The 461373-nt window shown below is 58.5% G+C and carries 429 protein-coding genes, 7 tRNA genes and 2 pseudogenes (2 of these 438 only partly in view); 251 read left to right on the top strand and 187 right to left on the bottom strand.

Going from position 1 to position 461373, the window contains the following annotated elements; genetic code table 11:
• The 3 genes from K529_RS08710 to speB (K529_RS08700) form a co-directional block, all read left to right on the top strand.
• Positions 1-605, top strand: partial view of a M20 aminoacylase family protein gene (locus tag K529_RS08710; RefSeq protein WP_005637456.1) — the 3' portion only. 559 nt of this gene lie to the left of the window's left edge; the window shows 605 of its 1164 coding nt (coding positions 560-1164); its start codon lies off the left edge, out of view; it ends in the stop codon at positions 603-605.
• 89 nt (positions 606-694) lie between these two features.
• Positions 695-1660, top strand: a complete 966-nt coding sequence (gene speB / locus K529_RS08705; protein WP_005637459.1) for an agmatinase — start codon at positions 695-697, stop codon at positions 1658-1660.
• Positions 1657-2604, top strand: a complete 948-nt coding sequence (gene speB, locus K529_RS08700) for an agmatinase (RefSeq protein ID WP_005637462.1) — start codon at positions 1657-1659, stop codon at positions 2602-2604. The genes speB (K529_RS08705) and speB (K529_RS08700) overlap by 4 nt, the downstream gene beginning before the upstream one ends.
• 103 nt (positions 2605-2707) lie before the next feature.
• On the opposite strand, the gene K529_RS08695 is transcribed toward speB (K529_RS08700), so the two are convergent.
• Complete coding sequence (locus K529_RS08695) at positions 2708-3016, bottom strand: hypothetical protein (RefSeq protein WP_005637465.1); 309 nt, start codon at positions 3014-3016, stop codon at positions 2708-2710.
• Between the two features lie 72 nt (positions 3017-3088).
• Between K529_RS08695 and prfA the strand changes: the two genes are divergently transcribed.
• The 3 genes from prfA to K529_RS08680 all read left to right on the top strand — a co-directional run bounded on the left by prfA (position 3089) and on the right by K529_RS08680 (position 5850).
• The gene (gene prfA, locus K529_RS08690; RefSeq protein WP_046002321.1) at positions 3089-4141 is read left to right on the top strand and encodes a peptide chain release factor 1; all 1053 of its coding nucleotides are present in this window, start codon (positions 3089-3091) and stop codon (positions 4139-4141) included.
• Positions 4138-4974, top strand: coding sequence for a peptide chain release factor N(5)-glutamine methyltransferase (prmC, locus tag K529_RS08685; protein ID WP_046002320.1), 837 nt, complete (start codon positions 4138-4140; stop codon positions 4972-4974). The genes prfA and prmC overlap by 4 nt, the downstream gene beginning before the upstream one ends.
• Positions 4975-5205: 231 nt before the next feature.
• Positions 5206-5850, top strand: a complete 645-nt coding sequence (locus K529_RS08680; protein ID WP_046002319.1) for a DUF4167 domain-containing protein — start codon at positions 5206-5208, stop codon at positions 5848-5850.
• Positions 5851-5939: 89 nt separating this feature from the next.
• Here K529_RS08680 and rsmA read toward each other — a convergent pair whose 3' ends face one another.
• The 6 genes from rsmA to lptF form a co-directional block, all read right to left on the bottom strand.
• Positions 5940-6782, bottom strand: coding sequence for a 16S rRNA (adenine(1518)-N(6)/adenine(1519)-N(6))-dimethyltransferase RsmA (gene rsmA / locus K529_RS08675; RefSeq protein WP_046002318.1), 843 nt, complete (start codon positions 6780-6782; stop codon positions 5940-5942).
• A 150-nt stretch (positions 6783-6932) separates the two neighbouring features.
• Positions 6933-7913: a 4-hydroxythreonine-4-phosphate dehydrogenase PdxA gene (pdxA, locus tag K529_RS08670; protein WP_005618322.1), complete on the bottom strand. Its 981-nt coding sequence runs from the start codon at positions 7911-7913 to the stop codon at positions 6933-6935.
• Positions 7910-9187 carry a peptidylprolyl isomerase gene (locus K529_RS08665; RefSeq protein ID WP_005618320.1) on the bottom strand — a complete coding sequence of 426 codons (1278 nt, stop codon included), beginning with the start codon at positions 9185-9187 and terminating at the stop codon, positions 7910-7912. The genes pdxA and K529_RS08665 overlap by 4 nt, the downstream gene beginning before the upstream one ends.
• Positions 9172-11373 (bottom strand): LPS-assembly protein LptD, encoded by a 2202-nt coding sequence (locus K529_RS08660; RefSeq protein WP_005618318.1) that lies wholly within the window; start codon positions 11371-11373, stop codon positions 9172-9174. The genes K529_RS08665 and K529_RS08660 overlap by 16 nt, the downstream gene beginning before the upstream one ends.
• On the bottom strand, positions 11357-12463 hold the full coding sequence (gene lptG, locus K529_RS08655; RefSeq protein WP_005618316.1) for an LPS export ABC transporter permease LptG: 1107 nt from the start codon (positions 12461-12463) through the stop codon (positions 11357-11359). The genes K529_RS08660 and lptG overlap by 17 nt, the downstream gene beginning before the upstream one ends.
• Positions 12460-13599 (bottom strand): LPS export ABC transporter permease LptF, encoded by a 1140-nt coding sequence (lptF, locus tag K529_RS08650; RefSeq protein ID WP_040642037.1) that lies wholly within the window; start codon positions 13597-13599, stop codon positions 12460-12462. The genes lptG and lptF overlap by 4 nt, the downstream gene beginning before the upstream one ends.
• Before the next feature lie 222 nt (positions 13600-13821).
• Here lptF and K529_RS08645 point away from each other — a divergent pair, with 222 nt between their 5' ends.
• Positions 13822-15294, top strand: a complete 1473-nt coding sequence (locus K529_RS08645; RefSeq protein WP_046002317.1) for a leucyl aminopeptidase — start codon at positions 13822-13824, stop codon at positions 15292-15294.
• Positions 15295-15301: 7 nt separating this feature from the next.
• Positions 15302-15766 carry a DNA polymerase III subunit chi gene (locus tag K529_RS08640; RefSeq protein ID WP_005613270.1) on the top strand — a complete coding sequence of 155 codons (465 nt, stop codon included), beginning with the start codon at positions 15302-15304 and terminating at the stop codon, positions 15764-15766.
• Positions 15767-16018: 252 nt separating this feature from the next.
• Here the strand turns inward: K529_RS08640 and K529_RS08635 are convergent, their stop codons facing one another.
• From K529_RS08635 to K529_RS08625, 3 genes are read right to left on the bottom strand one after another with little or no spacing between them, the layout of a single operon-like run.
• Positions 16019-16600 carry a retropepsin-like aspartic protease family protein gene (locus tag K529_RS08635; RefSeq protein ID WP_005613272.1) on the bottom strand — a complete coding sequence of 194 codons (582 nt, stop codon included), beginning with the start codon at positions 16598-16600 and terminating at the stop codon, positions 16019-16021.
• A gap of 49 nt (positions 16601-16649) precedes the next feature.
• Positions 16650-17273, bottom strand: coding sequence for a MarC family protein (locus tag K529_RS08630; RefSeq protein ID WP_005613274.1), 624 nt, complete (start codon positions 17271-17273; stop codon positions 16650-16652).
• On the bottom strand, positions 17270-19132 hold the full coding sequence (locus tag K529_RS08625; protein WP_046002316.1) for an ABC-F family ATP-binding cassette domain-containing protein: 1863 nt from the start codon (positions 19130-19132) through the stop codon (positions 17270-17272). Before K529_RS08625 ends, K529_RS08630 begins: the two co-directional genes overlap by 4 nt.
• A gap of 200 nt (positions 19133-19332) precedes the next feature.
• Here K529_RS08625 and K529_RS08620 point away from each other — a divergent pair, with 200 nt between their 5' ends.
• The 3 genes from K529_RS08620 to ndk all read left to right on the top strand — a co-directional run bounded on the left by K529_RS08620 (position 19333) and on the right by ndk (position 22823).
• A complete protein-coding gene (locus K529_RS08620) occupies positions 19333-20922 on the top strand; it encodes a DUF2235 domain-containing protein (protein WP_040641869.1) in 1590 nt (529 codons plus the stop codon).
• Between the two features lie 122 nt (positions 20923-21044).
• A complete protein-coding gene (locus K529_RS08615; protein WP_005616292.1) occupies positions 21045-22253 on the top strand; it encodes a multidrug effflux MFS transporter in 1209 nt (402 codons plus the stop codon).
• A 147-nt stretch (positions 22254-22400) separates the two neighbouring features.
• On the top strand, positions 22401-22823 hold the full coding sequence (ndk, locus tag K529_RS08610) for a nucleoside-diphosphate kinase (protein WP_005616290.1): 423 nt from the start codon (positions 22401-22403) through the stop codon (positions 22821-22823).
• Between the two features lie 118 nt (positions 22824-22941).
• On the opposite strand, the gene K529_RS08605 is transcribed toward ndk, so the two are convergent.
• Positions 22942-23277, bottom strand: a complete 336-nt coding sequence (locus K529_RS08605; protein WP_005616288.1) for a TfoX/Sxy family protein — start codon at positions 23275-23277, stop codon at positions 22942-22944.
• Positions 23278-23689: 412 nt separating this feature from the next.
• Between K529_RS08605 and K529_RS08600 the strand changes: the two genes are divergently transcribed.
• Positions 23690-24943, top strand: coding sequence for a glycosyltransferase family protein (locus K529_RS08600; RefSeq protein WP_005616286.1), 1254 nt, complete (start codon positions 23690-23692; stop codon positions 24941-24943).
• 526 nt (positions 24944-25469) lie between these two features.
• Here K529_RS08600 and K529_RS08595 read toward each other — a convergent pair.
• On the bottom strand, positions 25470-26084 hold the full coding sequence (locus K529_RS08595) for a response regulator (RefSeq protein WP_005616283.1): 615 nt from the start codon (positions 26082-26084) through the stop codon (positions 25470-25472).
• A 353-nt stretch (positions 26085-26437) separates the two neighbouring features.
• On the opposite strand from K529_RS08595, the gene K529_RS08590 reads away from it, so the two are divergent.
• From K529_RS08590 to K529_RS08575, 4 genes are all read left to right on the top strand, one after another.
• Entirely contained in the window at positions 26438-26905 is a 468-nt protein-coding gene (locus K529_RS08590) for a molybdopterin-dependent oxidoreductase (protein WP_005616281.1), read from the top strand.
• Positions 26906-26948: 43 nt separating this feature from the next.
• The gene (locus K529_RS08585) at positions 26949-29426 is read left to right on the top strand and encodes a hybrid sensor histidine kinase/response regulator (protein WP_005616278.1); all 2478 of its coding nucleotides are present in this window, start codon (positions 26949-26951) and stop codon (positions 29424-29426) included.
• Between the two features lie 290 nt (positions 29427-29716).
• A complete protein-coding gene (dusA, locus tag K529_RS08580; protein ID WP_005616275.1) occupies positions 29717-30709 on the top strand; it encodes a tRNA dihydrouridine(20/20a) synthase DusA in 993 nt (330 codons plus the stop codon).
• Positions 30710-30717: 8 nt separating this feature from the next.
• Entirely contained in the window at positions 30718-31509 is a 792-nt protein-coding gene (locus K529_RS08575; RefSeq protein WP_005616273.1) for a hypothetical protein, read from the top strand.
• A 116-nt stretch (positions 31510-31625) separates the two neighbouring features.
• Here K529_RS08575 and K529_RS08570 read toward each other — a convergent pair whose 3' ends face one another.
• The 3 genes from K529_RS08570 to ccmI are packed head-to-tail and all read right to left on the bottom strand — an operon-like array spanning position 31626 to position 33577.
• Positions 31626-31862 (bottom strand): DUF1289 domain-containing protein, encoded by a 237-nt coding sequence (locus K529_RS08570; RefSeq protein WP_005616270.1) that lies wholly within the window; start codon positions 31860-31862, stop codon positions 31626-31628.
• Positions 31863-31865: 3 nt separating this feature from the next.
• On the bottom strand, positions 31866-32339 hold the full coding sequence (gene ruvX / locus K529_RS08565) for a Holliday junction resolvase RuvX (protein WP_005616268.1): 474 nt from the start codon (positions 32337-32339) through the stop codon (positions 31866-31868).
• A complete protein-coding gene (gene ccmI, locus K529_RS08560) occupies positions 32336-33577 on the bottom strand; it encodes a c-type cytochrome biogenesis protein CcmI (protein WP_005616265.1) in 1242 nt (413 codons plus the stop codon). The genes ruvX and ccmI overlap by 4 nt, the downstream gene beginning before the upstream one ends.
• Positions 33578-33820: 243 nt before the next feature.
• On the opposite strand from ccmI, the gene K529_RS08555 reads away from it, so the two are divergent.
• The 11 genes from K529_RS08555 to K529_RS08505 all read left to right on the top strand — a co-directional run bounded on the left by K529_RS08555 (position 33821) and on the right by K529_RS08505 (position 42685).
• Positions 33821-35065: a sarcosine oxidase subunit beta family protein gene (locus K529_RS08555; protein ID WP_005616263.1), complete on the top strand. Its 1245-nt coding sequence runs from the start codon at positions 33821-33823 to the stop codon at positions 35063-35065.
• A 115-nt stretch (positions 35066-35180) separates the two neighbouring features.
• Positions 35181-35372, top strand: coding sequence for a hypothetical protein (locus tag K529_RS08550; protein ID WP_005616261.1), 192 nt, complete (start codon positions 35181-35183; stop codon positions 35370-35372).
• Positions 35373-35573: 201 nt separating this feature from the next.
• Positions 35574-35906 carry a sarcosine oxidase subunit delta gene (locus K529_RS08545; protein WP_005616259.1) on the top strand — a complete coding sequence of 111 codons (333 nt, stop codon included), beginning with the start codon at positions 35574-35576 and terminating at the stop codon, positions 35904-35906.
• A gap of 74 nt (positions 35907-35980) precedes the next feature.
• A complete protein-coding gene (locus K529_RS08540; protein ID WP_046002314.1) occupies positions 35981-39016 on the top strand; it encodes a sarcosine oxidase subunit alpha family protein in 3036 nt (1011 codons plus the stop codon).
• Entirely contained in the window at positions 39009-39578 is a 570-nt protein-coding gene (locus K529_RS08535) for a sarcosine oxidase subunit gamma (RefSeq protein WP_040642245.1), read from the top strand. Before K529_RS08540 ends, K529_RS08535 begins: the two co-directional genes overlap by 8 nt.
• A 106-nt stretch (positions 39579-39684) precedes the next feature.
• Complete coding sequence (locus K529_RS08530; RefSeq protein ID WP_046002312.1) at positions 39685-40095, top strand: hypothetical protein; 411 nt, start codon at positions 39685-39687, stop codon at positions 40093-40095.
• Between the two features lie 26 nt (positions 40096-40121).
• Positions 40122-40634, top strand: a complete 513-nt coding sequence (locus tag K529_RS08525) for a hypothetical protein (RefSeq protein WP_227512267.1) — start codon at positions 40122-40124, stop codon at positions 40632-40634.
• 79 nt (positions 40635-40713) lie between these two features.
• A complete protein-coding gene (locus K529_RS08520) occupies positions 40714-41172 on the top strand; it encodes a hypothetical protein (protein ID WP_065317476.1) in 459 nt (152 codons plus the stop codon).
• Between the two features lie 90 nt (positions 41173-41262).
• Complete coding sequence (locus tag K529_RS08515) at positions 41263-41862, top strand: superoxide dismutase (RefSeq protein WP_005620166.1); 600 nt, start codon at positions 41263-41265, stop codon at positions 41860-41862.
• A gap of 170 nt (positions 41863-42032) precedes the next feature.
• Positions 42033-42236 (top strand): hypothetical protein, encoded by a 204-nt coding sequence (locus tag K529_RS08510; RefSeq protein WP_005620167.1) that lies wholly within the window; start codon positions 42033-42035, stop codon positions 42234-42236.
• On the top strand, positions 42233-42685 hold the full coding sequence (locus tag K529_RS08505) for a host attachment family protein (RefSeq protein ID WP_005620169.1): 453 nt from the start codon (positions 42233-42235) through the stop codon (positions 42683-42685). The genes K529_RS08510 and K529_RS08505 overlap by 4 nt, the downstream gene beginning before the upstream one ends.
• A gap of 84 nt (positions 42686-42769) precedes the next feature.
• Here the strand turns inward: K529_RS08505 and K529_RS08500 are convergent, their stop codons facing one another.
• A complete protein-coding gene (locus K529_RS08500; RefSeq protein ID WP_005620172.1) occupies positions 42770-43312 on the bottom strand; it encodes an LOG family protein in 543 nt (180 codons plus the stop codon).
• A gap of 149 nt (positions 43313-43461) precedes the next feature.
• Here K529_RS08500 and K529_RS08495 point away from each other — a divergent pair, with 149 nt between their 5' ends.
• From K529_RS08495 to K529_RS08475, 5 genes are all read left to right on the top strand, one after another.
• A complete protein-coding gene (locus K529_RS08495) occupies positions 43462-45165 on the top strand; it encodes a LysM peptidoglycan-binding domain-containing protein (protein WP_005620176.1) in 1704 nt (567 codons plus the stop codon).
• Positions 45166-45272: 107 nt separating this feature from the next.
• A complete protein-coding gene (locus tag K529_RS08490) occupies positions 45273-47081 on the top strand; it encodes an ABCB family ABC transporter ATP-binding protein/permease (RefSeq protein WP_046002311.1) in 1809 nt (602 codons plus the stop codon).
• 69 nt (positions 47082-47150) lie between these two features.
• A complete protein-coding gene (locus K529_RS08485) occupies positions 47151-47372 on the top strand; it encodes a hypothetical protein (RefSeq protein WP_005620180.1) in 222 nt (73 codons plus the stop codon).
• A 169-nt stretch (positions 47373-47541) separates the two neighbouring features.
• Positions 47542-47790, top strand: coding sequence for an EF-hand domain-containing protein (locus K529_RS08480; RefSeq protein ID WP_005620181.1), 249 nt, complete (start codon positions 47542-47544; stop codon positions 47788-47790).
• A gap of 350 nt (positions 47791-48140) precedes the next feature.
• Entirely contained in the window at positions 48141-48629 is a 489-nt protein-coding gene (locus tag K529_RS08475; protein ID WP_005620183.1) for a cupin domain-containing protein, read from the top strand.
• 97 nt (positions 48630-48726) lie between these two features.
• Here K529_RS08475 and K529_RS08470 read toward each other — a convergent pair.
• A tRNA-Asn gene (locus K529_RS08470) sits at positions 48727-48801 on the bottom strand.
• Positions 48802-49056: 255 nt separating this feature from the next.
• Here K529_RS08470 and K529_RS08465 point away from each other — a divergent pair.
• Positions 49057-50892 carry a methyl-accepting chemotaxis protein gene (locus tag K529_RS08465; RefSeq protein WP_005620185.1) on the top strand — a complete coding sequence of 612 codons (1836 nt, stop codon included), beginning with the start codon at positions 49057-49059 and terminating at the stop codon, positions 50890-50892.
• A 151-nt stretch (positions 50893-51043) separates the two neighbouring features.
• Here K529_RS08465 and K529_RS08460 read toward each other — a convergent pair whose 3' ends face one another.
• On the bottom strand, positions 51044-51622 hold the full coding sequence (locus tag K529_RS08460) for a PadR family transcriptional regulator (RefSeq protein ID WP_005620188.1): 579 nt from the start codon (positions 51620-51622) through the stop codon (positions 51044-51046).
• Positions 51623-52013: 391 nt separating this feature from the next.
• Here K529_RS08460 and K529_RS08455 point away from each other — a divergent pair, with 391 nt between their 5' ends.
• A complete protein-coding gene (locus K529_RS08455) occupies positions 52014-52256 on the top strand; it encodes a hypothetical protein (protein WP_005620190.1) in 243 nt (80 codons plus the stop codon).
• A gap of 102 nt (positions 52257-52358) precedes the next feature.
• Here the strand turns inward: K529_RS08455 and K529_RS08450 are convergent, their stop codons facing one another.
• Entirely contained in the window at positions 52359-56171 is a 3813-nt protein-coding gene (locus K529_RS08450; protein ID WP_005620193.1) for an efflux RND transporter permease subunit, read from the bottom strand.
• Complete coding sequence (locus K529_RS08445; protein ID WP_046002310.1) at positions 56168-57415, bottom strand: efflux RND transporter periplasmic adaptor subunit; 1248 nt, start codon at positions 57413-57415, stop codon at positions 56168-56170. The genes K529_RS08450 and K529_RS08445 overlap by 4 nt, the downstream gene beginning before the upstream one ends.
• 364 nt (positions 57416-57779) lie before the next feature.
• Between K529_RS08445 and K529_RS08440 the strand changes: the two genes are divergently transcribed.
• The 6 genes from K529_RS08440 to K529_RS08415 all read left to right on the top strand — a co-directional run bounded on the left by K529_RS08440 (position 57780) and on the right by K529_RS08415 (position 64229).
• Positions 57780-58448: a hypothetical protein gene (locus K529_RS08440; RefSeq protein WP_005627098.1), complete on the top strand. Its 669-nt coding sequence runs from the start codon at positions 57780-57782 to the stop codon at positions 58446-58448.
• A gap of 68 nt (positions 58449-58516) precedes the next feature.
• Positions 58517-59842: a PQQ-like beta-propeller repeat protein gene (locus K529_RS08435; protein ID WP_046002309.1), complete on the top strand. Its 1326-nt coding sequence runs from the start codon at positions 58517-58519 to the stop codon at positions 59840-59842.
• A 322-nt stretch (positions 59843-60164) separates the two neighbouring features.
• The gene (der, locus tag K529_RS08430; RefSeq protein ID WP_005651488.1) at positions 60165-61643 is read left to right on the top strand and encodes a ribosome biogenesis GTPase Der; all 1479 of its coding nucleotides are present in this window, start codon (positions 60165-60167) and stop codon (positions 61641-61643) included.
• 40 nt (positions 61644-61683) lie between these two features.
• Positions 61684-62334 carry a MarC family protein gene (locus K529_RS08425; RefSeq protein ID WP_005651485.1) on the top strand — a complete coding sequence of 217 codons (651 nt, stop codon included), beginning with the start codon at positions 61684-61686 and terminating at the stop codon, positions 62332-62334.
• 176 nt (positions 62335-62510) lie between these two features.
• Positions 62511-63464 (top strand): fatty acid desaturase, encoded by a 954-nt coding sequence (locus K529_RS08420; protein ID WP_040643359.1) that lies wholly within the window; start codon positions 62511-62513, stop codon positions 63462-63464.
• A gap of 102 nt (positions 63465-63566) precedes the next feature.
• On the top strand, positions 63567-64229 hold the full coding sequence (locus K529_RS08415) for a helix-hairpin-helix domain-containing protein (protein ID WP_046002849.1): 663 nt from the start codon (positions 63567-63569) through the stop codon (positions 64227-64229).
• A gap of 108 nt (positions 64230-64337) precedes the next feature.
• Here K529_RS08415 and serS read toward each other — a convergent pair whose 3' ends face one another.
• The gene (serS, locus tag K529_RS08410; protein WP_005651478.1) at positions 64338-65630 is read right to left on the bottom strand and encodes a serine--tRNA ligase; all 1293 of its coding nucleotides are present in this window, start codon (positions 65628-65630) and stop codon (positions 64338-64340) included.
• A 255-nt stretch (positions 65631-65885) separates the two neighbouring features.
• Here serS and yajC point away from each other — a divergent pair, with 255 nt between their 5' ends.
• The 9 genes from yajC (at position 65886) to K529_RS08365 (ending at position 72264) form a co-directional block, all read left to right on the top strand.
• Positions 65886-66170 (top strand): preprotein translocase subunit YajC, encoded by a 285-nt coding sequence (gene yajC, locus K529_RS08405; protein ID WP_005651476.1) that lies wholly within the window; start codon positions 65886-65888, stop codon positions 66168-66170.
• Positions 66171-66204: 34 nt separating this feature from the next.
• On the top strand, positions 66205-67869 hold the full coding sequence (gene secD / locus K529_RS23815; protein ID WP_005651475.1) for a protein translocase subunit SecD: 1665 nt from the start codon (positions 66205-66207) through the stop codon (positions 67867-67869).
• Between the two features lie 3 nt (positions 67870-67872).
• Positions 67873-68841, top strand: coding sequence for a protein translocase subunit SecF (gene secF / locus K529_RS23810; protein ID WP_005651473.1), 969 nt, complete (start codon positions 67873-67875; stop codon positions 68839-68841).
• 258 nt (positions 68842-69099) lie between these two features.
• Positions 69100-69453 carry an Mth938-like domain-containing protein gene (locus K529_RS08390; RefSeq protein WP_005631191.1) on the top strand — a complete coding sequence of 118 codons (354 nt, stop codon included), beginning with the start codon at positions 69100-69102 and terminating at the stop codon, positions 69451-69453.
• Between the two features lie 87 nt (positions 69454-69540).
• Entirely contained in the window at positions 69541-70155 is a 615-nt protein-coding gene (gene ccmA, locus K529_RS08385) for a heme ABC exporter ATP-binding protein CcmA (RefSeq protein WP_046002850.1), read from the top strand.
• The gene (ccmB, locus tag K529_RS08380) at positions 70152-70808 is read left to right on the top strand and encodes a heme exporter protein CcmB (protein ID WP_005626509.1); all 657 of its coding nucleotides are present in this window, start codon (positions 70152-70154) and stop codon (positions 70806-70808) included. Before ccmA ends, ccmB begins: the two co-directional genes overlap by 4 nt.
• Positions 70809-70852: 44 nt before the next feature.
• Positions 70853-71587: a heme ABC transporter permease gene (locus K529_RS08375; RefSeq protein WP_005626506.1), complete on the top strand. Its 735-nt coding sequence runs from the start codon at positions 70853-70855 to the stop codon at positions 71585-71587.
• Positions 71580-71735 carry a heme exporter protein CcmD gene (ccmD, locus tag K529_RS08370; RefSeq protein ID WP_005626503.1) on the top strand — a complete coding sequence of 52 codons (156 nt, stop codon included), beginning with the start codon at positions 71580-71582 and terminating at the stop codon, positions 71733-71735. Before K529_RS08375 ends, ccmD begins: the two co-directional genes overlap by 8 nt.
• Positions 71728-72264, top strand: a complete 537-nt coding sequence (locus K529_RS08365) for a DsbE family thiol:disulfide interchange protein (protein ID WP_005626501.1) — start codon at positions 71728-71730, stop codon at positions 72262-72264. The genes ccmD and K529_RS08365 overlap by 8 nt, the downstream gene beginning before the upstream one ends.
• Before the next feature lie 6 nt (positions 72265-72270).
• Here K529_RS08365 and K529_RS08360 read toward each other — a convergent pair whose 3' ends face one another.
• The 3 genes from K529_RS08360 to acnA all read right to left on the bottom strand — a co-directional run bounded on the left by K529_RS08360 (position 72271) and on the right by acnA (position 76290).
• Positions 72271-72975 carry an SDR family NAD(P)-dependent oxidoreductase gene (locus K529_RS08360; RefSeq protein WP_005626498.1) on the bottom strand — a complete coding sequence of 235 codons (705 nt, stop codon included), beginning with the start codon at positions 72973-72975 and terminating at the stop codon, positions 72271-72273.
• A gap of 77 nt (positions 72976-73052) precedes the next feature.
• Positions 73053-73400 (bottom strand): antibiotic biosynthesis monooxygenase, encoded by a 348-nt coding sequence (locus tag K529_RS08355; protein WP_005626495.1) that lies wholly within the window; start codon positions 73398-73400, stop codon positions 73053-73055.
• A gap of 142 nt (positions 73401-73542) precedes the next feature.
• Positions 73543-76290, bottom strand: a complete 2748-nt coding sequence (gene acnA / locus K529_RS08350; protein WP_005626492.1) for an aconitate hydratase AcnA — start codon at positions 76288-76290, stop codon at positions 73543-73545.
• A 219-nt stretch (positions 76291-76509) separates the two neighbouring features.
• Between acnA and K529_RS08345 the strand changes: the two genes are divergently transcribed.
• Positions 76510-77217 carry a DUF1223 domain-containing protein gene (locus K529_RS08345; RefSeq protein ID WP_005626489.1) on the top strand — a complete coding sequence of 236 codons (708 nt, stop codon included), beginning with the start codon at positions 76510-76512 and terminating at the stop codon, positions 77215-77217.
• Positions 77218-77316: 99 nt separating this feature from the next.
• Here K529_RS08345 and K529_RS08340 read toward each other — a convergent pair whose 3' ends face one another.
• The 3 genes from K529_RS08340 to K529_RS08330 all read right to left on the bottom strand — a co-directional run bounded on the left by K529_RS08340 (position 77317) and on the right by K529_RS08330 (position 80100).
• Positions 77317-78234 (bottom strand): lysophospholipid acyltransferase family protein, encoded by a 918-nt coding sequence (locus K529_RS08340; protein WP_005626487.1) that lies wholly within the window; start codon positions 78232-78234, stop codon positions 77317-77319.
• Between the two features lie 138 nt (positions 78235-78372).
• Positions 78373-79476: a flagellar motor switch protein FliG gene (locus K529_RS08335; RefSeq protein ID WP_040642694.1), complete on the bottom strand. Its 1104-nt coding sequence runs from the start codon at positions 79474-79476 to the stop codon at positions 78373-78375.
• 78 nt (positions 79477-79554) lie between these two features.
• A complete protein-coding gene (locus K529_RS08330) occupies positions 79555-80100 on the bottom strand; it encodes a tetratricopeptide repeat protein (protein ID WP_005626482.1) in 546 nt (181 codons plus the stop codon).
• A gap of 176 nt (positions 80101-80276) precedes the next feature.
• Between K529_RS08330 and K529_RS08325 the strand changes: the two genes are divergently transcribed.
• The gene (locus tag K529_RS08325) at positions 80277-80729 is read left to right on the top strand and encodes a GNAT family N-acetyltransferase (protein WP_005626481.1); all 453 of its coding nucleotides are present in this window, start codon (positions 80277-80279) and stop codon (positions 80727-80729) included.
• Between the two features lie 58 nt (positions 80730-80787).
• Here K529_RS08325 and purB read toward each other — a convergent pair whose 3' ends face one another.
• The 3 genes from purB to K529_RS08310 all read right to left on the bottom strand — a co-directional run bounded on the left by purB (position 80788) and on the right by K529_RS08310 (position 83806).
• Positions 80788-82092, bottom strand: a complete 1305-nt coding sequence (purB, locus tag K529_RS08320) for an adenylosuccinate lyase (RefSeq protein ID WP_005626479.1) — start codon at positions 82090-82092, stop codon at positions 80788-80790.
• Between the two features lie 113 nt (positions 82093-82205).
• Positions 82206-82466, bottom strand: a complete 261-nt coding sequence (locus tag K529_RS08315) for a DUF6455 family protein (protein WP_040642693.1) — start codon at positions 82464-82466, stop codon at positions 82206-82208.
• A 68-nt stretch (positions 82467-82534) separates the two neighbouring features.
• Positions 82535-83806: a bifunctional alpha/beta hydrolase/OsmC family protein gene (locus K529_RS08310; protein WP_046002851.1), complete on the bottom strand. Its 1272-nt coding sequence runs from the start codon at positions 83804-83806 to the stop codon at positions 82535-82537.
• 114 nt (positions 83807-83920) lie between these two features.
• Between K529_RS08310 and K529_RS08305 the strand changes: the two genes are divergently transcribed.
• Together K529_RS08305 and K529_RS08300 are read left to right on the top strand one after the other, a co-directional pair.
• On the top strand, positions 83921-84481 hold the full coding sequence (locus K529_RS08305; protein WP_005677394.1) for an NUDIX hydrolase: 561 nt from the start codon (positions 83921-83923) through the stop codon (positions 84479-84481).
• Entirely contained in the window at positions 84478-85386 is a 909-nt protein-coding gene (locus K529_RS08300; RefSeq protein WP_227512806.1) for an endonuclease/exonuclease/phosphatase family protein, read from the top strand. The genes K529_RS08305 and K529_RS08300 overlap by 4 nt, the downstream gene beginning before the upstream one ends.
• A 10-nt stretch (positions 85387-85396) precedes the next feature.
• On the opposite strand, the gene dddP is transcribed toward K529_RS08300, so the two are convergent.
• Positions 85397-86740 (bottom strand): dimethylsulfonioproprionate lyase DddP, encoded by a 1344-nt coding sequence (gene dddP, locus K529_RS08295; protein WP_005667838.1) that lies wholly within the window; start codon positions 86738-86740, stop codon positions 85397-85399.
• Positions 86741-86921: 181 nt separating this feature from the next.
• Between dddP and K529_RS08290 the strand changes: the two genes are divergently transcribed.
• Positions 86922-87689 (top strand): heme-dependent oxidative N-demethylase family protein, encoded by a 768-nt coding sequence (locus K529_RS08290; RefSeq protein ID WP_005667840.1) that lies wholly within the window; start codon positions 86922-86924, stop codon positions 87687-87689.
• A gap of 55 nt (positions 87690-87744) precedes the next feature.
• Here K529_RS08290 and K529_RS08285 read toward each other — a convergent pair whose 3' ends face one another.
• From K529_RS08285 to K529_RS08265, 5 genes are all read right to left on the bottom strand, one after another.
• The gene (locus K529_RS08285; protein ID WP_227512269.1) at positions 87745-88698 is read right to left on the bottom strand and encodes a hypothetical protein; all 954 of its coding nucleotides are present in this window, start codon (positions 88696-88698) and stop codon (positions 87745-87747) included.
• A 280-nt stretch (positions 88699-88978) separates the two neighbouring features.
• On the bottom strand, positions 88979-89788 hold the full coding sequence (locus K529_RS08280; RefSeq protein ID WP_005667845.1) for a lytic murein transglycosylase: 810 nt from the start codon (positions 89786-89788) through the stop codon (positions 88979-88981).
• Positions 89789-89876: 88 nt separating this feature from the next.
• Entirely contained in the window at positions 89877-91151 is a 1275-nt protein-coding gene (locus tag K529_RS08275; RefSeq protein WP_046002852.1) for an Hsp70 family protein, read from the bottom strand.
• Positions 91152-91333: 182 nt separating this feature from the next.
• Positions 91334-92740 carry a type I glutamate--ammonia ligase gene (glnA, locus tag K529_RS08270; protein ID WP_005635258.1) on the bottom strand — a complete coding sequence of 469 codons (1407 nt, stop codon included), beginning with the start codon at positions 92738-92740 and terminating at the stop codon, positions 91334-91336.
• Between the two features lie 86 nt (positions 92741-92826).
• Positions 92827-93165 carry a P-II family nitrogen regulator gene (locus K529_RS08265; RefSeq protein WP_005635254.1) on the bottom strand — a complete coding sequence of 113 codons (339 nt, stop codon included), beginning with the start codon at positions 93163-93165 and terminating at the stop codon, positions 92827-92829.
• Between the two features lie 167 nt (positions 93166-93332).
• Between K529_RS08265 and K529_RS08260 the strand changes: the two genes are divergently transcribed.
• Positions 93333-94937 carry a bifunctional ADP-dependent NAD(P)H-hydrate dehydratase/NAD(P)H-hydrate epimerase gene (locus tag K529_RS08260; protein WP_046002853.1) on the top strand — a complete coding sequence of 535 codons (1605 nt, stop codon included), beginning with the start codon at positions 93333-93335 and terminating at the stop codon, positions 94935-94937.
• Here K529_RS08260 and K529_RS08255 read toward each other — a convergent pair.
• Entirely contained in the window at positions 94934-95443 is a 510-nt protein-coding gene (locus tag K529_RS08255) for a Hint domain-containing protein (RefSeq protein ID WP_005608704.1), read from the bottom strand. The two genes, K529_RS08260 and K529_RS08255, sit on opposite strands and share 4 nt — an antisense overlap.
• A gap of 248 nt (positions 95444-95691) precedes the next feature.
• Between K529_RS08255 and K529_RS08250 the strand changes: the two genes are divergently transcribed.
• The 9 genes from K529_RS08250 (at position 95692) to K529_RS08210 (ending at position 113306) form a co-directional block, all read left to right on the top strand.
• A complete protein-coding gene (locus tag K529_RS08250) occupies positions 95692-98481 on the top strand; it encodes a bifunctional aconitate hydratase 2/2-methylisocitrate dehydratase (protein WP_005608702.1) in 2790 nt (929 codons plus the stop codon).
• A gap of 439 nt (positions 98482-98920) precedes the next feature.
• Positions 98921-101206 carry a methyl-accepting chemotaxis protein gene (locus K529_RS08245; RefSeq protein ID WP_227512270.1) on the top strand — a complete coding sequence of 762 codons (2286 nt, stop codon included), beginning with the start codon at positions 98921-98923 and terminating at the stop codon, positions 101204-101206.
• 655 nt (positions 101207-101861) lie between these two features.
• Positions 101862-105587, top strand: a complete 3726-nt coding sequence (locus K529_RS08240) for a chemotaxis protein CheB (RefSeq protein ID WP_005608685.1) — start codon at positions 101862-101864, stop codon at positions 105585-105587.
• 14 nt (positions 105588-105601) lie between these two features.
• A complete protein-coding gene (locus tag K529_RS08235) occupies positions 105602-105985 on the top strand; it encodes a response regulator (RefSeq protein ID WP_005608684.1) in 384 nt (127 codons plus the stop codon).
• A 19-nt stretch (positions 105986-106004) separates the two neighbouring features.
• Positions 106005-108356 (top strand): transporter substrate-binding domain-containing protein, encoded by a 2352-nt coding sequence (locus K529_RS08230; RefSeq protein WP_040641280.1) that lies wholly within the window; start codon positions 106005-106007, stop codon positions 108354-108356.
• The gene (locus K529_RS08225; RefSeq protein WP_005608680.1) at positions 108353-108748 is read left to right on the top strand and encodes a response regulator; all 396 of its coding nucleotides are present in this window, start codon (positions 108353-108355) and stop codon (positions 108746-108748) included. Before K529_RS08230 ends, K529_RS08225 begins: the two co-directional genes overlap by 4 nt.
• A gap of 429 nt (positions 108749-109177) precedes the next feature.
• A complete protein-coding gene (locus K529_RS08220) occupies positions 109178-110299 on the top strand; it encodes a porin (RefSeq protein ID WP_005608678.1) in 1122 nt (373 codons plus the stop codon).
• 297 nt (positions 110300-110596) lie between these two features.
• The gene (tig, locus tag K529_RS08215; RefSeq protein WP_005608676.1) at positions 110597-111928 is read left to right on the top strand and encodes a trigger factor; all 1332 of its coding nucleotides are present in this window, start codon (positions 110597-110599) and stop codon (positions 111926-111928) included.
• 508 nt (positions 111929-112436) lie between these two features.
• Positions 112437-113306, top strand: a complete 870-nt coding sequence (locus K529_RS08210) for a GGDEF domain-containing protein (protein ID WP_227512271.1) — start codon at positions 112437-112439, stop codon at positions 113304-113306.
• A gap of 55 nt (positions 113307-113361) precedes the next feature.
• Here the strand turns inward: K529_RS08210 and K529_RS08205 are convergent, their stop codons facing one another.
• Positions 113362-115320 carry a bifunctional 2',3'-cyclic-nucleotide 2'-phosphodiesterase/3'-nucleotidase gene (locus K529_RS08205; protein ID WP_005608672.1) on the bottom strand — a complete coding sequence of 653 codons (1959 nt, stop codon included), beginning with the start codon at positions 115318-115320 and terminating at the stop codon, positions 113362-113364.
• A gap of 279 nt (positions 115321-115599) precedes the next feature.
• Between K529_RS08205 and aqpZ the strand changes: the two genes are divergently transcribed.
• Positions 115600-116289, top strand: coding sequence for an aquaporin Z (aqpZ, locus tag K529_RS08200; protein WP_005608670.1), 690 nt, complete (start codon positions 115600-115602; stop codon positions 116287-116289).
• Between the two features lie 60 nt (positions 116290-116349).
• On the opposite strand, the gene K529_RS08195 is transcribed toward aqpZ, so the two are convergent.
• Positions 116350-116820: a lytic transglycosylase domain-containing protein gene (locus K529_RS08195; RefSeq protein ID WP_005608667.1), complete on the bottom strand. Its 471-nt coding sequence runs from the start codon at positions 116818-116820 to the stop codon at positions 116350-116352.
• Between the two features lie 485 nt (positions 116821-117305).
• Here K529_RS08195 and K529_RS08190 point away from each other — a divergent pair, with 485 nt between their 5' ends.
• The 3 genes from K529_RS08190 to K529_RS08180 all read left to right on the top strand — a co-directional run bounded on the left by K529_RS08190 (position 117306) and on the right by K529_RS08180 (position 120470).
• Positions 117306-118154 (top strand): flagellin N-terminal helical domain-containing protein, encoded by an 849-nt coding sequence (locus K529_RS08190; protein ID WP_005608664.1) that lies wholly within the window; start codon positions 117306-117308, stop codon positions 118152-118154.
• Positions 118155-118484: 330 nt separating this feature from the next.
• Positions 118485-119330, top strand: a complete 846-nt coding sequence (locus K529_RS08185; protein WP_005608658.1) for a flagellin N-terminal helical domain-containing protein — start codon at positions 118485-118487, stop codon at positions 119328-119330.
• Between the two features lie 288 nt (positions 119331-119618).
• The gene (locus K529_RS08180; protein ID WP_005608656.1) at positions 119619-120470 is read left to right on the top strand and encodes a flagellin N-terminal helical domain-containing protein; all 852 of its coding nucleotides are present in this window, start codon (positions 119619-119621) and stop codon (positions 120468-120470) included.
• A 98-nt stretch (positions 120471-120568) separates the two neighbouring features.
• On the opposite strand, the gene rplI is transcribed toward K529_RS08180, so the two are convergent.
• From rplI to rpsF, 3 genes are read right to left on the bottom strand one after another with little or no spacing between them, the layout of a single operon-like run.
• Positions 120569-121186, bottom strand: a complete 618-nt coding sequence (gene rplI, locus K529_RS08175) for a 50S ribosomal protein L9 (protein ID WP_005608652.1) — start codon at positions 121184-121186, stop codon at positions 120569-120571.
• Positions 121187-121199: 13 nt separating this feature from the next.
• On the bottom strand, positions 121200-121427 hold the full coding sequence (gene rpsR, locus K529_RS08170; RefSeq protein ID WP_005608650.1) for a 30S ribosomal protein S18: 228 nt from the start codon (positions 121425-121427) through the stop codon (positions 121200-121202).
• Positions 121428-121456: 29 nt separating this feature from the next.
• A complete protein-coding gene (rpsF, locus tag K529_RS08165) occupies positions 121457-121810 on the bottom strand; it encodes a 30S ribosomal protein S6 (protein WP_005608637.1) in 354 nt (117 codons plus the stop codon).
• Between the two features lie 310 nt (positions 121811-122120).
• Between rpsF and K529_RS08160 the strand changes: the two genes are divergently transcribed.
• From K529_RS08160 to K529_RS08145, 4 genes are all read left to right on the top strand, one after another.
• Positions 122121-122654, top strand: coding sequence for a hypothetical protein (locus K529_RS08160; protein ID WP_005608631.1), 534 nt, complete (start codon positions 122121-122123; stop codon positions 122652-122654).
• Positions 122655-122900: 246 nt separating this feature from the next.
• A complete protein-coding gene (locus tag K529_RS08155) occupies positions 122901-123476 on the top strand; it encodes a YceI family protein (protein WP_005608630.1) in 576 nt (191 codons plus the stop codon).
• 139 nt (positions 123477-123615) lie between these two features.
• Positions 123616-124389 carry a carbohydrate ABC transporter permease gene (locus tag K529_RS08150; protein WP_005608626.1) on the top strand — a complete coding sequence of 258 codons (774 nt, stop codon included), beginning with the start codon at positions 123616-123618 and terminating at the stop codon, positions 124387-124389.
• Positions 124390-124540: 151 nt separating this feature from the next.
• Positions 124541-125323 (top strand): type 2 periplasmic-binding domain-containing protein, encoded by a 783-nt coding sequence (locus tag K529_RS08145; protein WP_005608624.1) that lies wholly within the window; start codon positions 124541-124543, stop codon positions 125321-125323.
• A gap of 75 nt (positions 125324-125398) precedes the next feature.
• On the opposite strand, the gene K529_RS08140 is transcribed toward K529_RS08145, so the two are convergent.
• Positions 125399-126631 (bottom strand): cytochrome b/b6 domain-containing protein, encoded by a 1233-nt coding sequence (locus K529_RS08140; RefSeq protein ID WP_005608622.1) that lies wholly within the window; start codon positions 126629-126631, stop codon positions 125399-125401.
• Positions 126632-126850: 219 nt separating this feature from the next.
• On the opposite strand from K529_RS08140, the gene fabD reads away from it, so the two are divergent.
• The 24 genes from fabD (at position 126851) to K529_RS08020 (ending at position 147724) form a co-directional block, all read left to right on the top strand.
• On the top strand, positions 126851-127786 hold the full coding sequence (gene fabD, locus K529_RS08135; RefSeq protein ID WP_046002120.1) for an ACP S-malonyltransferase: 936 nt from the start codon (positions 126851-126853) through the stop codon (positions 127784-127786).
• A gap of 20 nt (positions 127787-127806) precedes the next feature.
• On the top strand, positions 127807-128544 hold the full coding sequence (gene fabG, locus K529_RS08130) for a 3-oxoacyl-[acyl-carrier-protein] reductase (protein WP_046002121.1): 738 nt from the start codon (positions 127807-127809) through the stop codon (positions 128542-128544).
• Positions 128545-128925: 381 nt separating this feature from the next.
• Positions 128926-129159 carry an acyl carrier protein gene (locus K529_RS08125; RefSeq protein ID WP_005645147.1) on the top strand — a complete coding sequence of 78 codons (234 nt, stop codon included), beginning with the start codon at positions 128926-128928 and terminating at the stop codon, positions 129157-129159.
• Between the two features lie 184 nt (positions 129160-129343).
• Positions 129344-130087 (top strand): 1-(5-phosphoribosyl)-5-[(5-phosphoribosylamino)methylideneamino]imidazole-4-carboxamide isomerase, encoded by a 744-nt coding sequence (locus K529_RS08120; protein ID WP_005645145.1) that lies wholly within the window; start codon positions 129344-129346, stop codon positions 130085-130087.
• Positions 130088-130391: 304 nt separating this feature from the next.
• The gene (gene fabF / locus K529_RS08115; RefSeq protein ID WP_005645143.1) at positions 130392-131660 is read left to right on the top strand and encodes a beta-ketoacyl-ACP synthase II; all 1269 of its coding nucleotides are present in this window, start codon (positions 130392-130394) and stop codon (positions 131658-131660) included.
• Between the two features lies 1 nt (position 131661).
• Positions 131662-132816 carry an endolytic transglycosylase MltG gene (mltG, locus tag K529_RS08110; RefSeq protein ID WP_005645141.1) on the top strand — a complete coding sequence of 385 codons (1155 nt, stop codon included), beginning with the start codon at positions 131662-131664 and terminating at the stop codon, positions 132814-132816.
• 321 nt (positions 132817-133137) lie between these two features.
• Positions 133138-133491 carry a ubiquitin family protein gene (locus tag K529_RS08105; protein WP_005679631.1) on the top strand — a complete coding sequence of 118 codons (354 nt, stop codon included), beginning with the start codon at positions 133138-133140 and terminating at the stop codon, positions 133489-133491.
• Positions 133460-134761 carry a DNA-packaging protein gene (locus tag K529_RS08100; RefSeq protein ID WP_227512272.1) on the top strand — a complete coding sequence of 434 codons (1302 nt, stop codon included), beginning with the start codon at positions 133460-133462 and terminating at the stop codon, positions 134759-134761. Before K529_RS08105 ends, K529_RS08100 begins: the two co-directional genes overlap by 32 nt.
• Before the next feature lie 284 nt (positions 134762-135045).
• Positions 135046-136251 carry a phage portal protein gene (locus K529_RS08095; RefSeq protein WP_046002122.1) on the top strand — a complete coding sequence of 402 codons (1206 nt, stop codon included), beginning with the start codon at positions 135046-135048 and terminating at the stop codon, positions 136249-136251.
• Positions 136244-136468, top strand: a complete 225-nt coding sequence (locus K529_RS08090; RefSeq protein WP_005685939.1) for a GTA head formation protein, RCAP_rcc01685 family — start codon at positions 136244-136246, stop codon at positions 136466-136468. Before K529_RS08095 ends, K529_RS08090 begins: the two co-directional genes overlap by 8 nt.
• Positions 136469-136503: 35 nt before the next feature.
• Positions 136504-137076, top strand: coding sequence for an HK97 family phage prohead protease (locus K529_RS08085; protein WP_046002123.1), 573 nt, complete (start codon positions 136504-136506; stop codon positions 137074-137076).
• 20 nt (positions 137077-137096) lie between these two features.
• Positions 137097-138293, top strand: coding sequence for a phage major capsid protein (locus K529_RS08080; RefSeq protein ID WP_046002124.1), 1197 nt, complete (start codon positions 137097-137099; stop codon positions 138291-138293).
• A gap of 175 nt (positions 138294-138468) precedes the next feature.
• Entirely contained in the window at positions 138469-139071 is a 603-nt protein-coding gene (locus K529_RS08075; protein WP_046002125.1) for a head-tail connector protein, read from the top strand.
• On the top strand, positions 139068-139406 hold the full coding sequence (locus tag K529_RS08070; RefSeq protein WP_046002126.1) for a head-tail adaptor protein: 339 nt from the start codon (positions 139068-139070) through the stop codon (positions 139404-139406). The genes K529_RS08075 and K529_RS08070 overlap by 4 nt, the downstream gene beginning before the upstream one ends.
• Positions 139403-139810, top strand: a complete 408-nt coding sequence (locus tag K529_RS08065; protein WP_046002127.1) for a DUF3168 domain-containing protein — start codon at positions 139403-139405, stop codon at positions 139808-139810. The genes K529_RS08070 and K529_RS08065 overlap by 4 nt, the downstream gene beginning before the upstream one ends.
• Positions 139811-139845: 35 nt before the next feature.
• Positions 139846-140259, top strand: a complete 414-nt coding sequence (locus K529_RS08060) for a phage major tail protein, TP901-1 family (protein ID WP_011538405.1) — start codon at positions 139846-139848, stop codon at positions 140257-140259.
• 3 nt (positions 140260-140262) lie between these two features.
• Positions 140263-140586 (top strand): gene transfer agent family protein, encoded by a 324-nt coding sequence (locus K529_RS08055; RefSeq protein WP_046002128.1) that lies wholly within the window; start codon positions 140263-140265, stop codon positions 140584-140586.
• Positions 140583-140798, top strand: coding sequence for a rcc01693 family protein (locus K529_RS08050; RefSeq protein WP_046002129.1), 216 nt, complete (start codon positions 140583-140585; stop codon positions 140796-140798). The genes K529_RS08055 and K529_RS08050 overlap by 4 nt, the downstream gene beginning before the upstream one ends.
• 3 nt (positions 140799-140801) lie before the next feature.
• Positions 140802-141461 carry a phage tail tape measure protein gene (locus K529_RS08045; RefSeq protein WP_046002130.1) on the top strand — a complete coding sequence of 220 codons (660 nt, stop codon included), beginning with the start codon at positions 140802-140804 and terminating at the stop codon, positions 141459-141461.
• 13 nt (positions 141462-141474) lie between these two features.
• Positions 141475-142107 carry a DUF2460 domain-containing protein gene (locus tag K529_RS08040; RefSeq protein WP_005676643.1) on the top strand — a complete coding sequence of 211 codons (633 nt, stop codon included), beginning with the start codon at positions 141475-141477 and terminating at the stop codon, positions 142105-142107.
• Complete coding sequence (locus K529_RS08035; RefSeq protein WP_046002131.1) at positions 142107-142985, top strand: DUF2163 domain-containing protein; 879 nt, start codon at positions 142107-142109, stop codon at positions 142983-142985. Before K529_RS08040 ends, K529_RS08035 begins: the two co-directional genes overlap by 1 nt.
• Positions 142982-143410 carry an NlpC/P60 family protein gene (locus tag K529_RS08030; RefSeq protein ID WP_046002132.1) on the top strand — a complete coding sequence of 143 codons (429 nt, stop codon included), beginning with the start codon at positions 142982-142984 and terminating at the stop codon, positions 143408-143410. The genes K529_RS08035 and K529_RS08030 overlap by 4 nt, the downstream gene beginning before the upstream one ends.
• A gap of 58 nt (positions 143411-143468) precedes the next feature.
• On the top strand, positions 143469-147389 hold the full coding sequence (locus K529_RS08025) for a baseplate multidomain protein megatron (protein ID WP_046002133.1): 3921 nt from the start codon (positions 143469-143471) through the stop codon (positions 147387-147389).
• 11 nt (positions 147390-147400) lie between these two features.
• The gene (locus tag K529_RS08020) at positions 147401-147724 is read left to right on the top strand and encodes a DUF7742 family protein (RefSeq protein ID WP_227512273.1); all 324 of its coding nucleotides are present in this window, start codon (positions 147401-147403) and stop codon (positions 147722-147724) included.
• A gap of 41 nt (positions 147725-147765) precedes the next feature.
• Here K529_RS08020 and K529_RS08015 read toward each other — a convergent pair whose 3' ends face one another.
• Positions 147766-147972 carry a cold-shock protein gene (locus tag K529_RS08015; RefSeq protein WP_005633355.1) on the bottom strand — a complete coding sequence of 69 codons (207 nt, stop codon included), beginning with the start codon at positions 147970-147972 and terminating at the stop codon, positions 147766-147768.
• A gap of 361 nt (positions 147973-148333) precedes the next feature.
• On the opposite strand from K529_RS08015, the gene cysE reads away from it, so the two are divergent.
• Positions 148334-149140 (top strand): serine O-acetyltransferase, encoded by an 807-nt coding sequence (gene cysE / locus K529_RS08010; RefSeq protein ID WP_005633353.1) that lies wholly within the window; start codon positions 148334-148336, stop codon positions 149138-149140.
• A 194-nt stretch (positions 149141-149334) separates the two neighbouring features.
• On the opposite strand, the gene K529_RS08005 is transcribed toward cysE, so the two are convergent.
• The 7 genes from K529_RS08005 to K529_RS07975 form a co-directional block, all read right to left on the bottom strand.
• A complete protein-coding gene (locus tag K529_RS08005) occupies positions 149335-150660 on the bottom strand; it encodes a pyruvate dehydrogenase complex dihydrolipoamide acetyltransferase (protein ID WP_046002134.1) in 1326 nt (441 codons plus the stop codon).
• Between the two features lie 11 nt (positions 150661-150671).
• Positions 150672-152051: a pyruvate dehydrogenase complex E1 component subunit beta gene (locus K529_RS08000; protein ID WP_046002135.1), complete on the bottom strand. Its 1380-nt coding sequence runs from the start codon at positions 152049-152051 to the stop codon at positions 150672-150674.
• Positions 152052-152067: 16 nt separating this feature from the next.
• Positions 152068-153081: a pyruvate dehydrogenase (acetyl-transferring) E1 component subunit alpha gene (pdhA, locus tag K529_RS07995; RefSeq protein ID WP_005654260.1), complete on the bottom strand. Its 1014-nt coding sequence runs from the start codon at positions 153079-153081 to the stop codon at positions 152068-152070.
• Positions 153082-153470: 389 nt separating this feature from the next.
• A complete protein-coding gene (locus tag K529_RS07990) occupies positions 153471-153770 on the bottom strand; it encodes an FtsB family cell division protein (protein WP_005654258.1) in 300 nt (99 codons plus the stop codon).
• Positions 153771-153998: 228 nt separating this feature from the next.
• Positions 153999-154322, bottom strand: a complete 324-nt coding sequence (locus tag K529_RS07985) for a low molecular weight protein tyrosine phosphatase family protein (RefSeq protein WP_005654255.1) — start codon at positions 154320-154322, stop codon at positions 153999-154001.
• A gap of 230 nt (positions 154323-154552) precedes the next feature.
• Complete coding sequence (locus K529_RS07980) at positions 154553-156325, bottom strand: methyl-accepting chemotaxis protein (protein ID WP_046002136.1); 1773 nt, start codon at positions 156323-156325, stop codon at positions 154553-154555.
• A gap of 211 nt (positions 156326-156536) precedes the next feature.
• Positions 156537-157727, bottom strand: coding sequence for a phosphoglycerate kinase (locus tag K529_RS07975; protein ID WP_046002137.1), 1191 nt, complete (start codon positions 157725-157727; stop codon positions 156537-156539).
• Between the two features lie 281 nt (positions 157728-158008).
• Here K529_RS07975 and K529_RS07970 point away from each other — a divergent pair, with 281 nt between their 5' ends.
• Both K529_RS07970 and K529_RS07965 read left to right on the top strand, forming a co-directional pair.
• Positions 158009-158515 (top strand): peptidylprolyl isomerase, encoded by a 507-nt coding sequence (locus K529_RS07970; RefSeq protein ID WP_005634594.1) that lies wholly within the window; start codon positions 158009-158011, stop codon positions 158513-158515.
• The gene (locus K529_RS07965) at positions 158508-159056 is read left to right on the top strand and encodes a peptidylprolyl isomerase (protein ID WP_005634592.1); all 549 of its coding nucleotides are present in this window, start codon (positions 158508-158510) and stop codon (positions 159054-159056) included. The genes K529_RS07970 and K529_RS07965 overlap by 8 nt, the downstream gene beginning before the upstream one ends.
• Before the next feature lie 207 nt (positions 159057-159263).
• Here K529_RS07965 and K529_RS07960 read toward each other — a convergent pair whose 3' ends face one another.
• From K529_RS07960 to K529_RS07940, 5 genes are all read right to left on the bottom strand, one after another.
• A complete protein-coding gene (locus K529_RS07960; RefSeq protein WP_005645682.1) occupies positions 159264-159794 on the bottom strand; it encodes a tellurite resistance TerB family protein in 531 nt (176 codons plus the stop codon).
• 337 nt (positions 159795-160131) lie between these two features.
• Positions 160132-160662 carry a bactofilin family protein gene (locus tag K529_RS07955; RefSeq protein WP_005645679.1) on the bottom strand — a complete coding sequence of 177 codons (531 nt, stop codon included), beginning with the start codon at positions 160660-160662 and terminating at the stop codon, positions 160132-160134.
• Positions 160652-161983, bottom strand: a complete 1332-nt coding sequence (locus K529_RS07950; protein ID WP_005645675.1) for a M23 family metallopeptidase — start codon at positions 161981-161983, stop codon at positions 160652-160654. Before K529_RS07950 ends, K529_RS07955 begins: the two co-directional genes overlap by 11 nt.
• A gap of 237 nt (positions 161984-162220) precedes the next feature.
• A complete protein-coding gene (locus K529_RS07945) occupies positions 162221-163063 on the bottom strand; it encodes a ferritin-like domain-containing protein (RefSeq protein ID WP_046002138.1) in 843 nt (280 codons plus the stop codon).
• Positions 163064-163311: 248 nt separating this feature from the next.
• Positions 163312-163773 carry a peroxiredoxin gene (locus tag K529_RS07940; RefSeq protein WP_040644290.1) on the bottom strand — a complete coding sequence of 154 codons (462 nt, stop codon included), beginning with the start codon at positions 163771-163773 and terminating at the stop codon, positions 163312-163314.
• A gap of 61 nt (positions 163774-163834) precedes the next feature.
• On the opposite strand from K529_RS07940, the gene K529_RS07935 reads away from it, so the two are divergent.
• The 9 genes from K529_RS07935 to K529_RS07895 all read left to right on the top strand — a co-directional run bounded on the left by K529_RS07935 (position 163835) and on the right by K529_RS07895 (position 178411).
• Complete coding sequence (locus tag K529_RS07935; protein WP_046002139.1) at positions 163835-167356, top strand: YhdP family protein; 3522 nt, start codon at positions 163835-163837, stop codon at positions 167354-167356.
• 84 nt (positions 167357-167440) lie between these two features.
• Positions 167441-168490 (top strand): tRNA preQ1(34) S-adenosylmethionine ribosyltransferase-isomerase QueA, encoded by a 1050-nt coding sequence (queA, locus tag K529_RS07930; RefSeq protein WP_005658666.1) that lies wholly within the window; start codon positions 167441-167443, stop codon positions 168488-168490.
• 286 nt (positions 168491-168776) lie between these two features.
• The gene (locus tag K529_RS07925) at positions 168777-170051 is read left to right on the top strand and encodes an MFS transporter (RefSeq protein ID WP_005658664.1); all 1275 of its coding nucleotides are present in this window, start codon (positions 168777-168779) and stop codon (positions 170049-170051) included.
• Between the two features lie 148 nt (positions 170052-170199).
• Positions 170200-170778, top strand: a complete 579-nt coding sequence (locus K529_RS07920) for a DUF924 family protein (RefSeq protein WP_005658662.1) — start codon at positions 170200-170202, stop codon at positions 170776-170778.
• A gap of 164 nt (positions 170779-170942) precedes the next feature.
• Positions 170943-171629: a YiiX/YebB-like N1pC/P60 family cysteine hydrolase gene (locus tag K529_RS07915; protein ID WP_005658660.1), complete on the top strand. Its 687-nt coding sequence runs from the start codon at positions 170943-170945 to the stop codon at positions 171627-171629.
• A gap of 189 nt (positions 171630-171818) precedes the next feature.
• On the top strand, positions 171819-173213 hold the full coding sequence (gene lpdA / locus K529_RS07910) for a dihydrolipoyl dehydrogenase (protein ID WP_005658657.1): 1395 nt from the start codon (positions 171819-171821) through the stop codon (positions 173211-173213).
• A 156-nt stretch (positions 173214-173369) separates the two neighbouring features.
• Positions 173370-174554 (top strand): MFS transporter, encoded by a 1185-nt coding sequence (locus tag K529_RS07905; RefSeq protein ID WP_052699521.1) that lies wholly within the window; start codon positions 173370-173372, stop codon positions 174552-174554.
• A 93-nt stretch (positions 174555-174647) separates the two neighbouring features.
• Positions 174648-177539: an excinuclease ABC subunit UvrA gene (uvrA, locus tag K529_RS07900; protein WP_046002188.1), complete on the top strand. Its 2892-nt coding sequence runs from the start codon at positions 174648-174650 to the stop codon at positions 177537-177539.
• Positions 177540-177691: 152 nt separating this feature from the next.
• Positions 177692-178411, top strand: coding sequence for a GIN domain-containing protein (locus tag K529_RS07895; RefSeq protein WP_005666190.1), 720 nt, complete (start codon positions 177692-177694; stop codon positions 178409-178411).
• On the opposite strand, the gene K529_RS23805 is transcribed toward K529_RS07895, so the two are convergent.
• A complete protein-coding gene (locus K529_RS23805; protein WP_005666192.1) occupies positions 178395-178595 on the bottom strand; it encodes a hypothetical protein in 201 nt (66 codons plus the stop codon). The two genes, K529_RS07895 and K529_RS23805, sit on opposite strands and share 17 nt — an antisense overlap.
• Positions 178596-178613: 18 nt before the next feature.
• On the bottom strand, positions 178614-178847 hold the full coding sequence (locus K529_RS23800; RefSeq protein ID WP_005666193.1) for a hypothetical protein: 234 nt from the start codon (positions 178845-178847) through the stop codon (positions 178614-178616).
• A gap of 112 nt (positions 178848-178959) precedes the next feature.
• On the opposite strand from K529_RS23800, the gene K529_RS07885 reads away from it, so the two are divergent.
• A complete protein-coding gene (locus K529_RS07885; protein ID WP_040643680.1) occupies positions 178960-179727 on the top strand; it encodes a helix-turn-helix domain-containing protein in 768 nt (255 codons plus the stop codon).
• Here K529_RS07885 and mmsB read toward each other — a convergent pair.
• From mmsB to K529_RS07870, 3 genes are read right to left on the bottom strand one after another with little or no spacing between them, the layout of a single operon-like run.
• Positions 179724-180596 (bottom strand): 3-hydroxyisobutyrate dehydrogenase, encoded by an 873-nt coding sequence (gene mmsB / locus K529_RS07880; RefSeq protein WP_046002141.1) that lies wholly within the window; start codon positions 180594-180596, stop codon positions 179724-179726. The two genes, K529_RS07885 and mmsB, sit on opposite strands and share 4 nt — an antisense overlap.
• A 4-nt stretch (positions 180597-180600) precedes the next feature.
• Positions 180601-181641, bottom strand: coding sequence for an enoyl-CoA hydratase/isomerase family protein (locus K529_RS07875; RefSeq protein ID WP_005635342.1), 1041 nt, complete (start codon positions 181639-181641; stop codon positions 180601-180603).
• Positions 181642-181665: 24 nt separating this feature from the next.
• Positions 181666-182811 (bottom strand): acyl-CoA dehydrogenase family protein, encoded by a 1146-nt coding sequence (locus K529_RS07870; protein ID WP_005635344.1) that lies wholly within the window; start codon positions 182809-182811, stop codon positions 181666-181668.
• A 292-nt stretch (positions 182812-183103) separates the two neighbouring features.
• On the opposite strand from K529_RS07870, the gene K529_RS07865 reads away from it, so the two are divergent.
• On the top strand, positions 183104-184954 hold the full coding sequence (locus tag K529_RS07865; RefSeq protein ID WP_052032027.1) for an O-linked N-acetylglucosamine transferase, SPINDLY family protein: 1851 nt from the start codon (positions 183104-183106) through the stop codon (positions 184952-184954).
• Positions 184955-185033: 79 nt separating this feature from the next.
• Here K529_RS07865 and K529_RS07860 read toward each other — a convergent pair whose 3' ends face one another.
• Together K529_RS07860 and K529_RS07855 are read right to left on the bottom strand one after the other, a co-directional pair.
• A complete protein-coding gene (locus K529_RS07860; RefSeq protein ID WP_005635349.1) occupies positions 185034-185651 on the bottom strand; it encodes a L,D-transpeptidase in 618 nt (205 codons plus the stop codon).
• 211 nt (positions 185652-185862) lie between these two features.
• Positions 185863-187362 (bottom strand): CoA-acylating methylmalonate-semialdehyde dehydrogenase, encoded by a 1500-nt coding sequence (locus K529_RS07855; RefSeq protein ID WP_005635352.1) that lies wholly within the window; start codon positions 187360-187362, stop codon positions 185863-185865.
• Positions 187363-187517: 155 nt separating this feature from the next.
• Here K529_RS07855 and K529_RS07850 point away from each other — a divergent pair, with 155 nt between their 5' ends.
• The 3 genes from K529_RS07850 (at position 187518) to coaD (ending at position 189530) form a co-directional block, all read left to right on the top strand.
• Positions 187518-188414: a LysR family transcriptional regulator gene (locus K529_RS07850; RefSeq protein WP_005635355.1), complete on the top strand. Its 897-nt coding sequence runs from the start codon at positions 187518-187520 to the stop codon at positions 188412-188414.
• A gap of 55 nt (positions 188415-188469) precedes the next feature.
• Positions 188470-188904, top strand: coding sequence for a CBS domain-containing protein (locus K529_RS07845; protein WP_005635357.1), 435 nt, complete (start codon positions 188470-188472; stop codon positions 188902-188904).
• 128 nt (positions 188905-189032) lie between these two features.
• Positions 189033-189530: a pantetheine-phosphate adenylyltransferase gene (coaD, locus tag K529_RS07840; protein WP_005635360.1), complete on the top strand. Its 498-nt coding sequence runs from the start codon at positions 189033-189035 to the stop codon at positions 189528-189530.
• Positions 189531-189599: 69 nt separating this feature from the next.
• Here the strand turns inward: coaD and K529_RS23660 are convergent, their stop codons facing one another.
• Entirely contained in the window at positions 189600-189743 is a 144-nt protein-coding gene (locus tag K529_RS23660) for a hypothetical protein (protein ID WP_005635363.1), read from the bottom strand.
• 78 nt (positions 189744-189821) lie between these two features.
• Positions 189822-190823 (bottom strand): type I glyceraldehyde-3-phosphate dehydrogenase, encoded by a 1002-nt coding sequence (gene gap, locus K529_RS07835; protein ID WP_005635366.1) that lies wholly within the window; start codon positions 190821-190823, stop codon positions 189822-189824.
• A 254-nt stretch (positions 190824-191077) separates the two neighbouring features.
• Between gap and K529_RS07830 the strand changes: the two genes are divergently transcribed.
• Positions 191078-192028, top strand: a complete 951-nt coding sequence (locus K529_RS07830) for a DUF808 domain-containing protein (RefSeq protein ID WP_005635369.1) — start codon at positions 191078-191080, stop codon at positions 192026-192028.
• Positions 192029-192149: 121 nt separating this feature from the next.
• Here the strand turns inward: K529_RS07830 and tkt are convergent, their stop codons facing one another.
• Positions 192150-194171, bottom strand: coding sequence for a transketolase (gene tkt, locus K529_RS07825; protein ID WP_005635372.1), 2022 nt, complete (start codon positions 194169-194171; stop codon positions 192150-192152).
• 336 nt (positions 194172-194507) lie between these two features.
• Between tkt and K529_RS07820 the strand changes: the two genes are divergently transcribed.
• Together K529_RS07820 and K529_RS07815 are read left to right on the top strand one after the other, a co-directional pair.
• A complete protein-coding gene (locus K529_RS07820) occupies positions 194508-195395 on the top strand; it encodes a coiled-coil domain-containing protein (protein ID WP_046002142.1) in 888 nt (295 codons plus the stop codon).
• A pseudogene (locus K529_RS07815) lies at positions 195395-195805 on the top strand (cell division protein ZapA); the annotation flags it as partial. The gene K529_RS07820 and the pseudogene K529_RS07815, both read left to right, overlap by 1 nt.
• A gap of 185 nt (positions 195806-195990) precedes the next feature.
• Here the strand turns inward: K529_RS07815 and grxD are convergent.
• The 5 genes from grxD to K529_RS07785 all read right to left on the bottom strand — a co-directional run bounded on the left by grxD (position 195991) and on the right by K529_RS07785 (position 200693).
• Positions 195991-196353, bottom strand: coding sequence for a Grx4 family monothiol glutaredoxin (gene grxD, locus K529_RS07810; RefSeq protein ID WP_005612081.1), 363 nt, complete (start codon positions 196351-196353; stop codon positions 195991-195993).
• Between the two features lie 36 nt (positions 196354-196389).
• Positions 196390-196638, bottom strand: a complete 249-nt coding sequence (locus K529_RS07805) for a hypothetical protein (RefSeq protein ID WP_005612078.1) — start codon at positions 196636-196638, stop codon at positions 196390-196392.
• Positions 196635-196871, bottom strand: coding sequence for a BolA/IbaG family iron-sulfur metabolism protein (locus K529_RS07800; protein WP_005612075.1), 237 nt, complete (start codon positions 196869-196871; stop codon positions 196635-196637). Before K529_RS07800 ends, K529_RS07805 begins: the two co-directional genes overlap by 4 nt.
• Before the next feature lie 279 nt (positions 196872-197150).
• On the bottom strand, positions 197151-199316 hold the full coding sequence (gene purL / locus K529_RS07790; protein ID WP_005612072.1) for a phosphoribosylformylglycinamidine synthase subunit PurL: 2166 nt from the start codon (positions 199314-199316) through the stop codon (positions 197151-197153).
• Positions 199317-199787: 471 nt separating this feature from the next.
• Complete coding sequence (locus tag K529_RS07785) at positions 199788-200693, bottom strand: LysR family transcriptional regulator (protein WP_005612069.1); 906 nt, start codon at positions 200691-200693, stop codon at positions 199788-199790.
• Between the two features lie 168 nt (positions 200694-200861).
• Here K529_RS07785 and K529_RS07780 point away from each other — a divergent pair, with 168 nt between their 5' ends.
• From K529_RS07780 to K529_RS07730, 11 genes are all read left to right on the top strand, one after another.
• Positions 200862-204281 carry an indolepyruvate ferredoxin oxidoreductase family protein gene (locus K529_RS07780; RefSeq protein WP_005612066.1) on the top strand — a complete coding sequence of 1140 codons (3420 nt, stop codon included), beginning with the start codon at positions 200862-200864 and terminating at the stop codon, positions 204279-204281.
• 139 nt (positions 204282-204420) lie between these two features.
• A complete protein-coding gene (locus K529_RS07775; RefSeq protein ID WP_005612064.1) occupies positions 204421-205299 on the top strand; it encodes a lysophospholipid acyltransferase family protein in 879 nt (292 codons plus the stop codon).
• Between the two features lie 30 nt (positions 205300-205329).
• Positions 205330-206139, top strand: a complete 810-nt coding sequence (locus tag K529_RS07770; protein WP_046002143.1) for a glutamate racemase — start codon at positions 205330-205332, stop codon at positions 206137-206139.
• Positions 206140-206224: 85 nt separating this feature from the next.
• Positions 206225-207253, top strand: a complete 1029-nt coding sequence (gene argC / locus K529_RS07765) for an N-acetyl-gamma-glutamyl-phosphate reductase (RefSeq protein ID WP_005652151.1) — start codon at positions 206225-206227, stop codon at positions 207251-207253.
• A gap of 13 nt (positions 207254-207266) precedes the next feature.
• Entirely contained in the window at positions 207267-207710 is a 444-nt protein-coding gene (gene ccmE, locus K529_RS07760) for a cytochrome c maturation protein CcmE (RefSeq protein WP_005652152.1), read from the top strand.
• A 143-nt stretch (positions 207711-207853) separates the two neighbouring features.
• The gene (locus K529_RS07755) at positions 207854-208462 is read left to right on the top strand and encodes a holin-associated N-acetylmuramidase (RefSeq protein ID WP_046002144.1); all 609 of its coding nucleotides are present in this window, start codon (positions 207854-207856) and stop codon (positions 208460-208462) included.
• 10 nt (positions 208463-208472) lie between these two features.
• Positions 208473-209009 carry a holin family protein gene (locus K529_RS07750; RefSeq protein WP_005610517.1) on the top strand — a complete coding sequence of 179 codons (537 nt, stop codon included), beginning with the start codon at positions 208473-208475 and terminating at the stop codon, positions 209007-209009.
• A gap of 75 nt (positions 209010-209084) precedes the next feature.
• Positions 209085-211049 (top strand): heme lyase CcmF/NrfE family subunit, encoded by a 1965-nt coding sequence (locus tag K529_RS07745; protein ID WP_005610515.1) that lies wholly within the window; start codon positions 209085-209087, stop codon positions 211047-211049.
• Complete coding sequence (locus tag K529_RS07740; RefSeq protein WP_005610513.1) at positions 211046-211513, top strand: cytochrome c-type biogenesis protein; 468 nt, start codon at positions 211046-211048, stop codon at positions 211511-211513. The genes K529_RS07745 and K529_RS07740 overlap by 4 nt, the downstream gene beginning before the upstream one ends.
• 206 nt (positions 211514-211719) lie before the next feature.
• Positions 211720-212247, top strand: a complete 528-nt coding sequence (locus tag K529_RS07735; protein ID WP_040641349.1) for a DUF2087 domain-containing protein — start codon at positions 211720-211722, stop codon at positions 212245-212247.
• A 72-nt stretch (positions 212248-212319) separates the two neighbouring features.
• Positions 212320-213099: an enoyl-CoA hydratase-related protein gene (locus K529_RS07730; RefSeq protein ID WP_005610509.1), complete on the top strand. Its 780-nt coding sequence runs from the start codon at positions 212320-212322 to the stop codon at positions 213097-213099.
• Between the two features lie 71 nt (positions 213100-213170).
• On the opposite strand, the gene K529_RS07725 is transcribed toward K529_RS07730, so the two are convergent.
• The 3 genes from K529_RS07725 to gltX all read right to left on the bottom strand — a co-directional run bounded on the left by K529_RS07725 (position 213171) and on the right by gltX (position 217310).
• Entirely contained in the window at positions 213171-214184 is a 1014-nt protein-coding gene (locus K529_RS07725) for a calcium-binding protein (protein WP_005610506.1), read from the bottom strand.
• Positions 214185-214473: 289 nt separating this feature from the next.
• A complete protein-coding gene (gene gltA, locus K529_RS07720; protein ID WP_005610504.1) occupies positions 214474-215769 on the bottom strand; it encodes a citrate synthase in 1296 nt (431 codons plus the stop codon).
• Between the two features lie 140 nt (positions 215770-215909).
• Positions 215910-217310 carry a glutamate--tRNA ligase gene (gene gltX, locus K529_RS07715; protein WP_005610499.1) on the bottom strand — a complete coding sequence of 467 codons (1401 nt, stop codon included), beginning with the start codon at positions 217308-217310 and terminating at the stop codon, positions 215910-215912.
• A gap of 184 nt (positions 217311-217494) precedes the next feature.
• On the opposite strand from gltX, the gene K529_RS07710 reads away from it, so the two are divergent.
• A complete protein-coding gene (locus K529_RS07710) occupies positions 217495-219411 on the top strand; it encodes a ComEC/Rec2 family competence protein (RefSeq protein WP_227512274.1) in 1917 nt (638 codons plus the stop codon).
• A gap of 65 nt (positions 219412-219476) precedes the next feature.
• Here the strand turns inward: K529_RS07710 and lexA are convergent, their stop codons facing one another.
• The 7 genes from lexA to K529_RS07675 all read right to left on the bottom strand — a co-directional run bounded on the left by lexA (position 219477) and on the right by K529_RS07675 (position 225105).
• Entirely contained in the window at positions 219477-220175 is a 699-nt protein-coding gene (gene lexA / locus K529_RS07705) for a transcriptional repressor LexA (protein WP_005639575.1), read from the bottom strand.
• Positions 220176-220334: 159 nt separating this feature from the next.
• Entirely contained in the window at positions 220335-221507 is a 1173-nt protein-coding gene (locus tag K529_RS07700) for a molybdopterin molybdotransferase MoeA (protein WP_005639573.1), read from the bottom strand.
• Between the two features lie 3 nt (positions 221508-221510).
• Positions 221511-221981 carry a cyclic pyranopterin monophosphate synthase MoaC gene (gene moaC, locus K529_RS07695; RefSeq protein ID WP_005639570.1) on the bottom strand — a complete coding sequence of 157 codons (471 nt, stop codon included), beginning with the start codon at positions 221979-221981 and terminating at the stop codon, positions 221511-221513.
• A 17-nt stretch (positions 221982-221998) separates the two neighbouring features.
• On the bottom strand, positions 221999-222808 hold the full coding sequence (gene trpC / locus K529_RS07690; RefSeq protein ID WP_005639568.1) for an indole-3-glycerol phosphate synthase TrpC: 810 nt from the start codon (positions 222806-222808) through the stop codon (positions 221999-222001).
• Positions 222801-223505: a uracil-DNA glycosylase gene (locus K529_RS07685; protein ID WP_005639565.1), complete on the bottom strand. Its 705-nt coding sequence runs from the start codon at positions 223503-223505 to the stop codon at positions 222801-222803. The genes trpC and K529_RS07685 overlap by 8 nt, the downstream gene beginning before the upstream one ends.
• Positions 223505-224527 carry an anthranilate phosphoribosyltransferase gene (gene trpD, locus K529_RS07680; protein ID WP_005639562.1) on the bottom strand — a complete coding sequence of 341 codons (1023 nt, stop codon included), beginning with the start codon at positions 224525-224527 and terminating at the stop codon, positions 223505-223507. Before trpD ends, K529_RS07685 begins: the two co-directional genes overlap by 1 nt.
• The gene (locus K529_RS07675; RefSeq protein ID WP_005639559.1) at positions 224524-225105 is read right to left on the bottom strand and encodes an anthranilate synthase component II; all 582 of its coding nucleotides are present in this window, start codon (positions 225103-225105) and stop codon (positions 224524-224526) included. The genes trpD and K529_RS07675 overlap by 4 nt, the downstream gene beginning before the upstream one ends.
• Before the next feature lie 201 nt (positions 225106-225306).
• Between K529_RS07675 and K529_RS07670 the strand changes: the two genes are divergently transcribed.
• A complete protein-coding gene (locus K529_RS07670; protein ID WP_046002146.1) occupies positions 225307-226806 on the top strand; it encodes a divergent polysaccharide deacetylase family protein in 1500 nt (499 codons plus the stop codon).
• 80 nt (positions 226807-226886) lie between these two features.
• Here K529_RS07670 and trpE read toward each other — a convergent pair whose 3' ends face one another.
• The 5 genes from trpE to fabI form a co-directional block, all read right to left on the bottom strand.
• Positions 226887-228398, bottom strand: coding sequence for an anthranilate synthase component I (trpE, locus tag K529_RS07665; RefSeq protein ID WP_046002147.1), 1512 nt, complete (start codon positions 228396-228398; stop codon positions 226887-226889).
• Between the two features lie 23 nt (positions 228399-228421).
• Positions 228422-230257 carry a peptidylprolyl isomerase gene (locus K529_RS07660; protein WP_005637633.1) on the bottom strand — a complete coding sequence of 612 codons (1836 nt, stop codon included), beginning with the start codon at positions 230255-230257 and terminating at the stop codon, positions 228422-228424.
• A 158-nt stretch (positions 230258-230415) separates the two neighbouring features.
• Complete coding sequence (locus tag K529_RS07655) at positions 230416-231591, bottom strand: aminotransferase (RefSeq protein ID WP_005637630.1); 1176 nt, start codon at positions 231589-231591, stop codon at positions 230416-230418.
• A gap of 153 nt (positions 231592-231744) precedes the next feature.
• Positions 231745-232275 carry a xanthine phosphoribosyltransferase gene (gene gpt / locus K529_RS07650; protein WP_009179332.1) on the bottom strand — a complete coding sequence of 177 codons (531 nt, stop codon included), beginning with the start codon at positions 232273-232275 and terminating at the stop codon, positions 231745-231747.
• A 6-nt stretch (positions 232276-232281) separates the two neighbouring features.
• Entirely contained in the window at positions 232282-233088 is an 807-nt protein-coding gene (gene fabI, locus K529_RS07645; RefSeq protein ID WP_009179101.1) for an enoyl-ACP reductase FabI, read from the bottom strand.
• 142 nt (positions 233089-233230) lie between these two features.
• Between fabI and pdxH the strand changes: the two genes are divergently transcribed.
• From pdxH to K529_RS07600, 9 genes are all read left to right on the top strand, one after another.
• Positions 233231-233836, top strand: a complete 606-nt coding sequence (pdxH, locus tag K529_RS07640; RefSeq protein WP_005623578.1) for a pyridoxamine 5'-phosphate oxidase — start codon at positions 233231-233233, stop codon at positions 233834-233836.
• A gap of 125 nt (positions 233837-233961) precedes the next feature.
• Complete coding sequence (locus K529_RS07635; RefSeq protein WP_005623581.1) at positions 233962-234504, top strand: cold-shock protein; 543 nt, start codon at positions 233962-233964, stop codon at positions 234502-234504.
• The gene (locus tag K529_RS07630) at positions 234504-234983 is read left to right on the top strand and encodes a DUF192 domain-containing protein (protein WP_005623585.1); all 480 of its coding nucleotides are present in this window, start codon (positions 234504-234506) and stop codon (positions 234981-234983) included. Before K529_RS07635 ends, K529_RS07630 begins: the two co-directional genes overlap by 1 nt.
• Before the next feature lie 43 nt (positions 234984-235026).
• Positions 235027-235103, top strand: a tRNA-Pro gene (locus tag K529_RS07625).
• A gap of 794 nt (positions 235104-235897) precedes the next feature.
• Positions 235898-239551 (top strand): vitamin B12-dependent ribonucleotide reductase, encoded by a 3654-nt coding sequence (locus K529_RS07620; protein WP_005623588.1) that lies wholly within the window; start codon positions 235898-235900, stop codon positions 239549-239551.
• 564 nt (positions 239552-240115) lie between these two features.
• Complete coding sequence (locus K529_RS07615) at positions 240116-240496, top strand: hypothetical protein (protein WP_040642529.1); 381 nt, start codon at positions 240116-240118, stop codon at positions 240494-240496.
• A gap of 237 nt (positions 240497-240733) precedes the next feature.
• Positions 240734-242107, top strand: coding sequence for a cysteine--tRNA ligase (cysS, locus tag K529_RS07610; RefSeq protein WP_046002148.1), 1374 nt, complete (start codon positions 240734-240736; stop codon positions 242105-242107).
• Positions 242104-243732: a citramalate synthase gene (cimA, locus tag K529_RS07605; protein WP_046002149.1), complete on the top strand. Its 1629-nt coding sequence runs from the start codon at positions 242104-242106 to the stop codon at positions 243730-243732. Before cysS ends, cimA begins: the two co-directional genes overlap by 4 nt.
• The gene (locus K529_RS07600; RefSeq protein WP_046002150.1) at positions 243722-244498 is read left to right on the top strand and encodes a squalene/phytoene synthase family protein; all 777 of its coding nucleotides are present in this window, start codon (positions 243722-243724) and stop codon (positions 244496-244498) included. The genes cimA and K529_RS07600 overlap by 11 nt, the downstream gene beginning before the upstream one ends.
• A gap of 22 nt (positions 244499-244520) precedes the next feature.
• On the opposite strand, the gene K529_RS07595 is transcribed toward K529_RS07600, so the two are convergent.
• Positions 244521-245744, bottom strand: coding sequence for an MFS transporter (locus K529_RS07595; RefSeq protein WP_046002151.1), 1224 nt, complete (start codon positions 245742-245744; stop codon positions 244521-244523).
• 78 nt (positions 245745-245822) lie between these two features.
• Here K529_RS07595 and K529_RS07590 point away from each other — a divergent pair, with 78 nt between their 5' ends.
• Together K529_RS07590 and K529_RS07585 are read left to right on the top strand one after the other, a co-directional pair.
• Positions 245823-246455 (top strand): DNA-3-methyladenine glycosylase family protein, encoded by a 633-nt coding sequence (locus K529_RS07590; protein WP_046002189.1) that lies wholly within the window; start codon positions 245823-245825, stop codon positions 246453-246455.
• On the top strand, positions 246452-247117 hold the full coding sequence (locus tag K529_RS07585) for an alpha/beta hydrolase (protein WP_005659799.1): 666 nt from the start codon (positions 246452-246454) through the stop codon (positions 247115-247117). The genes K529_RS07590 and K529_RS07585 overlap by 4 nt, the downstream gene beginning before the upstream one ends.
• 7 nt (positions 247118-247124) lie before the next feature.
• On the opposite strand, the gene K529_RS07580 is transcribed toward K529_RS07585, so the two are convergent.
• Entirely contained in the window at positions 247125-247544 is a 420-nt protein-coding gene (locus K529_RS07580; protein ID WP_005659797.1) for an Lrp/AsnC family transcriptional regulator, read from the bottom strand.
• A 124-nt stretch (positions 247545-247668) separates the two neighbouring features.
• Between K529_RS07580 and K529_RS07575 the strand changes: the two genes are divergently transcribed.
• Positions 247669-247983, top strand: a complete 315-nt coding sequence (locus K529_RS07575) for a hypothetical protein (protein WP_005659794.1) — start codon at positions 247669-247671, stop codon at positions 247981-247983.
• Between the two features lie 5 nt (positions 247984-247988).
• On the opposite strand, the gene K529_RS07570 is transcribed toward K529_RS07575, so the two are convergent.
• Positions 247989-248654: an rRNA large subunit pseudouridine synthase E gene (locus K529_RS07570; protein WP_046002152.1), complete on the bottom strand. Its 666-nt coding sequence runs from the start codon at positions 248652-248654 to the stop codon at positions 247989-247991.
• Between the two features lie 245 nt (positions 248655-248899).
• Here K529_RS07570 and K529_RS07565 point away from each other — a divergent pair, with 245 nt between their 5' ends.
• Entirely contained in the window at positions 248900-249484 is a 585-nt protein-coding gene (locus tag K529_RS07565; protein WP_005676209.1) for an HNH endonuclease, read from the top strand.
• A gap of 50 nt (positions 249485-249534) precedes the next feature.
• Here the strand turns inward: K529_RS07565 and K529_RS07560 are convergent, their stop codons facing one another.
• The 3 genes from K529_RS07560 to rocF are packed head-to-tail and all read right to left on the bottom strand — an operon-like array spanning position 249535 to position 252433.
• Entirely contained in the window at positions 249535-250581 is a 1047-nt protein-coding gene (locus K529_RS07560; RefSeq protein ID WP_005636953.1) for an ornithine cyclodeaminase, read from the bottom strand.
• A complete protein-coding gene (gene ctlX / locus K529_RS07555; RefSeq protein WP_046002153.1) occupies positions 250578-251507 on the bottom strand; it encodes a citrulline utilization hydrolase CtlX in 930 nt (309 codons plus the stop codon). Before ctlX ends, K529_RS07560 begins: the two co-directional genes overlap by 4 nt.
• The gene (gene rocF, locus K529_RS07550; protein WP_005635515.1) at positions 251504-252433 is read right to left on the bottom strand and encodes an arginase; all 930 of its coding nucleotides are present in this window, start codon (positions 252431-252433) and stop codon (positions 251504-251506) included. The genes ctlX and rocF overlap by 4 nt, the downstream gene beginning before the upstream one ends.
• A 109-nt stretch (positions 252434-252542) precedes the next feature.
• On the opposite strand from rocF, the gene K529_RS07545 reads away from it, so the two are divergent.
• Complete coding sequence (locus K529_RS07545) at positions 252543-252980, top strand: Lrp/AsnC family transcriptional regulator (protein WP_005635517.1); 438 nt, start codon at positions 252543-252545, stop codon at positions 252978-252980.
• A 15-nt stretch (positions 252981-252995) separates the two neighbouring features.
• Here the strand turns inward: K529_RS07545 and K529_RS07540 are convergent, their stop codons facing one another.
• Positions 252996-253460 carry a disulfide bond formation protein B gene (locus K529_RS07540; RefSeq protein WP_005635519.1) on the bottom strand — a complete coding sequence of 155 codons (465 nt, stop codon included), beginning with the start codon at positions 253458-253460 and terminating at the stop codon, positions 252996-252998.
• Positions 253457-254035 carry a YqaA family protein gene (locus K529_RS07535; RefSeq protein ID WP_005635521.1) on the bottom strand — a complete coding sequence of 193 codons (579 nt, stop codon included), beginning with the start codon at positions 254033-254035 and terminating at the stop codon, positions 253457-253459. Before K529_RS07535 ends, K529_RS07540 begins: the two co-directional genes overlap by 4 nt.
• Positions 254036-254201: 166 nt before the next feature.
• On the opposite strand from K529_RS07535, the gene K529_RS07530 reads away from it, so the two are divergent.
• Positions 254202-254287: transfer RNA gene (locus K529_RS07530), tRNA-Leu, on the top strand.
• 91 nt (positions 254288-254378) lie between these two features.
• On the opposite strand, the gene K529_RS07525 is transcribed toward K529_RS07530, so the two are convergent.
• Genes K529_RS07525 through K529_RS07515 form a run of 3 tightly spaced genes read right to left on the bottom strand, consistent with a single transcriptional unit; the run spans position 254379 to position 256375 of the window.
• A complete protein-coding gene (locus K529_RS07525) occupies positions 254379-255611 on the bottom strand; it encodes a site-specific integrase (RefSeq protein WP_005635523.1) in 1233 nt (410 codons plus the stop codon).
• A complete protein-coding gene (locus K529_RS07520) occupies positions 255601-255852 on the bottom strand; it encodes a hypothetical protein (protein WP_005635525.1) in 252 nt (83 codons plus the stop codon). The genes K529_RS07525 and K529_RS07520 overlap by 11 nt, the downstream gene beginning before the upstream one ends.
• 1 nt (position 255853) lies before the next feature.
• Complete coding sequence (locus K529_RS07515; protein ID WP_005635527.1) at positions 255854-256375, bottom strand: DUF305 domain-containing protein; 522 nt, start codon at positions 256373-256375, stop codon at positions 255854-255856.
• 32 nt (positions 256376-256407) lie between these two features.
• On the opposite strand from K529_RS07515, the gene K529_RS07510 reads away from it, so the two are divergent.
• The 7 genes from K529_RS07510 to K529_RS07470 all read left to right on the top strand — a co-directional run bounded on the left by K529_RS07510 (position 256408) and on the right by K529_RS07470 (position 263809).
• On the top strand, positions 256408-257124 hold the full coding sequence (locus K529_RS07510; RefSeq protein WP_005635530.1) for a phage tail protein I: 717 nt from the start codon (positions 256408-256410) through the stop codon (positions 257122-257124).
• A complete protein-coding gene (locus K529_RS07505; RefSeq protein ID WP_005635532.1) occupies positions 257124-257645 on the top strand; it encodes a phage tail-collar fiber domain-containing protein in 522 nt (173 codons plus the stop codon). The genes K529_RS07510 and K529_RS07505 overlap by 1 nt, the downstream gene beginning before the upstream one ends.
• Positions 257646-257656: 11 nt before the next feature.
• Positions 257657-258442 (top strand): hypothetical protein, encoded by a 786-nt coding sequence (locus K529_RS07500; protein WP_005635536.1) that lies wholly within the window; start codon positions 257657-257659, stop codon positions 258440-258442.
• 127 nt (positions 258443-258569) lie between these two features.
• A complete protein-coding gene (locus tag K529_RS07495) occupies positions 258570-258839 on the top strand; it encodes a hypothetical protein (protein WP_005635540.1) in 270 nt (89 codons plus the stop codon).
• 103 nt (positions 258840-258942) lie between these two features.
• On the top strand, positions 258943-259572 hold the full coding sequence (locus K529_RS07490) for a phage tail sheath protein (protein ID WP_046002191.1): 630 nt from the start codon (positions 258943-258945) through the stop codon (positions 259570-259572).
• 162 nt (positions 259573-259734) lie between these two features.
• The gene (locus tag K529_RS07475; protein ID WP_131664964.1) at positions 259735-261507 is read left to right on the top strand and encodes an amidohydrolase family protein; all 1773 of its coding nucleotides are present in this window, start codon (positions 259735-259737) and stop codon (positions 261505-261507) included.
• Between the two features lie 307 nt (positions 261508-261814).
• Positions 261815-263809, top strand: coding sequence for a methyl-accepting chemotaxis protein (locus K529_RS07470; RefSeq protein ID WP_005611315.1), 1995 nt, complete (start codon positions 261815-261817; stop codon positions 263807-263809).
• A gap of 288 nt (positions 263810-264097) precedes the next feature.
• On the opposite strand, the gene ugpC is transcribed toward K529_RS07470, so the two are convergent.
• From ugpC to K529_RS07450, 4 genes are all read right to left on the bottom strand, one after another.
• A complete protein-coding gene (gene ugpC / locus K529_RS07465) occupies positions 264098-265147 on the bottom strand; it encodes a sn-glycerol-3-phosphate ABC transporter ATP-binding protein UgpC (protein WP_005611313.1) in 1050 nt (349 codons plus the stop codon).
• Between the two features lie 12 nt (positions 265148-265159).
• A complete protein-coding gene (locus tag K529_RS07460; protein ID WP_005611311.1) occupies positions 265160-266068 on the bottom strand; it encodes an ABC transporter permease subunit in 909 nt (302 codons plus the stop codon).
• Between the two features lie 15 nt (positions 266069-266083).
• A complete protein-coding gene (locus K529_RS07455) occupies positions 266084-266965 on the bottom strand; it encodes an ABC transporter permease subunit (RefSeq protein WP_005611308.1) in 882 nt (293 codons plus the stop codon).
• Between the two features lie 75 nt (positions 266966-267040).
• On the bottom strand, positions 267041-268348 hold the full coding sequence (locus K529_RS07450; RefSeq protein WP_040641387.1) for an extracellular solute-binding protein: 1308 nt from the start codon (positions 268346-268348) through the stop codon (positions 267041-267043).
• Positions 268349-268722: 374 nt separating this feature from the next.
• On the opposite strand from K529_RS07450, the gene K529_RS07445 reads away from it, so the two are divergent.
• Positions 268723-269712 (top strand): TAXI family TRAP transporter solute-binding subunit, encoded by a 990-nt coding sequence (locus K529_RS07445; protein ID WP_080929569.1) that lies wholly within the window; start codon positions 268723-268725, stop codon positions 269710-269712.
• Here the strand turns inward: K529_RS07445 and K529_RS07440 are convergent.
• The 3 genes from K529_RS07440 to K529_RS07430 are packed head-to-tail and all read right to left on the bottom strand — an operon-like array spanning position 269706 to position 273830.
• Positions 269706-270770 (bottom strand): lipocalin-like domain-containing protein, encoded by a 1065-nt coding sequence (locus K529_RS07440; protein WP_005611303.1) that lies wholly within the window; start codon positions 270768-270770, stop codon positions 269706-269708. The two genes, K529_RS07445 and K529_RS07440, sit on opposite strands and share 7 nt — an antisense overlap.
• Positions 270760-273171 carry an FtsX-like permease family protein gene (locus K529_RS07435; RefSeq protein ID WP_005611301.1) on the bottom strand — a complete coding sequence of 804 codons (2412 nt, stop codon included), beginning with the start codon at positions 273169-273171 and terminating at the stop codon, positions 270760-270762. Before K529_RS07435 ends, K529_RS07440 begins: the two co-directional genes overlap by 11 nt.
• Positions 273168-273830 (bottom strand): ABC transporter ATP-binding protein, encoded by a 663-nt coding sequence (locus tag K529_RS07430; protein WP_005611298.1) that lies wholly within the window; start codon positions 273828-273830, stop codon positions 273168-273170. Before K529_RS07430 ends, K529_RS07435 begins: the two co-directional genes overlap by 4 nt.
• A gap of 125 nt (positions 273831-273955) precedes the next feature.
• Here K529_RS07430 and K529_RS07425 point away from each other — a divergent pair, with 125 nt between their 5' ends.
• Positions 273956-274399, top strand: coding sequence for a potassium channel family protein (locus K529_RS07425; RefSeq protein WP_005611296.1), 444 nt, complete (start codon positions 273956-273958; stop codon positions 274397-274399).
• Positions 274400-274433: 34 nt separating this feature from the next.
• Positions 274434-275297 carry a YihY/virulence factor BrkB family protein gene (locus K529_RS07420; RefSeq protein ID WP_005611294.1) on the top strand — a complete coding sequence of 288 codons (864 nt, stop codon included), beginning with the start codon at positions 274434-274436 and terminating at the stop codon, positions 275295-275297.
• A 326-nt stretch (positions 275298-275623) separates the two neighbouring features.
• Here K529_RS07420 and K529_RS07410 read toward each other — a convergent pair whose 3' ends face one another.
• Together K529_RS07410 and K529_RS07405 are read right to left on the bottom strand one after the other, a co-directional pair.
• Positions 275624-276340 (bottom strand): RlmE family RNA methyltransferase, encoded by a 717-nt coding sequence (locus tag K529_RS07410; protein WP_005611289.1) that lies wholly within the window; start codon positions 276338-276340, stop codon positions 275624-275626.
• Positions 276341-276410: 70 nt separating this feature from the next.
• On the bottom strand, positions 276411-277523 hold the full coding sequence (locus K529_RS07405) for a Ppx/GppA phosphatase family protein (protein ID WP_005611288.1): 1113 nt from the start codon (positions 277521-277523) through the stop codon (positions 276411-276413).
• A 267-nt stretch (positions 277524-277790) separates the two neighbouring features.
• On the opposite strand from K529_RS07405, the gene K529_RS07400 reads away from it, so the two are divergent.
• From K529_RS07400 to K529_RS07390, 3 genes are read left to right on the top strand one after another with little or no spacing between them, the layout of a single operon-like run.
• Positions 277791-278087, top strand: a complete 297-nt coding sequence (locus K529_RS07400) for a virulence factor (protein WP_005611286.1) — start codon at positions 277791-277793, stop codon at positions 278085-278087.
• Between the two features lie 29 nt (positions 278088-278116).
• Positions 278117-279049 carry a methylenetetrahydrofolate reductase gene (locus K529_RS07395; RefSeq protein WP_005611283.1) on the top strand — a complete coding sequence of 311 codons (933 nt, stop codon included), beginning with the start codon at positions 278117-278119 and terminating at the stop codon, positions 279047-279049.
• Between the two features lie 3 nt (positions 279050-279052).
• Positions 279053-280114 (top strand): methyltetrahydrofolate--corrinoid/iron-sulfur protein methyltransferase, encoded by a 1062-nt coding sequence (locus tag K529_RS07390; RefSeq protein ID WP_005611281.1) that lies wholly within the window; start codon positions 279053-279055, stop codon positions 280112-280114.
• 67 nt (positions 280115-280181) lie between these two features.
• On the opposite strand, the gene K529_RS07385 is transcribed toward K529_RS07390, so the two are convergent.
• Both K529_RS07385 and K529_RS07380 read right to left on the bottom strand, forming a co-directional pair.
• A complete protein-coding gene (locus K529_RS07385) occupies positions 280182-280595 on the bottom strand; it encodes a DUF1801 domain-containing protein (protein ID WP_005611279.1) in 414 nt (137 codons plus the stop codon).
• 121 nt (positions 280596-280716) lie between these two features.
• Positions 280717-280806, bottom strand: a tRNA-Ser gene (locus K529_RS07380).
• 120 nt (positions 280807-280926) lie between these two features.
• On the opposite strand from K529_RS07380, the gene K529_RS07375 reads away from it, so the two are divergent.
• From K529_RS07375 to K529_RS07345, 7 genes are all read left to right on the top strand, one after another.
• On the top strand, positions 280927-281802 hold the full coding sequence (locus K529_RS07375; RefSeq protein ID WP_005611276.1) for a DUF2059 domain-containing protein: 876 nt from the start codon (positions 280927-280929) through the stop codon (positions 281800-281802).
• A gap of 233 nt (positions 281803-282035) precedes the next feature.
• Complete coding sequence (locus tag K529_RS07370; RefSeq protein WP_005611268.1) at positions 282036-282644, top strand: 50S ribosomal protein L21; 609 nt, start codon at positions 282036-282038, stop codon at positions 282642-282644.
• A 12-nt stretch (positions 282645-282656) separates the two neighbouring features.
• Positions 282657-282926: a 50S ribosomal protein L27 gene (gene rpmA / locus K529_RS07365; RefSeq protein WP_005611266.1), complete on the top strand. Its 270-nt coding sequence runs from the start codon at positions 282657-282659 to the stop codon at positions 282924-282926.
• A gap of 227 nt (positions 282927-283153) precedes the next feature.
• A complete protein-coding gene (locus K529_RS07360; RefSeq protein WP_005611264.1) occupies positions 283154-283690 on the top strand; it encodes a GNAT family N-acetyltransferase in 537 nt (178 codons plus the stop codon).
• 165 nt (positions 283691-283855) lie between these two features.
• Complete coding sequence (gene obgE, locus K529_RS07355; protein ID WP_046002154.1) at positions 283856-284902, top strand: GTPase ObgE; 1047 nt, start codon at positions 283856-283858, stop codon at positions 284900-284902.
• Positions 284890-285996, top strand: coding sequence for a glutamate 5-kinase (proB, locus tag K529_RS07350; protein ID WP_046002155.1), 1107 nt, complete (start codon positions 284890-284892; stop codon positions 285994-285996). Before obgE ends, proB begins: the two co-directional genes overlap by 13 nt.
• A gap of 90 nt (positions 285997-286086) precedes the next feature.
• Complete coding sequence (locus K529_RS07345) at positions 286087-287352, top strand: glutamate-5-semialdehyde dehydrogenase (protein WP_046002156.1); 1266 nt, start codon at positions 286087-286089, stop codon at positions 287350-287352.
• Between the two features lie 64 nt (positions 287353-287416).
• On the opposite strand, the gene K529_RS07340 is transcribed toward K529_RS07345, so the two are convergent.
• Complete coding sequence (locus tag K529_RS07340; protein WP_005615468.1) at positions 287417-288013, bottom strand: histidine phosphotransferase family protein; 597 nt, start codon at positions 288011-288013, stop codon at positions 287417-287419.
• Between the two features lie 29 nt (positions 288014-288042).
• On the opposite strand from K529_RS07340, the gene K529_RS07335 reads away from it, so the two are divergent.
• The 5 genes from K529_RS07335 (at position 288043) to tsf (ending at position 291839) form a co-directional block, all read left to right on the top strand.
• Positions 288043-288225 carry a DUF3553 domain-containing protein gene (locus K529_RS07335; protein WP_005615470.1) on the top strand — a complete coding sequence of 61 codons (183 nt, stop codon included), beginning with the start codon at positions 288043-288045 and terminating at the stop codon, positions 288223-288225.
• A gap of 108 nt (positions 288226-288333) precedes the next feature.
• Entirely contained in the window at positions 288334-289095 is a 762-nt protein-coding gene (locus tag K529_RS07330; protein WP_005615472.1) for a GNAT family N-acetyltransferase, read from the top strand.
• Positions 289092-289943: a lysophospholipid acyltransferase family protein gene (locus K529_RS07325; protein ID WP_005615474.1), complete on the top strand. Its 852-nt coding sequence runs from the start codon at positions 289092-289094 to the stop codon at positions 289941-289943. The genes K529_RS07330 and K529_RS07325 overlap by 4 nt, the downstream gene beginning before the upstream one ends.
• 169 nt (positions 289944-290112) lie before the next feature.
• Positions 290113-290883, top strand: coding sequence for a 30S ribosomal protein S2 (gene rpsB, locus K529_RS07320; protein WP_005615477.1), 771 nt, complete (start codon positions 290113-290115; stop codon positions 290881-290883).
• Positions 290884-290963: 80 nt separating this feature from the next.
• On the top strand, positions 290964-291839 hold the full coding sequence (gene tsf / locus K529_RS07315) for a translation elongation factor Ts (RefSeq protein WP_005615480.1): 876 nt from the start codon (positions 290964-290966) through the stop codon (positions 291837-291839).
• A 427-nt stretch (positions 291840-292266) separates the two neighbouring features.
• Here tsf and K529_RS07310 read toward each other — a convergent pair whose 3' ends face one another.
• Positions 292267-293022, bottom strand: a complete 756-nt coding sequence (locus K529_RS07310; RefSeq protein WP_005615483.1) for a helix-turn-helix transcriptional regulator — start codon at positions 293020-293022, stop codon at positions 292267-292269.
• A complete protein-coding gene (aroQ, locus tag K529_RS07305) occupies positions 293019-293468 on the bottom strand; it encodes a type II 3-dehydroquinate dehydratase (RefSeq protein ID WP_005615485.1) in 450 nt (149 codons plus the stop codon). The genes K529_RS07310 and aroQ overlap by 4 nt, the downstream gene beginning before the upstream one ends.
• A gap of 443 nt (positions 293469-293911) precedes the next feature.
• On the opposite strand from aroQ, the gene K529_RS07300 reads away from it, so the two are divergent.
• Positions 293912-294622, top strand: coding sequence for an enoyl-CoA hydratase/isomerase family protein (locus tag K529_RS07300; protein ID WP_005615487.1), 711 nt, complete (start codon positions 293912-293914; stop codon positions 294620-294622).
• Positions 294623-294694: 72 nt separating this feature from the next.
• Positions 294695-294883: a hypothetical protein gene (locus K529_RS07295; protein WP_005615490.1), complete on the top strand. Its 189-nt coding sequence runs from the start codon at positions 294695-294697 to the stop codon at positions 294881-294883.
• Between the two features lie 59 nt (positions 294884-294942).
• Here K529_RS07295 and K529_RS07290 read toward each other — a convergent pair.
• Positions 294943-295019: transfer RNA gene (locus K529_RS07290), tRNA-Arg, on the bottom strand.
• A 203-nt stretch (positions 295020-295222) separates the two neighbouring features.
• On the bottom strand, positions 295223-295789 hold the full coding sequence (locus K529_RS07285; RefSeq protein ID WP_039983777.1) for a YcbK family protein: 567 nt from the start codon (positions 295787-295789) through the stop codon (positions 295223-295225).
• A gap of 357 nt (positions 295790-296146) precedes the next feature.
• On the opposite strand from K529_RS07285, the gene K529_RS07280 reads away from it, so the two are divergent.
• The 4 genes from K529_RS07280 to K529_RS07265 are packed head-to-tail and all read left to right on the top strand — an operon-like array spanning position 296147 to position 300432.
• Positions 296147-297769 carry a L,D-transpeptidase family protein gene (locus tag K529_RS07280; protein WP_005615495.1) on the top strand — a complete coding sequence of 541 codons (1623 nt, stop codon included), beginning with the start codon at positions 296147-296149 and terminating at the stop codon, positions 297767-297769.
• A 37-nt stretch (positions 297770-297806) separates the two neighbouring features.
• The gene (gene lpxD / locus K529_RS07275; RefSeq protein WP_005615498.1) at positions 297807-298880 is read left to right on the top strand and encodes a UDP-3-O-(3-hydroxymyristoyl)glucosamine N-acyltransferase; all 1074 of its coding nucleotides are present in this window, start codon (positions 297807-297809) and stop codon (positions 298878-298880) included.
• A 51-nt stretch (positions 298881-298931) separates the two neighbouring features.
• On the top strand, positions 298932-299189 hold the full coding sequence (locus tag K529_RS07270; RefSeq protein ID WP_005615501.1) for an acyl carrier protein: 258 nt from the start codon (positions 298932-298934) through the stop codon (positions 299187-299189).
• A gap of 34 nt (positions 299190-299223) precedes the next feature.
• Positions 299224-300432, top strand: coding sequence for a beta-ketoacyl-[acyl-carrier-protein] synthase family protein (locus tag K529_RS07265; protein ID WP_005615504.1), 1209 nt, complete (start codon positions 299224-299226; stop codon positions 300430-300432).
• Between the two features lie 67 nt (positions 300433-300499).
• Here K529_RS07265 and K529_RS07260 read toward each other — a convergent pair whose 3' ends face one another.
• Positions 300500-301144 carry an invasion associated locus B family protein gene (locus K529_RS07260; RefSeq protein ID WP_005615507.1) on the bottom strand — a complete coding sequence of 215 codons (645 nt, stop codon included), beginning with the start codon at positions 301142-301144 and terminating at the stop codon, positions 300500-300502.
• A gap of 541 nt (positions 301145-301685) precedes the next feature.
• On the opposite strand from K529_RS07260, the gene K529_RS07255 reads away from it, so the two are divergent.
• Positions 301686-303230 (top strand): helicase HerA-like domain-containing protein, encoded by a 1545-nt coding sequence (locus K529_RS07255; protein WP_005615509.1) that lies wholly within the window; start codon positions 301686-301688, stop codon positions 303228-303230.
• A gap of 62 nt (positions 303231-303292) precedes the next feature.
• Here K529_RS07255 and guaB read toward each other — a convergent pair whose 3' ends face one another.
• Entirely contained in the window at positions 303293-304741 is a 1449-nt protein-coding gene (gene guaB / locus K529_RS07250) for an IMP dehydrogenase (RefSeq protein WP_005615511.1), read from the bottom strand.
• 186 nt (positions 304742-304927) lie between these two features.
• On the opposite strand from guaB, the gene K529_RS07245 reads away from it, so the two are divergent.
• The 4 genes from K529_RS07245 to K529_RS07230 all read left to right on the top strand — a co-directional run bounded on the left by K529_RS07245 (position 304928) and on the right by K529_RS07230 (position 311948).
• Positions 304928-306076 (top strand): CaiB/BaiF CoA transferase family protein, encoded by a 1149-nt coding sequence (locus tag K529_RS07245; protein ID WP_005615513.1) that lies wholly within the window; start codon positions 304928-304930, stop codon positions 306074-306076.
• 122 nt (positions 306077-306198) lie between these two features.
• A complete protein-coding gene (locus K529_RS07240) occupies positions 306199-308244 on the top strand; it encodes an ASKHA domain-containing protein (RefSeq protein ID WP_005615515.1) in 2046 nt (681 codons plus the stop codon).
• Positions 308245-308366: 122 nt separating this feature from the next.
• A complete protein-coding gene (locus K529_RS07235) occupies positions 308367-309536 on the top strand; it encodes an RsmB/NOP family class I SAM-dependent RNA methyltransferase (protein WP_040641826.1) in 1170 nt (389 codons plus the stop codon).
• Between the two features lie 102 nt (positions 309537-309638).
• Positions 309639-311948 (top strand): ATP-binding response regulator, encoded by a 2310-nt coding sequence (locus tag K529_RS07230; RefSeq protein WP_005615518.1) that lies wholly within the window; start codon positions 309639-309641, stop codon positions 311946-311948.
• A 6-nt stretch (positions 311949-311954) separates the two neighbouring features.
• Here K529_RS07230 and K529_RS07225 read toward each other — a convergent pair whose 3' ends face one another.
• Positions 311955-312551, bottom strand: a complete 597-nt coding sequence (locus K529_RS07225) for a hypothetical protein (RefSeq protein WP_005615519.1) — start codon at positions 312549-312551, stop codon at positions 311955-311957.
• Positions 312552-312747: 196 nt separating this feature from the next.
• On the opposite strand from K529_RS07225, the gene recA reads away from it, so the two are divergent.
• The 5 genes from recA to K529_RS07200 all read left to right on the top strand — a co-directional run bounded on the left by recA (position 312748) and on the right by K529_RS07200 (position 318333).
• Complete coding sequence (recA, locus tag K529_RS07220; RefSeq protein WP_005615520.1) at positions 312748-313821, top strand: recombinase RecA; 1074 nt, start codon at positions 312748-312750, stop codon at positions 313819-313821.
• A gap of 2 nt (positions 313822-313823) precedes the next feature.
• Positions 313824-314369, top strand: a complete 546-nt coding sequence (locus K529_RS07215; RefSeq protein ID WP_005615521.1) for a hypothetical protein — start codon at positions 313824-313826, stop codon at positions 314367-314369.
• Between the two features lie 121 nt (positions 314370-314490).
• Positions 314491-317142: an alanine--tRNA ligase gene (gene alaS / locus K529_RS07210; RefSeq protein ID WP_005615522.1), complete on the top strand. Its 2652-nt coding sequence runs from the start codon at positions 314491-314493 to the stop codon at positions 317140-317142.
• A 6-nt stretch (positions 317143-317148) separates the two neighbouring features.
• On the top strand, positions 317149-317436 hold the full coding sequence (locus tag K529_RS07205) for a DUF1330 domain-containing protein (RefSeq protein WP_005615524.1): 288 nt from the start codon (positions 317149-317151) through the stop codon (positions 317434-317436).
• 120 nt (positions 317437-317556) lie between these two features.
• Positions 317557-318333, top strand: a complete 777-nt coding sequence (locus K529_RS07200; protein ID WP_005615526.1) for a class II glutamine amidotransferase — start codon at positions 317557-317559, stop codon at positions 318331-318333.
• Positions 318334-318401: 68 nt separating this feature from the next.
• Here the strand turns inward: K529_RS07200 and typA are convergent, their stop codons facing one another.
• The 5 genes from typA to K529_RS07175 form a co-directional block, all read right to left on the bottom strand.
• A complete protein-coding gene (gene typA, locus K529_RS07195; RefSeq protein WP_005615528.1) occupies positions 318402-320222 on the bottom strand; it encodes a translational GTPase TypA in 1821 nt (606 codons plus the stop codon).
• Between the two features lie 126 nt (positions 320223-320348).
• Entirely contained in the window at positions 320349-320678 is a 330-nt protein-coding gene (locus tag K529_RS07190) for a DMT family transporter (protein ID WP_005615529.1), read from the bottom strand.
• Positions 320679-320807: 129 nt separating this feature from the next.
• Entirely contained in the window at positions 320808-321971 is a 1164-nt protein-coding gene (locus K529_RS07185) for an HD domain-containing protein (RefSeq protein WP_005615531.1), read from the bottom strand.
• Positions 321968-322216: a hypothetical protein gene (locus K529_RS07180; protein WP_005615533.1), complete on the bottom strand. Its 249-nt coding sequence runs from the start codon at positions 322214-322216 to the stop codon at positions 321968-321970. Before K529_RS07180 ends, K529_RS07185 begins: the two co-directional genes overlap by 4 nt.
• The gene (locus tag K529_RS07175) at positions 322216-322869 is read right to left on the bottom strand and encodes an alpha/beta hydrolase (protein ID WP_005615535.1); all 654 of its coding nucleotides are present in this window, start codon (positions 322867-322869) and stop codon (positions 322216-322218) included. The genes K529_RS07180 and K529_RS07175 overlap by 1 nt, the downstream gene beginning before the upstream one ends.
• Before the next feature lie 186 nt (positions 322870-323055).
• Here K529_RS07175 and iscR point away from each other — a divergent pair, with 186 nt between their 5' ends.
• The 16 genes from iscR to K529_RS07095 all read left to right on the top strand — a co-directional run bounded on the left by iscR (position 323056) and on the right by K529_RS07095 (position 337135).
• A complete protein-coding gene (iscR, locus tag K529_RS07170; protein ID WP_005615538.1) occupies positions 323056-323514 on the top strand; it encodes a Fe-S cluster assembly transcriptional regulator IscR in 459 nt (152 codons plus the stop codon).
• Between the two features lie 68 nt (positions 323515-323582).
• Positions 323583-324626 (top strand): cysteine desulfurase family protein, encoded by a 1044-nt coding sequence (locus K529_RS07165; protein ID WP_005615541.1) that lies wholly within the window; start codon positions 323583-323585, stop codon positions 324624-324626.
• A 15-nt stretch (positions 324627-324641) separates the two neighbouring features.
• Positions 324642-326162 carry a Fe-S cluster assembly protein SufB gene (gene sufB, locus K529_RS07160; protein ID WP_005615545.1) on the top strand — a complete coding sequence of 507 codons (1521 nt, stop codon included), beginning with the start codon at positions 324642-324644 and terminating at the stop codon, positions 326160-326162.
• 38 nt (positions 326163-326200) lie between these two features.
• Complete coding sequence (locus K529_RS07155; protein WP_005615548.1) at positions 326201-326515, top strand: heavy metal-binding domain-containing protein; 315 nt, start codon at positions 326201-326203, stop codon at positions 326513-326515.
• Positions 326516-326534: 19 nt separating this feature from the next.
• On the top strand, positions 326535-327299 hold the full coding sequence (locus K529_RS07150; RefSeq protein ID WP_005615551.1) for an FkbM family methyltransferase: 765 nt from the start codon (positions 326535-326537) through the stop codon (positions 327297-327299).
• A 62-nt stretch (positions 327300-327361) separates the two neighbouring features.
• Positions 327362-328117: a Fe-S cluster assembly ATPase SufC gene (sufC, locus tag K529_RS07145; protein ID WP_005615554.1), complete on the top strand. Its 756-nt coding sequence runs from the start codon at positions 327362-327364 to the stop codon at positions 328115-328117.
• Entirely contained in the window at positions 328117-329397 is a 1281-nt protein-coding gene (locus tag K529_RS07140) for a SufB/SufD family protein (RefSeq protein WP_005615555.1), read from the top strand. Before sufC ends, K529_RS07140 begins: the two co-directional genes overlap by 1 nt.
• 8 nt (positions 329398-329405) lie before the next feature.
• Positions 329406-329891 (top strand): hypothetical protein, encoded by a 486-nt coding sequence (locus K529_RS07135; RefSeq protein WP_040641815.1) that lies wholly within the window; start codon positions 329406-329408, stop codon positions 329889-329891.
• Positions 329891-330469, top strand: coding sequence for a YIP1 family protein (locus tag K529_RS07130; RefSeq protein WP_005615559.1), 579 nt, complete (start codon positions 329891-329893; stop codon positions 330467-330469). The genes K529_RS07135 and K529_RS07130 overlap by 1 nt, the downstream gene beginning before the upstream one ends.
• The gene (locus K529_RS07125) at positions 330462-331682 is read left to right on the top strand and encodes a cysteine desulfurase (RefSeq protein WP_005615561.1); all 1221 of its coding nucleotides are present in this window, start codon (positions 330462-330464) and stop codon (positions 331680-331682) included. The genes K529_RS07130 and K529_RS07125 overlap by 8 nt, the downstream gene beginning before the upstream one ends.
• Positions 331683-331778: 96 nt before the next feature.
• A complete protein-coding gene (locus K529_RS07120; protein ID WP_005615563.1) occupies positions 331779-331994 on the top strand; it encodes a hypothetical protein in 216 nt (71 codons plus the stop codon).
• Complete coding sequence (locus tag K529_RS07115; protein ID WP_005615566.1) at positions 331991-332899, top strand: hypothetical protein; 909 nt, start codon at positions 331991-331993, stop codon at positions 332897-332899. The genes K529_RS07120 and K529_RS07115 overlap by 4 nt, the downstream gene beginning before the upstream one ends.
• 54 nt (positions 332900-332953) lie before the next feature.
• The gene (locus K529_RS07110) at positions 332954-334474 is read left to right on the top strand and encodes a hypothetical protein (protein WP_005615569.1); all 1521 of its coding nucleotides are present in this window, start codon (positions 332954-332956) and stop codon (positions 334472-334474) included.
• Between the two features lie 55 nt (positions 334475-334529).
• Positions 334530-335021, top strand: coding sequence for a hypothetical protein (locus tag K529_RS07105; protein ID WP_005615572.1), 492 nt, complete (start codon positions 334530-334532; stop codon positions 335019-335021).
• Entirely contained in the window at positions 335014-335541 is a 528-nt protein-coding gene (locus tag K529_RS07100; RefSeq protein WP_005615574.1) for a M15 family metallopeptidase domain-containing protein, read from the top strand. Before K529_RS07105 ends, K529_RS07100 begins: the two co-directional genes overlap by 8 nt.
• 334 nt (positions 335542-335875) lie before the next feature.
• Complete coding sequence (locus tag K529_RS07095) at positions 335876-337135, top strand: rolling circle replication-associated protein (RefSeq protein ID WP_131664966.1); 1260 nt, start codon at positions 335876-335878, stop codon at positions 337133-337135.
• A gap of 500 nt (positions 337136-337635) precedes the next feature.
• Here the strand turns inward: K529_RS07095 and K529_RS07090 are convergent, their stop codons facing one another.
• The 4 genes from K529_RS07090 to K529_RS07075 all read right to left on the bottom strand — a co-directional run bounded on the left by K529_RS07090 (position 337636) and on the right by K529_RS07075 (position 342721).
• On the bottom strand, positions 337636-338067 hold the full coding sequence (locus tag K529_RS07090) for a universal stress protein (protein ID WP_005615579.1): 432 nt from the start codon (positions 338065-338067) through the stop codon (positions 337636-337638).
• A complete protein-coding gene (locus K529_RS07085; RefSeq protein WP_005615581.1) occupies positions 338067-340664 on the bottom strand; it encodes a TRAP transporter permease in 2598 nt (865 codons plus the stop codon). Before K529_RS07085 ends, K529_RS07090 begins: the two co-directional genes overlap by 1 nt.
• A 104-nt stretch (positions 340665-340768) precedes the next feature.
• Entirely contained in the window at positions 340769-341740 is a 972-nt protein-coding gene (locus tag K529_RS07080) for a TAXI family TRAP transporter solute-binding subunit (RefSeq protein WP_005615583.1), read from the bottom strand.
• 93 nt (positions 341741-341833) lie between these two features.
• A complete protein-coding gene (locus K529_RS07075) occupies positions 341834-342721 on the bottom strand; it encodes a MurR/RpiR family transcriptional regulator (RefSeq protein ID WP_040641818.1) in 888 nt (295 codons plus the stop codon).
• A gap of 145 nt (positions 342722-342866) precedes the next feature.
• On the opposite strand from K529_RS07075, the gene K529_RS07070 reads away from it, so the two are divergent.
• Complete coding sequence (locus K529_RS07070) at positions 342867-345269, top strand: GcvT family protein (RefSeq protein ID WP_005615589.1); 2403 nt, start codon at positions 342867-342869, stop codon at positions 345267-345269.
• Between the two features lie 458 nt (positions 345270-345727).
• Here the strand turns inward: K529_RS07070 and K529_RS07065 are convergent, their stop codons facing one another.
• Entirely contained in the window at positions 345728-346951 is a 1224-nt protein-coding gene (locus K529_RS07065; RefSeq protein ID WP_005615592.1) for an acyl-CoA dehydrogenase, read from the bottom strand.
• A gap of 95 nt (positions 346952-347046) precedes the next feature.
• On the opposite strand from K529_RS07065, the gene K529_RS07060 reads away from it, so the two are divergent.
• Positions 347047-347958, top strand: a complete 912-nt coding sequence (locus tag K529_RS07060; protein ID WP_005615595.1) for a LysR substrate-binding domain-containing protein — start codon at positions 347047-347049, stop codon at positions 347956-347958.
• 77 nt (positions 347959-348035) lie between these two features.
• Here the strand turns inward: K529_RS07060 and phoB are convergent, their stop codons facing one another.
• From phoB to K529_RS07005, 11 genes are all read right to left on the bottom strand, one after another.
• Positions 348036-348725, bottom strand: coding sequence for a phosphate regulon transcriptional regulator PhoB (gene phoB / locus K529_RS07055; protein ID WP_005615597.1), 690 nt, complete (start codon positions 348723-348725; stop codon positions 348036-348038).
• A 3-nt stretch (positions 348726-348728) separates the two neighbouring features.
• Entirely contained in the window at positions 348729-349439 is a 711-nt protein-coding gene (gene phoU / locus K529_RS07050) for a phosphate signaling complex protein PhoU (RefSeq protein ID WP_005615600.1), read from the bottom strand.
• A 16-nt stretch (positions 349440-349455) separates the two neighbouring features.
• Positions 349456-350253 (bottom strand): phosphate ABC transporter ATP-binding protein PstB, encoded by a 798-nt coding sequence (gene pstB / locus K529_RS07045; RefSeq protein WP_005615602.1) that lies wholly within the window; start codon positions 350251-350253, stop codon positions 349456-349458.
• 14 nt (positions 350254-350267) lie between these two features.
• The gene (gene pstA, locus K529_RS07040; RefSeq protein ID WP_005615605.1) at positions 350268-351635 is read right to left on the bottom strand and encodes a phosphate ABC transporter permease PstA; all 1368 of its coding nucleotides are present in this window, start codon (positions 351633-351635) and stop codon (positions 350268-350270) included.
• Entirely contained in the window at positions 351635-353113 is a 1479-nt protein-coding gene (gene pstC, locus K529_RS07035; RefSeq protein ID WP_005615607.1) for a phosphate ABC transporter permease subunit PstC, read from the bottom strand. Before pstC ends, pstA begins: the two co-directional genes overlap by 1 nt.
• Before the next feature lie 108 nt (positions 353114-353221).
• The gene (locus K529_RS07030) at positions 353222-354262 is read right to left on the bottom strand and encodes a substrate-binding domain-containing protein (protein WP_005615609.1); all 1041 of its coding nucleotides are present in this window, start codon (positions 354260-354262) and stop codon (positions 353222-353224) included.
• A gap of 288 nt (positions 354263-354550) precedes the next feature.
• Positions 354551-355591, bottom strand: coding sequence for a sensor histidine kinase (locus tag K529_RS07025; protein WP_005615611.1), 1041 nt, complete (start codon positions 355589-355591; stop codon positions 354551-354553).
• A gap of 53 nt (positions 355592-355644) precedes the next feature.
• Positions 355645-356802, bottom strand: a complete 1158-nt coding sequence (locus K529_RS07020; RefSeq protein ID WP_040641829.1) for a trans-sulfuration enzyme family protein — start codon at positions 356800-356802, stop codon at positions 355645-355647.
• A 26-nt stretch (positions 356803-356828) separates the two neighbouring features.
• Entirely contained in the window at positions 356829-357350 is a 522-nt protein-coding gene (locus K529_RS07015) for a gamma carbonic anhydrase family protein (RefSeq protein WP_005615617.1), read from the bottom strand.
• Entirely contained in the window at positions 357347-358000 is a 654-nt protein-coding gene (gene gmk, locus K529_RS07010; protein WP_005615620.1) for a guanylate kinase, read from the bottom strand. The genes K529_RS07015 and gmk overlap by 4 nt, the downstream gene beginning before the upstream one ends.
• 16 nt (positions 358001-358016) lie before the next feature.
• Positions 358017-358913: a YicC/YloC family endoribonuclease gene (locus K529_RS07005; RefSeq protein ID WP_005615623.1), complete on the bottom strand. Its 897-nt coding sequence runs from the start codon at positions 358911-358913 to the stop codon at positions 358017-358019.
• Positions 358914-359155: 242 nt separating this feature from the next.
• Here K529_RS07005 and K529_RS07000 point away from each other — a divergent pair, with 242 nt between their 5' ends.
• Positions 359156-360100 carry a PAS domain-containing protein gene (locus K529_RS07000; protein ID WP_005615626.1) on the top strand — a complete coding sequence of 315 codons (945 nt, stop codon included), beginning with the start codon at positions 359156-359158 and terminating at the stop codon, positions 360098-360100.
• 196 nt (positions 360101-360296) lie between these two features.
• On the opposite strand, the gene K529_RS06995 is transcribed toward K529_RS07000, so the two are convergent.
• Positions 360297-361667, bottom strand: coding sequence for a class II 3-deoxy-7-phosphoheptulonate synthase (locus tag K529_RS06995; protein ID WP_005615628.1), 1371 nt, complete (start codon positions 361665-361667; stop codon positions 360297-360299).
• 201 nt (positions 361668-361868) lie between these two features.
• Here K529_RS06995 and K529_RS06990 point away from each other — a divergent pair, with 201 nt between their 5' ends.
• Complete coding sequence (locus K529_RS06990; protein WP_005615631.1) at positions 361869-362873, top strand: GlxA family transcriptional regulator; 1005 nt, start codon at positions 361869-361871, stop codon at positions 362871-362873.
• Between the two features lie 3 nt (positions 362874-362876).
• On the opposite strand, the gene K529_RS06985 is transcribed toward K529_RS06990, so the two are convergent.
• A complete protein-coding gene (locus tag K529_RS06985; protein ID WP_005615634.1) occupies positions 362877-363983 on the bottom strand; it encodes a PQQ-dependent sugar dehydrogenase in 1107 nt (368 codons plus the stop codon).
• A 139-nt stretch (positions 363984-364122) separates the two neighbouring features.
• On the opposite strand from K529_RS06985, the gene K529_RS06980 reads away from it, so the two are divergent.
• From K529_RS06980 to K529_RS06960, 5 genes are all read left to right on the top strand, one after another.
• Complete coding sequence (locus K529_RS06980; protein ID WP_005615637.1) at positions 364123-365316, top strand: ABC transporter substrate-binding protein; 1194 nt, start codon at positions 364123-364125, stop codon at positions 365314-365316.
• A 109-nt stretch (positions 365317-365425) separates the two neighbouring features.
• Positions 365426-366217, top strand: a complete 792-nt coding sequence (locus K529_RS06975) for an ABC transporter ATP-binding protein (protein ID WP_005615641.1) — start codon at positions 365426-365428, stop codon at positions 366215-366217.
• Positions 366214-366927: an ABC transporter ATP-binding protein gene (locus tag K529_RS06970; RefSeq protein ID WP_005615643.1), complete on the top strand. Its 714-nt coding sequence runs from the start codon at positions 366214-366216 to the stop codon at positions 366925-366927. Before K529_RS06975 ends, K529_RS06970 begins: the two co-directional genes overlap by 4 nt.
• Before the next feature lie 3 nt (positions 366928-366930).
• Positions 366931-367941, top strand: a complete 1011-nt coding sequence (locus tag K529_RS06965) for a branched-chain amino acid ABC transporter permease (protein ID WP_005615646.1) — start codon at positions 366931-366933, stop codon at positions 367939-367941.
• The gene (locus K529_RS06960; protein WP_005615649.1) at positions 367938-369263 is read left to right on the top strand and encodes a branched-chain amino acid ABC transporter permease; all 1326 of its coding nucleotides are present in this window, start codon (positions 367938-367940) and stop codon (positions 369261-369263) included. The genes K529_RS06965 and K529_RS06960 overlap by 4 nt, the downstream gene beginning before the upstream one ends.
• An 83-nt stretch (positions 369264-369346) precedes the next feature.
• Here the strand turns inward: K529_RS06960 and K529_RS06955 are convergent, their stop codons facing one another.
• From K529_RS06955 to K529_RS06945, 3 genes are all read right to left on the bottom strand, one after another.
• Complete coding sequence (locus K529_RS06955) at positions 369347-369682, bottom strand: hypothetical protein (protein ID WP_110590707.1); 336 nt, start codon at positions 369680-369682, stop codon at positions 369347-369349.
• Between the two features lie 278 nt (positions 369683-369960).
• On the bottom strand, positions 369961-371196 hold the full coding sequence (locus K529_RS06950) for a Zn-dependent hydrolase (RefSeq protein ID WP_005615654.1): 1236 nt from the start codon (positions 371194-371196) through the stop codon (positions 369961-369963).
• Positions 371196-372386 carry a hypothetical protein gene (locus tag K529_RS06945; RefSeq protein ID WP_005615657.1) on the bottom strand — a complete coding sequence of 397 codons (1191 nt, stop codon included), beginning with the start codon at positions 372384-372386 and terminating at the stop codon, positions 371196-371198. Before K529_RS06945 ends, K529_RS06950 begins: the two co-directional genes overlap by 1 nt.
• 136 nt (positions 372387-372522) lie before the next feature.
• Here K529_RS06945 and K529_RS06940 point away from each other — a divergent pair, with 136 nt between their 5' ends.
• Positions 372523-373017 (top strand): MarR family winged helix-turn-helix transcriptional regulator, encoded by a 495-nt coding sequence (locus tag K529_RS06940; protein ID WP_005615660.1) that lies wholly within the window; start codon positions 372523-372525, stop codon positions 373015-373017.
• A 72-nt stretch (positions 373018-373089) separates the two neighbouring features.
• Here the strand turns inward: K529_RS06940 and K529_RS23025 are convergent.
• Positions 373090-373269, bottom strand: a pseudogene (locus tag K529_RS23025) (transposase); the annotation flags it as partial.
• A gap of 132 nt (positions 373270-373401) precedes the next feature.
• Positions 373402-373486 (bottom strand) — tRNA-Leu (locus K529_RS06935).
• 191 nt (positions 373487-373677) lie between these two features.
• Here K529_RS06935 and K529_RS06930 point away from each other — a divergent pair.
• Positions 373678-373751 (top strand) — tRNA-Gly (locus K529_RS06930).
• 86 nt (positions 373752-373837) lie between these two features.
• Positions 373838-374311, top strand: coding sequence for an acyl-CoA thioesterase (locus K529_RS06925; protein WP_005615663.1), 474 nt, complete (start codon positions 373838-373840; stop codon positions 374309-374311).
• A 30-nt stretch (positions 374312-374341) separates the two neighbouring features.
• On the opposite strand, the gene pgl is transcribed toward K529_RS06925, so the two are convergent.
• Together pgl and K529_RS06915 are read right to left on the bottom strand one after the other, a co-directional pair.
• Positions 374342-375013, bottom strand: coding sequence for a 6-phosphogluconolactonase (gene pgl / locus K529_RS06920; RefSeq protein WP_005615667.1), 672 nt, complete (start codon positions 375011-375013; stop codon positions 374342-374344).
• Between the two features lie 101 nt (positions 375014-375114).
• Complete coding sequence (locus K529_RS06915) at positions 375115-375384, bottom strand: usg protein (protein WP_005615669.1); 270 nt, start codon at positions 375382-375384, stop codon at positions 375115-375117.
• A 191-nt stretch (positions 375385-375575) separates the two neighbouring features.
• Between K529_RS06915 and gyrA the strand changes: the two genes are divergently transcribed.
• Together gyrA and K529_RS06905 are read left to right on the top strand one after the other, a co-directional pair.
• Positions 375576-378314: a DNA gyrase subunit A gene (gene gyrA / locus K529_RS06910; protein WP_198528098.1), complete on the top strand. Its 2739-nt coding sequence runs from the start codon at positions 375576-375578 to the stop codon at positions 378312-378314.
• Positions 378315-378444: 130 nt separating this feature from the next.
• A complete protein-coding gene (locus tag K529_RS06905) occupies positions 378445-378795 on the top strand; it encodes a DUF6614 family protein (RefSeq protein ID WP_005615674.1) in 351 nt (116 codons plus the stop codon).
• Between the two features lie 60 nt (positions 378796-378855).
• Here K529_RS06905 and K529_RS06900 read toward each other — a convergent pair whose 3' ends face one another.
• From K529_RS06900 to K529_RS06890, 3 genes are all read right to left on the bottom strand, one after another.
• A complete protein-coding gene (locus K529_RS06900) occupies positions 378856-380325 on the bottom strand; it encodes a carboxypeptidase M32 (RefSeq protein WP_046002157.1) in 1470 nt (489 codons plus the stop codon).
• 4 nt (positions 380326-380329) lie between these two features.
• Positions 380330-381475, bottom strand: a complete 1146-nt coding sequence (gene ctaA / locus K529_RS06895; protein WP_005669438.1) for a heme A synthase — start codon at positions 381473-381475, stop codon at positions 380330-380332.
• A gap of 63 nt (positions 381476-381538) precedes the next feature.
• Positions 381539-382288 carry an RNA methyltransferase gene (locus tag K529_RS06890; RefSeq protein WP_046002158.1) on the bottom strand — a complete coding sequence of 250 codons (750 nt, stop codon included), beginning with the start codon at positions 382286-382288 and terminating at the stop codon, positions 381539-381541.
• A gap of 156 nt (positions 382289-382444) precedes the next feature.
• Between K529_RS06890 and K529_RS06885 the strand changes: the two genes are divergently transcribed.
• The 4 genes from K529_RS06885 (at position 382445) to K529_RS06870 (ending at position 385849) form a co-directional block, all read left to right on the top strand.
• On the top strand, positions 382445-383077 hold the full coding sequence (locus tag K529_RS06885; protein ID WP_040641415.1) for a thiamine phosphate synthase: 633 nt from the start codon (positions 382445-382447) through the stop codon (positions 383075-383077).
• A 167-nt stretch (positions 383078-383244) separates the two neighbouring features.
• A complete protein-coding gene (locus K529_RS06880) occupies positions 383245-384153 on the top strand; it encodes a PfkB family carbohydrate kinase (protein ID WP_005611521.1) in 909 nt (302 codons plus the stop codon).
• Positions 384150-385058 carry a pseudouridine-5'-phosphate glycosidase gene (locus K529_RS06875; protein WP_005611524.1) on the top strand — a complete coding sequence of 303 codons (909 nt, stop codon included), beginning with the start codon at positions 384150-384152 and terminating at the stop codon, positions 385056-385058. The genes K529_RS06880 and K529_RS06875 overlap by 4 nt, the downstream gene beginning before the upstream one ends.
• 86 nt (positions 385059-385144) lie before the next feature.
• Positions 385145-385849, top strand: coding sequence for a DUF502 domain-containing protein (locus K529_RS06870; RefSeq protein WP_005611526.1), 705 nt, complete (start codon positions 385145-385147; stop codon positions 385847-385849).
• A gap of 1 nt (position 385850) precedes the next feature.
• On the opposite strand, the gene K529_RS06865 is transcribed toward K529_RS06870, so the two are convergent.
• Together K529_RS06865 and K529_RS06860 are read right to left on the bottom strand one after the other, a co-directional pair.
• Entirely contained in the window at positions 385851-386879 is a 1029-nt protein-coding gene (locus tag K529_RS06865) for a patatin-like phospholipase family protein (protein WP_005611528.1), read from the bottom strand.
• 83 nt (positions 386880-386962) lie between these two features.
• Positions 386963-387736 (bottom strand): 3-hydroxybutyrate dehydrogenase, encoded by a 774-nt coding sequence (locus K529_RS06860; protein ID WP_005611530.1) that lies wholly within the window; start codon positions 387734-387736, stop codon positions 386963-386965.
• 336 nt (positions 387737-388072) lie between these two features.
• Between K529_RS06860 and K529_RS06855 the strand changes: the two genes are divergently transcribed.
• Positions 388073-389899 (top strand): extracellular solute-binding protein, encoded by a 1827-nt coding sequence (locus tag K529_RS06855; protein WP_005611533.1) that lies wholly within the window; start codon positions 388073-388075, stop codon positions 389897-389899.
• A 234-nt stretch (positions 389900-390133) separates the two neighbouring features.
• Complete coding sequence (locus K529_RS06850) at positions 390134-390358, top strand: hypothetical protein (RefSeq protein WP_005611535.1); 225 nt, start codon at positions 390134-390136, stop codon at positions 390356-390358.
• A gap of 20 nt (positions 390359-390378) precedes the next feature.
• On the opposite strand, the gene K529_RS06845 is transcribed toward K529_RS06850, so the two are convergent.
• Positions 390379-391008 carry a helix-turn-helix domain-containing protein gene (locus tag K529_RS06845; RefSeq protein ID WP_005611536.1) on the bottom strand — a complete coding sequence of 210 codons (630 nt, stop codon included), beginning with the start codon at positions 391006-391008 and terminating at the stop codon, positions 390379-390381.
• Between the two features lie 78 nt (positions 391009-391086).
• Here K529_RS06845 and K529_RS06840 point away from each other — a divergent pair, with 78 nt between their 5' ends.
• The 3 genes from K529_RS06840 (at position 391087) to K529_RS06830 (ending at position 394716) form a co-directional block, all read left to right on the top strand.
• A complete protein-coding gene (locus K529_RS06840; protein ID WP_005611547.1) occupies positions 391087-392595 on the top strand; it encodes a class I adenylate-forming enzyme family protein in 1509 nt (502 codons plus the stop codon).
• A gap of 3 nt (positions 392596-392598) precedes the next feature.
• The gene (locus K529_RS06835) at positions 392599-393300 is read left to right on the top strand and encodes a DsbA family oxidoreductase (RefSeq protein ID WP_005611549.1); all 702 of its coding nucleotides are present in this window, start codon (positions 392599-392601) and stop codon (positions 393298-393300) included.
• Between the two features lie 192 nt (positions 393301-393492).
• Positions 393493-394716: a multidrug effflux MFS transporter gene (locus tag K529_RS06830; RefSeq protein ID WP_005611557.1), complete on the top strand. Its 1224-nt coding sequence runs from the start codon at positions 393493-393495 to the stop codon at positions 394714-394716.
• An 83-nt stretch (positions 394717-394799) separates the two neighbouring features.
• Here K529_RS06830 and mfd read toward each other — a convergent pair whose 3' ends face one another.
• Together mfd and K529_RS06820 are read right to left on the bottom strand one after the other, a co-directional pair.
• Entirely contained in the window at positions 394800-398255 is a 3456-nt protein-coding gene (gene mfd / locus K529_RS06825; protein WP_005611560.1) for a transcription-repair coupling factor, read from the bottom strand.
• A gap of 29 nt (positions 398256-398284) precedes the next feature.
• The gene (locus K529_RS06820) at positions 398285-398806 is read right to left on the bottom strand and encodes a hypothetical protein (RefSeq protein WP_005611563.1); all 522 of its coding nucleotides are present in this window, start codon (positions 398804-398806) and stop codon (positions 398285-398287) included.
• 178 nt (positions 398807-398984) lie between these two features.
• On the opposite strand from K529_RS06820, the gene hemB reads away from it, so the two are divergent.
• Both hemB and K529_RS06810 read left to right on the top strand, forming a co-directional pair.
• Positions 398985-399983, top strand: a complete 999-nt coding sequence (gene hemB / locus K529_RS06815) for a porphobilinogen synthase (protein ID WP_005611565.1) — start codon at positions 398985-398987, stop codon at positions 399981-399983.
• Between the two features lie 132 nt (positions 399984-400115).
• Positions 400116-400688 carry a lipid-binding SYLF domain-containing protein gene (locus K529_RS06810; RefSeq protein WP_005611569.1) on the top strand — a complete coding sequence of 191 codons (573 nt, stop codon included), beginning with the start codon at positions 400116-400118 and terminating at the stop codon, positions 400686-400688.
• A 57-nt stretch (positions 400689-400745) separates the two neighbouring features.
• Here K529_RS06810 and K529_RS06805 read toward each other — a convergent pair whose 3' ends face one another.
• Positions 400746-401618 (bottom strand): NAD(P)-dependent oxidoreductase, encoded by an 873-nt coding sequence (locus K529_RS06805; protein WP_005611571.1) that lies wholly within the window; start codon positions 401616-401618, stop codon positions 400746-400748.
• A 114-nt stretch (positions 401619-401732) separates the two neighbouring features.
• Here K529_RS06805 and K529_RS06800 point away from each other — a divergent pair, with 114 nt between their 5' ends.
• Entirely contained in the window at positions 401733-404204 is a 2472-nt protein-coding gene (locus tag K529_RS06800; protein WP_005611574.1) for a penicillin acylase family protein, read from the top strand.
• 23 nt (positions 404205-404227) lie between these two features.
• Here the strand turns inward: K529_RS06800 and hflX are convergent, their stop codons facing one another.
• From hflX to dusB, 9 genes are all read right to left on the bottom strand, one after another.
• Positions 404228-405499, bottom strand: a complete 1272-nt coding sequence (gene hflX, locus K529_RS06795) for a GTPase HflX (protein WP_005611577.1) — start codon at positions 405497-405499, stop codon at positions 404228-404230.
• Positions 405499-405738: an RNA chaperone Hfq gene (gene hfq, locus K529_RS06790; RefSeq protein ID WP_005611588.1), complete on the bottom strand. Its 240-nt coding sequence runs from the start codon at positions 405736-405738 to the stop codon at positions 405499-405501. The genes hflX and hfq overlap by 1 nt, the downstream gene beginning before the upstream one ends.
• 132 nt (positions 405739-405870) lie before the next feature.
• Positions 405871-407409: a TrkH family potassium uptake protein gene (locus K529_RS06785; RefSeq protein ID WP_005611591.1), complete on the bottom strand. Its 1539-nt coding sequence runs from the start codon at positions 407407-407409 to the stop codon at positions 405871-405873.
• 1 nt (position 407410) lies between these two features.
• Positions 407411-408787 (bottom strand): Trk system potassium transporter TrkA, encoded by a 1377-nt coding sequence (gene trkA, locus K529_RS06780; RefSeq protein WP_005611594.1) that lies wholly within the window; start codon positions 408785-408787, stop codon positions 407411-407413.
• A 98-nt stretch (positions 408788-408885) separates the two neighbouring features.
• Complete coding sequence (gene ntrX, locus K529_RS06775; RefSeq protein ID WP_005611597.1) at positions 408886-410304, bottom strand: nitrogen assimilation response regulator NtrX; 1419 nt, start codon at positions 410302-410304, stop codon at positions 408886-408888.
• Positions 410301-412580, bottom strand: a complete 2280-nt coding sequence (locus K529_RS06770; protein ID WP_005611600.1) for a sensor histidine kinase NtrY-like — start codon at positions 412578-412580, stop codon at positions 410301-410303. Before K529_RS06770 ends, ntrX begins: the two co-directional genes overlap by 4 nt.
• 99 nt (positions 412581-412679) lie before the next feature.
• Positions 412680-414059: a response regulator gene (locus K529_RS06765; protein WP_005611602.1), complete on the bottom strand. Its 1380-nt coding sequence runs from the start codon at positions 414057-414059 to the stop codon at positions 412680-412682.
• A gap of 17 nt (positions 414060-414076) precedes the next feature.
• The gene (locus K529_RS06760; protein WP_005611604.1) at positions 414077-415165 is read right to left on the bottom strand and encodes a two-component system sensor histidine kinase NtrB; all 1089 of its coding nucleotides are present in this window, start codon (positions 415163-415165) and stop codon (positions 414077-414079) included.
• Positions 415162-416148 (bottom strand): tRNA dihydrouridine synthase DusB, encoded by a 987-nt coding sequence (gene dusB, locus K529_RS06755; protein ID WP_005611607.1) that lies wholly within the window; start codon positions 416146-416148, stop codon positions 415162-415164. The genes K529_RS06760 and dusB overlap by 4 nt, the downstream gene beginning before the upstream one ends.
• A 194-nt stretch (positions 416149-416342) precedes the next feature.
• On the opposite strand from dusB, the gene K529_RS06750 reads away from it, so the two are divergent.
• Genes K529_RS06750 through K529_RS06740 form a run of 3 tightly spaced genes read left to right on the top strand, consistent with a single transcriptional unit; the run spans position 416343 to position 418461 of the window.
• The gene (locus K529_RS06750) at positions 416343-417491 is read left to right on the top strand and encodes a bifunctional 2-C-methyl-D-erythritol 4-phosphate cytidylyltransferase/2-C-methyl-D-erythritol 2,4-cyclodiphosphate synthase (protein WP_005611610.1); all 1149 of its coding nucleotides are present in this window, start codon (positions 416343-416345) and stop codon (positions 417489-417491) included.
• Complete coding sequence (locus K529_RS06745) at positions 417488-417985, top strand: phosphatidylglycerophosphatase A family protein (RefSeq protein ID WP_040641417.1); 498 nt, start codon at positions 417488-417490, stop codon at positions 417983-417985. Before K529_RS06750 ends, K529_RS06745 begins: the two co-directional genes overlap by 4 nt.
• A complete protein-coding gene (locus tag K529_RS06740; RefSeq protein ID WP_005611616.1) occupies positions 417982-418461 on the top strand; it encodes a CinA family protein in 480 nt (159 codons plus the stop codon). The genes K529_RS06745 and K529_RS06740 overlap by 4 nt, the downstream gene beginning before the upstream one ends.
• A 34-nt stretch (positions 418462-418495) precedes the next feature.
• Here K529_RS06740 and K529_RS06735 read toward each other — a convergent pair whose 3' ends face one another.
• Positions 418496-418942: a type II toxin-antitoxin system RatA family toxin gene (locus tag K529_RS06735; RefSeq protein WP_005611618.1), complete on the bottom strand. Its 447-nt coding sequence runs from the start codon at positions 418940-418942 to the stop codon at positions 418496-418498.
• Between the two features lie 74 nt (positions 418943-419016).
• On the opposite strand from K529_RS06735, the gene hpt reads away from it, so the two are divergent.
• Positions 419017-419553 carry a hypoxanthine phosphoribosyltransferase gene (hpt, locus tag K529_RS06730; RefSeq protein WP_005611621.1) on the top strand — a complete coding sequence of 179 codons (537 nt, stop codon included), beginning with the start codon at positions 419017-419019 and terminating at the stop codon, positions 419551-419553.
• Positions 419554-419690: 137 nt separating this feature from the next.
• Positions 419691-420017, top strand: coding sequence for an RcnB family protein (locus K529_RS06725; protein ID WP_005611623.1), 327 nt, complete (start codon positions 419691-419693; stop codon positions 420015-420017).
• Between the two features lie 16 nt (positions 420018-420033).
• On the opposite strand, the gene K529_RS06720 is transcribed toward K529_RS06725, so the two are convergent.
• The 3 genes from K529_RS06720 to K529_RS06710 all read right to left on the bottom strand — a co-directional run bounded on the left by K529_RS06720 (position 420034) and on the right by K529_RS06710 (position 423353).
• Positions 420034-421176: an amidohydrolase gene (locus tag K529_RS06720; RefSeq protein ID WP_005611625.1), complete on the bottom strand. Its 1143-nt coding sequence runs from the start codon at positions 421174-421176 to the stop codon at positions 420034-420036.
• Complete coding sequence (lipA, locus tag K529_RS06715; RefSeq protein WP_005611627.1) at positions 421173-422123, bottom strand: lipoyl synthase; 951 nt, start codon at positions 422121-422123, stop codon at positions 421173-421175. Before lipA ends, K529_RS06720 begins: the two co-directional genes overlap by 4 nt.
• Before the next feature lie 192 nt (positions 422124-422315).
• A complete protein-coding gene (locus K529_RS06710; protein ID WP_040641418.1) occupies positions 422316-423353 on the bottom strand; it encodes a DUF6456 domain-containing protein in 1038 nt (345 codons plus the stop codon).
• A 235-nt stretch (positions 423354-423588) separates the two neighbouring features.
• Between K529_RS06710 and K529_RS06705 the strand changes: the two genes are divergently transcribed.
• Entirely contained in the window at positions 423589-423921 is a 333-nt protein-coding gene (locus tag K529_RS06705; RefSeq protein WP_005611633.1) for a DUF6477 family protein, read from the top strand.
• Between the two features lie 20 nt (positions 423922-423941).
• Here the strand turns inward: K529_RS06705 and K529_RS06700 are convergent, their stop codons facing one another.
• The gene (locus K529_RS06700; RefSeq protein WP_005611636.1) at positions 423942-425486 is read right to left on the bottom strand and encodes a trimethylamine methyltransferase family protein; all 1545 of its coding nucleotides are present in this window, start codon (positions 425484-425486) and stop codon (positions 423942-423944) included.
• A gap of 236 nt (positions 425487-425722) precedes the next feature.
• On the opposite strand from K529_RS06700, the gene guaA reads away from it, so the two are divergent.
• From guaA to K529_RS06650, 10 genes are all read left to right on the top strand, one after another.
• Positions 425723-427285, top strand: a complete 1563-nt coding sequence (gene guaA / locus K529_RS06695) for a glutamine-hydrolyzing GMP synthase (RefSeq protein WP_005611638.1) — start codon at positions 425723-425725, stop codon at positions 427283-427285.
• A 279-nt stretch (positions 427286-427564) separates the two neighbouring features.
• Complete coding sequence (locus tag K529_RS06690; protein ID WP_005611640.1) at positions 427565-428236, top strand: hypothetical protein; 672 nt, start codon at positions 427565-427567, stop codon at positions 428234-428236.
• 60 nt (positions 428237-428296) lie between these two features.
• A complete protein-coding gene (locus K529_RS06685) occupies positions 428297-429190 on the top strand; it encodes a DMT family transporter (protein WP_005611641.1) in 894 nt (297 codons plus the stop codon).
• Positions 429191-429321: 131 nt separating this feature from the next.
• The gene (locus K529_RS06680; RefSeq protein WP_005611643.1) at positions 429322-430461 is read left to right on the top strand and encodes an outer membrane protein transport protein; all 1140 of its coding nucleotides are present in this window, start codon (positions 429322-429324) and stop codon (positions 430459-430461) included.
• 159 nt (positions 430462-430620) lie between these two features.
• Positions 430621-431493 (top strand): hypothetical protein, encoded by an 873-nt coding sequence (locus tag K529_RS06675; protein WP_005611644.1) that lies wholly within the window; start codon positions 430621-430623, stop codon positions 431491-431493.
• A 45-nt stretch (positions 431494-431538) separates the two neighbouring features.
• Positions 431539-432477 carry a homoserine O-acetyltransferase MetA gene (gene metA / locus K529_RS06670; protein WP_005611646.1) on the top strand — a complete coding sequence of 313 codons (939 nt, stop codon included), beginning with the start codon at positions 431539-431541 and terminating at the stop codon, positions 432475-432477.
• Positions 432478-432486: 9 nt separating this feature from the next.
• Positions 432487-433452 carry an alpha/beta fold hydrolase gene (locus K529_RS06665; RefSeq protein WP_005611648.1) on the top strand — a complete coding sequence of 322 codons (966 nt, stop codon included), beginning with the start codon at positions 432487-432489 and terminating at the stop codon, positions 433450-433452.
• 61 nt (positions 433453-433513) lie between these two features.
• A complete protein-coding gene (gene ppk2 / locus K529_RS06660; protein ID WP_005611649.1) occupies positions 433514-434383 on the top strand; it encodes a polyphosphate kinase 2 in 870 nt (289 codons plus the stop codon).
• Entirely contained in the window at positions 434376-434993 is a 618-nt protein-coding gene (locus K529_RS06655; RefSeq protein WP_005611651.1) for a TetR/AcrR family transcriptional regulator, read from the top strand. Before ppk2 ends, K529_RS06655 begins: the two co-directional genes overlap by 8 nt.
• Before the next feature lie 138 nt (positions 434994-435131).
• Entirely contained in the window at positions 435132-437282 is a 2151-nt protein-coding gene (locus K529_RS06650; protein WP_005611653.1) for a methyl-accepting chemotaxis protein, read from the top strand.
• A 124-nt stretch (positions 437283-437406) separates the two neighbouring features.
• Here the strand turns inward: K529_RS06650 and rpsI are convergent, their stop codons facing one another.
• The 3 genes from rpsI to K529_RS06635 form a co-directional block, all read right to left on the bottom strand.
• A complete protein-coding gene (gene rpsI / locus K529_RS06645) occupies positions 437407-437892 on the bottom strand; it encodes a 30S ribosomal protein S9 (RefSeq protein ID WP_005611659.1) in 486 nt (161 codons plus the stop codon).
• Between the two features lie 5 nt (positions 437893-437897).
• Positions 437898-438356: a 50S ribosomal protein L13 gene (gene rplM / locus K529_RS06640; protein WP_005611662.1), complete on the bottom strand. Its 459-nt coding sequence runs from the start codon at positions 438354-438356 to the stop codon at positions 437898-437900.
• Between the two features lie 173 nt (positions 438357-438529).
• Entirely contained in the window at positions 438530-439945 is a 1416-nt protein-coding gene (locus K529_RS06635) for an aminotransferase-like domain-containing protein (RefSeq protein WP_005611664.1), read from the bottom strand.
• Positions 439946-440037: 92 nt separating this feature from the next.
• On the opposite strand from K529_RS06635, the gene K529_RS06630 reads away from it, so the two are divergent.
• The 3 genes from K529_RS06630 (at position 440038) to speE (ending at position 441845) form a co-directional block, all read left to right on the top strand.
• Positions 440038-440268, top strand: coding sequence for a DUF1127 domain-containing protein (locus tag K529_RS06630; RefSeq protein ID WP_005611666.1), 231 nt, complete (start codon positions 440038-440040; stop codon positions 440266-440268).
• A 219-nt stretch (positions 440269-440487) separates the two neighbouring features.
• Positions 440488-440994 (top strand): adenosylmethionine decarboxylase, encoded by a 507-nt coding sequence (speD, locus tag K529_RS06625; protein WP_005611669.1) that lies wholly within the window; start codon positions 440488-440490, stop codon positions 440992-440994.
• Positions 440991-441845, top strand: coding sequence for a polyamine aminopropyltransferase (gene speE, locus K529_RS06620; RefSeq protein ID WP_005611672.1), 855 nt, complete (start codon positions 440991-440993; stop codon positions 441843-441845). Before speD ends, speE begins: the two co-directional genes overlap by 4 nt.
• A gap of 54 nt (positions 441846-441899) precedes the next feature.
• On the opposite strand, the gene K529_RS06615 is transcribed toward speE, so the two are convergent.
• Positions 441900-442322: a PaaI family thioesterase gene (locus tag K529_RS06615; protein ID WP_005611675.1), complete on the bottom strand. Its 423-nt coding sequence runs from the start codon at positions 442320-442322 to the stop codon at positions 441900-441902.
• Positions 442323-442723: 401 nt separating this feature from the next.
• On the opposite strand from K529_RS06615, the gene trmFO reads away from it, so the two are divergent.
• Genes trmFO through gluQRS form a run of 3 tightly spaced genes read left to right on the top strand, consistent with a single transcriptional unit; the run spans position 442724 to position 445560 of the window.
• On the top strand, positions 442724-444064 hold the full coding sequence (gene trmFO / locus K529_RS06610; protein ID WP_005611677.1) for a methylenetetrahydrofolate--tRNA-(uracil(54)-C(5))-methyltransferase (FADH(2)-oxidizing) TrmFO: 1341 nt from the start codon (positions 442724-442726) through the stop codon (positions 444062-444064).
• A gap of 36 nt (positions 444065-444100) precedes the next feature.
• Positions 444101-444715 carry a class I SAM-dependent DNA methyltransferase gene (locus K529_RS06605; RefSeq protein WP_005611681.1) on the top strand — a complete coding sequence of 205 codons (615 nt, stop codon included), beginning with the start codon at positions 444101-444103 and terminating at the stop codon, positions 444713-444715.
• The gene (gene gluQRS / locus K529_RS06600; protein ID WP_005611685.1) at positions 444712-445560 is read left to right on the top strand and encodes a tRNA glutamyl-Q(34) synthetase GluQRS; all 849 of its coding nucleotides are present in this window, start codon (positions 444712-444714) and stop codon (positions 445558-445560) included. The genes K529_RS06605 and gluQRS overlap by 4 nt, the downstream gene beginning before the upstream one ends.
• Before the next feature lie 13 nt (positions 445561-445573).
• Here the strand turns inward: gluQRS and hisI are convergent, their stop codons facing one another.
• Positions 445574-445963 carry a phosphoribosyl-AMP cyclohydrolase gene (hisI, locus tag K529_RS06595; protein WP_040641419.1) on the bottom strand — a complete coding sequence of 130 codons (390 nt, stop codon included), beginning with the start codon at positions 445961-445963 and terminating at the stop codon, positions 445574-445576.
• Between the two features lie 59 nt (positions 445964-446022).
• Between hisI and K529_RS06590 the strand changes: the two genes are divergently transcribed.
• Positions 446023-446475 carry an iron-sulfur cluster assembly scaffold protein gene (locus K529_RS06590; RefSeq protein ID WP_005611689.1) on the top strand — a complete coding sequence of 151 codons (453 nt, stop codon included), beginning with the start codon at positions 446023-446025 and terminating at the stop codon, positions 446473-446475.
• Between the two features lie 244 nt (positions 446476-446719).
• On the opposite strand, the gene K529_RS23970 is transcribed toward K529_RS06590, so the two are convergent.
• The 5 genes from K529_RS23970 to sciP all read right to left on the bottom strand — a co-directional run bounded on the left by K529_RS23970 (position 446720) and on the right by sciP (position 452606).
• Positions 446720-446842: a hypothetical protein gene (locus K529_RS23970; protein ID WP_005611692.1), complete on the bottom strand. Its 123-nt coding sequence runs from the start codon at positions 446840-446842 to the stop codon at positions 446720-446722.
• Positions 446843-446988: 146 nt separating this feature from the next.
• Positions 446989-449079, bottom strand: coding sequence for an ATP-dependent DNA helicase RecG (recG, locus tag K529_RS06585; protein ID WP_005611695.1), 2091 nt, complete (start codon positions 449077-449079; stop codon positions 446989-446991).
• Positions 449080-449086: 7 nt separating this feature from the next.
• Entirely contained in the window at positions 449087-451306 is a 2220-nt protein-coding gene (ligA, locus tag K529_RS06580) for an NAD-dependent DNA ligase LigA (protein WP_005611698.1), read from the bottom strand.
• A gap of 176 nt (positions 451307-451482) precedes the next feature.
• Positions 451483-452202 (bottom strand): response regulator transcription factor CtrA, encoded by a 720-nt coding sequence (ctrA, locus tag K529_RS06575; protein ID WP_005611702.1) that lies wholly within the window; start codon positions 452200-452202, stop codon positions 451483-451485.
• A 125-nt stretch (positions 452203-452327) separates the two neighbouring features.
• Complete coding sequence (sciP, locus tag K529_RS06570) at positions 452328-452606, bottom strand: CtrA inhibitor SciP (protein WP_005611705.1); 279 nt, start codon at positions 452604-452606, stop codon at positions 452328-452330.
• A 157-nt stretch (positions 452607-452763) separates the two neighbouring features.
• Between sciP and mnmA the strand changes: the two genes are divergently transcribed.
• Positions 452764-453909: a tRNA 2-thiouridine(34) synthase MnmA gene (gene mnmA / locus K529_RS06565; protein ID WP_005611707.1), complete on the top strand. Its 1146-nt coding sequence runs from the start codon at positions 452764-452766 to the stop codon at positions 453907-453909.
• A 51-nt stretch (positions 453910-453960) separates the two neighbouring features.
• Here mnmA and lpxB read toward each other — a convergent pair whose 3' ends face one another.
• The 8 genes from lpxB to rseP form a co-directional block, all read right to left on the bottom strand.
• Positions 453961-455127 (bottom strand): lipid-A-disaccharide synthase, encoded by a 1167-nt coding sequence (lpxB, locus tag K529_RS06560; RefSeq protein ID WP_046002159.1) that lies wholly within the window; start codon positions 455125-455127, stop codon positions 453961-453963.
• 4 nt (positions 455128-455131) lie between these two features.
• On the bottom strand, positions 455132-455920 hold the full coding sequence (locus K529_RS06555) for an LpxI family protein (RefSeq protein ID WP_005617875.1): 789 nt from the start codon (positions 455918-455920) through the stop codon (positions 455132-455134).
• Between the two features lie 13 nt (positions 455921-455933).
• The gene (lpxA, locus tag K529_RS06550; RefSeq protein ID WP_005617877.1) at positions 455934-456719 is read right to left on the bottom strand and encodes an acyl-ACP--UDP-N-acetylglucosamine O-acyltransferase; all 786 of its coding nucleotides are present in this window, start codon (positions 456717-456719) and stop codon (positions 455934-455936) included.
• A complete protein-coding gene (fabZ, locus tag K529_RS06545) occupies positions 456719-457201 on the bottom strand; it encodes a 3-hydroxyacyl-ACP dehydratase FabZ (protein ID WP_005617880.1) in 483 nt (160 codons plus the stop codon). Before fabZ ends, lpxA begins: the two co-directional genes overlap by 1 nt.
• Before the next feature lie 63 nt (positions 457202-457264).
• Positions 457265-457819, bottom strand: a complete 555-nt coding sequence (locus K529_RS06540) for an OmpH family outer membrane protein (RefSeq protein WP_005617882.1) — start codon at positions 457817-457819, stop codon at positions 457265-457267.
• A gap of 74 nt (positions 457820-457893) precedes the next feature.
• On the bottom strand, positions 457894-460230 hold the full coding sequence (gene bamA, locus K529_RS06535; protein WP_005617885.1) for an outer membrane protein assembly factor BamA: 2337 nt from the start codon (positions 460228-460230) through the stop codon (positions 457894-457896).
• Positions 460231-460441: 211 nt separating this feature from the next.
• A complete protein-coding gene (locus tag K529_RS23965) occupies positions 460442-460570 on the bottom strand; it encodes a hypothetical protein (protein WP_005617887.1) in 129 nt (42 codons plus the stop codon).
• A gap of 160 nt (positions 460571-460730) precedes the next feature.
• Positions 460731-461373, bottom strand: the final stretch of a protein-coding gene (rseP, locus tag K529_RS06530; RefSeq protein WP_005617889.1) for an RIP metalloprotease RseP. 710 nt of this gene lie beyond the right edge of the window; only the last 643 of its 1353 coding nucleotides appear in the window; its start codon lies off the right edge, out of view; it ends in the stop codon at positions 460731-460733.

The raw sequence follows: 461373 nt of genomic DNA, 5'->3' as shown, positions 1-461373 counted from the left end.
TTACCATCAACATCAAAGGGCTGGGCGGCCATGGTGCAATGCCGCATGAGACCCGTGATCCGGTGATGGCCGCCTGTGGCATCGCACAAGCGATCCAGACCATTGTCAGCCGCAACCATCATGCGACCGAGGATCTGGTGATTTCCGTCACTCAGATCCACACTGGCACCGTCGACAATGTGATCCCGGAAACCGCCTATATCAACGGCACGGTGCGCACCTTCAATCCGGAGGTGCAGCGCATGGTGATGGCGCGTTTTGATGAGATCGTGAAGGGCTGTGCGGTGGCTTACGGAGTGGACGCAGAGCTTGATTATGCGGTTGGGTATCCCGCCACCATCAATGATGCGGAAAAGGCGGCCTTTGCTATCGATATTGCGCGCGAAATCTCTGGCGATGCCAATGTGCAGGGGGATGCGGGCCGCGAGATGGGGGCGGAGGATTTCTCATATATGCTGCAAGCCCGTCCCGGGGCTTATCTGTTCCTCGGTCAAGGCGACACCGCCGGGCTGCATCACCCGGAATATGATTTCAACGATGAGATCTCTCCGGTCGGGGCATCGTTCTTTGCCCGTCTGGTGGAGAAAGCACAGCCTTTGGCGTGAAATCGCAATCGGCGGCGGGCTTTCGGATGACAAGCCCGCCTGCATTGGCTAGGACGTGAGCATAACCCGAGAACAGGGAGCAGTCCGACATGGCGCTGGAAGACGCAAAAACACAGGTCGATCAAGCCTTTACCCGCGAGGATCTTAAGGGTCTCAGCTTTGAGAACACCTTTGGCGGGGCAACATCGTTTCTGCGACGGCGCTACAGCAAGGATCTGACCCATGCGGATATCGCGGTCACGGGCATCCCGTTTGATCAGGCGGTGACCAACCGGCCCGGCACCCGGCTTGGTCCGCGTGCGGTGCGTGAGGCCTCGGCCCTGCAAAGCCCGGATGCGCCTTATGGGTGGGACATATGTCCTGCAAGCGAACTGGCGATTGTGGATTATGGCGATCTGGCATTCGATTATGCCAATGTTCCGACCTTTCCCGACACGCTGACGGACCATATCCGGGGCATTCTGGCGACGGAGACCGCTTCGGTAGCGATTGGCGGCGACCACTACGTGAGCTTTCCGATCCTCAAGGCCTATGCCGAGAAATACGGGCCGGTGTCGCTGTTGCATTTCGATGCCCACAGCGACACCTGGGCCGATGATGATTTCAGCCGCGTCGATCATGGCACCATGTTCTACAAGGCGGTGAAATCCGGCATCATTGATCCCGCGACCTCGGTGCAGGTGGGTATTCGCACCACCAATGAGGACAATCTCGGCGTGCCGACCATCGACGCGCCCACCGTGCATGAGATCGGCCCCTTTGAGACCGCGCGCCGCATCCGCGAGGTTCTGGGCGACCGGCCGGTCTATCTGACCTTTGACATCGACTGCCTTGATCCGGCCTATGCGCCGGGCACCGGCACACCGGTCTGGGGCGGGCTGACCACGGCGCAGGCAGAGGCGATCCTGAAGGGCCTGCGCGGCATCAACATTGTGGGCGGCGATATCGTCGAGGTTTCTCCGCCCTTTGACACCACCGGCGCCACTGCGATCGCGGGCGCCCATGTGGCCATGAGTATTATCTGCCTTCTGGGCTGGAGGATGACAGGACGATGAGCGAGTTCAATCAACCCATCAGCGGCAATGATCTGGCACGGTTTTCCGGGCCGGGGACGTTTATGCGACTGCCGCAGGCCACCTCGCTGGAGGGGCTGGATGTGGCCATTCTGGGCGTGCCAATGGATATTGGCACATCCTGGCGGTCCGGCACCCGGTTTGGCCCCAAACAGATCCGCGCCGAAAGCGCGATGATCCGCCCCTACAATATGACCACGGGTGCTGCGCCCTTTGAGACCCTCAATATCGCGGATATCGGCGATCTGGCGATCAACACCTTCAACCTTGCGGACTCCTTGCGCATCATCGAGGAAAGCTATGATGCGATCCTCGCCTCTGGGGTGATGCCGCTGGCGATGGGGGGAGATCATTCGATCACCCTGCCGATCCTGCGGGCGATTGCGCGCAAACACGGCCCCGTCGCGGTGATCCATGTGGATGCCCACGCAGACGTCAATGACGAGATGTTCGGCGAGAAGGAAACCCATGGCACGGTGTTCCGCCGCGCCTATGAGGAGGGGCTTCTGGAGGCCGACAAGGTCTATCAGATCGGTCTGCGGGGCACCGGCTATGGGCCGGATGATTTCAAGGAACCACAGGGCTGGGGCTTTCAGCATTTCCTTGCGTCCGAGCTGTGGAACCGTTCGCTGCACAATATGGGCGCGGAAATTCGCCGCGATATTGGCGCGCGTCCGGTCTATATTTCCTATGATATCGACAGCCTTGATCCGGCCTTTGCGCCGGGCACCGGCACGCCGGAAATCGGCGGGCTGACCACTATGCAGGCGCTGGAGCTGATCCGGGCCTTTAAGGGGCTGAATGTGGTGGGCTGCGATCTGGTGGAAGTGTCGCCGCCCTATGACTCGTCGGGCAATACCGCATTGGTGGCGGCCAACCTGATCTACGAGCTTTTGTGTATCCTGCCGCAACGCGCATCCGAGTAATGGCAGACCTTGGCGGGGGGATGCTCCCGCCCGTCGCCAGATCAGCATTGCTGATCCGCTCCCGTTGGGCCGGGCGCCGGGCTGTCGCCCGGCGATCAGCACCCTAAAGGCGCGGGAGTGTTTGGGGCAGCGGGCTGAAACGGTTTGCCGCCGAGAGACAGCCATCCTCGACCTTGCGCCACATCGGCACATTCAGCGACATTTGGCACTGGGCCATGAACATGCGCCCATCCACCTGCAGGCAGATGGTTTCGCCGAGCTCAATGCGCCCGCCCTGGGTGTCGGTGCAATAGCAATCGATGGTTTTGCCGCCAGGGCCGGTGACATCGGCCCGCGCGAATGGCGCAAAAGCAGCCCCCGCCGTAAGAGCGGCGCAGGCTGCAAACCGGACAAGACCACTGGCATGTTTCATGGCTCTAGCCTATCACAGGTGAAGCCCCGCGCCAAAGTAAGAGGCGCACCCAACAGCGAGACACGCCACGACATGATCCCCGAAGACCGGCTGGAACAGATCCTGCAACGCTATCAGTACCTTGAGGCCGCAATGGCCGATGGGGCAGGCGGCGACATTGCAAAACTCGCCAAGGAATATTCCGACCTGCGCCCGGTTGCAGAGCAAATTAGCGCCTATCGCCAGCTGCTGAGCGATCTGACCGAGGCTGAGGAAATGCTGGCCGATCCGGACATGAAGGCGCTGGCAGAAGAAGAAATTCCCACCCTGAAAGCGGCGCTGCCAGAGGCGGAGCATGCGCTGCAACTGGCGCTCTTGCCCAAGGACGAAGCCGACAGCCGTGCGGCGATCCTGGAGATCCGCCCCGGAACCGGGGGCGATGAGGCGGCGCTGTTTGCCGGTGATCTTTACCGCATGTACAGCCGCTACGCCGAGGCGCAGGGCTGGAAGATCGACGTGATCGAAGAGCAGATCTCCGAACTGGGCGGGCTCAAGGAACTGGTGGCGCGGATCAATGGCGATGGTGTCTTCGCGCGGCTCAAGTATGAGAGCGGCGTGCACCGTGTCCAGCGGGTGCCTGTCACCGAGAGTGGCGGGCGCATTCACACCTCTGCGGCCACAGTGGCGGTGCTGCCCGAGGCTGAGGACGTGGATATCAAGATCGACACCAATGACCTGCGCATTGATACCATGCGCTCTTCCGGTGCGGGCGGGCAGCACGTGAACACCACCGACTCGGCGGTGCGGATCACGCACCTTCCCACCGGACTGGTGGTGACGAGTTCTGAGAAATCCCAACACCGCAACCGCGAGATCGCAATGCAGGTGCTGAAAACCCGGCTATATGATCTGGAGCGGCAGCGCATCGACAGCGAACGCTCGGCGGATCGTGCCTCTCAGGTGGGATCGGGGGATCGTTCGGAACGCATCCGCACCTATAATTTCCCGCAGGGGCGCATGTCGGATCACCGGATCAACCTCACGCTTTATAAGCTGGAGCAGATCGTGGGGGGAGATCTGGATGAGATCATCGATGCGCTGATCTCCGAACATCAGGCGAAACTGCTGGCGGAGATGGGGCAATGACCACCACCGCCGCACAAGCCATGGTTGCTGCGACCGCACGTCTTCGGGCGGCGGGGGTGGATGATCCGGCGCGCGACGCGCGGGTGCTGTTGGCCCATGCGGCGCGCATTGAGGCGGCGCGGGTGACGCTGATTGCACCAGAAGAGCTCTCGCACGAGGTGGCAGAGCGCTATGACCAGCTGATTTCCCTGCGGGCGATCCGGGTGCCGGTGTCGCATCTGATCGGCGAGCGGGATTTCTACGGGCGCCGATTTAAGGTCTCGGCGGATGTGCTGGATCCGCGCCCCGAAACTGAGACCCTGATCGAAGCTGCCCTATCAGAACCATTCGAGCGGGTGCTGGATCTTGGTGTGGGTTCGGGCTGCATTCTGGTGACGCTTTTGGCGGAACAGCAGGGCGCGTTGGGCCTCGGTGTGGACTTGAGCGAGGCTGCCTGCTTGCAGGCCAGCGCCAATGCGGTGTTGCACCGGGTCGAGGCACGGGCTGACATTCGCCAGTCGGATTGGTTCTCTGCCGTCAAAGGTCAGTTTGACCTGATCGTCTCCAACCCGCCCTATATCGCGTTGAACGAGATGGATGATCTCTCGGAAGAGGTGCGCGAACATGAGCCGCAAATGGCGCTGACGGATGGGGCTGATGGTCTAAGCGCTTATCGGCTGATTTGCGCGGGGCTTGGGCGAAATCTGGCGCAAGGAGGCCGTGTGCTGGTTGAGATCGGTCCAACCCAAGGGGCCTCTGTGGCCGAAATGATGCGGGCTGCGGGTCTGGTAGAGGTGACAGTGCTGCCGGATCTCGATGGTCGAGATCGTGTCGTTTTGGGCCGAAATCCGTGACTTTAGGGCCCAATTGCGCTATATTTTGAAGTCTCCATGCAAAAAGAGACAAAAAACCGACGTTCCCCCCTTGTTTGTGACGGAGGAACGTGGTTACTCAAGGTGTCGCTGTTGCAAGAGGACGTCAACGGACCTCTCGGCGACGCCAAGCCCAAAAACGTTCGCAGGCCCATGCGCAGGAAGCGCGGTACGCGGTCTTCGACAATTAGAACCAAGGCTGACGTTAGGCATATGAGATCGTCAAAATCACGTTCGCGTTCGAAGTCGAACCGTAATCGCCCGAATGGGGCCAATGTTGTCAACCGCGTGTTCGACAGCTCTGGACCCGAGGGTAAGGTTCGCGGAACGCCGCAACAAATCATCGATAAATACAACCAGCTGGCGCGCGATGCGCAGCTTGGAAATGACCGTGTGGCAACCGAGAATTTTCAGCAGCACGCGGAACATTACCTGCGTATGCTGAACGAGGCGCAGCGCGAGATCGAATCCAAGCGCGAAGAGCAGGAACGCCAGAACCGCGAACGCCAAGCTGAGCGTGACCGTGAGCGCGCCGAGCGTCTGGAGCGTCAGGAGCGCGAAGCGGCCGAGGTTGCTGCAGGTGATGGGCCACAGCCCGAGATCGCCGACCCGCGCGAGGCCGCGCCTCAGGTGCCGCAGGATGACAGCGGTCTGGTGGAGACACCGGAAGGCAAGACTGCCGATCCCGAGGCTGCACCCGCCAAGAAAGCGCCGGCGCGCAAACCGCGCAGCCGCAAACCGGCAGCTCCCAAAGATGGAGAGACCGGCGAGGCAAAACCGGAGGCTGAGGCCAAGCCCAAGCGCAGCCGCGCAAAGCCCAAACCAAAGCCGGATGAGCCGCAGGAAGCCGCCGAATAAGGCTGCTTTGCATGAGATGAAAGAAAACCCCGTAGCGCTGGCTGCGGGGTTTTTTACGGTGTTGAGTGTTTTTTGATCGCTCGGGGAAATCAGGTCTGCGCGAGGCTGCGGGCGAGAGCACAGAACCCCTCTAGGCTGACTTGTTCTGCGCGTTCTGTAGGCGGGATGCCTGCGGCGTTCAGGTGATCCTCGATTTGGGGGGAGACGCCTTTGAGCGAGGCGCGCAGCATCTTGCGGCGCTGGTTGAAGGCGGTAGCCACCACGCGGCTGAGGATGGCCGCATCGGCCGGGAAACGCGGCTCTGGCAGGGCAGTCAGATGGACCACGGCGCTGGACACTTTTGGCGGCGGCGTAAAGGCCCCCGGTGGCAGCGACAGGGCGATCTTGGCCTCCGCGCGCCACTGCGCAAGGATCGCAAGCCGCCCATAAGCTTTAGAGCCGGGTTGCGCCACGATACGCTCTGCCACTTCGCGCTGGAACATCAAGGTGAGGCTTTGCCAGAAGGGCGGCCAGTCCTTTGGGGTGAGCCAGCGCACCAGAAGTTCGGTGCCGACGTTATAGGGCAGGTTCGCCGCAACCCGGATCGGGGGGGTCAGATGCGCCAGCGGGTCGATCTCCAACGCATCGCCATTGATCACCTCTAGGCGGCCCGGATGGGCATCGGCGATCTCTGCCAGCGCGGGCAGGCAGCGCTGGTCTTTTTCAATGGCGAGCACCTTGCGAGCGCCTTCGCTCAGCAAACCTCGGGTGAGGCCGCCGGGGCCGGGGCCGATTTCCAGCACGTCACAGCCGGTCAGATCTCCGGCCTGACGCGCGATTTTCGCAGTCAGGTTCAGATCCAGAAGGAAGTTCTGGCCCAGCGATTTGCGGGCCGAGAGCTGATGGGTCGCGATGACCTCACGCAGCGGGGGGAGATTGTCGATGGCGCTCATGATGCGTCTTCATAAGGGGCCGATACCGATCTGGAAAGCGGCTTTTGTTGTGAAACGGAGCACAGGGCAAATGCCCTGCGCGCAGGCTTGTTCAGGTGAGGGGCGCAGCCCCTCACACTCCCCGGGATATTTTGGGTTAGAAGAGGCAGGTCAGCCCGCGCGCGTGGCCGCCATGGATTGTGCAAGACGCAGTGCCTCAATGAGGCTTGAAGGGGTAGCGAGGCCTTGGCCTGCGATGTCAAAGGCGGTGCCGTGATCCGGAGAGGTACGGATAAAAGGCAGACCAAGGGTCACATTGACGCCTTTGTCAAAATCCAGCGTCTTGATCGGGATCAGCGCTTGGTCGTGATACATTGCGATCGCTGCGTCATAGCGTTGCCGGGCCGCTGCATGAAACAATGTATCGGCGGGGTGGGGGCCGGTGAGAGCATGGCCTTCGTTTTGCATGTCGGCGATCAGATCCGCGATCCAGTCGAGTTCTTCCTGTCCCATGGCACCGCCTTCGCCCGCATGGGGGTTCAGGCCCGTGACGGCGATGCGTGGGGATGTGAGGCCGAACTGATCGCGCAGGCCATTTGCGGTGATGGTGATAACCTGACGCAGGAGGGCGGGTGTGAGGGCCGTTGGGACGGCGCTTAGGGGGATATGGATGGTCGCCGGTACCACGCGCAGCTGCGCACTGGCGAGCATCATCACCACATGATCCACACCTGCGAGTGCGGCGAGGAATTCGGTATGGCCGGGATAAGAGAAACCCGCCCCATCAATCAGCGCTTTTTTGTGAATCGGAGCGGTACAGACCGCAGAAGCTTGCCCGGATGTGACCAAGCTGACTGCGGTTTCAATGGACTGGATCACCCCGGCGGCATTCTTAGGATCAGCCCGGCCTTTGGCGGCATCGCCTGCAAATGCGAGCGGAATGACGGGCAGGGCGGTTGCGCAGACATCACGTGCGTCCGCAGGCGTACTTACCTGCCGCCATTGCGTGTGCTCAGGCAGGTGGCGTGGATCACCGATCCAGACAAAAGGGCAGTCGGCGCGCAGATGATCCCATGCGGCGGCGGCAATTTCCGGTCCGATTCCCGCAGGCTCGCCGCAGGAGAGCGCTATCACCTGCGGCGTTGGTGTCATTGGATCTCGATCCGAGCGTCGGCTTTCAGCTGCTCCACATGGCTTTCGGCAAGATCGTTGAGGCGCTGCTGCACCAATGCGTTTGCCACCGATGCGCGGGCGTTTTCCTGTGCGGCAACCAATTCGGTGGTGCGACCGCAGAGCATGACGAACAGCAGGGTCTGGCCATTGTCGCGGGTGAGAGTTGCCGAAGATTCATTGGCGTCCAGCCGTGCCAGTTCCAGCGCGATATCCTGTGGGATGTCTTTGGGCGCTTTGCTGCCACGGAATAGAATGTCCGGGTTTTGATCTTTGTTGATGCCATAAAGATCATCACAGGTGTCGATCTCATTGCGAAGCTCCGTGGCGCGTGCCAGAGCCTCGGCGCTGCGCCCGCCGGGAATGCGATAGGTGGCGTAATCAATCGCCGCAAAGCTGGCGCTGCGCCCGTCGACTTCGCGCAGACCGCGCATGCGGAAAATTGCAATTGCGCCCTGCATGGGCAGAGGCTGGGTAATCTGACCGGGTTCCAGCCCAAGCACAACCTCTTGCAGCTGTGGCGGCAGTCGGCTGAGCGACATCCACGGCAGACGCCCGCCATTGGCGCTACTGTCGGAGGCTGAGAATTGCGCGGCAGACGCGGTGAAGGCCGCCTCATTCTTCAGTTCGGAAATTTGAGTGGCAAGTTCCTGAATTTGCGCCGCATTTTCCTGGGTGAGTGGCAGGATGATTTCCGACAATAGCACCTGCACACTCCCGGTGCCCGCGGTGCCCATGGCGCGGTCAATTTCGGCCTCGGACGGGCGGGCCTGCGCAAGGAAGCGGCCGCGAATGTATTCGCGCCAGCCAAGTCCGGCAGAGGTGAAATCACGCACGGTTTCCGGGTCCACACCTGCCTGACGCAGGCCTGCAAGGAATTCCTCGAGCGACAGATTGGCACGCTGCGCCAGCTCGCGCATGCCTTCGGTGATTTCGTCTTCGCTCAGCGTCAGCCCGACTTCGCGCATGACCTGACGTTTGAGGCGATCCTCGATCAAATCGTTGCGGGCGGTTTCCAGCGGATCACCCTGAACAGAGCCCAGCACAGTGAGGAAACGGGCGCGCTGTTGCAGCTCGTAGGTGGTGATCACATCCTCATTGACGGTGATCACGGGCGAAAACAGCCCCTGCGCCCCGACATCGGCGGCGGGGAGCGTCAATGCAACCGCAAGTGCCAGCCCGCCTGCGCAGGTTGCCTGACGGGTCCAGTTGATCAGGGCCAGCGGAATCTGGCGGAAGTTTACGTATTGCTGCATGATCGCCTGCTTGTTGTATCGCCACTCTTTACGGAAAAGCCGTTGAGCGACAGTGTAAATCCGAAATCTGTTGATGGCTCAACACTTGTCGTCGAGGTATAGCGACGGCTGAGCGATAGGTCGAGGGTCACGCATTCATTGCGATAGGTGAGACCAAGGCCTGCACGGGTCGCGCGCCCATCGGTAATGTCATAGCGCATATTGGCGCTTGCACGCCAAATCTGGTTGAGGTCATAGGCGCCGTCAAACCACAGTTCCGAGGTTTCCTGCACGCGGTTTTCCGCAGGATCGGCCTGCAGCCACAAGTAGCTGCCCGCAAGAGAGACCCGATCGCGCTCCAGATCGCCGCGAAATTCTGCCTTTGTCACCGACCATTCTTCGTCAAACAGGGTGCGCGCCGTGAGGGTCAGATCGTTGCGCAGGCCCAGTTGACCGGCCACAAGCACGTTGGAGTTTCGTCCATCCAATCCCGAGGAAGAGGTAAAGCCTGACTGCGCTTGGTCGCGATGAATCTGGGCGATGGTGCCAGTTGCAAACCAGCCGGTGGTGTCGAAATGCGCGAAATTCACGCCGTAAATCAGAGTATCGCCGTCTTCGCGCACATCGGTTTCCGGGAAACGTGAAAGAGCAAGCAGGTTGCCTTGGTCGTATTCCGAGATATTGCTGGCCTCATTTGGCGTGTCGTCGCCGTTCACATTGGTCCAGCCAAATTGCACGATCGGTTCCAGCACCTGCACCGCACCGGAGGCGGTCTGGCGGGTCATCGGGCGACGCAGGGTCAATGCGGCCTTTGGGGTCACGCGGGTGGCGTCATTGTCAAAGGCGGCGTCATCAGAGAGCGCAAAACTGTCGATACCGATGCCTGCGGTCCAGATGGATTCGACGCCCCAAGGCAAAATCCAGCTGCGCAGCCATGTGGCATCGGCGGAGACGCGGCTCATATCGCGTCCGTTGGCATCCGCAAGCGTGGCATCCAGCGAGGATTTTCGCGTGAATTGCGCTGCATTCAGCCGCAGACGTAATTCGCCGCCGACATATTTGGGAAACAGGCGCTGTTCAAATGTACCGGTCAGGATCGTAGAGGGGATGAAATCCTGATTTTCGGCATCGCGCAGGGTTTTGTAGTTGTAGATCTTCCCTTCGATCAACTGATCACGCCGCACCCGGTTCACGGACAATTCGGACCGAATGCGGTCTGTATCCGAGATATCGTAATCCGCGTAATAGGCATCATCCGAGACAGTCTTGAGATCAAATCCCAGTTTGAAATCATAGGGGATATCAAAATCACCACGTACCGACAGATAGCCCCTGCTGTCGTCGGGCTGAATATCGTCGCGGCTGAAAGCACCGGAGATTTCGATGTCGCCATTGCGGAAGGCCTGCCTGTAGCGCAGATCAAGCGTGGTGGTTTTTTCAGAGAGATAAGGGGTGATGGTCAGGTCTTTGTGCGGCCCGATGGTCACAAAATACGGCAGCTTCAGCCCAAGCCCGAGCGTTGAGGAACTGGAGAGCGACGGTACAAGGAAGCCGTTTGCGCGCTCTAGTGTTGGGTCGGGCAAGCGCAGGGCCGGGAAATAAAACACCGGCACATCCTTGATCAGCAGCTGAGCGCCTTCGAAATAGAGCTGACGTTCGGCTTCATCATGGGTAATGCGCTCTGCGCGGATCTGCCATAGGGGCGGTCTTCCGTCTTCGCAGACATGGCAGGAGGTGACGGCGGTTTTATAGAGCTGAGAATACCGCCCCTCAACGCGCGTCATCTGCAGGGCGGCCAGTTGCACCTGCTGGTCAAATACCATGCGCGCGCCGCGCAAAATCCCGTTGCGCAAGCCACTGTCGAGTTCCGCCGCATTGGCCAGCACCGTGATGGAGCCGCTTTGATCGATGCGGATCGGGCCTTCCATATTGAGGACACCGGTTTGACGATCATAGGTGATGCGATTGGCTTGCAGGCGAATATCGCCCTGAAACGCTTCGACATTGCCCTCGGCCACGAGCTTGCGGTCGGGGGACACAAAAACCCGATCCGCCACCAGCATTGCCGGCGCTGCGCCGACGGCTTCTGATGCCAGAGCCGAGGTCTGCGCCAGCGCAGGCGCGGCCATAAGCCCCAGCCACAAAGGTACAACCGTGGACAGCAGCGCTCCTCGCCGCTTTTTTATGAAATCAACCGTCTTCGGCATGCAGGAGCAATCCCATCGTCAATAGTATCGAGGCAACCGGCGGCGCCCACGCGGCCAGCAAAATCGGAATCTGCCCGTTTTCGCCAAGTATCCGCGCGAAATTATGGACAAAGTAAAGGGCAAAACCCAGCAGGACCGACGTCAGCACGGCAATGCCGGTTCCCCCAAGGCGGGTGTGGCGCATGGTAAAGGCCGCACCCACCAGCACCATCGCCACCAAGAACAAGGGCCGTGCCAGTTCCACCTGAAGCCAGACCTGAAACCGGGTGGTCGAAAACCCGGCCTCAGAGAGCGACTTGATGGTCTGGGGCAGCTCATAGATCGAAATCCCCTCCGCATAGCCAAGAGTGTCGCGAATGCGCTCATTGGTCAGCGTGGTGGGCAGGCGCAATTCGTCATAGCTTTTGGCGCTGCGCTCCGGGTTGACGCCAACGATCAGCTGCCAGACTTTTGCGTCACGCAGCACCCAGTCTTCACCATCAAGCCGGGCCTCAGCCGCAATAGTGCGCCGCGTCGGGCCACCGTCCGGAGTATAGGTCAGGATCGAGACATCATAGAGAAACAGGTTTTCCGCATCCCCGCGATAGTTGGCGGCATGGATGACCGATTGCCCGTTCTGGCCGCCTTGACGCAACCACAGCCCTTGGCCACTCAGCGACACAGCCGCCGGGCCGCCAGTCTGACGGTAGCTTTCCGACAGCGAGTCAAAGCGGTTCGTGGTGGCCGCAACAATCGGGTTCAGCGTGCTCACCGCCAGCCCACCGAGGATCAGCGCAACCACCACAGGCGGCAACAAAGCCCGGATACCAGAACGCCCCAGCGCGCGCGTGACCACGAGTTCGCTGCTGCGCGCCATTCCCACGTAAAGAACAATGGTGGTCAGGATCATAATCAGCGGCAGGAATTCATTCAGGGCTGCGGGTGTGTTGAGAAGCGTCAGCTCCAGCAATTGCCCGAATTGCAAATCCTGCCCATCGAAACGGCGGAACTGCTCGCTCAGGTCAATCAGCATAACAAGGCTCATCAACACAGCGGCAATCACCAAAAACCACTGAAAAAAGCGCTTGGCGTAGTAGAGATCGAGGATCATGTGGCCGTCTCCTGCTTGCGGCGCGGCCTGAAGCGGGCCAGAGCCTGCGGACGTGTCGCCAGATGCAGGAAAATCATGGATATCAGCACGCCAATCGCTGCGGGCAGATAGATCAATGGCCACATTTGCGCATTGTCTCCGACCGGCTCAGAGACCACGCCACGCATGCCCTCAATCAGGATCAGCAGCACAAAGGCCACCAGAACCTGCTTCCAGATGCCAAAGCGGCTAAAGCCACCAAGCAGCAAGGTAGAGACTCCAATCATCACCACCGCAAAGGTCACGGCAGCGCGGGCAAAGCGCAGATGAAGCTCTTCTGCTTGCGCACCGGCGCTGTGGCCCTCGTTTTGTGTGATCTCATCGCGATCCCTGAGCAGATCAAGCGTAGGGATATTGCGCAGCGGTCGCGCGCCCATCGTGCGTGCAGGCGAAAGGTCGCCCAATGGATATGAGAAATCGGCAAAGGCCGTGGTCGACAGCCGATCATTATGCGCCTCTTTGCGCTGTGCAAGACCATCCACGAGGATCAAATGCGCCATGTCGTCTTCGCGGACCAGATAGGCGCGATCACTGGTGTAGGTGATTTCCACCGATGGATCACGTTGATCTGTCAGGAACACATTGTTGAGCGTCCCATCGGGATCAATGCTGCCAATAAAGAATGTAATGCCCGCGCTGGGGTGCAAGAAATTACCTGCATTCAACAGCTTGGCGCTGACACTTCGCGAGAGCTCCGCCTCGCGCAGTTGCATCTGAGCCAAGGACGCAGGCAGCAAGAACAGGCTGAGCGCCGACATCATCGCCGCGCTCAACACGCCAAAGGCCATGGCGGGGCGCGCCAATTGCCAGGGGCTAGACCCTGTTGCGCGCAATACCGTCAGTTCGCTCTCTGAATTCAACCGGTTGGTGACCCAGACCGTTGCGGCAAAGGCTGCCAACGGCAACACCATACGCACAAGGTTCGGCAGGCTCAGCGCGGAGATCTCAAGGAACGCCAACACGCTCTGCCCGTCGCCAATGAGCCAGTCAAACAGGCTCACGGCCCGGTTGATCCAGAACACGGCCACCAGAATCAAGGCAAAAAAGCCAAAGAACAAAAGATATTGCGACAGCACATATCTGTCGTATCGTGACACCCGATCCCCCCATAGATCTTGCGCTCGGACTGTTCGCCGGACCTTAGAGGAATTGTGCGGGGGGGAAAACTGCAATCTTCCCCGGCAGATGCCTGATCGGCAAGGATTGTAATTCGCGCACTGCCTGCTCTGGTATTCAGCATTGCCAACAGCTACCTGTTACGGGACTGTCAGCCAGTTGCGTAAGCAGCGACAAGAGCAGATCAACCACAGGAGATTTGAATGAGCGCGCTCACCCCGATCCGTTTTTCCACCTTTGATCCGAAATCGCTGGCCGAGGTCGAAGGCCATCTGGCCGTGGTGGTCACGCCCGAAGGCACAATGGATCAGGCCGCCCGCAGCGCCAACCGACTGAGCAAGGGCGCGGTGGCGCGTCTGATCGCCTCCGATGGTTTTGCCAAGGCCAAGACCGGCCAGGTGATCACGCTGGCATGGCCTGCGGGTCTGGCGGCTGAGGCCTTGCATGTTGTTGTGCTGCCCCGTCGCATCACCGCGATCGAGGCGCGCAAGGCAGGCGCAAAACTGGCCGAAGCGCGGGGCAACAAAGCGCTGACGGTGAAGGCGGGGAACATGTCCCGCGCCGCCGATCTGGCGTTGGGGCTGGCGCTGCGCAGCTACAGCTTTGATGCGCATAAATCCGCAGATGCGCAAACGTCCGGCACCGTAACCATCGGCCACAATAAGCCCGAAGAGATCGAAGCCGCCTTTGTGCCGCTTATGGCGGTGGCCGAAGGCGTACATATGACCCGCGATCTGGTCAACGAACCTGCAAACGTGCTGACAACCACCGAATTTGCCGCGCGGCTTGAGGACATGACGGCGCTTGGTCTTGAGGTGGAAGTGCTGGAGGAGGCAGAGTTGGAGAAACTCGGCATGCGCACGCTCCTGTGTGTCGGCCAAGGGTCGGCCAGCCCCTCCAAGGTTGTCGTCATGAAATGGAACGGCGGCGACAAGGATGCAGCCCCGCTGGCGCTGGTCGGCAAGGGCGTTGTGTTCGACACCGGTGGTATCTCGCTGAAACCTGCGGCGGGCATGGAAGACATGACCATGGACATGGGTGGTGCGGGCGTTGTTGCGGGCACCATGCGGGCACTGGCGCTGCGCAAGGCAAAGGCCAATGTCGTGGGGCTTGTGGGGCTTGTGGAAAACATGCCCTCCGGCACGGCGATCCGTCCCGGTGATGTGGTGAAATCCATGAAGGGCGACACCGTCGAGATCATCAACACCGACGCCGAGGGTCGCTTGGTACTCTGTGATGTGCTCTGGTATGCGCAGGAGCGGTTCAAACCGGCCGGTGTCATCGATCTGGCCACGCTCACAGGCGCAATCATCATCGGTCTGGGGCATGACAATGCGGGCGTGTTCTCCAATGACGACAAGCTCTGTTCTGCGTTCCTCAAGGCCGCTGACGCCGAAGGCGAAGGTGCGTGGCGGATGCCCCTGGGGCAGGCCTATGACGATCAGCTCAAATCCAATGTGGCGGATATGAAAAACGTCGGTGGTCGCCCGGCGGGCTCAATCACGGCGGCGCAATTCCTGCAACGCTTCATCAAGGACGGAACGCCCTGGATTCATCTTGATATCGCCGGTGTGGCCTCGGTGAAATCCAACACAGCCTATGCGCCCAAAGGAGCGACCGGTTGGGGCGTGATGGCGCTGAGCCGTCTGGTACAAGATCAGTTCGAGGCAGAGTAAGACCGTAATGGGGGCCGCCTATTTCTATCACCTGACCCGCAAGCCCTTGCAGGAAACGCTGCCTGTTTTGCTCGACAAGGCGCGGGACGCTGGTTGGCGTATCGCCGTGCGCGGACGTGATCCTGAACGGCTGGCATGGCTGGATGATACGCTGTGGCTGGGGGGGGATGCGACATTCCTGCCGCACGGGCTTGCAGGTGGCCCCCATGATAAACTGCAGCCGATCCTGCTGACCACGTCTGCTGATGCACCAAACGATGCCACCTGTGTGATGAGCGTGGATGGGGCAGAGGTGACGCCCGAGGAAGTCTCCTCGCTGGAGCGGGTCTGCATATTGTTTGACGGAACCGATCCGGATGCGGTGCAGCAGGCGCGCGGCCAGTGGAAGGCGCTGACGGCAGCAGGCTGTGCGGCGCAATATTGGTCCGAAGAAGGCGGGCGCTGGGAGAAAAAGGCCGAAAGCGGGGGATGAGGGGCGCTGCCCCTCTTGGCCGAGCGGCCAATTCACCCCGGGATATTTAGCGTTAGAAGAGCGTCAGTTGTGCCATGCAGAAAGGTTTCGGTAACCAGTTTGCGCACTGATAGCATTGCGGAACAGGCTGGGAAGCCGATGGCCGTGTTAGGAGAGGACCTGCTGCACGGGCGCGTGCCGTTTGTGTGGCAGGTTCCATATTCTTCTAACCCCAAATATCCCCGCCGGAGGCCCGCGCCGCGAGGCGAGATTTCAACGGGTGAGGATCAGTTCATTGTTGCGAATTTCAATGCCAGAGAAACGCTGAAGATAACCCATGCCCAGCAGGGATTGCTCCAATGCGCCCTCATTGACCCAAGCTGAGACATTTTGATCGCTGATCGGCCCTAAGGTGACGCTTTCGAGTGTTACGCGCGCGGTGCGGACTTCGCCATTGGCGGTCATTGCACGCCCCAGATAAACAAGAGACCCCGTGTCAATCCCGAGTTGTTGTGCCGTTTCGACATTTAAAACCATGTCGCTGGCGCCAGTATCGACAAGGAACTCCACCGGCTTATCGTTGATCTTGAGCGTCAGATAATAGTGTCCATCACGGGCGCGCGGCACTGAGATCTGGCCTTCTTCAGAGAGCACGGCCTGTTGCGGCATGACCGTTGCGCGAATATCGTCCCAGAGGCCGTAGGCGGCAATCACACCGAGAAAAATCAAAACCCAGATCAACAATTGTTGGGCTGTTTTGCCAAGGGTTTGACGGTTTTGCACAAAGACCCATGATCCCACTGCCAATAGCAGCAGGACCAGATAGATCAGCTGGCCGAGATCGTCTGAATTCATGGGTCTTTGTCCTCCATATCAGGGAGGTAGGTGTTCACCGCACCTATGTCTAGCTGGCAAAGCCAAAGGCGCGCAGACCTTCAAGCACGAATTGCACCGAAAGCGCGGCGAGAAGCATGCCCAGCAACCGGGTTGCCACATTGATGCCGACGGGACCCAAGAGCCGCTCCAGCAGGCCCGAAATCGAGAACATCCCCAGCATCAGCGCAATCACCGCCACCACGATGGCCATCACCGAGGCAAAGCCCTCAATGCCCGGATGCTGCCCGGTCAGAAGGATGACCGTGGCGATGGAGCCAGGCCCTGCGATCAGCGGGATGGCCATAGGAAAGACAGAAGGATCATCCTCGGGGGCGATCTCGTCGCCTTGGTGCTGACGGCGCGCGGTGCGGCGCTCAAACAGCATATCGAGCGCGGTGAGGAACAAGAGAATACCGCCTGCGACGCGGAAGGCCGGCATGGAAATCCCGATAAAGCCCAGAACGCTCTCGCCAAACAGCGCAAAGACCGCGAGGATGCCGACCCCAGTGATGGAGGCACGAATGGCGATGGCGCGGCGTTGCTTGCTGGTCATGCCCTGGGTCAACGCCAGAAACACCGGCATCAACCCGATGGGGTCAATGATCACAAAGAGCGTCACAAATGAGGTAATCAGGAACGCGGTGTCGATCATTGCGCCTCGGCGACCTCCAGTTTCTCGAGTGCCTTCATCCAGAGTTCCTCGGCGCGGTCCAGTGCGTCCATGCATTCGGCGTGTTTTTTCTGCCAGACCGCCCGGTCACCGGCGCGGCTCGACTCGTAAATCTCCGGATCGGCGAGCTTTTCGTCCAGCTTGTCCTGCATCTCGGTCAGTTTCTCGATGCGGGCCTCGGCCTTGCGGACCTCGTTGCGCAGGGCAAGGATCTGATCGCGGCTGGCGCGCTTGGGCTTTGGCTTGGACGCGGCTTTTGCATCCGCTTTGCGGGCGGGTTTGTCGCGCATCAGCAGCATCTCGCGATAGCTGTCGAGATCGCCGTCATAAGGCGCCACAGTGCCATCGGATACCAGCCAAAGCCGGTCCGCCACCATGCTCAGCAAATGCATATCGTGGCTGACCAGAATGACCGCGCCGCTATAGGCGGTGAGCGCCTCGACCAGCGCCTCGCGGCTTTCAATGTCGAGGTGGTTGGTCGGCTCGTCGAGGATCAGCATATGGGGCGCATCGAGCGTCGCCAAAAGCAGGCTGAGGCGGGCCTTTTGACCACCGGACAGCCGCCCAACTGCGGTTTCGACCTGCGCGGCCAGCAGGCCAAAGCCCGCGAGGCGCGTGCGCCATTTTGCGGGTGCCTCATGAGGACGCAGGCGACGCAGGTGATCGATCGGGGTTTCATCCACATAAAGCTCGTCCACCTGATGCTGGGCGAAATAGCCGATGCGCAGCTTGGAAGAGCGCACCATCTTGCCCGCCATCAGCGGCAGCCGGTCCGAGAGCAGTTTGGACAGGGTGGATTTGCCCTGACCGTTCTTACCCAGAAGCGCGATGCGATCATCCTGGTCGATGCGCAGGTCGAGGCGTCTCAGAATCTCGACATCGCCATAGCCGGTGACACCGCCTTCGATCTGGATGATCGGTGGTGACATCTCTTCGGGTTCCGGGAAGGTGAACGCCCGCAGCGCGGCCTCTTGCGGGGTTGAGATCGGTTTCATCTTCTCGATCATCTTCAGGCGGGACTGGGCCTGTTTCGCCTTGGAGGCCTTGGCGCGGAAGCGGTCCACGAAGCTTTGCAGATGGGCGCGGCGGGTTTCCTGCTTGCGCGCCTCGGATTGTGCCACGGCGATGCGCGCGGCGCGGGTTTCGGCAAAGGTGTCGTAGGTGCCCTGATAGAGCGTCAGCTTGCGATCCTCCAGATGCAGGATCGCCCCCACCGCCCGGTTCAAAAGCCCGCGGTCGTGAGAGACAATCAGCACCGTATGCGGATAGCGCGCGATATAGCTTTCGAGCCAGAGCGCACCTTCAAGGTCGAGGTAGTTGGTCGGCTCGTCCAGCAGCAGCAGGTCGGGCTGTGCAAAGAGCACCGCGGCAAGCGCCACACGCATCCGCCAGCCGCCGGAGAAATCGGAACAGGGGCGCAACTGGTCCTGATCGTCAAAGCCAAGTCCCTTGAGGATCGAGGCGGCACGGGCCTCGGCGGACCATGCGTCAATATCCACAAGCCGGGTCTGGATTTCCGCAATGCGGGTACCATCGGTTGCGGTGTTGGCTTCGGCCATCAGCGCCGCACGTTCGGTATCGGCAGCCAGCACCGTGTCGATCAGGGATGTGTCCGACGAGGGAACTTCTTGTGCCACTCCGCCGATACGCGCCTGAGAGGGCAGGGTGATGGAACCGGTCTCCAGCGCAAGCTCTCCGCGGATCAGGCGGAACAGGGTGGATTTGCCGGTGCCATTGCGGCCCACGACACCGACCTTGTGACCGGTTGGAATAGTGGCAGAGGCCTCCTCCATAAGGGGGCGGCCTTCGACGGAATAGGTAATGTTATCGATCCTAAGCATGAGGTCTCTCATGTCGAAAGGGACCGGGGTGGTCAATCACTATCCGTCACCAGGCCGTCAGGAGTTATGCGCAAGAACAGCGGATTTCTCACATTGGCGAGGATCGCGTCCATGTTACGCTAGACATTATTTGAGACAGCCTCGGGGGCGTGATGGGTGCGCGGCACTGGGGCGAGATTGAACCAAAGGGGGATTTTATCATGCGTCGATTGATTATTTGCTGTGATGGCACATGGAACACCGCAGATCAGCACACCGGAGGCGTGCCGACACCGACCAATGTGGCGAAGCTGCATTCGCTGGTGGCCCGGACCGGTCATGATGGGATCGAACAGATCGATTACTACCGGCGCGGTGTCGGCACATCCGGCGGACTATTGCGACGCATGCTGGGAGGGGCCATTGGGCTCCGGCTCGAAGATGACATCATGAGTGCTTACAAGTTCCTCGCCGAGACCTATGAGCCGGGCGATCAGATCTATCTGTTTGGGTTCAGCCGGGGGGCCTACACGGTACGGAGCCTTGCGGGGATGGTCTCAAAGGTGGGACTTGCTGATTTACGCCCCGCGCATCTGTCGCCTTATGAGGACAGCTGGGAGGTGGTGAAGCGTTTGATGCGGACCTATCAGGCGCGCAAAGCGGGAGACGAGAAGGCAGGGCTTCAGAAACAGTTTCTGGAAGAGCGCCCGGTGTCGGTCCGATTTCACAACGAGACAGCAGATATTGGTTTTCGGTTCATCGGCGTTTGGGACACGGTCGGTGCGCTGGGCATTCCGGATGACAAGGGGCTGTTGCGGCTGCTCCTTGGGGATGTGCTCAAACATGAGTTTGGCGACACCACATTGGGCCGCAATGTGGAATGCGCCCGCCATGTGCTGGCGATGGATGAGCGGCGCAAGGATTTTACCCCGACGCTCTGGACAGATTGGGCGCGGGGGCAGGATGTCGAACAGCGTTGGTTCCCCGGCGTTCACGGAGATGTCGGCGGCAGCTACGCCGATAGCGGCCTTGGGGATCTGACGCTGGAATGGATGCTGCAAGAGGCACAGGCCAATGGACTTGCTCTGCGCGAGATATCACCGGGACGTATGAACCCGGATGCGTTCGCGCGGCGGCACAATTCCTATCTGGGCTGGTTTCGTTTGCGTCCCACCCGGCCGCGTGCTGTGCCCGAGGTTTCGGAGGCCGCAGCCGATGTGGCTGACTGGACCAGCCGTACCCGTTTTGATGCCTCGGTGATTGCGCGGCACATGACACCGCCACCGGGAGAAAAGAGCTATTGGTCCACCCATGTGCTGGGCGTCGCCCAAAGTACCGAGACCATCGCGGCAGCACGCAAGCGTTGGAACGCCACCGGGGTATATTTGGAGCGGGGGGCCCGATACCGGATAAAGGCCAAAGGGCAATGGCAGGATGCATCGATCCCTGCCGCTGCCGATGGGGCAAATCCGGGGATATATCTGGGCAAGATCGGATACGCGCTGGCGGCGGTTCCCGAATTGCTGCGCAAGGCGATCCGGATGCGCAAGGGATTTGCCAGCGCTGATGTGCCGTTCTCGCGCCGCATTGATGGCGCGCCTTGGTTTGCGCTTATCGGAGCAATCGCCAACGGGCAGGTGACTCAAACCAGCGAGGACGAGGTCTCTGATCACGAATACCACCGCCTCGGTCAGGAAGCGGTGATCGCGCCGAGCCAAAGCGGTTATCTCTATCTCTTTGCCAATGACGCATGGCAAATGTACGGCAACAACGCCGGTGTGCTGCGCGTTGAGGTGACACGGCTCAGCTAGGGCAGACATCTGGGAATAGCGTACTTGTATCCGAACCAAGAGCACTGTTTAACATATGCAGGACCCAAGGTACCCGCCGGCAGAGGCCATTGCTGTGACGCGCGGAGAGAACGGATAGGCAGATGCTGCGCGCAGCCCAAACACCCCCAACGCTGATGACACTGATCGTTGGCACCGCACTGTCGGTGCTGTCGCTCAATATGTTCCTGCCTTCGCTGCCCGGCATCGCCAAAGAGTTTCAGGTCGACTACGGGCTCGCCAACCTTTCGGTTGCTGGCTACCTTGCGATCTCTGCGGCGCTTCAGATTGTCATGGGGCCGATGTCGGATCTTTATGGTCGGCGTAAGGTGATGCTGTTGTGTTGTGCGATGTTCGTGCTGGCCTCTGTGGGCTGTGCATTGGCAAGCAACATTTGGGTGTTTCTCGGCTTTCGCCTGCTGCAAGGCGCGATCATCAGCGGGCAGGTGATTTCGCGCGCGGTTATTCGCGATATGTACCCGCCCAGCCAAGCGGCGAGTAAACTCGGCTATATGGGAATGATCATGGCGTTGGCCCCGATGACCGGGCCGATGATCGGAGGCGCGCTTGATATGGCCTTTGGCTGGCGGGCGGGGTTCTGGCTCTATACGGGGCTTGGGCTGTTGGTGCTCTGGCTCACGTGGGGCGACATGGGAGAGACCAATACCAACCGTTCGGCCACGTTTCGGGCGCAGATGCGCCTTTATCCGCATCTCTTTGCCTCGCGCCGCTTCTGGGGTTATTCCGCCTGCGTTGCCTTTTCGATTGGAGGGTTCTACTCCTTTGTTACTGGCGCGCCGATGGTGGCGGCGGCTTGGTTTGATCTCAGCCCGGCAATGGTGGGGCTGGGGATCGGCATCATCACCTGTGGTTTTATGGTGGGGAACTTTGTCACCGGGCAAATGGCTCAGCGACTTCCCCTCATGACGCTTATTGTGATCGGTCGGGTGATCTCCTGTGTGGGGCCTGCGCTGGGCTTTGGTCTGTTCTGGATCGGGCAGGGGAGTGAGCTGGTCTTTTTCGGCTCTGCCATTTGTGTCGGGCTGGGCAACGGGTTGACCATCGCCAATGCCAGTGCGGGTTTGATGTCCGTGCGTCCAGAACTCGCGGGCAGCGCTGCGGGGCTTTCGGGGGCAATGACGGTGGCGCTGGGCGCGGCGTTGACCACCGTGACGGGGATCGCGGTACAGCCGGAGACCGCGCCCTATGCGGTGCTGGGGATCATGCTAAGCGCAAGCCTTCTGGCGCTGATCTCGGCGATCTACGTGTTGATTGTTGACCTTCAGGATCCATTGGAAACGGCGCATGGCTGATCCATCCGCGGCTTTCGCCTAAGCGCTGGGCACAAGCCTCTTCCCATGGGCGGGCTGTCGTGCTACCCGGCGCCAGAATGTTGCGGCGACCGCCATCGCGGCCACCGTGACCTAATCGACCTCAGAATGTCTCAAGGAGATCGCCCGATGGCACTGGAACGCACTTTTTCGATCATCAAGCCCGACGCAACCCGCCGCAACCTGACTGGCGCAATCAACGCCAAGTTCGAAGAAGCAGGCCTGCGCATTGTTGCACAAAAGCGCATCCACATGACCAAAGCGCAGGCTGGCAAGTTCTATGAAGTGCACGCCGAGCGTCCTTTCTATGACGAGCTGTGCGAATTCATGTGCTCCGCTCCGGTGGTCGTGCAGGTTCTCGAAGGCGAAGGCGCTATCGCAAAGAACCGCGAAATCATGGGCGCAACCAACCCGGCAGACGCAGCCCCCGGCACCATCCGCGCCGAGTTTGCAGAATCCGTGGGTGAAAACTCTGTGCACGGCTCCGACGCTCCGGAAACCGCAGCTGTAGAAATCGCCTACTTCTTCTCCGGTCTCGAACTGGTTGGCTAATAGTTTAGCCGTTGAGCAATCGACGGCGAACTTAGTTCAATCATTGAACCGCTGAGAATTTTGGCCGTCACGCCCCGCGCGTGACGGCTTTTTTTGTGGGTGAGATATGGTCTGCAATTCAGCCGGGGCGACGCTCCACCACACCGATTTCATTCAGGATCGCATCAAATGCTGAGCGGTCGCTGTCAAAGCTCTGGGCCTTGATCGCATCAAAACGTTTGCGCAGCGCTTTCTTCTCCTCGCCCTTGCAGTCGTTCCACGGGCGGCCCTGCAAGGCCATCACTAACACATAGTAGCCGATGAAGTGCGGCTTGCCGCCACTCTCGAGCAACTTGCCATAGGCCGCATCGGCGCCAAGGGTGCGCAATTCTTCGGCCGAGTGAATACCCGCACGGGTGCAGGCGGCCTCAAAAGCAGGGCCAAGGTTTTTAATGGAGGAAACGGGTGTGCTCATGAGGCGACCATACTCTGGCGCTGCGCTGACGTCAGCCCTGAATGGATCGCCACTGCGTATAAGGCAGGAGCACCAGCGGCTGTGCTGGCACTGATTCTCAAGTTCATGGTTAATGATTCCAATGTGTTAGCCAGATTATGGTTAACGGGCGTTAGTGTGTGTGCGGCGAAATAATGTTACCTGAAAATTCTGTGATTTTGTGACCCTCGGCGTGGGTAAACCCTATCCCGAAGGCGTGGTCCTATCCTTTGGGGAGGGCCGCAGAAACCGATGGATAGGACGTACGAACATGCAAACTCGATTAGATTTGTACACATCGGAATACAAACACCAAGAGGTTCCAATGTTACATCCCATCATTCTCGCAGGCAGCGTACACCAGTCAAGTGAACGGGCGAGCGGGGTGTGCCCGATGCCTCTGGAAGCCGCGCCCGGCGCACCCAGCCGGTTTGAACGGCTCTTGTCCGCCCTGTCTGGCGACGTCTTCTCAGCGCCGGTTGTTGTCACCACCCAAGACTGCGCGCCGCTGGTTGATCGTCAATCCGCACATCGCGAAGCCCGCCTGATCGTGGAGCCCGACACCCACAAGCCCGCCGCAGCCCTCCTGAGTGCGGTTCTCTCCCTGCGTCACATGCCCGGCGCAATTGTGGTCGTTGCTCCGGCCTCTGCCGATTTGGAGGATGCGCGCAAGCTCGATCTGGCACTCTGCAACGCCATCCCTGCCGCGCAGCGCGGCGAGATTGTGATGCTTGGTCAGCGCACCACACGGGCCTATGCTGGCTACGGCATTATGGAAGTGGTTTCTCAGCCGCATGAGAACGTGCCGGTGGCCGTAAGTCGCGTCTTGGCCTCTGGCCGCCAAACCACGCTTTCACATCTTTTGCAGGGCAACCATCAGCTTTGGGGCATGGGGATCTATGTCGCCCGCGTTGACGTGTTGCTGGCGGCGTTCAAGAGCCACGCAAGCCGTCTGTTCTTGCCGGTCAAGAATGCATTGCAGCGGGCCGAGGCTGTCGATGGGACAAAGATGTTGGATGCGGCAACCTACCGCCGCGTCAAAGCGATCACCTTTGAAAAAGCGGTCGCAGAAAAGATCGATAACGTCTGCGCCATTCAGCTTGATCCGGCCTGGAGCGAAGTACAGCAATGGGAGCAGGATGCAGCGGCCGATCGCGCGATATCTGCTTGGGATCAGGATCTTGCAGAAGATCTCTCAGGCGCTGCACGTGCCGCTTCCTCTGATCTGCACCCGCATGCTGCCGATATGATGGCAGTCTACGCAAGCCTTGCTCAGGCCACCGAAGACGACGCATTGACAGCGCGCAGCACCGACCACAAATGGGGCCGTCACGAAACCCTCGCGATGGGGCCTGGTTTTACCTTGCAGCGTATGGCCATCGCGCCCGGCGCCGCGTTGGAAATCAGCGCCGGTGCGGGGGGCGCGGAGCATTGGGTTGTCGCGCAGGGATCGGTGTTGGTGACGCTTGGCGATCATGTTCGACTTGTTTGGGAAGGGCAGAGCGCCCGTATCCCCTGTGGTCGCTCGCGCCGCATCGAAAATCCTGGATCGGGCACGCTTGTTCTGATCCAGCTACAAGTTACCCCGCTGACGGGCACCAAGGATCACAGCCCGCTGCACAGCCTTCCCCCCGCCGGAGTTGCCTAACCCCCCCCCTCTTGTCCCGCAACCCGGCTTACTGACGCCCCGCGCGCCCACGCGGGGCGTCTTTTTATGGATCTCGCCCTATTTTTGAGAGCCGAGTGAAACCGCATGATATCAGGAGACTGTGTGTCATAGGCTTATGTGCGAGGAGGAAGGGCCCGGTGATACCGTCACGGTGGGAGGGGGCACGCGAGGAGGTCGCATTTCAACTCTGGCAGGGCCACAGCCGTTGAGAAAGGCAATCGAACTACCAGCTTGCATTGCAGGGGGAATAGGTGTTGGGCGAGCGAAGTCCGAAAACGATCCATCGTGACACGCTGTCTGATATCCAATGCGGTAGGTGCGACAGGAGCGTGCGGAAATCATCCTGCAGGGCACAATCAGCGCCACAACCGAGCAACGTGTCGGTTCAATCCGACAGGTGTGCCGGAGGTCGCCGCATTATTGTGGCCTTCTAAGGTCCGGTGGTGACCAAATCGCCCAACCCCGGCGTCCAAATCTGGTCCGAAGATGCGCTGAGGCTGTCAGTCTAGAACAAACCCGCTTCTTTGGCGGTCATCGCGGCCTGGGTGCGGTTCTTTGCATCGAGTTTGCGGCACAGGGTACGCACGTGCAGTTTGATGGTGACTTCCTGCAAATTGAGGTCGCGTGCGATTTCCTTGTTGGATTGCCCGCGGCAGAGGCCACTTAGAACCTCGACCTCGCGTGGGCTGAGTTGTGCAAGCAGCGGGTGGGCGGGGGCAGAGGCCTCTTCGCGCATCAATTCAACCGGCACGTAGATTTCACCTGCACTCATGAAGCGCACCGCATTCAGCAGAGATTGTGCCCCCATGGTTTTGGGAATGAAGCCAATCGCGCCAGCATCAAGAGCATCCTGCGCAGTGCGTGTCGGGGCGCTGCCAGACAGGATCGCAACGCCGCGTCCGCCGTTGGCCTTAAGCGCGCGCTGCAGACCATCCAACCCGTTCATACCGGGCATGTTGTAGTCCAGAAGCACCAAATCAAACGGACCATTGTCTTCGAGCTCTTTCATCGCCCGGGGCAGGTCCGTGGTTGCTGTAATCTGCGCGCCACCCTCTGACGAGAGATAGGCAGAAATGGTGTCGCGCACCATGTCATGATCATCTGCGAGTAGAATACGCATATCGCCGTTTAACCCGTTTTCACTGTTCATCTAAGATCCTAGCGTCGAAAACCTTTATAATCCATCAACTTCTAAGACCTTTCGATCCGCTGTATATTTAACTTAATTATCTGATACGAAAATTGCGTTCAATTTATGGCAAATGCCACTCTTTTGCCATAGGTCTTTCCAAACCATGAAGATCGTAAAAATACAAAAAACGGGACATGAATTCGAAATGCCAGATCTGAAGATTTACCGATCTTATACGAAAGTCTAGGAGACTATACACAGGCGTTCATGCCCGCTGGCGCAGGATGTGTCATGGTCTTGGCGAACCCGCTGTGGGGTTGACCGTGTTTTGGAGGTACATCATGAGATCACTGCTGGTTGCCGTGGTGGCGCTGTTTGCAACATTTTGTTCTGCGATCGCATCTGAGGGTGAGGTTGTGCTGACATTGCGAAATGGCGATCAAACCCATGAATTCACGATCGAAGATCTGCGCAATCTCGAGGAGCGCGAGGTGGTGACCGAGACCATCTGGAGCGACGGTGAACAGCGATTTGTCGGCGTCTCACTGGATCGGCTGATGGCCGAAGCAGGTGTGAGCGAAGGTACGCTGGAGGCGGCTGCGGTGAACGATTACGCGGTAGAAATCCCGATGTCGGACGCGCGGCCAGATGGTCCCATCGTCGCTTACATGCGCAATGGCAAGCAGATGTCGCTGCGGGACAAGGGACCTCTCTGGGTGATTTACCCCTATGACAGCGCCTTGGAATTCCGTACCGAGGAAGTCTATTCCCGCAGTATCTGGCAATTGAACAGGATAACGGTGAAGTAATCCGCCTTTTCGAAAGGCCCAAAATTCAGGAGGTATCCGGCCGTTGGTGCGCCCAAAGATACCGAATACGCATCGCTGGATTATTTCTATTGCCGCCGTGGTTCTTATACTACTGGCGGCACAAGCCTTTCGTTTGGGAAAAGATGTGCAAACCCGGATCGAGGCGCTTTCGAGCGCGGCGACAGACAACCTACAATGGACTTTGTCACAGGCTGAGGTTGATTATCTGAAATATCGGTTTGCCGCGATGCAGGTGCGCCAGCGCCGGGATCTTCCTCGCTTGCGGCGCCAGTTCGACATCTACTATAGTCGCATCGCCACATTCCGCGAAAGCTCCTCTTACTCCGGTGTGCGGGCCACGCCCGAGGGGGGAGAGACGTTGGAGCGGCTGCATCAAGGGCTGCTTGAGCAGGCGGAGCTGGTCGATTCTTCTGACGACACATTGCTGGCACGATCGGACGAATTGCTACGGATGATCGTAAGCGAAGGGGACGAAGTGCGCGATCTGGCCCTTTTTGGTGTTGTGCTGCAGGCCGAAACCGCCGGGGAAGAGCGGGTCTTGTTGCACGAGCTGTTCTCGCGTCTTGCGATCGTTGTTCTTGCCTTGATGGGAACGCTGGCGCTCACCGCCTTGGTCATTTTGCGCTTGTTCCGACGCGGTCAACGATTGTCGATGTTGCAAGCGCAGGAAGCGGCCCGCACCGAGGCAATGGTGACCTCGTCTCTGGATGCAATCCTGATGGCGGATGCCGCAGGCCGGATCACAGCGATCAACGGCGCTGCCGAAGAGATTTTTGGCTATAGCGAGGATGAGGCGATTGGGCTGAGCTTTGACGCCTTGGTCCTGAACTCGCCTGATAACTCCGGTCCGAACAAAATCGACGATATTTTGCGCGAAAGTGACGGCCGCATAGAGATGACCGCACAGCGTAAGAACGGAGAGATCCTGCCTGTTGAAGTGTCTCTGACCATCAGTAAATCCGATGGAAATCAGGTGCTTGTGAGCTATGTGCGCGATATTTCGCGTCGCTTGCAAGCCGAAGAAGAACTGCGTCGCGCCCGTGACGACGCGCTCGCCGGTGAGCAGGCCAAGGACCGATTGCTCACCGTGATGAGTCACGAGATGCGCACACCGCTCACCGGTATTCTCGGCTCGCTTGATGTGCTCGAAGATCTGGGACCGACCGCAGATCAACAGCGCTATATGCAGGCGATGCGTGTGTCGGGGGAGCTGCTTTTGCATCATGTCAATGACGTGTTGCAACTGTCGCGCCTTGAGGCCGGTGCCGACCCAGACCCGCCGCATCCCTTTGATCTGGATGAGCTGGTGAGCGGCATAGGAGAAAGCCAGCAAGCGATTGCGCGGCGCAACAATAATGAGCTGACGGTGTTTTGTAGTTTGGGTGGGTCCTCCGGGGTTGAGGGGCGATGCCGCTACGTCCAGCAGGTATTGCTCAATCTGATCGGAAATGCGTTGAAGTTCACCCATGATGGCGCGGTGTCCGTCGATGTGATGCGCACCGAGGGGGATCTGGTTGAATTCAGTGTTGCTGATACCGGAAAAGGCATCGCCGCTGAGGATCTGGATCGCATCTTCGATGATTTCACCATGCTCGATCCCAGCTATAAACGGGGAAGCGAGGGGACTGGCCTGGGGCTGGCAATTTCACGCCGGTTGGTCCGGCTGATGGGGGGCGAAATCACCTGCGAAAGCGAGCCGGACGAAGGCAGCCTCTTTACTTTCACCATCCCGCTCCCACCTGTGACGCTGGATGAGACGGTGCAGGCAGCAAAACCCGTGGGGATTCCGACCGGTCGGCGACTGTTGGTGATCGAAGACAATGACATCAACCGATTGTTGCTGGAGAAGATGCTGGGAGATCTGGGGCATGACGTGATCTCAGCCGATGGCGGTGCTGCTGGAATTGAGATGATACGAGCGGAGCGTTTCGACCTCGTTATTTCCGACATCAGCATGCCCGATGTGGACGGGATGGAGGTCTTGCGCCGTGTTCGAACTGAGGGCTTGGCTGATGACATCGATATCGTCGCCCTGACCGCCCATGCAGCGCGGGACGATCATGAGCGCATTCTGGATGCGGGATTTGCTGAGGTTCTCACCAAACCCATTGATCGCGCGGCCTTGGCCGAGATGGTGTCGCGTCGCTGTGCAGGCAGCAACCAGCCGCCACAGCAGAACACGCCTTCGCAAGACGAATCGGACATTGCCCAATTTGTCGAGGCGGTCGGCACAGAAAAAGCCCGCCATTTCCTAGCAGAATTTCGCAGTGATGTTCAGGCGTTGCGCGATGCGCTGAGCGAAAGCGGCGAACTCACAGAAAGCCACAGGCAGGAGGCCCATCGCCTTGCCGGATCGGCAGCTGTGCTTGGGTTTGGAGCACTGCGCGCGTCTATGCTGCAGATTGAGCAAGCCAATACCAATGCCGTACCAGAATTGGCGCATCTTCAAGATGCATGGGGCAGCGCAGAGGAGGTTCTCACGCGTCACGTAGGCGCGTGATTGCGCGCCGTACCGGACTGAAAGGGATAAGACTTGGCCGGTCACACTGGCGGTCGGGCATACTCGCCGTAGCTGGCGAATTTAAACACCGAGTCTACTCACCTGAGCCCATGGAGGGGTCGAAGCGTGAGGCATACCTGAGCCCGGTTTGTCGCAGGTCACTGTCCTGCGCAAAGAGTTATGCTAAACCCAAGCATGTCAGAATCAATAATGTCCACACCCCGATTACATCGCCAGAATCTCTGGCAGAGCCGGTGACATGATCTAGCTGAGAAATGGGAGTTAACGCCATGAAAAATAACGCACAAAAGGCAGCGCGTTTGAGCGTGGCGCCTATGATGGACTGGACCACGCGCGAATGCCGATATCTGCACCGTTTGCTGTCAAAAAAGACGTTGCTTTACACTGAAATGGTGACGGCACCGGCTCTGGTCCGAGGGCGCGCGCTTCATTTGCTCGACCATGATGTGAGCGAACACCCGGTCGCATTGCAGCTTGGTGGGTCTGATCCGGATGAGCTGGCGGAGGCTGCGAGGCTGGGGGCTGAGGCGGGCTATGATGAGATCAACCTGAACTGCGGTTGCCCGAGTGATCGCGTGCAATCCGGGGCCTTCGGAGCCATCTTGATGCAATCGCCTGAGCTGGTCGCCGATTGCATGGCGGCGATGGCGCAGGCCGTGGACGTCGAGGTCACCGTAAAATGCCGCATCGGCGTCGATGATCAAAACCCTCCGGACGTCCTGCCAGAATTTATCGAGAAAATCCGCGCCGCAGGCGTTAATCGCGTCACCATTCACGCTCGAAAAGCCTGGCTCAAAGGGTTGTCTCCCAAGGAAAACCGCGACATCCCACCGCTTGATTATGAGCTTGTTCACCAGATGAAAGCCAGTTTTCCTGACATGCATATCTCGATCAACGGGGGCATTGCGACGCTGGAGGATGCTCAGGCGCAGCTGGCGCGCGGACTTGATGGCGTGATGATCGGGCGGGCTGCATACCACCAGCCGGCAGACGTGCTTTGCGCTGCTGATCCGCGCATCTTTGGCACTGGTGAGGTCACAGACCCGGTCAGCGTGGTGCAAGACATGCTCCCTTATATCGAGCGCGAGATGCAACTGGGAGCACGGCTACATCAGATCAGCCGCCACATGCTGGGCCTTTTTGCAGGGCGCCCCGGCGCGCGGCAATGGCGTCGTCATCTCTCCGAAGGTGCAAGCCGCAAAGGCGCCGGGCCTGAGCTGGTTGAGGAGGCGCTTGATCTCGTGATCGCGCGCGCCGCGTAGGGGCCGGGATGCTCGATCATTTCCGGCAATTCGGCTGGCTGCGTTTTCCGATGGACCCGCGCGTCAGATCTTGGGCCGAGCAGGCGCGAGACGCCGCAACAGATGCAATCTCAGACCCGGCTCACGCTCAATGGCTCGACTGTGAGGGGACGTGGTTCATCGGTGTGGACGCGCTGCCCAATGATCCCAACGGCCGCCTTCCATCCGGAGCGCCGTTGGAGGGACCTGCGGTTGATTTTATCAGCAGACATCTCGGCGCTCTTCCACCGCTGCACCGCGCACAATTATCCGTCATATACCCCGGCTACCCACGTCCCAGACGGGGTGAAAGCGACGCGGCCTTCGGGTATCGCCGAAATCGCGATGCAGCCCATGTGGATGGGATCAAGATGTTCGGGGAGGTCCGCCGCCGTCGCGTTGAGGAGCCGCATGCCTGGGTTCTGGGGCTACCGCTGAATGTGACCAGCCCCGATGCCGCTCCGCTGGTGGTCTGGGAAGGAAGCCATGAAATCATGCGCAAGGCCTTTGCCAGCGCATTCAAAGGGGTGCCAGCACAGGAATGGCACCTTGTCGATGTGACCGACGCCTATACCGCAGCGCGCCGTGAGGTGTTTGAAACTTGTAAACGTGTCACTGTTCATGCCGCACCAGGGGAGGCGTATCTGATGCACAGGCTCTGCCTGCATGGCGTAGCGCCTTGGTCAGATGAGGCGACCGCCCCTGAGGGGGAAGGCCGTATGATTGCTTACTTCCGTCCCGAAATGTCGCAGTGGCAGGCCCATTGGCTCGCGGATCTCTGATCCCTGTGTCTATCCATTTCTGCAGCACTGGCGGAGAGTGCCGCGGCCAAATACTGGACGCGGGGCCTCTCTTCTAACACCAAATATCCCCGCCGGAGGCCGCGGGCGTCAGCCCGCTACCTCTTGCGCTGCAAGCGCGCGGCACGTCCACCCCGACGCGCTTTGGGGGCCGCAGATCGGGTCGGCAATGCGGCCATAATCTCGGAGCGTTCCACATCGCTCATTTTCGACCAACGGGTGATTTCGTCGATGGAGCGCGCGCAGCCGGTACAGAGCCGCGTTTCCGGATGGATCACGCAGAGCTTTACGCAAGGGCTCTCAATTTCCTGTCGCTTCCAGACGTCGTCGGTCATGACTTACCCGCTCTTGATGTGGCGCAACCGGTCCAGCGCCCCTTGCAGGATATACGAGGCCGCAACATGGTCGATCACCTCTGCGCGACGTTTTCGAGACGTATCAGCCTCCAGCAGCGCTCTTTCGGCGGCCACCGTCGACAGCCGTTCGTCCCAAAACCCGATGGGCAGGTCCGTCACACGCGACAGGTTTCGTGCAAAGGCGCGGGTGGACTGACAGCGCGGCCCCTCAGAGCCATCCATATTGCGAGGCAGCCCCAGAATAATGCCGTTGATGTCGCGCCCGGAAATGATCTCCAGCAGGCGATTGCTGTCGAGCGTGAATTTCTTACGCCGAATGGTCTCTAGCGGGGTGGCCACCGCGCCGATCCGGTCAGAGACCGCAACCCCGATGGTTTTTTCGCCAAAATCCAGACCGACAAGCGCCGTCATCTGAGGCAGGGCGGCTGCGAAATCCTCGAATGCGTCATGGATCATTTGTTGGCCTCCACCTGCGCCATAGCGGCGTTCAGGATCTCTAGCGCGGCATCATTGTCAGCAAACTGCTGCGTGGCCTCGGTAAATATTTCTCGTGCTTGCGCGTCGCGCCCCAGCACCCCCAAGGCGGAGATCAGCCGCGCCCATTCCGCCGGGGTACCACCTTCGCTCGCCAGACGCTCCGCAAGGCCCGAGACCATTCCCTCAATCACCTGCTGGCGTTCCTCAGGAGACAAGTTCTGCATTGCTTCAACCTGTTCAGCACTGGGGCCGGGCAGGGGGGCTGCGGGTCCTCCACCGGGGGCAATCGGCTTATATTCCACCCCGGCGAGACCTGCCATATCCGGGATTTGCGCCTCAATTGCACGAATCCAGGGCGCGCCAGCAGGACCGTCTTTCAGAGTCTCAGCCCAAATGCGATAGCCCCGGTCTGGTCGCCCGTTCTGCCCCATCATCAGGCCAAAATAATAGCGTGCCCGCCCATCTTCTGGTGTCACGGAAAGCGCCTGAAGCAGCAAATCTTCGCTCTCGGGCGAGACATAGCCGCCTGCGGCCATCACCTGCAGTTCGGCCTGATCAATCAGATCCCGCATGTCGATATCGCCCGACTGCAATTCTATATAGCGGGCCTTGGCCTCATATGCGGCTTTGAAATTCCCAAGCCGCGCTTCATGCTGAGCAAGCAGGGCCTGACCTTGTGGATCTTCCGGGCGCTGAGCCGTTGCGCTGCGCAATTGCTCCACAAGTTTCAGATAGTTTGGATCTGCCTGTGGCTCAGTTGCGGCGGGCATGCGCGCTTCGGCCTCGGCCTGCGTGGGGCGATTTGCGGCACGTTCTTTTGCAAGTGCCAGACGCTCGGCAAGGCTATAGTCCCCATAACCGGGCGCGCCAAGCTGCCAATAAAGCCCGCCGGTCCCAAGTGCGATGACCAGCACCATCGCGACCGCCGCGATCCGGCTGGGACCATTGTCCTGTTCTTTGCCAGCCTCAGCCGCCTGAACCTGTGCATCGGCTGACAGAATGCGGCGCGAGATTTCGGTGCGCAGCCGTTCCGCATCCCCCGTGCTGACGATGCCTCTGGCCACGTCACGGTCCAGATCTTTGAGTTGCTGGCGATAGACACGTAAATCATAGGCGGCAGCGGGTTCGCTCGTACCATTGCGATTGCGCAGCACCACCATTGCCAGCATTGCCGCAAGCATCAGGGTCACAACACCGGTCAAAATCCAAAAAGCCATCGTCTCTCCGCCGTTTGGTTCCATCTATAGGCGCAAGCGCGCGGAAAAAAGCCCTATTGCTGCGACCCGCTGTCCCGCCCCCGACAGGATGTGCAAGACTGCCGCAAGATGCGAACCGGTAGAGCCGTGGTGCAAACGTGCGCCTCATGTCGCAAACCTGACGAAACGCGACGATTAACGGCGCGGTGCCGCGGGCGATCCCGGTCATATCTTGAGGTCAGACACGAAGCATTGGATTCGCTCATGAAACGCTATTCAGCCTTTGCAGTGGCGCGAGAAGGCCTCCGCTACCACAGCGGATGGGAACGCGCCTGGCGCTCGCCCGAACCCAAACGCCATTACGATGTCATCATCGTTGGCGCCGGTGGCCACGGTCTTGCCACCGCCTATTATCTGGGAAAGAACTTTGGCATCACCAATGTTGCGGTGATCGAAAAGGGCTGGCTCGGTGGCGGCAATACCGGTCGGAACACCACCATCATCCGGTCGAACTACCTGCAGGACCCCTCCGCCGCGATCTATGAAAAAGCGCGCAGCCTTTACGAGGATCTGTCTCAGGACTTCAACTATAACATCATGTTCAGCCCGCGTGGCGTGATCATGCTGGCCCAGACCGAACATGAGGTGCGCGGCTACAAGCGCACCGCGCATGCCAATGCGCTGCAAGGCGTCTCCACTGAGTGGATCGAGCCTGCACGCGTCAAGGAATTGGTGCCGATCATCAACCTCGAAGGCCCGCGCTACCCGGTTCTTGGTGGCCTTTGGCAGGAACGCGGCGGCACGGCCCGTCACGATGCGGTCGCTTGGGGCTATGCGCGGGCGTGCTCCGACATGGGCATGGACATCATCCAGCAATGCGAAGTCACCAATGTGCGCACCGAAAACGGGCGTGTTGTGGGCGTCGACACCACCAAGGGGGCGATCGATTGCGACAAGCTCGGCATGGTGGTTGCAGGCAATTGTTCTGTGCTGTCTGAAATGGCAGGCTTCCGTCTTCCGGTGGAATCCGTGGCTTTGCAGGCGCTGGTCTCCGAGCCAATCAAACCCTGCATGGATGTGGTGGTGATGGCCAACACCGTGCACGGCTATATGTCGCAATCCGACAAGGGCGAGATGGTGATCGGCGGCGGCACCGATGGCTATAACAACTACACCCAGCGCGGCTCTTTCCATCATATTGAGGAAACCGTGCGCGCGCTGGTCGAGACCTTCCCAATGGTGAGCCGCCTGAAGATGCTGCGCCAATGGGGCGGGATCGTGGATGTGACCGGTGATCGCTCGCCGTTGATTTCCAAAACCCCGGTGCAGAACTGCTTTGTCAACGCAGGCTGGGGAACAGGTGGCTTTAAGGCGATCCCCGGCTCCGGCTGGGCGATGGCAGAGCTGATGGCGACGGGGCATTCGAACCTCGCCGAAGAATTCTCCATGATGCGCTTCAAAGAAGGCAAATTCATCGACGAAAGCGTCGCGGCAGGGGTGGCACACTGATGCGGTGCGTGCGCTCTCAATTCGGCACTGGCTCGCCTGCCGCAATGTCAGCAGGGAACTTCTGCGTGGGTTCGGGCGTTAAGCCCCCGAATGCACAGAGACGCAGGAGGCAACCATGTCTGATCAAACGCAACATTCGTCCGGTTCCGGCAACGGCGCACTCGCCTTCATCCTTGGCGGTGTGGTCGTCGCCCTCGCAGTCATTGGCTGGATGGTCCTTGGTGGCGAAAACCCGATGGACGAACCCGATGTCAGCATCGAGCTGCCCGGTGGCGGCGTCGTCGAAGGCGAAGTCGACGGCAACTAACCAGTTGGGGCACGCCGCCTCGATTGGTGGCGTGTCCCGTATCTGCGACACGCGTTTGCCCCGACGTGTGACTTTCGCTGCAGCAACTCGCAATGGCAGTGCTGCGACAGGGGCAGCTCCCCGAACTTATGATCTCGCGACGCTGCCTGCCATCTGCGCAGGGCAGGGCGCTGCTGTAACTCTTTCGACGGAGCACGCACAATGCTGATCCTTGAATGTCCTTATTGTGGCGTACGCGCCGAGGAAACCGAACTCCATGGCGGTGGCGAAGCGCATCTGAAGCGTTTCGGTCCCGGCTCCACGGATGACGAATTCCATGACTATCTGTTCATGAAGGAAAACCCGCGCGGGGTGCATCTGGAACGCTGGCGTCACGTCAACGGCTGCGGCAAGTGGTTCCACGCCGCCCGCTGCACTCAAACGCTCGAAGTCTTCGGCACCTATAGCGCCCAGACCACCGAGCCGCCGCAAGAGATCAAGAACAAGATCTCCGCCAAACGTCCGGGCTGGACCTGGCGCGAGTTCAAGGGCTGATCCTCCATGTTTCATCTTCTCTCAAATATCCCCGCCGGAGGCTCTCAGACCTCCTGCCGCGAAAGGGTCGCATCATGAGCACGCGTCTCGCCAAACAGGGTCGTCTCATCGACCGCTCCAAACAGATCGAGTTTTCCTTCAACGGTAAGAAACTCAAGGGTTTTTCCGGGGATACGCTCGCCTCTGCGCTTCTCGCCAATGACCAGATGCTGGTCGGGCGCTCGTTCAAGTACCACCGTCCGCGTGGCCTCGTCGCCGCAGGCTCCGAAGAGCCGAACGCGCTGGTGGGCCTCGGGGTCGGCGACCGCTTCGAGCCGAACCAGCGCGCGACCACCACTGAGCTGTTCTCCGGTCTCGCGGCCCAGTCGCAGAACCACTGGCCGAGTCTGGAATATGACGTGGGTGAGCTGAACTCGAAGTTCTTCTCCCGCTTCCTGACCGCTGGCTTTTACTACAAGATGTTCATCCACCCGCGCCCCTTCTGGAAGCATGTGTATGAGCCTTTTATTCGCCAGTCCGCGGGTCTGGGCAAGGCGCCCGACAAGGAGCTGAAGGACGCCGACACCTACGAGCACTTCTACTATTTCTGCGACGTGCTGGTCATCGGTGGCGGTGTTGCCGGTCTGCAGGCGGCCAAAACTGCCGCAGCATCCGGCGCTAAGGTTCTGGTTCTGGAGGAAAAATCCAACTGGGGTGGGCGCACGCCGGTCGACGGCGGCACCATCGAGGGCCTTGAGGCGGACGCTTGGGTTGCCAAGACCGTCGCTGAACTGGATGCGATGGACAATGTCACCCTGCGCACCCGGACCATGGGGGCGGGCGTCTATGACCACGGCTATATCCTTGGCTATGAGCGTCTGACAGATCATGCGCCGGGACAGGGTGGCCCGCGTCACCGCCTGTGGCGCATCCGCGCGACGCAAACCGTGACTGCAACCGGTGCGATTGAACGTCCGCTGTCCTTTGCGGGCAATGATGTACCGGGCGTGATGCTGGCGGCCTCGATGCGCGACTACGTGGTGAACTGGGGCGTGACACCGGGCCAGAAGGTCGTCGTCGCCACCAACAACGATGACGCTTATCGTACCGCCATCACGCTGCATGAAGCGGGCGTCGAGGTTGTCCGTGTGCTGGATACCCGCGAAAGTGGCGGCGGCGATTTGGCCGACAAGGTCCGCGCGCTTGGCATCCGCGTTGAGTGCGGTCGCGCCATTGCCAAGGTCAAGGACGGCAAACGCGTCACCAAGGTCGCCATCTGCGCTCAGAACGGCGAAGGCGGTGCCCGCGAGGAGATCGAAGCCGATGCGGTGGCGATGTCCGGCGGCTGGTCGCCGGTGGTGCACCTCTGGTCCCACTGCGGTGGCAAACTGACCTGGGATGACGCTCAGGCGCATTTCCGCCCCGATCCGGAGCGTGCGCCCACCGGTCACGACGGCAAACCTTTTGTGGTGACTGCTGGCTGTGCCTCTGGTCCGCTTACGCTCTCTGCCGTGATGGCGGATGCGGCAGCAGCCGGGGCCAAAGCGGCAGAGGCGGCTGGACGTCCGGCGCAATCGGTGGCTGAGGTTGCGACCTCTGATCTCACTGAGGCGCCGATGGAAGCGGTGTGGATGATGCCCGCCAAGGCCGACATCAAACTGCGCATGAAAACCTGGCTCGACTACCAGAACGACGTCAAGGTTTCTGACGTGCAGCTGGCTGCGCGCGAGGGCTACGAAAGCGTCGAGCACACCAAGCGCTACACCACGCTTGGCATGGCGACCGATCAGGGGAAACTCTCCAACATCAACGGCTTGGCGATCCTTGCGGATAGCTTGGGTGCAGAGATTCCGAAGGTCGGCACCACCACCTTCCGCCCGCCGTACCACCCGATTTCCATGGGTGCGATTGGCGGTGAGGCGCGTGGCGATATCTTCCAGCCGCTGCGTAAAACGCCGATGTATGACTGGCACGACAGCCACGGTGCCCATTGGGAGCCGGTCGGCCATTGGCGACGTCCCTACGCCTATGTGCGTTCGGGCGAAACTGTCCACGATGCGGTCAACCGCGAGGTCAAGAACACCCGCGACAACCTCGGCCTCTTGGATGCGTCCACCCTTGGTAAGCTGATCGTCAAAGGACCGGACGCAGGCAAGTTTCTCGACATGCTCTACACCAATATGATGAGCACGCTGAAGCCCGGAAAATGTCGCTACGGTCTGATGTGTTCCGAGAACGGTTTCCTCGTAGACGACGGCGTGGTTGCGCGCATCGACGAGGACACATGGCTCTGCCACACCACCACCGGTGGCGCGGATCGCATCCACGCCCATATGGAGGAATGGCTGCAGACCGAATGGTGGGACTGGAAGGTCTATGTCACCAATGCCACCGAACAGCTGGCGCAAGTCGCCGTGGTCGGCCCCAACGCGCGCAAAGTCTTGGAAAAGCTGAACGCGCAGGCGGGCGGCGGTATGGACCTCTCGAAAGAGGCGCTGGCCTTTATGGAGTGGAAAGACGGCGAGATTGGCGGCTTTAACGCGCGCGCTTACCGGATCTCCTTCTCGGGCGAGCTGTCCTATGAGATCGCGGTTGCGGCCTCTGAGGGGCAGGCCTTCTGGAATGCCCTCATGGAGGCGGGCAAGGAATTTGGCGTCATGCCCTATGGCACCGAATGCTTGCACATCCTGCGTGCCGAAAAGGGCTTTATCATGATCGGCGATGAGACCGATGGCACCGTGATCCCGCAGGACCTTGGTCTGCATTGGGCGCTGTCGAAAAAGAAAGAGGACTACCTTGGCAAACGGGCGCAGACGCGCAGCCACATGGCCGATCCTGACCGCTGGCAATTGGTGGGTCTGGAGACTGTTGATGGCTCCGTGCTGCCGGATGGGGCCTATGCGGTGGGCAATGGCACCAACGCCAATGGTCAGAAGAACACCATTGGTCGGGTGACCTCCACCTACTATTCCGCCAACCTTGATCGCGGTATCGCGATGGGGCTGGTCAAACATGGCCCCAAACGCATGGGCGAAGTGATCGACTTTCCCGGCCTTGATGGGAAAATTTACCAAGCCAAGATCGTCGACCCGATCTTCTACGATAAAGAAGGGGCAAAGCAGAATGTCTAAGGCTGTAAGCGCCATGAATGGGGCCAGCTTTGCTGGTCTGGCCAAGGTCACGGAAACCGGTCTTGGCGGCATGATCACACTGCGCGGCGATTTCGCCTCTGCGAAGTTCCAGACGGCGGTCAAGGCCGCCACCGGAACGCAGGTGCCTGCAACGCGCAAGATCGCTTTTGGTGATCGCGGTGCGGCGGCGTGGATGTCACCGGATGAGTTGCTCCTGCTGGTGGATTACGACAGCGCGGATGCGGTCGTCGCAAAGCTGAGCGAAGATCTCGCCGCAGAGCACCACATGGCGGTGAACGTGTCAGATGCGCGGGCGTGTTTTGCGGTCAGCGGCGATGCCGCCCGTGAGGTGATTGCCAAAGTTGCGCCAGTGGATCTGGAGGCGGGTCAATTTGAGGCAGGAGATTTCCGCCGCACACGTTTCGCCCAGGTCGCCGGTGCTTTCTGGCTGGATGACGCGGGGGCATTCCACATCGTCTGCTTCCGCTCCGTTGCGGTCTATATGTACGACCTGCTTTGCACCGCAGCGCACCCGCAATCAAAGGTCGGCATTTACGCCTAAGTTGACGCTTTTGCGCAACAACATAGCAAATCTCTTATGGCGGCCTTCGCAAAGGCCGCCATTGTTTTTAGAAAAAACCAATAGAAGCATTTATTTGAGCCTTTTTATGCTCAAGTTCAAAAGCCGGATCGCATCGGCGTGTTTATCACTCGTATTTACTGCGTCATTCGCGTCTGCGGAGACATGGGTTTGCGAATTTAACGATTCCACGCGTCGTGGAACGATCCCCCAGAAGGTGGTCTTTGAACTGCGTCCCGATGGCAGTGCGTTGGTGATGGACCCTTATCTTGTGCATACAGATCAGGCGCCTAAACTTGCGAAATTCGTAAAGAACACATCAAGCAAACTGCGTGTGCGTTGGCGCGTCGACGATATGCCGTTCAACGGCGGGCTAGCCTCGGACATGGATTTCTCGCTGGTGCACGACAAAGCACGCAACAAGGCTTTTATCACGTTGAATTTGCCGAGTTTCGACAACAGAGACAGTGGCACTGGAAGTTGTGAAGTCGCGAAGTAACCTCCTCTTCAAGTTGGATGTTCTCGATGACGGGCTGGCGCAGGATCACTGTGCCGGTCCTGATAGGTTCACGAAATACAGTTCGGATTAAATTATTGAAATATAGGATATTTTCGACCATTGTGGCTGTGCTCTGTCTAGGCACGGGCGCATCGGCGGCACAGCTTGAATGTAAACTGACAAAAGTTTGGTTTGCTCACCCATATTTGCCGACATCGCTGGTCCTTGAGGCGGATGAGCATTTCTTGAACGTGAAGCTGCGTGATGTTCAGATTAAGAACGTAGCAACCAATGACACCGTGGCGAAGATAGTATATCGCGGCCAAAATCGGTTGCGCATGGAGTGGCCCACCGCAGATTACAAACGTACAGGGCCAGCAGTATTTCCAAATCGTAATACCTTCCGAAATGAGCCAGAGCTTTTCCGCGCGACCTTGTCCCTCGATCTGCGGAATTTCGAATTTAAGGTTGAGATGGAAGATAAGCGATTGGCGGCTCAGTACGGCCAAGCGATTGGAACCTGTAATAAGTTGCGCTAACGCAATCGATGCAGGGGTGCTGCGCTAACTGAAATGCACTCTTACAACGCGCCCATTGATAAAATTAGTTTGTAGAAAAATGAAACAAAGTCACAAAAGAATACTCCAGATCGCAGCTATATTGGGCCTTTCTCTTTCGTCTCAGGGAGCGCTTGCGTCGACGTTCGATTGCAAGTTGAGTAATATCGGGGTCAAGCACCCCTATCTCGCCGATAGGGTCACTTTTACCGCAGACGCCCGGTTTCAGAACATCACTATAACCAACATCGACATCAAAGATGTAACGATGTCAATTGTGCCCGGTGAACTCGCCAATCGAACAAAAAAACGCGTGCGCATCCGATTTCCGGCCCACAGTTTTGTGATGAACGGGGTGCTCCCCAAACAACCCGGAGCTTATGGTCGTATGAAACCGTCTGAATATCTCTATGAACTCTCAATCTCGCTTTCCGATCAGCGTTACACGATGCGGGTTGTGGATGCGCGATTTGGAATCAGCGATGGGGCGGGGTCAGGGCGTTGTAAGGTAAGCAATTGACTCGGGTTTTCCTGCACTAGCTCTTGACCAAAGCGGTGCTGAGACGCATGTATCCCTCAGGAACGCAACATTAAATGACAGGGGGCCACTATGGCTTTTGAACTTCCCGACCTTCCCTATGCACATGATGCGCTGGCGTCCAAAGGCATGTCCGCCGAGACGCTGGAATACCACCATGACCTGCACCACAAAGCTTATGTCGACAACGGCAACAAGCTGATCGCGGGTACCGAGTGGGAAGGCAAGTCGCTCGAAGACATCATCACCGGCACCTACAACAAAGACGCCGTTGCCCAAAATGGCATCTTCAACAACATCTCGCAGCTCTGGAACCACAACCAGTTCTGGGAAATGATGGGCCCCAACGGCAGCGCGATGCCGACCGAGCTGGAAAAGGCTCTGGTTGAATCCTTCGGCTCCGTCGACAAATTCAAAGAAGAGTTCTCCGCCGCTGGCGCAGGCCAGTTCGGCTCCGGCTGGGCGTGGCTGGTGAAAGACACCGATGGTGGCCTCAAGGTGACCAAGACCGAGAACGGCGTGAACCCGCTGTGCTTTGGTCAGACCGCGCTTCTGGGTTGTGATGTGTGGGAGCACTCCTACTACATCGATTTCCGCAACAAGCGCCCGGCATACCTGTCGAACTTCCTCGACAACCTGGTGAACTGGGAAAACGTCGCCTCCCGCATGTAATTGCGGCTTGAAGACTGACAAAGAGAGGCTCCGCCCGGCTTGGGCGGGGCCTTTTTCTATCTAAGCTCCTCTATTTCAGTTGCTTGGCCCATGTTTTGGAGATGGAGCGTGGAACATCCGAAGGCCTTGGGACGTTGAATGACTGAACTGCAATAGAATGGAGGCTCAACATGGCAGAGCGTTTGCGATCCAAGGACGGCCATCAGGAAACCAAGGATATTCTGGGCGAAGAGGGCGAGATCTCTCATGGGGGGCGCAGCGGTGGTCGGCTGGCCCGAGAGATTGCCAGCACAGACGAGAAGAAGCGGGCAATCGAACGTCCAGCCGGGGCAACCCGTGTCACTAAGGCCAATGAACAGGAGGATCAGTCATGAACATTCTGGATCAGGGGACATTCATCCTTGTGACCGATAGTGAAAAGGCGCTGCTTCTGGAAAACATCACGGATGCACAGGACCCGCATTTTGAGGTGCGCAGGAAGGAAGAGCAGGAGAACCCGTCCGACCGCGAACAATCCGCCAACCGTCCGGGGCGGAAGCAGGACACGGGCGTAGGTCAGCGGTCCGCGCTGGACGACACCGACTGGCATGAACTGGCCAAGGAGCGCTTTGCAGATGATATTGCGGATTTGCTCTATGAGCGGGCACACCGCGGCAAGCTTGGTCCGGTGATCATTGTTGCCTCACCTCAGCTGCTTGGTGATTTGCGCCCCAAATTGCACAAGGAGGTGCAGGACCTGATCCAAGGTGAGATCCCCAAAACACTGACCAATCATCCGATCACAGAGATCGAACGCATCGTGAAGGATGAACTGGCGGCCTGAGGGCAGATCGCCAATCGTCTGGACTGACGTCTCAGTGGACTGTTTCGCCCCCGCAGGAATGTCGGGGGCGAACATGTATCTGGATCAGCTTTGCAGGGCCTTCAGGGCTGCGTCAGGCGTATCGGCCCATTGCAGATGCTCAGCATGGTCGGCCCCGGCAAAACCCTCGCTGACCACATGTTCCACCAAGGCGCGCAGGGGCTCCCAATAGCCGTCGGTATTGAGCACGACGATGGGTTTGTTGTGCAGCCCCAACTGTCGCCAAGTGATTGCCTCAAATAGTTCATCGAGTGAGCCCATGCCACCTGGCAGCAGAACCATCGCATCGGCGTTGTAGAGCATGACTTTTTTGCGCTCGTGCATGGTTTCGGTCACCACATAGGTGGTGAGATCGCGTTTGCCGATCTCGCGGTTGACCAGATGTTCTGGGATCACGCCAAAGGTCTCGCCACCCGCGGCCTGTGCTGCCCGCGCCACCGTGCCCATCAAACCCACATCGCCTGCACCGTAAACCAGTCGCAAACCGGCATTCGCCAACCCGGTGCCAAAGTCACGGGCAGCAGCCTCATAGGCTGGTTTTGCTCCCATACGAGAGCCGCAATAGACGCAGACGGATGTGACAGCCATGGCGCACCTTTTTCATTTTCAACGGGATTTTCGCGATGTTGCGGAAACATCGTGCTTTGACCCCTCATAGCGGTATTGCTAGGTTTGCTCAACCGAGAGCGCGGCAACAGTGCTCCGGGGCAAAGGGATCTAAAGGAAATAGTCGCAAGATGACGAAGACAAGCGGGATAGGCGCGGGGGCCGGGTTGGCCATCGGCACCGTGGCCACGGTGGTGGTCGTTGGGGGCGGGTTCTTTCTCGCGCGGGGTGGGATGCTGGGCGAAGGCGCCAAGGCAATGGTCGAGCGGCAACTGGTGGCTTTGGGCCTTGCTGTGCCGCCTGCGCCTCTGACGTTGCCCGCTGACCCTGCGGTTTCCGATGCGCCTGTGGATGCGGTCTCCGCAGATGCGCCGGTGGACGCACCTTCCACGGAGCCTGCGTTTGAACTGAAAGCCCCCAAGCTGGAGGTTGCGCGCTTTGAACCCGATGGCTCTGGAATCGTTGCGGCATCAGCGCAGGTCGGGGTTGAGGTGCAAGTGCTGCTGGATGGTGTGGTGCTGGACACGCAGACGGTCCCGGACGCTGGGGAATTTGTATCCTTTGTCACCATCGACTTGAGTGATCAGCCGCGCATGTTGACACTTCTCGCGCGGCACAATGGTCAGGAACTGGCCTCTGAGGATAGTTTCATCCTTGCACCGATGACGGCGCCGGCAGCCCTAGTGGATGAGATCGCCTCACCAGAGGTGGGGACTGACCGCGATGCACCGCCGCCGCCGATCGAGGGTCAAGAGGTCGAGATCGCTCAAGCACCGGACCCTGTGCCAACCCCATCGACCGACACCAGCCCAAGTCTGAGCGATAGCCCTGCATCAGAGCACGTGTCGCAGCCCGAAGAAAACCCGCAAGAGGTAGCGCGCGCTGAAGCCTCTGATGTGGTCCCTGAAACGACTGCTGTATCAGAAGAGGCTGAAACAGTGACGGCCGAGGACACGTCGACTGTCGCAAGAGCCCCTGAGGAAGAGGTGCTCGCCCCCGCACCAGCCCCCGCGCAGGGTGTTGAAACCAACGCATCAGCAGAGCCAGAACAGGGACCGGGTACCGTTACACAGGCAGATGACGAACAGGTTTCTGCGCCGCAATCTGCGGATGTGGTCGAAACGTCTGACACAGTGCAAGCGGTGCAGGAAACGAATGCCACTGAGACGCAAGCGCCGGACATCGCACAATCCGAGTCTGCGGTTGCACTCAACACGCCGCAATCTGCGCCACAAACCGGGGCGACAAATTCGCGCCCTGCGCCCCAATCCGACGCATCGGTTGCCGTGCTGCGCGCGGGACGTGATGGCGTCACCTTGGTGCAACCTGCGCGTCCCACTGTGCCGGAATTGGTGGGCAAGGTCGCATTGGATACCATCAGCTACACAGATGCTGGTGACGTTCAATTGGCCGGGCGGGCCAAGCCTGACGCCATGGTGCGTGTCTATCTGGACAACAGCCCCGTCGCCGATCTGGAAACCGCAGCAGACGGGCAGTGGAGCGGCAATCTGACCGCGATCTCACCGGGGATCTACACTTTGCGGCTGGATGAGATTGATCCAACCGACGGCATGGTGCTGAGCCGTCTGGAAACGCCCTTTAAACGTGAGGCCCCAGAGGTCCTGCAGCCAGCACTGGCCGCCGATGCAGAGCCGGGTGCGGCGCGTTCTTCCATCCGGGCGGTGACCGTGCAGAAAGGCGATACGCTCTGGGCGATTTCACAGCAGCGCTACGGCAGCGGGTATCTCTATGTGCGGGTGTTTGAGGCAAACCAATCCGACATCCGCAATCCAGACCTGATCTACCCCGGTCAGATCTTCACTCTGCCCGAGTAAAGGCTTAGATGAATTCTTGATGTGGCGCGCTCCCGTCGTGGGGCGCGCTTTCTTATGCCCGGTCTTGCGCTAGACATGTGCCGGGCCGAATTGACAGAGGAGCTGCAATGCCCCCGATGGATGATCCCAGCGCCGCAGACGAACGCCGCTCTGGCTTGCGCACCCTGCGTAAGGTCTGGCCCTATGTCTGGCCTGCCACAGAACGCTCAGTGAAAATCCGGGTCCTGCTGGCGATCTTGGTGCTGGTTGCTGCCAAGGGGATCGCGGTGGTGACACCGGTGTTCTACAAGGGTGCTGTGGACGCGCTGGCGGGAGAGGGTGTGCCGGTTCTGGCGCTCGGCGCAGTTGGTCTCACGGTCGCCTATGGCATAGCGCGGGTAATGAACACCGGGTTTCAGCAGCTGCGCGATGTGATCTTTGCCCCTGTTACCCAGCGCGCGCTGCGGCGACTGGCGCTCACCACCTTTCGCCACATCCACGCGATGTCCATGCGGTACCATATCACCCGCAAGACAGGTGGGCTGAGCCGTATCATCGAGCGTGGCGTCAAAGGCGTTGAATTCCTGTTGCGTTTTTTGGTGCTCTCGATCGGTCCTCTCCTGCTGGAGCTGACATTGGTCGCGGTGGTGCTCGCGTGGTGGTTCGACATTTGGTATCTGGTCGCCGTCGCGGTGACTGTGGTGCTTTATGTGTGGTTCACCTTTGCGGTGACCGAATGGCGGGTGAAGCTGCGCCGCGAGATGAACCGCCAAGACACCGATGCCAATCAAAAAGCCATCGACAGCCTGTTAAATTACGAGACCGTCAAATACTTCGGTGCCGAAGACCGCGAAGCCGCACGCTATGACGTCGCCATGAAGGGCTACGCCGAGGCGGCCTTGAAAACGGCCTATTCACTGGGCGCGCTCAATTTCGGGCAAGCGGTGATTATCACCGCTGGGCTGGTCAGCGTGATGGTGATGGCGGCCGTTGGCGTCGAAAGTGGCAAGATGACCGTGGGAGATTTTGTCATGGTCAACGCCTATATGATCCAGATCACGGGCCCTCTGGGCTTTCTTGGTACGGTCTATCGCGAAATTCGGCAGAGCCTTGTGGACATGGGCGAGATGTTCGACCTGTTGGAGCAGCCCCCGGATGTGCAGGATGCCCCGGATGCGCGTGAGCTCAATGTCAGCGGTGGCCAGATCCGTCTGGAAAATGTCCGTTTCGGCTATGAGGCAGAGCGCGAAATCCTGAAAGGCGTCTCGCTTACCGTCGAAGCCGGGCAGACCGTGGCAATTGTCGGCTCCACCGGGTCCGGCAAATCCACCATCGGGCGGCTTTTGTTCCGCTTTTATGATGTAAGCGCCGGGCAATTGTTGATCGACGGGCAGGATGTGCGCGAGGTTACGCAAAAGAGCTTGCATGCCGCCATTGGCGTGGTGCCACAGGATACTGTGCTCTTTAACGATACCATTCGCTACAACATCGCCTATGGCCGCGATGGGGCAACCGAGGATGATATCGTTGAGGCCGCTCGCGCCGCGCAAATCCATGATTTCATCGCAAGCCTGCCCGAAGGATATGACACTCCGGTCGGTGAACGGGGCCTGAAACTCTCAGGTGGTGAAAAACAGCGGGTGGGCATCGCACGCAGCCTGCTGAAGAACCCGCCGATCTTGCTCTTGGACGAGGCCACATCTGCCTTGGACACCGACACAGAGCAAGAGATCAAGGGGGCATTGGCGCGCGCCGGGCAGGGGCGGACCGTAATAACCATCGCGCACCGCCTCTCGACCATTGCCGAGGCGGATTGCATCGTGGTGCTGGAGCAGGGCGATGTGGTCGAGACCGGCACCCATGATGCGCTGATCGCGCAGGGCGGCCGCTACGCGCAATTGTGGCAGCGCCAGCAGGCAGATCGGGACGTCGCCTGACCCATCGCTTGGGGCGTGCGGCGCGTGTGTGTAAAAACACCGCCAATCGCGGGTACGACAGGAAACGACATGAAAGAGACCGAGCGGTTTTTTGACCGACTCGGCCTCTTTATGGTCGGATTCGGGCAAAACCTGAGCGGAGATTATCGCGCAATTGCGCTGCGGGAGATGATTTCCGTCTGGCGATTTTGTTCCCGTAAAAGTTGCGAGTTCGGGATATCGCCCATTTTGGGCGGTGCCTTGCCAGATCCGGTAATTTTGGGCGGCGGGGAAAGGTCCACAGAACTGTGACGCGCGCCAAGTCGCCGGTGTGAAAGGGAAAATCAGGCCGAACATTGCCCGAAATCCCGCAAGACCTCTGACCCTCTGGCGAGGCACCCGGACCCTCACTACCTTCATTCTTGTCACGAGGCGCACCGATGCTGAGCGACACAAACAAACCAAAGAGTGGAGTATAACGATGAAGACTTTTGCCCTGACCGCCGCCGCTATCGCAACTCTGGCCGCAGCACCTGCAATGGCCAGCAACTTTGCCGCCGAGGTCGATGCTGACGGCAGCGGCACCCTGTCTCTCGAAGAGCTTCAGGTGGCTTACCCGGCGCTGACGGCAGAAACCTTCGCGCAGATCGACGTGGACGCAAATGGCGAGGCCGACATGGAAGAGGTTGCCGCCGCGCAAGAAGCAGGCCTGTTGGTCAACAACGGCTGATCCACCCCCAAGGCGGGACGGCTCAGCAATGCGCCGCCCCGCTGACCGGGCACCCGTCCATGTGACTGGTCTGCGCGTATCTTGTTACGGGCTGCCTGGACAGTCGCACGCCCTATCGTGATCCGGCCCCTGGCTCATCCACCCCGGACCCGATGACCTACCTTCCCCAAGGCGAGGGCTGACCTCCCAGATTGGGCATTGCGACTGGAAAAGACCTCACCTCCTAGCGGCGGGGTCTTTTCATTTCTCATTTGTACCGATGTATGCGTGCGAGTTTGCGGATGGCACGTTCAGGCCTATAGTTCCCTCGCGCGCCGATGCGCTGCAATTTCCTAAAAAGGGCAGGCACAATGAGCGATGATATTTATTTGGTTCCAGCGGCTGAGATTGCTGCGATGGAGGGCTTGGCAAAAACCCATTTTCTCAATCCCGATGCACAGCGTATCAACAAGAGCCTTGGCGATCTTGCGGGGCTCACTGGAATTGGCGTGCATCTCATCGAGGTTGCACCGGGCCATGCGACGACGGAGCACCATGTGCATCACCATGAGGACGAATGCGTCTACGTGCTTGAGGGCACGGCAACTGCGTATATCGGCGACAGCGAACACCAGATCGCTCCGGGTGACTTCATCGGCTACCGCAAAGGCGGGCTTGCGCATTCCATTCGCAACACGGGCTCAGAGACGTTTCGATGTCTGGTGATCGGGCAGAGGCTGGCTCATGACGTGGCGGATTATCCCCACAAGGCCAAACGCATTTATCGAAACACTGGTCTGGCGTGGAATTTGGTAGATCACGACGCCATTGCGGAGCCGGTTGCCGGCGCAAAGGCATAAGGCGCAGCTTTGGCTGAAAGAATTCTCACCGCATCGGCGCGAATACACCCATTCCACTAGAGGTGGCTGAGCGAGCAGATCTTGAATTTAAGTAAATTGGCTCCGGCGGTAGGGATCGAACCTACGACCAATTGATTAACAGTCAACTGCTCTACCGCTGAGCTACGCCGGAGTGTGAGCGTTCGTATAGCGATGCAGTTTCGGGGCGTCCAGAAGAAATTTGAGGGAAAAGGCAAATTTCTCGTCAGACCGAGCTGCACCGCCCCTTGCTACGCCGCTGCTGAGCATCGGTTGGGCGAGGGGGATCGTTAATATGTATCGAAAATTGGAAGTTTTATGCTGTTTTCGCGTAACCCCTCCGGCAAAGGTTTAACTGAAAAAAAATGCATTTGCGCGAGAGTGACCCCAATTAATTTGGAGGGACACCATGTTCTTAACGTCTTGGTTCCGGAACATGCCAGTGAAGCGCAAAATCCTGCTTCCCGGGATGGCGGGCTTACTGATGATGATCGGTGTGATCACGACTTTCTGGGCTCAGCGCCTGTCTACGGCGCTCTATACCGGCTTTGAAGAGCAGGTATCGCTGACGGAGTCCTACATTGCCGCACCTCTTGCGACGGCGGCGTGGAACTATGATGGCGATCTGGCGAATACCACATTGGCCTCGCTGGCTGAGCGCGAGACATTTGTTTTTGCGCGTGTCGTCAGTAGCGGTGATGTGCTGGCCGAGGCATTTAAGGGCGATCAGATGCAGGAGGCATGGATCGAGCGCGCGAATGGTCTGCTCGAGTCTGATCAAATGCGGCTCGAGGATGGGGATTTCACCTATTTCAAGACGCCACTGATGTTTGAAGGCGAGGAAGCCGGCAATATGGTCTGGGCGCTGGATACTTCTATCATCGCCAATCAGATCATGCATGCGAACATGGTCGCGGCGGGCCTTGGTTTTGCGATCTTTGCCGCGTTTTCGGTGATCTTCTATATGATTGCGGTTGCGGTGTCGCGTCCGATCCAGGACGTGGTCACGCATATTGATGCCTTGCAACATGGCGACACGACGCGCGACATTCCTGAGGCCGACCGCCGTGATGAAATCGGCGCGCTTGGCAAGGCGCTGGTGGATTTCCGTGACACCACTGCTGAGCAGAAGCGGATGGAAGAAGAAAAGCGCAAACAGGATGCCGTGCAAGAGCATGTGGTGAGCGTTCTGTCCGACGCACTTGGCAAGCTGTCGACTGGCGATCTGACCGTAAACATCAAGGAAGATTTCCCCGCTGATTACGAAAAACTCAGCACGGATTTCAATGCCTTGGTCAATCGACTGTTCGATACGGTTTCGGCCGTGGTGGATGCAGCCGATAGTATCCAGAACGGCTCGACCGAGATCAGCTCTGCCTCTGACGATCTTGCGCGCCGTACAGAAAGTCAGGCCGCAACTCTGGAGGAGACGGCAGCCGCTCTGGATGAACTGACCGCATCTGTGCGTCAGGCCGCCGAAGGTGCTGGCAGCGTTGCCAACACTATGGAAGAGGCAAAATCCGAAGCGGTCAACAGCGGTACCATCGTTAATAATGCCGTGTCCGCAATGACGGAGATTGAGCAATCCTCTAACCATATTTCGCAGATCATTGGCGTGATCGACGATATCGCGTTCCAGACCAATCTTCTGGCGCTGAATGCGGGTGTTGAGGCTGCACGAGCGGGTGAAGCTGGTCGTGGGTTTGCGGTGGTGGCCTCCGAGGTGCGCGCACTTGCACAACGTTCGTCTGGTGCGGCAATGGAGATCAAAACGCTGATCGGTGACAGTTCCAAACAGGTGGAGCGCGGCGTCGATCTGGTTGGCAAAGCGGGAGAAGCGCTACACAATATCGTAGAGCGTGTTACGCAAATCTCCGGTTTGATTTCCGACATTGCGCAGGGTGCAAGCGAGCAATCCGCCGGGCTTGGCGACATCAACAGCGGCATGGTTGAACTGGATCAGGTCACGCAGCAAAACGCTGCGATGGTAGAAGAGGCCACCGCTGCGAGCCATATGCTCAAGGCCAATGCTGTGAACCTTGCGGAAATGGTTGCACATTTCAAACTCGGCGCAGGGACACGCAATGTGGCGCCCATCGCACCCGCAGCGGCTGAGGAGCCTCAGATGGTTGCTCCGTCCGCACATGGGGACGATTGGGACTACACGCCCGAACCCAGCAATGTAGCGGTTGCAAGCAGCAAGAGCAGCAGCAACGCCGCCGCTAAATTGTGGGAAGATTTCTGATCAACGTCAGCACTTCTTGAGATCTGTGCGGGCGATCCGCAGATCCGATAAAAGATCCCGGCGCTGCGAGGTGCCGGGATTTTCTTTTGTAATGTTCCAAGGGTGCCCTGACACGAAGCCCAGAGCAAAAGCACATCACTTGCGACGTAATTTAGAGATTTTTGAGTGACGCAATCGTTGCATCGCACCAATCCGCCGCTGCACTGGCCATGCGATACCCGTAATCCAGCGTTGATATCATAAAGGCGGCGTTCGCCAATTTTCCTGCTGCCTCTTCGGCTTGGCGCTGTCGGATGATCTCTTTGAAAAAGGCGATGCGATCTTGTAGACCGTGGCGGTGGTCTTCCAACATCTTGATTATGACCTGTGGCGCGACGCTTGCGCCAAAAAACATCTTCAGGAGCAGCTCATTGCGAACGATGACATCACTGCTTGGGCCCTCGATCCAGTCCTGCAACGCCGCCTGACCACGATCGGTAATCTGATACATTTGCCGCTGGCGTTTGCCTGTAGACGTCGGGGAGGTCATGTCACGTTCTATCAGCCCCTCGTCTTCAAGAGCACGCAGGATGGGGTAGATCTGGCCGGCGCTTTCATTCCAGAAAAATGACGTACTGCGTGAAATCGCCTGCTTGATGTCATAGCCAGATTTCGGCCCCATCATAACAAAACCCAAAACCGCATATGCGGTGCGTTTGCGCCCAATTCTGGCTGCGGCGGACTTAGGCATCTCGTAGAACTCTGTACTGGTCATCGACACAGGGCGGTTGTCGCGCTGTGTATAGGGGATTTTGATATTTGCATGTGTTTTGGTGGTGACGCAAGTTGAGGTCGACAGAGCGAAGCCGCATAGCTGTCGGAGGTTTCTTTAAAATGCATTTGAAATCAAGGTAGTGCCGCCCGTTCTGAAAGTTTGTTCCATCACGCATAGGTGATTTCTTGCCAAAGCAGCCGTCTGTGCGACACCTTGCTTATGATGGAAAGCGATCTCGGCAGTCGCGTGCCGATCCGGACAGGTCAGGGCGCATGGCACTGGAGATCACAGGGATGGTTCTTAGGTGGTGTGGTGTCACGAGGGCAAACCCCTCAAATTCACGAGTAAGACCTCAAAGGAGGACATCATGAAACGCATTGCACTGACCACCGCAGCCCTGAGCGCCCTGATCGCAGCCCCCGCCATGGCAGAAGTTGAGCAGGCAGGCGCGCTGACCTTCAAGGAGCTTCAGCAGGAGTATCCTACGCTGACCCAGAAGGAGTTCGAGATGGTTGATGTCAACAAAGACGGCGTGGCCGATATGGAAGAGATTGATCAGGCCGAGCAATCTGACGTGCTGGAACAGGCACCGATGAACGACAAGAGCTGATCGACTCTGCGCCCGAGGCTTTGATCATCATATTAGCCGTCAATCGGGAATAAAAAAACGCCCCCTCTGAGATTTCAGAGGGGGCGTTTTGTCTGTGCCGGATTACTCGGCGGCCCTAAGGGGGGAGCTTCCTGTCGGGGTATCGGCATCTTCGGCCGCGTCGTTTGAAGTAGACGCATCATCAGTGTCCTTCGCCGCAGGTTCGCCCAGCCAATCGATTTCAGTTGAGGGCAGGCGGCGCGCTTTGCGTTGCAGCTCTGTGTCACGCACGACTTGGCTGCCGCTGCCACCGCTTATGCGCGCAATGACACGTCCCATCCACGCCATATAGGTTGAGAGCCACACCCGGATCGCCAGCAGCGACGGTGTGATTACCAGCGTCAGCACGGTCGCGACGCCAAGGCCAAAGACCACGGCAGTTGCCAGCTGCTTCCACCACAGCGCGGTTGGGCTGTCGATGGAATAGCCACCGTTGATGAAATCCAGACTGATGCCGAACATCATCGGCGCCAGACCCGCCATCGTGGTGATGGTGGTCAGCAGCACCGGACGGATGCGGGCCTCTGCGGTGCGGATGATGGCCTCGAGCCGTGGCATGTGCTGGCTGAATTCTTGATAGGTATCAATGAGAACGATGTTATTGTTCACAACGATCCCCGCCAGCGCCACGATGCCCGTTCCAGTCATGATGATGGAAAACGGCTGTTGCATAACCATCATGCCGATCAGCACGCCGGTGGTGGACAGAACAACCGCCAACAGCACGAGCACCGAATTGTAAAAGCTGTTGAACTGCGCCAGCAAGATCACAAACATCAGCCCAAGTGCGCCGAGGAAGGCCTTGGCAAGGAAGGCACCGGACTCCGCTTGCTCTTCTTGATCGCCCGTCCATTCCCAATCAATCGAGGCGTCAAATGGCGAGGTTTCCAGCCATTTGGTCAGCTCCGCGATGCGCTCATTGGCATTGATTGGGGTGATCAGGGTATCGCCATCTGCAATCGCCTCACGCAGCGCATCAACAGAGCCGGACCCGGTCAGGGTCTTGACCTCGGCTGTTGCGCCATTGGGGAGCGTTACGGTGTCGCCAGCGGCACTTGCGCCCTCGGTAAGGGTTTTTACGATTGCAAGAGGCACGGTTTCACCATCGCCGTCCTGCATAGTGATGCTGCTGAGACCCGGCTCAACATCTGCTTTCACATCGAAGTAACGCTGCTGTTCGATGCGCGAAATCTCGGCAAGTTTCGGCACAGGCTTGCGCGTGACAAAGTTCGACAGCGGCACCAGCCCTTCTTCGGTGCGCAGTTTGAGCGTATCGAGCGTGGACAGCACACGTTGCTCTTCAGGAAGGCGCAGGCGGATTTCGATTTCTTCGTCCGAACTGTCCACTCGCATGGTGTCGAGCAAGATGCCACGTGTCACCAATTGCACCATCGCGCCGACGGTGGCCACATCGGCGCCATAACGACCCGCCTTTGCCACATCCACGTCGATTTCCCAGTCAATGCCGGGCAGGGGCAGGCTGTCTTCGATCAGTGTCAGCCCCGGTGTCTCTTCGAAATGCGTGCGAGCGATATTGGTGGCCGCGCGCAGCGGTTCCCAATCATCCCCTTTGATACGCAGGTGCACCGGCTTGCCTGACGCGGGTCCACCTTCGAGCGCTTTGATTTCAACTTTGAAACCGGGAAGCGTATCGGTGAGTTTGCTCAGCTCTTCGAGCACCGTGTCGCCGTCAAATTCGTCGGCGGTTACTTCGCGCTCAAAGAGGCCACCGAGGATTGGTTCGGTCTTGGTCGGGCGGTCCTCCCATGGGATGATCTCAAACTGCACCTGCCCTATGGTGTCGGGCGGGGTGCTGGCACCAGAAGCATCCGTGTTGAGACCGCCTTCGCCTGCAAAGGAGAACACGTTGATTACAGCCGGGTGCTGCATGATCAAATTCTCTGTGGCACGCACCATCTCGTCTTTTTCATGGAGCGAGATATTGCCGCGTGCCCGCACATAGGCGGTGGCCTGTTCGGGTTCGCTTTCGACAAAGAATTCGACCCCGCGATTGTTGGTCTGGAACAGACCGAACACTGTCATGATGCCAAAACCCACCACCAAGAGCGTGACCACTGGCATCACAGGGTTGCCGACGATCATCTTGATAAACCAGCCAAACCCGCGCAGGCGGTTGCCAGCGACGACGCCACGCTGGCGGCGCTGCAGTTCTGCTGCGCCGAGGGTGATAGAAGCTGCTACAGCGGACAACAAAAAGATGGCAGCCCCAAGCAGCGCCGCCGGCATACCGGTGGCCCCCGAGAACAGATAGCCCGGGTTGAGCAGTTGCATCGCGCCCACGAACATCCCCCAAAGCGCCACCGGCACCAAGGCTGCGCGCACCGCCCAAGGAAGCGTGCGACGCAAAACGTCGGAGGCATTGCCAAACGTGCGGCTCAACCGACCTGTGACACCGCCCATGACCGGCAGATAGATCAGCGCAACCACGAGCGAGGCCGAAAGAACGAAGATGAGCGTCACCGGCAGCATGCCCATGAATTCGCCCGGCACACCCGGCCAGAATAGCATCGGCAAGAAGGCACAGAGCGTTGTCGCGGTGGAGGAAACCACCGGCCAGAACATCCGCTGTGCGGCCTCCACATAGGCGTGCATGGGGCCGGTGCCTTCGGCGATGCGTTTGTCGGCGTATTCCACCACCACAATTGCACCATCCACCAGCATACCCACCGCAAGGATCAGGCCGAACATCACGATGTTGGAGACCGAAATCCCCATCAACGCAAGGAACGCAAAGCACAACAGGAACGACGTTGGGATCGCAAAGCCCACCAGAAGCGCGGCGCGGCTGCCAAGAGCCGCGAGGATCACAATCATCACCAGCGCCACAGCCGTCAGGACAGAGCCTTCAAGCTGGCTGACCATGGACCCCACAACGCGGCTTTGGTCGTTGGATGTGCCAAGGGTAACTGCGGCCTTGAGCTCGGGCGGCCATTTGTCTTGCGCTTCTGCAAGTGTCGCCTTCACCTGATCTACAGTGTCGATCAGATTGAACCCTTTGCGCTTTACCACCTGAAGCGCCACCGTGTCGCGACCATCAAATCGCGCGGTGCCTTGGCGGTCCTCAAACGTGAAATTGATCTGTGCCAATTCCCCCAGCGTGACGACCCGATCGCCATTGGTTTTGACGGGAAGGCCGTAGATGTCCTCGACGCTGTCAAAGGACGATGGGATCTTGACCGAGAAGGTACCTTGATTGCTCTCAACCTCACCGGCGGCAATCAGTTGGTTGTTGTTTTGCACAACATTAATCAGCTCGACCGCAGTGACGTTGTAGGATTCCAGACGCAGCGGGTCGATCAGGACTTCGACCATTTCGTCGCGATTGCCTGCAATCCCGGCCTCAAGCACGGAATCCAGCGCCTCAAGGTCATCCTGCAAGTCCTTGGCCAGCCGCGCCATTGTGCGTTCCGGCACTGGGCCGGACATATTCACGATGACAATGGGAAACTCAGAGAAGTTAATCTCGTGGATGGCGTATTTTTCCGCGCCCTCCGGAAACTCCGCCTCGGCGGCATCCATTGCATCGCGCACATCCGCCATAACGGCGGTTTTATCCCAGCCAAAGTCGAATTCCAGCGCCACACCGGCATAACCTTCGGCAGCGGTGGCAGACATTTTGTCGAGCCCGTCCAGATCGGCAAGCTCGGTTTCCATCACCTTCACCAGCAGCGTCTCGGAGTCCTCGGCCGAGATGCCGGGGAAGGGCACGGAGATGAACAGGGCGGGGATTTCGATATCGGGCTCGCCCTCTTTGGGCAGGCTCACATAGGCAAAGCCCCCCACCAGCAGGGAGATGGCGATAAAGGCGAGGACCATCCTCGCACGATCTGCGGCCCAGTTGACGAGACCGATCATTCACTCATCTCCCGATAGGTAGGGTCAAGGGCGACGCCTTCGGTGACGAAGTCCTGACCCACTGTGATGACATCTGCTTCTTCGGGCAGGCCATCAATCCAGACGCCGGTGGATTCGTCGCGTAGCAATGTGACGGGCACAAAACCTGCAGTCTTGTCTTCGCGCACCACGCGCACGCCCAGTTGGCCTTCATTATTCAGTGTCAGCGCCGATTGCGGCAGACGGTGGGCCTTGGTGCCTTCGGCGGCGATCACGATCTCTGCGGTCTGGCCGTCGCGAATGGCCAGATCCGGGTTAGCAACGGTGATTTCCACCTCAAAGGTGCGGGTCGTCTCATCCGCAGATCGGCTGATGAAAGAGACGGTCCCTGCCACCTGTTTCCCGGTCGCCAGCCGCGCGCCCGCTTTGGACCCCAACGAGACATGGTTGATCGACGTTTCCGGCACGTAGCCCACCAGCTTGATGGTATCGAGTTGAATGACGGTGGCGCAGAGACTCCCGGCTTGCAACAGGCTGCCAAGTTCGGCGGTGTCCGATTCCAAGATACCATTGAACGGGGCATGAAGCACCAAGCGATCCATTTCCTTTTCCGCGGCATCAACGGCGGCGATAGCGGACTCGATCCCGGCATGGGTCGACGTCAGCCCGCCTTCGGCGGTGGCGATTGCAGCCTGCGCGGTGCGTTCAGCGGCCTTGGCCGATGCAAGGCGGGTTTCCGAAGCATAGCCGCCTTCAGAAAGTTTGGTGGCCGCAGTGAGATTGATGCGCGCTTCTTCAAGGACGGCCTTGGCCTCCTCAAGGCGGGCCTCGGCGGCAGGAACATTTGCGCGCGCTTCGGCCAATCGGGCTCGGGCTTCGAGGAGCGAGGCGGGACGTGTCCCTGGGTCGAGTTCGCAGAGCACATCGCCTTTCTCGACCGATGCGCCTTTGCGCAGGGGCTCAGAGATCACGGTGGAGGCGGTCTCGGCCATGACGTTGACCTGTCGCATGGCGCGGGTCTGGCCGCGCAGGACCACCGCATTGTCGATGGCGCGCGCCTTGCTGTGCACTGCAACCACTGCCACATGAACGCCGGTGTCGCCAGCATCGGCCAATTCGGTGCGCGCGTCTGCCTCTGGGGCGGTGTCTTCAAATTCGGTGGTATCTTCGCCGCGGGCGAAAGCCAGCAGGCTGTCGCGCTCCATGACCAAGGCGTAAAGGCCAAGTGTCACGACCAGGGCGGTCAGAAGAGGGATTATGCGCATCGTAAAAATCGACTCCAAAATTGGACACTTTTCTGTGAGATCTACCGTGTTCCGTCGCGTCACACTGTGAAGAAGGTCACATTCAGCTGTTGCAATAAAGCAGGCAGGGTTGGGATCTGCCACGATGACAGACCTAGGTGTTTTCGCGCGTTAAGAAAATGGTTCTGATTGCTCTTGTCACGCAAAATGACACGAATCGACCAAGATTCTGACCCGCTGGCGCAGGTTCAGCCGTGATTCTCGGCATTTTCTGACGGAGTGGACAGGACTTGGCTTGTCCCGCAGCACAGGCTATGTCACATCGACACTAAGACAATCCGTGCCCGTATATGGGTGTGGAGATTTGAGCGACAAGGGCCGTTTCATGAGCGATACCGACAGTTTCATCGACGAGGTCACAGAAGAGGTCCGCCGCGACCGTCTGTTCCTGATGCTAAAGCGTTATGGCTGGATCGGTGCTGTGGCAGTGCTGCTGATCGTCGGTGGTGCGACATGGCGTGAATACAGCCGCGCCAAGGCCGTCAGTGCGGCGCAGGACGTCGGAGACCAGATTTCGGCAGCGCTCACCGCAAATGACGCGGCAGATCGCGCGGCGGCGCTGGCGGGTGTTTCCGCCAGTGAGGTGGGTGCTAAAGCTGTTGTGGATTTTGCGCAAGCGGCTGCATTGGCGGACGCGGGTGAACTCGAGAAAGCCGCGAGCCTGTTGGAAGCCGTGGCACAGCAAAGCGAGCTGCCGCAGGTCTACCGTGACATCGCAGCTTTCAAATCTGTGATCCTTCAGGCGGATACCCTGCCTGTCGAGGACCGCAGATTGCGTCTGGAAACGCTCGCTGCAGCAGGCGGCTCACTGCAATTTCTGGCAAGCGAGCAACTGGCGCTTCTCGATATCGAGGCAGGCGACACGGACGCCGCGCTGTCGCGTCTCAAAGAGATCGCAGCCTCGGCTGGCGTGTCGCGGGACTTGCAAGAGCGCGTCTCTCAAGTGATTGTAGCCCTTGGCGGATCGCCGGAGGCGGAAGCTCAGGAAGGCTGAGGTCTGCGCGACAGCAGATCCGGCGGGACCAGTGATAATGACCCATGAATAATGACAGGGGCAGGGTGATGACGGCAATTCCAGGTGGTTTCGGCCTGCGTGCAAGCGTGATGGCAACGGCGATGGCGGCTCTTCTGTTGGGCTGTGCCGAGCCGGAGGAAATCCTGCGCGGTGCTCGTGAGGATATCCACGCGGATCGCCGGGGTGGAGTTGTTGAAAATCGCTCGGTTGCGATCTCGCTGCCGCGTGCGGTCACCAACAGTTCGTGGCAACAAAGCCCCGGCCAGCCCACCACACGGACCACCCATGCGGCACTGTCTGCCGCGCCCTCATTGATCTGGTCGACGAATATTGGTGCAGGTGACAGCCGCAAGCAGCGCATCACAGCCGCCCCCGTTGTGGGCGGGGGGCAGATCTACACGCTGGATGCGGCATCTAAGGTTTCTGCGGTTTCCCCTTCGGGCGCGGTCCTGTGGCAGCGCAATATTGAGCCTGCAAGCGACGAAGAGGGCGACGCCACAGGTGGCGGCATCGCTTATGCGGATGGCGTCGTCTATGTGTCTTCGGGCTTTGGTGTTCTGAGTGCGCTTAATGCCAAAACAGGCCAACTCGTGTGGCGGCAAGAGCTCGACGCGACAGGCTCCGGCAGCCCGACGATTCGCGACGGACTCCTCTATCTTGTAGCCGGGGACGATACGGCTTGGGTGATTGACACCAAAGATGGCCGGATCGCATGGCAAATGGAAGCGAGCCCCAGCGCGTCCAACATCCTCGGAGCTCCGGCACCCGTTGTTGGATCTGAGATTTCCATCTTTGCCTTTGGCTCTGGTGATTTGATCGGCACGTTCCGCCGCGGGGGCTTCCGCCGCTGGATCGCTTCGGTTGCAGGTGCGCGCACCGGCAGCGCGATTTCGCAGATCAGCGACGTGACGGGCGCGCCCTTCATGGACGGCAATCGTGTTTACGTTGGCAACCATTCGGGTCGCACGGCGGCCTTTGATGTAGCCTCGGGCGAGCGTCTGTGGACTGCGTTTGAGGGCACTTTTGGCCCGGTCTGGGCTGCGGGCGGCAGCCTGTTTTTGGTCAACGATCGCAGTCGTCTGATGCGCCTCAACGCCAATGACGGCAGCCCCATATGGTCGGTAGACTTGCCGGGGTATCTCAAGGATAAACCGCGTAAACGCGCAGAGATTGTCGCCCATCACGGCCCCATTCTTGCAGGCGGTCAGCTGTTGGTTGCGTCCAACGACGGGCTTTTGCGGTTCTTTGACCCGGTTGACGGTCGTCAAACCCGCACAGTGGAGATCAAGGGCGGCGCCACAACCGAGCCCGTGGTGGCCAACGGCACCCTTTATGTGGTGACGCGCGACGGCAATTTGGCGGCGTTTCGCTAACAGCTACGGATTGCCCCATTGAGGTTTTGCGCTGCGCTTTGCGCATCGCGAGGGGGCGGGGCCGCGCCTTCGGCGCGGCCCCGCTCGGCCCAACGCTTCTTGTGATGCAGCCACAGGCTGCGTTTCAAAGGGGCGGGAGGACCCCGCTGTTTGTCGACCGGATCAAGGCGGCAGGGTGTTCAGGGCGCTGAAGCTGTGAAAATCACCCGTACAGTCCTCGCGTGTTTTGGTCGCGCCAAATCGCCTGGGCATATTATTTACTGGCGTGTGCGGCAAAGATAGGCTATGCGCGCGGTTCACCAATCACGGAAAGTCCGGATCCATGTCCTTTACGCTCGCCATCGTGGGGCGCCCAAATGTGGGCAAGTCCACTTTGTTCAACCGTCTCGTCGGCAAGAAACTGGCGCTGGTCGACGACCAGCCCGGTGTCACGCGCGACCTGCGCGAGGGTGAGGCGCGGCTGGGTGATCTGCGCTTTACTGTCATTGACAGCGCCGGTCTGGAAGATGCCACCGACAACAGCCTGGAGGGACGCATGCGTCGCCTGACGGAGCGGGCGGTGGAAATGGCGGATGTCTGCCTGTTCATCATCGATGCGCGCGCTGGCGTGACCCCCACGGACGAGATGTTTGCCGAGATCCTGCGCAAGAAATCTGCGCATGTCATTCTCGCGGCCAATAAATCCGAAGGCTCCGCCGCCGATGCGGGTGTGATTGAGGCCTATGGTCTGGGGCTTGGCGAGCCGATCCGCATGTCGGGCGAACACGGCGAAGGCCTGAACGATCTTTATTCCGAACTTCTGCCTGTGTCGGAGAAATTCGAAAAACTCGCTGAAGAGACCGCACCCGCCACCGACGTGGTGCTGGATGAGGACGAGAATGAGGCGTTCAACGAAGGCGAAGAGATCGCCGCAACACCCGTTCCGACCATGGAAAAACCGCTTCAGGTGGCCGTAGTGGGCCGCCCCAACGCCGGTAAGTCCACGCTGATCAATAAGATCCTTGGCGAAGACCGTCTGCTGACAGGGCCAGAGGCCGGGATCACCCGCGATGCCATCAGTCTCAAGATCGACTGGTCCGGAACACCGATGCGGATCTTTGATACCGCTGGCATGCGCAAAAAAGCCAAAGTGCAGGAAAAGCTGGAAAAGCTCTCGGTCTCTGACGGCCTGCGCGCGGTGAAATTTGCCGAGGTCGTGGTGGTGCTGCTGGACGCAGCCATTCCGTTCGAGCAGCAGGATTTGCGTATCGCGGATCTGGCTGAACGCGAAGGCCGGGCGGTGGTTGTCGCCGTCAACAAATGGGATATCGAGGACGAAAAGCAGGAAAAGCTCAAAGCGCTCAAAGAAGCCTTTGAGCGGCTGCTGCCACAGTTGCGTGGCGCACCGCTGGTTACGGTCTCGGCAAAAACCGGCCGTGGTCTGGACCGATTACATGCGGCGATTATGAAAGCCCATGATGTCTGGAACCGCCGTGTGCCGACCGCCGCGCTCAACCGCTGGCTTGCGGGTATGCTTGAACAGCACCCGCCGCCGGCACCACAAGGCAAACGCATCAAACTGCGCTACATGACCCAAGCCAAGACCCGTCCGCCGGGCTTTGTGGTGATGTGCTCGCATCCTGATAAGATGCCTGCGAGCTACAATCGCTACCTCGTGAATGGCTTGCGCGAAGATTTTGATATGCCGGGCACCCCCATTCGCTTGACGCTGCGGGGACAGGGCGACAAGAACCCCTACAAGGGGAAAAAGAAATCGACCCCATCGCGCCTGCGTAAACACATTGAGGGCCGTAAAAGCTGATCCCAGCTAGCGCGGCCCCACAGACAGGAGACCGCGCCACATGACATGGCCCTTTGTCTTTCAAGACCTCGTGCGGGAGTTCATCACGCTTTTTGTGGTGATCGACCCGGTTGGGACCATTCCTGTATTCTTGTTTGCCACGGCTGCAGTCCCCCAGCGGCTGCATCGCTCATTTGCACTGCGGGCGGTTTTGGTGTCGGCGCTGGTCTTGGGGCTGTTTCTGGTCTTGGGGCAGATCATTCTCGAAGGCATCGGGCTGCGCCTTGGTGCGTTTCAGATTGCGGGCGGGATCATCTTGTTCCTCTTTGCGCTCAGCATGATTTTTGGTGAAACCAAAGCCGCAAGCGAGATAAAAGAAGCCGAAAACGAGGATCTCTCTGGCGCAGTGTTTCCACTGGCGATCCCTTCGATTGCCTCACCCGGTGCAATCCTCGCTGTGGTGATCCTGACCGACAATCACTCCACCGGCGTGGTGGAGCAGGCGATGACGGCGGTTGTATTGCTCTTTGTACTGGCGATTACCTTTGTTTTGCTGTTGCTCGCCAGTAAGATACAAAAGCTGATCGGCCAGACCGGTGTCAGCGTGATCAGCCGGGTTATGGGGTTGATCCTCGCCACTGTGGCGGTGGATGCGGTACTGCAAGGGCTGGAGCAAATGGGCGTTCTTGCGCTGTCCACCCCTCCGGTCTGAGGAAACGACCCTGCCGCACATACGGCGGGTCAGGCGCAGGCGGGCTTTTGCACAGCTGGTATTTATAGCTGTTCAAATACTTGTCATAGGGCGTATGCATATTAACTGATTGAAAGAGAATTTAATCCGATCCCGCCGTCACGCGGGCGTCACAGAGCGTATTTATGGGGTCAGGCATGGATCTGAGAGCCTACACACGCCAGTACACCGAGAAGGACAACCGGCTTGCCGCGTTGAGCTATTTCGGAACATTCGCCGTTTATTTTACGGCCCTTTATCTGGCGATTTCCTGTTCACATCTTTGGTATGTGATGTGGCCTGCGGGCATTGTTTTTGCGTTCAGCGCAGTGCGTCTTTATGTGTTGCAGCATGACACCGGGCACCACTCGCTGTTTGAAACCCGTCGGCAGAATGAATGGGCGGGGCATGGGCTGTCGCCTTTTACATTCGCCCCGTTTGAGGTGATGAAGCAGAACCACAACCTGCATCACGCCAATGTTGGCAACCTTGAACACCGCGAGACGGGTGAAATTCACACTATGACCGTTGGAGAATGGCAGCGCGCCAGTGTCTGGCAGCGGCTGCAATACCGTCTCTATCGCAACCCGTTTGTGCTGGTGCCGCTTGGGGCTGCCTTCACCTATTTTATCCGCTATCGCTGGCCGAAGAACACGCTTGAATTCGGTGTGATGCAGGTGGTTTTGCATAACCTCGCCATCATCGCGTGGCTCTACGCGCTCTATGCGATTGCGGGGGGCGAGGGGTTGTTGATCTGGCTCGGATTTTCCTTCCTTGGTGGGATGATTGGGGTGTTTCTGGTCTATCTGCAGCATAATTTCGAGGACACCTACTGGGACCGCCGCCCGGACCTCAACCCGCGTGTTGCGGCGCTGCAGGGCTCATCGTGTCTGGATTTTGGCTGGTTCTTTGATTTTGCCGTCGCCAATATCACGTTGCATGACATCCACCACTTTAACGCGCGTATCCCCAGCTATCGGCTACGCCAGTGCCATTACAACATGCCCGAGGAGATAGCTCCGCGTCGGATCAAATTCGGTGAAGCGATACGCGCGCTTGGGCTTAAACTCTGGGACGAGGATCAAAAGCGGCTGGTTCCTTTCCCGAGTTGAAGGGCGCGCGCCGCCTCGCAAGAGATGTTGGACATATCGCAATTTCGAGTGCTAACCTCTGAAATTGATATTACTCAGGATGTTGCGAGGAATTACGGACGTATGACCCCAATTGTAAAACTCCCAGGCGTAGGACCTGCGCTCGCAAAGGCGATGCAGGATCACGGTATTCGCTCTGTCGAAGATGTGGCCGCGCGATCCGAAGCAGAGTTGACGCAAGTGCCACGGTTGGGCACTACCCGCGCGGCGAGCCTCAAGGCGGCAGCGCAGAAGATGGCAAAAGAGGGCGCAGCACCTGCGTCTGCGGCATCCAAACCGGCAGCCTCTCCAAGGCGCCAAACCACAGCCGCGAGAAAGCCACGCACAGCGCGTGCAAAACCCGCACCGGCCAAAGCCGTTGCAGCCGCCAAAGAGGCCGCACAATCCGCCGCCAAAGCCGTAAAAGCAGGTGCAAGTGCTGCCGCAGAGGATACGCGTGAAAGCGTGCACAGCGCTGTTGCCGCTGCCGAGGCTGCGCGCCTAGCGGCAGAAGAAAAAGCCGCCAAAGCCGAGGCCAAGGCCGCCAAAGCTGCCAAAAAGGCCAAAGCCTTGATGGCTGAATTTGCAGCCGCCAAAGAGAAAGCCTCCTCTAAAGCCGTAAAAGAGAAGGGCAAGGCGAAAAAGGAAATCGCCAAAGAAAAGGCGAAAGAGAAAAAGATCCTCTCTGAGAAGTCTGACGGTAAAAAGAAAAAGAGCAAAAAGAACAAAAAGAAGAAAGACAAGTGATCGCGTGTTTTTCTTAGGATCTCGCTTGATCCACTTGTTCTTAAAAGAAAAACCGGCGCTGTATGAGCGCCGGTTTTCTTGTTTGATGTATGCTTTGCCGCGTAAAGGTCAGGCCAGCGTGCCCTCAGCGGTGAGGGTCGATTTGCCCCCAAGGTAGGGCGCAAGTGCTGCGGGAAGTTTGACCGAGCCATCCGCTTGCTGGCCGTTTTCCAGCACCGCAATGAGACAACGCCCGACCGCAAGGCCAGAGCCATTGAGCGTGTGCAAAAACTCAGGCTTGCCGCCATCGGCGGGCTTGAACCGGGCATTCATGCGGCGAGCCTGAAAATCACCGGTGGTGGAGACCGACGAAATCTCACGGTAAGTGTTCTGGCCGGGCACCCAGGCTTCGATGTCAAAGGTCCGACGCGCGCCAAAGCCCATATCGCCAGTGCAAAGCGCCACGGTGCGATAGGGAATGCCGAGTTTCTCAAGGATGCCTTCGGCGCAGCCCAACATGCGCTTTTGCTCGTCATCCGACGTCTCGGGATGCACGATCGACACCATCTCGACCTTCTCGAACTGGTGCTGGCGCAGCATGCCGGAGGTGTCTTTGCCAGCAGACCCGGCTTCCGACCGGAAGCACAGCGTATGTGCCGTATAGCGGATCGGCAGCGTGCTTTCGTCGATCACGTCACCGGCGACCGAATAGGTCAACGGCACCTCAGAGGTAGGCACCAGCCACCAGCCGTTGGTGGTCTGATAGCTATCGTCACCGAATTTCGGCAGTTTATCTGTGCCGTACATCGCCTCGTCACGCACCAATACGGGCGAGTTCACCTCAGTGAGGCCGTTTTCGTCCACATGGGTGTCGACCATGAACTGCGCCAGTGCGCGGTGGATGCGGGCCACGGCACCTTTCAGCACCACAAAGCGCGCGCCAGAGATCTTGGCGGCCGTCTCGAAATCCATCGCCTTGGCGACGCCTGCGATCTCGAAATGCTCCTTGGGTTCAAAGTCGAACGCAGGCACATCGCCCCAGCGCTTCACCTCGACATTGTCGTCCTCGTCTGCGCCTTCGGGCACGTCCTCGGCCGGGCTGTTGGGGATGCGCGCCAGCATATCGGTAAGCTTGGCGTCCAGTTCCTTGGCCTCGGCCTGCATGGTAGCAACTTCGGCCTTTTTGTCGGCCACTTCGGCCCGCAGGCGTTCAAATTCCGCTTCATCGCCTTTGGCCTTTGCGGCGCCGATGGCTTTAGCAGCTTTGTTCTGATCAGCCTGCGCGGTTTCTGCCGCGAGGATCTTGGCGCGACGGGCTTCGTCCAGCTCCAGCACCTGAGAGGACAGGGCAGACTCTCCACGGCGGGCCAGGGCGGCGTCAAATGCGGCCGGGTTCTCGCGGATTGCACGGATGTCATGCATGGGTCTGCTCCTATGATGCAGTTTGAATCAGTGCCGTTAGCTATGCCCGAGCGGGGGGCGAAGGGGAAGGGGGCAGCACCGGCCCACGGTGATCTTGTGGCGGTTGCTGTGGCATAGAAGAGCGAAAAGCGCCCTGTGAGCAGTGAAAGCCTACCTGATCACGTCCGCCCTGCCTTGCAAAGCCCTGTGGCTGCGCATAGGTTCCACGCAAAATCCGGGACCAAGATGGCCCCCAAAGACAGAAGGAAATACCCTATGGATGGTGGCGCAATCGCCCAGTTTCTCCCGCTGATCCTAATCTTTGCGATCATGTACTTCCTGCTCATTCGTCCGCAGCAGAAGAAGATGAAGCAGCATCAAAACATGGTTGAGGCCCTGCGTCGTGGCGATCAGGTGATCACCCAAGGCGGTGTGATCGGTAAGGTCTCCAAGGTCAAAGAAGACGGCGAGCTTGAAGTAGAGATCGCTGAGGGTGTGAAAGTTCGTGTGGTTAAATCCACCATTGCTCAGGTGCTGAACAAGACCGAGCCCGCATCCTGAGCCTCGCCTCGCACGCTACTGAAAAGGCAGGGTAATGCTGCAAATTGATACCTGGAAGAGGGTGCTCATCTGGCTGGTCTGCGTGGCCGGCCTTTTGGCTGCCCTGCCCAATGCGTTCTACACCCGTGTGGAACAATCCAATGACGCCTGGGCCCAAATTGAGGTTGAGGGCGAAACCCCTGAGCGTCTGACTGTGGCCGAGCAATGGCCCGAGTGGATGCCCTCGGGGCTTGTGAACCTCGGTCTCGACCTTCGCGGTGGCGCGCATCTTCTGGCCGAAGTTCAGGTCAGCGATGTCTACACCGCACGGATGGATGCGCTCTGGCCCGAGGTGCGCAATGTTTTGCGTGATGAGCGCGGCACCATCGGCACGTTTCGCCGCATCCCCGAGGCACCCGCGGATCAGATTCGTCTGCGCCTGTCGGATGCTGCGGGCATGAGCCGCGCCCTTGAACTGGTGCGCGGTCTGGCCAATCCGGTGACCTCGCTCACCGGGGCGGGGGCCACCGACATTACCGTCAGCGGGCAGGGAGATGTGATCACCATTGCACTCTCGGATGAGGAAAAACTCGCCTCTGATGATCGCACCGTGCGCCAGTCGCTTGAAATCATCCGCCGCCGGATCGACGAGGTTGGCACCCGTGAGCCCACCATCCAGCGTCAGGGAAGCGACCGGATTCTAATTCAGGTGCCGGGGATTGGGTCCGCGGCCGAGCTGAAAGAGATCATCGGCACCACCGCGCAGCTGACGTTTAATCCGGTGGTGAGCCGTGGCTCTGACGCTGATGCCAGCGCGGGGATCGGCAATAAGGTGATCCCGTCGATTGATGAGCCGGGCACCTACTACACGGTAGAATCCGCGCCTGTGGTCACCGGCGAGGAACTGGTCGACGCGCAGCCTGCCTTTGATCAGAATGGCCAGCCTGCGGTGAACTTCCGCTTTAATACGGCGGGGGCCCGTAAATTTGGCGACTATACGGCCCAAAACATCGGCGCACCCTTTGCCATCGTACTCGATGACGAGGTGATCTCCGCTCCGGTGATCCGCTCGCATATCCCCGGTGGCTCCGGCATTATCACCGGGAACTTCAGCGTTGAGGACAGCACCCAGCTTGCGGTGCTGCTGCGCGCAGGTGCGCTGCCTGCGGAGTTGCAATTCCTCGAAGAGCGGACCATCGGCCCGGAGCTTGGACAGGACAGTATTGATGCGGGTAAGGTGGCGACTGTTGTTGCCTTTGCTGCGGTGCTGGTCTTTATGGTGCTGAGTTACGGTCTGTTTGGCTTTTTTGCCAATATCGCGCTGATTTTGAACATTGCGCTGATTTTCGGCGCGCTAAGCCTGATTGGCGGCACGCTGACCCTTCCGGGCATCGCCGGTATCGTTCTGACAGTGGGTATGGCGGTGGACGCCAATGTGCTGATCTTTGAACGCATCCGCGAAGAACTAAAGGCAGGGCGAGGTCCGGCGCGTGCGATTGACGAGGGTTACGCCAAGGCGCTCTCGGCGATCGTGGATGCCAATATCACCACCTTCATCACCGCCGTGATCCTCTTCGCAATCGGCTCCGGCCCGGTGCGTGGCTTCGCCATTACCCTTGGCCTCGGCATTCTGACCTCGGTCTTCACCGCGATTTTCGTCACCCGACTGATCATCGTGATGTGGTTCGAACGTCGCCGTCCCAAAACCATCGAGGTGTAACTGATGCGCTTGAAACTGGTACCCGAAGGAACCTCCTTCGATTTCTTCAGGCTGTGGAAGCTCTGGCTCGGCATCTCTGCCATGATGGTGGTGATCGGCTTTGCTTCCTTTGCGCTGCAGGGGCTGAACTTTGGCATCGACTTCCGGGGCGGCACCACTATCCGCACCGAGGCGACGCAGGATCTTGATATCGGGGTCTACCGGGATGCCATCGCGCCGCTGGAACTGGGCGACATCACTATCACCGAGGTTTTTGATCCGACGTTTGACGAAGATCAGCATGTCGCGATGATCCGCATTGAGGCGCAGGAGGATGGCGAGGCACTGTCCAGTACCGTTATCGCCGATGTGCAAGGCGCGCTGGATGCGGTTGCGCCGGGGATCAAGTTCATCTCGGTCGAAAGCGTCGGCCCGAAGGTTTCGGGCGAATTGGTACAGACGGCGATCATGGCGGTGGCTTTGGCCATCGGCGCGGTGCTTGTCTATATCTGGTTGCGGTTTGAGTGGCAGTTTGCCCTTGGTGCCGTGGCGGCGCTTGTGCACGATGTGATCCTGACCATCGGCGTGTTCTCCGAGCTTCAGATCAAGTTCGACCTTGCGATCATCGCAGCCCTTCTGACCATTGTGGGCTATTCGTTGAACGATACCGTGGTGGTGTTTGACCGGGTGCGGGAAAACCTGCGCCGCTACAAGCAAAAGCCGCTGGCCGAGGTCCTGAACATCTCGATCAACGAGACGTTGAGCCGGACAATGATGACCTCTGTGACAACATTGCTGGCGCTGATCTCGCTCTATGTTCTGGGCGGCGATGTGATCCGCGGGTTTGTCTTTGCGATGATCTGGGGCGTTGTGGTCGGGACCTATTCGTCGATCTTCGTGGCCTCCACCATCCTGCTGTGGCTGGGCGTGAAGCGCGACTGGACCAAGAACAACGACACCACAGGCAATCAGTTCGCCAATATCGACGCTTGATTGGCGCACTATGACCCTGAGACAGCCGCGGCGTATTGCTGCGGCTGTTTGCATTTCAGCATGGTTCTATGTGCGGCGATGCGTGCTGGGGGCGCTGCCCCCAGACCCCCGGGATATTTGGGGTTAGAAGAAGCAGGGCTTCATCTTTTTTAAAATACCTCGGAGCGCGAGGCAGAGTCTCGCTTGTTCACTTGTTGGTTTCGAAGGCGGTATTGGCGTGATATTCAGAGGGGCGAACATGCTGACAGGAGATCCGCTATGCGCCTCAATGAAGTGGTCTATTCCGATGCTGTACCAATTGATGGATATGGTGCAGGTTTCTTCCGAGTCGGTGGTGAGGTCAAGGAGGGCGCTATCCTGACCGGGGCCAAGGGGACATCCACTTGGGGTGGGTATACCGATCAGGCGTCTTTGTTGGCGCTGGCGGGAGACGTGGATGTTCTGTTCATCGGCACCGGAGCTGAGATTGCGCATATTCCAAGTGAGCTGCGTCAGGTGCTGGAAGAGGCGGGGTTGGGGGTTGAGGTGATGAACTCTCCCGCTGCCTGCCGTACCTATAATGTGCTTTTGTCCGAAGGCCGCCGTATTGCACTGGCAGCACTGCCGGTTTGATCTGGCGCAAGGCGGTGCGGGGCTATCGCTGCTTTTGCTGAGCCGTGATAAGGCGTTGGGCCGGAAGAGCGACAAATCGGAACAAACATGATTGAGGTCAGGGATCTTGGGGTGAGCCGGGGTGGGATGCCGGTACTGGCAGGGGTGCAGTTTGCGCTCTCGCCGGGCGAGGCGCTGGTGTTGCGCGGTCCTAACGGGATTGGCAAGACCACGCTGTTGCGCACGCTTGCGCGCCTGCAGCCGCCGCTCTGCGGTGAAATCCTCGGGGACGTTGACGATATCGCTTATGCGGCCCATGCGGACGGGTTGAAGTTGACGCTGACGGTAGATGAAAACCTCGCCTTCTGGGCGCGGGTGTTTGGGGGCGGCGACCCTGAAGCTGCGATTAGGGCGTTTGATCTGGCCGCGCTGCGGGACCGTCCGGCTGGGGGGCTGTCGGCGGGGCAAAAGCGCCGCCTGTCCCTGGCGCGGCTGATGGTCACGGGGCGGCGGCTCTGGATTTTGGATGAACCCACCGTCAGTTTGGATGCAGCATCCGTTCAATTATTTGCAGCGACCATTCGCACCCATCTGGGGGCGGGCGGAGCGGCGATCATGGCGACCCATATTGACCTCGGGATCGAGGGCCTTGTTCTGGACCTTGCCCCGTTCAAGGCAAAGCTTCCGGCCTTTGATGCAGATGACGCGGGGGGCTTCTTGTGATCGCGCTGCTGGTTCGGGATTTGCGGCTGGCCTTTCGCGCCGGGGGCGGCTTTGGCTTGGGTCTTGCGTTCTTTTTGATCGTGACGGTGATGGTGCCGTTCTCGGTCGGGCCGAACTCCGACACGCTGTCGCGGATTGCACCGGGGATTCTGTGGCTCGGAGCCTTGTTGGCGTGCTTGTTGTCGCTGGATCGCCTCTTGGCATTGGATTGGGAGGATGGCTCGCTCGATTTGCTGGCCACGGCCCCTTTGCCGCTCGAAGGCGTGTTGAGCGTCAAGGCCTTGGCGCATTGGCTGACCACCGGGCTGCCGCTGGTTCTGGCCGCGCCTGTGCTGGGCGTGCTGTTGAACCTGCCTGCTGGCGGATATCTCTGGATCACGCTGTCGCTGTTGATTGGAACCCCAGCGCTGTCGGTAGTTGGCACCTTTGGCGCGGCGCTGACCGTGGGGCTGAAACGTGGCGGCTTGCTGTTGTCGCTTCTGGTGATGCCGCTTTATGTGCCGACCTTGATTTTTGGCGCCGAAGTCGCCCGCCGGGGGGCCTCAGGTATGAGCGTGGAAACACCCCTGTTGATGTTGGCCGGGATTACCCTTGGCACCATCGCACTTTTGCCCTTTGCCTCCGCTGCCGTGCTGCGCGTCAATTTGCGCTGATGGCGGTGATTGTGATGACCGGAAACAAGAGCTAGATAGCCACCATGTCGATCTGGGAATATGCCAATCCGAAGAAGTTCCTGCGCACCAGCGAGCGCGTGTTGCCTGCCCTCTGGGTGGCAGCGGGCGCATGTATTGTGGGCGGGTTGATCTGGGGGTTTTTCTTCACGCCGGATGATTACCGGCAGGGCTCTACCGTCAAGATCATCTACCTGCATGTGCCCGCCGCGCTGATGGCGATCAACGCATGGTTCATGATGCTGGTGGCCTCGCTGATCTGGGTGATCCGCCGCCATCATGTGAGCGCGCTGGCCGCCAAGGCCGCCGCGCCCGTGGGCGTGGTGATGACGCTGATTGCGCTGATCACCGGCGCGATCTGGGGCCAACCGATGTGGGGCACGTGGTGGGCGTGGGATCCACGACTTACCTCGTTCCTCGTGCTGTTCCTGTTCTACCTTGGCTATATCGCGCTGTGGGAGGCGATTGATAATCCCGACACTGCCGCGGATCTGACCTCGATTCTCTGCTTGGTGGGGTCGGTCTTTGCTGTCCTGTCGCGTTATGCGGTCAATTTCTGGAATCAGGGCCTGCATCAGGGAGCATCGCTGTCGCTTGATAAGGAAGAGAATGTCGCGGACGTCTTTGCCTTCCCGCTCTATGCCTGCATGGCCGGGTTCGGCTTGTTGTTTGTTGCGCTGGTGCTCTATCGCACTGGCACCGAAATTCGTGCGCGCCGGATGTCTGCACTGATCGCGCGGGAAAGGATGATGGATGCCTGATCTGGGGAAATATGCCGACACCGTGCTGTCCGCTTATGGGGTGTCGCTGCTGCTGTTGCTGGCGCTCTTGGTGATGACCTTGATGCGCGGCGCAAAAGTACGGGCAGACTTGAAACAGGTTGAGGAAAGGATGCGCCGCAATGGCTAAGATCTCGCCGATGATGGCTATTCCTGTCGTGGTGTTTGCAGCCTTTGTGGGCCTCGCCCTCGTGGGCATGGGACGTGAAGACCCCGAAAGCCTGCCCTCGGCGCGCGAAGGCAAAGCCGCCCCGCCAGTGGCGCTGAGCGAGTTCCCCGGCAAAGAGAGTTTTGACGACGCCACACTGCGCGATGGTGAGGTCAAGCTGGTGAATTATTGGGCCAGTTGGTGCGGTCCTTGCCGCGCCGAACACCCCAGCCTGACGGCGCTCTCGGAAGAGGGCGTGCCAATCTATGGCGTGAACTACAAGGATCAGCTGGGCAACGCGCAGAGCTTCCTTGAGGAACTGGGCGATCCTTACGCTGCAGTCGGCCGGGATGAGCAGGGCCGTATGGCGTTGGACTGGGGGTTGTACGGTGTGCCGGAAACATATGTGATTGACGGCGAGGGCACCATCGTACTGCGCTTTGCCGGGCCGATCACCAGCCGAGTGCTGGAGGAGACCATTCGCCCGGCGATGAAACGGGCTGCGGAGTAGGCGCGGTTACAACCTGTAACCGCCCGCGACAGTCAGGATCTCACCGGTGATGAAGCTGGCCTCGTCTGAGGCCAGAAAACGCACCGCCTTTGCGATGTCCTCCGGCGTGCCGGGGCGTCCAAGGGCGGTGTCCTTGACAAACAATTGCGTTAAATCGTCGGAACGGGGCGCTTCGGGGACGTTGATCGCCCCCGGCGCCACCGCATTGACACGGATGCCCTGCGGGCCGAGCTCTTTGGCCATCGCTTTGGTCCAGAGATTGAGCGCAGCCTTGCTGGCCCCGTAGGTCGCCGCCCCGCGCGGTGGCAGATCCGCGTTCATCGAGGAAATATTGACGATCGCAGCACCCGCACTCAGATGCGGCAGTGCTGCCGTCAACAGCGCTTGGGGGGCGATGGCGTTTAACTCAAACACCTGCCGGTGTGCCTCGGCGTCAAAGCTCTCTATTGGGGTGCTACGAACAAGCCCGGCATTGTTTACAATGACATCAATGCGCCCGAAATGATCCATCGCTCGGGTCACCAGATTTTCGGCACTGCCATCCTGCAACAGATCACAAGAATATGAGACCACATTGCTCTGGGCCTCAAGATCGTCAGAGGGCTTTGTCTTTTGATAGGAACGCAGAACATTGTGGTCAGCGGCAAATTTTTCGGCAATTGCGCGCCCAATGCCATAGGTGCCACCCGTAATAAGGACCGTACGTGTCATGAGGTTCTCCTGCGTTGGGATAGACGCAGTGAACCCTCTACCGCTCAGCGATGCAAGCGGCCAACCGTGTTGATGCGTCAGGTGCCGAAGCGGCGCTGAAGTTCGGTGTCATGGGGCAACTGCCCGATGACCCCCATATCGACCGTATCATAGGACTGGGTGTCGATTTCACGACGCAGATAGCGGGACTGGAACTCCATCAAGGAGCCATCCGCGATGACCACATCCACGTAGGCGTCAAAGATCTCTTTGTTTGCCCAGAGACTTACGGATTTTATTTCACCACCTTCCCGGTCGCAAAACAGCCGGGTCTCAAAGCAGCCCACGCGCTGGCGCTTCTCATCGCGTGCCAGAGCGGCTGCAAGTTCGAGAACTTCGTCGAAATTTTCCCGGTGCGGGTAATATCTGGTGAAGACAGCGATCATTTTGCGCCTCGCGTTTTGTCGCCTTAACTGACGGCATCCTAATACAATTTTCGTTATTCTTACATTACCAACGTAAAGATAACGGAAAAGGGCGGCATCCTGTGCCGCCCTTTCAACATATCGCAAAGTCTGGATGCGTAGATCAGCTTTTTGCAAGCTTACGCAGCACGTAATGCAGCACGCCACCGTTCTCGATGTACTCGATTTCAGGCGCGGTATCGATGCGGCACTTGAGGGTGATGGTGGTCTTGGTGCCATCGCCATAGGTGATATCGCAGTCGACCTCTTGCAGCGGTTTGATCGTTTCCAGACCGCGAATATCGACCGTTTCATCGCCCGTGAGTTTGAGCGATTTGCGTGTGTCACCACCTGTGAACTCGAACGGAATAACGCCCATCCCGACGAGGTTAGAGCGGTGAATACGCTCAAAGCTCTCGGCGATCACAGCCTTAACCCCCAAGAGCGCGGTGCCCTTGGCTGCCCAGTCGCGCGAGGACCCCGCGCCGTATTGCTCGCCACCAAAAACCACCAGCGGGGTGCCAGCCTCCTGATGCGCCATCGACGCCTCATAGACCGAGGTCTGCGCGCCATCGGGCCCTTTGGTGTAGCCGCCTTCGACACCGTCGAGCATCTCGTTCTTGATGCGGATATTGGCAAAAGTGCCGCGCATCATGATCTCGTGGTTGCCACGACGCGAGCCATAGGAGTTGAACTCGCGCGGCTGCACCTGACGGTCCAGCAGGTATTTGCCCGCCGGTGTCGTGGTCGCAAATGAGCCCGCCGGAGAGATGTGGTCGGTGGTGACCATATCGCCAAGGATCAACAAAGGCTTGGCACCGACGACATCCTGAATGGTGCCCGGCTCCGTGCCCATGCCCTGAAAGTAGGGCGGGTTCTGGATATAGGTCGAGGCGGCGGGCCAGTCGTAGGTTTCGGCCTCGGTGGTCTCCACGCTCTGCCATTTCTCGTCGCCCTTAAACACATCGGCGTATTTGGACTGGAACGCCTCGCGGGTTACGGTGGCCTCGACCAGATCGGCGATCTCTTTCTGTGTGGGCCAGATGTCCTTCAGGTAGACATCATTGCCGTCCTTGTCCTGTCCCAGCGGATCACGCGCAAGATCGACATTCATGTCACCCGCCAGCGCGTAGGCCACCACAAGCGGCGGCGAGGCGAGGTAGTTGGCGCGCACATCCGGGCTGATGCGACCCTCAAAGTTGCGGTTGCCGGACAGAACCGAGGTGGCGACCAGATCACCCTCGGCAATCGCCTCGGAGAACTCTTTCTGGATCGGGCCGGAGTTGCCGATACAGGTGGTGCAGCCATAGCCCACCAGGTTGAACCCGATCGCATCCAGATGCTTTTGCAGCCCTGCGGCCTCCAGATAGTGAGAGACCACCTGCGAGCCCGGTGCCAGCGATGTTTTGACCCAAGGCTTGCGGTTCAGGCCCAACTCATGCGCCTTTTTTGCCACCAGACCGGCACCGATCATCACATAGGGGTTCGAGGTGTTGGTGCAGGAGGTGATCGAGGCGATCACCACCGAGCCGTCACGCAGCGCGAACTCTTCGCCTTTAACGGGGTGGGACTTGCAGGGATCAATCGGCGCGGTCGGGGCAGGGCCCTCAGATGCCATGTCAACGGCATCCGCCGAGGCATCGACGCCGCGATAATCCGACACCACTTTCTTGAAGGCCCCCGCTGCCGCATCAAGTGCGACATAATCCTGCGGGCGTTTCGGGCCAGAGATCGCAGGCACGATGGTGCCCATGTCGAGGCTCAGCGTGTCGGTGTAGATCGGCGCGTAGTTTTCATCGCGCCAGAAACCGTTTTCCCTGGCATAGGCCTCGACCAGCGCGATGCGGTCCTCGTCGCGGCCGGTGTTACGCAGGTAGCGAATGGTCTCATTGTCGATCGGGAAGAAGCCGCAGGTGGCGCCATACTCAGGGGCCATATTGGCAATGGTCGCACGATCCGCCAGCGGCAGATTGTCCAGACCCGAGCCGTAGAATTCCACGAATTTACCCACCACGCCCAGCTCGCGCAGCATCTCCACCACTTTCAGCACAAGGTCTGTGCCGGTGGTGCCTTCGACCATCTCGCCGGTCAGCTCAAAACCAACAACCTCGGGAATCAGCATGGAGATCGGCTGGCCCAGCATGGCGGCCTCGGCCTCAATACCGCCCACGCCCCAGCCAAGCACAGCAGCACCATTGACCATGGTGGTGTGGCTGTCTGTGCCCACAAGCGTATCGGGATAGGCCACTTCCTCGCCGTTTTGATCCACATCTGACCACACGGTCTGGGCCAGATATTCAAGGTTCACCTGATGGCAGATGCCGGTGCCGGGTGGCACCACGCGGAAGTTGTTGAACGCGCCTTGGCCCCATTTCAGGAACTGGTAGCGCTCCATATTGCGCTCGTACTCGCGATCCACGTTCATCTGGAAGGCGCGTGGATTGCCAAATTCGTCAATCATCACCGAGTGGTCGATCACCAGATCAACGGGCACCAAGGGGTTGATTTTATTGGCATCACCGCCGAGGTTTTTGATCCCGTCGCGCATCGCGGCCAGATCGACCACCGCAGGGACGCCGGTGAAATCCTGCATCAGCACACGGGCCGGGCGATAGGCGATCTCGCGCGGGTTCTTACCGCCATTTTGCGCCCACTCCCCAAAGGCCTTGATGTCATCGGTGGAGACTGAAAAGCCGCCGTCTTCAAATCGAAGCAGGTTTTCCAGCACCACCTTCAGTGCTGCGGGCAGTTTGGTAAAATCACCATATCCCGCATCTGTTGCTGCCGGGATGGAGTAGTACGAAATGGATTTTCCGTTCACGCTCAGTGTTTTGCGTGTCTTGGCTGTGTCCTGTCCGACGGTGATGGGCATGTTGGCCTCCCTCGTGAGTGCAATTAGGGACTTCGCTGCTGCTTGTCTGCATCATGCAGACATGTCGTTCAATAGTAATGACATGGATGGATATAGTGCTGCATACATCGGTATACAATAGGGTATTGGATTTGGTGACACCTCTTTCAAGAATGATTGATTGGCCATTGAGGCGGTCCGGGCGTACACCCGTAACCCTAACAATCTGATGGGCGACTCATGCGGCTTATTTCGCTTTCCTCTCTGATTTTCTCTGCAATTTGCGCAGTTTCCAGTCCCGTGGCTGCAGAACCGACGCCTGTGGTGGTAGAACTCTTTACCTCGCAGGGTTGTTCCTCCTGCCCGCCAGCGGATGAATTGGTCAAACGCCTGTCTGAACGTGAGGACATTTTGCCCTTGGCGTTTCATGTGGATTACTGGGACTATATCGGCTGGGCCGATATTTTTGCAGACCCGGCCTACACCGACCGTCAGCGCGGCTATGCGCAGGTGGGGGGGCGCAACATGATCTACACGCCACAAATGATTGTTATGGGGCGCGAAGATGTTGTTGGGGCCGATGTGATGGAGGTCTCAGAGGTGTTGGGCAGCTATGTGGGTCAGAAGCCCAAGATGCACCTGACGGTCGCGCGCGACTCCGAAACACTGGCGGTGCGCGCGCCAGAACTCCCTGATGGGATGAGCGGGCAGTTTCGGGTGCAGTTGGTGCGCTACATGCCGCTCAAGCGGGTTGAGATCAAACGGGGGGAATTGGCAGGCAACACGGTTGATTATGCCAATATCGTAGAGAGCGTGCAGGTCCTCACGGATTGGACCGGAGCCGAGCCACTGGAGTTGTCCGTCGCATTGCCCGGAGATCTGCCAGCCGCGGTATTGGTTCAGGAATGGCCCTTTGGCCCAATCCTTGCCGCAGCGCGGGCCGATTAACGCCTGTCGCATGCGCGCGATCGGCGCTGCCCGGTTGTTTTCTGAATATCCCAAACGCGCGAAACTGGTCCGCTCTTTCGCGAAATGCTTTTGGCTGGTTTAGTCCTGATAGTCAGGGTGAGGCGTGTCATGCATGGGTTTCCAGCGCCGATGTAGCCAGAACCACTGCCCCATGTGATCGCGAATGCGCCGTTCCAGATCGTCGCAGACGGCTTGCGTCATGGTGATGGGGTCGGAATGTGCGATTTCCTCGGCCACAACCACATCGAAATCCATTCCGTTCTCGCGACGGATGCCATAAATCGGGATAAAGGCGGCCTTGTATTTCAGCGCCAGTTCCGCAGGAACTGTGGAGGTCAGCGCGGGGCGGCCGAAAAACGGCAGATATTGTCCGCCCATCGCGTGCATATCAGCGACAATGGCAATGTTTCCGCCCGCTTTCAGGTGCCGCACCATCTCGACCATGCCGCGTTTTCCCTGTTCAAACATCGGCTTGCCGGTGGCGGATATCGCTTTGACATAATGGTCGTTGAAATAGGGGTTGGCCATGCGGCGATAGAGCGACCCCATGTTAAAGCCCATCTGCACCAGCTTTGAACGCGCGGCGTCATAATTGCCAAAATGACCTGTGACCAGAACCACTGGACGCCCCTCAGCACGGGCAGTTTCGAGCGCGGCAAGGCCGGGTCCGCTGATGTCAGCGGCCTTTGCCCGCGCCCAAAATGGGGCCCCTGCATAAAGCTCGGCCAATGTGCGCCCGACATTGTCCGCGACCTCATGGCAAAGACGGTCAACCTCTTGGCTGCTCAGATCGGGGCGGGTGTATTGCAGATTGCGGCGCACCCGTTTGTGAAACCCCACTATTGGTGCAAGTTTGCGCAGGGTCCAGCCCATGGCGGGCACCCGCCAGCGATAGGGGATGAGCTTGAGCGTGCCGATCAGCCCGCGCAACACCACATTACTGGCAAAGTACTTTGCACGCTGGGAAAAAGTCAGCTCTGACTGAGCTACAGGCATGGGGATTGGTGCTCCTGCTGGCGATATCGCAACGCCGGATCATAGTGGCCTCAGACTGGATGCACAAGAAACCGCAAATGAGAAACCCGCGCCAAGGGGGCGCGGGTTTCAGGTAATCCGACCGAGGGAACAGACAGATTACTCTTCTTCTTCGTCCGACTTTAGCTCGATATCGCCGTTGACGACCATCTCGCGCAGCAGGTTGACGATGATGCCAAAGGCGGCCTCGCCATCGGCGCGTTTCACGCGGCCCAGCTGATTTGCTTCTTCGCGCAGGTTGTTGGCCATGCGGGTCGACATGTTTTCCAACAGGAAGGTGACGGAGGCCACATCGTCTTCTTCGGTGGCAAAGGCGATGGCGGTGGTCAGTTCCTGCGGTCCCAGCGCGCGCACCAGTTTCGGCACATCCATTGCCTCGACCTTTTGGGCGATGAGCGCGAAGGTGAAGATCGATTTGCGCACGTCGGTTGCGAATTCTTGGTCTTCCTCATCGAGGGCAGTAAGCACCTCCTCGCGTTTGGCGGCGGCGGATTGCGTCAGGATCGCACCAACACGTTGGCCGGGCGTTTGCTCAAACGCCACCTGCGGCCGGGCCTCGATTTGAGACGCCAGTGACAGACCGATGCGATCCACCGTGTCGGGGGTTACGTTGCTGGTCTGACTGACCGCATAGGTAATGCGGCGCGCAAGGGGGCCAGGCAGGTGCTGCAGCATCTGAGCGGCCTTGGCGGTGTCGATCTTCGACAGCAGCACGGCCGCGACCTCGGTGCTTTCGGCCTTGGCCAGATCGGCGAGTTCCTCCGGAGGCAGCTTGCGCAGCCGCTCCCAAGGATCGCCAAACTGACGCACGCCGGCTTCTTTGCGCAAGCGGCTGTGGGTATGGCGGCTGATCTTACCTTCCATTGCGGTCAGCGCACCGGCGAGACCATTAGGGAAGGAAAGCCCAATGTTTTCCAACTGTTCTGCAAATTCTGCGGCCACCGCATGCAACGTCTGGCGATCCACCAGACGCATTTTGCCCATCTGCTGCGTCAGTTCGAGCTGCAGATCGTCTGGCAATTCTTCAAGCGGTACGTCTGCGCCTTCGTTGAGAAGAAGGCGCACGACGATTGCGGCTTTGGCTTTGCCGCTCAAACCAGGGAGACCCCCGGAAAGAGCAGGTGCCGGTGCGGCTGGCGCGAAATCGCCAAGCCCCATATCCGGAGATGCCATGGGGAGCGCTAAGGCTGATGATTGTTCCATTCTTGAACCTTGACCCGAAAAGATTCTCTTTCTGTCAGATCACAAGATAGACCGTTAGCCGTAAAGAAAGCCTGAAGCTTAGTAGTTAACGGTGACTCCTGTTTGAATTGCTTGTCTCAGCGAGGTCTCAGCCCATGTTCCCTCGCCTCCGCGGGCCTTGATTTCTTTCCACTGAGCCAGCGCTTGCGCATATTGTCCTGTCTCAACAAAGCCTTGCGCCATATAGCTGCGGGCCAGGATATTGTCGGGGTCCTGCGCGATTGCACGGGTGTAATATGCCGAAGCAAGGTCACTGCGACCCAATTTGCGATTTGTGAACCCCCAATAGGTCAGGACGCGGCTATCCGTCTGCTCTGGGTGAGCGGCCAGTACCGCCTGTGCGTCCTCAAAACGGTCGAGATAGGCCAGCTCGCGCGCGGTCTCCAGAAGTTGCTGACCGTTCAGGGATGATTCTTCGGGTTTCACACATTTCTTGGCCTCATCGTCCCAGACCCGCTTGCCCCAGCATTTCTTTGTGGTTTCCGAGGGTGTCGGCGGTGTGGTCGTGTCCCCGCCAGCGGCGAACCCAGCGATCGGCATGGAAAGGGGCAGGGCGAGAGCAAGGACGAGAGCAGTAAAGCGCATGAGGACCTCCTGTGGTTTCTATCAATGACTACGTCGAAAACCCGGGTGCTGCGCAAAATAAGTGATCACGATGGCGTGAAAACTCAGCGAGGATTGTCACGGCGGCATCACACGCAGTCTGAAAGATCGACAGAAGGAAATTTTTGATCAAATTATAGCGCCGGGAGGAGTGCTGAATGGATTTATCAATAGTGCGGGCGTCACCGCAGGATTTCAAAACTGTTGCGGGCCTTGTTCATGCGTTGTTGCAAGAACTCTCTGGAGGCAAGGCCACACCTATTGGCGAGCTTGAAGAGACCGCACAGGTCGTCCTGAGCAAATACGGGGTGTTCGCGCTTTTGGCATTGTCCGACGGGCAGCCGCTTGGGGTTGTGGTGCTAAATGAATGCGCTGCGATCTACGCGGGTGGAGAATTTGGCGAGATCACGGAGCTTTATGTACGCCCCGAGGCGCGCTCGCTTGGGGTGGCTGCGCGATTGGTAGAGGCGGCAATCGTGGAGGCAACGCGCCATGGCTGGCACCGGATAGAGGTCGGCGCGCCGCCGCAGCCTGAGTGGGCGCGCACGATGCAGTTCTATTTGCGCAACGGATTTGAAGAGGTCGGCCCGCGCCTGCGCCGCCGTCTGTAAGCCAATGAAAAACCCCGCCGGTGAGGGCGGGGTTTCAGATGCGCACGGGAGGGCGGTGTTATTCGCCAAACACCCGCTTAAAGATCGTGTCGACATGTTTGGTGTGATAGCCCATGTCGAATTTCTCGTTGATACCGTCCTCGCCCAAGGCCGCAACCACCTCAGCATCGGCCAGCAGCAGTTCGCGGAAATCGACGCGATCTTCCCAGACCTTGAGCGCGTTGCGCTGCACCATGGAATAGGCGTCCTCGCGGCTGACACCGGCCTGCGTGAGGGCCAGCAGCACGCGCTGGGACATCACCAGACCCGGGAATTTGTTCATATTGTCGAGCATGTTTTCCGGGAACACCAGCATCTTGTCGATGACGCCCGCCAAACGGTGCAGCGCGAAATCGAGCGTCACGGTGGCGTCAGGGCCGATGCCGCGCTCCACCGAGGAATGCGAGATGTCACGCTCATGCCAGAGCGCCACGTTTTCCATCGCCGGGATCACCGACATGCGCACCAGACGCGCAAGACCGGTGAGGTTTTCGGTGAGAACCGGGTTCTTCTTGTGCGGCATCGCCGAGGAGCCTTTCTGGCCCATGGAGAAGAATTCCGCACCTTCCAGCACTTCGGTGCGCTGCATGTGGCGGATCTCGATCGCGATGTTCTCGATCGAGGAGGCAATCACACCGAGGGTGGCAAAGAACATGGCGTGGCGGTCGCGCGGGATCACCTGAGTGGAGATCGGCTCCGGGTTCAGGCCCAGTTGTTCGCAGACGTGTTCTTCGACGCGCGGATCGATATTGGCAAAGGTGCCCACGGCGCCTGAGATCGCACCGGTGGCAATTTCTTCGCGTGCGGCGATCAGGCGTTTCTTGTTGCGGTCCATCTCCGCATAGAAACGCGCAAAGGTCAGACCCATGGTGGTGGGTTCGGCGTGGATGCCGTGGCTGCGGCCAACACGCACGGTGTCTTTGTGCTCCAGCGCGCGTTTTTTGAGCGCGTCCAAGAGCTTGTCCATGCCGACCATCAACAGGTCCGCAGCGCGGGTCAGCTGCACGTTGAAGCAGGTATCAAGTACATCCGAGGAGGTCATGCCCTGATGCACAAAGCGGGCTTCTTCCGATCCGACATGCTCTGCCAGATGGGTCAGAAAGGCGATGACGTCATGTTTGGTAACGGCTTCGATCTCGTCGATGCGTGCGACGTCGAACTCGACGTCCTTGGCTTTCCAGACCGCCTCCGCGTTTTCGCGCGGGATCACGCCGAGGTTCGCCATGGCGTCGCAGGCGTGCGCCTCAATCTCGTACCAGATGCGGAACTTGGTCTCGGGAGACCAGACGGCAACCATATCGGGGCGGGCGTAGCGGGGGATCATAGGCAGCAGCACCTTTCAAAGACGGTGGAAGAGATGGCGCTCTCATAGACGAGCGATGCCCCGGCGGCAAGCGCCGCGCCGCAGCAGCGCCGTGCCGCTGTCCAAAATCCCCGTCAGATGCGTGGTGTGAGGCCGTCAAAGCAGGCTTTGTTCTCGCAATAGACCGGACAGGTCGCCAGTTGGTCATGGCGGGCCTGAAGATCACCGCAAGCCCCCTGCGCGAGACACCCTGCGCAGCGCGACACCATCTGCATCAGGCGGCGCGCCTCGCCTTCGGGGTCACGCGCCAGACGCGCGGCCTGATCTATGCCGAGCCGCTGGCTCATTCCATTGACGAGATCGGCGCTGTCACTCAGCTTGCGCATTAGTCCCATGGTGGGCGTCCTCCTGTTGCTGGCTGTGGCAACCCTAATGAGGAACGCGCGCCGCGCCTTGATGTCGATCAAATGGCTGCGGCGTCCATGTCCTGACCTTCCCGAGACATATCGGGAAGCTTTGGCGCATCTTCCAGCCGTGTCTCGACCCGAGAGCTTTGTTCAAGGGTGCGATGCACCGGGCATTTGTCGGCAATCTCCAACAATTTAGCGCGTTGCTCCTGATCCAGATCGCCCTGCAAGTGGATCACCCGCATAAACCGGTCGATCTTGGCAGGGCCAGATGGGATCGCGTCCTGCGCGTGGACCTTGTCGTGACAGACCTCAACGCTGATCCCGTCCAGCGGCCAGCCCTTACGCCGTGCATACATCCTCAGTGTCATCGAGGTACAGGCCCCAAGCCCCGCCGCCACAAACCCATAAGGTGACAGCCCGCGATTGGTGCCGCCATAGGCTTCGGGCTCATCTGCCAACACATGATGGTAGGGGCCGTTTTGCACATCCTGCAAGAATCCCTCCGGGTCGGCCTCGGTGACGCGGATGACACCTTCGGGCGCGCCGGGTGGGGGGGCTGGGGGCTTCATATCCACATAGCGCGTGGCCCATGTGGCGATCATGTCTGCGGCATATTCCGCATCGCAAGGATCGGTGATCAGATGGTCGGCGTCATCCAGGGTGACAAAGCTCTTGGGGTGGCGCGCGGCCTGAAAGATCTCGGCGGCATTGTCGATGCCAACGGTGGCATCGCGCGGTGCATGCATCACCAGAAGTGCGGCCCTAAGGTCTGCCACCGCTTCGCCAAGCTCGGTCTGGCGGATGTCATCGACAAATTCCTTGCCGATCACAAAAGGACGCCCGCCGAGGCTCACCTCTGCCTGCCCGTCGCGATTGATTGCCTCAAGCGCGTCTTCAAAGTGATGCGCCACATGACCCGGATCAAAGGGCGCGCCCAGCGTCACCACGCTCTTGACCGAGGGGATGCCTGCGCGTGCCCGCAAGACTGCGGCCCCTCCCAGCGAGTGACCGATCAGCATGTCGGGCGCCATGTTGCGGCTGGCCAGATAGCGCGCCGCGGCGATCAGATCCGCCACATTAGAGGTAAAGCTCGTATTGGCAAACTCTCCCCCGGAATGGCCAAGGCCCGTGAAATCGAACCGCAACACCGCGATCCCCATCGCCGACAGTCGCGCGGCAATCCGCCGGGCGGCGGGGATGTCCTTGGAACAGGTGAAGCAATGGGCAAAAAGGGCGGTGGCCAGCACCGGCCCCTCGGGCAGGTCGAGGCGCGCGGCAAGGTCATGTCCGGCGTGGCCGGTGAAACTGATGCGTTCGGTGGGCATGGGCGTGGCTTTCGGGGCTTGGCTTTTGTGGGTCGGCTTTCCTAAGGTGCGCCGACGTCAGGGTTACGGCAAGGCGGCTGTCACAACCGTCACGGGAAGGTGAAGGAGCGTCAAATGAATGTGCATGATGTGTCAGGCCAAGCGATTGCCGGCATTGGGCGGTTTACGCCCTTGGATGCGCGCGACCGGGACATGTGGGCACGTCTCGTGAGGTTCTGCGCAAATGAACCCCGCGCGTTTGAGCGCGACCCGCAGGTTGGCCATGTTACCGCATCTGCCTTCGTGCTGTCGCCGGACTTCACGTCGGTGTTGTTGACCCATCACGCGAAACTTGACCGCTGGCTGCAATTGGGTGGGCATTGCGATGGTATTCAGGACGCCTGTTTCAACGCCACCAAAGAGGCCTATGAGGAAAGCGGGCTGTCCCGTATCCGGCTGCTAACGTCCGAGGTATTTGACGTCGATGTGCATGAGATCCCGGCCTCGGCCAAGGAACCGGCGCATCTGCATTACGATGTGCGCTATCTTTTTGTGGCGGAGGCGGGGGAGCCATTGGCGAGCGAGGAATCTCATGCACTGTCCTGGGTGCCGCTGGATCAGCTGGCCGAGGAGGCCGAAGGCGTTGCGGTTGTGGCACGCAAATGGCCGCTCTGGCGGGAGCGGCTGGACCTGTGAAAGCCGTGTTGAAATTGTGCCGCGTCGGGATTTGGGCGCTGTTGATCCTCTGCATCCTGTCTCTGATGGGTGGCTTTCTGGGCGTGCTGCATCCGCTTGGCGATAGTCTTGCGGTCTTTCGCGTACCCTTTGCCGGGCTTGCGATGATCTGCGCCTTCATCCTGCGCCGCGATGCGCGCGCGGCCTTGCTGGGGGCGGTGGCGACAGGGGTGATGCTGGTCAATTGGCTGAACCATTCACCCGCAGCAGAGAACCCGACCGCGCAACAATTGACCCTCTATCAGAAAAATATGCTGTGGCGGAATGACGGCAATGAGAGCCTGATGGAGGCCATTCGCACCTCAGGCGCAGATATCGTCACGCTCGAGGAAATCTCTCGTGAAAACATGCCGATCCTTGGTGATTTGCAGGCCGACTATCCGGTACAGCAGTTCTGCCCGTTTCGCCGGGTCGGAGGTGTCGCGGTGCTGGCGCGCGGCGTCACGGCGACCAACAGGCTCGCCTGTGCAGAGGACCTCGGGCTGGCCGCGATGGAGGTCGAGGGACCAACAGGGCGGTTCTGGGTGGCGGCGCTGCACCTGCCGTGGCCCTGGCCGCATGAGCAGGCAGAGCATGTGGACAGGGTGGTAAAGCGGCTGGAGCCCCTCGACGGGCCGGTGATCCTCGCCGGGGATTTCAACGCCGTGGGCTGGTCCAATGCGGTGGCGCAGATCGGCGCGGCAGGCGGCATGGCGCGGGTCGGCCCTTATGCGGCGACGTTTGATCTGCCGCCGCTCGATTTCCCCATCGGCATTGACCATGTGCTGGCTCCGGGCGGCAAAGGCGAGATCGAGATACAGCCGAAACTCGCCTCTGACCATCACGGGGTCTTGGCCCATCTACCATGGCCAGACACGCCGCAGTGAGGCGCAGACTTTATATCTGCCCCATGAGCGCGGGATCAAAGGGGTAGGTGGTCAGGTTTTCAAATCCATCCTCGGTGATCAGAACCTGATCTTCGAGCTTGATCGAGAAATCGCCGCCAACCTCGCCCACCAAGGCTTCCACACAGAGCACCATCCCCGGCTCCAGCGGATAGTCAAACGCACCTTCCACCGCCTGATCCGGATAGGCCACCAAGGGCCATTCATCACACAGCCCCACACCATGCATCAGGCAGCCGTATTTTTGCGCCTGATATTTTGCGTCCAGCACATGGGTGCCTGCCGTGAGCTCCGGGATCATCACGCCCGGTTTCAGCATTTCCATATTGGTCATGATGTGTTCATGCGCGTGCTGCATCGCATAGATCATGTCCGGGCGCGGCTTCTGATCGCCGATCCACCAACTGCGGGAAATATCGACGCAAATCCCGTAGCTGCCCACCAGATCGGTATCAAAGGAGATAATCTCGTTGCGCTGGGTGATGCGCGGGCCGCATTCCTGAAACCACGGGTTCGTGCGTGGCCCCGAAGCCAGCAGTCGCGTCTCGATCCATTCGCCACCCCGGCGGATGTTCTCCGCATGCAGCACCGCCCAGATGTCATCCTCCGAGGTCTTGCCATCGCCCACATTGGCGCGGGCAAAATCCTCCATCGCCTTCACGGCGGTCTCGCAGGCGTGGGACGCACAGCGCATGGCAAGGATCTCGTCCTTGCCCTTGATTGCGCGGGCTTTTTCGGTGACTTCCTCGCCTTCCATGACCTCGAAGCCTTGCGCCTCAAGTGCGCGTAGCCCGTGCAGCATGACCTTGTCCACCGCCAGACGCATGTTGCCGCTGCCGTGTTCCCCGATCAGCACGCGGATCTCATTCGAGAGCGCATCGGCGGCCACATCCACCTTGTCGCCCCGGTCAAAGTAGAACAGATCCGCGCCGGAACGCTGTTCGCGCACCAAAGGGTTGAACGTCGACAGGAACGGCGAGTTCTTGTAGTCCCAGATCACCATGTAGCCATCCGCGCAGAGCAGGAGCGCGCGAAACGGGTTATGGGTGTTCCACAGCTGCATATTGGTGCTGTCGGTGGCGTAGCGGATGTTGAGCGGGTCAAACATCAGCAGTCCGCCATAGCCGCGCTCCACAATCGCCTGCGTCAGCCGCTGCCAGCGGTAGTGGCGCATGGCTTCCAGATTGGGCAGTTCCAACCCTGCCGCTGCCCATTCCGAAAACGCCAGCTGTGTGGGGCCGATCTCGATCCGGTCGTTGTCGTTGGGGCTGCCATCGCCCAAAACGGACCCGCGGCTGGGGTCGATCTTTCGACGATCACGGAAGTGTTCGTTCATCTTCGCCTCCCTGGCTCTTTGGCCTCAGCCTGCCGGGGCTTGCGCGGCGTGGCGTTCCCAAATGCGACCCGGAGCATGTCCGTTTTGGCCGAATTGGCGGGACTGGCGTGTTTGATACAGTGGCTGCGCCCTGAAACTGTACAGTCGTGCACAGTTTTGACAGCAGTGCTATGGCTGGCACATGACAGAGATTCTCCAAACCTCCATTCCCTATAATCCGCTTGCTCTGCGCCCACTGCCCGGCATTCAGCCGCTCAAACCGGAGGATTGGCTGCGCTTTGACGCCGGGTTTGCCGCGCAAGTGGCTGAGCGGGAGCGGCTGTTGCGCGATCACCCCGATGCGGTAATTGCGATGGATGCGGGGGCCGCACCAGCCGCGCAAGAGCTGCTCGATCAGGTGCTGGCGGTGCGCTATGGCGCAGGCACTGACGCCGACCACGTCACCCGGCCAGATGGTGTGAAGGTTGCGATCAATCGCGCCCGGCCGATGGAGACTTTGGGCCGGATTGCACAGCAGGATTTCTGTATCTTGGAGAGGCCCGAAGGTGGCGCAGAACATGTGCTGACGGCGGCCGTATTGTGTTTTCCCGCCAGTTGGACGCTGGCGGAGAAATTCATGAAGCCGCTGCTGGCGATCCATGAGCCAGTCAAAGACTATGAAGCGGGGATTGCACGACGGGTGCAGCGGTTGTTTGACGGGGTGCAGGTGGGGCGGCCGCTCTGGCGTTTCAACGCGTTGTGGTATGCGGACCCAAGCCTGCACCAACCCAGGTTAGAGCGTGATCCGCGCCCAACTTCCACGCCCGAAACCCAAAATTACATGCGCAGCGAATTGCAGTCGATTTACCGTCTGCCAGTGACGCGCGCCGTGGTTTTTTCCATCCATACAACTGTGATGTCGCGTGCGCAGGTCCTGGCACAATGGGGCGCACGCTCTGGGGCGGAATAAAAACACCCCGTAACATGAGTATGTTACGGGGTGTTTTGCATGTTGTGATGGGTGTTTAGTTCACCGCAGCATTGAGCAGAACAGAAGATTCCAGAAACATCAGCGCTGCAAGCACGGCCATCATTTGCACGCTAAAGCGCATATCGCCGCCCCGGATCAAATTTACCGCAGCGGCAGTGATTCCGATCGGCAGGGAAAAGATCGCCATGATCGCGGTCAGTACCCATGCGCTTGCTGTGTTGGGGTTGCAATTCTTGAAAGACAGGACGCCGGACACTTTGCGGCAAGCGGCAGAGAGATCGCTCTGCTTTGCGGGGGCACGTCGCTCGATCACGCGGTCACAGGCTAGGGTCAGGCTGCCAAAGGTCTCATCAACCGGTGCAAAACGAGCGGCCCCGCGTGGGCAAGTCTCTGGCGTTTGCACAACATCCTCGCAAGCATCGCGTGCGGCATAATTGTCAAAGGCGGCAACCGGCTGCGCAATATACTGCACCGCACCAACCGGCGTTGCGCTTTGATCATCAACGGGCAGTTGAATATCACAGGCGATATCCATTTCAGCCACAGTGTCTGGGGCAAAGGCGGACAAAAAGGCCTCGCGCTCCAGCATGATGCCGGTATCGAGCCACTCGACCGTGGTGGCCTCCAGATCCGCAAGCAACGCCTGCATGGCACGTGCAAGGATCATCTCGGTCAGTTCCGCATCCACATGTTCGGGAAAGCGCGGGGTAAAGATCAGATCCAGATGACTGCGGCAGGGGGCACCATCGCTTTGACGCATGGGGTGCGGGCTGCGGCGGTGGCGAATGTCGACGATATAGTGGTCACATTCCAGACGGACGCGATGCGCGCGTTTGGTGTGAAATTGTTCCACCTCGTGACCAAATTCTTCGAGTGTTTGAACCACAAGTACCGAAGCCTTGGACAGTGCCGTCTCGTCACGCTCGCCAAAGCCGAGTTTGCCGCGATAGGCCGAAGCCGACACATTCTGTGTAGTCTGATCGAGCACCGTGAAATCCTCCATCGGTTGTGTTCACCAACAAAGGTAGACTCCGAAAACGTAGAAAATTGGGCGCGTTCGACAGTTAATTTGGCGTAAAATCAGAATCCCATATCGGAGTAGGTGGATGGAATAAGTTGTTTAAAAACAATGTTTTATTTTGTGTTGTTTTCATGAGGTACGGGAAATGCGGCAGGAAATTGACGGTTCCCAGCCACATTGATGCCCAAGCCCTTACAATCTGACGACCTTGCTGTTGATTGTTCTTAACGCCCAACAGTGATCAGTTTCAGCCGTCGATCTGGCGTCCCATGATGGCGAGAGACTGTTGGTAAACGGTAGCGGCGTTCCATTGTTTCAGAACTTTGTAGTTGGGTTCGCCTTGCTGGTAGCCCTTGCCGGGTCTCCAGCCCTTTTGACGCAGGAAGTTCGCGGTTGAGGCAAGCGCATCGCCCATATTGTAGAAATCAACCCGCCCGTCACCGTTCCAGTCCTGACCATACTCCAGCGCATTGCCGGGCAGAAACTGAGTATGCCCCAGCTCGCCGTGCTTGGCGCCTTTGGTTGCCATGCTGATCGCGCCTTGATCCACCAGTTTCAGGGCGCCAATGGCGTGAGGTTCAAAGAACTTTGAGCGGCGGCAATCATAGGTCAGGGTCACGATGGATGAGACCACCTGACTGTCGCCCATATAGTTGCCAAAGGCGGTTTCCATGCCGTGAATGGCAATGAGCAACCCGGCAGGCACGCCATATTTGCGCTCTAGGGCTGCAAAAAACTCGGCATTGCGGGCCTTATGTTTGCGCCCTTGTGCGACGATGGTCGTAGCCCCGCGCACCTGCATGAATTTTTCCAGACTATAACGAAAGCTCTTTTGGTTGCGGTCGGCGGCGATGGTGCCAGTGGCGTAGCGCGTCTGCGCCAGTGCATTGAGCCCCGCCTGACGAACGCCCGCGCGTTTGGCGGTGCGGGCAAAATCCGCTTTCCACGCTTCAAACCCCGCTGATGTGTTGCCGCAGCTGGCCGCAAGACCGGCGATAGGTGTTGCAATGGCGAGGCTGGCGGCAAGGCCAAAGGCCGCGAGACGGGAAGACAGCATAAAAGAACCCTCTGAAAATGACGGATGTCTAAAGCGAACTTACGTGGCAAAGGCGGGGCTTTCACCCCTTATTTGCGGGGAGCTTTATTTAGAAGGCGGCATCTTGCGCAGCCAGCGCCAGCCCGTCGGCCACAGCCGTCATTGCGCGCTCTGTCTCGATCAACGCTGTGGGGCAGAGATCCTGAAGTGCGGCGCGGACCGCCATCAGCAACGCAGACCCACCCACCATGACGCAGCGGTTGACGTTGCCGGGGGACACGCCGGCCAGACGTAGGGTCTCGGCGGCCTCATCCTGAATGTCCTGCACCATCTGCGTCAGCGACTGTTCGAGTGCGGCGCGGGGCAGGGCGGCGGAAAGCCCTGGCTCGACAATGCGCAAATCGATCTGCGCCGTTTCGTCTGTGGCGCCATTGGCGCGGATCTTCCCGGCCTCAGTCGCAAAGGCCAGATCGTGGCCCAGCTCATCCTCCAGCACTTGCAGGAGCCGGTTCAGCCCGCTGCGATCTTCGGCGTTCTGCGCCAGATCGCGCGCCGCGCGGCGGGTGTCGGGCCCATAGAGGAAGGGGATCATCTGCCATGTGGCAAGATCATTGAAGATCCGGTTGGGCGCTGGCAGGCTGCCCCCGCCAAAGCTGTTACGGATCATCGCACCACGCCCGAGATGCGGCATCACATGGTCAATGCTGATCTGGCGGTCAAAATCAGTGCCGCCCAGACGCAGGCCGTGGCTGGCCAGAATACGGGTGCCGCCGCTGTCGTCCTGCTCAAAGCAGGTGAAATCCGATGTACCGCCGCCGATATCCACCACAAGGCCGATGCCCGGATGCGGACGGGCGGCGCGCAGGGCGGCTTCGGGTTCATACATGAACTGCACATCCTGAAACCCGGCCTTTTGGTAACAATGGCGCAGGTCTTCTTCGGCGCGGGTATTGCGGGCCTCGTCCTTGGAGTGAAATTTCACCGGCCGCCCCGAAAGCGCATGGGTGAACTCCAGTCGTGTTGCCGTCTCGGCGCGGGTTTTCACCTCGCGCAGGAAATGCGCGATGACATCGGAGAAATCCATCATCTCGCCGCCCAAGCGGCGCTTTTCATAAAGGAGCGAGGTGCCCAGCAGGCTCTTGAGTGCACGCATGAACCGCCCCTCGTCGCCCTCAATCAGGGCGCGGGTGGCGCTGCGCCCGATCCGGCGTGTCTTGGTGTCGCTGTCAAAGAATACGGCGGTGGGCAGCGTGGTTTCGCCCGGCTCCAGTTCTACCAGCCACGGACGCCCCGCAACGGCCAGTCCTGCGGCAGAGTTGGAGGTACCAAAGTCGATCCCCAATGTATGGGGGCGCGTTGTGCTGCTTGGATTTGTCTCAGTCATCTGCCGGGCCTCGCGATGGTCAAGGCGCGCAGACCTACAGCAAGGGCCGGGGCGTCTCAACCGTCATTTAATGATTTGACGAAGCACATAGCCCGGCGCGCGATCCATGGGTCCACCCCGTCCCTCAAAATGAAAAGAGCGCCCCGGTCGGGGGCGCTCTCTCGATCACTATGTCAGCCGGATCAGCAGCTGTAGTACATCTGATATTCAACCGGATGCGGGGTGTGTTCGTAGGTTTCCACTTCGTCCATCTTGAGGGCGATATAGCCTTCGATCTGGTCTTTGGTGAACACATCGCCTTGCAGCAGGAAGTCGTGATCCGCCGCGAGGCATTCCAGTGCTTCGCGCAGGGAGCCACAGACGGTCGGGATGCCAGCCAGTTCCTCTGCGGGCAGATCGTAGAGGTTCTTGTCCATGGCTTCGCCCGGATCGATCTTGTTCTTGATGCCGTCCAGACCGGCCATCAGCAGGGCTGCAAACGCCAGATAGGGGTTTGCCGCCGGATCGGGGAAGCGGGCCTCGACGCGCTTTGCCTTCGGGGATTCGGTCCACGGAATACGCACGCAGCCAGAGCGGTTACGGGCGGAGTACGCGCGCAGAACGGGGGCTTCAAAGCCCGGGATCAGACGCTTGTAGGAGTTGGTGGACGGGTTGGTGAAGGCATTGAGCGTTTTGGCGTGCTTCAGGATACCGCCGATGAACCACAGCGCCTCGTCGGAGAGATCCGCGTATTTGTCACCTGCAAAGAGCGGCTTGCCGTCTTTCCAGATCGACATGTTGACGTGCATGCCGGTGCCGTTGTCGCCTGCGATGGGCTTGGGCATGAAGGTTGCGGATTTGCCGTAGGCGTGGGCCACATTGTGGATCACGTATTTGTATTTCTGCAGCTCGTCGGCCTGTTTGGTCAGGCTGTCGAAGATCAGACCCAGCTCGTGCTGGCAGGACGCAACCTCGTGGTGGTGCTTGTCCACTTTCATGCCCAGACGCTTCATGGTGGAGAGCATCTCGGAGCGCAGGTCTTGTGCTTCGTCAATCGGGTTTACCGGGAAGTAGCCACCTTTTACGCCCGGACGGTGACCCATGTTGCCGGTTTCATACTCGGCATCAGAGTTCCAGGAGGCGTCGGTCGCATCGACCTCGTAGGAGACTTTGTTGATGGTGTTGGAGAACCGCACATCGTCAAAGAGGAAGAATTCGGCCTCAGGACCCATGTAAGCCACATCACCGATGCCGGAAGACTTGAGGTAGGCTTCGGCTTTTTCGGCAGTGCCGCGCGGGTCGCGCTCATAGGCTTCGCCGGTGTCGGGCTCAACCACGGAGCAGTGAATGCAGATGGTTTTTTCCGCGTAGAAGGGATCCACATAGGCGGACTCGGTGTCCGGGATCAGCTTCATGTCGGAGGCTTCAATGGATTTCCAGCCTGCGATGGAAGAGCCGTCGAACATGAAGCCTTCCTCAAGGAAGTCCTCATCAATCTGATCTGAGATCAGAGTGACGTGCTGCAGTTTGCCACGCGGGTCGGTGAAACGGATGTCGACATATTCTGCCTCTTCATCCTTGATCAGCTTGAGAACTGCGTCTTTGCTCATTTGAAGTTATTCCTCCGTGAGAAACTTGGGTATTTCGGGATGTTCGTATGTGCCTTTCGCCGCAGATCCGGGCGAAAAGCAGATGATCAGAGCGCGTCGGAGCCGGATTCACCGGTCCGGATGCGGATCGCCTGTTCAATCGGGCTGACAAAGATCTTGCCGTCGCCGATCTTGTCGGTCTTGGCTGCGGCGACGATGGCCTCGATGGCGGCGTCGACCTGATCGTCGTCCAGAACCACCTCGATCTTTACCTTGGGCAGAAAGTCCACGACATATTCCGCACCACGATAGAGTTCCGTGTGGCCTTTTTGGCGACCAAAGCCCTTTACTTCGATGACAGAGAGACCTTGAACGCCGACGTCCTGCAGCGCTTCTTTCACCTCGTCGAGCTTGAACGGCTTGATGATGGCTTCGATCTTTTTCATGTCCGGGCTCCTCGCAACCTTGTCGAATGTGGTCAGATCATTTTCAAGTGATGGCCACAATGCGTAAGCCGAAGCAGATGCCACCGGAACCAGTAGATTTCGGCAGGTGCGCTTAAAATTTGAGCGGTGCGCTTAAAATATGAGCATATGTGAATCGGAGGGGTGAGATGACCGAATTACTGACCGCAGAACAGATGCGCGCGATTGAACAGGCTGCCATTAAGAGCGGTGCGGTGAGCGGTCTGGAATTGATGGAGCGCGCCGGGCGCGGGGTGGTTGAGGCCATATGTGATAAATGGCCTGAGTTTTCCGGGGGATTTGTCGCAGGGGGCGCTGCCCCCCGGCCTGCGGCCGTCCCCCGGGATATTTCTGAAAAGCTGAAGCGGGCGGTCGTTCTCTGCGGGCCGGGCAACAATGGCGGCGACGGGTTCGTGGTGGCGCGGCTGCTGAAAGAGCGTGGCTGGGCGGTGGAGGTGTTCCTCTATGGTGACGCGGCGAAACTGCCAGCAGATGCCAAGATAAATTACCAGCGCTGGTGTGAGTTGGGGGCGGTGTGGGATCTGTCGAATTCCTCTTTTGAGAAGCATGTCGGGCAGGCTGCTGATTTGGTGGTGGATGCGCTGTTTGGCACCGGCTTAACGCGGCCGATAGATTTGCCATTGGCTCTCCTGGCAGTGGAGCCGGTGGTCGTGGCAGCTCCCAAGGTTGTGGCGATAGATCTGCCGTCTGGCGTGTGCAGCGACAGCGGTAGGGTTCTAGGGGACAGTGCGGTTGTGGCGGGTTTGACCGTCACGTTTCACGCGCCAAAGCGCGGCCATGTACTGGCGGACGGACCAGAGAGATGTGGGGCGCTGGTGGTGAAATCGATTGGATTGAATGCGGATGCGCCGCTGGATCGGGCATCGCGCCCGGTGTGGAGGGATGCGCCCGATGTGGGTGTGCTGGCGAAGGGACAGGGGGCGCATAAATTCACCCACGGTCATGCGCTGATCTTATCGGGTGGAGCTGGGCGCACGGGGGCGGCGCGGTTGGCGGCGCGGGGCGCGCTGCGGATTGGCGCGGGGCTGGTCACGCTGGGGGTTCCGCCTTCGGCGCAGATGGAGGTTGCGTGCCAGATCACCGCCTTGATGCTGCAACGCGTGGGGGACGGTGGGGCGCTGAGGGAGGTCCTTTCGGACAATCGTATCAATGCGCTGTGTCTTGGTCCGGGCCTTGGGAAAGAGCGTGCGCGTGAGTTGGTTCCAATCGCGCTGCAAAATCATGAACGCGCGATGGTTCTGGATGCGGACGCGCTCTCGGCGTTTGGAGACGACCCTCAGGCGCTGTTTGATATGCTGCACAAGAAGTGCGTGCTGACCCCGCATGGCGGAGAGTTCGCGCGTTTGTTTCCTGATATTGCGCAGCGATTGGCGGAACCAGCCCTCTGCGGGCCGGCCTATTCCAAGGTCGACGCGACCCGTGAGGCGGCGTGCCGGGCGGGGGCAACGGTTTTGTTCAAAGGTGCGGATACGGTTATCGCAGAGCCTGACGGAGGCTGTGCGGTCTCGGCGGCAATCTATGACCGGTCAGGTCCGTGGCTTGCAACGGCTGGGGCGGGGGATGTTCTGGCGGGGTTTATCACCGGGCTGTTGGCGCGTGGGGTTGCCCCTCATGAGGCCGCCGCGACGGCAGCGTGGTTGCATGTGGAATGCGCGCGCAGCTTTGGCGCGGGACTGATTGCGGAGGATTTGCCAGAGCAACTGCCGAAGGTGTTCAGCGGTCTGGGGATCTAAGTCTGCGGCTGCAGGGCCGCGTCGAACCCATGCGCTGAGAGCACTTCCATACCGCGTACATAGAGGACAGAAGGTGCCTCCAGCCAGATCTGCACGCAGTCGATCTGGTGCATGCCATCGTCGGTGATGTATTGATCGTCGATCAAGGCTGCGGCCTGCACATATGCCTCGTGGCGGCCAAAGAGCGCCTCTGCACGCCAGTCCCGCACCAGCACCAACTGCCGAGCGGGCAGCACCAGATCCTGTTCCGGGCGATCCGTTCCTAAGGCTTCGGCGGCAAAGCGTACCATGCGGCTGCGCTCCGTGCGGCGTGTGATGTCGCGGATCGACAGGATACCCTTGTCGCGGGTGATGACATCGTCGCGGCTGCTCAATTGGTCTGCGGCCTTATAACCCTTGCGCGTCAACACCTCTGCCGTCGCCTCAACGCCGCTGAGCGGGCGCAGACCGGAAGGCGTGCCCAGATCAGACCCTCCGAGAGGAGACTGCAATTTGGCGTATGACATGGGGGAACCTCCGGTCGCGATGCGTCTTTCATCACCTGAGCCATAAATATGGCGAAAGAACGTCGCAGATGAGGTGCATCTTGGCGCGGGTATGGTAAACTCTGCGCGAGTAAACCATGCATGTCGGAACGTCTTGCAAGTCATTCTGCATTGGTATACTGCCGCATACAGCAAGCTTGACGCGGCTCGCCAAGAGTGTTTGCGAACCCGTTTCAGGCTTTTTCTTACACAGAATCGTCGGGACCGTCATGAGCTTGTACACAGACTACCTAAAAGAGATCGAAACGCGTAAGGGCGAAGGGTTGCATCCCAAACCCATTGACGATGGCGCGCTGGTTGCGGAGCTGATTTCGCAGATCAGGGACTCTGACAACGAGCATCGTGAAGACTCTCTGAAGTTCTTTATCTACAACACCTTGCCCGGCACCACGAGCGCAGCAGGGGTGAAGGCTGCCTTCCTCAAGGAGATCATTCTCGGCGAGGTCGAGGTGGCTGAGATCACGCCCGAGTTTGCGTTTGAGCTGCTGTCGCACATGAAAGGGGGCCCCTCGGTCGAGGTGCTGCTGGATCTGGCGCTTGGCGATGATGCGGCCATCGCGGCGCAGGCGGCGGATGTGCTGAAGACTCAAGTCTTCCTTTATGAGGCCGACACCGACCGGCTTGAGGCGGCGTTCAAGGCTGGCCACGCGATCGCGCGTGAGATCCTTGAAAGCTATGCAAAGGCTGAGTTCTTTACCAAGCTTCCCGACGTCGATGAAGAAATCAAGGTCGTGACCTATATCGCGGCCGAAGGCGATATCTCCACCGACCTTCTGTCCCCCGGCAATCAGGCGCACTCGCGCTCGGACCGTGAATTGCATGGCAAATGCATGATCTCTGAGGCGGCGCAAAAGGAAATCGAGGCGCTGAAACTGCAGCACCCCGACAAGCGCGTGATGCTGATCGCCGAAAAAGGCACCATGGGCGTGGGCTCGTCCCGTATGTCCGGCGTGAATAACGTGGCGCTCTGGACCGGCAAACAAGCCAGCCCCTATGTGCCGTTTGTGAACTTTGCGCCCGTGGTTGCGGGCACCAATGGTATCTCGCCGATCTTCCTCACCACCGTTGGCGTGACCGGCGGCATTGGTCTCGACCTCAAGAACTGGGTCAAGAAGGTCGACAGCGACGGCAAGGCAATCCTCAACAATGACGGCAATCCGGTGCTGGAGCAGAAGTATTCGGTTGAAACCGGCACCGTTTTGAAAATCGACACCAAGAACAAGATGCTCTTGGACGAGGACGGCAAAGAACTGGTGGATGTCTCTTCTGCGTTTACACCGCAGAAGGTCGAATTCATGAAGGCGGGCAGCTCTTATGCCATCGTCTTTGGCAAGAAGCTGCAGACATTTGCGGCTGAAACCCTCGGCGTCGAGGCACCGCTGGTCTTTGCACCGGCCAAAGAAGTCAGCCATGAGGGCCAGGGCCTGACTGCGGTTGAGAAAATCTTTAACCGCAATGCGGTGGGCAGCACGCCGGGCAAGACCTTGCATGCGGGCTCTGACGTGCGCGTGAAGGTCAATATCGTCGGCTCTCAGGACACCACTGGCCTGATGACTTCGCAAGAGCTGGAGGCCATGGCGGCCACCGTGATCTCTCCGACCGTGGATGGGGCCTATCAGTCCGGCTGTCACACCGCGTCGGTATGGGACAAGAAGGCACAGGCCAATATTCCGCGCCTGATGCAGTTCATGAACAACTTTGGCCTGATCACAGCGCGTGACCCCAAGGGCGAATATCACGCGATGACCGACGTGATCCACAAGGTGCTCAACGACATCACCGTGGATGACTGGGACATCATCATTGGCGGCGACAGCCACACCCGCATGTCCAAAGGCGTGGCCTTTGGGGCGGACTCCGGCACCGTGGCGCTGGCGCTGGCAACCGGTGAGGCGACCATGCCGATCCCCGAGTCGGTCAAGGTGACCTTCAAGGGTAAAATGGCCGATCACATGGACTTCCGCGATGTGGTGCACGCCACACAGGCGCAGATGCTGAAACAGCACGGCGACAACGTGTTCCAAGGCCGCATCATCGAGGTCCACATCGGCACGCTGCTGGCGGATCAGGCGTTCACCTTCACCGACTGGACCGCAGAGATGAAGGCCAAAGCCTCCATCTGTATCTCCAATGACGACACCCTGATCGGTTCGCTGGAACTCGCCAAGAGCCGTATCCAGATCATGATCGACAAAGGCATGGAGAATGAGGCCGGCACCTTGCAGGGTCTGATCGACAAGGCCGACAAGCGCATCGCCGAAATTCGCTCTGGCGAGAAACCGGCCCTGTCGCCGGACGATAGCGCCAAGTATTTTGCAGAAGTGGTGGTTGACCTCGACCTGATCGACGAGCCGATGATCGCGGACCCCGACGTCAACAACGAGGACGTCTCCAAGCGCTACACCCACGATACCATCCGTCCGATCTCTTTCTATAAGGCGGAGAAAAAGGTGGATCTGGGCTTTGTGGGCTCCTGCATGGTGCACAAGGGCGACATGAAGATTGTGGCTCAGATGCTCAAGAACCTTGAGAAAGCCAACGGCAAGGTGGAGTTCAAAGCCCCGCTGGTGGTGGCAGCGCCGACCTACAACATCATCGACGAGATGAAAGCCGAGGGCGATTGGGAAATCCTGCAGAAATATTCGGGCTTTGAGTTCGACGATCTGTTCCCCAAAGCGCAGGCGCGGACCGAGTATGAAAACATCCTCTATCTGGAGCGTCCGGGCTGTAACCTCTGCATGGGCAACCAGGAGAAGGCTGCCAAGGGCGACACCGTTCTGGCCACCTCAACCCGCCTGTTCCAGGGCCGGGTCGTAGAAGACGCCGCGGAAAAGAAAGGCGAGAGCCTTCTGGCCTCGACCCCGGTTGTGGTGCTTTCGGCCATCCTGGGCCGCACACCCACCATCGAGGAATATAAAACCGCTGTGGAGGGCATCGACCTGACCAAATTTGCGCCCCCCGTGGAGAAACCGGCAGGCACGCGCTCAGCGCATTTCTAAGACGCACCCCGCAGCGGTACAGATCTATGCCCCGCTGCACCCCTGTTGGTGCAACATAACATAAGAGACGGGCGGCTTCCTCGGTAAGCCGCCCGTTTTGCATTTCGCCACTCCCCCGAAACCGATCTGAGGTTCAGGCATGGAATTGAGCGAAAATTGTTCGATATGTGAAAGTCTCTGCTGTAACCATAAATACACCGATATGCTGCCGTTAAATGGCGGAATATCGATGCATTCATGAAGTCTAAAGGCATTTCCGCTTAGTTTTTGAGCGAAAGTTAGGTGTGCCGCTCTGTTTTGCTGTCTTGGGCGGGTTGATAACGAGGGACCAAGAATGTTGCGTTTGAGAAATCTCAAGCTTGGCTTGAAGCTGCCAATTTTGATCGCTTTGCCAGTGGTGGTAATTGTTCTGGCTTCTGGGGCGCTGCAGCTATCGCAGATGAGTACCACGGTTGATAAGCAGCTTAAGACTGCATACTCCGGTTTTGTGTCGGGCCGCAAAAATGCGTTGGAGTGGTGGCTTGAGGAGATCAAGGCCGAGGTGACCGCGCTCTCCAGCAGCTATGCCATTCAGGCCGCCACAGCGGATTTTTCACGCGCATGGCAAGAGTTCGAGGGCGACCCGGCCGAGGCCATGCGCAATCTCTATATTTCTGATAACCCCAACCCGTTGGGCAAGAAGGATGAGTTGGTTGCTGCAGAAGATGGCTCCACATGGACCCAATCTCATCAGCGCCATCACGTGGGGCTGCGGTCCCATCTGCGCGCGCACGGCTATTACGATTTGTTCCTCTTCGATCTTGAGGGCAACCTGATCTACTCGGTCTTCAAAGAAGATGATTTTGGCCTGAATTTTGAGACTGGAAAATACAAGGACAGCGGCCTTGGCGAGGTTTTTCGCAAAGGGCGCAGCTTGGAAGCTGGTGAGTTCTACATGACGTCGCTTGCGCCATATGCTCCCAGTGCGGGCGCGCAGGCGATGTTCATGTCGACCCCGGTTTTTGAAAATGGCGAGATGCTGGGCGTGCTGGCGGTGCAATTCCCGCTGGATGGCATTATGCGCCTTCTGTCTCAGTCAGAGCAACTCGGAGAGACCGGTTTTGTCTATCTGGTGAACGAACAAGGGCTGTCATTGACGGAATCACCTCGGGAAGGTGGGTTTGCCGCATACGAGCAACTCCCTGCGCGCGAGCAAATCACAACCGCACTGTCTGGTGAGGCGGGCTACTTCGATCCAGCAACCGGTGTGCTTGGCGAAACTGTCATTGCCGCTTCCGACAGCGTGTCCATTCCCAATGGCACCCAGTGGGGGCTGGTGTTTGAGATTGACCGCTCAGAGGCCATGGCTGTGGTCAACGCAACGACACGTAACGCTTTGATAGAACTGGCTATTACCCTCGCGTTGGTGGTCATTGCGTCCTATGTCGCGGTGCGCGGGGTCGTAAAACGGCTGGAGCGTCTGGCAGCCCATGTACAGGATCTTGCGGATCAGAACTACAACGAGGAAATTTCCGGCTGCGATCAAGGCGACGAGGTTGGTTTTATTTCCAAAACGCTCGTTCATCTGCAAGAGCGCTTGCAGGAAGGCGCTGCCGCCAAGGATCGCGAGAAGGTGATCCAAGAAGGCAACGAGATGGTTGTCCGCACCCTGAGCAAGGCACTGATGAACCTCGCCAAAGGCGACTTCCGCAACAAGATCCTCGAGTTCTTTCCGGTTGAACATAAAAAGCTGCGCTACAGCATCAATGACGCGATGACTGAGCTGAGCGATGTGATCGAATCCGTGCGTGACATCGCTGAAAACATCTCCAAAGGGGCCGTCGAGGTGAGCGCATCAGCAGATGATCTGTCTTCGCGCACAGAAAGTCAGGCCGCGACACTGGAGCAGACCGCCGCCGCGATCGAAGAGGTCACCTCAAGCGTGAAATCTGCCAACGAAAATGTCATGAGCGTCGAATATACAGTACGCGAGGCGCGCGGCATGGCAGAGGGCAGTGGCGCTATCGTGCAAGAGACCATCGATGCTATGAACGGTATTGAGGAATCGTCGCAAAAAATCAGCCAAATCATTGGCGTGATTGACGATATTTCCTTTCAAACCAACCTCTTGGCGCTCAATGCTGGTGTTGAGGCCGCTCGTGCAGGAGAGGCGGGTCGTGGCTTTGCCGTGGTGGCATCTGAGGTGCGCGGCCTTGCGCAGCGCTCCTCTGAGGCCGCGCTGGAGATCAAGGCCCTGATTGAAACCAGCGGGCAGCAGGTTGGGCGCGGTGTGCAGATGGTGGGAAAAACCGGCGACGCCCTCACGCAAATTGTGGATCAGGTGAAACATATTTCGGGTTTGATCGAAGAGATTTCCAAGTCTTCGCAGGAGCAATCCACCGCGCTGACAGAGATCAATATCGGCATGTCTCAGTTGGACCAAGTGACCCAAGCCAATGCGGCCATGGTTGAAGAGAACACAGCCGCCGCGCATACGCTGCGTCAGGATTCAGATCGTTTGGCTGAATTTGTTGGCCGTTTCCGCACCCAGAACCAGTCCGGCGAAGGCGAGGCGCCGCCAGCACTGCCGGGTCCCGCGTCTGCTGCACCTGTCTCAGCGACGGATGCAGGCGGCTGGGATGATGGCGAGGTCATCGATGCGCACGCAGAGCCGGGCCGCGCAGCAGGGGACCACGACACCGTGCCCGAACCCATGCGCGCAAATGATAAATGGACAGACTTCTAGCGCGTGTTGAGCGTTATAATCTGACCTTTCCCATTTGACTTCGTTCCAATGGGAAAGGTCGGTTTCACTCGCGTGGATGCGAAATACCGTCGCTATAAAATGGGGGAACCGGAGTGGGGGTCCCGCTTTCCAGAGAGAAGCCATTCCAGCGTGGCGTAATTGCCGCAGGTTGAAAATCCAAAGATATCGGTGAAGCATAAAAACGCATTCAATACCCGCTGCCCCAGACGAGGAAAATGTCGGAAAAGCGCGACCAGTTATCTCTGACCTATCGCTCAAGACAAGATACCTATTTCCGGTAACTGTCTGAATAGTATGTGTTAAAACAGATAGCACTCTATGGCCATGTGGAGCCGTACTTTACCTTCCCTCAAAGAGAGCGCTTCACATCTCCTAAATCTGCGATCTGATCACCGTGAAATCGAGTTGCAGCAAAAGCGGCAGTCCTTGGCAGGCCTTTGAAATGCATCGGCATCACAATAAACAACGGTGATGCACGCTGGACGTGCGTTGCGACAAAGGCTAATCTTTGGCGGACCTTATGGGGCACCGGAGTGTTAACAGAACGCTCGCATTCACCGGCCAGAGCGTTTCATGCGCTCGAAAGTGCTGGTTTCAGTCAAACGAGAATTGGACGGGCGGTTCAACGTAGACCATGACAGAAAATAACATCACGCCGCTTACTCCTGCGGTCAAAGATCCTCAGCGCAAAATCGGTAAGGTAGATGAAAGATTCTACATTGTCGGTGTGGGGGCCTCTGCGGGAGGACTTGACGCGATCAAGCAATTGCTCTCGCGGGTTCCGGCAAATTTCCCGCATAGCTTCGTGGTGATCCAGCATCTGTCGCCGGATTACAAATCGCTGATGACTGAAATTCTTGGTCGCGAAACTCAGCATAAGGTGGTCGAAGTCGAAGATAATATGCGCGTCGAGCCGCATCATATCTATGTCATCCCGCCGGGCGCCAATATCGTTATTCAGGGCACCGAAGGCGACGTCGATGAGCGTGCCGTGATCCAAGATACCGAAGCATCCATAACCGAGGCAGAGGTAGAGGGGCTTCGATTTTCATTGGTGTCACCGCAACCCAGACCGGCGCTCAACCTGCCTGTCGACATTTTCTTTTTGTCGTTGGCGGAGGCTGTGGGCGAGCGGGCCATCGGGGTGGTTTTGTCGGGTACGGGGTCGGACGGAAGTCGTGGGCTGCGCTCGATCAAGGATCGCGAAGGGCTGGTGATCGCACAGGAACCTGCAACCTGCGGGTTTGACGGCATGCCCCGTCAGGCGATTGGAACGGGGTTGGTGGATCAGGTTCTTCAACCAGATGATATCGTTGAGGAAATCGCAAGGTTCATTGAGCTGCGCAACCACGGTATCTCTGACGTTGACGAGATGTTTGTCGGCGCGCAGGACACCTTTCGGCTGATTTTAGAGACGGTCAGCAAACAGGCAGAGATCGATTTTGCCCTTTATAAGGAACCGACCCTAAAGCGACGTATTGCGCGGCGGATGGGGTTTTTGGGCCTCTCGAAAATCCGCGATTATTTGGATTACCTCGGCGAACACCCCGGCGAAGTGGAGCTTCTGTACCGGGAGTTTCTGGTCGGTGTGACAAATTTCTTTCGCGATTTGCATGTCTGGCAAACCATGGAATCGCGGGTTCTCAAACGCCTGTTTGAGGAAGGCGACACAACTGCGCCCCTGCGGGTCTGGTCGGTTGGCTGCTCCACCGGGGAAGAGGCCTATACGCTGGCGATGACGCTGCAGAAATTTCGGGATGATCACAAGATCGAACGAGATTTCCGCGTCTATGCGACGGACGTCAACGAAAACTCTATCAACACGGCAAAGCAGGGGATCTATCCGGACCACACGCTTGAGGAAATTCCGCTCAAATATCGTGAAGCGGGTTATGTAACGCATCATCCCGGCACCTTTGCCATCGCGCCCAAAATCCGCGCGCAGATCGTTTTTGCGGTGCATGACATCACCCTTGATCCGCCCTACACGCGCACCGATTTGATTGTTTGCCGTAACCTGTTGATTTACCTCAGCCCTGATGTGCAGGCCAAGGTCATGGTCAACTTCTCCATGTCGCTCAGGATGGACGGTTATCTGCTCTTGGGCGCGGCAGAGACACCGGGCACCGATGGGGTTCGGTTTGATTTCTTCATGGGTAAGGAGCGGATCTATAAAAACAAACGTGTGGCACAATCGGGGATCGGCCGTGGCAGGCTAACGGCGCAATTGCCTGCGCTTGGTATGTTGCCGCGGGCGCGCCGGATGCTGTCGGCGGGGCATACGTTTCAGGATGATCTAAGCTCGCTCTTTCAGTTCTCACTCGAGGCCAGCCAGACCTCCGTTTGTATCGTTGATCCAACGGCCACATTGCTGAAAACATTCGGAAATATGCAATCTATTCTGCAAATCCCCGAAAGTGGTTTTTCGACCAATATCTTTGAGCTTTGCGATGACAGGTTGCGCAGTTCTGTCGCACTGGTGATGCGCGGCGCAGAGGATAAGACCACCGCCCAAGCGGCGGACATGCGCCTGATCGAAGAGGATCAAGTGCGCACGGTTTCGATTTCCGGGCGCAAGATCATGTGGGAGGGGCATACCTCTGCCATCGCGCTGTTCATTCGCCAAACGCTACAGAGCCTGCCGAAAACCGATGTTGATATTGATCGCGAGCAACCCCGAGAAGAAACCCGCGCCTATATCCAGCATCTTGAGGGCGAGGTGCGCTCCCTGCAGGAAATGCTGGGGGTGACGGCGCAGGATCTTGGAGCCTCGAACGAGGAACTGCAGACCGCAAACGAGGAGTTGATCGCCGCCAACGAAGAACTGCAGGCCAACAACGAAGAAACCCAGAGCATCAACGAAGAACTGCACACGGTGAATACCGAAAACATCGAGCGGATTGCCGAGTTGGAGCAGGTCAATGCGGATGTGGACAATCTCCTTGAGACGGCTGCGCTTGGGATTTTGCTCTTGGACAATGACATGTGCATCCGCCGGTTCAGTGCCGGGGTGACCCGGTATCTTGATCTCAAGCACAGCGATGTGGGTCGCCCGCTGGAGAGCTTTGCGACCTCGCTCTTGCCCGAGGCGGTGAGCCTTCTGGTGGATGATGCGAGCCTTGCCCGCGATCAGGGTGAAGAGACGGAACGCGAATTGCGCCGCCGTGACGGTGGGTTTGTGCAAACACGTGTGCGCCGGTTCACCCGCCAGCGTGGCGAGTCTGATGGTGTGGTGATCACTCTGTTGGATATCACCGACAGCAAGTTGCTGGAGCAGGAAGCGCGGCGCCAGAGCGAGATCCTCGCCAGCGTGCTCGAGAGCGAAGAGGCGGGCTATTGGGATTGGAATATTCCTGATGAACAACTCTACATAAGTCGCCGTTTTGTCGAGCTTTTGGGCTTTGCCGCAGGCGAGCTGGCCCCCAAGCCAGAAGCATGGTTTGCCCTGATCCATGACGAGGATCGCTCGCGGTTTCACGAGGCTTTTGATGTTCATGTGCGTTCGCGTGGGCAGGTGCCTTTCTCGGTTGAGGTACGCTATCTGACCAAGGATCGCACGGTGATCTGGGTCAAGAGCCGGGGGCAGGTGACGGATTGGAGCGTTGATCACCGTCCGTTGCGCATGATTGGCGTGCATCAAAACGTGACCGATCTGCGCGAACGCGAGGACGACATTCAAAAGCGGGCCAATGAAATCCGCCGTTTTGCCTTTATATCAGCGCATGATCTGAAACAGCCGCTCAACACGGTTGAGAGCAGCATTGAGGCGTTGCTGGAAGAACTACCCGACACGCTGGACGCCGACGCCCAAGAGCTTGTCGAGTTCCTGACCCAAGGCACGCGCCGCCTGAAGGGGCGGGTGGATGCCATTCTGGATTACGCCCGTTTGCAGGATCGCACCTTGGAGTTTGAGGCATGCGAACTCACCGGTCTTGCAGAGGCCAGTGTTACCGATCTCAAACACCTTGTGAGCGAAGCGGATGCAGAGGTGCAGATTGAGCCGCTGCCCGTCGCCCTATGTGCGCCGGAGCTGATTTCACGGGTGCTGCAGAACCTGTTGAGCAATGCGCTCAAATACCGCGATCCGGCGCGCCCCTGTCGCGTAACCATTGCGCCCTTCGCGGCCCCAGATGGCAAGGTTGGCGTGCGGGTGGACGACACCGGTATCGGCATCGCACCCAAAGACCGCGGCAGTGTTTTCGAACTCTTTACCCGTCTGCACGTAGAATCAGAGATCGAAGGCAGCGGCCTTGGTCTGGCGATGTGCGAAAAGATCATTTCCATGCACGGTGGCACGATCGAGGTGACTGACACGGAAACGGGGGGCGCAAGCTTCCGCTTTACCCTCTCTGCAACATGAGCCGGACGGAGCACATGAGCACCTCAAAACCAAAGATCCTTTTGATCGATGATTGCGACGCGGATCGGTATTTTTTCAAACGCAACCTGCGCAAGGTTGCGCCGGATGCCGAGGTGGTTGAGTTCGTTTATGCCGAGGATGCACTGCGGTATCTGAAAACGCCGGGGCGTGATCCGGTGGATATTGTATTTGTCGACATCAACATGCCCCGGTTGGATGGGTTTCAGTTTGCGGACGCTTATCATGCGCTCTATCCGGAACTGAAGGGACATGCCCGCCTGTTCGTTTGCTCATCCTCCATCAACCCTGCCGACCGGCAGCGCACCGATGACCACCCGGTCATCGATGGATTTTGCGAAAAGCCGGTGACGCGCGGGGTTCTTGGCGAGCTGCTCTGAGATGCGGGGCGCGGGTGGTTTGAAACAAGCGCTGCTCCTCTTATTCGTATTGGTGTCGAGCGTTTTCGGGGCGCTCCCTGTTCAGGCCCAGCCCCAGTATGACAAAGTTGTGGTGCCCTGGGGCAATGTCCCTCCATTGTCGATGATGGGGGACGATGGCGAGCCTACCGGGTTCGCCATTGAACTTGCACGGCTATTGGCTGAGGAGGTTGGCTTTGAGCTGGAGTTCCAGTTCTATGGGCCGATACCGAAAATCGCCGCAGCGCAGGCGACTGGCGAGACTGACATGCTGGTTGGAGTTGGGCACGGCCCGGCGTTTCGCGAGACCAACCTTGCGTCACAGACGATTTCAGAGGTTCAGGTCCGGCTGGCCGTTCCAGTTGAAAACGCCGATGATTTCGACCCCAACAATCTGAGCGGCGTTCGCATTGCGGCGGTGCCGCCGACAATTGCCTCCAATCCCGATCTGTTTCCCGACGCAACTGTGGTCGAGCAACCCGGTTTGGAAGCTGCGTTGGTGACTTTGCTGAGCGGCGAAGTGGATGCTCTGTCTTATCCGGTCAACGTTCTTTTTGCCCTGACCCGTGCAACGCGCACCGATGGTCGAATTGCCTATGTCGGTGATCCTTTGGTCAGGATCGACCGTGTGGTTATTGTGCACGAAAGTCGCGCGGAACTGCTGGAGCCGATCAATAAGGCTCTGCAGAAGTTTGAAGAAAACGGGACGCTGGAAGAACTGCGGATCAAGTATCTTATTTCTAACCCAGAACCGGTGCCAGATGTGCTGACCGTTGGTGTTCATCATGTGCCGCCATTTGTGTCGATCGGGGATGATGGCACGCCCGGCGGTTTTGGGATTGAGGTGCTAGAAGATCTGGTGGATCTGGCGGGGCTGCAAATTCGCTACCAGCGCATCACGGACGAGGAATTCGGGCAGGGTCCGCGTGCGGGTTCGGTGGATCTGATCCCGATGATGGCAGCCAACTCCACCCGTGCGGAACGGATGGATTTCACCTTCCCGGTGCACCGTGTCCCCTTCAACATATTTACTCTGCGGGAGGCATCGCTTGAGCCGCAGGTCTTGGACGATCTGGTCGGGCTGCGTGTTGGCGTCGAAAGCGGCAAGAACGCAGCACAGCTGGCGGAACGTCACGGCGGGCTCGATATCGTCTATGCGGAGGGCAAAGATGGCATCATGAACCTGCTCCTAGAGGGGCAGGCCGATGCGGTGCTGACAACCGGAAGAGCCTTTTGGACCCATCTGGAGGCCGAGGGCCAAGGGGAGAAGTTCCGCAGCAGTACAGAGCCGTTTTATGTCTCTGAATCCGGCCCGGCCTTGCGATTGGGTCTGGGGGAGGTCCGTGAACGGCTGAATGCGGTGATCCCGGCCTATCTGATCTCAGAGGAGTATGAGGCTCTGCAGGCCAAATGGTTTGGGCGCGTGCCGTTCTGGACACCAATGCGCCTCAGGCTGGTCGCGGCGGCGGTCTTGGTGCTGTTGCTCACGGCGCTGGGTTTTGGCATCTGGCAAAAACTGCAACGCTCCCGCGCGCAGGAACGCCAGGCCCGGCTGCTGCAACACTCCCGCCAGCTTGAGGTGCTGGTGGATGAGCTGGAGCGTTCGAACCGTGAACTGGACAGCTTTGCCGATATTGCATCACATGATCTCAAACAGCCGCTGCGGGGTATTCACTGGCAGGTACGCGCCCTGCAAGAGCGCGCAGCCGATGCCCTGCCAGAAGAGGTCAGCCGGATTGAGCAACTCTGCGCGCAGATGGAGGCCACGATCTCTGATCTGCTGGCCTCGGCGCAACATCGGGGCAAGGGCAGCGACCGCGCCGATATAGATACAGGCGTTCTGGTTGATGAAATTTGCACTGACCTTTCGGAACTGATGGAAGCGACCGGCGGCGAGGTGCAGGTGGAAACCGCCATGCCCATGGTGTTTGCAAGCCGCGCCAAGGCAAAGGTTGTGTTTCAAAACCTTATTGCCAATGGCTTGATTTATAATCAGTCCTCCACGCCGGTGGTGAAGGTGGGGTATCTGAGCGAGGGCAGCACCGACGCCAGCGGCCTCTTGCATGTGTTCTACATTCGCGACAACGGCACCGGCATCGCGCCCGAGGATCAGGGGCGCATATTCCTGCCCGGGGTCCGTGGCCAGAATACCGGAGAACGCGTGTTGCCCGGCGCAACCGGAAGTGGACTGGGCCTTTCCTTTGCCAAGGAAATCGTAGAGAGTTACGGCCAACTGATCACATTTGAAAGCGTACCCGGACAGGGCACCACATTCTTCTTTTCGCTCCCCAATGCGAAGGGCGAGAGCGCAGGCGATGTGGTCGATCACGCAGGACTGGTGGAAGCAGAATGACCAAGATTCTAATAATCGACGACAGCCCGGAAGACACCGAGATGCTGCGCCGTTTTTGTGAACAACTGCGGTCGAGCTCGATTGAAACGGCGCCCAGCGGCAGCGAAGGGGTGGCGCGGTTCGAGAAATGGCGCGCCGATTGTGTGCTGCTGGACTACCACCTTGCTGACAACAACGGCCTCTCTGTTCTTGCGGCGCTAAAGGCCCGCGATCCCTATGTGCCGGTGATTGTTCTGTCGGGCCGCGGCAGCGAAGAACTGGCGGCTGCTGCGATGAAGGCGGGGGCCACGCGCTATCTCACCAAACGCGGGCTGTCGCTTGATATGCTGCGCACCGCGATCGAGGCTTCGATCCGCTGGATGCAACATGCGGCCATGACCCAGCAGGGCTAAGTCGCGCGCGTTTCAAACCCTATCACAGACCACGATAAAGACGTCTCATCCACGGCTTGGAGGGGACGTTTTCCTGCTGTGCGCACCCAATACGGTGACGGATGCGCGCAGCTCTTGAGCCGTGCTTGAGCGACATCTTGATTCGACAAAGATCACGGAATTTTGCGCGGAGCGTTGCACAGAGCGAATAGCAGAGTGTTGAAAAAATCTAATTTCGAGGGTTGAAAAATATCTTCTGAATTCCTTGGGGTTCGCCTGAGTGAGCAGAATAATGCCGCTATTACAGCGCCTTCTGAAATGTGAACTGACCCGTTCACCTACGCTTACTTTCAAGTCCTTTCATCAAAAAACTTACATGGTAACTCCGATGCTAGTCGGGTCCGGGGATGGAGGATGTCCGGCTGACCTTTGAATTAGGAGACTCAGATCATGAGCACCAAAACCCTTGCGGTGGGCTCCAGCGCCCTTGCGCTGTCAGCCCTCCTTGCCGCTCCCGCAGTTGCGGGCCCCACCTACACATCTGACAATGGTGGCTCCTTCCGTTGGTATGGCCAGCTCAACTTGACCTATCAGGGTTATGACGACGGTCAGGAAGACTACAACCGCCTCGTCGACAACGCCAACTCCGGTTCGCGCGTTGGCTTCTGGCTGGAGCAGCCCTTTGGCGAGAACACCCTGAAGTTCCGTTTTGAAACCTCTCTGTCGCTGCGCGGCTCGGATGGTGTGAACCAGAACGGTCAGGGCGACATCACCGACTGGACCCGCAGCGATCTGCGTCACGTCGATCTGCAGTGGCACACCCCGCGCTACGGCACCTTCTCTATTGGTCAGGGTTCCATGGCGGCTGATGGTGCCACTGGTATCGACCTTTCGGGCACCGGTGTCGTGGCAGGTTCCGCCGTGGCAGACGCTGCAGGCGGGTATTTCCTGCGTGACACCGCAGGCAACCTGACCGGTATCGAAGTCGGCGACGTCTTCTCGACCTTTGACGGCTCGCGCCGGGGTCGTATCCGCTATGACTCGCCGGAATTCTCGGGCTTCACCGTCTCTGCCTCTTATGGTGAGGACATCCTGACCCGCGATGCCGACACCCAGCAGTACGATATTGCCCTGAACTACATGAACGAAGATCTTGGCGATTTCACTGTGGCCGGTGCACTGGCTGTCAGTTGGACAGAGAAGGGCGGCTCCGAAGACACCCGCGACACCATCGCCTCTGCCGCCGTTCTGCACGAACCCACAGGTCTGTCGCTGAGCGCTGCAACCGGTGACCGTGATACCGGTGGTGATTACGGCTATGTGAAGCTGGGCTACACCGCCAACCTGATCTCCGTTGGTTCCACCTCCTTCTCCGTCGACTATTATGACGGCTCGGATCTGGTCTCCACCAACGACAGCGCAGAATCCTTTGGCATTGCTGCGGTTCAGAAGTTCGACAAGCAGAACCTTGAGGCCTATATCGCGTATCGCGAATATTCCTATGACGATGCTTCGGCGACCAACTATCAGGACGGCTCTGCCATCCTCGCTGGTGCGCGCTGGAAGTTCTGATCCAGAGAATATACGGGCGATGCCGGTGCGAGGGGTTTATACCTCGTGACCTACTTGCGCTTGTGTCATCCGCATAATGCTGCGCCCTCCGGTCACTGGCCGGGGGGCGTTTGCATGTCCAATGAGGCAAAACCCGCCATTCAGGTGCGAAAACCGGGTGAAAAGGCCCCTTTGAGACGCTTCCTGAGCGGATCGAGGCTGATGCCCCTTGCACCGCGACGCGCGGGCCAATAGAAGGCCTCAAATTGTCTGGGGGCGGAGCCTGCGCGCGCGCCCCGAATCTCTATGGGGAATATGATGCAGGTCACTGAAACTCTGAACGAAGGTCTGAAGCGCGGCTACGCGATCACCATTCCGGCAACCGAGCTGGAAGAGAAGGTCAACGCGAAACTGGCCGAAGCGCAACCCGAGATCGAGATGAAGGGCTTCCGCAAGGGCAAGGTTCCGATGCCGCTTTTGAAAAAGCAGTTCGGTCCCCGCCTTATGGGCGAAGTCATGCAGGAAGCTGTCGATGGTGCGATGAACAAGCACTTTGAAGACTCCGGCGACCGTCCGGCGCTGCAGCCTGACGTCAAAATGACCAACGAAGACTGGAAAGAGGGCGACGACGTCAACGTCGAGATGTCCTATGAAGCACTGCCCGCGATCCCTGAGGTCGACGTGTCCGGTGTTGAGTTGGAAAAGCTGGTCGTCAAAGCAGAAGACGCAGCCGTGACCGAGGCGCTGGAAAACCTCGCGTCCTCTGCACAGGAATTCGAAGCCCGCGAAGAGGGTGCCGCATCCGAGGATGGCGATCAGGTCGTAATCGACTTTGTCGGCAAAGTGGACGGCGAAGCGTTCGAAGGCGGTTCCGCCGAGGATTACCCGCTGACGCTGGGCTCCAACTCCTTCATCCCCGGCTTTGAAGAGCAACTGGTTGGTGTGAAGTCCGGTGAAGAAAAAGACGTCACCGTGACCTTCCCAGAAGAGTATGGCGCAGAGCACCTCGCGGGCAAAGAAGCCGTGTTCTCCTGCACCGTCAAAGAGGTCAAAGCCCCCAAAGCGGCAGAGATCAACGACGAGCTGGCCAAGAAATTCGGTTCTGAGGATCTGGACCAGTTGAAAGGTCAGATCTCCGAGCGTCTCGAAGCAGAATATGCTGGCGCCGCCCGTCAGGTGATGAAGCGTGCCGCCCTCGACGCGCTGGCCGAACTGGTCTCCTTCGACCTGCCGCCGAGCCTCGTTGAGGCAGAAGCCAAGCAGATCGCGCACCAGCTGTGGCACGAGGAAAACCCGGACGTGCAGGGCCACGACCACCCGGAAATCGAGCCGACCGACGAGCACAACAAGCTGGCCGAGCGCCGCGTGCGTCTTGGTCTGCTGCTGGCCGAGATGGGTCAGAAAGCCGAAGTCGAAGTGACCGACCAGGAAATGACCCAAGCGATCATGCAGCAAGCACGCCAGTATCCGGGTCAGGAACGTCAGTTCTTTGAATTCATTCAGCAAAATGCTCAGATGCAACAGCAACTGCGCGCGCCGATCTTTGAAGACAAAGTCATCGATCTGGTGTTCGATCAGGCCAAAGTTTCTGAGAAAGAAGTGTCCAAAGAGGACCTGCAGAAAGCTGTTGAGGCGCTGGAAGAAGAGTAACTTCCACACCTTTGAAGTTTTGAAAGGCCGTCCCTCGGGGCGGCCTTTTTATATTGCGATATACGCAACCTAAAATATCTCGTGCGTCAATATTTTGACAGCTCAGAGATGCCCGTGCATTATGGATTTAGGCCAATACGTCTTTGGAATCTGGCGCCATCAATAATGCTGCGCTTGTTTCATCGGAAATACGAAAAACGCCTAAAGGCTATGGTAGAAAGGAAAAATTAACACTCCACTTTTTGGCGATCTGGTTTTGCTTTTCACAGAAGCGGGGTGTTCATGGGAATGGCGATTGCGGGGAAGAAATTAAATTTTTTCCCTCAAAATATTTCTCATTGTGGGCTTCAACTTTCCTCGCGAAAATTTCATTAGTTTTTGAAATTTGAATTTTCCGAGGTGACTCGGTCCCACAGCGTTGTATTGGGGCGGTTAAATGGTAGCCACTGAGGCGCAGGCGCGCGTCAACTTTTACTTAGGTGTTTGTTTGGCTCTGGTTTGCGCAGCCATGCTGATCCTGAATTTAACGCGCGGTGATTTTATTCTGTCTGGTGCTCTTGGGCTGCTCGTTTTGGTGGTCGTGATCGACCTGTGCGCCTTTGTGAAAAAGAAAAGGCTACCAATCTCGATCCCGATGGTCCTGTTCCTCTTGGGCGCTGTGATTGTCCTGTCGGTGTGGCGCGCAGGCGCGGAGGTCGGGTTTTATGCCTTTCCGACCCTTATTGGCGCGTTTCTTGTGCAGCCCGGGCGTTTTGCGGTGTGGTACTCTCTCGGGCTCACGATCGCGGTCGCAGGGACGGTGGCAACTGTGGGCGCAGACGCGCCGATGGCCATACGCCTCGGGCTGGCGTTGCTCTTGTGCCTGACCTTTTTGTGGTTCGCCGCCAAGCGCATCACCGAGGCGCAGGATCAGCTGGAAAACAGCGTGTTTCTCGATCCGCTGACAGGTTGCTTTAATCGTCGCCATCTGGCGCGCGTGTCAGAGACGCAGGATTTGCGCAATGCAGCGCTGATCCTCTTTGATCTTGATTACTTCAAAAGCGTCAATGACACCTTCGGCCATCCAACCGGCGATTTTGTGCTGCGGTCGGTCACCGCTTTGGTGCGCCAGCAGCTGAGCGACGGTGATCTGTTTTTCCGCATCGGCGGGGAGGAGTTTCTGGTGCTGCGTCTCAACCCGGAGAAAGGCACCACCCGCGCCTTGGCTGAACAATGCCGCCAAGCGCTGGATACCTCGCGTATTCTCGCCACCCGGCGTGTCACCGCGACCTTCAGCTGTGCGGATTTCGACGGGCGCGCAGACATGGAACCGGTGCTCGGGCAGGCGGATGTGGCGCTGCTGAAAGCCAAGCGGGCAGGGCGCAACCGCGTCGTTTGACAAAAAGAACCGCCCCGCAAATGCAGGGCGGCCCTCAGAATTGCTTCAGCATAGATCAGAGTGCGATTTTGAACCGTGCAAACCCATCCGGCCCGTCGCCGGCGGGGGTGATGGTCACACCGGGCACATTGGCGGCATACGCGGCCGCTTTGGGTCCCGTATCAAACAGCACTGAGGTTTCCGGCAGCGGTGCAAAGCGCCAGTTGCCATCCGCCCTAGGGCTGATGGTGCCTTGCTCCACGATATAGCGCACGATCACGTCGCGGTTCGTGTCCGGCCCTTCAAAGACGATGGTATCGCCCATGGCGCCGGGAAAACTGCCACCGCCGCTGGCGCGGTAGTTATTGGTGGCAATGATGAACTCCTGCGCGGGATCAATGGGGGCCCCATTGAATTCGAGGTTCACGATCCGGTTGGTGTCCGGGTTGATAACCTCACCCTTGGGCGCAAACATCGGTGGTTGGCTCAGGTCGATCTGATAGGTCACCCCGTCGATCACATCAAAATTGTAGCTGGGGAACTCGGTGTTCAGCAGCACCTGATCCGCCTTGCCGGGCACAACCTGATTGAACATCCCCGCCGAGCGCTCCAGCCAGTCCTTGACCTGCTGACCAGTGACTTTCACTGCGCGCACGGTGTTGGGATAGAGGTAGAGATCGGCGACATTCTTGATCGCCACATCGCCTATGGGGACATCGGTGTAATACTCCGGCCCTCCGCGCCCGCCAGCCTTGAACGGCGCGGCGGCGGAGAGGATCGGCAGGCCCTCATACTCGGTGCCCTTCAGCATCTGAGAGATATACCAGGTCTGCGCAATCGAGACGATCTGCACCGACGGATCATCCGCCACCAGTGCAAAATAGCTGTGCAGCGGCGCGTCCGTCTTGCCCACCGCGCGGCGCACATAGGCCAGTGTGGCGTCATGGTCTGCCTGCACCGCGTCAAGCACGCTTTGGTCGCTCTCCACCAGCGCGGTGACGCTGCGGTCTTCGTTGCGCTTTGAAATGGGTCGCGCCTCGGAGGCATGCCCCACCACACGCCAGCCATTGCCATCGCGCTCCAGCATCAGGTCGATCAGCCCCATATGGCTGCCCCAATAGCCGCCCATGACGGCGGGGGTGCCGTGGATGGTGCCTTTGTCGGCATCAACACCTGCAAAATCCGCATAGGTGGAGGAGGGGAACACCAGATGGCTGTGTCCGGTCATAATGGCATCAATGCCCTCAACCGCCGCCAGCGGCACCGAGGCGTTCTCCATGCCGTCACTGTGATCGGCCGAGCCGATGCCAGAATGCGACAGCGCAATAATGATGTCTGCGCCTTTCTCCTTCATCTCGGGCACATAGGCGCGGGCGCATTCGACGATGTCACGCGCCTGCACGTTGCCTTCCAGATGTTTGCGGTCCCAGTTCATCACTTGCGGCGGCACAAATCCAATCAGGCCGATCTTGATAGGGTGAGATTTGCCTGCGCCATCGGTCAGCGTGCGCTCCAGCATCACATAGGGCGGCAGCAGCGTCTCATCCTCGCGCGGCGAAGCACCGGTCTTTTTGGCAATATTGGCGCAGACCACGGGGAACCCGGCCCCGGCCAGCGATTTCATCAGGAAAGAGATCCCATAGTTGAACTCGTGATTGCCCAAGGTCGAGGCATCAAAGCCCACGGTGTTCATCGCCGTGATGACCGGGTGCTGGTCGCCTTCTTTCATACCGCGCTCATAGGCGATGTAATCGCCCATCGGGTTGCCCTGCAGGAAATCCCCATTGTCCACCAGCAGCGAATTGGTCGCCTCTGCGCGGATGTCATTGATCAGCGATGCGGTGCGGGCAAGGCCCAGCGTATCCACCGGTTTGTCGCCATAATAATCATAAGGAAACACATGCACGTGCAAATCAGTGGTTTCCATCAGGCGCAGGTGAACCTGACCCGAGGCAGCGGCAACAGAAAACGGATGCAGTGCGATCAGACCCGCACTACCTGCCAGAAAGGACCTGCGGTCAATTTGCCAAGACATCTAACTCTCCTGAAATATTCAATATTTTGTGCCCCACCCGGCTGAATGCCACAGGGGCGATTCTTCAAATGATAGAGCGAGAAGATGACATTTTCGCCGGGAAAAATCGGCGCCTTTGACAGCCAAGGCCAATGCTCGGCCAGAGGGGGCAAGGTTGAGTAGTATTTCTAAAATTTTTCCCACTTCCAGAAAGTGAAAACTGAAACACAATGCTCAGACGCTCACAAAATAAAAGATGCGTCCAAGATCTGAGCGGGGACGGTGTAAGTGGAGATAAAAATGAGTAAAAAGTTGTTGGCTGAGTTTGTTGGGACCTTTTGGCTGGTCTTTGGCGGATGTGGCAGTGCCGTCTTGGCTGCAGGAATTGAAAATGTGGGAATCGGTTGGCTGGGGGTGAGTCTGGCCTTTGGTCTCACGGTGCTGACCATGGCCTATGCGGTTGGCGGGATTTCGGGCGGACATTTTAATCCGGCTGTCTCGCTTGGTCTTGTGGTGGCAGGGCGCTTTCCGGCCAAAGACCTGATCCCTTATTGGCTGGCGCAGGTCATCGGCGCCATCGCGGCGGCGGCCACGCTTTATGTTGTGGTGTCTGGCATCAACGGCTTTGAGGGCGTTGGTGGATTTGCCTCAAACGGCTATGGGGGCGCTTCCCCATTGGGCTACGGGATGATGTCCGCACTGGTCATGGAGATTGTCATGACCGCGGCGTTCCTGATCATCATCCTTGGGGCAACCTCTGCCACTGTGCCCGCAGGCTTTGCGCCGATTGCCATTGGTCTGGGCCTGACCCTGATCCATCTGGTGTCGATCCCGGTGACCAACACATCGGTAAACCCTGCGCGCTCCACCGGGGTCGCTCTGTTTGCGGATGGACCTGCGCTGACACAATTGTGGCTGTTCTGGGCTGCACCGCTTGTCGGGGCGGTCATTGGGGCGGTGATCTGGAAGATCCTGTCCACCGACGACTGAGGATCACGCAATATGTCCGCCCTTCCTCCTGAGGAGGGGCGGTATTCATCGCGCAGAGTTTCAGCGCAATCCGGTCTCTTCCAGCATGCCGCGACGCTTGGCCTCGTAGTAATAGCCCCGCGAATAGTGTTTGACCGCGTTATCCTGACTGCCATCGGCAATCAGCCACGCCCCACGCAGATAACGCACGGCATATTTCAGATTGGTATCTGCGTCCAACAGGTCCTGCGGCTCGCCCCGAAACCCCATGGAGCGTGCGGTGGCAGGCAGGATCTGCAGCAGCCCATAATAAGGGCGATTGGTGGCCCAGGGGCGGTGGGTGCTTTCACGTATGGCAAGACGGTGCACCAGACTGCGTGGCACCTCGTAATGATCGGCCCAGAAGTTGATCTTTTTCCGCAGCTCCGGTGTCTCATTTGGATAGAGGGGCGGGTTGAATGCACGGCTGACGGACTCGTCAGTGCTTGCACATCCCGCCACGGAGCTGAGGGAAAAGGCCGCCAAGGTCCACAGCAGGTGACGACGGTTCATTGGGCTGTCTCATGGTTGTTTCTCTGGCTCCCAACCTAGCGACGCTGTGCGATGCGGCAAACCTGCAATTTTAGACAAGGCGGAGCTTTGCCTATACGCGCGCGATGCGTGCGGTAAGGTTAGAAATATATCATTAGATACAGTTGCTTGGAGCGGAATTGTCATCATGTAGTCGACACCAAAGCGACCACGGAACAGACGAAAAACGCCCTGCCGTTTTAATCAATTATCCAATGCAATTGTCGCGGATTTTCGACGATTAGCAAATCATTCAGCTGTGTTAAAATTGTAGGGATGTAAAAGCCGCCCATTAAGGAGTCAGTAACAGAATACATGCCATTTTGACCGTGCATCTGGTGACGGATGGCGCTGACGCTGAGAGGCGGAAGGCAGGTTTAGGACGGGACCACTCGCCCCCGTGTAACGGGATAACCTGAATATAGGACAGATAAAAAATACTGTCCTGCCATTGAATAAGGTGCTCTATGTCCAGCATTCTGACCAATAACGGCGCAATGGTTGCGCTGCAGACCCTGAAGTCCGTCAATGACGACCTCGGCAAAACTCAAACCAGCATCTCCACCGGTAAAGAGGTGGGTACAGCCAAGGATAACTCCGCGGTTTGGGCTATCTCCAAAACCATGGAATCCGACATCGCCGGTTTTGAAGCGATCGAAGAGGGTCTCTCTGTCGGTGAAGCGACCGTTGCGGTTGCCTCTGCCGGTGCTGAGCAGATCGTTGAAAAACTGACCGAGATGAAAGAGCTGATCGTCTCCGCGCAGTCTGAAAACGTTGATCACGCCACCATTCAAACCGACATCGATTCCAAAGTGGAACAGGTTGAGGCGATCATTTCCGCAGCCCAGTTTAACGGTGCAAACCTTCTGGCGACCAATGTGGATGGCAATGGCGCAACCGGCGTTGGCGTTCTGGCCTCGCTGGACCGTGTGGGTGCAGGTGGAGCCGTGTCTGCGGTTGAGATCACCATCGCATCTGTCGATTTTGAGGCCGATCTGGACTTTGGCACGAGCCTGACGACGATTACTGATACAGCCACGGCGGCGACCGCACTGGATGAGATTGAAGTGCTGATTCAAACTGCGATCACCGGTGCTGCTTCTCTGGGTGCGGATTCGGCCCGTCTGGAAGATCAGTCCGAGTTCGTCAGCAACCTCGTTGACTCCATGACCATGGGCGTGTCGACCATGACCGACACCGACATGGAAGAGGCCTCCGCGCGCCTTTCCGCGTTGCAAACCCAACAAGATCTGGCCACCCAGTCGCTGACCATCGCGAATGAAGCGCCAAGCTCGCTGTTGCAGCTCTTCCGTTAAGGTCTCCTGATCTGAGGAATACCACCGCCGGCTCCTTTGGGGCCGGCGGTTTTTTTGTGTCTCGCTCGACAGATGCGATTTCTTACGGAAAATTTTTCGAAGCTTAGACAGTTATTCAACAGTGTTAAAATTGTAGGAATGACTCGCTGCCGCATTAATGAATCGTAAGTGCTTTTGTGGCACATTGATGGTGCATCTGGTGACAGGTGGCGCTGACGCCGTGAGGTGGAAGGCAGGTTTAGGACGGGACCACTCGCCCCCGTGTAACGGGATAACCTGAATATAGGACAGACATAAAAATCACTGTCCTGCCATTGAATAAGGTGCTCTATGTCCAGCATTCTGACCAATAACGGCGCAATGGTTGCGCTGCAGACCCTGAAGTCCGTCAACGACGACCTCGGTAAAACCCAAACCAGCATCTCCACCGGTAAAGAGGTGGGCTCCGCCAAGGATAACTCCGCGGTTTGGGCAATCTCCAAAACCATGGAATCCGACATTGCCGGTTTTGAAGCAATCGAGGAAGGCCTGTCCATCGGCGAAGCAACCGTCGCAGTCGCCTCTGCCGGTGCCGAGCAGATCGTTGAAAAACTGACCGAAATGAAAGAACTGATCGTTTCTGCGCAGTCTGAAAACGTTGACCATGCGAAGATCCAAGCAGACATCGACTCCAAAGTAGAGCAGATCGGTGCGATTATCTCCGCTGCTCAGTTCAACGGTGCAAACCTGCTGGCCGCTGACGTCGATGGCAATGGTGCGACGGGTGTTGGTGTTCTTGCCTCGCTTGACCGTGTTGGCGCAGGTGGTGCCGTGTCTGCGGTTGAGATTTCCGTCGCCTCCGTTGATTTTGAGACCGATCTCGACGTCGCATCGATGACTCAAATCACCGACTCCGCCTCGGCGGCTTCTGCTCTGGGTGAAATCGAAACCTATCTGCAAACCGCGATCACCGGTGCTGCATCCCTTGGTGCGGATGCTGCGCGTTTGGAAGATCAGTCCGAGTTCGTCAGCAACCTCGTGGACTCCATGACTTTGGGCGTGTCGACCATGACCGACACCAACATGGAAGAGGCCTCCGCGCGCCTGTCCGCGTTGCAAACCCAGCAGGATCTGGCAACCCAGTCGCTGACCATCGCGAATGAAGCGCCAAGCTCGCTGTTGCAGCTCTTCCGTTAAGGTCTCCTGACCTGAGGAATACCACCGCCGGCTCCTTTGGGGCCGGCGGTTTTTTTGTGAACAAGTTTACCCGATCGGGCAAAGCGGCTTTGGTCGGGTTAACGACTGCGTTACGTGTTAGCCATATATTAACGCCTTTGTGGATATCGTTAACCTGCATCCAGCCGCACGATGGGCGGATGGCGCCGGGGGACCACTTCGGCAGTGTCCAGAGCGATACGCTGCGATCTCAGAAACGGGATCTACACCTGTGGGACTGTCCAGTCCCTCGCGATGGAACCCTAACCCATGTCCAGCATACTGACCAATCACGGGGCGCAGATAGCCCTTCGTACTCTGAAGACCATTAACGGCAACCTTACCGATGTGCAGAACTCCATCTCAACCGGTAAGCGGATCGGCTCGGCCAAAGACAATGCCGCCGTCTGGTCGATTGCCAAAACCATGGAATCCGACATCTCCGGCTTTCGCTCGATCAAGGACGGTCTCGCCATGGGCGAAGCCACCGTCGCTGTCGCCTCAGCTGGCGCAGAGCAGATCGTCGAAAAGCTGACAGAGATTAAAGAACTGATCGTATCGGCACAGTCTGAAAACGTCGACCATGCCACCATTCAGACCGATATTGCCTCTAAGGTCGAACAGGTCGAGGCGATCATCGCCGCCGCGCAGTTTAACGGTGCAAACCTCCTGTCTGCGGACGTCGATGGGTCCGGCGCCACGTCGCTGGGCGTGCTTGCCTCGTTGAACCGTGTGGGGTCGGGCGGCACCGTGACCGCAAATGAGATCACGGTGGCTTCGGTGAATTTCGATAACACCCTCGATTTGGCGAGCAGCCTCACTGCGATCACCGACAGCACCTCTGCCGCTACCGCGCTGACGGAAATCGAAGATTTCTTGCAAGTGGCCATCACGGGGGCTGCGTCTCTGGGCTCTTCCGCTGCGCGCATCGAGGATCAGTCCGATTTTGTTGGGCGATTGATGGATTCCATGGAATTGGGCGTCTCTGCCCTGACGGACACTAATATGGAGGAGGCTTCCGCCCGACTGGCCGCGCTGAAGACACAGCAAGAACTGGCGATACAGTCTCTCACCATTGCCAATCAGGCGCCGAGATTGCTGCTGGAACTGTTCCGCCGCTAAGGCGCTTATCCGGGAATGCAAAAAAGGCGACATCCATAGGATGCCGCCTTTTTCTTTGTTCCAATCGCAAGGGCAAAACCCCTGCAGTCAGCCGAAGCTTACTTGGAGTCGTCTTCTTCTGCGGTCGCAACCGGTGCGTCGCCTTCGTCGTCGTCAGAAGCTGCGCCACCGATATCGTCGAAGAGTTCGGAGATTTCGAACTCTGCTGCGGCTTCTTCTTCAGCGGCCAGTTCCTGAATGGACTTGCCGGAGGCCTGCAGTTCCGCTTCCTCGGGGGAGCGCGCAACGTTCAGCTCGATGGTCACCATGACCTCGGGGTGCAGGTGCACTTCTGCGATGTGCAGGCCCAGGGTCTTGATCGGCTCACGGATGATGACCTGCTTGCGGTCGACCGAGAAGCCTTCTTCGGTTGCAACGTCAGCCGCGTCACGGGTGGTGACGGAGCCGTAGAGGTTGCCGCCATCGGAGGCGGAGCGAATCACGACGAACTGCTGGCCGTTGAGTTTCTCGCCGAGCGCTTCTGCTTCTTTCTTGGTCTCCAGGTTGCGCGCTTCAAGCTGCGCTTTCTGGGATTCAAAAGCTGCAATGTTGGCGTCAGACGCGGTCTGAGCCTTGCCCTGCGGCAGCAGGTAGTTACGTGCAAAGCCGGGCTTTACGTCAACGACGTCGCCCATCTGGCCGAGCTTCGCAACACGTTCAAGAAGGATAACTTGCATGGATCAGGTCTCCTTACTTCACGGCGTAGGGCAGCAGGGCGAGGAAGCGGGCGCGCTTGATAGCACGGGCCAGTTCACGCTGCTTCTTCGCCGAAACGGCGGTGATGCGGGAAGGAACAATCTTGCCACGCTCAGAGATATAGCGCTGCAGCAGACGAGTGTCCTTGTAATCGATTTTGGGCGCGTTCTCACCGGAGAACGGGCACACTTTCCGGCGACGGAAAAATGGTTTGGCTGCCATGGTTTAGCGTCCTTTTCTCAAGCGTTGGATCAACGGCGCTCGCGACGGTTGTCGCGTTCGTCACGTTTCTGCATCTGGACCGAGGGGCCCTCAGCGTGCTCTTCGACCTTGATGGTCAGAACGCGCATCACGTCGTCATGCAGGCGCATCAGGCGTTCCATTTCCTGAACGGCCGACGAAGGTGCGTCGGAGCGCAGGAAGGCGTAGTGGCCCTTGCGGTTTTTGTTGATCTTGTAGGCCATGGTTTTCACGCCCCAGTACTCCTGGTCGACCAGCTTACCGCCGTTGTCGGACAGAACAGCACCGAAGTGTTCGATGAGGCCTTCTGCTTGCGAGTTGGACAGGTCCTGACGCGCAATCATGACATGCTCATAGAGTGGCATGCGAACTCCTGTTTGTGTCTGGGCGCATTTCATAGGAGGGGCATATTTGCCTTCCGCTGCCCCACCACGAGAGTCTGCGCGGATCAAAAGATACGGAAGGAGGCCTCCCATTAGACGGCTTTGTGCCAAAGCGCAACCCGCCACAGAAGGTCAGGGCGCGGGGGCGTTCGGCTCGGGGTCTGGCGAAATAGGATAGGGAACCAAGTTTTCCCTCACCCTGCCACACTGCTGCCCCATTCCAGCGCGAGTGAATAGGTTAACAAGTCGTTAACGGCGTCAAGGGCGCCCGCGAGTATAGAGGAAGAAAGCCATGACAGCGATTGATCAGAACGTCATCGACTTTACCCGTGTTGCACCGATTGATCATGTGCCGGGATTTCGCTCTGAGGCGCCCTCGCAAGTAACCCTACGCCCCGGCGGATCCGTGTCTGCTATGTTGCTGCGCCTGCTCGGTGGTTGCATGGTGATGGCCTCGACCGGGCTCTGGTTGATGCCAGACTCCGGTGCGGATCCGCAAATGGCGTTGATCCGCATTGGCGTGTCGGTGTTTTTGCTGTTTGTCGGCCTGTGCTTGCTGTTGCAGCGGGAAATGAAGCTGCCGCCGGAATTTCATTTTGACGCACAGCGCAATGAGTTGCGCATCGAAGAGATTCGCAGCGATGGGCGTTCGGTTGTGCTGATGCGCCGCAGCTATGCCTCGCTTGGTGCAGCGCGTTTCAGCGGTAAGACGCTGCAAATCCTCGAAGGCGATGGCAGCGTTCTGATTGAACTGCCGCTCGAAGGTCGCACCACACGCAAGCTGTTGTTGTCTCAGCTGAAACCGCATCTGCGCATCATGAGCTGATCTGCCGCGACCACAGCGTTCCGGCGCCGGGGTCAAGACCCCACGTTATCTGACATTCGCGTGAGAACCCGCCGATCCGAGAGGATTTGGCGGGTCAACTGCGTTAGGTCAGCTTATATCAGACCCACCCGGCGCACAGCCGGGTGTTCATTTCCCAACACTCGATGTTGGGTTTTGCGGACTAGCTGACGCCAACCGCATGGCCGACATTATGACCATCGAACCACCACTCTGGAGCCCAGACACATGAAAAAGATCCTGCTTGCTGCTGCGCTGATCGGCACCGCCGCGACTTCCGCTTTTGCTGCACCTGAAAAATACACGCTCGACTCGAGCCATAGCCAGATCCTGTTCAGCTACAACCACCTCGGCTATTCCACCACTTGGGGCATGTTCTCCGGCTTTGAAGGCGAGATCATGTTTGATCAGGAAGACCCGGCGAACTCTTCCGTTTCCGTCTCCATGCCCGTGAAGTCCATGTTCACCGGCTGGGAAGCGCGCTTCAACCACTTCATGTCCGATGATTTCTTCGGTGCTGCGGATGACGAAATGGTCTCCTTCACCTCTACCGGCATCGAAGTGACCGGCGAAGACACCGCAAAAATCACGGGCGATCTGACCCTCAATGGCGTGACCAAATCCGTGGTTCTCGACGCCAAACTGAACAAGGCCGGCGAGCACCCGATGGCGAAAAAGCCATGGGCGGGTTTTGATGCCACCACCACTTTGGTGCGCTCCGAGTATGAATTGGGCCAGTTCGCGCCCTTCGTCGGCGATGAGGTCGAAGTTAAGATCTCCATCGAGGCAACCAAAGCCGAATAAACCAAAGACACCGAACAGGTGCCTTTTAGCCACCGGTCCCGATGGGATCGGTGGTTTTTTGTATCCCGGTCAATGCCTTCATTGACCTTTGCGTCCCCGCGTGACCTCTGTGGCGCGTGTCCGTTATAGACTGTGTCTCATGAGCCGGTATTTTGATCATCTGATCCTCTGTCTTGGCTGCCTCATCATGGTGGGGCCGGTTTTGGTGCTGATCGGGCAGGTGCTGTCTGATCCTGACCTGAGCCGACAGATCCGGGCCATGTTCAGCGCCGATCGGACCCTCGGCTACCACATCGACCTTTGGCAGATGCTCGGGAATTCGCTGGTGCTGGCGCTCGGGGTGGCGGCTCTTGCTTGTGTGCTGTCCTTGCTGGCGGCGTTTGCACTGGTGTTTTTTCCGCTGCCGGGACGAGAGTGGCTCTTTGGAGTGATCCTGATGGCGATGTTCTTTCCCATCGAGACACGCATCCTGCCCAGTTTTGCGGTGGTGCATCAGCTGGGGCTGTCAAATACCCATGCTGGGATGATCCTGCCGGTGGTCGCAAGCGGTCTTAGCGTATTGGTGTTCCGCCAATTCCTGAAACAAATCCCCAAAGAACTGATCGAGGCTGCGCGACTGGATGGCGCTCGCCCGCTGCGCTGTCTTTGGGATATTCTGCTGCCCATGTCCGCGCCTATGGTGGCGGCGCTGTTTTCGATCTTCTTTGTGCTGGGCTGGAACCAATATGTCTGGCCGCTGATGTTGTCGACCACACGTCAGGACATGATGACCGTGGTCAGCGGCGTGACCCGCGCCGGGGCAGGGAGCGCAGAGGGTCAGGTCTTGGCGCTTTTGGCCCTCGTGCCGCCGGGGCTGGTGATGGTGATCAGTCAGCGGTGGCTGATGCGCGGGCTGACCTCTGGCATTCATTAGGCAGCGGCGGCCGCCCGTGTGCCGTAGGGTGATCGTTAAACTCTGAATCAGATCGTCAAAATTTCGCGGGCTTGCGTTAAGCCAGCGTTAGCTCGCCCAGCGGATCGTGACTTCACTTGGAAATCACAGCCATCCGTTCAGGAGCCATTTGATGTATAAAGCCACCTATTTTGCTGCCGCGCTTTCGCTGGCTCTGTTTCAGAGCCCGGCGGTTGCCACCGCTGACGAAATCACCATCCTCGCCGGAGACTTGCCGCCCATGTTCAATGCGGATGGCAGCGGGCGCGAGGCTGAGATCATTTCCACCGTAATGGAGCGTTGCGGCCATACTGTCTCCTTTGAGATCCAGCCCTTCACCCGCCACTGGAAAACCTATGCCAATGGCACCGGTGATGCGGTGGCCACCGTGCCCGTGGGGATGCCGCTCGGCGGCCATCAAAGCGACGTCTATATCCAGTATCAAAACGGTGTGTCTTTCCTGACGGATGCGGGCAACACCTATGGCGATCTGGCCGCGCTCGCGGGCCATTCTGTAATCGCCTTTATGGGCGCCTCAGATATTCTGCCGGGGTTGAAGGACGCAGCTTCAAGCTTCAAGAGCTACAAGGAAGTGGCGGATCAGATCGGTCAGAGCCGTATGATCTTTGGCAAACGCGTCGATGCGGTGGTGGGCGATGGCATGATTTTTGCCGAATATAATCGCCAGCTGCGCGAACAATCCGGGGATCTGATGTTTGACCCCAATCAGGGTGTGACCTTTCAGGCGATCTTTGAGCCCTCAAGCTATGGGATGAACTTCCGCGACGCGCAGTTGGCAGAGGATTTTAATCGCTGCTTTGCGGAGGCCGACGCCGAAGGGGCCATTGAGGCGATCAACAGCGCATGGGCGGAGCGTTACCGCGAAACCCTCGGAACACAGTATCTCGGCCACTAATTCGCAAGATACGATCTGCCAAAGCCGCCGCGCGAACCATCAGGGTCTGCGCGGCGGTCTTGTGTGAGCGCGGGCCTATTGGGCGCGGCGGGCGACCAGATCGACGGTGATATTGACGCCAAAGGCCAGTGTTGCTTCGTCCTGCGTGCCCGTGCCGACGTTGAAATCGAGACGGTTCACCTCAGTGCGTCCGCTCATGGTGGCAGTGTCACCCTCAAGGTCGAGCGTGAAGGGCAGGGTGGTCTGCACCGTCTGATCCCGGATGGTGAGCGTGCCGCGCGCCTCATATTGCCTGTCGTCGATCTGTACGATCTCGGCTGCAAATGTGGCGCTTGGATAGGTCTCTGCATCAAAGTAATCCGCGCCCATCGCCTGATCTGTTACCGATCCAAGCGTCAGCGACGGGATGGCAATGGTGACCTCAACCTCACCGGCTGGGCCGGGGGCTGCAGGTTCTTCAAAGGAGATCTTGGCGTTCCAGTCGGCAAAACTGCCGCTCACCGTGCTGCCCATCTGCACCACTTCGATGCCGAGGCTGCCGCTTTCAACGCTCCAGCCGGAGCCTTCGACGGTTTCGCGCAGGGCAGGAGCGGCTGTCGTGCCTTTATCGGATGCGCTGAAATAAAGCGCGCTGCTGCCCGTAAGCACCCCGGCCCAGACCAGCAGGGCCGACAGGAACGGCAGGGCAGAGTGCGTCTGTGCGGGCGGTTGTGGCAGCGCGCGGCGGCCGGGCAGCATCCGCAGCAACGTGCTGTCTTTGTCCAGAACATGGTGTTTCAAGGCCCCCGCCACATGGGCAAGGATCGCCGCACCCAGCAGGAGCACGGCATAGAAATGGATGGTGCTGAACAGCTTAGACACCAGTTCGGATTTTGGCACCATCGGTAGGTCTTGCCCAAACGGCCACCAGATCGGAGCAAAGCCATCGGTGGCTGCGTGATGTATCCAGCCCGAGAGCGGCACAATCACCATCGCACCGTAGAGGACCCAATGCGCAGTCTCCGCAGCCCAGGCTTCCAGTTTGCGATCGGGGTGCAAAAGCCCCGGCTTTTCCTGCGTGATTGCCCAGAGGATGCGCAAAAGCGCAGTGAAAAACACCGCAACACCAAGAGTTTTGTGAAGCGAAAACAAAAGCGTGGCGCGCGCGATCACCGCTTGAGAGCCATCAAAGCCGCTGCTTTGGATCTGCTCTGCCAACTCAGTGGCAAAATAGCCCAGAGGAAAGGCGCTCAGGATCAGGAGCGCGGTCAACCAATGAAAGGTCTTGGTGATGGAGCCGTAGCTCTGATCTGTGTTCTGGCGAGACATGGAGGGTCGGTCCTTGATGTAAGGTCTGGCGGGTTTTCCCCAAGGTAGTGACGCGCAGGCGGGGCGCAAGAACGCACTGTCTTCGCTCATGCACAGTTGATCTGCACCTGTGCTGTCATCGCGCGGGTTACGGCATATTTCATTGACGTGAAATGCTTGTGTGCCTTCCCTTGGGTCGCTAAACCAGCCCGAAAGACAGTTTTATGAATGAGGACAGCCATGTCGATCGCTTTCGTTTTTCCCGGCCAAGGGGCCCAGACCATCGGAATGGGCAAGGCGCTGGCCGAGGCCTACCCGGCGGCCAAAGCGGTCTTTGACGAGGTGGACGCAGCCCTCGGCGAGAGCCTGAGCAGCCTGATCTGGGAGGGCGATATCGAGACCCTGACCCTGACGCAAAACGCCCAGCCTGCCTTGATGGCGACCTCCATGGCCGCGATGCGCGCGCTGGAGGCCGAGGGCATTTCGATTGAAAAGGCCGCCTTTGTGGCCGGTCACAGCTTGGGCGAATATTCCGCGCTGGCCGCCTCCGGCGCGCTCAGCATAGCCGACACGGCACGCCTGTTGCGCACCCGGGGGCAGGCGATGCAAAGCGCCGTGCCGGTCGGTGTCGGCGCAATGGCAGCGCTCTTGGGGCTGGACTTTGAAACGGTGAAAGCCGTCGCCGCCGAGGCCGCCGCCGAGGGCGAGGTGGTGCAGGCCGCCAATGACAATGACCCCACGCAGGTGGTGGTCTCCGGCCACAAGGCCGCGGTGGAGCGTGCCGCCGAGATCGCCAAGGAGAAAGGCGCCAAACGCGCCGTGATGCTGCCGGTCTCAGCACCGTTCCACTGCGCCCTGATGCAGCCCGCCGCCGATGTGATGGCCGAAGCGCTTGCAGGCGTTGAAATCAAGGCGCCTGCGGTGCCGCTCATCGCCAATGTGCGCGCCGATGCGGTCACTGATCCCGACACCATCCGCCAGCTTCTGGTGGAGCAGGTCACCGGATCCGTGCGCTGGCGCGAGAGCGTGCAGGCGATGGCCGCCAAGGGCGTCACCGAGTTCTGGGAGATCGGCGCGGGCAAGGCGCTGTCTGGCATGATCCGCAAGATCGACCGCGCCCTCGTATCAAAACAGGTTGGCACCGACGCCGACGTCAAAGCCGTGACCGGCGCATAATCCATAAGGAAGAGACAGATATGTTTGATCTGACAGGTAAGAACGCGCTGATCACAGGCGCATCGGGTGGCATCGGTGGCGACATTGCGCGCGCTCTCCACGCAGCGGGTGCGACTGTTGCGCTGTCCGGCACCCGGCCCGACCCGCTGAACGCGCTGGCCGAGGAGCTTGGCGAACGGGCGCATGTGGTGACCTGCAACCTCTCCGATGCCGAGGCGGTTGAGGCATTGCCGAAACAGGCCGCCGAGGTGATGGGCTCTGTCGATATCCTGGTGAACAATGCCGGTATCACCAAGGACAACCTATTCATGCGGATGAAAGACGAGGAATGGCAGAGCGTGCTGGACGTGAACCTGACCGCCACCATGCGTCTGTGCCGCGGCGTGTTGCGCGGCATGATGAAGGCGCGCTGGGGCCGCATCGTCAATATCTCCTCCATCGTCGGTGCCACGGGTAACCCCGGTCAGGGCAACTACGCCGCCTCCAAGGCCGGTATGATCGGCATGTCCAAATCTCTGGCCTATGAGGTCGCAAATCGCGGCATCACCGTGAACGCGGTTGCGCCCGGGTTCATTGCCACCGCGATGACCGACAAGCTCAACGACACCCAAAAAGACGCGATCCTCAGCCAGATCCCGGCAGGCCGCATGGGGGATTCGAAAGAGATCGCCGCCGCCGTGCTTTATCTGGCGTCGCAAGAGGCCGCCTATGTGACCGGCACCACGCTGCATGTGAACGGTGGCATGGCGATGCTCTGATCGCTGCCCGGTCGTATTCGTCAAAGCCGCGTTGGAAACAACGCGGCTTTTTTCGTGTTTTCAAGCGTTTGCATGACGTAACGGCAGCTGTAAAACCGCAGTGAACCTGTCGCGCTGCGGCGCTCTTTCTGTTCTTTGGGGCAGGGGACACGCGCCTGAAAATGCGGCACCTGCAAAGGCGCTTAAGATATTGGAAATCATTTGCGTCGGCTTGTGTCTGTGCTATAGGCCCCCCATCTTACGTGTTGGCAGGCGTCTCGCTGTGCCACCGCGCCCCTGTTTCCGAACGGGGACCCCACCGCCCGCTTGGGCAACAACCAACCTTCCCGAGTGGGCAAGGGCAGAACCGGGCGAGAGCCCTGTAAAAAACGAGGAATAGACATGAGCGACGTCGCAGATCGCGTGAAAAAGATCGTTGTAGAGCACCTGGGTGTGGAAGAAGACAAGGTGACCGAGAGCGCCTCCTTCATCGACGACCTCGGCGCAGACAGCCTCGACACCGTTGAGCTGGTCATGGCGTTCGAAGAAGAGTTCGGCATTGAGATCCCGGACGACGCGGCCGAGACCATCCAGACCTTCGGCGACGCAGTGAAGTTCATCTCCGAAGCGTCCTAATCGGACCCTTCCAAGAGACCTCACGATTTCGTGATTGAAGAGGCGGCGCTTTCCTGATGGAAAGCGCCGCTTTCTGTTTGGTGACACCTCTTCGCATGCTCTCAGCACGCGGGCGACGTTTCGAAATGTGCCAACATCGTGCTACACTCATAATCATTATGAAACAGATCGGAGATGACGGCGCATGATGATTTATCCCACGATGGAACTTCTGGACGGGCGCTGCGTGACGCTCGACAAAGGCAATTTGGACGCGCCCATGATCTGGCATGTGGATCCGGTGGAGACCGCAAAGGGCTTTGCCGAGGCGGGCGCAGAGTGGATGCATCTGACCGATTTTAATGCGCTGCAGGGCGACGACAGCAATCAGGCTTTGGTCGAAGATCTCATTCGAACGGCAGGGCTGCCGATCCAGCTTGGTGGAGGCATCCGTTCACGCGAACAGGCGGAATACTGGATCGAGAAGGGCGTCGGACGCGTGGTGATTGGCACCATGGCGGCCTATGATCCTGCTGCGGTGGCGGAACTGGCGAAATACTATCCGGATCAGATCGTGCTCGCGGTGGATGTCTGGCAGGGGCAGGTGATGACTGAGGGCTGGCGCAAAGCGGGGGCATGGACGCCCGAAGCCTTTGTCAAAGCGTTTGGCAATGCGCCGTTTGCGGGCATTCTGGTGACCGACATCGACAGCGATATGAGCGATCTGGACGCACAATTGGGGCTGATCTCCGCATTGGCGAGCGAAGCCCATTCGCCGGTGATTGCCAGCGGTGTGGTGCGCAGCGCCGATGATATATCGCGTTTGAAATACCTGCCCAATATCGCAGGTGCCTTGGTGGGGCGGGCCTTGTTCAACAAGACAATCACGCTGGAAGAGGCGCTGGCGACGGCCCAGCCGGACCCGGAACCCGTGGCAGAGTTTCTCTGATCTGTTGGCACCCCTTCTGTGCGGTGCCGAAATCCCTCTCTAAAATATCACAGGCCGCAGGCAAGTTATTCGCCTACGGCCTGTTTTCTTGAGAGAGCGCCATATGGGAACCCGGGATCGTTGCTTCGTCCTAGGATCACTGTTGCGCATTCGTGTTACCAAAGCCTTACGGGCTGTGGAAAGTTGAGCGAGATTTAACGCAAATGTGCCGGAATGGCCCTGACGCCTTCCCGCCCTTGCGCCCTTTGGTCATTCCAAGCTATTTGGGTGGGCAAATTGCCTGAAGTGCTAAGGAGAGCAAGGAATGCGTCGAGTAGTAGTTACCGGACTGGGCCTGGTGACCCCCCTGGCATCCGGGGTTGAGGAAACCTGGGCACGTCTTCTGGACGGACAGTCCGGCGCGGGCCCCATCACCCTGTTTGATGCAGAGGCCAGCGGCGTGACAACCACCTATGCCTGCGAGGTTCCCCGCGGCGATGGCAGCAATGGCACCTTCAACCCCGACGATTGGGTGGTGAAGAAAGATCAAAAGAAGATCGATGACTTCATCCTCTATGGCATTGCCGCCGCAGAGATGGCCGTTAAGGACGCAGGCTGGACGCCTGAAGCCGAAGAGGACCGTCTGCGCACCGGCGTGATGATCGGCTCCGGTATCGGTGGTCTGAGCTCCATTGCAGATACGGCCGTGATGATTAAGGAAAAAGGCCCGCGTCGCGTGTCTCCTTTCTTTATCCCCGGCGCGCTGATCAACCTGATTTCCGGTCAGGTCTCCATCCGTCATGGCTTCAAAGGCCCGAACCACTCGGTTGTGACCGCGTGCTCCACCGGCGCGCATGCCATTGGCGACGCCTCCCGCCTGATCAAATCCGGCGACGCAGACGTGATGATCGCAGGCGGCGCCGAGGCGGCAATCTGTGAGATTGGCATCGCGGGCTTTAACGCCTGCAAGGCGCTGTCGACCAAATATGCTGATGACCCGACCAAGGCCTCGCGCCCCTATGACGCGGACCGGGATGGTTTTGTCATGGGTGAGGGCGCTGGCATCGTGGTGCTGGAGGAATACGAACACGCCAAGGCACGCGGCGCCAAGATTTACGGCGAGGTTCTGGGCTATGGTCTGTCAGGCGATGCCTACCACATCACCGCCCCCTCCGAGGACGGCGAGGGCGGCGAGCGCTCCATGCGCGCAGCCCTTGCCAATGCGGGTTTGAGCGCGTCGGACATCGACTATATCAACGCGCATGGCACCTCGACGATGGCGGACACCATCGAGCTGGGCGCGGTCGAGCGTCTGTTGGGCGATCACGCCAGCAAGGCGACCATGTCCTCGACCAAATCCGCCACCGGCCACTTGTTGGGCGCGGCGGGCGCGATTGAGGCAATCTTCTCCATCCTCGCGATCCGCGATCAGGTGGCACCGCCGACGATCAACCTTGATACCCCTGCGGTTGAAACCCCGGTCGATCTGGCCCCCAATGCAAAACGCGAACGCGAGATCAATGTGGCGCTGTCGAACTCCTTTGGCTTTGGCGGCACCAATGCTTCGGTGATCTTCGGGAAAGTGAGCGACTGATATGTGGCGCAGTCTGGCCTCGAACATGCTGACGATCCTGATCGTCGGCCTGTTCCTCTTCGCGGGTGTGATCCTGTGGGGCAAGAACGAGTATACCTCTGAAGGTCCCCTGACGGAGGCAATCTGCTTTCAGGTTCCCGGTGGCACCAATATGGCGCGGGTCTCGCGTCGGCTTGAGGACGATGGCGTTGTCTCCAGCGGCACCATCTTTCGCATCGGGGTGAAATACTCGGAAAAAGCGCAGCATCTCAAAGCGGGCAGCTATCTGGTTGAGCCCGGTGCCTCGATGGAAGGCATCGTCGATCAGATCACCCGTGGCGGTGCCTCGACCTGTGGCACAGAGATCGTCTACCGCGTCGGCGTGACCCGCGTGTTGGCTGAGGTGCGCGAGCTGGACCCCGCAACCAGTGCTTTTGTGGAACGCGCGGAATTTGTGCCCGGCGTGGATGAAACCCCTGCGGTCTATACCGAGAAAAAATCCGAGGCCGACACGCGCTATCGCATCGCACTCGCCGAAGGTGTGACCAGCTGGCAGGTTGTCGAATCCCTGAAAGCCATGGACATCCTCGAAGGAGAGCCCGGCAGTCGCCCCGCCGAAGGCAGCCTCGCGCCGGATAGCTACGAGATACGCCCCGGCACCTCGCGCGAGTCGATCCTTGCGGAAATGAAAGCGCGTCAGGACAAACGTATCAAAGACGCATGGGAGGCGCGCAGCCCGGATGCGGCCGTCGAAACCCCCGAAGAGATGCTGATCCTCGCCTCGATCATCGAGAAAGAAACCGGCGTAGCTGCGGAACGCGGCGTGGTGGCCTCGGTCTTTACCAACCGCCTGAAGCGCGGCATGCGCCTGCAAACTGACCCCACTGTGATCTATGGCGTCACCAAGGGCGAAGGTGTGCTGGGCCGTGGTCTGCGCCAAAGTGAGCTGCGCGGCGTCACGCCTTGGAACACCTATGTGATCGAAGGTCTGCCGCCGACACCAATCGCCAATCCGGGCCTTGAGAGCCTCGTGGCGGCGGTGAACCCGGATCAGACCGATTATGTGTTCTTTGTGGCGGATGGCACCGGCGGGCATGCGTTTGCTGAAACGCTCGAAGAGCATAATCGCAACGTGGCCAAGTGGCGCGAAATCGAAGCGCAGCGCAACAACAACTAACGACATGAGGGGGGCGCTGCCCCCCTCGTGCTTTGCAGGGCAAAGCCCTCACCCCCCGGGATATTTCTTGTTAGAAGAAGTTGGGGGGCGCGACATTCAACCTCTTCTAACCCTCAAATATCCCGGAGCGCGAGGCAGAGCCTCGCATCACCCGTTGCGCCCCTAGCGGACGGTGGTTTGAGGTGATGTTCATTTACGTCTTGTAAAACCATTCTCGGCAGCTGGAAAACGTGGGGGCAAGGATCGCAGGACCTGGACGGGTCAATGATCCTAGCCTCCCGTTTCTCCCATCGGATCGTTCTGAGACGAGGCCGTACCCCCATGACAACACAGACCCCCGAAGAGCTGATTGAGATCAGCTCTGACCTCTTGCGCTCTCTGCACGACAGCCTGCGGCGTGCGCGCCGGATCAGCGAGGATTACCTCGCCCAGTTTGAGGCGGAACAGGACATCAATCCCGACACCGCGCAGCTAAAGCCGCAGATTGCCAAGCTCGATGGCCTGATCCGTGACATCCAGAAAGTGGAGAAAACCCTTGTCGACCGCAAAGACGCCCCTGGTGCCGCCCGCATGGTGGCTTTCGACCTCTGTGCCGCCCGCGATGAGATCGAGCGCCGCTTGGCTGGCCTCTGTGCCGCGCTTCATGACGCAGATCTGGCTGGAGGAGATGGATGACCACACCTTGGCGGCGATGCCCTATGTGTTCGATCTCTGGGCGCTGCCGCATCAATGCGCGCCCGCGGGCGAGTGGCGCGCCTGGGTGATCCTGGGCGGGCGCGGGGCGGGCAAGACCCGCGCCGGCGCGGAATGGGTGCGGTCCGAGGTGGAGGGGGCAGAACCCTTTGGCATCGGTCGCGCGCGTCGCATGGCGCTGGTCGGCGAGACCTACGATCAGGTGCGCGACGTGATGATCCATGGCGACAGCGGCATCCTCGCCTGCTCGCCGCCGGACCGCTGTCCGGAGTGGCGTGCGGGTGAACGTAGGCTGGTCTGGCCCAATGGGGCCACCGCGCAGGCGTTTTCGGCCTCTGACCCCGAGGCGCTGCGCGGGCCGCAGTTTGATGCCGCCTGGGTGGACGAACTGGCGAAATGGCGCCGCGCTCAGGACGCATGGGACATGCTGCAATTCGCCCTGCGTCTGGGCGCAGCCCCGCGCGTCTGTGTGACCACCACGCCGCGCAATGTGCCGCTGCTGAAACAGCTGCTTCAGAGCCCCTCGACCGTCACCACCCATGCGCCCACCGAGGCCAACCGCGCCAATCTCGCGCCCGGCTTCCTGACAGAAGTGCGCGCGCGCTATGGTGGATCGCGACTGGCGCGGCAAGAGCTGGACGGCGTGATGCTGGCGGATGTGGATGGCGCACTCTGGACGTCGGGCATGCTGGAGCAGCTCCAGCGTCGTGACAGACCGCCCCTCGACCGGATCGTGGTGGCGGTGGACCCGTCGGTGAGTGCGCATAAGGGATCTGATGCCTGCGGTATCATTGTTGCCGGGGCGCAGACACAGGGGCCGATTTCCGAGTGGCGCGCCTATGTGCTGGCCGATCACACGGTGCAGGGGCTGGGGCCAGCCGGCTGGGCGCGCGCCGCCATTGCCGCGCGCGACGTCTATCGGGCCGACCGGCTGGTGGCCGAGGTCAATCAGGGCGGTGCATTGGTGGGCACAGTCTTGCGGCAGGTTGATCCCTTGGTGCCCTTCACGCCGGTCCACGCCAGCAAAGGCAAGTCGGCGCGGGCGGAGCCCGTCGCGGCGCTCTATGAGCAGGGGCGCGTGCATCATGCACCGGGCCTGCAAGAGTTGGAGGAGCAGATGTGCCTGATGACGGCGCAGGGCTATCGCGGTGATGGCTCTCCCGACCGTGTGGATGCGCTGGTCTGGGCGCTGCATGCGCTGATTATCGGTCCGGCAGAACAGCATCGCTGCCCCAAGATACGCCGCCTGTAATGTGGACGCACGACCGATCCGTCCGACCGTCAGGTCGGACAGCCCCCGACCCTCCCCTCGGGAGGGGGCTTTACCCCCACTGAGGATCGGAGCTGTCCCTTGAAATCTCCGGTGAAACGCCCGCCTCGCGCGGGCGTTTTGCTTTTCTATCAGTGGCTTGGTGCAGGGTGTTGCGCCCCCGGCGCACGCCATGCTGGCGGGATGTTCAAACCCCTGTGGCAGATTGTTTTCCAACACGACGGGCATCGGCCCAAGGCGAAACCGGAACGGCAAAGGAGTGCACCATGGTCTTTGACCTGCTGCGACGCAAGACGGGGCGAGTGGATCAGACGGCGGCTGCGGCCCCGTCGCAAAAGGCCAGCGCTGCGGCGCGGGTGCTGCCGATGGGCAATGGCACGCAGGCCGCCTGGGGGCCGCGCGACACGGTCTCTCTGACCCGTGCAGGGTTTCTGGGCAACCCGGTTGGCCACCGCGCGGTGAAACTCATCGCCGAGGCCGCCGCCGCGCTGCCTTTGGTGCTCCAGAGCACGGATGCGAGGTATGACAGCCACCCGCTGCTCTCGCTGCTGTCGCGCCCCAATGCGGCGCAGGCACGGGCCGAGATGCTGGAGGCGCTCTATGCCAATCTGCTTCTGTCGGGCAATGCCTATATCGAGGCGGTCGCCGCTGATGAGGGCTGGCCGGTGGAACTGCACATCCTGCGCCCGGACCGCGTGCGGGTGGTGCCGGGGCGCGATGGCTGGCCGGTGGGCTATGACTATGCGGTCGGCGGCAAGACACATCGCTTTGCGATAGATCCCGCGCGCCCCGCGATCTGCCACCTCAAGAGCTTTCATCCATTGGACGATCACTACGGTCTGGCGCCGCTGCAGGCTGCCGCCACCGCGGTCGAGGTGCATGGCGCCGCCGCGCGCTGGTCAAAATCGCTGCTGGACAATGCCGCGCAACCCTCCGGCGCGCTGGTCTGGACCGGATCGGACGGGCTGGGGCAGATGGGCGACGACCAGTTCCGCCGCCTTTCCGAGGAGATCGAGGCCAATTTCCAGGGCGCGCGCAATGCCGGACGGCCGATGGTGTTGGAGGGCGGTCTGGACTGGAAGCAGATGGGGTTCAGCCCCTCCGATATGGAGTTTCACCGCACCAAGGACAGCGCCGCGCGCGAGATCGCGCAGGCCTTTGGGGTGCCGCCGATGCTCTTGGGGATACCGGGCGATGCCACCTATGCCAACTATCAAGAGGCCAACCGGGCGTTCTATCGCCTGACCGTGTTGCCCTTGGCGATGCGGGTGGCGGCGAAACTTTCGGACTGGCTGATGCGGTTTGGCACCGAAGTCCTTGAGCTGAAACCGGATCTCGATCAGGTGCAGGCCCTCAGCACCGAACGCGAGGCGCAGTGGCGGCGCGTCACACAGGCGGATTTCCTGACAGAGTCTGAGAAGCGCCAGATGCTGGGCCTGCCGCCGCGCAGCGTGGAGGGGCCGGATGACTGACTACCCGTTGCCGCCCTTTGACTGCGCCCCAAGCCAGCGACTGAGTGCCCATGAACGCGTGAGCGAAATCCGTCAGGAGGCGCTGAATCGGCGTCTGGATCGGATGGAACGGATGATGGAGCGGCTGGAAAAACGGCTCTGGATCACTGTCTACGGCGTTGCCGCCGTGATCTTGGCGCAGGCCTTTCAGGGCTTTTTGTCGGTGCAGTTGCCCTGAGCGATAATCAAGACATTTCAGAAAGGTAGAGCGTGATGCTGACAGATCATGAGCCCCGGCTCGAGACCAAATTCGCCCGCTTTGGCGAGGCGCTGTCCCTAAGCGCCGGAGAGGTGATCGAAGGCTATGCGAGCCTCTTTGGTGCCCCAGATCAGGGCAAGGATATCGTCACCCGTGGCGCCTATGCGGCCTCACTCGCGGCGCATCACTCGCGCGGCAGCAAGGTCAAGATGCTCTGGCAACATGACCCGAGCCATCCCATCGGCGTCTGGGACGAGATCACTGAGGACGACACCGGCCTGCGCGTCAAAGGGCGTATCCTCACGGAGACCCAGAAAGGCGCAGAAGCCGCCGCTCTGGTGCGCGCCGGGGCCATCGAGGGGCTGTCGATCGGCTATCGCACCGTGAAGGCGACCCGCGACAAGGAAGGCCACCGGCGGCTGGAGGAACTGCAGCTCTGGGAGGTGTCGCTGGTGACATTCCCGATGCTGCCCTCGGCCCGGCTGTCGCGGCTTGCCCGGCGCGAGGCGGAGGCGGCGAAATCCGACGCCTCCGATGCGGGCCTGCGCGCCCTCGCGGACGCCCTGCGCGCGGCCACCAGACCCTAACCCCCGAAAGAGGATCAGAGATGACAGATCATCCATTCACGGGCCACGCGCCCGAGGATGCGGCGACCCCGCCGCAGAATGTGGCCACGGAAGTGAAACAGGCCGTTTCGCAATTCGTGCAGTATTTCAAGGGGTTCCAAGACGACGTGACCGAGAAACTCAAACAGACGGAAGAGCGTATGACCATGTTGGATCGTAAAACCCAAACCGCGGCCCGGCCGCATCTGGCGGCGGCGGAGGTCGATGGCGCGCCGCATCAAAAGGCCATGCAAGCCTATCTGCGCCATGGTGACGAGGAGGGCTTTCGCGGCCTCGACATGGGCACCAAGGCCATGTCGACGGCGGTGAATTCCGATGGCGGTTTCCTCGTCGACCCGCAGACCTCGGATGTGGTGAAATCGGTGCTGCAATCCACCGCCTCGATCCGTGCGGTGGCCTCGGTGGTCAATGTGGAGGCGACGTCTTTTGACGTGCTGATCGACCATTCCGATGTGGGTGCGGGCTGGGCCACCGAGACCGGCTCGGTCACGGAAACCGGCACGCCGTCGATTGATCGCATCGTGATCCCGCTGCACGAGCTTTCGGCGCTGCCCAAGGCATCGCAACGGCTCTTGGATGACAGCGCCTTTGACATCGAGGGCTGGCTGGCGGGGCGGATTGCCGACAAATTCGCCCGCGCCGAGGCGCAGAGCTTTATTTCGGGGGATGGCGTGGACAAGCCCACCGGCATCCTGACCCATCCCACGGTGGACAATGACAGCTGGAGCTGGGGCAATATCGGCTATGTGGCCACAGGCAGCGACGGCGATATCGGCTCGGCGGATGCGATCATCGATCTGGTCTATGCGCTGGATGCGCGCTACCGCGCCGGGGCGAGTTTTGTGATGAACTCCAAAACGGCCGGTCTGATCCGCAAGCTCAAGGACGCCGATGGCCGCTTCCTGTGGTCGGATGGTCTTGCGGCGGGCGAGCCTGCGCGGCTGATGGGCTACCCGGTTTTGGTGGCCGAGGACATGCCGGATGTGGCCTCTGACAGCCTTTCGATTGCCTTTGGCGACTTTGGCGCAGGCTACACCATTGCCGAACGACCGGACCTGCGTGTCCTGCGCGACCCGTTCTCCGCCAAGCCGCATGTGCTGTTTTACGCCACCAAGCGCGTGGGTGGCGACGTCAGCGACTTTGCCGCGATCAAGCTGATGAAATTCGGGCTGAGCTAAGCGCTTAGGCCCGGATGACGGGGCCGGCAGCCCGGCTCCGTCGGCGGGTGCGCGCCTCATGGGTTTGTCGTCCAGCTGCTCCCTCCGTCCGAGCGGCAGACCCGGTGCGCACCCGTCCAACGGACGGCGCGGCAGAGACCGCGTGAGGGTGACAGATTTTCAGCGGAGAGAGCCGATGATTTTGCACGAACTGACCCCGCTGCCCGACAGCATTTTGCCGCTCGCGGCGTTCAAGGCGCATCTGCGTCTGGGCACCGGTTTTGGCGAGGAGGCCTTGCAGGACGCGGTGCTTCTGGCCTTCTTGCGCGCCAGCCTCGCGGCGATCGAGGCGCGCACCAACAAGGCGCTGTTGACACGCAACTACGAGTGGCGGCTCAATGCCTGGCCCGGCGTGGTGGAGCTGCCGGTGGCGCCGGTCTCGACCGTTTCGCAGGTGGCGCTGGTGGATCAGACCGGCGCGGAGACGGAGGTGCCTGAGGCGGCCTATGCGCTGGCGCCCGACGCCCATGCTCCGCGCCTGACGCCGCGTGCGGCAGTCTGGCCAATGATGCCCTCGGGGGGCGGCGCGGTGATCCGCTTCACCGCCGGGATGGCCGCCACATGGGACGCGCTTCCGGCCGATCTCGCGCAGGCAGTGATGCTGCTGGCGGCGCATTATTACGAGTACCGCGATGACACCTCGCTGCATGCGGGCTGCATGCCCTTTGGCGTGGCGAGCCTCTTGGACCGGCACCGCCTGCCACGCCTGAGCCTGTCCCGGAGCGGGGTGCAATCATGAGCGCGCCGCGATTGAACCGCCCATTGCGGCTGGAAGATCCGCAAGCGACCAGCGATGGCGCCGGGGGATTTGACATCACCTGGGTCGAGCTGGGCCAGCACTGGGCCGAGGTTGACGCGTTGACGGGCCGCGAGAGTGGCCGACGTGGCACCTCCGTCTCGCTGCAGCGTTACCGGATCACCCTGCGCGCCGCCCCGGTGGGATCTCCCGCGCGCCCCAAACCGGACCAGCGGTTTCGCGAAGGCAGTCGCATCTACAAGATCGACGCCGTGGCAGAGCGCGACATGGACGGGCGTTACCTCATTTGTTTCGCAACAGAGGAGCTGGCCACATGACCTATGCGCTGTCTCACAGCCTGCAAACCGCCGTCTACCAGCACCTGATCAGCGATGCCGCGTTGGCGGCAGAGGTGGGCACGGCGATCTACGACATGCTGCCTGCGGGCACGCTGCCGGGGATCTATGTGACCCTCGGCGCTGAGAGCGTGCGGGACCGATCCGATGTCACAGGCGGCGGCGCGCTCCATCGCTTTACCGTGACCGTGGTCGCCAATGCGGCCGGGTTCAGCGCAGCCAAACGGGCGGCGGCGGCGGTGTCGGATGCGCTGGTGGATGCGCCGCTGATCCTCGCACGCGGGCATCTGGTGGGTCTGTGGTTCGACCGCGCCAACGCCAAACGGCTGAGCAACGGGGATCGCTCAATTGCGCTGCGGTTTTCCGCGCGTCTCGAAGACTCCTGACTGAATTTCAACGCATTAACAGAAGGACCTCACCCATGAGTGCTCAAAACGGCAAGGATCTCCTGATCAAAGTGGATATGACCGGCACCGGCAGTTTCACCACCATCGCAGGCCTGCGCGCCACCCGTATCAGTTTCAACGCCGAGAGCGTCGATGTGACCAGCCTCGACAGCGCGGGCGGCTGGCGCGAGCTGTTGGGCGGAGCCGGCGTGCGGTCGGCAAACCTCTCAGGCTCGGGCGTGTTTCGCGATGCAGACACCGACGAACGCGCGCGGCAGCTGTTCTTTGACGGCGAGACCCCGGCGTTCCAGGTGGTGATCCCGGATTTCGGCACCGTTGAAGGGCCATTTCAGGTCACAGCACTGGAATATGCCGGCAGCCACAATGGCGAAGCCACCTATGAGCTGTCGCTGGCCTCCGCCGGTGCGCTGACCTTTACGGCGGCCTGAGCCATGGCAAACCCTTATGCAGGCGAAGTGACACTGGTGCTCAATGGCCAGCCGCACATGCTGAAGCTGACGCTGGGCGCGCTGGCGGAACTGGAGGCGGAGCTGGGCGAGGGCGACTTGATCTCCCTGGTGCAACGGTTTGAAAAGGTTAGGTTTTCCTCGCGCGATGTGCTGGCGCTTCTGGCGGCGGGGCTGCGCGGTGCCGGGTCTGAGATCAGCCGCGCAGATCTGGCGCAGGCCGAGATCGAGGGCGGCGTGATGCAGGCCACCAAGGTTGCGGCGCAATTGCTGGCGCTCAGTTTCGCGCTTCCTGCGGGGGATGCATGAGCCGTGCCGCGATGCTGGACTGGCCCGCCCTGATGCGGGCCGGGATGCTGGGGCTGCGGCTGACACCGCGCGAGTTCTGGCAACTGACCCCGGCAGAGCTGCGGCTGATGCTGAACCTTGATGCCAGCACACCACCCATGGACCGCGACCGCCTGAGCCATCTGATGACGCAGTTCCCGGATCAGACCAACGACGTGAACCAACCGGAGTAACCCATGGCAAACACGACAGATTCCGACTTTGAATCCCAGGCGGGTCCGCTGGAAGACAGCCTTGGCGATGCCGCCGGGATGGCGGCGCAGTTCACCGCCGAGATGGACCGGGTGCGCGCGGCCTTTGCCGCGACCCAAGCCGATGCGGCGGATTTTGAAACCGGCCTCAGCCGGGGGCTGCGACGCGCGATGAAGGATCTGGTGGTGGATGGCGACAGCCTGAGCGATGCGCTGGAAAGCCTCGCGAAGACGATGATCAACACCACCTTCAACTCCGCCATGCGCCCCGTGACGGATCACCTCGGCGGGCTGGTGAGCGACGGGATCGGCGCGCTGGTCGGTGGCATCCTGCCCTTTGCCGATGGCGCGGCTTTCAGTCAGGGCAAGGTCACGCCCTTTGCGCGCGGTGGCGTGGTGTCCTCGCCGACGCATTTCCCGATGCGCGGCGGGCTGGGGCTGATGGGCGAAGCAGGGCCAGAGGCGATCCTGCCGCTGGCGCGCGGCCATGACGGAAGCCTCGGGGTGAAGACGCAAGGCGGCGGCAAATCCCCAACCGTGGTGATGAATGTCACCACCCCCGATGTGGCCGGGTTCCAGCGCTCCCGTGGGCAGATCGCCGCCCAGATGAGCCGCATGCTCGCACGCGGAAACCGCAATAGGTAAGGAGGGTAAGTCCATGAGTTTTCACGAAGTTCGTTTTCCCGAAACGCTCTCTTTTGGCTCTGTCGGCGGGCCGGAGCGGCGCACGGATGTGGTGACGCTGGCCAATGGTCACGAGGAACGCAACACCCCTTGGGCGCATGCGCGGCGGCGTTATGATGCGGGGCTTGGCCTGCGCGGTCTTGAGGATATTGCCGCGCTGATTGCGTTTTTCGAGGCCCGTCAGGGCCAGCTCCATGGGTTTCGATGGAAGGATTGGACCGACTACGCGTCATCGCTGCCGGGGCAGGAAGTGACGTTTGAGGATCAGTTGATTGCCACCGGCGATGGCGACACCAACAGGTTTCAGCTGGCCAAGCGCTACCGCTCCGGCCCGCATGAATATCTGCGTCCGATCAGCAAACCCGTGGCGGGCACCGTGCGCCTTGGGATCGACAATGAGGCGCTGGTGGAAGGTGTGGATTACGACCTCGACCTGACCACGGGCGAGGTGACGCTGGCCTATGTGCCGGAAATTGGCCGTGAAATCCGTGCCGGGTTCGAGTTTGACGTGCCGGTCCGCTTTGACACGGATCGCATCCAGACCTCGGTGGCGTCGTTTCAGGCGGGCGAGGCCCCGAATGTGCCAGTGGTGGAGGTGCGGGTGTGATGGATCGCGAAGGCTTAAACACGCATCTTAAATCCGGGGCCACCACGGTGTGCCGCGCCTGGGCCGTCAGTCGCGCCGATGGCGTGACGCTGGGGTTCACCGATCATGACCGGGATCTGAGCTTTGATGGTGTGACATTTCGCGCCGGAACCGGCCTCACGGCGCGCAGCCTGATGCAGAGCACCGGGCTTGCGGTCGACAACAGCGAAGCACTCGGCGCACTCAGCTCCGATGCGGTGCGCGAGGCTGATATTGAATCCGGGCGCTATGATGGGGCCGAGGTGCGGGCGTGGCTGGTGAACTGGGCCGACACCACTCAGCGCGCCTTGCAGTTTCGCGGCTCCCTGGGCGAGATCCGCCGTGCAGGTGGCGCGTTTGAGGCGGAGCTGCGCGGTCTGACCGAAGGGTTAAACCAGCCGCTCGGGCGGGTGTTTCAGACGCCCTGCAGCGCGGTTCTGGGGGATGCGGCGTGTAAATTCGACCTCAATACTGCGGGGTATGTCGCTGATGTATCAGTAGAAAACACAAACGAGGGGCAGCATTTCACATGGGGTGCGCTTGATGGGTTTGCGCCGGAGTGGTTCACCGGCGGGCGGCTCACCGTGCTGAGTGGCGCAGGCGCTGGTCTGTGGGCGCCGATCCGGTCGGACAGCACGAGCGAGCGCCGTGAAATCACCCTCTGGCAGCCGATCCGCGCCGATATTCAACCGGGCGATATGGTGCGTCTGACCGCAGGCTGTGACAAGCGCATGAGCACCTGTCGGCTGAAGTTCGACAATCTGGTGAACTATCAGGGCTTTCCCGATATCCCCGGCGAGGACTGGATGGTGGCGGTGCCCAAACGCAATGGCCAGAACACCGGCGGCAGCCGCCGATGAGCCGCGACATCAACACAGAGGCGGTGGTCCTCGCGCGGCACTGGCTGGGCACGCCCTATCGCCATCAGGGGGCCACGCGGGGTGCGGGCTGCGATTGTCTCGGGCTGATCCGGGGCATCTGGCGCAGCCTATATGGCAGCGAACCCGAACCCGTGCCGCCCTATACCCGCGACTGGGCCGAACGCGGCACCGAGGAACGCCTGTGGCGGGCGGCGCTGCGACATATGCAGCCCGTCCAAGACGCCGCGCCCGGTCAGGTGATCCTGTTTCGCATGCATGGGGGGGCTGTGGCCAAACACCTTGGCCTGCAAAGCAGCGCGTCCCGTTTCATCCATGCCTACAGCGGTCATGGCGTGGTCGAAAGTGCGCTGACGCCCGCGTGGCAGCGGCGCATCGTGGCGCGCTTTGCCTTTCCCGCAGAGTGAGCGTGCGGGCTGTGGCCCGGACTTTCTCCACCCCAACGATCCCTGAGGAGGACATATCATGGCGACATTGGTACTGGCAGCGGCAGGGTCCGCCGTGGGCGGGGCAATCGGCGGCTCTGTGGCGGGGCTGTCGACGGCGATCATTGGCCGTGCGGTCGGGGCTACCCTTGGCCGGGTCATTGACGAGCGCCTCTTGGGCAGTGGCAGTGCTGCGGTGGAAACCGGCAAGGTCGACCGCTTTCGCATCACCACCGGCAGCGATGGTGAGCCGATGGCGCAGGTCTTTGGCCGCATGCGGCTGGGTGGGCAGGTGATCTGGGCGACGGAGTTTGTCGAGACCGCAACCACCACATCCTCGGGCGGCAAGGGCTCTGCGCCCAAACGTACCACCACCAGCTATTCCTACAGCCTGTCGATGGCGGTGGCGATCTGCGCGGGCGAGATTAGCCGTGTGTCGCGGGTCTGGGCCGATGGCGAGGAGGTGGCGCTGCGCGATCTCAATATGACCGTCTACCGGGGCAGCAAGGACCAGCTGCCCGACCCCCTGATGGAGGCGGTGGAGGGCGCAGGCCAGGTGCCCGCCTATCGGGGCACCGCCTATGTGGTGTTTGAAAACCTCGATCTGGAGCGGTTCGGCAACCGGGTGCCGCAGTTCTCATTCGAGGTGCTGCGCGCGGAACAGCCTTCGGGCGAGACGTACGAACTGGATCTGGCGCAGATCGTGCCCGGCGTGGCGCTGATCCCCGGCACGGGCGAATACAGTCTGGCCAGCCAGCCGGTCTATATGCAGCACGGGCCCGGCGCGCAGACAGCCGCCAATATCAATCAGATCTCCGGCGATACCGATCTGGTGGCCTCGGTCGATGCGCTGTCCGATGAACTGCCTCGGGCCGAGGCAGTGTCCATGGTGGTGTGCTGGTTTGGCGATGATCTGCGCTGTGGTGACTGCACCCTTGCGCCCAAGGTGGAACAGACGCTCTCTGATGGCTCGATGCCGTGGCAGGTGGCGGGGCTCAACCGGGCCAGCGCGGACGAGGTCATCAAGGACGCAGGCATCGCCGTCTATGGCGGCACCCCGGCGGATCAGGCGGTGGTTCAGGGCATTCAGCACCTGAACGCCCAAGGCAAGCGGGTGATGTTTTACCCCTTCATCCTCATGGAGCAGCAGGCGGGCAATGATTTGCCCGATCCCTACAGCAACGCTGATGGCCAGCCGGTGTTGCCGTGGCGGGGGCGGATCACGCTCTCGACCGCGCCGGGGCTGGCGGGCAGCCCGGATGGCACTGCGCTCGCGGATACGGAGGTCGCAGGCTTTCTCGGCACCGCACAGGCCAGCGATTTCACCATCTCCGGCGGGCAGGTGAGCTATCACGGCCCCGATGAGTGGAGCTTTCGCCGCTTTATCCTGCATTACGCAGCGCTTTGTGCGGCGGCGGGCGGCGTGGAGGCGTTCTGCATCGGTTCGGAACTGCGCGGGTTGACGCAGATCCGGGGGGCGAGCGGCTTTCCTTTTGTCGAAGGTTTGAAGGATCTGGTGGGTGAGGTGCGCGCACTCTTGGGGGCGGAGGTCAAACTGGGCTATGCGGCGGATTGGTCGGAGTATTTCGGCTATCAGACACCGGAGGGCGACCATATCTTTCACCTCGATCCGCTGTGGTCCGACCCGCAGATCGATTTTATCGGTATCGACAATTACATGCCACTCAGCGATTGGCGCGAGGGGGAGGATCACCTCGACGCGCAGGAGTGGCCCGCGATCTATGATCTCGACTACCTCAAGGCCAATATCGAGGGCGGTGAGGGCTATGACTGGTATTACCATTCGCCCGAGGCCGAGGCAGCGCAGATCCGCACGCCGATCACGGATGGCGCCTATGATGAGCCGTGGATCTACCGAAACAAGGACATGCGCAGCTGGTGGTCGCTGCCGCATCACGACCGGATTGGCGGGGTGCGATCGGTTGAGGCCACCGATTGGGTGCCGCAATCCAAACCGATCTGGTTCACGGAACTCGGCTGTGCGGCGATCGACAAGGGCACCAACGAGCCGAATAAATTCCTCGATCCCAAAAGCTCCGAGTCAAAATTGCCGCGCGCATCCAATGGCTTGCGCGACGATCTGATCCAGCAGCAATACCTGCGTGCGCAGCTGACCTATTGGCAGGAGAGCGCGCATAACCCGACCTCCAGCGCCTATGGCGGCGCGATGGTGGATCTGAGCCACGCCTATGTCTGGGCCTGGGACGCGCGGCCCTTTCCGGCCTTTCCCAACCGGGTGGAGGTCTGGGACGATGGCGAGAATTACGCGCGCGGGCACTGGCTCAATGGGCGTGCGGGGCAGCGCACGCTGGCCTCCGTGGTGACGGAGATCTGCCGGGAGGCGGGTGTGACAGAGATCGACGCCAGCCAGCTCTGGGGTATTGTGCGCGGCTATGCGGTCTATGACGTGGCAGAGGCGCGCAGTGCCTTGCAGCCCCTGATGCTGCGTCATGGGTTCGACGCCATCGAGCGGGGGGGCACGCTGATCTTTCGCCTGCGCGATGGGCTGAACGCATTGGATCTGGAGACCGACACGCTGGCGGTGCTGCCAGAGATGGACGGCGATCAGGAACAAAGCCGCATGCCCGAGGCAGAGCTGATGGGCCGGGTGCGGCTGCGCTTTGTCGAATGGGGCGGCAGCCACGACACCGTGGCCGAAGAAGCGGTGCTGCCGGATGAGGCCACCCATGCGGTGAGCCAGAACGACCTGCCCATGGCGCTGACGCGCGCAGAAGGGCGACAGGTGGTGCAGCGCTGGCTGGCGGAGGCGCGGATTTCGCGCGACACCGCACGCTTTGCCCTGCCGCCCTCACGTGCGCTGGAGGTTGCGGCGGGCGATGTGGTGCGCCTGCCGGGGCAGGATGGCGAGGGGACTGCGCGCTACCGGGTGGACCGGGTGGAGCAGGCCGAGGCGCAGATTCTGGAGGCGGTGCGCATCGAACCCGTGGTCTATCAGCCGCTGGCCACGCCGGAGGATCTGCCGCGCAATGATGCCTTTGCCGCGCCGGTGCCGGTGCTGCCGCTATTCCTCGATCTGCCCTTGATGCGCGGGGATGAGGTGCCGCATGCACCGCATGTCTGTGCCACAGCACAGGACTGGCCGGGCGCGGTCGCGCTCTATGGTGCGGATCTGGGCGGGGATTTCATGCTCGAAGAATTGCTGCCCGCCCGTGCGACGGTTGGGGTGACCACCACGGACCTGCTGGCCGGGCCGGTGGGGCGCTGGGATCGCGGCGCGGATCTGGAGGTAGAGCTGATCGCGGGCACGCTGGAGGGCCGCGAGGCTCTGTCGGTGCTGGGGGGCGCGAACAGGTTGGCCATCGGCGATGGCAGCCCGGAGAACTGGGAGGTCATCCAGTTCACAGACGCCGAGTTGATCGCACCGAACCGCTACCTGATCCGCGACCGTCTGCGCGGCCAATACGGCAGCGATGGTGTGATGCCGAACCTGTGGCCTGCGGGGTCCTTTGTGGTGCTGATCGACGGCGCGGTCGAGCAGCTGGATCTGGCGCTGTCGGACCGGCGGATGTCGCGCGACTACCGCTTTGGCCCGGCGCGGCGCGCCTATGATGATCCGTCCTATGTGGCGCTCTCGGCAGCCTTTGACGGCAATGGTTTGCGGCCCTATGCGCCGGTGCATTTGCGCACCTCAGATGCGTTGGGCGCGGATATGGCGTTTCACTGGATCAGGCGCACCCGCATCGAGGGCGACAGCTGGGATCTGGAGGAGGTGCCACTGGGCGAAGAGGCTGAGGTCTACCGCGTGCAGGTGCGCGCGGGCAGCACGGTGCTGCGCGATCTGCGCGTCACCACGCCCCACTGGACCTATAGCGCGGCGGATCAGGCCAGCGATGGCGCAAGTGCAGGCCATGTGGTGCAGGTGGCGCAGGTCTCGGCGCGCTACGGGGCGGGACCGGTGGCCGAGTGGGTGCTGGCGTGAGGCCCGCTATTTTGCGGCCCATCCTGTGGGAGGATATCCGCAGCCTTGCCCGTGCATTGTTGGCCCATCCCGCGCCGCGACGGGCGGCCCTGTGCCGGGTGATCCTGCAGGGTGCCAGCCGGGCGCGCCGCCAGACAGAGGCCACCGGGCGCTGTCATCCGCGCTGGGGCGATGGATCACTGGACCGGGCGGCGCGCAGTTTTCCATTGGCGGATGAGCCATTCCCCGGCGATCCCGACTATGCGCGCTGTCTGCAGATGGTGCTTGGCGTCGTGGCAGGTGGGCATAAAAAAACACCCCGGCGCGAGCAGCAACCGGGGTGTTCATCGTATTGATCAGCGCCGGGACGGCGATGCGCGCGCCCCGAAACCAGCCCTTAGGCCAGTTGCAGATCGGATGCGGATTCGCGACCGTCACGACCGGACTGGATCTCGAAGGTCACCGCCTGGCCATCGGCCAGACCGGTCAGACCGGAGCGTTCCACTGCGGAGATGTGTACGAATACGTCGTTGGAGCGGCCTTCAACTTCGATGAAGCCAAAACCTTTGGTGGAGTTGAACCACTTGACGGTACCGTTTGCCATTCTAAAAGTTCCTTTTTTGTCTTTGTCGCCCGCGGACATGCGGCGACCCGGCAGCTTAACGTCGAAAGCGGTCGGGTAGACGAAACTTCGAAAGTATAAGGTTGCAGTCCTCTTTTGACTGGAAATTGGATTCTTGACAAGTGGGTATCTCGGGCATTCACGCAGGGTTTGCGGGAAATTGCCGTAAGTAAACAAGGGTTTTTGCCTCATTGTTACATTTCTCGTGATGATGGGGGGCATCACGGGATTGCGCTTGGCAATTGACGTCATAGATCGATAGGTTAGGAACCCAAGGTGCCGGAATAAGCCGGTATCCCGCCCGGAGCTTGCGCGGAGCGACCGCGCCAGAAGGACCAAGCCGATGTTGGACACGCATAAGGCCGTCAGGCAGATCGACCCCGTGTGGGGCCGGATTACCGAGGAAGCCGAGACCGCAGTCGCCGAACAACCCCTGATGGGGGGGCTGATTCACGCCTGTATTTTGCACCACAAAGCGCTTGATAAGGCGTTGAGCTATCGGATTGCGGCCAAGCTCTGTTCCAACGAGATGTCGATGGTGATCCTGCGCGAGATCGTCGATGGTGCCTATGAGGCGGAACCAGCCTTGGTTGAGGCGGCGCGTGCGGACCTGATGGCGGTCTATGAGCGCGACCCGGCCTGCCACCGGCTGCTGCAACCGATCCTCTATTTCAAAGGCTATCAGGCGGTGCAGGCCTACCGTGTCGGCCATTGGCTCTGGCAGCAGGGCGACTGGGATCTGGCCTATTTCTTCCAGATGCGGATTTCCGAGATCTTTGGCGTCGACATTCACCCGGCGGCAAAGATTGGCAAGGGCATCATGATCGACCACGCCCATTCCATCGTGATCGGCGAGACCGCGGTGGTGGGCGACAATGTCTCCATGTTGCATTCTGTGACGCTGGGCGGCACCGGCAAGGAAGAAGAGGACCGCCACCCCAAGATCGAGGATGGCGTGCTGATCGGCGCAGGGGCCAAGGTACTGGGCAATATCCGCATCGGTCATTGCTCCCGGATCGCGGCGGGGTCTGTGGTGCTGCAAGAGGTGCCGCCTTGCAAGACCGTGGCCGGGGTGCCCGCGAAGATCGTGGGCGAGGCGGGTTGCGATCAGCCCTCGGTCAGCATGAACCAAGTGCTTGGCGGGAAATAATCTTACAGTTCTGTTGGCGCGGATATAACTGTTACTAAATGGAAAAAGGGCACCCATTGGTGCCCTTTTGCAGTTTTGGTTGAGCCTGAGGCTTAGAGCATCGTCCGGCAAACTTGCCACGAAGGCGATGCTCTATCCACATATTCGGCGCGCAATGTGATCCGAAAACCGGTTCCCACTTTTCGGATTGCGCTTTAGGCCAGCATCACCATCGGGTTTTCCAGATTGTCGACGATTGCCTTCAAGAGGTCCGCACCAAGTGCGCCGTCGATGACGCGGTGATCCACCGACATGGTGACGCTCATCACGGTGGCGACGGTGAGTTCGCCATCCGCGCCCACCACGGGTTTCTTGACGCCGGAACCGACGGCCAGAATGCCAGCATGCGGCGGGTTCACGATGGCATCAAAATTGTCGATGCCGAACATGCCGAGGTTGGAGATCGCAAAGGAGCCGCCCTGATACTCATGCGGCGCGAGCTTGCGGTCGCGGGCGCGGGTGGCGAGGTCTTTCATCTCTGCCGACAGCGCCGAGAGCGACTTCATGTCGGAGTCTTGCAGCACCGGTGTGAACAGACCGCCCTCAATCGCGACCGCCACGGCCACATCGGAGGCTTTCATCTTCAGTACGCGATCCCCGGCCCAGACCGCATTGGCGTCGGGCACCGATTGCAGCGCCAGCGCCACGGCCTTGATGATGAAGTCATTGACGGAGAGTTTGACGCCCCGCGGCTCCAGCTGCTTGTTGAGCTGGGAGCGGAATTTCAGCAGCGCGTCGAGTTGGATGTCGCGGCGCAGGTAGAAATGCGGGATGGTCTGCTTGGCCTCGGTGAGACGCGCGGCAATGGTCTTGCGCATGCCATCGAGTTTGACTTCCTCGAAGGTGCGACCCTCGTACATCTTGGCAACCGCATCGGCGGAGGGGCCAGCAGGTGCGGCGGCAGCAGCCGGAGTTGCGGCAGTCGCGGCCTTGGCCTCTGCCTTGGGGGCGGCGGTGGCGTTCTCCACATCGACCTTGATGATGCGACCGCGCGGGCCGGAGCCTTTGATGGACGCAAGGTCGAGACCCTTGTCGGCGGCGATGCGACGCGCCAGGGGCGAGGCAAAGATGCGCGAGCCATCTGCCGCAGCGGGCGCTGCCGGGGCAGGGGTTGCGCCTGCGGCGGCGGGGGCAGCGGCTGCGTCGGAGCCTCCTGCGGAGGCCGCCTTCTGAGCCGCGTCAGCGGCGGGGGCCGCTTCTGGTTTGGCCGCTGATGTGTCGATATCATCAGCGCTTTCACTATCCTCCAGCAGGACCGCGATGGGGGTGTTGACCTTTACCCCTTCGGAGCCTTCGGCGATCAGGATCTTGCCGATGACACCTTCGTCCACGGCCTCGAATTCCATCGTCGCCTTGTCGGTCTCGATCTCGGCAATCAGGTCGCCGGAGGACACGGTGTCGCCCTCCTTGACCAGCCATTTTGCCAGCGTGCCTTCCTCCATGGTGGGAGAGAGGGCGGGCATGAGAATTTCAGTAGGCATCCTTGCTCTCCTTAGCGGTAGGTCACTTGTTTCACGGCTTCGATCACCTCATCGGTGGTGATCAGTGCGTGTTTTTCAAGGTTGGCGGCATAGGGCATCGGAACGTCCTTGCCGGTGCAGGTGATGACGGGCGCGTCGAGATAGTCGAACGCCTGTTGCATCACCTCGGAGGCAATATAAGAGCCAACAGAGCCTTGCGGCCAGCCTTCCTCGACGGTGACCAGGCGGTTGGTCTTCATCACCGACTTGATGACGGTGGGCAGGTCCATCGGGCGCAGGGTGCGCAGGTCGATGACCTCGGCGTTGATGCCGTCTTCGGCCAGCTTATCAGCAGCTTGCAGGGCGTAGGTCATGCCGATGCCGAAGGACACGATGGTGACATCGTCGCCCTTGCGCCAGATCTTCGCCTTGCCGAAGGGCACGGTGTAATCATCGAGTTTCGGCACATCAAACGACTTGCCGTAGAGGATCTCGTTTTCAAGGAAGATCACCGGGTTCGGGTCGCGGATCGCCGATTTCAGCAGGCCCTTGGCGTCGGCCGCAGAGTAGGGCATTGCCACCTTGAGGCCGGGGATCTGCATGTACCACGCAGCGTAGTCCTGGCTGTGCTGGGCGCCCACACGCGCCGCTGCACCGTTGGGGCCACGGAACACCATAGGTGCGCCCATCTGTCCGCCGGACATATAGAGCGTCTTGGCCGCAGAGTTGATGATATGGTCAATCGCCTGCATGGCGAAGTTGAAGGTCATGAACTCCACGATCGGGCGCAGGCCCCCAAAGGCCGCGCCGGTGGCGATCCCGGCAAAGCCGTGCTCGGTGATCGGGGTGTCGATCACGCGTTTGGCGCCGAATTCGTCCAGCAAGCCCTGGGTGATCTTGTAAGCGCCCTCATATTCGGCGACTTCCTCGCCCATCACAAAGACGTCTTCATTGCCCCGCATCTCTTCGGCCATGGCGTCGCGCAGGGCTTCGCGGACAGTCTGGCTGACCACTTCGGTGCCTTCGGGATAATCGGGGCTTTCATCCACCTCGGGCGCGGCCGGGGCAGCGGCAGCAGCGACGGTCGGCGCGGGCTCCGCAGGAGCCTCGGCGGCTGGCGCTTCTCCGCCCGCCGCAGGTGCGGATGCGACAGCATCCTCCACGCTTTCGCCCTCTTCCACGAGGATCGCGATGGGGGTGTTTACCTTCACGCCCTCGCTGCCTTCGTCGATGAGGATCTTGCCGACGATGCCTTCGTCGACAGCCTCGAATTCCATGGTGGCTTTATCGGTTTCAATCTCGGCAAGAATATCGCCAGAGGTCACGGTATCGCCTTCCTTGACCAGCCATTTGGCCAGCGTGCCTTCCTCCATGGTCGGCGACAGGGCGGGCATCAGAATTTCAGTTGCCATAATCTTGGTCTCTCCCTCAGGCGCTTTTCTGCGGAATGTCGTCGGCGTAAATATCGGTCCAAAGTTCCTCAAGCGCAGGCTCGGGGCTTTCCTTGGCGAAATCGGCGGATTTATTGACGATATCCTTGATTTCCTTGTCGATCGCCTTGAGGTCTTCTTCGGTGGCATGCTTGCCGGTCAGCAGCATTTCGCGGACCTGCTCGATGGGGTCACGCTCTTCGCGCATCTTCTGCACTTCCTCGCGGGTCCGGTATTTCGCCGGGTCCGACATGGAGTGGCCGCGATAGCGATAGGTTTTGACCTCGAGGATATAGGGGCCTTTGCCGGCGCGGCAGTGTGCGACGGCGCGCTCACCGGCTTCTTTGACCGCCAGCACGTTCATGCCGTCGACTTCTTCGCCTGCGATGCCATAGGCCTCGCCGCGTTTCCACAGAGCCGGGGATTTGGTCGAGCGCTGAACGCTCGTGCCCATGGCGTATTGGTTGTTCTCGATCACAAAGACCACCGGCAGATCCCAGAGCTGCGCCATGTTGTAGGTCTCATAGACCTGACCCTGGTTCGCCGCGCCATCGCCAAAATAGGTGAAGGTCACGCGGTCATTGCCTTTGTATTTGTCGGAAAATGCAAGGCCCGCACCCAGCGGCACCTGCGCGCCGACGATACCATGGCCGCCATAGAAATGTTTCTCCTTGGAGAACATATGCATGGAGCCGCCCTTGCCTTTGGAATAGCCGCCCTCGCGGCCCGTCAGTTCGGCCATCACACCGCCTGCGTCCATACCGCAGGCCAGCATGTGGCCGTGGTCGCGATAAGAGGTGACGCGCTTGTCGCCCTCTTCGGCTGCGGCTTCAAGGCCGACCACAACCGCTTCCTGACCGATGTAGAGGTGGCAGAAGCCGCCAATCAGTCCCATGCCGTAGAGCTGACCTGCCTTTTCCTCGAATCGCCGGATCAACAGCATCTCGCGGTAGTATTTGGTCAGTTCTTCGGCGGAAACATTTGATTTTTGAGCGCTTTTTCTTGCGGCCATAACGGCTTGCTCCCCCTAAAGCTAAGGTAGTTTAACACTAAACTATCTCATAAAGCATTTTGTTCCTGCATGCGAGGAATAATGTGGGTACGCTCCACATCTGGCTTTATTTCGCTGGAAATATTGCCAAAATCAGATCCTGCAAGGGCAGCTGCAGACACCTGCGCAAGCGCTGTGGCGCAGATGAACGGATGGGTGGTTTATCTCTGGGTAGCGTGACCGGTTGGACAGGCAAAATCAAGCCTGAGTTGTGGGGACGTGCCGCCCTGTTCAAACGGTCAAATCGCAGCCGTCGTGGCGCAAGGATCGCGCGTGGAGAAACGCGGCGTTCGTGCCCACACAGAACTCAGCGGGGTACGTCAGACCATGGGCAGATGCCGACGTGGTGATCAGTCGACGATAATCTCATCCGCGCGCGCCATACCCAACATGGAGCGCGCCTGTTCGTCCAGCAGATCGAGATCAAGATAGTCGTCCGAGAGGCGGCGGGTGAGGTTCTCCATCCGCGCGATTTCCAGCTCCAGCCGTTCCAGATCCTTGGTCAGGCCGTCGGCTTCTGCTTGCAGCTCTACCCGGCGGAACAGGCCAAAATCGCCTTGCACCGCGGCAAAGGTGAAATAAGCGCTCAGCAGGAACGCCGCAGCAAAGAACAGCAGAGTGCCCAGAGAGGGCGAGGATTTTCGCGTCACGTTGAAGGGCCTGTAAATATTGCTCGGGCGCGCCGGTTGGTCCGACGTCTGAGAGGGTTATGGCATAAGCACAGATGCCTGTGAATTCCCAAAAGTGTTAATTCCCAAAGGTGTCGCAATCACGGGACAGTTGGGCGAGGCGCCAGTCGTTTTGGCAGGAGACGTGCGAGGCGAGAGTGCATCTGGCGGTCCAAAACGGTGCAGTTTGGTGCTGGAGCGCGTGTTTCTTTAGCGAACGATACGTTTAAGTCTCGACCGAACGATCTCCACCAGTTCCGGTTGCATGAATTCATAGGTGTCCGGAATGTCGAGGCAGACAATCCGCTTGCCCTTGAGGTGAGATCCCATGTGGCGTTTGAGCCGGGAAAGTTGGGACTTTTCCATCACCGCAATCGTTTCGGCCCACAGCAAGTGATCGCGACTGACGCGTTCGTCTGAATCTGCGCTTAGTCCCGCAAAATCAGTTGGCTGACCGAGTTGTTTCGCCGCAATGGTCGCAGCAGTTGGACTTCTTTTTCGGCCCTTGCCGCAGATAAACAGTAGATTTCCCATCGGTGAAACATCACCCCAACATGTTTCAATATTCAAGCATTACATGTGTTTCGCGTCTGCACGCTCGACCGTTGCCGGTGGATTCTATGCGTGACGATGGAGCGACGTGGCAGGTTTTATGGCATGGGACCGCGCTCATTTTGCGTGCAACGCCAACCTGTTAGAAGGGTTTGCAACAAAGCACCCGGCGCAGAGGATGCGCCGGGATGTATAAGGAGATGCCTTGCGGATCAGGCCGCGCGGGCGGGAGCTGCGGTGCTGGTGCTTGCCTGCCCACCGGTAAAGCTCTGCAGAAGGCCGGTGAGGCGGGTGGCTTGGGTGCGCATCTCTTGGCTTGCACCATAGGTTTCCTGCACCATCGCGGCGTTTTCCTGTGTGACCTTGTCCAGTTGCGCCACACCGATGTTGATCTCTTTGATGCCAGCAGCCTGCTCGCCAGAGGAGGCGGCGATGGCGGAAACCATGCCAGAGACATTGGTGACGCTTTCGACAATCTGGGCCAGGGTTTCAGCAGTGGCTTGCACGAGGCGTTCGCCCTCATCCACCTGATTGGAGCTATCCTGAACCAACTGTTTGATTTCGCTTGCAGATTGCGCAGCCTTCAAGGCGAGACCACGCACCTCGGAGGCGACAACGGCAAAGCCGCGACCCGCTTCGCCTGCGCGGGCGGCCTCTACGCCTGCGTTGAGGGCCAACAGGCTGGTCTGGAACGCGATGTCGTCGATCGAGGTGATGATCTGGGTGATCCGGGCGGAATATTCCGCGATGGAGGCCATGGCCTGACGGGCCTGTTCCATCACCTCGCCACCTTGTTCTGCGCGGCGGCGGCCTTCGTCGACCTCGCGGTCCGCAGCCTGTGCCTGCTCGGCGCTGGATTGAACCGAGGCAGACATTTCCTCCAGCGCGGCGGCGCTTTCTTCGAGCGTCGCGGCCTGCGTTTCAGCGCGTTGCGACATCTGGTCCGACATCCGCTCCATTTCGCGGGCGTTTTGGGCCACCACGGACGAGCTTTGGTTGAGCTGTGCGACAAGATCCGAGAGCGATACGGAAAGCGCATTAAAGTCATCGCAAAGCGCGGTGTAGCTGGGCCCGAGATCCGCCCAGTGACCGGCCGGGATGGTCTGGTCAAGCGCGCCGCTCTTGAGGCCGCTCATGGCCGCGCCCAAGACGTTAAACAGCTCCACCCGGCGGTCGTTTTCCTTGGCGTTTTGGCGTTCATGCGCGTCGGCGTCGGCCAGTTGGCTGCGCAAATCCTGCAGGTTGCGCGCAATCACGCCCATCTCATCGCCGCGCTCGGTGCCTGTGATCTCGGCATCATAGTCCTTTTGCGCAAGTGCTGCGATCGTCTGGGCTGCGTCGGTCACGGGCTGGCTGAGCTTGCGGCCAAAGGCAAAGGCGACGGCCACCGCGATCAATGTGGCGGCTGCACTCGCGATGATCTGCAGAAGCTGGCTAAAGCTGATCAGCGCATCGACCTCGTCGCGGACATCTATGCTTGTCTGGGCGAGCTTGTCTTGCAGGTTGTCGACCACATCGCGGACCGCGCCGGTGGCGGGAAACACCTGATCAAAGACCAGACTGAGTTGCGCCTCGCCTTCGGCGGCTTCGACCTTGAGCAGAGTGGCTTCGATCTGATCGAGCTGCGCCGAAGTGGCAATCAGCGCGTCATATGCGGCCTTGTCACGGGCGGCTACAACCGGGGTGGATTTGAAATTGGCGTCGGCCTTGGCGAGTTCGTCACGGATTTCCTGAATGTTACCCCGCAATTCGTTCAGGCCTTCGGGGACGCCGACGGTGTAGGACAGCAGATCGCCAATCCCCTGTTCGATGTCTTCCTTGATGGCGTCGAGGCTTTTGCTCTGGGTGCTGACAGCGCGATAATGGTAGGTGGCGCTGGCCATGCGCTGGTTGGTGAACCACGAAATAGTCGCGGTGATCAGGATCATGGCAATAAATATGCTGGCAAAAAAGAAAACTTGCTTGCGTAGAGAAAAGTTGCTCATACCGGTAGTCCATCATTCCATATGAGCAAAATTGCCCATAACTTGCCGAAACCTTACCGCCGCGACCGTTAAAAGATCGTTGGCAGAGGTGGGCAGTGTTTGGATGAACCGTCAGGGATGGCGAAATAGTAGTTTCAATTGTCCCGAGTTCACCCGCCGCACATGACACGCGGCAAGTGAACGGCGTTCAGGATGCGTGGAGCGCTGGGTTTTACGCTTGCAGCGCTGCGACGCCGGGCAGGACCTTGCCCTCCATCCATTCAAGGAAAGCGCCCCCCGCGGTGGAGATATAGCTGAAGTCTTCTGCCACACCGGCCTGATTGAGCGCAGCCACCGTATCACCGCCGCCTGCGACAGAGATCAATGTGCCTGCCTTGGTACAGTCGGCGGCCTTTTGCGCGGCTGTATTGGTGGCAATATCAAAGGGCGCGATCTCAAAGGCGCCAAGCGGGCCGTTCCAGATCAGGGTCTTACTGTCGGCAAAGACGGTGGCGATGGCCGCAACCGACGCCGGGCCTGCGTCAAGGATCATCGCATCCGCAGGGCAGGCATCGGCAGGGACGGTTTCATTCTCGGCACCGGCCTTGAATTCACGCGCCACCACCACGTCAGAGGGCAGCAAAATAGTGCAGCCCGCCGCTTCGGCGCGGTCCATGATATCCTTGGCAGTGCCGGTCATGTCGTGCTCACAGAGCGATTTGCCCACGTCGATGCCTTGGGCCGCAAGAAACGTGTTAGCCATGCCGCCGCCGATCACCAGCGTGTCGACCTTGGCCACCAGATTGCCCAGCAGATCCAGTTTCGTCGACACTTTTGCGCCACCTACAACCGCCGTCACGGGGCGCTCGGGTGTGGCAAGCGAACCTTCGAGCGCCTTGAGTTCGGCCGCCATCAGACGCCCCGCACAAGAGGGCAGCAGACGCGCCAGCGCCTCGGTCGAGGCATGGGCGCGGTGGGCGGCGGAGAAGGCATCATTGCAGTAGATATCGCCGAGCTTTGCCATCTCGCCCGCGAGATCTGCGTCGTTCTTTTCTTCGCCCGCGTGAAAGCGGGTGTTTTCGAGCAGCAGGATCTGGCCCGGTTGTAGCGCCGCAATCGCGCCCTCAGCCGCAGGGCCACGGCAATCAGCGACAAACATCACCGGGGCACCAAAGGCGGCCTCCAGCGCGGGAACGAGCGGTTGCAGCGACATCTCTGGCACCACCTGACCCTTGGGGCGGCCAAAATGGGCCAAGAGTACGGGCTTTGCACCCTTGGCCAGGAGGTCAGAGATGGTCGGCACCAGACGGCGGATACGGGTGTCGTCGGTGACCTTGCCGTCTTCCATCGGGACGTTGATGTCCACGCGGGTCAGAACGGTTTTGCCTTCAAGCTCCATGTCGTCGAGTGTCTTCCAGCCCATGTCCGGCTCCTCTTTGGTAACGGGCGTACCTGCGCAGGGGGCAGGTACAGAAAAGTCAAAGTCTTGCGCCTGTGTCCTGTGTTTCCGGGCCTCAGTCAATGGTCAGACCAAAGGGCGCGGGCAATCCCCCGATCCGGCGCGGTATCCGCCCAAAAGGCGCTTTGATCTTCACACTCCTGTCAGGTTCCTGCCGACGCCTGCGCTTGCGCGCATTGTTCCCTTGGCAAGCGCGAGCATGGACTTTAGGTATTCCGGCAATACGAATGTGACAGGAGGGCCTCATGGCCGAGATCAAGGATCCCGAAAACACCATCATCGTCGAGCTGAAGGACGGCAATGTCGTCATCGAGCTGCTGCCCGACGTGGCGCCGATGCATTGTGACCGGATGAAAGAACTGGCACGTGAAGGCCAGTACGACAACGTGGCGTTTCACCGCGTGATTGACGGCTTCATGGCGCAGACCGGCGACGTGCAGCATGGCGACATGGAAGACGGGTTCAACCTGAACCGCGCAGGCACTGGCGGCTCTGACAAAAAAGACCTGCCGGCGGAATTCTCTGGCCTGCCGCATGACCGTGGCACGCTGGGCGCGGCGCGCTCGTCGAACCCGAACTCCGCCAACTCGCAGTTCTTTATCAACTTCAAGGACAACCACTTCCTTAACCGTCAGTACACCGTTTATGGCCGTGTCATTGAGGGCATGGAGCATGTGGATGCGATCACCCGTGGCGAGCCGCCTGCGAACCCGGACCGGATGATCTCCGTCAAGGTGGCAGCCGATGCTTAAGCACCTGAGCGCACTGGCCTTGCTGGCCGCGTCGCCTGCTTTTGCCACCGGTCTGGAAATTCAGGTCGAGGGGGAGGCCAATGGCACCATCGTGATCGACCTGTTGGAAGATGTGGCCCCCAAACATGTGGAGCAGATCACCGCACTGGCCAATGAGGGTCAGTATGACGGTGTGGTCTTTCACCGGGTGATCAATGGTTTCATGGCGCAGACGGGCGATGTTGAAAACGGCCGTCTGGGCTCTGACATGCGCTATGCGGGCACCGGTGGATCTGACCGCCCCAATCTGCCTGCGGAGTTCTCGGATATTCCGTTTGATCGCGGTGTTGTGGGCATGGCGCGCTCGCAAGATCCCGACAGCGCCAATTCGCAGTTTTTCATCATGTTCGACGAAGGGCACTTCCTCAACGGTCAATATACCGTTGTGGGCCGTGTCACCGAAGGCATGGATGTGGTGGATCAGATCAAACGCGGCCATCCGCGGTCCGGTGCCATCACCGGCAAGCCCGATGTGATGACCAAGGTCACCGTCACCGAGTAAGGTGCTGGCGGCAAAGGAATACCGAAGCCCCGCAGTGTGATGCTGCGGGGCTTTTTGTTTGGGGCTTTTTGTTTGAACTGAGGCGCTCAGAGGGGAGGGGCGCGCTCCCGTGTCCGCTGGGTTCCCGGCTGATGCCGGGCACGGCAGCGGCCTTTGGGCCGGGCGCCGCGCTGCCGCGCGGCGGGGGCAGGTGGGATCTGCCGTGGCCTACGCGAGCTTCAGGCCGCGTTGCAGATCCTCAAGAGCAGAGCGCTGCGCAGAGGTGAACTCGCCTTTGCCGTATTTTGCAATATCCTGCACGATCTCAACCAAAGCGTTGAAATCGCGCTGACCACTCAGCTTATATAACTTGCGTGACAGGCGTGGCACCGCTTGAGCCGCATCGCCGCATTGGGTCATGATCCAGCGCCCGAGGACCACCAGTTCTTCGCTGTCCTTATGGCTGACATGAAAGCCATCGCGCAGCCCCCGCACCAAAGCATCGCGCTGCTCGGCGGTGGGGTAGTCATCGAGTTCGAGAAAGCTCACACCGATGGCGGCAATGGCAACCTTTGGGTCTTCGATTTGCTCTACGGGATGCACATTGACCTGCCGTCGAAAGCCAAAGCGGCGGGCGGCAGCGCGCACATCCGCCGCCATATCGAGGAGATCACTGGTCATATGGGCGGCGTTGCGCGCGCGGTGAAGCCAGAACCATGCTCCGGCCAGAAGGGCGAGAGCGCCGAGAATAAAGGGCATGTTCAAAATCCGGGACTGAGAAACTTTGAGGGGAAATTAACCGGGGAGAGCTGCGCCACCAAAGAGATTTTTCAGGGCCGAGGCAGGCAAAGGTTCTGTTGGGGATCTTAGAGCACGCCTTTTCAAACATCTGATCGCGCGCACCGCCGATCTCGTGAAATCCGGTTTCGGCATCATCTATTGTGCGGCTTCTTAAAAAGGTCTGCACAGGAAATCAGCTGTGCGTACAGCTGATCTTACAAACGGATCAAATTACAAAAAACCAAAAGGCGCCGGAGGGATCCGACGCCTTTGGAAAACTGTCGCTGAAGGACGATAGCGCCCTCGCAAAAGGGAGTTAGCCCTGTGCGGTTGCCGGAGCGGCTGCCGCAGGTGCGGCCTGTGCTTTTGCGGCTTTGCCGGGGCTGAGCGGGTCATCCTGACGCTGCACGGAACCTTCAAAATGGGCACCGGATTCGATTGCGATGGTCTTGTGGATGATGTCGCCCTCGACCCGTGCGGTGGAGGTCAGGCGCACCTTCAGGCCACGGACGCGGCCCACGATGCGACCGTTGATGACCACGTCATCGGCGGTGATTTCGCCTTTGATGGTGGCGCTTTCGCCAATGGTCAGCAGGTGTGCGCGGATGTCACCCTCAACTGTGCCTTCGACCTGAATGTCACCGGTGGTTTTTACGTTGCCGGTGATGTGCAGATCGGAGCTCAGCAGCGATGCAGGCGGCTTTGCCTTGGGCGCGGCGGGCTTGCTGTAGTCGCTTGCGCCGGTGGATGCGCTGCTCGAAGTGGGCGCCGGGCTGGAGGCCGGGGTTGCCGTGGTGGTGTCGGCTTGTTTCGGGCCGGGCTCGTTGATTTTGCTCTTAGAAAACATTTCTCGCAGCCTTGATGTAGATCATGGGGTTTACGGGTTTGCCATTGACCCTGACCTCGTAATGGAGGTGGGTCCCGGTGGACCGTCCGGTAGTACCCATATCAGCAATGTGATCCCCGCGCGAGACCCTTTGGCCGACTTTGACGCGGAGGTTGGAATTATGGGCATATCTGGTTTCGATGCCAAAGGCATGCTGAATTTTGACGAGTTTGCCATAGCCCGAGGACCAGCCCGCATGGGTGACCACACCGTCAGCGGTGGCAAAGATATCGGTGCCGGTGCCACCAGCAAAATCCGACCCTTTATGGAGCCTGCGGCCGCCAGTTTTGGGGTCACGGCGGTAGCCAAAGCCCGAGGTCTGGCGCACTTGGCCAAGGTTCACGGGCACGGAAAAGGGCGCTTGTGCTGCGGCCATACGATAGAGGTTGAGCTGGCTCATCTGGTTGAGCAGCGCATTGGCGCGCGTCTCGTCGGGGCTTGGCTCCTCGCCGCGGGTGGAGAGCGACAGTGGCTCCAGCGGGCCACCTTCGCCGTTATAGCCACGGCGCACCTGTTCGAGAATGCGATCCGGGGGCAAACCGGCAGAGGAGAACATCTTGTTCAGCGGCTCCACCGAAATGGCCATTGCTTCTTCAAGTTGGCGAAAGATCTGATCGTTGCGCTGCGCGGTGAGCGCCAATTCCAGTTCCAGATCATCACGTTGAGCCAATGCAGACTGAGCGTCCGCTTCGATCTGGTCGCGCTCTGCGGCCGTCTCTGAGAGCGCGGTGGTGAGGAAGTCCAGCTGCTCGGGAGCGGTGGCGGCGAGCACCTGTTCCGGGCTGTCCGGCGCTGTCTGTTCACGCAGGTCCCGCACCGAGCGTTTCAGGGCCTCGCGCTCGCTGATCGTTTCACGCAGGTTGGTCTGGATGATGTCGATGCCGGTTTCCAGTTCCCGGCGACGGGTCTCAGAGGCCAAGAGTTCAGACTGCATGGTGGAGATCTGCGCCAGCGCGGAGTTGAAACGATCCTGCGCTGCCAGCGCTTCTTCGGCGCGGCGGTCGCGTTCCGTAGAGAGTGCGTTCAGGCGTTCCTGATAGACCTGCTGGTCACGTCGTGCTTGGTCGCGGAAATTGCCGGAACCAATGCTGTCCATCAGGACGATGGCGGTGGCGACAATGGCCCATGAGACAAAAACGGTAAGCCCGGCGACGGCGACGATCTGGGTTTCGGAGCTTAACCGTATAAAGCGCGTATCACTGTCGGATTTCAGAAAAACCCTGCGCTCGGGGAACCGGCGCTCCAGAAATGCATGAATCCGTAAGTAAATTCCGCCTCGCAAGACCCGATATCCTCATTCCATCCCTTTGTGGCCCTGTCCTCCTGCCTCCGGGAGTTTTGCGACACGACCAGCCTTGGCAAGATGAAATAGCCAGACTGTGGCCATTCAGCAACCCTGTTCCGCCCCGGTGACCAATCTGTCGCGCAAATCCTTGGCCTTGGGCAGAAAACTGCCGATATGGGGCGGTTTACCTCTGATTTTCGCGCATTGCGGTCGTGTCTTGCAGAAGATTCGTCTTTAGCGGGCGTAGGCTGGGGCCTCGCCATCCGCGAGCGGCCAATAGAAATCCGGCGGCAGGCCGGCGTCGGCGCGTTTTTCCTCGTTGAAGGGCGGTTTGAGCGCGCCGTGGAAATATTTCTGCACCAATGCGTGGAACTCGGCCTTTGGGTCGAGGTTGTCGCGCCCGCAGAGGAAATTGAACCATTTGGCGCCATAAGCCACGTGGCCGACCTCTTCGGCATAGATCACTTCAAGCGCATCAAGCGCCTGTTGCACGCCTGCTTTGCGAAAAAGCGCAATCATGCCCGGGGTTACATCCAGCCCGCGCGCTTCCAGAACCATCGGTACCACGGCAAGGCGTCCCATCAGATCATCGACAGTGTCCTCGGCGGCGCGCCACATGCCCGCATGGGCGGGTAGGGCGCCGTAGTGGCTGCCAAGGCTTTCAAGGCAATCGCACATCAGGTTGAAATGCTTGGATTCCTCATCAGCGGATTTGACCCAGTCATCGTAAAAGCCAAGCGGCATCGGGACATGGGTAAAGCGCGCGATAATGTCCCAATGCAGATCGACGGCGTTGAGTTCGATATGGGCCACCGCATGCAGCAGTGCGATGCGCCCTTGCGGCGAACCGGGTTTGCGTTTTGGCACATCGCGAGGGTGCAGCAGCTCTGGCTCAGCTGGGCGGGCAGGGTGCAGCGGCGGCGTGGCGCTGCCGATGGCAATTTCGGGGGCATCCCCTGCGCGCGAGGCGTGCCAGGCGGCTGCGTGTTTATGCGACAGGGCGGTCTTGGCGCGTCCATCGGCACAATTGAGCACGTCGGTGGCCATCTGGGCGAGGGTGAGGGAGCTTTGGGTCATGGTCCTGTCCGTTTGGCGTCCTGAGTCTTTTGAGTTGTGCGGTGTATGCGGTCAGGCGGGCAGATGGATCAAGGCGCAACAGAGCGAAATATCTGGTTTGCGGGCTGGAGGTTTTGCGCTTTGCTGTGCAAATCGCCGGAGGGCGGGGCCGCGCCTTCGGCGCGGCCCCGCCCGGCCCAACGCTTTTGGGGGTGGCTCTGCCGCACCTCAAAAAGGGGCGGGAGCAGCCCGGTCTTTGTTGGCGTTGATCAGAGGGTCTTCACCGCCTCAAGGACCTCTTCGACGTGGCCGGGCACTTTGACTTTGCGCCAGATGCGGGCGATATTTCCGTCGCGGTCGATGAGAAACGTCGAACGCTCGATGCCCATGCTCTTGCGGCCATACATGTTCTTTTCCACCCAGACGCCGTAGTCTTCGCACATGCTGCTGTCGGCATCTGACAAAAGCGGTACGGTAAGCCCATGTTTTGCGACGAATTTATCGTGTTTTGCGACCGTGTCGCGGGAAATGCCAAACACTGCGGCCCCTGCATCGGCGAAGGCCTGCAGATGTTCGGAAAATCCGATGGATTCCTTGGTGCAACCCGGCGTATCATCGCGGGGATAGAAAAACAGAACAACGACCTGACCCTTCAGGTCCGAGAGGGCAACTTCACCGCCGCCGTCGCGTGGCAGGGTGAACGCAGGGGCAAGGTCAGAGGGTTCGAGCATGTTTTGGGTCTCCTCAAGGGTTCGCGCAAGAAATCTTGCAGTTGCGAACCATACATAGATCATGTCGGGCGAAGGAAAACCACAGATCGTCTCATCGCCGCAGGATGACCTGTCTGAGGCGGCAGAAGATGCACGGCCTGACGTATCCTCCGAGACTGACACCTTCGAGACCAAAACCACGGACGCGCCGCCCGCCGATTCAGGAACCGATCCCGCACCTGATCCAGAACCTGCCGCCAAACCCCGGCGCTGGCAGCGGCGTATGTGGAAGAGCGGTGTCTGGCTGGTGGCGCTTCTGGCCCTATTCGCGGCCGCAACGATGGTGCTTTTGGACAAGAGGCTGGATGCGCCGCAATGGCTGCGCGCCGAGGCAGAGCGGCGGATTGAGCGGCATCTGGGCGGGTTGCAGATCGAGTTTGGCGAGATCGAACTGGTGGTGCACAGTGGCTGGCGGCCGCGGCTCTCGCTGCGTGATGTGACGCTGTTTTATCCCGATGGCAGCCCGGCGGTGCATCTGGAGGATGCGCAGGCGGCGCTTGCCATGCGCCCGCTCCTGCGCGGTCAGCTTCGACCCAAACTGATTTCGCTCTCGGGGTTGTTTGCAACGCTTGAGACCGGGCGTGACGGGGCGGTGGCGCTCAGTTTTTCCGACGGGGCAACGCCGCTGCGGCAGGCGCGCAACCTGCCGCAACTGATCGACACATGGGATCGCCAGTTGGAACTCCCGATCCTGTCGGCGGTGACGCGGGTTGAGACCCAATCGGTGACGCTGAACTACATTGACCGCCGTATTGACCGCGCGTGGACGCTCGATGGCGGTGCGGTGCTGCTGTCGCGTGAGGGCGATAGCGTCAATATTGATGCCGGGTTTTCGGTCTTGAGCGGGCGCGAATATGCCAGCACGGTGGATGCCAATTACCGGTCGGATATTGGCGATACGGCGGCAGAGTTCGCGGTGGTGGTCGATCAGGTGCCCAGCGTCGATATCGCCAGCCAGAGCCCGGCGTTCGGGTGGCTGGATGTTCTGCGGGCGCCGATTTCAGGTGCCCTGCGCGGGGCGGTGGACAGCGACGGCAAACTGCTGCCGCTGACGGCGAGTTTGGAGATCGGCACGGGCGTGATCCAGCCAAACGATCAACTGAAGCCGGTGCCGCTGCAATCGGCGCAGAGCTTTTTCACCTTTGATCCGGCGCGCCAAGAGCTGGCGTTTACCCGTCTCTCGGTTGAGAGCGGCTGGGTCAGTGGCCAGATGGAGGGGCGTGCAGAGCTGGTAGGCGTGCGCGATGGCAGGCTGACCCAATTGGTCGGGCAATTGAGTTTCTCTGACCTCAAGGTCAATCCGCTGCGCCTTTATCCTGATCCTCTGGCGTTTTCCGGGGTGCAGGCAGATTTCCTGATGGAATTGCAGCCCTTCCGGTTGCGCCTTGGTGAGGCGCTTGTGCAGCAAGGAGACACCGATCTGCTGCTGCGGGGCGAGGTTCGGGCCGGTGCCAAAGGTTGGAGCTACGATCTGCAAGGGTCTGCCGATCGACTGGATGTGGCGATGGTCAAGGAAATGTGGCCCCCCTCTGCGCCGCCAAAGCCAAGAGCTTGGTTTTCAGAGAACGTGCTGGCGGGTGACATTCGCGACGCCCAATTTGCGCTGCGCGGTCGCGATGCGCAAAAGCCCTTTGTGGCGGTGGATCTCGGGTTTGAAAACGGCACCGTCAGGTTCAATAAATTCTATCCGCTCCTCAAAGGGGCGGCTGGACAACTGAGCATCTATGGCCAGCGGCTGGTCGTGACCGCCACCGAGGGCGGTGTGACTGCAAGACAGGGCGGGCGGATGGATTTGGCGGGGACGTCATTCATTATCCCGGATACTTCGCTGAAAGGCGACAACAGTCTTGGGATTTTGCGGGCCGAGTTGAAAGGCACAGCATTGGCGGCCCTGTCGCTCCTTAACCGTGAACCGCTGACCATCTTGAGCAACGTCGGCCTGCCGGTCGGGCTGGGCAGCGGTGAAGTGGAGTTGAGCGCAACCGCCTCGATGCCATTGAAGAAAAAGCTCGACGTTGCAGAGGTGGACTATCACTACGCAGGCCAGCTGCGGCGGGTGGCGAGTGACGTGCTGGTGCCCGGATATCCGATTGCCGCCGATGCGCTTTCGATCTCTGGCGACAATTCTCATGTGACCGTCTCGGGGCCCGGTACCTTTGCCGGGGTGCCTATTCGGGCCAAATGGCGTCAGGGCATCCGGCCCGGCAACCCGCCGGATGGCACCATTGAGGGCCATATTGAGCTATCGCCACGCACCATGAAGGCGCTCAATATCGGGTTGCCAGACGGGATGGTCAGTGGCAGCGGGCGCGCGATCCTAAAGGCGGTATTGCCGCCCGGTGAGCCGGTGCAACTTTCGGTGAATAGCGATCTCAAAGGGGTTGGTCTGCGACTGGCAGAGCTTGGCTGGAGCAAATCCGAAGGCAGCGCGGGCAGGTTGTCCTTTAATACGGTGCTGCAAAAGGCGCCTACGATTGAAAATCTGGTGCTGGAAGCCACAGGGCTGCGTGCTGCGGGGCGGGTCACGGTCAAACCTGACGGCGGTCTGGATCAGGCGCAGTTTTCCTCGGTGTCTCTCGGGGGCTGGTTGCAGGGTCCGGTCACGCTGAGGGGACGGGGCAACGCGACGCCCTCGCTCTCGATGACGGGGGGCTGGATCGATCTGGAACGCGCTCCGTTCAGCAGCCGGGATGAGGGGCGCTCGGCAGGTGGTGGCGGCAGCAACACGCCCATTTCACTGGCGATTGATCGACTGCAGGTGACACAAGAGTTGTCGCTGTCGCGGTTTCAGGGGCGCTTTGACACGCTTGGGGGGGTTAATGGCTCCTTTACCGGCAATCTGAACACGCTGACCCCGGTCGAAGGGGTGGTGGTGCCACAGGCCGGGGGGCTGGCCATGCGGCTGCGCTCTGCGGATGCGGGCGGCGTATTTCGCGCTGCCGAAGTGATGCGCGATGGCTATGGCGGCAGTTTTGAGATGACCATGGTGCCAGCGGTGCAACCGGGCGAATACAATGGTCAGTTGCGGGTGAATAACATCCGCGTCAAAAACACGCCGACGATTGCGGCGCTGATCAACTCGCTCAGCCTTGTGGGGCTGTTTGACGAGCTGTCCGGTCAAGGCATTCTGTTCACCTCAATGGAAGCGGATTTCCGGCTTGGGTCGCGGTATCTGACATTGGTCAATTCCTCGGCGGTGGGACCGTCGATTGGCCTGTCGATGGATGGGGTCTATGACCTCACCACCAGTCAGATGAACATGCGCGGGGTGCTCTCGCCGATCTATCTGGTCAATGCGATCGGCAGCGTGCTGACCCGCAAGGGCGAAGGGCTGTTTGGGTTCTCCTTTACCGTAAAAGGCAAGGCGGCGGATCCGGTGGTTTCCGTCAATCCGCTGTCGGGCATTGCGCCGGGATTCTTGCGTGAGATTTTTCGCGGTGAGGCCCCGAGGGCTCCGGGGGCAACGCCGCCTGCGAAAGAAGAGCGCCGCAAAACCGCAGAAGAACTGCGTGAAGAGCGGGCGCGGCGGCGTGATGCGCGCTAGGCTGACCCTTTGTAGGGGCCAAGCATGGAGGCGCGGTGCGATGGCCCATGGACTTTTGCGCAGGCGCGCAGTATCGCGCGAGCCATGAAACTTAGCGATTTTGATTTCGACCTGCCCGAGGATCTGATTGCGACACGGCCCGCCGTGCCGCGTTCTTCGGCGCGTTTGCTGGTGGCAGAACAGGACCGGATCACCGATGCCCGCGTCACCGATCTGCTGCAATGGCTGAATGCTGGTGACCGGCTGGTGCTGAACGACACGCGCGTGATCCCCGCGCGGCTGAGCGGACAGCGGCATCGCACCTCTGCCCAAGGCCCGGTGTCCGCCCGTATTGAGGTGACATTGCTGGAGCCGCAGGCCGACGGCTGTTGGAGCGGTCTTTTGAAGCCGCTCAAGAAAATCAAGATCGGGGAAACCGTGCGTTTCTCGGATGTGCTCTCGGCAGAGCTGGTTGATGTGGTCGAGGGCCAAGGGCGGCTGCGCTTTAATCTGGCGGGCGATGATTTCGACGCCGCATTGGCCGAGGCAGGCGCGATGCCGCTGCCGCCTTATATCGCCGCCAAACGTCCCGCAGATGAGCAGGACAAGACCGATTATCAAACCGTCTGGGCGCGCAGTTCCGGCGCGGTGGCGGCTCCGACGGCGAGCCTGCATTTTGACGAGCCTTTGCTGGCAGCGCTTGCGGCCAAAGGGGTGGAGTTCACCTATGTGACGCTGCATGTGGGCGCGGGAACCTTTCTGCCGGTCAAGGTCGAGGATGTGACCAGCCACAAAATGCACGCCGAATGGGGGCAGGTTACAGCCAAGGCCGCAGCCGAGATCGCCGCCACCAAAACCGCAGGCAAGCGGGTGATCCCTGTGGGCACCACGGCGCTGCGGCTGATTGAAAGTGCGGCGCGAGACAGCGGCGCAATTGCGCCTTGGGAAGGTGAGACGGATATCTTTATCTATCCGGGGTTCACCTTTCGGGTGGCCGATGCGCTGATGACCAATTTCCATTTGCCCAAATCCACCCTGATGATGCTGGTTTCGGCCTTGATGGGACAGGAACGGATGCGCTCTGTTTACGCGCATGCGGTAACCGAACGCTATCGGTTCTTCTCTTACGGTGACGCGTCGCTGCTGATTCCCTGACACGCGGCGGAGTATGCATTTCTTCCCTTGTCCGCTAGGCTTGGCCGGGCAGGGGGTTGACCCATGCTCCGACTGTGCGAAAGGTCGCCGCAAGACCACCCCGAGTCGGTATTGCCGGGTCAGGGTGACGATAAACAGACCATGACTGGAACCTTGCGGCGCGCGTGGGCGTTTGCGTTTGCATTCTGCCCCACTCCTTATTCGGCGTGGGCCGGGGTTTTTATGACAATACCGTGCGGCATAAGGCCCGCGGGCTCCTGACTCGGACCGAAGGAGAAGAGACGAGATGCTGCAAGTTCTGTCGAGCGCCTGGGCGCTCCTCTTGGGGATTGGCCTTTTGATGCTGGGCAACGGCCTGCAGGGGACGCTCTTGGGCGTGCGCGGTGGCATTGAGGGCTATTCAACCCTGACAATGTCACTGGTGATGTCCACCTATTTTGTTGGTCTGCTGCTGGGGTCATGGGTGGCACCGGGGATGATCCGGCGTGTGGGCCATGTGCGGGTCTTTGCGGCACTGGCCTCATTGATTTCGGCGGTGATGGTGATCTATCCAGCACTGCCGAACCCCTATATCTGGATGCTGGGCCGTCTGATCGTCGGGTTCTGTTTCTCGGGCGTGTATGTGACGGCGGAGAGCTGGCTCAATAATGCGGCTGACAATGAAAACCGCGGTAAGGCGCTGTCGCTCTATATGATCGTGATGACGCTGGGGCTGGTGGCCGCGCAGGGCTTTATCCTGATCGGTGATCCGGCGGGGTATCTGCCTTTCGTGATTGCCTCTATCGCGGTTTCGATCTCTTTTGCGCCGATTTTGCTGTCGATTTCACCAACCCCCGCCTTTGACACCGCCAAGCGGATGACCCTGCGCGAGCTGATGCAGGCGTCCCCTCTGGGCTGTGTGGGGATGTTCCTGATCGGCGGCGTGTTCTCGGCGCAGTTTGGTATGTCGGCGGTTTACGCCACCGAGGCCGGGCTGAAACTACATCAGGTCTCGCTTTTTGCCGCGAGCTTTTATGTCGGCGCCTTGTTCATGCAGTTTCCGCTCGGATTTTTGTCGGACCGGATGGATCGGCGTGTGCTGATTATGTTTGTGGCCGGGATTGCCGGGGTGACCTCGGTGATGGCGATGATGCTGAGCGGTTCTTTTATATTGCTGCTGATTGCCGCCTTTACCATCGGCGGGCTGATCAATCCGCTCTACTCGCTGCTTCTGGCACATACCAATGACTTCCTCGATCATGACGATATGGCCTCGGCCTCGGGCGGTTTGATCTTCATCAACGGGCTGGGGGCCTGTAGCGGTCCGGTGATCATCGGTTGGCTGATGTCAGACGATATCTTTGGCCCCAACGGCTTCTTCCTGTTTATGGCCGTGCTCTTGGGGGTCTTGGTCGCCTACGCCGGATATCGCGCAACGCAGCGTTCGACCATTCCCGTCGAAGAGACCGGCGTTATGCCCGCCATGAGCCCGTCCTCTACGTCTGTAGCGGTTGAAGTGGCGCAGGAATATGCCATCGAGACGGAACTCGAAGAGCAAGAAAACGCCGCTGTCACAGGCTGATAGCGCCAACACGCTGAAAAATTGGCCATCTCTTCACAAAAGTGACGGAGGTGGCCTTTTTTGTAACTTAACGTCACTTGTACTCGACCCGTGAATCAGGCTCATCATGGGGTGTCACGATAGTTTTACAGCCGGTGGAGAAAGACCAATGGCAGCCCCTGAAGAGATACTGGAATTCTGGCTCGATGAGGTCGGAGAAGAAGGCTGGTATCGCCAAGATGATGCGCTGGACGCAGAGATCCGAAAGCGGTTTGAACAGGCATGGCGCAATGCCTGCGAGGGGAGCTACTCGCTGTGGCTGACCTATCCCAGTGGCACATTGGCCTATATCATTCTACTGGACCAGTTCCCGCGCAATATGTTCCGTGGTGAAGCAAAGGCCTTCGCATCCGACCATATTGCGCTTGCGGTGGCCAAGGCGGCTGTGGATCGCAAATGGGATCTGAAAATCGATGAACCTGCACGGCAGTTCTTCTATCTGCCGATGATGCATTCCGAGAGCCTTTGCGATCAGGAACGCTGTGTGCGTCTGATCCACGAGCGGCTCGACAAGACCGGCGCGCAGAACCTGCTGCACGCGCGGGCGCACCGCGAGGTAATCCGCCTGTTTGGCCGCTTTCCCTATCGCAACGAGGCGTTGCACCGCCACAGCACCGCGCCGGAACTGGATTACGTCAGCGCCGGTGGCTATGGCTCCACCGTGCGGGAGTTGCAGGCCATCGCCTGAACCTGATTGATCCCGAAGCATTATAAAGCCCCGCCCTTCCATCCGGCGGGGCTTTTGCGTTTGCATGGGCGAGAAGCTGCCATGCCGTGAAAGAGCAGCGAAAAGATTGTCCGAAATCCGCAAGCCTGTGCAATTCTCTGCCGGAGGTGAGAGGTGGACGCGCGATGAAATTGCACGGGATGATTGTCGCGGGAGCCTTGTCTCTGGCCTCAGCGGCGATGTCGGATGAGCCAGATTGGGCAAGGCTCATGGCGGAGGCAGAATGGGACTGGCGGCCGGGCGATCTGATTTTTCGAAATGGCCTGAATGACGCGGATGATGTGCTCAAACATGCGTCGGACTCACCATGGGCGACGGTCGGGATATTGCGTGCCTCCAGTGGCGGGCCGCGGGTGGTTTATGTTGACGAGGCGGAGGGCGTGACGGAGGTCATGCTATACCGCTTTGTCGAAGAGCTGACACCAGAGGACTATGCGGTCTATCGTATTGAAAGCCTGTCCAGCACGCTTGAGGATGGCCAGCAATTACAGGGACCGCTGGCCCGGTATGCACTGAATGTGGCGTTTGGTGCGCCCTTTGATGTTCAGTTTCAGCTCGGCAATGACGCCTATTACAGCGCAGAACTGATTTACGAGGCCGCGATGTCAGCCGGGGTGAAACTGGCAGAGCCTGTCACGCTTGCCAGTCTTGCTGCTGCCGACACTGAACTGGGTGACAGGGTGCTGACAGCCGCGCATGCGTCGCAGGACTGTGCAAGCGCGCAATGCGGGTCTTTGGTTGCGGCGCAAAAGATCATCACGGTGAATGCGCTGCTCCGCTCGGATGCGCTGACGCAGGTTTTTCCAGAATAGGTGGGCGCATCGGTTGGCGGCGCGAAGTCGGATTTTTGGTTGAACCCGCAGTGTTGCTTGTTAGGGTCGCATGATGTGACGCCGCAGTCTGAGGCCGGACTGGTATCTGCTCTGCTTCGACAGTTGCGGCATCGAGGAAATTAGTTTAACGGTAAACTAGTTTTGGATCTTTGTTCATGAGGGAACACAATGGCCGCAGCATCCTATGACGTGATCGTAATCGGCGCAGGCCCCGGTGGCTATGTCGCCGCAATCCGGGCCGCGCAGCTCGGTCTGAAGACCTGCGTGGTCGAGCGCGAACACCTGGGCGGCATCTGCCTGAACTGGGGCTGTATCCCCACCAAGGCGCTGTTGCGGTCGTCAGAGGTGTTCCACCTGATGGAGCGGGCCAAGGATTTTGGCCTCAAGGCCGACAACATCGGCTACGACCTGAACGCGGTGGTGAAACGCTCGCGCGGCGTGGCCAAGCAGCTCTCGGCGGGCGTCAAAGGTCTGCTGAAAAAGCACAAGATCGACGTCGTGATGGGCGCGGCAACGATTCCAGCCAAGGGCAAGGTCTCGGTCAAGACCGACAAGGGCACCGAAGAGCTGACCGGCAAGAACATCATCGTCGCCACCGGCGCGCGGGCGCGGGAACTGCCCGGGCTGGAGGCCGATGGCGATCTGGTCTGGACCTATAAGCACGCACTCGACCCCAAACGCATGCCGAAAAAGCTGCTGGTCATCGGTTCCGGCGCGATCGGGATCGAATTTGCCAGCTTCTACAACACCTTGGGGTCGGACACGACCGTGGTCGAGGTGATGGATCGCGTCTTGCCGGTGGAGGACGAGGAAATCTCGAAATTCGCCAAGAAGGCGTTCGAGAAACAAGGCATGAAGATCATGCAAAAGGCGATGGTCAAGAAGCTCGATCGCGCCTCCGGCAAGGTCACCGCCCATATCGAAGTGGGTGGCAAGGTCGAGAAACACGAGTTTGACACGGTGATTTCTGCGGTCGGCATCGTCGGCAATACCGAAGGCCTCGGCCTCGAAGAGCTGGGCGTCAAGATCGACCGCACCCATGTCATCACGGATGAGTTCTGCCGCACCGGCATCGACGGCGTCTATGCCATTGGCGATATCGCCGGCGCGCCTTGGCTGGCGCATAAGGCCTCTCATGAGGGCGTGATGGTGGCCGAACTGATCGCTGGCAAACACGCCCATCCGGTGAAACCAGAAAGCATCGCGGGCTGCACCTATTGCCAGCCGCAGGTGGCCTCGGTCGGCTACACAGAAGCCAAGGCCAAGGAGCTGGGCTACAAGATCAAGGTCGGCCGCTTTCCCTTCATCGGCAACGGCAAAGCCATTGCCTTGGGCGAGCCGGAGGGTCTGATCAAGACCATCTTTGACGAGAAAACCGGCGAGCTGTTGGGCGCGCATATGGTGGGCGCGGAAGTCACCGAGCTGATCCAGGGCTATGTGGTTGGTCGCCAGCTGGAGACCACCGAAGAGGACCTGATGAATACCGTCTTCCCGCATCCGACCCTATCGGAGATGATGCATGAAAGTGTGCTGGATGCCTTTGACCGGGTGATCCACCTCTGATCTGCGCATCTTGGGATGTTTTCAAAGGCCGGGTGTTTCGCCCGGCCTTTTTTGGTGCGGTTTGTGTGGGTACAAAATAGCTGCCATGTCATCTGGCGTCCCGAAGAGCGCAGGCATAGGGTGGCGGCTGATTTTCAGTGGTATGAGAGCAGTCGGATGCAGCAGCAGGAGCGTGGGACAAACTGGGTCATGGTGCTGCTGATCTGGGCGGCGGGTCTGGGGGCTGCGGCGCAATACGGCAAGATCGCGGTGATCTTTGACCGGCTGCCCGCGCTCTATCCCGGTGTTGGCGCGGCGATGGGCTGGACCGTGTCGCTGGTCGGAGTGCTGGGGATCGTCTTTGGCGTGGTGGCGGGGCTGTTTGTCTCGGCCTTTGGGTATCGGCGCACACTGGTCTGCGCGCTGGCGCTTGGCGCGGTCATGTCGGCCCTGCAGGCGCTGCATCTGCCCTTCGGCCTGTTCCTGCTAACGCGGGTGGTAGAGGGGATCTCGCATCTCGGTGTGGTGGTCGCCGCGCCGACACTGATGGCGATCCTGGCAAGCGGCCCGGCGCGCGGATTGGCGCTGACGATCTGGAGCACCTTTTTTGGTGTGGCCTTTGCGATCCTGAGCTGGGCCGGGCTGCCGCTGGTCGATGCCTATGGCGTGCTGGCGCTGTTTGGCGTGCATGCGGCGATCATGGCTGTGCTTGCGGTGATCCTGCATGTGGCGCTGCGAGATGTGCCGGTGCCTGCCCGCACGCGCTATCCGGACCTCGCCGCCTTGCCCGCCTTGCATCTGAGCATCTACCGGTCCCCCTACAAACTCGCACCCGCGGCGGGGTGGCTGTTCTACACCTGCTGTTTTGTTGCGGTGCTGACGGTGCTGCCGCCTTTTCTCGACGAGAGCATCCGCCCGCATGTGATGGGGGCGATGCCGCTGGTGTCCATTGCGGTGTCGATGACAATCGGCGCACTGCTGCTGCGGCAGATACCCGGTGTGACGGTGGTGCAGATGGGGTTCCTGATTGGCGCGGCGGCGATGCTGTGGCTTTGGGCCATGCCGGGGCATTGGCTGGCCTGTATGGCGCTTGCGGCGGGGTTCGGGCTGGTGCAGGGCGCAAGCTTTGCCGCCGTGCCGCAGCTCAATGACATCGCCGCCGCGCAATCAGAAGCCAATGGCGCCATGGCGCAGGCGGGCAATCTGGGCAATGCCATCGGCACGCCGCTGTTTGTCGCGGTGATCGCATTTGGGGGCTATGGCGCATTGATGCTGACGGTGGCACTGCTGCTTTTCTGTGGCGCGGTGGTGCATCAAAGCCTCGCTTCTCAGCGCCGCCGCTGGGCCGCTGACAGTTTCTGACAGCACAGCGCGCACCGTTCCCTGTCTGTTCCGCATTTTCTCTTGGAGACTCGGGGCAGCTCACCTATGTGTATTGCAAAGTTTGGGGGCGATATGGCTGAGTTGAAGAATATCGAGGTGCGCGGCGCGCGCGAGCACAATCTCAAGAACATCGACGTGGACATTCCGCGTGATGAGTTGGTGGTGATTACCGGCCTGTCGGGATCGGGCAAATCGAGCCTTGCGTTTGACACCATCTATGCCGAGGGGCAGCGCCGCTACGTTGAATCCCTCAGCGCCTATGCGCGCCAGTTCCTCGATATGATGGAAAAGCCGGATGTGGATCATATCTCGGGCCTTTCGCCTGCGATCTCCATCGAGCAGAAGACCACCTCGAAAAACCCGCGCTCCACCGTCGGCACCGTCACCGAGATTTACGACTATCTGCGACTGTTGTTTGCCCGCGCGGGCACGCCCTACAGCCCCGCCACCGGCCAGCCCATCGAGGCGCAGCAGGTGCAGGATATGGTCGACCGGATCATGACGCTGGAAGAGGGCACGCGCGGCTATCTGCTGGCGCCCATCGTGCGCGACCGCAAGGGCGAGTACAAAAAAGAGATGCTGGAACTGAGGAAGCAGGGGTTCCAGCGCGTCAAGGTGGATGGGGAATTCCACGACCTTGATACGCCGCCCACGCTCGACAAAAAGTTCCGCCATGACATTGACGTGGTGGTGGACCGGCTGGTTGTAAAAGAAGGCATCGAGACCCGGCTGGCGGACAGCTTGCGCACCGCGCTGGATCTGGCGGACGGGATTGCCATTCTGGAGACCGCCCCGCGTGAGGGCGACCCGGAGCGGATTACCTTTTCCGAGAATTTCGCCTGTCCCGTCAGTGGTTTCACCATCCCCGAGATCGAGCCACGGCTGTTTTCCTTTAACGCGCCCTTTGGGGCGTGTCCCCATTGTGACGGTCTGGGCGTGGAGCTGTTCTTTGACGAACGCCTCGTGGTGCCGGATCAGAGCCTCAAGGTCTATGACGGGGCGCTGGCGCCCTGGCGCAAGGGCAAATCGCCCTATTTCCTGCAGACCATCGAGGCCATCGCCAACCACTATGAGTTCGACAAGAACACGCCGTGGAAGGATCTGCCCGCGCATGTGAAACAGGTGTTCCTGCATGGCTCCGGCGATGAGGAAATCGCCTTTCGCTACGACGAGGGGGGGCGCGTCTACAATGTGACCCGCGTCTTTGAGGGCGTGATCCCCAATATGGAACGCCGCTACCGCGAGACGGATTCCAACTGGGTGCGCGAGGAGTTCGAGCGCTACCAGAACAACCGTGATTGCGGCCATTGCGGCGGTTATCGTTTGCGCGAAGAGGCGCTGGCGGTGAAAATCGGCCCGGCGGGAGGCCCCGCCGAGCATCGTCTGCACGTGGGGCAGGTGGTGGAGAAATCCATCCGCGAGGCGCTGGCATGGATCGAAGAGGTGCCGAGCCACCTCACCGCGCAAAAACAAGAGATCGCCCGCGCCATCGTCAAGGAAATCCGCGAGCGTCTTGGCTTCCTCAACAATGTCGGGCTGGAGTATCTGACCCTCTCGCGCAACGCGGGCACGCTCTCGGGCGGGGAAAGCCAGCGCATTCGTCTGGCGAGCCAGATCGGCTCTGGTCTGACGGGGGTGCTATATGTGCTGGATGAGCCTTCAATCGGTCTGCACCAGCGTGACAATGACCGGCTGATCACCACGCTCAAGAACCTGCGCGATCAGGGCAATACCGTCATCGTGGTCGAACATGACGAGGATATGATCCGTCAGGCCGATTACGTCTTTGATATTGGTCCCGGTGCCGGGGTGCATGGCGGCCAGGTCGTCAGCCACGGCACGCCCGCCGCCGTTGAGGGCGATGCGGGGTCTGTGACCGGGCAGTATCTGGCCGGAACGCGCGAAATTGCGGTGCCCGCCACCCGGCGCAAGGGCAACAAGAAGAAGATCAAGGTGGTGAAGGCCACCGGCAACAATCTGAAAAACGTCACCGCCGAATTCCCGCTGGGGAAATTTGTCTGCGTCACCGGCGTGTCGGGGGGCGGCAAATCGACCCTGACCATCGAGACGCTGTTCAAGACCGCCTCCATGCGCCTCAACGGTGCGCGCCAGACGCCTGCGCCTTGCGAGACCATCAAGGGGCTGGAGCATCTGGACAAGGTGATCGACATCGACCAGCGCCCCATCGGGCGTACACCACGTTCGAACCCTGCGACCTATACCGGGGCGTTCACACCGATCCGTGACTGGTTTGCCGGTCTGCCCGAAGCCAAGGCGCGCGGGTATAAACCGGGGCGGTTCTCCTTTAATGTGAAGGGCGGGCGCTGCGAGGCCTGTCAGGGGGACGGGGTGCTGAAGGTCGAGATGCATTTCCTGCCCGACGTCTATGTCACCTGTGAGACCTGCAACGGCGCGCGCTACAACCGCGAGACGCTGGAGATCAAGTTCAAGGGCAAGAGCATTGCCGACGTGCTGGATATGACGGTGGAAGACGCGCAGGAGTTCTTTGCCGCCGTGCCGACGATCCGCGACAAGATGGACGCGCTGATGCGGGTGGGTCTTGGCTATATCAAGGTGGGCCAGCAGGCGACGACGCTCTCGGGCGGTGAGGCGCAGCGGGTGAAGCTGTCCAAGGAGTTGGCGAAGCGCTCCACCGGTCGGACGCTCTATATTCTTGATGAGCCGACCACGGGTCTGCATTTCGAGGATGTGCGCAAACTGTTGGAAGTGCTGCATGAACTGGTGGAGCAGGGAAATTCTGTGGTGGTGATCGAGCACAACCTTGACGTCATCAAGACCGCCGACTGGTTGATCGATATTGGTCCCGAAGGCGGTGATGGCGGCGGTGAGATCGTGGCATCGGGCACCCCAGAGCAAGTGGCTGAAGAGCCGCGCAGCCATACTGGGCATTATTTGAAACCGATGCTGGCGGCCAAGGCGCGCAAGAAGGTCGCGGCCGAGTAAGGGCCAAAGGGCGAGGGGCGCTGCCCCTCGCGCTCCCCGGGATATTTGGCGTTAGAAGAGGGACGGGGCGTGAGAGATTTATCCCGCATCTCTTGAATAGCTGTGATCCGCACCTCAATTAAGTAAAGCGTTTTAACATTGAGGGTATTGTCATGGGAGTGCGAGCGATTTCTGCACGGGGCTTGGGTCTTGCTGCTGTCATTCTTGCTGCTGGAACTGCAGCGCGGGCGGAGGTGACCGAGTTTGAATTCACGGATTTTGACAGGATTGTCCTTTCGGAGGCGATTGAGCTTACGGTGAACACCGGTGCGGAGGCCTATGCTGTGCGCGGAGAGGCCGGGGGGCTATCCGGGACGGCACGCCTGCAGGTGAAGCAGGAGGGGGACACGCTGAAGATTGAGCGCACTGAGCGCTGGTCGCCGATGATGGGGCTATTGGATGGGCAACTGCGGGTCTATGTCGATCTGCCCGAGCTGAAGGAATTGACCGTGGACTCGGCGGCGCTGGCGCGCGTGTCGGGCAAGGCCGCGCAGACGGTGGTGTTCAACGTGGACAGCGGCGGCCAGCTTGAGGTGTCGCAGCTGGACAGTGAGTTGGTGCGCGTTCACGCGAGCTCTGGTGGGGATCTTGAGATCTCTGGCCGCTGCAGCAAATTGGATGTGACCGCAAGCAGCGGTGCTGATGCGGATCTGGAGGATCTGCGCTGTCAAGACGTGCGCGTTGTGGCCTCTAGCGGGGCGGATGTGGATGTCACCGCCACCACCCGCTTGGAGGGCGATGCCAGTAGCGGGGGTGATATTTCCGTCGAGGGGCAACCAGCACAGCGTGAGGTGCGCAGTTCCAGCGGCGGCAATATCAGCTTTGACGACTAAACTGTGCGTCTGAAGGCGATGCAGGGGCGCTGCGCAGCAATGGCACCATGAACATCGCCAGAAAAACGGTGTTCATCACCACATTGAACCCGGCCCCAGAGAGCATGGAGCCGAGGCTGTCGGGGAGATACCATGCCAAAAGCGCCGGGATCAAAATCCGGCGCGCGAGGGTTGGGTTTTGCAAAAAGAGCCTTGTGGTGATCTACCAGACCAGCACGCCCAGCCCGCACAGCAGCCCACCGGAAATCGCCATCATCAACTGCGCGACCTCGTGATCCATGTCTTGTGTGCGATCCAGCGGCAAGAACGCGAGATCTACGAATACCAACCCCGCGGGCTTGAGCGGGCTATGCGGGGCCAGCATGAGCATGAGGCCAAAGAGCACTGTGCCCGCAGAGGTCAGGCGCAGTAGTTGCGCGGCAAGTTTGGGTGTCATCGTTATTTCCCTTTTGATGCGTCATTGCGCAAAGCATTCTGGAAATGAGGGAGGTGTTTCAATTACCTCTGAGGTAACTGTAGGCCCATCAGGGGAGAACACCGAGGTGAGCATGGGGGATTTTGGAGCTCAGTTGAAGGACTGGCGACAACTGCGCCGGATGAGCCAGCTGGATCTGGCGCTTACGGCGGAGGTCTCGGCGCGACATGTGTCGTTTCTGGAAACCGGACGGGCGCAGCCCAGCCGCGAGATGGTTCTGCGTCTTAGCCGAGAATTGCAGTTGCCGCAGGCGGAGGTCAACGCTCTGTTGGCGGCGGCGGGTTATGCGCCTATCTATGGTGCGCGGGATCTGGGCGATGCGCAGATGGCCCCAGTGCGCGCAGCGGTGGAGTGGATGCTGGAGCGCCACGCGCCTTATCCGGCAATCGCGCTGGATCGTCATTGGCGGTTGCAGCAGGTAAACGCACCGGCACAGAGGCTTATGTCGCCTGTGGGACTGGATGTCGGTGACAGTCTGTTGGACGCGATGCTTCTGAACGACCGGCTGCGCGAAAATATCACCAACCTTGAGGAGGTGGAGCGGCTGATCTTGCACCGGTTGCGCAGTGAGCTTGTGCATTTTGGCCGAGACAGCGTGATCGAGGATCATGTGGCGCGGCTGAAATCCCGGGTCTCGACGGATGCGGTGCTTTCGATGCAGCCGCTGCCCGCGATGATCCCGACCCGCTATCGGATTGCGGGGCAGGTGCTGTCGTTTTTCTCGGCAATGTCGCAGTTCGGCACGGTCGAGGATATCGCCCTGTCGGAACTGCGGATCGAGTGCATGTTTCCAGCGGATGAGGCCACGCGGGTGGCGCTCATCCAGTTGGGTGGGCCTTAGCCGCGACCGCGCTTTTCAAACCGGGGCAGCATAGCGGAGAAATCCTTGCCTTTGCCATCCTCGTTGTCGACGAACTGGGTATAGAGGGCTTCGGCCAGTTGTCCCATCGGCGTATCGGCATCGGCGCTGCCTGCGGCCTGTTGCGACAGGCGCAGGTCTTTCAGCATCAGATCGGCGGCAAATCCCGGCTGATAGCCATTGTCCGCAGGAGACTGCGGTCCGACGCCGGGGGCCGGGCAATAGGCGTTCATCGACCAGCTGTAGCCCGATGAGGTCGAGACCACATCGAACATTTTCTGCCGGTCAAGGCCCAGTTTGTCGGCCAACGCAAACGCCTCGCAGGTGGCAATCATGGTGACGCCGAGGATCATGTTGTTACAGATCTTGGCAGCCTGACCGGCGCCGGCATCGCCGCAATGCACGGCCTTTTGGCCCATGATATCAAAGAGTGTCGCAGCCTTCGCGAAGGCCTCCGCAGAGCCACCCGCCATAAAGGTCAATGTCCCGCCAGCAGCACCACCGATGCCGCCGGAGACCGGCGCATCAACCGCGAGCAGGCCAGCTGCCGCCGCCTGATCTGCCACAGCGCGCGCACTGTCCACATCCACGGTGGAGCAATCGACAAAGGCTGCGCCCGCACCCATGGCGGGGATGATCTCGGAGGCCACATGGCGCAGGATGTCGCCATTGGGCAGCATGGTGATGACCACATCCGCGCCCCTTGCGGCCTCGGCAGCACTTTCGGCCATGGTGACGCCTTCGATCGCGACATCTGCCATATCAAAGCCGGTCACGTCATGGCCTGCCTTGGCGAGGTTTGCCGCCATCGGGCCGCCCATGTTGCCAAGTCCGATAAATCCGATTTTCATGTGTTTAGTCCTCTTCAAAACTCAGCGCGTCTCGCCCGAGCGGCTGGAGCATTTGGCTCACGGCCACCGCAGGCACTGTGCCATCGGTGTATTGCCACTTGGGCGATTTGTCCTTGTCGATGATCAGCGCCCGTACCCCTTCGAGGAGGTCGCCTTTCTCCATCGCACGATAGGTGAAACGATACTCCAGATCCAAGGCGCTGCGCATAGTTGTGGTGGAGGACCGCAGGCGGTGGATCATTTCCACCGTCGTCGCCACCGAGAGCGGCGAGCCGCGCAACAGCACCTTGAGGCACTCCGCAGCAAATGCGTCATCGCGCGTCTTGAGCGTGGTCAGAATATCGGCTGAGGTCTCGCCCGCAAACGTCGCGTCGATGTCGTTCTGCATGGCTTTCAGCGAGCTTTCGGGGGCTTGCTGTGCGGCGGCCTCAAGGACGGCGATATCGCCCGTTTCCGCAAGGGCTGAGATTAGCGAGGGCCAGTGATCTTCGGGGATGTAGTAATCCGCAAAGCCCGCATAGACCGCATCGCCCGCCGTCATCCGATGGCCGGTGGTGCCGAGGTATTCGCCCAGTCGCCCCGGTGCCAGCGACAGCAAAAGTGAGCCGCCCACGTCAGGCACGAGGCCAATACCGCATTCCGGCATCGAGAGTTTGGAGCTGTCGCCAACGATACGGTGGGTGCCGTGACAACCGATGCCGACGCCGCCCCCCATGGTAAAGCCCTGAAGGAAGCTCACCACCGGTTTGGGATACTCAAAGATGCGGGCGTTCATGCGGTATTCGTCCCGCCAGAACCTGCGGCCATAGTCGAAATCGCCCTTGGTGCCGGTCTCATAGAGTTCGGCAATATCGCCGCCTGCGCAGAATGCTTTGTCACCAGCCGCGTCGAACATCACCAGCGCCACGGTGTCGTCCTTGGCCCAGTCCTTGAGTGCGTCGTCAATGGCAAGGCACATGTCATATGACAGTGCATTCAGGGCTTTTTCGCGGGTCAGAGTGATCCGCCCCGCGCGGCCTTCGATACGGATGTGGATGTCGCTCATCGCGCCTGTCCTCCCCTGAAAATCTTAGTGGTTTTCCGCCAGCATATGACGGGCGACGATCACGCGCATGATCTCATTGGTGCCTTCAAGGATCTGGTGCACGCGCAGGTCACGGACCAGTTTCTCGATGCCGTAATCCGCAAGGTAGCCGTAGCCACCGTGCAATTGCAGACATTGATCCACCACTTTGGAGCCCGTCTCGGTGACGAATTTCTTGGCCATCGCGCAGAACTTTGACGCGTCTGGTTCGCCCTGATCGAGCTTCCACGCTGCCTGACGCAGGAAGGTGCGCGCGGCCTGAAGTTCGATCTCCATATCCGCGAGGCGAAATTGCAGCCCCTGGAACTGGTCGATGGATTTCCCAAACGCCTTGCGCTCGGACATATATTGCAACGTGGCGCTGAGGCCGGCCTGTGCGGCGCCGAGCGAGCAGGCCGCGATATTCAGTCGCCCGCCATCCAGACCCTTCATGGCGTATTTGAAACCATGGCCCTCTTCGCCCACAAGATTGCCTGCAGGGACGCGGCAGTCGTCGAATTGGACCTGTGCGGTGGGCTGGCTCTTCCAGCCCATCTTGTCCTCAAGCCCGCCAAAGGACAGACCCGGCGTGCCATCCTCGACATAGACGGTGGAGATGCCCTTGGGGCCGTCTTCGCCCGTGCGCACCATGCAGACATAGGCATCGGAATAGCCGCCGCCGGAGATGAACGCCTTGGTGCCATTCAGCACATAGCCCTCGTTATCGCGGGCGGCGCGGGTCTTGAGCGAGGCCGCATCGGAACCGGAGCCCGGCTCAGTGAGGCAGTAGCTCAGCACCGTATTGAGGCTCATTACGTCGGGCATGACGCGCGCTTTCAGTTCGTCGCTGGCGAACATATCCAGCATCTTGGCGCACATGTTGTGGATCGACAGAAAGGCTGCCACCGATGGGCAGGCCATCGAGAGCGCCTCAAACACCAAGGTTGCATCAAGGCGCGACAGGCCAGAACCGCCGGTCTCTTCGCTCACATAAAGGGAGCCAAAGCCCAATTCGCCGACCTTGGGCCACAGATCCTTTGGGATGGTGCCCTCAGATTCCCACTGGCGGGCAAACGGCGCGATGTTTTCCTGCCCAAAGCCATAAGCCATATCGAAAATGGCCGTCTGCTCTTCTGTCATTGCGAAGTCCATGGGCTCTCCTCCCCGTTTCATGTGCGGCCGCAGTGCGGGCCACAAGAATTGAACAACTGTTTATTTATTACGCGGCTCGGGGCAGCACTTCAATATGCGGAACTGCAAGATGATCCTGCATGGTTGCGGCAATCCGCGCAAATTACAGGGGATCGGTCACAATTTTTCCACGAATTCACGCGGGATTTGAGGGAAATTTTAAGACCTCTGCGCCACTACTTTGGACCAAACGCACTACTGTTTCAGCAGGGAACAGGTGCAAATTCACAGTCTGAGAAGGAGCGTGATCCTCGTGTCGCAGCCCAATCAAACCAGCAAACTCGCCGTGATGCAGAATGCAAAACCGCAGTTTCCAGAGTTCGAAAAATTTGCCGAGTCCATCAAGTCGCAGGAACGTGCGAAATTCGCCTATGAGATGAAGCACGGGCTGCGCAATAATCGCGCAAAGGACGAAAAACCAAAGGAAACCGCGCAAAAACTCCTGAAAAAGGCGCGGGCGCTGATCCTGAAGCACGAGAACAAGCAGGCAGAAACAGTGCTGCGGCAGGCCATCTCGCTGGAGCCTAAAGACGCCAGCATGCATGCGCTATTGGGTGAGGTTCTGATGAAGGACAGCGCCCGGCTGATGGACGCGCTGTCGTGCCTGATGCAAGCGGTCAAGCTGGAGCCGACATTTGGCGGCCATTACGCCTTGATCGGAACGCTCTTGATGCGGTTGCAAAAATTCGAGGAAGCGATCGACTATTTTGAAATCGCGGTAAAGTTTGACCCTAAAAACTACATCGCGCTTTCTCGCATGATGCACATCAAGGCGCATCGCGCGCGCTGGGACGGTTTTGAAAAGATCCCGACCTACCTCAAGCAATTCAATAATACGCGCGTTCTGTCGGATCCCTTTGCATTCCTGTCCCTGTGCGATGACGGGGAATTCCAGAAACAGCGCTCCCTCTCTCAGGTGCGGGCAAAGCTGACCAACCCGGTCAAAGCGCCGATTTACACCGGTGGTCGCCCTGCAGGGAAGAAACTGCGGATCGGGTATTTTTCCAACGACTATTACAACCACGCGACCATGCATCTGATGGGTGGTTTGTTGGAGAACCACGACCGCGAAAGGTTTGAGCTGTATCTTTATGACTACGGCTCCAAAATGCGCGACCACGAACACAACCGCGCCCGTCAGAGCGCAGACGTGTTCCATGATATTCGCCATATGACCACAGCGCAGATTGTGGATCTGGCGACCCGTGACGGTCTGGATATCGCAGTTGATCTGAAAGGTTTCACCGAGGGCGGGCGGCTTGACATGTTCAACAGTCGCGTGGCGCCAGTGCAGGTGGCCTATCTGGGCTATCCCGGCACCTCGGGCCTGAAATCGATGGATTATATGGTGGCGGACCGGATCACGATCCCGTCCCATCTGCGCAAGCATTACACCGAAAACATCCTCTATATGCCGAACTGCTATCAGCCCAACGATGAGAGCCGCTACATCGCGCAGATGTATGACAGCCGCGAGAGCCATGACCTGCCGGAAGAGAGCTTTGTGTTCTCCACCTTCAACAACCCCTATAAGGTCACCCCGCGCGAATTCGACATCTGGATGAACCTCCTCAAGGAGGTGCCGGACAGCGTGCTTTGGTACTATGTCTCCAATGCGGATATCATCGACAGGCTGCGCAAGGAGGCAGAGGCGCGCGGCGTTGATGGTGCGCGGATCATTCCGACCGGACGGATGCAGCCAGAGTATCATCTTGCACGTCTGAAACATGCGGATCTGTTTCTGGATACCTTCAACGTCAACGCCCACACCACCGCAAGCGACGCGCTTTGGGCGGGCCTGCCGCTGGTCACCAAAACCGGTGAGCAATTTGCGGCGCGGGTTGCAGGCAGCATTCTGACAGCCGCCGGGCTAGAGGATCTGGTGACCACGACCGAGAAGAAGTATCATGATGTGGCGCTGCGGATCGCGCAGGATCCGGACTATCTGGCGGATATCCGCATGCGTCTGGCCGCGTCTCACGGCAACTCACCTCTGTTTGATACCCAAGGCTATACCCGCGACTTTGAAAGGCTGATGGAGCGGGCGTTCCAGAACTATCTGGATGGCAATGCACCGCGCAGCATGGGGATTTCCGCAGCCTGAGTTCAGGCGCTGTCATCAATAAAAAAAGCCGCGTCTCATAAAGAGGCGCGGCTGTCAGTCGCTTCAGCAATACTATCGCTCAGAGCAGTCGAACCTGCGTGCCGATTTTCACCATCGGATAAAGCTTCTCGACGTGTTGGTTATAAAGTCCGATGCACCCGGAGGAGCTTTGACGGCCGATTTTGCGGGTGTCATGCGTGCCATGCACAAGGTAGGCGGGCCAATCCAGATAGAGCGCGCGGGTTCCAAGTGGGTTGTTGGGCACCCCCCCTTCGATACGCCGCGGCAATGTGGGATCGCGCTCGCGCATATTGGCGGTGGGCGTCCAACTGGGGTTTTCCCGCTTGCGCACGATCTTGGAATAGCCGCGACGGGTCAGGTCTTCGCTCATCGGCACTGAGGACGGGAACAGAATATATGTTTCGCCATCACCCCCCCAATAATGCAATGCGCGGCTTTCGATATCCGCCAGCAGACAGCCAACGCCCAGCGTTTCAAAGTGATCCTGCCAGCGCTGTTGCTGGAAGGAGGACACATTCCGCTTAACGGGAACCTGATCGTGAATCGCCTCGACGGTGGTTGGAAACGCGTCGGTGGACTGTGCGCGCAGCAAGCTCGGCGTTGCCAGCGTCGCTGCGGCGCCTGTCATCAACGCGCGACGTGAAAGGGTAAAACGGGATTTGGTGAAGTCGGACATTGGCCCATCCTCATTCGGTTTAATTGCTCGATCTCTTTGCGAGACCATATGAGAGCGGGCGTGCCAACGCCAGTGGCCTGCTGCCAGACCTCGGGTGACATTTGCGTGAGCCGCGCGAGAGCAGCGAAATTGGCAAGAAACAGCCGAGGGACAAAACGAGAAAGGCCGCCCGACGATGCCGGGCGGCCTGAACTAAATCCGTGAGTGGTGATTAGTCCATGGCTTTGAAGTTGAACTCGCCGCCTTCTTTGATGCCGGAGAACCAGCGCTGGGTGACGGTCTTGGTGCGGGTGTAGAACCGGAAGGCGTCGGGGCCATACTGGTTCAGGTCACCAAAGGCCGATTTCTTCCAGCCGCCGAAGGTGTGGTAGCTGAGCGGCACCGGGATCGGGAAGTTGATGCCGACCATGCCCACGTTGACGCGGTTGGCAAAGTCACGCGCGGTGTCACCATCTGCGGTGTAGATCGCGGTGCCGTTGCCGTAGGCGTTGTCCTTCACGAGGTTCAGCGCGTCCTCGTAGTTGTCCATGCGAACAGTCGACAGAACCGGGCCAAAGACTTCTTCTTTGTAGATGTCCATCTCGGCGGTGACGTTGTCAAACAGGGTCGGGCCAACGAAGTAACCGTTCTCATAGCCTTGCAGCGTCAGGCCACGGCCATCGGTCAGCAGCTTTGCGCCTTGCTCGACACCGCTGTCGATCAGACCTTCGATGCGGGCTTTTGCCTGCGCGGTGATCACGGGACCGTAGTCGATGTCCTCACCGGCGGTGTAGGGGCCGACCTTGAGCTTCTCGATGCGGGGCAGCAGACGCTCGATGAGGCCATCGGCGGTTTCTTTGCCGACCGGAACCGCAACGGAGATCGCCATGCAGCGTTCGCCTGCTGCGCCAAACCCGGCACCGACCAGCGCGTCCGCGGCCTTATCGAGATCCGCATCGGGCATGATCAGCATGTGGTTCTTGGCACCACCAAAGCACTGCGCACGCTTACCGTTGGTCGCCGCGCGGCCATAGATATACTGTGCAATCGGAGTGGAGCCGACAAAGCCCACGGCCTGAATGGTCTCATTGTCGAGGATCGCGTCAACAGCTTCTTTGTCACCGTTCACAACCTGCAGCACGCCATCGGGCAGACCGGCTTCTTTCAGAAGCTCCGCCAGATAGAGCGAAGTGGAAGGCACGCGCTCGGAAGGTTTCAGGATCATGGCGTTGCCGCAAGACAGGGCAGGGGCCATTTTCCACAGCGGGATCATTGCCGGGAAGTTGAAGGGCGTGATGCCCGCAACCACACCCAGAGGCTGACGCATGGAATAAAGGTCGATGCCCGGTCCGCCGCTGTCGGTGAATTCCCCTTTCAGGAGGCTCGGCGTGCCCATGCAGACCTCAACCACCTCAAGGCCACGCTGCACGTCGCCGCGTGCGTCGGGCAGGGTCTTGCCGTGTTCACGGGCAACCAGTTCTGCGAGCGTGTCCATGTGCTCGTTGATGAGCTGGCCGAATTTCATCATCACGCGGGCGCGTTTTTGCGGGTTGGTGGCGGCCCAGCCAACCTGCGCTTCGGCAGCTTTGGCGATCACCGCGTCCATTTCGGCTTTGGTTGCGAGCGGCACCTTGGCCTGCACTTCACCGGTGGCGGGGTTCAGAACATCAGCAAAACGGCCGGAGGTTCCGGCAACTTTCTCGCCATTCACGTAGTGGGTCAGTTCCTGCATGTGCAGTCCTCCTCTGATCTCGAGTCCCGCGTATCCTAGGATTGCAAAAACGAACGTAAAAGAGGAAAGGCTTCAAATAGGTTTTGCATTAACGCAAATGGTTAATGTAGGTTTACCCAGAGCAGAATGCGCAAAAGACTGGAGGATCCCGTCAGATGGAACCCCAATGGGACGATATGAAGGTGTTTTTGGCGGTTGCGCGAGAGAGCAGCCTCTCTGGTGCGGGGCGGGTTCTGAAGATGGACCCGGCCACGGTAGGCCGCCGGGTGGCACGCTTTGAGGCGGCCCTGAAAACATCGCTCTTTGTAAAATCGCCGCAGGGCTATGCGTTGAGCGCCGCCGGAGACAGGCTCTTGGGCCATGCCGAAGCGGCAGAGCTTGCGATGCGCGCAGGCGAAGAGGCGCTCACGGGTCCCAGCGATACATTATCAGGACAGATCCGCATCGGCGCGCCGGATGGCTGCGCAAATTACATCCTGCCGCAGGTCTGCGCGGCGATCTCCAAAGACAACCCGGATCTGGACATTCAGGTGGTGGCCCTGCCACGGGTCATCAACCTGTCGCGGCGCGAGGCCGATATGGCCGTGACCGTAAGCGCGCCCACCGCTGGCAAGCTGTTGGTGCAGAAGATCACCGACTATCATCTGCATCTGGCCGCATCGCGCTACTATCTGCGTGACCACCATCCAATTGAAAAACTGGAACATCTGCAGGATCACCGGATGATCGGTTACATCCCCGACATGATCTTTGATCGCGAGTTGGATTACCTCAATGACCTTGGGGTGGAGCGGGTCTCGCTGGCATCGAACTCCGTTTCTGTGCAGATCAAGATGCTGGCCGAGGGGAGTGCTGTCGGTGTGGTGCATGATTTTTCCCTGCCCAGCCACCGCTCCTTGCGCAAGGTTTTGAAGGATGAATTCAGCCTCACGCGCAGTTTTTACCTCGTGCGTCATCAGGGCGATCAGCGCAGCGACCGGCTCAACCGTTTTGCGGAAGCACTGTCATCTGGCATTCGCGCAGAGGTTGAAAGATTGGAGAGCTTGACTTGATGCGATCTTGCAGCAAACCTTGAGAGAGTGAAAGAAAATTTCAAGGGTTCGCAAAATGCTCGTAAAGTCGATTCTGAAGTCCAAGGAAATCTCCGAGGTTGTCACGATCAGACCTGACGCCACAATGGAGGCGGCGGCGCAACTTCTGTCGGAGCATGGCATCGGTACGGTTGTGGTTTCAGCGGACAACTCAACACCGATGGGCATTCTGTCGGAACGGGACATCGTCCGCAAACTGGCCAAGGTTGGCTCGGTCTGTCTCGGTCACAAGGTCGAAGACTATATGACCCGTGACGTAGTGACCTGCACCCAAGACAGCGTCGCAGAAGAGGCCTTGGCCACGATGACCGAGGGCCGGTTTCGTCACATGCCTGTTGTCGAGGACGGGGCGCTGGTCGGGATCATCTCATTGGGCGATGTGGTCAAAGCGCAGCTCAACGAGGTGGCGATGGAGAAAACCGCGCTCGAAGGTATGATCATGGGTCACTGACCTGCGGGTCTGGGGCGTTGCGCTGCGGCGAATGTGTGATCATTGAAGATTCAGTATTCTCACGCACTTGCATTGCGCGGCGCAACATGATTGCGTGCCCAAAAATGTGACGCAGGCAGGAGGGGCCCATGCGCATTGGCTTGTATCCCGGAACCTTTGACCCAATCACGCTGGGTCATATCGATATCATCCGCCGGGCGGCCATGCTGGTGGATCGGCTGGTGATCGGCGTGGCGATCAACCGCGACAAGGGGCCGTTATTCGATCTCGAAGAACGCGTCGCCATGATCGAGGCGGAATGTGCCAAGCTCACCGAGCAGACCGGCACCGAGATTATTGCCCATCCGTTTGAGAACCTGCTGATTGACTGTGCCCGCGATGTGGGCGCGCAGGTGATCGTGCGCGGACTGCGCGCGGTGGCGGATTTTGAGTATGAATTCCAGATGGTCGGTATGAACCGCGCCTTGGATGACAGTATCGAGACGGTGTTCCTGATGGCCGAAGCACGGCATCAGGCCATCGCGAGCAAACTGGTGAAAGAGATTGCGCGTCTGGATGGCGACGTCAGCAAATTTGTCACCCCGCTGGTGCGCGACAGGCTGATGGAACGACTGGGCGGTCGCTGACCTCACGCAAAGTTCTGAAAATAAATAAACCCGGCCTGCAAAGCGGTGCCGGGTTATTCGTTTGCGGCTTTAGCGCCAGAAGGCCAGCCACTCGATCAGTTCAAACAGTTTCTTGCTAAGAAACAGCACATGCCCGGTGCCAAAAAAGATCACATCCACCGCCAATGCGGTGAGCAGGAACAAGCCAAAGGCGACGGCAATAGTATTGGTCATGGGAACTGCTCAATAAAACACGCCCGGTCAGCTATGCCTGACCGGGCGCAAAATCTCAAGCCTCGCGAGGAAGAGGGGTTAGTTCAGACGGCCCATGGCGGTGGCAACATCCGCCATCCGCACGGAGAAACCCCACTCGTTGTCATACCACGCCAGCACGCGCACCATGCGACCGTCAACGACGCGGGTCTGATCGGGCGCAAAAATCGAGCTTTCTTCGGTGTGGTTGAAATCGGTCGACACCAGCGGCGCAGGCTCATAGCCCAGAACGCGCGACATGTGACCCTTGGAGGCCTCTTCCACCGCTGCGTTCACCTCTTCGGCGCTCACCTCGCGACCGGCGCGGAAGGTCAGATCCACGGCAGAGACATTCGGTGTCGGCACGCGGATCGCGGAGCCATCCAGACGGCCCTTGAGGTTGGGCAGCACTTCGCCCAGGGCCTTGGCCGCACCGGTGGAGGTCGGGATCATCGACATCGCGGCGGCGCGGGCGCGGTAGAGATCGTCGTGACGCCGATCCAGCGTCGGCTGATCGCCGGTATAAGCGTGGATCGTTGTCATGATGCCGTGCTCAATGCCAAAGGCCTCGTCCAGCACTTTGGCCAGCGGTGCGAGGCAGTTGGTGGTGCAAGACCCGTTGGAGACCATCTTGTCGGTGGCCAGCAGATCCTCGTCATTGACGCCGTAAACCACGGTGCGGTCGACGTTCTTGCCCGGTGCGGACAGCAGCACCTTGCCAGCGCCGCGCTCCAGATGCTTTTTCGCCTTCAGACCGTCGTTGAACTTGCCGGTGCATTCCAGCACCACGTCGCAACCTTCCCAGTCCAGCGTGTCCATGTCGTAGGTGGAATAAACCTGCATGTCCCCACGACCGAGGTTCAGGCGCCCTTCGCTGAAATCGACCTGACCGGGAAAGCGGCCATGCACGCTGTCATATTTGATGAGATGCGCGGCGGTCTCGATCGGGCCGGTCGCATTGACCTTGATCACCTCAATATCGTTGCGAAAGCTGCCGGCGATATGGGCGAGGGTGCAGCGGCCGATACGTCCGAAGCCGTTGATTCCAACTTTGATGGTCATCTCTGTCGTCTCCACGAAAAGGCTGTCTTAGGGGCAGCCTATAGCGGGCATTAACCTCGGGAAAAAGAAGAAATTAGAGTAAACACAGACTGTTAGCGCAAAACCTTGATGGTTGCGTTAACACTCGCATGCGCGTTTGCGGTAACTGTGGGTGGCCATCTCAATGCAGATGCTGCGCCGCCGCATGCTTGAATGATTCCCCACCCGCAGGCTACACATGCGTGAATGAATGCCAATGCGCAAAGAGGTGAGTTATGAGCGGTCTTCTGGCCTTGTTGGACGATGTAGCGGGAATTGCCAAAGTCGCCGCCGCCTCGGTGGATGATGTGGCGACGCAATCGATGAAGGCAGGCTCCAAGGCGGCGGGGATCGTGATCGACGATGCCGCTGTCACGCCAAAATATGTGACCGGTTTTCAGCCCGCACGAGAGCTGCCGATGATCTGGCGCATCGCGCGCGGCTCCTTCATCAACAAACTGGTGTTCCTGCTGCCCGTCGCACTCTTGATGTCGCAGTTCGCGCCTTGGCTGATCCCGCCCTTGCTGATCCTCGGCGGTTGCTACCTGTGTTTTGAGGGCGCCGAAAAGATCGTGCATGTATTGATGCCCCATGACGATCAGTCGGGCGGGCCAGATGGCAGCCATGCTGTGGGCGATCCAACCCAGCTTGAGGAACAAAAGGTCAAGGGCGCGATCAAGACCGATTTCATCCTCTCGGCCGAGATTATGACAATTTCACTGTCCACAATCGAGAGCGATGTGTTGTGGATTCAGGCGGCCACACTGGCCGTGGTGGGCATCATGATCACCATCGTGGTCTATGGCGTCGTCGCAATCATCGTAAAAATGGATGATGTGGGCCTTTGGCTCACAGAGGTGGGCCGCACCAGCGCCACCCGCGCGCTTGGCCGTGGTATTGTGGCTTTCATGCCGTGGTTCCTGAAACTCCTGTCCATCGTCGGCACCGCCGCAATGCTCTGGGTTGGGGGTTCGATCATTGTGCATTCCGTGGCGCAGATGGGATGGCACTGGCCCGAGGAGACCATCTACGCCTTCGCCAAGAGTATCGCCCAAGGCGACGGCCTGGTGGAATGGCTGGTCAAAGCGGTGGTTGACGGCATCTTGGGTTTTGTTGTGGGGCTAGTCTTGATCCCCATCGCCACCAAGCTGATCGCACCGCTCTTTGGCGCAAAAGCTGCGCATTAAACCAAACCTAAAACGTTAAAAGGGCGCCCCAGATCGGAGCGCCCTTTCATCTTCTAACTCAAAATATCCCGGGGGAGACCCGAAAGGGTCGGGGGCAGCGCCCCCAAACCCCATGTGCCATTTAGCCCAACAGCTCTTTGACCTTGGCAACGGTGCCCTCGGCAGTGATGCCGAATTTTTCAAACAGCTCGCCCGCCGGGGCAGAGGCGCCAAAGCCCTGCATGCCGACAAAGCCCGCTTTTTTCTCCTGACCACGTTCGCCCAGCAGCAAGCGATCCCAGCCGCCATCGCGCACGGCGGCCTCGATGGCCACGCGCACCGGACCTGCGGGCAGAACCTTGCGGCGGTAGGCCTCGTCCTGTGCGTGGAACAGCTCCATGCACGGCACAGAGACAACACGGGTGCCGATGCCCTGACCTTCAAGGATGTCTTTTGCAGCCATTGCGGTGGAGACCTCGGAGCCGGATGCCATCAGGATCACCTGACGCTTGCTTTCGGCCTCGGCCAGCACATAGGCGCCTTTCTCGGTGAGGTTCGACAGCTTGTGCTCGGTGCGCACGGTGGGCAGTCCCTGACGGGTCAGGGCGATCACCGACGGGGTCTCTTTTGAGGTCAGCGCGATTTCCCAGGCTTCGGCGGTTTCCACCGCATCGGCCGGGCGGAACGTATAGGTGTTCGGGGTCGCACGGCAGATCGCCAGATGCTCCACCGGCTGGTGGGTCGGACCGTCTTCGCCCACACCAATCGAGTCATGTGTCATGACAAACACGGTGGGGATCTTCGACAGCGCGGCCAGACGCATCGCGGGGCGCGCATAATCGGTAAAGCAGAAGAAGGTTCCACCATAGGGGCGGATACCACCATGCAGCGCCATACCATTCATTGCCGCCGCCATACCGTGCTCGCGGATGCCCCAGTAGACATAGCGGCCCTTGCGATTATCCGTGTCAAACACGCCCAGATCACCGGTCTTGGTGTTGTTGGAACCGGTAAGGTCCGCAGAGCCACCAATGGTTTCCGACATGATCGGGTTGATGACTTCCAGAGCCATTTCCGACGCCTTGCGGGTGGCGACCTTGGGCTGGGACTCGGAAATCTGTTTTTTCAGCGCCTTGATCGTGGCGGAGAGCTTTTTCGGGGCCTCCAGCGCGAAGGCGCGGTTGAACCGGTCCTGCTTTTGCGATGAGAGTTCCGCAAAACGGCCTTCCCATTCGGCCCGCGCCGCTGCGCCGCGTTTGCCGATCTCTTCCCACTGGGATTTGATCTCGGCGGGAACATCATAGGCACCGCCGGTCCAGCCATAGGCGTCTTTGGCAGCTTTCAGCTGATCCGCGTCCGTCAATGCGCCGTGACCTTTAGAGGTATCCTGCGCCGCGTGACCCAGAGCGATGTGGGTTTTGCAGGCGATCATCGACGGTTTCTTGGTCTTCTTCGCGGCCTCAATGGCGGCGTCGATCTCGGCCGGGTTGTGGCCGTCGATTTCCTGCACATGCCAACCAGACGCCTTGAAACGCTGTACCTGATTGGTGCGGTCAGAGAGATCAACGGTGCCGTCGATGGTGATGTTGTTGTTGTCCCAGAACACCACCAGTTTGCCCAGTTGGTGCCGCCCGGCAAGGCCGATGGCCTCCTGGCTGATGCCTTCCATCAGGCAGCCGTCGCCCGCGATCACGTAAGTGTAGTGATCGACGACTTTTTTGCCGTAGTGGGCGCGCAGGCTTTCTTCGGCCATGGCAAAACCCACGGCATTGGAAATCCCCTGACCCAGCGGGCCAGTGGTGACTTCTACTGCGTCCAGAAGGAAGTTTTCCGGGTGGCCCGCGGTCAGCGCGCCAGACTGGCGGAAGTTCTTGATCTGATCCAGCGTCACCTGCGCATCGCCCATGAGATACAAAAGCGAATAGATCAGCATGGAGCCGTGGCCCGCTGACAGGATGAAGCGATCACGGTCGGCCCATTTGGGGGCAGTGATGTCGAACTTCATGTGCTTTTCAAACAGCACGGTCGCAACATCAGCCATGCCGATCGGCATGCCGGAATGGCCGGAGTTTGCACCCGCAACCGCATCCAGCGTGAGAGCACGGATAGCGGCGGCTTTGTTCCAATGATCGGGGTTTTCAGAGCGCAGGGCTGTCAGATCCACTGAACTGTTCCTCTTTGGGTTCGCAGGGGTTTGCCGCTGGATAGCAGTCTTAAAGCAAAGATCAAGCTTTCCGGGCTTGTTTTGCAGGGTTTCGCAGGAAGCTGCCCGTAACTAGACTGCGCAAGTGCTTGAAAGCAATGGGGGGGTGTTTTACCCCATCATACGATAAGCTGAGCGAAGCTGATTGCTGCCGGGTTGATTCGTGTCCGTTTACCGTGTGCCGGAACCGATGACCCAACAGGACGCATCGCGAAACGGCGAAAGATCGGCTCAGGGCGTGCTGGACGGAAACAGGCTCCGTTCGCAGTTCTGAGGAGACGAGGTGAAGAGGAACGCATGGAGCAGTTAGAAGAATTACAGGGCCGCATCCAGACCGCGCTGCACCGTATATATGGCGGCGTCGCAGCGTTGGAGCAAAAGCATGCCAACAGGCCAGTGCCGACGCTGGAAGAGTTGGACATGCAAAAGCACGCGGAGCTCTTGGCGGATCTCGATGATGAGAAAATGGCCAATGCGCAGCTCGAAGAGCGGCTGAAACTGCTGCATGGTCGGCTGGAAGACATGGAAAAGAAGGTTGCCGCCGTGGACGGTGCCAACGATCTGATTGCCATGCAAGCCGAGCTTGAGCTGCTGCGCAACGAGGCCGGAAATTCGGTCGAGTCTGAGGCGCTCAAGGCCGAAGTGACCCGTCTGAAACAAGATCTGGAAGCCGCGCGCAATCAGGCCGCAAGTGAGCGTGAAAAGCTCGAGGATGACCTGAGCGAAGCCACGGCCCAGAATGAACAATTGCAAGCTCAGCTTGCCGCGCAACCTGCTGCGGAGGGCGGGGCTGAGGCCGGTGATACAGCCGAGCTGGAAACCCTGCGCCGCGAAGTGGAAGAGCTACGCGCCCGCGCTGAGGCTGCCGAGGCAGCGCCCGCCACAGCCGAGTTGGCCGATGAGGGTGTCAGCGAAGAACTGGACCTACGCCTGAGCGAATTGGATGGGGAGTTGCAGACCCTGCGCGCCAGCAACGATCAACTGCGTCAATCCAATGCGGCCCTGCGTGCGGCAAATGCCGAAGGGGTCGCGGACCCCGCGCTGATAAACTCTGGCCTCGAAGCCGAGGTGGAGGGTCTGAAAGCCGCTCGCGCCACCGATCAGGCCGAGGTCAACGCGGTGCTGGCACGCCTTGAGCCGCTTCTTGCCACTGCCCCCAATCTGCCAGAAGGAGAAGAAGCCTGATGCCGGAAGTGACAATTCACATCGGAGGCCGCGATTTTGTGGTGTCCTGTCAGGAAGGCGAACAGAGCTTTCTGGAGATGGCGGCAGGGATGCTCGACGATGAGGCGCAGGTGCTGTCGGACCAGATCGGGCGTATGCCCGAGGCGCGCATGCTCTTGATGGCCGGCCTCATGCTTGCGGATAAAACCGCTGCGGTCGAGGACCGGATCAAGGAAGTCGAAGCCAAGATCGCAGAAAAAGACGCCCTCATCGCAGAGCGTGAGGCCGAGCTTGAAGAGCTGCGCAATGCGCCGCCACCGCCTGCCGAACAGGTTGAGGTTCCCGTGGTGCCGCCGCAGGTTGCCGAAACATTGGCGGAGCTGGCAGCACGCGCCGAGGCGCTGGCCGGTGAAATCGAAGAGAAAGCCGCACCCGACGATGATGACGACGAGGAAGAGGTGGGCGCTGGCGTGAAGGATGACGCACTTGCCTCCGACCCGATCAGCGAAGACGAAGTTTCCGAGCAGGTCTGATCTGAAGAAAGATCGCTGCCCGCGATAAAAAGCCCGCTAAACCGAGAGGTTAGCGGGCTTTTTTGTTCTGCGTGGGCAATAGATCAGGCGTTGGCTTCGCGGATCTTGTCTGCGGCATCCTTGTCAAAGGTGATGCCGTTTTGCTCAAACATACCGTCGAGTTCGCCAGACAGGGTCATCTCGGTGATGATGTCGCAGCCGCCGACAAACTCGCCCTTGATGTAGAGTTGCGGGATGGTCGGCCACTCGGAATACTCCTTGATGCCCTGACGGATGTCCTCATCCGCAAGCACGTTGACGTCGGTGTAATCGACGCCGATGTAGTTGAGCACGCCCGCCACGCGCGAGGAAAACCCGCACTGCGGCATTTCCTTGGTGCCTTTCATATAAAGCACAACATCATTGGCTTTGACGGTTTCATCGATGCGGGTCTTCGCGTCGGTCATGGTATTGGTCCTTTGTCGTGGCGCCGGGATGCGCGGTTAACGCGATAGTTTCCGGCTGATCGAACGGTTGTAATCTTGCGCCTTTGCGTCGGCGGTATGAGTTTGTTTTACGGTCTCTAGATCGGTGGCTTCCATACCCAGCGGTACGTCAGAAGATTTGGTCGTGGTCTTGTCTGGCTGAGCATCAGTCAGCCGTCGGCGTGCGCGCGATCGCCATTTTGCTTCGGCAAAGATGGCCGCACCCACAATGGACAGGCCGATAAGAAGCCAGACTTTCCAACTCATTCCGGCGCTTTGGTGGTCAGGGCGAGGGCGTGGAGCTCACCGCTGGGGCCATCCATCTTGCCCTTGAGCGCGGCATAAACGGCGCGCTGCTGCTGCACGCGGTTCTTGCCGCGAAAGCTCTCGTCGATGACCATGGCGGACATGTGAACGCCATCACTGCCGCCCACCTCGATTTGCGCATCCGGGAAGGTCTCGCGCAGGAGGGCTTCGATTTCATGGGCCTGCATTGGCATGGGGCGCATCCTTGCTGTGGTGTTCTTTTGCCAAAATGTAGGGCTGCAATGCGAGGGACGCAAGCAACTCTACCATGATTGTAAGGTCTGTTTTGTCGCGACCGATGTGAAACGGGACGGGGGCGCTCCCGCCTGCTTATGGACTGGCCCCAAAGGGGCCCGCCCAACACAGTTGGGCCCGGCACCGCGCGGGCGCGGTGCCGGGCCCAAGGCCGCCAAGGGGGCTTAGCAACAGCTAAGGCACCAGTGGGCGCGGGAGTTTCCCCGCAACATTTCTTGTCAGGCGACGGCTTCGGCAAAGCTCGTGCGGAAGATCTGGCTCAGCTCTTCGAGCGTGGCCTCGGAGCCGCCGACTTTGACCGTGTCACCGGTGAACTTGCCAACCGTTTCCAGCGGCACAGCTGCCTGGCCCGCGGCAATCATCAGTGCCTCGGCCTGATCAAAATTGCAGGCCACAAGGTAGCGCGCCTGATCCTCACCAAAGAGGGTCGGGGTGTCGCTTGCGTCGATCTGCACGCCAACACCGGCAGCCTCGGCCATTTCAAACGCAGCCAATACAAGCCCGCCATCACTGATGTCGGTGCAGGCCTTGATGAAATCGCGGTTGTTGCGGATGAATTCGCCGTTGCGTTTTTCGGCCTCCAGATCCACCGCAGGCGCATCGCCGTCTTCGCGGTTGAAGACCTCATGCAGGAGCGCCGACTGGCCGAGGTGACCGGTGGTTTCGCCCACCAGCAGCAGCACGTGACCATCGCGGGCCTCGCCAAGGATCGGCTCTTCACCCGCCGCAACCAGACCCACCGCACCGATGGTGGGGGTGGGCAGGATCGCCTGACCGTCAGTCTCATTATAAAGAGAGACGTTGCCCGAAACGATCGGCATATCCAGCGCCGAGACGGCCTCGCCGATACCTTTGAGTGCGCCAACAAATTGGCCCATAATCTCGGGCTTCTCGGGGTTGCCGAAATTGAGGTTATCGGTGGTCGCCAAAGGCTTGGCCCCGACGGCGCAGAGGTTGCGATAGGCCTCGGCCACGGCCTGTTTGCCGCCCTCAACCGGGTTGGCCTTGACGTAGCGCGGGGTCACATCAGAGGTAAACGCCAGTTTTTTGTCGGTGCCATGCACGCGGACCATGCCGCCACCCAAGCCCGGACGACGCGCGGTGTCGCCCATCACGGTGGTGTCATATTGTTCATAGACCCACTGTTTGCCGGCATAGTTGGGGCTGGAGATCAGCGCCTTCAGGCCATCGATGGGATCAATGGTTGGCACATCCGCATCCGTCAGCGCTTCGGGGGCCTCGACCTCAATCCATGGGCGGTCATATTCCGGTGCGGAGGAGGAAAGCTTAGACAGCGGCAGGTCGGCTTTAACCTCGCCGTTGTGCATGATCAGGAAGCGGTCTTCGGCAATGGTTTCGCCCACGATGGCAAAATCGAGGTCCCATTTCTCAAACACGGCTTTGGCTTCGGCCTCAAGCTCGGGCTTCAGCACCATCAGCATGCGCTCTTGCGATTCCGACAGCATCATCTCGTAGGCGGTCATATCGACTTCGCGCTGCGGGACCTTTTCCAGATCCAGACGCACACCAAGGCCGCCCTTGTCGCCCATCTCAACAGCGGAGCAGGTCAGACCCGCCGCACCCATGTCCTGAATGGAGATCACGGCACCGGTCTGCATCAGCTCCAGCGTGGCTTCCATCAGGCGTTTTTCGGTGAAAGGGTCGCCAACCTGAACGGTGGGGCGCTTTTCCTCGATGGTGTCGTCGAATTCTGCCGACGCCATGGTCGCACCACCAACCCCGTCGCGGCCGGTCTTTGCGCCGAGGTACACAACCGGCATGCCCACGCCGGAGGCGGCGGAATAGAAAATCATGTCGGTTTTCACGAGGCCCGCTGCAAAGGCGTTCACCAGACAGTTGCCATTGTAGGCGGGGTGAAAGCGCACTTCGCCGCCGACACAAGGCACACCAAAGCAGTTGCCGTAGCCGCCGACGCCCTCAACCACGCCGTTTACCAGCTGGCGGGTTTTGTGATGCGCAGGCTCGCCAAAGGACAGCGAGTTCATCGACGCGATAGGCCGCGCGCCCATGGTGAAGACATCACGCAAAATGCCGCCAACACCGGTGGCGGCACCTTGGTAAGGTTCGATGTAGGAGGGGTGGTTGTGGCTTTCCATCTTGAAGACGACCGCGTCGCCATCGCCGATGTCCACGATACCGGCGTTTTCGCCGGGGCCACAGATCACCTGCGGGCCGGAGGTCGGCAGGGTGCGCAGCCATTTCTTCGATGATTTATAGGAACAATGCTCGTTCCACATGGCGGAGAAAATGCCGAGCTCGGTGAAGGTCGGCTCGCGGCCAATGATCTCAAGGATCAGATCGTACTCATCGGGTTTCAGTCCGTGGTTTTCGATCACTTCAGGCGTAATGGCTGGTTCCTGCATGGCGCTAGATGGCCCCCCGGGTCGCTTCATGTTGTCGGCCTTTTAGAGCAACGCCCGCGGCGGGGGAAGGGGGCATCATCGACGTGCAGAAAATGCCCGTTCCTTGGGCAAATCCTGAGCGGCTTGCCCGAACATAGGGCATCGCGCCTGTGTCGTTCTGCAATTCCTGCGCGGTTGGCGTTTTTGTCTGGCGCGGACAGTGCGCGCACGACAAACAAGGACAAAAGCCACGCAATCGTCACATGCTCCGGTCAAACGGGCGGCAGACAAAGGGCCAAAAAAAAGGCCGAGCACTAAGCTCGGCCGTAGTCCAACAGGGAGGTATGAAGTGCGGCGATTGCCGCGTCTCCATGAGGGTCATTTAGGGTGCCTGCTGCGCTGCCGCAAGTGTTTTGAAACACATGTTAACTCAAGCCTGCCATGCACTATATGCATAGCTTTTGCGCGCCACGCATATAATGCAGCTGAGAGTTATATTTTACCCAGTTCTTTCATGTGCTTACGGTGGGCGATGATCTCGTTCTGTACAAAATCACGGAAGGCGGAAACCCGCTGCGAATGGCGCAACTCTTCTGGGTAGGCGAGATAGACGGGCACACCATTGGTATCCTCATTGGGCAGGACCTGCACCAGATCGGGGAAATCCTCTGTCACATAGTCTGGCAGCACCCCGATCCCGAGATCCTGCAACACCCCCTGCAACACGCCGAAGTAGTTGTTCACCGTGAGCATGGATTTTGGGTTATGCGTCATCAGCTTTTGCACCATGACCGCAGCGGACCCGACTTGCGCGGACCGCAGACTCTGACAGATCAGGCGGTGGTCGCAGATTTCCTCGATGGTTTCCGGCCAGCCGAATTTATCAATATAGCCGCGCGAGGCATAAAGGCGCATCTGAACGGTCATCAGCCGTTTGCGGATCAGGTCGGCCTGGCTTGGCTCTTTCATACGGATCGCGACATCGGCTTCGCGCATCGGCAGGTCGAGCACCCGTTCCTCGAGCATCAGGTCGATCTTGAGGTTGGGGTATTGTTCATAGAGCTTGATCAGCCGTGGCGCGAGCCACAATGTGCCAAAGCCCGTGGTGGTGGTCACGCGCAATTCGCCAAACACGCCTTCTTCGCTGTCGCGAATCCGTGCGGAGGCGGTTTCCAGACGTTTTGCCATCGTTTTGGTGGCGTCAAACAGCAGTTCACCCTGCTCGGTCAGAATCAACCCGCGGGCGTGTCTGTGAAAGAGAGTTGCGTTCAAACTCTCCTCAAGGCCCCGAATTTGCCGAGAAACGGCAGATTGGGACAGATTTAGCCGGTCGCCCGCATGGGTCAGACTGCCTGCGTCCGCAACCGCGTGAAAGATCCTGAGCTTGTCCCAATCCATTGTTTTTACTCTTTCTGCCTCTTTGCCTCAAACTACATGATGATGAGGCTAAGTTTCAAACCTTACCGGAGTCTGACACCGAAACTTTAAACAATCTGATATACAGGTCAGCACTTATGACCTATTATCTGGTCAAAATGCTAGCAAGTCATGGTTGAGGAGGACCGGATGAGCACGCAAAAGATCTCGCTCAATGACCGTTACGATCTGGAAAAGACACCAATTTTGCTAAACGGGACTCAGGCGCTGGTGCGTTTGATGCTGATGCAAAAGGCCCGCGATGTGGCGGCGGGGCTGAATACGGCTGGTTTGGTCACCGGGTATCGCGGCTCGCCGCTTGGTGCGGTTGATATGCAAATGAAGCGCGCAGAGAAGCTGCTGACGCAATCTGACGTGACGTTCCAATACGGTCTGAACGAGGATCTCGCCGTCACCGCGCTCTGGGGCGCGCAGCAGGCGGAAATCCGCGGTGAGGGCAAATACGACGGCGTCTTTGGTCTGTGGTACGGCAAGGGGCCGGGGGTGGACCGCTCTGGCGACGCGCTGCGCCATGCCAATATGGCGGGGTCTTCGAAACACGGCGGCGTATTGGTTGCGATGGGCGACGACCACACCGGTGAAAGCTCCACCGTGCTGCATCAATCCGAATGGTCCTTGCTGGATTGTTATCTGCCGATTGTCAGCCCCGCAGGCGTACAGGAAATTCTGGACTACGGCATCTATGGTTATGCTTTGTCGCGGTTTTCCGGCCTATGGGTTGGCCTCAAGACGATGAAGGATACGATTGAGGTCACGTCCGTTGTGGATGGCGACCCGAACCGGATTGCGCTGAAGATACCGGACATTGACCTGCCCGCCGATGGTTTGAACATCCGCCTTGACGATGACCGTTTTCGTCAGGAAGACCGCATTATCGACCATAAACGGTTCGCGGCTGAGGCCTTCAGCCACGCGAATAAGATGGACAAACGGGTCTGGGGTAAACCCGGTGCCAAGATTGGTTTCGTCGCCGCCGGTAAGAACTGGCTGGATCTGGTTCATGCGCTAAGCCTCTTGAATATCGATGAAAACATGGCCGAGCGTCTGGGCATCACCACCTATAAAGTGGGCCAGACATGGCCGATGGATATGAAGGGCTTTAACGCTTGGGCTGAGGGGCTGGACCTGATCGTGGTGGTCGAGGAAAAGCGCAAGCTGATCGAGATCCAGATCAAGGAAGCGATCTTTGACGACCGGCGCGGCCGCCGGGTTTATGGCTGGTACAAGGGCGGTGCGGGCACCATGCATCGCGAGGAGCTGTTCCCGACCAAATATGCCCTCGACCCCATCATGATTGCCGAAAAACTGGGCAATATCCTGATCGAAGAAGGCCGCGACGCCGAGGCGATCCGCGCGGGGCTGGCCGCGCTCGATGATGCGCGCCGGGCTGACAATGCCGAGGAAATCGCCGCGCGTCTGCCGTATTTCTGTTCTGGCTGTCCGCATAACTCCTCCACCAAACTGCCTGAAGGGTCGCGCGCTTACGCGGGCATCGGCTGTCACTTTATGGTGCAGTGGATGGACCGCGAGACCGTGGGCTTTACCCATATGGGTGGTGAGGGTGCCAACTGGATTGGCGAGGCACCGTTTTCCAAAAGACGCCATGTTTTTCAAAACCTTGGCGATGGAACCTACAACCACTCTGGGGTGATGGCGATCCGCGCAGCACTCGCCGAGGGCACCAATATCACCTATAAGATCCTCTATAATGATGCGGTGGCGATGACCGGCGGTCAGCAGGCCGAAGGGGGCCTCACGGCGCATCAGATCGCGCATGAATTGACCGCGATGGGGGTGAAGACCATCGCCGTGGTCTATGACGAAAAAGAAGACGTGGACGCCAAGCTGTTCCCAAGCGGCATGCGGATGCATGAGCGGGCGGACCTGATGAAGGTTCAGCGTGAGTTTGAGGATGTGGAGGGTGTTTCGGCCATAATCTACATCCAGACCTGCGCCGCAGAAAAACGCCGCCGCCGCAAAAAGGGCCTGTTCCCGGACCCGGATCAACGGGTGTTCATCAACTCTGATGTCTGCGAGGGCTGCGGTGATTGCGGCGTGCAATCCAACTGCGTCTCCATCGTGCCAAAAGAGACCGAACTGGGCCGAAAACGAGCTATTGATCAATCCAGCTGCAACAAGGATTTCTCTTGCGTCAACGGGTTTTGCCCGTCGTTCCTCAGTATTGAGGGCGCCAAGATCAAGAAGAGCGCAACCACCAGTCTGGAACTGCCGGAGCTGCCCGAGCCGCAATTGCCCGAAATCCATGGCACCCATAACGTGGTGATCACCGGCGTTGGTGGCACTGGCGTGGTGACCATCGGTGCGGTGCTTGCGCAGGCGGCGCAGATCGACGGCAAGGGTGCGGGCATGATGGAAATGGCGGGGCTCGCCCAGAAGGGTGGCGCGGTGCATATCCATTGCCGCCTCGCCAATCGTCCCGAAGACATCAGCGCCATCCGCGTGGCCACTGGCGAGGCGCATGCGCTGATCGGCGGTGATCTGGTGGTGAGCGCGGGGGCCAAGACCCTTGGCCTGACCTCCACCGGGCGCACCGGTGCGGTGGTCAACAGCCATGAAATCATCACCGGGGAATTCACCCGCAACACCGACTTCTCCTTGCCAAGCGACAGGTTGCAGGTCGCCCTTCAGGCACGATTGCGGGACCGGGTGGACCTGTTTGATGCTTCGGAATTGGCGCGTGTCAGCATGGGAGATTCGATTTTCTCCAACATGATGGTCTTTGGCGCGGCGTGGCAGCGGGGTCTGATCCCGGTGAGCTTTGATGCGATCAAACAGGCCATTGAGCTGAACGGTGCGGCGGTTGAAAAAAACCTGCGTGCCTTTGACATTGGTCGCTGGGCGGTGCTCTATCCGGAGGATGCTGCAGGCCTCTTGACGCCCGGCGTGGTACAACTGCCAAAATCGCTTGATGATAAGATTGCCTATCGCCGCGCACGCTTGGTGGAATATCAAGGTAAGCGGCTGGTGAAACGCTACGATAAGCTGCTGAGCGGCATCTCTGATGTGCGACTAAAAGAAGCCGTAGCAAAGGGTTATCACAAACTCCTGACCTATAAGGACGAGTATGAGGTTGCGCGACTTTTGCTGAGCAGTCGGGAAAAAGCCGAAGCGGAGTTTGAGGGCGATTTGAAGATTTCCTACAATCTCGCACCGCCTATCATGGGTGGCAAGGATGCCAACGGTCGCCCCAAGAAGCGCAAATTTGGCCCAAGCACGGAGCGGCTGTTCCGTATCCTTGCCAAGCTTAAATCCCTGCGCGGCACGCCGCTTGATCTCTTTGGTTACACAGCCGAGCGCAAGATGGAGCGCGCACTCATCAAGCAATATGAGGCCGACATGAAAGCGTGGCTGCCCAAGGCAGAGAGCGTCGATAGGGATGCGCTTGTGGCTTTGGCGGAGCTGCCACTGCAGATCCGCGGCTTTGGCCCTGTAAAGCGAAAGAGCGAACAACAAGCCGCCAAACGGCGCGAGGAATTGCTGATCGCGCTCAAACAGGGGCCAGATGCGCTAAAATCAGCCGCTGAGTAAGGCAGGATGCGCCACTCAGGTTTTGAGTGGATGTCATGAATGTGTTACCAAGGCTGGGCTAAATGCGCGCCCAGCCTTAGGCAGGCCGAGGCCTGTCATTCAGGCGTAATATTCTTGTCTTTACGGAGATCACAAAGACATGCTTGAGCGTCGCCATATCGCGCGCGATATCTCGTATTCCCACTCCGCCGAGACGCGGCCGGGTCGGATCATGATCCGCCTGATGGAAAACACCACCGGTCGTTTGCGGCTGATAAAGCGCGCCAAGGGCTATGATTCCGAGGTGGCCTCGGGGCGCAGTTTTTGGGACGTGATCGTCGAACGCTACGGTCTCAGCCTTGATGTGGTGGGTGGCAGTCTCGACAATATCCCGCGCGACAAGGCGGTGATCCTGATTGCAAACCACCCCTACGGTATCCTTGATGGGCTGATGATGGGGCATATCCTGTCGCGCACGCGGGGGGATTTTCGCATTCTGGCGCATCAGGTGTTTCGCAAGGCTGAGGATCTGAACAAAGCGATCCTGCCGATCGATTTTGCCGAAACCAAAGAAGCAGTGAAGGTCAATCTGCAAACTCGCAAGGATGCGCTCGATTACTTGGGGCAGGGTGGCGCGATTGGGATTTTTCCGGGCGGCACGGTCTCTACGGCGTCCAAACCCTTTGCCCATCCGATGGATCCGGGCTGGCGCGGCTTTACCGCGCGGATGGTGGCTAAATCCGATGCGGTTGTGGTGCCTTTGTATTTTGACGGCCATACCTCGCGGCTGTTCCAGATTGCCTCGCATCTGCATTACACGCTGCGTATGGGGCTTCTGATCAAGGAGTTTCGAAAGCGCGTTGGCACCCCGGTCCGGGTTGTGGTTGGCGATCCGATTGGCCGTGATGTGCTGGACCCGCTGGCCAAGGACTCCAAAGCAATGATGGATTTCCTGCGCAAAGCCACGTATGAGCTGTCTCCAACACCGCTCAAATCCTATGACTACGGGTTTGAGTTCGAAGAAAAACACCGGGCCTGAACGGGTCCGCACACCCAAAGGCAGTGTGACATGGCAGTTGGTATTTTTGATTCCGGTCTTGGTGGTCTGACGGTTCTGGACGCGGCGCAAAAGCGCCTGCCGGATGTGGATTTCCTCTACTATGGCGACAACAGCCACGCGCCTTATGGGGTGCGCGATGCCGAAGACATCTATCAGCTGACCCACAAGGCGGTGCACGACATGTGGAATCGCGGCTGCAATCTGGTGATCCTGGCCTGCAACACCGCCTCGGCGGCGGCCCTGCGGCGGATGCAGGAGGCGGGCGTACCTGAGGGCAAGCGGGTGCTTGGCGTGTTTGTGCCCTTGATCGAGGCGCTGACCGAACGCCAGTGGGGCGACAATTCGCCCCCGCGTGAGGTGGCCGTGAAACATGTGGCGCTGTTTGCAACCCCCGCCACTGTGGCAAGCCGCGCGTTCCAACGCGAGCTGGCCTTTCGCGCCATTGGCGTCGACGTCGAAGCGCAGGCCTGCGGTGGCGTGGTCGACGCCATCGAAGAGGGCGACATGATCCTTGCCGAGGCGCTGGTCAACAGCCACGTCGACGCGCTGTTGCGCAAGATGCCCCGTCCCGAGGCGGCGATTTTGGGCTGCACCCATTATCCGCTGATGGAGGACATCTTTCAAAAGGCGCTGGGGCCGGATGTGCAGGTGTTCAGCCAGGGCCGTCTGGTGGCCGACAGCCTCGCGCATTATCTTGAGCGTCGCCCCGATATGATCGGCGGCGGTGCGGCAGGCTATCTGACCACCGGGAATGCCGGACGTGTCAGCAGCCGCGCGACGCAGTTCTTGCGACGAGAAATCACTTTTGAAGCGGCCTGAGGTCTCGTACCTTCACGTCCAACCTGATTTCCTGTCTGCGACTGATGCAGGCCCTACTGACACATGAACAATTCGAGGTCTCGACATGACCCATAACGTGGCAATCCTTGGTGCGTCCGGCTACACTGGCGCAGAGCTGATCCGGCTAATTTCTCAGCACCCAAACATCACCCTCAAAGCCCTCGCCGCCGAGCGCAAGGCAGGCATGGAGATGGCAGATGTGTTCCCGCATCTGCGTCATCTTTCGCTACCAACCCTTTGCAAGATCGAGGAAATTGACTTCTCTCAGATCGATCTGTGTTTCTGTGCGCTGCCGCATAAGACCAGCCAGGAGGTGATCGCCAAACTGCCCGGTGATCTGAAAATCGTCGATCTATCGGCGGATTTCCGGCTGCGCGACCCGGAGGCCTATCAGAAATGGTACGGCAACCCGCATGCGGCGCTGGAGCAGCAAAAAGAGGCGGTCTATGGCCTCACCGAATTCTACCGCGATGAGATCAGATCGGCGCGGCTGGTGGCGGGCACGGGCTGCAACGCCGCAACCGGGCAGTTCGCCTTGCGGCCGCTTATCTCGGCGGGCGTTATTGATCTGGATGAGATCATTCTGGATATGAAATGCGCGGTCTCCGGCGCCGGGCGGGCGCTCAAGGAAAACCTGCTGCACGCGGAACTGAGCGAGGGTTACAACGCCTATGCTATTGGCGGTACTCACCGGCATCAAGGCGAGTTCGATCAGGAATTCTCTTTGCTGGCGGGGCGTCCCGTGCAGGTTCAGTTCACACCGCATCTGCTGCCCGTGAACCGGGGCATCTTGGCGACCACCTATGTCAAAGGCGATGCGCAAAAGATCTATGAGACCTTCGCGAAGGCCTATGCCGACGAGCCCTTTATCGAGCTGCTGCCCTTTGGCGAGGCCCCCTCGACCCACCATGTGCGCGGCTCGAACTTCGTTCATATCGGGGTGACGGGGGATCGCATTGACGGGCGGGCAATTGTCATCGTGGCGCTGGATAACCTGACAAAAGGTAGCAGCGGTCAGGCCTTGCAGAATGCGAACCTGATGTTAGGTGAAGAGGAAACAGCCGGGCTGATGATGGCACCGCTGTTCCCTTGAACAAGAGGTCCAGATGAAGTCCCTGAAGAAGCAGCGGCGAATCCAGATCATAGCGCTTGCGACCGTGGCCCTGATCGGGTCCACGGCGCTCATCGGATATGCGATGCGCGATGGCATCAACTACTTCCGCTCGCCCAGTCAGGTGATGGAGACGCCGCCCGAACCGACCGAGACCTTCCGCATCGGCGGTTTGGTCGAAGAAGGCAGCCTGCAACGCGGTCAAGGCGAGGCGGTGCTGTTTTCCGTGACCGATGGCGGGGCCAGCGTGCCGGTGACCTTTACCGGGGTGTTGCCGGATCTGTTTGAGGAAAACCAGGGCATGGTGGGCACCGGGCGTTATATCAACGGTGTCTTTGAAGCCTCTGAAATCCTTGCAAAACATGATGAGACCTACATGCCCAAGGAAGTCGTGGATGCCCTGAAGGAACAGGGTGTCTATCGCGAGGACGAGAGCTGATTTTCTCTCGGCATGTCTCTGGTTTTACCACGCGCCCGGCGGTCACCGCACGGGCGCGTTGCGTATCTGGCGCACGCCGCGCGCACCTGATTTCAAGGCCTGAACGCTAGTCTTCCTGCCAGTTCCCGATTGGAGGATCTTGCATGGATGTCGCAAAAATCGCCCGAGAGATTGTCGCCCGTGAAGGAGGCTATGTGGATGACCCAGATGACCCCGGCGGGGCGACAAAACATGGTGTCACCATTCACACTCTGCGCCGGCTTGGCCTTGATCTGACCGGTGACGGCGCGGTGGATCGGCGCGACGTCAAAGCGCTGGATCGCGCGCAGGCCGAAGAAATTTTCCTGCGCGAATACTTCCGCCGCCCACGTCTGCATCTGCTGCCAGAGCCGCTTCAGGCCAGCGTCTTTGACATGCATGTCAACGCAGGCGCTAACGCGGTGCGCATCCTGCAAGAGCTTTTGTGCGAAATGGGCTATGACCTGCGGGTTGATGGCGCCATGGGGCCGCAGACGGCCAAGGCGGCGCAGGCCGCAGGGCAGGTCAATATGGAGGCACTGGTCAATGCCTATGGGATCGCGCGCCGGAACTACTATTTCGATCTTGCGGATCGCCGCCCGCGCAGCCGCAAATATGCCCGCACCCGGGCGGGCGGCAAGGGCGGCTGGATTCGCCGCGCCGAAGAATTCATCGCGCCGCGCTATCACATGACCCCGGCAGAGTTTCAGTCTCGTACAGCGCATTGGTCTTGAAGGAGGTTCCATGTTTTCAACACTTTGGGAGATGCTCTTTGGCAATCGGCGCAATGTGATCCGCGAGACCGCAGAGGTCTTTCGCGAAAACAGCGAACAGGCGGCGGTGCGGGCGCATGACCTGCAAGGCGCAGCACTGGCGCAGTTCGCAGCCGAATTTGCAGGGCAGAGCAGCGGCTTTGATCGCTTCATGGATGGGGTCAACCGTCTGCCGCGCCCGATGCTGGCGCTGGGGACACTGGGGCTGATGGTGGCGGCGATGGTGGACCCGCTGTGGTTTGCGGCCCGTATGCAAGGTGTTGCGCTGGTGCCCGAACCCCTTTGGTGGCTCTTGGGGATCGTGGTGTCGTTTTATTTTGGCGCGCGCAGTCAGGCCAAGACACAAGCCTTTCAGGAAGGCATCGCACGCAGCCTTGCACGGGTGCCGCAGGCGGTTGAGAATATCGAGCAGCTGAAAACAGTCGCGCAATCTTATGATAAGAAACGAGAAAGCGAAAGAGATGATAATCCAGCGCTTGTGGAATGGCATCAAAATCGCGGCGGGTGAGGCCCACCCCCTGCGGCGCGGGGACGCGGGCGAATGTGATTGGCGATGATCCGTGAGACGGATATAGAAGCAAGTATGATTACAGAGCTCGGTCACTTCGCCCTCATCCTAGCCTTCATGATCGCCATCGTTCAGATGGTCGTGCCCCTGATTGGCGCGCACAACCGCTGGCCCGGATGGATGGCTGTCGCAGAACCCGCCGCGCAGGCGCAGTTCCTGTTTACCGCCTTTTCCTTTGGCGCGTTGATGTGGGCTTTTGTGACCTCGGATTTCTCGGTGCGGCTTGTGGCGCTGAACAGCCATTCGGCCAAACCCATGCTCTACAAGATTTCCGGCACATGGGGGAACCACGAGGGCTCTATGTTGCTGTGGGTGCTGATTGTGAGCCTCTTTGGCGCAACGGCCTCGGTGTTTGGTGGTGGCTTACCGCCGACACTCAAGGCGCGCGTGCTATGTGTGCAGGCGGCGATTGGCGTGGCGTTTTTCGGCTTTATCCTCTTTACGTCCAACCCGTTCCTGCGGCTGGTAAATCCGCCATTTGACGGGCAGGATCTGAACCCGCTGCTGCAAGATCCGGGCCTCGCCTTCCATCCGCCATTTCTATACCTCGGCTATGTGGGCCTCTCGATGGCGTTTTCCTTCGCGGTCGCGGCCCTGATTGAGGGGCGTGTTGACGCGGCATGGGGGCGCTGGGTGCGGCCTTGGACCCTGGCGGCGTGGATCTTCCTGACCATCGGCATCGCGCTGGGATCGTGGTGGGCCTATTATGAACTCGGCTGGGGCGGCTTCTGGTTCTGGGATCCGGTCGAGAACGCTTCCTTCATGCCATGGCTTCTGGCGGCGGCCCTGCTGCATTCGGCCATCGTGGTTGAAAAGCGCGAAAGCCTGAAGAGCTGGACCATCCTCTTGGCGATCCTCGCCTTTGGTTTCTCGCTGATCGGGACATTTATCGTCCGCTCTGGATTGCTGACCTCGGTGCATGCCTTCGCTAATGACCCGGAGCGCGGCGTGGTGATCCTGGCGATCCTTGCTGTTTTCACCGGCGGCGCGCTCTTGCTCTTTGCACTGCGCGCGCAGGCGATGGAGGCCAAAGGTGTCTTCTCTATGGTGAGCCGCGAAAGCGCGCTGGTGGCCAATAACCTGTTGCTGGCGGTGAGCTGCTTTGTGGTCTTTGTTGGCACGCTTTGGCCAGTGGTGGCCGAGATGGCTTTTGACCGCAAACTTTCCGTTGGTGCGCCGTTCTTTGATGCGGCTTTCCCACCCTTCATGGTGGCGCTTGGGGTGCTTTTGCCGATTGGTGCGATGCTGCCGTGGAAACGGGGCAAAGGGGCCAAGACGCTCTGGACCCTGCGCTACGGGATTGCGCTGGCGCTGGCGGTTGCCGGGCTGGCGTGGACGATGCAAACCGAAAAGAGCCTGCTTGGCCCGGTTGGCGCGATGCTTGGTGCGTGGATCGTCAGCGGAGCGGCAACGGATCTGCTGCAGCGGGCAGGGCGCTCTGATCGCCTGTCGCGCCTGATGCGTTTGCCGCGCGCGGATTGGGGTAAGGCCGTCGCCCATGCGGGGCTTGGTGTGACCATCTTTGCCATCGCGGGTCTCACAGCATGGCAGACCGAGGACATCCGGGTCGCCAACCTGAATGAGCCCTTCCGTGTTGGCTCTTACGATATGGTGCTGACCTCGGTCGAAGAGGGGCGCGGCCCCAATTATTTCACCACTATGGGCGTGGTTGAGGTATCGCGGAACGGCAGCAAGGTGGCCACTCTGCGGCCTGAAAAGCGGGTCTACCCAGTGGCGCAGATGCCCACCACCGAGGCGGCGATTGATTACCGGTTCACCCGTGATCTTTATGTGGTGTTAGGCGATGCGCAGGACAGCGGCGGCTTCACCATGCGCACCTATATCAAACCCTTTGCCAACTGGATCTGGGGGGGCTGTCTCCTGATGGCGCTTGGCGGATTGCTGAGCCTTTCAGATCGCCGGTTCCGAGTCGCCGCCGGTGTACGCAAAGCCCCCGCACGGGGAGTGCCTGCCGAATGATACGCTTCATCAAGGCAAGTCTTGCAATCCTGCTCCTTAGCCTGTCGCCTGCATATGCGGTGCAGCCGGATGAGGTGCTGGACGATCCGGTGCTGGAAGAGCGCGCACGCTCCCTCTCGGAAGGGCTGCGATGCCTTGTGTGTCGCAATGAAAGCATCGATGAATCCAACGCCGATCTGGCCCGCGACCTGCGCTTGTTGGTGCGCGAGCGTCTGGTGGCGGGAGACAGCGACGACGAGGCCGTCGACTTCATCGTGGATCGCTATGGCGAATATGTGCTGCTAAAACCGACCGTGCGCGGGGCCAACTGGATTCTCTGGGCGGCGGGACCGATGATGCTGGTGCTGGCGCTGCTGATCGCGCTTTTGTATCTGCGCAAACGCGCCACGGCGGCGGGCGGGGCAGAGTCCAAGGGCCTGACAGAGGAAGAAGAGGCGCGCCTTAAGGAAATCCTCAAGGACTGACGTCTGATAGCGAGACGCGGGCGGATTGCCTCGATCGGCATAAATTGCTAAAGAGGCCTTGGTCCGCAGTTCACCAAGGCTCCGCCACACGCTAAACCTGCGTTAAACATCATGTCACTGGACTCCTGATCGGGGTGCCTTTGGACAAGGGCGGACATCCGTATGGCCTGAGCCATGCCCGGCATCCTGTATAAATGGAGGACATGATGTCCAAGGATGTGATCCGCCTGACCATTCCCGATGTGTCAGATTTTGCCAAACAGCTGCGCAACGCCCTCAGCGAGGCACCAAGCCATGTGGAGATGCTGAACCATGTGGCCCGCGCTGCAGGGTATCGCAATTTCCAGCACCTGCGCAGCCAGAACCCGCCCATGCCAGAGATTGACCACAAGCGCATCGCGCGTGCGGCGCGCTATTTCGACGGTCGTGGACGCTGGGAAAGCTGGCCGACACGGCGCGGGGTGCGCGAGCTGTGCCTCTGGGTGATCTGGGCGCGACTGCCGGCCCGTGAACGTTGGAGCGAGCGGCAAATCTCGGCGCTGATTGACGAGCACTGTAGCTTTCACGATGCAGCCCAGATCCGGCGCAGCCTGATCGAGATGCAGCTTTTGACCCGCAATCGCGATGGGTCAGACTACGCGCGGGTCGAAACGCCGATAGATGCACATGGCGCCGCGCTGCTGTCAGTCCTCGCAGAGCGACAAAAAGCGCAAGAAAAGCCACAGATTGCCTGACGCGGCGTTTGTCTTTTCGCAGGCGGATGCTTAGGTCAACATGCGCATAACTCGAACAGGGATATTTCACGCATGGACTACCGCGACATTCAGTATTCGCTTGCAGACGGGCTGGCGACCGTGACCTTGAACCGCCCGCAGAGCATGAATGCGCTCACCAGCCAGATGCGGGCGGAGATCACCCATGCGATGAAAGCGGCCGCAGCCGAGGCGCGTGCGGTGGTCCTGACCGGGGCGGGCAATGCATTTTGCACCGGTCAGGACCTCAAAGATGCATCCTCCAGCGGCAACCAAATCGATCTGGAGCGCACCCTGCGCGATGAATATACCCCCATGCTGGAGGCGATCTACAACTGTCCGGTGCCAACGATTTCTGCGGTAAACGGACCCGCCGCCGGTGCAGGCGCCAATCTGGCACTGGCTGCGGATGTGGTGATCGCCAATGAGCGCGCCTATTTCCTGCAGGCCTTTGCCAAGATCGGGCTGATGCCGGATGCGGGTGGGACGTGGTTCATGCCGCGCCAGATGGGACTGGCCAAGGCCATGGGGGCTGCGCTTTTTGCCGATAAGATCTCGGCCCGTCAGGCCAGCGACTGGGGCATGATCTGGGAAGCGGTGCCTGATGCGGAGTTTGCGGCGCATTGGCGCGCGCGCGCATCCTATCTGGCCAGCGGGCCGTCAAAGGCCTTTGGCGCGATCAAGCAAGCGCTGCGTCAATCCACCAACAACAGCCTGCCTGATCAATTGTCACTGGAGGCGCATTTGCAGGGCGAATTGGGTCGAAGCCGTGATTTTATGGAAGGCGTCACCGCCTTTGTGGACAAGCGCAAACCGGATTTTGAGGGGCGCTGAGTCACCTTTTATAACACAGGAAAAGCCGCCCCGATTGAGGGCGGCTTTTGTTTTGAAATCAGGCGTTTGGATCAAGCCGGAACCAAGCGAACATTGGACGCCAAATCAAAGCCTTCAGCGGCGTTTTCGAGGTAGGCAACAACCTCGCCATTCACGGTCACTTCGATATCGGATGTCCCGTCGGAATTAACGACACGGGTATAGTCCAAATCCGGTGCTCTGCCGGAAAATTCATAATACACAACCTCGTCTTCCACATCGAAGTCACGAATGATGGCAGCCTCTCCGGCGTCCATCCAATCGCCAAGCCGATACTCGTCCACGCCGCTACCGCCTGTGAGGATGTCACCCGCACCGCCGATCAGCGTATCGTCGCCATCGCCGCCGGTCAGGACGTCGCTCTCGCCATCGTCTTCAATCGCGAGGCCAAGTTGGCTTGGTGCGCCGCCCTCAAGGAACATTTGACGCAATGTGATCGAGGAGGAGCTTGCCGGGTCGATCAGCATATCCCCACCATTCAAGAGATCATTACCAGCACCGCCATCAAGCGTATCGGCTCCGCTGCCGCCATAGAGACCGTCGGAACCATAGCCACCGCTGAGGCTGTCGTTGCCTTCGTCGCCGGTGAGGAGATCCTGCCCGAGACTACCGTTCATGGTGTCGTTGCCTTCGCCCCCGCGCAGCACATCAAGGCCGCCGCCGCCGGTCATCCGGTCATCGCCTGATCCACCTTCGAGGATATCGGCATCCGCGCCACCAGAGATGAAGTCATCGCCTGCGCCGCCATAGAGATCGTCGGTTCCTTCGCCGCCGTACAGGTCATCATCCCCGTTCTCGCCGTGAAGCGCGTCCGCCCCTTCTTCGCCGTTGATGGTGTCATTGCCATCACCACCAAAGCTGCGGTCATCCCCTTCACCGAGCGAAATCAGATCCCGCCCTTCGGTGCCGTCAAGTGGTTCGCCTTCTGCGGTCCCGTTCAAGATGTTATCGGGGGTGTTGTCCTCGTTGAGGTCATCCCCATCATCATCCAGCGCGATGAACGCGCCCACAACGGCAAGCGTGCCGATCATTGCAAGCATCAACATTGGTTTACTCCACTGGCCCAGTCGCAAATCCGGCCGGTTCAAGAAAAATCAGTGCCCAGGTCCACCACGTAGCTGCGGCATGGCTGGCAAATTCATGGATTGTTTACGGCAAAACTCTGATGCGCGGACAATTTTATGCTTCATTTAAGAAAACGAAAAGTTTCCAAACTGACAACAATCGCTTCGAATTGATAATTCAGAATATATAGATGTGTTTGTTTTCAGTGCTTTAACGAATTGCGCCGCCCGAAGAGATCGGGCGGCGCATCGTGCGAATTACCAAATGTAATCAGCGGTTTTCGATGTCGACGTAATCGCGCTGTGTCTCACCGAGATACAATTGGCGCGGACGGCCGATTTTGTTCTGCGGATCACCGATCATTTCCTTCCACTGGGAGATCCAGCCGACGGTGCGCGACAGCGCAAAGATCGGGGTGAACATGGAGGTCGGGAAGCCCATCGCCTCAAGGATAATGCCCGAGTAGAAGTCCACGTTCGGGAACAGTTTCTTCTCGATGAAGTAAGGATCGTTGAGCGCGGTTTGCTCCAGTTCCTTGGCAACCTGCAGGAGCGGGTTGTTCTCAACACCCAGAAGCTCCAGCACCTCGTCGGCGGATTGCTTCAGCACCTTGGCGCGCGGGTCGGTGTTTTTGTAGACACGGTGACCAAAGCCCATCAGGCGGAACGGATCGTTTTTGTCCTTGGCGCGCGCGATGAACTCAGGGATGCGATCAACCGAGCCGATTTCCTTGAGCATCTCAAGGCAGGCCTGGTTGGCACCACCATGTGCGGGACCCCAGAGGCAGGCGATGCCGGCCGCGATACAGGCGAACGGGTTGGCGCCCGAGGAGGAGGCCAGACGCACAGTCGAGGTTGAGGCGTTCTGTTCGTGGTCCGCATGCAGAGTAAAGATGCGGTCCATTGCACGGGCGAGGATCGGGTCGACATTGTAGTCTTCTGCCGGAACCGAGAAACACATGTGCAGGAAGTTCGCGGCATAATCCAGATCATTGCGCGGATACACAAACGGCTGGCCGATGGAATATTTATAGGCCATCGCCGCGATGGTCGGCAGCTTCGCGATCAGACGGATGGCCGCCACTTCGCGCTGCCACGGATCGGCGATATCGGTGGAATCGTGGTAGAACGCGGACATGGCACCAACAACACCCACGAGGGTTGCCATCGGGTGTGCGTCACGGCGGAAACCACGGAAGAAGTTGTGCATCTGCTCGTGGACCATGGTGTGACGGGTCACACGGGTCTCAAAATCTTCAAGCTGGGTCGCGGTCGGCAGCTCACCGTAGAGCAGCAGATAGCAGACCTCTAAGTAATGGGATTTACCCGCCAATTGGTCGATGGGGTAGCCACGATGCAGCAGGATGCCTTCGTCACCGTCGATATAGGTGATGGTGCTGTCACAGCTCGCGGTCGAGGTGAAACCCGGATCATAGGTGAAAACCCCGGCCTGCGCGTAGAGTTTGCGGATGTCCAGAACATCAGGCCCTGCAGACGGCGAGAAGATGGGAAGATCGTAAGTCTCACCATTCAGGCTGAGCTGGGCAGTTTTCTGTGTATCGGTCATAGATGTCCCTTCCTGTTACAGGCGCAGAGAGGGCGGGTGGCCCGTCCCGCGCAGCGGGGCGCCCGCGTCATTGGCGACGCAGGCGCAGTCCTATACGAACGGGCTTACCCAGACCTTAACGACAGATCTTTTGCGGGCGCTTAGCCTGTTACGTCCTTGAGCCGGGCCAGTGTTTCTTCGCGGCCCAAGCAAATCATCATATCGAAGACCGAAGGCGTTACCGCGCGGCCTGCAAGCACAGCCCGAAGGGGGCCAGCCAATTTGCCAAACTTCGTGTCTTTGGCCGCGGCAAATTCATTCAGGGCGGCCTCTAGTTCGTCTCGCGACCAGCTAGCATTTTGCAGATGCGGCGTCAATTCGCCCAGTATACCAAGGGATACTGAATCGAGTGCTTTTTCTGCCTTTGCATCGCGATCCAATGGACGTGAAGTAAGCACAAAATGGGCTTTTTCAAGGAGTTCAGGGAAAGTCTTTGCCCGGTCCTTGAGGCAGAACATAGCGCGTTCCAGCCCTTGTGACTGTACGTCACTTAGCGTGGGCTGACCTGCGGCCTCCAGATAAGCCTCAATCTCCTGCCGCAATGCAGCATCCTCAGCAATTGCAATATGTTGGCCGCAGAGGTTCTCCAGCTTCTTGGTGTCAAAGCGGGCAGGGCTTTTGCCGATTCCGCTCAGGTCGAACCACTCTTTGGCCTGCGTATCGGTGAAAAATTCGTCATCGCCATGTGACCAGCCCAAGCGCGCAAGATAATTGCGCATACCTGCTGCCGGGTAGCCCATGGCCTGATATTCCTGCGCCCCGAGTGCGCCGTGGCGTTTGGAGAGTTTTTTACCGTCAGAGCCATGAATAAGCGGGATATGGGCATAGACCGGGACATCCCAGCCCATGGCCTCGTAGATCATCATCTGACGCGCGGCATTCATCAGGTGGTCATCACCGCGGATCACATGCGTCACACCCATATCGTGATCGTCCACCACCACGGCCAGCATGTAGACCGGCGTGCCATCCGAGCGCAGCAGGATCATATCGTCCAGTTGCGCATTTTTGATGGTCACATCGCCCTGAACCTCGTCACGGATGGTGGTCTCGCCATCTTTGGGAGCCTTGATGCGGATCGCGAAAGGCGCGTCCGGGTGATCAGATTCGGGGGTGTCGCGCCACGGCGAATGAAACAGGGTCGATTTGCCCTCGGCCTTGGCAGCCTCGCGGAAGGCAGCGATTTCGTCCTGTGTGGAGAAACACTTGTAGGCTTTGCCCTCGGCGAGCAACTGATGGGCGACCTCGGCGTGACGCGCGGCACCTTCAAACTGGCTTACCACCTCGCCGTCATGATCCAGACCCAGCCACGCCATGCCCTGCAAAATGGCTGCGGTGGCTTCGGGGGTGGAACGCGCCCGGTCGGTATCCTCAATGCGCAACAGGAACTTGCCGCCACGTCCGCGTGCATAGAGCCAGTTGAACAGCGCGGTGCGGGCACCGCCGATATGCAGAAAGCCGGTGGGCGAGGGAGCGAAGCGGGTGACGACCGGTTGGGACATGTGGGGCATTTACCTTTTGGAAACCTTGAGGGTTCAACGTTTGACGCCTGTGTACCGAGCCAGAAGGCAGGGAGCAAGCGTGCGCATCTCAGGCGCTCTTGATGCAATGCTACAGGCCCAGCGGGGACATCTGTTTCCCTGGGTTCCCGTGTGTTTTGGCCTTGGGATCGGGCTCTATTTTCTCATGTCGAACGAACCAACCCTGCAGATTTATGCAGGCGTCCTTGCGGTCTCGTTGGTGCTTGGTTTCTGCGCGCGGCGCGGTGACGGTCTGGGGCTACTGGCGGGGGCGTTGGTCTTGGTCGGTATGGGCTTTTGCTACATGGGACTGAGGGCGCATCAGGTGGGTGCGCCTGTGCTGACGTTTCGCTACTATGGTCCCGTCGAGGGGCAGGTTCTTTCGGTGGATCGTTCGGCCTCGGACGCAATGCGGATCACGTTGGGACAGGTGCGTCTGAGGGATATGTCACCTGCGCGCACGCCAGGTCGGGTGCGGATCTCACTGTTCGACGGCGCCCCACCAGAGCCGGGATCATGGGTAATGACCACTGCGCATCTGTCCCCGCCGCAAGGTCCGGCAGAGCCGGGAGGGTTCGATTTTCGGCGGCACGCATGGTTTTTAGGGCTTGGTGCGGTCGGCTATAGCCGGGTGCCCGTTTTGCGCAGCGGCCCGCCAGAGGTATTGCCGGTGGCCACCATCCGGGCGCGGTTCTCCGATTGGGTGCGCGCTTCGATGCCAGAGCGGACGGGCGGCGTTGCAACCGCGCTCATCACCGGAGATCGCGCCCATGTGCCAAGACAAGTGACCGAGGATCTGCGCGCCAGCAATCTGGCGCATCTTCTGGCCATATCCGGGCTGCACATGGGCCTGTTTGCTGGCGTGATCTTTGCCAGCCTGCGCCGAGGTTTTGCGCTTTGGCCCAGAATCGCGTTGCGATGGCCGGTCAAGAAAATCTCTGCCGCCGTCGCACTGGTCGCAAGCTTTGGCTATCTGCTGTTGTCCGGTGCAAACGTTGCCACCGAACGGGCGTTCTTGATGGTGGCGGTGATGCTGGTGGCGGTGCTGATGGACCGGCGCGCGATATCCGTGCGGGCGGTCGCCTTTGCGGCGGTGCTGGTACTGCTGCGCCGCCCCGAAAGCCTGCTGAGCGCCGGGTTCCAGATGAGCTTTGCTGCGACACTGGCGCTGGTGGTGGTGTTTCGGGTGGTGCAGCCGATGTTTCGACCGGGACGCGGCGGTCACTTAGGAGGCGCGCTGCGTTGGGTTGGAGCACTTGTGGTGTCCTCGCTTGTGGCGGGCGTGGCGACAGCGCCGTTTGGTGCGGCCCATTTCAATATGGTCTCGCATTACGGGCTGATTGCGAATCTCGCAGCAGTACCTGTCATGGGCGCGGTCGTGGTGCCGGGCGCGGTTCTGGCGATCTGCCTTGCGCCATTTGGGGGCAGTGCGGTTGGATTCTGGATCATGTCACAGGGGATCAGCTGGATTTTGACCGTTGCCGACACTGTCGCCGGCTGGCCCGGTGCCCGCGGTCAGGTGGTCGCGCCAGAGCCGTGGATGTTGCCGGTGCTGGTCATGGGCGCGTTGCTGGTGCTGCTGTGGCAGGGGCGGTTGCGCTGGGTCGGACTTGCGCCCATCGGCGTGGCGCTGTTCTTCTGGCCCTCCTCCCCACGACCAGAGGTTCTGATCTCTGCCGATGGTGGGTTGGTTGGGGTCATGACATCAGAGGGGCGCGCCCTGTCTCGACCGCGCGGCAAGAGTTTTGTCGCGGGGATCTGGCTGGAAAACGACGGTGATGGCGCGGATCAGGTAGAGGCCTTTGATCGCGTGCCCGCGCGACAACAGGGAAAGGTGCAGACGTTTCAGGCCGTTGAACGCCATTTTGTGCATGTTTTGGGCAAAACCGGGTTGAGCGAATGGAAAATGAGCTGCGCGCCGCATGAGGTGATCGTGCTCTCAATAGAGGCTGAGGCCCCAGATGGGGAATGCCTCTGGCTCACCCCCAAAGCGCTGCGCGACACAGGCAGCATCGCCTATACGCAGCGGGGCGAAATGATCACAGCCAATGCGGGCGCGCGCCGCCTGTGGTCTGCGCGCTAACCAAAGACGCCCGGCTGCAGCAGTGCAACCGGGCGTTATATGGTGTTTTGAGGTGATCGTTTGGATCAGTAGGTACGGATCAGACCAACAAGGCGCCCCTGCACCTTAACCTGATCCTCGGAATAGCTGCGGGTTGGATAGGCCGGGTTGGCGGCATGCAGTTCAATCATACGGCCCTTACGCTCGTAACGTTTGAGCGTCGCCTCATGCCCCTCAACAAGCGCGACGACGATATCACCGTTATCAGCCGCGTCTGTTTCACGAATGACCACCACATCGCCATCATTGATGCCCGCATCGATCATGGAATCGCCGCGTACCTCCAATGCGTAATGCTGACCGGCGCTGGACAACATGGCATTGGGCACCGCCACATGGGCGGAGGCCTGGCTGATCGCCTCAATCGGCACACCGGCGGCGATGCGACCCATCACGGCGAGTTCTGTGGCGCCGTTGTCCACCACAGGTTTTAACTCTGCTTTTGGAGCGTTTTGATCCTTGCCGCCTGCAATGACCTTGGGCTGGAAACTATCTGGATTGCCGCCGAGGCTGTCGGGCAGGCGGATCACCTCAATCGCGCGGGCGCGGTGGGCGAGGCGACGGATAAAGCCGCGTTCCTCAAGCGCTGTAATCAGGCGGTGAATGCCGGATTTCGAGCGCAGATCCAGCGCGATTTTCATCTCGTCAAAACTGGGCGGGACGCCGTCCTTTTGCAGACGCTTGTGAATAAACTCCAAAAGCTGAAGCTGCTTTTTCGTCAGCATATCTGTCCCCTCTGCACGATACCTTTTGTTTATGTTCTATTCATGTTCCCGTTTTGTGTCAACGGCTCCGATCATGATGAGAACATAAAATGCTCAATCAAGTGGCAGTAGAGGCTAGGTTTTCTGCTGAGTGCGCCGTTGAGTACAGCGCGTGGAGGCTCAGATTGCGAGGTAATTCACACGCTCGCCGACATCGCGGGCAGGGTCATGCGGCGGGCGCACGATCAGCGCTTCGGCCTGCGCCAGAACCGAGAGCAGAGAGCTGTCCTGACTGTCAAAGGCCTGCAGGCCCGCATCCTTCCACATGGCGCGCATATAGTGCTGGCGTGGGCCATTGGCGGGCAGAGGGGCTGCAAGTGGCGCGCTCATCAGGTTCTCTGCCGCTGTTGGGAGACCCAGCATGGCAGAGAGCATCGGTACCACAAAAACCCGACCACAGATCATGGCAGAGACCGGATTGCCAGGCAGCCCCACCATCGCGCCGGTGCCAAAGCGCCCCGCCATGAGCGGTTTTCCGGGGCGCATCGCAACCTTATAGAACGCACGTTCCATCCCGAGGCTTTCGGCCACACCCGCAACCAAATCGTGATCACCGACCGAGGCACCGCCGATGGTCACGATCAGATCTGCATCATGTGCCAACCCAAAGGCGGTGCGCAGCGAGGCATCGGTGTCGCGCGCGATGGGCAGCATGCGCACCTCGGCGCCGTGCTCTTCGAGCATCGCCTTGAGACCAAAGGTGTTGGAAACGATGATCTGATCCGGGCCGGGGGTCTCACCGGGCATCACCAGCTCGTCTCCGGTGGACATCAGCGCCACCACGGGGCGACGGCGCACCGGCACCTCCGCGATGTTCATCGCGGCCAACAGCGCGATATCAGCAGGGCGTAAGATGCGCGGGGCGTCGACGGTTTGGCCGACCCGAAAATCACGGCCCCGGTCGCGGATATTGGCGTTATCACCCGGATCATCGGTGATGGTGATGAGGTCGCCCTTACGGTCAACGTCTTCTTGGATCACCACAAAACTCGCGCCTTCCGGCACCGGCGCACCGGTAAAGATCCGCACCGCCTGACCGGCACCAACCCGGCCCTGAAACCCATGTCCGGCAGCGGCCTCGCCAATCACCTTGAACATTGCATGTAATTCCACCTCGGCGGCGTTCACTGCATAGCCATCCATGGCGGAGGCATCAAAGGGTGGCTGATCGCGCCCTGCGGTGACGGGTCGTGCCAACACACGGCCCGCCGCCTGCGCCAGAGGGACGGTTTCCACATCCACGGCAGAGACAAGATCAAGCAGCGCGGCGCGGGCCTCAGAGACGGAGATCATCGGTTACGCCTCGTAACGACCGGATTTGCCGCCGTCTTTCAACATGACGCGGATCCCGCCGATTTCCATTGCCTTATCCACCGCCTTGGCCATGTCATAGACCGTAAGGCAGGCGGTCGAGACTGCCGTCAGAGCTTCCATCTCGACGCCGGTCTGGCCGGTGGTTTTGACTGTACCCTCAACACGCACGCCCGGCAGGTCGGGGTCCAGGGTCAGCTCTACTGCGACCTTTGTGATGGGCAGCGGGTGACAGAGCGGGATCAGCTCGGCGGTTTTCTTGGCCCCCATGATCCCGGCAAGACGCGCCACAGAAAGAACATCGCCCTTCTTGGCGCGGCCCTCGGCGATGGTTTCATAAGTGGCTTTCTCCATTTTGATATGACCTTCTGCCACGGCGATCCGTGCGGTCACATCCTTGTCGGAGACGTCCACCATATGGGCGTCGCCCTTTTGGTCAAAATGCGTGAGCGACATGGCACAGGCCTCCTTGTTTAGACCGTGGGAACCAGCGGATTGGCCAGCAGGTCACGGGTGGCCGTGGTTACATCGTCCTGACGCATCAGGCTCTCGCCGATGAGGAAGCTGCGCGCACCATAGCGGGCCATATCAGAGAGATCTTCGGGCGTGAACAGGCCGCTTTCGCAGACGATTGTGCGATCCGGCGGCACCATGCGCGACAGGGTCCGGGTGGTGTCGAGCGTGGTCTCAAAGGTCTTGAGATTGCGGTTGTTGATGCCCATCAGGCGCGACTTCAGATGACAGGCGCGCTCCAGTTCCTCTTCGTTGTGGACTTCCAGCAGCACATCCATATCCCACTCAAAGGCGCAGGCTTCCAACTCTGCGGCTTGAGCATCGCTGACAGAGGCGAGGATGATCAGGATACAGTCGGCCCCAAGCGCGCGGGCCTCGGCGACCTGATAGGTGTCATACATGAAATCCTTGCGCAGGCAGGGCAGATCGCAGGCGGCGCGGGCCTCTACCAGATAGTCCTTAGCGCCCTGAAAACTCGGCGTGTCGGTCAGCACCGAAAGACAGGTTGCCCCGCCGTCGGCATAGGCTTTGGCAAGCGCGGCGGGATCAAAATCAGCACGGATCAAACCTTTGGAAGGGCTGGCTTTTTTGATCTCGGCAATCAGGCCATAGCCTTCGTGCGTGGCCTGCTGCAAACGATCTGCAAATCCGCGCACAGGATCAGCGCCACGGGCCTCATCCTCGACCTCTGCCAGCGGTTTGGCGGCCTTGTCGGCAGCGACCTCTTCGAGTTTGTAGGCTTTGATTTTATCGAGGATGGTCTCAGACATCGAAGAGGCTCCCTTGAGAAGTGCGTGGGGTGGCCCACGTGATAGGCGGCTCGCCGCGCGCGGTGAGCCAGTCGTTGATCGCGGAGAACACGCGGGAGCCAAAAAAGCCCCGACGTGCCGACAGCGGCGAGGGGTGTGCGGTCTTGACGATCAGGTGATCGCCGGGGCGAATGTGGCTTTCGAGCTTCTGCGCTTGATTGCCCCAGAGGACATAGGCCGTTGGGCGGTGAGAGCTATGATCCAATACCTGATGCGCAAGTTCCTGCCAGCCGAGTTTCTTGTGGCCATTGGCGTCGCCCGCAGGCACCGAGAGCACCGTATTGAGCAAAAGCACGCCCTGCGCGGCCCAAGGGCGCAGATCGCCGGTGTCGGGGCAACAACCGATGTCGTCGCGCATCTCCTGATAGATATTGCGCAACGATCGGGGCAGGGGTGTCACATCTGGCTCGACCGAAAAGGACAGCCCATGGGCGTGCCCCGGCGTGGGATAGGGGTCCTGACCGAGGATCACCACGCGGGTGGCCTCTGGCGGGGTCAGTTCAAGGGCGGCAAAACGCTGATGTGCAGGCGGCAGGATCTGCCGCGAGTCTTCCGCCAGCTTTGCCTCAATCTCAGGCCAATGCGTCTGAAAGAACGGCAGGTCCGCCCAGCCCCCGACCGCAGGTCGCAGGGCTGAGGCGTGGTCTTGCGGGGCCATCAGGCGGCCTCCGAAGTGATCCGTGCAACCGCCGTGACCTTGCCAAGGGCCGCACCGCTGTCGATGCTCTCAGCGGCACGTTCAGCGCCTTCCTTGAGCGAGGAGACTGTACCTGCCACCACCTGCGCGGCAGCGGAGTTGAGCAGCACCGCGTCACGATAGGCGGAGGGTTCACCATTCAAAAGCGCGCGAAACGCCTCGGCATTCTCGGCGGGGGTGCCACCAACAATCGCCTCAAAGGGATGTTCGGGCAGGCCGGCTTCTTCCGGGTGGATCTCGAATTCGGAAATACTGCCGTCTTCACCAAGCCCGGCAACCCAGCTGACGCCGGTGATGGTCAGCTCGTCGGTGCCATCAGAGCCATGCACCAGCCATGCCTTTTCAGAGCCGAGCTGCTGCAACGTCTCCGCCATCGGGCGGATCAGGTCGCGGGTGAACGCCCCGGTCAGTTGGCGTTTGACATCCGCCGGATTGGTCAGGGGGCCGAGGATGTTGAAGATCGTCCGTGTGCCAAGCTCTTGGCGGGTGGGCATCACATGGGCGATTGCAGGGTGATGCATCGGTGCCATCATGAAGCAGATGCCCGCCTCTTTCAGTGATTTTTCAACCACTTTCGGGCCGACCATGACCTGAATGCCCATCTCGGTCAGCGCATCCGCTGCGCCGGATTTCGAAGACAGATTGCGATTGCCGTGTTTCGCCACAGGCACACCGGTGCCCGCCACCACAAAGGCGGTCGCGGTGGAGATATTAAGCGTGCCCTTGCCATCGCCACCGGTGCCGACAATGTCCATCGCCCCCTGAGGCGCGGTGACCTTGTTGCATTTGGCGCGCATCACTGCGGCAGCGGCGGCATATTCATCCACCGTCTCGCCCCGGGTGCGCAGGGCCATAAGAAGGCCGCCGATCTGGCTTGGGGTGGCCTCGCCATTGAACAGCGCCGCAAAGGCGGTTTCGGCTTCGGTACGGGTCAGGGCGCGATCTGCGGCCAGACCGATCAGAGGTTTCAGCGCATCACTCATGCCGGGACCTTCATCTCATTCAGGAAGTTCTGCAGGAGCGCATGCCCATGCTCGGAGGCGATGGATTCCGGGTGGAACTGAACGCCGTGGATGGGCAGCTCTTTGTGCTGCAGGCCCATGATGGTGCCGTCTTCCAGCTCTGCGGTGATCTCCAGACAGTCCGGAAAGCTCTCACGCTCCACCACCAGCGAGTGATAGCGGGTGGCATCAAACGGCGACGGCAGCCCCTTAAAAAGACCCTTGTCGGTGTGATGCATCTTGCCCATCTTGCCGTGCACGATCTCGTGACAGCGCACCACCTTACCCCCAAAGGACTGACCGATGGTCTGATGACCAAGGCAGACGCCCAACAGCGGCGTGCGGGTCTCGGCTGCCGCTTCGGTCAGCGCAAGGCAGATGCCCGCCTGATCGGGATCGCAGGGGCCGGGGCTCAGCAGGATGCCGGAGGGCTTCATCGCCATGGCTTGCTGCACATCCAACGCATCGTTTCGCCAGACCTCGATCTCGGCGCCCAGTTCGCCAAGATAGTGCACGAGGTTGTAGGTGAAGGAGTCGTAGTTGTCGATAAGCAGCAACATCTTGGGACGCTCTTTTATGGGTGGCGGGCGGGGGCCGCGCCGCAGTATAGTGTGTGGGACCATACATGTTCAGGGATGCGCGGCAGCGTCAAGGGCACATCCGGGCTGACGCGCGTCAGACGGAGAAGATGACCGGAGCTGAGGCACCTCGTTTTGGGGCGCGCGCAGGAAAACGGGCACAGGCAAGAGGGCGAAACAGGCATGCGAGGATTTCTGGGTGGCGTAAGCGTTGGGGCGCTGGTCGCGGTTGCTGGGGCGGCGGTCTGGTCACTGTCAACACCCTTGCCGCAGGCGGTTGATGTCTCGCATGAGACGCCGACCACGACGCTGGAGCCGCGTGAAACATCGACACAGAGCCTTGATACGCCTGGCAGCGATGCGGATGTGGTTGAGACGGCCCCCGCCGAGCCGACCGTTGAAGGAACCATCAGTGACGATGCACCCAGTGAGATCGATACCACCGCGCCAGAGCGCCCGGCTGTTTCCACCGGGACGGAGGCTGCGCTGGACACCGCGCCAGAAGGTGTTGACGCGCCCGAGATTTCGGTTGCATCGGATGATCCTTTGCCGGGAACGGATGCAGGCGATAGCACACAACCCGCAGCGCCTCTCGTGGAAGAATCGCCTGCGGTCGTGAATGATCCCGCTGCCGCCCCCGAGGTTGCGGACAGCGGCGAGCCTGCGCTGACCGCGCCCGAAGAAGAGACGCCCGCGCCTGAACTGACGCAGGAGGCAGAGGACACGCCTGCTCCGGTGCGGCTTGACAGTGCAGCGGTTGAGGCACCGGGGATCGGCACGCCGCCCGATGCCACGCCTTCGCCAAACCTGACGACGCCCCCGGTCAGATCAGACGAGACGAATGAGGATGACACGGGCGAGTTGAGGATCGCAGATCTGCCGCAAACCGCTGGCGATGAGGGCACAGAGCCGGGGCCGAGCATCGGCACGCGCGTGGTGCCCCTTACCGAACGCAATAAAGCCGCGCCTGAGACGAGTGCGGAAGCGACGCCCGAGACGCCGCCGTTTGTACGCAACGCGGAACCCGCAAGCCCGGAGTCCGGCGTGCCGTTGATGTCGATCATTCTCATTGAGGAAGAGGGTGCGGTCGGGGCCGAGGCATTGGAAGATTTCCCCTATCCGCTGACCTTTGCCATCGACCCAAGCGATCCGGACGCAGTTGCGCGCATGAAAGCGCGCCGGGCGGCTGGGTTTGAGGTCATGGTGCTGGCGGATCTGCCGCGTGAAGGCCAGCCGCAGGACGCGGAAACTGCGATGCCCGTGTGGTTTGATCGCTTGCCTGAGGCGGTCGGCATTCTTGAGGGCATCAATGGCGGCGTTCAGGGCAATCGGCCCTTGGCGGATCAGGTGGCAACCATCGCGGCAGATCTGGGCTATGGGCTGGTGTTGCAGGACAATGGTCTGAACACGGTGCAAAAAATGGCGCTGCGCGATGGCATCCCCTCGGGCGTGGTGTTCCGCGATTTTGACGGTGCCGGACAAGATCCGCGCGCCATGCGTCGCTTCCTCGATCAGGCGGCATTCCGCTCCGGTCAGGAAGGTGCGGTGATCATGCTTGGACGTTTGAAACCGGATACCATTTCCGCTTTGTTGATCTGGGGGCTGCAAGACCGGGCAAGCCGGGTCGAACTTGTGCCCATCTCTACAAGCCTCAAACGCCTGCTGGAGCCGAATGCACAGTAGGTCACGTCCGATCTGATATACAAAAACGCGCTCCACGATGGTCTCGGGAGCGCGTTTTTCATTTTGCAATCATGGCTTTTTCAGCGGTTGCCATCGCCGGTAAAGCGTGCGGCATCCGCAGCCGCGCGGCGGATCGCGTTGGATTTGTGCACGGTCTCCATATACTCCGCTTCCGGGTCGCTGTCGTAGACGACGCCGCCTCCGGCCTGAATATAGAGCTTTTGATCCTGCACGATCGCGGTGCGCAGCGCGATGCACATGTCCATGTCGCCCCCGGCACTGAAATAGCCAACACCGCCGCCATAAATGCCGCGTTTTTCCGGTTCCAGTTCGTCGATGATCTCCATCGCGCGCACCTTGGGCGCACCGGAGACCGTGCCCGCAGGCATGCCGGCGAAAAACGCATCCAGCGCGTCTTTGTCCTCGTGCAGCTCGCCGACCACATTGGAGACGATATGCATCACGTGGCTGTAACGCTCGATGATGAACTCCTCGGTGGGGCGCACTGTGCCGATCTTGGCGACGCGGCCCACATCGTTGCGCCCGAGATCCAAGAGCATCAGATGCTCGGCCAGCTCTTTCTTGTCGGCCAGCAGATCCTGTTCCAGCGCCTTGTCCTCTTCGGGGGTGGCCCCGCGCGGACGGGTGCCTGCGATGGGGCGAATGGTAACCTCATCGCCAAAGACCCGCACGAGGATCTCGGGGCTGGCGCCGATCACCTGGAAACCGCCGAAATTGAAGTAGAACATGAACGGCGAGGGGTTGGTGCGCCGGAGCGAGCGGTAAAGCGCAAAAGGGGGCTGTGGGAAATCCTGCGTCCAGCGCTGCGCGGGCACCACCTGAAAGATGTCCCCGGCGCGGATGTAGTCCTTGGCCTTCTCCACGGCGGCCATATAGCCGTCCTTGGTAAAGTTTGAGACCGGCGGGGCCACCTCGCGCGCCTCGCCCAGATCGCGGGTCTCGGCGGGCATGGCGCGTTCGAGATCGCGCACCGCATCCATCACGCGCTCCGCCGCTTGTGCATAGGCCGCACGCGCCGATTGCCCGTCGCTGACCCACGCGGGCGAAACCACCGTGACCTCGCCCTTCACGCCGTCCAGCACCGCCACCGCAGAGGGGCGGATCATCACCGCATCGGGCAGGCCCAGCGGGTCGGGGTTCACATGGGGCAGATGCTCCACATGGCGGATCATGTCATAGCCCAGATAACCAAACAGCCCCGCCGCCGCCTGCGGCAGATCATCGGGCAGATCGATGCGGCTTTCGGCGAGAAGCGCGCGCAGCGTGTCCAGCGGATTGCCCTCGACAGGGGCAAAACCGTCGGGATCAAAGCGGGCGGCGCGGTTGATCTCTGCCTGTTCGCCCCGCGCGCGCCAGATCAGGTCTGGCTTCATACCGATGATGGAATAGCGCCCGCGCACCTCACCGCCGGTCACCGATTCCAGCATGAAGGCATCCTTCTGCGCGCCGGTGAGTTTCAGCATCAAGGAGACGGGCGTATCCAGATCGGCGGCAAGCCGTGTGTAGACCACCTGGTTTTCGCCTGCCTCATAGGCTTTGGCGAATGTGTCGAAGTCGGGGATCAGGGCCATGAGCGCATGCGCCTCGTGCTTAGTTATTGAAAGGTGGCGTGAACTGAATTCACCGCCTGTTGGTTCACCTGCGGGCGCGCGCGTGACTGCACCGCTTGCAGATAGATCTGGAAGATCTCATTCGACAGGGACTGATTCAGTTGCTCATTCAGAGCCTGCGTCAGGAACTGCATGTCGTTGCCATCATCGGGCGGCAGGGTCTCATCCAGACGCACAACCACGGTGCCCTCGGCGTCAGAGACCACGCGAACTTCGCCCACTTCCATCTCAAACACCTGATTGAGCAGATCAACCGGGGTCTGATCAAGATAACCCGTGCGGGTGAGGCCGGTCTGTTCAACCACCTCGCGCTCCTCGGGGAACTGGCCGTCATTGGCCTCGGTTGCCGCTTTGATCTGATCGGCCTGCTCTGCCAGTGCCTTGGCGATCCGGTCGCCTTTGAAGGCTTCGGTAACGGCGGTGCGGGCATCTTCAAACGGCTGGGGACGGGGCGCGAGCACCTCATCAAGGCGCAGGGCAAAGAGGCTGCCATCCTCAAGGTAGTCCACCGCAGGGAAGTCCTCGACCGTGACCGCCTCTGCCGCATTGCGGAAGGTGTCATACGCGGCAATATCGTCTGTGGTGTCTGCGGTCCAATCAAGTTGACCCAGCACCATGCCGTTTTCCTCTTTGGCCAGATCTTCGAGCGTGGCCCCGCCGGCAAGTGCATCATCGATACCTTCAGAGCGGGTCTCGATCACGCGGCGGGCGCGGTCCAGTGCCAGTTCTTCGCGCAGCGTCGGCAGCGCGTCCTCAAAGCTGGTGAAATTGGCCTCAAGCACACCGTTTACACGATAGAGCGCCGGGCCAAATTCCGAGGGCAGCGGGCCAACGACATCGCCAACCTCTGCGGCAAACACCGCGTCTCCTGCCGCGCCCAACGTGTCGATCGCCACGTCGCCCATGTCGATATCCGACAGCGTCAGTTCACGTTCTTCAACAAGCGTTTCAAAAGTGGTGCCGCCCACGTCCAGCTGCGCCTTAGCGGTTGCGGCGGCATCTTCATTTGGGAAGACCAGCTGTTCGACCAGACGACGCTCCGGGACGTTGAATTCTGCATCGCGCTCTTCATAGAGTGCGCGCAGGGCTGTTTCGTCCACTTCGACCTCATCCACCAGCGCATCAGGGCGCAGGGCCACATAGGTGATGACCTTGGTCTCGGGCAGGGTGAAATCCTCGATATGGGTCTCGTAGAAGGTTTTCAGCTCATCCTCTGTGGGTTCAACAGCGGTGAGGATCACGTCATTCTCGGAGAGGCGCACATAGGCAAAGCTACGGCGCGCGCCAATGTAATCGGTGAGCGTCTCTCCCAGTACGGCGGGCATACGGGTGCCGCCAGTGATGGCGCCTTGCAGCAGGGTACGGGCAGTCTCAGAACGCATGTCTTCTTCGAAATCAGCCTCGGAGAGGCCTGCGTTATCAAGAGCAAAACGATAGTTGTCGCGGCTGAAGCTGCCATCAGAGCCCTGAAAGGCAGAAATCTGCGTGATTTCTTTGAGCAGCACCTCATCGCCCACGGAGAGGCCAAGTTCGCCAAGTTCATTGTCCAGCGCGGCAGAGGCCACCAAGCCGGAGAGCACGCCGCGATCCACGCCCATGGAAATCAACTGCGAGAGCGGGATGGACCGGCCGGACTGGGCCTGAATGGCGCGTTGCTCTTGCTGAAGCGCGCGCGCGTAGTCATCGACGCTGACCGTTGCGTCGCCGACGGTGGCCAGCGTGCGTGTGGTGCCGGATACGTTGATCGCACCAAAGCCCGCAAGCCCCACGAACAACAGACCCATAAGGATCCAAACGAAGGTCTTTGAGAGGTTTTTCATGCCTGCGGCCCTTTATGTCGTCTTTTGGCGGCGCGCCGGGACGTGTGCCGGGCGGCCATATTGTGCCGACTGGGTCGGCTGTCTCCTGTTGCCGCCCTGAATACGCGTCTGCCCCGGCAGGAGCAAGCGTCGAGGGCGGCAGAGGTGTAGAGGTTTTGTTACCCGGCAAATTTCGCAAGACGCGAGAGCATCTCTTGAATACCGCTCTCATTCACATTGGCGAACGCGATGCGGAACTGACGATGGCCTTCTGGCGCGCCCTCCGGGGTAAACATGGTGCCCGGCAACAAGAGCATTCCCGCCTCCCGCAGGAGCCGTTGGGCGATCTCATCGGAGCTTTGTTCAAACGGATGCGCGACATAGGCAAAATAAGCGCCGAGGCCCAATAGCTGCCAGCCTTTGTCGGAGAGGGGCGCAAACCCCGCCTCAATCGCGGCGCGGCGCTTCAGGATCTCTGCCCGCTCGCCTGCAAGCCACTGGTCGAGATTCTCGATCCCCCATTTGGCCCCGATCTGGCCGACTTGTGCGGGGCAGATGGTCACCGTGTCGAGGAACTTCTCCATCTCAAGCAAGCGCGCGGGGGCGGCGGCGATGGCTCCGACGCGGTGGCCCGTGAGGCGATAGGCCTTGGAGAAGGAATAGAGGTGGACCAGCGTGTTATGCCAATCGCTGCGCTGGAGCAGGCCGTGCGGCGCGCCGGAGCGACTGTCAAAATCACGATAAGTCTCATCCACAATAAGCGTCAGCCCATATCGCTGCGCCAGATCATAGAACGCATCAAGGAGCGCAGCAGGATATTCGACGCCGCAGGGGTTGTTGGGGGTGACCAACGCAATGGCGCGGGTCCGGTCGGTAATCAGCGCTTCGGCCTTCTCGACCTCGGGCAGCATCCCCGCGCCGACGGCCAAGGGCAGGGTGGTAACCCCCTGCATATCGAGCCACATTTTGTGATTGAAATACCAAGGCGTCGGCAGGATCACTTCGTCGCCCTCAGCACAGAGGCTCTGGATCGTGGCCGCAAAAGCCTGATTGCAGCCTGAGGTGATGGCGACCTCTTGGGCGGTGACTTGGGTCTCATAATGGCGACTGATCTGTTCCGCCAATGCCGCCCGTAAATCCGGGTTGCCCAATACAGGACCATAAAGATGGGCGCTGGTTTGGTTCAATACCGCCTCAGCCATTGCCTGACGTAAACCTGTCGGGGGTGGATCTGCCGGGGCAGCTTGACTGAGATTTAAAAGCGGCTGGTTCTCGGAAAACGTAACCCCCTGCAGCCAGCGCCGGGATTCCACGATCGGAGAAACGAAAGTGGCGTTGGTTCTGGCAAGATGCATCGGAAATTCCTTTTTTAAGTCTCACGCAATACGCGGATTTTTGCCATTTGGTCGATTTCAATTGCCCAAAGCAAGAGGGCGAAACCGGAGAACCGAAAAGAAAAAACGCGCCGGTTAGGGCGCGTTTTATTTAATTTGTAAAATAACCCTACGTCAATCAGTGCCGCGGTAGGGCTCAACATATTGCAGCGCCATATCCCACGGAAAGAAGATCCACGTATCCTGGCTGACGCCAGTGATAAATGTATCGACCTGTGGTTCGCCCTGCGGCTTTGCATAGACGGTTGCCAGATGCGCCTTTGGGTAACGGCTGCGCACCAGTTCCAGCGTCTTGCCCGAGTCAACCAGATCGTCGACGATCAGGATGCCGGTGCCGTCGCCCATCATCTCTGCGTCAGGGCTTTTTAGCACTTCGGCTTCGCGGCGCTGATCGGCCTTGCCGCCGCCGGAATGATAGGATTTGACGCTGATCGTATCGACGGTGCGAATGTCGAGTTCGCGCGCCACGATCATCGCGGGCGCCATGCCGCCGCGGGTGATCGCCACGACGGCACGCCAGTGGCCATCATCGGGCCCGAGCCCGTCCAGACGCCACGCCAGCGCGCGGCTGTCACGGTGGATCTGATCCCAAGAGATGTGAAACCCCTTTTCATGGGGCAGGCGGTTCGGGTCCTTGGTGCTCATCTGGGGTTAGCCTTTCTCGATATCCGGGGCGTCCACGGCCTTCATGCCGACCACGTGATAGCCCGCATCCACATGCAGGTTCTCGCCGGTGACACCCGAAGCCAGATCCGACAAGAGATACAGCGCGGATTTACCCACGTCATCGGTTGTCACATTGCGGCGCAGGGGCGAGTTGTACTCGTTCCACTTCATGATGTAGCGGAAATCGCCGATGCCGGAGGCCGCGAGCGTCTTGATCGGGCCGGCAGAGATCGCGTTGACGCGGATGCCGTCCTTGCCCAGATCCTCGGCCAGGTATTTCACCGAAGCCTCAAGTGCCGCCTTGGCGACACCCATGACATTATAGTGCGGCATCACCTGTTCGGCGCCATAGTAGGTCAGCGTGAGCATGGAGCCACCTGCGTCCATCATCTTCTCCGCACGTTTGGCAACGGCAGTGAAAGAATAGACCGAGATATCCATGGTCATCTGGAAGTTTGCGCGGCTGGTGTCGACATAGCGGCCACGCAGCTCGCTTTTGTCGGAAAAGCCGATGGCATGCACGATGAAGTCGAGCTTGCCCCATTTTTCTTCGAGCGCAGCAAAGAGCGCGTCGATGGACGCCTCATCTGCGACATCGCAGGGCAGCACGATATCGCTGCCAAGCTGACCCGCCAGCGGGTCGACCCGCTTTTTCAGCGCTTCACCTTGATAGGAGAACGCAAGTTCAGCTCCGGCCTCAGCGCAGGCTTTGGCAATGCCCCACGCGATGGATTTGTCATTGGCCAGGCCCATGATGAGGCCGCGTTTTCCGGCCATCAGTTGACTAGACATGCAGGTTCTCCGCCTGTGATCGGTTAATAGAACGTCCTTTAGCCCGCTGTGACAAGGGCATCAAGTCCACACGCCGACCGGCCCCTTCCAATCGGGCACAAAGGTCACTAAGTACGAAGGCAATCAGTAAGGATATAACATCATGTCGGACAGAGAGGGGCTCTTCGAAGGGAACGATCCATTCGAAATAGCGCGCGCATGGCTGGCCGAGGCCAGTGAAACCGAAATCAATGACCCCAACGCGATTGCGCTGGCGACGGTGGACCCCGAGGGAATGCCCAACAGTCGTATGGTTTTGCTGAAAGAAATCGAAGACGCAGCCTTTGTGTTTTACACCAACTACGAGAGCACCAAGGCGCAGGAAATCGAAGCCAGCGGCACTGCGTCCTTTGTGATGCATTGGAAGTCTTTGCGCCGTCAGATCCGGGTGCGTGGGCACGTCAGTAAAGAAGATGGGCCGCAAGCGGATGAGTATTTCGCCTCACGCTCGCTCAAAAGCAGGCTCGGGGCTTGGGCGTCAAAACAATCGCAACCGTTGTCTTCGCGCAGCGCACTTATGGCAGAGGTTGCAAAGGTCACCGCGAAAAAGGGACCGAATCCCAAACGTCCCCATTTCTGGGGAGGCTACCGTATCGTGCCGACAGAAATAGAATTCTGGGCAGATGGTGCTTTCAGACTACATGATCGTTTTGTCTGGCGACGTAAAAATGTCCAAGATGATTGGACAATTACCCGTCTTAGCCCTTAAGGTTACGACAAATCAGTTAGCGGTCACTTTGGCTCCTGACTCTTTTGCTCTTGAACTCTTGTGCGGAATTCGCGCAGTTACGAGAAGCAACACGGAAATAACAAACGAACCGGTGGAATTCGCAAGTGGCCGAAGATTTGAGCAGTTTGCAGCATGTCCGTGGACTAGTGAAGTGGTTTGATCCCGCAAAAGGTTATGGATTCATTGTCTGTCCTGACAATGGACCCGATATTCTTTTGCACGTAAACGTCCTGCGCAATTTCGGGCAAAGCTCGATTGCCGATGGTGCTGGCATTGAAGTTGTCACCCATCGCACAGATCGAGGTGTGCAGGCGGTAGAAATCGTATCCATTACCCCACCAGAACGTGAGGACACACCCGTTCTCAGCGATCTGGCGCAGTTGGATGACGAAGAAATCAGCAACACACCGCTGGAGCCCGCACGGGTCAAGTGGTTCGACAAAGCCAAAGGGTTTGGCTTTGCCAATGTGTTCGGGCGCGACGAAGATGTGTTCCTGCACGTCGAGGTGCTGCGCCAGTCTGGTCTGTCAGACGTGCAATCCGGAGAGGCACTCGCAATGCGGGTGATCGAAGGCAAGCGCGGACGAATGGCTGTGGATGTGCTCGCCTGGGAGGCGGCCTCATCCGATGTGGACTACATCGACTGATGCGTAGGGTGGCTGCATCGCGTATCGCAGCCGCCGCCCTTTGGCTTGTGGCGACCTGCGGTCTTGCTGCGGCGGCCTGTAGTCGTGACCAAGTCGATCTGCGCGGCCCTTGGGGGCAGGCGCGATTTTCGGTCGAAGTGGTCGACACCCCCGAAACCCGCGCTCAGGGGTTGATGCATCGCCCCAGCATGCCAAAACGATCTGGCATGCTCTTTATCTATGAGATGCCACAGCGCGTGGCCTTTTGGATGAAAAACACGCTGATCCCGCTCGACATGATCTTTGTCGGCGCGGACGGCGTTGTAAGCCATATCCACAAGAACGCTTTGCCGGGCGATCTGACACCGATCCCCGGGGGCGATAAGGTCCTGGTGGTGCTCGAAGTCAACGCCGGTATCGTTGAATCCTATGGGATTTCCGTGGGCAGTGAGATGCGCCACGAAGTTTTTTCAAAAGAAACTGCAAAATGGCCCTGTTAGGGCTTTTCAAATCAGAACAGCACCGCTAGGAAGGCGCACGGTCCGGGGCGTGGCGCAGTCTGGTAGCGCACCTGTTTTGGGTACAGGGGGTCGTGAGTTCGAATCTCGCCGCCCCGACCACTTCTTCCTTATATGAATGAAGTCCCTGTCATCTGCTGAACCTTCGGGTTCAGCAGGGGCTTTGGGATGTTGATCGTGACCCCGCTCTTTTGAGTGAGTTGACGCGCGCCTTACGGTGAGCCGAGAATCACTGCCAAGGTTTAGGTGCCAGTGAGGGGCAGGGCGGCATATCTGGTGTTTACCCTTTATTTAGGAACTGACGCGCAAGGGCATCAAAATCGTGATTTGCCTGCCTCAAAAATTTGCGGAAGATGAATACTGGCCCAGAGGCGTTGCAGAACGGTCGCGCGTTGTGTCGCAGCTCACTGGAGCGGCATACTAGCATCAAAAAGCGGGCCTCCGCAGGAGAGCGCAGTTCAAGCGTGGATGACCTCCGCAGGACAACCCCCTCGCAACACGCGGGTTTTCAGATTTCCTTAACTTAATATTCAAAATCACCGATCCACGGGAGGCGCTGTGGATGAATCATAGCGTCAGTCAGACCCTCGAAATCGTGAAACCGGTCAACTGAAAACTGGTCCGTAAAATTTGAAATTTTGCGTTGACCGCCTATGCCATCTTACGCGAGATTGTGTGTGTCGCTTGGGGGCGCCACTAGATCTTGTTGAGATTGAGCAGTTGCTCCCGATCAGGCTGCTTCGTGCAAAACCGTTAAATCCGGGTCGGTGAAGGACCCGTGAGCGTGGGCCTGAACCTACGCCAGTTAACAGGTATTGCCCTCTGCGGTCAGCGATATGAAGGCCGGTACAAAATGCACCGGTGCGCAAGCGGGACTAATTGGGACAGGTGTAGCCATGAAGATCGAGCGTCGTTTCACAGAAGCAGGACAGGATGCCTATGCATCCTTGGATTTCATCGGGGCGACGTCCGAAATCCGCAACCCGGATGGCACCATCGTGTTCCGTCTTGAGGGCATTGAGGTGCCATCGACCTGGAGCCAGGTGGCCAGTGACGTCATCGCGCAAAAGTACTTTCGCAAGGCCGGTGTCCCATCGCGTCTGAAGAAGGTCCGCGAGAAGGGCGTGCCAGAGTTCCTATGGCGCTCGGTTCCCGCGGATGACGATGTGGAACTCGGCGGCGAGACCTCCTCCAAACAGGTATTTGACCGTCTGGCCGGGGCCTGGACCTATTGGGGCTGGAAGGGGGACTATTTCTCCTCCGAGGAAGACGCGCGCGCCTATTTTGACGAGATGCGCTATATGCTGGCGACCCAGCGTGCCGCGCCCAACAGCCCGCAGTGGTTCAACACCGGTCTGCACTGGGCCTATGGCATCGACGGACCGGCGCAGGGCCACCACTATGTGGATTACAAGACCGGCAAGTTGACCAAATCCAACAGCGCCTATGAGCACCCGCAGCCGCATGCCTGCTTCATCCAGTCCGTGTCCGACGATCTGGTGCAGGACGGTGGCATCATGGATCTCTGGGTGCGCGAGGCGCGGCTGTTCAAATACGGCTCCGGCACCGGCACCAACTTCAGCCACCTGCGGGCCGAGGGCGAGAAACTCTCTGGCGGGGGCAAATCCTCGGGCCTCATGGGCTTTTTGAAAATCGGGGATCGTGCCGCTGGTGCGATCAAATCAGGCGGGACAACCCGTCGAGCAGCGAAGATGGTGATCGTGGATGCCGATCACCCGGATATCGAGCAATTCATCGAATGGAAGGTGCTCGAGGAACAGAAAGTCGCCTCCATCGTGGCCGGCTCCAAAATGCACGAAAAGATGCTGAACGGCATTTTTGAGGCTCTGCGCACTTGGGATGGTCTCTCTGAGGACGCCTATGATCCGGCTGAAAATACCGCTCTGAAATCAGCGATCCGCGAAGCCAAGAAGGTCGCAATTCCAGAGACTTACATCAAACGCGTGCTGGATTATGCCCGTCAGGGCTATGACAGCATCGAGTTCCCGACCTATGACACCGATTGGGACTCCGAGGCCTATTCCTCCGTGTCGGGCCAGAACTCCAACAACTCCATCCGCGTGACCAATGCGTTCCTGCACGCGGTCGAGAAAGACGCCGATTGGGAGTTGATCAACCGCACCGACGGTAAGGTCGCCAAGACCGTGAAGGCGCGCGATCTCTGGGAGAAAGTCGGCCACGCAGCCTGGGCCTGCGCCGATCCGGGCATCCAGTTTCACGACACCGTCAACGAGTGGCACACCTGCCCCGAAGACGGTGAGATCCGGGGCTCAAACCCTTGTTCCGAATACATGTTCCTCGACGACACTGCCTGTAACCTCGCGTCGCTGAACCTCTTGACCTTCTATCAGGGTGGCGTGTTTCAGGCCGAGGATTTCATGCACGCCAGCCGTCTGTGGACGCTGACGCTGGAAATCTCGGTGATGATGGCGCAGTTCCCATCGAAGGAAATCGCGCAACTGTCCTATGATTTCCGCACGCTGGGTCTGGGCTATGCCAACATTGGCGGGCTGCTGATGAACATGGGCTATGGCTACGACAGCGACGAAGGCCGGGCGCTCTGCGGGTCGCTGACCGCGATCATGACCGGTGTGGCCTATGCCACCTCTGCCGAGATCGCAGCTGAGCTGGGGCCCTTTGCAGGCTATGCGCGCAATGCCGATCACATGCTGCGGGTGATGCGCAATCACCGCAATGCCGCTTATGGCGCGACCGAGGGGTATGATGCGCTCACCGTGAAACCGGTGCCGCTGGATCTGCACAACTGCCCCGACGCGCGCCTCACGGAACTGGCGATGAGCGCTTGGGACGAGGCGGTGAGCCTTGGTGAGAAACACGGCTATCGCAACGCGCAATCCACCGTGATCGCACCCACCGGCACCATCGGTCTGGTGATGGACTGCGACACCACCGGGATTGAGCCGGACTTTGCGCTGGTGAAGTTCAAGAAGCTCGCAGGCGGCGGGTATTTCAAGATCATCAACCGCTCGGTGCCCTCGGCGCTGGAGGGCCTTGGCTATTCCTCGGCTCAGATCGAAGAGATCGTCTCTTATGCGGTCGGTCATGGCTCCATCGGCAATGCACCGGGGATCAACCATACTTCGCTGACCGGACATGGCTTTGGCCCCAATGAGCTGGCGAAGGTTGATGCGGCACTCGAAAGCGCCTTTGACATCAGGTTCGTGTTCAACCAGTGGACATTGGGCGAGGAGTTCTGCACCGGCGTGCTGGGCATTCCGGCCGATAAGCTCAACGACACCGCCTTTGATCTGCTGCGCCATCTCGGGTTCACCAAAGCCGACATTGACGCCGCGAACGATCACGTCTGCGGGACCATGACGCTGGAGGGCGCACCGCACCTCAAGGAAGAGCATTATTCGATCTTTGATTGCGCCAACCCATGCGGCAAAAAAGGCAAACGTTATCTGGGTGTTGAGAGCCACATCAAGATGATGGCCGCGGCGCAGAGCTTTATCTCCGGCGCGATTTCCAAAACCATCAACATGCCCAACAACGCCACCATCGAGGATTGCCAGCGGGCCTACGAGCTGAGCTGGTCGCTTGGGGTGAAGGCCAACGCGCTCTATCGCGATGGCTCCAAACTGAGCCAGCCGCTGGCTGCGGCATTGGTTGAGGATGACGATGAGGCCGCCGAGATTCTGGAAACAGGTTCGGTGCCGGAAAAAGCCGCTACCCTGGCCGAGAAGATCGTCGAAAAAGTGGTCATCAAGGAGGTGATGAAATCTCACCGCACCAAGATGCCGCAGCGCCGCAAGGGCTATACGCAAAAGGCGGTTGTCGGCGGCCACAAGGTTTACCTGCGCACCGGTGAGTATGAGGACGGTAATCTCGGCGAGATTTTCATCGATATGCACAAGGAGGGCGCGGGCTTCCGGGCGATGATGAACAACTTCGCCATCGCGGTCTCGGTCGGTCTGCAATACGGCGTTCCGCTCGAAGAATTTGTCGATGCCTTCACTTTCACAAAATTCGAACCTGCGGGCATGGTTCAGGGCAACGATTCGATCAAGAACGCGACCTCGATCCTCGATTATGTGTTCCGCGAACTGGCGGTGAGCTATCTCGACCGCACCGATCTGGCGCATGTGAAACCCGAAGGCGCAACATTCGATGATCTGGGGCGTGGCGATGCCGAAGAGGGGCTTTCGAACCTCTCTGAGCTGAGCGACGGGGCGGCCTCGAAATCGCTGGAGGTGCTGAAGCAGATCTCCTCCACCGGCTATCTGCGCAAACGCCTGCCGCAAGAACTGGTGGTATTGCAAGGCGGCCAGACCAGCGTTGCGGTGACCGCGCTGGACGGCAGCGCCGATCCCGTGGCGGCATTGCAGAAACTGGTACCGGAGACCTCCGAAGCACCGGCCGCGAGCGGAGGAATGGATGCGCGCACCAAAGCAAAAATGCAGGGATATGAAGGCGATCCGTGCGGCGAATGTGGCAATTACACATTGGTGCGCAACGGCACCTGCATGAAATGCAACACCTGCGGCTCCACCTCGGGCTGTAGCTAAGGATAGTCCCGGTACGCGTCATGCACCGGGATACGAGACCGCATCCATAGGCTTACCTTGGGGGATGCGCAGGGGATGAGGCGGCTCTTCGTGATCTGCTGATATCCCCGACGAAATTGAAGCTCCGGCAAGTTCGGCGCTTCACCATGATCGGGAACCAAAACACTTTGGGTTTCTGAAATCTGTCTGGGGTGGGTGCGCTCATCCCATACGCCGAGAAGGACAAGGCAAGAAAAACACGGGCGGTCAATGAAAAGAGCCTGATCGGCGAAACTGGCCCTCTCCAAACTGGAGGGGGCCTTTTGCTTTTGTAAATCTAATGCACGTCGGTCCGCCGCGTATGACCCTATAGCTTTTGCGTTTTAACGGCGAAGCTGAACGAATTGTTAAGTATAATCTGCGAGATATGAAACAGGGTCGGAACGGTACGGCCTGACAGTCCGGGGATGGGCTGTGATCTCCATGTCTTATAGGGTTTCACCGATGCACCGCTTTGCTCGGCATAATATCTGCTGCATGCATTCTGCTCTGCTGTTGGGCGCTTGCACCGTGCTGGGAGCCGCAATGCTGAGCACGCCTGCGGCCTCTGACGACTGGTCTGGGCGGTTTTTGGGGATGACGCTGGTCGGTGACGTTGTGTCTGACGAGGCGGAAATGCCCAATGCTGGCACGGACCTGCGCCCCGTCAGTGAGGCGAGCGCATATATTCCAGCCCTGCCTACGACGGAATCAAGGCCGATCTATGATCTACAACCCCATGGAAGCAGCAGCCTGTTTGTCGAAGATCACGAGGAACTTGGCATTCTTGGCTTTGGCGTCGCGATTGAAATATCGCCGGGCGTGCAGTTGAGTGGCAGCCTCAGCGGAAGACGCAGCGCGGACGGGGATTACTCCTTGTCGAGCGAGAACCGGCAACTGGCGCTCACCGCAGCCTTTCGGTTCTGAGCGGGATACCATGGCGCGGGTGAACTCCGGGCTTGGCCGATCCAAAAACATGTGCTAGCTGAACACTATGGCGCATATCGAAACCATTATTACCATTTGTATTGCCTGCTGATCTTCAGCGGGCTGGTTTCTGTCGTTCTCTTTCATGTGACAAGTTGCTAAGCCCGCGCTGCGCGCAGTGCGCTTGGTGAGGTATTTGGGGTTCGCCCGAGCTGACGTGTTGTCGAAGGAGCTGACATGACGACGATCAAATTGCACAACTCAAAGACCCGCAAAAAAGAGGTCTTTATCCCGATTGATCCGGACAATGTGCAGATGTACGTCTGTGGCCCCACGGTCTATGATCGGGCGCATCTTGGCAATGCACGGCCCGTGGTGGTGTTTGACGTGCTGTTCCGGCTGCTGCGCCATGTCTACGGCGACGCGCACGTCACCTATGCACGCAACTTCACCGACGTCGATGACAAGATCAACGCGCGTGCGGCCGAAAGCGGGCGCGAGATCGGCGAGATCACCGCCGAGACCACCCAGTGGTTTCTGGACGATATGGGCGCGCTTGGGGCGCTGGAGCCCACGCATATGCCGCGCGCGACCCAGTATATCCCGCAGATGGTCGCGATGATCGAGGACCTGATCGCGCGGGGGCATGCCTATGCTGCCGAAGGCCATGTGCTGTTTGCGGTGGACTCCTGGCGCGAAGGCTACGGTCAGCTTTCGGGCCGCTCCGTTGACGATATGATCGCGGGGGCCCGCGTTGAGGTGGCGCCTTACAAGAAAAACCCGATGGATTTTGTGCTCTGGAAGCCTTCGGATGCGGCGCAGCCGGGCTGGGACAGCCCTTGGGGGCGCGGACGTCCGGGTTGGCATATCGAATGCTCCGCCATGAGCCATGATCTCTTGGGCGAGAGCTTTGACATTCACGGCGGTGGCAACGATCTGATGTTCCCGCATCATGAAAACGAGATCGCCCAGAGCTGCTGCGCCAATCCCGAAGGCGAGTTCGCGCGTTACTGGCTGCACAATGAGATGTTGCAGGTTGAAGGCAAGAAGATGTCCAAATCGCTGGGCAATTTCTTCACCGTGCGCGATCTGCTGGAACAGGGCATTCCGGGCGAAGTCGTGCGGTTTGTGTTCCTGCAGACCCATTACCGTAAGCCGATGGACTGGACCGAGAAGAAGGCCGCGGAGGCGGAGGCGACGTTGCGCAAGTGGCGGGCGCTGACAGCGGGCATCGAGCCCGCCGCCACCGCTGCTGTCGCGGTCGTGGACGCACTGGCGGATGATCTCAATACCGCCGGGGCAATTGCCGAGATGCACAAGCTGGCAGCGGCTGGCGATGCGGCGGGATTGCTGGCGGCGGGACAGTTGGTGGGGCTTTTGAGTGATGAGATGGGTGACTGGGCTGCAGCGCCGTCGGTTGATCTCTCGGCGCATGAGGCGCGACTGTTCGCGGCGCGCCAGACGGCCATGGAAACCAAGGATTTTGCCGAGGTAGATCGCCTCAAATCGGCCTACACGGAGGCAGGGCTGGAGGTGCGTATGTCGAAAACAGGTGTGGAACTTGTGCCCGGCACAGGGTTTGACGCGGCCAAGCTGGAGGGGCTGGAATGACGGAACGGCTCTACCTCTATGACACCACCCTGCGCGACGGGCAGCAGACGCAAGGGGTGCAGTTCTCCACGTTAGAAAAAAAGCAGATCGCCCAGGCACTTGATGACCTAGGTGTGGACTACATCGAGGGCGGCTGGCCCGGTGCCAACCCGACCGACAGCGCTTTTTTCGATGAGGCACCCGAGACTCGCGCGACGCTCACGGCTTTTGGCATGACCAAGCGGGCAGGGCGCTCGGCTGAGAATGACGATGTGCTGGCGGCGGTGATGAATGCGGGCACCAAGAGCGTCTGTCTGGTGGGCAAGTCGCATGACTATCATGTGACTGCGGCGCTTGGCATTTCTCTGGAAGAGAACCTTGACAATATCGCGCAGTCTGTGGCGCATATCGTGTCGCAGGGGCGCGAGGCGCAGTTTGATGCCGAGCATTTCTTTGACGGATACAAGGCCAATCCAGACTATGCGCTGGCGGCCTGTCGCGCGGCACTGGAGGCAGGGGCGCGCTGGGTTGTGTTGTGCGATACCAATGGCGGAACGCTGCCGCATGAGGTTCATCGCATCGTATCCGAGGTGATCGCTGCGGGGCTGCCGGGTGATCATCTGGGTATTCACGCCCATAATGACACCGAAAATGCGGTTGCCTGTTCGCTGGCGGCGGTGGATGCGGGCGTGCGCCAGATCCAGGGTACGCTCAACGGTCTGGGCGAGCGCTGCGGCAATGCCAACCTCACCACCCTGATCCCAACGCTTCTGTTGAAGGAGCCCTATGCCAGCGCGTATGAGACCGGCGTGCCGCAGGGGGCGCTGGCGCGGTTGACCAAGGTGAGCCGGATGCTGGACGAGATCCTCAACCGGGTTCCGCAGAAACAGGCGGCCTATGTGGGGGCCTCGGCCTTTGCCCATAAGGCGGGGCTGCATGCGAGCGCGATCCTCAAGGACCCCTCGACCTACGAGCATATTGAGCCTGCGGTGGTGGGCAATAGCCGCGTCATCCCGATGTCCAATCAGGCGGGGCAGTCGAACCTGCGCCGTCGTCTGGCAGAGGCGGGCCTGACGGTTGAAAAAGGCGACCCCGCGCTTGGCCGGATTCTGGAGCGGGTGAAGGAACGCGAAACCGAAGGCTATTCCTACGACACGGCGCAGGCGTCCTTTGAGCTGCTGGCGCGCGAGGAACTGGGCCAGATGCCGCAGTTCTTTGAGGTCAAGCGCTACAAGGTCACGGTGGAGCGGCGCAAGAACAAGTATGATGAGATGATCAGCCTGTCGGAAGCTGTTGTGGTTGTTAAAGTGGATGGCGAAAAGCTCCTCTCGGTGAGTGAATCGCTTGATCCCTCGGGTAGCGACCGTGGCCCGGTGAACGCTTTGGCCAAGGCGCTGCGCAAGGATTTGGGGCGCTACTCCAAGGTGTTGGACGACATGCGGCTGGTCGACTTCAAGGTGCGCATCACCCAGGGCGGCACCGAGGCTGTGACCCGCGTCATCATCGACAGCGAAGACGGCAAGGGGCGGCGCTGGTCCACTGTTGGCGTTAGTCCGAACATATTGGATGCGTCTTTTGACGCGCTGCTCGATGCGATGAACTGGAAGCTGCTGCGCGATGCGGCCGAGGCAGCGGATGCAGTTTGACGATGACCTGATCGCCTGCGCCGAGGCGGTTCAGAAGGGCGATCCGGATCGTTTTCTGGCTGCAATGGCCGCTCCCGTCGAGGCGCGGCCACTGCTGTTTGCGCTCTACGCTTTTAACATCGAGATGTCGCGCGCCCCCTGGGCCAGTCAGGAGAGCATGATCGCCGAGATGCGGGTGCAGTGGTGGCGCGATGTCGGGGCGGAGATTGCATCCGGTGGGCAGGTGCGCCGGCATTATGTTTCGACACCGCTGGCGCGGCTGGTCAACCACGAGGCGGCGCAGGTCATTGATGCGATGGCGGAGGCGCGGCGCTGGGATATCTACCGCGATCCGTTCGAGGATGAGGCGGCATTTGACGCTTATATCGACGCCACCGCGGGCGGTCTGATGTGGATGGCGGCGGCCTCTCTGGGGGAGGCCGAAGAGCGCGTGGTGCGCAACTACGCCTATGCGGCGGGGCTTGCGGCCTATCTGCGTGCCATCCCGGAGCTTGAGGCCCAAAAACGGGTGCCGCTGCTGGATGGCACCGAGGCCGGGTTGGTCCGGCTGGCGGAACGTGGGTTGGACCGGCTTGCCGCTGCCAGACAGAGGCGGCGGGCGATTTCCTCTGCGGCAAGCAGTGCCTTGCTGCCCGGCTGGCAGGCAGGTGCCATATTGCGACAGGTCCGGGCAGAGCCCGCGCGCGTGGTGGCAGGCGCGCTTGGCATGAGTGAGTTTCGCAGGCGGGTCTCGCTGATGTGGCAGGCTGGCACCGGGCGCTGGTAGCGCGCCACGGTGCAGCCCGCGATCAGGCGGTGGCGGATTTGGGTTTCAGCACCAGCCAGATCAAGGCACCGCCCGCCAGCACCAGGAAGGGGGCCATGGCCATATTGACGGCGGCCCAGCCCTCGACCGGATTGCCGCCCGAGCAGTTCATCAATCCACCGGATGCAACGGAGGCGACGGTCACGCCGCCAAAGACTAGCAGGTCGTTGAGACCCTGCATCCGACCGCGCTCATGCGCCTCATGCGCGCCAGCGAGCATGGTGGTCGCTCCGATAAAGCCAAAGTTCCAGCCAACGCCCAGAAGGATCAGCGCGATAAAGAAGTTGCCCAGATCCACGCCCTGCAAGGCGACAGCACCGGCACCTGCGAGGATCACCAGCCCCGCGCCAACGACCTTTTCCACGCCGAAACGCGCGATCAGATGCCCGGTAAAGAACGACGGCACATACATGGCCAGAACATGCGAGGTGACCACATCCGCAGCGGTGTTCTGGCTGAACCCACAGCCGACAACCGCCAGCGGCGTAGACGTCATCACCAGATTCATCAGCGCATAAGACACCATGGCGCAGATCACAGCGACCACGATGGTGGGGGTCTTCAACAGCTCCCAGCGGCTGCGACCAATGGGGGCGTCTTCCTTTGGCGCTTCGGGGCGCGGAATGCGCAGAAAGGCAAAAAGACCGACACCCAGCACATTCACCGCGATCACCGCCAGATATGTGCCGAGGAAGGGAATGACGAACGCATCGCTGGTGGCCTTGACCAGCTGCGGGCCGACAATCGCCGACAACAGGCCACCGGCCATCACATAGGAAATCGCCTTGGGGCGAAAGCTGTCAGATGCGGTATCGGCGGCGGCAAAGCGGTAAAACCCCTGCGCGCTCATATAGATACCGGTCAGGGCGCTGCCCACCAGAAACACCGGAAACGAGCCGAGGTAGAGACCATAGCCGCCGATCAGCCCGCCCAGCGCACCGCCGGTGGCGCCAATGGCAAATCCGGCGCGGCGTCCGTACCGCTGCATGATCGCCGAGATTGGCGTGGCCGAGAGCATCGAGCCTGCGACGATCAGCGAAATCGGCAGGGTCGCCAGACAGGGGTTGGTGGCCAGGGATTGACCGGCCAGTCCGCCCACGATGAAAATCATCGGCATCTGCGCGCCCAGAAAGGCCTGCGCGAGCACAAGAATCAGAACATTGCGCTTTGCAATATGGTCGTCGGGGGCGGGAGCGGTCATAGTCATGGCAATTGCGTAGCCCTGAACAGGTGAAGGAACAAGAAGCGTGCAGTGCACCAATACAATTTTCGCGCGGGGCACCAGATGACGGTTGGCCGCATCATCGAGACCCCGGCCTGCGTGGCCGAAGGCGCCGCGTGGCTCTCTGCGCAAGATCCACGCTTTGCCGATGCGCTGGCGCTCACGGGGCCGCTGCCTCTTCGGCGCAAGCCTGATGGGTTTGCGCAGCTTCTGAGTGCCATTGTCAGCCAGCAGGTCTCGGTGGCGTCGGCCAATGCGATCTGGAACCGCCTGCGCGCGGCAAAACTGACCGGACCGCGCAAGATCCTCCGGGCTAGCGATGAGGATCTGCGCGCGGCGGGCCTGAGCCGCCAAAAGATCCGCTATGCCCGCGCATTGGCGGATGCGAGCATAGATTTCAAAGCGTTACGGGATGTTCCTACAGCAGATGTGGTGACAGAGCTGACACAGGTTTCGGGCATCGGCATCTGGACGGCGGAGATCTACGCGATGTTTTCCCTTGGGCGGGCGGATGTCTTTGCCCCCGGCGATCTGGCTTTGCAGGAAAGCGCGCGGCTGTTGTTTGACCTGCCGGAACGCCCCAAAGAGCGTGCCCTGCGTGACATGGCCGCGGCGTGGTCACCGTGGCGGTCGGTTGCGGCGCGGCTTTTGTGGGCCTATTACCATGTGGCAAAGGACAGGGAAGGGATCCGATGACTCGCGTTTTGACTGCCGGCCGCAAAGAGCCGCTCTCCGGTGACACCCGCTCCGCCGTGGTGTTTTTGCACGGCTATGGGGCCAATGGGGCGGATCTTCTGGGCCTTGCCGACCCGCTGGCTGAACATTTGCCGGACACTTTGTTTGTTGCCCCCGATGCGCCCGAGGCCTGCGCCGGTGCGCCGATGGGATTCCAGTGGTTCCCGATCCCGTGGATTGACGGCTCCTCTGAAGAAGAATCCATGCGTGGCATGATGGCGGCGGTGGATGACCTCAACGCGTTTCTGGATGCCTTCATGGTGGATGAGGATCTGCTGCCGGAGCAGGTGGTTCTGCTGGGCTTCTCGCAAGGCACCATGATGGCGCTGCATGTGGCCCCGCGTCGCGAAGACCCCGTGGCGGGGATCGTGGCGTTTTCCGGTCGTCTGCTGTCGCCGGACACCTTCAGCGATGAGGTCGTGAGCCGGATGCCGGTGCTGCTGGTGCATGGGGACGAGGACGACGTGGTACCGCCGCAATCTCTGCCGCAGGCTGCTGAAGCGCTGCAAGAAGCGGGCTTTCAGGATGTGTTTGCCCATGTGATGAAGGGCACCGGCCACGGGATCGCGCCCGATGGGTTGAGTGTGGCCTTGGCCTTCATGCGCGACAAACTGAGCCTGTGATGCGCGGTCAGCGCTGTTCTTTCAGCACGATCTGAGACTGGGCCCGCTCGATGAGCGGGCTCTTTGCGATCTGGTCGTTGAGTTGCGTCAGCGCATCGGTATCCGCAACCGCAACCATCGCCATCGCGTCCCAATCCCCCACCAGTGACGCCACATAGGTGATGCCCGGCGTAGCCGACAACCACTCAAGCGCGGGCGCGCAGGGGCGCGTTGCAAATCGCAACAGGATCATCGCCCGCAACGGCGCGGCCGTCTCGGTGACGGCAACGTGGTAGCCGGTGATGAGGTTTTGATCTTCCATCGCCCGAATCCGGTCCTGCACCGCCTGACGCGAGAGATTCACCGCACGCCCGATGGCGGCGGTGCTCTGCCGGGCATTGCGGGTGAGTTCTGCCAGAATGCGTCGGTTTGTCGGGTCCAGATCCACGGTTCAGGTCCTCTTGCGGTTCCCCGGCGCAAAGCGGCGAAACGCCGGTTTCTTCCGGCGGTCTGCGGGCTGTTCGTGCGTCGCTTGATGTCAGATCATGCGCATAATCAGAACGGAGCGAAAGATGAAACTGATTTCACCGCAAGAGTTTACCGCCTCGCGCGCCTGGGAGGCCCTGGATATCGAACGATTTACCGGAGCGACCACGGTGCGGCTGCACTGGACGGATCAGCCCTATGTCTGGCACGTCAATGACGGGGCCGAGGTCTTTGTGGTCCTGAAGGGCGCGGTCGACATGCATGTGCGCCAGAACGGCCAAGTAGAGGTGCACGCCCTGTCCGAGGGGGATATTTTCCACGCAGAGGTGGGCGATGAGCATGTGGCGCATCCGCGCGGGGCGGCGCGGGTCCTGGTGATCGAGGCCGAGGGTAGTATCTGAGCGGATCAGCCGTCGCGGCGCTGTCGGGGTTTGCGGGCAGATGTCGCACCGGCGCGCCGTTTTGCAGCATGTTTGCGGCTGGGTTTGGCGGCGGGTTTTGGCGGGCCGGGCACGCGCGGCGGGTCCAGGTCGTCCCATTTGCCCTGCACTAGCCCATCCAGTGTCCAGGCACCAACGGCGTAGCGGATCAACCGCAAGGTTGGATGCCCTACGGCGGCTGTCATGCGCCGGACCTGTCTGTTCTTGCCCTCGGTGATCTTCAACTCCAGCCACGCGGTGGGCACGGATTTGCGCTCCCGGATCGGCGGGGTGCGGGCCCAGAGCTGAGCAGGCTCATTGATCAGACGCGCCTTAGCAGGACGGGTCATTCCGTCTTTTAGCTCAACCCCTTGGCGGAGTAAGTTCAGAGCGTCTTCATCGGGGATACCCTCGACCTGCGCCCAGTAGGTTTTTTCCAGCTTATGCTTAGGGTCGCTGATCCAGGCCTGCAGACGGCCATTGTCGGTGAGCAGCATCAACCCTTCACTGTCGCGGTCCAAACGCCCGGCGGGGTAGACGCCGGGACAGTCGACATAATCGCTCAGCGTGGCACGCGGGCTGCCTTCGCTGCCGCGATCGGTGAACTGCGGCAGCACGTCAAAGGGTTTGTTGAAACGGATCAAACGGCTCATGGGGTTGGCTCTACGGGCAGGCGGGCCGTGGTGCAAGCCTGCGCAGATGCCGCGTTGCGGAATGCCTGATGTGCGGGCTGTGGATAACTGTCACGCCTCTGTAACGGAATCATCCTATCTCACACGACATCTGGTGGCGCTTTGGGGCTTGTCAGGCTCCGGCCACGATATATAGTCAATCACAAGCTGGGGCGGGTTCCCCGCTCTGGTGCCATCTCGAGGCAAGCAGGGCGAGGAAGACGTTCATGGACGGAGACTTCAGGACAGAATTCGTAAGGGAGCCGGGGGCTCTGAAACAACATCCAGCGCTGGTGTTGAACGCGGATTATCGTCCTTTGTCATACTACCCCTTGTCACTCTGGCCATGGCAGGACGCCGTCAAAGCCGCTTGGCTCGATCGGGTTGCCATCGTGGCCGAGTATGACGAGGTTGTGCGCAGTCCCAGTACCGAGATCCGAATACCGTCGGTCGTGGTACTGAAGGACTTTGTCAAACCCCAAAAGCGCGTGGCCTTCACGCGCTTTAATTTATTCTTGCGGGACGAATTTCGCTGTCAGTATTGCGGGGCGAAGGGCGATTTGACCTTTGACCATGTGGTGCCGCGCGCCTCTGGTGGGATCACCAGTTGGGAAAACGTGGTGGCAGCCTGTTCGCGCTGCAATCTCAAGAAAGGCTCCAAGCCTCTGCACCGTGCGGGCATGTCCCTGCGCAAACCACCGCGCCGTCCCGGGGCGGATGAGCTGCGCAATACGGGTCGCAAGTTCCCGCCCGGCTACCTGCATGAAAGCTGGATGGATTATCTCTATTGGGACAGTGAACTAGAGGCCTGAACCCTTTGGTATAAAAAGAAAAGCGCGCCCCGAGAGGCGCGCTTTCTATATCAGGCCTTGGCGCGTTGCACCATGCCAAAGAGGTCGCGCGGATCATCCGGATCTGCCAGCATGTCGAGATCGATGAAGTAATCCGTGTCCTTGATGCGGTCGCGAATGTAACGCAGAGCCGAGAAGTCCTCGATTGCAAAGCCGACACTGTCAAAAAGCGTGATTTGTCGATCACCGGTCCGGCCCGGTTTGTGACCGGAAATCACTTCCCACAGTTCCGTCACGGCGAAGTCCTCGGGCATCTGCTGGATCTCGCCCTCGACGCGGGTTTGCGGCGGATACTCCACAAACACGTCCGAGCGGTTGAGGAGGCCGGGCGCAAGCTCGGTCTTGCCGGGGCAGTCGCCGCCGATGGCGTTGATATGCACACCGCTGCCGACCATGTTATCGGTCAGGATGGTGGCATATTGCTTGTCCGCGGTGCAGGTGGTGAGGATCTGTGTGCCCTCGATTGCCTCTTCCGGGGTTTTGCAGATGGTCACATCAATACCCAACCCTGCGAGGTTCTGCGCGCATTTCTCGGTTGCCGCCGGGTCCTTGTCATACAGGCGCACGGCCTTGAGACCGATGATCGCCTTCATCGCCAACGTCTGAAATTCCGACTGCGCGCCATTGCCGATCATTGCCATGGTATCCGCGCCCTTGGGGGCCAGATGCTTGGCCACCATGGCCGAGGTCGCGGCGGTGCGCAGGGCGGTGAGGATGGTCATCTCGGTCAAGAGCACCGGATAGCCGGTATAGACATCGGCGAGCAGACCAAAAGCCGTCACGGTTTGCAGCCCCTCAGACGTGTTCTTGGGGTGGCCGTTGACGTATTTGAACCCGTAAGCCTCGCCATCGGAGGTGGGCATCAGTTCGATCACACCGACGTCAGAATGGCTGGCGACACGGGGGGTCTTGTCAAACAGCTCCCAGCGTTTGAAATCCGCCTCGATATAGTCGGCCAGATCACGCATCATATCCTCTATTCCGACATGATGAATGAGGCGCATCATGTTGTCTACGCTGACAAAAGGAACAAGGGCCTTATCGGAAGGTTGGGTCATTGCATGGTCCTTTGACGGGGGCTGAGGTGAATGCCGGCGAGCATGCAGCGCACCGACCCACCGGCCGTTTCAAGTGTGGGAATGGAGAGCGGCAGCAGCTCTGCCGAGCGTTCGATCACCGCCCGCTGGTCCGGGGACAACGCCCGTGCCGCACGGGCGGACAGCGCCAGCACGCGCCGGTGCCCGGTCAGTTCGAAGGTATTGCCGAGAAAGTTCTGGATCTGCGCGGCAGACAGGTCGATGACGTTGCGCCCGCTTTCTTCGAGCCGCTGCCTGACCTCTGCGCGTCGGGTGGCGTCGCGGATCATGTCCAGGCAGATCAGCGCATAGTCGGTGCCGATGCCCATCAGGACATTGGTGTGATACACATCGCGCCCCTGATCGTCGCAGGCTTCAAACACCATCGGTTCATAGTTGAAATGGGTGCAGAACCGCTCCAGCAACACCGGATCGGCGCGGTTTGATTTGACCGTATAGGCAATGCGCCCGATGTGATCGAGCACCATGGCGCCGGTGCCTTCGAGCGACAGAGCGTCCTGTTCCAGGCCAGAATAATCGATCACGTCCTGAACGCGGTACTCCCGCTTCAGCATCTCGATCACGTCCCAGCGCCGCTCTCGGCGCCGGTTGGCCGCAAACATCGGGTAGACCGCCACATGACCGCCGGCGTGGGTGGAGAACCAGTTGTTGGGAAAGACGGAATCCGGGGTGTCGCGGCTGGTGTCCTCGAACACATGGACCGTTACGCCTGCTTCGCGCAGCGCAGCGACCGCGCCGTCGAATTCGGCGATCGCGCGTGCGCTGATGGTGTTGGCATTGGCATCGGCCTGCGCCTGAAACGCATTGTCCCCTCGGGTTTCCGGGTTCGAGATAAAGTGATGCGGCCTCACCATCACCACCGCCGCAGGAGCCTGAAGCATGCTCATGCGTTGTAGCTACGGGTTGGGCGGTCAAAGACGCGCCGCCCCATGGCAGAGGCACAAAGATCCACCATCAGATGCGCGGTGCGGCCACGCTCATCCAGAAATGGATTGAGTTCCACCAGATCCATCGAAGTCATCAGGCCGCTGTCATGCAGGATTTCGCAGACCAGATGGCCTTCACGCACGGTCGCACCGCCCGGAACTGTGGTGCCAACAGCAGGTGCGACGGAGGGATCGAGGAAATCCACATCCAATGAGACATGCAGCATGCCGTTCTGCGCGGCGACCTTTTCCAAAAAGGCACTTAGCGGACGGGCGATGCCGTTTTCATCAATATCGCGCATGTCGTGGCGGTGAATGCCGACCTTCTCCATGGCTTCGCGTTCTGCGGTGTCCACCGAACGCAGACCGATCATGCAGACATTTTCGGGCGGCACTGGGTTGGGAACCGGCGGGAAAGTATCAAACTGTGCCTGTTTGGTGAAATAGCGCACGGGGCAGCCGTGAAGATTGCCGGAGTCGGTGCTCTCAAGTGAGTGGTAGTCGCTGTGGGCATCCAGCCAGAGCACAAACAGCGGGCGCCCGTGAGTTGCGGCGTGGTTTGCGACACCGCGCACGGTCCCCAGCGCCAAGGCATGATCGCCGCCAAGGAAAATCGGCATACCGCGTGCCATAGCAGCTTCTGCGGCTTCTGACAGGCTCTCGGTCCAAGCGCGGGTGAGGTTTGGTTCATGCAGTTTGCACGCACCATCATCGGGCGCATGCGGGGCAGGGGTGACGTTACCAATGTCCTCGACCGTGTGGCCGAGACTTTCCAATGCGCCGGCCAGCCCGGCAGTGCGATAGGCGTCCGGGCCCATGAGGCAACCGGTGCGACGCTTGCCGCTGTCGACGGGTGCGCCAACGAGAATACAATGACGAGAAGACATTCGCGATCTCCTTGATTGGGGTTGGGTTTGATATTTCTCCGATTTGAGGTGGAATACAGAGAGCAAATTGCTCATAAGGAGAAGAGATAACACAAAACGGAGCCGATACATGGACAAAACGGATGAACGCCTGATTGCGGCCCTGCGCCACGATGCCAGAGCCTCACTCTCCGATCTTGCCATGCAGTTGGAACTGTCGCGCACGACGGTGCGCACGCGGATCGAGCGGCTGCAATCACGCGGTGACATCCTGGGGTTCACGGTGGTTCTGAAAGAGGACGTGCTGCGCGATCCGGTCAGAGGTCTGATGATGATCGGTATTGAGGGGCGCGGGGCATCGCGCATCACAAGGCAGCTTCAGGGCCTGCCTGAAGTGCGGGCGGTCCACACCACCAACGGGCGCTGGGATCTGATTGTAGAGCTGGGGACAGAAACGCTTGAGACGCTTGATGAGGCGCTTGCGAAAATCCGTATGTTTGATGGTGTGGTGACCAGCGAAACCAACCTGTTGCTGGCCACCAAGAAAGACAGTCGCGCCGTAAGCTGACCCTCAAGCTGACCCTTAGCGTGCGTGACGGGCAGCTGCGAACCATAGCGCGGCCAGACCAAACGAGATCACCGCGTTCCAGCCCGCCATGGACAGGCCGAACATCTCCCACGGGATGTCGTCACAGCGCACGAGGGGCGCGGACATGATCTGCGACATCAGCTCATCCGCGCTGAGGTTGTCAATCGCGCCAGAGGTGCAGGTGGTCGGGCCTTCCCACCATCCCTGTTCAACGCCTGCATGAAAGGCACCGATAGCGGATGTGGTTAGGGCGGCCAGTGCACCCAGATAGGGCAAAATCGCACCAGGGATCAGAACCGCAAGAATACCGATGCCAACGGCTGCCCCATGCGGGTAGCGCTGCCAGATACAGAGTTTGCAGGGCGCAAGCTCGCCAATATACTGAAATCCAAATGCCCCAAGCAGCAGCGCTGCAGAGCCTCCAGCGGCAAGCAGGATAAGAAAACGGCTGAACGTCATAGATACCTCAGTGCAAGAAAGCCGCCAAAGAGCAGCAGACAGAAGACGGTGAACACCAGCCCCAAGCGCTTTTCAATAAAGTCACGCACCGGCGCGCCGAATTGCCACAGCAACCCCGCCACAAGGAAGAACCGCAAGGCACGAGCAAGGAGCGAGGTCGCCACAAAAGTCATGATCGGCATGCCCGTCCAGCCGGACATGATGGTGATGACCTTGTAAGGAAACGGCGTCACCCCCGCGATCAGCACCGCCCAGAAGCCAAAGTCGTTAAAGCGCTCGTTAAACTCGGCCATCTTGTCGGCCTTGCCCATCGCTTCAAGGATTGGCTGGCCGATGCCCTCGTAGAAGAACGCACCAATGGCATAGCCCAATAGACCACCTGCAACGGACGCCAAAAGCGCCACGAGCGCAATGAGCCAGGCACGCGAAGGTCGTGCAAGGATCATCGGGATCATCAGCACGTCCGGCGGGATCGGAAAGACCGAGCTTTCGATAAATGCCACAATCGCCAGCCACCACAGCGCATGCGGGTGGTCGGCAAGCGCCATAGTCCGATCATAAAGGGAACGCAGCATTTTACGGAAAAGACCTCTTCAACAAGCTATTGCGTTCAGGTGGCATGTGGGCATCACCGGGTCAACTCTCCACTTCGTGAGCTTGGGACCGGTGGCAAATTTTCTTCATAAAACACTGCTTTTGCCTCTGGACCTTGGGCAAAAGCAGCGATAGGAACCTCCTCATGCCCAAGTGGCGGAATGGTAGACGCAGGGGATTCAAAATCCCCCGATGGAAACATCATGTCGGTTCGAGTCCGACCTTGGGTACCACCGCAAAATCAATCACTTATGTAGGTTTCTTGATCTACTTAAATAAGCGCCCGGTACTCACGCGGTACACGAGTGGGTACACGTTGCGTTCTCAACCCCGTTTTGCACGAATCTCCACAACATTGTTGGCCGCACCCGAACGGTCGCGAGTATAGATCGCGGTGGTGTTGCCTTGGGTGTGCTGCGCCGCGTGCTGGAGTGTAGTGGGATCTACCAAAGACTTTGCCTCTGTAATGCCCCCGGCGCGCGTATCGCGGATCTGCAATTCGTCAGGGAATGGCTCAAGGCCTGATTTCGCGCGGGATTTGTTCACCGCCCGCAGGATCTCTTTGAAGCCGCGAGACAGAACGCCGTTTTTGGGTGGCTTCCCATTTGCCAGTGTAATGACGGGACCGGTGCGCTGATCCCTTGGAATAGCCAGAAGCCGCCGCCTGATATCTGGGGTGTGTTCCAGGGTGAAGGTGTACGGTTCAGTCAGGCTCTTGCGGGTCTTGCTGATGACCTTCGTGAACTGCGTCACTTCTCGATCGAACATATCCCACGTCAAACCGTCGACCCATATCTGCCCTCCGTCGCGAACGCCGCCTTGCTGGGTATCGGCCTTGACCCATTGTCCATGCACATCGACCCCTCGCAGAATAAATTCAAACCGCATGAGAATGGCCAAGGAAAGGTGATGGCGACCGGTTCGATCTGCTTCAGTGACAATCGCGTCAATCTGTTCACGGGTGGCGAAGTTCGATCGACGGGGAGGGTTCTGGATCCGTACTTCCTCCCGGATGGCCTTCACCTTGGAACAATGGTCGTTGCCGATCTTGATCCCATGCGACACGATCAAGCGCCAGTGGGTGAACCATTTCTTGATGTAGTGGGTGGAGCGGCCCTTATCCAACATGGACTTTTTCCATCGCATGATCCGCTCAAAGTCAGTGTCCTCGATGAGGACATTGCCAATAGCCTTCTCGATGTATCCCATCATCTGGCGATACTTGTCCTGAGTTTGCGGTAAGACGTCATGGAACGAGCTGAACTCGTCGGACAGGTAACGGCCAATTAGCCACCCCCATGTGCCCGCTTTTCGGCCTTTGGCCTCACCGTCAAACCAGTCCAGCATTTCGCGGGTGAGGGCGCGGCAGTGCGCTGCGCGCTCTAGGTCGAGGCCATCGCCCTGCGATCCGCCAAGGTCGTAGGTTTTGATTTTGTAACCGGCCTCTAGGTACTTTTTGCTTGGCCGCCAGAAATAGCGGTCCCGGTCTTTCCGGTACTTCAGGAACGGCGCATAGTCCGGTTCGCTGTCGTCCCAGAGCGAGTCTCTAAAACGCATCGTGGTTCTCCGTATGGTTGGTTTCCTTCAACCGCTCGGAGCGCGCCTTCGCTGTTCTTGCGTTGCGTTCACGCGCCCATTCCTCAACCGCCTCACGATGGCGCATGCCGATCGCGGGATCAATCTTTGGAAAGCCGTACTGGCGTTCCAAGGTTTCACTGTTCGAGCGCAGCCACTTGACGTCATGGCCGAGCATTTTGGCTATGTCGGATTCCTTCACGAAAAGCTGCTGCACTGGCATGTCAGGTCTCCTGTGCGAGGGCGCGGAGGTAGTGGTCAAACACCCTCCGCAGCATCGGCTTGCAGTGGTTGAAAGCCATGGGGCTCAAAGGTTCCTGCACAATATCGCGCCACGCTTCGATGAACTCCCAGCCCGCGCTGTTCAACTCATCGCTCATCCCGGTTTCTTTTGTCAGCAGCACCTTGGCCGCCTCCTGCACGCTCTGCCGCGGGGCTGGCTCGGACTTGAGGGCGCGGATCAAGCGTTCAGTTGTCGCCATTCCCGGGCTTCCAGAACCACGGACAATTTCTGCCGCTTCCTCCAGCGCCGCATTCCGCGCCTCCGCCAGTTGCCCGGTCAGCGTCTGGATCTCCTCGGCCTGTTCCGCGCAGGTGCGGGCGCAGTCCTCTGCCTGTTTGGCGAGGGTGTCGCGTTCTGCCACCAAGGCGCGCATCCGGTCGGCGTCTTGGTGGTGTTGGTTCATCGCGCAGTGCTCGATGTGATCGCAGCGCGCGATGATCGCTGCTGTGGTGGTGTCAGTCATCGGTCTGCTCCTTGTCCCACGGCGGGGTATCTATGGTGGGGGGCTTGGCGTCCTTCCGGCGGATGCTGAGGCTCTGGGCGATTCCGAGGACGGTCTTTTGGGGTATCCGCGCGATCTGGGACCCGGAGAGCTGCCCGGTCGAGTGGTTGCCCTGGTTGGCCTTTTCGTTTTCGGTCGACGTCTGGGACGCGGAATGGCCCGAGGAAACGCAACGCGAGGTCATTCGGCGGAGCTTTGAGGTTCACCAGCACAAGGGCACGAGGCAGGCGGTTGAGCGTGCACTGGGTGCTTTGGGCTTCAATGTCGACCTTAGTGAATGGTTCGAATACGGGGGCAATCCTCACACCTTCCGCATTGATGCATTTGGCGAAGATATCTTTGATGCGGGGTATCAGATCGACAGCGTGCTTTTTGAGCGGATCACCAATCTGATCGAACACGTAAAGCCCGCGCGGTCGCACTTCGATTTGAGGATCGGAGAGGGCTTCAGGTCCGAATGCGAGATCCGCAGCGGCGCGCGCCCGGTGTATTCGCATCGGCTGGACACTGACCCAGAGCCGCGCCCTGCAACGGCCAGCGCTGAGCTGGTCATGCGGACAGCGCCACGGGTGCGAACTGTTGCAGCGCTTGAGCTAGATCCTCGACCACGTTCGCGGCGGGTGTCTGTGGCGGTCGCCGCTCGAACAGGCGCACGGGTAGTCCTTATCAGTCAACAGCTTCACGACGTTCAAAGGAGGGCCGTAGCGTAATGCCCACAACGCTTCTTACCGATATCGCCGAGGCAAAGCTGACTGCCGCCGCTGGCTCTGGCACTCAGGTCGCAATCACTCACATTGCACTGGGAGACGGCAACGGCGGCAATTACGGCCCTGGATTTGGACAGACTGCCTTGCAGCGCGAGCTGGCGCGGCAACCCATCGAGACACGCCACATTGTCGGGAACAATGCCTGGCGCGTCAAAGCGGAGTTCGGCCCGGAGACACCGTCATTCTTCGTGCGTGAAATGGGGTTCTTCGATGCCGACGGCGACCTGATTGCGATCTGGGCTGGCGACGATGTGGTGGCGCGCCAGACCGGAGCGATCACCTATTTGGTCGACCATGTGCTGAGCTTTACTCGCGTTCAGGACGGCCTGGTCATCGTCAACGCACCGGATGACGTGGTGTTCGACCTTGCTGTCACCACCGGCACCGCAATCGCAAACCTGCAACTTGAACAGCTGCGCCAAGCGGATGCCATCCGCAAGGCAGAAGGCACATTCTTTATCTAGGAGGCCACGGGATGGCGACCAGCACAGAGCAAATCAACAATCTGATCGGAGCCTATACGGCGCTGAAACAGTATTTCGAGGGGGCAAAGGATGGCATCGAGGATGCACTTGCCGCTGCTGCATCTCGCTATCAGGGATTCTTTTCGACTGTCCATGTCGACCAAGCAGCCAGGAATGACGCCAACAACGGGACTGCCGACGCGCCCGTTGCATCGATCCAGCGTGCGATTGATCTCTCACCTCATGACGGTTTCAATATGATCAAAGTGCGAGGCAACTACACCGCCACAGTGCGCGTCGTTACCAATGGCCGTATGTTGAGCATCGTTGGGTGCATTGCCGGATCGGAATGGACCACAGCAGATGACCCAGCACAGCGCCCGACCTTAACCATCGGATACTACGACATCAGCGGGTTTGCCGAAGTTGCGGGCTTCCATTGTGGGTATGATACTTACATCAACGTGATTGGTTTCAAGATTCAGCTTCCAAGTCTGGCCGATGTCACGGCTGCATTGCCCGGCTCCAATACCGGAAGCACTAATCCACGCGGCTTGTTTGCTATTCGGTCAAGTTCACACGGGCGCGCGGGTTCGGTGGCGCTGCGCTATTGCGAGCTAATCGTTCCTGCAGATTACTACGGCGCGATCTTCAGTGCAGGGATTGGTTGGTATCTCTTGACCACTGCCTCGACCATCAACGGCGACATCGCGGGCAAGGTACATCCGGAAGTGCCCGCCGCTGCCGTTTCTGACGACTATGCCCGGTTTATTCAGACCACCATGGTCACGCTTTAAGGAGGACAGGCGATGTTGAACTTCACTTACAATGGCCGACGCTACGAGGGCTGGACTGCGAAGGATGCACTGGACGCAGGCGTCCCTGAGGGGACTATCGCAGCAGTAAAGCAGGGTTTGCGCCGCCGTGCAGTCAGTGCTGAATGCCGCCGCCGCATCAGCCGAAGCGCAAATGAATATGGCGACCGCTGCTGCAATCACTTCTGCGAAGGCAGAAGCTGACCGCACCGATGATGACAAAACGGTGCTGGATGGCGTGCATCTGGCGCTTGCCTGGGTTGCTGACATGCGCGCGGCATTCGAGGCTCTGGCTGCAGATCCCGATGCGGATTTCATGAATGCCGCGGCTTGGCCTGCGCTGCCACCAGAAATCCCGCCTCTTATCGAACGATTCTGACCCCCCCATGCTTCAACCGCGCCCTCTGTGGAATTCCGCCAGAGGGCGCGGGTATTTTTATGGCCGATAATCGCTGCAACATCCAATTAGCAGTGAGGGCAAAATGGCTGGTTTTCTCCACGGCGTCGAAGTGCTTGAGATCGACTCGGGCCCGCGCCCGATCCGTACCATCAGCACTGGCGTCATTGGCATTGTAGGCACCGCGCCGGGCGCGGACGCTGATGCCTTTCCTCTCGACACTCCCGTTCTGATCGCCGGTAGCCGTCGCGAGGCGGCACGTCTAGACACGACCGAGGACGGCACCGGGGGCGGCACGTTGCCCGGCGCGCTCGATGGGATCATGGATCAGGCGGGCGCTGTCGTGATCTGTGTTCGCGTCGAAGAGGGGGCGGACGAGGGCGAAACCCTCGCAAATATCATCGGCGGTGTGAATGCGAACACCGGACAGCTCGAAGGTGTTCACGCGCTGGTCGGTGCCGAAAGTGTCGTCGGACATGCGCCGCGCATCCTTTGCGCGCCGGGGTGGACGCATCAGCGGCCCGAAGATGAGGGCAACCCCGGCACCTATTTTGCGAACCCTGTGGTCGCAGAGCTTGAGGGGCTCGCGGACCGCATGGCCGCGGTCGTCATCGCTGATGGCCCCAACACAACCGATGCTGCCGCACAGCTTTATGCCGGCGACTGGGGTACATCGTCCCGCATCTACGTTGTCGACCCTTGGGTGAAGGTGTAGGTTTATAACAGTTGCTCAATATTTCGGCGCTCGGGCCAATTGCCGAGGCCATTGAAAGCCGTTTCCGATGGACTGAAAGATGAGGCGGTTGCCGAAGCGGAAACGCGCTGCACGGACAGGATAGATGTAAAACTTGGCATGTGAGTTGGAAACGTCATAGGCTTGGGGTGCGACCCAAATCGTTTGGCTCGGTGCGAGCCGCATTTATGGATTTTTAGTTTTCTGGGGGAACTCATGACCCGACAAATTCCTTTCATCGACATCCATACACATCTGTTCAATGGTCGATATCTGCCATTGCACGGGATACTGCGATCTTGGGGCGTGCCTCGCATTACGGCGCGCGCCCTCACCGTGCTCCTTGTGCCATTGGTCGGAAAGAGCCGCTTTGAGTACGGCCCGCAAAGTGATGACAATCAGGACGACGTCATTTCCGCCCTCGAGGAGGGATCGGTCGGGCGCATTCATCGGACAATCTTAAAGCGTCTTGAAAAGGCGATGCGCAAGTCTGCGAAAAGCAGCCTTGACGATCAAAGCCATGAGGAAAATCTGCAAGACATGATGCTGGCTCTTGAGGATCTCTACGGCCAGTATGTCAATGAGAAGAACACCTTCACTCTATCATCCAACTTATTGATTCAGAAAAGTTTCGAGCCAGATGATACGTCAGATGAGCCATCTGAACTTCTGGAGCAATTGGATGAGATATTAATGCCTGCGTTTTTGGACGCGGCGCATCATGCCGAGGGGAATGGCTACTTTGAGGGTCACGATCATGGTCATGACCCCCATAGCGCGGATGCGGATCTCGATGGGTTTGGCAACAAGGCCTTTCCAGCGCAGCAGGCCGGCACGCTCCTTAAAATGCTGATCTTCTTCCTCAGTATGTTCCTGTCAGAACGCAACAGATATCGGGCTCTGCAACGCGACTACGCGCGGAATAAACCGGCGGACGGATATGATCCTGAGCATTTGATTTCACTCCTGCCGGATATGCGGCGCGCTTATGAGCGCGTCATAGATGGAAGCCCAAAAAAGCCCTATTTCAGCGCCAGCACTCAGGTGGCCCGCACCGTGTCCCTTTCGAAGGAGACGGATGGGGTGATTATCCCATTTGGAACGGTGGACCCGTTTCGTGGTGATGGCTGGAAAACCAACGTGCGCCACGCGCAGAATCTTGGTGTCACACATTTCAAGATCTATCCGCCAATGGGATTTCGGCCGATCAGCCGCTTGCACGATTCCGAAGATCCAATCTTTGCCCCAATGGAACTGTCACCGGCGCGCGAGTATCGAGAGTACAAAAAGCAGATTAAGGTCAAAAATGAACCAGAAACCGAACGCGCTATGGCCGATATCATCAGGTATTTTTCCGAAAATGACCTCGGGCTCTTCACCCATTGCACGCCTTTAGGCTTTGAAGCCAGAGAGGGCTTTGGCGTGAACTGTCACCCCGCTTTCTGGGCTTCGGCGATGGAGGAGTATGCAGCGACAGACCTGCGCCTTTGCCTTGGCCACGGCGGGGGAGCGACAGATGTGGATTTCGGAGGTTGGCTGGCCGACGAAGAAGACTGGCCAAAGACAATGGCTTATCGCGGCCTGCTCATGTGCAAGACCTACCGGAATGTCTATATGGGGCTTGGTTACCTGATCCCGCTGCTGAAATCGTCAGGGCGTGATAAGATCCTTAAACGGTTGAGATCTGTCTTGAAGCAAGAAGATCCAGCTTTGGATGGTGGTCATGCGATCAAAACGAAACTTATCTTTGGAACGGATTGGTCCATGCCGCAGATGATCGGCGAGACGCGGTCTTTCCTCAATGTGTTTCTGGAGTTTTTCGAAGACCCGGACTTCCAAAACCCTGAGTTGTGCATCTCAGACGCGCCCGAGTTGATCATGTCTGGAAACGCCAAAGCCTATTTGGGCATTGATTAAATCGGTCGGGTAGCTCGGGTCTTGTGGCGGGCATGCGAAGTTGCCTGCCGCTTCGGTGCGGGTCTTCGTATCGCGCTGCTGTAAATCCGAACTCGATCTGATAGCGACCTCAGGAGCATTGGAGTTTTACGGTATTCAAAATTGATCCACGTCTAGCGAGAGGTTACGGGGCGAGGGCACGCCGCCTGATGTGCCTATCCTATTGGTCAGGTGGATATGCTTATGCCCGCGGGAAGTTAAGTTATTCAAAATAAATGAGGTGTATAGTTCGGGCTTGTAATGAGTAAATCTGCCCAGGAAACCTCACATGCTGAAGAACCATAGAATACGTGTCCTTGGGGTCACATTAACGCTCTGCGGTCTTGTTTCTGCACTCTTTGTCGCCCTCACCAACCTGTGGTTGGAAAACACAGGCAAGCAAGTAACCGCGGCTGGCAAAAGCCGCTACACATCCTATCTGCTTGCTGACGAATTGCGACAATCCAGCGATGATCTGACCCGCCTTGCCCGAACCTATGTCGTCACCGGGGATGCGTCCTACGAGGCGCAGTATCTGGACATTCTGGCCATCCGTAACGGTGATAAAGAACGGCCCGCGAACTATCATCAGATCTATTGGGATTTCGTCGCTGCAGACCGCGAGGTGCCCGGCGGCAGTGGTGTGACGCGGCCACTACAGGATCTGATGCGGGAAGCAGGGTTTACCGAAGAGGAATTCGACTATCTGGTGGAGGCGCAGGCCAATTCTGATGGGCTTGTAAATCTGGAAGTTCAGGCGATGAACGCGGTCAAAGGTCTCTACCCGGATGCCTCCGGCGCCTATACCGTCAAGGGCGAACCGGACATGAAACTCGCGCGGGACCTGCTGCATTCCAAGGAATATCACGCCTTTAAGGCCGATATCATGGTTCCGGTGAACAAGTTCCTGAATGCGGTTGAGGTCCGCTTTGACAAACAGCTGGCCGCGTTGACGTCAGAGTATCACCGTCTGGCCGTTCTGGCGCGCATTGCGTCGATTGTGATGATTGCCGTTGCGGCCTGTTCAGCGTGGGTCATTTTCTGGATTATGCTGCGCCCCTTGCAGCAGTTGACCAGAGTTCTGGAGCGGTTTGCAGGTGGCGAAACCATCGAGGATGTACCCGGTGCGAAGCGTCACGATGAATACGGCATCCTTGCGCGCAATCTGGAGAAATCGATCCACAGCTCACAAGCCAATCGCGAACTGAGTAAATCTGTTTTGGACATCGCTCTGCACGCCCAGCAAGGCGACTTCTCGCGCCGCGCCGAGATTGAAATGGAAGATGCTCAGAGTCAGGAAATCGCGGGTGCGGTGAACGGTTTGATGGAGCAGCTTGATGCGTCGTTTGATGAGATTGCCTTTGCGCTCGAGAAAGTTGCGGCAGGGGATCTGACGCATGAGTTCTCGTCCAATCTGGAAGGTCGGTTTGGCGAGGTGCTGGCCCATACTGAGGCTGCACGGGCATCGCTGGTTCAAATTGTGTCGCGGGCCCGCAGTGGCGCGGATGCGTTGACGCGCCAATGTCAGCAGTTGAACGAGGCCATTGATCAGGTCGCCTTGCGCTCTGAATCCAATGCGGCGGCTTTGGAAGAGACCACCGCTGCCAGTATGGAGCTGTCCAACTCGGTGCGTATCGCGGCGGATCGCTCCAATGAGGCGCGGATTGCCACCACCTCTGCCCGCGAGGGCGCGGATCGAGCGAAGGACTTCTTCCAAGAGGTGATCAACGCAATGACAGGTATCGAGTCCTCCTCGGCTGAGATCGCGAAGATCTCTGATCTGATTGATGATATTGCGTTCCAGACCAACCTCTTGGCGTTGAACGCAGGCGTCGAGGCAGCCAGAGCAAGCGAAGCTGGACGTGGCTTTGCCGTGGTGGCGAACGAAGTGCGGGCGCTGGCGCAGCGGACGTCGTCTTCTGCTGCTCAGATTAGCGAGCTGATCAAAACCAGTGGCAATCAGATCCTGGAAGGCAGCAAACTTGCCCAACAAGCTGGTGAAGCGATCACCCAGATCGGGTCCGAAATTCGGAATATTTCGAGCCTTGTCGATGCGGTTGCCGATGAGGCCGAGCAGCAATCTACCCGCTTGAGCGAGGTCTCCGTTGCGCTGACCGGTCTGGATGAAAACTCGCAGCAAAACACCAGCATGGTGCATGACACGACGCGCACCACCACGGATGTATTGAATGAGGCGAACCTGATCCAGCAGGCCGTCGCGAGCTTCCACATCAGCGATGATGCCGCGTCGACACGCACTATGCGCTTGGTGTCAGGCGGTTAATACCAAAGAAAAATGGCATGCCCTTGGGAAACTGGGGGCATGCCATGCGTTTTGACTATTTTGTATGACACCCGGTGGACGCCTCGCGCAGGTGCGGCTGATCAGTCCTCGTCATCATCAGACATGACGTAATAGCTCAGCCCGTAAAGGATAAGACCAACCGTGCTGATCCCCAGCGCGAAGGCTATGATCTGCGCAACCGTCATGACGCGAGCCTATAGGTTCTGAAACGCGAGGCAAGGCATGAGACGGGCCTCATGTGACGGGGGCATAATTACCCCCGTTTTTCTAGATACGCGTGCCGCGATCCGGGTCGAAGAAATGCACGCGCGTAACTGGCAGGGTAATCGGCTGTACACCGGTTCTTGCCGCTTCGTCCTTGCCCACACTCAGCGAGAAATCCTGGCCACCGAGTTTGCCGTGCAGCAGGCGATTGGCTCCAAGCTCCTCGACAATTTCGACGTTGAACAACACAGAGCCATCACCCCCGAGGCGCACATCCTCTGGCCGCAACCCCACCAGTACCTTATGGCCCATCCCTGCGGGAGCCGTGATCGGAAGTACACTGTCCTCATTCAGTTTTAAAGCACCGTCAAAGATCTGAGCGGTCAGGAGGTTCATAGGAGGCGCGCCCATAAAACCTGCCACAAAGGTGGAGGCTGGGTACTCATAAATCTCGGTTGGGGTGCCGATCTGCTCCACGCGCCCGGCGTTCAGGACGATGATGCGGTCGGCCATTGTCATGGCCTCAACCTGATCATGCGTGACATAGACCGAGGTCACGCCAAGGCGCTGCTGCAACGCCCGGATTTCGATCCGCATCTGGTTGCGCAGCTTGGCGTCCAAATTCGACAGCGGCTCATCAAACAGGAACAGCTCCGGATCGCGCACGATGGCCCGCCCCATGGCGACGCGCTGGCGCTGCCCGCCCGACAGCTGGCTCGGGCGACGGTCAAGATAGTCGCCGAGGTTCAGAATACGGGCGGCCTCCTGCACCTTGGCGTCGATCTCCGCTTTGGAGGCGCCGCGGTTCTTCAGCCCGTAGCCCATGTTTTTTGCAACGCTCATATGGGGATAGAGCGCGTAGTTCTGAAAAACCATCGCGATGTTGCGATCTGCCGGGTCCTTGTCGTTGACCACATCGGTGCCAATCGAGAGCGCCCCATCGGTGATGTCCTCAAGCCCTGCGATCATCCGCAGCAAAGTGGATTTCCCGCAGCCCGAGGGGCCGACCAGCACCACCAGCTCGCCATCGGGGATCTTAACAGAGCAGGGCTGCACGGCTTCAACGCCATTGGGATAGGTCTTGCGGACACGGTCCAGTGTTACCTGTGCCATAGGTTCAGTTCCTTATTTATCGGATTCCGTCAGGCCCTTGACGAACCAGCTCTGGAAGAAAATGACGATGAGGACGGGCGGGATCATGGCGATCAGAGAGAGCGCCAACGCCTTACCGTATTCGGGGATCATCGCGCCGGTCTGGCTCAGCACCTGCACGATCTGCTTGATGCCGCGCACGAGGGTGAACATGCCCTCATCGGTGGTGATCAGCGTCGGCCAGAGGTACTGGTTCCAGCCATAGACAAACATGATGATGAAGATCGCCGCGATCATGGTGCGGCTTAGTGGCACCAGAATGTCGATGAAGAATTTGATCGGCCCGGCGCCGTCAATGCGGGCCGCTTCCACCAGTTCCTCGGGGATCGAACGGAAGAATTGGCGGAAGAAGAACGTGCCGGTGGCAGAGGCGATCAGCGGGATGATGAGGCCGCTGTAAGTGTTGGCAAGGCCAAGGCTCTGGATCGCCTCGTAAGAGGGCAGGATGCGCACCTCCAGCGGCAGCAGCAGCGTGGTAAAGATGATCCAGAAGGCAAAGGTCGCAAACCGCAGCCGAAAATACACGATGGCATAAGCCGCCATCATGGAAATCACGATCTTGCCGATCGCAAAGCCAAAGCCGAGGATCAGCGAGTTCATCAGCATCCGGGTGCCGGTAATCGCCTTGCTGAACCCGGCGGCCTCAAACATCGCGGCGTCGAAATTCTCCAGCATCTGGCCTTCAAACCCGAACTGAAGCCCGTTGCGCACGATATCCGCGTCCTCGAAACTGGTGGTCATCAGCACCAGAAGCACGGGAAATAGCATGAAGAATGCGCCCGTGCACAGGATCGCGTGGTCAAACACCTGCGACCAGCGAATGCGTTTGGTCGAGCGCGAAGGCGCGGGGCTTGTGACGTGTGTTTCGGTGATATCTGTCATGATCCCGTCTCCCTCTCAGGTATAATGGATCCGGCGCTCGATAAGCCGGAACTGAAACACGGTGAGCGCCAGAACGAGGATCATCAGGATCACCGATTGCGCGGAAGACCCACCCAGATCATTGCCGCGGAACCCATCGACAAAGACCTTGTAGACCAGTGTCACCGGGTTGTTGCCGGGCTCTGACCGCACCAGCGTGTCGATGATGCCGAAGGTGTCAAAGAGCGCATAGGTGATGTTGATGATCAGCAGGAAGAAGGCGGTCGGCGCGAGCAGCGGAAAGGTCACATCCCAGAACCGGCCGGAGGCAGAGCGGTTGTCGATCAGCGCCGCCTCACGCACGGATTTCGGGATCGACTGAAGCCCCGAGAGGAAGAAAATGAAATTGACCGGGATCTGCTTCCACACTGCCACGATCACCATCGCGGTGGCGGTGGAGTTGTAGTCAGCGCCCAGACGGAAATCCCAGCCGAGCGCCTGAAACATCTCCGTCATCGGCCCGTTGCGCTGATCGAAGAACATCAGCCCCAGAAACCCCGCAACCGGGGGGGCGATGGCGTAAACCCACATCAGCAATGTGCGGTAGGATTTGGCACCTTTGATGACCTTGTCGGCCTTCACCGCCAGCAGCAAGGCAATCGAAAGCGAGAAGAATGTCACCAATGCGGTGTAGATCAGGGTGAAACGCGCCACCTTGCCGTATTCGGTATTTGTCATCAGGTCGGTGTAATTCTCGACCCCGACAAAGGTTGAACCAAACCCAAACGGGTCCTGAAGGTAGAAAGACGACTGCACCGCCCATGCGGCTGGCCAGTAAAAGAAGATCGCGATGATCATCAACTGCGGCAACAGCAATGCTATGGGCAACCAGACGGTGGTAAATCCGGCACGTTTCATGAGGGGTATTCCATCGGCAAAAGAAGATGGGGCAACCCGCGTGCGCGACGCGGATTGCCCCGGATATGAGAGAGCTTAGCCTTGGGTCTTGGCAAAGCGGGCCAGCAGGTCGTTGGCTTCTTTCTCGATGTTGGCGAAGGCGTCTTCGACCGAGGTTTCACCGGTCAGGATGCGGCCATACTCGCGGTTCATCACGTCACGGATCTGAACATAAAAGCCCATGCGGTAGCCTTTGGTGTTGTCACCACCGGGCAGGGACAACTGCTGGATGCCAACTTCGGCGGCCGGGAAGCGATCATAGTGGCCGTCTTCTTTGGCGAGTTCGTAAGCGGCTTCGGTGATCGGCACATAGCCGGTTTCTTTGTGCCAGAAGTACTGCACATCCGCAGAGGTCAGGAATTCAAAGAACTTCGCGGTGGCTTCGTTCTCCTCAGCGCTTTTTCCCGACATTGCAAAGAGGGATGCACCGCCGATGAAAGTCTGTTTGGGCTCGGTTGTCACGGCTTCCCAATACGGCAGGTAGGTCGCAGAGAATTCAAAGCCGAGGTCTTTGCTCATCAGGCCGCCGAAAGAGCCGGAGGAGCCGAGCCAGATCGCAACATCGCCATCTTCAAACGGCTTTTGGTTGTCGTCCCAGCCGGTGCCGTACCATTCAAAGAAACCGCTGTCTTTCCATTCGGTCAGGGCGGTGAAATGCGCCTTGATCGCGTCGTTGTTGACGAGGATTTGAGTGCCTTCTGCGCCATCGTAGCCGTTGTCGTTGGTCGCGAACGGCAGGTTATGACGGGACATGAAGTTTTCGGTGAAGATCCAGGGCAAATGCGACTGGCTCAGGCCGATGTAGCCCGCTTCCTTCAGCGCTGGTGCGGTGACGGACTGGAACTCTTCCCATGTTTTCGGCGGCGTGACGCCCGCTTTTTCCAGTGCATCGACGTTGTAGTACATGATCGGCGAGGAAGAGTTGAACGGCATGCCGATCATCTTGCCATCGCTATCGGCGTAGAAATAACGCACGCCGGAGATGTAATCATTGATGTCGAAGTTGACGCCATTGTCGGTCAGCAGATCCTGAACCGGGATGGTCGCGCCTTTGGCTCCGATCACGGTGGCGGCGCCAGCGTCGAACACCTGCATGATGTTGGGCTGCTCGCCCGCACGGAAGGCGGCGATGCCTGCGGTCAGGGTTTCCTCGTAGGAGCCTTTGAACACGGGGGTGATTTTGTAATCATCCTGCGAGGCATTGAAGTCTTCGGCGATCTTGTTGACCGTCTCGCCGAGCTTGCCGCCCATTGCGTGCCAGAGGGTGATTTCGGTTTCGGCAAATGCTGCGCTGGCCGAAATGGTAACAGCGACGTTCAGCGCTGCAATTTTCCAGAATGTCATCGACATCTCCTAGTCTGTGACCCCATGAACGGAGTTTGAATATGTTGTTTCAATGCCAGAGAGCTGCCACCATTCAGGAAGAGCGAATGGCAGAGCGCGGCGGCAATCAGCGCCGGTTACAATCCCCAAGCGGCCTCCGGATTGGACATCCGTGGCGGGCTACAGGAGTGATTCCGGCGGCATGGGTGCTGAGCTATCGGTGTTGAATAACGCTTTTATGACGCACGCTTAGGTTGCTCGTTAGCGCTATAAGCGAGTAGCGGTTGGGAATCGGGTCGCAATCGAGTTTGATGTTAAATATGCGGGCTTATCGATCTTGACAGGTTTTGGACCTTTTGAAAGTTTGCGCGAAAATATCTGTTCGGGGGGGCAGGATGAGTGTGATCAACAGGGCAATGGGATTGCTCGCAGCGGTAGCGTTTGCGTATGGCGCATCTGCTGATCGAGCCCGGGCCGAGGATTTCATCACCATCGGCACGGGTTCGGTCTCGGGGCTGTACTACCCGCTCGGCAATGCGATTTGCCGCCTTTTGAACAAAGACAGGCCGCGCCACGGTATCCGCTGCACTGCAGATACCAGCGAGGGGTCGCTCTCTAATCTGCAGGATTTGCGCGACGGTCGGGTCGATTTTGCTCTGGTGCAATCCGACTGGCAAGCCAAGGCCTATGAGGGCACTTCACAGATGTCGCGCGGCATTCCGTTTTCCGATCTGCGCGCAGTTTTTTCGCTGCACGAAGAAGTCTTTACCGTGGTCGCGCGCGCAGATTCCGGGATCTCGAGCTTTTCTGATCTGCGTGGAATGCGGGTGAATATTGGCAATCCCGGCTCGGGCCAGCGGGCAACGATGCTCGCATTGATGGCATCGCTTGGTTGGACAATGGAGAGTTTCTCTGAGGTTCACGAATTATCCGCAGCCGAACAGTCCGCAGCGCTTTGCTCCGGAACCTTTGACGCAATGGTGTTTGCGGTTGGTCACCCGGCAGCATCGGTGGAGGAGGCCACTACCGCTTGCGATTCCGTACTGGTGCCGTTGGATGAGCCTGAAATTCGCGCCATGATTGCTGAAAACAAGTATTTTGAGTTCGCCCAAATCCCAGCGAATCTTTATCGCGGCAATCCGATGCCGGTGAATTCCTTTGGCTTTGCAGCAACATTGGTCACCACCCGTCAGCAACGCTTGAAAGTGGTGCAAGAGCTTGTGCGCGCAGTGTTTTCTGATCTTGATACCCTGCGCCGTGCGCATCCGGCCTTTTCCCGGCTGGAGGCCACCGCCATGGTGGAAAACGGTCAAACCGCTCCAATCCACCGCGCAGCGCGTGCGTATTATCGTTCCACTGGTTTGCTGGACCGGGACGCTCAGTAGCCGGTCATTTCCAGATATCCAACGCCGCTGTGGCTGCCCGACACCTGCACCGGTCCCTCCCAATACGGAAAGCTGACCCCCATCCATGCCTGCGGGTTCAACGCATCTACGGTGATGTTTAGATCGCGTTCTGGCAAGGAGACCTGCCACGAGGTCGGGACTCGCCGACCCTCGACCTGCGACCATGCGCGAGGCACGGCGTTGAACGCGCCGGGTGCAAGTGGTTGGGCGGTGCCGTCTGGGGTGATCCATGTGCCAGAGGTGAAATCGCCCCGTTCCCCGCGCAAAACAAACCCCATCAGCTTGGCGCCATCGTCTAAACGAAGCGAAAACCAGTCCCAGCCGCCCTGATCCTCTGCAAGAGGCTGGCTCGACCATTCGCGGTCCAGCCAAGCTGCTCCAGTGACCGCGACGGGGCCTTGGGGCAGGGTGATGGTTCCGCTCACCTCATAGGCAGGTTGCGCATAGTAGTAACTGGCCTGACCAACGGCGGATTTCACCGAATAGCCCGCATCGCCGTGCAAGATCAGTGGCGCATCGGTGCGAAGGTAGAGGTCGTAGGAAAACGACTGACCGCGCGCTTTGACGGTAAGCTCATCAAGCGTTGCATCTGAAGAAGTCATCTCCCAATCGTCGATCCACGCCGAAAACGGCGCGGCGTTTACGCCTGCCTGACCGGCGCCGCCCCGACCGATGCGCTCTGCAAACCGGTGATCGGATTTGGTGGTTACCGCGGCATGACCCATCCAGATCTGCGGGCTTTGCCAGCCATCGGCCTCGCTGGGGGCGAGAGCAGATCGAAACAAGGTCCACTGAATGCCGAGATCTTCGCCCTCTGCGGTCTTGAGGTTTGCGGTCAGATACCACCATTCGATCCGGTAATCCGGGTGTGCCGCGTGATCTTTTGGAAAAATCAGATCGACACCGGGCCGGGGCGCGGTAAAGCCCTCAGCCGTACTGCCAAGATTGGCAAACCCCTGTGCCCACGCGCCAAGCGGTGCGAGTACGAGCGTTGTGATTGCGACTATTTTAACGGGGTGCAGGAGGTTAGCGATCACTGGCAAATACTCCAAGCAAGGTGGCAGGTGACATCCGCATCAGACGCAATGCGGGCAGCAGGCTTGCCAGCGCTGCCACAACCAGCGTCATTGCAAATAAGCGCCCCCATTCCATCGGGAAGAGATACATTGGCAAGCGCCAGCCAAAGGCTTCCACATTGATGACGGCCAGAAGTGCCCAAGCCAGAAGCAACCCCAGGGGGAGGGCCAGCACAAATGTCACCACCGCAAAGGCCAGGCTGCGCGTCAGTTCAAGCTTGGCCAATTGTGGTCGGGTGATGCCCATGGCCCAGACCGGGGCAAGATGCGGCAGTCGCTTGCTCCACTGGCTGAGAAAGCTCGTGAGGAGAGCAAACCCCGCAACCCCCAGCGTCAGGATGTTGAGCGCGCCTGTGACAACAAATGTGCGATCAAAGATTGCCACAGAAGCCCGCTGGATCATCTCAGCCTCGACCACTTTGTCACTGGTGAGGTTCAGATCTTGCCGCAGTCGCTGCATCAGATCCGCGGTGGAGACATCGGGAGGCGCGACCACTCCGACCCGCGACACGGTGATGCCGGAGGCCCAGGCCTGTAAGGTAGAGAGCGCCACAACGGCCTGACCATCTGGATTGCCATAATCCGGGTAGATCCCGGCAATCTGGGTGGTCCAGTCTGGCGTGAGGGCGATCTGATCCCCGGTCTGCAGACCCTCTCGACGTGCAAGCTGCTCGCTGATCAAAACCGCGCCTTCATCGTAAATCTGGTCCCATACCCGCGCTTCCGCCTCAAGCAGTGGCCAATGCGTACGGTAGAGCGGATCATCAATGATGCCGTAGATGCGCAGGGGGGCTGAGGCCGTACGACTGTCGATGCGGTATTGCGGCAGCGCACGCGCATCGTTTTGCATCGCCCACTCCATGATCTGATTGGCCGTTGTCGCAGATGTGACCTCGACATAAGCGTCCGCAGGCAGGCGCTGTTCGATCCAGTCAAGAAACGTCAGGCGGAAGCTCGACACCATTGTGCCAACGCCGATATTGGTGGCGACCGCGAGGAGAAGCGCCATCAGCGATAGGGATATCCCCGGCAGTTGCAGTCGGCTGTCGGCCACCAGCCAGCGCCAGAGGGGCGCGCGCAACGCTCCCTGCAAGGCACTGGTCACTGCAAACAGGATCGGGGGCAACAGGAGGGCCGCGCCGAGGAGAGTGCCGCCGAGAAAGGCAAAACCTCCGATCAGCCCCGGCACCAGTTTCAGGGCAAGATAACCGGCAGCGATCAACGCAAGTGAGGCGCCGAGAAAGACCCGTTGACTGCGCCAAGTCATGCGCGCGCTTGCAACCGGGGAACGGGAGAGCGCGTTCGCCATCCTGCGCAGGGCAACAAACGCCTGCGCCCCGGCGGCCCCGGTGCCCAGCGAGGTCATCACCAAGCCGGAGATCACCCACGTGGGGCGCAGGGTCAGGCTGCCTTCGACGGGAGCACCATAAAGCCCGCGCAAGGTGGCGCTGACGTCCGGCAGCAAAAGGGCCGCCAATGCATAGCCAATCACCAGACCCAACACACCCGAAACCAGCGCGAGGATGAGCAGTTCCAGAAACAGCGCTTGTAACAGTGTCGCGGTTGAAACGCCGAGACAACGCAGGGTGCGGATCGTACCCCGGCGCTGCTCGATGCCCAATGTGACACTGCCTTGCACGATAAACAGACCGACGCAGAAGGAGAGAAAGCCAAATGCGGTGAGATTGAGGTGAAAGCTACGCGTCAGGCGCTGCGGGTCAGCGAGCGCGCCATCCGGATTTTGTGATTGCCGCAGTTCTGGTACAAGTTCGGCGAGGTCTGGCAGCCCCTGTGGTTGATCGGGCAGGATTAAAATACGCGAGAGCTGCCCGGGCTGATCAAGCAGCCTTTCGGCAAGCGACAGATCTGCCAGAACGACGCGTGGCGGCACTTGCGGCAATGCAATCGTGCGCTCAAACGCCATGAGGTCGGGCAGGGTGGTCGGGTGGGCGAATATCCACCCCGGAGGTGTCAACACATCGGACAGATCCAATCCGCGCGCGCTGGCGGCCTGAAACATCGCAGGCGCGCCGGGGTAGCTTAAGGCGTCTACGCCCAGCAGCGTGAGCGCGTTTTGATCGACTTGCCATGTTCCTTCCAACACGGGCGAAACTTGCCAGCCCGAGCGGCGCAAACGCACATAGGTTTCAACCGGTATCGTGCCTTCGGGAGAGGTGAGCGCCGTCAATTGCGCCGCGCCAAGCTGCTCAACAGCGCGGGCGTAAGAGGCGCGTGCCTCGGAATTGATCGCCTGTACCGCAGACCAAAGCGCGGTGGCCAAGGCGAGCCCCGCGATCAGCAACAATAATTGCAGCGGGGCGCGTCGCCAGTGACTGAGAAAGCAATAAAGCGCGTGCTTCATGTGGGCTGCACCCGGACCTGCCCGCCGCTCAGGTGCAGATGGCGCGCGCAGCGTGCGGCGATAGCGGCGGAGTGGGTCACGAGAAACAGCGCACAGCCCGTGTCCTGAACCAGATCCAGCATCAGGCGCAAAACCTCTGCGCTGGCGGTTTCATCCAGATTGCCCGTCGGCTCATCCGCGAGCAACAGATCTGGGCGCAAGGCAAGTGCGCGCGCAATCGCCACGCGTTGTTGCTGCCCGCCGGAGATTTGCTCCGGGTAGCGCTCTACCAGTTCCGATAGGCCAAGGCGGGCAGTGACCTCTTCTGTCCAGCTTGCATCAAAACGCTGCCCCAGTTTGGCATGAAGGGCGATATTGTCGGCCACCGAGAGTGCCGGCACGAGATTGAATTGTTGAAACACCAATGCAATCTGGCTGCGGCGCAATTGCGATGCGGCCTTGTCGCTCAGGGCGGTGATGTCTTGGCCGTCAAATTCGATACACCCACGCAGCGGGTGATCCAGCGCTGCCAGCATATGCAACAGCGTACTTTTGCCTGATCCACTCTCACCGGTCAGGGCGACACTTTCACCACGCGCAACCTCAAAGGACACATCCCTCAGCACATCCCGCGTACCGCCGGGATGGCGGTGGGTCACGCCTTTTACAGTCAAAAGCATCAGAATGTCCCTTGAACCAATATCTTGTCTCATGGATGTAATGCAGACGTTGCACGATCAAGCCCTGATTTCTAAGCTGCGCCATAGTGCCGCCATCCTGTCCGACCAAAGGAACCCACACCGCTATGACATTGATCGAGCAAATTTTCTGGGGCGGTCTGTTTTTGTTTGTCTGTCTGGTCCTTGAGACGATCATGCTGCTTTGGTGTGCCGATGCGTTGCAACGTCACCGCGCGCGGTTTCAGCGCTATTCCGCAATGGTGCACCAGACCGGCGTGCTTTTGATTTCTATCGGATTTGTGGTTGCGGCGCATACGGCCCAGATCTGGATCTGGTCGGCGGCCTTGCTCTTGAAGGCACAGACGTTCGAGACATGGAACACCGCAGTGTATTTTTCGGTCGCGACCTACACAACGCTGGGCTACGGCGACATTGTGCTGGATGAAGAACATCGGATTTTTGCTTCTTTTGCGGCGATGACCGGCATGTTGGCATTCGGGATCAGCACTGCTTTTTTGGTGGCGGTCATGCGTTCAGGCCTCGCTCATGGGCCGTTTCGTGATGAATAACAGGCAAAGCCTCTTTCGTTCTTAGGAGTTTACCATGGCAGCCGTGCAAAATCTCATGCAGGCAATTCGGATATTGCGCCGCGCACTTGGCCGGTTCGGCAGAAAAAATGCCTGGGTGTTGAGCAGCCACATCGCCATGTCGATGATGATGGCGCTGTTTCCATTTGTTTTGTTCACGGTTGCCCTCAGCGGGGCGATTGCCAGCCTGTTTTCGCATCGGGTGGTGGTCGACGATGTGGTCGATCTGGTGTTTGGCAGCTGGCCGCAGTCGGTGGCAGAGCCGATCACCCGCGAGGTTTACGCCGTCCTTGAAACCTCAGGCACCGGTCTGATGACGCTTGGGGGGGTGCTCGCGCTGTATTTCGCCTCTAACGGAGTTGATGCGATCCGCATAGCGATGCTCAGGGCCTATGGTCAGGAGGAAACGCGTCCGTTTTGGAAACACCGGCTGATTTCTTTGGGCTTGGTCATCATGGGCGGCGCAGGGCTCTTGCTGACGGCGGTGTTTGAGCTGTTCCTGCCCTTGGGCGCCCGTTTTGTGGCACGGTTTTTTCCCGACCTCGACTTTCTGCGGGGCTGGGAGCATGGGGCCAATGGTCTGGTGGTTGCTGTGATCCCGGTCGCGGCGGTGTTTCTCTACCATTTGGTGCTGTTGCCACGGCGCGAAACGGTTCGCCATATTCTGCCGGGCGCTGTGGTGACACTGCTGCTGTGGTGGGCCGCCGGGACAGGTTTTGCCCTCTATGTATCTAGTTTTGCAAGCTATTCTGCGACCTATGCCGGGCTGGCAGGGGCGATGGCGGCGCTGATTTTTCTCTATCTGAACGCCGCGATCCTGATCCTTGGGGCGGAAATCAATGGCGTCTTGCAAACCGACCGGCTCGCCGAGGAAGAATAGCGATATCGGCGTAAATTGTTGTGAAAGGCGCGGGTTTCGCCGCAATCCAGCCCTGCTTGCGTCGCCGTTGCTGGCCAGATCTATGTCATCAGGACAGCATGAGGCAAACTATTATGTCACATAAGGTATCAGTCAAAGGGCGTGCGCGCCTGCTTGAGCTTGCGCGAGCAAAGACTGACGGCGCCGTGTTCCGGCAATCCAAACCGGGTGAAGCGAAGCGCCATGGCGAAAAGGCTGATCTCTCGGCCTTACAAAACCTCAGGGATCTTGCAGTGCGCTCATTGCGCACGCCCTATTCGCGTCCGGTCTCGCGTTAGCCCCGGACGTCACCCCCGAAAGCCAGTGGCGATGACAAATTTTTCAGAACTATCCGCCCGCGACGAGGGAGGTTTTACGTTGGCGACGGATTTAAACTTCTGCTTCAGGAGCTTTTGCAACTCGCCCTCGGCCCCACCCGCGAGCACTTTGGCAACAAAAGTGCCGCCTTCTTCAAGCACATCAAAGGCGAAATAGGCGGCAGTCTCGCATAGGGACATGATCCGCAAGTGGTCGGTCTGTTTATGACCGGAGCTGGACGCGGCCATGTCGGACATCACCACATCGGCCTGACCGCCAAGCCATTCCTTGACCTGATCGTCAGCTCCTTCGTCCATAAAGTCGAGCTGATGAAACTCCGCGCCAGCAAGAGGTTCGACCTCTTGCAGATCGACGCCGATGAAACGTCCAATGGCTTTGCCGGATTTCTCGCCCAGCGCATTGATGCGCGGCACTGCCACCTGCGCCCAACCGCCCGGCGCACAACCCAGATCCACAACCCGCGCTCCGGGAACCAGAAAACGGTATTTGTCGTCGAGTTCCATGATCTTGAACGCCGCGCGACCGCGATACCCCTCGGCCTGTGCCCGTTTGACATAGGGGTCGTTCAACTGCCGTTGCAGCCAGCGCGTAGAACTGAGCCTGCGCCCGCGCGCGGTCTTGACCTTAACGGTCAGATCCCGCTGCCCACGGCCGGACGTGTTCTTTCCTGTCGGTTTCTTCGCCATGGTCTTTCCTCTTTCGCGTGCTCCGCAGCCTCAAGTCGCGGCTGAGGCGCTATAGCCGATCTCGCGCCGCTCAGAAAGGGCCGTCTTCCAACACGCCGTCCGCGCTCATCTGTGCATAGAGCAAGCCCTCGCGTAGACCACGATCAGCGACCGACAAACGATCCGTGGGCCAGCAGCGCAAGAGTGCCTGCAAAATAGCAGCACCGGACATAATAAGTGCCTGTCGGTCTTCGCCAATTCTTGGATCGCGACGGCGGCCTTGGGGGCCAAGTTCCAGATAGCCTCGGATCACCTTGTCGATCTGATCGGATGTCATCCGCAGCCCATCGACTTTGGTTCGGTCATAGCGCTTGAGCCCCAGATGAGAGGCCGCAACTGTCGTGACCGTGCCGGAGGTGCCGACGATCTGAAAACCTTCGCGGGCCTGTTCGTCCTTGTAGGGCGCAAAATCGGCGAGATGCTCCTCAAAATACCAGCTCATCAAGGCAAACCGCGCGGCGTCATCTTCAACATCGTTGAATTGGTCCCGAAGCGTTGCCACGCCCAGTGGAACCGAGATCCAGTCCACAACCTTGGCTGCGGGAAACGGGCTTTCAACGGTGTGAAATCCGGCATGCAACCGCATGATGGCCGAAGGGCGGTCGCGGCGCGGTACAGAGGAAATGTCGATCCAGACCAACTCGGTCGAGCCGCCGCCGATATCCACCACCAGAAGCTGTTCGGTTTTCGTCGACACCAAGGGCGCACAAGAGATCACTGCTAGACGCGCCTCTTCCTCGGGTTGGATGATATCCATCGCGAGGCCGGTTTCACGTTTGATCTGACGCATGAAATCGCGCCCGTTTTTGGCGCGGCGACAGGCTTCTGTCGCGACGAGTCGCATGCGTTTTACGCGGTTTCTGCTGATTTTCTGCTGGCAGATGCGCAGCGCCTGAATGGTGCGCGCCATGGAGGAACGTGACAACCGCCCCGTCTTTTCCAGGCCGGAGCCGAGCTGCACCGACTTGGAAAAACTATCCACCACATGGAAACCGCTGCCCTTGGGTTGGGCAATCAGCATCCTGCAACTGTTGGTGCCAAGATCCAGCGCCGCATAGAGCGCATCTGGATCTGGCCGGGCCGGTACAGGGGTCTCAACCGCTCTGGGAAACGCTCCTGTACCTTTGGAACGCCTGGGCGCCATGAATCACGCCCTCCGATTATCGTGTTGAATTCACAGTACGTCCGCGCTGGCCTCACTGCAAGGGACTGTATCGGTTCAACGGTGGGAAAGCTGGAGGCGCGCGGTGCGCGGCAATTCCAAAATTTGCAATCTGAGATCAAAGGGACAGAACCCGGCGCAAAAGTCGTAAACGTCGCTCCTCCCATCTTTGTTGTCGAAATCCGACGTACCGGACGCGAAACGTCAGACTAGAAACGCAGTACGACAGACGGAATGAGAGGAACGGCAATGCCCGACGTCACCATCGTATACTGGCGCGACATCCCGGCTCAGGTCATTGTGGGCAAGGGGCGGCGCGGTGCCAAACGCCAGCTCGAAGAACGGTTTGAGCAAGCGATTGATCGCGCAGCCATGAAGGTGAACGCCAAGGACAGCGACGCCTATCTGGCGGAGTGGCGCAAGGCCGCGCCGTTCAGTGTCGAGGGTGAGCCCGGTGATATTGCTGACTCTCAGGCCGCGCGTCTGGAGGAGGAATACGATCAAGAGCGGCTCAAGACGCTGATCGCAAACGATGGCTGGGCATGACAGCCCTCAACGGATTATGGGAGGCCGCCATGGCTTTGCTGAACTTCAAAAAACGCGCGACTGAAACTGAGGTCACTGTAAACCCGGAAGTCGAGGCGTTCTTGCAGGATTATTCGATCGAAGTGATGCCGCGCACGGCGCAAAAGGTCGAGGATTTCCGCGAGCTGCTGCCGGCGGGCACCCGCGTCTACATCGCGCATATCGAAGGCACCCCGATTGAGGATATGGTCGCCACCGCCAAGCGCCTGAATGACGAAGGCTTTCCGGTGATGCCGCATTTCCCCGCGCGGATCATCAAGGACGAGGCGACACTGGCCGATTGGATTGCGCGGTATCAGGGCGAGGCCGATGTCAAACAAGCGCTGATGCTTGCTGGCGGTGTGGCGAAACCTCACGGAGCCTTCGACAGCTCCATGCAACTGCTGGAGACCGGCCTGTTCGACAAGGCAGGTTTCACCAATCTTCATGTTGCGGGCCATCCCGAGGGCAATAAAGACATCGACCCGGATGGCTCCATGAAGAACGTCTCCGAAGCACTTCAGTGGAAACAGAAATTCTCTGAGCGTACCGATGCTAAAATGGCTCTGGCGACCCAATTCGCCTTTGAGGCCAAGCCGATTATCGCATGGGCCAATAGTCTCAAGGAGGCGGGCGTTGATCTGCCGATCCACATCGGCATCGCCGGTCCTGCGAAGCTGCAGACGCTGATCAAATTTGCGATTGCCTGCGGTGTGGGCCCCTCGCTCAAGGTGCTGCAGAAACGTGCCATGGACGTCACGAAGCTGATGCTACCCTACGAGCCGACCGATGTTCTGACCGAGCTTGCCGCCCACAAGGCTGCAAACCCTGACTTTAACATCACCAACGTCCATTTCTTCCCCCTTGGTGGTATCAAGACCAACGCCACCTGGGCCATAAACAACGGCGGCGAGTCTGCACGCCCCGCACAACAGCAAGGATAAACCATGACCCGTACTGTCGTAGAATCTAAGACAAAAACTGCTGTTCTGGGCTTTGATGAACCCTTCTGCGTGATCGGCGAACGTATCAATCCGACCGGCCGTAAGAAACTGGCTGCGGAGCTTGAAGCGGGCGACTTCTCAACCGTTGAAAAAGACGCGCTGGCGCAGGTGATGGCAGGGGCCAATATCCTCGATATCAATGCGGGTGTCGTTTACAACTCCAACCCGAACCCCAACGAGACCGAGCCGCCGCTGATGACCAAAATCGTCGAGCTGGTGCAGGGGCTTGTGGATATTCCGCTCTGCATCGACTCCTCGGTTCCCGGCGCGCTGGAGGCTGGTCTGGCTGCAGCAGAGGGGCGCCCGCTCTTGAACTCCGTCACTGGAGAGGAAGATCGTCTGGAACTGGTTCTGCCACTGGTTAAGAAGTACAATGTGCCGGTGGTCGCGATCTCCAATGACGATACCGGGATCTCTGAAGATCCAGAGGTGCGTTTTGCAGTGGCAAAGAAAATTGTCGAGCGTGCAGCCGATTTTGGCATTCCGGCCCATGATATTGTGGTCGACCCGCTGGTCATGCCGATTGGTGCGATGGCCACGGCAGGTCAGCAGGTGTTTGCCCTTGTGCGCAAACTGCGTGAAGAGCTGGGCGTGAACACCACCTGCGGTGCGTCGAATGTGTCATTTGGCTTGCCCAACCGTCACGGCATCAACAATGCGTTCCTGCCGATGGCCATGGGTGCGGGCATGACCTCTGCGATCATGAACCCGGTGGCGTTGCCAGTGACGCAAAAGGCGATTGCCGAGAAAAAAGAACAGGTGGCCGCCGCCGGTATCATCCTGCCCGAAGGTATGGATGATGAGACCTTTGTGACCATGTTCGGCCTTGGGTCCACTCTGCCGCGCGCCGGCAAGGAAATGGAGGCCATCCGCGCCGCCAACCTTCTGACCAATAACGATCCGCACGGTGGTGACTGGATCAAGTTCAACAAGGCGCCCGCCAAAGAGGGCGAAGAGGCACGCGGCCGGGGTGGCCGCTCTGGTGGCCGTCGCCGCCGCGCCTGATGCGTCCGTTCGCGCAAATGAAGCCGGGCATTCGCCCGGCTTTTTCTATTGATGCCCTTGAGTTGCATTATTTTTTCAAGTGATAGGTCAGTGCGTTACGCACCAAGATTTCCAGTTTATCCAAGGGAAGACCGTCACCTGCGCAAAAATGGAGCGCGCGGTTGCCTTCATATTGAAAATCATCCGGGAACAGGATTTGAAAATCCGTCAGAAGCGTTGTCTGACAATGGGTGTAAATGGCAAAACCGCCAGACTTGGGGATGCCCAATCGGATCGTCGAGCCCGACTTGGTCTCGGGCGTCAGATAGGCAGGTTGCCCCCATTTCAGCGCTTCACTCAGGCGGCCCACTGCCGGGGTCTTTGCGGCGGTTTCAAAGATCAGGCTGCGTAACGACAGCAGTCCAGTTCGCTCTGGTTCAGGAAACGCAGCAAATGCGGACGCGATGTCATCACTTGCAAATGAGGGGGATGAGCGCGTCATTTTGATGCCCTTTCAGCGCTTAACAACTACGCTGTGACCCTATGGGGTGATATTTCTGAAGGCAACGAAGCTGTTAGCAGGGCAAAGCCCGCACGTTTCAGCGAAATATTCAGGGAGTAAATGGCGGAGAGACAGGGATTCGAACCCTGGGTGCCCGTGAAGGCACAACGGTTTTCGAGACCGCCCCGTTCGACCACTCCGGCACCTCTCCGCGGGGGGTGTGAGGGCGTTTAAAGGTGATTTTCGCCGCGTGCAAGGGGCGATTTCACAGTTCGTTCAAGAAAGTCGAATTTTGGTTTGCGGTTAGGGTTTCTGCCCCTACATTTGCACTATGGTCAAACCGATTTCAGCGCCGCTGCGCCCCGCCGCATTTGTGACAGCCCTGTTGAAAGGGATCTTTGTTGCCGCACTTAGTATCGTGGTTCTGCACCCCGCGAAGGCAGAGGCGGCAGATCGTGCGCAGATCAAAGCCTTCCTTGAGGTGACAGGGTTTGACGTCGCACTTGATAGCATCGCGCAATCGGCGGGGGATGCGCCTAAAATTTTGGGCGCCGATGCAGGTGATTTTGGACTGGAGTGGGAGCGTCTCACCTCTGAGGTCTTTGACACAAATAAGATGCAGGCCACCGCACTGGATATTCTGGAAGAAACGCTCTCCTCCGATGCCTTATTTTTTGCGGCTGAGTTTTATGCCAGCGATTTGGGGCAGCGTCTGGTTGAGGTCGAAAATGCCTCTCATATGAATGAAGACGGCGCTGGCACCGTGGAGGCTGGCGAGCGCATCGTCAGCAAACTGGTGGCAGAGGGCGACCCGAGGGTCACGCTGTATCAGGATATGAATGTGGCCATTGGCGGCACCGAAACCGCTATTCGCGCTGTGCAAGAAATCCAGTTCCGCTTTTTGATGGCCGCGTCAGCCGCTGGCGTCATAGATATGCAGGTCGATGCTGATGGGTTGCGCGCGCTCATGAAAGCGCAAGAAGGTGAGATGCGGCGTCAGATGGCAGCATCGAGCCTTGCACAATCTGCATATATATATCGCGACTTTACGACCGATGAGGTCGCGGCTTATGTCAAAGCGCTGGAAAACCCGCTGATGCAGGAGGTCTATGAACTTCTGAATGCGATCCAATATGAAATTCAGGCCAATCGCTTTGAGGAACTCGCGCACCGTATGCGGGACCTGCAGCCCGTACAGGAGCTTTGATGTCTCATCCGGCCAGCGGCTGTGGATATTTTTGATTTGAGCCTGCGCTCTAGGGTTGACTTCTTATCTCAGTAAGGTCAAAAGCCCGCATCCCGGCCCGGACTCTCCGCGCCGGGGTTTTATTGTCATACCGTCCCGCACAAGGGGCGCGCTGTTCGAGGTGAGGGGGCGAGGCCCCGTCGCAAACACCCGAAAGGGGGCCGAAGGACGCGGGTAGAAAAGGAAAGACTGAAATGTTCGCAGTCCTTAAGACCGGCGGCAAGCAGTACAAAGTTCAGGCGGGCGATATGCTTCGCGTGGAAAAACTGGCTGCAGACGCTGGCGAAACCGTTCAATTCAATGACGTTCTGATGATCGGTGGCGATGCCCCCGTCGTTGGTGCTCCGTTTGTGTCCGGCGCTGCCGTACAGGCGGAAGTGGTCGAACAGATCAAAGGTGACAAGGTCATCAACTTCGTCAAGCGTCGTCGTAAGCACTCCTCCAAGCGTACTGTCGGTCACCGTCAGAAGCTGACCCTGGTCAAGATCACCGAGATCCTGTCCTCTGGTGCGGATGCGTCCGGCGTGAAAGTGGCAACCGGTAAAGGCGATGCGGCTCCTGCTGCGAAAGCCGCGCCGAAAGCCAAGGCTGCCAAAGCTGCTGCACCCGCAGCAGCTACTGGTTCCGACGATCTGACCCAGCTGACCGGTGTTGGCCCTGCCGCCGCCAAGAAGCTGGAGGCCGCTGGCCTCACCACCTTCGCTCAGATCGCAGCCTTGTCCGAAGCGGATATTGCTGGTATCGACGCCGTCAAGATCAAACCCGAGTGGGTTGAGCAGGCCAAAGAGCTGGCTCAAGGCTAAGGAGAGACAAGAATGGCACATAAAAAAGCTGGCGGTTCGTCCCGTAACGGTCGCGACTCCGCAGGTCGTCGTCTTGGCGTGAAACTTTATGGTGGTCAGTCTGCAATCGCGGGCAACATCATCGTGCGTCAGCGCGGCACCAAGTTCTGGCCGGGCGAAGGCGTTGGTATTGGCAAAGATCACACCATCTTTGCGACCGCCAACGGCAACGTGACCTTCCACAAGGGCCTCAAAGGCCGCACCTTTATTTCGGTTCTCCCGGCGGCGGAGGCCGCTGAGTAAACCGAACCCAAAGGGTAATAAAATCTTCAGGGGGATCGGTTAAAAGACCGGTCCCTCTTTTCGTTTTTGGATGGACCTGTCGGATCGTAACGCAAGTGCGTGAAAACGTGACTTGTTTGTCGTTCTGGCACTTCCCATCTCATCGGCAAGGGGATGGAGGAGCACAAGTCCCCAGAATACCTGAGTGTATTTGCCGAAGTTTGAGTTTCTTGAGGAGGAGCGTGGTTATGGGTTTGGACCAAACGGATCAGCAAGCCATCATTGAGGCAGATCGCTTTGATCTGCGGCCTTTGCGTCCGTCGGATGCAGGTCTGATTGAACACTACGCCGGAGATGCGCGCATCGCCAAGATGACCGCGCCGATCCCGCATCCCTATCCGCCGGGCGCGGCTGAGGCCTATGTCAAACGCGGCATTGAGGCCGAGCAGGGGGAGTTTATCTGGGCGATGGATGGCACCAAGGATGGCAGCCCGGAACTGATGGGGGTGATCTCGCTGAAATCCATGGATCGCAACCAGTCCGAGGTTGGCTATTGGGTTGCGCCGCCGTTCTGGAATACCGGGCTTGCGTCGATGGCAGTTCAGTTGCTGGTAGAGGCCAACCCCTTGGGCGATGCAACGATGTTTGCAAGCGTGTTTCAGGACAACCCGGCGTCGGCGCGGGTGCTTGCGCATTGCGGATTTGAGTATCTTGGCGATGCAGAGGATTTCTGCGTTGCGCGTGACGCAAATGTTCCAACTTGGACCTACAGCCGCAAGCTCTGATCCAGAGGTCAAAGGCAACACCACTCGCGGGCGCGTCATCGGACGGGTCCGCGTTTTTGTGTCTCGCCTCGCAGATCGGCCATGCAGGCAGAACAACAGACGCAGGGTTGAGCCATCCCCTGAATTAAAGTATTGGCGATCCAACTCGAACACAGAGGCTTACTCATGAAATTCCTCGATCTGGCAAAGGTCTACATTCGCTCCGGCGCCGGCGGGAACGGTTGCGTCAGTTTCCGGCGCGAGAAATACATCGAATACGGTGGCCCCGATGGCGGTGACGGCGGCAAGGGCGGCTCGGTCTGGGCCGAGGCCGTGGATGGGCTGAACACGCTTATCGATTTCCGCTACCAGCAGCATTTCTTTGCAAAAAACGGCCAGTCCGGCATGGGGCGTCAGCGCTCCGGCAAGGACGGTGACGATATTATTTTGCGGGTTCCCGTGGGCACCGAGATCCTCGACGAGGACGAAGAAACAGTTCTGGCCGACCTGACCGAAATCGGCGAGCGCGTGCTGCTGGCCAAGGGCGGCAATGGTGGTTTTGGCAACCTGCATTTTAAGTCCTCCACCAACCAAGCACCTCGGCGGGCGAATTCCGGTCAGGAATGTATTGAGCGCACAATCTGGCTGCGGCTGAAGCTGATCGCGGATGCTGGACTTTTGGGTCTGCCGAACGCGGGCAAGTCGACGTTCCTGTCGTCCACATCCAACGCGCGGCCGAAGATTGCCGACTATCCCTTCACCACACTGCACCCGAACCTCGGGGTGGTGGGGATTGATAACACTGAATTCGTGATGGCGGATATTCCCGGCCTGATCGAAGGCGCGCACGAGGGCCGTGGCATCGGTGACCGCTTCCTTGGCCATGTGGAACGCTGCGCGGTGTTGCTGCATCTGGTCGACGGCACATCTGAAACCGTGGCCGAGGACTACCGCACCATCATCAATGAGCTTGAGGCCTATGGCGGTGAGCTTGCCAATAAGCCCCGGGTGACGGCGCTCAACAAGATCGACGCGCTGGATGACGAGGAACGTGCCGAGGCGCGTGCCGCGCTTGAGGCTGAGGTGGGCGCACCGGTGCGGATCATGTCCAGCGTCAGCCGCGAGGGTCTTGACGAGGTGCTGCGGGCCGTACGGGCCGAGATCGACGATGACCGCCTGCGGATCAAACAGGCGGAGGCGTCCGAGGAGGAGGACACCCCTTGGCAGCCCTAAACACGGCGCGTCGTGTCGTCATCAAGATCGGCTCTGCACTGCTGGTGGATCGCACCAGCGGCGCGTTGCGGCAGGACTGGCTCCTGTCGCTGGCGCAGGATGTTGCGCGCCTGAAAGAGCAGGGCAAGGATGTGATCCTCGTGTCCTCGGGGTCGATTGCGCTGGGGCGCGGCGCATTGGGTTTGCCCCGCACCGAGTTACCGCTGGAGCAATCGCAGGCTGCCGCTGCCGTGGGCCAAATCCGCCTCGCGCGCGCCTACGAGGAGGCGCTGGCCCCGCATGGCATCACCACCGCGCAGGTTTTGGTGACGTTGGAGGACAGCGAAAACCGTCGCCGTTATCTAAATTCCCGCGCTACGCTCGAGACGCTGATCGGGCTGGGCGCGGTGCCCATCGTCAATGAAAACGACACCATCGCCACTGACGAGATCCGCTATGGCGACAATGATCGCCTCGCCGCGCAGGTCGCGGTGACGGTGGAAGCGGACGTCTTGATCCTTCTGTCGGATGTGGATGGGTTCTACAGCGCCAATCCGGCGCTTGATCCGCAGGCCAAACGGTTTGATCGGATCGATACCATCACGCCTGAAATTGAGGCGATGGCGGGCGACGGGGTGTCGGGGCTGTCCAAGGGCGGCATGATCACCAAACTGCTGGCAGCCAAGATGGCGACCGCCGCGGGCTGTGCCATGGCGATCAGCGAAGGCTCGGTGATGTCTCCGGTCGCAGCGCTTGAGGCGGGTGCGCCCTCGACGTGGTTCAGCGCTCAAGGTGATCCGCGAGTGGCGCGCAAACGCTGGATCGCCGCCATGAAGACCCGTGGTGTGATCACTGTGGACGAGGGCGCCGCCAAGGCGCTGCAAAATGGAAACAGTCTGCTGCCCGCTGGGGTGCGTCATGTGGAGGGTGACTTTGGCCGCGGGGATCCGCTGGCCATCCTCGGCCCAGACGGGCGCAAACTGGGTCAGGGGCTCAGCCGGTACACGGCAGAGGAAGCCCGTGCCATCCAGGGGCATCGCTCCGCTGACATCGAGGGCATCCTTGGCTATGCGGGGCGCGCGGCCTTGATCCATCGGGATGACATGGCGCTTTGATCCTGTCATTCTGAGCATGCGAGATTTCCCGCCGCCACGCGACGTGGCGGTGCGGCTCGGACCCCGCCTGGGGAAGCAAAGGGCAAAGACATGAAAGATCTGGAAAATATTCCCGCGCTGATGACAGACATCGGCACGCGCGCCAAAGCGGCTGCGCAACAACTCGCCACCGCCAGCGCCGCACAGAAAGAACAGGCTCTGACCGCTGCCGCAGATGAAGTCTGGGCCAAGCGCGAAGACATTATCGCTGCCAATGCCAAGGATCTGGAGTTTGGCCGCGAAAAGGGGCTGTCCTCTGCGATGATGGACCGGCTGATGCTGGATGAGGCGCGTATTCAGGGCATCGTCGATGGTTTGCGCGCTGTTGCGGCGCAGGATGACCCCGTCGGTGCGGTGATGGAAGAATGGACGCAACCCACCGGCCTGCGTATCCAACGCGTGCGCACCCCGCTTGGGGTGATCGGCGTGATCTACGAAAGCCGCCCCAATGTGACCGCGGACGCGGGCGCGCTGTGCCTCAAATCCGGCAACGCGGTGATCCTGCGCGGCGGCTCTGAGAGTCTGCATTCAGCGCAGGCGATCCATGGCTGTCTGGCCGCCGGGCTGCGAACTGCAGGTTTGCCCGAGGACGCCGTGCAACTGGTGCCGACCCGTGATCGCGCGGCGGTGCAGGAGCTTTTGACCATGACCGACTACGTGGATGTGATCGTTCCGCGTGGCGGCAAGGGGCTGGTGGGGCTGGTGCAGCGCGAGGCCCGCGTACCGGTCTTTGCCCATCTTGAGGGCATCGTACACATCTACATCGACAAACACGCCGACCGCAAAAAGGCGATCGATGTGGTCCTGAACGCCAAGACCCGGCGCACCGGCATCTGCGGCGCTGCGGAGTGCCTGCTGATCCATCAGGATATTGCCGAGACCATCGGCAAGGACGTGCTGGACCTGCTCGCTATGGGCGGGGTGGAAATCCACGCCGAAGAGGGCTTGCCCGGCCCGGATAGCATGCAGGCCGCGACGTCCGAGGATTGGGGTAAGGAATACCTCGATGCGATTATCGCCGCCAAAAAAGTGGCAAGCATCGACGAGGCGATTGCCCATATCCGCACCTATCACTCGGCCCACACCGATTGCATCATTACCGAGGATAACGCAGCCGTGGCGCAGTTCTTCGCGGAGCTGGACAGCGCCATCCTGATGCACAATGCCTCCACCCAGTTTGCCGATGGCGGCGAGTTCGGCATGGGGGCGGAGATCGGCATTGCCACCGGCAAGATGCATGCCCGTGGTCCGGTCGGGGCGACGCAGCTTACCAGTTTCAAATATCTGGTGCGCGGCGACGGCACCGTGCGCAAATAGTCCCGCAAATAAGAAACGCCGCTGAGATGATCAGCGGCGTTTTTCATAGTGCAATCAGGATCGCTTAGAAGCTGATCGAGATCTTCTCTGCCGATTGGCTGAACGACAGCTGACGACCGGCCTCTTTGGCCGCTTCGGGCAGCAGCGCAAATTGCACCAGTGCCGGGGTAATCTCGACTTTGGGTGCGTCTGACGCAAGACCAGACCAAAGATCTTCGTCGACATTGATCTTGCGACCTTCGCCTGTCACGGTCCAGCCGTCGGTGCTGCGTAGGATCTGGATGCTGCCGCCATAGGGAAGCGCACTCTCAAGACAGAGACCGGCGAGAAACGCCATACGAACATCGCGCCGCGCTGCCGCCTCTTGTGAGGACCAGTTATATTTGATGCGCCCACCTTTGCTGACATCACCGAGCACGCTCATGATTTCCATCCGGCCTAGCTCCTGTTCGCCCGCGGAACCAAAGGCCACGCGGAAAAAGCGAATACGGGCGTTGGCGTTATTCACACTGTCGGAGATCAGCTCCAGCTCTGGACCTTCCAACGAGTTGGACATGCCGAGCAGTTCCAGACCGTTGTTAATCGCCCCGACAGGGCTGATCAGATCGTGACAAATTCGTGAGCCTACCAATGCGGCCAGATTGGCGTTATCTACACTCATAACTTTCCTCCAATAGGGCCACTCAAACTATGAATGACCTCAATGCGATCCTGGCACCCGGCATGTTTGTCCGACATCCCAACCACCCGGACTGGGGCTTGGGGCAAGTACAGTCAAACGTGGGCGGCAAGATCACTGTCAATTTTCCCGACCAGGGCAAAGTCGTCTTTGACGGCGCGCGTATTGCCCTTGTTCCAGTCTTTGATCCGTAAAAACGGTTTATGAAAGGTTAACCAAACGCATACAAGTGTGCATAAATCTTGCGCGCGAATATGCCGATGGGCTATTTGCCCGCCACAAATCAAGGGTAGAGCAGAACCATGCACGACGGCGCGCCACAGTTTTCCGTGCGGATGGCGGAAACCGATGAAGATCTAAGAGCGGCGCAAGCTCTGCGCTATGAGGTGTTCGTGCGCGAGCTTGGCGGCAGTGGCGATCTGGTGGATCATGATGCGGGCCTCGAGCAGGACCAGTTTGATCCATACTTCGATCATATGCTGGTCAGCGACGATACCTCTGGCGAAGTGGTCGGTGTTTACCGGCTTTTGCGCAGCGATCAGGCGGAACGTCAGGGGCGGTTTTATTCCGAAGATGAATATGACCTCACGCCGCTGCGCCAATCCGGTCGTAAATTGCTGGAGTTGGGGAGGTCTTGTCTACATGCCGACTATCGCGGCGGCATGGCGATGTTTCACCTCTGGAACGGGCTTGCGGCCTATGTCGCGGACCATGAAATTGATGTGCTCTTTGGGGTGGCTTCCTTTCATGGCACCGACGCGTCGTCGCTTCGGCAACCCTTGTCGATGCTCCATGCCAACCACCTCGCGCCCGAAGATTTGCGCGTAAAGTCAAAGGTCTACCAGTCGATGGATCTGCTGGGGGCCGATCAGATTGATCGCCGCACCGCGATGCTGGAGACACCCGCGCTGATCAAGGCCTATCTCAGGCTTGGTGGTTTCGTTGGCGATGGCGCTTATGTGGATCATGAATTCAACACGACGGATGTCTGTTTGATCCTCGACACGGCGCGGATGAATGAACGCCAGAGCCGTATTTACACGCGTGGAACCACCACAGGATGAGTGTCAGCTGGCACAGTGAAACACCACCTGAGCAGATCCGTATCTCTGCGATGGGATGGGTCAGGGTCGTGCTGCGCGGGGTGGTACTGGCGACTTTGGTCTTTGGCTGCCTTGCGCTTCTCTTGTTGGTGCGGCTGTTTGAGAGGCCGATGTGTGGCGTAAAACGCCCCATGACGCCCTATATTACGATGTTTGTTTGCCGAAACGCGTTTCGCATTCTGGGCATGGGGTTCAGCTCCACGGGGGCGCAGATGCGTGAACCCGGCATCGTTGTGGCCAATCATTCCTCGTGGCTCGATATTTTTGCGCTCAATGCCAAAAAACGCATCTATTTCGTCTCAAAGTCCGAAGTCGCAGGCTGGCCCGGCATTGGTTGGCTCGCGAGGGCGACGGGTACGGTGTTTATTGAACGAAACCGCGCCAAGGCCAGCGAGCAAAAAGCGCTCTTTGCGGAGCGGTTGAAAGCGGGTCACAAGCTGCTGTTTTTCCCAGAAGGAACCTCCACCGATGGGCGGCGGGTGCTGCCGTTCAAGACCACATTGTTTGCATCGCTCTTTGAGGATGATCTGCGGGATCTCTTATACGTGCAGCCGGTCTCTGTGGTGTTTCACGCTCCCCATGGCCGAGAGCCGCGTTTTTACGGCTGGTGGGGCGATATGGATTTTGGCTCGCATCTCCTGAAAGTGCTGTCCGCAGAGGCGCAGGGCAGGGTAGAGCTGCGTTACCATGCGCCGGTCCGCGTTGCCCATTTTGCAAATCGCAAGGCGTTGGCCGCTCATTGCGAAGAGATCGTTCGCGAGGGGCATGATACACTCACGGCGGAGGGCGAACCGCTGCTTGATGGGTGAGGGGCGCGCTTTTGCGCTTGCGCTGTTTGCGAAGCTGCCTTATACGCGCGCCATCGAACCCGCAGGCGGGGTTTGGCCTGTTCAGGGGAGACATCCCTGACAGACCGCCGGTTGGACACATATGTGTCTGAACCCCCGCTAAGGATAAAACCGGAAAGGAAAGAATAGCATGGCTCTTCCCGAGTTCACCATGCGTCAGCTGCTGGAAGCTGGCGTTCACTTTGGTCACCAGACTCAGCGTTGGAACCCCCGCATGGGGCCGTTCATCTACGGCGCGCGCAACGGCATCCACATCATGGACCTCACGCAGACTGTTCCGATGCTGGACCAGGCTCTGACCGCGATCCGTGACACCGTTGCCAAAGGTGGCCGCGTTCTCTTCGTTGGTACCAAGCGTCAGGCCGCAGCGCCGATCGCAGAAGCCGCAGAGAAATCCGCTCAGTACTACATGAACCACCGCTGGCTCGGTGGCACGCTGACCAACTGGAAAACCGTTTCCCAGTCGATCAACCGCCTGAAGGAAATCGACGAGCGTATGGCTGCGGGTGCCGACGGCCTGACCAAGAAAGAGCGTCTGGGCATGGAGCGTGACCAAGAGAAGCTGCAAGCGTCTCTCGGCGGTATCCGTGACATGGGCGGCGTTCCTGACCTGCTGTTCGTCATCGACGTGAAAAAAGAAGCACTGGCCATCGCAGAAGCCAACAAACTGGGTATTCCGGTTGTGGCGATTGTCGACACCAACTGCTCCCCCGATGGTGTCGACTACATCATCCCGGGCAACGATGACGCAGCGCGCGCGATCTCGCTCTACTGCGATCTGGTTGCACGTGCAGCACTGGACGGCATGTCCGCTCAGCTCGGCGCTGCCGGTGTTGACCTCGGTGCTCTGGAAGAAGCACCTGTCGAGGAAGCCGTCGCTGAAGAAGCAGCTGACGCCTGATCTGACAGCGTGTCATCGATTTGACATGTGGGGCAGGGTAGACCTGCCCCAAACCGCATTTGACTTGAGGAGAGCCTAAGATGGCAATCACTGCAGCAATGGTGAAAGAACTGCGCGAATCCACCGGCGCAGGCATGATGGACGCGAAAAAAGCACTGGTCGAAAACGACGGCGACATGGAAGCTGCCGTTGACTGGCTGCGCACCAAGGGCCTCGCAAAAGCGGCCAAGAAATCCGGCCGTACTGCCGCAGAAGGCCTCGTGGCCGTGGTCGTCGACGGCGGCAAAGGTGTTGCTGTTGAGGTGAACTCCGAAACCGACTTCGTTGCGAAAAACGGCGAGTTCCAGTCCATGGTTGCTGGCATTGCCAAAGCAGCCCTGTCCGTGAACACCGTTGAAGAGCTGGCAGAGGCGGATCTGGGCGGCAAAACCGTTGCCACCACCCTGACCGACAAGATCGCCACCATCGGTGAGAACATGACCCTGCGCCGCATGGCGAAGCTGGAAGGCGAAACCGTTGTGTCCTACGTGCACAACGCAGCTGCCGACGGCATGGGCAAAATCGGCGTTCTGGTTGCAATGACCGGTGGCGATGAGGCGATTGGCAAGCAGGTCGCGATGCACATCGCAGCTGTGAACCCGGCCGCTCTCTCTGAGGCAGATCTGGATCCGGCCATCGTCGAAAAAGAGCGTCAGGTTCAAATCGACATCGCCCGTGAATCCGGCAAGCCGGAGCAGGTCATCGAGAAGATGATCGACGGTCGCATGAAGAAATTCGTTGCCGAATCCACCCTGCTGAACCAGCAGTTCGTGGTGAACCCGGACCTGACCGTGGAAGCCGCAGCCAAGGAAGCGGGCGCCACCATCACCGGCTTTGTCCGTGTGGAAGTTGGCGAAGGCATCGAAGTCGAAAAAGAAGACTTCGCAGCCGAAGTGGCGAAAGCCGCTCAGGGCTAATCGCCTCAGCGCGTATTGCTCAGCAAGAAATACCAAACGCCCCCGTCGCCTGCCTGGCTTCGGGGGCGTTATTCGTTTGAGATGCAAAAATGTAAACTACAGCTGCGCTGGCTGCGGTTGTGACGCAGCAGAGAATATCTGTTTGAAAAGAGTTGGTTCCGGTCATCGGTGCGGAAAAATACACACCAATAACCGGACAGGTCAGAGAGCCCTGTCAATATCAGGGGTCGTTTCCCAAAGTTCCCAGGCTTAGCCACCACTCACGGAACGTCGCTATCCTGAGGGCTAGAGGACTTTCCGTAAAGTCAGCTTTTCCTTACTATTAGAGAGGGTTACTACATCTTTTGCACATCAAATTGTCATGCCTGTGTTGCAATCAGGCGCTGACTCTCTGGTGACGACTGTGCCCGATGATAACCAGGGGCGATCAGTGTTCGACCGCGTACATTTGATTGTGTAACGCAGCCTTCAGAACCGCCTGCGCCGTTGTCTCTACACAGAGCGATTCACGCGCAAGCCGCAGGTGCTTTTCAATGGTTGCAGGTGTGAGCCCCATCAGCAAAGCAATGTCCTGTGTGGTCTTGCCATCCCCGACCCATTGCAGAACCTCGCGCTGGCGCTTTGTCAGGGCGCGATTGGGGGCGTGGTAGGGCAGGGTGAGGATCTTTAGATGTGCCACATTGTTCATCAGCACAATGTCAGAGCCGTGCTCCGCCCAGATCTGATCAATTGCGTCCTGATCAAGCCCGGGTCGCGCGGCCAATGAAATCGCGCCCTTAAATCGGTCCGTCGCGGAGTTGAAGCTGATCGTGTAGCCGGCGCAGACATTCATCGCCTGATTGAACTCATGGACCTTGCGCGCCTTGCAGTCCAACAGTCCCTGAGCCGCCATATCTTGCGCGGCGCGCCAGCTTGCATGGCCTTCATTCTCCAGCGCCCATGTCAGCATTGGAGCATGAGAATAAAGACCATCAACGAGAAATCCCTGCAAATACTCTGGGCTGTGGTTCGACAGAACAACAAAGTCATCAGGATCGCCCAGCGAGGTGCGGGTTTTGAACAGCGTGTAGCCGTAAAGGAGACGATCAAACCCGTAGCGGTTCATCTGGCTCACATGCGCGTGCCACAGTTCCTCAATGGTTTTGAACTGGGTCAGTTGGTGCAGATATTCGGACGGGGTCATGACCCGCTACTCCGCGCGCAATGCTGAACAAGCGCATCCATCGCCATCAGGTAGCCAAAGGAGCCAAAGCCGCAGATCTGACCGATCACAGCTTTGGAGATATAAGAGGTCTGGCGGAAGGATTCGCGGGCGTGGATATTGGACAGGTGAACTTCCACAGCCGGGAGATCCACGGAATAGATCGCATCCATTAGTGCAACAGATGTGTGGGTATAGGCGCCAGCGTTCAGAATGATCCCATCATGCGTGCCTTTTGCCGCATGGATCATGTCCAACAGCGCCCCTTCGTGATTGGACTGGTGACACGCGACGTCGATCCCGAGTTTGATCCCGTGCTGACGGCACGACTCCTCCACCACTGCCAGTGTCTCGGCTCCGTACACTTCTGGCTGCCGTGTGCCCAACAGGTTGAGGTTCGGCCCATTCAGGATCAATACGCTCTTCATTTTTTGCCCTTTCATGGCGCGCGGTGTGAGGTGACTTCAAAACCGACATAACCTCTGGAAGTAAGGTGTCATGTCAGCTCTCGGCGGTCAGTCCTTGCGACCCGACCAAAGGCACAACGTGCCATCGGCCCAACCACAAAGCGATCACAAGACGCGGTAAACGTGTGGAATTTGTCGATAAACTCAGACGCTGACAACCGAAAAGCTACCGAAAAGCCCTTCGCCGGTACAGATGATGGGCAAGCGTCACTTAAAAACCCATGGACCGCGCGCTGCAATAGTGAGGCGCGGGGCGTCTCATTTGGGTGCAATGCGATTAGAATTGAATGTGTCTTGCTTCAATCTGGTAACACAATAGAAAACCTCAGCGCCCAAAGTCACCTGTGATGGCCTGCGTTCAAATGTTTCTCGTAGCGCCGATAGATCGTAGTGCTGGGGGACGTATGGAACGCGATGAATGGATCAACCGCCGCCTTCATGGGGATGGTGTGGTTGAGCTTCAATTGGGGCATGCGCCCGAAAACCGCCTGACCGCAGAATTTTTGAATGATTTTGAAAGCGAAATCAGAGAGATGTCAGCAGATCCTGATGTTAAGGCGGTGTTGTTGACCAGCCCGTTCAAAGATTTCTCTACCGGGGTCGATCAGGATCTTTCGGACACCAGCGCACTTGCGTCGGATCTGAACGCGGCGTTTCTCGCGCTCTATGCTTTTCCCAAACCTGTGATCATTGCGACTGTTGGTTTGTGCTCCGGAGCGGGGATGTTCTTTGTGCTCGCCAGCGATTTGCGTGTGGCGCACGCGCGGGCGGGATTTGAATTGATCGATGTGCAGCTTGGGCGCGAGTACCCCGTTGCCTTGATGGAAATTGCGCGCGCGACGCTCGACGCAAATGCACAGCGCCGGTTGATGCTAACTGGGCAACGTCTGGGACCGATTGCCGCCCGAAATGCGCAGATCATCGAGGTGCTTGCAGATGATCTTGAGGACCTGCACGGCTATGCATTGAAAGAAGCGCGCAAGATGGCGCGGCTCCCCGGACAGGCCTATGCGAAGATCAAACGTGATCTGCGTATCGACACGATTGAGCGTATTGAGACCCGCCTGGATGATGAACTTCAACCCGCATCGCATGCTTCGCGACTGGCGGGGTAGTACAGTCTGCTTGGCCTTCGGGAGCGGGCTATGTAAACACGGGCAAAGACCCTTGCGTTGGAGCCATGTGACATGATCGCGAACAAGATAGAAGTGCGCCGCACCGAAGACGGCCAGGTCATGGTGAGCAAGGGCACTTGGTCCGATACCTTCCCCGAAGAGCAACGCGAGGCTTGGGCGAAGTGGTACGAGCAAATGCACAATGACTACGCCTATGATGGCTATGCCTTAATGGCGCAGTCTTTACGTGATCTGACCTGAACGGACACAAGATCTGACCTGCGCGTATACAGGGGGGGTAAATTCTCAATTGAGGGAAGTGGCGCACCTGAGAGGATTCGAACCTCTGGCCTCTGCCTTCGGAGGGCAGCGCTCTATCCAGCTGAGCTACAGGTGCGTCTGCTGCGCGATATACGCGGCTGCCGAAAACACTGCAATGGAAAAATGGCCACCTCTGGTAATTCATTGAATTCTCTGAAGAGACCGCAGCGTATTCCGACTATCCACATGACAGATGTCATATGGGGGCTATAGACGTGAGAACGGGCGCGCTGTGAGCTCACAGCGCGCGATCCGATCAGTTTAGGTGGCGGCGACCTGTTAGCCGCGCCAGGTGCGAACGACGCCGCAGTCCATATGAACGAAATTCGAGCCGTAGTAACGTCCTACTCCGCCCGCTTTGCATGCCTGAGCGGCTTGAGCCATCTGGCTCACCGATCGTGATGCAAGACGAAGATCTGCCGCCTGACCCTGCATGTGAAGCGATTTCTTCGCTACACCACGAGAGCGGCTGCGCAGCATCGCATTGGTTTGCGGGCTACGGTAACCAGACAACAGCAAGTAAGGCTCATTCACCTCGAGAAGGTTCAGAGAGGCTGTCATGATGTCAATCGTGCGCAAATCGATGGTCTTGACCTGATCGGTCCGCCAATCGCGCATGAAGTGATTGATCTCCTTAACCGCGTCTTTGATGTATTTGCCATCGATCCAGTAGATCATGTCCAGACGCTCGCCTGTGCGACCGGAATACATACGAAGCCTGCGGATGTCGCCGCCTCCACGAAGGAAGCCAGCGGCTTGGGAGTAGGTAGGGGCTGCTGCGACTGTTGTGGCCGCAAATGCCTTTAGGAGTGCTCGACGGGAAAACCCGGTATTTTTTTCTGCCATTGTGATGAGCGTTGTCCCATACGCTTTTGATTTCACAGGTCCCGAAGTTTCGGGATATTTTAGCGCTCTGTTGCGCAGAAGCTATATGCCATAGAGAGAATCGACTGCCAACTGGTGAATGATCCCTTACCCGAATGCAGTGTTTTTTCGGCAAAAACTTGCGCAACAGGGGAGTGCACGGGGTATTTTCCCCCTCATGTCATGGAACATTTTGCGGCTATTGGGGTTTCGGGGCATCAGTGCTCTGCGATCCGCGTGCCTGATGCAAAAGTGAGTAGACTTGCAAGGGCGACGTTTACCAACACTTGGATACAGTCTATCCGGACGTTTGCGTTACACACTGGAGTTTATTGAAAAATGTCGCTGGCCCGCGCCCCTAAGTTCTCTTCGTTTGTCACTGGTGGCATCCTTGCCGCAGTCATGGGCGCGTCCGTATTCCTGGCGCAAGATGCCAGCGCCGCGAGCACCGGATTCCGCCAGGCCGTTGCTGAGATGGCCTGGGAAGACGATGCGGTTGCCAGCTACTACCGTCAAAACGACTACGCGCCTATTTGGACCGCTGATACACCAGAATCAGCCGCCCGCCGCCGGGCCCTGATGCAAGCCCTCGAGGAAGCCTCGATGCACGGGCTGCCTGACATGTCGGTGCGCGCCTCGGAGTTGGTGGAACAGATGCGTTCGGTGCGGTCCACCCGTGATCTCGGCGCGGTTGAGGTCGCCTTGAGCCGGGCATTGGTCGATTATGCGACCGATCTTCAGACCGGGCTTATCGAAGCTCCCGCCCGTATCGACGAGGGAATTGTTCGCAAAAAACATCAGGTGGATGCTGCGCGTTTCCTTGAGGGGATTTCAAAAGACCGGCCAGCGGCCTTCCTTCAGAAACTTGTGCCTGCATCGCCGCAGTACCGGGCGTTGCTGCGCGAAAAGATGCGTCTTGAGACATTGATGAATGCTGGTGGCTGGGGGGCAACCGTCCCGGTGCGCAAGATGGAGCCGGGCGACAGCGGGGCAAATGTCGTCGCCCTGCGGGATCGTCTGGTGTCTATGGGCTATCTGCAGCCAACTGCGACGCGCACATATGACCTCTCGCTCGAGGACGCAGTACGCCGGTTTCAGGGCGAACATGGTCTGGAGGTGGATGGTGTTGCAGGTGAGGGCACCCTGACCGAGATGAACCGTCCGGTCACTGACCGCATCAAATCGGTATTGGTCGCGATGGAACGGGAACGCTGGCTGACACCGGAACGTGGCCCGCGCCATATCCTCGTGAACCTCACGGATTTTTCTGCAAAGATCGTCGACGATGGGGAAATCTCTTTTGAGACCCGCTCCGTCATTGGCAGCGACAGAAGCGACCGACGGACCCCGGAGTTTTCGGATGAGATGGATCATATGGTGATCAACCCGAGCTGGTATGTGCCGCGCTCGATCATCACCAAAGAATATCTGCCCAAACTCAAGAACAATCCCAACGCGCATAGCTATATCGAGATCACCGACAATCGCGGTCGGGTGGTCAATCGCAACAGCGTTGATTTCAGCCAGTTCACCGCGCGCAGTTTCCCGTTTGCGATGCGCCAGCCTCCCAGCAGCCGTAACGCGCTTGGGCTGGTGAAGTTCATGTTCCCCAACAAATACAATATCTACCTGCATGATACGCCGCAAAAGAGCCTGTTTGGACGTGAGGTGCGGGCTTTTTCGCATGGCTGTATCCGCCTGCAAAAGCCGTTTGATTTCGCCTATGCGCTTCTGGCGCCGCAAACCGAAAATCCTAAAGAGTATTTTCACCGGGTGTTGAACAGCGGCAAAGAAACCAAGGTGTCGCTTGAGACCAAAGTGCCGGTTCATCTGATCTACCGCACCGCTTTCGTGTCGCAGGATGGCCGGGCGGAATTCCGCCGCGATATCTATGGACGTGACGCAAAGATCTGGTCGGCTTTGGAACGGGCAGGGGTGGCACTCCCCGGCGTTCAGGGCTAAGTCTCGGGCCAGGATCCGCTTTTGGAGGAATGGCCCGATGTTCACCGTTCGTGAGATTGCCAATGCGCTTGGCGCTGAGGCCGCAGGTAACTTAGATCTGCGTATTGCGCGCGCTGCAGAGCCACAGGAAGCCACGGCCGATGCGTTGGCCATGGCAATGTCACCCAAATATGCTGAGGCTTTAAAGGACGGTGCCGCACGTGTGGCGCTCGTCTGGGAGGGGGCCGACTGGCAGGCGATGGGCCTTGAGGCGGCAGTATTTGTGACGCGCCCACGGCTCGCGATGAGCGGCGTCACCCAGATGCTTGACCGTGGGCAGCGCGAAACGGCTGGCATCCACGCCTCCGCGGTGATCGACCCTAGTGCCAAGATCGGCGCAAATGTCACCATAGGCCCTCTGACAGTTGTTGGGCCTGATGCGGTGATCGGGGATGGGTCGCTGATTGGCGCACATTGTTTTATCGGCGCGGATGTCACAATCGGCAAAGACGCCAACCTGCGCGAGATGGTTTCGATTGGGGCACGTGTCTCAATCGGAGACCGTTTTCGCGCCCAGCCCGGCGCGCGGATCGCGGCAGATGGGTTTTCCTACGTCACCCCGGAAACGTCAGGTGTTGAAAACGCCCGCAAAACTCTGGGCGATCAGGGCGATACCAAGGCGCAGTCTTGGGTGCGTATCCACTCTCTGGGATCTGTTCGGATCGGTGATGATGTCGAGGTGGGGGCCAACTGTACAATCGACAATGGTACGATCCGCGACACCTTGATTGGCAACGGCACCAAGCTGGATAACCAAGTTCACGTAGGACACAATTGTCGCATTGGGAATGACTGTCTGTTGTGTGGGCAAACCGGACTGTCTGGTTCCGTTGATATTGGCGACAACGTTGTTCTGGGTGGGCAATGTGGCGTGGCCGACAATGTATTTATCGGGGATCGCGTTATCGCAGGTGGCGGCACCAAAATTCTCTCGAATGTTCCAGCTGGGCGGGTGATGATGGGTTACCCGGCGGTCAAGATGGACACCCACACGGATATGTACAAAGTGCAACGTCGTTTGCCGCGGCTGATGCGCGATATCGAAGCGTTGAAAAAGGCTGTTTTCAAATAACCACGCAGTCAGTACACCTCTGACAATCTTATCTCCCGCAGGAGCCGCCTCATGAGCACGCAGGACAAGGTCATCGCAATCATCGCAGAGCAAGCGGTGTTGGAGCCCTCGGATGTTTCTCTCGACAGCACGCTGGAAGATCTGGGGATCGACAGCCTTGGTCTGGTAGAGAGTATTTTTGCGATTGAAGAGGAGTTCGATATCACGATCCCCTTTAACGCAAATGAGCCCGAACAAAGCGATTTCGATATATCGAATGTAGCCGCCATCGTGGCCGGTATTGATAAGCTGGTCGCCGAAAAGGGCTGATCGCCTTTGCTGGGGGCGGACAAAAGGATTTGCGATGAAACGCGTTGTGATTACCGGCGCCGGGACCATCAATGCGCTGGGGCATTCGGTCGCTGAAACCTTCGAGTCGATGCGCGAAGGGCGCTGCGGAATCGGTGAGCTGGACTTTCGTGACGTAGATCGTCTTGCGATTAAGATCGGCGGCCAAGTGCGCGATTTTGAAGCCGAAGGTCGCTTTAATCGCCAGCAAATGGTCCTCTATGATCGCTTTACGCAGTTCACCTTGGTGGCTGCTGCGGAGGCCATACGGCAATCTGGATTAGAATTCACCGGCGATCTCGCCGCACGCTCTGGTGTTGTATTGGGAACCGCCGGAGGTGGTGTTTCCACATGGGATGATAATTATCGGTCTGTCTATGAGGACGGAAAGAACCGGGTTCATCCTTTTGTTGTTCCAAAACTCATGAACAACGCAGCCGCCAGCCATGTCTCCATGGAGTACAACCTGAAGGGGCCGAGTTTTACGGTCTCTACCGCCTGTGCATCGTCAAATCATGCAATGGCGCAAGCCTTTCAGATGGTGCGCAGTGGGATGAGCCCCGCGATGGTCACTGGTGGTTCGGAATCGATGCTCTGTTTTGGCGGCGTGAAGGCCTGGGAAGGCCTGCGCGTCATGTCCAAAGATGCGTGCCGCCCCTTTAGCGCCAACCGTAACGGCATGGTGCAGGGGGAAGGCGCAGGTATCTTTGTTTTTGAGGAATATGAACACGCCAAGGCCCGTGGCGCGGATATTCTGTGCGAAGTGATCGGTTATGCTATGAGCTCCGACGCCGCTGATATCGTGATGCCAAGCAAGCAAGGTGCAGCGCGCGCCATCTCTGGTGCCTTGCGCGACGCACAGATCAATGCTCAGGACGTGGGCTATATCAACGCTCACGGCACAGGCACCGCTGCAAACGACAAAACAGAGTGCGCTGCGGTGGCCGATGTCTTCGGCCCTCATGCTGATAACCTCATGATATCTTCGACAAAATCCATGCACGGACATTTGATCGGGGGCACGGGCGCGGTTGAGCTTTTGGCCTGCATCATGGCGTTGAGCGAGGGGGTGATCGCGCCGACGATCGGATATGAGGAAGCCGATCCAGAATGCGCTCTGGACGTGGTTCCCAATGAAGCGCGCGAGGCCAAGATCAATGTCGCGCTTTCAAACGCGTTTGCGTTTGGAGGGTTGAACGCGGTGCTTGCGCTAAAGCGCGTCTAACTTTTTGAACAAAAAACACCCGCCAGACAACGGTCTAGCGGGTGTTTTTCTTGCATAGATTTGCGTCTTATTGCTTTACCACATCCACGGCGTTGAAGCCTGCGGTGAAGCCTTTCAGCGACATCGGCACGGCAACAGTGGTCTCCGGCGATGGTGCAGGGCGCAAGCTAAAGATCGCTTGGCTGCCCTGTTTGAATGCGTTGATATCTGCTTCTGTCAAACCGATCTGCGCAATGCAGCCTGCTGCATTACAGAAAGAGAAGTTGTAACGCTTGCCCGGCGCGCCATCGACGGAAACCGTCAGCCCAGCGGGAAGCAAGGTTTCAAGCGGGGCGATGACGGTAGCGCCAGCCACAGCCTGACCACCGGCTTGATCGATGCGGAACAAGGAGACCTCGGCGACGGGGCCGCCTTCATCGTCCAAGAGAACCTGTAGCAATGAGCAAGGATCTTCGCCGGATTGGGTGCGCACACAGGCCAGGTCCCAATCGCCAAATTTTTCTTTGGAATAACGCTGACCAACCTGCAGGGCCGCATCAGCTGGTGTACCCAGATCCAGCAGCTGGTCTGCATTCGGCGCTGGCGCCTCTGCATCTTGCTCTGCAGTTTCTGCAGTCTGATCGGTGGTTTCCTGATCTGTCGTCTCTTGCGCCACCAGCGGGGTTGCCGCGAGGAGGAGAGCGAGAGAGACGGAGCTGAGGGATTTCAACATGAATGCCTCTTCTGTTTGAATCTGTCTTCGCCGTTTACCACGGCATCTGGTGAGTGTCAGGGGAATAAAGTCGCAGTCCCCAGCATATCCCTGATTTCCGCCGATATTCTGTGAGGTTCTGGCATGAGGCGCCGCATCCGAGGGTCATATAGGGCGGCTCGTATAGGAAATACGGCATAAAATACGAAAAAAGGGGACCGAAGCCCCCTTTTTGCGTCTACATCTCCCCGTCGGACTGGCCGACTTAGTTATTATTCAGAAAATTACGAGCGAAATCGTCTTCGGTCAACATGGAATAGAAAAAAAATCATCATCGGACTCAGCAGAGTGTTTTATGCCAGATTTACTGTGAAAATATGACAGGGGGCTCACGGGATGTGGCATGAATAAAAAAATGGCCGTGCACTAAGGCACGGCCAGTCTGACAGGGAGGAAATGTCCGTCAGCTCAACCGCATTCGAGCCAACGGGCAAGTTCACGCTGGCACATAAAGGTTAACATTGTATTTTGCTTAAGGTGCAGTTTCAGGAGACGAGCAGGGATGCCAAAGGAAATATTCATCGGTGGCGGGGGGCATGACTATGGTGACCCTCAGTATCTGACGTTGAAGTACGCCAACCGACACGGGCTAATTGCAGGCGCGACGGGGACGGGGAAAACTGTTACACTTCAGATCCTTGCCGAGAGTTTCTCCAACGAAGGCGTGCCAGTGATCCTGGCGGATATCAAAGGAGACCTGTCTGGTCTTGCGCGCTCCGGGAGCGAGGCGGCCGAGCTTCACGACACATTCGTGAAAAGATCGCAAAAAATCGGATTTACCTCGTTTTCCTATCACGACACGCCAGTCACCTTTTGGGATCTCTTTGCTGAACAGGGCCATCCGGTGCGGACCACAGTTGCCGAGATGGGGCCGCTGCTGCTCTCAAGGTTGCTGGAACTGAGCGAGGCACAGGAAGGCATATTGAATATCGCCTTCAGGCTTGCGGATGAGCAGGGGCTTGCGCTGCTTGATCTCAAAGATCTGCAAGCGCTGCTGGTTTGGGTTGGCGAGAACCGGGACAGCCTGTCGCTGCGGTACGGAAATGTTTCAACCGCATCTATCGGTGCGATTCAACGCCGACTGCTGGTGCTGGAAAACCAGGGAGGTGCGCGCATGTTTGGCGAACCTGCCTTGGATCTGCATGATCTCATGCGCCATGATGACACGGGACGCGGTATGGTAAACATCCTTGCCGCAGACAAGCTGATGGCCTCGCCAAAACTATACGCGACGTTCCTGCTGTGGCTTCTGAGTGAGTTGTTCGAGAGCTTGCCCGAGGTGGGTGATCCCGAAAAACCCAAGCTGGTGTTCTTTTTCGATGAGGCGCATTTGTTGTTCGAAGATGCGCCTAAGGCACTGATCGACAAAGTAGAACAGGTGGCTCGCCTGATCCGATCCAAAGGCGTCGGGGTCTATTTTGTCACGCAATCCCCGGACGACATTCCGGAGGATATTCTGGGCCAACTTGGCAATCGCATTCAGCACGCCTTGCGGGCGTTCACCGCGCGGGATCGCAAAAAGCTGAAGCTCGCAGCGGAGACCTACCGCGAGAACCCACGGTTCTCGACAGAAGACGCAATCCGAGACGTCGGCGTAGGGGAAGCCGTGACATCGATGCTCGAAAAGAAAGCTGTGCCCGGGGTGGTCGAGCGCACGCTTATTCGTCCCCCCTCCAGCCAACTTGGACCAATCTCCGTAGCTGAACGTAAAGCCGTGATGCAAGCCTCTGCAATGTCGGGAAAATATGACGAACCTGTAGATCGCAGATCGGCCTATGAGATCTTGAAAGAGCGGGCCGCACGCGCCGCGCAAGAGGCAGCCGAAGCAGAAGAGCAGGCCGATGCCGCGCCAGATCCAGTGGTACGCGAATTCAGCGCCGCCAGACGCTATAGTGGAAGCCGGGTTGGTCGCTCTACGGCGCGGCGGATTGGTGGGGGGGATACCTTTGCCTCTGCAATGTCAGAAGCCGTCATCAAGGAACTGAAAGGCACCACGGGCCGACGCATTGTCCGTGGCATCCTTGGTGGATTATTCAAAGGCCGCTAAGAGTAAAAAGGCCGGAACATCAATTTGTTCCGGCCCGTTCTTTAGATATTTTCGCAGGGCGCTTAGCCGATCCGGTAGTTTGGAGACTCGCGCGTGATCTGCACATCGTGCACATGGCTTTCCTTAAGCCCAGCGCCAGTGATGCGAACGAATTCGCAATTCTTGCGCATGTCATCCACGGTTGCGCAGCCGGTGTATCCCATGGCAGCCCGCAGACCGCCGACCAGTTGGTGAATCACGGCACCAGCGGCACCTTTATAGGGCACCTGACCTTCGATCCCTTCAGGCACCAGCTTGTCGCTGGCCGCGTCTTTTTGGAAATAGCGATCGGCAGAGCCGCGCGCCATTGCGCCCATGGACCCCATACCGCGATAGGATTTGAACGACCGGCCCTGATAGAGGATGACCTCGCCCGGCGACTCGTCTGTGCCCGCAATCATGGAGCCAACCATGGCGCAGGACGCGCCCGCTGCGATGGCCTTGGCGAAGTCGCCAGAGAATTTGATGCCACCGTCGGCGATCACAGGCGTATCACCCGCAGCGCTTGCGCAATCCATGATTGCTGTGAGTTGGGGCACACCCACGCCAGCGACCATCCGCGTGGTACAAATGGAGCCCGGACCAATGCCAACCTTGACCGCATCCGCACCAGCGTCGATCAACGCTTGGGTGGCGGCGGCGGTTGCGACATTGCCTGCAATAACCTGAACATCGCTCGACAAGGCTTTGATACGTTTGACGGCTTCGATCACGCCCGCCGAATGGCCGTGCGCAGTATCAACCACAACGACATCAACGCCCGCATCGATCAGAGCTTCGGAGCGCTCAAACCCGCTGTCGCCAACGGAGCTTGCCGCGGCGACGCGAAGGCGGCCCAAGTTGTCCTTCACCGCCGTGGGGTTTAGCACCGCTTGTTCCGTGTCCTTCAGAGTCAAAAGACCGGTCAACTTGCCATCTTTGTCGGTCACAAGGAGCTTTTCGATCCGTCGTGCTTTCATCAAGGAGATGGCTTCTTCGCGTTCTGCCGGCTCTTGTAGCATGGCGAGCTTATCGGAGGTCATCATTACCGATACGGGCGTTTTGTCATCGGACGCAAAGCGCATGTCCCGGTTGGTGACGATCCCGACCACGCGGCCACTGTTATCGACGACCGGGAAACCGGTCACGCGGTACCGCTCCTGGAGCGCCTTGGCATCGGCCAGTGTCTGATCCGCACGCAATGTGATGGGGTTGTAGACGATCCCGCTCTCAAAACGCTTGACCCGGCGTACCTGCCGGGCCTGTTCTTCAACGTCGAGGTTTTTATGGATCACGCCCATGCCGCCCGCCTGGGCCATGGTGATCGCCATGCGCGATTCCGTTACTGTGTCCATCGCAGAACTCAGAAGCGGAATGTTAAGCGAGATAGCACGGGTCACCCGCGTGCGTGTGTCTGCCGTATTTGGCAGGACACTGGATGCGGCCGGAACCAGCAAAACATCGTCAAAGGTGAGAGCCTCACGAATCTGCATCTGTCTTCCCCATGCAAAACACCGTTTGGCGGTGACCCTATTGCACAGTTCTGCATAAGGGGGAAGGGGGGCTGGACATTTTTCGCCGCAACGCGGCACCAATTTGCTCGGAGGCTGATGCAGATCAAGGATTTGTCGCAACAGCTGGATATTGCAAACCTGTGAATTTTGCGCGCGGAGATGACTATGAACGCCCCTCTCGATGGATTGATCATTCTGGATCTGACACATGTACTCGCGGGGCCTTATGCCTCGATGACGCTCGCTGACCTTGGCGCGCGCGTGATCAAAGTGGAACGTCCCGGTTTGGGGGACGACACCCGCGCTTTCCCGCCATTCAAAGGCAGTGAGAGCGCCTATTTCGCGACCATCAATCACGGCAAGGAAAGCATCGCGCTCGACCTCAAGAATGTTGATGATCGTATTGTTTTTGAGGAATTATTATCGAGATCGGATGTGATCCTAGAAAACTATCGCCCGGGTGTTATGGAGCGTTTGGGATATGGCTGGGAGGATCTGCACACCAAGTATCCGAAACTCATCTACGGTGCGGTTTCTGGCTTTGGGCACAGCGGGCCTGACAGTCAGCGCCCGGCCTATGATATGGTGGTTCAGGCCCGTGGTGGTGTGATGTCGATCACCGGCGAACGCGACCGAGAGCCGGTTCGCGTCGGGGCCTCCATTGGCGATATTGCAGCCGGGATGTTCTTGGCGCAGGGCATTTTGGCAGCTTTACTCCACAGACAGCAGACTGGAGTGGGCCAGAAAGTAGACATCGCTATGCTGGATTGCCAACTCGCCATGCTGGAGCATGCGATTGCACTGACCACAATCAGTGGCGAGGCACCACGGCCATCCGGTGCCCGGCATCCCTCAATCACACCGTTTGAGACCTTTCATGCGTCAGATGGGCTTTTTGTGATTGCGGCGGGAAATGACGTTTTGTTCGCGCGCCTGTGCGAGGCGCTGAGACTTCCGATTGCCGAAGATGAGCGTTTTGCAACCAATCCCGCAAGGTGTGAAAATGCGCGCCTTCTCAAGCGGTTGATTGAGGCTGTTACATTAGAAAAGGGCAAGCAGAACTGGATCGACCTGCTTACAGAAGCGGGCATTCCGACCGGGCCGATCCAGAATGTGGCCGAGGTTTTGAAAGATCCGCAGATACGTGCGCGCAATATGGTGGTTGATGTGCTCGATCAGGCGGGGAACCCCGCATATGTGGCTGCGGGAAATCCGATCAAGATGAGCGCGTTAGCTGATCCTAGCACCCGACCTCCTGCGCCAAAGCTTGATGAGCATCGCCAAGAGATCCTCGATTGGCTGGAAAGCTCCTGATCTTGTTCAGGAATTGATATCAAATGCCGCCGATGGAACAGAAAACGGCGGTGTTCGACTTTCTTGGTTTGAAAACTGCCATATGCTCCGCATCAACTGCGCAGTACTCAAGGGCTAGAGACATGTCGAACGATCCCCTCGTCGTGTTCACACCATCCGGCAAACGTGGACGATTTCCTGTTGGCACACCAGTGCTTACGGCCGCACGTCAACTCGGGGTCGATCTCGATTCCGTCTGTGGTGGCCGTGGCATCTGTTCCAAATGCCAGATCACGCCGTCTTATGGTGAATTCTCCAAACATGGTGTGACGGTTGCCGATGATGCCCTGTCCGAATGGAACAAGGTTGAGCAGCGCTACAAGGATAAGCGTGGATTAATCGATGGGCGTCGACTGGGCTGTCAGGCCAAGATCGAAAAAGACGTTGTGATCGACGTCCCACCGGAAAGCCAGGTGCATAAACAGGTGGTGCGAAAGCGGGCCGAGGCGCGTGATATTGTCATGAACGCCTCGATCCGGCTTTTCTATGTCGAGGTGGAAGAGCCTGACATGCACAAACCCTCCGGTGATCTGGAGCGACTTTGCGAAGCTTTGGAAAAGCAGTGGGATGTCAAAGGCGTAAAAGCCGATCTTCATATTCTAAGACAAATGCAACCCGCACTGCGTAAAGGCGCGTGGAGGGTCACCGTTGCCGTGCATCTGGGGGTTGATGGTCAATCACCGCGTATCATGCATATCTGGCCTGGCTACTATGAGGGCAGTATCTATGGGCTGGCGGTGGATCTCGGCTCCACCACGATTGCGGCACATCTGTGTGATCTCAAAAGCGGTGAGGTTCTGGCGTCGTCTGGCATTATGAACCCGCAGATCCGCTTTGGCGAAGACCTGATGAGCCGGGTTTCTTATGCGATGATGAACAAGGGCGGTGATCAGGAGATGACCCGCGCCGTGCGCGACGGCATGAACGCTCTGTTTGTGCAAATTTCCGAAGAAGCTCAGATTGATCAAGCACTGATTATGGACGCCGTGTTCGTCTGCAATCCGGTGATGCATCACCTGTTCTTGGGGATTGATCCGTTTGAGCTGGGCCAGGCCCCCTTTGCGCTGGCCACGTCAGATGCGCTTGCGCTTGAGGCGTGCGATCTTGATTTGAACCTTCACCCCACAGCGCGCATCTATCTGCTGCCTTGTATCGCTGGCCACGTCGGCGCGGACGCTGCCGCAGTTGCGCTATCCGAAGCACCGGATAAATCCGAAGACCTCGTGCTTGTAGTGGATGTGGGAACGAATGCCGAGATCCTGTTGGGAAATAAGGATAAAGTCCTTGCTTGCTCCTCTCCCACCGGTCCTGCATTTGAGGGTGCGCAGATCTCGTCTGGGCAACGCGCCGCCCCGGGTGCTATTGAGCGCGTCGAGATCAACCCCATCACCAAAGAGCCGCGTTTTCGTGTGATTGGCTCAGAGATATGGTCGGATGAGGACGGGTTTGAGCAAAGCATCGCAACCACGGGAATTACCGGCATCTGCGGATCTGGTATCATTGAGGTGATTGCCGAGATGCGACTGGCGGGCCTGTTGGATGCGTCTGGCCTCATTGGCTCTGCTGAGCAAACTGGCAGCGCGCGTTGCGTTCCCGAGGGGCGCACCAATGCCTATCTTTTGTGGGATGGCAGCGCCGAAGGAGGGCCGCGCATCACGGTTACAAACCCTGATATCCGCGCGATCCAGATGGCCAAGGCTGCGCTTTATTCCGGTGCACGTCTGCTGATGGATAAGATCGGCGTCGACACAGTGGACCGCGTCGTGCTGGCGGGGGCTTTTGGGGCGCATATCTCTGCCAAACACGCGATGGTTTTGGGGATGATCCCTGATTGTCAGCTGGACAAAGTCACCAGCGCAGGCAATGCGGCAGGGACCGGGGCGCGGATCGCGCTGCTGAACACCAATGCCCGGCGCGAGATCGAGGACACTGTGCGCAAGATCGAAAAGATCGAGACAGCTGTCGAGCCCCGCTTTCAGGAGCATTTTGTAAACGCCTCCGCGATCCCCAACTCTGCCGACCCTTTCCCGATCTTGGAAAGCGTCGTGACCTTGCCTTCGGTGAGTTTTAACACCGCCGGTGCCGAGGGCGGGCGTGGTGCCGGACGCCGCCGACGTCGCGCCACCTGACCAATCTGTCTCGTCGTCAAGCGCCAAAAGCGCTTGTGGCGCGCGGGGCGCGGACGATAGAGAGGCATCTAACTGAAACGTCGCCTGCGTATCGCATGGCGTCTTCTGGATTGGATGCTGTCATGACACCGGGCGCACGCGTACAAGCGGCTATTGAAATTCTCGACGAAATCCTCGCGGGTCAGGCGGCGGAGAAGACCCTGACCAATTGGGGTCGTCGCAGCCGGTTTGCCGGATCAAAGGATCGCGCCGCCGTACGGGATCATGTTTATCAGGCGCTGCGGTGCCGCCGGTCTTATGCTGCCTTGGGTGGCACCGAGACGGGGCGGGGTGTGATGATTGGTGCCTGCCGCGATCAGGGCATCGATCCGGCAGACCTGTTTACAGGGCAGGGACATGCGCCCGCCCCATTGAGCGAGTCTGAGCAAGCGCATATTGGCACATTTGAAAGCGACGCAGAGAAAAACGATATCCCGGAGTGGCTCTGGCCGGTGTTTGCGCGCAGCCTTGGCGCGCAAGCAGAAGAAGTGGCCCAAGCGCTGAGAGCGCGCGCATCGGCTCATCTTAGGGTGAACCTCCTGAAGGGGGATCGTGATGCTGCAATCAGCAGGTTGCAGCAGGACGGTATCTCTACGGAGCCTCATGAAGCGTCACCGACAGCGTTGGTCGTGACGGAGGGCGCACGGCGGGTGAAAAACGCCGAAAGCTACCTCTCGGGCTTTGTGGAATTGCAAGATGCGGCCAGTCAAGCAGTGGTGGATGCGTTGCCATTGCAAAACACCCCCCGTGTGCTGGACTATTGTTCTGGCGGCGGGGGCAAGGCGTTGGCGATTGCGGCATTACGCGATGGGACAGTTTACGCTCACGACGCCGATCCACGGCGCATGCGTGACATCCCGGAACGCGCGGCGCGTGCGGGGGCCGACATCACCCGCCTCGATACGGCGGATCTGTCGAAGAGTGCACCTTTTGATCTGGTGCTGTGCGATGCGCCTTGCAGCGGAAGTGGATCATGGCGCCGAGATCCCGAAGGCAAATGGCGACTGACACCAGATGCGCTGGACGAGATTGTCGCGCTACAATCCAAGATCCTCGATGATGCAGCGCAGCTGGTGGCGGATGGGGGTGTTCTGGCCTTTGCGACCTGTTCGATGCTGGATGTCGAAAATCACAAACAAACGCAGGATTTCTTGGCGCGCCACACGGGCTGGGAGCACTTGAGCGAGAGCGCATGGCACGTTCATACTGGAACGGACGGGTTCTATGTGTCGGTGTTCCAACGGGCCCGATAGCATTAAACTATTGGAAAGTTTCTCGATCCGGTGCTGTGGTTAACCTCGCTTTAACCATGCATGCCGTGATAGTGCGGCATGAAGATTGTTAACGGAGCCGCAATGATTGGTCGCTCGTCCTCTATCGTCCCCAGCCTGAAAATTCAGACGCCGGAACAGGCGCGACTGGTGGCGACCTTTTTCTTGTCGGCGCTGCTGATCGTGTTGCCTTGGATTTTGCCGGTACCGGATTGGATCGGCCGGGCATTGGTCGCGGTCGGTCTGACGCTAGGTGGCGTGTCTGCGATGATCTTGATCCAGACCCGGGTACGTCAGGGTGCGCGCGCCATGGCGAGTGAATTGCTGACCGGCTTTATCGACAAAGATGCCTCTGCCAGTTTTGTCACCGACGATGACGGTGTCATCCACGCCTGTAACACAGCGGCGCTCAAGCGGTTTGAAGGCACGGAAAGCGACACCATCTCAGGAACATTGCGATCGGTTCTGGCCAATCCTTCTGCCGTCCTGTTTCGTCTGCAAAGCCGCGCTAAGCTCGAAGGCTCAGCGCGCGAAGATATCGTCACGCGCCGTGGGAATGTGCGCCTCGCGGTGCATGAAATGGCCAACGGCAGCTTTCTGTGGCGCGTCGAAGACATGGGGGAGCGGCCGACTGGGCGCACCGCTGATGCAAGCCCCGTTCCGATGATTTCCGTGGGACGTACTGGCGCGGTTCTGTTCATGAACGAGTCAGCGCGCAGCCTGATTGGGGAGCGGGTGAAGTCCACTGAACGCCTGTTTACATCGCTGCCGGTCATTCCGGGGCGCATCAATACCATCATGACCAAGAGCGGTCCTGTTGAAGTTCTGGTCAGCGAACATGCCCGCGGGCAAGGCCGCAGCGAGATTTATTTCATGAAAGCGGTGGTCGAGGACAGTGGACCTCATATCGGGTTCGAAAGCCTGCCGGTTCCGCTTCTGAAGGTGCGTCCAGGCGGCGAGGTTTTGTCAGTGAACCGGATGGCCATGCGCCTTTTGGGCATTGAAGAGGCTGAGGGCGTACAACTCGGCCAGTTGATGGAGGGGCTGGGCCGCCCCATGAATGACTGGCTGCAGGAGACCGCCAAGGGGTTTGCGCCGCATAAGTCCGAATTCTTGCGCGTGTCTCGTGACGACAAAGAGGTCTTTGTTCAGGTCACGCTCACGCGCATTATCGAGGATGGTGAAACGCTGCTGATGGCGGTGCTCAATGACGCAACAGAGCTTAAGACCCTGGAGGCGCAATTCGTTCAAAGCCAGAAAATGCAGGCGATCGGTCAACTTGCCGGTGGTGTTGCGCATGATTTCAACAACCTTCTTACCGCGATTTCAGGTCACTGCGACCTGCTGTTGCTTCGCCACGACCAAGGGGATCAGGACTATGGCGATCTGATCCAGATCCATGAGAACGCCAACCGCGCCGCCGCCCTCGTGAGCCAGCTTTTGGCCTTCTCGCGCAAGCAGACCTTGCAGCCCGAGGTGTTGGATGTGCGCGAAACACTTTCTGATCTGACGCATCTGCTCAATCGGCTGGTTGGGGAAAAGGTGTCGCTGACACTCAGCCATGATCCTGTCATGCGTTCCATCCGTGCGGATAAGCGCCAGTTGGAACAGGTGCTGATGAACCTCGTGGTGAATGCGCGTGACGCGATGCCTCATGGTGGTGAAATCCGCGTCGAGACTGAGGTGGTCGCACTCGACACCGCCTTGGAGCGTGATCGCGCCGTTGTGCCGCCGGGGGAATGGGTGACTATTCAGGTCAGCGACGAAGGCACCGGTATCTCGCCGGACAAGCTGCAAAAGGTGTTTGAACCCTTCTATACCACCAAGCGCACGGGCGAAGGCACGGGCCTCGGCCTGTCCACCGCCTATGGTATCATCAAGCAAACTGGCGGCTTTATCTTTGTTGATTCCGTTCTGAACCAAGGCACCAAATTCACTCTCTACTTCCCGGTCTACCGTAGGGATGCTTCGGCAAGCGTCGATGAAACCGTAGCGCCAACCAAGACCAAAGCCCCAACTGCGCAGCATGGCGAAGGGGTCGTGTTGCTGGTTGAGGATGAGGCCCCGGTGCGCGCCTTTGCATCACGGGCGCTCAGGATGCGTGGCTACACGGTGCTTGAGGCCGAATCCGCCGAGGAGGCGCTTGACACGCTCGAAGACCCGAACCTCAGTGTCGATGTCTTTGTCACCGATGTCATCATGCCGGGCATGGACGGCCCCACATGGGTGCGCAAAGCGCTTGAGGAACGCCCCGGCACCAAGGTGGTGTTTGTTTCGGGCTATTCCGAAGGGGCCTTTGGCGATGCGGAACCCGATGTGCCAAATTCGGTGTTTCTCGCCAAACCTTTCTCGCTCAGCCAGTTGACCGAAACGGTGCAGTCACAGCTGCAGTAGGCCGTCTCAGCGCGAGATCGACCCATAAAGCGCAAACTCCTCGGGGTGTTTGCGCTTTAGCTTTTCCTCGGTGCCTGCACTCAGGCTCAGATCACCATCGGGACTGATGTTTTCCTGCCGCGTGTTGTAGCTAAGGCCGGTGCGATCCTGAATGAAGGCATGAAAGGGCGCGAGGTTCTCATAGGCAAAGAGATGCGTCACACAGCATCCGTTGGGTTGTGCCTCCAGAAACTTCGCCTGACTGCCGACATTGGCATGCGGCGGGCGGTTGCCGCGGCAATAGTCGGTGACAAACTTATCAAAGCTCATGTTTTTGGTCGAGGTTGGCCGCCCATCCAGATGCGGCCTCTGGCGAAAACGATACCAACTGCCAAGCCAGCTGATCGGCTCGCGCATGATGGCAACCACCTCCAGCTCCGCACCGCACACCTTCTCATACATCGGCCGAACCCAGCGATTATAGCGGTAGAGCGGCGAGTGTTTGAGCTCTGGTGGATCTGAAATCACCAGATCCGCATGTGGCCTGAGCGCGGACTGCAGCGCCGTGGTACCGGTCTTGGGCACCGATAACAGCACCAGTCGTGCGCGGTAAAATACCATCATGACGTTAAAGCTCCGGCAAATAGTTCAATGTGTCAGGGTTTTGTAAACCAATCCTTAACCATGTTGCCAGTCCGGTAGAGTGACATGAAATTCCCTTGCAATGTTCTTGTTTTGACCCCATAAGGAACAATAAGAGAACAAAGCAGTCATTGTCGTCTGCCTCCGGGTGTGACACATAGAGAAGGATACGGGTACTATGGCGGATCTATTGACCATGAAGGACGACAAGAAGAGCGGCGACAAGAAAAAGGCCTTGGACAGCGCGCTTGCCCAAATCGAACGACAGTTCGGCAAGGGCTCGATCATGAAACTCGGCGATGGCACAGCCTTGCAAGAGATCGAGGCAAGCTCCACCGGCTCGCTTGGTCTGGACATCGCGCTTGGCATCGGCGGCCTGCCGATGGGCCGCATTGTCGAGATTTATGGACCGGAAAGCTCCGGTAAGACCACGCTGACGCTGCACTGCATTGCAGAACAGCAGAAAAAGGGCGGTGTCTGCGCCTTTGTGGATGCGGAACACGCGCTTGATCCGCAATACGCTAAAAAACTGGGCGTTGATCTGGACGAGCTGCTGATTTCGCAGCCCGACACCGGTGAACAGGCGCTTGAGATCACCGATACACTGGTGCGCTCCGGTGCTGTGAATATGGTGATCGTCGACTCCGTGGCCGCGCTGACCCCGAAGTCAGAGCTTGAAGGCGACATGGGCGATAGCAATGTCGGTGTGCAGGCCCGCCTGATGAGCCAGGCGATGCGGAAACTCACCGGTTCCATCAGCCGCTCGAAATGCATGGTGATCTTCATCAACCAGATCCGCATGAAAATCGGCGTGATGTTCGGCTCGCCCGAAACCACCACCGGCGGCAACGCGCTGAAGTTCTATTCCTCCGTGCGTCTGGACATTCGCCGCATCGGCTCGATCAAGGACCGGGATGAGGTTGTCGGCAACGCCACCCGCGTCAAGGTGGTAAAGAACAAGGTCGCACCGCCGTTCAAGCAGGTCGAGTTCGACATCATGTATGGTGAGGGCATCTCCAAGATGGGTGAACTTCTGGACCTTGGTGTTGCTGCGGGCGTGGTCAATAAATCCGGCGCGTGGTTCTCTTACGGGGATGAGCGGATCGGGCAGGGGCGTGAGAACGCCAAGACCTATCTGCGCGAAAACTCTCGCATTGCGCTGGAGATCGAAGATAAGATCCGCGCCGCACATGGGCTTGATTTTGACATGCCGCCCGAGGCGCAGGATGATGACGTCCTGTTCGAAGGCTGACGATGCACGTCACCCAAGAGGAACTGAATGCGGCCCTGCCGCATGTGATGGCCGCCCCGAAAGATCGGGCGGCCATTTCCATGTTGTGTCTGCGTCCGGCCTATAATCAGCGCCGCTTTGTCGAGGAAATCTCGGTGACGCCCGAGGGAGGCATCCCCGGCGAGCGTTGGTCTAGCCGCCCGTGGCTGAGGCTGGAGGATGGCACCGCGCATCCCGGCATTCAGGTCTGCATCTTGTCAAAGCGAGTGCTTGATCTGGTCTGGCGCAATCGCGAGGAGGTGCCACACCCCGGCGATACATTCATCGTGGATATGGATCTCTCCGAGGAAAACCTGCCCGCCGGACAGCTCTTACAGGTGGGCAGCGCCGCGTTGCGGGTGTCTGACGTCTTCAACGATGGCTGCGTCAAGTGGAAAGCCCGCTATGGCGCCGCGGCCAAGGATTGGGTGAACCTGACAGAAAACCGCGCACTGCGCCTGCGAGGGATACTCTGTTCAGTCGAACGTGCCGGGTCGTTTTCCAACGGCGATCTTATGATCAAAAAATAGCGCTCAATCCCACTGTTTTCTTTGGGAAACTGCCACATGCGCTTTGGGCGGTGGACAGCCCTGCATGGGCGCGATAAACCGCTTTGGACTGTTCCAATCACATCTAGAGAGCCGCGTTGACATGCCCAGCTTGAACGACATCCGGTCGACCTTTCTGAACTATTTTGCCAAGCAGGGCCATGAGGTCGTAGACTCAAGCCCGTTGGTGCCACGCAATGATCCAACGCTGATGTTTACCAACTCCGGCATGGTGCAGTTCAAGAACTGCTTCACCGGCGTGGACCGTCGTGATTATGTGCGCGCCACCTCTGCGCAAAAATGCGTGCGGGCGGGCGGTAAACACAATGACCTCGACAATGTGGGCTACACTGCGCGCCATCACACGTTTTTCGAGATGCTCGGAAACTTCTCCTTTGGCGATTATTTCAAGAACGAGGCGATCCCTTTTGCGTGGGAGCTGATCACCGGCGAGTTTGATATCCCCAAGGACAAGCTCTATACAACCGTCTATCACACCGATGACGAAGCCTTTGAAATCTGGAAGAAAGTCGGCGTTCCAGAGGATCGGATCATCCGGATCGCGACTTCTGACAACTTCTGGCAGATGGGCGACACCGGGCCTTGCGGTCCCTGCACCGAGATCTTTTATGACCACGGCGATCATATCTGGGGTGGCCCTCCGGGCTCTCCGGAAGAGGACGGCGACCGGTTCATCGAAATCTGGAACCTCGTGTTCATGCAGAACGAGCGGTTTGCAGACGGGTCCATGGTTGATCTCGACATGCAATCGATCGACACCGGCATGGGGCTGGAGCGTATCGCGGCGCTGTTGCAGGGCACTCATGACAACTATGAAACCGACCTGTTCAAATACCTGATCGAGGCCTCGGCGACGGTCACCAACAGTGACCCCTTCGGCGATCAGAACGTGCACCATCGCGTAATCGCCGACCACTTGCGGTCCTGTTCCTTCCTGATTGCCGAAGGCGTGCTGCCCTCCAATGAGGGCCGGGGCTATGTGCTGCGCCGCATTATGCGCCGCGCCATGCGTCATGCCTCCCTGTTGGGTGCGACCGACCCGGTGATGCACAAACTGGTGCCGGCGCTGGTCAGCCAGATGGGCGCGGCCTATCCGGAGCTTGGGCAGGGGCAGGCGCTCATTGAAGAGACGTTTGAGCAGGAAGAAACTCGCTTTCTCAAGACCTTGGACCGTGGTTTGAAACTGCTGGACGAGGCGTCTGTGGATCTGAACCAAGGCGACGTGCTGCCCGGCGAGACCGCGTTCAAACTCTACGATACTTTCGGCTTCCCGCTCGACCTGACCCAAGACGCCCTGCGCGCCAAAGGGGTTGAGGTCGACACCGATGGTTTTGATGCTGCGATGAAGGCTCAAAAAGAGCAGTCCCGTGCCGGTGGCATTGGTCTGGGGGACGCTGCGGATGTCAAAGTCTACTTCGACATCGTAGATGCCGAGGGCACGACCGAATTCCTCGGCTATGAGACCGAGAAAGCCGAGGGGCAGATCGTTGCATTGGTTAAGGATGGCGCCAAGGTCGACAAAGCGACAAAAGGCGACAGCGTCCAGATCATTCTGAACCAGACCCCGTTTTATGGTGAGAGCGGTGGCCAGGTGGGTGACACTGGCGTGTTGACCGTTGAAGGCGGAGCAGCGCGGATCACCGATACCAAGAAGGTCGAGGGTTTGTTCCTGCATATCGCCGAGGTGACCGAAGGCGAGATTTCCGTGGGCAGCGGTGCGGCGATGGAAGTCGATCATACCCGCCGCAGCCAGATCCGTGCCAACCACTCTGCGACACACCTGCTGCACGAAGCATTGCGCAACGCGCTTGGTGATCACGTGGCGCAGAAGGGCTCGCTCAATGCGGCGGAGCGTCTTCGGTTCGATTTCAGCCACAACAAGGCCGTCAGCCAGGAAGACCTGACGCAGATCGCCTCCGAAGTGAATGATTTTATTCGTCAAAACTCTCCGGTAAGTACTCGGATCATGACCCCGGATGATGCCCGTGCCTTGGGCGCGCAGGCGCTCTTTGGTGAGAAATACGGCGAAGAAGTGCGCGTGGTCTCCATGGGGCGCGCCGACACCGGCAAGGGTGCCGATGGTGATACTTATTCCATCGAGCTTTGCGGTGGTACGCATGTAAAACAGACCGGGGACATCGGGACCTTTGTGATCCTCGGGGATAGCGCGTCCTCTGCTGGGGTGCGCCGGATCGAGGCACTGACGGGCGCGGCAGCCTTTGACCACTTGGAGCGCGAAGCGGCCCGAATGGCGGAGGTTGCCGGAGCACTCAAGGCGCAGCCTGCCGATGTCATGGACCGTCTGAAGGCGCTGATGGATGAGCGCAAGGCGCTGCAAAATGAGATTTCGAATCTCAAACAGCAGATCGCCATGGGCGGTGGCTCCGACGGTGGCGCGGAAACCAAGGAGATCGGCGGCAAGACTTTCCTCGGTCAGGCGCTTCAGGGGGTGTCCGGCAAGGATCTGCGTGGCTTGATCGATGCACATAAGCAGAAGCTCGGGTCTGGTGTGATCCTGCTGATCGCCGAAGATGACGGCAAGGTTGCGGTCGCCGCTGGTGTGACCGACGATCTGATCGGTGACATCTCGGCTGTTGATGTGTTGAAAGCGGCCGTTCCTGCGGTTGGCGGCAAGGGCGGCGGTGGCCGTCCCGACATGGCGCAGGGCGGCGGCAAGGATTTCTCTGGTGCCGCAGAGGCCATCAAGGCCGCCGAAACTTTTCTGGAAGGATAACACCTCATGCCCGCACTCTGGATCGCTCATGTGACCGTCACCGATGCTGACGCCTACGGCAAATATGCCGAACTGGCGGGCCCGGCAATCGCCAAGCACGGCGGCGCGTTCATCGCCCGCGGTGGGCGTTTTGTTCAGCTGGAAGGCAAGGAACGTCCGCGCAATGTGGTCGCAAAATTCCCCAGCGTTGAGGCCGCCGTCGAATGCTACAACAGCCCCGAATATCAGGAGGCGCTGAGCCATGCGCGCGATGCCTCTGAGCGGGAACTGATGGTTGTTGAAACCGACGCCTGAGCAGGGAAACCCTGTGCAAAACAGAAGATTGGGCTGCGCGTTTCGCGTGGCCCTTTTTCATGATTAACAGTGCCTTGACGTCTCGGTGACAGGATATCGCGACGAGTCGAGGAGAACATCATGTGCCGTTGGGCCGCGTATATCGGCGCTCCAGTCTATCTGGACGAAGTTGTGTGCAAACCAGAGCAATCGCTGGTCGCACAATCGATCCATGCCTTTGAATGTAAAACACAAACCAATGCCGATGGGTTTGGAATTGCGTGGTATGATAGCCGCGAGGAGCCGGGTCTCTACCGAGACACGCATCCGGCGTGGTCTGATCCCAACCTGCGGTCGATCACTCATCAGGTGCGCTCCGGTCTGTTTTTGGCGCATGTACGCGCCTCGACCGGCACCGCAACCAGCCGCAACAATTGCCATCCTTTCACGCATGGGTGCTGGTCGTTTATGCACAACGGTCAGGTTGGCGGATTTGAAAATTTCCGCCGCCGGGTCGACATGATGATCCCGGACGAACTATATGGCGCGCGTAAGGGGGCCACGGATAGTGAGGCTTTGTTTCTGATCGCCATCGCGGAGGGACTCTATGATGATCCCAAAGGCGCGATGCAGCGGGCGGTAGGGAAACTTGAGAGTCTGAGTCGGGAGTTCGGCCACACACCGCATATGCGGATTGGTGCCGCCTTTAGCTGCGGCGGCGCGCTTTATGTAGTGCGTTATGCCTCCGATCATCTGGCACCGACCGTTTACAGCAGCAAGACAGCCGACGGCCGCGGGCGTCTGGTGGTGTCTGAACCCTTGCATAAGGGAGAGTGCTGGCAATCCGTGCCCGCCGGGTCCTTCTGTCGATACACAGCGGAAGACGCGGAAATAGAGGATTTTGTTCCTGTTCTCTGATTTAAGATGCAGAAATGAAAAGGCCCGGTCAAAAACGACCGGGCCTCTTTGCATGTTCTAGGTGGCTATCAGCCGTTGGCCTTTGCCATCCGCTTACGCTCGTGCGGATCAAGGTAGCGCTTGCGCAGGCGTACGGAGGTTGGGGTGACTTCCACCAGCTCGTCGTCGTTGATGTAGGCAATCGCCTCTTCCAGCGAGAGTGTAACCGGCGTGGTAAGCCGGACCGCATCGTCGGTGCCGGAGGCCCGCACGTTGGTCAGCTTTTTGCCCTTCAGCGGGTTCACTTCCAGGTCGTTCTCACGGCTGTGCTCGCCAATGATCATGCCGGTGTAAACGTCGGCCTGTGCACCGATGAACATCTTGCCACGCTCTTCGAGGTTCCACAGCGCATAGGCCACGGATTGACCGTTCTCCATGGAGATCAGAACACCAGCGCGACGGCCCGGAATGGAGCCCTTGTGCGGGGTCCAGCCATGGAACACGCGGTTCAGAACGCCCGTGCCGCGGGTGTCAGTCAGGAACTCGCCGTGATAGCCGATCAGGCCACGCGACGGCACATGCGCGATGATACGGGTCTTGCCGGCACCTGCGGGCTTCATCTCGACCAGCTCACCCTTGCGGTTGCCGGTGAGCTTTTCGATCACCACGCCGGAATATTCGTCATCCACGTCGATGGTGGCTTCTTCGACGGGCTCCATACGCTGGCCGTTTTCCTCGGAGAACAGCACCTGCGGGCGGGAAATCGACAGCTCGAACCCTTCGCGGCGCATGTTCTCGATGAGAACGCCCATCTGCAATTCACCACGGCCCGCGACCTCAAACGCCTCGCCGCCGGGAGTATCGGTGACCTCGATTGCCACGTTCAGCTCCGCCTCTTTCATCAGGCGATCCCGGATCACGCGCGACTGGACTTTCTTGCCATCACGACCCGCCAGCGGGCTGTCGTTGATGCCAAAGGTCACGGTGATGGTCGGCGGATCGATCGGCTGCGCGGGCAGGGCCTCGGTGACCGAGGTGTCCACGAGCGAGTCTGCAACGGTTGCTTTGGTCATACCTGCAATCGTTACGATGTCACCAGCCTCAGCCGCGTCAATCGGCTGCTGTGAAAGGCCGCGGAACGCAAGGATCTTTGTGGCGCGGAAATTCTCGATCAGGTCACCCTCACGGCTCAGGGCCTTGAGACTATCACCTACTTTGAGCGTACCGCTCTCAACACGTCCGGTCAGGATGCGGCCCATGAAGGGGTCGGAGCCGAGCGTGGTGGCCAGCATGCGGAAGGGCTCATCCTTCTGCGCGATCTGCTTGGGCGCGGGGACGTGCTTCACGATGAGGTCAAACAGCGCCGAGAGATCCTTGCGCGGGCCATCCAGTTCCATATCGGCCCAACCGGAGCGACCGGAGGCATACATGGACGGGAAATCAAGCTGATCGTCATCTGCACCAAGGTTGGCAAAGAGATCGAAGCATTCATCCAGCGCGCGGTCAGGCTCAGCGTCGGGCTTGTCGACCTTGTTCAGCACCACGATGGGGCGCAGACCCAGCGCCAGCGCTTTGGAGGTCACGAATTTGGTCTGCGGCATCGGGCCTTCGGCAGCGTCCACCAGCAGCACCACACCATCAACCATGGAGAGGATGCGCTCCACTTCGCCACCAAAGTCGGCGTGGCCGGGGGTGTCGACGATATTGATACGGGTGCCGTTCCATTCCACAGAGGTGGCTTTGGCCAGAATGGTAATGCCGCGTTCGCGTTCCAGATCGTTGGAGTCCATGGCACGTTCTGCCACGGCCTGGTTTTCGCGGAAGGCGCCGGATTGTTTCAGAAGCTCGTCAACCAGTGTGGTTTTGCCGTGGTCAACGTGCGCGATGATCGCAATATTGCGCAGGTCCATAAGGTATGCCTTTGATTGGGGTTGCCGGGCGCATACCCCGATAAAGCCCCCATGGCTAGTGCAAAAGAGGGACAAACCTACAACTGTCGCCGCACTGCCGCGACATCTCTTGCAAGTTCGGAGGCCTCAATGCCCCGAACTGGTCGAAAACAGATGGATTATGAGGATGCCGCCAATAATCATCGCCATTCCCGCAATCGCTGGCAGATCAATGCGTTGACCAAAAACAAGGAAGCCAATCGCCGCGATGAGAACAATCCCCAGTCCAGACCAGATTGCGTAAACGATACCAACTGGCATGAATTTGAGCGTCAGGCTCATCAAAAAGAAAGACACAGCGTAAGCGATGACAACAATCACCGACGGCACCAGCCGGGTGAATTGTTGGCTGGCCTGAAGGGCGGTGGTGCCAATGGTTTCGGCCAACACAGCGGCCATCAAGTAGAGATAATGCATGGCGTGTCCTCTAGCGTCATGAGGCCACCTGCAGGGTAAGTTGCGGTGACTTTACCCTCAAATCCTGCCTTGCAGACTGGCGCAAGAGGGGAAATGCCTCCGAGGCTTTCTGTTCACACCAATGTGGGGTTAAAGCCTGCCGCGCGCTGTAAACCACGGCAACAGTTGCGCGCGCACATATGCCCAGACCTGTGGCGCGCCACGCGCGATCTTAGCGCCGACCCGGCTCTCAAGCTGGGGCAGGGTGACGTTATACTCAATCCAACTGCCGCCACCGGTTGCGATGTTCAACAGCACCGGCTGCACCCGGTCGATGGATTTGGCAAAGACGGCGTCGCTGCTGGTTGCAGCTTCAAATTCTTGCCAGATCTTCAGGCATTCCTCAGTTTGGGCTGCTGGAAGGAGGTCAAAGATGCGTTGTGCTGCTGCCAGCTCCTCCGCCTCGATCCGTGCGAGCGCATCTGCGTCTAGCTTTGAGTGGATCGGGACATCACCAGCATCTATCTCCACCAGATCATGCAGCAGCATGGTCAAAACGCGCGTCACATCTACTTCAGACACGCTGTAGGGGGCCAAGATCCACGCATAAAGCATAATGTGCCAGCTGTGCTCTGCTGAATTCTCGTAGCGTTGACCGGAGGCAATGCGAGAGGCGCGCAGGATAGACTTTAACCGGTCGGCCTCGGACACGAAGGCGAGCCTTGCAGCAAAATCAAGATCGCTGACCTCGGCACCGTTCATGAGTTCAAGCGCCGCTGCATAGGCCTCTGGGAAGCGGTCTTTTAGGGTGGTTGCGCGGCCGGTCGTCAGGTTTTCACGAACCACGCGAAGGTGATCCTCAGGAGGTGAAACAGCGCAAAGCGTTTGGAAGATAGGCTGGCAGTAGTCCAGCGCTTTTGCAAAGCGCGCATCGGCACTTTCTGCGGCCTCAAACTCTCGCCAGAGCAATTGCAACTCATCCCCCTGCACCTTTGGCAACAGGCCAAAGATCCGCTTCTGGGCCTGCTCCTCGGCCTCAGCTACAGCAGCCCAGTCAGTAGGTTCGTCAATAGGATGATCACCAACGTCGATCTCAACGATGTCATGCAGCAAAAGCATCTGAATGACGCGCGGGATGGACACAGCAGGCGGGGCATAGGGCGCAAAGGCCAGCGCATAGAGTGCCAGATGCCAACTGTGTTCGGCCGAGTTCTCAACCCGGCTGCCATCGAGCAGGAGATTCTGCCGCTCCACCCCGCACAGCCTTTCGATTTCAGAGAGGAATTCGAACTGCTGCACAAGATGGGTTGTCATGGTTGGTTTCGTGCCTCTGCCTCGAGTGCTGCCTTAGCAGCCTCAAGCCGTTTGTTGAGAAAGTCGCGCGCCTTGCGCTCGGCAAGGCGAATTCGAACCTCTGTCAGAAAAGCTTCTTCGAGAGATTGGGAGGCCGCCCCGAGAACTTGGGCGATCTCCATATACATGCGGTCTTCACCAAGTGCGTCCTGGACCTTGAGGGTATCCTCCGCCAGCTTTGCAGCCAGTGTGTCCAGCGTCGACATCAGCGGGTGGTCTCAGTGAGGCGCCGTTTGACGTAATCGGAGACATTTCCGATCATCGTGTCCATATGCGGCTCTTGGAAGAAGTGATCCGCACCCTCGATCTCATCATGGGTGATGGTGATGCCTTTTTGCTCGTGCAGCTTGTTCACAAGGCTCACCGTATCCGCAGGCGGGGCCACGCGGTCTGCGGTGCCGTTGATGATCAACCCCGAAGACGGGCAGGGCGCCAGGAACGAGAAGTCATACATGTTCGCAGGCGGCGCAACCGAGATGAACCCGGTGATTTCCGGGCGACGCATCAACAGCTGCATGCCGATCCAGGCCCCAAAGGAGAAGCCCGCAACCCAGCAATGCTTAGAGTTGTTGTTCATCGACTGCAGGTAATCCAAAGCGGACGCGGCATCCGAGAGTTCGCCGACGCCCTGATCGTATTCACCTTGCGATCGGCCCACGCCACGGAAGTTAAACCGCAGTACGGTAAAGCCCATGTTGTAGAACGCATAGTGGAGGTTATAGACCACCTTGTTGTTCATGGTGCCGCCGAATTGCGGATGCGGGTGCAACACGATTGCGATCGGCGCATCCTTTTCCTTCTGCGGGTGATAACGGCCTTCCAGGCGTCCTTCGGGTCCGGGGAAAATGACCTCAGGCATGGGTGGGTTGATCCTACTCTGCTTTTTGGCGAGGTGGCGGAGACAAATACTTGACGAATTCTATCCGACACCTTAGAACTATTCTAAAGAGGCGCAGGTGAAGGACCGGCACCGTGTCAAGCTGAGATACGCATTGACAGGGCTATCGTCAATCATTTGCTGCTTTTTCGACAAAAGGGTTAGCAGATGAAGCTTTCGACAAAGGGACGGTACGCAATGGTGGCCTTGGCTGACATTGCATTGCAACCGTCAGAAGGTCTGGTTGTCCTGGCCGACATTTCCAAAAGACAAGATATTTCCTTGCCTTATCTAGAGCAACTCTTCGTAAAGCTGCGCCGTGGCGGTCTGGTCGCTTCTGTGCGTGGACCGGGCGGGGGCTATCGTCTGGCCCGACCTGCGTCGGAGATCCGTGTGGTTGAGATTCTTGCGGCCGTTGATGAGACCGTTGATGCGATGCACAAAGGGGCAGGTGCGTCTGGGGGATCAAGCGGGAGTCGTGCGCAATCCCTGACCAACAGGTTGTGGGAAGGGTTGAGCGCACATGTTTATGTGTTCCTGCATCAAACCCGGCTGTCTGACGTCATCGCCAATGAACTGGCGCCTTGCCCGGCCGTTCCGAACCTGTTCTCGGTGGTCGATGAATAGGAACACGTGGCCAGCCTGAATGCTGGCACCAAGACCACAATAGTTCGCAACAATAAAAATATGACTCCATGACTCGTGTTTATCTAGATCACAATGCCACATCACCGCTGCGCCCCGAGGCGCGCGCCGCGATGATTGCGGCCATGGACGTTTGTGGCAATCCGTCGTCGGTTCACGCCGAAGGTCGTGCGGCCAAGGCCGTGGTTGAACGCGCCCGTGCCCAGATTGCTGCTGCCTTTGGTGCGGATGGTGCCGATGTGGTTTTTACATCCGGGTCGACTGAGGGCGCTGCTTTGGCTCTTATGGGGCGCGGCCTTCACGGCGCAACGCTTGAGCATGATGCAGTAAGGGCCTGGACTGTCGAGGATTTGGCGGTTGACCCTTCTGGGCGCGTGTGTGTGACAGACCCACAAAATTCCTGTGTGCAACTGGCGAATTCCGAGACTGGTGTCATTCAAGACCTGCCCGAAGGGCTGGCGGTCACAGATGCAACGCAGGCCTTTGGCAAGCTGCCGGTCGCCTTCAATTGGATGGGCGCAACCATGGCGTTGATTTCCGCCCACAAGCTTGGCGGCCCCAAAGGTATCGGTGCGGTCGTGCTGAAGCGTGGCACCGATCTTGCGGCGCAGATCAAAGGTGGCGGACAGGAAATGGGGCGCCGCTCTGGAACCGAAAATGTGATTGGAATCGTAGGGTTCGGTGCCGCAGCTGAAGCAGCCGCGAAGGATCTGGATAACGGGGTCTGGGACCGGGTTGCAGAAATTAGAAATATTCTAGAAAAGACGGTTGCGGCTGAGTGCCCGGACACTATTTTCGTAGGTAAGGATGCGCGCCGCCTGCCAAACACCTCCTGCTTTGCGACCCCCGGATGGAAGGGAGAGACGCAGGTTATGCAGATGGATCTGGCAGGTTTTGCGATCAGCGCAGGCAGTGCCTGCTCCAGCGGCAAGGTGCGCGCGAGCGCCGTTCTGACCGCAATGGGATTTGATGAGACGACGGCTCAGGGGGCGATCCGCGTATCGCTCGGGGCCGACACGACCGAAACGGATGTGCTGCGCTTTGCAGAAGCGTGGTGCGCCAAACAGAAGAAACATCGCGCCCGCTCGGCGTGAGTTCAGGAGAAGACGATGGCCGCTCTGGACCAATTCGAAGCCAAGGAAGGCGTTGATCAGGAAACCGTGGATGCGGTGCGCGAGGTCAGCACGTATAAATACGGTTGGGACACCGATATCGAGATGGAATACGCCCCCAAAGGCGTGAACCCGGATATCGTGCGCCTGATTTCCGAGAAAAACGAAGAGCCAGAGTGGATGACCGAATGGCGTCTGCAAGCGTTTGAGCGCTGGCAGGGCATGAAAGAGCCGAATTGGGCGATGGTGAACTATCCTGAGATCGATTTTCAGGATCAGTACTACTACGCGCGCCCAAAAAGCATGGAAGTGAAGCCTAAGTCGCTTGATGAAGTCGATCCCAAGTTGTTGGCTACATACGAAAAGCTCGGCATCCCTTTGAAAGAGCAGATGATTCTTGCTGGCGTTGAGGGAGCAGAGGATGCGCCCTCCGAGGGTCGCAAGGTTGCTGTGGATGCGGTGTTTGACTCTGTGTCCGTCGGCACAACCTTTCAGGAAGAACTGAAAAAAGCGGGCGTGATTTTCTGCTCTATCTCAGAAGCGATCCGCGAACATCCTGAGTTGGTGAAGAAATACCTCGGCACCGTGGTGCCTGTGTCTGACAATTTCTATGCGACGCTCAACTCCGCTGTCTTCTCTGACGGTTCGTTTGTGTACGTCCCGCCGGGTGTGCGCTGCCCGATGGAGCTCAGCACCTATTTCCGCATCAACGCGGAGAACACGGGTCAGTTTGAGCGCACCCTGATCATTGCCGATAAAGGCAGCTATGTCAGCTACTTGGAAGGCTGTACTGCACCACAGCGTGACACCGCTCAGCTGCACGCTGCCGTGGTTGAGATCATCATCGAAGAAGATGCCGAAGTGAAATACTCCACCGTTCAGAACTGGTTCCCCGGTGATGAGAACGGCAAGGGCGGCATTTACAACTTTGTGACCAAACGGGCTGATTGCCGCGGTGACCGCGCAAAGGTGATGTGGACGCAGGTTGAGACCGGCTCTGCCGTGACATGGAAATACCCGTCCTGCATCCTGCGCGGCAACGAGAGCCAGGGCGAGTTCTATTCCATCGCCATCGCCAACAACATGCAGCAGGCCGACACCGGCACCAAAATGATCCACCTTGGTAAGGACACCAAGAGCCGGATCGTGTCCAAAGGGATCTCCGCCGGCAAGGCCCAGAACACCTATCGCGGTCTGGTGTCGATGCATCCGAAGGCGAAAAATTCGCGCAACTATACCCAATGCGACAGTTTGTTGATCGGTGACAAATGTGGTGCGCATACAGTGCCTTACATCGAGGTGAAGAACAATTCCTCGCGCTGCGAACACGAGGCGACAACCTCCAAGGTAGATGACGATCAGCTGTTCTACTGCCGCCAGCGTGGCATGGACGAAGAAGAGGCGGTCGCACTGGTTGTGAACGGTTTCTGCAAGGACGTGCTGCAAGCGCTGCCGATGGAATTCGCGATGGAAGCGCAGCAGCTGGTTGCGATTTCGCTCGAAGGATCTGTTGGCTGATGTCCGGCCCCTGGCAAGGACAACAAGGAGACTGCACCATGATCGTCACGACCACCGGTTCCGTTGAGGGCTACCAGATCGCCGAATACAAGGGCATCGTTGTGGGTGAGGCGATCATGGGCGCGAATGTTGTCCGCGATGTTTTTGCCCAGATCACCGACATTGTTGGCGGAAGATCAGGCGCTTATGAGAGCAAGCTGCAAGACGCACGCGAAACGGCGCTAAGCGAGTTGGAAGACCGCGCGCGTGCGCTTGGCGCAAATGCAGTTGTGGGCGTCGACCTCGACTATGAAGTCGTCGGCCAATCGATGTTGATGGTCTCGGCCAGCGGCACCGCTGTCGTGATCGGTTAACTTAGTCAGAGAATAAGCCGTGCTTTTTGATCCTCTCCAACTTCGTGAATTCATCGACCGAATTTCCTCTGGGAAATCCGTGGGATTCCCAGAAGTGTCTCTCTATACCAGCGAGATTTATGGTCAGCGCATGGTGTTCGCTGTCGATATGCAGCGTGACCCGATCCAACGCTCTCATCGAGAAGGGCGCTTCTACGAAGAGGAAGAACTCTCTGTTATCAAATCTCTTTTCCCTCTTGGCGGTACGTTCGTAGATATTGGTTCTAATGTGGGGAACCACGGACTCTATGCGGCGGTCTTTCTGTCGGCGGCGCGTGTCATCCCATTTGAACCCAATCCAAAGGCGCTAAAGCTGCTGCTGGCGAATATCTCCGCTAACGGGCTCGCGACGAAATACGACATGAGCCACCTTGGAAAAGGATTGGGCGCAGAGCCGCGTGTGGGCTTTGGGATGGAGTCGCGGGATCGAAATCTCGGGGCCGCGAAAATGTTGCCGGGAGAGGGCGATATTGAAATTACAACAGGCGATCTGGCTCTGAAAAATGACCACCCCGTCTTCATTAAGATCGATGTGGAAGGTATGGAAATACAAGTTCTTTCTGGCCTTCAAGATACGATTAGCCGATGCCAGCCTGCGCTATTGGTAGAGGTCGACCAAGAAAATGACGATGCGTTCCACACCCTGATCGCACGAATGGGATATGGGATCTGCGACACGCTGCAGCGCTACAAAACAAATAAGAATTACGTCATCAAACCGATCCAAACGGATGTGGAACGCTGACGAACCCCCGACACGCAGCATGTGCCTCAGGCGCCAGCTGCAACAAGAAAAAGGCGAAAGATATGCTCGAAATCAAAAACCTACACGTGAAACTTGAGGAAGAAGACAAGCAGATCCTCAAAGGTGTAAACCTGACCGTCGAGGCAGGCAAAGTGCATGCGATCATGGGCCCGAACGGATCCGGTAAATCCACATTGTCCTACGTTCTGTCAGGCAAGGATGGCTACGAGGTGACCGAAGGGTCTGCATCTTTGCTGGGCGAAGAACTGCTGGAGTTGGAACCGGAAGAGCGCGCTGCACTTGGTGTTTTTCTTGCCTTCCAATACCCGGTCGAGATTCCCGGCGTGGGCAACATGACCTTCCTTCGCACTGCGGTAAACGCTCAGCGCAAGGCCCGTGGCGAAGAAGAGCTGTCGGCCACGGATTTCCTCAAACACGTGCGCGAGAAAGCCAAAGAGCTGAAGATCGACGCCGAAATGCTGAAGCGCCCGGTTAATGTTGGCTTCTCCGGTGGTGAGAAAAAGCGTAACGAAATCCTGCAGATGGCAATGCTGGAGCCAAAAATGTGCATTCTCGATGAGACCGACTCCGGTCTTGACGTCGATGCCATGAAACTGGTTGCCGACGGCGTGAACGCGCTGCGCGACGAGGGTCGGGGCTTCCTTGTCATCACGCACTACCAGCGTCTGCTTGATCACATCAAACCTGACGTTGTTCACATCATGGCTGATGGTCGCATCGTAAAAACCGGTGGACCCGAGTTGGCGCTCGAAGTGGAAAACAACGGTTACGCAGACATCCTGTCCGAGGTGGCATAATGGCACTTCCTGAGCTGAAACAATCGATGACAGAGGCCCGTCTTGCGTCTCTGTCTCTGCCCGAAGGCGGATGTCTCGATGCAGCGCGCCGTGCGGCCGTATCGCGGGTTCAGACCATGGGCCTGCCAGACCGACGTGATGAATATTGGAAATACACACGTCCTGATACGCTGACCGCAGTGGACGCGCCGAATGCAGCTGTGTTCGACAGCGGTGAAGCACCGATGTTTGATACATTTGATCGCATTCACATCGTTTTTGTCGATGGCATCTTTGATGCTGAGGCCTCTGATGATCTCTCTCTGGAGGGTGTGAACATCGAACGCCTTGCTGAGATTCAAGGCAAAGACATCCATTGGGCCAAAGACATATACGGTGTTCTTGAAGCGCGCGGTCAAACACCGGTTGAGCGCCCTCTGGCCGCGCTCAACACCGCTTTTGCAACCGATGGTGTGGTTATTCACGTCACCGGAAAGCCATCCAAACCGATCAATCTGGTCTATCGTCACGAAACTGAGAGCTCCGATGCGATCCTGCATCATGTGATCAAGGTGGACAGCGGTGCCGAGGCGACGATCCTTGAAAATGGCCCGGCCGCCTCGCGGTTTAACAAGGCGATGGAGATTGATATCGCGGATAATGGCACGCTCCACTTGGTGCGCGCTCAGGGACGTGATCATGAGCGTCGTGCGGCGACGCATCTCTTTGCGCGCTTGGGAGCAGAGTCCGTTTTCAAGAGCTTTACGCTTACGGTAAATGGCGTCCTGACCCGCAACGAGGCTGTGGTTGAATTCCTCGGTGATGATGCCGTGGCGCATGTGGCGGGTGCCTGTGTGGGCGATGGTGATTTTCACCATGATGACACTGTTTTTGTCACCCATGACGCGGTGAACTGCGAAAGCCGTCAGGTTTTCAAAAAGGTTCTGCGCAATGGGGCAACGGGTGTTTTTCAAGGTAAAATTCTGGTGAAAGAAGGCGCACAAAAGACTGATGGATATCAGATTTCTCAGTCTTTGCTATTGGATGACGACAGCCAATTCCTCGCCAAACCAGAACTTGAGATCTACGCTGATGATGTGGCCTGCTCGCATGGCTCCACCTCAGGTGCGATTGATGAGGATGGGCTTTTCTATCTGCGTTCTCGTGGCGTTCCTGAATCGGAAGCAACCGACCTGATGACGCTCGCTTTCCTTGCAGAGGCAGTGGAAGAGATCGAGGATGACGAGATCGCCGCCAGCATCAACGACCGCCTTTACGGCTGGCTCGCCCGGCGGCGCTGAGGTCTGGCATGGCTGTGACCACAGACATTACGGCAACGTATCGGGGGCCGCGCAAGGTAATTGCGCGGCTTCTCGCTATGGGGCCAAGAGAAGACCGGCTTTTGGCTTTTGTAATGGGGGCTTGTGTGCTGATGTTCATCGCGCAAATGCCCCGTCTTGCACGCGAGGCGCATTTGACCGGGCAGGAGTTGAACATGCTTCTGGGCGGTGCGCTGTTGGGTATCATATTCATCGCGCCGTTGGCTCTTTATGCGCTTGCGATGATTTCTCATTTCCTGATGCGCATGATAGGCGGGCAGGGGGATGGATACTGCGGTCGCCTCGCACTGTTTTGGGCGATGCTCGCATCCTCTCCTCTGTTGCTCCTGAATGGACTGGTCGCGGGGTTCATTGGACCCGGACCAGCATTGAGTGCCGTCGGGATCTTGTGGGTTGTCGTGTTCCTCTGGTTTTGGATCTCCGGTCTCATTGAGGCCTATTGGGGTAAAAACTAATGAATTTCAAAGACCTCTTGGTGGAAACTGTCACTGATCCGGCCAGTGCGGCGTGCCGGATCATATCAATGCAACTCAGTTTTGATGTGGTCTGGACCGGTTTCGCATTGAATGTCGTCCTGAGCGTGTTTCTCTACGCGGTGCAGGGATACCTGCTTGGCTATCCATCGAACACACTCTTTCCGGGGCTGAGCCCGGCGATGTTTGGTGTGTTTCTCGTCGTTCTTCAGTTGAGCTATACGATCGCTTCGATCACCGCTGCGAAATGGATGGGGCGAGTGGCCAACTTCACCACTATTCTGGGCTTGCTCGTATGGTTGCGCATCGTAAATATCATTGTGCAAGTGATTGCGATTGTTCTAGTTTTCGTGATCGCACCTGTTGCTGTGCTGTTTAACCTCGCGGCTGCGGTTTACGGGCTCTATGTGCTTGCACATTTTACCAACGTAGGTTTTGGTCTGAATTCCATGGCAAGATCCGCCGGCGTCATAGTCCTTGCGGGTATCGGCGCCATGATCGCCGTTCTGATCCTGATGGGATTGTTCCTTCCCACAATTCTGGAGACGTCCAATGTATGATGTCGAAAAAATCCGCTCTGACTTTCCGATCCTGTCGCGCGAAGTGAATGGCAAACCGCTGACTTATCTCGACAATGGGGCGTCCGCGCAAAAGCCACAAGTTGTGATCGATGCGGTAACTAAGGCATATGCTGAGGAATATGCTAATGTTCACCGTGGCTTGCATTACCTCTCTAATCTTGCGACCGAGAAGTATGAAGGCGTGCGCGGAGTTATTGCGAAGTTCCTGAACGCTGCGGATGAGGATCACATTGTCCTAAATTCTGGCACCACCGAAGGCATCAACCTGGTGGCTTATTCCTGGGCGATGCCCCGGATGGAAGCTGGTGATGAGATCATTCTGTCGGTGATGGAGCATCATGCGAATATCGTTCCGTGGCATTTCCTACGGGAACGTCAGGGTGTGGTTCTGAAATGGGTGGACACTGAAGCGGACGGAAGCCTCGATCCGCAAAAGGTTCTGGATGCGATCACACCTAAAACAAAACTGATCGCTATTACACAATGTTCCAATGTCTTGGGAACTGTTGTTGATGTAAAAGCCATTACATCTGGCGCGCATGACAAAGGTGTTCCGGTACTTGTGGATGGATCGCAAGGTGCGGTTCACATGCCCGTAGATGTTCAAGATCTTGGTTGCGACTTCTATGCGGTGACCGGACATAAGCTCTACGGCCCGTCGGGATCTGGCGCGATCTACATTCGTCCCGAGCGAATGGCAGAAATGCGTCCGTTCATTGGTGGTGGTGATATGATCAAGGAAGTCTCCAAGGATCAGGTGATTTACAATGATCCGCCAATGAAATTTGAGGCCGGAACGCCCGGGATCGTCCAGACCATCGGATTTGGTGTCGCGCTAGATTACATGATGAATGTCGGAATGGCGAAGATCGCGGCCCATGAGGCGGACTTGCGCGATTATGCAGCTGAGCGGTTCAAAGGATTGAACTGGCTGAACATTCAGGGGCATGCACCGGGTAAAGCTGCTATTTTTAGCCTGACGCTTGAGGGCGCTGCACATGCGCATGACATCTCGACGATCCTCGACAAGAAAGGCGTCGCTGTACGCGCTGGTCATCATTGTGCCGGTCCGTTGATGGATCATCTTGGCGTTACTGCAACGTGTCGTGCGTCCTTTGGGATGTACAACACCCGCGAAGAGGTTGATCGCCTAGTTGAAGCCCTTGAACTGGCCCATGATTTGTTTGGTTGAGCTTTAGGAGTAATGCTCTGCCTCATCCCACAGTAGTTAATTTACATAATACTGATTATGCGACTTTCTCAACTTTAACGATAGTTGGAGAAAGTAATGCAATGGGTAGTAAACGAGTTCGTCGGCCCTCTCGCGCGTCGCGCAGGCGGTCAACTCGCTGCAGCGCTTGTCGGTCTCGGCATGGCGCAGCAGCACGAGCTAGCGGTCGGCGCAGCCGTCGCTTGGGCAATCGTAACCTTCGCCGAGGTCGTGGTTAGCAAGCGCAGCCGCGAAAGCCTCGTTCGTAAGGTTCGTTCCATCGGTGAAGCATGATCTGGGAGCAAGCCCTCGGCATTGCCGGGGTGCTTTTCCTCATGGTCTGCTGCTTCATCCCGCGTGATCCGACGCAGTGCAATTTCATCGGGGCGCTTATCGGCGGCGCGTTTGGATTGCTTGGTGCGAGTAAGCAGCGAAAAGAGAACCAACGGATTAACGAGGCTAACCGCCCTGTTAATCAGGTCGCTGAGTGGGAAGCTGCCGGGATCAATCCTCTCTTTGGGATTGGCTCCGGCGGCTATGTGCCTCATCAGGCTGCATCTATTGGGGATGCTTACGCCACTGCTGGCGCGCGATTTGGTCAGGCGATTGATCAGTATCGCGGGGAAAAACTTGCCGAAACTGAACTTAAGAAGGAAAACACTGCGTTGAAGGAGAAGCTCGATGAGCTTGCCACGCCGCGCATTCCGTCTTATCTGTCTCAGTACGGCGCGATTATTCCTGTGCCGACGATAGGAGCGACACATGGGCAAGTTAATCGGCAAGATCCTCGATCTGTTTCCGGGAACGTGGACGGGTCTGGTGATCTTTCTCCTAAGTCTGCCCTTCGCGCTGCTCGCCTTGGGGGCGCTGGTGATCCAACTGATTACAATCCAGTAAAGGCACCCGCCTATAAGGCGTTTGGTGTTCCATGGGTTGGCTCTGGGGCCTTCGGCAGCGGCGATAGCGCTGAGGAAGCGCTAGGCGATACTCCATTTACATGGTTGGCCACCCCGGCGATTTTTGGGGATATGTTTGGGCATACTATTGGCCAAGCATATTCCCGTCATAAGCAGCGTAAAGCTGATAAAGCCATGGAAGAATGGTTCCGCAGGGAGCGTGAAGGCGATCCCATAAAGCGCGATCCCTTCGAGCAACATGCTCGTAAGCTTCAATCCCAAAATCCCTACTTCAGACCGTAACTAATCGCGCATTCTGCGCGGTTGGACCTGAACTCTATTCCTAAGGAAAAACTGATGTTGAAATCATCAACTGCACGCGGCGCGATTGCGACCGCTTTCAATGGTCAACGCCGTATCCGCCAGTGGCGTAATAATCACTTCGGCTCTATCGACGCCGTGAAGATTTGGCCGCTTTCGATTTGCCGTTTTCGTCCCGATGAGGGTGGCACTGTCTCGACAAACCTTAACGTTAAGCTCGCGCCAGTAAGCGGATATATGCGATCGAACGCATACGTTGAGGTAGTGCAGGTCTTCGTGCCTTATCAGGCTATCGAAAAACTGTGGTACGATACTCAAGATGACGCAGGCGTCACAGAGATGACCCGCCGGCGTCTTATCGCTGGTATCACACCCCCGCTCGATTTGACGAATGCCATTACTAACGCCGCCAATATTCATCCACGAAAGATTGGTGGTGATCCTCGCGTTAGTTCTACTGCTCGTACAGCCTATAACGCTGCTGTTAATCATCTGCGCAGATACGCCTACTATGATGCTGATCAACTGACAAAAGCGAACGCATCTATTGTGCCCGCTATACTCAGTGCAAACGCTTTGGAGCGTTTCAACGGTGTCCTTGAACCAGAGCGCAATATCGACGGTGCAATCAATTTGACCGGCGAATTGCCGTTGAAAATTGACGGTTCTACCGCTGGTGCTGTGCTTGGCACAAGTGTTGCGGCTGATGGGGAGAGTATCGTTGAGACAACAATCGGTGAGCAATTCTATACCGATTTGTCTGGTACCGGTGAAATCACCCTTCGCGATATGATTAGAAGCCAGATACTTGACGGCCTCATTCGAAATTTTGCTCAGATGATTGAGGACGATCCAATCAATGGCGAGGGAGTCGTTGAGCGTGCTCTTTACGGTCTATCCGTTGATTATGATGACAACTGTCAGGTTCTTTACAAGCAAGTTTATGAGCTTAGCCCGAGTCATGCCCGTCCAATGGACGGAGCGTCTTTCAATGACGTCTCAGCGCATTTTGCTTTGGAAAATGAAACCTTCACCACGCTCGTTCCTCGTTCGGAGCTGGGCGGTCAGCTGGTTACGCTTGTTTCGGTTAAACCACTCGAAACAGTTGAGGCTCAGCCTGACCCGGCGCAAACTGAGACATGGGAGCTTGTCAATCGTGTGCATGATGAGATGGCGCTTGATGAGGTATTGCTTACCCGTGCCGACCTCGAAAGCGGTGTTTTGCCCGCTGATGAAGACCAACCCGTTTTCTGGACTGGCCATAATTCGATCAAGCACGCTTATTCAACGCGGGGCGTGAATAAGGACCGTATCGCGGGCGTTGAGATGAAAAGTTCGATGTGGACGTATCCCGTTCCATCATCGGTAACGCCTGAAAATATCTCATACCCACCGGGTGGGATTGATATGTATCCGTTCTACAATTGGAACGGCGGTCACGCTGAATATACGATTGATCAGGTTGCGGCGATTTCGACGCATTTGGCCAAAGGGCCAAATCCTGTCGAGCGCATTCAGATCTTCGCTGCTGATCCGTCGTTGATTGAAAATGAATGATCCAAGCAGGGGCGGTTAACGCCCCTGCCCTTTTTACCGTCTGAGGAAAATTAAAATGACAGAAGAAAGTCAAAACATCGTAGCTGGGTATGATCGCAACCAGCTTGTTCACGCGGTTATCTGGCCTGAAGGGCCGGATGGCGCGTCTGCAACGTTGTACGACACTGATGGTGTCGTACTAAGTGAGGTACCTATCACAGAGCCCGTTAAGGGGTCTGTGTGGTCGTCTCTGATGCCGCAGGGCTACAAGATCGATATTGCTGGATGCAACGTCATCAGCATGTCTGGCGAGGTCGTCGTTGCCACGCGTACCGAGTTTGACACTGTTGTTGTCACTGAGCGCGCTGAGGTGTCGCTTGAGCACACGATGCAGCGCATGGTCAACAAGGCCGTGCGTGAAGAGCGGCTTCGCGCTGAGCGGCGCGCTCAGCGTCAAGCTCAGCGCGAACAAGAGCCGCAGCTTGTCGAGGACGATGCGGACGCCGAACTGCCCGAGGATACCGCCGCAGAGCAAACCACAGAGACGGAGGATGCATCTAATGCGTGATCCGGCGATGGGGGAGCCGCGCAAGCGTATGACGCGCATGCGCTATGACGTTGGCCCGATGGGCTTTCTTTCTGACCAGATTATTAAGGAGATGCAGCGTGCGGGTTATCCCGCGCGCGAGTTCAACCTTTATCGGTCGCCTGAGAAGCAGGATCAGATGTTCACGCGTGGCGTGTCAAATGCGCGCCGCTTCCAGAGTTCGCACCAGTATTACGGCGCTTCGGACCTGATCCACGAAAAGTGGGCATGGTTCGATAAGTCGCAAGCTGGTGTGCCTGACGGTCGCTATTTCTGGGACCGGCTCTGGGACTGCGTTGAGGTTGTTGGCGAGAAATACAAAGTCGAGTTCAGCAACCGCATTAGCTGGGACTCCGCGCACGTCCAGTTGGAAAACTGGCGTGATTTCAGCGAGGTAGTCGGCGCACGTGAACCAAACCAGATGCAGCTGGATTGGTATTTCCAAATCACGTTGCCTGCTGTCTGGAAGCAGCACCAGCGTTCGAAGGAGCGTGTCGCATGAAGCGTTTGGCGCGTTACATCTTGCGGGCTGAGATTGCGAGGCTCGAATCGCAGAAGAGCAGCTTGATGCGTTGGAATAAGCGCCAAGCAACTCGTTTGCGCGAATTGCGCCAAGCTATGGCTCGTCCACTCGACGAAGAGTGACGAAAGCAGCGGCCCCCATTCATTGGGGGGCCGCTGCGTCCCGATACACCCTTGTTCCTGTATACATTTAATGACACGCCCGGACTGTAACAATGTGCACTAAGCCCCTGACTATCAACGGATACGAAGTAAGCTGCCGCGAGTGCGATGAATGCGTCGCAACCTACAAAAATAGCTGGGTGTCTCGCTGTGTGGCTGAAAAGCAAGATATGCCACACGCTTACGCGATCACCTTGACCTATGCTGATGTTGACGGGAGCGCGCCCCTCGGTGCCCGTGTGTACCGTTACAAAGACGTTTCTGACATGTGGAAACGGATAAGATCGGCCGCTAACCGTAAGTGGCAAAAGCAAGGTTTCGCTTTGCGCTATGTGATCGTGGGCGAGAAAGGCACCAAGTTCGGGCGTGTTCATTATCATGGCGTCGTCTTTGCCACGCATCCCATACATGAGCTTGGAAAGCTAAGTGGCAAGAATAGCAACGAATTTGCTTACAAACGACGCCTCGACTGGTCCCTATGGGGCCATGGTTTTGTCGAATTTCAGCAGGCTGACCGTAAGGGAATGGCCTATGTACTCAAGTACATTCTAAAATCCCGAATGACCGCTCAACGGTCTCGGGGCTTCGGTCGCGAGGGAAAAACCGAGTGGCTTGCCAGCTCGTACCTTTGGTGTTCCAAGGTTCCAGCGATCGGAGCGACATGGTTATTCGATAAGCTGAATGACTTATATTCCAAGGGGATGTGCCCCCCTTCCCTACGCATTCGCGTTCCGGGGGGTGGTGATTGGTACGTTCACGGCACATTGCAGAAAGAGATGTGCCTGTTTCTCCATCAAGCCAATCAGGAGTACCGCGCGCAGCGTGGTCGCGATCTGGCTGGCTGGTCTACCTTAATCAAATCCGTATCTGAGGAAGTCGAAAAGACGGACACAGGTGAACTAGTGAAGCGCAAACCATGGGAGTGGCTGACGAATGGCGAGGAAGAAGAAGACGAAATCACAGAGGAACTACGGGCAGAACGCCGCGAACGCGGGGAGCTTGAATTCCAGAAGCTCAAGGCCGAATACGCGCATCGTCGTCGTATCGCGGCGCCCATCACAAATGCCCGTGCCACGCTCCGCAACTGCGGCCACATCATCCCGTGCGAAAAGTGCCTCAACGGATTACGGGAGCACGACAAACAAGACCTTGAACAAGAATACCTCTTACGTTTCCACGATTGGCAACGCCTCCACCCGCAAGGGTCGAGGGAAAGCGCAAGCGACTATGAGAGACGGTTTAACGACTGGTGGCTCACTCGTCTCAGGCCCTCAAGGGGCTGTGCGATCAGAGACACCGAAATTCTCCAAGAGCAGTTTTGGCGACTCATCCCAGTCACCAAAGCGCAACCGGGACTTACCTTCAAAGAAGCGGTTGGAAAAACGCTGCAAAGACCGACCGGACAGCCATGAGGCCCGGCGCGGCTCTGGTGGGTCCCGGCCTTTCGTACCGTGGTGCAAGAAAACCTAGCATGAGGGGGCTTCGGCCCCCTTTTCTTTTGCTGTTACCTTAAAACTTACGTCCTGGAAAACGTAACCTAGGGTTGAGCAATCTACTAAGAAGGCCCGTCCCCGCTCTCGTCAGAAAGGGCTGTAGGGGGCGGGCCTTCGGCGTTTCTATATCTCGCTCTGCGTAGCTATGCACGACTATCGGGAGTTCGTGAAACACGCGCATAGCACAACTAAAAGGCGAGTTATCGATAGAGGCAAAAGAAAAAGCTGGACAAACTACAGAATGTGTGGAACACAAGATGTAGTGTAGTTGCTCTACATCGAAGGTCGCATCTAAGGTATTGATATCACTTACTTAATACTGATTATAGGATATGCGTATGGGAAGTTATATGCCACCTCTCTGATATGAAAAACGCGCTCCAATTCGGAGCGCGTTTTTTGTTCAATATCAGCCGGTATTAGTCGCGCACGATCAGAACCGAGCATTTGGCATATCGCGCCACACGCGCTGAGTTCGGTCCTTGCAGCCGGTCCATCAACTCAGGTTTATGTGCACCCATGACCACCAAGTCAGCCTCAGACCGTTTGATCGCATCAAGGATCATCTCGTACACATTTGCCCCAACTTCAACGATGTGTTGGACACCCTTCATGTCTGGCACGACCTTTTTAACAAAGGCATGTAGTTGGCGGTCAGCTTCTTTGACCGCCTCCTTCATGGTGCCGTCCTTGAAAAACGAGCCCACGATGCTCATGCCATAGTCCGGGACTACGGTCACCACGCTGAGCGTGGCTCCGTAGAATTCAGCGAGCTCGGCTGCCCGTTTCAGCAATGCCTCTTCAGCATCCATATGCGTCAGGTCGACAGCGCAAAGTACGTGTTTGGTCATCAGGCTACTCCTTCTTCTTTGCGCTTCCGGCCGAGCTGCAGGAAGACGACGAAACCAAGGATCAGGAACGCCGGAAGATAGAAGATTTCTTTCGGCATGCGATCTGCCTCAACTTCCATCTCGACCAACTCCCAGTCGAAATCGATGCCAAGTTGCTCTGCTGGACCGCCGAAGTTCAGATTGTCCACATAGATCTTGCCATCTTCATCGCGGAACTCAATGCCTGCGCCGTCATAGAGACGGGTTTGACCATCGGCACCCTGCTCACCCAGCGGCAGCAGGAAACGCGCATCTACCATATCGCCTTCAAGGCTCTCACCCAGCAGGCGCACACGCAATGTTCCGCCATCTTCCACGTTCTCGGCCATTTCATAGACCGCAGACCCCGGACGGGTTTCAAACGCAGGTTGCAGCTGATCGAGGAAGAAGCCCGGACGGAACAGAGTGAAGGCCACCAGAAGCAGCAGCGCGCTTTCCCAGATCTTTGATTTCACAATGAAATAGTTCATCGTGGATGCGGCAAACAGCAGCATCGCAATCATCGCCACGATAAAGACGAACACTGCCTGAACCGGCCCCACATCAATCAGCAATAGATCAGTGTTGAAGATGAACAGGAACGGCAACAATGCGGTTCGGATTGAGTAGAAGAACGCCTGAAAGCCTGTGCGCAGCGGATCACCTTTGGAAATCGCAGCTGCGGCAAAGCTCGCAAGCCCCACAGGCGGTGTCACATCCGCCATAATCCCAAAGTAGAATACGAACATATGCACCGCGACCAGCGGTACGATCAGACCATTTTGCGCGCCCAGTTCCACCACAACACCCGCCATCAGCGAGCTTACCACGATATAGTTGGCGGTTGTGGGCAAGCCCATGCCAAGCACAATTGAGATCAGCGCAACAAAGATCAGCATCAGCATGACACTGCCACCGGAGAGGAATTCAACAAACTCCGCCATCACCTGGCCGATCCCTGTCAGGGTCACCGCACCAACAATGATACCAGCGACACCCATGGCACAGGCCAGACCAATCATATTGCGTGCACCGATGATCAGACCTTCAAAGATGTCTGCAACACCTTGCTTGAACTCAGCAATTGCATTGTCTTGCCCGCGGAACATCGCCTTGATCGGGTTTTGAGTGGCGAGGATCACCAACATTGCAACCGACGACCAGAAGGCCGAGAGGCCCGGCGATTTACGCTCGATCATCAGCAGATACATCAGCAGCAGGATTGGCATGATGTAGTGAATGCCGGTCTTAAAGATCTCACGCGTGGGCGGCAGGTTCTGCATCGACTCGATGCTGATTTCCAGATCCTCATGCGCCGCAGCAACTTTGAGAGCCAGAACATAGAGGACAGCCATGATCACCACAATCAGCCACGTGCTGGCCCCGCCTGCGATCCCTTCGAGCGCATTCACAAACACACCACAAAGCCACAGGGTTCCGCCACCGATGATGATAGAAATGGCGATGGTGAAAATCGCGCCGAGGAAGAACTTGACCGGGTGCATCCGGCGAGAGCCCTTCATGCCCATTTTGAGCGCTTCGAGGTGCACGATATAGACAAGAGCGATGTAAGAGATCGCCGCGGGGATAATCGCAGTCTTCACAACCTCGACGTATGGAATGCCGACGTATTCGGTCATCAGGAAGGCCACCGCGCCCATCACGGGCGGTGTCAAAACGCCGTTGATCGACGAGGAGACCTCGATCGCGCCAGCCTTGGTGGCGGGAAAGCCCACACGTTTCATCAGCGGAATGGTGAACGTGCCAGTCGTAACCACATTGGCGATGGACGATCCTGAAATCAAACCCGTCGCAGCAGAGCCGATGACGGCGGCTTTTGCCGGGCCTCCGCGCAGGTGTCCCAAGGCAGCGAAGGCCAGTTTCAGGAAGTAGTTCCCTGCCCCGGCCTGATTAAGAAGCGCGCCGAATAGTACAAAAAGAAACACAAAACCAGAAGATACGCCAAGCGCGACACCAAAGACGCCCTCGGTGGTGAGCCACATGTGGCTCATGGCTTTGTTGATTGACGCGCCCTTCCACTGCACCACTTCGGGCAGCCACGGCGACGAGCCAAAGAAGACATACGCCAGGAAAAACAGCGCCACGCCCATCAGCGGGAAGCCAAGGCTGCGTCGCGCCGCCTCCAAAAGCAGCACCAAACCGATTACCGCGACAATGATATCCGTCTGGTTGGGTGCACCGGAGCGTGCCGCAACTCCTGCGTAGGCATAAAACAGATACGAAGCACAAAGCGCGCCAATTATGCCAATAATCCAAGTCGGGATCGGGATATGATGGCGCGGGCTCGTTTTTAGACCGGGGAACGCAATAAAGGCCAAGAGCACCGCAAAGCCAAGGTGAATGGCACGGGTTTGCGTATCATTCCAAACACCTACGCCAAGAACGAACGGCAACGGTGACGCGATCCAAAGCTGATATAGAGACCAGACGAGCGGTAAATACCAAAGCGCATTGCGCCCCAATGCATCTCGCGGCGAACGGCCGCCGGTGTCGCTGTCGGCTACAAAATCGTCAAGTGAACGATCTTCCTGAGCCGCAGCGCTTTGATTATCTGTCATCGTGTCCCCACCCGGTTTGTTATACACTCTTGTTGAAACGAAAACGGCTTTCGCCCCTGAACGCAGGAGCGAAAGCCTTTGATTTTACGAGAAAAGTGACAGGATCACTTCCAGCCGCGTTCTTTGTAGTACTTCATCGCGCCGGGGTGGATCTCTGCGGACAGCGCATCGCTCACCATTTCTTCTTCGCTGAGACGCGCAAAGGCCGGGTGCAGCTTCTTGAAGTCATCAAAGTTTTCAAACACCGCGCTCACAACCGCGTAGACCACTTCGTCAGACACATCTGCGGAGGTCACAAAGGTTGCTTTTGGACCCCAGGACGGGATGTCGTCCGGGTTACCTGGGTACATGCCACCGGGGATGGTTGCAGCCGCGTAAGGCGTGTTCTCAGCAAGCAGAGTATCAATGTTTTCACCGGACAGCGGTACGATGTTCACGTCACAGGACGAGGTTGCTTCTTGGCTCGAGCCATTCGGCAGACCGGATGCCCAGATCGTTGCATCGATTTTGCCGTCACACAGCGCTGCCGCCTGCTCAGAAGACTTGAGCTCTGCCGCAAGTGCGAAATCATCGGCGCTCAGGCCAGAGTATTGCATCAGCGTGTCCGCCAAAACGCGGGTACCGGAACCGGGGTTCGCGATGTTGACCTTCTTGCCTTTAAGATCTTCAACGGATGCGATGTTTGCATCTTTGCGTGCCATCAGGTGCATCGGCTCGGGGTGGACCGAGAACAGTGCACGCAGGCCTTCAAAAGGACCGTCTGCTTCAAATGCGCCGGTGCCGTCGAGACCCGCTTTTTGCACGTCGGACTGAACAACACCGAACTCCAGCTCGCCTTCGCGAATGGTGCGGGTGTTGTAAACAGAACCACCGGTGGATTCCACGGAGCAGCGAATGCCGTGCTCTTTGCGGTCTTTGTTCACCAGGCGGCAGATCGCGCCACCAGTGGGGTAATAAACGCCTGTCACACCGCCGGTGCCGATGGTGATGAACTGTTGCTCAGCTGCGGATGCCGCGCCGGCAAAGCCCAGAGCAACAGTTGCAGCAGATGCGAGAAGTGTTTGTTTGAGGACCATAAGTTCTCTCCCTGATTTAAAACCGAAATCGGTCGCGGTGCCGATAGTATGCGGGCGATGCTTCCACAAGTTATTTTTGTAGTCACGACATAACTAATGTTTTTTCTTCGCCACCCAATAGGCGTTGTTGTCTTTGCGTAAGGTCTCGTACGACGTGATTCTGTCCTTCACATCCTGCCCCCCCAAAGCAACCAGCAATGACACGAGATTTTCGGCCACAGCCATAACGCCCGTATAACACCCAAAGTGATGTGTGCTTAGTGTAGATGCAACCAGAGTTTCTTCAGGGGTGAAATTTGAAGAAATGACCTCACTATCGGAGATCATCACCAGCTTCACACCTTTTTTTCGTGCAAATTCACAGGCTTCGATGGTTTCACGAGAATACGGGGTAAGTGTGATAGCGATCATCACGTCGCCCTCGTCAGCGTAATTCAACTCATCAATGGCACTGTTGATATGGCGTGGAATCAGCTGCAACGAGGGCAGCGCCATGCGTCCCACATAGTGAAAATAGTAGGCAATTGAATAGCTTGCGCGCACAGCCGTCAAATAGACATTCTTGGCACCCAATAGCATTTCTGCCACCCGTTGCAGCTGTTTGAGGTTCTGTCCCTCCAAACTACGCTGCACAATCGCCATAGAATTTAGCGCGGCTTCAGCCTGTTTTTGTCCAATTTCACCGCTTTCCCGCCACCTGTTGATCCACTCCGGCGCGTCAATGAATTGTGTTGGAGCCACCAGAGCCACGCGAAATGGGTCGCGCATGTCCTCATAGCTGTCAAAGCCCAGCCGCTCTGAAATTCTCACAAGCGTATAGGTCGACACCTCCGCCTTTCGCGCCGTGTCGCGGATCGAGTCGAGGCCAAAATCCGCAGGATGATCGACAATATACTTTGCCGCCACTTGCAGCCTGGGCGACAGCTCGGGGATTTCTTCCTTAAGGCGAGTTATTGTTTTATTTCTAATGGTTGGATCCAAGTTCTCACCTGCGTCAGCGCATTGCGGCCTGATAACGAATGTTATTTTTCATCTACATTGACGAGATTTGTGATTTCATCAAGGCTTTTCGCGTGACCCACCCATCGGCAAGCAACATCTGCTGCCGCAGAAATGGAACGAACTCATGTCCACCTCCCTTCCCGCTCATGCATCTGTCGTCGTCATCGGCGGCGGAATTATGGGGTGCTCGACCCTGTATCATCTCGCCAAGATGGGCGTGAATGATGCTATTTTGCTGGAGCGCAATGCACTGACATCCGGCACCACATGGCATTCTGCAGCCCAAGTGCGCGCCTTGCGTCATTCGCGCAATCTCACCCGGATGATCCAATATTCGGTCGAGCTATACAGCCAGCTTGAGCGTGAAACCGGGCAAAACGTGGGGTGGATTCAAAAAGGGTCATTGTCGCTCGCGACAAATCCGGACCGCCTTACCCACATCAAACGGCAAGAGGCGCTGGCGCATGCTTATGGGATCGACGCAACCTCGATTTCGCCCGAAGAAGCCAAAGAGCGCTGGCCGTTGATGAACGCTGATGATGTGCTCGGCGCTGTTTGGTCACCGGACGATGGCCGCGTGTCACCTTCCGATGTCTGCACCGCCTTAGTTAAGGGCGCTAAGTCACTGGGTGCACGTATCTTTGAAAGAACAGGCGTCACTGGCATTCTTACGGAAAACGGGCGCGTAAAAGGAGTTGAAACCACGCAAGGTGTGGTGATGTGTGACGCAATCGCACTCTGTGCGGGGCTGTGGTCACGTGAGGTCGGGGCCATGGCCGGTGCGGAGGTCCCTGCCCTCGCTTGTGAGCATCTCTATCTGCTGACGAAGCCGATCGATGGGATCGAAGGAAACACGCCAACGCTGTCGGATCACGACAACCATCTTTACATCCGCGACGATTCCGGCGGCCTCCTGGTGGGGTGTTTTGAGCCGATGGGCAAGCCGATCGCTCCCGGCATTCTGGATGAGAGTTTCGAATTTGGGCTGTTGCCAGAGGATTGGGATCATTTCGAACCGATGATGCTCAACGCTCTGCACCGCCTGCCCGCGCTGGAAACGGCTGAGGTTAAAATGCTACTCAATGGGCCTGAGAGTTTCACACCGGACGGCACATTCATGTTGGGTGAAACTGCAGAAACCCGTGGGCTCTTCCTTGGCTGCGGCATGAACTCCGTTGGCATCGCATCGGGCGGTGGCGCGGGCATGAACCTTGCGCATGCAATCGTGCATGGCGCGCCCGCTTACGATTTGTCTGAGGCAGACGCCAAACGTTTTGCACCCACCTTCAATTCGCTTGATCATCTGATGGCCCGAGCGCCAGAAATTCTCGGAACCCATTACGAAATCGCATACCCGGGCAAGCAGCTCTCAACCGCCCGGGATCTGCGTCCCCTGCCCGTCGATAGCGATTATCGCGTGGCTGGGGCGCAGTTTGGCCAGGTGTATGGCTGGGAGCGTCCGCTATATTTTGGCAAAACCGCAGAGCCCAAGCTTCGGTTCGACAGACCCGACTGGTTTGCCAATGTCGCCGCAGAAGTCGAGGCCGCGCACCAACGCGCTGCGATATTTGATGCCTCTTCCTTTGGCAAAATTGACGTAACGGGGCCGGATGCAGAGGCATTCCTTTTGCATGTTTGCGCAGGGCAAATGGCGCGCACGCCTGGATCTGTCATCTATACGGCGGTGTTGAATGAACGCGGCACCTTCGAGAGTGACATCACGGCGCAACGGATTGCAGAGGATCACTATCGCCTGTTTGTTGGAACCGCAGCCATAAAACGCGATATGGCGTGGTTCCTGCGACGCGGTGAGGGTTACGATGTAAGCATCTGTGATACAACGGAAGAATACGCGACTTTTGGATTGATGGGGCCTGAGGCTGCGAAGACCGCTCGCGCGGTCGGAGCCGAAAGCCTGACGCAGATAAACTACTTCAAACATGGCGAAGCGACCATTGCCGGCCATCATGTTCGGGCTGCGCGTCTATCTTATGTGGGCGAAGCGGGCTGGGAAATCACCTGTCGCGCCGCCCATGCACAAGATGTGTATCGCGCATTGACCCAAGCCGGAGCCGCGCCAGCGGGTCTTTATGCACAGACGTCGATGCGAATTGAAAAAGGCTTTTGCGCCATGGGGCATGAGCTGGACAGCGATGTCACTCCATTGGACGTTGGTCTAGGCTTTGCCCTGCGCAAATCTGGCGGCTACATCGGCGCAGAGGCTATTGAAGAAAAGAGAAAAACTTCTGCCACACATCAAGTGGTATCGCTCATACTTGATGATCCAGATGCGGTGCCACTGGGGCATGAACCTGTTTATTCAGGGGATCAGATCATCGGGCACACCACCTCTTGTGCCTTTGGCTATCGGGTTGGGCGTCCAGTTGCATTGGCATTTTGCAAAACCGGGTTTGTCGGTGGTGATCAGGTGGAGGTCAATATCGCCGGACAAAAGTTCACGGCAACTGTGCATTTGGGCGCACTGTTTGACCCCAAAGGCAGTCGGATGCGCAGTATGGACGAGTAATAGGCCGGACCGCGAGGGTCGCACTGGCTCTCGCCCTTCAATTTTGCAGGTGTTTCTCTATCAGCTGTGTCAAGGTTACGGAAAAGATGCAGAGGCTGTTAACTGAATGGCGGAGGGGCGCAGCGCCACTCGCGCTGCTGGTTTTGCGACAATGCCCGACCGCAGCCCTAACAAATCCTAAATCACGGAATTTGCAAAAAATGACGTATCTAGATGTTAATTATGAGGTTATGCATCCATGAACGCAAATCATACTGCGCGCCCTTAAGAGAGATTAACAGCGCTCTCAATTCGCTAAGGAGTTTCAGGCTTCACTGTTAACCCGAGCGTTAAGGTCTCATCGAGAGGCTTGTTTCGCAATTGAAATTGCTGGGTCGACGCCATAAGGGAACCCCCGCAAAATGACCGCCCTTGCATTATTGCAAGGGCGATTTTGCATTGTTGGGGCTTGTTAAGGTTTAGAAAAACGCCTGCAGACCGGTTTGCGCGCGCCCGAGGATCAGGGCGTGCACATCATGGGTGCCTTCATAGGTGTTCACCGTCTCAAGGTTCATCATGTGGCGGATCACTTGGAACTCAAGGCTGATGCCGTTGCCACCATGCATATCGCGCGCGTGGCGGGCGATTTCCAACGCCTTGCCGCAGTTGTTGCGCTTCACGATGGAGATCATCTCCGGCGCTGCATTGGCCTCATCCATCAGTCGTCCAACACGCAGAGAGGCTTGCAAACCAAGCGCGATTTCGGTCTGCATATTGGCCAGTTTCAACTGAAACAGCTGCGTGTTCGCCAAGGGGCGGCCAAACTGGTGGCGATCGAGACCATATTGGCGAGCGGCATGCCAGCAGGCCTCCGCCGCGCCCATGACCCCCCAGCTGATGCCATAGCGTGCCCGGTTCAAACAGCCAAACGGCCCTTTCAAACCTTCGACATGCGGCAGCAACGCATCCTCACCGACCTCGACGCCGTCCAGGACGATCTCACCGGTGATCGATGCACGCAGAGACATTTTCTGCTGAATTTTCGGCGCGGACAGGCCCTTGGTGCCTTTCTCCAACACAAACCCGCGGATCTTGCCGCCATGCGCTTCAGACTTGGCCCAAACGACGAACACATCCGCGATTGGTGAGTTTGAGATCCACATCTTGGAGCCGGTCAGCCGGTAGCCGCCATCTGTTTTTTCGGCGCGGGTTTTCATTCCGGCGGGGTCAGAGCCGGCATCAGGTTCCGTCAGGCCAAAACAGCCGATCCACTCGCCAGACGCCAATTTCGGCAGGTACTTTTGACGCTGCTCTTCGCTGCCATAGGCATAGATAGGATACATCACCAGCGAGCTTTGAACCGACATCATGGAGCGGTAGCCGCTATCCACGCGCTCCACTTCGCGCGCGACCAGACCGTAGGACACATAGCCACCGCCCAATCCACCGTACTCCTCGGGGATCGTGGTGCCCAGCAATCCCATCTCGCCCATTTCGCGAAAGATCTCGGGATCGGTCTGCTCGTTCTCATAAGCGTCAGTCACGCGGCTTTGCAGTTTTTTCTGTGCATAGGCGCGAGCAGACGCTTCGATCATGCGTTCATCTTCGGTCAGCTGATCGCTAAGGCGCAAGGGATCGTCCCAGCTGAAGCGGCCAAGGTCAGGTGCATCTTTTGCACGAAGGGTCGGTTTGTCATCCAGCATGGGGACCTCCTGTGAAAGTGTTGACGAGACCTTAAGCTCGTGAAGCTGCAAAAAACAGCGAGACTTTCGCAATCACATATGACAATACCTCATACATGTCTGTGCCCCGCCGTTTTCTCCCCTCCATTGCCTCGCTGCGTGCGCTCGAAGCGCTGGACCGGCTGGGAAGTGCGTCTGCAGCTGCGGCGGAGTTATCACTCACGCAAGGTGCCGTAAGTCGTCAGTTGCAAGCACTCGAGCGGCAGTTGGCCGTCGAACTGGTGGTGCGCGAAGGAAAATCCCTGTCGCTGACACCTGATGCGACTGCCTATGCCGAAGAGGTGCGCTACGCATTGGATCGAATTGCCAAGGCAACGCTCCAGCTGCAATCTGCGCCTCTGGCGGGAAGCCTCAATCTTGCGATATTGCCTGCCTTTGGCATGCGCTGGTTGATGCCGCGCCTGCCGGAGTTTTCCCGTCGTCACCCGGATGTGACAATCAATATGTCCACGCGCTTGGCTCCGTTTAACTTTGCCTCAGAGAGTTTTGATGCCGCGATACATTTTGGAAATGCGGATTGGCCGGGAACCCAGGCGTTGTTGCTAAAGCACGAACAGCTTGTCCCTGTGTGTTCGGCAGATCTGGCGGGTCGTGCCAAAATCGAGGCACCCCGAGATATCCTCTCCCTGCCCTTGCTGCACATCCAGACCCGCCCGCATGCGTGGGCAGATTGGTTTGCACGACAGAATGTGCCTACTGAGGGCAATCTTGGGGGCACGATCTATGATCAATTCTCCACCATTAGCCAGGCCGCGCTGCATGGCTTGGGCGTCGCTTTGATGCCCGATTATCTGGTGGAGCAGGATCTGGCCACAGGTCGCCTGGTTGCGCTTCATCATGCCTCAGAGGACATAGGCGGTGCGTATTATCTGGTTTGGCCAACATCGAAGTCCCGTCATAGTGGCCTGTCCCAGTTTCGAGACTGGCTCGCCGGGCAGGCTCAACCCGAAGATCCGTTGCCAAGATAGATCAGCCGGATGTAACAACGGCTCCGGAAATTCCGAAGCCGCTAGAAATCGTTACGCAAAATACCTTAAGTAGTCCTTTAGCCGAGAGCGTAGCCTGCGCCGCGCACGGTTCTGACCGGATCGTCGCCGCCATGCTGGGTCAGCGCCTTGCGCAACCGCCCGATATGGACGTCGACAGTGCGGGTATCCACGTAGATGTCGCGTCCCCAAACACGGTCCAACAACTGCTCGCGGCTCCAAACCCGACCCGGTTTTTCCATAAAGGTAGACAGCAGGCGGAACTCAGTCGGGCCCAGCTTCAGTGGCTGCTCAGATCGGCTCACCTTATGCGTTTCCGCATCCAGGATGATGTCGTCGAACTCCAGCCGCATACCGACCGTGGCAGGACGGACCCGCCGCAGCTGCGTGCGCACCCGCGCCATCAACTCGATCACGGAATAGGGTTTTACCACGTAATCGTCCGCGCCTGTTTCCAGTCCGCGCACCTTGTCCACCTCTTCAGAGCGCGCCGAGAGCATGATGATCGGAATCCCACGCGTATCAGTGCGTGTTTTCAGGCGACGACAAATCTCAATCCCGGTGAGATTGGGCATCATCCAGTCCAGAACGATAATGTCAGGCATGTCCTCTTCAACGAGCAACAATGCCTCTTCGCCATTTTCCGCCTTGATCACCCGAAAGCCGTCGGCTTCCAGATTATAGGCCAGCACTTCACGCTGAGCCAGTTCGTCCTCGACGACCAGAACAGTGGGCTGATCGACTGCCATAGCTTAGATCTCCTGCGTCGTGACCGACGTGGTGTCGGCTTTAGCACGCTCTTCTTCGGGTTTGTTGCCGGTCACCAGATAGACCACCTGCTCGGCAATCGCGGTGACATGGTCGCCCATACGCTCGATGTTTTTTGCGATAAAATGCAAATGCATACAGGACGTAATGTTACGCGGATCTTCCATCATATGGGTCAGGAATTCCCGGAACAGAGCGTTATACATCTGGTCCACATCGCGGTCACGATCAATCACGTCGCGGGCCAGTTCATCGTCGCGCTGGATGTAGCTGTCGAGCGCATCCTTGAGCATCAACTCGACCTCGCGCGCCATCCGGCGCAGGGCTGCCGCGCTATCGGCAACGGCCGGGCTTTGAGCCAGAACGCCTGTGCGTTTTGCCATGTTCTTGGCGTAGTCACCGACACGCTCCAGATGGCCCGAGATTTTGATAACGCTGAGCACCACGCGCAAATCAACCGCGGCGGGCGCACGAATGGCGATGACACGCGCCGCATCCTCGTTGATCAGCTCCTCAAGGCCGTCGATTGCAGCATCGTCTTTGACCACTTTTGCAGCGAGTTCTTCATCGCGGGCCTCGAGTGCGCGAGCGCCTTCCATGATGGCTGCCTCAACAAGGCCGCCCATCTTCATGATCCGGGCCTGAATGGCCTCTAGGTCGCGGTCGAATGCAGATGCAATATGTTGTTCAACCATTTGATATTTCTCCAACTTAGCCGATACGGCCAGTGATGTAGCTTTCGGTGCGCGGATCTTCTGGGTTGGTAAAGATCTGACCAGTTGGGCCGAACTCCACAAGGTTGCCGAGGTGGAAGAACGCAGTCTTCTGGCTCACACGGGCGGCCTGTTGCATGGAGTGCGTCACAATCACCACCGAGTAGTTTTCGCGCAGCTCGTCGATCAGTTCTTCGACCTGTGCGGTAGCGATTGGGTCAAGCGCGGAACAGGGCTCGTCCATCAGCAGAACCTCAGGTTCGGTGGCAACGGCGCGCGCGATACACAGGCGCTGCTGCTGCCCCCCAGACAGACCTGTTCCGGGGGAATGTAGACGGTCTTTGACCTCGTCCCAGATCGCACCGCGACGCAGAGATTTCTCAACTATTTCATCCAATTCTGCCTTGTTTCTCGCAAGGCCGTGAATGCGCGGGCCGTAGGCCACGTTGTCATAAATCGACTTCGGGAACGGGTTTGGCTTTTGAAAGACCATACCGACCTGCGCGCGCAGCTGAACCGGGTCGACGCGCTTGTCGTAGATGTCTTCGCCTTCCAGCAGAATATCGCCCGTCACGCGGCAGATATCAATTGTGTCGTTCATACGGTTCAAGCAGCGTAGAAACGTCGACTTGCCGCAGCCCGATGGGCCGATAAACGCGGTGACGGTCTTGTCCTCGATCTCGACGTTGACGTCTTTGATGGCATGGCTGTCGCCGTAATAGACGTTGACGCCATTGGCTGCGATCTTGGTACGTTGGGTTTCCACGGTGCTATCCATTGCTGTCATATCGTTCATTGTAGTGCCCCCTCTTACCAGCGGCGTTCAAATCGGCGGCGCAAGATCACGGCCAGTGTGTTCATGGTGATCAGGAAGACCAGCAGAATGATGATACCGCCCCAGGCACGTTCGTAAAACGCTGGGTCAGCGCGCTTGGCCCACTCATAGATCTGCGCGGGCATGGCGGAGTTAGGTGAAAGCAGGCCTGAGGCGATGCTATCCGGTGCGTTTGAGGCGATAAAGCCCACCATGCCGATCAACAGAAGCGGTGCGGTTTCGCCAAGTGCTTGCGCCAGACCGATGATGGTCCCGGTCAAAATGCCCGGCGCGGCCAGCGGCAAGACATGGTGAAACACCGCCTGCATTTTGGACGCACCAACACCGAGTGCGGCATCACGGATGGACGGCGGAACCGCCTTCAACGACGCGCGGGTGGAGATGATGATGGTCGGCAGCGTCATCAAGGTCAGAACCAGCCCCCCCACCAGCGGTGCAGAGGTCGGCAGGTGCATGTAGTTGATAAAGACCGCAAGCCCCAGAATACCAAACACAATCGACGGAACTGCCGCGAGGTTTGAGATATTCACCTCGATGATGTCGGTGAGCCAGTTTTGCGGCGCAAACTCCTCAAGGTAGATCGAGGCAGCCACACCAATGGGCAATGCCAGCGCCAGCACCACAAACATCATGAAGAGCGAGCCCAGCATGGAGACCCCCATGCCTGCGGCTTCGGGACGTGCGTCCGACGCATCCGCGCCGAGGATAAAGTCGAGATTGAAGGTCTTCTCGATCACATCCGCTGCGACAAGCCCATCCACCAGATCGAGTTGCTCGGCAGAGATGTTCTTGTCGTTCTCAATACTATCACGGCTCACGCGCCCTTTCAGATAACCGTCAACGCGGCTCTGAGCGAGGAAGCGGAATTCGACCGTTTTGCCGATCTCATCGGGGTTGGCGATGACAAATTCGCGCAAAGTGGCTGCGGCGTCCTTGGACAGAAGCCCAGCCATGTCTTTGCCCTTGAGGGGCGTTTCGACACCCAGCTCGGTCACCTTTGCCTCAACGGCGTTGCGGATAATCGGGGCATAGCCGAAGGTGGTGACCTTCTTGATGTCGTCGAGGTCGCGGTTGCCGTTTTTGTCGAGTTTTTCTTCCAAAAGCTCTACCTGAAGCGTGATGAAAGTCTGCTGGAAGGCGCCTATGCCCTTGCTGAAGATGGTCGTCACGAGAACCACCAGCATCAACAGGCCGACCGCAATGGCCGCGATGCCATAGGCCTTGAACCGGGTCTCGGCAGCATTGCGGCGCTTGGTGCGATCCGTCAGTTCAAGTAGGGAGTTGCCATGTTTGCGAGGCATAGGGACGTCTCCGGAGGCGGGAGTTTGGCTAAGATCGGTCATCAGTCATACTGCTCCCGATATTTGCGCACGATATAGAGCGCGAGAACATTAAGCCCGAGGGTCAGCACAAAGAGTGTCAGGCCAAGGGCAAAGGCGACCAGCGTTTCGGGGCTGGCAAAGTCAGTATCCCCCGTCAGCTGGCTGACGATCCGGGTGGTGATTGTTGTCATGGATTCCAACGGGTTGAGAGAGAATTTCGCAATCGCCCCTGCCCCCATAACCACAATCATGGTCTCGCCGATGGCGCGCGAGGCGGCCAGCAGGACGGCACCGACAATACCGGGAAGCGCTGCGGGCATGACCACCTGACGTACGGTCTCGGATCTGGTTGCGCCCAGACCCAGAGAGCCGTCGCGCATCGCCTGAGGCACTGCGTTGATGATGTCATCCGAAAGCGACGACACAAAGGGAATGAGCATGATGCCCATCACCACGCCTGCGGTCAGAACAGAGGTTGCGCCACTCATCCACTCGACCCCGAGGATGCCGTTTTCGCCCTGACCAAAGAACCGCACAAGTGCTGGGCCGACTGTCAGAAGCGCAAAGAGGCCATAAACAATGGTCGGGATACCGGCGAGGATCTCCAGAAGTGGTTTTGCAAACGAGCGCGTTGTTTTGCTGGCGTATTCGCTGAGGTAAATGGCTGCAAACAAACCGATTGGAACAGCGACCAGCAATGCGATCACCGAAATATAAAGTGTGCCCCACAAAAGCGGCAGGATCGACAGATCCGAGTCGCCGCGGAAGTTTGGTGCCCATGTGCCGCCAAAGAAGAAGTCGGTCCAGGAATGCAGCGAGAAGAAGTTGCGTGTCTCAAACAGCATCGACAACACAATACCAATGGTGGTCAGGATCGCGAGCGAGGCTGCAAGGATCAGCAGCGCCAGAATGCCCTGCTCCACCACATTGCGGGCACGAAAATCCTTATGTGTGCGGCCATAAGACCAGCCAAACCCACCTAGCGCGACCAAGGCAACCATCACGGTCATTGCAATGTTGCCGGTGTTCGAAAGGGTCCGGTAGGTTTGAGCGGCGCGCAGAACCTCGGGGCGCACATCCGCGCCAAGGGCCACGCCGATTTCGCCCAGACGTCCGCGCACATCAGAGAATTCACTGCGCAGGTTGCGGGCCTGTTCTTGGGTCATTGCCCCTTCGGCCACCGCCAGATCAAGCCCTTCGGCGACCCGACGCACGTCACTCATGACGAGGCCAATGGTGGACCCTTCAGAAATCGTTTCTTCGGGGATCATACCTGATACCCGCTGATCAATGATCATTGGCTGCACCAGCAACCAGATTGCAAGAAGTACGAGCGCTGGCACCAAGGCCGAGAGCGCCACGTTGTGCCCATAGTAAGAGGGCAGCGAGTGAAGGTCCTTGGAGTTTCCGCCAGCGGAAACCAGAGCGCGATTGCGGCCGAGGAAGAAACCGGCGACCGACAGTGCGATCAGGGCGAGGACAAGCCAGAAGGTGGGCATCAAGAGCTCCGTTTGACGGTGCAAATTAAGGGGAAACAGGTTTGCTTTTGATACGAAAGGCCGGGACGTATGATCCGCCCCGGCCTGGTTTAACCGTGCGCGGGGCTCTTAGGAGTTGCCGCCCATGGTTGCTTCAGAAGCAACCGCTTCCTGAGTTTTTGCCAGTTCCGGGTCAGCAACGAGGCCGTACTCGGAGAGCGGGCCGTCGGGGCCTGCAACTTCATCAGAGACGAAGAACTCAGCATATTCTTTCAGGCCGGGGATCACGCCGATGTGGGCTTTCTTCACGTAGAAGAACAGCGGGCGGGAGACAGGGTATTCGCCAGTTGCGATCGACTCGGTGGAGGGAACGATACCGGACATGGTTGCGACTTGCAGTTTGTCGGTGTTGTTCTCGTAGAAGGCCAGACCAAAGACGCCGATGCCGTCTTTGTTGGATTCGATACGTGCGAGGGTCTCGGTGTAGTCACCGTCGATATCCACGGACACGCCATCGGTGCGCAGAGCGATACAGGCTTTCTCAGCTGCTTTCTTGTCGCCGCCATTGGCTTCTTTGAGCAGCTCAAACGCGCCGGTTTCTTCACAGCCTGCGAGGATCACTTTTTCTTCGAACACTTCACGGGTGCCGTGCTTGGTGCCGGGGATGAACGCCTGAATGGCCTGTGCCGGGAAGTCGCCGTTCACGTCGGCCCAGGTTTTGTTCGGGTTGTCGACCAGCTTGCCGTCAACGGAAACTTTGTCGGACAGTGCCAGGAACCAATCGGTCGGGGTGAATTCGAACCCGTTGCCGTTGATGTCGGAGGCGAACACGATGCCATCATAGCCGATGCGGACTTCGATGATGTCGGTCACGCCAGCTTCGGCGCAGGCCTTGATCTCTTTTTCTTTGATCGCGCGGGAAGCGTTTGCAACGTCGATGGTGTTCTCACCAACGCCTTCGCAGAAACGCTTAAGGCCAGCAGAGGAGCCGCCGGATTCGACAACCGGTGTCGGGAAGTCAAAGTTCTCGCCAAAGGCTTCTGCAACGATCGAAGCATAAGGCAGAACAGTGGAGGAGCCTGCGACCTGCACCTGATCACGCGCAGCTGCTGCGGTGGCCGATACGGCGGCGATGGCCAGGGTGGATGCGGTCAGTTTCACAAAGGACATTGAAGTCTCCATGAGTTTAAGAAGTTTACGATCACCCCCAAGATGATCTTGAGCCCGTCCTAGAAGGCTCAGATGTGGCTTTTGTGACAGCTGTGTAACAGCTGTATGACAACCGCAGCCCTGAAGTGAAAAAAAACCGAAACACTTGGCCAGTCGCCCGGCAATGTTGAATGAAACACGTATTACGTGCGTCGTGTGCGCGATCTGATTGATTAACCCATTGTCACAAAATGGCAGATTTGCCTTCTTGGGGCATGCGAAGTGGGCGCGATAGAGGCGGCGACAGGTTTATTGCGGCAAAATGACCGTGAATGTCGCGCCTTTTCCCAGATCGCTTTCGACCCGCAAGCGTCCGCGGTGGCGATTGATAATGTGTTTCACAATCGCAAGCCCAAGCCCCGTCCCGCCCAACTCGCGCGAGCGGTGGTTGTCAGCGCGGTAGAACCGCTCCGTCAGGCGTGGCAGATGCACTGGATCAATACCGGGGCCATCATCGATCACCTGTACCCGCACTGCAGGACATCTGAGCGCCGGGTCGCGATCCAGCGCCGTCAGAGAGACAGTGACATTCTCACCGCCGTACTTCAGCGCATTCTCGATGAGATTGGTGAAAACCTGCTGAATCTGGTCGGGGTCCGCCGGGATTTCAATCGGCAAATCTGGCGCGTCCAGAGCGAGGTTGCGACCACCGCTCTCTGCAATGGGACCGAGTGATTTGATGGTGGAGCTAAGATAAGCGACCAGATCTATACGCTCTTTGGGGCGCACACGCTCTTCGCTCTCAACCCGGTTCAGCGACAAAAGATCGCCGACCAGCCGGTTCATGCGGCTGGCTTCGCCTTCCATGATTTCAAGGAAACGATCCCGCGCATTGGCGTCGTCACGCGCCGCGCCGCGCAGCGTCTCAATGAATCCCATCAATGCTGTCAGAGGCGTGCGCAGCTCATGGCTGACGTTGGCGACAAAATCACGACGCATCTGGCTGGCGTGTTCGCGATCTGTGATGTCGTCAAAACAGATCAGCACCGCACCGCCATTGACCGCTCCGACGCCGGGCACATAGCGCAATGTGACCTCAAAGGTGGTATCTTGCGCGCCGTCATTGGACAGATGCCGCGCTGTGCGCGGTTTGCGATCCAACAGACAGGACTCGATTGCGGTGGTCACATTGGGTTGCCGCAGGATGGTGGCAAAATGGCGCCCGATCACCTGAGGGCCAAGCAGGGTGGCGCCTTCGACATTTGCCGCAATCAAACGCTCGGTCTGATCGATCAAAACAGCGGGCATCGGAAACGCGGCCAGCAGCCCGTCGATCAACTCTTGCGACATGATTTTTTGCCTCGTCATTGTGTCGTGACGGCCTTCTTAGGGTTTGAATGTAACTATGACATGGCAGAGTTGATTGCCGCCTCAAAGATCGCGCAGAGCGTGTCTGGGTCTTCCAGCCCGACCGACACGCGAAAGAACCCCTCATGCAGACCAAGTGCTGCGCGATTTTCCGGGGTGAGGGCGCGGTGTGACGAAGAGGCCGGGTGCGAGAGCGTGGTGCCCACATCCCCGAGGGTTGGCGCAAAGGACAGCCCTTCGGCGCCACGGGTAAACGCATTGGCAGCCTCGCGTCCACCATTCAGCTCAAAGCTCACCATATTGCAGCCCCTGCCCTTCAATAACGCCTGCGCGCGGGCATGATCCGGGTGGTCGTGGCGCGTCGGGTAAATGACGCGCTTCACCCCCGGCAGCCCTGCGATGTGATCGGCCAGACGCGCTGCCGTGGCCTCAGCGCGGTCAAAACGCAGATCGAAGGACAACAGCCCCCGCTCTGCCAACCAGCAATCAAACGGGCTCGGCGTCATGCCGGTGGTAACGGAAAACACCCGCATCCGGTCATTGAGCGCAGGGTCCTTGGCCACCACATAGCCCAGCATCACGTCGGAGTGCCCAGCGAGCAGCTTGGTGACGGAGTGGATGACAATGTCTGCGCCATGCTCAAACGGTTTGAACGCGCGGGGCGTGGTAAAGGTGTTATCCACCGCCAGCAGGATGCCGTGTTCCCGGCACAGCGCGGCGATTCCGTCGATGTCGGCCACCGCAAGCGTTGGGTTCGACACCGCCTCCACCAGAATGAGCTTGGTCTCTGGGCGGATCGCGGTGCGGATTGCATCGACGTCGCCGGGATTGGCCAGAGACGTGTTGATCCCCAGACGCGGCAGATCCTCCTTCATCAGCCGCAGCGAACGCCCATAAAGCTGATCGCCACCGATGACATGATCGCCTGCCTGCAACAGCCCCATGAGCACTGCGGAGACTGCCGCCATGCCAGAGCCAGTCACAACGCCTCCGGTTGCGCCCTCCATGTCATCAAGCCGGCGCGCGATCACATCGGCGTTGGGATGCCCCTCACGGGAATAGGTATAGCCATGCACGCGGCCCTCATATTGATCGTCCAGCGCATCCGGGGTTTCGGACGCATAGACCACCGAGGGGCTGAGCGGTGTGACCACGGGATGGCTTGCGCTCTCAGGCAGACCATGCGGGCGCATCACGGAGGGGCGGGAATTTTTCACGGTCAAATCTCCTTCAGCTCCGCTTTGAAACGGCGCATGTTTTCCTGATAGTGCACGGCGCTGGCGGTCAGCTTGGCGGCGAGTTCGGCATCCACCTCGCGCACCACCTTACCCGGTGCACCCATGACCAGAGAATTATCAGGAATGTCCTTGTTCTCCGTAATCAGCGCGCCCGCTCCGATCAGACAGTTCTTACCGATCTTGGCGCCGTTGAGGATGGTCGCCCCCATCCCGATCAGGGAGTTCTCGCCAATGGTACAGCCATGCAGCATGACCTTATGGCCAATGGTGCAGTTTTCGCCGATCGTCAGCGGGTAGCCCGCGTCGATATGCATAACCACGTTTTCCTGCACATTGGAGCCACGCCCGATGCGGATTTCCTCGTGATCGGCGCGGATGGTGACGCCGAACCAGACCGAGGCCCCCTCTTCCAGCACCACCTTGCCAATCAGATTGGCATCCGGGGCCACCCAGGTGTCTGCGTGGATTTGCGGGCGGTGTTCGCCAAGCGCGTAGATGCTCATGACAGATCCTCAAATTCCTGTTGCAAGGTGCGGGCATGTTCGATCAACGAAGGCTGTTGAATGCGGCGCAGGCGGGTGGCCGTGATGATGGTCTTCAGCGCCTCTTCGGTCTCATCAAGATCCTCGTTGATCAGCACATGATCGTAAGAGCCCCAGTGCGAGATCTCGTCCCAGCTCTTTTGCATGCGGCGCTGGATGGTTTCAGCATCATCCTGTCCCCGGCTTTCCAGGCGGCGACGCAGTTCGGTGATAGAGGGCGGTAACAAGAAGATCGACAGCGTGTGTTTGCCGAGATCCGAATTGGTGATCTGCTGCGCGCCCTGCCAGTCAATATCGAACAGCACATCGCGGCCTTCATTGATGGCCTTCTGCACCGGCCCCTTGGGTGAGCCGTAGAAATTGCCGAACACGTGGGCATGTTCCAGCATCTCGCCATCTGCCACGTCATGTTTGAACGAATCCACCGAGACAAAGTGATAGTCCTGCCCGTCGACCTCGCCGGGGCGCGGCTGCCGTGTGGTGGCCGACACCGAAAAGCTGATGTCGCTGTCCCAGGCCCGCAACCGCTTGGCCAATGTTGATTTCCCCGCACCGGAGGGAGAAGACAGGATAATGAGAAGGCCCCGTCGCTGTGCTTTTGAGTGTGCCATAATGAGGGTGCTCTCCTTATTCTATGTTTTGAACCTGCTCGCGCATCTGGTCGATCACGGTTTTGAGTTCCAATCCCACCTCGGTCAAGGCCGCGTTCTGTGCCTTTGAACAGAGTGTGTTGGCCTCGCGGTTGAATTCTTGCATCAGAAAGTCGAGCTTGCGTCCCACCAGACCGCCCTGCCCGATCAGTTTTCGCGCGGCGGCAACATGGGCCACCAGCCGGTCGAGTTCTTCTGTGACGTCGGCCTTTACTGCGATCAGCGCCAGCTCCTGCGCCACGCGATCCGCATCTGCACCTTCGCTGTTGCTCATCACGCGCGCGAGATTGGCTTGGAGCGTTTCTTTAATCTGGACCTCTCGATCCGCTGCGCGCTGGGCTGCCGTGTGAGTCAGGGCCTCAATCCGCGAGAGCTGCTCTGTCAGCACCGCGTGCAGAGCCGCACCTTCACTCGCACGCATGTTAATAAAGTCGGCCAAAAGTGAGTCGAATTCGGATAGGAGCAGCTTAACCAGATGTTCGGATTCATTCTCTGCAGTGGCCTGTTCCAGAACCCCGCGCATCTGAAGGATATCGGTTGCGCGCACAGGAGCGAGCTGCAATCCCACCTGCGCCGCCTGTGCTTGTGTGGCAGCAATGGCGGCCAGCATCGCCTCCATCGCGGCTGCGTTGATTTGGAGTTGCCCCTTGCAATCCTCCGCGCGACCGAGGCGCAGACCAACAGTTACATTGCCGCGACCAAGTTTTTTTGACGCGCGAGTTTTTATTTCATTTTCAAGACCTTCCAGCCAGTCTGGAACCTTAATCCGAACGTCCAGCCCCTTGGCGTTTACAGACCTGATATCCCAGACCCATGTATATGCGCCCTCCGCGCCCTGCCCGGAGGCAAATCCCGTCATCGAATGCAAAGTCATCTGTGACCCTCCTGCATCCTGAATACAGTGGCACAGAGCGGGGTCAATGGCCGGGCGTATGCCCGTACACTGCAAAGGCAGAGACCGCCTATACCAAAGTGTTAACCATTGATTAAACTATTGGTCCAAACTTTATTCAGATTGTGTCATGTTAACTCCAAGGTAACCACTTCGGCGTTAACACTTGGGCATGGGCCTCTTGCCAAGTTTCGATGCTGGAACCGGATGCAGAGGACAAGAGAATGATTTTTCGCGGTCACGACGGCGCAGACAAGAAGACAGGGTTGGATAAAGTGGTAGCAATGGATCGCTTTCGCACACGCTCGAACGTGTCGCCTCTGCGTCAGGCCGAGGCTTATTGGACTGCTCTGCGTCGTGGTGACGATATTCCCAGCCGCTCGCAGGTTGATCCGCGTGGCCTGGAAAATATCCTCAGCCAGACTTTCATTCTGGAGCGCGTCGCACCGGGGATCGCACGTTTCCGTCTTGCCGGTCAGAAGGTCAACGAACTGGCCGGAATGGAAGTTCGCGGCATGCCTCTGACCGCATTCTTTACCGCCGAGTCACGCAAAACCGTCAGCGCCGCGCTGGAACATATGTTCGACGATCCCTCCATTCTGGAGTTTGATCTGCACACTGAGGCAACGCGCCTCCGCGGTAGCCGCACAGCCAAGATGATCCTGCTGCCACTGCGCAGTGATCTGGGTGATGTAAGCCGCGCGCTGGGTGTTATGGTTTCCGAAGGGGGGGCAAGCCGCGTCTCGCAGCGCTTCCTCGTCGACAATTGTGAGATTCGCAAAATCACCAAGACCGAGCAATCAAAGGCTGCTCCGGAGTTCAAAGCGACGCCTCGGGTGTCCGATCCGCACCTGCAGGACATGCCGCAGCGTGATTTGACCAATAAAACGCCACAAACGGACGGCTTTGGTGAACCGCGTTCAACGTTTGACCGTAAATCCACCAGCTTGATGGATGAGGCCCGTTCTTTGTTGGATCGCGCCCGCCGCGAAAACAAGGATGCGTTGAAGTCCGCGCGCTCGCCGTCTCGCTCGGATGCAAAGCCCGCGCCGGTCGCACTGGAAACCGTCTCGACGACAGAAGCCGAAAAACTGGTGTCACGCCCGCCTCGCGGTGGCAAGCTCAAGAATGGCGCACCACACCTGCGCCTTGTGGTTTCGCGGGACTGATTACTAAAATTCGAATCGAAAGCACCGAGAATTAGCTTAAGTTTCAACCTACTGGACATAGACGTTGAAGCATTGACGCCCGGACGCAGAACGCGTTCCGGGCGTTCTTTTTTGAGTATGACGCAAAGCGCGAACGATCACAAAAAACGGCCCGCAAAAATGCGAGCCGTTGAGTTTGAAGGAAAGCCTGCGCGCGTTAGATCGCGGCGCGAGAATCGTCAGGCGTCCGAAGACGTGACAGCTCTTCCGCCACAAGGAACGCCAGTTCCAGCGATTGATCGGCATTCAGACGCGGATCACAGGCTGTATGATACCGATCGCTGAGATCTTCGTCGGTCACCTCACGTACGCCACCTGTGCATTCGGTTACGTCCTGACCGGTCATTTCAAAATGAACACCACCGGGAATTGTGCACTCGGCCTGATGCACGCCAAAGAAGTCGCGCACCTCACGCAGCACCGATTCAAACGGGCGCGTTTTGTAGCCGCTTGCAGATTTGATCGTATTGCCGTGCATCGGATCACAGACCCAAGTGACATTGGCACCCTCGTCCTTCACCGCTTGCACAAGCCGGGGCAGATGATCTGCAACTTTGCCTGCGCCAAAACGTGCGATCAGGGTCAGCTTGCCTTCTTCGTTCTCAGGATTGAGCTTTTGCATCAATACCTTGAGGTCGTCGGCTGTGGTGGTTGGACCGCATTTCAAACCAATCGGGTTCAGCACCCCACTGCAGAATTCGACATGCGCGCCATCGGGTTGGCGCGTACGGTCACCGATCCAGATCATGTGTCCAGATCCTGCCAGCCATTTTCCAGAGGTGGAATCAAGACGGGTCAGCGCTTCTTCATATTCGAGCAACAAGCCCTCGTGGCTGGTGTAATATTCCACCGTCTGCAGCGTGTGCGCGTTGTCTTTGGTCACCCCTGCCGCTTTCATGAAATCAAGCGTATCGGTGATCCGGTTCGCCATGTCACGATAGGCTTCGGCTTTATCGCCTTCGGTAAAGCCCAGCGTCCACGCGTGGACCTGATGCACATCCGCATACCCACCGGTAGAGAAGGCGCGGATCAGGTTCAGCGTCGCCGCAGCCTGTGTGTAGGCCTGCAGCATTTTCTTCGGGTCGGGAATGCGCGCTTCGGGGGTGAAAGCCAGCTCATTGATGATGTCCCCACGATAGCTCGGCAGTTCGACCCCATTGATGGTTTCGGTCGGGGCGGAGCGTGGCTTGGCAAATTGACCAGCCATACGGCCAACTTTGACCACCGGCACCTTTGCGCCATAGGTCAGAACCATCGCCATCTGCAGCATCACCTTAAAGGTATCGCGAATGCCATCGGCGCTGAATTGTTCAAAGCTTTCCGCGCAATCGCCGCCCTGAAGCAAGAATGCCTCGCCTCGGCCGGCTGCGCCGAGCTGCGCCTTCAGGCGGCGCGCTTCGCCTGCAAAAACCAGTGGCGGATACTTGGCCAGCTGCGCTTCGACAGAGTGCAGTGCGTCCTGGTCGGTATAGTCCGGCATCTGGACCCGCGGCTTGCTGCGCCAGTTCGATTTTTGCCAGTTGCTCATGGTTTTCACTCCGAAAATGACTTTGGAACCGTGATTTACGAAAGAAGCGTATACATAAGAGCGCTAACAGTGGCCAGTTTAGAATTTCCACATCTTGACCCGGACGCTATCCTGTGAGCAGGTTTCCCGAATTCGCGGCCTCCGTGTCGCGTGGCTTTCCCAGCTCCGTCTGAAAAGACCCGATTTGTAAGGACCCGAGCCATGCAAACCAAGCCAGAGACGCTTCCTGAACTGACTTCGGGCGGTAAACATCGCCGGTTTACGTTTGTCCTTTTGGATCAGTTCACATTGTTGTGCTTCTCCGCTGCGATGGAATCGCTGCGCATTGCCAACCGGATGGCTGGGCGGGAGCTCTATTCGTGGAAGCTCGTGGGTGAAGGTGGCGAAACCGTCACCTGTTCTGCCGGGACGGTGTTTCAGGTGGATTCTGATTTTTCCGATCTTCAGCGCGATGACACCATCATGGTGTGTGGCGGGATCGAAGTTCAGAAAGCCACCTCGAAACGGGTTTTGTCATGGCTTCGGCGCGAGGCGCGCAAGGGGCTGACGATCGCCGGGCTTTGTACTGCGTCCTACACGCTGGCCAAAGCGGGCTTGCTGGATGGGAAACGCGCGACAATCCATTGGGAGAACTCTGACAGTTTTGCCGAAGAATTCGAGGACGTGGATCTGACCAAATCGGTCTTTGTGATTGATGGCAACCGCCTGTCGACTGCAGGTGGGACCTCCTCGATCGACCTGATGCTGAAGATCATCGCTGACGACCATGGCGAAGAACTGGCAAATCTGGTCGCGGATCAGTTGATCTATTCATCGATCCGGACCGATCAGGACACCCAACGACTGTCGATTCCTACGCGTATCGGTGTACGCCACCCCAAACTCTCGATGGTGATCCAGATGATGGAAAAAAACATCGAAGAGCCCATCAGCCCGTCGGTTCTTGCTGAGGATGTCGGCATGTCCACCCGGCAGCTGGAACGGCTGTTTCGCCGCTATCTGAACCGCAGCCCCAAGCGCTACTACATGGAACTGCGCCTGCAAAAGGCCCGTAACCTGTTGATGCAGACGGATATGAGCGTGATCAACGTAGCGCTGGCCTGTGGGTTTGCCTCTCCGTCGCATTTTTCCAAATGTTACCGGGCACATTATGACACCACGCCCTATCGCGAGCGTGGCAGCAAAGGTGTGCGTCAGATCACCTGACGTCTACTCTGGGGTGATCCGGTAAAGGGCCCCCTCATACTCAGATGCGAACCAGATTGCGCCATCCGGGGCTTCGCGGATGTCACGTACCCGGCCTGTCTCGGGGGATTGCAGCTTTTCTACTTCCTGCAGCTGTGTTCCGAACAGCCTTGATATATAATCTAACTTCAGCGATCCGACAAAGATGTCGCCACGCCATTCTGGCCACAGCGCGCCAGAATAGATCAACATACCAGACGGCGCGATCGAAGGGTCCCAATACCATTCAGGCTGCTGCAGGCCAGGTTTGGCTCTGCCTTCGCCAATCTTGAGGCCCGAATAATGCCTGCCATAGGATATGATCGGCCAGCCGTAATTTGCACCGCGCTCAATCCGGTTTACCTCGTCGCCACCTCTCGCACCGTGTTCGACCGCCCAGATATTGCCCTTCGCGTCCATCGCCATGCCCTGCGGGTTTCGATGGCCATACGACCAGATTGCAGGACGTGCACCCGCAACATCGACAAAGGGGTTATCACCTGGAATACGTCCATCCGGCAGAATGCGGATGATTGATCCTTGCTCGCGCGCCAGATCCTGCGCGCTGGGACGGTCGCCACGCTCTCCGAGGCTTACAAACAGGCTGCCATCCTGCGCTTCAATCACCCGAGAGCCAAAATGCCGCCCCCCGCGCGCACCGGGTGTGGCCTCAAATATCACCTTGATATCCTCGAATCGTGTGGCATCGGAACTAAGCCGCCCACGCGCCACAGCGGTTCCGGCACCGCGCTCCTGTGGGCGTGAGAAAGTCAGGTAAATAGTCCGGCTTTGTGGAAAGTCCCGCGCGGCCACAACGTCGAGCAAACCACCCTGCCCGTCAGCCGCAACATCTGGCACGCCTTTGATCTGATGACGCCTATCACCTTTCAGGTACCAAAGTTGCCCGGCTCGTTCTGTCACCAGCATCGCTCCGTCGGGCAGGAAGGTAAAAGCCCAAGGAACATCAAAGCCATCCGCCATTTTTTCAACCCGCAGTTCACCTTGCGAGCTTTCCATTGCGATTGTGGAAATGGGCTGCAGGATGGTGGCTCCAAACGTGAGTACCGCGATCACGGCTAAGGGTCGTAGCATTGGCTTTCTCCTTTGATGCAGAGGTGTTAGCGCAGACAATGTAACGTAACAAAAAGCCTGTCTGATCGCTCTTCCCTTTCCTGCGGGGCTTGCATAGGGTTCCTCTCGAACAACATTGTTCCAACAAGGGAGTTTTCAAATGAAAAAACTGCTGACCGCGACTGCAGCCATCGCATTGAGCGCTGGCACCGCGTTTGCAGAGGGCCAACCCAAGGAAGTCAAACTCGGCATCCTGTTTGGCTTCACCGGCCCGATCGAATCTCTGGCACCGACCATGGCGTCTGGCGCAGAACTCGCCATGTCCGAGGTCTCTGAGTCCGGCAAACTTTTCGATGGCGCAAAGGTAACGCCGCTGCGCGCAGATACCGGCTGTATTGATAACGGTCTCGCTACTGCAAACGCCGAAAAGCTGATCGCTGAGGGTGCAAGCGGTATCGTGGGTGGCGACTGCTCCGGTGTGACCGGTGCGATCCTGCAAAACGTCGCGATCCCGAACGGTATGGTGATGATTTCTCCCTCCGCAAGCTCGCCGGGTCTGACCTCGATGGAAGACAACGGTCTGTTCTTCCGCACCACCCCGTCGGATGCCCGTCAGGGTGAGATCATGGCGTCGATTCTTGCGGATCGCGGCGTCGATAGCATCGCCATCACCTACACCAACAATGACTACGGTAAGGGTCTGGCGGATTCGATCCAGTCGTCCTTCGAAGCCGCTGGCGGTGAAGTGACCATCGTAACCGCACATGAAGATGGCAAAGGTGACTATTCTGCCGAGGTCGCGGCGCTGGCATCTGCTGGTGGCGACATCCTCGTGGTTGCGGGCTACCTTGATCAGGGTGGTTTGGGCATCATTCAGGGTGCGCTCGATACCGGTGCGTTCGACACCTTCGGCCTGCCCGACGGTATGATCGGTGATTCGCTGCCGACAAACGTCGGTTCGGACCTCAACGGCTCCTTTGGTCAGATCGCAGGCTCCGACAGCGAAGGTGCCGAGATCTTTGCGGGAAAGGCTTCTGAGTTGGGCTTTGACGGCACCTCCGCTTATTCCCCGGAATCCTATGATGCGGCAGCACTTTTCTTGCTCGCGATGCAGGCATCCGGCTCGGTTGATCCCAAAGATTACGTCTCCAAGATCACCGAAGTCGCCAACGCCCCGGGTGAGAAAATCAACCCCGGTGAGCTGGGCAAAGCGCTCGAAATTCTCGCCAACGGCGGTGAAATCGACTATGAGGGCGCGACCGGCGTGAACCTCATCGGTCCCGGCGAGAGCGCAGGCTCCTTCCGTGAGATCGAAGTTCAGGACGGCAAGAACGTGACGGTGAAGTTCCGCTAAGGCGGACCATCGTCGCACATTAGAGATCTGATCAGCCCGGGAGCCGCAAGTGCCTCGGGCTGTTCCAAATAAAAGGGCCGCGAAATATGACGGCAGGGGATTACATGACATGATCGTCGTCGAGGATTTGCATAAGCACTTCGGCGGGTTCCACGCGGTAGACGGCGCTTCGCTGGAAATCGCCAAGGGCTCCATTACTGGTTTGATCGGACCAAACGGTGCGGGAAAAACCACTCTTTTCAACGTTGTGGCAGGGGTTCTTCCTCCCACGTCAGGCCGCGTCCTGATGGATGGTGAGGACATCACCGGCCTGCCACCACATGAGTTGTTCCACAAAGGACTACTGCGCACCTTCCAGATCGCGCATGAGTTCTCCTCGATGACTTGCCGTGAGAACCTGATGATGGTTCCGGGCAATCAATCGGGTGAGACACTGTGGAACACATGGTTCGGGCGTAAACGCATCGCTGACGAGGAACGCGCCCTGCGCGCCAAGGCGGATGAGGTGCTGGAGTTTCTTACCATCAGCCATATTGCGGACCTCAAGGCGGGTGAAATCTCTGGCGGTCAGAAGAAACTTCTGGAACTGGGCCGCACCATGATGGTCGACGCCAAGATCGTTTTCCTTGACGAGGTGGGCGCAGGCGTAAACCGGACGCTGCTTTATACAATTGCCGATGCCATCAAGCGTCTAAATGAGGAGCGCGGCTACACCTTCGTGGTGATCGAGCATGACATGGAATTCATCGGCCGTCTGTGTGACCCGGTGATCGTCATGGCCGAGGGCAAGAAACTGGCCGAAGGCACGCTGGACGAGATCAAGGCAAACGATCAGGTGATCGAAGCTTATCTCGGCACGGGTCTGAAAAACAAAGATAAATTGCAAGGGGCTGACGCATGAGCGAACCCTTTTTGATTGGTGACAGCATGACGGGTGGATACGGCAAAGGGCCGGACATCCTGCATGACTGCACCATCGCCGTGAACCCCGGCGAGATCGCCGTCATCGTCGGTCCCAATGGCGCTGGTAAATCCACCGCGATGAAAGCCGTATTTGGCATGCTGAACGTGCGATCTGGCGCGGTGCGTCTGGGCGGTGAGGATATCACCACCCTCAGCCCGCAAGAACGCGTGATCAAGGGTATGGGGTTTGTTCCGCAAACGAGCAATATCTTCACCTCGATGACGGTCGAAGAAAACCTTGAGATGGGCGCCTTCATCCGCACTGATGATTTTTCCGACACGATGGAGCAGGTCTATCACCTGTTTCCGATCCTGAAGGACAAGCGCCATCAGGCGGCCGGAGAGCTGTCGGGCGGTCAACGCCAGCAGGTGGCCGTGGGCCGCGCGCTGATGACCAAACCCAAGGTTTTGATGCTCGATGAGCCGACCGCTGGCGTGTCACCTATCGTGATGGACGAGCTGTTTGACCGCATCATCGAGGTCTCCCGCACCGGGCTGCCGATCCTGATGGTTGAGCAAAACGCTAAGCAAGCGCTTGAAATCGCGGACAAAGGCTATGTTCTGGTGCAGGGCGCAAACGCCTATACGGGCACCGGGCAAGAGCTTTTGGCCGATCCCGAAGTGCGCAAATCTTTCTTGGGAGGCTAAGAGATGGATTTCCTCAACGCCTTCGTGGCGCTTTCAAACTTCGTTCTCATTCCCGGCATCGCCTATGGCAGTCAGTTGGCACTTGGCGCGCTCGGCGTGACCCTGATCTACGGGATTTTGCGGTTCTCCAACTTTGCCCATGGCGACACCATGGCCTTTGGCACCATGGTTGTGATCCTGTTTACTTGGTTGTTCCAATCCTGGGGCATCTCTGCTGGCCCATTGCCAACTGCGCTTCTGGCGCTGCCCATCGGTATCGTGGCAACCATGGCGCTGGTGCTGGTCACCGATAAGGCCGTGTTCAAATTCTACCGCGAACAAAAGGCCAAGCCTGTGGTCTTCGTGATGGTTTCACTTGGTGTGATGTTCATGATGAACGGTCTTGTACGGTTCATTATTGGCCCCGGTGATCAACGTTTTGGCGATGGCGAGCGGTTCATCATCAAGGCAGGCACGTTCAAGAAAATGACTGGTTTGGACGAGGGTCTTGCCATCAAGACCTCGCAAGGGATCACGGTGGTCACTGCGATCATCGTCGTGGCGCTGCTGTTCTGGTTCCTCAATAAAACCCGCACCGGAAAATCCATGCGTGCCTATTCTGACAATGAGGATCTGGCGCTGTTGTCGGGCATCAACCCTGAGCGCGTTGTGATGATCACATGGCTGATCGTGGCGGCGCTTGCGACGATTGCCGGCACGCTCTATGGGCTTGATAAGTCTTTCAAACCCTTCACGTACTTCCAGTTGTTGCTGCCAATCTTTGCTGCCGCCATCGTCGGTGGTCTTGGCAGTCCACTTGGCGCGATTGCCGGTGGTTTTGTGATCGCCATGAGCGAAGTCATGATCACCTATGCGTGGAAAAAAGTAGGCGGGTACATCCTGCCAGAAAGCCTTGAGCCAGAGGGGCTCGCGCAGCTTCTGAGCACTGATTACAAATTCGCGGTCTCCTTTGCGATCCTTGTTGTCGTGCTGCTGTTCAAACCCACCGGCATCTTCAAAGGAAAAGCGGTATGAGCGATACGTTGAAACATACGCTTCTGTTCGCCTTCGTCGGCCTATTGCTGCTGCTGGAGGGAACCACAACGGCGTTCGGAATCTTTTCCGGATCTTGGAACTCGTCACTGACCATCCTCAACATGGGATTGATCTCCGCCATTATGGCGCTTGGGGTGAACCTGCAGTGGGGCTTTGCCGGGTTGTTTAATGTTGGCATTATGGGGTTCACCGCACTTGGTGGTCTCGCCGTGGTTCTGACATCCATGTCGCCCACACCGGGAGCGTGGGAGGCTGGCGGTCAGCGCATTCTGCTGGCGCTGGTTCTGGGGGCTGCGACCATTGCGGCGGCAATCTATACCTATCGAAAGTTGGACGCTGGTCTGACCCGGACTGTCGCAATGCTTGCGATCCTGATCATCGGCTTTGTGATCTATCGTGCGGTGCTCGACCCCGGTGTCGCCGCCGTCGAGAGCATCAACCCAGCGCTCGAAGGCAATATCGGCGGTCTCGGTCTGCCAGTGTTGCTGGCCTGGCCGCTGGGTGGTCTGCTGGCGGCGGGTGTTGCATGGATGATCGGCAAGACCGCGCTTGGTCTGCGTTCGGATTATCTGGCAATTGCGACGCTCGGGATTGCCGAGATCATCATTGCGGTGCTCAAGAACGAGGACTGGCTGTCGCGCGGTGTGAAAAACGTGGTCGGCCTGCCGCGTCCCCTGCCCTATGAGGTTGATTTGCAAGGCGATCCCGCCTTTGTGGAAAAAGCGGCCTCTTGGGGGCTGGACGCCACTACGGCTTCAACCCTCTATGTCAAGCTTGGCTACTCCCTCATGTTCACGGCGGTCCTGCTGGTTCTGTTGTGGATGGCGCAGATGGCGCTCAAGAGCCCATGGGGCCGGATGATGCGCGCCATCCGCGACAATGAGGTCGCGGCCAATGCCATGGGCAAACATGTCACCCGTCGGCACCTGCAGATCTTCATCCTCGGATCTGCCATCTGTGGCGTAGCCGGTGCGATGATGACCACCCTCGACAGCCAATTGACCCCCGGCACCTATAACCCGCTCCGGTTCACCTTTCTGATCTGGGTGATGGTGATTGTGGGTGGTTCCGGCAATAATTTCGGCTCTGTCCTTGGTGGGCTTTTGGTCTGGTTCCTTTGGATCAAGGTGGAACCCATGGGCGTCATGCTGATCGAATTGGTGACCTCTGGCATGTCGGAAGACAGCGGCCTGCGCGCGCATCTGTTGGAGAGCGCTGCACATATGCGTCTCTTTACCATGGGGCTGGTGCTGTTGCTGGTGCTGAGATTCAGCCCACGCGGTCTGATACCCGAGAAATAAAGCTCCGGGCACAGATCAAACGACAAAAAACGCCTGCCGATAGCATGTCGGCAGGCGTTTTGCGTTCAGGATGGTGTGAGAGATCAATCTCGAAGTTTGGTGAAAACAACCTTCATCGGAATATCCGGCGCATCCACACAGGATGCGGTCCCGACTATGCGCTCTTTGGTGAGTAATTTGGCATTTACAGTTATAGTAACATGTTCTTTGCCAAAAATAGGAACGAGATCATTTTTGTGAGAATGACGAAACGCCTCAAGTTGAATCTCAATATCTGAACCCGTCGCTGTATAAGTGCCATTATAGGCCACAATGCTATCACCACCACGGGCACGACCCTGTTCGAAGATGACCACTCCGAATCCTCTTAGAGCAGGTGTGATAAAGTCAACTTTGTATAAGCCGTTTAACTTGCTCAATTTTTGCTCCATGAAAACAGCCATGAACCCGGCTATCAAAATATCATAGAGCCTATTCTATTCTGGATAGTTTACGGATCATACGTGTTTCGTAGGAAGCCCTGAGCTCGGACCCCGACAACCTCTGTTCAAAGGCAGGTGAATTTTGAGGATTTATCTGCGGCAACCGAAATCAGTTTCGAAATGCGTGTCTTGGAAGCTGTTCAAAGCGAATATTTATTATCCTACCCGCTTTGAACAGCCTTATGAGATCAATAAATATCAAAATGAGAGGCAGTTTATTCTGTCATTTCACGAAGAGTGGAAAACAACACATCTACACCGCGTGCAAGCTGGTCATAATCCGTCCACTCATCGGGAGAATGGGACACGCCAGCGCGACTGGGGACAAAGATCAGACCCGTCGGCGTGTAATCCGCCATGATCATCGCATCGTGACCAGCACCGCTGACCATCGTGCGTGACTTGAGGCCAAGCTGGTCCGCATGTTTCGTGAGGCACCCGTGGAGCTCAGCCGAGAGCATGATTGACGGCGCAAAAAGATCCTCCTGCACTTCGGCTCTCAGCCCGTTGCCCTCCACCGCGGCGATCACCAATCGGGTCTGGTCCACCAACTCCCGCACGACATCCTCGCTTGGCGCGCGAATATCGACTGTGAACGCGACTTCATCGGGAATGACATTCGCGCCGCCGGGCTTTACCTCAAGCTTCCCAACAGTCAGAACCGCGTCCTGACCGATCTTATGTGCAAGATCCGGCAGCTGAGACAGAGCGGAAACCGCACCGACCAGCGCATCGCACCGCGCTGCCATGGGTGTCGTACCTGCGTGTCCGGCATTGCCATAGATATGAACCCGGAGCTGGGTCAAACACACGATGCGATCGACGATTGCAACGTCTTCTCCATGTGTTTCCAACACTGGCCCCTGCTCGATATGAAGCTCTAGGAAGGCGTGAATTGCCCCCTCCGGCAACACCACCTTGTCGAGCCGCGCAGGATCAAGCCCGTAGTTTTGCATGGCTTGGGTGAAACTTACGCCGTCGCCATCTGTGATCTGAGACAGCTCCTCGGTGTTAAGCTTCCCCGTCAGCAAGCGAGACGCCATCAAACCGCTGCCAAAACGGCTGCCTTCCTCTTCGATCATGGCAATGACTTCGATCGGGCGATGGGGCGTGATGGCGTGATCTTGGAATAAGAAAGCCGCTTCAATACCTGCGATAACCCCGGCTGGACCGTCGAACTTGCCGCCATTGGGGACAGAGTCAAAATGAGAGCCGACAAGGAGAGGTTCGAGATGGGTGTTTCTCCCTTCCAATCGACCGAAGAGATTGCCAACCGCATCTTCGCGCACCACAAGGCCAGCCTCCTGCATTTTGGCACGCAGATAATCGCTTGCCTGCCGAAACTCCGGACTGAAGGTAAAGCGTGTCGTGCCCGCGCCCGGCGTCGCCGTGAACTGATCAAGCCCCTCAATCATCGATTGGATGCGGTCAGAGTTTGCAAATTTAGTCATCACAGAAGCCCCACAAAAATACCCGCCATTACAACGGAAACCATGGTCACCGTTACAAATCCTGCAACCAGCATGGGCGGCAGCATATGGGCGGTAAGCAACTCTCGTTCGTCCTGATCGTCGGTCAGCGTGTTTATGACCTCTTTGGTGATGACGTAATCCGCCGGAAAGCCATAAAGCGCCGTCAGTGAACAGGCAAAGGCCATCGCCGGGCTGACGCCGACCAGCTTACCGGCGATGAATGAGAAGACATACATCCCGAAAATGCCGATTGCGATCAGAGCAAACATCGGCACGGCCAACTCAGTGAGCATATCCGGCGTGGCACGTTTAAGCCCGTCGAAGATGAACACCATCAGGATCAAGATTGTAAAACCAAACGCATTCGCAGAGCGCAGCGGTTCCCGTTCCAGAAACCCGATCGACGTGGCGATGACGCCAAAGATCAAGCACAGCACAAAAGGGCTGATGGTGAATAGCGGTGCCACCGCTTGCGATGCCCCCCACGCAAGAAGAGCAACCAGCCCCAAACGCAGAAACTTGAAATAGAAGGTGTTATACGCCTCCGGCAGCTTTGCAAACAGACGTGCGGGCGCAGGTTCACCTGATGTCGGGACCGTCGATTGATCCGCCTGCCCCTGCCAGTCACCGGCGCGGTGGCGACGCAGCACATGGTTTCCTTCGCGCTTCAGCATGATGGCCGTGAGCGGGTAGCCGACGAACCCCTGCATGACATAAATCAGGATCGCCAGCACCGACAGGCTGGTCAGCCCTGCCTCTGCCGCAGCTTGTGACATGATCAACGAGGATACCACCCCGCCCACCAGCGGTGGCGCACCAACGACGACGGTTTCCCAGTCCAGCACCAACAAACCCACGGTGAAAAGCAGTGCGACGATGCCCGCAATCCCCGAGAGCGACACCACAACCGTTTTCCATTGGCCCACCAATTCGCGCACCGACAACAGCGTGCCCATATTGGTGATAAGCAGGAAGATCGCCAAATATACGATCGGTGTCTGGAACCCTGCAATCGCAACGATATCTGCGGGAAAGAACGTCCAATAGCCCAACAGAAACAAGACGGCGCAGACAAAAACCGAAGGCAACCAAGACTTCGTCCGTGTCGACAATACATCGCCTGTGTATAGGATGGAAACCAGTAGAGAAAAGGCAACTAATTGTGGCATAACGAAATTCCTTTGGTGTCGATGGTGCTATTCGGACGACCACTTGCCATGTGGTTGGCCACTTGCGCGGCACAATTGTTCCATATGGATGTATCTTGCAAGGTAAAATTTCGTTTGAGCGTATCGTGGGGTATTAATGAATAACGACAGCAGTGAAACCGCCGCAGCAATGCTTGATCAGACTTTCAGCTCTGATTTGCGATACCTTATGGCCGTGAGCTATATCGTGCTGAGCAACAATCAGGTTACCAGCCGGCATATCGAGCGCGAGTATCAAATGCCGGTACATGCATGGTCAGCGCTTTATGCGATTACAGAGTTTCCCGGATTGCGCAGCAAGGATATCCAGCACCTGTTTCCGCGGCCTCAAAACTCGATCAGCCGTGTGGTACGTCTGCTGATAGATCGCAATCTGGTTGAGGAGGAAGTGTCGAGCACCGATGCACGTGCAAAGCTTCTTTATGCTACAGATAAGGGTACTGAATTGCTTAACGAAATCAAAGCTAAGGCGCTCGCGCGTCAGGCCGAAATGCTTGGCAGTTTAGACACCTCAGAGCGCGAGGTTTTTTTGAACCTATGTCGAAAAATAGCCGCAGATCCGGGCCTGCGTCAGTCGGACGCAATGCCGTGAAGGCCGAGAGACGCCGTCGTGCGCAGCAAAATGTCAGGTCTTACAAATCCTCTGGCTTTTTTCGTCTTTGATGCCGTTGCTGCCACGATACGGCAGGCTCACGCTCAACGTTTGTTGGCGGCGGCTCAGGGGGCTGAAACTCGGCACAGCTCGGTCAACCCGGCCAGCCGCAAGAGGCTCGCAGCGAACCCTGTCGTCTACCGAAGCAGCACCAAACATGACCTTCAATGTCAGACATGTATGGACCGCAGCGCAAAAGCACCTACCACAATCCGCGCAAGCGCGTCGGACCAGAACATGAGCGGAACGAGAAAACGAGAAACCCGACATTCGCCGCACGATGCGGCCTATCTGGTGGTCTCAATTTTTGGTTTGAAAATAATATGGTGCGGGTGAAGGGACTTGAACCCCCACGCCTTGCGGCGCCAGAACCTAAATCTGGTGCGTCTACCAATTCCGCCACACCCGCAGTGAGAGCGTATTTGTCAGCCTCGCCCGAGAATGTAAAGTGCTTTTGCGTGGATCACGCCACTCATCGGGCATGTAGACGCATCACCCCTCAGTGATCTTTGTATTCCTCTGAATAAAGGCAGAAAATTGCTCGGGCTCTGCTCAAAACGCTTGCCGTTGTTCTGCAGACAGTGATACTGAGCGCATGTCGCGGGTGTAGCTCAATGGTAGAGCAGCAGCTTCCCAAGCTGACGACGAGGGTTCGATTCCCTTCACCCGCTCCACTCCGCTAAATTTCACATGATCGCTGCGTCGCATTGGTGCTGAAATTGGTTGCGCCTTTGTATGGTTCTCCGTAGTCCCCTATCGTATGGAACCACGCTTTCTCACACCGCTCACCGCCGATGAACAACTTGCCCAAGGGTTGCCCGCAGCCGTGCCCATGGCCATGGCGGATCGTGTCCGTTTCTCTGAAATCGACATTCTGCAGCATGTGAACAACAAGGCTTACCTCGATTGGTTCGAGGCGTTGCGGGTGAACTACTACAACAGCCATTTCCGCCATCATTTCAACGGTGATGAACCGCGTCACGTGGTCCGCAATGCCGATATCCATTATGTGCGTGAGATGGTTCTGGGGGAAACTTACGTGACCACCGCACGGGTGCTGTCGTTCAGACGGACCTCGTATATTCTGGAGCAGCAAATCTGGTCTGGAGATTTGCGTGCTAGCATGGTCGGTGTAATGGTGTTCAGATCTGCAGACGGTAGCGCAGGCTACCCAATCCCGGACAGCCTGCGACAGCAGTTTGTCACATTGGATGGGGCAACGGAGGCAAGCTGATCGCCTCCGCGCGCGTTGGTGCGGCGTGACTTATTCCGCCCAGTGGACCTGACATTCTGACAAAACAGCCTGAATAGGTGCCTCTTCCGGCGGCAGGCTCTGTGCGCGCTCGAGTGCCTCGCGTTTCTCTGTCCCAAAGATCACCAGATGTTTCGCCATTGCCGCATCCAGAACATGCGCCGAGAGCGTGATACGCGCCTCGGGTTGGCTATCTGGGCGCATCACAGCGACTTCGGGCGCATCAGCAGCCAGGGCGTGCTCCAGCCCGGCGACGCCGGGAAACAGCGAGGCGGTGTGCATATCCGTCCCCATGCCCAGGAGCGCAACCGCAAGGCCACCCTGCCCGCGCACTTTTTCCGACAGGCTCTCGATTGCGTCATCCGGCTCCAGCCCGTCTGTATAAAACGGCAGGAATTGCGCGTCAGCTGCGCGATTGGTCAACAATCGGCTGCGGATCAGCTTGGCGTTGGAGCGATCGCTGTCTTCGGGCACCCAGCGCTCGTCCGAGGCCATGACGCAGACATTTCCCCAATCCAGTTCAGCCGCGCAAAGATCATCAAAAATCGGACCCGGCGTGGTACCACCCGCAACCGCGATTGCCGCGCGCCCATTGCGCAGCAGATGATTTTTCAGATCCCCGGCAATACGATTGGCCACCGAGATCGAGAGCATCTCTCTATCCGGATATTCGTTGAAATTCATGACACTGCTCCTGAATTCTGAGGTGACATCATTGCTGATGTGACATTCTGAACAAAACAGTGTCATAGCTCAACCCGAAGGCCAAGTGCCGCCAGGCCGGCTCAGTTGATATAGAATTCTCCCACCACGTTACGCCATTCCCCGCTCGACATCATTTTACGATGCGAAAAGCGGACATGATGCAGCGGACCTTCGATTTCCTGTTTCCAGAAATCTATGAAGGAAAACAGTCGCGGATGATCCGGTGCCAGATCATAATCCTGCCAGACGAACGTGTTGAGGACATGTGTATAGTCAGGCATGTGATAGGTGAATTCAGCCGTGGTCAGGCCGTAACCTTTGAGCATCAGTTCCGTTTCAGATGGTTCCATTTACATCCTCCGAAAAAGGGTTGATGTAATCAGCCTACGGAAGACAGGTAAATTTTCATATAAATCATATTGTTAGCAGATAAGAACCATTGCTGCTAAGGTTTACGAGGCTGCTTGCTTGCACGGTATATGCGCGGTCTGATATGGTGACCCCACAACATATAGATCCAAAAGAGAAGCGGGCAGCCAACGTGAGCGATACGCCGGAAACTCCTGAAAACCCTGATGAAAACTTGCCAGCGCGCCCGTCTTATGACGGTCCGACGGTTTCCATCGAATCCGAGATGCGCAATTCGTACCTCGATTATGCGATGTCGGTTATTGTCAGCCGTGCCATTCCCGATCTTCGGGATGGTCTGAAGCCGGTGCACCGCCGGATTCTCTATGCCATGCATGAGACCGGCAACAGCCACGACAAGGCCTACCGCAAGTCTGCCCGCCCCGTCGGCGACGTGATGGGTAAATACCACCCCCACGGTGACAGTGCGATCTACGATGCCTTGGTGCGGATGGCGCAGGATTTCTCCATGTCGCTGCCGCTTCTGGATGGCCAGGGCAACTTCGGCTCCATGGACGGCGATAACCCTGCCGCCATGCGCTATACCGAAGTTCGAATGGATAAGCCCGCAGCCTTCATGCTCGCGGATATCGAAAAAGAGACGGTAGATTTCCAAGACAACTACGACGGCAAGGACAAGGAACCCACTGTTCTGCCAGCACGTTTTCCTAACATGCTGGTCAATGGTGCCGGTGGTATTGCGGTCGGTATGGCCACCAATATCCCGCCGCACAACCTTGGCGAAGTGGTGGATGCAACCCTTGCGCTGATTGAAGACCCTGATCTGACTTCTGAGCAGCTGATTGATTATGTGCCGGGTCCCGATTTTCCGACCGGTGGCGTGATGCTGGGCCGTTCTGGCGCCCGCAAGGCCTATCTTGAAGGCCGCGGCAGCGTCATCATTCGCGCGAAGACCCGTGTCGAAGAGATTAGGAAAGACCGCTACGCCATTGTCGTTGATGAGATTCCTTATCAGGTAAACAAGGCGTCCATGATCGAAAAGATCGCGGAACAAGTGCGCGAAAAACGCATCGAAGGCGTCTCTCATGTGCAGGATGAATCTGACCGCAATGGCGTGCGTGTTGTTGTCGAACTGAAGCGCGACGCCACCGCCGAGGTCGTGCTGAACCAGCTTTATCGTTTCACGCCGATGCAAACATCCTTTGGCTGCAACATGCTGGCATTGAACGGTGGCCGTCCTGAACAGCTGACCTTGCGCAAATTCCTCACGTCTTTCATAGACTTCCGCGAAGATGTTGTGGCGCGACGCACCGCCTACAATCTGCGCAAAGCGCGTGAACGCAGCCATATCTTGTGTGGGTTGGCGGTTGCCGTTTCCAACGTCGACGAAGTGGTCGCCACCATTCGCTCCTCTGCGGATGCTGCCGAAGCCCGTCAAAAGCTGATGACACGCCGCTGGCCGGCCTCGGACATCGCAGGCTATATTCGCCTGATCGATGATCCAACCCATACGATGAACGACGACGGCACCTATAATCTGTCGGAAGTTCAGGCGCGCGCGATCCTTGAGCTGCGGTTGCAGCGCCTCACCCAGCTGGGCGTCAAAGAGGTCACCGATGAGCTTGAAGAACTGGCAGCTAAGATCAAGGAATACCTTGAAATCCTGTCTTCTCGTGAGCGCATCATGGGGATCATCGCCGATGAGCTGACCGAGGTCAGAAACAGCTTTGCCGTGCCCCGTCGCACCGAGATTGTCGACTGGTCCGGTGACATGGACGACGAGGATCTGATCGAGCGCGAGGACATGGTGGTGACCGTGACCTCTGGCGGTTATATCAAACGCACCCCGCTTGCAGATTTCCGCGCCCAGAAACGCGGTGGCAAGGGGCTGTCGGGGATGCAGACCAAGGAAGAGGATGTGGTCACCACGCTCTTCGTGGCCAACACCCACACTCAGCTTCTGTTCTTCACCACGGATGGGATGGTCTACAAGCTCAAGACCTGGCGCCTACCGCAAGGTGGCCGGACGGCCAAGGGCAAGGCGATCGTCAATATCCTGCCGATCCCAACGGGAGTGTCGATCGCTGCGATTATGCCGGTGGATCGCGCCGAGGAAGAGTGGGATGATCTGCAGATCATGTTCGCCACGTCTGCAGGAACTGTGCGCCGTAACCGTCTGTCAGACTTCACGAATGTCATGCGCAACGGCAAGATCGCGATGAAGTTCGAAGACGACAACGAAGGCACCAAGCTGATCAATGCGCGCATTTGTTCCGAAGATGACGACATCATGCTGGTGACAAATACCGGACGCGCGATCCGCTTCCCAACAACCGAGGTGCGGGTGTTCAACTCTCGCAATTCCGTTGGTGTGCGCGGGATCAAGCTCGGGGATGGTGACGAGGTTGTCTCCATGTCGGTAATCCGCCACTCCAAATACACGCCCGAGCAGCGGACGGCTTACCTCAAGATGCGCCGCGCCATGGCCGGTCTCACCGATGAGGATGCCTCTGACGAGGATGCGGTCGAAGATCCGAACTTCTCCACCGAACTCTTTGCCGAGATGTCTGCGGCGGAAAACCTGATCCTGACCATCACTGCAGGCGGGTCCGGTAAGCTCTCGTCCAGTCACGATTATCCTGTGCGCGGGCGTGGCGGAATGGGCGTCACCGCGATGGACAAAGCCATGCGTGGTGGTGCATTGGTGGCCTCCTTCCCGGTGGAGCTGGATGACCAGATCATGCTGGCAACATCTAAGGGTCAGTCGATTCGCGTGCCGGTCGATGGCATCTCATTTCGGTCTCGTTCTGCGGGCGGCGTGCGGATTTTCAACACCGGTAAGGGTGAAGAGGTCGTCTCGGTCGCTTGGATTGCGGACAACGGTGACGACGAAGAAACCGTGGAAGAATAATCTCTTCCCGCTAAAACCTCGCGAAAACGCCGCTCCAGATTTGGGGCGGCGTTTTTCGTTTACGCTTCGCTCATGTTTTGGGCGCAAACTTGACCGCGATTTCCGCGTATTGAGTCGGGAGAAGCGGCGCATGAATCTCTACCATTGTCAGATTGACCTCCAACACGAAGCTAAGGCTTTGGCCTTTGCCAGCGCTGTGGAGCAATGGATGGAATATCTGAAAGGTCGCGGCGCGATCACCGGTTGGCGCCTGCTCCGGCGCAAGCTGAACCTTGCAAACGATACCTGCAAGGATTTCCTGCTGGAGATTGAGTTTGAGAATATGACTCAGCTTGATCAGGCGTTTCGAATTCTGGGTGAACACGACGAGGAGGTTGCGCGCCTCTATGCCAACGTCAACGCGCTGATTGCGCGGTCCGATTTTGGACTGTACCGACCGTTCCCCGATCCCGAACGCGCCGAGCGCATGGCTCTCATCTGATCTGAAAAAGCCCGGGACATACGCCCGGGCTTATTCTCATATTTGGCCTGCTAGCACCTGTTACAGATTATAAATCTCGGAGAACTTGGTCTCAAGATAGGTCATCAGTGGCTGATGCGTCGGTGCGGAGCCTGCGGCATGGGTGATGGTGTCACGCGGTTCGCGCAATCCGCCAAACTGTTGCAGGTTCTCACGCAACCACCCTGTCGCAACAGAGGTATCACCTTCGGCAAGCTGCACATCCAGATCAGTTACATCACGACGCAGTGCCTCATGCAGGCAGCCCGCATAGACATTGCCCAGTGAATAGGTCGGGAAATACCCAAACAGGCCAACGGACCAATGCACGTCCTGCAAACAGCCATTCGACGGCTTGTCGACCGCGTAGCCAAAGTCCGCGAGGAAACGGTCGTTCCACGCGGCTTCCAGATCCTGAACCTCCAGATCTCCCAGCATCAGCGCACGCTCCAGATCGAAACGCAGCATGATGTGCAGGTTGTACTGAAGCTCGTCGGCCTCTGTTCGGATATAGCCATTCTGCACCCGGTTCACCGCTGCATAGAACGCATCCTCCGAAGAAACACCAATGTCACCAAAGGCTTCTCGCATTTCCTTGAATAGCCAGCCGGTGAAGGCTCGGCTGCGCCCGATCTGGTTTTCATAGATCCGGCTCTGGCTTTCATGCACGCCCATGGACACACCACGACCCAGCGACGTCAGCAGATGCACGCGGTCGATGTTCTGCTCATAGGCCCCGTGCCCGACCTCATGAATGGTGGAGTAGATGCAGTTGAACGGATCGAGCGGATTGGTCCGCGTGGTGATCCGCACATCCAGACCACTGCCGGAACTGAACGGGTGCACCGCCTTGTCAACGCGGCCATGGCTCATATCATAGCCAAAGGTCTTGGCGATCTTGCGCGCCAGTTTCATCTGCGCGTTTTCATCAAAGGTACCCGCGAGACCGGCCGGGGTTGGCTGCTCCAGCACGCGCGCGCGCAGATCCACCAGTCCGGGACGCATAGCATTAAAGATTTCTGCAATTTCAGAGGAGGTTGTGCCCTGCTCGTAATCTGCGACCATCGCGTCGTAGAGGTTGCCACCGGCGGCCAGCGCCTGACCCTCTTTCCGCTTCAGCGCCACGACCTCTTCGAGGACGGGCAGGAATGCCGCGACATCCTCATCCGCACGCGCCTGCGCCCATTTGCCTTGCGCCTCCGACGTCACGCGGGCGATCTTGCTTGCCAGCTCACCGGGCACCTTAACGGCGCGCTCATAGGCACGGCGAATTTCACGCAACTGCGCAGCGCCGATGTCGTCCGGTGCCTTGGCGGTCTCCAACCAGTCCGCAACGCGCGGGTCTGATCGGCGCGCATGCAGCACCGCCTCGATCGCGGCCATCTCCTCACCTCGTTGGGGGGCGGCTCCGCGTGGCATCATGGTTTCCTGATCCCAGCCAAGACGGCCCGCAATTTGCCCAAGCGCCTGCGTTTCACGTTCAAAAGCAATCAGTTCGTGGAAAGAACTCATGTTTCTAATGTCCTTTGATAGAAGTCGTAACAGGATAGGCGGCCAAGAAGCGTGCCCGCAAGATCAGCACCCAGACCAGAACAGCCACAACTTGGTGAACGATGGCTATTTCTACAGGCGCCGCAGTCAATACGGTTACAATGCCGATAACGATCTGCAGGCTCAAGGCCGCAAATACCGCGTTAAAGGCGAACCGTGTCGCTGGGTTTGCACTTCGACGCCCGCGCAGCCAGACCACAATGGCGAAGGCAAACAAGAGATAGCCAGAAACCCGGTGAATAAACTGAACTAACCCCGGATTTTCAAAGAAGTTTTTCCAGATAGGTTCAATCATGAACGGACGCGGCGGCAGGATCTGCCCGCCCATCAAGGGCCAGTCGGTATAGGATCGACCCGCATCGATGCCGGCCACCAACGCGCCCAGCAGAATCTGCAGGAAAGCAAAATGCAATAGCCCCGTGCTCATCCCGAAGATCTTTGTTTCTTTCAAGCGCCGCGCCTGCATCAGGTCGCGCTCTTCACGGCCGAGCATGAACATAAACCACGCCAGAAAACCGAGGATCACAAAAGCCAAGCCAAGATGCGTCGCCAACCGGTAGGAGGCAACGGCGGTCATACCTTCGCCAAGCGTCACGCCAGACGACACCATCCACCAGCCGATAGCGCCCTGAACGCCGCCGAGAAAACCAGGCAGCAACAACCGCCCGGTCCATCCAGTGGGAATGCTGCGTGTAACCAAAAAGCCTAGGAAGCCAACCGCCCAGATCAGGCCCATGACGCGGCCCAGCTGTCTGTGCCCCCATTCCCACCAGTATATTTGTTTGAAATCAGATAATTCCATCCACTTGTTCAACAGGTGATACTGGTCTATTTGCTGGTATTTCTCGAACTCTGCCTGCCAGTCGGCCTCACTCATCGGAGGGATCGCTCCGGTCACAGGCCGCCACTCCGTAATCGACAGACCGGAATCGGTCAGGCGCGTCAGTCCGCCAACGGCGATCATCGCCACCACCAGCGCAAACAGCACAGCAAGCCAGACGCGGATTGCACCGCGCGCGCCGCGGCGTTTGCGATCAATACCGCCGGGGGTCGGTGTGGGCTGTTGTTTGCTGTCGGAGGACACTTCCTCAAAAATCGTGCGATTGCTCATCTTGGCCTCACATCTTCATCTGGCGGGACGCTAGGGTCTGAGGGGGAAAAGGTCCAGACAGAGTTAGTCCGACCCGTGTTGCTTCCAACGGACCATCTGTCGCATCACGCCATGCAACATCTGTACATCCGCACGCGTGAGGCGCATCCGGCTCCAGAGGTTGCGGAAAACCGTCTTCATGCCCGGCGCCTTTTCCGGTGGGAAGAAATAACCCGCCTCCGTCAGGCGCTCCTCGTAATGTGTGACCAGCGCTTCAATCTCTTGACCCGTGGCCCAGTCGGATTTGCCGATCTCGAAGGTCTCATCCGGGACCTGTTCTTCCTGACGTCGCCACTCATAGGCGGTGAGCAGCACGCATTGCGCAAGGTTCAATGAGGCAAACTCCGGGTTGACCGGCACGGTGATGATGGCGTTGGCCTTGGCGATGTCATCATTTTCCAGCCCCGCACGCTCGGGACCAAAGAGAACGGCGACCTTCTCGCCCTGCCCCAATAGCTCTGCGGCTTTCTTCATCGCACCTTCGGGGCTGAAGACGGGTTTGGTCAATTCGCGTGGCCGGGCCGTGGTCGCAAAAACATAGGTGCAGTCCGCCAAGGCTTCGGGCAGATCCTGCGCCAGCTGCGCTTCGTCCAGCAACCGCCCGGCGCCGGAGGCCATGGCGACCGCCTTCTGGTTCGGCCAGCCGTCCCGGGGCGCGACAATTCGCATCCGGTCGAGGCCGAAGTTCCACATGGCACGCGCGGCCCCGCCAATGTTTTCGCCCATCTGCGGGCGGACAAGCACAAAGTGAGGTTGAGGGCGGTCTGTGGGCATCTGCGAACTCCGGAAAAATCGGCTCTGCCTTACTGTCTGCGCCGGGTTGGGGCAAGCCTTCGCCACTGGAAAACCCGCATCAAACGCCTTCAAATCCTTGCGTTGCGCGTGAATTCGGGTAAATACCCGCCAATCATGCCAACAGGAGCCCTGACAATGGACAGCGCAGAGCAGACACCGGAGCAGCCGCAGATTTACCTGGTCACGCCGCCGAGCTTTGAGCTGGGGCAGTTCCCAGGGCAGCTCGCGCGTGTGCTGGATGAGATCGAGGTCGCCTGTGTGCGTCTGGATCTGGTGAGCCGCGATGAGGACACGTTGAGCCGCGCTGCCGATGCGCTGCGCGAGGTGACCCATGCGCGCGACATCGCACTTGTGATCTCTGACCATCAGATCCTTGCTGAGCGGCTGGGCTTGGATGGGGTGCACCTGTCGGATTCGTCGAAATCGGTGCGCAGCGCGCGCAAAGCGCTGGGAACAGAGGCCATCGTGGGCTGTTTCTGCGGTGCCTCCCGACACGAGGGCATCACCGCCGGTGAAGCTGGCGCGGATTACGTCTGTTTTGGTCCGGTCGGAACCTCCGGTCTGGGCGATGGTGCGATCGCTGAGGCGGAGCTGTTCCAGTGGTGGTCCGAAATGATCGAAGTCCCCGTGGTGGCCGAAGGCGGGCTCACCACCGAGGTTGTGCGCAAGATCTCTCCGATCACCGACTTCTTTGCTGTTGGAGAAGAGATCTGGCGGGAGGATGATCCTGTCGCCGCTATGAAAGCGCTTCAGGCAGCCATGAGCTGATCTCCCTCAGAGCGACCCAAAGCAAGGGGGCAGCCCCCTTATGACCAAGCTCGGCCCTGCGCCGAGCTATTTTTTGTGCATCCCGTCAAATGGTTCTGATATGAAGGCGATTGTCCCCGCTTGCGAATGTGCTTGCGGGGGGCGTTGAAAGGCGGCATGAGATCCATATGACTGAAAGCGCTGATTTTTCCAAACCTGATATCCTTTGCGTCGGCTCTGTCCTGTGGGACATAATCGGGCGAAGCACTATGGAGATGCAGCGCGGCTCTGACATGCCCGGTCGTATCACGCGCCTGCCCGGTGGCGTTGCCATGAACATCGCCATGACGCTGGCACGATTCGGGATGAAACCCGCCGTTCTGAGTGCCATTGGTCGCGATCCCGAAGGTGACGAACTGGTCACGGCCTGCGGTCATCTTGGCCTGATCACCGATTATCTCTACCGCTCCGAGGATCTGCCGACCGACCGTTATATGGCAGTCGAGGGGGCAAATGGCCTGATCGCGGCGATTGCGGATGCGCATTCGCTTGAGGCCGCAGGAGATAAGATCCTGCGCCCGCTGGTTGAGGGCCCTCTGGGCACCTCCGCGCAGCCCTTTGTTGGACCGATCGCGCTGGATGGAAACCTGAAGCTCGCGCTCCTTGATGACATCGCAACCCATCCGGCATTTGATGGCGCGGATTTGCGCGTGGCTCCGGCCTCACCGGGCAAGGCCGAGCGTCTGCGTCCGTTCCTGACCCATCAGCGCGGTACCCTCTATGTGAACTTAGAGGAAGCTGGCCTCTTGTGTCAGGACAGATTCACCGACAGTGAAACAGCAGCCCATGCGCTCCTGTCACGCGGTGCCGCCCGCGTTCTGGTCACCGATGGTGGACAATCCGCCACCGAAGCTGACGCCAGCGGTGGCCGCACCCAAGTTCCGCCACGCGTAACCGTCGCCCGGGTCACCGGCGCTGGCGATACGTTCATGGCAGCCCATATCGCTGCAGAAGCGCGGGGAGAAGATCGCGACAGCGCGCTCGCCTCTGCCCTTCATGCCGCTGCAACCTATGTATCCGGAGAACCACCCCTGTGATCGACATCACCTATTCCGCCGAAGTCGAAGCCGCCCGCGCTGAGGGCAAACCCATTGTTGCGCTCGAGAGCACCATCATCACCCATGGTATGCCTTACCCGCAGAACGTCGAAGTGGCGGCGCAGGTAGAAGCTGATATCCGCGCCGCTGGCGCAGTTCCCGCTACCATGGCGGTGATCAAGGGCACGCTGCATGTGGGGCTTGAGGCCGACACATTGCAATCTCTGGGTCAGGCCGAAGGTGTGGCAAAGATCTCGCGTGCAGATTTCGCCGCCTGCATGGCGTCGGGTGGCACCGGTGCCACCACCGTAGCTGCCACCATGATCGCTGCGCGCCTTGCGGGGATTTCCGTCTTTGCAACTGGCGGTATCGGCGGTGTTCATAAAGGGGCGGAAACCAGCTTTGACATCTCTGCCGATCTTCTGGAGCTGGCTCAGACCTCAGTGACCGTTGTCGCAGCTGGTGCAAAGGCAATCCTTGATGTGCCGAAAACGCTGGAAGTTCTGGAAACCCAAGGGGTTCCTGTGATTGCTTACGGTCAGGACAGCTTCCCTGCGTTTTGGTCGGCGACCTCTGATCTGAGCGCACCGCTGCGCATGGACAGCGCGGCCGATATTGCCCGCGCCCATTTCCTGCGTGGCGCGTTGGAGCTTCCCGGTGGTCAGCTGGTGGCAAACCCGATCCCTGCAGAAGAGCAAATTCCTGCTGAAGATCTGGCCCCCATCATTGCACAGGCGCAAAGCGAGGCTGATGCGCAAGGTGTAACAGGCAAGGATGTGACCCCCTTCCTGCTGCAGCGCATTTTTGAGCTGACCGAAGGTCGCTCTCTTGAGGCCAATATCGCTCTGGTGCGCAACAACGCCCGCCTTGCCGCAGAGATTGCAAAAGAATTGGCCAGACTTTGAGACAATCGCAACAGGCCGCATGTGAAAGCATTGTAGCTAGGGGCAACAATCCCTAACTTGCATGCGAGCCAATCAGACAGCAGAATATGAACACGCCATTTGACGAGACCCCGCCTCCGCCACGCCGTCCCGGGCTCTTTGCCCGGCTGCGGTCTTCCTTCCTGACGGGCATTGTTGTCATTGCACCGGTTGGATTGACCATTTGGCTATTATGGTCGGTGATGGGCTGGGTCGATGGCGTGGTCTTGCCCCTCGTGCCTCATACCTTCCAGCCCGAGCAATATATCGGCATCAATCTGCGCGGCGTTGGGCTGATCATCTTCCTGCTGTTCACCATCGTTGTGGGCTGGGTTGCCAAAGGCATCATCGGCCGGTCTTTGATTGGGTATGCCGAACAGCTTGTGGATCGCATGCCCGTCGTGCGTTCCATCTATTCTGGCATCAAACAGATCTCTGAAACGGTTTTCGCACAAAGTGAACGCAGCTTCGAAAAAGCCTGTCTGATCCAGTACCCGCGTCGTGGCATCTGGGCGATTGGCTTTATCTCGACAACCGCAAAAGGCGAGATCGTCAAACGCGCTGAAACCAGTGGACGGTTGATCAGCGTGTTTGTTCCGACAACGCCAAACCCGACATCGGGCTTCCTGCTCTACTTTCCCGAAGAAGATGTGGTTGAGCTGGACATGACCGTCGAGGACGCAGCGAAGCTGGTGATTTCTGCGGGCCTTGTCTATCCGAACGGCAAAGACCCGGTGGAGATCGCAAACGCCAAATCCGCAAAGGATCAGTAGGTCAGCCAAACATTTCGACCAGATCGACGGTCTGGCGCCGTCCTAGGTCATCAGAGTGTAGGTTAAGGAACCCATCCGCGGCCTCTCTGCCCGCGTCCTTCAGCATGTGCAGGATCTGCGGGATCGGGATGAGTTTTGTCGTGACCGACAGCCGCGTCATCAGGTCATCATCCGCAATCATATGAACCAGAACCCGTTTCATACGCCCTCGTTCCATGGTTCCGTCTGCGATCAACCTCTGAACAAAGGAGATCGCACGCAGCTCTCGCAGCAAGGAAGAGTTGAAGCTGATCTCATTCACCCGGTTCTGGATGTCATGTGCGGTTTTGGGAACCTCTTCACGCACCAATGGGTTGATATTCACCACCACGAGATCGTCAGGCAGTTGGTCTTGAAACAGCGGAAAAAGCGCCGGGTTGCCGGTGTACCCCCCGTCCCAGTAGGCCTCTGACTGACCTGTAGCAGGGTTTTCAATTTCGATTGCTTGAAACAGGTTGGGAAGACAAGCAGAGGCCAGAATCGCATCGGTCGAGATTTCTGTTCCGGAAAACACCCGCACTTTGCCGGTTTGTACGGATGTTGCGCAGATATAGAGATCAGGCCCCGCATCTGCGCAAACCGCACCGAAGTCGAACTGTTCGACCACCGGTCGCAGCGGGTTGCGGTAAAACGGGCCATAGGAGTAGGGCGAAACAGCCTGGCTGATGGCCTCCATTGGTGAGAATGGCGCCATCACCTTGAGCGCGTTGAGCAACGGCCCCGCGTCAAAGCCAGCTATCCAGTTGGCCATGCGCATATCGCCCACGGCCCCCATGCGCGCCCACAGCCGATCCAGCGCGGCCTTGGCGCCATCGCGCCCATCTCTGGCCATGCCCGCCTTGAAGGCCGCTCCATTGAGCGCCCCAGCCGAGGTCCCGGTTATGGCGGCAATCTCAATGTCCGAATCTTCCAATATCCGGTCAAGAACACCCCATGTGAACGCGCCATGTGCGCCGCCACCTTGCAGAGCCAGATTGATGCGTTTGACCATGTGCCGTCCTGTTATATGCGGTATAATTCACAAGCACCTGCCGGAACATACGGCCCGGCAGAGGCAGGTGAGATTTTGTCAGCTCAAAGCGCGGTCCAGCCGCCATCAACACTAATGGTGGTGCCAGTGATCTGCTTTGCAGCGTCAGAGCACAGGAAGTTCACCGTACCGCCCAGCTGCTCCACCGTTGCAAATTCGCGCGAAGGTTGGCGTTCAAGCATCACTTTCTTGATCACATCCTCACGGCTCATGTTGTATTTCTCCATGGTGTCAGGGATTTGCGCCTCAACCAGCGGGGTGAGAACATAGCCCGGACACACCGCATTGCAGGTGATCGGCTCCTCTGCGGTTTCCAGCGCCACGGTTTTGGTCATGCCGACGATCCCGTGTTTGGCGGCCACATAGGCAGATTTATAGGGCGAGGCCGTGAGGCCGTGCGCAGAGGCGATATTCAACACCCTGCCCCACCCGGCTGCGCGCATCTTTGGCAAAGCGGCTGCAATGGTGTGGAAGGCAGAGGTCAGGTTGATCGCAATGATCGCGTCCCACTTCTCAGTCGGGAAGGTGTCAATCGGCTCCACATGCTGGATGCCAGCGTTATTGACCAGAATATCGCACTGCCCGGCGTTTTCGATCAACGCACGGCACTGATCGGCCTTGGACATATCAGCCTGAATGTAGCGGGCCTCGACACCGAACTCCTTGGCGATCTCGGCAGCAATGGCGTGGTCTTCGTCGCGATCTGTAAAGGAGTTCAAAACGACATTGGCACCAGCTTTGGCCAACTCCCGAGCGACACCCAAACCGATTCCGGAGTTGGACCCGGTGACGACGGCGGTTTTACCTTTGACGGACATGAGCATTCCTCTGCGATATCGTACGTGAAATTTGCGGCAGCTTTGCATGCTGCAAGCGCAAAATAAACGCCTCATCGCTGGGAAAATTCCTCAGCAGGCCTCAACCACTCGGTTTTTTGTTCAAATGAAGGTGCGCCCGTAAAAAGAAAAAAACGCCGGCACGAAGCCGGCGTTCAGTTATTGAGGCAGGTTTCATACAGGCAAGAAACCTATCGAGCAGTGAGTCTGTTATAAGCAATTTCCGGCCTCGGTCCAAGCTAAAAGTTTGAACTCCCCTCAAGGCCCGGATAGCTTCGGGGCTTATGAAAATAAGGGCAGCGCAGGATTGTTCTCAAAATGAGACCATTATTTTTCTCATCTATCCGGTCGACAATGACCGGAATCGCACTTCTGGCGAGTGCGACTCTCGCATCCGCAGAATCAGCCCATGGTATTGCCATGTATGGCGATCCGGCTCTGCCGCGTGGGTTTAAATCGCTTCCTTATGTAAATCCGGATGCACCTAAAGGCGGTACGGTCGTTTTTGGAAACTTGGGCGGATTTGACTCGCTCAATCCATTTACACAAAAAGGCAATCCGCCGTGGCAAATGCGGTTTTGGGGTTACGAGAGTTTGATGGGGCGGTCTTATGACGAGCCATTTTCACTCTATGGGTTGCTCGCCGAATCGATTGAAACGCCCGAGGATCGCTCTTGGGTCGAATTCACGCTGCGCGAAGAGGCGCGATTCTCTGACGGAAGCCCAGTGACAGTCGAGGACGTCATTTGGTCCTACGAAACCCTCGGCACCGAGGGTAACCTGCGGTATCGCGGGTTCTGGACCAAGGTGGACAAGATTGAAAAAACCGGCCCGCGCAGTGTCCGCCTCACCTTTAATGTCGAAGACCGTGAGCTTGCGTTAATCGCAGGATTGCGACCGATCTTGAAAAAAGCACAGTGGGAAGGGCGCGACTTTGCGGATGCGGCACCGGATGAGGCGCCTCTGGGCAGTGCGCCTTATGTGGTGAGCGATTTTGAGCTGGGTCGCTCGATCACATTCACCCGCAACCAAGACTACTGGGGTAAAGATCTGCCGCTGCGCCAAGGCACGAATAACTTTGACGAAATGCGGTTGGAGTTCTTTGGCGACCAGACCGTGCTGTTTGAAGCCTTCAAGGCGGGCGAGTTGTCTGCTGTGCGTGAATTCAATGCCGCCAAGTGGAGTAGCGACTATAACTTTGCGCGGGTGCAAAACGGTGCGGTCATCAAGACCGAAATTCCAAATCAAAAACCCTCTGGCATGACAGGTTTGGTGATGAATACCCGACGCGCCCCGCTCGACGACTGGCGCGTGCGTCAGGCGCTGATTGAGGCCTTCAACTACGAGTTCATAAATGACACACTGACCGGTGGGCGGTTGCCGCGCATCACCTCGTATTTCTCCAACTCTTACCTGTCGATGCAGCCCGGCGCCGCCACTGGACGGGTGGCCGCGCTGTTGGATCCTTACAAAGATGAACTGCTTCCCGGCACTTTGGAGGGGTATGAGCTGCCCGTCAGTGACGGCAGCGAGCGCAACCGCGCCAATCTGCGTCGCGCCCGTGGCCTCCTGCAGGATGCGGGATGGACCGTCGAAGAGGGCGTGCTTCAAAACGCCGAGGGCGAACCGATGCATCTGAAGGTCCTGCTCCAGCACGGCAATCTTGGTGAAGCCGAGATGCAGAAGGCCGTCGAAATCTATGCCAATGCGCTCTCGCGCCTCGGGATCACGATGACCGCCGATCTGGTCGACAGTGCCCAATATGTCGAGCGGCAGAATGCCTATGAATTTGATCTGACCTTCTTTCGCCGCTCACTGTCGCTGAGTCCCGGCAATGAACAGATGCTGTATTGGGGCAGCGACGGTGCGGATCTGCCCGGCTCCCGCAACCTGATGGGAATGAACAGCGCCGCTGCAGAGGCCATGATCAAGCATATGCTGACGACGAAATCGTCGGATGAGTTTATCGCGGCGACTCGCGCTTTGGACCGGGTGTTGACCGCCGGGCGCTATGTGATCCCCATCTGGCAATATGCCAAGAGCCGGATCGCGCATGACTCGCAGCTTCGCTACCCAATGCGCATTCCGATTTATGGAGATGGCGAATACTACATGCCTGAAGTCTGGTGGCAGGCATCAGAGTAACCCTCAAACCGGCCCACTGGGCCGGTTTTTTTACGCGACATAAAGAACTTACCGCGTACTCGGCCTCGAAAATTTGACCTCAAAACACCTGTTCTCGCAGACCGGTCCGATATCTTTCGGTCAGCATCTCCTCGCCGAATGTTTCAAAACCTTCAAATTTCGCTGACAGGCTTATACTTTCTTGCTAGATTTGCGTCTGTAAGTTCGAATTGTGTCCCAGATGCGAGTGTCCCGATGATGAATTGCACTGAATTCGACCTGGCGCGCAGCCTGCCACGCCTACGACAGCGGTTCCCCGGTCTTGTCGTGGACCAGATGCTCAGCGCCCAGACCCAAGCCGATGACCTGATCCGGGCGCTTGCGGCATCACAAGGTATATCAATGACAGAAGCCCGCGAAGAGATGCGGGATTTTCTTTATCTGGAGAGCCTGAGAGCCGAACTCAGCATGCCCAGCTAGCGCCTCAGGGCGTTGACGCTTCAGACCTGAACCAGCGAGGTGACCCAGAGGATGGTTGCATCGTCAGAGCTGACGGAAATCACATTGTGCCCCATCGCGCCGTCGTAATAGGCGCTGTCGCCACGCCGCATTTCCACTGGTTCGTAGAATTCCGTGTAGAGCTTAACGACACCCGTCAGCACATACATGAACTCTTCGCCATCATGGCGCACCCAGCCATCGAATTCATCCATGGAACGCGCCCGGACCCGCGCGCGATACGGCAGCATGTTTTTGCGTGTCAGCCCGTCCGCGAGCAACTCATGCTCATAGGTGGCAGTCGCATGTGCGGAACCCTCGCCAAACTTGGTGACGATCATCCGCCCGTTGACCTGATCGCGCTGTGGCGGTGTAAACAGCTGCGGCACTGAAATCTGCAAGCCCACCGCCAGCTTCTTGAGCGCCTCATAAGTGGGCGACATCTGACCGTTCTCGATCTTGGACAGCGTCGAACGCGCAAGCCCTGCCTGACTGGCGGCATGTTCCAAGGTCCAGTCACGTTGTTTGCGTAGCTCTCGCACCCGCGCCCCCAGATCGAGGGCTTCCGGCGCGCTCTGCTCGCCATTGGCGTGAGCGATGGAGATCAGTTTCTTCGGATCGCGTTCTTGCATGAAAACCCTATAAGTCTGCGACGTGAGCCTTGCAACGCTCACTTGCCCGAATTTATCTCGCAGGTTAGGCATTTCATCATGCTTTCCATTTTTGACAATGGCGGCCCACCAGCCTGCCCCGCGCCTTTTAATCTTGCAGCCTATGTTCTGCAGCATGCTGAGGCACGCGCAGAGCATCCCGCTATCCTGATATCGGGGAACAAGGACGATCAGATCTGGTCCTATGCGGCGTTTTCTGCCGCCGTGCGCGGTACCGCAACCGGCCTGCTCAATTCCGGTTTTAATACGGGCGATATCTTATTGATGCGGATGGGAAATACGATTGATTTTCCAATTGTTTTCCTGGCCGCTATCAGCGTTGGGATCATCCCTGTTCCCACATCTGCGCAACTGACACCCCGAGAGGTCGAACGCATTGCGCGCGACCTCAATCCTGCTGGTGTCGTTTCCGCACCGGGGATCAGCACCATTTCACATGATCGTCAGCTATCGCTGCCGGACTTGCAAAAGATGCGCGACTGCGCGGCTGCCGACTTTGTGCAAAGCGACCCAAACCAGCTTGCCTATATCGTCTATACTTCGGGCACCGGAGGGACACCACGAGCGGTTGGACATGCGCATCGGGCGATCTGGGCGCGCCGTATGATGATCCGAGATTGGTACGACCTTCGGCCGCAGGATCGCCTGCTGCACGCTGGTGCTTTCAATTGGACCTTCACACTTGGGACCGGGATCATGGACCCGCTGTCCGTTGGCGCCACGGCAGTTATTCCTGCCGCGGATACAGATCTGGCTGGCTTGCCTGAGATTTTAGCCCGAACAGAAGCCTCTATATTTGCCGCAGTGCCCGGTGTTTACAGGAAGATCTTAAAATCAGAGACCCTTCCCAAACTGCCCGCTTTGCGCCATGGGCTAGCCGCAGGCGAGAAGCTCTCAACCGATATCAGGACGCAATGGCAGACCCGCGTTGGCACCGCCATTTACGAGGCGTTTGGGATGTCGGAGTGCTCGACTTTCATTTCGTCCGCGCCCCATCGCCCTGCAGAGCCCAAAAACCTTGGCACACCACAGATCGGGCGCCGGATTTCGATCCTCGGTGAAGACGGCCCTGTTCCCATTGGAACTGAAGGCATCATCGCAATCCACCGTGACGACCCCGGCCTGATGATCGGCTACATCAACGCACCTGAGGAAACCCGCGCGCGTTATGCCGGCGATTGGTTTTTGACCGGTGATCGCGGGATCATGCAGGAGAGCGGCCAGATCACCTATTGTGGCCGAAACGACGACATGATGAATGCGGGCGGCTATCGCGTGTCCCCCTTGGAAGTCGAGGCCATCTTCGCCAACCATCCCGCGCTTATGCAGTTCGCCGTTGCGGAGGTTGAGGTGAAACCTGGCGTTCGCATCATCGCAGGTTTCTACAAGGGTCGCGACGATGTGACCGAACTGGATCTGCATGCTTTTGCACAGGAGCGGCTTGCAGAGTACAAGCGCCCCAAAACTTACAAACGCCTGGCCGAGTTTCCAACAAACCCAAATGGCAAACTCCTGCGCCGCGCCCTGCCCGATCTGTTTAAGGACTAAACCATGACCCAACCGCTTGCGCATGTGAAACTCGATATCTTGTCCGATCCAATCTGCCCGTGGTGCTATATCGGCAAGACTCATCTGGATCGCGCGCTGGCGGATGCGCCCGACCACCCGTTTGTCGTGGAATGGCACCCGTTTCAGCTCAACCCCGACATGCCAGAGGGCGGCATGGATCGGCGGACCTATCTGGAAACGAAATTTGGTGGCAAAGACAATGCGGTAAAGGTCTACGCTCAGATCGCAGACCACGCACGCGAAGCCGGTGTGGAGATCAATTTCGAAGCGATGCAACGCACGCCAAACACGATCAACGCTCATCGCCTGATCCACTGGGCCGGACTGGAAGCAAAGCAATCCGCAATCGTGGATGCGCTGTTTCAAGCCTATTTTGTCGACGGCAAAGATATCGGCGACACCAAGGTGCTCGCGGATCTGGCCGAACACGTTGGGATGGAACGCGCTGTCGTCGAGAAACTCTTGGAAGGCGATAATGACATCGAGGAGATTCGCTCTCGCGATGCGCATTCCCGAAAGATGGGCGTTAATTCGGTTCCCACTTTCATCTTAGCCAATCAACATGTGGTCCCCGGCGCGCAGCAACCAGAGCTTTGGGCTCAGGTCATAGCGGATATTCGCTCACAGCTTAGCGAGCCGGCGCAGAGTGCCGAAAATTCTGAACCAAACGGTTCAACACATTAAAAGCACTATCGTTTTTATGGTTTCGACGGATGAGCGGACCCGGCGATCTGTCTCGGGCGCACAGGTCTTTGTGCGCGCATTTAACAGTTGAACCACTTTCCGGCCCGAAAGATCCGTGTTAGCGCCATACTTGCCGGTGGTCGAACCCGGAGCAATGTCCGCTCCCGTTCTTGCCTCCGTGAGAGGTTACACATGATTGAAACACGCAAAAAAGCACTGTCGCAGGGCGAATTTATCGCCATGATCGCCATGATGTTCGCCACAATTGCTTTCTCGATTGATGCGATGCTGCCCGCCTTGCCGGATATTGGCGCTACTCTGAGCCCGGATGATGTAAATCAAGCTCAATTGATTGTTACATCCTTTGTGATGGGTATGGGGCTTGGAACCTTCTTTACCGGCCCATTGTCCGATGCCTTTGGCCGTAAACCGGTGATCTTTGTCGGATGCAGCCTTTATTGTCTCGGCGCGCTCGCCTCCTATTTCAGCCAGTCGCTCGAAACCATTCTCTTTTCGCGCCTCCTGATGGGGCTAGGTGCAGCCGCGCCACGCGTCGTTGCGCTTGCGATTGTTCGCGATCTCTATGTCGGTCGTGACATGGCGCGGATCATGTCGCTTGCGATGATGGTCTTCACCCTGGTTCCCGCATTTGCTCCGCTTTTGGGTAGCGGGATTATCGCCATCTCCAGCTGGCGCGGTATCTTTGCCGCTTTTGCTGTGTTCTCGCTGATCACAGTCCTTTGGATGGGGGTGCGCCTCGAAGAACCGCTGAAGAAAGAAAGCAGACGTCCGTTCCGCCTGCCGCAACTGATCGGTGCCCTACGAGAGATGGTCAGCCATCCAACCGTGCGCCTATCAATCCTCGCACAAACGTTCTGCATGTCCATGTTGTTCACTGTTATCATCATGGTACAGCCCGTTTATGATGTGGTCTTTGACCGCGGAGAGAGCTTTCCGTTCTGGTTCATGATTGTTGCGCTGATGGCCGGTACCGCCAGCCTGCTGAATGCGTCGCTCGTTGGACGTGTTGGGATGCGGCGCATGGTGACATGGGCTTTGGGCGCGCAGATCGTGATCAGCACAGCAATGTTCGCTCTGACGGGGCTGTCGCTGAGCGATCCAATGAGCTTCTATATTTTTGTGTTCTGGCAGACGAGCGTGTTCTTCATGGTTGGGCTGACACTTGGAAACCTGAACGCCATCGCGATGGAACCGATGGGTCATATCGCGGGCATGGCCGCATCGGTTATGGGAGCGATCTCAACCGTGGCTGCGGCATTCATTGCCGCTCCGATCGGGTTGTTGTTCGATGGAACCGTTGTGCCGATGGTTGGCGGCGTTCTGTGCACTGCAGCTCTCGCCTTTGCGGTAATGGTCTGGATGGGCCGCGTTGAGGCGATGACGGCCCCCGCATAAACAATAAAAGCCCCTCGCTGTCGGAACCTGCGAGGGGCTTTTTATATTTTTACAACGCGTTGCGTGACATTTATAAGGCGAATTCAGGCCGTCTTGGCTTTCTTACGTTCTGCCACGATCTTCTCTGCCAGATCCCGCGCAATTGCAAACGCACCTTTGATCTTATCGCTGTCTTTACGCCAGTCACGGCGAACAACGATCTTATTATCCTTCACCTTCGCCAAACCATCCTGCGACTGAATGAACTCGACCAGGCCTTGCGGAGAGGCGAACTTGTCGTTGTGGAACTGAATGGTCGCGCCTTTGGGCCCGCCATCCAGCTTGGCAATACCGGCCTTTTTGCACATCGCCTTAATCCGAACAACCAGCATCAACGTGTTGACCTCCTTAGGCAATTTCCCAAATCGGTCAATCAGCTCGGCGGCAAACCCTTCCAGTTCGACTTTTGTTGTCAGTGACGACAGACGGCGGTAGAGCCCCAGTCGCACGTCCAGATCTGGAACATAGGCTTCTGGGATGAGAACCGGCACCCCAAGATTAATCTGCGGCGCCCATTGTTCATCCCCCTCGACCAGCCCCTCGACCTCTCCGGATTTGATCTTGGCGATCGCCTCTTCCAGCATCGACTGGTAAAGCTCATAGCCAACATCGCGCATCTGGCCGGACTGTTCTTCCCCCAGCAAGTTACCTGCACCTCGGATATCAAGGTCCTGAGATGCAAGAGTAAATCCTGCGCCTAGGGTGTCGAGAGATCCCAAAACACGCAGACGTTTTTCTGCGCTATCGGTCAGCTTCTGGCGCGGTTTTGTCGTAAGATACGCATAGGCTCGCGTCTTCGAGCGTCCAACACGCCCCCGGATTTGATAGAGCTGAGCCAACCCGAACATATCTGCGCGATGCACCACCATCGTATTGGCAGTCGGGATATCGAGACCAGATTCCACAATCGTCGTCGCCAGCAGGACATCGTATTTCCCGTCGTAAAAGGCGTTCATCCGGTCGTCGAGTTCCCCTGCCGCCATCTGACCGTTTGCCACCACATAGCTAAGCTCCGGCAGTTGCTCCTGAAGGAAGGCCTCAATTTCCGGCAAATCCGAGATCCGCGGCACCACGTAGAAACTCTGCCCGCCGCGATAGTGTTCCCGCAGCAGCGCCTCGCGGATGGTGATGGCATCGAACTCCGTCACATAAGTGCGAATGGCAAGGCGATCCACGGGCGGTGTGCCAATAATCGAAAGATCACGCACCCCTGTAAGGCTAAGTTGAAGTGTGCGCGGGATTGGGGTTGCGGTCAGGGTGAGCACATGAATGTCGGATCTGAGCTGTTTCAGGCGCTCCTTGTGAGCCACGCCAAAGTGCTGTTCCTCATCAATGATCAGAAGGCCCAGATTTTGAAAGCGAATGTTCTTGGCCAGCAACGCATGGGTACCGACAACGATATCAACCGTACCTTTGGCCAAACCCTCGCGCGTTTGACTGGCTTCCTTTGCCGGAACAAACCGCGACAACTGCCTGACTTCTAAAGGAAATCCGCGAAATCTCTCCTTGAAACCGGCCGCGTGCTGACGCGCGAGCAATGTGGTCGGGGCGACAATGGCGACCTGTAGTCCAGACATTGCTGCGACAAAGGCGGCACGCATCGCCACTTCTGTCTTACCAAAGCCCACATCGCCGCAGATCAGGCGATCCATCGGCTGGCCAGAGTTCAGATCGTTCATCACGTCCTCAATGGCGCGCAGCTGATCGTCGGTTTCCTGATAAGGGAACCGTGCCGAAAACTCCTCCCATGCGTGCGGCGGTGGATCCATGGCTGGCGCTTTGCGCAAAGCGCGTTCGGCGGCAATACGGATCAATCGATCCGCCATCTCGCGAATACGCTCCTTCAGGCGTGCCTTTTTGGCCTGCCATGCGCCGCCGCCAAGTTTGTCCAACAGCCCTTCGTCATGACCGTATTTCGACAGCAGTTCGATATTCTCAACAGGCAAATAGAGCTTTGATTCTTCAGCATATTCTAGCAACAAACATTCATGTGCTGCACCGGCGGCTGTGACCACCTCCAGCCCGATGTAACGACCAATGCCGTGATCGACATGAACAACAAGATCCCCCGGAGAGAGCGATTGCGCCTCGGTCAGGAAATTCTCGGCTTTGCGGCGGCGTTTGGGTTTTCGGATGAGGCGATCACCGAGCACGTCCTGCTCGGAAATTACCGTCATATCAGGCGCTTCGAACCCGTGCTCCAGCGCCCAGACGGCCAGATGCAGGCCCGCTTTGCCAATCCTGCGCCCATCAGCAACCGCTATTGTTTCAGCCAGCCCTTCATCTTCAATCAGGCCGCTCAACCGTTCGCGTGCACCTTCTGAATAAGAAGCGACGACCACCGGCCCTTTGGTCAGCTTTGCTTTGATATGGTCCGCCAAGGCACCAAAAAGGCTGATGTTTTCCTGTTGGCGCTCAGGCGCAAAGTTGCGTCCGATGCGTCCGCCAGCATCCACCACGCCGGGACCAGACGCCTGCGGCAGGGGATGAAACTGCACCGCGCGGTGCGCGCTGATCTGGTCGCTCCATGCGGTCTCATCAAGGTACAGGTTCTTTGGGGGTGTCGGCTTATAGACCGAATCCATCCGCCCCTTGGTATCCATCGCGATTTTGCGGGTTTCATATTGGTCAACGATACTGTCCCAACGCGCCACCCGCGCAGGCGTCAGTTGATCATCCAATGTGACCGTGGCTCCGGGCAGATAGTCGAACAATGTCTCCAACCGCTCATGGAAAAACGGTAGCCAGTGCTCCATCCCCTGATGTTTGCGACCGGCACTTACGGCCTCATAGAGCGGATCATCACTGCCTGCTGCCCCAAACTCAATGCGGTAGTTCTGGCGAAAACGCGTGATTGCGGCCTCGTCGAGGATGACCTCAGACACTGGGGCCAGCTCCACCAGATCGAGTTTTTCTGTTGTACGTTGGGTGGCGGGATCAAACCGTCGCGCACCATCCAAAGTATCGCCGAACAGATCCAACCGCACCGGGCCGCTCTCACCGGGTGGGAAGATATCGATAATGCCGCCACGCACAGCGTAATCACCGGGTTCCATCACAGTTGGGCTTTGTGAAAACCCCATACGAACCAAGAACTTGCGGAGTGCATCTTCATCTATTCTGGAATTCACGCGCGCAGAGAACGCAGCCTCTTTCAGAACTTCCCGCGCCGGGACACGTTGCATGGCTGCGTTGAGCGTGGTGAGCAAGATGAACTGCTGTGGCAGCCCATGCACCAAAGCCGCAAGCGTCGCCATCCGCGCCGCAGAGATATCTGCGTTTGGAGACACGCGATCATACGGCAGGCAATCCCAGCCGGGAAAAATGACAACGGGGACGTCAGGTGCAAAAAACCGCAGCGCGGATCGCATTGCCTCCATCCGTTTGTCATCGCGCGCGATATGCAGCACCGGCTTACCACCGCGCGCCATTTCCTTCAGAACCAGACGCGCGTCGAACCCTTCGGGCGCGCCCCCCATGACGACGGATTGCTGTGACATGAGTCTTCCTTGTTCTTCGTGTTCGCCGCTCAGCCGAGCACGCCGATTGTCAAATTTTGATACATACCCCAAAGGGCTGTCACAAAGATGGACGCGACACCAACCAATTGGATCATAATCCGGGTGTGCGTCAGCCTCTTGCGCAGAGCTTCGTCATCGTGAGGTGCGCGCAATGCTCGTGCAGTGCGCAAATTAATGAACCCCACGATATACATCGGCAGCAACATCAGCACCACGGCTTGCGCAAATTCAACGTGATACACAAACCCGAGCATCAGCAATGTCGTCACTGCAAAAAACGCAAATGCTGTCAGGATAAATCCTGATACATCAGCGATATATATCAATCTGCTCACCTGGATACGAACAGCATCCTGCAAATCTTGCGCCGCCTCGCCACCGTGTTTCGCGGCCCGTCCAACCATATCAAAGGGAACACCAAGTACCCAATGGCTGGCTGAAGACCATAACACCGCCAGCGCGATCCAGTACCACAGATTAGAAAACGACCGAAGGTCAATCAGTTCGAAGATGATACTAAACAGATCCAAGGCGCGTTTATTCCCTGATAGGTTATTGTCCGTGGTGCATATCTGCGCACCCGCCCTGTATCCATCGCCACGCCCTGCGACACAAGTACTGCTGCGTCAGAAATGCGCGGTTCGGGCACTTGTGAAACACCTCTGTTCCATGCAACCCATAAGCACCAGAACAGTGTAAGAGACCCAGATGCCCTACGTCAGCGCGCCTTTCCCCGCTTCCCGCCCTCGTCGCCTGCGTGCCTCAGCCGCAGTGCGCAACCTGACGCGAGAGAATGAACTGTCGGTGAATGATTTGATCTGGCCCGTTTTTGTACGCGACGGAGAAGGTATCGAGGAACCCGTTCCCTCCATGCCCGGCGTGGTGCGTCGATCCGTGGATAAAGTCGTGGAGGCCGCGATTGAGGCGCATGCGCTCGGCATTCCGGCGATTTGCCTCTTTCCGTATACTGATCCCTCTTTAAAAACAGAGGATTGCGCTGAGGCGTGGAACCCCGAAAATCTCTGCAACCGGGCCATTCGTGGGATCAAGGCAGCGGTACCTGACCTTGCGGTGATGACCGACGTGGCGCTCGATCCCTATAACATCAACGGGCATGATGGTTTTGTGATCGATGGCAAAATTCGCAATGACGAAACCGTTGAGGCCCTGGTCAAGATGACGATGGCCCAAGCCGACGCTGGTGCCGATATCATCGGTCCTTCAGATATGATGGATGGTCGTATTGGCGCGATGCGGTCCGCGCTTGAGAGCAAGGGATTTCAAAACGTTACGATCCTATCTTATTCCGCAAAATACGCCTCCGGGTTTTATGGCCCGTTCCGTGATGCGGTGGGAGCATCGGGCGCGCTGACCGGGGATAAGAAGACCTACCAAATGGACCCAGCCAATACCAATGAAGCCATGCGTATGATCGCCCGCGACCTGCGCGAAGGGGCGGATATGGTCATGGTGAAACCCGGTCTGCCATATCTCGATATCTGTCACCGTGTAAAAGAAGAGTTCTCGGTTCCCACCTTCGCCTATCAGGTCTCTGGCGAATACGCGATGATCCAGGCCGCTGCGCTCAATGGCTGGATCGATGGTGAGAAAGTCATGCTAGAAAGCCTGATGGCCTTTCGCCGTGCCGGTTGCGATGGTGTATTGACATATTTCGCCCCGCAAGTGGCCCGGTTGCTGAACGGATAAGTGGCACGGCAGGTTCCCCCGGCAGGAACCTGCTCAATTTGACAGTCTTCGACATGACAGCCACGCGGATTATGCATATAGTGTCGCCAAACAAGGCGTAATAAGCGCTAAATTCCATGAGCAGGTATCAAAATGGACACTTCTAAATCTCGTCTTTCCCGACGTGCGTTTACCGCATCCGGTCTCGCCGCCATTGGTGCAACCGCTGCGTGTAGCAATGGTATTGGCAACACAAACGATGTGAAAATCGACGCACGAGTGAATGCAACGCTCAACCAAATGTATGACCGTTATCCCGGCACACGGGATCTTGCCAGTAAATCTGCCGGTATGCTGGTGATGCCGCTCGTCACTGAGGCCGGGTTTATTTTTGGCGGGGCCTATGGACGCGGTGCGCTGCGGATCAATGGTGCGACAGTTGATTACTACGCCGCTCTCAAGGGCAATGCCGGTCTGCAAATGGGCGCGCAGCAATATTCGCATGTGCTGTTCTTTATGACCGATGCCGCTTTGGCCCGCTTCCGCCGCTCCTCCGGTTGGACCGCCGGTGCAGATCTTGAATATGTCGTGATGGATGAAGGCGATGCATTGACCGCTGACACCAACACGCTGACGGCGCCGGTTGTTGCTGCGGTGTTTGGTCAGGCAGGCATTCGCATCGGCGCCACCATCGAAGGCTCCAAATACACACGCATCATCCCCTGATATTCATAAATATCAGACGGATAAAAGCCTCCCTTCATTTAGGGAGGCTTTGTTGTTTCAGCCCATCGCGCGCAGACGTTTGATAAGCGAAGAGGTGTCCCAACGGCCACCGCCGAGCTTTTGCACGTCCTTGTAGAACTGATCGACGAGCGCGGTCACCGGCAGGCTCGCGCCAATATCATCTCCTGTGTCGAGACAGATCCCTAGATCCTTGCGCATCCAGTCCACCGCAAAACCATGATCAAAATGATCGTCAAGCATGGTCTCATAACGATTGGCCATTTGCCAACTGCCTGCGGCTCCCTGGCTGATCACCTCAACCACCGCACGCCCATCAAGACCTGCTTTTTCTGCAAAATGCAGCGCTTCGCTTAGACCCTGTACCAGACCTGCAATTGCGATCTGGTTGCACATTTTGGTCATCTGACCCGCACCGCTCTCGCCGATACGGCGGCAAATGCGTGAATAGGCCTCCATGACGGGGGCCGCCTTGTCAAAATGATCAGCGTCTCCACCGCACATGATCGACAAGACACCGTTTTCGGCACCCGCCTGGCCGCCGGAAATAGGTGCGTCGACAAAACCGACCCCTGATTTTTGTGCAGCGCTATAAAGCTGCGCAGTCACTTGCGCCGAGACGGTGGTATGATCGACAAAGATTGCTCCCGCCTGCATTTCCGCAAAAGCACCGTCATCGCCCAAACAGACTGACCGCAGATCATCATCGTTGCCCACACAGGCCATCACGAAATCCGCACCTTCCGCGGCTGATTTGGGTGTCGGCGCGAAACTGCCGCCTGTCTCGCTTGCCCAACGTTCCGCCTTTGCGCTTGTACGGTTGTAAACGGTTACAGAATGCCCTGCCTTTTGCAGATGTGCCGCCATTGGATAGCCCATGACGCCCAATCCAAGGAACGCAATTTTTGCCATGTCCTTTCCCCCTGTTCTGTCTTCGCATATGTTGGCGCCAACCCTAGCAGCACCGGCCTAAAGCGCAATGCGGCTTGGCAACAAACACCGAAATACCAAGGGAATAGACAACGAATGGCACGCCTTTTCCGCTGGCTTCTACGCCTGACAGCCGGCACGATTCTGCTTGGGGTTCTGGGGGCGATCCTGGTCTATTTTTTGGCGGCGCAAAGCCTGCCGGAGTATAATAAGGAAATCGCCCTGCCCGGCCCCACTGCTCCGGTCGAGATTGTGCGCGACAATGCCAATGTCCCCCATATTTTTGGCAGCTTTGGTGCCTCGGATGAGGATGTGTTTTTTGGGTTGGGCTATGCCCATGCGCAAGACCGGCTCTGGCAGATGGCCGTGATGCGACGGACTGCCCAAGGGCGTTTGTCTGAAGTATTCGGCCCACGCACCGTTAAAACAGACAGTTTTTTGCGCCGCCTTGATCTCTACGGCGCGGCGCGCAGTTCCGTATCCTCACAAAGCCCCGAAGCTTTGCGCGCGCTGACGGCTTATTCTGCGGGCGTCAATGCGCGCCTTCAGGAAGTGAACGAGAATGCTCTTGGTCGTGGCGCACCGGAAATGTTCCTGTTCAACATGCCGATTGCGCCATGGCAGCCTGCTGACAGTATCGCGATTATGAAACTGATGGCGGTGCAACTGTCTTCGAACATGCAAGAAGAAATCCTGCGCGCCCAAACCTCGATCGCGCTGGATGACCCCAAACGGCTGCTTGATATCCTGCCGGATGCGCCGGGTTCTGGCACAGCTACGTTACCGGAATACACCAGCCTGTTTCCGGGGTTGGACGGCCTCAACTTGGCTGACCCGCAATATGCCGCACTGATGCCAGTTGCCCCGCGCGGCCTTGGCGGCGCCTCCAATGCATGGGCTGCGGCGCCCAGCCGATCCGCTGCGGGTGGCACCCTGCTTGCAAACGATCCGCATATGACCCTGACCGCGCCGGGCACATGGTATCTGGCGCGGCTCGAACTCGGCACGGGTGGCGTGATCGGTGGCACGATTCCGGGTATTCCAGCGGTGCTGACCGGGCGGTCGCAAAAAATGGGTTGGGGCCTGACATCATCCTATCTGGACGATCAGGATCTGTTTATCGAGAAGATCAACCCTGACAATCCGCAAGAATACCTGACCCCGAACGGCTATCAGGAATTCACGTCTCGTCCCTCTATCGTTCAGATCAAGGGCAATGCACCGCTCACGCTGACACTGCGATGGACGGAAAATGGGCCCGTGTTGCCCGGCTCATTATTTGATCTCGCCTCGATCACGCCTCCCGGCCATGTGGTGAGCCTTGGCTGGACGGCCCTGTCGCGCGAAGACACATCCATTACGGCGGCGCTGGACTTGATGCGATCTGAGAATGTGCGGCAAGCCATTAACGCCGGAGAGAAATTCATCGCGCCCTCGCAGAACGTAACGCTTGCGGATCAAGAGACCATCGCGCTGAAAACCATCGGTGTGATGCCCGACCGCGATCTGCGCAACCAAAGCCAGGGCCGCTTGCCCAATCAAGGATGGCGGCGTGAAAACCGCTGGCAAGGGCGGCTGCCCTATGCGGCCAACCCAGAGTTTGTCTCCCCCAGCGGCGGTATTCTCGGCAATACCAACAACAAGCTGCTCGAGCGCCCTTTTCCGAACCATGTGACCTACGCATGGGGCGACACCCAGCGGATCAATCGTTGGCGCAAATTGATGCAAGGACGTGAGGTCCATACCCGCGACAGCTTTATCGAAGCGCAGCTTGATACGGTGTCATACAGTGCTCAGACCCTCTTGCCGCTGATTGGCGCAGATCTTTGGTTCACTGGCGAAGCCGCTGCGGATGGCACGCCAGAGCGACAACGCCATATCGCGCTGTCCCTGCTGGCGGAGTGGAACGGCGAGATGAACGAACATCTGCCCGAACCATTGATCTACGCAAGCTGGGTCCGTGCTTTGCAAAAACGCCTGATCGAAGATGATCTTGGCCCGTTGGCTGATGCATATACCCGAGTAGAGCCATTGTTCTTGGAACGCGTGTTCCGCAATGTAGATGGCGCGTCGGCCTGGTGCGATGTCGCGCAAAGTGCACCGATCGAAAGCTGCACCGATATGGCACGGCTCGCACTGGATGACGCGCTGGTCTATATCAGCGAGAATTACGGCAGCACGCTCGAGAGTCTGCGCTGGGGGGATGCCCATCAGGCGACCCAAGATCACGAAGTTCTAGGCGATGTGCCGTTGCTGCGGTATTTCGTGAATATTCGCCAATCCACCAGCGGTGGAGACAACACCCTGCAGCGCGGTTTGACTTCCGGTGAGGAGCCAGAGCCCTTTAATAATGTGCATGGGGCCGGTTATCGCGGCGTCTACGATTTTGCCGATCCGGACAGTTCCGTCTTTATCATCGCCACCGGACAATCGGGCCATTTCCTGTCGCGCTACTATGACGACATGGCGCAATACTGGCGTCGCGGCGAATATATTCCGATGTCTCTGGATGAAAATCTGGCGCGGGCTGCCGCAGTCGGCGTCACACGCATTTTGCCGCGTGACTGATCGCGCAAGAGAATACGCAGCGCCTAGAGCGCTGCGTATTGTGCTTTTTGCTTGTCGGTCCAGCGTACGGAAATCTCAAACCCTGTATCGGTTTGCTCTTCCTCTTGGACCACATCCTGTTTGAACAACCATGCGCGCTGCTTGCCTTGTGAAAAATCGAGGTGCAGCACCTCATGATGACGCACGCCCTGCAATTTCAGCGCGATGTCATTCAGAAGTTCCGGCAAGCCCTCACCGGTGATCGCAGAGATCGCATATAGCTCCTCGCTACGCTCAGCGCGTTGGCGACAGGCATCTGCGTCCTCTTCTGAGAGTTGATCGATCTTGTTCCAGACCTCAATCAACGCGCGATCCTCATCCACACCGAGGGAATTGAGGATCTGCTCCACATCTTCGGCCTGATTTTCGGTGTCGCTGTGACTGATGTCGCGTACATGCAGGATCACATCCGCCGCCAGCACTTCCTCCAGTGTCGCACGGAAGGAGGCGACCAGCTCAGTCGGCAGATCAGAGATAAAGCCCACCGTGTCAGACAAGATCACTTCGGGTCCGTCGGGCAACTCGACACGGCGCATGGTCGGGTCAAGCGTGGCAAAGAGCATATCTTTGGCCATAACATCTGCACCCGTTAACCGGTTGAACAGCGTGGATTTTCCCGCGTTGGTATAGCCCACAAGCGCAACAATCGGATATGGGATCTTGGCCCGCGCCGCACGGTGCAGCGTCCGGGTTTTCACTACCTTATCGAGCTGGCGACGCAACCGCACAAGTTGCTCGTCAATGGCGCGGCGGTCAGCCTCGATCTGTGTTTCGCCGGGGCCGCCGACGAAGCCAAGTCCACCGCGCTGACGTTCCAGGTGAGTCCAGGCCCGAACCAATCGCGTCCGCTGGTAGCTGAGCGCAGCCATCTCCACCTGCAATACCCCCTCACGGGTGCGCGCACGATCTGAGAAGATTTCCAAAATCAGACCGGTCCGGTCCAAAATCTTCACCTTCCAGGCTTTTTCCAAATTGCGCTGTTGGACCGGGCTGACTGGGCCATCAATCAGGACCAGTTCCACCTCCTCCGCCGTGAACAGCGTCTTCAGCTCTTCGATCTTGCCGGAACCAAACAGCATACCGGGATGCGCCTTGGGCAAACCCACGACTTTCGCCCCGACCACTTCGAGGTCGGGGAGTGCAGCGGCAAGCGCCACACCCTCTTCGAGCGCCGTAACAGCGTTGCGACGATCCCTGTCTGACTTGATATCCGGATGCAGGACCCAGGCGCGGGTCTGCTTCCTATCATGCTCCATCAATTGGAGTCTTCACCCTCATAGAGACTGATCGGCTGGGCCGGCATGATGGTCGAAATCGCATGCTTATACACAAGCTGCGACTGGCCATCGCGGCGCAGCAGCACACAGAAATTGTCAAACCAGGTGATCACACCCTGCAGCTTCACACCGTTGATCAGAAAGATTGTGACTGGAACTTTTGTTTTGCGAACGTGGTTCAGGAAAGCGTCCTGAAGATTCTGTCTGTCCGAAGCCATTTGCTTATTATCTCGCCTTTGTTCTTGTTACGCGCTGCGGCCCAACGCGTCCCTTATGTCGAGTATGGACGCAGATTTAGCGGGTTTCCACCCGAAAAACGTCACTTTTCCACATGACTTAGCCAGTTTGTGTCAGTTGCGCCAGAGATTGGGCGACAGAAGCGCAATAATGGCCAGCGTTTCAAGACGCCCCAAAACCATTGCGAAACACAAGATCAGCTTTGCAGGCGCATCCAACAGGTTCAGCTCAATCGGAACCTGCCCGGCCGCCTCGATCAGCGGACCAGTTGTGGACAATCCCGCAACGGCGAGAATCATCGCCTGTTCAAATGGAATGCCAAAGGCTGACAGCGCCACCGAGATCAGCGTAAGCGACAGTGCGAACAACATGAAAAAGATCCACGCTACAAAAGCACCGTTGCTCTGCAGTCGTCTGTTTCCACGCCCTTCTCCGCTGACAGATGACGGCAGGACCAATCGCTCCATTTCACGCAGACCATTGAGGTAGAGCGCATAAACACGCAGCAGCTTTACGCCCCCCGCAGTGGTGGCAACACCGCCGCCCATCACCGCCAGCCCTAGCAGGATCATTCCCGGTGTTTCCAACCCGGACCATTCCTGCGCGCTGAACCAATAGGCGCTTTCGAATCCGTTGGTGGTCAGAAACGAGGTGACGGTGAACAGCGCGCCCCAAAAGGACGCCAGCGCCATGGTCCAATCGTCCGATGCATTGACCTCCAGCGCAGCAATCCAGTGGCGCAAAAACAAAAGCATCGGCACGCCGATGATGATCAGCATGCCGGTCCGGAACTCGGGATCTTTGTCGAGACGCCCATGCCCAACCGCGACCGTATCGCTGGAAAATGTCAGGCGCGACAAGGCAAACAGCAGGAAGAGGAACATCACCATCTCACCTGCAAGTCCCGATTGAGCTGCGCCAATTCCGCCAATCGGCGAAAGACCAGAGGTCGCCATAATCGACATCGCATGGCTCACCGCGACCAGCCCACTCTCGCCACAGAGCATCAGCAAAAGCGCCAATGCGAAGGTCAGCCCCGCGTAAACAGGTGCCAGCGCCCGGGTTACAAGGATCAGCTTACGGCGCGGATCGGGACGCTGGCTTTCGCGCAAAATCGCATCACTGCGGCCAGGCTCGGCGCGGGTTGTGACCTCAAACCCGCCAAGCGACAACGGCGCCAGAACTGCAGATGCCGCGATCCACATGAACATGCCACCCAGCCACGCGACCAATACGCGCCACAGATGCACCGATTGCGGCACTCGTCCGGGACGATCAAAGATATCCGCGCCGGTGGTAGTCAACGCACTAACCATATCGAAGTAGGCGTTCAGGTAGCTTGTGTTTTGCAAAGCATCCTGCAGTGGAATCGCAAGGTACAGGGGCAAAAACACAAAGGTTGCCAGCAAGGTCATCAACTGGCCGGGCATCCCATATCGCGGCACTCGATTCGAAATCGACAACCCCACGAACGTCACCAAGGTCAGCCCAACGATCCCGGAATAAAAGAAACTCTGCGAGGTTTGGTGGTCGTCCACGATCACCGCATACACAGCCGGGATCCACATGGCGATTGCAAACACCCCCCAGATGAGCAGCAACAGCGGCAACCGCAAGATACCGCGGACTTGGGACAGGGGACGGCGCTTCATGCTAGAAGTAGTCGATCGAGACCTGCATGAGGCGCTCGACCTCGCGCACATCTGCGGCCATGGCAAAGAGCGCGATGGTATCGCCAGCCTCAATCCGGAGGCCTCCGCTTGGGCGCACCACTTCGCCGTTTTTGCTGACAGCACCGACCAGAACACCTTCCGGGAAGTCGATATCGCGAATGGCCTGACCTGCCATAGGCGAAGTCGAAAGAACCTCAGTCTCGATCACCTCCGCCTCAGCGTCACCAATCGAATAAACCTGCCGGATGCGGCCGTAACGGATGTGGCGCAAGATAGAGCTGACGGTGGTTGCCCGCGGGTTGATGTATGCGTCGATCCCCAAATGCGGCAGCAGCGGCAGAAGCGTTGGGTCGTTGATCAGGGCAATCGCGAAGGGACAGCCCTCGGTTTTGGCGCGAACCGCTGCCAGCATATTGGTCTTATCATCATCGGTCACCGCAAGCATGGCGTCGGCCTTGTCGATCCCCGCCTCGATCATCAGGCCCCGGTCCAGACCATCACCGTTCAAAACAATCGTGCGCTCCAATGCTTCGGCGGCAATTTCGGCGTGTTTGCGGCTTTTCTCGATCATCTTGGCGCGGGTGCGACCGGTGCGCGCCTCCAGTGCCTTGGCGACCTCCAGCCCCACGTTACCACCGCCGACGATCACCACACGTTCCTGACGTTTCTCTGTTTTACCAAAGACTTCCATGGTGCGGCTCACGTCATCAGCGTGACAGAATACATAGGCTGCGTCGCCAACAAACAGCTGATCACCCGGCTCCGGCGCAAAAAGCGTTCCATCGCGGCGAATACCCACAACAATGGCGCGCAAGGTCGAGAACAGCTCGGTGAGCTGCCGCAAGGGTGTGTTCACAACCGGGCAATCTTCCTCGACGTGAATGCCCAACAGCTGTGCGCGACCATCCATAAATACTTCAGTGTCAAACGCCGCAGGTGCGCGCAGACGTTGCATCGCAGCGGCGGCAACCTCTCGCTCCGGGCTGATGACCACGTCAATCGGCAGATGGTCGCGGCGATAGAGATCAGAGTAAATCGCGTTCAGATAGCTTTTGGCCCGCAGGCGCGCGATCTTGCGTTGGATGGCAAAAACCGAATGCGCCACCTGACAGGTGACCATGTTCACCTCATCCGAGTGGGTTGCGGCAATGATCATATCCGCATCCCGCGCCCCTGCCCGATCCAGCACATCCGGATATGAAGCAAAGCCCGCAATCCCTTGAACATCAAGGGTATCTGTCGCTCGGCGCACCAGATCAGGATTGTTGTCGACGACCGTGACATCGTTGTGTTCGCCCGACAAATGCCGCGCGATCTGCCAACCGACCTGCCCGGCTCCACAGATGATAACTTTCATAGACCGCTCTCCGGGCGCTGGACTGCCTGATTTGCATGCCAGATGGTTCTGGCATGGTCAATTCAATTGTCCCGGCACAGGCCGGGCCTGCCCCTTGTTTATGCCGTTTCTTCCGCCTCTTCTTCATTCTCGACCCGTGCCACGCGGGCGCCAGCCTTGTTGGATGTCACCACACCGAGTGATTTAAGCTTCCGGTGCAGCGCCGAGCGTTCCATGCCAACAAAAGACGCCGTACGGCTGATATTGCCGCCAAACCGGTTGATCTGAGTGAGCAGGTATTCGCGTTCAAAGGCTTCACGCGCCTCACGCAAGGGCAAAGTCGCCAGTGCACCCGAAAGAACCACGCGCCCTTCCGTTTCGACCTTTTCCTCTTCGCTGGGCAGGTCTTTGGCCTGAATGGGATCGGTCGTATCACCAAGAATAAGAACACGTTCCACGAGGTTCTTAAGCTGACGCACATTCCCTGGCCAAGTCATGGTCTGCATCAAAGCGACCGCATCCTCACTCAACTCGCGCAGCGGCAAGCCTTGGCTCTGATTGAACCCTTCGATGAAGTATTCGGCAAGAAGCGGGATGTCTTCGCGACGATCCGCCAGCGATGGGACACAAATCGGAACCACGTTCAGACGGTGATACAGCTCCTGGCGAAAGTTCCCGTCCTTGATTTCCTGTTCAAGGTCACGATTTGTCGCCGAAACCACCCTCAGATCGACCTTTACCTTATCCGTGCCACCGACGCGGACGAACTGTTGATCCACCAAAACGCGCAGGATCTTGGATTGGGTGCCGGAGGGCATATCCGCGACCTCGTCAAAGAAGATCACACCGCCATCCGCTTGCTCTAGGAGGCCCGGCTCTACGCCGCGTTCACTGCCCTCACGACCAAAGAGCACATCCTCCATGCGCTCAGGCTCGATGCTGGCGCAGTTCACCGTGATGAAGGGCGCGCTGGCGCGGTTGGAATTGGCATGGATATAGCGTGCGGCCACTTCCTTGCCGCTGCCCGCCGGACCGGTCAGCATCACGCGGCCATTGGATTTGGTAACCTTATCAAGTTGGCTGGTGAGCGCACGAAACGCCGGAGAGGTTCCCACCATATCCGTCGCGCCCACATCCTTGCGCCTGAGGTCTGTGTTCTCGCGCCGAAGACGCGAGGTTTCCATCGCGCGGCGAATAACGACCATCAACTGATCGATATTAAAGGGTTTTTCGATAAAGTCATAAGCGCCCTGCTTAATCGCAGCGACAGCAATCTCGATGTTACCGTGACCCGAAATAATGACGACCGGCACCTCGGGGTAGTCGCGCTTCACGGTCTTCAGGATGTCGATCCCATCCATCTGGCTGTCTTTAAGCCAGATATCCAAAATCAGCAGCGCGGGCGGCGCATCCTCAAATGCAGCCATACACTCTTCAGAGTTGGCCGCTTTTCGCGTTGCATAGCTTTCATCCTCGAGAATGTCCGAAACCAGTTCCCGGATGTCACGTTCATCGTCAACAATCAGAATATCACTCATGTCAGCCCTGCTACTATGGTTTGTTTATGGGCGATATTTCCCGGCGTCAGTGCCGGAAGGCGGATCACCGCCATAGCGCCCCGGTGGCTCATCCCGTCAAAGATGGGTGCATCTTCAAGCACCAAACTGCCACCATGCTCTTCGATAATTTTCTTCACGATCGGCAACCCCAGACCGGTGCCCTCGTCGCGGGTGGTCACATAGGGTTCAAACAATCGCGCCCGGTCCGCGGGCAATCCGATCCCATTGTCCGCGATAGTGATCTCATGTCCGTTCTCATCACTTGTGACCGACACCCGAATTTCTGGGGCGTAGGTATCTTCCACGCCCTTTTTACGAAGGGTTTCCGTGGCTTCCCCTGCGTTCTTGATCAGGTTTGTCAGTGCCTGACCGATCATCGTGGCATCCACATCCACGCACATCGGATGATCCGGAATATCCGCTTTGATCTTCAAATCCGGCTGGCCCGCTTGCTGCAAAAGCACGGCGCTCTGCACCAGCTTGCCAAGGTCTTCTTCATGGCGATCCGGTTCAGGCATGCGCGCAAATTTGGAAAACTCATCAACGATGCGGCGTAGATCATTGGTTTGACGCACGATTACGTCTGTCATGGATTGCAATTGATCACTGTGCTCTTCGCCAAGTTTCGGCGCAAATTTTCGTTTGATACGTTCTGCGCTTAGTTGAATGGGCGTCAGCGGGTTCTTGATCTCATGTGCAATGCGGCGCGCGACATCGCCCCATGCCGCCATACGCTGCGCACTGACAAGATCCGTCACGTCGTCAAACGCAACCACATATCCTTCGAGTTTGTCGTCACCCGCATGCCGCCGCGCCATCCGCACCAGAAGATTCTCCAGACGCCCCTGCCGGGTCACCTTGATCTCACCCTGCGCCGTGCTGGTGCCGCTCTCAATCAGATCATCAAACAACGGCCCGAATTCTGGAATCGCCACAGCAAGCGCCAAAGATTTCTGGTCTTCTCGCCAATCCAGCAAGCGCTTTGCGGAAGTGTTCACAAAGGTCACGCAACCTTTGGCATCCAGACCAACCACACCAGATGTCACCGATGACAACACCGAGTCAAACAGACGGCGGCGCTGTTCGATTTGGCGCGTATTTTGCAAAAGTGTTTCTCGCTGCGCCTGAAGTTGTTGGGTCATCTGATTGAAATAGCGCCCCAATTGCGCAATCTCGTCGTCTCCGTTTTCCTCGACAACCTGAACACTGAGGTTCCCGGCACCCACCCGTTGCGCCGCAACGGTCAATCGCCCAACCGGGCGTGACAGCCGTTCCGCAAACCACATTCCCAGCCACATCGCAGCAAGAATTAAGATCACCGCGAAGCCGAGGTAGAGCAGACCAAACTCAAACAACACACGCCCGCGTTCACTTTCGAGTTGTTGATAGAGATGCGCTGTTTCCTGCGTGTCATCCAACAGATTCAACAACTCACCGTCCACCTCACGGCTGACATAGAGATACCGGTCGACAAAGGCGTTCAGGCGGACCAGCGCGCGAAACTCGCTGTTGTCCCAATCCTGAATAACGTGGAGCTCACTTGCCTCGGCTGAGGCGATCTCCTGATCCGTTGGTTTTTCGAAATCAAACTCATAGGATCGCTCGCCCCGGGTCTGGATTGCACCGGTACCATTGACCACATAGGCCTCTTTCAAGCCGCGTTGGATTTGCAACTGTCCTTGGGAAAGGACTTGCCGTAACTGCCCGTCGCTCATGAAGAAATTGTTCCTACGACTCCGGTCCAGAAACCGGGCGAGCGCTATGGCGTCTTGTTCCAGATCCTGACGTTGCTGCCGTTCGTAGGCTTCTGCAGCTTTTACGGAGTTTCCGATCACATCGCGCACGCGCTCGGAAAACCACCCCTCGAGCCCGACATTCACCGTCAAAACAGCAAACACCGCAACCGTGACCGTTGGAACCAAGGCGAGAAAGGCAAACGCGCCAATGAGGCGAAGATGCAGGCGCGATCCGGCAGACTTTTCGCGCCTCGCTGCAATCAAACGACCGATTTGGCTCAGCACCAATGCGGTGATCGATAGGACATAGACGAGATCCGCCAGAAGGATCAGACGCATCGCCGGAGAGCTTGCGTCCTGACTGAGTGGACCGATCACAAGGAAAGTGGCCAGCGCCATGATTGGCCCAAGCAGCACCAGACCAAGCGTGGTGATATTGCGCGCCCGACGCGTCTTTCGCCAGCGATCTAGGGCACCAAACCATAGATACACCGAGCGGATATGTGACATCTGCGCCACCGACTGCCCCCAGTTGATGTTGAGCGTTTTCCGCTCACCACATGATTTCGCGTTACCCCATGCGCCTTCTGGCGACTAAGCAACGCTCCTGTGGCGATATTACATCAGTTTGCGACGGCGTGTCACCTCAATATCGAGGTCGGTGATTTTCTTGCGCAATGTATTCCGGTTAATCCCCAGAAGATCAGCGCATTTCGCCTGATTTCCGCCAGTTGCAGCCAGTGCAATCTCAATCAGTGGCGTCTCAACTTCACGCAAAAGACGCGCATAAAGCCCCGGTGGCGGCAACATGTCGCCATGCAAATCGAAATATCTCTGCAAATGTCGCGCGACAGATTCGGAAAGTTTCTCATTGTTCGCGCCGCCCCCCATAACCGGCTCAACTCCGGTGCTCTGGGGGCCTAATGCCGCTGCGACTTCTGCCTTGCTGATAATGTCACTTCTCGCGGTAAGAGACAGTCTTTTAACAGTATTTTCCAACTGACGGACATTGCCGGGCCATGCGTAGTGCCGCAAAAGGTCGCGCGCGTCATCGCTCAGGATACGTCGGGCAACGCCTTCAGTTTCGGCCCGCAAGAGGAAATGCTCGCTCAATAGCGCAATGTCTTCGACACGCTCTCGCAGTGCTGGCACGGAGAGCTCTGTTCCACAAATTCGGTAATAGAGATCCTGCCGCAACGCCCCTGCCTCAAGCTGTTCAGCAAGATCTTGCTGACTGGAGGTTGCGATGAACCGTGGCGCATGATCGCCGGGCGAATCCATCATCCGAACCAAACGCGCCTGCGCCTCATCGGTCAGATCCACCAACTCATCAATCAAAAGCGTTCCACCCTTCACCTGACCAAGCAGACGGGATGGCCCTTCCAGTTCGATCAGGTCTGACGCCTCGGCCACCACAAATGGCAAGGTGCGACGGTCGGAAAAATCATGAATAGCTAGTGCGATCAATGATTTACCGGTGCCACTTTCTCCGGTGATCAACAGCGGCATATCCGTGTTCATCACGCGCGCAATCAACCGATAAAGCGTCTGCATCACCTCTGTGCGTCCCACCAGCGGCAGCTCATCTGGGCGCTCTTCCGGTACATCGATCTGACCGGGGACTTGAGCGGTTCGCTTTTCAGTCAGCGCCTTTGCCGTGCGCTTCATCAGTTCGGGCAGGTCAAAGGGCTTGGGCAGGTAATCATAGGCCTCGGCCTCAGCCGCCTTGATGGCCGTCATGATCGTGTTTTGTGCTGAAATCACGATGACTGGCAGCCCCGGACGATCCTGTGCGATCTTCGGCAGCATCTCCAGCCCATTGCCGTCGGGCATCATCACATCCGAGATCACCACATCGCCTTTGCCTTCACCGACCCAACGCATCAAGGTCGTCAAAGAGGAGGTCGCATGGACCTTGCAGCCCGCCCGGGTCAGCGCCTGGGTGAGGACAGTGCGGATCGTACGGTCGTCATCTGCCACAAGAACGGTGCCGTCCATGTCTTTGTTCTCCTGAGTTATTTTTGCTCACGCGGAACGCGCGAAAGAGACAATCTGAAGGTTGTATTACCGGGTTCCGAACGCACCGAAATCCAGCCGTTGTGGTCGCCGATAATCTTGCTGACCAGAGCCAGACCAAGGCCGGTGCCGTTCTCCTTGCCGGAGACGAAGGGTTCAAAGATGTCCTCGCGGATACTCTCTGGCAGGCCGGGTCCGTCGTCGCTGATCTCGATCTGGAGCGGCAACAGCTTGCCTTGCCCATCGCTGCGCCGCAGGCGGAAAGAATGCTCGTAGAACGTGCGTACCGTGATGGTGCCGCCGGTCGTTCCCGCCGCCTCGGAGGCGTTCTTCAGCAGGTTCAGCACCACCTGCAACAGCTGGTCCGGGTCTCCCCATGCCAATGGCAGCGAGGGGTCGTATTTCTCGATGATCTTCATATGGGCGCCAAACCCCAACAGTGCCGAGCGGCGCGCGCGGTCGAGAACATCATGCAGGTTGACCGGTTTGAAATCGGGCTCCGAGAGGTTTCCGAACTGCTCCACCTGTTCAAGCAGCTTTACGATGCGGCGGCTCTCACTCACGATTAAGTCTGTAAGTTCAAGGTCATCCGGCGCGAGGTTCATACTCAAGAGCTGCGCCGCACCGGTGATCCCCGCCAATGGATTCTTGATTTCATGCGCGAGCATCTCTGCCATGCCGATGGCAGACTGGGCGGCGGATTTTGCCGAATGGGTCTGTGTCATCCGCCCCGCCAGCTCGCGCGGGGACAGCATCAGGAGCATATGGCCGGGGTGTCCATGCAGCGGCGCAATCTGCACCGCGCATTGCAGCGGCGCCCGTTCGCGCGCGCCTACATCTACGTCATTTACAAACAGCGGCGTGCCCTGCACGCGGGCCTTATCGAACGCGATCTCGATGGATGACTCAATCGCCACCCGTTGCCATATCTTCTGTCCGATCAGGGATTTACGTGACGAATTTATAAATCCTTCGGCGGCAGAGTTCACATCCGCAATGCAGTTTTCTGCATCGACAAGAAAGGCTGGCACGGGCAGCGACGCCCAGATGGCGCAATCGGTGCTGTGAGGACCATTTGAAGCATTCATGCAGCATCCTCCTGCGTCTGATCCTGCAATGCTGCGGGCAGCAAGCGCAGCACCTCTGCCGGGCTTTTGGCTGTTAGAACCTCACGCCGCAGGGCTGTTGGTGTGCCTGCCTCATCCATATACCAACCCAGATGTTTGCGCGCGACACGCAGGCCTAGGTCATCGCCATAGAACTCAAGCATCGCCTCGTAGTGCCTTGATACCATGTCGACAAAATCCCCTTGGGTGGGAATATCAGGCGCAGCACTCCCCCAGAGTTCATGCGCGACCTGTGACAGCAACCAGGGCTTGCCCTGCACGCCTCGCCCGATCATCACACCATCTGCGCCAGAGGCACTCAGCGCCTGCCGCGCAGTGGCCGCATCCACGATGTCGCCATTGGCCAGCAGCGGCACAGAGATCGCGTTCCGAACCTCGGCAATCGCCGCCCAATCGGCCTGCCCCTTGTAGAACTGGCAGCGCGTGCGGCCGTGGATGGTGACCATCTGCACCCCAGCGTCTTGCGCCCGGCGCGCCACATCTGCGGCATTCAGACAATTGTCATCCCAGCCGAGCCGGGTTTTCAACGTGACGGGCACATCGACGGCCTCGACCACCGCCTCAATGAGCGACAGCGCGTGATCCGGGGTCTTCAAAAGGGCCGAGCCGGAATACCCGTTTGTTACCTTCTTCGCCGGGCAGCCCATATTGATGTCGATCATGCGCGCACCACTGCCCGCGACCCGCCGCGCGGCCTCAGCCATCCAATAGGCCTCTCGCCCGGCGATCTGGACGGAGGTGTTTTCCACATCCGCGCTCAGTTCTGCCTTCTCGCGCACGCCGGGCTTGGCCTGCACCATTTCCTGACTGGCGACCATTTCGCTCACCACGAGGCCCGCACCAAAAGAGCGCACCAGATCGCGAAAGGGACGATCCGTGATGCCAGCCATCGGTGCCAGCGCCACGGGAGGATCGAGATGTGTGGGTCCGACTGAGAAGGACAAATGCTTAATCCTTGTGCATATGAGTGTTTATTAACTTGAAACGGAGCTATGCTCCATTCCAACACGCCATTCCAGCCCGGCATATCAGGTGTATTGCCTAATTTTTGTGCATTTTACCTCGGGGCGTTGCCAGTTTATCCACCGCACCGTAAACACGCCGAAAGATTGCCCCAGCTGAGGACGTGTCTCTCGCCATGACCATCGCCGTTTTGATTGTTGCCGCTGGCAAAGGAACCCGCGCCGGCGGCGGCATGGCCAAACAATGGCGCCCCTTGGCCGGACAGCGGGTGATCGACTGGACCATCGCGGCCTTCAAACGTGCGGGCTGCGACACGATCATGGTGGTCCGCGATCCGGAAAATGAGCACGCGGCAGAAGCGCTCGCACGTCACAATAATCTTCTCTACGCCGACGGCGGCGCTGATCGTTCAACCTCAGTCCGCAACGGATTGATCGCGCTCAAAGATCGCGGCATCACGCGGGTCCTGATCCACGATGCCGCGCGCCCCTGTGTGAGCACGCAGGTGATCCAGGAGACTCTCGCCGCTCTAGATCACGCCCCCGCCGCTGCACCGGGGCTTGCGGTGACAGATGCGCTTTGGACCGGGGCTGAGGGCTATGTCACCGGCACCCAGGACCGCAACGCCTTGTTTGCCGCGCAAACCCCGCAGGCGTTTCATTTTGACGCAATCCTTGCGGCGCATCTTGCACTGGATGAGGTGGCGGCAGACGATGTGGAGGTTGCGCGCAAGGCGGGGCTGCCCGTCCGCATCACCCAAGGCGACGTCAACAATATCAAGATCACCCGGCCCGAGGATTTCACCCGCGCCGAACATATATTGAGGAGCAGCATGGACGGCATTCCGGATATCAGACTGGGCAACGGCTACGACGTGCATCGTTTTGGCCCCGGTGATCACGTGACCCTCTGCGGTATTAAGTTGCCCCATGACCGCGGCCTGCAGGGTCACTCGGACGCCGATGTGGGCATGCATGCGGTGACGGACGCGCTCTACGGGGCGATGGCGGAGGGCGATATCGGGCGTCACTTCCCGCCAAGCGACCCGGAGTGGAAGGGTGCTGCGTCAGAGATTTTCCTGCGTCATGCGGTGGATCTCGCCCGCGCCAAAGGCTTTGTCATCAGCAATGTCGACTGTACGCTGGTCTGTGAGTTTCCCAAAATCGGCCCCCACGCCGAGACCATGCGCACGCAAATGGCCGAGATCATGGGGCTTGATCGTGACCGCATGTCGGTGAAGGCCACTACGTCCGAACGTCTGGGCTTTACCGGCCGTGGCGAGGGGATTGCGGCGCTAGCCACCGCGACGCTGGTGCGCGCATGACACTTCCACAACTCCTTGGAACCTGTTGTGGCGTTGGGTATTTACGCCCTGCCCCCGGCACTTGGGGATCGCTGGTCGCGCTGCCCTTGACCTATGCGCTACATGTGGCGGGTGGCTTTCCTCTACTGGTTGTCGTGACCGTCTTGGCGATCATCATTGGCCTCTGGGCCGCCACCGAGATGACTCGCGGCCAGGAAGATCTGGATCCATCAGAATTTGTGCTGGATGAACTCGCCGGGCAGATGCTGGCGCTCTGGGCGATCTCGCTGCCTGCGTGGCTACACGGTCTGGATATCACAGCGCTTTGGCCCGGTTGGGTTGCAGGTTTCATCTTGTTTCGCCTCTTTGACATCTGGAAACCGGGGCCTGTTGGCTGGGCGGACCGCAAGAAAGGCCCGTTTGGTGTGATGATGGATGATGTGATCGCCGGGCTCATGGCCGGGATTGGCATCGCCCTTCTGGCGGGGTTCTCGCATGGGGTGCTTGGGTTATGAATATCAACACCTTGTTGGATCTTGCTAAAGCGCAAGGCGCAACCCTTACCACCGCCGAGAGCTGCACCGGGGGCATGATCGCCGCCGCGCTGACGGATATTCCCGGCTCTTCTGCGGTGGTGGACCGGGGGTTTGTTACCTACTCCAACGCAGCAAAGATGCAGATGCTTGGTGTAAGTGCCCAAACACTCAAGGATTTTGGCGCGGTGAGCGAAGAGACCGCGCGCGAAATGGCCGAGGGCGCGCTGCGCGCCGCGGGAACTACGTTTGCAGTATCCGTCACCGGCATCGCTGGCCCCGGGGGATCAGAGCACAAACCCGAAGGGCGTGTCTGTTTTGGTCTGGCGCAATCCGGCGCAGAGACGGTGACAGAACTGGTGGATTTTGGCGCATTGGGACGGGATAAGGTGCGCCTTGCCAGCCGGGATCATGCGCTTGCAATGCTCCTGCGTGCGCTGGAACGGCACACTGCCTAAAACGCCAAACTCCCCTTGTTAGAGCCTGATATTCTCAGCCATAGAGCTCTGCTGCGCGGCGTTCAAACGCGCGCACGATCCGCTGCATCGCCTCGTTGAAGACCATACCGATGATCCCCTGCAACACGGCGTTCTTGAACTCGAAATCGACAAAGAAACTCACATCACAGCCGCCATCCGCACGATCGGCAAACGCCCAGTTGGATTTCATATAGCGAAACGGCCCATCGAGGTATTCGGTGTCGATCTTGTGTTCATCTGGGTGCAGCACCACGCGGCTGCCAAAGCGCTCACGAAACACCTTGAAGGAAATCACCAAATCCGCCTCCATCACCTCGGATGCACCCTGCGGCGTGCGGCTGCGGATGCGCGCGGCGGCGCACCACGGCAGGAATTTCGGGTATGATCCCACATCTGCCACCAGATCATACATCTGCTGGGCGCTATAGGGCATCGGTCGGGTTTCCGAATGTGTTGGCATCTCAGCTCAATTCGTCTTCTGTACAGGTGGCGCGTGGTGTCCTATGAACGCGTGCGAAATTCAAGGGGGCAAGCATGTCAGAGCGACCATATGTCATTGATGTAATGATCTCGGCCAAGGCCATCGCTGCACGAATCGAAGAGCTATGCGGCGACATCACCGCCGAGTTTGGCGACACCGACAAGCTGGTGGTCGTGGGCCTGTTGCGCGGCAGTTTCGTGTTCATCGCCGATCTGGTGCGAGAGCTGGACCTGCCAATCGAGGTGGATTTCCTTGAGGCGTCTTCGTATGGCGACGGTATGGAAAGCAGCCGAGAGGTGCGTATTCTCAAAGACTTGCGCGGCGCAATTGAAGGGCGAGACGTGCTGGTGGTCGAGGATATCGTCGACACAGGTCACACGCTGAATCACGTGATTTCCCTCCTCAAGAGCCGCAAGCCCGCGCGCCTCAAATCCATTGCTTTGCTCGACAAGCCCTCCCGCCGCGAGGTGGATTTTCGCTCTGATTGGATCGGGTTTGAGATCCCAGATGAATTTGTCGTGGGGTACGGAATCGATTTTGCCCAACGCAATCGGAACCTGCCCTATATCGGCAAGGTTCGCTTCACCTGAGCAGACCGCCCGTGTCGCAATAAGCAAAGGCTCGCCAGTTCATTGTATAGGACCAGCAACATCTGGCGCACGCGATTTGGTTCTTTCCGCATCTTGCTACATGTAGTGATGTAGTCAAAGGTTTATGGGAATGGATCATGTCGGTCTCTAAAGTCATCTCAGGATTTGCTATCGCCAGTGTAACCCTCGCGCCCGTCGCTGCCGTGGCGGGCCCGCCCAAATGGGCACCGGGCCACAACAACAGCGCAGCCCATTATGCGCCCGGTCAGGTGAAAAAACGTCACGCGCATGACCAATACCTGAGCGGCAGCTGGGATTACGTAGACGATTATCAGCGCTGGGGCTTACATCCTCCATCTGCTGGACATCGCTATGTCCGTAAAGATGGAAAAATTTTCGAAGTTGTCAGAGACACACTCGCAATTGTAGGCGCAGTGGCCGTCATCGACGCGTTAGTCGACTGACGTCACGGTGCCATCGCTAGCCCAAGACACTGCGAATAGACCGGAGAAAAATCCCGGAACCAATCGGAATGAGCGTATCGGGAAAGTCATAATCCGGATTGTGCAGTTGCGGATGGTCCTCGCCCGCTCCTAGCCAGAACATTGCCGCTTGAGTGGATTTTCCAAACTGCCCAAAGTCTTCCGAGAACGCTTGCGGGCGTTCGCTCAGAGTGATCGGAACCTCGCCCGTAAGGCAGGCGTCCTCGATCACACTCACAGCTTCCTGCGCATTTCGGCACGCCTCAAACACATCGTGGTAGGTGATCTCATGGCGCAGGCCATAGTCAGCCGCAAGGGTCGCGACCTTGGAAACAAGCGCGTCAGAAAGTGACTGCATCTTCTCGTCAGTTACGGTCCGCAGCGTCACCCAAAGCTCCGCCTGTCCGGGGGCGACACCAAAGGTCGGCTCGCCCAATTTTGCATGAGTAATGGTGGTTAGCGCGTAATCCTCATCCAAGTCACCACCGGCACCCAGCGTCGCAAGATCCTGCATCAACTGTGCCAGCGCAGGTGCGGGAGACACCCCATCTTGTGGAGCAGCCGCATGAGATGTGCGCCCGAAAAGCGCGATACGCGCGCCTCGGGATGCACAATTCGCAGGACCTGTCGGCAAGGACACAGCCCCCACTGCAAGCCCCGGCAGATTATGAAGAGAGAGCACCATATCCGGCGAGATTTCCGCAAACTTCGGATCAGAACGATAAGCGATCGCGCCTTCGCCGGTTTCCTCAGCCGGTTGGAAAATCAAGACCACACGCCCCCTCTGAGGACGTCTTTCAGCCAGCGCTTCTGCCACAGCGAGCACCATAACCATATGCCCATCATGGCCGCAAAGATGTGCTTTTCCAGCCACTTGAGACGCGTAGCTTCGGTTTGTTTCTTCCGGGATCGGCAATGCGTCCAGCTCGCAACGGATGGCGAGCGTCGGCCCGGCCTCACCGCCAAGAAACACGGCAGCCACGCCGTGCCCGCCAATTCCGGTCAACACTTGATCCGGAGCATACGCCTGCAAGATCTCAGCCACACGTGCGGCCGTCGCCCCCTCAGCCCCAGAGAGTTCCGGTGCGGAGTGAAGCTCATGGCGCAGGGATGTGAAGCGTTCCAGCTGTTCCGGCGTCATGCCAAACCGAGTTTCGCATTCCGCGCTGCGCGAAGCTGCGCAAAATCATCTCCGGCATGGTAGGACGACCGGGTCAGCGGCGTTGCCGACACCATCAGGAACCCTTTGCCATAGGCGGCTTTTTCGTAGGATTTGAACTCTTCAGGTGTCACAAACCGATCAACAGCGTGGTGTTTCGGCGTCGGCTGAAGGTATTGGCCGATGGTCAGAAAATCCACATCCGCAGCGCGCATGTCGTCCATCACTTGCTTTACCTGCGGGGCTTGTTCGCCCAGCCCGACCATGATGCCTGATTTTGTAAAGATGCTTGGATCAAGCTCTTTCACACGCTGCAACAGGCGCAGCGAGTGGAAATAGCGCGCACCAGGACGCACTTCGAGATAGAGACCCGGAACCGTCTCAAGGTTGTGGTTGAACACGTCCGGTTTGGCCTCAACAACAGTTTCCAGCACCTCGGGGGCACATTTCAGGAAATCTGGGGTCAGAATCTCGATCGTTGTGTCAGGCGAACGGTGACGCACGGCCCGAATGGTCTGGGCAAAATGCTCCGCGCCGCCATCCTCAAGGTCGTCACGATCCACAGAGGTAATCACCACATGATTGAGACCGAGCTTTTGCACCGCATGCGCCACGCGCCCCGGCTCAAACGCGTCGAGCGTGTCCGGACGACCGGTCGCAATATTACAGAAGGTACAGCCCCGGGTGCAGATCTCGCCCATGATCATCATGGTGGCGTGACCTTGGTTCCAGCATTCGCCGACGTTTGGACAGCCCGCTTCTTCGCAGACGGTCACGAGGTTATTTTCACGCATGATCTTATGCGTTTCAGCGTAGCCCTTGCCGCCCGGCGCTTTCACGCGAATCCAGCTTGGCTTTTTGGGCTGAGCATTGTCGGGACGATGCGCCTTTTCCGGGTGGCGCTGTTCCGGGATCTTCAGATCTCGCACGGGATCTTCCTTGTGACTGCGATTAGGTGTTGGCGTGGAACATAACAGCAGCCGCGCAGCATCACCAGTGCTGCATTGCTGTATTCCGAGTGGCCCAAGCTATCGGATCGTATGCTTCGATTGGGTAAAGAGGCTCTCTCTCATTTCAATTAACTCTACCTTAGCGTGCATATCCGTATATTTACAATTACACTATCCGATCATCTGGTTCTGCGGCGGAAGGGATTCGTAATGTTGGTGTAATTGCTCCAGCGCAATCCGCAAAACAATTTTACCGGATCTTGCGGACCAGCCGAGCTCGCGTTCTGCGACCTCCAACCCCTCCAAATGGCAACAGCATCGCAACGCTATGTCACTTAGACCGGGGCCAAGCGCGCAGAGTGCCGCAGATGCGCGCTGAAACGCTTCACGCGCGGGGCTTGCATCCGTATTCGACGCACGCGGTTCATCCGTGAACTCTGAGCGCTCTCGGGCGACATGCTGGCCGATTTGCGCCAGTTCGAAATCTTCTCTTAATCGTTCACCTGCGCGCACCATCTCATTGCTGAGAAACGGTTTTCCATCTCGCCCTGTAAGCCGGGAAAGCGTTTGCAGCGGTGTTTCCTGAAACCCGTATCGCGCGCGTTTGGCGGCGGAGAGATCCGCGGATGGAAACGTCGCGATATGCCCGGAAATCCCTGATTGCGTGGTTGTTTCGGTGCGGGCCCGGCGATGTTGCTCAGCTTTGGCCATGAGTTGCGCAAGCGCCTGCCGACCGTCCTTGGTCAGTCGGTAGCGAAACACGCGGCCTGACGAGAAACAGCTAATCCAATCACGCAGAGCCAGAACTTCGGCGAGCCTGCGTTCTACCACCGATTTTTGCACCTCTGTACCCATGTCGCGCAGGATCACTGCCTTGGGCATGTCGCGCCCGACAGCCAACACCGCCCCTTTGCACGAAAGCAGACTTAAGCCTTGTATGGCATCCTCTTCTGAATAAACGTCTTTCTCACAGGCCTCTTGATCTGCACCTTGTTGTAGAACTGTCGACAGATACTGCAACGCACCATCTATCAGGGGGTCTTCGCGCTGATGTTCTACCCGGTGAATTTGACGCATCACCGTGGACGGGTGACAGTCCGCAGAGCGGGCAAGCTCGCGGATTGAAACCTGCGAGACCGTATGTGTGAGATATCGTGAAACTTCAACAGGTACCCAATCCGGCAAAAACGGCCTGGTTACTCCAGTCATAGCTGACCCCCAACTGTGCCCAGGCCCACGCCACCGGTCATAGGTCAGATGACCTGCATCATGACCGTGATGATCCCCCCGATCCTGAACGTTTGAACTTTGGCAACCCAGAAACTTTGCCACAAATTTTCAAATCTATCGGAAATGGACCGTTCGCTCACATGTCAATTTTCGCAACACCCGCTTGGGTTGAGTATTATTCCCCTCATCGTTCACAAGTTCACTGGGGAATGTCATGCAGGATCTCGTTACACGGCTCACACTGTTAAACCGTCCGCGTCTGCTGGCGCGCAGCGCTCGCTTTGGTGCGGATGATTATGTCCGCCATCGTGATCTGAAACGCCTGCTGCGCAACCCTGCCTCTCAGGGACTGGCTGCGATCCTGATGCAATTGCTGGACCTCGAAGCCGCACAAGAAGCCGCGCGCAAATCGCAAAATCCCGGATATTCCTTTGCGCGCCACATTGAGGTCCTGATCGCGCTTGTTGCAGAAAGCCGCGTCTATCTTGCGTCGCGCGCCACAAAAGGGGCGGCAACAAAAAACGGCGCCACACTGGGCGCCGTCTGATCAGTCTGAATGGGCTGTGCTTACATAAAGGCGTCGGGCATAGACGCCTTTTTCTCAGCCACATAGGCCACCAGAGCCTCGCGGATCGCCGGATCCAGCTCGGGTTGTTTATAGGTCGCAAGCAGGTGCTCAACGCGGGAAGTTGCAAGCTTGTAAGTGTCGCGCGCGCCTTCTTCTTCCCACTGTTCAAACGGTTTGTAATCCAAGAGGTTAGACTTCCAGAATGCCGTTTTGAAGTTCGCCTGCGTATGCGCGCAGCCGAGGTAGTGACCACCCGGACCAACCTCTCGGATCGCATCCATGCCCTGCCCGTTTTCATCCATATAGATGCCTTTGGCCAAACCATGCAGCGCGCCAAGCTGGTCGGCGTCCATCACGAACTTCTCAAAATCCGCGACCAGACCACCCTCAAGCCAACCACAAGAGTGCAGCATGAAGTTCACGCCCGCCAGCAAGCCCATGTTCAGCGAGTTTGCAGTCTCATAGGCGGCTTGCGCATCCGGCAGTTTGGAGCCACAGAAAGACCCGGCAGAGCGGAACGGCAGATTAAGACGCCGTGCCAATTGCCCTGCCCCATATGTGACCATCGATGCCTCTGGTGTGCCAAAGGTCGGCGCACCGGAGTTCATGTCGATTGAGGACACAAACGCCCCAAAGATCACAGGTGCGCCGGGACGGACCAGCTGACTGTAAGCAACACCGGCCAAAACCTCGGCCAAAACCTGTGTCAGCGTGCCCGCAATGGTCACCGGCGCCATCGCGCCCCCGACGATAAACGGAGAGATAATGCAGGCTTGGTTGTTCTGTGCGTAGACCTCGAGAGCGCCCATCATCACATCGTCAAACGTCATTGGCGAGTTGATGTTGATGAGCGAGGTCATCACGGTGTTTTCCTGCACAAAGTCTTTGCCGAACAAGACGCCGCACATGTCAACGGAATCCTGCGCGCGGCTCGGCTCTGTGACCGATCCCATAAAGGGTTTGTCGCTCAACTCCATATGCGCCATCAACATGTCGAGGTGACGCTTGTTCACCGGCACATCCGTCGGCTCGCACACAGTCCCGCCGGAGTGATGCAACCACTTAGACATATAGCCCAGCTTCACGAACTTCTGGAAATCTTCCAGAGTTGCATAGCGACGGCCACCGTTGGCATCGCGCACGAAGGGCGGGCCGTAAATGGGAGCAAGAACAAGATTCTTGCCGCCAATCACCACAGATTTCTCCGGGTTGCGCGCGTGCTGGGTGAACTCGCTCGGTGCGGTTTCGCATAGTTTACGTGCCAAACCGCGCGGAATGCGAACCCGTTCGCCTTGCACATCCGCTCCGGCCTCACGCCAGCGATCCAGCGCGGCGGGGTTGTCGACAAAATTGACGCCGACTTCCTCAAGGATGGTTTCAGCGTTGGTCTCGATGACCTCAAGCGCCTCTTCGGTCAGCACCTCGTAGTTCGGAATATTCCGCTCGATATACTTCGCTGTCTCGATTTTGACGCTGGTGCGTTCGGCGCGACGGGCGGCGCCACCGCCACCCCGGCTGCGACGACGTGGTGCTGCATCTGTCATTGTTCTTCCTCACGACAGTATGAATTCTGTGCAATCTGATTACCGAAGCAAGATTAAGACGCGCCGAAGGATAACGGCTATTCTCGCATAAATGCGACATCTGAGACCGGATTTTACGGCAAACTGCCCGGTTTGGACGGCCAAGTTCCGCGCGAAGTCTTGAAAGAAGATGAAAACCCCGGTGGCAGGTAATCTGACCTCTTGCCAGACGTCCCGCCAGACCCTAAGAGCCAAGCATGACCGAGACAGCCCATGACCGCCTTTTAATTATAGACTTCGGCAGCCAGGTAACGCAGCTGATTGCGCGCCGCCTGCGCGAGTTGAACGTCTATTGTGAAATCCACCCCTATCAGAATGTCACCATGGACTTCGTGCGCAAATTTGCGCCCAAGGCGGTGATCTTCTCAGGTGGTCCTGACAGCGTGACGCGCGAGGGATCTCCCCGCGCGCCGCAAGAGATTTTCGACTATGGCGTGCCGATCCTCGGTATTTGCTATGGCCAGCAAGTGATGATGCATCAACTGGGCGGCACCGTTCAGTCTGGACACGGCACCGCTGAATTTGGCCGCGCCTATGTGACCCCGACCGAAGAGCGCATCGACATGCTCAGCGGCTGGTTCCTTGACCAGACCGAGCAAGTCTGGATGAGCCACGGCGACCATGTCTCTGAAATCGCACCGGGTTTTAAGGTTTACGGCACCTCGCCCAATGCGCCTTTTGCGATCACTGCGGATCTGGAACGGAATTTCTACGCCGTTCAGTTCCACCCCGAAGTGCACCACACCCCCAACGGCAAGACGCTTTATGAAAACTTCGTGCGTCTGGCTGGGTTTGCGGGCGACTGGACCATGGGGGCCTACCGCGAGCAGATGGTCGACACCATCCGCGAACAGGTCGGCGACAAGAAAGTCATCTGCGCCCTTTCTGGCGGCGTTGACAGCTCGGTCGCAGCAGCCCTGATTCATGAGGCAATCGGCGATCAGCTGACCTGTGTGTTTGTGGACCATGGTCTTCTGCGCAAGAACGAAGCGGAAGAAGTCGTTGGTATGTTCCGCGACCATATGAACCTTCAGGTGATCCACGCAGATGAAACCGAGCTGTTCCTCGGCGAGCTGGAAGGTCAGTCCGACCCGGAAACCAAGCGCAAGATCATCGGCAAGCTGTTCATCGACGTGTTCCAGAAATACGCCGATCAGATCGAGGGTGCCGAGTTCCTTGCTCAAGGCACGCTCTACCCGGATGTGATCGAGTCGGTCTCCTTCTCTGGCGGCCCGTCCGTAACGATCAAGTCGCACCATAACGTCGGTGGCCTGCCCGAAAAAATGGGCCTGAAACTGGTGGAGCCGCTGCGCGAGCTCTTTAAGGACGAGGTCCGCGCACTGGGGCGTGAGCTTGGTCTGCCCGACAGTTTCATCGGGCGGCACCCCTTCCCCGGACCGGGTCTGGCGATCCGTTGCCCCGGCGAGATTACCCGCGACAAGCTGGACATCCTGCGCGAGGCGGATGCCATCTACATCGACCAGATCCGCAAGCACGGTCTGTATGATGAAATCTGGCAAGCCTTTGTGGCGATCCTGCCGGTGCGCACCGTCGGCGTGATGGGCGATGGCCGTACCTATGATTACGCCTGCGCCCTGCGTGCGGTCACCTCGGTGGATGGTATGACGGCGGATTACTACCCGTTCAGCCATGAATTCCTTGGTGAGACCGCAACACGGATCATCAATGAGGTCAAAGGCATCAACCGTTGCACCTATGACATCACCTCAAAGCCTCCGGGCACAATCGAGTGGGAATGATCTGAAGGTTTCACCTCTCACAAGCCCCGGTGCAATGTGCCGGGGCTTTTTTATAGGCATATGAAATCCCGCTTGTTTTTCTAAACTTGCACACCTGATTTCAACGCCCGGACTGATATCTAGGTTGGACACCAAATAAGGGAGTGGTGCCATCTCCGATCTCTATTTTCTCTCACCTCGGGTCCTTCAGGGTCGGCTTGGCTTGCAGATTTCCTCTCAGCCAATCTGGGTTTTCCCGTCATTCACGAACCGCTCGCGATCGAGGATTTCGAAACCCGCATGCCGAGCATTCGGCTGATGCGCAGCTTCAATACCTATGGGTATAATTCCGAGGTGCGCCAGTTCTGGTCAAATAAGCTCGCCGCTTTACCCACGGATGCCCCTTATGGCGAAACAAACCATACGCTGGGAAAATGCGGATTGATTGAGGCGCTTGCGGATCACCCGAGGGCGCAAGATGCCAAAATCATCGTGCTGCGCCGAGATTTGGCCAAGCAATGCGCCAGCTATATCAATCGGCATGATTTCAGCAATATATCACTGTTGTGGCAATGGTACCTAGACCCGCAGTACCCCAACAGAATTTTGAAATCCGAGCCGTTTCTGAAGCTTGGGCAAGTGGGATGTGCGATATGGTACACCTTGGAAATGGAGTGCCGACAGGTCTACTATCAACGCGTTTATTCTGATCGCCTGACCTTCCTGCCAATTCAGCTCGAAACTGTAACGCGCGAGAAAGCGGCCTCCGAGTTTCTGACAGAGCTGGGCATTCACCAGAAACCGGTTTTGCCGAAGAAAAAGAACGCCAATCAGATCTCGGCCCAATCCGAACTTGTCGAACAAATCGCGATCCATATCCACAATTTGAACTTCAATCCGGAGGCCATCGTCGACGATTATATCGCTTCAGGGCGTGATCTCGATCTGATGCAGGGCCAACGCGCGGCCTGATCGGGGTTGACGCTGCCGGGCATTTAACCCTTTCTGCACAAAAGTACAGTGAGGACCATCATGCCGGGCAGCGCAACCACACCTGCGTCAGAGCAGGACAACACGCTTTTGCGCGCTGCGATCTGGATGATCGGCGCGATTTTGTCCTTTTCGGCGATGGCGATCGCAGGTCGTGAGGCCAGCCTGTCGCTCGATACGTTTGAAATTATGATGTATCGCAGCTTTGTGGGGATCATCGTGGTTGCTGCTGCGATCACGGTGCTGCGGCGCTGGCATATGGTCAGTACCAAACGTCTTGCGCAGCATGGGCTGCGCAATATGGCGCATTTCACCGGCCAAAACCTTTGGTTCTATGCGGTATCCGTCATCCCGTTGGCGCAGGTTTTCGCGTTGGAATTCACCTCTCCGATCTGGGTCATTCTGTTGGCCCCGCTGCTGCTGGGCGAAAAACTCACGCGCATGCGCGGTATTGCCGTCACGCTTGGGTTTATCGGTATTCTGATTGTGGCCCGGCCAAGCCCTGCGACATTCAACATTGGTCTGGCCTGCGCAGCGGGTTCGGCAATTTTCTTTGCCCTGACCAATATCGCCACCAAACGCCTAACTCGGAATGAGAGCATTTGGTCGATTATGTTCTGGCTCACCACGATGCAATTGATCATGGGGATCATTTTTGCGGGATGGGATTTTGATATCACCCTACCCGACGCGCAAAGCCTGCCATTCATCCTGATTATCGGCTGCGCGGGTCTCAGTGCGCACTTCTGCATCACCAATGCGCTGTCACTGGCTCCTGCCGCATTGGTTGTGCCAATTGACTTTGCCCGCCTGCCCTTTATCGCCCTGCTCGGCTGGTTGATCTATGGTGAGTCGGTTGAAATCTGGCTCTTCGTGGGTGCGGCACTTATTCTCGCGGGCAATTTCATCAATATTGTATCCTCCCGGCAACAGTAGCCCTATTGACGCACTGTCGCGACACAAGCTGCCGTCCCGTCAACATTGCGAGGCATGTCACATTCCCTTTACGCTCAGAGCAGAACGCGATGCGACACAAAATGTCGCCAAGCGCCTGAGGGAGGACATTTATGAAACATTATATAGCAGCATCCGTTGCTACGACGCTTCTGGCGTCCAGCGCCATGGCAAGCGGGCTTGACCGCACCGGCCAGCCCATCGGTCTGATCTTTGAGGAAGGCACCTACGCGGAGTTTTCTTTCGCGACCACAGATGTTGAACTCAGCGGCAATGACCGTACGTCGCTCAATCCGTTTGGCTCTCCCACCGGGGATGTAGGCAAGCGCTTCAACATGCTGAGCGGCGGATTCAAAACCGACATCACGGAACAACTGTCTCTGGCGGTCATCTTTGATCAACCCTGGGGTGTGGATGTCGACTATCCAACCACTGGCGGCTCTGCTTTGCTGGGCGGCACCATGGCGCAAGCGGATTCCAATGCGCTTACGGCCCTGCTCCGCTACAAATTCAATGATCGTTTCAGTGTCCATGGCGGCCTGCGCTATCAGGAAACGGATGGCGAAATCACCCTGGCGGGCGCAGCCTATAACGCAACTGTCCCGCTCTCCGGCTATAACGTGAAAGTTGGCCGCGATGGTGCGTTTGGCTGGGTTGCCGGCGTCGCCTATGAGATCCCGGATATCGCGCTGCGTTTTGCACTGACCTATCAGTCTGAGATCGAGCACAACTTTGATTTGGTTGAGACCACGCCAGCAGGGGTCCCATTCATCGGTGGCACGACTCTCAACACAAACACCACAACCAAGACGCCGCAGTCTGTGAACCTTGATTTCCAATCCGGTATCGCAAAAGACACCATCTTGTTTGGTAACGTGCGCTGGGCAGAACACAGCGCCACCGATCTGGTCGTGCTCGGCGCATTGGGTGGGCGTGATCTGATCGATATCGATGACTCTTTCACCTACACCATCGGCGTGGGTCGCCGTTTCAATCAGAACTGGTCCGCATCGCTCGCCTATATCTATGAGGATGCCGATGGCGACAATCTGGTGTCACCGCTGGCCCCCACACATGGAATGGAAGCCATCCGCCTCGGTGTGCAGTATCAGACCGAAAAGATGAAAGTCGCTGCAGGCGTACGCTACACCAAACTGGGTGATGCCGTTGCGGCTCCTGGCGGCACACCGGTTGCCAACTTCAACGACAACGATGCTCTGAGCCTTGCGGTCAAAGTGGGCTTTTACTTCTAAATAGAAGATCAGTTGACGGTTCAAAGCCCCGCTCTTATGAGCGGGGCTTTTTTGATGCTGCTGCAATGCCTTGCGCATCGTTACCCGCCAAGCACAATTGACCTGCCGCTCCAGCCTGTCTAGCAAGGCAGCGTAGACCGCGAAAAAGGCAGCAGTTTTATGCTTTATACCTCAGCTCAGGCATGGCGCGACGCGCCCTCCAAACGGGTCCTTTTCTTTGGCATGTCCGGCCTTGGAAAGACCTATATCAGCAATACCCTGCGCCATTCCGGTCAATGGTTTCACTACTCTGCCGACTACCGTATTGGTACCCGATATATGGGTGAATATATCGCCGATAACGCCAAGGCGGAGGCGATGAAAGTTCCCTTCCTGCGCGATCTGCTGCTGTCAGATTCCATTGATATTTCCTCCAATATCACCTTTGAAAACCTAAGCGCTGTGACCGCCTATCTTGGGGTGCCGGGTGATGCGCGTAAGGGGGGCTTGCCGATTGAGGAATATCGCACCCGGCAGGACCAGTTCCGCCGCGCTGAAATCGACGCACTGCTGGACACGCGCTACTTTATCGACCGCTCAGAGCGGATTTATAGCTATCCGCATTTCATTTGCGATTCCGGGGGCTCCATTTGCGAATGGGTGGACGCCGATGATCCCAACGATAAGCTCCTGACAGAACTCAGTGCGCACACGCTTCTGGTCTGGATCAAGGGCACCGCAGACCACACCCAAGAGCTGATCCGTCGCTTTGATCGCGCGCCCAAGCCGATGGCGTATCAGCCCGCCTTTCTGACCCGTGTTTGGGAAGAATATCTGAGTGAAAACAATATCTCAGACGAAGATGTTGATCCCCATTCCTTCTTGCGCTGGACCTATGCTCAGGCATTGGCACATCGTCAGCCCCGCTATGAGGCGATGGCGAGGAACTGGGGCGTCACCGTCACCGCCGATCAGGTGGCACAGGTGCGGAGCACACTCGATTTCGAGGAGTTGATCGCATCCGCCCTTGAGGCACGCTCAGAACAGACTTAATTAACAGCACCCTGCTATTTCTAGCGCATCAAAGAAGGACCTGACATGCCTATCAAGATCCCCGCTGACCTGCCCGCCTACTCCGTCCTTTCGGACGAGGGCGTTATGGTCATGTCGCCGGATCACGCGGCGCGTCAGGATATCCGTCCGATCAAAATCGGCCTTCTCAATCTGATGCCCAAGAAGATCCAGACGGAAAACCAATTTGCCCGTCTGATCGGTGCCACGCCGCTCCAGATTGAATTCTCGCTGATCCGTATGACCGAGCACCAGACCAAGAACACCGCCGCCGAGCATATGGAAGAGTTCTACCGTCCGTTCGAGGAAGTTCGGGACGAAAAGTTCGACGGGCTGATCATCACCGGCGCGCCGATTGAGCATTTGCCGTTTGAGGATGTCACCTACTGGCAGGAACTCTGCGAGGTGTTCGAGTGGACCCAGACCAATGTGCACTCCACCTTTGGCGTTTGCTGGGGTGGCATGGCGATGATCAATTACTTCCACGGCGTGCGCAAACATATGCTGGATCACAAGGCCTTTGGCTGTTTCCGGCATCGGAACCTGCAGCCGACCTCGCCTTACCTGCGGGGGTTTTCTGATGATTTTGTGATCCCCGTCTCCCGCTGGACCGAGATGAGCCAGCGCGAGATTGACGCGGCTCCGGGGTTGACGACGCTGTTGGGTAGCCCGGATGTCGGACCCTGCCTCGTCGAGGATAAAGGCCACCGCGCGCTCTATATCTTCAACCATTTTGAATATGACAGCGACACGCTGAAGCAGGAATATGATCGCGACGTCGCCAGTGGCACCGAGATCAACGTACCAATCAACTACTACCCCGATGACGATCCAAGCCAGCGTCCGCTCAACCGCTGGCGCAGCCATGCGCATCTTCTTTATGGCAACTGGGTGTCTGAGATTTACCAGACCACCCCTTATGATGTGGAACGCATCGGTCTGGATACCACGGACCTCAGGGCCTGATCTGTGCGAATGAGTGCAATTGTTGCTCTTGGCCTGACGCTCAGCGTTGCGGGTCTTGGTCTTGCCACCGCCCTGCGCGCGCCTGCCCGCGAAGCGCAGGCGATGGCCAACCACCCGCCACAAGGTCAGTTTGTCACCGTCGATGGCCACCAGGTTCATGTGGTTGAGCGTGGTCAGCCCCAAGGCAGCGCTCCGGATCTGGTGTTGATCCACGGCTCCAACGGCAGCAGCCGGGACATGACGTTCCGGCTGTCGCCTGCATTGGAAGAGGCCTATCACATCCTGATTTTTGATCGCCCGGGACTGGGCTATTCCGATGCTGTGACCGGCAAAGGCACCAGCATCCAAACCCAAGCCGCCGTGCTGCAAAAAGCAAGCGCCAGCCTTGGCGTGGACCGCCCGATTATACTCGGGCAAAGCTATGGCGGTGCGGTGGCTCTTGCATGGGCGACGCAGTTTCCTCAGCACACCGCTGCAGTTGTTAATGTCTCTGGCGTCTCCCACCCTTGGGATGCGGAGTTGCCGACATTCTACAAACTGACCTCGTCACGCCTTGGCGGCGCGTTGATCGTGCCGGTTCTGACTGCTTTTGTCCCCAAAAGTTATGTGCGTTCCTCTTTGGAAGAGGTGTTCGCCCCGCAAGCGGTGCCTGAGGGGTTCGCGGAGCATTTCGGTCTGGCCATGAGCCTGCGCCGCAGCTCTTTGCGTGCCAATGCCAAACAACGCGCCAACCTGCTAAAAGAGATTGAGGCCATAGCACCGCTATATCCGCAGCTTGAGATGCCAATCGAGATCGTGCATGGAACTGCCGATACAACAGTAGGAATTTCCATTCACGCAGAACGACTTGTGCAGGACAGTTCCACCGCGCAGCTGACCCCGCTACCGGGTGTTGGGCATATGCCGCATCAGACCCATACACAATCCATTGTGGATGCGGTGAACCGGGCTGCAGCACGCGCAAACTTGCGTTAATCGCTTTAACATTGAAGAGTGATGCTTCAAGAATATGCGGGCAAGAAAGGATGGGTCTGATATGAGTTTGCCGTTTGACGGAGCAATCAGCGCGTATTTTGAGGAAGCTGCGCCCAAAGAGATCCGCAAAGCGATCGATGACGCGGGAAAGGACGATATCCTGAACCCGAGCTACCCGTATGACGCGGAAATCTCCAAAGGGGATTATAAGGATCAATACAAGGCGCTGCAGGTCGAACTGGTCAAACTTCAGGCCTCGGTCAAGGCCTCAGGCCAGCGCGTCGCCATCGTGTTTGAGGGCCGTGACGCCGCAGGAAAAGGCGGCACAATCAAGCGCTTTCGCGAAAACCTTAATCCACGTGGTGCCCGTGTCGTCGCACTGTCTAAACCCACCGAGACAGAAGCGACGCAATGGTATTTTCAACGCTATATCTCGCAACTGCCTTCCGGCGGCGAGATCGTGTTCTTTGACCGCAGCTGGTACAACCGTGGCGTGGTGGAGCAGGTGTTTGAATTTTGCACCCATAGCCAGCGCGAGCACTTCTTTTCTCAGGTACCAGACTTTGAAAAAATGTTGGTGGATGAGGGCATCCAGCTCTTTAAATTCTGGCTGAACGTGGGTCGTGCCGAACAATTGCGCCGGTTCCTCGCCCGTGAGCGTGATCCGCTCAAACAATGGAAACTCAGCTGGATCGATGTTGAGGGGCTGAAACGCTGGGACGCCTATTCCAAGGCCATCGAGGAAACCCTGGAGCGCAGTCAAAGCCCCCACGCGCCATGGACAATCGTGCGGTCTGACGACAAAAAACGCGCCCGCCTCGAAGCGATCCGCCACGTGCTACAGTCGGTCGACTACGCCAATAAAGACAAGGACGCGATTGGTTCGGCCGACCCTTTGATTTGCGGAGGCCCCGAAATCTGGGATGGCTAAACGCGGCTACCATCACGGCAATCTCCGTCAGGCTCTTGTGGAGGCTGCGCTTCGTCTCATTGAGGTGAAGGGCCCGACGGGGTTCACCCTATCGGAGGCCGCCAAGCAGGCTGGCGTCACCCCGGCTGCCGTCTATCGCCATTTCGAGGGGCGAGAGGACCTGATTGCCGAGGCCGCGCGACAAGGGTTCTTGATGTTTGCGGATCTCATGCAGCACGCCTATGACAAATATCAGCCCTCTGCCCTTGCGGCGTTCGAGGCCACTGGCCGTGCCTACCTCGCCTTTGCGCGCAAACATCCCGGTCATTATATCGCGATGTTTGAAAGCGGTGTGTCTGCAAATCGCACACCCGAACTTGCCGAGGCAGCAAGCCGCGCCCGCGGGGTTCTGGAACATGCTGCGACAAAACTCAGCCAGCATATCCCGGCGGAAAAACGCCCGCCTGCTTCGATGTTTTCGGCCCACATCATGGCCATGAGTCACGGTGTCGTAGAGCTCTACGCCCGAAACGCCCCCGGCACCGCTTCTCCCTATGCACCGGAGGATCTGCTGGAAACGGGGATAGGGATCTATCTGCGTGGGTTGGGATTGATTGACCCAGACCTCTGACACATCCCTACATGCACAACAATTAAGCACTTAAAAAAGGTCTGACGCTTTTAACGCTAGACTTATTCTCGTTTCAGCATGAGTTAATAGCGCTTCCCTAGTTTCGGCTCCGTTCGCGGTCATTTCGAGGAGTCTGCTATGCGTCTGCGATTGGTAATGTTTCTGGTGATCGGCCCGCTGATCGCATTGGCCTGTTTTTTTGCTGTAGACGAATTGCAGATGCAGTGGGACGATTACTCACTTGCGCGCGAAACGCGGGAAAAAACGCTCGAAGAGACGCTGGTCAACACACTTGTTCACGAGATGCAAAAGGAGCGCGGCTATTCCGCAGGCTTCATCGCATCGAAGGGCAAGAACTTTCCACAAGAGCTGTCTGAACAGCGGCAGATGACGGATGAAGCACTGAATACCGTCCTTTCAGACGTGCGCTCTCTCGCGCTCAAAAAACCTGAGCTGTCGGACATGGTGCGCGCTCGCACAGAACAGCTTGCAGATATGCGTCAACAGGTTGATGGGTTTGAACTCACCGTGCCGGAAATGGCAAAGTTCTACACATCCACCATTGGCATGATGCTCGATCTGGCGCGCCCTGTACAATCGGCATCACCCTCTCAGAAATTGCAGATGTTGGCTCAGGCGCGGACGTTACTCGGTGCAGCAAAAGAAGCCGCAGGGCTGGAACGCGCTATGGGCGCTACCGGTCTTGGCGGCGGATTTGGTCTGCCCTTGCATGATCGTTTTGTCTCTCTGGGCGGCGCGCAGATGGCGCATCTTAACGAGGTGGACGCATTGGTTGATCTGGACGTCTGGATGGCGGAGCTTTTGACAAAAGAGGAATACGCCCAGATTGCGCAGGCTCGAAAAACGATTGTGGATGGTTATGAAAGCGGTGACTTCGGCGATCTGACAGCACCGGGTTGGTTTGCCGTTTCTACCAATTGGATCAATGCGCTCAGGGCAGAAGAAGAACGTCTCGCCACTGAGATTAACCAGATTTCGACCAGCATCGAACAACGCGCGGGCACCGCATTTCGAAACTTTGCGATTCTGAGTGCGGTTGCCGCTTTGGGGTGTTTGGTATTCGCCGTCATCATGTTTGAAAAAGTCATCAAACGCATCCATGGGCTGACCGCAGTGGTCGAAGGTTTCACCAAGGGGGACTACGATATCTACGTCGATGGCATAGATGGCAAAGACGAACTCAGCCGCATGGCCCGTGTGATCTACACCTTCAAGCAAGAGGCGTTGCAAATGATCCGCGACGCCAAGGCGCTGGAGGTCGAACAAGGCAAGCGCAAAAAAGAGCAAGACTTTGTTGTGAGCGAACTGCGCAATGGCTTCTCGCGCCTGTCCGACGGAGATCTGACGGTCAAATTCGACAACGCTTTCCCCGCTGATTACGAAGATGTGCGCGCAGACTTCAACCAAACCATCGGACGGCTGCGGGAGTCGATAGAACGGGTGATTGAGGCAACCAGCAGTCTGCGATCCGGTGCTGCGGAAATCGATCAGGCGGCAAGTGACCTTTCGCATCGCACCGAAAGTCAGGCGGCCACGCTTGAGGAAACCGCTGCCGCCCTAGAAGAGTTGACCGCCAGCGTCAAATCTGCGGCAGATGGCGCACGTACCGTTGAACGCACCACAGAGGATGCCAAGACCGAAGCCACGCAAAGCGGCACGGTGGTCAGAGACGCCGTAAGAGCGATGGCGGAGATCGAAAAAGGCTCGGAGCAGATTGCACAGATTATCGGTGTGATCGATGATATCGCCTTCCAAACCAATCTTCTGGCCTTGAATGCTGGCGTCGAAGCCGCGCGCGCTGGCGAAGCGGGACGTGGATTTGCGGTTGTTGCATCCGAAGTACGTGGCTTGGCACAGCGATCCTCGGATGCGGCAATGGAGATCAAGTCACTGATTGGAAACAGCTCGCTTCAGGTTGAACGCGGCGTCGATCTGGTGCGCAATGCAGGCCAGGCGCTTGAAAGCATCGTAACCCAGGTCACGCATATCTCAACTCTGGTGAGCGAAATCGCCGAAGGTGCTGCAGAGCAATCCACAGGTCTGGAGGAGATCAACACCGGTGTTGTTCAACTTGATCAGGTCACGCAACAAAACGCGGCGATGGTTGAGGAAACAACAGCCGCCAGCAATATGCTCAACACCAACGCCCAGCAGTTGGGAGACATTGTGCAGCGGTTCAAAATTCACGGTGATCAGACGGTTTCGGCCCCTGCGCAGACTGAGCCCTCAGCGGACGACGAGGCTATCGCTCTGCCCCGTGCCAGTTGAACTCGCGCCCTGCCACCGCGCTGCTAGGGTAAGTGGGGCGGCAAAGACACGGTCTCAGGCCGACACGACAAAAGAAAAGGCCGCCCGAAAGGCGGCCTTTTGCATATTGATGTGATCCAGCAGCTTAACGCTTGGAGAACTGGAAGGAACGACGAGCCTTGCGGCGGCCGAACTTCTTACGTTCCACAACGCGGCTGTCGCGGGTCAGGAAGCCTGCGGCTTTCAGTGCACCACGCAGGGAGGGATCATAAAGCTGCAGCGCTTTGGAGATGCCGTGCTTAACCGCGCCGGCCTGACCGGAGAGGCCACCGCCCTTGACGGTTGCGTAGACATCGAACTGGTCTTCCACACCGGCAACGGTGAAGGGTTGACGCAGGATCATCTGCAGCACCGGACGTGCGAAGTATTTGTTGATCTCTTTGCCGTTCACTTCGACCTTGCCGGAACCCGGCTTGATCCAAACGCGTGCAATTGCGTCTTTCCGCTTGCCAGTGGCGTAGGAACGACCCAGCTCGTCACGAACGGGCTCACGCGGGGCCAGCTCTTCGGCTGCGGTTTCGACGCCTGCGACAGCGCCCAGCTCTTCGAGAGTGTTGATCTGATCAGCCATCGTCATTAGCTCCGGGTGTTTTTCTTGTTCATGGATTTGACATCCAGAACTTCGGGGCTCTGGGCTTCATGCGGGTGCTCAGCACCAGCGTAGATGCGCAGGTTGGTCATCTGCTGACGGGACAGGCGGTTGCCCGGCAACATGCGCTTAACGGCCTGCATGACCACGCGCTCGGGGTGTGCACCCTCGAGGATCTGCTGCTTGGTCCGGGATTTGATGCCGCCCGGGTGGCCAGTGTGCCAGTAGAAGTGCTCTTCGCGCTTCTTGCCGGTCATCTGGATCTTTTCAGCGTTGATGACGATTACGTTGTCGCCCATGTCCATGTGGGGGGTGAACGACGGTTTATGCTTGCCGCGCAGGCGGGTGGCAACGATCGACGCAAGACGGCCCAGCACCACGCCCTCGGCGTCGATGATGATCCACTTCTTGTCGATGTCTGCCGGGGTAGCAGAGAAGGTTTTCATGTCAGGTCAATCCTGTTTGTCGTGACGATAGCGCCGCAAGCGACTCCATCTGAATTCGATGGACGGGGTTTACGGCGCTGTCACACAACAGTCAACATAGCAAAACCACATAAAAATGAGTAATTTCAATGGTTTAAAAAATAGGTATCATAATACCCCACATTGCAGAGCGTTCAAACGCTGATTTGCTCAGGTGGGTTGTCCAAAAGCATACGCAAACGCAGCATTGCATCCTCAAACCGCGCCAATGTGACATGTCCGTTGATGGCGATGCGCACCGCATTTGGCGCTCGCCCATCGCGCAACGCAAACTCATCAGCAGAGCGCAGTTGCACCCCCTGCCCTTCGGCTGCACGGGTAAAGGCCCCGGCACGCCACCCCGAAGGAAGCCGAAGCCACAGAAACGGCACTTGTGAATCCCACGTCAACTCAAAGGCCCCCAGCGCGTTCACCGCAACCCGGACATATTCGGCCATCTCATCGCGCACGGTCTGGACCAGTTTTTTGCTACGCGGATCTGACAGCAACACACGTGTGACCTCTGCCAAAGGCTGCGCCAGACCGAAGAAACCATATTCCGCAACTCTGCGCAGATCCGCAGACTTGCCAACTGGCGCAATCGCAAACCCAACGCGCAGCGCCGGCGTCAGCGATTTGGAGATAGAGGTCACGTGCCAGCTGAGCTCCGGTGCAAGCGCCCGGTAGGTCGGCGCACGCGCCTCTCCCATACGGTAACAATCATCCTCGATCAGCTGCACATTGTGTCGCCGCAAGATCGCGAGGATTTCCTTTCGCCGTTCAAGCGGCGTGAATGTACCGGTCGGATTGTGCACTTCGGGACTGGTACAAAGCACCGCCGCACCGGATTTTTTGATCACCGCCTCAAGCGCATCGGGCACAATCCCATATTCATCAATGGCTACGCCCACAACCTTAGCACGCAGTATCTCTGCCGCGCGACGAAACCCGGCGTAGGACAGATCCTCGACCAGAATGGTGGGATTGCTATCCTTGAGGATCGCCTGCATGACGGTCATAACCGCGTTCTGCCCGCCATGGGTCAACACAACATCTCGTTCCGTCAGGGGACCAAGAGGCGTGTCTGACAACCAATCGACCACCGCTTGTCGCACGGGCTGATAAGCATCCCGTGTCGGGTAATTTAGTAGTGCCAAACGATCACAATCCGCCGCCTTACGCAGGGCTTCACGGATCAGTTTGACCTGTCCGACATCCACAAGACGCGGACTGAAGAGCGAGACATGATTGGGGTTAGACCGCTCCAGCAAATGCAATTGGCGCGACCACACGTCATCCATAACAGCCGTTTCACGCTCTGCAACAAAGGTGCCACGCCCAACTTCTGCTTGCAGGATACCTTCGTCAGTCAGGATGGTATAGGCGCGCGCGACGGTGCCCGGTGTAATGCTGAGCTGATAGGCCAACTCCCGCACAGGTGGCAATTTCGACCCCACCTGCAATGTACCACTCTCGACCGCCAATCGTATCGTATCTGCGACTCGTTTGTATTTCGGGCCGGGCTTTTCGGCCAGCGATCCGGTCAAGGTGGAGGGCCAAATTGTACCCATCACAATCTCCGCTTAGACAATCCGTATCACGTTTTGTACGCATTACATGCCAGTACATTCAGATTGCATCAATACAAAATGTGAGACAGACCATGACAAATGTGACAGAACACCCGACACACCTTGCCTATCTGACCAACCGCCCGGCCCTGCCGATGGTTGCAGAAGCGGCGATCGGATTTGCGGTTCTGGTCACCAAATGGTCCGTCCGAAAGCGCACCCGCCGCCAACTGAGCCGCCTCGACGCCCATCAGTTGCGCGATATCGGCCTCCAACGAGAGGACGCCATGCGCGAAGGAACTCTTCCGTTCTGGAGACCCTGATCCCCGGGGCACAGAACCAACTGGCAGGCCGGAGCTCGTCTCCGGCCTTTTTTCATTCCTGCCAGAGCAAAACGACTTTCATAAATTTTTGCCTTGATCGAATCTTTGCGCTTTCCTATCTGCCCCTCACTTTCGGTACCGATCCCAACCCTGAACTCTTATTCGGGGGGGCGCTAAGGACCGTCTGGATTGTCATCTACTGGAACGAAGGGGAGTGTCATGTCTGACGCCAACCTCTTCCAACTGGGGATCGGTCTGGAAACAGGCGCCCATGAGGAAGATACCGCCCGCGGTGTACCCACCGCTATTGTGAACTCTTTGGTCGACGCCGACCGGGAGGATCACTTCATCCGTCGCGACGGCAAGGTGTTTGCCGGAACCCATTTGATCATCGAAGTGATGAAAGGCACCGGTCTGGACTGTCAGCCCCGGATCGAAGACGCCTTTCGCAAGATGGTCGAGGTTTGCGGCGCAACCCTGCTGCATATCCACACCCATAAATTCTCGCCGCAGGGCGTCTCCGGTGTGGCTGTGCTGGCCGAAAGCCATATCTCCGTGCACACTTGGCCGGAAATAGGCTACGGCGCATTTGACGTCTTCATGTGTGGCGATGCAGAGCCATGGAAGGCCGTCGATGTGCTGAAATCCGCCTTTGAGACCGATGTGGTCGAGGTGCGCGAACTGTTGCGCGGCGAGGAAATCGTCGCCAAGGAGATCGCGGCATGACGGATGAGGTCTGGAACACCGAACGCCTGCACGATCATTTCGCCCAATCCCTACGGGTGAGCGAAATGTACTACGACAGCAAGACCGAGCACCAGCGGCTCAAGGTCTTTCAGAACGGCACCTTCGGGCGTGTTCTGACGCTCGATGACGTGGTTCAGACCACCGAAGGCGACAACTTCATCTATCATGAGATGCTGACCCATGTACCGATTTTGGCGCATGGGGCCGCAAAACGCGTGCTGATTATTGGCGGCGGCGATGGCGGCATTGCCCGCGAGGTGCTGAAACACGCCTCGGTTGAGCATGTCACCATGGTGGAGATCGACGCAGGCGTTGTCGATTTTTCCAAGGAATACCTGCCGATGTTGAGCCAGGGCGCCTTTGACGATGCGCGGCTCAATCTGGTGATCAACGATGGCGCAGTCTTCATGAAGGAGACCGATGACAAGTTCGACGTCATCATTGTCGATTCCACAGACCCAATCGGCCCCGGTGAAGTTCTGTTCACCGATACATTCTACGGCCATGCCGCCCGCGCCCTGACCGAGGATGGCATTATCGTCACCCAGAATGGCGTACCCTTTATGCAAGGGAACGAGCTGACCAATACAATGCGGGCCTTTCAGGCGCTGTTTCAGGACGCGACCTGCTATCTCGCCACCATTCCGACCTATGTGGGCGGCCCGATGGCGCTTGGCTGGGGCAGCCACTCGACCAAGGCGCGCGATGTGGATCTGGCAACACTTGAGGCGCGCTTTGCCGCCGCGAACCTCACCCCCGACTACTACACGCCCGAGGTGCACAAGGCGGCGTTTGCCCTGCCGGGTTATGTCAAAAAACTGTTTCCCTGAAACATGTTGAACAGGACTCTTAAAGAGCGCCCGTGGAGCGATCCGCGGGCGCTTTTACCGTTTCGGCGGGATAGAATAGGTCATGGTAGAGCGCGCAACTGGCGCGGATTTTCCTTCGGAAAAAAGCAGCACATCCCCCACGGCCAAAGTCCGGCCAAGCTTCAGGAGTCGCGCCCGCCCCAGCAGATCGCAGCCGCTTTCGGGTTTGCGCATGAAATCAAGTGAGGCATTGGTCGTGACCGCGAGCGCCTCGCGTCCCAGATGCGCCAGCACCAGCGCATAGACCGCCACATCGGCGAGCGCGAACATCGAAGGCCCCGACACGGTGCCACCGGGACGCAGGTGCCGATCCTGGACATTCAGGCGCATGGTGATTGCACCGGGGCTCAGCTCATCAATGCTAAACTCGCCCCGGATCTGGGGGAAAACTTCCTCCAGATAGGCGCTCAGCCCCTCTTTTTCAAAAACCAATTCCATCCCGGAGCCTCCGCCACTGACTGCCCGTCAGTCTGCACGCAGCGCCGCCGCGCTCAAGAAATTTTGCATAAAACGCCACGGCATTTCAGGCCCTGCCTTTCACGGGCTCAGAACTTCTGATGATTTTTCCTAAAATTTTCGGACAATTCAGCCTTTGTTTACGAATGGCGCGATATTGTTTCCATATTGAGGCTTCTAAAGAAGGCAAGAAAGTGGCAAGAGTTGGGCAGGCCAACTGGCTTGCCGCAATTCGGGCCGCTGCTTCGGATCGTCCCTCCTACCGGATCTCTCACCCGGGTTTGACGTCCACGAAGCTGCGGCCCTAATTATTTCCGCCTCCCCGCACCGATGACTATCAGGCGATATTGCGCCCGCAGGCCACCTGCCCTATGTGCCCTGTTATGACACAAGAGCTTCATATCGTCGGCGGCGGAATGGCCGGATCCGAGGCCGCCTGGCAGGCGGCCCACATGGGCGTCAACGTGGTGATCCACGAGATGCGGCCCAAGGTTGAAACCTTTGCCCACCAGACCGGCAACCTCGCCGAGATGGTCTGCTCCAACTCCTTCCGGTCGGATGATGATGAGCAGAACGCCGTGGGCCTTTTGCATTGGGAAATGCGCGCGGCCAATGGTCTGATTATGACCACAGCGGGCGAACACCGCCTGCCCGCCGGTGGCGCACTGGCCGTAGACCGCGACCCGTTTGCGGAAACCGTGACGGCCAAGCTCAAGGCATTGCCCAACGTGCGGATCTCTTACGAGGAAGTCACCGACCTGCCAGCGAACGGTCAGTGGATCTTTGCCACCGGCCCGCTGACCTCGCCTGCCTTGGGTGAGGCAATCCAGCGCGAGACTGGCGCAGAGCGACTGGCGTTTTTCGATGCCATTGCGCCGATTGTCTACGCCGACAGCATCGACATGTCGCAGGCCTGGATGCAGTCGCGGTACGACAAGGGCGAAACCGAGGAAGAGCGCACCGCCTACCTCAATTGTCCAATGACCAAGGATCAGTATGAAGCCTTCATCGACGCGCTTCTGGCCGCCGATAAGACCGAGTTCCACGAAGGCGAGACCGCCGGATACTTCGACGGCTGCCTGCCGATCGAGGTAATGGCAGAGCGCGGGCGCGAGACCCTGCGCCATGGCCCGATGAAACCCGTGGGCCTGACCAATCCGCATAGACCGGACGAGAAAGCCTGGGCCGTGGTACAGCTGCGTCGCGACAATGCGCTGGGTACGCTGTTTAATATCGTCGGCTTTCAGACCAAGATGAAATACGGCGCACAAGCTGATGTTTTTCGTATGATTCCAGGGCTGGAGAATGCGAGTTTTGCACGCCTTGGCGGTATCCACCGCAACACATTCCTGAACTCACCCACATTGCTGGATCATGAGATGCGGCTGAAATCAAAGCCCAACATCCGCTTTGCCGGTCAGGTCACCGGCGTCGAGGGCTATGTCGAAAGCGCTGCGATGGGATTGCTGGCCGGGCGTTTTGCTGCGGCAGAGATCCTCGGCAAAGAGCTACCGGAAGTGCCGCAGGACAGCGCCATGGGGGCCTTGATCCATCACATTACTGGCGGCGCTGAGGCCAAGACCTTTCAGCCGATGAATGTGAACTTCGGCCTATTCCGCCCTGTTGACGGGCTCAAAGGTGGGCGTCGCGGACGCAAGGACCGCTACAAAGCCTATACCGACCGTGCCAAGGCGGCGTGGCAGGACTGGCTGCAAAACTTTTGATGGACGCGCGCATGATCCCGGCTCTAGACTGGGATCATGACTGAAAAGTTCCTCGAAAAGGTCTACGGTCTCAATACAGTTGAAGAGACTGTCGACCATTACAATCGCTGGGCAGCCAGCTATGATACGGAAATCGCCGAGAATAACTATGCGACTCCCGGCCGGATCGCGGATGCGCTCTGGTCCGTTCTGCCCGATGCGTCTGCGCCTTTGCTGGACTTTGGCTGCGGAACCGGGCTCTCCGGGATTGCGCTGCGCCGGGTTGGATATGAGGCAGTAGATGGCGTTGATCCCTCGCAGGAGATGCTGAACGTCGCCCGCAGCAAGGGCGCGCACAGGAACCTGACACAGATTGATCCCGACAGCAGCACGCCGTACAAATCAGGTGTCTACAAAGCGGTTGTCGCCTGTGGCGTGCTTGGCACCGGCGCGGCGCCGGCCTCCGTTTTTGGCCATTTGATGCATGGATTAAACCGTGGCGATCTGCTGGCGTTTTCTCTGAACGATCATGCGCTTGCCGATCCCAGCTACATCGGTGCGATGAATGAATGGCTTGATTGCGGGGCGGCCCGGTTGCTATTCAAGGAAAATGGCCCGCACCTACCGGGCCTCAACTTGAACGCTGACGTCTATGTGATTGAAAAAGTGTGACCTTCACCACTCGTTTTGCTCCGTCTCCGACGGGGCCACTGCATCTCGGACATGCCTATTCCGCGCTGCTCGCGTCCGACATGGCCAAACAGCAGAACGGTCAGTTCCTGCTGCGCATTGAGGATATCGACCAATCCCGCGCCCGGATCTCTTGGGAGGAGCAGATCTATGAGGATCTGACGTGGCTGGGCCTGACGTGGCCCACACCCGTTTTGCGCCAATCAGATCGCCTGCCACGATACCGTGCGGCGTTAGAGCGGCTCAATGCGCGTGGCCTGACCTACCCATGCCGGTGCAATCGCTCCGATATTGAGCTAGCTGCGGGCGCTCCCCAAGAGGGCGTGCCGCAGTTCGGCCCCGATGGGAGGATCTATCTAGGAACCTGTCGCCAGCGCTGCATGTCGGAGGCAGGCCCAAATGATGTGATCCGCCTCAATATGGCGGCCGCGCTGGAGCAGCTCTCTCAATTGGCTTTTTTTGAGACATCGCAGGATCTTGGCGGATGTATTTCACTAGAGCGGGACCACTTAATTCAGGCGGTGGGCGACATCATTCTCGTGCGCCGCAATATGGGCAGCTCCTATCACCTGTCGGTAGTGGTGGACGATGCAGATCAGGGGATCACCGATGTAGTGCGTGGGGCAGATCTGTTTGAGAGCACGCAAATACATGTGGTGCTGCAAGCCCTTCTGGACCTGCCCGTGCCGCGCTATCACCACCACCGTCTGATCCGCGATCCGCAGGGCAAGCGCCTCGCCAAACGAGACGACGCCCGCGCGATTGCGAAATATCGTGCCGAAGGTGCCAGTCCGCAAGACATCAGAGCGCTTGTCGGATTGGGTTGAAAAGAGAGAATTATCAGGCCATTGGCGTCATAATCTCAACTTCGTCTCCATCGCGCACTGCGGTGTAGAAACAACTGCGTCGATTGGTGTGGCAAGCAGGACCGGTTTGCCGCACCAGCGCCAACAGCGCATCCCGATCACAGTCCACCCGCAGCTCCACCAGCTCCTGAACGTGGCCGGAGCTTTCACCCTTGATCCAGAACGATTGGCGTGAGCGCGACCAATAGGTCACCCGCCTGGTCTCCAAAGTCTTGGCAACGCTTTCCGCATTCATCCAAGCCATCATCAGGATTTCGCCGCTTTCCACATCCTGTGCGATGCAGGGCACCAGACCGGCCTCATTGTAAGTGAGTGTTTCGGGCGAAAATTTCACCAGATCTTGCATGTCAAAAACCTTTTGCATCTCAGGGGCGCGCCCCTATGTATGGGGAACACCGCCTTAGGGAAACCCAGGAAGACGACATGTCCGGCGAAACCGACCTGATCAAGCTCTACTCCACCAAGATCCTCGCTCTTGCGGCGGATATCCCGCATCAGGGACGGCTGGAACATGCCGACGCGACGGTAAAGCGCCGCTCGCCCCTGTGTGGATCAACTGTGACGGTGGATGTGGCCCTAGAGGGCGGTAAAGTCGCGCGATTTGCACAGGACGTCAAAGCTTGTGCGCTCGGGCAAGCCTCAGCCGCCGTCGTGGGCGCAGCGATCATCGGGCGCAGCACGGGTGAGGTTGAAACAGCGCGCGATCAGCTGAAGGCGATGCTGACCGAAGACGGAGCCGTACCGGATGCGCCGTTTGAAGGGCTCGAAGTCCTGATCCCGGCACGGGAATTCAAGAACCGGCACGCCTCGATCATGCTGGCGCTAGAGGCCACGCTGGAGGCGATGCAGACCGCACAAAAGGCCGACTGCGCCTGACCTGCCGCGACGCCATCCTCTCCTAAACAGCCATACATAAGAAAAAACCGCCGCACATCCGGGCAGATGGCGGCGGTAAGTCAAAGCACTGTCATGCGGGACCCGGGAGACACCAAACACCGGAGGCAATGCTCTGGTGCGGATCGAACAGGCAATCGATCCTTACGGGACTTGAGGCTGGTGCCCCCGGCATGACAGCACAAAGGAAACTGTGAACGGGTTACAAAAGGCGTGAAGACGTCGCTTAGATCAGGCCCGGCAAGTGCAGACCAACAACCAGCATCACGACCAGAGAGGCTGCGCCAACGGCATCCTGCAGCAGGGTAGACTGTGAATTGCGCAGTGCGGATTTGAATTGCGTAACCATCTGGAAACCTCCTCGATCTCTGTCATGCGTTCGCGACGCCTTGTTGTCCTTTTGTTCTCATTTTGTGCGAGTCGTGTAAAGAACTTTTTGAGAACATTTGCGAACAAAATAGAACAAAGATGAGAACACGTTCCCGGAGAAACGGATTATCCCACTGAAATCAAACGGATAGCCTCATCCTGACGCAACAGCCACAACAGCGTGCGCGCCGCGCGCCCCCGGTCACTGGTCAAATCCGGGTCAGAGGTCATCAGGGCACGTGCGTCGCTCTGGGCGATTGCCATCAGATCCGCTTGTCGTTCCAGATCCGCGATCCGGAAACGCGGCAGGCCGGATTGGGCGGTGCCGATCACATCACCCGCCCCACGCATTTGCAGATCGGTTTCGGCAATGACAAAACCGTCTTCGCTTTCGCGCAGTACCTCAAGCCGCCTGCGCCCGCCCTCGGTGAGCGGAGGCTGATACATCAACAGACAGGTGGATCGGGCCGTTCCACGCCCGACACGCCCGCGCAGCTGGTGCAATTGCGCAAGGCCAAAGATCTCGGCGCGCTCAATCACCATGATGGAGGCATTGGGTACATTCACCCCCACCTCGATCACCGTCGTTGCGACCAGAACCCGAGTGCGCCCTTCCTGAAAAGCGGCCATGGCGGCGTCTTTTTCTGCGGGGGGCATCTGACCATGCACCAGCCCCACCACATCTTCGCCCAGCACCGCCCGCAGGTGTTTGAACCGCTCATCGGCAGCGGTCAGATCCATGACCTCGGATTCTTCGACCAGTGGACAGACCCAATAACACTGTCGTCCCTCGGCAATGGCGCGGCGCAGATGGTCCACCACCTCGGACATGCGTTCGGTGCTGAGGATCGCAGTCTTGATCGGTTTGCGTCCCGGTGGTTTCTCGTCGAGGATCGAGACCTCCATGTCGCCGTATTGGGTTAGTGCCAACGAGCGCGGAATCGGCGTCGCGGTCATCACCAGCACATCGGCACGCTTGCCCTTTTCAGCCAGCTCCATCCGTTGCCGCACGCCAAATCGGTGCTGTTCGTCGACAATGACCAGCCGCAAATCGTCAAAGACAACATCCTGCTGAAACACCGCGTGGGTGCCGACAAGGATATGAATATCGCCACGTTGCAGCGCCTCGGTCTTGGCGCGCCGGTCCTTGCCCTTGTCACGCCCGGTCAGGATCTCAAGCACCACACCGGCGTCATCGGCCAGGGGTTTCAGCCCCTCAAGATGTTGACGTGCAAGGATTTCTGTCGGCGCCATCATCACGCCCTGGCCACCGGCCTCCACGGCCACCAGCAGCGCCATAAAGGCCACCAGCGTTTTTCCCGCCCCGACATCGCCTTGCAGCAACCGATTCATACGCCGCCCGGAGGCCATATCGGCGGTGATCTCTTCGATCGCGCGCCCCTGTGCGCCCGTGGGCTTATACGGCAGCGCCGAGAGCACTTTGCTTTGCAGTTTTCCCGTGGCGACAGAGCTGCGTCCCGGCTGTTCTCGCTCCACCGAGCGGGCAATGGCCAGCGTCAGTTGATGGGCGAACAACTCATCATAGGCAAGCCGGGCCCGCGCCGGGGATTCGGGCTCCAGATCGCTCAGATGCCCCGGCGCATGGGCTGTGGCGATGGCCTCGTGCCAATCCGCCCAGCCCCGCTTGGTCTTATAGGATGCATCCACCCATTCGGTGAGTTCAGGCACCCTTTGCAAGGCACTCTGCACCGCCTTGAACATGGTTTTCTGCGTGATGCCGTGGGTCAGGTGATACACCGGTTCGAAATCCGGAATATCGCCCGCCTCCTCCAGCGGCAGCATGTGATCCGGGTGAACCATCTGCGCCATGCCGTCGAACAGTTCCAGCTTGCCCGAAATCACACGGCGGGACCCTTCCGGCAATTGCGCGGTTAGATAGCGGCTGCGCCCGTGGAAAAAGACCAGTTGAAACTCCGTTTCCTGATCCGTCACATCGATCCGGTAGGCCCCGCCCTTGTTGCGCGCGGGGCGATGGCGCCCTACCGTGATCTCAACCGTCGCCGTCGTAGGTAACTCAAGCCCTCGAATGGTCTCACGCCGACGCCGATCTACAAGGCTATAGGGCAGAGAGAACAACAGATCCCGTGGTGCCGTGATCTGCAACTGTGCAAAGTGCTCGGCGATTTTTGGCCCAACACCTTGCAAAGTTTCTAATTCCGCAAAAAGCGGGAACAGTTGTTCTGGGCGTCCGCTCATGATGTGCTCACGCCTGCCCGATCAAGTCCAGCCATTGATCCTCATCCATGGTACGAACGCCGAGCTCTGCTGCTTTGGTCGCCTTGGAGCCTGCCCCCGGACCAGCCACCAGAATATCGGTCTTTTTGGACACCGAGCCGGATACTTTTGCACCCAAGGCTTCTGCACGGGCCTTGGCTTCGACGCGGGTCATTTTCTCCAGCGTGCCGGTAAACACCACGGTCTTGCCCGCAACGGGGCTGTCCTCTGTCGGAGCGTCCGGTTCGATCACCTCCAGATGCGATATCAGCCGGTCAAAGGCCGCGCGTTCTTCCGGGTTGGCAAAGGCATCGGAAAGCGACAGCGCCACAGTCGGACCAAGCCCATCGACGCTGATCAAATCATCCCAAGCCGCTTGCGCATCAGGGGCAACATCACAGGCGGCAATCGCCGCTTTGCGTACTTCGGAAATCCTGGCGCGACGCTCCTCGGCCTGAGCGGTCTGCCGCTCCGACAGTTCTGCCTCATCTGCGGCCCGATGCGCCAGCGCTGCTGGGCGTGCTAGATCTGCGACCTCAGCAAGCGCAGCCCAAGTGCGGAAATGCAGGGCAAGATCTTTCGCGGCCACCTCGCCCACATGGCGAATGCCGAGGCCAAAGATCAGCCGCGCAAACTCGATGCGCCGCTTGTCATCAATGGCCGCAAACAAGGCCGTTGCAGATTTGTCGCCCCAGCCTTCGCGGTTCTTGAGCTGCTGCATCCCGCTGCCATATCTTTCTTTTAATTCAAAGATATCGGCGGGTTCTTTGACCCAACCGTCGCTGTGAAACTGCTCAACCTGCTTGGCCCCCAAGCCTTCGATGTCAAAGGCCGCGCGGGAGACAAAATGTTTGAGTTTCTCGACAGCCTGCGCCGGGCAGATCAACCCGCCGCTGCACCGCCGCACCGCATCGCCCTCCTCACGCACCGCCGGACTGTTGCAGCGCGGACAATGGGTCGGGAATGCATAAACTTCTGCGCCGTCGGGACGCCGGTTCAAGTCGACATCAGCAACCTTCGGGATCACATCGCCCGCGCGATAGATATGCACCCAATCGCCGACGCGGATGTCCTTGCCGTCCCGAATTGTCGCCCCCTTGGAGTCGAGGCCCGCGATGTAATCCTCGTTGTGCAACGTGGCGTTGGATACGACCACACCGCCCACGGTTACCGGCTGCAATCGCGCCACCGGGCTAAGCGCCCCGGTCCGCCCCACCTGAATGTCGATACCGTCGAGGCGCGTCCAGGCCAGTTCGGCCGGGAACTTATGCGCAATGGCCCAACGTGGGGTGGTGGAGCGAAAGCCGAGACGCTCCTGCAGCGCGAGGTCGTTTACCTTGTAGACGACGCCATCGATGTCATAGCCCAGATCCGCGCGCTGTTCTTCGATGCTGTGATAATGCGTCAGCAATTCCGCAATGGTCTGACAGCAGCGGGTCAGCGGGTTGGTCTGGAAGCCGAAGGATTTAAATCTCTCAATCGCGTCAATTTGCGTTTCTGCGAGAGGTTCAGACAGCTCACCCCAGCTGTAAGCAAAGAACCGCAATGGTCTGGCGCGGGTGATCTCGGCATCAAGCTGGCGCAGGGAACCGGCCGCCGCGTTGCGCGGGTTGGCAAAGATCTTACCGCCGGTTTCCGCGTGGCGGGCGTTCAGCGCCTCAAAATCTGCGTGGCTCATATAGACCTCGCCACGCACCTCTAGCACCTCCGGCGCGCCGGTGATCTGCTGCGGAATATCTTCGATGGTACGGGCGTTTTCGGTGACATTCTCGCCGACAGCACCGTCCCCCCGCGTCGCCGCTTGCATCAGCGTGCCATTCTCATAGCGAAGAGAGAGCGACAGACCGTCGATCTTCGGCTCTGCCGTAAAGGCAAGCGGGGCGTCGGAGGACAGGCCAAGGTAGCGGCGCAAGCCGGCGGCAAAATCCTCAACATCTTGATCTTCAAACGCATTTCCCAGCGACATCATGCGCACAGCATGCGCAACCTTGCCAAATCCGGAGGCGGCGGGCGCTCCAACGCTCTCAACACGCGTGCCTTCTTCGGCGAGTTCGGGAAAGGCCTCAGCAAGCGCCAGATATCGCCGTTTCAGACGGTCATACTCCGCATCCGACAGAGTGGGCGCATCTTTTTGGTGATAGTCGAGATCCGCGGCTTCAATTTTGGTTTGAAGCGCCTCAAATTCTTTGCGCGCATCGGTCACATTCATCGACCGGGGATCCTGCTCTGTCATCCTGGCTCCGCCCTTCGGGGTATCTGTCTTATCTTGGTGATAGTGCCCGATATGGAGGAGGTCCAGTGCCAGATCCAAGACACGAAAAACCCCGCCGGGATGCTCAGCCCGGCGGGGTTTAGAAAACGAATGCTCGCTAATGCGCGGTGCGCTTAGGCGCCTACTGCCATCCGTGGACCACCTGTGGCGTGATCTTCTTGCGGATCGCGCAGAACATAGCCACGGCCCCAAACGGTTTCGATGTAGTTGTCACCATCGGTTGCCGTGCTGAGTTTCTTGCGCAGCTTACAGATAAAGACGTCGATGATTTTCAACTCTGGCTCATCCATGCCACCGTAGAGGTGGTTCAGGAACATTTCCTTGGTAAGGGTTGTGCCCTTCCGAAGCGAGAGCAATTCCAGCATCTGGTATTCCTTACCGGTCAGATGCACGGATTTACCTTCAACGTCCACAGTCTTGGCATCAAGGTTAACCGAAATTTTGCCCGTCTTAATGATCGACTGGGAATGTCCCTTAGAGCGACGGATGATCGCGTGGATACGCGCCACCAGTTCTTCGCGATGGAAAGGTTTGGTCAGATAATCATCCGCCCCAAAACCAAAGCCCTTGATCTTATTCTCGGTGTCATCAGCGCCAGAGAGGATCAGGATCGGGGTCTCGATGCGCGACAGACGCAGCTGACGCAGAACCTCATGACCGTTCATATCTGGCAGGCCCAGATCCAGCAGGATCAGGTCATAATCGTAAAGTTTTGCCAGATCGATGCCCTCTTCGCCGAGGTCAGTCGTGTATACGTTCAAGTTTGCATGAGTCAGCATCAGCTCGATGCTTTTCGCCGTCGTGGGATCATCCTCGACCAGAAGAATGCGCATATTGGGTCTCCGCCTGTACTCTGTTGTCCTCAGGTTGCGTTAACCTTGCTGGGAAAAGGTTAATGTCCCGTTACCATGTTGGTTAATTTTCGCAATTCGTACAAGTTAACACGGCGGTTTTTACCTTAGGGATTACGATAATCCTTCAACCGGGTGGTTTTCAGCGCGTCTTCTCCATGGTCTGCAACCGCCGCGACCCAGCTTCTGAACTCTTCTTCGCTCAGATTATAGAGACGTAGCGCTTCGGTTTGGGGAATCAATCCATACAAAACGCCACGAACGACCGCCGCTTTACGCGACGCCACCCATCGTTTTGTTGTCTGAGGCGGCAAATCCGCACGAGTCATGACTGTTCCGTCCGGCAGAGTGACCGCACGGGGGCCATCAACTTTCTTTAAAAACATCGCTATGCCCTTACTAGGATGCGTATTCAGCTTGGTCAGGGCAGAGTGGCGTGGAGGCATTAACGGTAAGTGAAATCGCCCCCTTGAGAATACTTAGCATTTTCCTATATTCTTCGATGCTTTCCATCTCCTCTTTCGGACCCGCAAGGAGTACGCCATGGCACTGGACAATGAGGCACCAGTGAATTCGCTAGGTTTTGCAAAATCTCCCGCCGAGACGCGCGTCGTCGTCGCTATGTCTGGCGGCGTCGATAGCTCTGTTGTGGCGGCATATCTGGCGGAACAGGGCTACGATGTGGTCGGTGTGACGCTACAGCTTTACGACCACGGGGCGGCGCTGGCCAAAAAGGGCGCGTGTTGCGCCGGCATTGATATTCACGACGCCCGCCGAGTCGCGGAGGAGCGCGGCTTTCCACATTATGTTCTGGATTATGAGAACATTTTTAAGGATGCCGTGATTGACGAGTTCGCCGACAGCTATCTGGCCGGGGCGACGCCGGTGCCCTGCATCCGCTGCAACGAGCGCGTGAAGTTCAAGGATCTGCTGGAAACCGCCAAGGATCTGGAGGCCGACTGCATGGCAACCGGTCACTACATCCAGCGCAAGATGGGCGAACACGGGCCGGAGCTGCATTCCGCCGAGGATGCCAACCGCGATCAGAGCTATTTCCTGTTCTCCACCACGCCCGAACAGCTCGATTTCCTGCGCTTTCCGCTGGGCCACCTGCCTTCCAAGGACGCAACGCGTGAGATGGCGGCGCAATATGGCCTGTCGGTTGCGGATAAACCGGACAGTCAGGACATCTGTTTTGTCCCAAATGGCGACTACGCCTCGGTGATTGAGAAACTGCGCCCCGGCGCGGCGGAGCCGGGACAGATCGTGCACGCCGATGGCCGCGTGTTGGGCGAGCACAACGGTGTCATTCACTACACCATCGGCCAACGTCGCGGCCTTGGCATCGGCGGGCTGAGCGAGCCGCTCTATGTGGTGAAGCTCGATGTGGACCAAAAGCAGGTCATCGTCGGACCAAAGGACATGCTGGCCACCCGCCGGGTGCCGGTGCGCGAGATCAACTGGCTGGGGGATGAGCATTTCACCACCCGCACGGAATGGCATCTGAGCGTCAAGGTGCGCTCCACCCGCCCACCGCGCGATGCGATCATTCGACCGATCTCGGACACCGAGGCGGAGGTGGAATTGTTTTCCGCCGAGGAAGGCATTTCGCCCGGTCAGGCCTGTGTGTTCTATGATCCAAACGGCAGCCGCATTTTTGGCGGTGGCTGGATCTGGAGAGGTCACTAAAACGAGGGAGCCTCCGGGCTCCCTTTTTTGCTCAGACCCTGCTGTAACGCCTCAAACCTGCGGTAGCCGATCAAGAACCGCACGCGCGGCACGCAGGCCGGGGGCATCGCCCCCCTCGCCAACCCGATCCATCGTCAGGCGCATGGCATCCTGTTGCGCGTCAGGCGCGCTCAGCACCTGATCAAGCCGCGCCGCAATATTTTCGGCTGTGCATTCGGGACCAAGGCATTCGGGCACCACGCGGGTTTCGCTCACCAGATTGACCAATGTCACCGTATCAATCAGCGCCATGCGCTTCATGATCTGCCACGTGAGCCAATTGAAGCGATAGGCAATCACCATCGGCGTGCGCGCCGCCGCCAGTTCCAAAGACACCGTTCCCGATGCGGCCAAAGCCAGACCCGCAGTGGCAAAGGCTGCGCGTTTATGCGCGGCAAACTCAGCGCCCGCATGATCGGCGGGATCGAGCACGATACAGCCCTCGGGCCAGTCCATGAGTTTTTCACGCACCAAAGGCGCCACATGCGCGGCTGCCGGAACGACGATCCGGTGCCCCGGGTGTTTGGCGTTGAACTCACGCAGGGCTGCACCGAAGACATCCGAAAGCCGTGCAACCTCGGAGCGGCGCGAGCCCGGCAAGGCCAGCAAAACCGGCGCATCGCCCAGATTGAACGCCGTACGGAACGCCGCAATCTCAGCCTCTGTCGCCTGAGGTTCCGCCACCACCGGATGGCCGACAAAATCGCACTCCATCCCGGCGGCTTCCATGTAAGGCGGCTCGAACGGCAACAGCGCCAGCACGTGATCGATGACCTTCGCCATCTTTGTCGCGCGCCCCGGACGCCAGGCCCAGACGGAGGGCGCAACATAGTGCACGGTGCGAATATCGCTGACGTCTTTCACCAGCTTTGCAACGCGCAGAGAAAAATCCGGGCTGTCGATGGTGATCATCACGTCGGGCTGCATTGCCACCACCGCATCGGCGGTTTCCTGAATGCGGCGCTTGAGGTCAAAGTACTTTGGCAGAACCTCGGCGATTCCCATGACGGAGAGTTCCTCCATCGGGAACTGCGACCTGAGCCCCTCGGCCTGCATCAGGCTGCCGCCGATGCCTTCAAAGGACACAGCCGGAGACAGGTCCTTGAGACCGCGCATCAATGCGGCACCCAGCCGGTCGCCCGAAGGCTCACCAGCGAGGATAAACACCCGAAGGCTCATGGGATCAGGCCTGACGCAGCCAGAGGAACATGCCCCGGCGGTCGCAAGCAGCGATGACCTCTTCACGGTCCAGAACGATCACACCCTCGGCCTCGAGGACAATGCCGTTCAGACCGGCCATGGCCGCACCTTCGACGGTGGCCGGGCCAATGGTCGGCAGATCGGCGCGCCGGTCCTGTCCGGCCTTCGGGGCCTTGTAGAACAGACCACCCTGCCCGTCCGGACGGTTGGCGAGGCTCGCGAGCATCCAATCCGTGCCAAACAGGGTCTCGATTGCAATCGCCTGACCAGACCGCACCGCGCAGGCTTGCCCGATGTCGGCGGCACTCAGGCCAAAGGCGATAACCGAGGCACGTTCGGCATCCGCCTTGTCGATCTCGCCCGGCTGTACCTTGGTCGGAACACCCTCATCCATCAAGAGATCCGGTGCAATTTCATGAGCGGCCTTCACGGCGAAACCGCTCTGTTCGAGAATGCCGATCACCGCCCGCAGCGCCCCGTCATCGCCTGCGGCAATGGCCGCCTGCAACACCGGCACCAGCGGCAAAGTGGCAGCATCAATCGCGCCCGGATCAATCTGAGGTCGCGTCACGGCACCCGCCAGGCAGACCTCGCTCACACCTTGGCTTTTCAGCTGTTCCAGAAAGCTGCCGAGTTGTTCGAGGCGAAAGGTAACGTCCGCCTCGACGAGGTCGGGTTCAGACCCTGCCATTGCGCACACCATGGGGCGCTCCGGCAAACGTGCAATCAACTCGGCTGGCAAAGCGCCGCGACCGGCAATCAGTGCAATCATGTCGGGACCTTTCTCAGCCGCCGGGGGTCAGGAAGTGGCGGTCGCTCTGACCGGTAATAAAGGCGACGATTTCCTGCACATATGCGCTGTCGTTTTCGTCTCCCAATCGGCGGGCGCGTTCGGAAAACGTCCCCTCGCCCTGCGCCAGCATCTGAAACGCCGCCCGGAGTGCGGTGATGTCCGCACGGCTCACTCCACGACGTTTGAGGCCAACAAGGTTCAACCCGTCAAGCTCCCCGCGTGAGGCCTGCACCAGACCGTAGGGAATGACATCATTGGTCACCATGGTCACAGCGCCAATGATGGCACCACGCCCGATGCGCACCCATTGGTGAATGCCCGAAAGCCCGCCAATGATAACGTCGTCCTCAAGCACGCAATGGCCGGCTACGGCGGCAGAGTTCACAACGATCACCCGATCCCCGATCTGAGCATCATGCGCAATATGGCAACCCGCCATAAACAGCCCATCATCACCGATACGGGTAATGCCGCCACCGCCCTCGGTGCCCGCATTCACTGTCACATGCTCGCGGATACGGTTACGCTTGCCGATGACAGTGCGGCATTTCTCGCCTTTGAATTTCAGATCCTGCGGGATTTCGCCCAGCACAGAAAATGAAAAAACAACGGTGTCATCGCCGATCTCGGTGTCGCCGGTGACAACCACGTGGGATTTCAGGACCACGCGGTCGCCCAACACCACCTCAGCGCCGACGATGCAAAACGGGCCGATCTCGCAGCCTTCGCCGATTTTGGCGCCATCCTCGATAATGGCGCTGGGGTGAATAGTGTTCATCAGCCGTCCTTTCCGTCCCGGTCGATCATCGCGGTAAACTCGGCCTCAGCCGCCAGTTCACCATCAACAGTGGCGCGACCGGAGAATTTGAAGATCTTGCCACCGGGCTTGCCGCGCACCGTTTCCACGTGCATTTCCAGCACGTCTCCGGGGACAACCTTGCGGCGGAATTTGCATTTGTCGATATTCATGAAATAGATCAGCATATCGGTGCCGATCAGATCCATGCCAACCCCCAGCATCACGCCCGAGGTCTGCGCCATGGCCTCAACGATGGTGACACCCGGCATGATCGGCGTGCCCGGGAAATGGCCCTGGAAATGCGGCTCGTTCATGGTGACGTTCTTGATGCCACGCGCGGATTGATAGCCGTCGATATCAACCACCTTGTCCACCAGCAAAAACGGATAGCGATGTGGCAGGATCTGTTGGATCAGGCCGATATCGGCACTTTTGAGGTCAGGATTGGCGTCAGCACTCATGGGTCACGTTCCGTTGGTTTCATCAGATGTGTGTCGTAGCAATTGCAGCTATTTGGAGCAAGCTCAGGGCTGGTTGCTGTCGGGAGCGTTCTCATCGAGCCCTTCCCCAAGGATAGCATCGATTCGCGCGATGGCGAGGTCGGTGACATCAATGGAGTCAGCGCTCAAGAGAACTGTAGATTGCTCGAGAATAGCCGCAGCACCCGTCTCCGCCATGATCTGCTCAAGGATCGGGATCGAGGTTTGCCGAAACTCACGCCGTGCCTCATCGCGGGCATTGGTGATTTCGAGAAACTTCGCTTCTTGTGTGCTGCGCGTTTCTTGAACTTTTTGATCGAACGACTGAGCAAGCGCTCTGAAAGCATCCGGATCCGTTGTGGATCGCCGCTCTGCCAGATCAAGCTCTTCGGCGCGCAACTCAGCCTCGATACGACGGTTTTCGGCCATTAGGACGGCGCTGCGCCCTTCCATTTCGCGCGCGATGCGCTGACCGTACTCACTCTCGGAGAACATGCGATCAGAATGGATTGTGAGCAGCAAGCTCTTGGGGATACCGAGGTTCTGTTCAAGAGAGAACCCACCCAACCCGACATTGGGCGCTGCCTCTTGCGCTTGCAAAATGCTGCTGGACAGCAGGGTTACAATCCCTGCTGTCCAGATGATTTTTAGTGGTCTAACGCGTCGCAACAGGGTCAGAACCGCGCCTGAATCGTCAGGTCGAAGTTGCGTTCCTTGTCAAAGTCTTCCTTGACCAGCGCTTTGGAGAAGTTGAACCGCAGTGGGCCAAGACCCGTGGTCCACAAAAGCGAGAAACCGACGACATGGCGGAAAGAGCCATCGCGACCAACAACGTTACCGACGAGGTCCGCGTTTGAGTCTTCAAGTCCCCAGAGGTTGCCAACATCATAGAAGACACCGCCACGCAGGCCGAGTTCTTCTGGAAGTCCCAACGGGAACTCCGCGTCAAAACGTGCAACCGCATAAAGGTTCCCGCCCAGAGCGTCGTCGTAGCTGCCACTCATGTCGCGTGGGCCGATACCGCCCGGCTCAAAACCGCGCAGTGTCTCCGATGTCAGCAAGAAACGGTCGACGGTGCGGCTTTTGTTATCGCCCAGCCACCCAAGATACCCGGTCTCAACTGTGGCCCGCAGCGTGACCTCTTCGTTGAACACAAGCTTCTGCGCAACGATTTTACTGGTTGCGCGGATATATTCGTTGTCCCCGCCAAGGCCCGCGTAATCGACGCCACTTTGGATCAGGAAGCCAGCGGTCGGGTTAAGACCGGTGCGACGGCTATCGTAGGTGAAAGTAGCACCAATCGAACTGGTGGTGCGCTTACCTGCTGCGATCTCTCGCTGCAAAACAGGCCCCACACGCGGTTGACCGCTGCTATTTGGCCCGCGGCTTTCCATCTCGTTTTGTTCAAAACCATAGCGCAGCTGCAGCGATGTCGTGTCGCTCGCATCAAAGGTGATGGACGGACGGAAGATCACCGATTTGGTGTCATATTCCGAATAGCTCGATTCCGTCTCGCTCAGGCCCAAGTCGATTGCGAACTGCAGATCACGGCCCAACAGCTTGGGCTCTACAAAGCGCATGTTATACGCCTCGGTGTCCTGTGCGGTCGAGATATTGAACGACAACTGCTGACCACGGCCCAAGAAGTTGTTCTCGGAAATACCGATGGCGACACCGATACCATCATCAACCGAGTACGACCCACCTAGGGTGAAAGACCCCGTTGGCTGTTCCTCGACGTCGACGTCAACAATCACCTCATTTGGTGTGCTGCCCTGACGCACGTCCACTTCCGACTGGGAGAAGAACCCCAGTGCTTTGATACGTTCAGCACTGTTACGGATCTCACGCTGGTTGAGCGGATCGCCTTCAACAATGTTGAACTGACGGCGGATCACCCGATCAAGCGTGGTGGTATTGCCCTCGATATCGATGCGCTCAACAAAGATACGCGGACCGCGCACCATGGCGAATTCGACATCAAGTGTCAGATCACGGTCATTGCGGGTGACACGCGGCTCAACCCGCAGGAAATCGATCCCCTGCCGCACCGCCAACTGTTCCAACGTCTGAATGGCGTTCTCAATCACCAGCGGAGAGTAGGTTACACCCCGTTTGACGCGCAGCTGACTGCGGTACACATCCGGGTCAGCATCAGCAAATTCACTGGTGACGGTAATATCACCGAACTCGAATTTTTGCCCTTCGGTGACATCCACCACGAGGAAAGCCGCGTCGCGTTCCTTGGTGACTTCAGCATTGACGCTGTTGACCCGGAAATCGACATAGCCGCGTGAGCGATAGAAATCAGTCAGGACCTGACGGTCGAACTGAATGCGATCTTCGATCAACGTGTCACGGTTGATCAATGCACGAAGGAAGGTCGCCTGTTTGGTTTCCAGCACGCGGCGCAGGCGGCGGTCGGAATAGGCACGGTTACCGACAAAGGACACGCGTTCGACTTCGACGGTGTCACCTTCGGAAATTTCAAAGACGAGATCGACGCGGTTGTCGTTACGACGGATGATGCGCGGCGTCACACGCGAGGCCAAACGCCCCTGTGCGCGATAAAGCTCCGCAATCGCGCCAGCGTCGCGTTCCGCCTGATCGGCACTGAACACACGACGGGGTGACGACTGAATCACCTCGGCCAAAGCATCATCTTTGAGGCGTTTGTTGCCTTCAAAATTGATCCGGCTGATGGTCGGGTATTCGACCACTTTGATCACCAGCGTATTGCCACGCGGCACCAGCTCAACCGACTCGAACAATCCGCTGTCGAACACGCCGCGATAGGCATCATTCAACGCACCACCACTCACCCGCTCGCCACTCGACAGCCCAGTGTAGGCAACGATGGTCGAGCTTTGGATTCTCTGGTTCCCTTCGACGCGCACGTTAGTGAAACGGTACTCTTGGGACTGAACCGGCAGAGGCGCTATTCCAAGCCCCACCGCAAGAACCGCAGAAAGCGCGGTAGAACCAAGAAAGCCTTTAAAAGAAACGGACATAGCACTCTCCCGGCGCACTTCGCGGGCAAGTGCCGCGTTTTTCCCCCAGACCATCAATTATAACCCAATTATTATAGCAGCTTGATAAGCTGCGTACCGGGTTTGGACCCGCTTGTCAAAAACAAGAAAAGCAGCGGGCACCATGCCGCTGCTTTAGTGTTTCACGTAACTCGTTTTGCGCCCGGTGAAATCCGCGATTCACCCCCGTTAATCAAAGACTGGACGCGATCCAGATACCTGACAGTATCGCCGCCGAAATCGCCCCTACGAACAGGAAACGGTCGGCGTTGAGGCGGACCAACAGGTCCAACCCTGCAAAAGATTGCTGCAGCGATTGCATGCTTGCTCCCACTATTCTCGTTAGATCCCGATTTGATCGGAATCGCTCACCCGTGGATCAGTCTAGGCAAGATTTGTGGCGACATCTGGGCAGGAGAAAGGCGAGCCTGCCTCATCCTGCCCAGATACGCACCAAATACGCGAAGGAGAAATCGTCAGATTTAGCAGAACAACAGATCGTTGCTGACCGAGAAGATCATCAGACCAAGGATCAGCGTGAGGCCAATCATCATCAGGATCTGCATGGCGCGATCGTTGGGGGGCTTTCCGGTCACCGCCTCATAGGCAAAGAACACCAGATGCCCGCCGTCCAGCACTGGCACTGGAAACAGGTTCAAAAGCCCAATGCCCGTCGACAGTGCCGCAATCAACCAGATGAAGTTCATCGCACCCTGACTGGCCAGCGTACCGGAGATTTCAGCAATCGCCACTGGACCGGAGAGGTTACAGGTGCTGATCTGCCCGGTGATCATGTGCTTCAACCCTGAGAGGGATTGTTCGATCATGATCCAGACCTGCGTGACCCCCTGCCCAACCGCCGCGAGCGGCGACACAGATTCGCGGGCCGGATCAAACGCCAGACCGCCAGCAATGCCGATCCGCCAATTGGTTTGGAAACCACCCTCGGCAGTGGGCTCATCGGTGCGCCGTGGGCTTAGGATCAGGTCGCGCGTTTGCCCGTTATTCCAGACGGCCAACTCCAGTGGTTCGCCCGCGCCGGTCTCAACCCGTTCCTTGAGATGAGAAAAGGCAAAGATCTCCTCGCCATCGACCGCAACAATCACATCACCCTCGCGCAATCCG

Source organism: Tritonibacter mobilis F1926, assembly GCF_000376545.2.
Classification (GTDB): Bacteria; Pseudomonadota; Alphaproteobacteria; order Rhodobacterales; family Rhodobacteraceae; genus Epibacterium; species Epibacterium mobile.
The sequence above is the reverse complement of the archived record's forward strand: the minus strand, read 5'-3'. Positions and strand labels throughout refer to the sequence as shown.

What these genes read in the sequence shown, in the direction of transcription:
- K529_RS07915 (WP_005658660.1), top strand. Translation starts at nt 170,943, where the DNA reads ATGAAATTGCACGGGATGATTGTCGCGGGAGCCTTGTCTCTGGCCTCA.
- K529_RS08545 (WP_005616259.1), top strand. Translation starts at nt 35,574, where the DNA reads ATGCTGATCCTTGAATGTCCTTATTGTGGCGTACGCGCCGAGGAAACC.
- K529_RS07595 (WP_046002151.1), bottom strand. Translation starts at nt 245,744, where the DNA reads ATGACTATGACCGCTCCCGCCCCCGACGACCATATTGCAAAGCGCAAT.
- K529_RS08145 (WP_005608624.1), top strand. Translation starts at nt 124,541, where the DNA reads ATGTATAAAGCCACCTATTTTGCTGCCGCGCTTTCGCTGGCTCTGTTT.
- rplM (WP_005611662.1), bottom strand. Translation starts at nt 438,356, where the DNA reads ATGAAAACCTTCTCTGCTACCCCGGCAGACATCGACAAGAAGTGGATC.
- speD (WP_005611669.1), top strand. Translation starts at nt 440,488, where the DNA reads ATGTCTGACGCCAACCTCTTCCAACTGGGGATCGGTCTGGAAACAGGC.
- K529_RS07630 (WP_005623585.1), top strand. Translation starts at nt 234,504, where the DNA reads ATGCGTAGGGTGGCTGCATCGCGTATCGCAGCCGCCGCCCTTTGGCTT.
- K529_RS07300 (WP_005615487.1), top strand. Translation starts at nt 293,912, where the DNA reads ATGGAACGCGATGAATGGATCAACCGCCGCCTTCATGGGGATGGTGTG.
- K529_RS07895 (WP_005666190.1), top strand. Translation starts at nt 177,692, where the DNA reads ATGGGAGTGCGAGCGATTTCTGCACGGGGCTTGGGTCTTGCTGCTGTC.
- ruvX (WP_005616268.1), bottom strand. Translation starts at nt 32,339, where the DNA reads ATGATCCATGACGCATTCGAGGATTTCGCAGCCGCCCTGCCTCAGATG.
- prmC (WP_046002320.1), top strand. Translation starts at nt 4,138, where the DNA reads ATGACCACCACCGCCGCACAAGCCATGGTTGCTGCGACCGCACGTCTT.
- sufB (WP_005615545.1), top strand. Translation starts at nt 324,642, where the DNA reads ATGGCCGCTCTGGACCAATTCGAAGCCAAGGAAGGCGTTGATCAGGAA.
- K529_RS07940 (WP_040644290.1), bottom strand. Translation starts at nt 163,773, where the DNA reads ATGCTCGAACCCTCTGACCTTGCCCCTGCGTTCACCCTGCCACGCGAC.
- K529_RS07800 (WP_005612075.1), bottom strand. Translation starts at nt 196,871, where the DNA reads ATGCCAATGCAGGCCCATGAAATCGAAGCCCTCCTGCGCGAGACCTTC.
- hisI (WP_040641419.1), bottom strand. Translation starts at nt 445,963, where the DNA reads ATGCAAAAGGTTTTTGACATGCAAGATCTGGTGAAATTTTCGCCCGAA.
- K529_RS06675 (WP_005611644.1), top strand. Translation starts at nt 430,621, where the DNA reads ATGCTTTATACCTCAGCTCAGGCATGGCGCGACGCGCCCTCCAAACGG.
- K529_RS07005 (WP_005615623.1), bottom strand. Translation starts at nt 358,913, where the DNA reads ATGACTTTGCATTCGATGACGGGATTTGCCTCCGGGCAGGGCGCGGAG.
- K529_RS06925 (WP_005615663.1), top strand. Translation starts at nt 373,838, where the DNA reads ATGGAACCACGCTTTCTCACACCGCTCACCGCCGATGAACAACTTGCC.
- K529_RS06865 (WP_005611528.1), bottom strand. Translation starts at nt 386,879, where the DNA reads ATGGTCAAACGCATCAATCTGGCTCTGCAAGGTGGCGGCGCACATGGC.
- queA (WP_005658666.1), top strand. Translation starts at nt 167,441, where the DNA reads ATGAAACTTAGCGATTTTGATTTCGACCTGCCCGAGGATCTGATTGCG.
- ctaA (WP_005669438.1), bottom strand. Translation starts at nt 381,475, where the DNA reads ATGAGCAATCGCACGATTTTTGAGGAAGTGTCCTCCGACAGCAAACAA.
- K529_RS07015 (WP_005615617.1), bottom strand. Translation starts at nt 357,350, where the DNA reads ATGAGCATCTACGCGCTTGGCGAACACCGCCCGCAAATCCACGCAGAC.
- coaD (WP_005635360.1), top strand. Translation starts at nt 189,033, where the DNA reads ATGCGCATTGGCTTGTATCCCGGAACCTTTGACCCAATCACGCTGGGT.
- pdxA (WP_005618322.1), bottom strand. Translation starts at nt 7,913, where the DNA reads ATGACACCAACGCCGCAGGTGATAGCGCTCTCCTGCGGCGAGCCTGCG.
- rocF (WP_005635515.1), bottom strand. Translation starts at nt 252,433, where the DNA reads ATGTCTTCTCGTCATTGTATTCTCGTTGGCGCACCCGTCGACAGCGGC.
- K529_RS07105 (WP_005615572.1), top strand. Translation starts at nt 334,530, where the DNA reads ATGACAGAAGAAAGTCAAAACATCGTAGCTGGGTATGATCGCAACCAG.
- K529_RS07230 (WP_005615518.1), top strand. Translation starts at nt 309,639, where the DNA reads ATGATTGGTCGCTCGTCCTCTATCGTCCCCAGCCTGAAAATTCAGACG.
- hfq (WP_005611588.1), bottom strand. Translation starts at nt 405,738, where the DNA reads ATGGCTTCGGACAGACAGAATCTTCAGGACGCTTTCCTGAACCACGTT.
- K529_RS08125 (WP_005645147.1), top strand. Translation starts at nt 128,926, where the DNA reads ATGAGCGACGTCGCAGATCGCGTGAAAAAGATCGTTGTAGAGCACCTG.
- K529_RS07885 (WP_040643680.1), top strand. Translation starts at nt 178,960, where the DNA reads ATGGGGGATTTTGGAGCTCAGTTGAAGGACTGGCGACAACTGCGCCGG.
- K529_RS07615 (WP_040642529.1), top strand. Translation starts at nt 240,116, where the DNA reads ATGCTGAGCACGCCTGCGGCCTCTGACGACTGGTCTGGGCGGTTTTTG.
- K529_RS08475 (WP_005620183.1), top strand. Translation starts at nt 48,141, where the DNA reads ATGAGCGATGATATTTATTTGGTTCCAGCGGCTGAGATTGCTGCGATG.
- K529_RS07925 (WP_005658664.1), top strand. Translation starts at nt 168,777, where the DNA reads ATGCTGCAAGTTCTGTCGAGCGCCTGGGCGCTCCTCTTGGGGATTGGC.
- K529_RS08450 (WP_005620193.1), bottom strand. Translation starts at nt 56,171, where the DNA reads ATGATCGGTCTCGTCAACTGGGCCGCAGATCGTGCGAGGATGGTCCTC.
- speB (WP_005637462.1), top strand. Translation starts at nt 1,657, where the DNA reads ATGAGCGAGTTCAATCAACCCATCAGCGGCAATGATCTGGCACGGTTT.
- K529_RS08345 (WP_005626489.1), top strand. Translation starts at nt 76,510, where the DNA reads ATGCGGCTTATTTCGCTTTCCTCTCTGATTTTCTCTGCAATTTGCGCA.
- K529_RS08445 (WP_046002310.1), bottom strand. Translation starts at nt 57,415, where the DNA reads ATGCGCATAATCCCTCTTCTGACCGCCCTGGTCGTGACACTTGGCCTT.
- pstB (WP_005615602.1), bottom strand. Translation starts at nt 350,253, where the DNA reads ATGAACGATATGACAGCAATGGATAGCACCGTGGAAACCCAACGTACC.
- K529_RS08250 (WP_005608702.1), top strand. Translation starts at nt 95,692, where the DNA reads ATGAGCTTGTACACAGACTACCTAAAAGAGATCGAAACGCGTAAGGGC.
- K529_RS06965 (WP_005615646.1), top strand. Translation starts at nt 366,931, where the DNA reads ATGGATTTCCTCAACGCCTTCGTGGCGCTTTCAAACTTCGTTCTCATT.
- mfd (WP_005611560.1), bottom strand. Translation starts at nt 398,255, where the DNA reads ATGTCACAGCAATCCGTCGTCATGGGGGGCGCGCCCGAAGGGTTCGAC.
- K529_RS07130 (WP_005615559.1), top strand. Translation starts at nt 329,891, where the DNA reads ATGAATTTCAAAGACCTCTTGGTGGAAACTGTCACTGATCCGGCCAGT.
- K529_RS23800 (WP_005666193.1), bottom strand. Translation starts at nt 178,847, where the DNA reads ATGACACCCAAACTTGCCGCGCAACTACTGCGCCTGACCTCTGCGGGC.
- K529_RS07295 (WP_005615490.1), top strand. Translation starts at nt 294,695, where the DNA reads ATGATCGCGAACAAGATAGAAGTGCGCCGCACCGAAGACGGCCAGGTC.
- ccmD (WP_005626503.1), top strand. Translation starts at nt 71,580, where the DNA reads ATGCCTGATCTGGGGAAATATGCCGACACCGTGCTGTCCGCTTATGGG.
- K529_RS08665 (WP_005618320.1), bottom strand. Translation starts at nt 9,187, where the DNA reads ATGCAGCAATACGTAAACTTCCGCCAGATTCCGCTGGCCCTGATCAAC.
- guaB (WP_005615511.1), bottom strand. Translation starts at nt 304,741, where the DNA reads ATGCAGATTCGTGAGGCTCTCACCTTTGACGATGTTTTGCTGGTTCCG.
- K529_RS08035 (WP_046002131.1), top strand. Translation starts at nt 142,107, where the DNA reads ATGGATCGCGAAGGCTTAAACACGCATCTTAAATCCGGGGCCACCACG.
- K529_RS07740 (WP_005610513.1), top strand. Translation starts at nt 211,046, where the DNA reads ATGATACGCTTCATCAAGGCAAGTCTTGCAATCCTGCTCCTTAGCCTG.
- K529_RS08390 (WP_005631191.1), top strand. Translation starts at nt 69,100, where the DNA reads ATGCGCCTCAATGAAGTGGTCTATTCCGATGCTGTACCAATTGATGGA.
- K529_RS08415 (WP_046002849.1), top strand. Translation starts at nt 63,567, where the DNA reads ATGACCCCAATTGTAAAACTCCCAGGCGTAGGACCTGCGCTCGCAAAG.
- der (WP_005651488.1), top strand. Translation starts at nt 60,165, where the DNA reads ATGTCCTTTACGCTCGCCATCGTGGGGCGCCCAAATGTGGGCAAGTCC.
- K529_RS08310 (WP_046002851.1), bottom strand. Translation starts at nt 83,806, where the DNA reads ATGCCCACCGAACGCATCAGTTTCACCGGCCACGCCGGACATGACCTT.
- gap (WP_005635366.1), bottom strand. Translation starts at nt 190,823, where the DNA reads ATGACCATCAAAGTTGGAATCAACGGCTTCGGACGTATCGGCCGCTGC.
- K529_RS08005 (WP_046002134.1), bottom strand. Translation starts at nt 150,660, where the DNA reads ATGCCTACTGAAATTCTCATGCCCGCCCTCTCTCCCACCATGGAGGAA.
- rpsF (WP_005608637.1), bottom strand. Translation starts at nt 121,810, where the DNA reads ATGCCACTCTATGAGCATGTCATGATTGCGCGTCAGGACCTGTCCAAC.
- K529_RS06890 (WP_046002158.1), bottom strand. Translation starts at nt 382,288, where the DNA reads ATGCCCACAGACCGCCCTCAACCTCACTTTGTGCTTGTCCGCCCGCAG.
- K529_RS06630 (WP_005611666.1), top strand. Translation starts at nt 440,038, where the DNA reads ATGACAAATGTGACAGAACACCCGACACACCTTGCCTATCTGACCAAC.
- K529_RS08340 (WP_005626487.1), bottom strand. Translation starts at nt 78,234, where the DNA reads ATGCCTGTAGCTCAGTCAGAGCTGACTTTTTCCCAGCGTGCAAAGTAC.
- K529_RS08355 (WP_005626495.1), bottom strand. Translation starts at nt 73,400, where the DNA reads ATGATCGCTGTCTTCACCAGATATTACCCGCACCGGGAAAATTTCGAC.
- K529_RS07190 (WP_005615529.1), bottom strand. Translation starts at nt 320,678, where the DNA reads ATGCATTATCTCTACTTGATGGCCGCTGTGTTGGCCGAAACCATTGGC.
- K529_RS08530 (WP_046002312.1), top strand. Translation starts at nt 39,685, where the DNA reads ATGCTCAAGTTCAAAAGCCGGATCGCATCGGCGTGTTTATCACTCGTA.
- ndk (WP_005616290.1), top strand. Translation starts at nt 22,401, where the DNA reads ATGGCACTGGAACGCACTTTTTCGATCATCAAGCCCGACGCAACCCGC.
- trpC (WP_005639568.1), bottom strand. Translation starts at nt 222,808, where the DNA reads ATGTCTGAGACCATCCTCGATAAAATCAAAGCCTACAAACTCGAAGAG.
- K529_RS07090 (WP_005615579.1), bottom strand. Translation starts at nt 338,067, where the DNA reads ATGACCAAACACGTACTTTGCGCTGTCGACCTGACGCATATGGATGCT.
- cysS (WP_046002148.1), top strand. Translation starts at nt 240,734, where the DNA reads ATGACGACGATCAAATTGCACAACTCAAAGACCCGCAAAAAAGAGGTC.
- fabZ (WP_005617880.1), bottom strand. Translation starts at nt 457,201, where the DNA reads ATGAGTGCTGACGCCAATCCTGACCTCAAAAGTGCCGATATCGGCCTG.
- K529_RS06690 (WP_005611640.1), top strand. Translation starts at nt 427,565, where the DNA reads ATGCCGAGCATTCGGCTGATGCGCAGCTTCAATACCTATGGGTATAAT.
- K529_RS08195 (WP_005608667.1), bottom strand. Translation starts at nt 116,820, where the DNA reads ATGAACCGTCGTCACCTGCTGTGGACCTTGGCGGCCTTTTCCCTCAGC.
- K529_RS06945 (WP_005615657.1), bottom strand. Translation starts at nt 372,386, where the DNA reads ATGCCACAATTAGTTGCCTTTTCTCTACTGGTTTCCATCCTATACACA.
- K529_RS06705 (WP_005611633.1), top strand. Translation starts at nt 423,589, where the DNA reads ATGCAGGATCTCGTTACACGGCTCACACTGTTAAACCGTCCGCGTCTG.
- K529_RS07225 (WP_005615519.1), bottom strand. Translation starts at nt 312,551, where the DNA reads ATGATGGTATTTTACCGCGCACGACTGGTGCTGTTATCGGTGCCCAAG.
- K529_RS08335 (WP_040642694.1), bottom strand. Translation starts at nt 79,476, where the DNA reads ATGGAACAATCATCAGCCTTAGCGCTCCCCATGGCATCTCCGGATATG.
- fabF (WP_005645143.1), top strand. Translation starts at nt 130,392, where the DNA reads ATGCGTCGAGTAGTAGTTACCGGACTGGGCCTGGTGACCCCCCTGGCA.
- ctlX (WP_046002153.1), bottom strand. Translation starts at nt 251,507, where the DNA reads ATGAGCATGCTTCAGGCTCCTGCGGCGGTGGTGATGGTGAGGCCGCAT.
- K529_RS06915 (WP_005615669.1), bottom strand. Translation starts at nt 375,384, where the DNA reads ATGGAACCATCTGAAACGGAACTGATGCTCAAAGGTTACGGCCTGACC.
- K529_RS08695 (WP_005637465.1), bottom strand. Translation starts at nt 3,016, where the DNA reads ATGAAACATGCCAGTGGTCTTGTCCGGTTTGCAGCCTGCGCCGCTCTT.
- K529_RS07845 (WP_005635357.1), top strand. Translation starts at nt 188,470, where the DNA reads ATGCTCGTAAAGTCGATTCTGAAGTCCAAGGAAATCTCCGAGGTTGTC.
- K529_RS08455 (WP_005620190.1), top strand. Translation starts at nt 52,014, where the DNA reads ATGAAACGCATTGCACTGACCACCGCAGCCCTGAGCGCCCTGATCGCA.
- K529_RS08265 (WP_005635254.1), bottom strand. Translation starts at nt 93,165, where the DNA reads ATGAAAAAGATCGAAGCCATCATCAAGCCGTTCAAGCTCGACGAGGTG.
- K529_RS07980 (WP_046002136.1), bottom strand. Translation starts at nt 156,325, where the DNA reads ATGAGCAACTTTTCTCTACGCAAGCAAGTTTTCTTTTTTGCCAGCATA.
- K529_RS08525 (WP_227512267.1), top strand. Translation starts at nt 40,122, where the DNA reads ATGACGGGCTGGCGCAGGATCACTGTGCCGGTCCTGATAGGTTCACGA.
- guaA (WP_005611638.1), top strand. Translation starts at nt 425,723, where the DNA reads ATGACCGAGACAGCCCATGACCGCCTTTTAATTATAGACTTCGGCAGC.
- K529_RS07500 (WP_005635536.1), top strand. Translation starts at nt 257,657, where the DNA reads ATGGCGACCAGCACAGAGCAAATCAACAATCTGATCGGAGCCTATACG.
- K529_RS07025 (WP_005615611.1), bottom strand. Translation starts at nt 355,591, where the DNA reads ATGTCGCAAGAGTTGATCGACGGGCTGCTGGCCGCGTTTCCGATGCCC.
- K529_RS08425 (WP_005651485.1), top strand. Translation starts at nt 61,684, where the DNA reads ATGACATGGCCCTTTGTCTTTCAAGACCTCGTGCGGGAGTTCATCACG.
- K529_RS08240 (WP_005608685.1), top strand. Translation starts at nt 101,862, where the DNA reads ATGACAGAAAATAACATCACGCCGCTTACTCCTGCGGTCAAAGATCCT.
- K529_RS07670 (WP_046002146.1), top strand. Translation starts at nt 225,307, where the DNA reads ATGCGAGGATTTCTGGGTGGCGTAAGCGTTGGGGCGCTGGTCGCGGTT.
- K529_RS07110 (WP_005615569.1), top strand. Translation starts at nt 332,954, where the DNA reads ATGTTGAAATCATCAACTGCACGCGGCGCGATTGCGACCGCTTTCAAT.
- K529_RS08190 (WP_005608664.1), top strand. Translation starts at nt 117,306, where the DNA reads ATGTCCAGCATTCTGACCAATAACGGCGCAATGGTTGCGCTGCAGACC.
- K529_RS07030 (WP_005615609.1), bottom strand. Translation starts at nt 354,262, where the DNA reads ATGTCCTTTGTGAAACTGACCGCATCCACCCTGGCCATCGCCGCCGTA.
- K529_RS07140 (WP_005615555.1), top strand. Translation starts at nt 328,117, where the DNA reads ATGGCACTTCCTGAGCTGAAACAATCGATGACAGAGGCCCGTCTTGCG.
- K529_RS07710 (WP_227512274.1), top strand. Translation starts at nt 217,495, where the DNA reads ATGTCGAACGAACCAACCCTGCAGATTTATGCAGGCGTCCTTGCGGTC.
- K529_RS07285 (WP_039983777.1), bottom strand. Translation starts at nt 295,789, where the DNA reads ATGGCAGAAAAAAATACCGGGTTTTCCCGTCGAGCACTCCTAAAGGCA.
- recG (WP_005611695.1), bottom strand. Translation starts at nt 449,079, where the DNA reads ATGAGCGGACGCCCAGAACAACTGTTCCCGCTTTTTGCGGAATTAGAA.
- K529_RS08375 (WP_005626506.1), top strand. Translation starts at nt 70,853, where the DNA reads ATGTCGATCTGGGAATATGCCAATCCGAAGAAGTTCCTGCGCACCAGC.
- K529_RS08615 (WP_005616292.1), top strand. Translation starts at nt 21,045, where the DNA reads ATGCTGCGCGCAGCCCAAACACCCCCAACGCTGATGACACTGATCGTT.
- K529_RS07805 (WP_005612078.1), bottom strand. Translation starts at nt 196,638, where the DNA reads ATGAGTTGGAAAGTCTGGCTTCTTATCGGCCTGTCCATTGTGGGTGCG.
- K529_RS08640 (WP_005613270.1), top strand. Translation starts at nt 15,302, where the DNA reads ATGGGGGCCGCCTATTTCTATCACCTGACCCGCAAGCCCTTGCAGGAA.
- ppk2 (WP_005611649.1), top strand. Translation starts at nt 433,514, where the DNA reads ATGAGTTTGCCGTTTGACGGAGCAATCAGCGCGTATTTTGAGGAAGCT.
- dddP (WP_005667838.1), bottom strand. Translation starts at nt 86,740, where the DNA reads ATGAACGAACACTTCCGTGATCGTCGAAAGATCGACCCCAGCCGCGGG.
- ligA (WP_005611698.1), bottom strand. Translation starts at nt 451,306, where the DNA reads ATGAATGTGACCGATGCGCGCAAAGAATTTGAGGCGCTTCAAACCAAA.
- acnA (WP_005626492.1), bottom strand. Translation starts at nt 76,290, where the DNA reads ATGCCCATCACCGTCGGACAGGACACAGCCAAGACACGCAAAACACTG.
- K529_RS23660 (WP_005635363.1), bottom strand. Translation starts at nt 189,743, where the DNA reads ATGACCAATACTATTGCCGTCGCCTTTGGCTTGTTCCTGCTCACCGCA.
- K529_RS07830 (WP_005635369.1), top strand. Translation starts at nt 191,078, where the DNA reads ATGAGCGGTCTTCTGGCCTTGTTGGACGATGTAGCGGGAATTGCCAAA.
- K529_RS06605 (WP_005611681.1), top strand. Translation starts at nt 444,101, where the DNA reads ATGACTGAAAAGTTCCTCGAAAAGGTCTACGGTCTCAATACAGTTGAA.
- K529_RS07255 (WP_005615509.1), top strand. Translation starts at nt 301,686, where the DNA reads ATGCCAAAGGAAATATTCATCGGTGGCGGGGGGCATGACTATGGTGAC.
- K529_RS07200 (WP_005615526.1), top strand. Translation starts at nt 317,557, where the DNA reads ATGTGCCGTTGGGCCGCGTATATCGGCGCTCCAGTCTATCTGGACGAA.
- K529_RS06655 (WP_005611651.1), top strand. Translation starts at nt 434,376, where the DNA reads ATGGCTAAACGCGGCTACCATCACGGCAATCTCCGTCAGGCTCTTGTG.
- K529_RS08315 (WP_040642693.1), bottom strand. Translation starts at nt 82,466, where the DNA reads ATGGGACTAATGCGCAAGCTGAGTGACAGCGCCGATCTCGTCAATGGA.
- lpxD (WP_005615498.1), top strand. Translation starts at nt 297,807, where the DNA reads ATGTTCACCGTTCGTGAGATTGCCAATGCGCTTGGCGCTGAGGCCGCA.
- K529_RS07390 (WP_005611281.1), top strand. Translation starts at nt 279,053, where the DNA reads ATGACCCGTACTGTCGTAGAATCTAAGACAAAAACTGCTGTTCTGGGC.
- K529_RS07920 (WP_005658662.1), top strand. Translation starts at nt 170,200, where the DNA reads ATGGCAGCCCCTGAAGAGATACTGGAATTCTGGCTCGATGAGGTCGGA.
- K529_RS06870 (WP_005611526.1), top strand. Translation starts at nt 385,145, where the DNA reads ATGAACACGCCATTTGACGAGACCCCGCCTCCGCCACGCCGTCCCGGG.
- K529_RS08070 (WP_046002126.1), top strand. Translation starts at nt 139,068, where the DNA reads ATGAGCGCGCCGCGATTGAACCGCCCATTGCGGCTGGAAGATCCGCAA.
- fabD (WP_046002120.1), top strand. Translation starts at nt 126,851, where the DNA reads ATGTCGATCGCTTTCGTTTTTCCCGGCCAAGGGGCCCAGACCATCGGA.
- K529_RS08160 (WP_005608631.1), top strand. Translation starts at nt 122,121, where the DNA reads ATGACAGCGATTGATCAGAACGTCATCGACTTTACCCGTGTTGCACCG.
- K529_RS06850 (WP_005611535.1), top strand. Translation starts at nt 390,134, where the DNA reads ATGATGAATTGCACTGAATTCGACCTGGCGCGCAGCCTGCCACGCCTA.
- K529_RS08550 (WP_005616261.1), top strand. Translation starts at nt 35,181, where the DNA reads ATGTCTGATCAAACGCAACATTCGTCCGGTTCCGGCAACGGCGCACTC.
- K529_RS08440 (WP_005627098.1), top strand. Translation starts at nt 57,780, where the DNA reads ATGAGCGATACCGACAGTTTCATCGACGAGGTCACAGAAGAGGTCCGC.
- K529_RS07335 (WP_005615470.1), top strand. Translation starts at nt 288,043, where the DNA reads ATGAATGACCTCAATGCGATCCTGGCACCCGGCATGTTTGTCCGACAT.
- K529_RS07375 (WP_005611276.1), top strand. Translation starts at nt 280,927, where the DNA reads ATGGTCAAACCGATTTCAGCGCCGCTGCGCCCCGCCGCATTTGTGACA.
- K529_RS06990 (WP_005615631.1), top strand. Translation starts at nt 361,869, where the DNA reads ATGCAAACCAAGCCAGAGACGCTTCCTGAACTGACTTCGGGCGGTAAA.
- K529_RS08060 (WP_011538405.1), top strand. Translation starts at nt 139,846, where the DNA reads ATGAGTGCTCAAAACGGCAAGGATCTCCTGATCAAAGTGGATATGACC.
- K529_RS07785 (WP_005612069.1), bottom strand. Translation starts at nt 200,693, where the DNA reads ATGGATTGGGACAAGCTCAGGATCTTTCACGCGGTTGCGGACGCAGGC.
- K529_RS07585 (WP_005659799.1), top strand. Translation starts at nt 246,452, where the DNA reads ATGACTCGCGTTTTGACTGCCGGCCGCAAAGAGCCGCTCTCCGGTGAC.
- K529_RS08040 (WP_005676643.1), top strand. Translation starts at nt 141,475, where the DNA reads ATGAGTTTTCACGAAGTTCGTTTTCCCGAAACGCTCTCTTTTGGCTCT.
- K529_RS07730 (WP_005610509.1), top strand. Translation starts at nt 212,320, where the DNA reads ATGGACTACCGCGACATTCAGTATTCGCTTGCAGACGGGCTGGCGACC.
- K529_RS07345 (WP_046002156.1), top strand. Translation starts at nt 286,087, where the DNA reads ATGAAAGATCTGGAAAATATTCCCGCGCTGATGACAGACATCGGCACG.
- K529_RS07445 (WP_080929569.1), top strand. Translation starts at nt 268,723, where the DNA reads ATGAGTGTGATCAACAGGGCAATGGGATTGCTCGCAGCGGTAGCGTTT.
- K529_RS07405 (WP_005611288.1), bottom strand. Translation starts at nt 277,523, where the DNA reads ATGGCGCCCAGGCGTTCCAAAGGTACAGGAGCGTTTCCCAGAGCGGTT.
- K529_RS23965 (WP_005617887.1), bottom strand. Translation starts at nt 460,570, where the DNA reads ATGCAATCGCTGCAGCAATCTTTTGCAGGGTTGGACCTGTTGGTCCGC.
- K529_RS08150 (WP_005608626.1), top strand. Translation starts at nt 123,616, where the DNA reads ATGAGCCGGTATTTTGATCATCTGATCCTCTGTCTTGGCTGCCTCATC.
- K529_RS06650 (WP_005611653.1), top strand. Translation starts at nt 435,132, where the DNA reads ATGCGTCTGCGATTGGTAATGTTTCTGGTGATCGGCCCGCTGATCGCA.
- sciP (WP_005611705.1), bottom strand. Translation starts at nt 452,606, where the DNA reads ATGTTTTTAAAGAAAGTTGATGGCCCCCGTGCGGTCACTCTGCCGGAC.
- K529_RS07820 (WP_046002142.1), top strand. Translation starts at nt 194,508, where the DNA reads ATGGAGCAGTTAGAAGAATTACAGGGCCGCATCCAGACCGCGCTGCAC.
- K529_RS08090 (WP_005685939.1), top strand. Translation starts at nt 136,244, where the DNA reads ATGACTGACTACCCGTTGCCGCCCTTTGACTGCGCCCCAAGCCAGCGA.
- K529_RS07395 (WP_005611283.1), top strand. Translation starts at nt 278,117, where the DNA reads ATGGCTTTGCTGAACTTCAAAAAACGCGCGACTGAAACTGAGGTCACT.
- K529_RS08140 (WP_005608622.1), bottom strand. Translation starts at nt 126,631, where the DNA reads ATGTCTCGCCAGAACACAGATCAGAGCTACGGCTCCATCACCAAGACC.
- K529_RS08210 (WP_227512271.1), top strand. Translation starts at nt 112,437, where the DNA reads ATGCTGATCCTGAATTTAACGCGCGGTGATTTTATTCTGTCTGGTGCT.
- K529_RS07180 (WP_005615533.1), bottom strand. Translation starts at nt 322,216, where the DNA reads ATGTCGACGCTGGACACACTGGCTGCAAAGCTGGCGGAGGATACCCTC.
- K529_RS07905 (WP_052699521.1), top strand. Translation starts at nt 173,370, where the DNA reads ATGCAGCAGCAGGAGCGTGGGACAAACTGGGTCATGGTGCTGCTGATC.
- K529_RS08225 (WP_005608680.1), top strand. Translation starts at nt 108,353, where the DNA reads ATGACCAAGATTCTAATAATCGACGACAGCCCGGAAGACACCGAGATG.
- K529_RS07565 (WP_005676209.1), top strand. Translation starts at nt 248,900, where the DNA reads ATGGACGGAGACTTCAGGACAGAATTCGTAAGGGAGCCGGGGGCTCTG.
- K529_RS07435 (WP_005611301.1), bottom strand. Translation starts at nt 273,171, where the DNA reads ATGAAGCACGCGCTTTATTGCTTTCTCAGTCACTGGCGACGCGCCCCG.
- lpxA (WP_005617877.1), bottom strand. Translation starts at nt 456,719, where the DNA reads ATGAACACTATTCACCCCAGCGCCATTATCGAGGATGGCGCCAAAATC.
- K529_RS07855 (WP_005635352.1), bottom strand. Translation starts at nt 187,362, where the DNA reads ATGCAGGAACTGACCCACTACGTGAATGGCGAGAAAGTTGCCGGAACC.
- K529_RS08360 (WP_005626498.1), bottom strand. Translation starts at nt 72,975, where the DNA reads ATGACACGTACGGTCCTTATTACGGGTGGCACCTATGGCATTGGGCGC.
- K529_RS08590 (WP_005616281.1), top strand. Translation starts at nt 26,438, where the DNA reads ATGAGATCACTGCTGGTTGCCGTGGTGGCGCTGTTTGCAACATTTTGT.
- K529_RS07280 (WP_005615495.1), top strand. Translation starts at nt 296,147, where the DNA reads ATGTCGCTGGCCCGCGCCCCTAAGTTCTCTTCGTTTGTCACTGGTGGC.
- K529_RS08015 (WP_005633355.1), bottom strand. Translation starts at nt 147,972, where the DNA reads ATGGCAAACGGTACCGTCAAGTGGTTCAACTCCACCAAAGGTTTTGGC.
- K529_RS06590 (WP_005611689.1), top strand. Translation starts at nt 446,023, where the DNA reads ATGTCCGGCGAAACCGACCTGATCAAGCTCTACTCCACCAAGATCCTC.
- K529_RS07870 (WP_005635344.1), bottom strand. Translation starts at nt 182,811, where the DNA reads ATGGACTTCGCAATGACAGAAGAGCAGACGGCCATTTTCGATATGGCT.
- trkA (WP_005611594.1), bottom strand. Translation starts at nt 408,787, where the DNA reads ATGAAAGTTATCATCTGTGGAGCCGGGCAGGTCGGTTGGCAGATCGCG.
- purB (WP_005626479.1), bottom strand. Translation starts at nt 82,092, where the DNA reads ATGATCCCCCGCTACGCCCGCCCCGATATGGTTGCCGTCTGGTCTCCC.
- K529_RS08625 (WP_046002316.1), bottom strand. Translation starts at nt 19,132, where the DNA reads ATGCTTAGGATCGATAACATTACCTATTCCGTCGAAGGCCGCCCCCTT.
- tsf (WP_005615480.1), top strand. Translation starts at nt 290,964, where the DNA reads ATGGCAATCACTGCAGCAATGGTGAAAGAACTGCGCGAATCCACCGGC.
- fabI (WP_009179101.1), bottom strand. Translation starts at nt 233,088, where the DNA reads ATGTCTAGTCAACTGATGGCCGGAAAACGCGGCCTCATCATGGGCCTG.
- K529_RS07660 (WP_005637633.1), bottom strand. Translation starts at nt 230,257, where the DNA reads ATGAAAAACCTCTCAAAGACCTTCGTTTGGATCCTTATGGGTCTGTTG.
- K529_RS08205 (WP_005608672.1), bottom strand. Translation starts at nt 115,320, where the DNA reads ATGTCTTGGCAAATTGACCGCAGGTCCTTTCTGGCAGGTAGTGCGGGT.
- K529_RS07725 (WP_005610506.1), bottom strand. Translation starts at nt 214,184, where the DNA reads ATGTTGATGCTTGCAATGATCGGCACGCTTGCCGTTGTGGGCGCGTTC.
- K529_RS07240 (WP_005615515.1), top strand. Translation starts at nt 306,199, where the DNA reads ATGTCGAACGATCCCCTCGTCGTGTTCACACCATCCGGCAAACGTGGA.
- K529_RS07175 (WP_005615535.1), bottom strand. Translation starts at nt 322,869, where the DNA reads ATGCCTGAGGTCATTTTCCCCGGACCCGAAGGACGCCTGGAAGGCCGT.
- K529_RS06735 (WP_005611618.1), bottom strand. Translation starts at nt 418,942, where the DNA reads ATGCCAACACATTCGGAAACCCGACCGATGCCCTATAGCGCCCAGCAG.
- K529_RS08100 (WP_227512272.1), top strand. Translation starts at nt 133,460, where the DNA reads ATGACGCAGATCTGGCTGGAGGAGATGGATGACCACACCTTGGCGGCG.
- K529_RS07655 (WP_005637630.1), bottom strand. Translation starts at nt 231,591, where the DNA reads ATGCATCTTGCCAGAACCAACGCCACTTTCGTTTCTCCGATCGTGGAA.
- K529_RS08645 (WP_046002317.1), top strand. Translation starts at nt 13,822, where the DNA reads ATGAGCGCGCTCACCCCGATCCGTTTTTCCACCTTTGATCCGAAATCG.
- K529_RS07340 (WP_005615468.1), bottom strand. Translation starts at nt 288,013, where the DNA reads ATGAGTGTAGATAACGCCAATCTGGCCGCATTGGTAGGCTCACGAATT.
- K529_RS06985 (WP_005615634.1), bottom strand. Translation starts at nt 363,983, where the DNA reads ATGCTACGACCCTTAGCCGTGATCGCGGTACTCACGTTTGGAGCCACC.
- prfA (WP_046002321.1), top strand. Translation starts at nt 3,089, where the DNA reads ATGATCCCCGAAGACCGGCTGGAACAGATCCTGCAACGCTATCAGTAC.
- K529_RS06830 (WP_005611557.1), top strand. Translation starts at nt 393,493, where the DNA reads ATGATTGAAACACGCAAAAAAGCACTGTCGCAGGGCGAATTTATCGCC.
- K529_RS07065 (WP_005615592.1), bottom strand. Translation starts at nt 346,951, where the DNA reads ATGCTGGATGACAAACCGACCCTTCGTGCAAAAGATGCACCTGACCTT.
- K529_RS07270 (WP_005615501.1), top strand. Translation starts at nt 298,932, where the DNA reads ATGAGCACGCAGGACAAGGTCATCGCAATCATCGCAGAGCAAGCGGTG.
- K529_RS08280 (WP_005667845.1), bottom strand. Translation starts at nt 89,788, where the DNA reads ATGCTGTCTTCCCGTCTCGCGGCCTTTGGCCTTGCCGCCAGCCTCGCC.
- K529_RS08510 (WP_005620167.1), top strand. Translation starts at nt 42,033, where the DNA reads ATGGCAGAGCGTTTGCGATCCAAGGACGGCCATCAGGAAACCAAGGAT.
- K529_RS06810 (WP_005611569.1), top strand. Translation starts at nt 400,116, where the DNA reads ATGGACACTTCTAAATCTCGTCTTTCCCGACGTGCGTTTACCGCATCC.
- K529_RS06760 (WP_005611604.1), bottom strand. Translation starts at nt 415,165, where the DNA reads ATGAATGCTTCAAATGGTCCTCACAGCACCGATTGCGCCATCTGGGCG.
- K529_RS08000 (WP_046002135.1), bottom strand. Translation starts at nt 152,051, where the DNA reads ATGGCAACTGAAATTCTGATGCCCGCCCTGTCGCCGACCATGGAGGAA.
- K529_RS07360 (WP_005611264.1), top strand. Translation starts at nt 283,154, where the DNA reads ATGGGTTTGGACCAAACGGATCAGCAAGCCATCATTGAGGCAGATCGC.
- gltA (WP_005610504.1), bottom strand. Translation starts at nt 215,769, where the DNA reads ATGACCGATACACAGAAAACTGCCCAGCTCAGCCTGAATGGTGAGACT.
- K529_RS08055 (WP_046002128.1), top strand. Translation starts at nt 140,263, where the DNA reads ATGGCAAACCCTTATGCAGGCGAAGTGACACTGGTGCTCAATGGCCAG.
- K529_RS08595 (WP_005616283.1), bottom strand. Translation starts at nt 26,084, where the DNA reads ATGCGTATTCTACTCGCAGATGATCATGACATGGTGCGCGACACCATT.
- K529_RS07120 (WP_005615563.1), top strand. Translation starts at nt 331,779, where the DNA reads ATGCAATGGGTAGTAAACGAGTTCGTCGGCCCTCTCGCGCGTCGCGCA.
- K529_RS06740 (WP_005611616.1), top strand. Translation starts at nt 417,982, where the DNA reads ATGAATATCAACACCTTGTTGGATCTTGCTAAAGCGCAAGGCGCAACC.
- ccmI (WP_005616265.1), bottom strand. Translation starts at nt 33,577, where the DNA reads ATGGCTTTTTGGATTTTGACCGGTGTTGTGACCCTGATGCTTGCGGCA.
- cimA (WP_046002149.1), top strand. Translation starts at nt 242,104, where the DNA reads ATGACGGAACGGCTCTACCTCTATGACACCACCCTGCGCGACGGGCAG.
- K529_RS06860 (WP_005611530.1), bottom strand. Translation starts at nt 387,736, where the DNA reads ATGTCCGTCAAAGGTAAAACCGCCGTCGTCACCGGGTCCAACTCCGGA.
- K529_RS08495 (WP_005620176.1), top strand. Translation starts at nt 43,462, where the DNA reads ATGACGAAGACAAGCGGGATAGGCGCGGGGGCCGGGTTGGCCATCGGC.
- K529_RS07425 (WP_005611296.1), top strand. Translation starts at nt 273,956, where the DNA reads ATGACATTGATCGAGCAAATTTTCTGGGGCGGTCTGTTTTTGTTTGTC.
- K529_RS06785 (WP_005611591.1), bottom strand. Translation starts at nt 407,409, where the DNA reads ATGAAGCGCCGTCCCCTGTCCCAAGTCCGCGGTATCTTGCGGTTGCCG.
- iscR (WP_005615538.1), top strand. Translation starts at nt 323,056, where the DNA reads ATGAAGCTTTCGACAAAGGGACGGTACGCAATGGTGGCCTTGGCTGAC.
- K529_RS08635 (WP_005613272.1), bottom strand. Translation starts at nt 16,600, where the DNA reads ATGAATTCAGACGATCTCGGCCAGCTGATCTATCTGGTCCTGCTGCTA.
- K529_RS07620 (WP_005623588.1), top strand. Translation starts at nt 235,898, where the DNA reads ATGAAGATCGAGCGTCGTTTCACAGAAGCAGGACAGGATGCCTATGCA.
- K529_RS08630 (WP_005613274.1), bottom strand. Translation starts at nt 17,273, where the DNA reads ATGATCGACACCGCGTTCCTGATTACCTCATTTGTGACGCTCTTTGTG.
- gpt (WP_009179332.1), bottom strand. Translation starts at nt 232,275, where the DNA reads ATGAGCACCAAGGACCCGAACCGCCTGCCCCATGAAAAGGGGTTTCAC.
- K529_RS07985 (WP_005654255.1), bottom strand. Translation starts at nt 154,322, where the DNA reads ATGGGAAATCTACTGTTTATCTGCGGCAAGGGCCGAAAAAGAAGTCCA.
- K529_RS07185 (WP_005615531.1), bottom strand. Translation starts at nt 321,971, where the DNA reads ATGACAACCCATCTTGTGCAGCAGTTCGAATTCCTCTCTGAAATCGAA.
- K529_RS06885 (WP_040641415.1), top strand. Translation starts at nt 382,445, where the DNA reads ATGGACAGCGCAGAGCAGACACCGGAGCAGCCGCAGATTTACCTGGTC.
- K529_RS08330 (WP_005626482.1), bottom strand. Translation starts at nt 80,100, where the DNA reads ATGCGCTTTACTGCTCTCGTCCTTGCTCTCGCCCTGCCCCTTTCCATG.
- K529_RS08500 (WP_005620172.1), bottom strand. Translation starts at nt 43,312, where the DNA reads ATGGCTGTCACATCCGTCTGCGTCTATTGCGGCTCTCGTATGGGAGCA.
- pstC (WP_005615607.1), bottom strand. Translation starts at nt 353,113, where the DNA reads ATGCCCACCTTCTGGCTTGTCCTCGCCCTGATCGCACTGTCGGTCGCC.
- K529_RS07600 (WP_046002150.1), top strand. Translation starts at nt 243,722, where the DNA reads ATGCAGTTTGACGATGACCTGATCGCCTGCGCCGAGGCGGTTCAGAAG.
- K529_RS08220 (WP_005608678.1), top strand. Translation starts at nt 109,178, where the DNA reads ATGAGCACCAAAACCCTTGCGGTGGGCTCCAGCGCCCTTGCGCTGTCA.
- K529_RS08065 (WP_046002127.1), top strand. Translation starts at nt 139,403, where the DNA reads ATGACCTATGCGCTGTCTCACAGCCTGCAAACCGCCGTCTACCAGCAC.
- tig (WP_005608676.1), top strand. Translation starts at nt 110,597, where the DNA reads ATGCAGGTCACTGAAACTCTGAACGAAGGTCTGAAGCGCGGCTACGCG.
- K529_RS08095 (WP_046002122.1), top strand. Translation starts at nt 135,046, where the DNA reads ATGGTCTTTGACCTGCTGCGACGCAAGACGGGGCGAGTGGATCAGACG.
- K529_RS08485 (WP_005620180.1), top strand. Translation starts at nt 47,151, where the DNA reads ATGAAAGAGACCGAGCGGTTTTTTGACCGACTCGGCCTCTTTATGGTC.
- K529_RS07525 (WP_005635523.1), bottom strand. Translation starts at nt 255,611, where the DNA reads ATGCGTTTTAGAGACTCGCTCTGGGACGACAGCGAACCGGACTATGCG.
- K529_RS07860 (WP_005635349.1), bottom strand. Translation starts at nt 185,651, where the DNA reads ATGTCCGACTTCACCAAATCCCGTTTTACCCTTTCACGTCGCGCGTTG.
- K529_RS08535 (WP_040642245.1), top strand. Translation starts at nt 39,009, where the DNA reads ATGTCTAAGGCTGTAAGCGCCATGAATGGGGCCAGCTTTGCTGGTCTG.
- K529_RS06950 (WP_005615654.1), bottom strand. Translation starts at nt 371,196, where the DNA reads ATGACTAAATTTGCAAACTCTGACCGCATCCAATCGATGATTGAGGGG.
- K529_RS07780 (WP_005612066.1), top strand. Translation starts at nt 200,862, where the DNA reads ATGAGCACGCAAAAGATCTCGCTCAATGACCGTTACGATCTGGAAAAG.
- K529_RS08260 (WP_046002853.1), top strand. Translation starts at nt 93,333, where the DNA reads ATGACCGAATTACTGACCGCAGAACAGATGCGCGCGATTGAACAGGCT.
- hemB (WP_005611565.1), top strand. Translation starts at nt 398,985, where the DNA reads ATGCCCTACGTCAGCGCGCCTTTCCCCGCTTCCCGCCCTCGTCGCCTG.
- K529_RS07155 (WP_005615548.1), top strand. Translation starts at nt 326,201, where the DNA reads ATGATCGTCACGACCACCGGTTCCGTTGAGGGCTACCAGATCGCCGAA.
- K529_RS07235 (WP_040641826.1), top strand. Translation starts at nt 308,367, where the DNA reads ATGACACCGGGCGCACGCGTACAAGCGGCTATTGAAATTCTCGACGAA.
- K529_RS06835 (WP_005611549.1), top strand. Translation starts at nt 392,599, where the DNA reads ATGACCCAACCGCTTGCGCATGTGAAACTCGATATCTTGTCCGATCCA.
- K529_RS06725 (WP_005611623.1), top strand. Translation starts at nt 419,691, where the DNA reads ATGTCGGTCTCTAAAGTCATCTCAGGATTTGCTATCGCCAGTGTAACC.
- K529_RS07410 (WP_005611289.1), bottom strand. Translation starts at nt 276,340, where the DNA reads ATGGCGAAGAAACCGACAGGAAAGAACACGTCCGGCCGTGGGCAGCGG.
- K529_RS23970 (WP_005611692.1), bottom strand. Translation starts at nt 446,842, where the DNA reads ATGGTTACGCAATTCAAATCCGCACTGCGCAATTCACAGTCTACCCTG.
- K529_RS07115 (WP_005615566.1), top strand. Translation starts at nt 331,991, where the DNA reads ATGATCTGGGAGCAAGCCCTCGGCATTGCCGGGGTGCTTTTCCTCATG.
- K529_RS07450 (WP_040641387.1), bottom strand. Translation starts at nt 268,348, where the DNA reads ATGACATTCTGGAAAATTGCAGCGCTGAACGTCGCTGTTACCATTTCG.
- K529_RS08290 (WP_005667840.1), top strand. Translation starts at nt 86,922, where the DNA reads ATGACAGAGATTCTCCAAACCTCCATTCCCTATAATCCGCTTGCTCTG.
- K529_RS08255 (WP_005608704.1), bottom strand. Translation starts at nt 95,443, where the DNA reads ATGTCATACGCCAAATTGCAGTCTCCTCTCGGAGGGTCTGATCTGGGC.
- hflX (WP_005611577.1), bottom strand. Translation starts at nt 405,499, where the DNA reads ATGGAGCATGATAGGAAGCAGACCCGCGCCTGGGTCCTGCATCCGGAT.
- K529_RS08540 (WP_046002314.1), top strand. Translation starts at nt 35,981, where the DNA reads ATGAGCACGCGTCTCGCCAAACAGGGTCGTCTCATCGACCGCTCCAAA.
- K529_RS07970 (WP_005634594.1), top strand. Translation starts at nt 158,009, where the DNA reads ATGGCCGAGATCAAGGATCCCGAAAACACCATCATCGTCGAGCTGAAG.
- rpsB (WP_005615477.1), top strand. Translation starts at nt 290,113, where the DNA reads ATGGCTCTTCCCGAGTTCACCATGCGTCAGCTGCTGGAAGCTGGCGTT.
- K529_RS08275 (WP_046002852.1), bottom strand. Translation starts at nt 91,151, where the DNA reads ATGACTGAGACAAATCCAAGCAGCACAACGCGCCCCCATACATTGGGG.
- pgl (WP_005615667.1), bottom strand. Translation starts at nt 375,013, where the DNA reads ATGAATTTCAACGAATATCCGGATAGAGAGATGCTCTCGATCTCGGTG.
- K529_RS07735 (WP_040641349.1), top strand. Translation starts at nt 211,720, where the DNA reads ATGTCCAAGGATGTGATCCGCCTGACCATTCCCGATGTGTCAGATTTT.
- pstA (WP_005615605.1), bottom strand. Translation starts at nt 351,635, where the DNA reads ATGACCGATCTTAGCCAAACTCCCGCCTCCGGAGACGTCCCTATGCCT.
- K529_RS07945 (WP_046002138.1), bottom strand. Translation starts at nt 163,063, where the DNA reads ATGACCCAAAGCTCCCTCACCCTCGCCCAGATGGCCACCGACGTGCTC.
- K529_RS08605 (WP_005616288.1), bottom strand. Translation starts at nt 23,277, where the DNA reads ATGAGCACACCCGTTTCCTCCATTAAAAACCTTGGCCCTGCTTTTGAG.
- K529_RS07125 (WP_005615561.1), top strand. Translation starts at nt 330,462, where the DNA reads ATGTATGATGTCGAAAAAATCCGCTCTGACTTTCCGATCCTGTCGCGC.
- K529_RS08185 (WP_005608658.1), top strand. Translation starts at nt 118,485, where the DNA reads ATGTCCAGCATTCTGACCAATAACGGCGCAATGGTTGCGCTGCAGACC.
- bamA (WP_005617885.1), bottom strand. Translation starts at nt 460,230, where the DNA reads ATGTCCGTTTCTTTTAAAGGCTTTCTTGGTTCTACCGCGCTTTCTGCG.
- rpsR (WP_005608650.1), bottom strand. Translation starts at nt 121,427, where the DNA reads ATGGCAGCCAAACCATTTTTCCGTCGCCGGAAAGTGTGCCCGTTCTCC.
- K529_RS08365 (WP_005626501.1), top strand. Translation starts at nt 71,728, where the DNA reads ATGGCTAAGATCTCGCCGATGATGGCTATTCCTGTCGTGGTGTTTGCA.
- rsmA (WP_046002318.1), bottom strand. Translation starts at nt 6,782, where the DNA reads ATGAGCGCCATCGACAATCTCCCCCCGCTGCGTGAGGTCATCGCGACC.
- K529_RS07685 (WP_005639565.1), bottom strand. Translation starts at nt 223,505, where the DNA reads ATGGCCCCGCAAGACCACGCCTCAGCCCTGCGACCTGCGGTCGGGGGC.
- K529_RS08025 (WP_046002133.1), top strand. Translation starts at nt 143,469, where the DNA reads ATGGCGACATTGGTACTGGCAGCGGCAGGGTCCGCCGTGGGCGGGGCA.
- K529_RS07310 (WP_005615483.1), bottom strand. Translation starts at nt 293,022, where the DNA reads ATGACCCCGTCCGAATATCTGCACCAACTGACCCAGTTCAAAACCATT.
- lptG (WP_005618316.1), bottom strand. Translation starts at nt 12,463, where the DNA reads ATGATCCTCGATCTCTACTACGCCAAGCGCTTTTTTCAGTGGTTTTTG.
- K529_RS07745 (WP_005610515.1), top strand. Translation starts at nt 209,085, where the DNA reads ATGATTACAGAGCTCGGTCACTTCGCCCTCATCCTAGCCTTCATGATC.
- K529_RS06800 (WP_005611574.1), top strand. Translation starts at nt 401,733, where the DNA reads ATGGCACGCCTTTTCCGCTGGCTTCTACGCCTGACAGCCGGCACGATT.
- obgE (WP_046002154.1), top strand. Translation starts at nt 283,856, where the DNA reads ATGAAATTCCTCGATCTGGCAAAGGTCTACATTCGCTCCGGCGCCGGC.
- K529_RS06975 (WP_005615641.1), top strand. Translation starts at nt 365,426, where the DNA reads ATGATCGTCGTCGAGGATTTGCATAAGCACTTCGGCGGGTTCCACGCG.
- K529_RS06745 (WP_040641417.1), top strand. Translation starts at nt 417,488, where the DNA reads ATGACACTTCCACAACTCCTTGGAACCTGTTGTGGCGTTGGGTATTTA.
- K529_RS08555 (WP_005616263.1), top strand. Translation starts at nt 33,821, where the DNA reads ATGAAACGCTATTCAGCCTTTGCAGTGGCGCGAGAAGGCCTCCGCTAC.
- K529_RS06805 (WP_005611571.1), bottom strand. Translation starts at nt 401,618, where the DNA reads ATGGCAAAAATTGCGTTCCTTGGATTGGGCGTCATGGGCTATCCAATG.
- K529_RS07775 (WP_005612064.1), top strand. Translation starts at nt 204,421, where the DNA reads ATGCTTGAGCGTCGCCATATCGCGCGCGATATCTCGTATTCCCACTCC.
- K529_RS07540 (WP_005635519.1), bottom strand. Translation starts at nt 253,460, where the DNA reads ATGACGTTCAGCCGTTTTCTTATCCTGCTTGCCGCTGGAGGCTCTGCA.
- K529_RS07470 (WP_005611315.1), top strand. Translation starts at nt 261,815, where the DNA reads ATGCTGAAGAACCATAGAATACGTGTCCTTGGGGTCACATTAACGCTC.
- lexA (WP_005639575.1), bottom strand. Translation starts at nt 220,175, where the DNA reads ATGCTGACGAAAAAGCAGCTTCAGCTTTTGGAGTTTATTCACAAGCGT.
- K529_RS07080 (WP_005615583.1), bottom strand. Translation starts at nt 341,740, where the DNA reads ATGGTCCTCAAACAAACACTTCTCGCATCTGCTGCAACTGTTGCTCTG.
- K529_RS08505 (WP_005620169.1), top strand. Translation starts at nt 42,233, where the DNA reads ATGAACATTCTGGATCAGGGGACATTCATCCTTGTGACCGATAGTGAA.
- phoU (WP_005615600.1), bottom strand. Translation starts at nt 349,439, where the DNA reads ATGGTTGAACAACATATTGCATCTGCATTCGACCGCGACCTAGAGGCC.
- K529_RS07850 (WP_005635355.1), top strand. Translation starts at nt 187,518, where the DNA reads ATGGAACCCCAATGGGACGATATGAAGGTGTTTTTGGCGGTTGCGCGA.
- hpt (WP_005611621.1), top strand. Translation starts at nt 419,017, where the DNA reads ATGTCAGAGCGACCATATGTCATTGATGTAATGATCTCGGCCAAGGCC.
- K529_RS07570 (WP_046002152.1), bottom strand. Translation starts at nt 248,654, where the DNA reads ATGAGCCGTTTGATCCGTTTCAACAAACCCTTTGACGTGCTGCCGCAG.
- K529_RS07575 (WP_005659794.1), top strand. Translation starts at nt 247,669, where the DNA reads ATGAAACTGATTTCACCGCAAGAGTTTACCGCCTCGCGCGCCTGGGAG.
- K529_RS08325 (WP_005626481.1), top strand. Translation starts at nt 80,277, where the DNA reads ATGGATTTATCAATAGTGCGGGCGTCACCGCAGGATTTCAAAACTGTT.
- rpsI (WP_005611659.1), bottom strand. Translation starts at nt 437,892, where the DNA reads ATGGCTGATCAGATCAACACTCTCGAAGAGCTGGGCGCTGTCGCAGGC.
- ccmE (WP_005652152.1), top strand. Translation starts at nt 207,267, where the DNA reads ATGAAGTCCCTGAAGAAGCAGCGGCGAATCCAGATCATAGCGCTTGCG.
- sufC (WP_005615554.1), top strand. Translation starts at nt 327,362, where the DNA reads ATGCTCGAAATCAAAAACCTACACGTGAAACTTGAGGAAGAAGACAAG.
- K529_RS08045 (WP_046002130.1), top strand. Translation starts at nt 140,802, where the DNA reads ATGGCAAACACGACAGATTCCGACTTTGAATCCCAGGCGGGTCCGCTG.
- K529_RS06710 (WP_040641418.1), bottom strand. Translation starts at nt 423,353, where the DNA reads ATGACTGGAGTAACCAGGCCGTTTTTGCCGGATTGGGTACCTGTTGAA.
- K529_RS08660 (WP_005618318.1), bottom strand. Translation starts at nt 11,373, where the DNA reads ATGCCGAAGACGGTTGATTTCATAAAAAAGCGGCGAGGAGCGCTGCTG.
- K529_RS07370 (WP_005611268.1), top strand. Translation starts at nt 282,036, where the DNA reads ATGTTCGCAGTCCTTAAGACCGGCGGCAAGCAGTACAAAGTTCAGGCG.
- K529_RS06940 (WP_005615660.1), top strand. Translation starts at nt 372,523, where the DNA reads ATGAATAACGACAGCAGTGAAACCGCCGCAGCAATGCTTGATCAGACT.
- speB (WP_005637459.1), top strand. Translation starts at nt 695, where the DNA reads ATGGCGCTGGAAGACGCAAAAACACAGGTCGATCAAGCCTTTACCCGC.
- lpxB (WP_046002159.1), bottom strand. Translation starts at nt 455,127, where the DNA reads ATGAGCCTTCGGGTGTTTATCCTCGCTGGTGAGCCTTCGGGCGACCGG.
- K529_RS07755 (WP_046002144.1), top strand. Translation starts at nt 207,854, where the DNA reads ATGGATGTCGCAAAAATCGCCCGAGAGATTGTCGCCCGTGAAGGAGGC.
- typA (WP_005615528.1), bottom strand. Translation starts at nt 320,222, where the DNA reads ATGGACCTGCGCAATATTGCGATCATCGCGCACGTTGACCACGGCAAA.
- K529_RS07060 (WP_005615595.1), top strand. Translation starts at nt 347,047, where the DNA reads ATGTCTGTGCCCCGCCGTTTTCTCCCCTCCATTGCCTCGCTGCGTGCG.
- K529_RS08155 (WP_005608630.1), top strand. Translation starts at nt 122,901, where the DNA reads ATGAAAAAGATCCTGCTTGCTGCTGCGCTGATCGGCACCGCCGCGACT.
- K529_RS08305 (WP_005677394.1), top strand. Translation starts at nt 83,921, where the DNA reads ATGAATGTGCATGATGTGTCAGGCCAAGCGATTGCCGGCATTGGGCGG.
- K529_RS06700 (WP_005611636.1), bottom strand. Translation starts at nt 425,486, where the DNA reads ATGACAGATGCAGCACCACGTCGTCGCAGCCGGGGTGGCGGTGGCGCC.
- argC (WP_005652151.1), top strand. Translation starts at nt 206,225, where the DNA reads ATGACCCATAACGTGGCAATCCTTGGTGCGTCCGGCTACACTGGCGCA.
- purL (WP_005612072.1), bottom strand. Translation starts at nt 199,316, where the DNA reads ATGCAGGAACCAGCCATTACGCCTGAAGTGATCGAAAACCACGGACTG.
- ugpC (WP_005611313.1), bottom strand. Translation starts at nt 265,147, where the DNA reads ATGGCACAGGTAACACTGGACCGTGTCCGCAAGACCTATCCCAATGGC.
- K529_RS08105 (WP_005679631.1), top strand. Translation starts at nt 133,138, where the DNA reads ATGACAACACAGACCCCCGAAGAGCTGATTGAGATCAGCTCTGACCTC.
- K529_RS07875 (WP_005635342.1), bottom strand. Translation starts at nt 181,641, where the DNA reads ATGAGCGACATCCACATCCGTATCGAAGGCCGCGCGGGGCGGATCACT.
- K529_RS08515 (WP_005620166.1), top strand. Translation starts at nt 41,263, where the DNA reads ATGGCTTTTGAACTTCCCGACCTTCCCTATGCACATGATGCGCTGGCG.
- K529_RS08490 (WP_046002311.1), top strand. Translation starts at nt 45,273, where the DNA reads ATGCCCCCGATGGATGATCCCAGCGCCGCAGACGAACGCCGCTCTGGC.
- K529_RS07215 (WP_005615521.1), top strand. Translation starts at nt 313,824, where the DNA reads ATGCACGTCACCCAAGAGGAACTGAATGCGGCCCTGCCGCATGTGATG.
- ccmA (WP_046002850.1), top strand. Translation starts at nt 69,541, where the DNA reads ATGATTGAGGTCAGGGATCTTGGGGTGAGCCGGGGTGGGATGCCGGTA.
- K529_RS07000 (WP_005615626.1), top strand. Translation starts at nt 359,156, where the DNA reads ATGATTTTTCGCGGTCACGACGGCGCAGACAAGAAGACAGGGTTGGAT.
- yajC (WP_005651476.1), top strand. Translation starts at nt 65,886, where the DNA reads ATGGATGGTGGCGCAATCGCCCAGTTTCTCCCGCTGATCCTAATCTTT.
- K529_RS08245 (WP_227512270.1), top strand. Translation starts at nt 98,921, where the DNA reads ATGAGTACCACGGTTGATAAGCAGCTTAAGACTGCATACTCCGGTTTT.
- K529_RS07135 (WP_040641815.1), top strand. Translation starts at nt 329,406, where the DNA reads ATGGCTGTGACCACAGACATTACGGCAACGTATCGGGGGCCGCGCAAG.
- K529_RS07070 (WP_005615589.1), top strand. Translation starts at nt 342,867, where the DNA reads ATGTCCACCTCCCTTCCCGCTCATGCATCTGTCGTCGTCATCGGCGGC.
- K529_RS07965 (WP_005634592.1), top strand. Translation starts at nt 158,508, where the DNA reads ATGCTTAAGCACCTGAGCGCACTGGCCTTGCTGGCCGCGTCGCCTGCT.
- K529_RS08030 (WP_046002132.1), top strand. Translation starts at nt 142,982, where the DNA reads ATGAGCCGCGACATCAACACAGAGGCGGTGGTCCTCGCGCGGCACTGG.
- aqpZ (WP_005608670.1), top strand. Translation starts at nt 115,600, where the DNA reads ATGAGTAAAAAGTTGTTGGCTGAGTTTGTTGGGACCTTTTGGCTGGTC.
- K529_RS08680 (WP_046002319.1), top strand. Translation starts at nt 5,206, where the DNA reads ATGAGATCGTCAAAATCACGTTCGCGTTCGAAGTCGAACCGTAATCGC.
- K529_RS07205 (WP_005615524.1), top strand. Translation starts at nt 317,149, where the DNA reads ATGCCCGCACTCTGGATCGCTCATGTGACCGTCACCGATGCTGACGCC.
- glnA (WP_005635258.1), bottom strand. Translation starts at nt 92,740, where the DNA reads ATGAGCAAAGACGCAGTTCTCAAGCTGATCAAGGATGAAGAGGCAGAA.
- K529_RS08435 (WP_046002309.1), top strand. Translation starts at nt 58,517, where the DNA reads ATGACGGCAATTCCAGGTGGTTTCGGCCTGCGTGCAAGCGTGATGGCA.
- K529_RS07935 (WP_046002139.1), top strand. Translation starts at nt 163,835, where the DNA reads ATGTCGGGCGAAGGAAAACCACAGATCGTCTCATCGCCGCAGGATGAC.
- K529_RS08180 (WP_005608656.1), top strand. Translation starts at nt 119,619, where the DNA reads ATGTCCAGCATACTGACCAATCACGGGGCGCAGATAGCCCTTCGTACT.
- ntrX (WP_005611597.1), bottom strand. Translation starts at nt 410,304, where the DNA reads ATGAGTGATATTCTGATTGTTGACGATGAACGTGACATCCGGGAACTG.
- K529_RS07960 (WP_005645682.1), bottom strand. Translation starts at nt 159,794, where the DNA reads ATGCCCTTTATTCTCGGCGCTCTCGCCCTTCTGGCCGGAGCATGGTTC.
- K529_RS07505 (WP_005635532.1), top strand. Translation starts at nt 257,124, where the DNA reads ATGCCCACAACGCTTCTTACCGATATCGCCGAGGCAAAGCTGACTGCC.
- cysE (WP_005633353.1), top strand. Translation starts at nt 148,334, where the DNA reads ATGTTGGACACGCATAAGGCCGTCAGGCAGATCGACCCCGTGTGGGGC.
- K529_RS08480 (WP_005620181.1), top strand. Translation starts at nt 47,542, where the DNA reads ATGAAGACTTTTGCCCTGACCGCCGCCGCTATCGCAACTCTGGCCGCA.
- K529_RS07325 (WP_005615474.1), top strand. Translation starts at nt 289,092, where the DNA reads ATGAGTGTCAGCTGGCACAGTGAAACACCACCTGAGCAGATCCGTATC.
- K529_RS06840 (WP_005611547.1), top strand. Translation starts at nt 391,087, where the DNA reads ATGCTTTCCATTTTTGACAATGGCGGCCCACCAGCCTGCCCCGCGCCT.
- K529_RS07430 (WP_005611298.1), bottom strand. Translation starts at nt 273,830, where the DNA reads ATGCTTTTGACTGTAAAAGGCGTGACCCACCGCCATCCCGGCGGTACG.
- K529_RS08620 (WP_040641869.1), top strand. Translation starts at nt 19,333, where the DNA reads ATGCGTCGATTGATTATTTGCTGTGATGGCACATGGAACACCGCAGAT.
- K529_RS07490 (WP_046002191.1), top strand. Translation starts at nt 258,943, where the DNA reads ATGGCTGGTTTTCTCCACGGCGTCGAAGTGCTTGAGATCGACTCGGGC.
- K529_RS07455 (WP_005611308.1), bottom strand. Translation starts at nt 266,965, where the DNA reads ATGAAACGTGCCGGATTTACCACCGTCTGGTTGCCCATAGCATTGCTG.
- K529_RS07265 (WP_005615504.1), top strand. Translation starts at nt 299,224, where the DNA reads ATGAAACGCGTTGTGATTACCGGCGCCGGGACCATCAATGCGCTGGGG.
- K529_RS07400 (WP_005611286.1), top strand. Translation starts at nt 277,791, where the DNA reads ATGCCCGACGTCACCATCGTATACTGGCGCGACATCCCGGCTCAGGTC.
- K529_RS06845 (WP_005611536.1), bottom strand. Translation starts at nt 391,008, where the DNA reads ATGCAAGAACGCGATCCGAAGAAACTGATCTCCATCGCTCACGCCAAT.
- K529_RS08460 (WP_005620188.1), bottom strand. Translation starts at nt 51,622, where the DNA reads ATGCCTAAGTCCGCCGCAGCCAGAATTGGGCGCAAACGCACCGCATAT.
- K529_RS06555 (WP_005617875.1), bottom strand. Translation starts at nt 455,920, where the DNA reads ATGATTGCACTGATTGCCGGTCGCGGCGCTTTGCCAGCCGAGTTGATT.
- secF (WP_005651473.1), top strand. Translation starts at nt 67,873, where the DNA reads ATGCGCTTGAAACTGGTACCCGAAGGAACCTCCTTCGATTTCTTCAGG.
- moaC (WP_005639570.1), bottom strand. Translation starts at nt 221,981, where the DNA reads ATGTCGCTCACGCATTTTGACCAAAAGGGCGACGCCCATATGGTGGAC.
- K529_RS08050 (WP_046002129.1), top strand. Translation starts at nt 140,583, where the DNA reads ATGAGCCGTGCCGCGATGCTGGACTGGCCCGCCCTGATGCGGGCCGGG.
- K529_RS07520 (WP_005635525.1), bottom strand. Translation starts at nt 255,852, where the DNA reads ATGCCAGTGCAGCAGCTTTTCGTGAAGGAATCCGACATAGCCAAAATG.
- lpdA (WP_005658657.1), top strand. Translation starts at nt 171,819, where the DNA reads ATGGCCGCAGCATCCTATGACGTGATCGTAATCGGCGCAGGCCCCGGT.
- K529_RS07955 (WP_005645679.1), bottom strand. Translation starts at nt 160,662, where the DNA reads ATGTTTTCTAAGAGCAAAATCAACGAGCCCGGCCCGAAACAAGCCGAC.
- aroQ (WP_005615485.1), bottom strand. Translation starts at nt 293,468, where the DNA reads ATGAAGAGCGTATTGATCCTGAATGGGCCGAACCTCAACCTGTTGGGC.
- K529_RS08575 (WP_005616273.1), top strand. Translation starts at nt 30,718, where the DNA reads ATGCTCGATCATTTCCGGCAATTCGGCTGGCTGCGTTTTCCGATGGAC.
- K529_RS07100 (WP_005615574.1), top strand. Translation starts at nt 335,014, where the DNA reads ATGCGTGATCCGGCGATGGGGGAGCCGCGCAAGCGTATGACGCGCATG.
- K529_RS07675 (WP_005639559.1), bottom strand. Translation starts at nt 225,105, where the DNA reads ATGTTGCTGCTTATCGACAACTACGACTCCTTCACCTACAACCTCGTG.
- serS (WP_005651478.1), bottom strand. Translation starts at nt 65,630, where the DNA reads ATGCATGACATCCGTGCAATCCGCGAGAACCCGGCCGCATTTGACGCC.
- K529_RS06970 (WP_005615643.1), top strand. Translation starts at nt 366,214, where the DNA reads ATGAGCGAACCCTTTTTGATTGGTGACAGCATGACGGGTGGATACGGC.
- K529_RS08085 (WP_046002123.1), top strand. Translation starts at nt 136,504, where the DNA reads ATGCTGACAGATCATGAGCCCCGGCTCGAGACCAAATTCGCCCGCTTT.
- recA (WP_005615520.1), top strand. Translation starts at nt 312,748, where the DNA reads ATGGCGGATCTATTGACCATGAAGGACGACAAGAAGAGCGGCGACAAG.
- K529_RS06855 (WP_005611533.1), top strand. Translation starts at nt 388,073, where the DNA reads ATGAGACCATTATTTTTCTCATCTATCCGGTCGACAATGACCGGAATC.
- rpmA (WP_005611266.1), top strand. Translation starts at nt 282,657, where the DNA reads ATGGCACATAAAAAAGCTGGCGGTTCGTCCCGTAACGGTCGCGACTCC.
- K529_RS06665 (WP_005611648.1), top strand. Translation starts at nt 432,487, where the DNA reads ATGAGTGCAATTGTTGCTCTTGGCCTGACGCTCAGCGTTGCGGGTCTT.
- K529_RS07590 (WP_046002189.1), top strand. Translation starts at nt 245,823, where the DNA reads ATGACGGTTGGCCGCATCATCGAGACCCCGGCCTGCGTGGCCGAAGGC.
- trpD (WP_005639562.1), bottom strand. Translation starts at nt 224,527, where the DNA reads ATGAGTGATGCGCTGAAACCTCTGATCGGTCTGGCCGCAGATCGCGCC.
- K529_RS07260 (WP_005615507.1), bottom strand. Translation starts at nt 301,144, where the DNA reads ATGTTGAAATCCCTCAGCTCCGTCTCTCTCGCTCTCCTCCTCGCGGCA.
- metA (WP_005611646.1), top strand. Translation starts at nt 431,539, where the DNA reads ATGCCTATCAAGATCCCCGCTGACCTGCCCGCCTACTCCGTCCTTTCG.
- K529_RS08465 (WP_005620185.1), top strand. Translation starts at nt 49,057, where the DNA reads ATGTTCTTAACGTCTTGGTTCCGGAACATGCCAGTGAAGCGCAAAATC.
- pdxH (WP_005623578.1), top strand. Translation starts at nt 233,231, where the DNA reads ATGTCGGACAGAGAGGGGCTCTTCGAAGGGAACGATCCATTCGAAATA.
- K529_RS08600 (WP_005616286.1), top strand. Translation starts at nt 23,690, where the DNA reads ATGCCTCTGGAAGCCGCGCCCGGCGCACCCAGCCGGTTTGAACGGCTC.
- rplI (WP_005608652.1), bottom strand. Translation starts at nt 121,186, where the DNA reads ATGCAAGTTATCCTTCTTGAACGTGTTGCGAAGCTCGGCCAGATGGGC.
- pdhA (WP_005654260.1), bottom strand. Translation starts at nt 153,081, where the DNA reads ATGGCCGCAAGAAAAAGCGCTCAAAAATCAAATGTTTCCGCCGAAGAA.
- K529_RS07515 (WP_005635527.1), bottom strand. Translation starts at nt 256,375, where the DNA reads ATGACTGACACCACCACAGCAGCGATCATCGCGCGCTGCGATCACATC.
- K529_RS07560 (WP_005636953.1), bottom strand. Translation starts at nt 250,581, where the DNA reads ATGACCCAACCTTCCGATAAGGCCCTTGTTCCTTTTGTCAGCGTAGAC.
- K529_RS07770 (WP_046002143.1), top strand. Translation starts at nt 205,330, where the DNA reads ATGGCAGTTGGTATTTTTGATTCCGGTCTTGGTGGTCTGACGGTTCTG.
- K529_RS06615 (WP_005611675.1), bottom strand. Translation starts at nt 442,322, where the DNA reads ATGGAATTGGTTTTTGAAAAAGAGGGGCTGAGCGCCTATCTGGAGGAA.
- K529_RS07420 (WP_005611294.1), top strand. Translation starts at nt 274,434, where the DNA reads ATGGCAGCCGTGCAAAATCTCATGCAGGCAATTCGGATATTGCGCCGC.
- K529_RS06635 (WP_005611664.1), bottom strand. Translation starts at nt 439,945, where the DNA reads ATGGGTACAATTTGGCCCTCCACCTTGACCGGATCGCTGGCCGAAAAG.
- K529_RS07085 (WP_005615581.1), bottom strand. Translation starts at nt 340,664, where the DNA reads ATGACAGATAATCAAAGCGCTGCGGCTCAGGAAGATCGTTCACTTGAC.
- K529_RS08120 (WP_005645145.1), top strand. Translation starts at nt 129,344, where the DNA reads ATGATGATTTATCCCACGATGGAACTTCTGGACGGGCGCTGCGTGACG.
- K529_RS08080 (WP_046002124.1), top strand. Translation starts at nt 137,097, where the DNA reads ATGACAGATCATCCATTCACGGGCCACGCGCCCGAGGATGCGGCGACC.
- K529_RS06900 (WP_046002157.1), bottom strand. Translation starts at nt 380,325, where the DNA reads ATGAGTTCTTTCCACGAACTGATTGCTTTTGAACGTGAAACGCAGGCG.
- fabG (WP_046002121.1), top strand. Translation starts at nt 127,807, where the DNA reads ATGTTTGATCTGACAGGTAAGAACGCGCTGATCACAGGCGCATCGGGT.
- speE (WP_005611672.1), top strand. Translation starts at nt 440,991, where the DNA reads ATGACGGATGAGGTCTGGAACACCGAACGCCTGCACGATCATTTCGCC.
- K529_RS08075 (WP_046002125.1), top strand. Translation starts at nt 138,469, where the DNA reads ATGATTTTGCACGAACTGACCCCGCTGCCCGACAGCATTTTGCCGCTC.
- K529_RS07020 (WP_040641829.1), bottom strand. Translation starts at nt 356,802, where the DNA reads ATGCGCCCGCATGGTCTGCCTGAGAGCGCAAGCCATCCCGTGGTCACA.
- uvrA (WP_046002188.1), top strand. Translation starts at nt 174,648, where the DNA reads ATGGCTGAGTTGAAGAATATCGAGGTGCGCGGCGCGCGCGAGCACAAT.
- gltX (WP_005610499.1), bottom strand. Translation starts at nt 217,310, where the DNA reads ATGTCCCAACCGGTCGTCACCCGCTTCGCTCCCTCGCCCACCGGCTTT.
- K529_RS08420 (WP_040643359.1), top strand. Translation starts at nt 62,511, where the DNA reads ATGGATCTGAGAGCCTACACACGCCAGTACACCGAGAAGGACAACCGG.
- phoB (WP_005615597.1), bottom strand. Translation starts at nt 348,725, where the DNA reads ATGGCAGTCGATCAGCCCACTGTTCTGGTCGTCGAGGACGAACTGGCT.
- K529_RS07750 (WP_005610517.1), top strand. Translation starts at nt 208,473, where the DNA reads ATGTTTTCAACACTTTGGGAGATGCTCTTTGGCAATCGGCGCAATGTG.
- ctrA (WP_005611702.1), bottom strand. Translation starts at nt 452,202, where the DNA reads ATGCGCATTCTTCTGGTCGAGGATGATCCCACGACGGCGAAAAGCATC.
- K529_RS06905 (WP_005615674.1), top strand. Translation starts at nt 378,445, where the DNA reads ATGAATCTCTACCATTGTCAGATTGACCTCCAACACGAAGCTAAGGCT.
- K529_RS07165 (WP_005615541.1), top strand. Translation starts at nt 323,583, where the DNA reads ATGACTCGTGTTTATCTAGATCACAATGCCACATCACCGCTGCGCCCC.
- trpE (WP_046002147.1), bottom strand. Translation starts at nt 228,398, where the DNA reads ATGGCCCTGATCCCCGACTTCGACACATTCGCCAAAGCCTATGAGGCA.
- K529_RS06880 (WP_005611521.1), top strand. Translation starts at nt 383,245, where the DNA reads ATGACTGAAAGCGCTGATTTTTCCAAACCTGATATCCTTTGCGTCGGC.
- mnmA (WP_005611707.1), top strand. Translation starts at nt 452,764, where the DNA reads ATGGCACTGGACAATGAGGCACCAGTGAATTCGCTAGGTTTTGCAAAA.
- K529_RS07975 (WP_046002137.1), bottom strand. Translation starts at nt 157,727, where the DNA reads ATGGGCTGGAAGACACTCGACGACATGGAGCTTGAAGGCAAAACCGTT.
- K529_RS07545 (WP_005635517.1), top strand. Translation starts at nt 252,543, where the DNA reads ATGGACAAAACGGATGAACGCCTGATTGCGGCCCTGCGCCACGATGCC.
- trmFO (WP_005611677.1), top strand. Translation starts at nt 442,724, where the DNA reads ATGACACAAGAGCTTCATATCGTCGGCGGCGGAATGGCCGGATCCGAG.
- K529_RS07700 (WP_005639573.1), bottom strand. Translation starts at nt 221,507, where the DNA reads ATGATCTCCGTCTCTGAGGCCCGCGCCGCGCTGCTTGATCTTGTCTCT.
- K529_RS07330 (WP_005615472.1), top strand. Translation starts at nt 288,334, where the DNA reads ATGCACGACGGCGCGCCACAGTTTTCCGTGCGGATGGCGGAAACCGAT.
- K529_RS07535 (WP_005635521.1), bottom strand. Translation starts at nt 254,035, where the DNA reads ATGCTGCGTTCCCTTTATGATCGGACTATGGCGCTTGCCGACCACCCG.
- K529_RS07385 (WP_005611279.1), bottom strand. Translation starts at nt 280,595, where the DNA reads ATGACGCGCTCATCCCCCTCATTTGCAAGTGATGACATCGCGTCCGCA.
- K529_RS06720 (WP_005611625.1), bottom strand. Translation starts at nt 421,176, where the DNA reads ATGACGCCGGAACAGCTGGAACGCTTCACATCCCTGCGCCATGAGCTT.
- K529_RS08570 (WP_005616270.1), bottom strand. Translation starts at nt 31,862, where the DNA reads ATGACCGACGACGTCTGGAAGCGACAGGAAATTGAGAGCCCTTGCGTA.
- K529_RS08235 (WP_005608684.1), top strand. Translation starts at nt 105,602, where the DNA reads ATGAGCACCTCAAAACCAAAGATCCTTTTGATCGATGATTGCGACGCG.
- K529_RS07460 (WP_005611311.1), bottom strand. Translation starts at nt 266,068, where the DNA reads ATGACAGATATCACCGAAACACACGTCACAAGCCCCGCGCCTTCGCGC.
- K529_RS06960 (WP_005615649.1), top strand. Translation starts at nt 367,938, where the DNA reads ATGAGCGATACGTTGAAACATACGCTTCTGTTCGCCTTCGTCGGCCTA.
- dusA (WP_005616275.1), top strand. Translation starts at nt 29,717, where the DNA reads ATGAAAAATAACGCACAAAAGGCAGCGCGTTTGAGCGTGGCGCCTATG.
- secD (WP_005651475.1), top strand. Translation starts at nt 66,205, where the DNA reads ATGCTGCAAATTGATACCTGGAAGAGGGTGCTCATCTGGCTGGTCTGC.
- K529_RS06750 (WP_005611610.1), top strand. Translation starts at nt 416,343, where the DNA reads ATGACCATCGCCGTTTTGATTGTTGCCGCTGGCAAAGGAACCCGCGCC.
- grxD (WP_005612081.1), bottom strand. Translation starts at nt 196,353, where the DNA reads ATGACCGACGCGAAGACCCGCATCGATGAAACCGTCAAAGCCAATGAT.
- alaS (WP_005615522.1), top strand. Translation starts at nt 314,491, where the DNA reads ATGCCCAGCTTGAACGACATCCGGTCGACCTTTCTGAACTATTTTGCC.
- K529_RS06980 (WP_005615637.1), top strand. Translation starts at nt 364,123, where the DNA reads ATGAAAAAACTGCTGACCGCGACTGCAGCCATCGCATTGAGCGCTGGC.
- mmsB (WP_046002141.1), bottom strand. Translation starts at nt 180,596, where the DNA reads ATGAAAATCGGATTTATCGGACTTGGCAACATGGGCGGCCCGATGGCG.
- mltG (WP_005645141.1), top strand. Translation starts at nt 131,662, where the DNA reads ATGTGGCGCAGTCTGGCCTCGAACATGCTGACGATCCTGATCGTCGGC.
- K529_RS08520 (WP_065317476.1), top strand. Translation starts at nt 40,714, where the DNA reads ATGAAACAAAGTCACAAAAGAATACTCCAGATCGCAGCTATATTGGGC.
- K529_RS06765 (WP_005611602.1), bottom strand. Translation starts at nt 414,059, where the DNA reads ATGGACGGCACCGTTCTTGTGGCAGATGACGACCGTACGATCCGCACT.
- K529_RS06680 (WP_005611643.1), top strand. Translation starts at nt 429,322, where the DNA reads ATGAAACATTATATAGCAGCATCCGTTGCTACGACGCTTCTGGCGTCC.
- gmk (WP_005615620.1), bottom strand. Translation starts at nt 358,000, where the DNA reads ATGGCACACTCAAAAGCACAGCGACGGGGCCTTCTCATTATCCTGTCT.
- K529_RS07510 (WP_005635530.1), top strand. Translation starts at nt 256,408, where the DNA reads ATGGTGGGGGGCTTGGCGTCCTTCCGGCGGATGCTGAGGCTCTGGGCG.
- K529_RS06685 (WP_005611641.1), top strand. Translation starts at nt 428,297, where the DNA reads ATGCCGGGCAGCGCAACCACACCTGCGTCAGAGCAGGACAACACGCTT.
- K529_RS07245 (WP_005615513.1), top strand. Translation starts at nt 304,928, where the DNA reads ATGAACGCCCCTCTCGATGGATTGATCATTCTGGATCTGACACATGTA.
- K529_RS06995 (WP_005615628.1), bottom strand. Translation starts at nt 361,667, where the DNA reads ATGAGCAACTGGCAAAAATCGAACTGGCGCAGCAAGCCGCGGGTCCAG.